Source organism: Pseudomonas vanderleydeniana, assembly GCF_014268755.2.
GTDB lineage: Bacteria > Pseudomonadota > Gammaproteobacteria > Pseudomonadales > Pseudomonadaceae > Aquipseudomonas > Aquipseudomonas vanderleydeniana.
The window spans coordinates 5,898,810-6,320,000 of the sequence record NZ_CP077093.1 but is presented as its reverse complement, the minus strand read 5'-3'; the positions used below and the strand labels follow the sequence as shown (position 1 = coordinate 6,320,000).

The 421,191-nt window shown below is 63.1% G+C and carries 378 protein-coding genes, 4 tRNA genes, 2 rRNA genes and 2 pseudogenes (2 of these 386 running past the window's edge); 182 read left to right on the top strand and 204 right to left on the bottom strand.

The annotated features are described in order from the left end of the window. The 5 genes from HU752_RS28445 to HU752_RS28425 form a co-directional block, all read left to right on the top strand. Nucleotides 1-1,807: ribosomal RNA gene (locus tag HU752_RS28445) — 23S ribosomal RNA — on the top strand (it extends 1,084 nt beyond the left edge of the window). A 148-nt stretch (nt 1,808-1,955) separates the two neighbouring features. Next, a 5S ribosomal RNA gene (rrf, locus tag HU752_RS28440) occupies nt 1,956-2,071 on the top strand. A gap of 493 nt (nt 2,072-2,564) precedes the next feature. Beyond that, nucleotides 2,565-3,224, top strand: coding sequence for a paraquat-inducible protein A (locus tag HU752_RS28435; RefSeq protein WP_186678794.1), 660 nt, complete (start codon nt 2,565-2,567; stop codon nt 3,222-3,224). After that, nucleotides 3,211-3,834, top strand: coding sequence for a paraquat-inducible protein A (locus HU752_RS28430; RefSeq protein ID WP_186678791.1), 624 nt, complete (start codon nt 3,211-3,213; stop codon nt 3,832-3,834). The genes HU752_RS28435 and HU752_RS28430 overlap by 14 nt, the downstream gene beginning before the upstream one ends. Beyond that, entirely contained in the window at nt 3,827-6,130 is a 2,304-nt protein-coding gene (locus tag HU752_RS28425; protein WP_186678789.1) for a PqiB family protein, read from the top strand. Before HU752_RS28430 ends, HU752_RS28425 begins: the two co-directional genes overlap by 8 nt. Before the next feature lie 204 nt (nt 6,131-6,334). Here the strand turns inward: HU752_RS28425 and mksF are convergent, their stop codons facing one another. From mksF to mksB, 3 genes are read right to left on the bottom strand one after another with little or no spacing between them, the layout of a single operon-like run. Beyond that, a complete protein-coding gene (gene mksF, locus HU752_RS28420) occupies nt 6,335-9,175 on the bottom strand; it encodes an Mks condensin complex protein MksF (protein WP_186678781.1) in 2,841 nt (946 codons plus the stop codon). Continuing rightward, a complete protein-coding gene (gene mksE, locus HU752_RS28415) occupies nt 9,172-9,885 on the bottom strand; it encodes an Mks condensin complex protein MksE (protein WP_186678779.1) in 714 nt (237 codons plus the stop codon). Before mksE ends, mksF begins: the two co-directional genes overlap by 4 nt. Continuing rightward, nucleotides 9,875-11,155 carry an Mks condensin complex protein MksB gene (mksB, locus tag HU752_RS28410; RefSeq protein WP_186678777.1) on the bottom strand — a complete coding sequence of 427 codons (1,281 nt, stop codon included), beginning with the start codon at nt 11,153-11,155 and terminating at the stop codon, nt 9,875-9,877. Before mksB ends, mksE begins: the two co-directional genes overlap by 11 nt. Nucleotides 11,156-11,324: 169 nt before the next feature. Here mksB and HU752_RS28405 point away from each other — a divergent pair, with 169 nt between their 5' ends. The 3 genes from HU752_RS28405 to can all read left to right on the top strand — a co-directional run bounded on the left by HU752_RS28405 (nt 11,325) and on the right by can (nt 13,300). Continuing rightward, the gene (locus HU752_RS28405; RefSeq protein WP_186678832.1) at nt 11,325-12,116 is read left to right on the top strand and encodes an energy transducer TonB; all 792 of its coding nucleotides are present in this window, start codon (nt 11,325-11,327) and stop codon (nt 12,114-12,116) included. After that, nucleotides 12,109-12,561, top strand: coding sequence for a ribosomal protein S18-alanine N-acetyltransferase (gene rimI / locus HU752_RS28400; RefSeq protein WP_186678775.1), 453 nt, complete (start codon nt 12,109-12,111; stop codon nt 12,559-12,561). Before HU752_RS28405 ends, rimI begins: the two co-directional genes overlap by 8 nt. Before the next feature lie 94 nt (nt 12,562-12,655). Continuing rightward, complete coding sequence (gene can / locus HU752_RS28395) at nt 12,656-13,300, top strand: carbonate dehydratase (RefSeq protein ID WP_054059583.1); 645 nt, start codon at nt 12,656-12,658, stop codon at nt 13,298-13,300. A 183-nt stretch (nt 13,301-13,483) separates the two neighbouring features. Here the strand turns inward: can and HU752_RS28390 are convergent, their stop codons facing one another. From HU752_RS28390 to HU752_RS28370, 5 genes are all read right to left on the bottom strand, one after another. Next, complete coding sequence (locus HU752_RS28390) at nt 13,484-14,659, bottom strand: hypothetical protein (protein ID WP_186678764.1); 1,176 nt, start codon at nt 14,657-14,659, stop codon at nt 13,484-13,486. A 116-nt stretch (nt 14,660-14,775) separates the two neighbouring features. Then, nucleotides 14,776-16,413, bottom strand: a complete 1,638-nt coding sequence (locus HU752_RS28385; RefSeq protein ID WP_186678762.1) for a J domain-containing protein — start codon at nt 16,411-16,413, stop codon at nt 14,776-14,778. 12 nt (nt 16,414-16,425) lie between these two features. Beyond that, the gene (locus HU752_RS28380; RefSeq protein WP_186678752.1) at nt 16,426-18,123 is read right to left on the bottom strand and encodes a molecular chaperone HscC; all 1,698 of its coding nucleotides are present in this window, start codon (nt 18,121-18,123) and stop codon (nt 16,426-16,428) included. A gap of 258 nt (nt 18,124-18,381) precedes the next feature. After that, the gene (locus tag HU752_RS28375; protein WP_186678749.1) at nt 18,382-20,082 is read right to left on the bottom strand and encodes an acid phosphatase; all 1,701 of its coding nucleotides are present in this window, start codon (nt 20,080-20,082) and stop codon (nt 18,382-18,384) included. Between the two features lie 215 nt (nt 20,083-20,297). After that, nucleotides 20,298-21,716 carry a short-chain fatty acid transporter gene (locus tag HU752_RS28370; RefSeq protein WP_186678746.1) on the bottom strand — a complete coding sequence of 473 codons (1,419 nt, stop codon included), beginning with the start codon at nt 21,714-21,716 and terminating at the stop codon, nt 20,298-20,300. A gap of 323 nt (nt 21,717-22,039) precedes the next feature. Here HU752_RS28370 and HU752_RS28365 point away from each other — a divergent pair, with 323 nt between their 5' ends. From HU752_RS28365 to HU752_RS28355, 3 genes are all read left to right on the top strand, one after another. Then, nucleotides 22,040-23,353: an MFS transporter gene (locus HU752_RS28365; protein ID WP_186678743.1), complete on the top strand. Its 1,314-nt coding sequence runs from the start codon at nt 22,040-22,042 to the stop codon at nt 23,351-23,353. 108 nt (nt 23,354-23,461) lie between these two features. Further along, a complete protein-coding gene (locus tag HU752_RS28360) occupies nt 23,462-23,746 on the top strand; it encodes a hypothetical protein (protein ID WP_186678741.1) in 285 nt (94 codons plus the stop codon). Nucleotides 23,747-23,803: 57 nt separating this feature from the next. After that, the gene (locus HU752_RS28355; protein ID WP_186678739.1) at nt 23,804-24,502 is read left to right on the top strand and encodes a metallophosphoesterase; all 699 of its coding nucleotides are present in this window, start codon (nt 23,804-23,806) and stop codon (nt 24,500-24,502) included. Here the strand turns inward: HU752_RS28355 and HU752_RS28350 are convergent. Then, a complete protein-coding gene (locus tag HU752_RS28350; protein ID WP_186678737.1) occupies nt 24,483-24,707 on the bottom strand; it encodes a DUF6555 family protein in 225 nt (74 codons plus the stop codon). The two genes, HU752_RS28355 and HU752_RS28350, sit on opposite strands and share 20 nt — an antisense overlap. Nucleotides 24,708-24,835: 128 nt before the next feature. On the opposite strand from HU752_RS28350, the pseudogene HU752_RS32320 reads away from it, so the two are divergent. Together HU752_RS32320 and HU752_RS32315 are read left to right on the top strand one after the other, a co-directional pair. Next, nucleotides 24,836-25,660 (top strand): annotated as a pseudogene (locus tag HU752_RS32320) (PAS domain-containing protein); the annotation flags it as partial. A 108-nt stretch (nt 25,661-25,768) separates the two neighbouring features. After that, complete coding sequence (locus HU752_RS32315; RefSeq protein WP_420066342.1) at nt 25,769-26,200, top strand: methyl-accepting chemotaxis protein; 432 nt, start codon at nt 25,769-25,771, stop codon at nt 26,198-26,200. A 36-nt stretch (nt 26,201-26,236) separates the two neighbouring features. Here HU752_RS32315 and HU752_RS28340 read toward each other — a convergent pair whose 3' ends face one another. Then, on the bottom strand, nt 26,237-26,719 hold the full coding sequence (locus HU752_RS28340) for a RidA family protein (protein ID WP_186678732.1): 483 nt from the start codon (nt 26,717-26,719) through the stop codon (nt 26,237-26,239). A gap of 183 nt (nt 26,720-26,902) precedes the next feature. Between HU752_RS28340 and HU752_RS28335 the strand changes: the two genes are divergently transcribed. Continuing rightward, nucleotides 26,903-27,790, top strand: coding sequence for a Dyp-type peroxidase (locus HU752_RS28335; RefSeq protein WP_186678730.1), 888 nt, complete (start codon nt 26,903-26,905; stop codon nt 27,788-27,790). Nucleotides 27,791-28,035: 245 nt separating this feature from the next. Beyond that, a complete protein-coding gene (locus HU752_RS28330) occupies nt 28,036-28,494 on the top strand; it encodes a carboxypeptidase regulatory-like domain-containing protein (protein WP_186678728.1) in 459 nt (152 codons plus the stop codon). Between the two features lie 18 nt (nt 28,495-28,512). Here the strand turns inward: HU752_RS28330 and HU752_RS28325 are convergent, their stop codons facing one another. Continuing rightward, a complete protein-coding gene (locus tag HU752_RS28325) occupies nt 28,513-29,235 on the bottom strand; it encodes a purine nucleoside phosphorylase YfiH/LACC1 family protein (RefSeq protein WP_186678726.1) in 723 nt (240 codons plus the stop codon). 141 nt (nt 29,236-29,376) lie between these two features. Between HU752_RS28325 and ddlA the strand changes: the two genes are divergently transcribed. The 6 genes from ddlA (at nt 29,377) to HU752_RS28295 (ending at nt 36,155) form a co-directional block, all read left to right on the top strand. Next, nucleotides 29,377-30,471 carry a D-alanine--D-alanine ligase gene (ddlA, locus tag HU752_RS28320; protein WP_186678724.1) on the top strand — a complete coding sequence of 365 codons (1,095 nt, stop codon included), beginning with the start codon at nt 29,377-29,379 and terminating at the stop codon, nt 30,469-30,471. Between the two features lie 88 nt (nt 30,472-30,559). Then, nucleotides 30,560-31,066 carry a GNAT family N-acetyltransferase gene (locus HU752_RS28315; protein ID WP_186678722.1) on the top strand — a complete coding sequence of 169 codons (507 nt, stop codon included), beginning with the start codon at nt 30,560-30,562 and terminating at the stop codon, nt 31,064-31,066. Nucleotides 31,067-31,213: 147 nt separating this feature from the next. Further along, complete coding sequence (locus HU752_RS28310) at nt 31,214-31,945, top strand: AraC family transcriptional regulator (protein WP_186678720.1); 732 nt, start codon at nt 31,214-31,216, stop codon at nt 31,943-31,945. Between the two features lie 226 nt (nt 31,946-32,171). Next, on the top strand, nt 32,172-33,512 hold the full coding sequence (locus tag HU752_RS28305) for an efflux transporter outer membrane subunit (protein ID WP_367616543.1): 1,341 nt from the start codon (nt 32,172-32,174) through the stop codon (nt 33,510-33,512). Then, a complete protein-coding gene (locus tag HU752_RS28300) occupies nt 33,509-34,651 on the top strand; it encodes an HlyD family secretion protein (RefSeq protein ID WP_186678715.1) in 1,143 nt (380 codons plus the stop codon). The genes HU752_RS28305 and HU752_RS28300 overlap by 4 nt, the downstream gene beginning before the upstream one ends. Beyond that, a complete protein-coding gene (locus HU752_RS28295; RefSeq protein ID WP_186678712.1) occupies nt 34,641-36,155 on the top strand; it encodes a DHA2 family efflux MFS transporter permease subunit in 1,515 nt (504 codons plus the stop codon). The genes HU752_RS28300 and HU752_RS28295 overlap by 11 nt, the downstream gene beginning before the upstream one ends. A 286-nt stretch (nt 36,156-36,441) precedes the next feature. Here HU752_RS28295 and HU752_RS28290 read toward each other — a convergent pair. Both HU752_RS28290 and HU752_RS32310 read right to left on the bottom strand, forming a co-directional pair. Beyond that, nucleotides 36,442-36,518, bottom strand: a tRNA-Met gene (locus tag HU752_RS28290). Between the two features lie 115 nt (nt 36,519-36,633). Next, nucleotides 36,634-37,845, bottom strand: coding sequence for a methyl-accepting chemotaxis protein (locus HU752_RS32310; protein WP_437182390.1), 1,212 nt, complete (start codon nt 37,843-37,845; stop codon nt 36,634-36,636). 1,182 nt (nt 37,846-39,027) lie between these two features. On the opposite strand from HU752_RS32310, the gene HU752_RS28280 reads away from it, so the two are divergent. From HU752_RS28280 to HU752_RS28250, 8 genes and pseudogenes are all read left to right on the top strand, one after another. Then, a complete protein-coding gene (locus tag HU752_RS28280) occupies nt 39,028-40,245 on the top strand; it encodes an MFS transporter (protein WP_186678702.1) in 1,218 nt (405 codons plus the stop codon). Between the two features lie 204 nt (nt 40,246-40,449). Continuing rightward, nucleotides 40,450-41,550: pseudogene (locus HU752_RS32305) on the top strand (cache domain-containing protein); the annotation flags it as partial. 87 nt (nt 41,551-41,637) lie between these two features. After that, nucleotides 41,638-42,405 (top strand): methyl-accepting chemotaxis protein, encoded by a 768-nt coding sequence (locus tag HU752_RS32300; protein WP_437182389.1) that lies wholly within the window; start codon nt 41,638-41,640, stop codon nt 42,403-42,405. Nucleotides 42,406-42,765: 360 nt separating this feature from the next. Next, the gene (locus tag HU752_RS28270) at nt 42,766-43,743 is read left to right on the top strand and encodes a 2-dehydro-3-deoxygalactonokinase (protein ID WP_186678700.1); all 978 of its coding nucleotides are present in this window, start codon (nt 42,766-42,768) and stop codon (nt 43,741-43,743) included. A gap of 32 nt (nt 43,744-43,775) precedes the next feature. Further along, nucleotides 43,776-44,396 (top strand): 2-dehydro-3-deoxy-6-phosphogalactonate aldolase, encoded by a 621-nt coding sequence (locus HU752_RS28265; protein ID WP_186678699.1) that lies wholly within the window; start codon nt 43,776-43,778, stop codon nt 44,394-44,396. Between the two features lie 48 nt (nt 44,397-44,444). Further along, nucleotides 44,445-45,593, top strand: a complete 1,149-nt coding sequence (dgoD, locus tag HU752_RS28260) for a galactonate dehydratase (protein WP_186678687.1) — start codon at nt 44,445-44,447, stop codon at nt 45,591-45,593. 104 nt (nt 45,594-45,697) lie between these two features. Next, entirely contained in the window at nt 45,698-47,008 is a 1,311-nt protein-coding gene (locus HU752_RS28255) for an MFS transporter (RefSeq protein WP_186678686.1), read from the top strand. 62 nt (nt 47,009-47,070) lie between these two features. After that, complete coding sequence (locus HU752_RS28250) at nt 47,071-47,874, top strand: IclR family transcriptional regulator (protein WP_186678685.1); 804 nt, start codon at nt 47,071-47,073, stop codon at nt 47,872-47,874. Between the two features lie 3 nt (nt 47,875-47,877). On the opposite strand, the gene HU752_RS28245 is transcribed toward HU752_RS28250, so the two are convergent. Beyond that, nucleotides 47,878-48,615, bottom strand: coding sequence for a FadR/GntR family transcriptional regulator (locus tag HU752_RS28245; protein WP_186678684.1), 738 nt, complete (start codon nt 48,613-48,615; stop codon nt 47,878-47,880). 110 nt (nt 48,616-48,725) lie between these two features. Beyond that, a complete protein-coding gene (locus HU752_RS28240) occupies nt 48,726-50,462 on the bottom strand; it encodes an IlvD/Edd family dehydratase (RefSeq protein WP_186678683.1) in 1,737 nt (578 codons plus the stop codon). 193 nt (nt 50,463-50,655) lie between these two features. Between HU752_RS28240 and araD1 the strand changes: the two genes are divergently transcribed. The 5 genes from araD1 to araH all read left to right on the top strand — a co-directional run bounded on the left by araD1 (nt 50,656) and on the right by araH (nt 56,344). Continuing rightward, a complete protein-coding gene (gene araD1 / locus HU752_RS28235) occupies nt 50,656-51,648 on the top strand; it encodes an AraD1 family protein (RefSeq protein ID WP_186678682.1) in 993 nt (330 codons plus the stop codon). Between the two features lie 173 nt (nt 51,649-51,821). Then, nucleotides 51,822-52,697 (top strand): SMP-30/gluconolactonase/LRE family protein, encoded by an 876-nt coding sequence (locus HU752_RS28230; protein WP_186678680.1) that lies wholly within the window; start codon nt 51,822-51,824, stop codon nt 52,695-52,697. 58 nt (nt 52,698-52,755) lie between these two features. Then, nucleotides 52,756-53,760, top strand: a complete 1,005-nt coding sequence (locus HU752_RS28225; RefSeq protein WP_017904359.1) for a substrate-binding domain-containing protein — start codon at nt 52,756-52,758, stop codon at nt 53,758-53,760. Between the two features lie 61 nt (nt 53,761-53,821). Then, complete coding sequence (gene araG / locus HU752_RS28220; protein ID WP_186678676.1) at nt 53,822-55,366, top strand: L-arabinose ABC transporter ATP-binding protein AraG; 1,545 nt, start codon at nt 53,822-53,824, stop codon at nt 55,364-55,366. A 9-nt stretch (nt 55,367-55,375) separates the two neighbouring features. Then, the gene (gene araH, locus HU752_RS28215) at nt 55,376-56,344 is read left to right on the top strand and encodes an L-arabinose ABC transporter permease AraH (protein ID WP_186678673.1); all 969 of its coding nucleotides are present in this window, start codon (nt 55,376-55,378) and stop codon (nt 56,342-56,344) included. Nucleotides 56,345-56,424: 80 nt separating this feature from the next. Here the strand turns inward: araH and HU752_RS28210 are convergent, their stop codons facing one another. Beyond that, the gene (locus HU752_RS28210) at nt 56,425-57,573 is read right to left on the bottom strand and encodes an aldose epimerase family protein (protein WP_186678670.1); all 1,149 of its coding nucleotides are present in this window, start codon (nt 57,571-57,573) and stop codon (nt 56,425-56,427) included. 211 nt (nt 57,574-57,784) lie between these two features. Between HU752_RS28210 and HU752_RS28205 the strand changes: the two genes are divergently transcribed. Beyond that, nucleotides 57,785-58,567, top strand: coding sequence for an SDR family NAD(P)-dependent oxidoreductase (locus HU752_RS28205; RefSeq protein WP_186678667.1), 783 nt, complete (start codon nt 57,785-57,787; stop codon nt 58,565-58,567). Nucleotides 58,568-58,720: 153 nt separating this feature from the next. On the opposite strand, the gene ychF is transcribed toward HU752_RS28205, so the two are convergent. The 8 genes from ychF to HU752_RS28165 form a co-directional block, all read right to left on the bottom strand. Further along, a complete protein-coding gene (gene ychF / locus HU752_RS28200; protein ID WP_186678664.1) occupies nt 58,721-59,821 on the bottom strand; it encodes a redox-regulated ATPase YchF in 1,101 nt (366 codons plus the stop codon). Between the two features lie 23 nt (nt 59,822-59,844). Continuing rightward, nucleotides 59,845-60,429 (bottom strand): aminoacyl-tRNA hydrolase, encoded by a 585-nt coding sequence (gene pth / locus HU752_RS28195; RefSeq protein ID WP_186678661.1) that lies wholly within the window; start codon nt 60,427-60,429, stop codon nt 59,845-59,847. Between the two features lie 165 nt (nt 60,430-60,594). Then, nucleotides 60,595-61,194 (bottom strand): 50S ribosomal protein L25/general stress protein Ctc, encoded by a 600-nt coding sequence (locus tag HU752_RS28190; RefSeq protein ID WP_186678659.1) that lies wholly within the window; start codon nt 61,192-61,194, stop codon nt 60,595-60,597. 135 nt (nt 61,195-61,329) lie between these two features. After that, a complete protein-coding gene (locus HU752_RS28185; protein ID WP_003171603.1) occupies nt 61,330-62,271 on the bottom strand; it encodes a ribose-phosphate pyrophosphokinase in 942 nt (313 codons plus the stop codon). A gap of 46 nt (nt 62,272-62,317) precedes the next feature. Beyond that, nucleotides 62,318-62,392, bottom strand: a tRNA-Gln gene (locus tag HU752_RS28180). 35 nt (nt 62,393-62,427) lie between these two features. Next, nucleotides 62,428-63,279, bottom strand: coding sequence for a 4-(cytidine 5'-diphospho)-2-C-methyl-D-erythritol kinase (gene ispE / locus HU752_RS28175; protein ID WP_186678657.1), 852 nt, complete (start codon nt 63,277-63,279; stop codon nt 62,428-62,430). A gap of 1 nt (nt 63,280) precedes the next feature. Continuing rightward, a complete protein-coding gene (lolB, locus tag HU752_RS28170; protein WP_186678655.1) occupies nt 63,281-63,898 on the bottom strand; it encodes a lipoprotein insertase outer membrane protein LolB in 618 nt (205 codons plus the stop codon). Between the two features lie 4 nt (nt 63,899-63,902). Next, nucleotides 63,903-65,627 carry a tetratricopeptide repeat protein gene (locus tag HU752_RS28165; protein WP_186678653.1) on the bottom strand — a complete coding sequence of 575 codons (1,725 nt, stop codon included), beginning with the start codon at nt 65,625-65,627 and terminating at the stop codon, nt 63,903-63,905. A gap of 186 nt (nt 65,628-65,813) precedes the next feature. Here HU752_RS28165 and hemA point away from each other — a divergent pair, with 186 nt between their 5' ends. The 6 genes from hemA to HU752_RS28135 all read left to right on the top strand — a co-directional run bounded on the left by hemA (nt 65,814) and on the right by HU752_RS28135 (nt 71,173). Next, the gene (gene hemA, locus HU752_RS28160; RefSeq protein WP_186678650.1) at nt 65,814-67,103 is read left to right on the top strand and encodes a glutamyl-tRNA reductase; all 1,290 of its coding nucleotides are present in this window, start codon (nt 65,814-65,816) and stop codon (nt 67,101-67,103) included. Then, a complete protein-coding gene (prfA, locus tag HU752_RS28155) occupies nt 67,100-68,182 on the top strand; it encodes a peptide chain release factor 1 (protein ID WP_186678649.1) in 1,083 nt (360 codons plus the stop codon). The genes hemA and prfA overlap by 4 nt, the downstream gene beginning before the upstream one ends. Further along, entirely contained in the window at nt 68,183-69,013 is an 831-nt protein-coding gene (gene prmC / locus HU752_RS28150; protein ID WP_186678647.1) for a peptide chain release factor N(5)-glutamine methyltransferase, read from the top strand. It begins immediately after the preceding gene. Next, entirely contained in the window at nt 69,007-69,762 is a 756-nt protein-coding gene (locus HU752_RS28145; protein WP_186678642.1) for a molybdopterin-synthase adenylyltransferase MoeB, read from the top strand. Before prmC ends, HU752_RS28145 begins: the two co-directional genes overlap by 7 nt. Next, the gene (gene murI / locus HU752_RS28140; protein WP_186678641.1) at nt 69,755-70,546 is read left to right on the top strand and encodes a glutamate racemase; all 792 of its coding nucleotides are present in this window, start codon (nt 69,755-69,757) and stop codon (nt 70,544-70,546) included. Before HU752_RS28145 ends, murI begins: the two co-directional genes overlap by 8 nt. Nucleotides 70,547-70,654: 108 nt before the next feature. Beyond that, nucleotides 70,655-71,173 (top strand): acyloxyacyl hydrolase, encoded by a 519-nt coding sequence (locus HU752_RS28135; RefSeq protein ID WP_186678639.1) that lies wholly within the window; start codon nt 70,655-70,657, stop codon nt 71,171-71,173. An 11-nt stretch (nt 71,174-71,184) separates the two neighbouring features. On the opposite strand, the gene HU752_RS28130 is transcribed toward HU752_RS28135, so the two are convergent. The 10 genes from HU752_RS28130 to HU752_RS28085 form a co-directional block, all read right to left on the bottom strand. Continuing rightward, nucleotides 71,185-72,456, bottom strand: a complete 1,272-nt coding sequence (locus tag HU752_RS28130) for an SAM-dependent methyltransferase (protein ID WP_186678637.1) — start codon at nt 72,454-72,456, stop codon at nt 71,185-71,187. Beyond that, the gene (locus HU752_RS28125) at nt 72,443-73,243 is read right to left on the bottom strand and encodes a DUF1365 domain-containing protein (RefSeq protein WP_186678635.1); all 801 of its coding nucleotides are present in this window, start codon (nt 73,241-73,243) and stop codon (nt 72,443-72,445) included. The genes HU752_RS28130 and HU752_RS28125 overlap by 14 nt, the downstream gene beginning before the upstream one ends. Continuing rightward, nucleotides 73,240-74,481, bottom strand: coding sequence for an NAD(P)/FAD-dependent oxidoreductase (locus HU752_RS28120; RefSeq protein WP_186678632.1), 1,242 nt, complete (start codon nt 74,479-74,481; stop codon nt 73,240-73,242). The genes HU752_RS28125 and HU752_RS28120 overlap by 4 nt, the downstream gene beginning before the upstream one ends. After that, entirely contained in the window at nt 74,478-75,260 is a 783-nt protein-coding gene (locus tag HU752_RS28115; protein ID WP_186678622.1) for an SDR family NAD(P)-dependent oxidoreductase, read from the bottom strand. Before HU752_RS28115 ends, HU752_RS28120 begins: the two co-directional genes overlap by 4 nt. Then, nucleotides 75,257-75,679, bottom strand: a complete 423-nt coding sequence (locus HU752_RS28110; RefSeq protein ID WP_186678613.1) for a nuclear transport factor 2 family protein — start codon at nt 75,677-75,679, stop codon at nt 75,257-75,259. The genes HU752_RS28115 and HU752_RS28110 overlap by 4 nt, the downstream gene beginning before the upstream one ends. Next, nucleotides 75,672-77,117 carry a deoxyribodipyrimidine photo-lyase gene (phrB, locus tag HU752_RS28105; RefSeq protein ID WP_186678610.1) on the bottom strand — a complete coding sequence of 482 codons (1,446 nt, stop codon included), beginning with the start codon at nt 77,115-77,117 and terminating at the stop codon, nt 75,672-75,674. Before phrB ends, HU752_RS28110 begins: the two co-directional genes overlap by 8 nt. A gap of 19 nt (nt 77,118-77,136) precedes the next feature. Then, nucleotides 77,137-78,072 (bottom strand): MerR family transcriptional regulator, encoded by a 936-nt coding sequence (locus tag HU752_RS28100; protein WP_186678608.1) that lies wholly within the window; start codon nt 78,070-78,072, stop codon nt 77,137-77,139. A 2-nt stretch (nt 78,073-78,074) separates the two neighbouring features. Further along, the gene (locus HU752_RS28095; RefSeq protein WP_186678606.1) at nt 78,075-79,043 is read right to left on the bottom strand and encodes a YbgA family protein; all 969 of its coding nucleotides are present in this window, start codon (nt 79,041-79,043) and stop codon (nt 78,075-78,077) included. A 113-nt stretch (nt 79,044-79,156) separates the two neighbouring features. After that, nucleotides 79,157-79,375, bottom strand: a complete 219-nt coding sequence (locus tag HU752_RS28090; protein WP_186678603.1) for a TIGR02450 family Trp-rich protein — start codon at nt 79,373-79,375, stop codon at nt 79,157-79,159. Continuing rightward, nucleotides 79,372-80,358, bottom strand: a complete 987-nt coding sequence (locus HU752_RS28085; RefSeq protein WP_186678601.1) for an NAD(P)/FAD-dependent oxidoreductase — start codon at nt 80,356-80,358, stop codon at nt 79,372-79,374. Before HU752_RS28085 ends, HU752_RS28090 begins: the two co-directional genes overlap by 4 nt. Before the next feature lie 188 nt (nt 80,359-80,546). Here HU752_RS28085 and HU752_RS28080 point away from each other — a divergent pair, with 188 nt between their 5' ends. Both HU752_RS28080 and hemH read left to right on the top strand, forming a co-directional pair. Further along, entirely contained in the window at nt 80,547-81,449 is a 903-nt protein-coding gene (locus tag HU752_RS28080) for a TIGR01777 family oxidoreductase (protein WP_186678598.1), read from the top strand. Between the two features lie 13 nt (nt 81,450-81,462). Then, nucleotides 81,463-82,494, top strand: coding sequence for a ferrochelatase (gene hemH, locus HU752_RS28075; protein WP_186678592.1), 1,032 nt, complete (start codon nt 81,463-81,465; stop codon nt 82,492-82,494). Nucleotides 82,495-82,704: 210 nt separating this feature from the next. On the opposite strand, the gene HU752_RS28070 is transcribed toward hemH, so the two are convergent. Beyond that, on the bottom strand, nt 82,705-83,979 hold the full coding sequence (locus HU752_RS28070) for a uracil-xanthine permease family protein (protein WP_017904330.1): 1,275 nt from the start codon (nt 83,977-83,979) through the stop codon (nt 82,705-82,707). A 2-nt stretch (nt 83,980-83,981) separates the two neighbouring features. Next, a complete protein-coding gene (gene upp, locus HU752_RS28065; RefSeq protein WP_186678591.1) occupies nt 83,982-84,620 on the bottom strand; it encodes a uracil phosphoribosyltransferase in 639 nt (212 codons plus the stop codon). Between the two features lie 187 nt (nt 84,621-84,807). On the opposite strand from upp, the gene HU752_RS28060 reads away from it, so the two are divergent. From HU752_RS28060 to HU752_RS28050, 3 genes are all read left to right on the top strand, one after another. Beyond that, nucleotides 84,808-85,365, top strand: a complete 558-nt coding sequence (locus tag HU752_RS28060) for a hypoxanthine-guanine phosphoribosyltransferase (protein WP_186678590.1) — start codon at nt 84,808-84,810, stop codon at nt 85,363-85,365. A 3-nt stretch (nt 85,366-85,368) separates the two neighbouring features. Continuing rightward, nucleotides 85,369-85,842 (top strand): WbuC family cupin fold metalloprotein, encoded by a 474-nt coding sequence (locus HU752_RS28055; protein WP_186678589.1) that lies wholly within the window; start codon nt 85,369-85,371, stop codon nt 85,840-85,842. Nucleotides 85,843-85,914: 72 nt separating this feature from the next. Next, nucleotides 85,915-86,856: an AEC family transporter gene (locus HU752_RS28050; protein WP_186678587.1), complete on the top strand. Its 942-nt coding sequence runs from the start codon at nt 85,915-85,917 to the stop codon at nt 86,854-86,856. Nucleotides 86,857-86,872: 16 nt separating this feature from the next. On the opposite strand, the gene HU752_RS28045 is transcribed toward HU752_RS28050, so the two are convergent. The 7 genes from HU752_RS28045 to gatC all read right to left on the bottom strand — a co-directional run bounded on the left by HU752_RS28045 (nt 86,873) and on the right by gatC (nt 93,881). Further along, nucleotides 86,873-88,360, bottom strand: coding sequence for a PhoPQ-activated protein PqaA family protein (locus HU752_RS28045; protein WP_225920079.1), 1,488 nt, complete (start codon nt 88,358-88,360; stop codon nt 86,873-86,875). Nucleotides 88,361-88,469: 109 nt separating this feature from the next. After that, nucleotides 88,470-88,856: a carboxymuconolactone decarboxylase family protein gene (locus tag HU752_RS28040; protein ID WP_186678585.1), complete on the bottom strand. Its 387-nt coding sequence runs from the start codon at nt 88,854-88,856 to the stop codon at nt 88,470-88,472. Beyond that, a complete protein-coding gene (locus tag HU752_RS28035; RefSeq protein ID WP_496198579.1) occupies nt 88,853-89,908 on the bottom strand; it encodes a calcium/sodium antiporter in 1,056 nt (351 codons plus the stop codon). The genes HU752_RS28040 and HU752_RS28035 overlap by 4 nt, the downstream gene beginning before the upstream one ends. Nucleotides 89,909-89,967: 59 nt before the next feature. Continuing rightward, on the bottom strand, nt 89,968-90,339 hold the full coding sequence (locus HU752_RS28030; protein WP_186678570.1) for a septal ring lytic transglycosylase RlpA family protein: 372 nt from the start codon (nt 90,337-90,339) through the stop codon (nt 89,968-89,970). A 191-nt stretch (nt 90,340-90,530) separates the two neighbouring features. Further along, complete coding sequence (gene gatB / locus HU752_RS28025) at nt 90,531-91,991, bottom strand: Asp-tRNA(Asn)/Glu-tRNA(Gln) amidotransferase subunit GatB (protein ID WP_264083984.1); 1,461 nt, start codon at nt 91,989-91,991, stop codon at nt 90,531-90,533. A 134-nt stretch (nt 91,992-92,125) separates the two neighbouring features. Next, nucleotides 92,126-93,577: an Asp-tRNA(Asn)/Glu-tRNA(Gln) amidotransferase subunit GatA gene (gene gatA, locus HU752_RS28020; RefSeq protein WP_186678565.1), complete on the bottom strand. Its 1,452-nt coding sequence runs from the start codon at nt 93,575-93,577 to the stop codon at nt 92,126-92,128. Nucleotides 93,578-93,593: 16 nt separating this feature from the next. Further along, nucleotides 93,594-93,881 carry an Asp-tRNA(Asn)/Glu-tRNA(Gln) amidotransferase subunit GatC gene (gene gatC / locus HU752_RS28015; protein ID WP_054061518.1) on the bottom strand — a complete coding sequence of 96 codons (288 nt, stop codon included), beginning with the start codon at nt 93,879-93,881 and terminating at the stop codon, nt 93,594-93,596. 210 nt (nt 93,882-94,091) lie between these two features. Between gatC and mreB the strand changes: the two genes are divergently transcribed. The 8 genes from mreB to tldD all read left to right on the top strand — a co-directional run bounded on the left by mreB (nt 94,092) and on the right by tldD (nt 105,295). Then, nucleotides 94,092-95,129 (top strand): rod shape-determining protein MreB, encoded by a 1,038-nt coding sequence (gene mreB / locus HU752_RS28010; protein WP_002555108.1) that lies wholly within the window; start codon nt 94,092-94,094, stop codon nt 95,127-95,129. Nucleotides 95,130-95,301: 172 nt separating this feature from the next. Continuing rightward, complete coding sequence (gene mreC, locus HU752_RS28005) at nt 95,302-96,375, top strand: rod shape-determining protein MreC (RefSeq protein ID WP_189656499.1); 1,074 nt, start codon at nt 95,302-95,304, stop codon at nt 96,373-96,375. Continuing rightward, on the top strand, nt 96,375-96,866 hold the full coding sequence (gene mreD / locus HU752_RS28000) for a rod shape-determining protein MreD (RefSeq protein WP_019361976.1): 492 nt from the start codon (nt 96,375-96,377) through the stop codon (nt 96,864-96,866). Before mreC ends, mreD begins: the two co-directional genes overlap by 1 nt. 67 nt (nt 96,867-96,933) lie before the next feature. Beyond that, on the top strand, nt 96,934-97,530 hold the full coding sequence (locus tag HU752_RS27995) for a Maf family protein (protein WP_186678562.1): 597 nt from the start codon (nt 96,934-96,936) through the stop codon (nt 97,528-97,530). Nucleotides 97,531-97,586: 56 nt separating this feature from the next. Beyond that, entirely contained in the window at nt 97,587-99,044 is a 1,458-nt protein-coding gene (gene rng / locus HU752_RS27990; protein WP_186678560.1) for a ribonuclease G, read from the top strand. A 78-nt stretch (nt 99,045-99,122) separates the two neighbouring features. Further along, nucleotides 99,123-102,941, top strand: a complete 3,819-nt coding sequence (locus HU752_RS27985; protein WP_186678556.1) for a YhdP family protein — start codon at nt 99,123-99,125, stop codon at nt 102,939-102,941. A gap of 45 nt (nt 102,942-102,986) precedes the next feature. Next, entirely contained in the window at nt 102,987-103,832 is an 846-nt protein-coding gene (locus HU752_RS27980) for a carbon-nitrogen hydrolase family protein (RefSeq protein WP_186678554.1), read from the top strand. Between the two features lie 20 nt (nt 103,833-103,852). Next, complete coding sequence (gene tldD, locus HU752_RS27975; protein WP_186678552.1) at nt 103,853-105,295, top strand: metalloprotease TldD; 1,443 nt, start codon at nt 103,853-103,855, stop codon at nt 105,293-105,295. A 48-nt stretch (nt 105,296-105,343) separates the two neighbouring features. On the opposite strand, the gene yjgA is transcribed toward tldD, so the two are convergent. Then, complete coding sequence (yjgA, locus tag HU752_RS27970; RefSeq protein WP_186678540.1) at nt 105,344-105,865, bottom strand: ribosome biogenesis factor YjgA; 522 nt, start codon at nt 105,863-105,865, stop codon at nt 105,344-105,346. 122 nt (nt 105,866-105,987) lie between these two features. Between yjgA and pmbA the strand changes: the two genes are divergently transcribed. The 5 genes from pmbA (at nt 105,988) to HU752_RS27945 (ending at nt 110,431) form a co-directional block, all read left to right on the top strand. Beyond that, nucleotides 105,988-107,334: a metalloprotease PmbA gene (gene pmbA / locus HU752_RS27965; RefSeq protein WP_186678538.1), complete on the top strand. Its 1,347-nt coding sequence runs from the start codon at nt 105,988-105,990 to the stop codon at nt 107,332-107,334. Nucleotides 107,335-107,587: 253 nt separating this feature from the next. Continuing rightward, nucleotides 107,588-107,983 (top strand): FagA protein, encoded by a 396-nt coding sequence (locus HU752_RS27960; RefSeq protein ID WP_186678535.1) that lies wholly within the window; start codon nt 107,588-107,590, stop codon nt 107,981-107,983. Further along, nucleotides 107,976-109,352, top strand: a complete 1,377-nt coding sequence (locus tag HU752_RS27955) for a class II fumarate hydratase (protein WP_186678532.1) — start codon at nt 107,976-107,978, stop codon at nt 109,350-109,352. The genes HU752_RS27960 and HU752_RS27955 overlap by 8 nt, the downstream gene beginning before the upstream one ends. Nucleotides 109,353-109,377: 25 nt before the next feature. Then, nucleotides 109,378-109,818, top strand: a complete 441-nt coding sequence (locus HU752_RS27950) for a DUF2753 family protein (RefSeq protein WP_186678529.1) — start codon at nt 109,378-109,380, stop codon at nt 109,816-109,818. Between the two features lies 1 nt (nt 109,819). After that, nucleotides 109,820-110,431: a superoxide dismutase gene (locus HU752_RS27945; RefSeq protein ID WP_186678817.1), complete on the top strand. Its 612-nt coding sequence runs from the start codon at nt 109,820-109,822 to the stop codon at nt 110,429-110,431. 253 nt (nt 110,432-110,684) lie between these two features. Here the strand turns inward: HU752_RS27945 and HU752_RS27940 are convergent, their stop codons facing one another. The 10 genes from HU752_RS27940 to HU752_RS27895 all read right to left on the bottom strand — a co-directional run bounded on the left by HU752_RS27940 (nt 110,685) and on the right by HU752_RS27895 (nt 117,721). Then, a complete protein-coding gene (locus tag HU752_RS27940; RefSeq protein WP_186678526.1) occupies nt 110,685-110,957 on the bottom strand; it encodes an HPr family phosphocarrier protein in 273 nt (90 codons plus the stop codon). A gap of 16 nt (nt 110,958-110,973) precedes the next feature. Further along, the gene (rapZ, locus tag HU752_RS27935; RefSeq protein WP_186678524.1) at nt 110,974-111,831 is read right to left on the bottom strand and encodes an RNase adapter RapZ; all 858 of its coding nucleotides are present in this window, start codon (nt 111,829-111,831) and stop codon (nt 110,974-110,976) included. A gap of 2 nt (nt 111,832-111,833) precedes the next feature. After that, nucleotides 111,834-112,298 (bottom strand): PTS IIA-like nitrogen regulatory protein PtsN, encoded by a 465-nt coding sequence (gene ptsN / locus HU752_RS27930; RefSeq protein ID WP_029532608.1) that lies wholly within the window; start codon nt 112,296-112,298, stop codon nt 111,834-111,836. A 9-nt stretch (nt 112,299-112,307) separates the two neighbouring features. Next, nucleotides 112,308-112,613 carry a ribosome hibernation-promoting factor, HPF/YfiA family gene (hpf, locus tag HU752_RS27925; protein WP_017126531.1) on the bottom strand — a complete coding sequence of 102 codons (306 nt, stop codon included), beginning with the start codon at nt 112,611-112,613 and terminating at the stop codon, nt 112,308-112,310. 79 nt (nt 112,614-112,692) lie between these two features. Next, nucleotides 112,693-114,189 (bottom strand): RNA polymerase factor sigma-54, encoded by a 1,497-nt coding sequence (locus HU752_RS27920; protein WP_186678521.1) that lies wholly within the window; start codon nt 114,187-114,189, stop codon nt 112,693-112,695. 194 nt (nt 114,190-114,383) lie between these two features. Further along, nucleotides 114,384-115,109 carry an LPS export ABC transporter ATP-binding protein gene (gene lptB, locus HU752_RS27915; RefSeq protein ID WP_186678519.1) on the bottom strand — a complete coding sequence of 242 codons (726 nt, stop codon included), beginning with the start codon at nt 115,107-115,109 and terminating at the stop codon, nt 114,384-114,386. Then, nucleotides 115,109-115,654, bottom strand: a complete 546-nt coding sequence (gene lptA / locus HU752_RS27910) for a lipopolysaccharide transport periplasmic protein LptA (protein WP_186678517.1) — start codon at nt 115,652-115,654, stop codon at nt 115,109-115,111. Before lptA ends, lptB begins: the two co-directional genes overlap by 1 nt. After that, nucleotides 115,641-116,213, bottom strand: coding sequence for an LPS export ABC transporter periplasmic protein LptC (lptC, locus tag HU752_RS27905; protein ID WP_186678515.1), 573 nt, complete (start codon nt 116,211-116,213; stop codon nt 115,641-115,643). Before lptC ends, lptA begins: the two co-directional genes overlap by 14 nt. Before the next feature lie 8 nt (nt 116,214-116,221). Beyond that, a complete protein-coding gene (locus tag HU752_RS27900; RefSeq protein ID WP_186678508.1) occupies nt 116,222-116,746 on the bottom strand; it encodes a KdsC family phosphatase in 525 nt (174 codons plus the stop codon). Further along, complete coding sequence (locus HU752_RS27895; RefSeq protein WP_186678506.1) at nt 116,747-117,721, bottom strand: KpsF/GutQ family sugar-phosphate isomerase; 975 nt, start codon at nt 117,719-117,721, stop codon at nt 116,747-116,749. A 290-nt stretch (nt 117,722-118,011) separates the two neighbouring features. On the opposite strand from HU752_RS27895, the gene HU752_RS27890 reads away from it, so the two are divergent. The 10 genes from HU752_RS27890 to hisC all read left to right on the top strand — a co-directional run bounded on the left by HU752_RS27890 (nt 118,012) and on the right by hisC (nt 126,082). Then, complete coding sequence (locus tag HU752_RS27890) at nt 118,012-118,821, top strand: ATP-binding cassette domain-containing protein (RefSeq protein WP_186678504.1); 810 nt, start codon at nt 118,012-118,014, stop codon at nt 118,819-118,821. Beyond that, the gene (mlaE, locus tag HU752_RS27885; protein WP_186678499.1) at nt 118,821-119,618 is read left to right on the top strand and encodes a lipid asymmetry maintenance ABC transporter permease subunit MlaE; all 798 of its coding nucleotides are present in this window, start codon (nt 118,821-118,823) and stop codon (nt 119,616-119,618) included. Before HU752_RS27890 ends, mlaE begins: the two co-directional genes overlap by 1 nt. Then, a complete protein-coding gene (gene mlaD, locus HU752_RS27880) occupies nt 119,618-120,085 on the top strand; it encodes an outer membrane lipid asymmetry maintenance protein MlaD (RefSeq protein WP_017904295.1) in 468 nt (155 codons plus the stop codon). The genes mlaE and mlaD overlap by 1 nt, the downstream gene beginning before the upstream one ends. Nucleotides 120,086-120,096: 11 nt before the next feature. Next, complete coding sequence (locus tag HU752_RS27875; protein ID WP_186678496.1) at nt 120,097-120,756, top strand: MlaC/ttg2D family ABC transporter substrate-binding protein; 660 nt, start codon at nt 120,097-120,099, stop codon at nt 120,754-120,756. Next, a complete protein-coding gene (locus HU752_RS27870) occupies nt 120,749-121,054 on the top strand; it encodes an STAS domain-containing protein (protein WP_186678494.1) in 306 nt (101 codons plus the stop codon). The genes HU752_RS27875 and HU752_RS27870 overlap by 8 nt, the downstream gene beginning before the upstream one ends. Nucleotides 121,055-121,169: 115 nt before the next feature. Further along, entirely contained in the window at nt 121,170-121,409 is a 240-nt protein-coding gene (locus HU752_RS27865; protein WP_017904292.1) for a BolA family protein, read from the top strand. A gap of 24 nt (nt 121,410-121,433) precedes the next feature. Then, a complete protein-coding gene (gene murA / locus HU752_RS27860; RefSeq protein ID WP_186678491.1) occupies nt 121,434-122,699 on the top strand; it encodes a UDP-N-acetylglucosamine 1-carboxyvinyltransferase in 1,266 nt (421 codons plus the stop codon). Between the two features lie 183 nt (nt 122,700-122,882). Further along, nucleotides 122,883-123,518: an ATP phosphoribosyltransferase gene (hisG, locus tag HU752_RS27855; protein ID WP_186678484.1), complete on the top strand. Its 636-nt coding sequence runs from the start codon at nt 122,883-122,885 to the stop codon at nt 123,516-123,518. A gap of 176 nt (nt 123,519-123,694) precedes the next feature. Continuing rightward, nucleotides 123,695-125,017, top strand: a complete 1,323-nt coding sequence (gene hisD, locus HU752_RS27850) for a histidinol dehydrogenase (RefSeq protein ID WP_186678474.1) — start codon at nt 123,695-123,697, stop codon at nt 125,015-125,017. 12 nt (nt 125,018-125,029) lie between these two features. Then, nucleotides 125,030-126,082: a histidinol-phosphate transaminase gene (hisC, locus tag HU752_RS27845; protein ID WP_186678472.1), complete on the top strand. Its 1,053-nt coding sequence runs from the start codon at nt 125,030-125,032 to the stop codon at nt 126,080-126,082. 141 nt (nt 126,083-126,223) lie between these two features. Here the strand turns inward: hisC and algW are convergent, their stop codons facing one another. Further along, nucleotides 126,224-127,381, bottom strand: coding sequence for a Do family serine endopeptidase AlgW (algW, locus tag HU752_RS27840; protein ID WP_186678470.1), 1,158 nt, complete (start codon nt 127,379-127,381; stop codon nt 126,224-126,226). A 101-nt stretch (nt 127,382-127,482) separates the two neighbouring features. Between algW and HU752_RS27835 the strand changes: the two genes are divergently transcribed. The 3 genes from HU752_RS27835 to cysN all read left to right on the top strand — a co-directional run bounded on the left by HU752_RS27835 (nt 127,483) and on the right by cysN (nt 131,408). Beyond that, a complete protein-coding gene (locus HU752_RS27835) occupies nt 127,483-128,241 on the top strand; it encodes a Nif3-like dinuclear metal center hexameric protein (protein ID WP_186678469.1) in 759 nt (252 codons plus the stop codon). 335 nt (nt 128,242-128,576) lie between these two features. Beyond that, a complete protein-coding gene (cysD, locus tag HU752_RS27830; protein WP_010445241.1) occupies nt 128,577-129,494 on the top strand; it encodes a sulfate adenylyltransferase subunit CysD in 918 nt (305 codons plus the stop codon). Between the two features lie 15 nt (nt 129,495-129,509). Further along, nucleotides 129,510-131,408, top strand: coding sequence for a sulfate adenylyltransferase subunit CysN (cysN, locus tag HU752_RS27825; protein WP_186678456.1), 1,899 nt, complete (start codon nt 129,510-129,512; stop codon nt 131,406-131,408). Between the two features lie 259 nt (nt 131,409-131,667). Here cysN and yihG read toward each other — a convergent pair whose 3' ends face one another. From yihG to HU752_RS27810, 3 genes are all read right to left on the bottom strand, one after another. Beyond that, nucleotides 131,668-132,573: a 1-acylglycerol-3-phosphate O-acyltransferase, YihG family gene (yihG, locus tag HU752_RS27820; RefSeq protein ID WP_186678454.1), complete on the bottom strand. Its 906-nt coding sequence runs from the start codon at nt 132,571-132,573 to the stop codon at nt 131,668-131,670. 87 nt (nt 132,574-132,660) lie between these two features. Then, the gene (pta, locus tag HU752_RS27815; protein WP_186678452.1) at nt 132,661-134,760 is read right to left on the bottom strand and encodes a phosphate acetyltransferase; all 2,100 of its coding nucleotides are present in this window, start codon (nt 134,758-134,760) and stop codon (nt 132,661-132,663) included. Nucleotides 134,761-134,816: 56 nt separating this feature from the next. Then, the gene (locus HU752_RS27810; RefSeq protein WP_186678450.1) at nt 134,817-135,155 is read right to left on the bottom strand and encodes a DUF3565 domain-containing protein; all 339 of its coding nucleotides are present in this window, start codon (nt 135,153-135,155) and stop codon (nt 134,817-134,819) included. On the opposite strand from HU752_RS27810, the gene HU752_RS27805 reads away from it, so the two are divergent. The 3 genes from HU752_RS27805 to HU752_RS27795 all read left to right on the top strand — a co-directional run bounded on the left by HU752_RS27805 (nt 135,124) and on the right by HU752_RS27795 (nt 137,482). Beyond that, entirely contained in the window at nt 135,124-135,609 is a 486-nt protein-coding gene (locus HU752_RS27805; protein WP_186678448.1) for an FKBP-type peptidyl-prolyl cis-trans isomerase, read from the top strand. The two genes, HU752_RS27810 and HU752_RS27805, sit on opposite strands and share 32 nt — an antisense overlap. Before the next feature lie 136 nt (nt 135,610-135,745). Then, entirely contained in the window at nt 135,746-136,228 is a 483-nt protein-coding gene (locus HU752_RS27800) for a glutathione peroxidase (RefSeq protein ID WP_186678446.1), read from the top strand. A 150-nt stretch (nt 136,229-136,378) separates the two neighbouring features. Beyond that, nucleotides 136,379-137,482: an NADH:flavin oxidoreductase gene (locus HU752_RS27795; protein WP_186678444.1), complete on the top strand. Its 1,104-nt coding sequence runs from the start codon at nt 136,379-136,381 to the stop codon at nt 137,480-137,482. Here the strand turns inward: HU752_RS27795 and HU752_RS27790 are convergent, their stop codons facing one another. Further along, nucleotides 137,483-138,661, bottom strand: a complete 1,179-nt coding sequence (locus HU752_RS27790) for a glycosyltransferase family 4 protein (protein ID WP_186678442.1) — start codon at nt 138,659-138,661, stop codon at nt 137,483-137,485. It lies immediately after the preceding gene. Between the two features lie 147 nt (nt 138,662-138,808). On the opposite strand from HU752_RS27790, the gene HU752_RS27785 reads away from it, so the two are divergent. Further along, complete coding sequence (locus HU752_RS27785) at nt 138,809-139,387, top strand: hypothetical protein (protein WP_186678440.1); 579 nt, start codon at nt 138,809-138,811, stop codon at nt 139,385-139,387. 48 nt (nt 139,388-139,435) lie between these two features. On the opposite strand, the gene cysZ is transcribed toward HU752_RS27785, so the two are convergent. Continuing rightward, nucleotides 139,436-140,191 (bottom strand): sulfate transporter CysZ, encoded by a 756-nt coding sequence (gene cysZ, locus HU752_RS27780; RefSeq protein ID WP_186678438.1) that lies wholly within the window; start codon nt 140,189-140,191, stop codon nt 139,436-139,438. Between the two features lie 302 nt (nt 140,192-140,493). On the opposite strand from cysZ, the gene trxB reads away from it, so the two are divergent. Beyond that, complete coding sequence (gene trxB, locus HU752_RS27775; RefSeq protein ID WP_186678436.1) at nt 140,494-141,456, top strand: thioredoxin-disulfide reductase; 963 nt, start codon at nt 140,494-140,496, stop codon at nt 141,454-141,456. Nucleotides 141,457-141,655: 199 nt separating this feature from the next. Here trxB and HU752_RS27770 read toward each other — a convergent pair whose 3' ends face one another. The 6 genes from HU752_RS27770 to HU752_RS27745 all read right to left on the bottom strand — a co-directional run bounded on the left by HU752_RS27770 (nt 141,656) and on the right by HU752_RS27745 (nt 144,690). Continuing rightward, nucleotides 141,656-141,994 carry a HopJ type III effector protein gene (locus HU752_RS27770; RefSeq protein WP_186678434.1) on the bottom strand — a complete coding sequence of 113 codons (339 nt, stop codon included), beginning with the start codon at nt 141,992-141,994 and terminating at the stop codon, nt 141,656-141,658. Further along, nucleotides 141,987-142,283 carry a DUF1244 domain-containing protein gene (locus tag HU752_RS27765; protein ID WP_186678432.1) on the bottom strand — a complete coding sequence of 99 codons (297 nt, stop codon included), beginning with the start codon at nt 142,281-142,283 and terminating at the stop codon, nt 141,987-141,989. Before HU752_RS27765 ends, HU752_RS27770 begins: the two co-directional genes overlap by 8 nt. 77 nt (nt 142,284-142,360) lie before the next feature. Then, nucleotides 142,361-142,732: a dihydroneopterin triphosphate 2'-epimerase gene (gene folX, locus HU752_RS27760; protein WP_186678430.1), complete on the bottom strand. Its 372-nt coding sequence runs from the start codon at nt 142,730-142,732 to the stop codon at nt 142,361-142,363. Then, nucleotides 142,733-143,293 (bottom strand): GTP cyclohydrolase I FolE, encoded by a 561-nt coding sequence (gene folE, locus HU752_RS27755; protein WP_186678429.1) that lies wholly within the window; start codon nt 143,291-143,293, stop codon nt 142,733-142,735. It abuts the gene before it with no gap. A gap of 24 nt (nt 143,294-143,317) precedes the next feature. Continuing rightward, the gene (gene folM, locus HU752_RS27750) at nt 143,318-144,028 is read right to left on the bottom strand and encodes a dihydromonapterin reductase (protein WP_186678427.1); all 711 of its coding nucleotides are present in this window, start codon (nt 144,026-144,028) and stop codon (nt 143,318-143,320) included. Between the two features lie 92 nt (nt 144,029-144,120). Then, entirely contained in the window at nt 144,121-144,690 is a 570-nt protein-coding gene (locus HU752_RS27745) for an antibiotic biosynthesis monooxygenase (protein ID WP_186678425.1), read from the bottom strand. A gap of 213 nt (nt 144,691-144,903) precedes the next feature. On the opposite strand from HU752_RS27745, the gene HU752_RS27740 reads away from it, so the two are divergent. Beyond that, entirely contained in the window at nt 144,904-145,863 is a 960-nt protein-coding gene (locus HU752_RS27740) for a MerR family transcriptional regulator (protein ID WP_186678423.1), read from the top strand. A 10-nt stretch (nt 145,864-145,873) separates the two neighbouring features. Here the strand turns inward: HU752_RS27740 and HU752_RS27735 are convergent, their stop codons facing one another. Together HU752_RS27735 and HU752_RS27730 are read right to left on the bottom strand one after the other, a co-directional pair. Next, the gene (locus tag HU752_RS27735; RefSeq protein WP_186678421.1) at nt 145,874-146,479 is read right to left on the bottom strand and encodes a hypothetical protein; all 606 of its coding nucleotides are present in this window, start codon (nt 146,477-146,479) and stop codon (nt 145,874-145,876) included. A gap of 67 nt (nt 146,480-146,546) precedes the next feature. Continuing rightward, nucleotides 146,547-147,011, bottom strand: coding sequence for a PAS domain-containing protein (locus tag HU752_RS27730; protein WP_186678420.1), 465 nt, complete (start codon nt 147,009-147,011; stop codon nt 146,547-146,549). Nucleotides 147,012-147,166: 155 nt separating this feature from the next. Here HU752_RS27730 and HU752_RS27725 point away from each other — a divergent pair, with 155 nt between their 5' ends. Further along, nucleotides 147,167-147,622, top strand: a complete 456-nt coding sequence (locus HU752_RS27725) for a flavodoxin (protein ID WP_186678416.1) — start codon at nt 147,167-147,169, stop codon at nt 147,620-147,622. Here the strand turns inward: HU752_RS27725 and HU752_RS27720 are convergent. After that, nucleotides 147,603-148,499: a LysR family transcriptional regulator gene (locus tag HU752_RS27720; protein WP_186678414.1), complete on the bottom strand. Its 897-nt coding sequence runs from the start codon at nt 148,497-148,499 to the stop codon at nt 147,603-147,605. The two genes, HU752_RS27725 and HU752_RS27720, sit on opposite strands and share 20 nt — an antisense overlap. A gap of 97 nt (nt 148,500-148,596) precedes the next feature. Between HU752_RS27720 and HU752_RS27715 the strand changes: the two genes are divergently transcribed. From HU752_RS27715 to HU752_RS27690, 6 genes are all read left to right on the top strand, one after another. After that, on the top strand, nt 148,597-148,983 hold the full coding sequence (locus HU752_RS27715) for a CidA/LrgA family protein (protein WP_186678412.1): 387 nt from the start codon (nt 148,597-148,599) through the stop codon (nt 148,981-148,983). Then, entirely contained in the window at nt 148,973-149,659 is a 687-nt protein-coding gene (locus HU752_RS27710; protein ID WP_186678410.1) for an LrgB family protein, read from the top strand. Before HU752_RS27715 ends, HU752_RS27710 begins: the two co-directional genes overlap by 11 nt. A gap of 136 nt (nt 149,660-149,795) precedes the next feature. Then, on the top strand, nt 149,796-150,704 hold the full coding sequence (locus HU752_RS27705) for an SDR family oxidoreductase (RefSeq protein ID WP_186678408.1): 909 nt from the start codon (nt 149,796-149,798) through the stop codon (nt 150,702-150,704). Between the two features lie 536 nt (nt 150,705-151,240). After that, nucleotides 151,241-153,025, top strand: a complete 1,785-nt coding sequence (locus HU752_RS27700; protein ID WP_186678406.1) for a DUF1302 domain-containing protein — start codon at nt 151,241-151,243, stop codon at nt 153,023-153,025. A gap of 24 nt (nt 153,026-153,049) precedes the next feature. After that, nucleotides 153,050-154,417 carry a DUF1329 domain-containing protein gene (locus tag HU752_RS27695; protein WP_017904253.1) on the top strand — a complete coding sequence of 456 codons (1,368 nt, stop codon included), beginning with the start codon at nt 153,050-153,052 and terminating at the stop codon, nt 154,415-154,417. A gap of 704 nt (nt 154,418-155,121) precedes the next feature. Continuing rightward, entirely contained in the window at nt 155,122-157,671 is a 2,550-nt protein-coding gene (locus HU752_RS27690; protein ID WP_186678404.1) for a LuxR C-terminal-related transcriptional regulator, read from the top strand. Nucleotides 157,672-157,836: 165 nt separating this feature from the next. Here the strand turns inward: HU752_RS27690 and HU752_RS27685 are convergent, their stop codons facing one another. Further along, nucleotides 157,837-158,628 (bottom strand): IclR family transcriptional regulator, encoded by a 792-nt coding sequence (locus HU752_RS27685; RefSeq protein ID WP_186678402.1) that lies wholly within the window; start codon nt 158,626-158,628, stop codon nt 157,837-157,839. A 181-nt stretch (nt 158,629-158,809) separates the two neighbouring features. On the opposite strand from HU752_RS27685, the gene hmgA reads away from it, so the two are divergent. From hmgA to maiA, 3 genes are read left to right on the top strand one after another with little or no spacing between them, the layout of a single operon-like run. Next, nucleotides 158,810-160,108 carry a homogentisate 1,2-dioxygenase gene (hmgA, locus tag HU752_RS27680; protein WP_186678399.1) on the top strand — a complete coding sequence of 433 codons (1,299 nt, stop codon included), beginning with the start codon at nt 158,810-158,812 and terminating at the stop codon, nt 160,106-160,108. A 3-nt stretch (nt 160,109-160,111) separates the two neighbouring features. Next, nucleotides 160,112-161,416: a fumarylacetoacetase gene (fahA, locus tag HU752_RS27675; RefSeq protein ID WP_186678396.1), complete on the top strand. Its 1,305-nt coding sequence runs from the start codon at nt 160,112-160,114 to the stop codon at nt 161,414-161,416. 12 nt (nt 161,417-161,428) lie between these two features. Then, the gene (maiA, locus tag HU752_RS27670) at nt 161,429-162,067 is read left to right on the top strand and encodes a maleylacetoacetate isomerase (RefSeq protein ID WP_186678393.1); all 639 of its coding nucleotides are present in this window, start codon (nt 161,429-161,431) and stop codon (nt 162,065-162,067) included. A 44-nt stretch (nt 162,068-162,111) separates the two neighbouring features. Here maiA and HU752_RS27665 read toward each other — a convergent pair whose 3' ends face one another. Continuing rightward, nucleotides 162,112-163,467 (bottom strand): Fic family protein, encoded by a 1,356-nt coding sequence (locus tag HU752_RS27665; RefSeq protein WP_186678814.1) that lies wholly within the window; start codon nt 163,465-163,467, stop codon nt 162,112-162,114. Between the two features lie 155 nt (nt 163,468-163,622). Next, the gene (locus HU752_RS27660; RefSeq protein ID WP_186678390.1) at nt 163,623-164,426 is read right to left on the bottom strand and encodes a SirB1 family protein; all 804 of its coding nucleotides are present in this window, start codon (nt 164,424-164,426) and stop codon (nt 163,623-163,625) included. Nucleotides 164,427-164,610: 184 nt separating this feature from the next. Between HU752_RS27660 and HU752_RS27655 the strand changes: the two genes are divergently transcribed. Then, the gene (locus HU752_RS27655) at nt 164,611-165,630 is read left to right on the top strand and encodes a Leu/Phe/Val dehydrogenase (RefSeq protein ID WP_186678388.1); all 1,020 of its coding nucleotides are present in this window, start codon (nt 164,611-164,613) and stop codon (nt 165,628-165,630) included. 9 nt (nt 165,631-165,639) lie between these two features. On the opposite strand, the gene HU752_RS27650 is transcribed toward HU752_RS27655, so the two are convergent. Continuing rightward, entirely contained in the window at nt 165,640-165,906 is a 267-nt protein-coding gene (locus tag HU752_RS27650; protein ID WP_054060364.1) for a YebG family protein, read from the bottom strand. A 375-nt stretch (nt 165,907-166,281) separates the two neighbouring features. On the opposite strand from HU752_RS27650, the gene HU752_RS27645 reads away from it, so the two are divergent. Next, nucleotides 166,282-166,782, top strand: coding sequence for a phosphate-starvation-inducible protein PsiE (locus HU752_RS27645; protein ID WP_186678386.1), 501 nt, complete (start codon nt 166,282-166,284; stop codon nt 166,780-166,782). Nucleotides 166,783-166,814: 32 nt separating this feature from the next. Here the strand turns inward: HU752_RS27645 and HU752_RS27640 are convergent, their stop codons facing one another. After that, nucleotides 166,815-167,159 carry a YXWGXW repeat-containing protein gene (locus tag HU752_RS27640; RefSeq protein ID WP_186678383.1) on the bottom strand — a complete coding sequence of 115 codons (345 nt, stop codon included), beginning with the start codon at nt 167,157-167,159 and terminating at the stop codon, nt 166,815-166,817. Between the two features lie 357 nt (nt 167,160-167,516). Between HU752_RS27640 and HU752_RS27635 the strand changes: the two genes are divergently transcribed. Together HU752_RS27635 and HU752_RS27630 are read left to right on the top strand one after the other, a co-directional pair. Beyond that, on the top strand, nt 167,517-168,977 hold the full coding sequence (locus HU752_RS27635) for a DUF1800 domain-containing protein (RefSeq protein ID WP_225920078.1): 1,461 nt from the start codon (nt 167,517-167,519) through the stop codon (nt 168,975-168,977). A gap of 9 nt (nt 168,978-168,986) precedes the next feature. Beyond that, nucleotides 168,987-170,186, top strand: coding sequence for a DUF1501 domain-containing protein (locus tag HU752_RS27630; protein ID WP_186678377.1), 1,200 nt, complete (start codon nt 168,987-168,989; stop codon nt 170,184-170,186). Here the strand turns inward: HU752_RS27630 and HU752_RS27625 are convergent. Continuing rightward, nucleotides 170,183-170,506: a DUF3509 domain-containing protein gene (locus HU752_RS27625; RefSeq protein WP_186678374.1), complete on the bottom strand. Its 324-nt coding sequence runs from the start codon at nt 170,504-170,506 to the stop codon at nt 170,183-170,185. The two genes, HU752_RS27630 and HU752_RS27625, sit on opposite strands and share 4 nt — an antisense overlap. Before the next feature lie 427 nt (nt 170,507-170,933). On the opposite strand from HU752_RS27625, the gene HU752_RS27620 reads away from it, so the two are divergent. Then, nucleotides 170,934-171,347, top strand: coding sequence for an HPF/RaiA family ribosome-associated protein (locus tag HU752_RS27620; protein WP_186678371.1), 414 nt, complete (start codon nt 170,934-170,936; stop codon nt 171,345-171,347). Nucleotides 171,348-171,412: 65 nt separating this feature from the next. Here the strand turns inward: HU752_RS27620 and fecA are convergent, their stop codons facing one another. From fecA to HU752_RS27605, 3 genes are all read right to left on the bottom strand, one after another. Continuing rightward, a complete protein-coding gene (fecA, locus tag HU752_RS27615) occupies nt 171,413-173,767 on the bottom strand; it encodes a TonB-dependent Fe(3+) dicitrate receptor FecA (RefSeq protein ID WP_186678368.1) in 2,355 nt (784 codons plus the stop codon). Between the two features lie 98 nt (nt 173,768-173,865). Then, the gene (locus HU752_RS27610; protein WP_186678365.1) at nt 173,866-174,819 is read right to left on the bottom strand and encodes a FecR domain-containing protein; all 954 of its coding nucleotides are present in this window, start codon (nt 174,817-174,819) and stop codon (nt 173,866-173,868) included. Between the two features lie 8 nt (nt 174,820-174,827). Further along, nucleotides 174,828-175,316: a sigma-70 family RNA polymerase sigma factor gene (locus HU752_RS27605; RefSeq protein ID WP_186678363.1), complete on the bottom strand. Its 489-nt coding sequence runs from the start codon at nt 175,314-175,316 to the stop codon at nt 174,828-174,830. A gap of 303 nt (nt 175,317-175,619) precedes the next feature. Between HU752_RS27605 and HU752_RS27600 the strand changes: the two genes are divergently transcribed. The 5 genes from HU752_RS27600 (at nt 175,620) to dacB (ending at nt 182,521) form a co-directional block, all read left to right on the top strand. After that, nucleotides 175,620-176,195: an RNA polymerase sigma factor gene (locus tag HU752_RS27600; protein ID WP_186678812.1), complete on the top strand. Its 576-nt coding sequence runs from the start codon at nt 175,620-175,622 to the stop codon at nt 176,193-176,195. Next, the gene (locus tag HU752_RS27595; protein ID WP_186678362.1) at nt 176,192-177,178 is read left to right on the top strand and encodes a FecR family protein; all 987 of its coding nucleotides are present in this window, start codon (nt 176,192-176,194) and stop codon (nt 177,176-177,178) included. Before HU752_RS27600 ends, HU752_RS27595 begins: the two co-directional genes overlap by 4 nt. 120 nt (nt 177,179-177,298) lie before the next feature. Then, nucleotides 177,299-179,749, top strand: a complete 2,451-nt coding sequence (locus HU752_RS27590) for a TonB-dependent siderophore receptor (protein WP_186678361.1) — start codon at nt 177,299-177,301, stop codon at nt 179,747-179,749. 2 nt (nt 179,750-179,751) lie between these two features. Continuing rightward, nucleotides 179,752-180,810 carry a YncE family protein gene (locus HU752_RS27585; protein WP_225920077.1) on the top strand — a complete coding sequence of 353 codons (1,059 nt, stop codon included), beginning with the start codon at nt 179,752-179,754 and terminating at the stop codon, nt 180,808-180,810. A 190-nt stretch (nt 180,811-181,000) separates the two neighbouring features. Continuing rightward, nucleotides 181,001-182,521: a D-alanyl-D-alanine carboxypeptidase/D-alanyl-D-alanine endopeptidase gene (dacB, locus tag HU752_RS27580; RefSeq protein ID WP_186678360.1), complete on the top strand. Its 1,521-nt coding sequence runs from the start codon at nt 181,001-181,003 to the stop codon at nt 182,519-182,521. 108 nt (nt 182,522-182,629) lie between these two features. Here dacB and HU752_RS27575 read toward each other — a convergent pair whose 3' ends face one another. Next, complete coding sequence (locus tag HU752_RS27575; protein WP_186678808.1) at nt 182,630-183,505, bottom strand: AraC family transcriptional regulator; 876 nt, start codon at nt 183,503-183,505, stop codon at nt 182,630-182,632. Nucleotides 183,506-183,654: 149 nt separating this feature from the next. Between HU752_RS27575 and HU752_RS27570 the strand changes: the two genes are divergently transcribed. Both HU752_RS27570 and HU752_RS27565 read left to right on the top strand, forming a co-directional pair. Beyond that, a complete protein-coding gene (locus tag HU752_RS27570; RefSeq protein WP_186678355.1) occupies nt 183,655-184,557 on the top strand; it encodes a DMT family transporter in 903 nt (300 codons plus the stop codon). Between the two features lie 86 nt (nt 184,558-184,643). Further along, nucleotides 184,644-190,949 carry an NEL-type E3 ubiquitin ligase domain-containing protein gene (locus HU752_RS27565; protein ID WP_186678353.1) on the top strand — a complete coding sequence of 2,102 codons (6,306 nt, stop codon included), beginning with the start codon at nt 184,644-184,646 and terminating at the stop codon, nt 190,947-190,949. Between the two features lie 21 nt (nt 190,950-190,970). On the opposite strand, the gene HU752_RS27560 is transcribed toward HU752_RS27565, so the two are convergent. The 5 genes from HU752_RS27560 to HU752_RS27540 form a co-directional block, all read right to left on the bottom strand. Next, nucleotides 190,971-191,945: a 2-hydroxyacid dehydrogenase gene (locus HU752_RS27560; RefSeq protein ID WP_186678351.1), complete on the bottom strand. Its 975-nt coding sequence runs from the start codon at nt 191,943-191,945 to the stop codon at nt 190,971-190,973. A gap of 232 nt (nt 191,946-192,177) precedes the next feature. Beyond that, on the bottom strand, nt 192,178-193,134 hold the full coding sequence (locus HU752_RS27555; protein ID WP_054060423.1) for a LysR family transcriptional regulator: 957 nt from the start codon (nt 193,132-193,134) through the stop codon (nt 192,178-192,180). Between the two features lie 97 nt (nt 193,135-193,231). Continuing rightward, nucleotides 193,232-195,529 carry a hypothetical protein gene (locus HU752_RS27550; RefSeq protein WP_225920076.1) on the bottom strand — a complete coding sequence of 766 codons (2,298 nt, stop codon included), beginning with the start codon at nt 195,527-195,529 and terminating at the stop codon, nt 193,232-193,234. Nucleotides 195,530-195,535: 6 nt separating this feature from the next. Continuing rightward, nucleotides 195,536-195,895, bottom strand: a complete 360-nt coding sequence (locus HU752_RS27545; protein WP_186678349.1) for a hypothetical protein — start codon at nt 195,893-195,895, stop codon at nt 195,536-195,538. A 15-nt stretch (nt 195,896-195,910) separates the two neighbouring features. Continuing rightward, complete coding sequence (locus tag HU752_RS27540) at nt 195,911-196,318, bottom strand: hypothetical protein (protein ID WP_186678348.1); 408 nt, start codon at nt 196,316-196,318, stop codon at nt 195,911-195,913. 256 nt (nt 196,319-196,574) lie between these two features. On the opposite strand from HU752_RS27540, the gene HU752_RS27535 reads away from it, so the two are divergent. The 4 genes from HU752_RS27535 to HU752_RS27520 are packed head-to-tail and all read left to right on the top strand — an operon-like array spanning nt 196,575 to nt 201,344. Continuing rightward, entirely contained in the window at nt 196,575-198,086 is a 1,512-nt protein-coding gene (locus tag HU752_RS27535) for an efflux transporter outer membrane subunit (protein ID WP_186678347.1), read from the top strand. 10 nt (nt 198,087-198,096) lie between these two features. After that, nucleotides 198,097-200,283 carry an FUSC family protein gene (locus HU752_RS27530; RefSeq protein WP_186678345.1) on the top strand — a complete coding sequence of 729 codons (2,187 nt, stop codon included), beginning with the start codon at nt 198,097-198,099 and terminating at the stop codon, nt 200,281-200,283. Then, the gene (locus HU752_RS27525; RefSeq protein ID WP_010445139.1) at nt 200,273-200,473 is read left to right on the top strand and encodes a DUF1656 domain-containing protein; all 201 of its coding nucleotides are present in this window, start codon (nt 200,273-200,275) and stop codon (nt 200,471-200,473) included. The genes HU752_RS27530 and HU752_RS27525 overlap by 11 nt, the downstream gene beginning before the upstream one ends. Before the next feature lie 10 nt (nt 200,474-200,483). After that, nucleotides 200,484-201,344, top strand: a complete 861-nt coding sequence (locus tag HU752_RS27520) for an efflux RND transporter periplasmic adaptor subunit (RefSeq protein WP_186678343.1) — start codon at nt 200,484-200,486, stop codon at nt 201,342-201,344. Between the two features lie 163 nt (nt 201,345-201,507). On the opposite strand, the gene HU752_RS27515 is transcribed toward HU752_RS27520, so the two are convergent. Further along, nucleotides 201,508-201,906, bottom strand: a complete 399-nt coding sequence (locus HU752_RS27515; RefSeq protein ID WP_186678341.1) for a DUF4440 domain-containing protein — start codon at nt 201,904-201,906, stop codon at nt 201,508-201,510. Nucleotides 201,907-201,911: 5 nt separating this feature from the next. Continuing rightward, the gene (locus tag HU752_RS27510; RefSeq protein ID WP_186678339.1) at nt 201,912-203,123 is read right to left on the bottom strand and encodes an MFS transporter; all 1,212 of its coding nucleotides are present in this window, start codon (nt 203,121-203,123) and stop codon (nt 201,912-201,914) included. A gap of 110 nt (nt 203,124-203,233) precedes the next feature. On the opposite strand from HU752_RS27510, the gene HU752_RS27505 reads away from it, so the two are divergent. After that, on the top strand, nt 203,234-204,124 hold the full coding sequence (locus tag HU752_RS27505) for a LysR family transcriptional regulator (protein WP_186678337.1): 891 nt from the start codon (nt 203,234-203,236) through the stop codon (nt 204,122-204,124). On the opposite strand, the gene HU752_RS27500 is transcribed toward HU752_RS27505, so the two are convergent. The 16 genes from HU752_RS27500 to yaaA all read right to left on the bottom strand — a co-directional run bounded on the left by HU752_RS27500 (nt 204,125) and on the right by yaaA (nt 224,233). Next, a complete protein-coding gene (locus HU752_RS27500; protein WP_186678335.1) occupies nt 204,125-204,937 on the bottom strand; it encodes an SDR family oxidoreductase in 813 nt (270 codons plus the stop codon). A 10-nt stretch (nt 204,938-204,947) separates the two neighbouring features. Next, on the bottom strand, nt 204,948-205,349 hold the full coding sequence (locus HU752_RS27495) for a thioredoxin family protein (protein WP_186678332.1): 402 nt from the start codon (nt 205,347-205,349) through the stop codon (nt 204,948-204,950). A gap of 107 nt (nt 205,350-205,456) precedes the next feature. After that, complete coding sequence (locus HU752_RS27490) at nt 205,457-205,921, bottom strand: multidrug transporter (RefSeq protein WP_186678329.1); 465 nt, start codon at nt 205,919-205,921, stop codon at nt 205,457-205,459. A 162-nt stretch (nt 205,922-206,083) separates the two neighbouring features. Then, nucleotides 206,084-207,535, bottom strand: coding sequence for a mannose-1-phosphate guanylyltransferase/mannose-6-phosphate isomerase (locus HU752_RS27485; protein WP_186678326.1), 1,452 nt, complete (start codon nt 207,533-207,535; stop codon nt 206,084-206,086). A 112-nt stretch (nt 207,536-207,647) separates the two neighbouring features. Next, nucleotides 207,648-208,310 carry an alginate O-acetyltransferase AlgF gene (locus HU752_RS27480; RefSeq protein WP_186678323.1) on the bottom strand — a complete coding sequence of 221 codons (663 nt, stop codon included), beginning with the start codon at nt 208,308-208,310 and terminating at the stop codon, nt 207,648-207,650. A gap of 16 nt (nt 208,311-208,326) precedes the next feature. Further along, complete coding sequence (locus HU752_RS27475; RefSeq protein WP_186678321.1) at nt 208,327-209,505, bottom strand: alginate O-acetyltransferase; 1,179 nt, start codon at nt 209,503-209,505, stop codon at nt 208,327-208,329. Nucleotides 209,506-209,516: 11 nt separating this feature from the next. Continuing rightward, nucleotides 209,517-211,067, bottom strand: a complete 1,551-nt coding sequence (locus tag HU752_RS27470) for an MBOAT family O-acyltransferase (protein WP_186678319.1) — start codon at nt 211,065-211,067, stop codon at nt 209,517-209,519. Between the two features lie 246 nt (nt 211,068-211,313). Continuing rightward, nucleotides 211,314-212,423 carry a mannuronate-specific alginate lyase gene (locus HU752_RS27465; RefSeq protein WP_437182297.1) on the bottom strand — a complete coding sequence of 370 codons (1,110 nt, stop codon included), beginning with the start codon at nt 212,421-212,423 and terminating at the stop codon, nt 211,314-211,316. A gap of 11 nt (nt 212,424-212,434) precedes the next feature. Beyond that, complete coding sequence (locus HU752_RS27460; RefSeq protein WP_186678315.1) at nt 212,435-213,868, bottom strand: alginate O-acetyltransferase; 1,434 nt, start codon at nt 213,866-213,868, stop codon at nt 212,435-212,437. An 11-nt stretch (nt 213,869-213,879) separates the two neighbouring features. Further along, nucleotides 213,880-215,466, bottom strand: a complete 1,587-nt coding sequence (algG, locus tag HU752_RS27455; RefSeq protein WP_186678313.1) for a mannuronan 5-epimerase AlgG — start codon at nt 215,464-215,466, stop codon at nt 213,880-213,882. Between the two features lie 26 nt (nt 215,467-215,492). Next, nucleotides 215,493-216,977: an alginate export family protein gene (locus tag HU752_RS27450; protein WP_186678311.1), complete on the bottom strand. Its 1,485-nt coding sequence runs from the start codon at nt 216,975-216,977 to the stop codon at nt 215,493-215,495. Beyond that, on the bottom strand, nt 216,974-218,377 hold the full coding sequence (algK, locus tag HU752_RS27445; RefSeq protein ID WP_186678309.1) for an alginate biosynthesis TPR repeat lipoprotein AlgK: 1,404 nt from the start codon (nt 218,375-218,377) through the stop codon (nt 216,974-216,976). Before algK ends, HU752_RS27450 begins: the two co-directional genes overlap by 4 nt. A gap of 9 nt (nt 218,378-218,386) precedes the next feature. After that, complete coding sequence (locus HU752_RS27440) at nt 218,387-219,565, bottom strand: alginate biosynthesis protein Alg44 (protein ID WP_186678307.1); 1,179 nt, start codon at nt 219,563-219,565, stop codon at nt 218,387-218,389. A 37-nt stretch (nt 219,566-219,602) separates the two neighbouring features. Beyond that, nucleotides 219,603-221,084, bottom strand: a complete 1,482-nt coding sequence (alg8, locus tag HU752_RS27435) for a mannuronan synthase (protein WP_189656496.1) — start codon at nt 221,082-221,084, stop codon at nt 219,603-219,605. A gap of 165 nt (nt 221,085-221,249) precedes the next feature. Further along, complete coding sequence (locus tag HU752_RS27430) at nt 221,250-222,566, bottom strand: nucleotide sugar dehydrogenase (RefSeq protein ID WP_186678305.1); 1,317 nt, start codon at nt 222,564-222,566, stop codon at nt 221,250-221,252. 887 nt (nt 222,567-223,453) lie between these two features. Further along, a complete protein-coding gene (yaaA, locus tag HU752_RS27425; RefSeq protein ID WP_186678303.1) occupies nt 223,454-224,233 on the bottom strand; it encodes a peroxide stress protein YaaA in 780 nt (259 codons plus the stop codon). A 289-nt stretch (nt 224,234-224,522) separates the two neighbouring features. On the opposite strand from yaaA, the gene HU752_RS27420 reads away from it, so the two are divergent. From HU752_RS27420 to moaE, 5 genes are all read left to right on the top strand, one after another. Next, entirely contained in the window at nt 224,523-225,644 is a 1,122-nt protein-coding gene (locus HU752_RS27420; protein WP_186678802.1) for a polysaccharide deacetylase family protein, read from the top strand. A 711-nt stretch (nt 225,645-226,355) separates the two neighbouring features. Further along, nucleotides 226,356-227,750, top strand: coding sequence for a PhoH family protein (locus HU752_RS27415; protein ID WP_186678301.1), 1,395 nt, complete (start codon nt 226,356-226,358; stop codon nt 227,748-227,750). A gap of 117 nt (nt 227,751-227,867) precedes the next feature. Further along, nucleotides 227,868-228,341, top strand: a complete 474-nt coding sequence (gene moaC, locus HU752_RS27410) for a cyclic pyranopterin monophosphate synthase MoaC (protein ID WP_186678300.1) — start codon at nt 227,868-227,870, stop codon at nt 228,339-228,341. Beyond that, complete coding sequence (locus tag HU752_RS27405; protein WP_186678298.1) at nt 228,338-228,583, top strand: MoaD/ThiS family protein; 246 nt, start codon at nt 228,338-228,340, stop codon at nt 228,581-228,583. The genes moaC and HU752_RS27405 overlap by 4 nt, the downstream gene beginning before the upstream one ends. 1 nt (nt 228,584) lies before the next feature. Then, nucleotides 228,585-229,034 (top strand): molybdopterin synthase catalytic subunit MoaE, encoded by a 450-nt coding sequence (gene moaE, locus HU752_RS27400; protein WP_186678296.1) that lies wholly within the window; start codon nt 228,585-228,587, stop codon nt 229,032-229,034. A 170-nt stretch (nt 229,035-229,204) separates the two neighbouring features. On the opposite strand, the gene rhlB is transcribed toward moaE, so the two are convergent. Together rhlB and HU752_RS27390 are read right to left on the bottom strand one after the other, a co-directional pair. Continuing rightward, nucleotides 229,205-230,671, bottom strand: a complete 1,467-nt coding sequence (gene rhlB / locus HU752_RS27395; RefSeq protein ID WP_186678293.1) for an ATP-dependent RNA helicase RhlB — start codon at nt 230,669-230,671, stop codon at nt 229,205-229,207. Nucleotides 230,672-230,752: 81 nt separating this feature from the next. Beyond that, complete coding sequence (locus tag HU752_RS27390) at nt 230,753-231,409, bottom strand: alpha/beta hydrolase (protein ID WP_186678290.1); 657 nt, start codon at nt 231,407-231,409, stop codon at nt 230,753-230,755. 477 nt (nt 231,410-231,886) lie between these two features. On the opposite strand from HU752_RS27390, the gene HU752_RS27385 reads away from it, so the two are divergent. The 4 genes from HU752_RS27385 to HU752_RS27370 all read left to right on the top strand — a co-directional run bounded on the left by HU752_RS27385 (nt 231,887) and on the right by HU752_RS27370 (nt 236,047). After that, the gene (locus HU752_RS27385) at nt 231,887-232,918 is read left to right on the top strand and encodes an amino acid ABC transporter substrate-binding protein (protein WP_186678288.1); all 1,032 of its coding nucleotides are present in this window, start codon (nt 231,887-231,889) and stop codon (nt 232,916-232,918) included. 67 nt (nt 232,919-232,985) lie between these two features. Then, nucleotides 232,986-234,167 (top strand): amino acid ABC transporter permease, encoded by a 1,182-nt coding sequence (locus HU752_RS27380; RefSeq protein WP_186678285.1) that lies wholly within the window; start codon nt 232,986-232,988, stop codon nt 234,165-234,167. 10 nt (nt 234,168-234,177) lie between these two features. After that, nucleotides 234,178-235,272, top strand: coding sequence for an amino acid ABC transporter permease (locus HU752_RS27375; protein WP_186678282.1), 1,095 nt, complete (start codon nt 234,178-234,180; stop codon nt 235,270-235,272). A 10-nt stretch (nt 235,273-235,282) separates the two neighbouring features. Further along, on the top strand, nt 235,283-236,047 hold the full coding sequence (locus tag HU752_RS27370) for an amino acid ABC transporter ATP-binding protein (protein ID WP_017904195.1): 765 nt from the start codon (nt 235,283-235,285) through the stop codon (nt 236,045-236,047). A 52-nt stretch (nt 236,048-236,099) separates the two neighbouring features. On the opposite strand, the gene HU752_RS27365 is transcribed toward HU752_RS27370, so the two are convergent. Continuing rightward, complete coding sequence (locus HU752_RS27365; protein ID WP_017904194.1) at nt 236,100-236,564, bottom strand: type II toxin-antitoxin system MqsA family antitoxin; 465 nt, start codon at nt 236,562-236,564, stop codon at nt 236,100-236,102. After that, nucleotides 236,561-236,872 (bottom strand): type II toxin-antitoxin system MqsR family toxin, encoded by a 312-nt coding sequence (locus tag HU752_RS27360; RefSeq protein ID WP_186678279.1) that lies wholly within the window; start codon nt 236,870-236,872, stop codon nt 236,561-236,563. Before HU752_RS27360 ends, HU752_RS27365 begins: the two co-directional genes overlap by 4 nt. Nucleotides 236,873-237,038: 166 nt before the next feature. On the opposite strand from HU752_RS27360, the gene HU752_RS27355 reads away from it, so the two are divergent. The 5 genes from HU752_RS27355 (at nt 237,039) to HU752_RS27335 (ending at nt 240,993) form a co-directional block, all read left to right on the top strand. Beyond that, nucleotides 237,039-237,698 (top strand): FadR/GntR family transcriptional regulator, encoded by a 660-nt coding sequence (locus HU752_RS27355; protein ID WP_186678276.1) that lies wholly within the window; start codon nt 237,039-237,041, stop codon nt 237,696-237,698. Next, complete coding sequence (locus HU752_RS27350; protein WP_186678273.1) at nt 237,688-239,001, top strand: CynX/NimT family MFS transporter; 1,314 nt, start codon at nt 237,688-237,690, stop codon at nt 238,999-239,001. The genes HU752_RS27355 and HU752_RS27350 overlap by 11 nt, the downstream gene beginning before the upstream one ends. Before the next feature lie 101 nt (nt 239,002-239,102). Continuing rightward, nucleotides 239,103-239,573, top strand: coding sequence for a nuclear transport factor 2 family protein (locus HU752_RS27345; RefSeq protein ID WP_186678270.1), 471 nt, complete (start codon nt 239,103-239,105; stop codon nt 239,571-239,573). Between the two features lie 47 nt (nt 239,574-239,620). Beyond that, nucleotides 239,621-239,950: a GIY-YIG nuclease family protein gene (locus HU752_RS27340; protein WP_186678267.1), complete on the top strand. Its 330-nt coding sequence runs from the start codon at nt 239,621-239,623 to the stop codon at nt 239,948-239,950. Between the two features lie 107 nt (nt 239,951-240,057). Next, a complete protein-coding gene (locus HU752_RS27335; RefSeq protein ID WP_186678264.1) occupies nt 240,058-240,993 on the top strand; it encodes a glutathione S-transferase family protein in 936 nt (311 codons plus the stop codon). Nucleotides 240,994-241,173: 180 nt separating this feature from the next. Here HU752_RS27335 and HU752_RS27330 read toward each other — a convergent pair whose 3' ends face one another. Both HU752_RS27330 and yejK read right to left on the bottom strand, forming a co-directional pair. Next, on the bottom strand, nt 241,174-241,524 hold the full coding sequence (locus HU752_RS27330; protein WP_186678262.1) for a glutaredoxin family protein: 351 nt from the start codon (nt 241,522-241,524) through the stop codon (nt 241,174-241,176). Nucleotides 241,525-241,527: 3 nt separating this feature from the next. Next, nucleotides 241,528-242,535, bottom strand: coding sequence for a nucleoid-associated protein YejK (gene yejK, locus HU752_RS27325; RefSeq protein ID WP_186678260.1), 1,008 nt, complete (start codon nt 242,533-242,535; stop codon nt 241,528-241,530). A gap of 398 nt (nt 242,536-242,933) precedes the next feature. Here yejK and HU752_RS27320 point away from each other — a divergent pair, with 398 nt between their 5' ends. Then, nucleotides 242,934-243,215, top strand: a complete 282-nt coding sequence (locus HU752_RS27320; protein ID WP_010445708.1) for an HU family DNA-binding protein — start codon at nt 242,934-242,936, stop codon at nt 243,213-243,215. Nucleotides 243,216-243,289: 74 nt separating this feature from the next. Here the strand turns inward: HU752_RS27320 and rlmF are convergent, their stop codons facing one another. From rlmF to HU752_RS27300, 4 genes are all read right to left on the bottom strand, one after another. Next, complete coding sequence (gene rlmF, locus HU752_RS27315; protein ID WP_186678257.1) at nt 243,290-244,330, bottom strand: 23S rRNA (adenine(1618)-N(6))-methyltransferase RlmF; 1,041 nt, start codon at nt 244,328-244,330, stop codon at nt 243,290-243,292. Between the two features lie 57 nt (nt 244,331-244,387). Beyond that, on the bottom strand, nt 244,388-245,209 hold the full coding sequence (locus tag HU752_RS27310) for a peptidoglycan DD-metalloendopeptidase family protein (RefSeq protein WP_186678246.1): 822 nt from the start codon (nt 245,207-245,209) through the stop codon (nt 244,388-244,390). 18 nt (nt 245,210-245,227) lie between these two features. After that, on the bottom strand, nt 245,228-246,607 hold the full coding sequence (xseA, locus tag HU752_RS27305) for an exodeoxyribonuclease VII large subunit (protein ID WP_186678245.1): 1,380 nt from the start codon (nt 246,605-246,607) through the stop codon (nt 245,228-245,230). A 162-nt stretch (nt 246,608-246,769) separates the two neighbouring features. Further along, the gene (locus HU752_RS27300; RefSeq protein WP_186678244.1) at nt 246,770-247,666 is read right to left on the bottom strand and encodes a LysR family transcriptional regulator; all 897 of its coding nucleotides are present in this window, start codon (nt 247,664-247,666) and stop codon (nt 246,770-246,772) included. A gap of 101 nt (nt 247,667-247,767) precedes the next feature. On the opposite strand from HU752_RS27300, the gene HU752_RS27295 reads away from it, so the two are divergent. The 7 genes from HU752_RS27295 (at nt 247,768) to HU752_RS27265 (ending at nt 253,981) form a co-directional block, all read left to right on the top strand. Next, entirely contained in the window at nt 247,768-248,535 is a 768-nt protein-coding gene (locus HU752_RS27295) for a sulfite exporter TauE/SafE family protein (RefSeq protein ID WP_186678243.1), read from the top strand. A gap of 235 nt (nt 248,536-248,770) precedes the next feature. Further along, nucleotides 248,771-249,319 carry a sugar ABC transporter ATPase gene (locus HU752_RS27290; protein ID WP_186678242.1) on the top strand — a complete coding sequence of 183 codons (549 nt, stop codon included), beginning with the start codon at nt 248,771-248,773 and terminating at the stop codon, nt 249,317-249,319. 82 nt (nt 249,320-249,401) lie between these two features. Beyond that, nucleotides 249,402-250,871: an IMP dehydrogenase gene (guaB, locus tag HU752_RS27285; protein ID WP_054057407.1), complete on the top strand. Its 1,470-nt coding sequence runs from the start codon at nt 249,402-249,404 to the stop codon at nt 250,869-250,871. A 105-nt stretch (nt 250,872-250,976) separates the two neighbouring features. Next, complete coding sequence (gene guaA / locus HU752_RS27280) at nt 250,977-252,554, top strand: glutamine-hydrolyzing GMP synthase (RefSeq protein ID WP_186678241.1); 1,578 nt, start codon at nt 250,977-250,979, stop codon at nt 252,552-252,554. Between the two features lie 296 nt (nt 252,555-252,850). Next, nucleotides 252,851-253,162 carry a type II toxin-antitoxin system HigB family toxin gene (locus HU752_RS27275; RefSeq protein WP_186678239.1) on the top strand — a complete coding sequence of 104 codons (312 nt, stop codon included), beginning with the start codon at nt 252,851-252,853 and terminating at the stop codon, nt 253,160-253,162. A gap of 1 nt (nt 253,163) precedes the next feature. Then, the gene (locus HU752_RS27270; protein WP_017902440.1) at nt 253,164-253,577 is read left to right on the top strand and encodes a helix-turn-helix domain-containing protein; all 414 of its coding nucleotides are present in this window, start codon (nt 253,164-253,166) and stop codon (nt 253,575-253,577) included. 113 nt (nt 253,578-253,690) lie between these two features. After that, the gene (locus HU752_RS27265; RefSeq protein WP_225920075.1) at nt 253,691-253,981 is read left to right on the top strand and encodes a helix-turn-helix transcriptional regulator; all 291 of its coding nucleotides are present in this window, start codon (nt 253,691-253,693) and stop codon (nt 253,979-253,981) included. Between the two features lie 19 nt (nt 253,982-254,000). Here the strand turns inward: HU752_RS27265 and treR are convergent, their stop codons facing one another. Further along, nucleotides 254,001-254,705: a trehalose operon repressor gene (treR, locus tag HU752_RS27260; protein WP_186678237.1), complete on the bottom strand. Its 705-nt coding sequence runs from the start codon at nt 254,703-254,705 to the stop codon at nt 254,001-254,003. Between the two features lie 224 nt (nt 254,706-254,929). Between treR and treP the strand changes: the two genes are divergently transcribed. The 7 genes from treP to tadA all read left to right on the top strand — a co-directional run bounded on the left by treP (nt 254,930) and on the right by tadA (nt 264,440). Next, nucleotides 254,930-256,372, top strand: coding sequence for a PTS system trehalose-specific EIIBC component (gene treP / locus HU752_RS27255; protein ID WP_186678235.1), 1,443 nt, complete (start codon nt 254,930-254,932; stop codon nt 256,370-256,372). A 31-nt stretch (nt 256,373-256,403) separates the two neighbouring features. Continuing rightward, nucleotides 256,404-258,053, top strand: coding sequence for an alpha,alpha-phosphotrehalase (gene treC / locus HU752_RS27250; RefSeq protein ID WP_186678221.1), 1,650 nt, complete (start codon nt 256,404-256,406; stop codon nt 258,051-258,053). Between the two features lie 111 nt (nt 258,054-258,164). Further along, nucleotides 258,165-259,385 (top strand): maltoporin, encoded by a 1,221-nt coding sequence (locus tag HU752_RS27245; RefSeq protein ID WP_186678218.1) that lies wholly within the window; start codon nt 258,165-258,167, stop codon nt 259,383-259,385. Between the two features lie 62 nt (nt 259,386-259,447). Beyond that, nucleotides 259,448-261,976: a phosphoenolpyruvate--protein phosphotransferase gene (gene ptsP / locus HU752_RS27240; protein ID WP_186678215.1), complete on the top strand. Its 2,529-nt coding sequence runs from the start codon at nt 259,448-259,450 to the stop codon at nt 261,974-261,976. 2 nt (nt 261,977-261,978) lie between these two features. After that, complete coding sequence (locus HU752_RS27235; protein ID WP_186678211.1) at nt 261,979-262,305, top strand: PTS sugar transporter subunit IIB; 327 nt, start codon at nt 261,979-261,981, stop codon at nt 262,303-262,305. Between the two features lie 267 nt (nt 262,306-262,572). Next, the gene (locus HU752_RS27230; RefSeq protein WP_186678208.1) at nt 262,573-263,949 is read left to right on the top strand and encodes a multicopper oxidase family protein; all 1,377 of its coding nucleotides are present in this window, start codon (nt 262,573-262,575) and stop codon (nt 263,947-263,949) included. Continuing rightward, nucleotides 263,949-264,440, top strand: coding sequence for a tRNA adenosine(34) deaminase TadA (gene tadA / locus HU752_RS27225; protein ID WP_186678205.1), 492 nt, complete (start codon nt 263,949-263,951; stop codon nt 264,438-264,440). Before HU752_RS27230 ends, tadA begins: the two co-directional genes overlap by 1 nt. A 203-nt stretch (nt 264,441-264,643) precedes the next feature. On the opposite strand, the gene cmoB is transcribed toward tadA, so the two are convergent. The 5 genes from cmoB to lon form a co-directional block, all read right to left on the bottom strand. Beyond that, nucleotides 264,644-265,600, bottom strand: coding sequence for a tRNA 5-methoxyuridine(34)/uridine 5-oxyacetic acid(34) synthase CmoB (cmoB, locus tag HU752_RS27220; protein WP_186678202.1), 957 nt, complete (start codon nt 265,598-265,600; stop codon nt 264,644-264,646). Further along, nucleotides 265,597-266,340 (bottom strand): carboxy-S-adenosyl-L-methionine synthase CmoA, encoded by a 744-nt coding sequence (gene cmoA / locus HU752_RS27215; protein WP_186678200.1) that lies wholly within the window; start codon nt 266,338-266,340, stop codon nt 265,597-265,599. The genes cmoB and cmoA overlap by 4 nt, the downstream gene beginning before the upstream one ends. Nucleotides 266,341-266,441: 101 nt before the next feature. Further along, complete coding sequence (locus tag HU752_RS27210) at nt 266,442-267,098, bottom strand: lysoplasmalogenase (protein ID WP_186678199.1); 657 nt, start codon at nt 267,096-267,098, stop codon at nt 266,442-266,444. 1 nt (nt 267,099) lies between these two features. Next, nucleotides 267,100-267,492, bottom strand: coding sequence for a protease inhibitor I42 family protein (locus HU752_RS27205; RefSeq protein WP_186678197.1), 393 nt, complete (start codon nt 267,490-267,492; stop codon nt 267,100-267,102). Between the two features lie 289 nt (nt 267,493-267,781). Next, entirely contained in the window at nt 267,782-270,217 is a 2,436-nt protein-coding gene (lon, locus tag HU752_RS27200) for an endopeptidase La (protein ID WP_225920074.1), read from the bottom strand. Between the two features lie 284 nt (nt 270,218-270,501). Between lon and HU752_RS27195 the strand changes: the two genes are divergently transcribed. The 4 genes from HU752_RS27195 to HU752_RS27180 are packed head-to-tail and all read left to right on the top strand — an operon-like array spanning nt 270,502 to nt 274,826. Next, nucleotides 270,502-271,191: a methylamine utilization protein gene (locus tag HU752_RS27195; protein WP_186678196.1), complete on the top strand. Its 690-nt coding sequence runs from the start codon at nt 270,502-270,504 to the stop codon at nt 271,189-271,191. Beyond that, on the top strand, nt 271,154-273,532 hold the full coding sequence (locus HU752_RS27190) for a bifunctional diguanylate cyclase/phosphodiesterase (protein ID WP_186678195.1): 2,379 nt from the start codon (nt 271,154-271,156) through the stop codon (nt 273,530-273,532). The genes HU752_RS27195 and HU752_RS27190 overlap by 38 nt, the downstream gene beginning before the upstream one ends. A gap of 5 nt (nt 273,533-273,537) precedes the next feature. Continuing rightward, the gene (locus tag HU752_RS27185; protein WP_186678193.1) at nt 273,538-274,404 is read left to right on the top strand and encodes a DUF3034 family protein; all 867 of its coding nucleotides are present in this window, start codon (nt 273,538-273,540) and stop codon (nt 274,402-274,404) included. Beyond that, nucleotides 274,404-274,826, top strand: coding sequence for a group I truncated hemoglobin (locus tag HU752_RS27180; protein WP_186678191.1), 423 nt, complete (start codon nt 274,404-274,406; stop codon nt 274,824-274,826). The genes HU752_RS27185 and HU752_RS27180 overlap by 1 nt, the downstream gene beginning before the upstream one ends. Nucleotides 274,827-274,889: 63 nt before the next feature. Here the strand turns inward: HU752_RS27180 and HU752_RS27175 are convergent, their stop codons facing one another. Together HU752_RS27175 and HU752_RS27170 are read right to left on the bottom strand one after the other, a co-directional pair. Then, entirely contained in the window at nt 274,890-277,352 is a 2,463-nt protein-coding gene (locus tag HU752_RS27175; protein ID WP_186678188.1) for a glucose/quinate/shikimate family membrane-bound PQQ-dependent dehydrogenase, read from the bottom strand. A gap of 485 nt (nt 277,353-277,837) precedes the next feature. Continuing rightward, nucleotides 277,838-279,862: a TonB-dependent receptor gene (locus HU752_RS27170; protein WP_186678186.1), complete on the bottom strand. Its 2,025-nt coding sequence runs from the start codon at nt 279,860-279,862 to the stop codon at nt 277,838-277,840. Between the two features lie 451 nt (nt 279,863-280,313). On the opposite strand from HU752_RS27170, the gene HU752_RS27165 reads away from it, so the two are divergent. Next, entirely contained in the window at nt 280,314-280,538 is a 225-nt protein-coding gene (locus HU752_RS27165; RefSeq protein WP_186678183.1) for a VF530 family protein, read from the top strand. A 25-nt stretch (nt 280,539-280,563) separates the two neighbouring features. After that, a complete protein-coding gene (locus tag HU752_RS27160; protein WP_186678180.1) occupies nt 280,564-281,223 on the top strand; it encodes a Pr6Pr family membrane protein in 660 nt (219 codons plus the stop codon). 242 nt (nt 281,224-281,465) lie between these two features. Here HU752_RS27160 and HU752_RS27155 read toward each other — a convergent pair whose 3' ends face one another. Then, the gene (locus HU752_RS27155) at nt 281,466-282,248 is read right to left on the bottom strand and encodes a siderophore-interacting protein (protein WP_186678178.1); all 783 of its coding nucleotides are present in this window, start codon (nt 282,246-282,248) and stop codon (nt 281,466-281,468) included. Next, nucleotides 282,245-282,829, bottom strand: coding sequence for a PadR family transcriptional regulator (locus tag HU752_RS27150; RefSeq protein WP_186678175.1), 585 nt, complete (start codon nt 282,827-282,829; stop codon nt 282,245-282,247). Before HU752_RS27150 ends, HU752_RS27155 begins: the two co-directional genes overlap by 4 nt. 260 nt (nt 282,830-283,089) lie before the next feature. Between HU752_RS27150 and HU752_RS27145 the strand changes: the two genes are divergently transcribed. Further along, complete coding sequence (locus HU752_RS27145) at nt 283,090-283,596, top strand: C40 family peptidase (protein WP_186678172.1); 507 nt, start codon at nt 283,090-283,092, stop codon at nt 283,594-283,596. A 70-nt stretch (nt 283,597-283,666) separates the two neighbouring features. Here HU752_RS27145 and HU752_RS27140 read toward each other — a convergent pair whose 3' ends face one another. Next, on the bottom strand, nt 283,667-286,765 hold the full coding sequence (locus HU752_RS27140) for a transglycosylase domain-containing protein (protein ID WP_186678169.1): 3,099 nt from the start codon (nt 286,763-286,765) through the stop codon (nt 283,667-283,669). Between the two features lie 525 nt (nt 286,766-287,290). Between HU752_RS27140 and HU752_RS27135 the strand changes: the two genes are divergently transcribed. Next, nucleotides 287,291-288,709: an amino acid permease gene (locus HU752_RS27135; RefSeq protein WP_186678166.1), complete on the top strand. Its 1,419-nt coding sequence runs from the start codon at nt 287,291-287,293 to the stop codon at nt 288,707-288,709. A 234-nt stretch (nt 288,710-288,943) separates the two neighbouring features. On the opposite strand, the gene HU752_RS27130 is transcribed toward HU752_RS27135, so the two are convergent. Both HU752_RS27130 and HU752_RS27125 read right to left on the bottom strand, forming a co-directional pair. Beyond that, on the bottom strand, nt 288,944-290,068 hold the full coding sequence (locus tag HU752_RS27130) for an OpgC domain-containing protein (RefSeq protein ID WP_186678163.1): 1,125 nt from the start codon (nt 290,066-290,068) through the stop codon (nt 288,944-288,946). 209 nt (nt 290,069-290,277) lie between these two features. Next, nucleotides 290,278-291,120: an alpha/beta fold hydrolase gene (locus HU752_RS27125; protein WP_186678160.1), complete on the bottom strand. Its 843-nt coding sequence runs from the start codon at nt 291,118-291,120 to the stop codon at nt 290,278-290,280. Between the two features lie 176 nt (nt 291,121-291,296). On the opposite strand from HU752_RS27125, the gene HU752_RS27120 reads away from it, so the two are divergent. Genes HU752_RS27120 through HU752_RS27110 form a run of 3 tightly spaced genes read left to right on the top strand, consistent with a single transcriptional unit; the run spans nt 291,297 to nt 294,135 of the window. Beyond that, complete coding sequence (locus HU752_RS27120; protein ID WP_367616357.1) at nt 291,297-291,677, top strand: GtrA family protein; 381 nt, start codon at nt 291,297-291,299, stop codon at nt 291,675-291,677. Further along, nucleotides 291,674-292,642, top strand: a complete 969-nt coding sequence (locus HU752_RS27115; protein ID WP_186678157.1) for a glycosyltransferase family 2 protein — start codon at nt 291,674-291,676, stop codon at nt 292,640-292,642. Before HU752_RS27120 ends, HU752_RS27115 begins: the two co-directional genes overlap by 4 nt. Then, a complete protein-coding gene (locus HU752_RS27110; protein WP_186678154.1) occupies nt 292,639-294,135 on the top strand; it encodes a glucosyltransferase domain-containing protein in 1,497 nt (498 codons plus the stop codon). Before HU752_RS27115 ends, HU752_RS27110 begins: the two co-directional genes overlap by 4 nt. A gap of 39 nt (nt 294,136-294,174) precedes the next feature. Here HU752_RS27110 and HU752_RS27105 read toward each other — a convergent pair whose 3' ends face one another. Together HU752_RS27105 and HU752_RS27100 are read right to left on the bottom strand one after the other, a co-directional pair. Beyond that, entirely contained in the window at nt 294,175-295,785 is a 1,611-nt protein-coding gene (locus HU752_RS27105; protein WP_186678151.1) for an FMN-binding glutamate synthase family protein, read from the bottom strand. A 33-nt stretch (nt 295,786-295,818) separates the two neighbouring features. Continuing rightward, on the bottom strand, nt 295,819-296,619 hold the full coding sequence (locus HU752_RS27100) for a helix-turn-helix transcriptional regulator (RefSeq protein WP_186678148.1): 801 nt from the start codon (nt 296,617-296,619) through the stop codon (nt 295,819-295,821). Nucleotides 296,620-296,761: 142 nt separating this feature from the next. On the opposite strand from HU752_RS27100, the gene HU752_RS27095 reads away from it, so the two are divergent. Further along, nucleotides 296,762-297,583 (top strand): carbon-nitrogen hydrolase family protein, encoded by an 822-nt coding sequence (locus HU752_RS27095; protein ID WP_186678145.1) that lies wholly within the window; start codon nt 296,762-296,764, stop codon nt 297,581-297,583. 203 nt (nt 297,584-297,786) lie between these two features. Next, nucleotides 297,787-299,112 carry an APC family permease gene (locus HU752_RS27090; RefSeq protein ID WP_186678142.1) on the top strand — a complete coding sequence of 442 codons (1,326 nt, stop codon included), beginning with the start codon at nt 297,787-297,789 and terminating at the stop codon, nt 299,110-299,112. A 22-nt stretch (nt 299,113-299,134) separates the two neighbouring features. On the opposite strand, the gene HU752_RS27085 is transcribed toward HU752_RS27090, so the two are convergent. From HU752_RS27085 to HU752_RS27070, 4 genes are read right to left on the bottom strand one after another with little or no spacing between them, the layout of a single operon-like run. Beyond that, entirely contained in the window at nt 299,135-300,544 is a 1,410-nt protein-coding gene (locus tag HU752_RS27085; RefSeq protein ID WP_186678139.1) for an ATP-binding protein, read from the bottom strand. Then, nucleotides 300,541-302,355: a DAHL domain-containing sensor histidine kinase gene (locus HU752_RS27080; RefSeq protein ID WP_186678136.1), complete on the bottom strand. Its 1,815-nt coding sequence runs from the start codon at nt 302,353-302,355 to the stop codon at nt 300,541-300,543. The genes HU752_RS27085 and HU752_RS27080 overlap by 4 nt, the downstream gene beginning before the upstream one ends. Next, on the bottom strand, nt 302,352-303,311 hold the full coding sequence (locus tag HU752_RS27075; protein ID WP_186678134.1) for a cytochrome-c peroxidase: 960 nt from the start codon (nt 303,309-303,311) through the stop codon (nt 302,352-302,354). The genes HU752_RS27080 and HU752_RS27075 overlap by 4 nt, the downstream gene beginning before the upstream one ends. A 37-nt stretch (nt 303,312-303,348) precedes the next feature. Beyond that, on the bottom strand, nt 303,349-305,223 hold the full coding sequence (locus HU752_RS27070) for an EAL domain-containing protein (protein ID WP_186678131.1): 1,875 nt from the start codon (nt 305,221-305,223) through the stop codon (nt 303,349-303,351). A gap of 229 nt (nt 305,224-305,452) precedes the next feature. Between HU752_RS27070 and nosR the strand changes: the two genes are divergently transcribed. The 3 genes from nosR (at nt 305,453) to HU752_RS27055 (ending at nt 307,986) form a co-directional block, all read left to right on the top strand. Next, nucleotides 305,453-306,805: a response regulator c-di-GMP phosphodiesterase, NosR family gene (gene nosR, locus HU752_RS27065; protein WP_186678129.1), complete on the top strand. Its 1,353-nt coding sequence runs from the start codon at nt 305,453-305,455 to the stop codon at nt 306,803-306,805. A gap of 90 nt (nt 306,806-306,895) precedes the next feature. Next, entirely contained in the window at nt 306,896-307,324 is a 429-nt protein-coding gene (locus tag HU752_RS27060; protein WP_186678127.1) for an NUDIX hydrolase, read from the top strand. A 23-nt stretch (nt 307,325-307,347) separates the two neighbouring features. Beyond that, nucleotides 307,348-307,986 (top strand): LysE family translocator, encoded by a 639-nt coding sequence (locus HU752_RS27055; RefSeq protein ID WP_186678126.1) that lies wholly within the window; start codon nt 307,348-307,350, stop codon nt 307,984-307,986. Between the two features lie 59 nt (nt 307,987-308,045). Here the strand turns inward: HU752_RS27055 and metR are convergent, their stop codons facing one another. After that, nucleotides 308,046-308,963, bottom strand: a complete 918-nt coding sequence (gene metR / locus HU752_RS27050; protein WP_186678125.1) for a transcriptional regulator MetR — start codon at nt 308,961-308,963, stop codon at nt 308,046-308,048. Nucleotides 308,964-309,201: 238 nt separating this feature from the next. Here metR and HU752_RS27045 point away from each other — a divergent pair, with 238 nt between their 5' ends. Then, complete coding sequence (locus tag HU752_RS27045) at nt 309,202-310,209, top strand: alpha/beta fold hydrolase (protein WP_186678124.1); 1,008 nt, start codon at nt 309,202-309,204, stop codon at nt 310,207-310,209. Nucleotides 310,210-310,451: 242 nt separating this feature from the next. Here HU752_RS27045 and HU752_RS27040 read toward each other — a convergent pair whose 3' ends face one another. From HU752_RS27040 to HU752_RS27015, 6 genes are read right to left on the bottom strand one after another with little or no spacing between them, the layout of a single operon-like run. Further along, the gene (locus HU752_RS27040; RefSeq protein WP_186678123.1) at nt 310,452-311,852 is read right to left on the bottom strand and encodes a sigma-54-dependent transcriptional regulator; all 1,401 of its coding nucleotides are present in this window, start codon (nt 311,850-311,852) and stop codon (nt 310,452-310,454) included. Then, on the bottom strand, nt 311,842-313,635 hold the full coding sequence (locus HU752_RS27035) for a sensor histidine kinase (protein ID WP_186678121.1): 1,794 nt from the start codon (nt 313,633-313,635) through the stop codon (nt 311,842-311,844). Before HU752_RS27035 ends, HU752_RS27040 begins: the two co-directional genes overlap by 11 nt. Then, nucleotides 313,635-314,759: a GNAT family N-acetyltransferase gene (locus tag HU752_RS27030; RefSeq protein WP_186678119.1), complete on the bottom strand. Its 1,125-nt coding sequence runs from the start codon at nt 314,757-314,759 to the stop codon at nt 313,635-313,637. The genes HU752_RS27035 and HU752_RS27030 overlap by 1 nt, the downstream gene beginning before the upstream one ends. Before the next feature lie 11 nt (nt 314,760-314,770). Continuing rightward, nucleotides 314,771-315,637, bottom strand: coding sequence for an alpha/beta hydrolase (locus tag HU752_RS27025; RefSeq protein WP_186678117.1), 867 nt, complete (start codon nt 315,635-315,637; stop codon nt 314,771-314,773). Beyond that, complete coding sequence (locus tag HU752_RS27020; RefSeq protein WP_186678115.1) at nt 315,634-317,028, bottom strand: aspartate aminotransferase family protein; 1,395 nt, start codon at nt 317,026-317,028, stop codon at nt 315,634-315,636. Before HU752_RS27020 ends, HU752_RS27025 begins: the two co-directional genes overlap by 4 nt. Continuing rightward, entirely contained in the window at nt 317,021-317,740 is a 720-nt protein-coding gene (locus tag HU752_RS27015) for an MtnX-like HAD-IB family phosphatase (protein ID WP_186678113.1), read from the bottom strand. Before HU752_RS27015 ends, HU752_RS27020 begins: the two co-directional genes overlap by 8 nt. Before the next feature lie 228 nt (nt 317,741-317,968). Between HU752_RS27015 and HU752_RS27010 the strand changes: the two genes are divergently transcribed. Together HU752_RS27010 and HU752_RS27005 are read left to right on the top strand one after the other, a co-directional pair. Beyond that, nucleotides 317,969-318,742 (top strand): MipA/OmpV family protein, encoded by a 774-nt coding sequence (locus HU752_RS27010; RefSeq protein WP_186678103.1) that lies wholly within the window; start codon nt 317,969-317,971, stop codon nt 318,740-318,742. A gap of 125 nt (nt 318,743-318,867) precedes the next feature. Beyond that, nucleotides 318,868-319,731, top strand: a complete 864-nt coding sequence (locus HU752_RS27005) for a fatty acid desaturase family protein (RefSeq protein ID WP_186678100.1) — start codon at nt 318,868-318,870, stop codon at nt 319,729-319,731. A gap of 998 nt (nt 319,732-320,729) precedes the next feature. Here HU752_RS27005 and HU752_RS27000 read toward each other — a convergent pair. The 14 genes from HU752_RS27000 to HU752_RS26935 all read right to left on the bottom strand — a co-directional run bounded on the left by HU752_RS27000 (nt 320,730) and on the right by HU752_RS26935 (nt 335,460). After that, nucleotides 320,730-321,131 (bottom strand): DMT family transporter, encoded by a 402-nt coding sequence (locus tag HU752_RS27000; protein ID WP_017902737.1) that lies wholly within the window; start codon nt 321,129-321,131, stop codon nt 320,730-320,732. A gap of 19 nt (nt 321,132-321,150) precedes the next feature. Continuing rightward, nucleotides 321,151-321,525: a DMT family transporter gene (locus HU752_RS26995; protein WP_054061669.1), complete on the bottom strand. Its 375-nt coding sequence runs from the start codon at nt 321,523-321,525 to the stop codon at nt 321,151-321,153. Continuing rightward, nucleotides 321,522-322,442, bottom strand: a complete 921-nt coding sequence (locus tag HU752_RS26990) for an arginase family protein (RefSeq protein WP_186688152.1) — start codon at nt 322,440-322,442, stop codon at nt 321,522-321,524. The genes HU752_RS26995 and HU752_RS26990 overlap by 4 nt, the downstream gene beginning before the upstream one ends. Nucleotides 322,443-322,745: 303 nt before the next feature. Then, entirely contained in the window at nt 322,746-323,075 is a 330-nt protein-coding gene (locus tag HU752_RS26985) for a GlpM family protein (protein WP_186688157.1), read from the bottom strand. A 10-nt stretch (nt 323,076-323,085) separates the two neighbouring features. Further along, nucleotides 323,086-324,363, bottom strand: coding sequence for a two-component response regulator AauR (gene aauR, locus HU752_RS26980; RefSeq protein WP_264084009.1), 1,278 nt, complete (start codon nt 324,361-324,363; stop codon nt 323,086-323,088). 44 nt (nt 324,364-324,407) lie between these two features. After that, nucleotides 324,408-326,309 carry a two-component sensor histidine kinase AauS gene (gene aauS / locus HU752_RS26975; RefSeq protein ID WP_186688147.1) on the bottom strand — a complete coding sequence of 634 codons (1,902 nt, stop codon included), beginning with the start codon at nt 326,307-326,309 and terminating at the stop codon, nt 324,408-324,410. Nucleotides 326,310-326,564: 255 nt separating this feature from the next. Next, nucleotides 326,565-327,299, bottom strand: a complete 735-nt coding sequence (locus HU752_RS26970) for an amino acid ABC transporter ATP-binding protein (RefSeq protein WP_090205434.1) — start codon at nt 327,297-327,299, stop codon at nt 326,565-326,567. Further along, the gene (locus HU752_RS26965) at nt 327,296-327,967 is read right to left on the bottom strand and encodes an amino acid ABC transporter permease (RefSeq protein ID WP_186688155.1); all 672 of its coding nucleotides are present in this window, start codon (nt 327,965-327,967) and stop codon (nt 327,296-327,298) included. The genes HU752_RS26970 and HU752_RS26965 overlap by 4 nt, the downstream gene beginning before the upstream one ends. Then, nucleotides 327,967-328,713 (bottom strand): amino acid ABC transporter permease, encoded by a 747-nt coding sequence (locus tag HU752_RS26960; protein ID WP_186688145.1) that lies wholly within the window; start codon nt 328,711-328,713, stop codon nt 327,967-327,969. Before HU752_RS26960 ends, HU752_RS26965 begins: the two co-directional genes overlap by 1 nt. A gap of 202 nt (nt 328,714-328,915) precedes the next feature. Continuing rightward, on the bottom strand, nt 328,916-329,830 hold the full coding sequence (locus HU752_RS26955; protein ID WP_186688144.1) for a glutamate/aspartate ABC transporter substrate-binding protein: 915 nt from the start codon (nt 329,828-329,830) through the stop codon (nt 328,916-328,918). Nucleotides 329,831-330,196: 366 nt separating this feature from the next. Next, nucleotides 330,197-331,735, bottom strand: coding sequence for a glycerol-3-phosphate dehydrogenase (glpD, locus tag HU752_RS26950; protein ID WP_186688142.1), 1,539 nt, complete (start codon nt 331,733-331,735; stop codon nt 330,197-330,199). A gap of 245 nt (nt 331,736-331,980) precedes the next feature. Then, nucleotides 331,981-332,736, bottom strand: coding sequence for a DeoR/GlpR family transcriptional regulator (locus HU752_RS26945; RefSeq protein ID WP_054057471.1), 756 nt, complete (start codon nt 332,734-332,736; stop codon nt 331,981-331,983). Between the two features lie 275 nt (nt 332,737-333,011). Then, on the bottom strand, nt 333,012-334,517 hold the full coding sequence (glpK, locus tag HU752_RS26940) for a glycerol kinase GlpK (protein WP_186688140.1): 1,506 nt from the start codon (nt 334,515-334,517) through the stop codon (nt 333,012-333,014). Nucleotides 334,518-334,611: 94 nt separating this feature from the next. Next, nucleotides 334,612-335,460: an MIP/aquaporin family protein gene (locus tag HU752_RS26935; RefSeq protein ID WP_186688137.1), complete on the bottom strand. Its 849-nt coding sequence runs from the start codon at nt 335,458-335,460 to the stop codon at nt 334,612-334,614. Between the two features lie 371 nt (nt 335,461-335,831). Between HU752_RS26935 and ybaK the strand changes: the two genes are divergently transcribed. Together ybaK and HU752_RS26925 are read left to right on the top strand one after the other, a co-directional pair. Then, nucleotides 335,832-336,302 carry a Cys-tRNA(Pro) deacylase gene (gene ybaK, locus HU752_RS26930; protein ID WP_186688136.1) on the top strand — a complete coding sequence of 157 codons (471 nt, stop codon included), beginning with the start codon at nt 335,832-335,834 and terminating at the stop codon, nt 336,300-336,302. A 94-nt stretch (nt 336,303-336,396) separates the two neighbouring features. Next, nucleotides 336,397-337,179 (top strand): PhzF family phenazine biosynthesis protein, encoded by a 783-nt coding sequence (locus tag HU752_RS26925; RefSeq protein WP_186688131.1) that lies wholly within the window; start codon nt 336,397-336,399, stop codon nt 337,177-337,179. A gap of 13 nt (nt 337,180-337,192) precedes the next feature. Here the strand turns inward: HU752_RS26925 and HU752_RS26920 are convergent, their stop codons facing one another. Together HU752_RS26920 and argF are read right to left on the bottom strand one after the other, a co-directional pair. Then, entirely contained in the window at nt 337,193-338,236 is a 1,044-nt protein-coding gene (locus tag HU752_RS26920; RefSeq protein WP_186688127.1) for an ABC transporter ATP-binding protein, read from the bottom strand. Next, complete coding sequence (argF, locus tag HU752_RS26915; protein ID WP_186688124.1) at nt 338,233-339,153, bottom strand: ornithine carbamoyltransferase; 921 nt, start codon at nt 339,151-339,153, stop codon at nt 338,233-338,235. The genes HU752_RS26920 and argF overlap by 4 nt, the downstream gene beginning before the upstream one ends. 429 nt (nt 339,154-339,582) lie before the next feature. Here argF and plzR point away from each other — a divergent pair, with 429 nt between their 5' ends. From plzR to grxD, 3 genes are all read left to right on the top strand, one after another. Next, nucleotides 339,583-339,873 (top strand): PlzR type 4 pili assembly inhibitor, encoded by a 291-nt coding sequence (gene plzR / locus HU752_RS26910; RefSeq protein ID WP_186688112.1) that lies wholly within the window; start codon nt 339,583-339,585, stop codon nt 339,871-339,873. Nucleotides 339,874-340,009: 136 nt separating this feature from the next. After that, on the top strand, nt 340,010-342,115 hold the full coding sequence (locus HU752_RS26905) for a molybdopterin oxidoreductase family protein (RefSeq protein ID WP_186688109.1): 2,106 nt from the start codon (nt 340,010-340,012) through the stop codon (nt 342,113-342,115). Between the two features lie 212 nt (nt 342,116-342,327). Then, nucleotides 342,328-342,666, top strand: coding sequence for a Grx4 family monothiol glutaredoxin (grxD, locus tag HU752_RS26900; RefSeq protein WP_017902756.1), 339 nt, complete (start codon nt 342,328-342,330; stop codon nt 342,664-342,666). Between the two features lie 202 nt (nt 342,667-342,868). Here grxD and bfr read toward each other — a convergent pair whose 3' ends face one another. Next, complete coding sequence (gene bfr / locus HU752_RS26895) at nt 342,869-343,342, bottom strand: bacterioferritin (protein WP_017902757.1); 474 nt, start codon at nt 343,340-343,342, stop codon at nt 342,869-342,871. A gap of 201 nt (nt 343,343-343,543) precedes the next feature. Then, complete coding sequence (locus HU752_RS26890; RefSeq protein ID WP_186688106.1) at nt 343,544-343,762, bottom strand: bacterioferritin-associated ferredoxin; 219 nt, start codon at nt 343,760-343,762, stop codon at nt 343,544-343,546. A 291-nt stretch (nt 343,763-344,053) separates the two neighbouring features. Here HU752_RS26890 and HU752_RS26885 point away from each other — a divergent pair, with 291 nt between their 5' ends. After that, the gene (locus tag HU752_RS26885; RefSeq protein WP_017902759.1) at nt 344,054-344,656 is read left to right on the top strand and encodes a peroxiredoxin; all 603 of its coding nucleotides are present in this window, start codon (nt 344,054-344,056) and stop codon (nt 344,654-344,656) included. A 71-nt stretch (nt 344,657-344,727) separates the two neighbouring features. On the opposite strand, the gene rnt is transcribed toward HU752_RS26885, so the two are convergent. Next, entirely contained in the window at nt 344,728-345,405 is a 678-nt protein-coding gene (gene rnt, locus HU752_RS26880) for a ribonuclease T (RefSeq protein ID WP_186688103.1), read from the bottom strand. Continuing rightward, entirely contained in the window at nt 345,402-346,448 is a 1,047-nt protein-coding gene (pyrC, locus tag HU752_RS26875; RefSeq protein ID WP_186688100.1) for a dihydroorotase, read from the bottom strand. Before pyrC ends, rnt begins: the two co-directional genes overlap by 4 nt. Nucleotides 346,449-346,604: 156 nt before the next feature. Between pyrC and HU752_RS26870 the strand changes: the two genes are divergently transcribed. Beyond that, nucleotides 346,605-347,570 carry a flagellar protein MotY gene (locus HU752_RS26870; protein WP_017902762.1) on the top strand — a complete coding sequence of 322 codons (966 nt, stop codon included), beginning with the start codon at nt 346,605-346,607 and terminating at the stop codon, nt 347,568-347,570. Between the two features lie 130 nt (nt 347,571-347,700). Continuing rightward, nucleotides 347,701-348,918 carry an argininosuccinate synthase gene (locus tag HU752_RS26865; protein WP_054061663.1) on the top strand — a complete coding sequence of 406 codons (1,218 nt, stop codon included), beginning with the start codon at nt 347,701-347,703 and terminating at the stop codon, nt 348,916-348,918. A 151-nt stretch (nt 348,919-349,069) separates the two neighbouring features. Here the strand turns inward: HU752_RS26865 and HU752_RS26860 are convergent, their stop codons facing one another. Both HU752_RS26860 and HU752_RS26855 read right to left on the bottom strand, forming a co-directional pair. Continuing rightward, the gene (locus tag HU752_RS26860) at nt 349,070-349,609 is read right to left on the bottom strand and encodes a hypothetical protein (RefSeq protein WP_186688097.1); all 540 of its coding nucleotides are present in this window, start codon (nt 349,607-349,609) and stop codon (nt 349,070-349,072) included. A gap of 71 nt (nt 349,610-349,680) precedes the next feature. After that, nucleotides 349,681-349,950, bottom strand: a complete 270-nt coding sequence (locus tag HU752_RS26855; protein ID WP_186688094.1) for a hypothetical protein — start codon at nt 349,948-349,950, stop codon at nt 349,681-349,683. Nucleotides 349,951-350,386: 436 nt separating this feature from the next. On the opposite strand from HU752_RS26855, the gene HU752_RS26850 reads away from it, so the two are divergent. Next, nucleotides 350,387-351,013 carry a response regulator transcription factor gene (locus tag HU752_RS26850; RefSeq protein ID WP_010445030.1) on the top strand — a complete coding sequence of 209 codons (627 nt, stop codon included), beginning with the start codon at nt 350,387-350,389 and terminating at the stop codon, nt 351,011-351,013. A gap of 117 nt (nt 351,014-351,130) precedes the next feature. On the opposite strand, the gene HU752_RS26845 is transcribed toward HU752_RS26850, so the two are convergent. The 8 genes from HU752_RS26845 to metG all read right to left on the bottom strand — a co-directional run bounded on the left by HU752_RS26845 (nt 351,131) and on the right by metG (nt 358,181). After that, nucleotides 351,131-351,310, bottom strand: coding sequence for a PA3496 family putative envelope integrity protein (locus tag HU752_RS26845; RefSeq protein ID WP_186688091.1), 180 nt, complete (start codon nt 351,308-351,310; stop codon nt 351,131-351,133). 107 nt (nt 351,311-351,417) lie between these two features. Beyond that, nucleotides 351,418-352,056 carry an endonuclease III gene (gene nth, locus HU752_RS26840; protein WP_186688088.1) on the bottom strand — a complete coding sequence of 213 codons (639 nt, stop codon included), beginning with the start codon at nt 352,054-352,056 and terminating at the stop codon, nt 351,418-351,420. A 7-nt stretch (nt 352,057-352,063) separates the two neighbouring features. Next, nucleotides 352,064-352,669 (bottom strand): Rnf-Nqr domain containing protein, encoded by a 606-nt coding sequence (locus HU752_RS26835; RefSeq protein WP_186688086.1) that lies wholly within the window; start codon nt 352,667-352,669, stop codon nt 352,064-352,066. Then, complete coding sequence (locus tag HU752_RS26830; protein ID WP_186688084.1) at nt 352,662-353,258, bottom strand: RnfABCDGE type electron transport complex subunit G; 597 nt, start codon at nt 353,256-353,258, stop codon at nt 352,662-352,664. Before HU752_RS26830 ends, HU752_RS26835 begins: the two co-directional genes overlap by 8 nt. Next, a complete protein-coding gene (locus HU752_RS26825; protein WP_186688076.1) occupies nt 353,255-354,247 on the bottom strand; it encodes an RnfABCDGE type electron transport complex subunit D in 993 nt (330 codons plus the stop codon). Before HU752_RS26825 ends, HU752_RS26830 begins: the two co-directional genes overlap by 4 nt. Continuing rightward, complete coding sequence (gene rsxB, locus HU752_RS26820) at nt 354,234-355,439, bottom strand: electron transport complex subunit RsxB (protein WP_186688073.1); 1,206 nt, start codon at nt 355,437-355,439, stop codon at nt 354,234-354,236. The genes HU752_RS26825 and rsxB overlap by 14 nt, the downstream gene beginning before the upstream one ends. After that, the gene (locus tag HU752_RS26815) at nt 355,436-356,014 is read right to left on the bottom strand and encodes an Rnf-Nqr domain containing protein (RefSeq protein ID WP_186688071.1); all 579 of its coding nucleotides are present in this window, start codon (nt 356,012-356,014) and stop codon (nt 355,436-355,438) included. The genes rsxB and HU752_RS26815 overlap by 4 nt, the downstream gene beginning before the upstream one ends. A gap of 115 nt (nt 356,015-356,129) precedes the next feature. Beyond that, a complete protein-coding gene (gene metG / locus HU752_RS26810; protein WP_186688069.1) occupies nt 356,130-358,181 on the bottom strand; it encodes a methionine--tRNA ligase in 2,052 nt (683 codons plus the stop codon). A 177-nt stretch (nt 358,182-358,358) separates the two neighbouring features. Between metG and apbC the strand changes: the two genes are divergently transcribed. Beyond that, nucleotides 358,359-359,453 carry an iron-sulfur cluster carrier protein ApbC gene (apbC, locus tag HU752_RS26805; RefSeq protein WP_186688063.1) on the top strand — a complete coding sequence of 365 codons (1,095 nt, stop codon included), beginning with the start codon at nt 358,359-358,361 and terminating at the stop codon, nt 359,451-359,453. Nucleotides 359,454-359,804: 351 nt separating this feature from the next. Here apbC and HU752_RS26800 read toward each other — a convergent pair whose 3' ends face one another. Further along, nucleotides 359,805-360,014 (bottom strand): cold-shock protein, encoded by a 210-nt coding sequence (locus tag HU752_RS26800; RefSeq protein WP_010445013.1) that lies wholly within the window; start codon nt 360,012-360,014, stop codon nt 359,805-359,807. A 387-nt stretch (nt 360,015-360,401) separates the two neighbouring features. Between HU752_RS26800 and dcd the strand changes: the two genes are divergently transcribed. From dcd to HU752_RS26785, 3 genes are all read left to right on the top strand, one after another. Next, nucleotides 360,402-360,968, top strand: coding sequence for a dCTP deaminase (gene dcd / locus HU752_RS26795; RefSeq protein WP_017902778.1), 567 nt, complete (start codon nt 360,402-360,404; stop codon nt 360,966-360,968). Nucleotides 360,969-361,076: 108 nt separating this feature from the next. Then, entirely contained in the window at nt 361,077-361,283 is a 207-nt protein-coding gene (locus HU752_RS26790; protein ID WP_017902779.1) for a hypothetical protein, read from the top strand. A gap of 121 nt (nt 361,284-361,404) precedes the next feature. Further along, nucleotides 361,405-362,241 (top strand): transporter substrate-binding domain-containing protein, encoded by an 837-nt coding sequence (locus tag HU752_RS26785; protein WP_186688061.1) that lies wholly within the window; start codon nt 361,405-361,407, stop codon nt 362,239-362,241. Nucleotides 362,242-362,372: 131 nt separating this feature from the next. Here the strand turns inward: HU752_RS26785 and HU752_RS26780 are convergent, their stop codons facing one another. The 6 genes from HU752_RS26780 to HU752_RS26755 all read right to left on the bottom strand — a co-directional run bounded on the left by HU752_RS26780 (nt 362,373) and on the right by HU752_RS26755 (nt 369,512). After that, nucleotides 362,373-363,137 carry an ABC transporter ATP-binding protein gene (locus HU752_RS26780; protein ID WP_186688057.1) on the bottom strand — a complete coding sequence of 255 codons (765 nt, stop codon included), beginning with the start codon at nt 363,135-363,137 and terminating at the stop codon, nt 362,373-362,375. A gap of 7 nt (nt 363,138-363,144) precedes the next feature. Beyond that, nucleotides 363,145-364,263: a succinylglutamate desuccinylase/aspartoacylase family protein gene (locus HU752_RS26775; protein WP_186688054.1), complete on the bottom strand. Its 1,119-nt coding sequence runs from the start codon at nt 364,261-364,263 to the stop codon at nt 363,145-363,147. 9 nt (nt 364,264-364,272) lie between these two features. Beyond that, on the bottom strand, nt 364,273-364,983 hold the full coding sequence (locus HU752_RS26770; RefSeq protein WP_186688051.1) for an ABC transporter permease: 711 nt from the start codon (nt 364,981-364,983) through the stop codon (nt 364,273-364,275). Beyond that, nucleotides 364,980-365,708 (bottom strand): ABC transporter permease, encoded by a 729-nt coding sequence (locus HU752_RS26765; protein ID WP_186688048.1) that lies wholly within the window; start codon nt 365,706-365,708, stop codon nt 364,980-364,982. Before HU752_RS26765 ends, HU752_RS26770 begins: the two co-directional genes overlap by 4 nt. A gap of 58 nt (nt 365,709-365,766) precedes the next feature. Beyond that, complete coding sequence (locus HU752_RS26760) at nt 365,767-366,546, bottom strand: transporter substrate-binding domain-containing protein (RefSeq protein WP_054056619.1); 780 nt, start codon at nt 366,544-366,546, stop codon at nt 365,767-365,769. A 512-nt stretch (nt 366,547-367,058) separates the two neighbouring features. Next, a complete protein-coding gene (locus HU752_RS26755; RefSeq protein ID WP_186688046.1) occupies nt 367,059-369,512 on the bottom strand; it encodes a penicillin acylase family protein in 2,454 nt (817 codons plus the stop codon). 139 nt (nt 369,513-369,651) lie between these two features. On the opposite strand from HU752_RS26755, the gene HU752_RS26750 reads away from it, so the two are divergent. Further along, the gene (locus HU752_RS26750) at nt 369,652-370,206 is read left to right on the top strand and encodes a cysteine hydrolase family protein (RefSeq protein ID WP_186688044.1); all 555 of its coding nucleotides are present in this window, start codon (nt 369,652-369,654) and stop codon (nt 370,204-370,206) included. A 301-nt stretch (nt 370,207-370,507) separates the two neighbouring features. Here HU752_RS26750 and HU752_RS26745 read toward each other — a convergent pair whose 3' ends face one another. From HU752_RS26745 to HU752_RS26725, 5 genes are all read right to left on the bottom strand, one after another. After that, a complete protein-coding gene (locus HU752_RS26745; protein WP_186688043.1) occupies nt 370,508-371,296 on the bottom strand; it encodes an ABC transporter ATP-binding protein in 789 nt (262 codons plus the stop codon). Then, complete coding sequence (locus HU752_RS26740; protein WP_186688042.1) at nt 371,293-372,363, bottom strand: FecCD family ABC transporter permease; 1,071 nt, start codon at nt 372,361-372,363, stop codon at nt 371,293-371,295. The genes HU752_RS26745 and HU752_RS26740 overlap by 4 nt, the downstream gene beginning before the upstream one ends. A 246-nt stretch (nt 372,364-372,609) precedes the next feature. After that, complete coding sequence (locus tag HU752_RS26735) at nt 372,610-373,725, bottom strand: ABC transporter substrate-binding protein (protein WP_186688041.1); 1,116 nt, start codon at nt 373,723-373,725, stop codon at nt 372,610-372,612. Between the two features lie 31 nt (nt 373,726-373,756). Beyond that, nucleotides 373,757-374,437, bottom strand: coding sequence for a Fe2+-dependent dioxygenase (locus HU752_RS26730; protein WP_186688040.1), 681 nt, complete (start codon nt 374,435-374,437; stop codon nt 373,757-373,759). Nucleotides 374,438-374,440: 3 nt separating this feature from the next. Further along, nucleotides 374,441-376,825: a TonB-dependent receptor gene (locus tag HU752_RS26725; protein WP_186688039.1), complete on the bottom strand. Its 2,385-nt coding sequence runs from the start codon at nt 376,823-376,825 to the stop codon at nt 374,441-374,443. Between the two features lie 195 nt (nt 376,826-377,020). Here HU752_RS26725 and HU752_RS26720 point away from each other — a divergent pair, with 195 nt between their 5' ends. From HU752_RS26720 to HU752_RS26710, 3 genes are all read left to right on the top strand, one after another. Further along, nucleotides 377,021-377,731, top strand: coding sequence for a response regulator (locus HU752_RS26720; protein ID WP_186688037.1), 711 nt, complete (start codon nt 377,021-377,023; stop codon nt 377,729-377,731). Continuing rightward, on the top strand, nt 377,728-379,116 hold the full coding sequence (locus tag HU752_RS26715; protein ID WP_186688034.1) for an ATP-binding protein: 1,389 nt from the start codon (nt 377,728-377,730) through the stop codon (nt 379,114-379,116). Before HU752_RS26720 ends, HU752_RS26715 begins: the two co-directional genes overlap by 4 nt. A gap of 328 nt (nt 379,117-379,444) precedes the next feature. Beyond that, nucleotides 379,445-380,641: an IS256 family transposase gene (locus HU752_RS26710; protein ID WP_217838493.1), complete on the top strand. Its 1,197-nt coding sequence runs from the start codon at nt 379,445-379,447 to the stop codon at nt 380,639-380,641. A gap of 245 nt (nt 380,642-380,886) precedes the next feature. Here the strand turns inward: HU752_RS26710 and HU752_RS26705 are convergent, their stop codons facing one another. Both HU752_RS26705 and HU752_RS26700 read right to left on the bottom strand, forming a co-directional pair. Continuing rightward, complete coding sequence (locus tag HU752_RS26705) at nt 380,887-381,093, bottom strand: SEC-C metal-binding domain-containing protein (RefSeq protein WP_186688766.1); 207 nt, start codon at nt 381,091-381,093, stop codon at nt 380,887-380,889. Between the two features lie 7 nt (nt 381,094-381,100). Then, a complete protein-coding gene (locus HU752_RS26700) occupies nt 381,101-381,580 on the bottom strand; it encodes an LEA/WHy family protein (protein WP_186688769.1) in 480 nt (159 codons plus the stop codon). A 119-nt stretch (nt 381,581-381,699) separates the two neighbouring features. Here HU752_RS26700 and HU752_RS26695 point away from each other — a divergent pair, with 119 nt between their 5' ends. Further along, on the top strand, nt 381,700-382,203 hold the full coding sequence (locus tag HU752_RS26695) for a hypothetical protein (protein ID WP_186688770.1): 504 nt from the start codon (nt 381,700-381,702) through the stop codon (nt 382,201-382,203). Between the two features lie 6 nt (nt 382,204-382,209). Here HU752_RS26695 and HU752_RS26690 read toward each other — a convergent pair whose 3' ends face one another. From HU752_RS26690 to HU752_RS26660, 7 genes are all read right to left on the bottom strand, one after another. After that, nucleotides 382,210-382,686, bottom strand: coding sequence for a YchJ family protein (locus HU752_RS26690; protein WP_186688772.1), 477 nt, complete (start codon nt 382,684-382,686; stop codon nt 382,210-382,212). Nucleotides 382,687-383,489: 803 nt separating this feature from the next. Beyond that, complete coding sequence (locus tag HU752_RS26685; RefSeq protein WP_186688774.1) at nt 383,490-386,051, bottom strand: SIR2 family protein; 2,562 nt, start codon at nt 386,049-386,051, stop codon at nt 383,490-383,492. A gap of 179 nt (nt 386,052-386,230) precedes the next feature. After that, nucleotides 386,231-386,788 (bottom strand): recombinase family protein, encoded by a 558-nt coding sequence (locus HU752_RS26680; RefSeq protein WP_186688776.1) that lies wholly within the window; start codon nt 386,786-386,788, stop codon nt 386,231-386,233. Between the two features lie 525 nt (nt 386,789-387,313). Then, a complete protein-coding gene (locus HU752_RS26675; RefSeq protein WP_186688778.1) occupies nt 387,314-387,847 on the bottom strand; it encodes a KilA-N domain-containing protein in 534 nt (177 codons plus the stop codon). A gap of 444 nt (nt 387,848-388,291) precedes the next feature. Beyond that, a complete protein-coding gene (locus HU752_RS26670) occupies nt 388,292-388,945 on the bottom strand; it encodes a hypothetical protein (RefSeq protein WP_186688780.1) in 654 nt (217 codons plus the stop codon). 130 nt (nt 388,946-389,075) lie between these two features. Then, the gene (locus HU752_RS26665; protein WP_186688783.1) at nt 389,076-390,374 is read right to left on the bottom strand and encodes a tyrosine-type recombinase/integrase; all 1,299 of its coding nucleotides are present in this window, start codon (nt 390,372-390,374) and stop codon (nt 389,076-389,078) included. Between the two features lie 216 nt (nt 390,375-390,590). Beyond that, nucleotides 390,591-391,088: a DUF6231 family protein gene (locus HU752_RS26660; protein WP_186688786.1), complete on the bottom strand. Its 498-nt coding sequence runs from the start codon at nt 391,086-391,088 to the stop codon at nt 390,591-390,593. Nucleotides 391,089-391,286: 198 nt separating this feature from the next. Between HU752_RS26660 and HU752_RS26655 the strand changes: the two genes are divergently transcribed. Together HU752_RS26655 and HU752_RS26650 are read left to right on the top strand one after the other, a co-directional pair. Beyond that, complete coding sequence (locus tag HU752_RS26655; protein ID WP_186688789.1) at nt 391,287-391,565, top strand: DUF1145 domain-containing protein; 279 nt, start codon at nt 391,287-391,289, stop codon at nt 391,563-391,565. After that, nucleotides 391,558-392,316, top strand: coding sequence for a collagen-like protein (locus HU752_RS26650; protein ID WP_186688791.1), 759 nt, complete (start codon nt 391,558-391,560; stop codon nt 392,314-392,316). The genes HU752_RS26655 and HU752_RS26650 overlap by 8 nt, the downstream gene beginning before the upstream one ends. A gap of 168 nt (nt 392,317-392,484) precedes the next feature. Here HU752_RS26650 and HU752_RS26645 read toward each other — a convergent pair whose 3' ends face one another. After that, nucleotides 392,485-392,949, bottom strand: a complete 465-nt coding sequence (locus HU752_RS26645) for a CopD family protein (protein WP_186688792.1) — start codon at nt 392,947-392,949, stop codon at nt 392,485-392,487. A gap of 98 nt (nt 392,950-393,047) precedes the next feature. Between HU752_RS26645 and dinG the strand changes: the two genes are divergently transcribed. The 5 genes from dinG to pdxH all read left to right on the top strand — a co-directional run bounded on the left by dinG (nt 393,048) and on the right by pdxH (nt 400,867). Then, the gene (gene dinG, locus HU752_RS26640; protein ID WP_186688793.1) at nt 393,048-395,192 is read left to right on the top strand and encodes an ATP-dependent DNA helicase DinG; all 2,145 of its coding nucleotides are present in this window, start codon (nt 393,048-393,050) and stop codon (nt 395,190-395,192) included. A gap of 137 nt (nt 395,193-395,329) precedes the next feature. Then, nucleotides 395,330-397,693 (top strand): beta-galactosidase, encoded by a 2,364-nt coding sequence (locus HU752_RS26635; RefSeq protein ID WP_186688794.1) that lies wholly within the window; start codon nt 395,330-395,332, stop codon nt 397,691-397,693. 147 nt (nt 397,694-397,840) lie between these two features. Further along, a complete protein-coding gene (locus HU752_RS26630; RefSeq protein ID WP_186688795.1) occupies nt 397,841-398,986 on the top strand; it encodes a serine hydrolase domain-containing protein in 1,146 nt (381 codons plus the stop codon). A 111-nt stretch (nt 398,987-399,097) separates the two neighbouring features. Further along, entirely contained in the window at nt 399,098-400,180 is a 1,083-nt protein-coding gene (locus HU752_RS26625) for an OmpA family protein (protein ID WP_186688796.1), read from the top strand. Between the two features lie 39 nt (nt 400,181-400,219). Then, the gene (pdxH, locus tag HU752_RS26620; protein WP_186688798.1) at nt 400,220-400,867 is read left to right on the top strand and encodes a pyridoxamine 5'-phosphate oxidase; all 648 of its coding nucleotides are present in this window, start codon (nt 400,220-400,222) and stop codon (nt 400,865-400,867) included. Nucleotides 400,868-401,020: 153 nt separating this feature from the next. On the opposite strand, the gene HU752_RS26615 is transcribed toward pdxH, so the two are convergent. Continuing rightward, nucleotides 401,021-401,254, bottom strand: a complete 234-nt coding sequence (locus tag HU752_RS26615; RefSeq protein ID WP_186688801.1) for a hypothetical protein — start codon at nt 401,252-401,254, stop codon at nt 401,021-401,023. A 175-nt stretch (nt 401,255-401,429) separates the two neighbouring features. Between HU752_RS26615 and HU752_RS26610 the strand changes: the two genes are divergently transcribed. Beyond that, a complete protein-coding gene (locus tag HU752_RS26610; protein WP_010450521.1) occupies nt 401,430-401,894 on the top strand; it encodes an outer membrane lipoprotein in 465 nt (154 codons plus the stop codon). 141 nt (nt 401,895-402,035) lie between these two features. On the opposite strand, the gene nhaA is transcribed toward HU752_RS26610, so the two are convergent. Continuing rightward, entirely contained in the window at nt 402,036-403,217 is a 1,182-nt protein-coding gene (nhaA, locus tag HU752_RS26605) for a Na+/H+ antiporter NhaA (protein ID WP_186688803.1), read from the bottom strand. A gap of 291 nt (nt 403,218-403,508) precedes the next feature. Between nhaA and HU752_RS26600 the strand changes: the two genes are divergently transcribed. Next, nucleotides 403,509-404,606 carry a PLP-dependent cysteine synthase family protein gene (locus HU752_RS26600; protein ID WP_186688827.1) on the top strand — a complete coding sequence of 366 codons (1,098 nt, stop codon included), beginning with the start codon at nt 403,509-403,511 and terminating at the stop codon, nt 404,604-404,606. Between the two features lie 50 nt (nt 404,607-404,656). Here HU752_RS26600 and HU752_RS26595 read toward each other — a convergent pair whose 3' ends face one another. From HU752_RS26595 to rimO, 5 genes are all read right to left on the bottom strand, one after another. Beyond that, nucleotides 404,657-405,427, bottom strand: coding sequence for an SDR family oxidoreductase (locus tag HU752_RS26595; RefSeq protein WP_186688806.1), 771 nt, complete (start codon nt 405,425-405,427; stop codon nt 404,657-404,659). A gap of 123 nt (nt 405,428-405,550) precedes the next feature. Next, a complete protein-coding gene (locus HU752_RS26590) occupies nt 405,551-406,012 on the bottom strand; it encodes a YehS family protein (protein WP_186688809.1) in 462 nt (153 codons plus the stop codon). 49 nt (nt 406,013-406,061) lie between these two features. After that, on the bottom strand, nt 406,062-406,772 hold the full coding sequence (locus tag HU752_RS26585) for an rRNA pseudouridine synthase (RefSeq protein WP_186688812.1): 711 nt from the start codon (nt 406,770-406,772) through the stop codon (nt 406,062-406,064). A gap of 80 nt (nt 406,773-406,852) precedes the next feature. After that, nucleotides 406,853-407,329, bottom strand: a complete 477-nt coding sequence (locus tag HU752_RS26580) for a GNAT family N-acetyltransferase (protein WP_264084008.1) — start codon at nt 407,327-407,329, stop codon at nt 406,853-406,855. An 85-nt stretch (nt 407,330-407,414) separates the two neighbouring features. Further along, nucleotides 407,415-408,752 (bottom strand): 30S ribosomal protein S12 methylthiotransferase RimO, encoded by a 1,338-nt coding sequence (gene rimO, locus HU752_RS26575; RefSeq protein ID WP_186688818.1) that lies wholly within the window; start codon nt 408,750-408,752, stop codon nt 407,415-407,417. A 307-nt stretch (nt 408,753-409,059) separates the two neighbouring features. Here rimO and HU752_RS26570 point away from each other — a divergent pair, with 307 nt between their 5' ends. Next, nucleotides 409,060-410,958 (top strand): potassium transporter Kup, encoded by a 1,899-nt coding sequence (locus tag HU752_RS26570; protein WP_186688821.1) that lies wholly within the window; start codon nt 409,060-409,062, stop codon nt 410,956-410,958. 67 nt (nt 410,959-411,025) lie between these two features. Here the strand turns inward: HU752_RS26570 and HU752_RS26565 are convergent, their stop codons facing one another. From HU752_RS26565 to HU752_RS26550, 4 genes are all read right to left on the bottom strand, one after another. After that, nucleotides 411,026-412,312, bottom strand: coding sequence for a virulence factor family protein (locus HU752_RS26565; RefSeq protein WP_186688823.1), 1,287 nt, complete (start codon nt 412,310-412,312; stop codon nt 411,026-411,028). Continuing rightward, entirely contained in the window at nt 412,312-414,954 is a 2,643-nt protein-coding gene (gene mprF, locus HU752_RS26560; RefSeq protein WP_186688825.1) for a bifunctional lysylphosphatidylglycerol flippase/synthetase MprF, read from the bottom strand. Before mprF ends, HU752_RS26565 begins: the two co-directional genes overlap by 1 nt. A gap of 272 nt (nt 414,955-415,226) precedes the next feature. Further along, nucleotides 415,227-415,303, bottom strand: a tRNA-Met gene (locus tag HU752_RS26555). A gap of 214 nt (nt 415,304-415,517) precedes the next feature. Further along, nucleotides 415,518-415,594, bottom strand: a tRNA-Met gene (locus HU752_RS26550). 287 nt (nt 415,595-415,881) lie between these two features. Here HU752_RS26550 and dinB point away from each other — a divergent pair. Beyond that, on the top strand, nt 415,882-416,943 hold the full coding sequence (gene dinB / locus HU752_RS26545; protein WP_186687007.1) for a DNA polymerase IV: 1,062 nt from the start codon (nt 415,882-415,884) through the stop codon (nt 416,941-416,943). A 36-nt stretch (nt 416,944-416,979) separates the two neighbouring features. Here the strand turns inward: dinB and HU752_RS26540 are convergent, their stop codons facing one another. The 3 genes from HU752_RS26540 to HU752_RS26530 form a co-directional block, all read right to left on the bottom strand. Beyond that, nucleotides 416,980-417,933, bottom strand: coding sequence for a hypothetical protein (locus tag HU752_RS26540; protein WP_186687008.1), 954 nt, complete (start codon nt 417,931-417,933; stop codon nt 416,980-416,982). A gap of 17 nt (nt 417,934-417,950) precedes the next feature. After that, nucleotides 417,951-419,666, bottom strand: a complete 1,716-nt coding sequence (locus HU752_RS26535; protein ID WP_186687010.1) for a proline--tRNA ligase — start codon at nt 419,664-419,666, stop codon at nt 417,951-417,953. Nucleotides 419,667-419,813: 147 nt separating this feature from the next. Then, nucleotides 419,814-421,191, bottom strand: partial view of an AmpG family muropeptide MFS transporter gene (locus HU752_RS26530; protein ID WP_186687012.1) — the 3' portion only. Its footprint extends 173 nt past the window's final position; 1,378 of the gene's 1,551 nt are visible here — the last part of the coding sequence; its start codon lies beyond the right edge, outside the window — the gene reads right to left on this strand; it ends in the stop codon at nt 419,814-419,816.

Genomic DNA, 421,191 nt, shown 5'->3' with positions numbered 1-421,191 from the left:
TAATAGCTCACTAGTCGAGTCGGCCTGCGCGGAAGATGTAACGGGGCTCAAACCATGCACCGAAGCTACGGGTATCACGTAAGTGATGCGGTAGAGGAGCGTTCTGTAAGCCTGTGAAGGTGAGTTGAGAAGCTTGCTGGAGGTATCAGAAGTGCGAATGCTGACATGAGTAACGACAATGGGTGTGAAAAACACCCACGCCGAAAGACCAAGGTTTCCTGCGCAACGTTAATCGACGCAGGGTTAGTCGGTCCCTAAGGCGAGGCTGAAAAGCGTAGTCGATGGAAAACAGGTTAATATTCCTGTACTTCTGGTTATTGCGATGGAGGGACGGAGAAGGCTAGGCCAGCTTGGCGTTGGTTGTCCAAGTTTAAGGTGGTAGGCTGAGATCTTAGGTAAATCCGGGATCTTAAGGCCGAGAGCTGATGACGAGTGTCCTTTAGGACGCGAAGTGGTTGATGCCATGCTTCCAAGAAAAGCTTCTAAGCTTCAGATAACCAGGAACCGTACCCCAAACCGACACAGGTGGTTAGGTAGAGAATACCAAGGCGCTTGAGAGAACTCGGGTGAAGGAACTAGGCAAAATGGCACCGTAACTTCGGGAGAAGGTGCGCCGGTGAGGGTGAAGGACTTGCTCCGTAAGCCCATGCCGGTCGAAGATACCAGGCCGCTGCGACTGTTTATTAAAAACACAGCACTCTGCAAACACGAAAGTGGACGTATAGGGTGTGACGCCTGCCCGGTGCCGGAAGGTTAATTGATGGGGTTAGCGAAAGCGAAGCTCTTGATCGAAGCCCCGGTAAACGGCGGCCGTAACTATAACGGTCCTAAGGTAGCGAAATTCCTTGTCGGGTAAGTTCCGACCTGCACGAATGGCGTAACGATGGCGGCGCTGTCTCCACCCGAGACTCAGTGAAATTGAAATCGCTGTGAAGATGCAGTGTATCCGCGGCTAGACGGAAAGACCCCGTGAACCTTTACTATAGCTTTGCACTGGACTTTGAATTTGCTTGTGTAGGATAGGTGGGAGGCTTTGAAGCGTGAACGCCAGTTTGCGTGGAGCCATTCTTGAAATACCACCCTGGCAACTTTGAGGTTCTAACTCAGGTCCGTTATCCGGATCGAGGACAGTGTATGGTGGGTAGTTTGACTGGGGCGGTCTCCTCCTAAAGAGTAACGGAGGAGTACGAAGGTGCGCTCAGACCGGTCGGAAATCGGTCGCAGAGTATAAAGGCAAAAGCGCGCTTGACTGCGAGACAGACACGTCGAGCAGGTACGAAAGTAGGTCTTAGTGATCCGGTGGTTCTGTATGGAAGGGCCATCGCTCAACGGATAAAAGGTACTCCGGGGATAACAGGCTGATACCGCCCAAGAGTTCATATCGACGGCGGTGTTTGGCACCTCGATGTCGGCTCATCACATCCTGGGGCTGAAGCCGGTCCCAAGGGTATGGCTGTTCGCCATTTAAAGTGGTACGCGAGCTGGGTTTAGAACGTCGTGAGACAGTTCGGTCCCTATCTGCCGTGGACGTTTGAGATTTGAGAGGGGCTGCTCCTAGTACGAGAGGACCGGAGTGGACGAACCTCTGGTGTTCCGGTTGTCACGCCAGTGGCATTGCCGGGTAGCTATGTTCGGAAAAGATAACCGCTGAAAGCATCTAAGCGGGAAACTTGCCTCAAGATGAGATCTCACTGGAACCTTGAGTTCCCTGAAGGGCCGTCGAAGACTACGACGTTGATAGGTGGGGTGTGTAAGCGCTGTGAGGCGTTGAGCTAACCCATACTAATTGCCCGTGAGGCTTGACCATATAACACCCAAGCAATTTGCGAAACGAAGCAGATTGCGGTGTATGAAGACGAAGTGAACCGAAAGTTTGCCACGCACAACACACCAAAGACTGTCACATACCCGATTCGCTGGAGCGTTGCCCAAACAACGAGCCGGCTACAGAATTTCTTGACGACCATAGAGCATTGGAACCACCTGATCCCATCCCGAACTCAGAAGTGAAACGATGCATCGCCGATGGTAGTGTGGGGTTTCCCCATGTGAGAGTAGGTCATCGTCAAGATTAAATTCCGAAACCCCAATTGCGAAAGCAGTTGGGGTTTTGTCTTTTCTGGCGTTTGGAAGCGGACGCGGAGCGTCCTGGGATGCATTCCCACGCAGAGCGTGGGAACGATCGGGGGGCAGGGGTCAAGGATCAGGGTCAGGGATCGGGGATCAACGATCAGGGGGGCAGGGGTCAGGATCGGGGATCAGAGACCAGGGATCGGGGATCATGGGGAAGGGGCGACGATGATTCGTTCCTGTACCTGCAGGCGCCGGCTTGCTGGCGATCGATGCCGCAGACGCCTCAAAAGCTCCAGCCCGCTGGCCACCGATCGTTCCCACGCTCCGCGTGGGAATGCATCCCCCCGACGCTCCGCGTCACAGGGTGGGATGGCGTTCGAAAACGGATTCAGAGCGTCACAGGCGCACGTACCCCGACAAATTTGCACAGTTATTTTCGAGCCAGCCCACTAGAATAGGCTCAATTCCCTACAGAGCCAGAGCGTCTATCTATGCCGGAACCGGTTGACACCTCCCAGGTGTCTGAACTGCCCCTGGACGAGCTGGTCGCTTGCCATGAGTGCGACCTGCTGATGCGCAAGCCCCAGCTCGGCCTGGGTGAAAAGGCCCAGTGTCCACGCTGCGGCTACGAGCTCTACGCTCACCGCCATGATGTCGTCGAACGCAGCCTGGCGCTGGTGATCGCAGCCCTGTTGTTGTACGTCCCAGCGAACTTTTTGCCCATCATGCAACTCAATCTCCTGGGCCGTACCTCCGATGACACGGTGTGGAGCGGCGTACTGGGCCTGCACCACACCGGCATGACCGGTATCGCCGTGGTGGTCTTCCTGTGCAGTATGGGCATTCCCCTGCTCAAGCTGTTGTGCCAGTTGACGGTGTTGCTGAGTATCCGTTGGGACATCGGGCGCAGCTATGGCCTGCTGCTTTATCGCATTTATCACCATCTACGTGACTGGGGCATGCTCGAGGTCTACCTGATGGGCGTGCTGGTCGCCATCGTCAAGTTGGCGGACCTCGCGGAGTTGAGCCTGGGCCTGGGCCTGGGCTGTTTTGTCGGTTTGTTGCTGGTCCAGATCCTCCTGGAAGTGGTGATGTCACCCCACCAGATCTGGCAGGCGTTGTCGGGAGAAGATGAACATGCGGGCGATTGATGCCGGTATCCTGATCTGCACGGAATGCCATGAGCTCAACCGGCATGAACCGGACAGCGACGGACAGCTCTGCACCCGTTGCGGTGCCCAGGTGCACCCGCGCCGTCCGAACAGCCTGATGCGCACCTGGGCCTTGCTGCTGACCTCGGCCATTCTCTACATCCCGGCCAACATGCTGCCGATCATGACTGTCAGTTCCCTGGGCAAGGGCGACCCCGACACCATCATGTCCGGCGTGATCACCCTAGTACAACATGGCATGTTTCCGATCGCCGCCGTGGTTTTTGTCGCCAGTATTCTGGTACCCACGTTCAAACTGGTAGGCATCGGCCTGCTACTGTTCTCGGTACAACGACACCAGCCGATGTCGGCCCGGCAGCGGATCATCATGTACCGTTTCATCGAGTTCATTGGCCGCTGGTCGATGCTGGATATTTTCGTGATCGCCATCCTGGTGGCGATCGTCAACTTCGGCAGGATTGCCAGCGTCGAGGCCAACCTCGGCGCGGTGGCATTTGCCAGTGTGGTGATATTGACGATGCTTGCTGCAATAACCTTTGACCCCCGACTGATTTGGGACAACACGGAGTCGGACGACGACAATGAGTGATCTGCCAAAAGCCAAAACCCGCCCGGCTTCGAACTGGTCGGCCATCTGGGTACTGCCGCTGATCGCCCTGATCATCGGCGGCTGGCTCGCCTGGCGCGCCTACAACCAGACCGGCATCGAGATTCAGGTACGTTTCGAAAGCGGCCAGGGCATCGAGGCCAACAAGACCGTAGTCGTCTACAAGGGCATGCCGATCGGCAAGGTCAAGGCACTGGCCCTGGACACCGAAGGCACCACCAAGGGCGTAAACGTCACCATCGAGATGAACAAGGACGTCGAGTCGTCCCTGCGCACCAATACCCGCTTCTGGCTGGTCAAGCCGAATGTCTCCCTGGCCGGTATCACCGGCCTGGAAACGCTGGTCTCGGGCAACTACATCGCCGTCAGCCCGGGGGATGGCGAGCCGGCGCGCAAATTCAAGGCACTGTCCGAGGAACCACCACTCTCGGATCTCAAGCCCGGCCTGCACATCACCATCAAGGCCGACCGGCTGGGCTCGCTGAACCGTGGCAGCCCGGTGTTCTACAAGCAGATCCAGGTCGGTCAGATCAAGAGCTATGCACTGTCCCCGGACCAGAACATGGTCGAGCTGAAGGTGTTCATCGAGCCGGCCTATGCCAACCTGGTACGCAAGCATACGCGCTTCTGGAACGCCAGCGGCATCAGCATCGACGCCAACCTGTCGGGGGTGAAACTGCGTAGCGAGTCGCTGGCCAGCATCGTCGCCGGCGGTATCGCCTTCGCCACTCCGGAGAACCGCAAGGACAGCCCGCCCACCGACCCGAGCCTGCCGTTCCGTCTCTACGAGGACTTCGATGCGGCCCAGGCGGGGATTCGGGTAAAGGTGAAGCTCAGCGACTTCGAAGGCCTGCAGGCAGGCCGTACGCCAGTGATGTACAAGGGCATCCAGGTCGGTAGCCTGAAAACCCTGAAGATCGACCCCGACCTCACCAGCGCCAACGCCGAACTGACGCTCGACCCGTTGGCCGAAGACTACCTGGTGGAAGGGACCCAGTTCTGGGTCGTGAAACCCTCGATTTCCCTGGCGGGGATCACTGGCCTGGAAGCACTGGTAAAGGGTAACTACATTGCTGTCCGCCCGGGAGACAAGGGTGGTCGGCCACAGCGCGAGTTCGAGGCGAGGGCCAAGGCCCCGCCGCTCGACCTGCGCTCGCCCGGCCTGCACCTGGTGCTGTTCACCGACAACCTCGGTTCACTGGAGGTCGGCAGCCCGATTCTCTACAAGCAGGTCAAGGTCGGTTCGGTGCAGAGCTACCAGTTCTCCCGTGACCGCAAGCAGGTGGTGATCGGCGTTCATATCGAGAAGGAGTACGAGGGCCTGGTCAACGCCTCGACACGCTTCTGGAACGTCAGCGGCATTACGCTGACCGGCGGGCTGACCGGCGGTATCCAGGTCAAGAGCGAGTCCCTGCAGACCCTGATTGCCGGGGGTATCGCCTTCGAGACCCTGCGCGAGAAAGCGCCCCTGAAACGCAAGATTCCGCGTTTCCGCCTGTTCGCCAACCACGAGGCGGCCGAACAGCAGGGCACCCTGATCAGCATTCGCGTCGACCGTGCCGACGGCCTGCGTCCTGGCACGCCGATCCGCTTCAAGGGCCTGGATGTCGGCAAGATCGAGAACGTCGACCTCAGCGATGACCTGCAATCAGTGCTGCTTTCGGCCCGGATCACCGAAGTGCCGGAGAAGATCGCCCGGGTCGGTAGCCAGTTCTGGGTGGTCAAGCCCGAGCTGGGCCTGATCAAGACCGCCAACCTGGAAACCCTGGTGACCGGGCAGTACATCGAGGTTCAGCCGGCGACGAAGAAGCAGGGTGCGCAGACGAGTTTCGTCGCCCTCAAGCAACCACCGGAGGCCCAGGTCGCCGAGGCTGGCCTGAGCCTGACCCTGAGTGCACCGCGTCGTGGTTCGCTGAAGGAGGGGGTTCCGGTGACCTATCGCGAAGTGGCGGTCGGCAAGGTCACCGGTTATGAGCTGGGCGCGACCGGCGACCGGGTGTTGATCCATATCCTGATCGAGCCGCGTTATGCGCCACTGGTGCGTACGGGCAGCCGGTTCTGGAACAGCAGCGGTTTCGGTTTCGATGTCAGCCTGTTCAAGGGCGCGACGGTACGGACCGAATCGCTGGAGACGCTGATCCAGGGCGGTATCGCCTTCGCCACGCCGGAAGGTGAACGGATGGGCGCGGCGGCACGGCCGCAGCAAACCTTCGCTCTGTTCGACAAGTCCGAGGATGAGTGGCTGACCTGGGCGCCGAAGATCCCGTTGGGCAAATAACCGGGAAGGTGTGTATCTGAGAAATTGTGGGGGCCTGTTCGCGGACAAATCCGGCTCCCACAGGTTGTGATGTTGCCGTAAATTCCGAGAGCACCGGAAGACTGTGGGAGCAGGATTTATCCGCGAAGAATCCACCACGAGGCCAGGACAAACAAAAACGCCGCGATCTACTGATCGCGGCGTTTTTGTTCATGCCCCGGGAAATCAGGCCTCGTCCAGCTCCGGCTCGGCCGCCTCGCTGTTCAGCGTGGCCCGTACCTGATCCAGGCGACGGATGTACTTCCAGTCCGCCTCGTCGATATAGATCCCGTTCGGACCGCTGCCGCCTTCCAGGTCGATGGCCACGTGGGCCGAGACCTGTGGCTTCACGCTCGCCAGGATCGGTACGAAGCCCAGTTGCAGGCTGGTCTCGAGCAAGGCTGCCTGGTTGCGCTCGTCGATGTCCGCCGCCTCGTCGAGGTAGTACGGCAGGCGCACGCGACCGGCCAGGTCGCGGTCCATCAGGTGCAGCAACAGGTACATGTTGGTCAGCGCCTTGATGGTCATGGTGGTACCGTTGGACGCCGCGCCATCGATGTCGGTGTGGATCACCGGCTGGCCATGGACCTTGGTGATTTCGAACGCCAGTTCGAACAGGTCCTTCAGACCCAGCTGGTTGTGGTTAGCCGCCACCAGCCGTGCCAGGTATTCCTTGGCCTCTTCGTTCTTGTTGTCCTGCTCGGCACTCTGGCTCAGGTCGAACACCGACAAGGTCTCGCCTTCCTCGTACTGGCCGGCGCTGTGGATGATCTGGTCGATGTGCTTGAGCGCTTCCTTGTTCGGCGCGAGGACGATACGGAAGCTCTGCAGGTTCGACACCTGGCGCTTGTTGATCTCGCGGTTGAACAGCGCCAGCTGGTGCTCGAGGCTGTCATAGTCGCTGCGGATGTTGCGCAGGGTCCGGGCGATGTCGGTGACCGCGGCACGACGGGCCTTGCCCAGGGTCAGGGCTTCGTCGGTGCGGTGGTCATAGGCGTTGATCAGCAGTTGCAGGCGGCGTTCGACGTCGTCTTCGCTGTCGAACTTGGCCACGCCCTTGAGGCGGACCTGGGCATACAGCGCCTCGATCTGCCCGTCGACCCGCTGCAGGCCCTGCCAGCTGTCCTGGTAGTCGTTGAGCAGCGGCAGCAGGTTGTCCATGGAGTCGTCGACCGGCTCCATGAATGGCGTGCCGAACGGCAGGTCCGCCGGCAGCAGTTGCCGACGGCGCAGGGTATCGTCGAGGGTGCGTTGCTTGGCTTCCATGTCGCCGATCTGCCGGCCGACCAGTTGCAGCTTGGCCGACAGTTGCTGGACGCGTTCGGTGAAGGCGTCGCTGGAACGCTTGAGTTCGTCCTGGGCGGCTTCCATCTGCGCCAGTTGCTCGAGTTTTTCGGGCTCTTCGGCGGACAAGGTTTCGGCGCGGCGGAAGTCTTCCAGGGCCTTCTGCGCATCCAGCACCTGCTGGTACAGCGCCTCGGTCTGCGATTTGCTCGCCGCGCGGTCGGCGGCCACGGCCTGTTGGGTCTTGAGTTGCTTGAGCTCCTTCTCCAGGCGCTCCTTCTGGTCGCGCAGGGCCGCGCGATCGGCCAGCGCCTGCAGGGCCGGCGGTTCGATGTGCGACAGGTCGATGGACAGGCCCGGGGCGACGAAACGCTCGCCCTTGAAGCCGTCGAGGATCAGCTCCAGCGACTTGACCCACTCGCCTTCGTCATCCAGGGCGATGCCATGTTCACCCAGCGGCAGGCTGAACAGCGAACTGTTGAACAGGCGCATCAGGCGCTCGACGTCCTGTTGCGAGAACTCTTCGCGCAGGCGGGCATAGCTGTTGTTGTCGGCGTGATCGAGTTGCTGCTTGACCGACTTCAGGCGTTTTTCCAGGTCGCGCAGGCGCTCTTCCAGGTCTTCGGCACTGAACTGGCGGGACTGGGCCAGGGCGCCGGCGAGTTCGTCGTGGGCATCCTTGGCGGCCAGCAACTGCTGTTCCAGCACCTTGACGTCGTCGACCAGGGCAAAGCGGTGCTTGAGTACCGACAGCTCGCCGAGCCAGCGCTGGATGCCGCTGATTTCCCGCTCCAGGCGCATCAGCTCCTGGGTGCTGCCACGCTGGTCGTTCTGCAGCGCGTCCTGTTCCCGGCGGTAGTGCTCGGACTGGATCACCAGCTCTTCCTTGCGCGCCGTGGCGTAGTCCGACCAGGTGCCCAGCAGCGAATCCAGCAGCGGCGAGATGCGGTGCAGCTTGCCGCGCAATACGTCGCGCTGGCGGACCCCGGCGGCCAGTGCCTCGACCAGTGGGCCGGCGGCGACCAGCGAGTTGTAGTCCTGCTCCATGCGCCGCACGTCGCGGAACGCTTCCTCGCAGGCGGCGATGTAGTCGACGCTGCCGGAGCGCAGGCTGTGCTCGAAGGCGTCGAGGAACAGCTGCTTGAGCTTGGCCGCGGTGATCTCGCGCATGTGCAGCAGGTTGATGAACAGCGCGCGGAAGGTCTTCAGGCTCTGTTCGCTGGTCGAGCGCAGCGGGATCAGGGTCAGGTCCAGCGGGATTGAGGTGTGCCCGCCGACCAGCAGCCGGCGCAGTTCATCGGGCTTGAGTTCGTAGGCTTTCAGGCCGTTGCGCTCGAGGTTGTTGAACAGCTCCTTCTGGCGCAGGCAGGTGTCGTCCTTCTGGTAGTGGGCCAGGTCCAGCTGTCCGGCATAGGCGAAGAACTGGTGGCCGAAACCGCCGCCCGGGCCGCGTCCGACCACGCCGATCACGTGCGGGCCATGGGGCAGCGAGACCTCGACGAGGATGTAGCTGGTGTCGCTGGCGAAGTAGAAACGACGCGACTGCTCCAGGCTGTACTTGCCGAAGCTCATGTCCGACATGCGCGCCAGGATCGGGAACTGCAGGGCGTTGATCGACGCCGACTTGCCGAGGTTGTTCGCCCCGTACACCGACAGCGGGTTTTCCAGCGGGAACAGCCCGAGGCTGTAGCCGGCGGTGTTCAACAGGGCGAAGCGGCGAATGCCGTAGCGTTCCTGGCTCATGCATCCATCTCCTGTTGCTCGTCGGCGATGGCCCGGGCCAGCGCGTCTTCTTCACTTTCTTCCTGGCCTTCGTCGAATTCGCTGAGGTCCAGCGGATCGTCGGTCTCCAGGAGTTTTTCGTCGCTGTCCTCGTCGACGATCACCGGCGTCGGCAACGGCAGCACGCTGTGCAGGCTGGCGGCCATGTCACGGTCCTGCTGGACCGACAGGCAGACGTCGAGGAAGCGGTGCATCGGCGGCAGGAAGCGGAACAGGCCCGGCTCTTCCAGAGCGAAGCCGAGCTGGGTCATGCGGCGCATGATCTTCTCTTCCAGTTCGTCCTGGGTGGTGACTTCGGCCTGGACGAACAGGTCGCGATATTTCTCCAGCAGCGAGGGCAGTTCGTCACGGCCGAGACTGCCACCGTCGAGCACGGCGATCGGGTCGCGACCCTGGTCGGCCAGGTGCTCGACCAGGATGAAGGTGAACAGCGCCAGGCGTTGGGCGGTCTTGTTCACCTGCGCCGTGGCGTTGTCCGGGACGAAGTAGTAGAAGCCGCGGGTGTCGCAGACCAGTTCGAAGCCCAGGGCCTTGAACAGCGTGCGGTACTGGTCCTGGCAGTTCGATAGCTGGGCGTACAGCTCCGGGTCGCGGCGGCTGATGTGGTAACCCTTGAACAGCTCGCGAAAGATCGGTGCCAGCTGGGACAGTTCGGAAAGATCAAGATGCATGAGGTGTGCTCGCGGAATTCTCGGCGCTGTCTTCGACACGCGAGAGCAGGGCGAAGGAGCGCAGGCTGACCAGGTGCTCCTGTGTGTAGTAGTCGCGGCGTTCGAGACGCTCGCGCTGGAAACGCTTCTCCCGCGACAGGCGCGAGAACCAGTAGAGCAATTCGTCGGTGGCGCCGTCCGGCTCCTGCTCCAGCAGCCAGCTCATCAGGTCCGGCATCGGCAGGGCGTCGGTGCAGCGTTCGAGCATTTCCTTGACCGTGCGCGGGGCGCGTGGCGAGTCGCCGCCGCGGGTCGCCTTGTGCGCCTTGGGGAAGCGCGAAGGCTTGGCTTCGAAGCGGGCCAGCGCATAGACATAGGCCTCGACCTGGCCGGAGCTGCCGAGGAAGGTGCTCTGCGGCCGGGTGAACATCGGCATGGCGGCCTGCGGCACGGCATCGATGCCCTTGCGGCGGATCACCGACAGCGCCAGCGCCGCGCCACGGGTCACGGCGTTGTGTCGGCGGGCCTCTTCACGCAGCGGCAACAGCAGTTCACGGGCGTGGCGCAGGGTCAGCTGGGCGCTGGTCTGCATTTCCAGGATTCGCGCGTGGGTGCGCAGCAGCATGTCGTCGTCGACCAGGTGCCCCAGGCGCTGCTGTTCGCTGAGCATGCGCAGCAGGACGTTCTCGACCTTGCGCACGCCCTGTTCGAAGGCGCCATCGGCATTCACCAGCTGGATCATCGGCTCGACGTACTCGTCCCAGGTCGCCAGGACCTCGGCATAGCGCTGGCGCAGCGGGATCTGCCGGTCGCTGGTCTTGGCCCGTTCGGCGACGGCGACCAGCGCCTGCTCGTCGTTGGCGAGCTTTTTCAGCACATCGCGCACACGCATGTCGAGCAGCCGCAGCTGGCGCGCCAGGTCGTTGCCGTCGCGAATCTCGAAGGCGTCCTGGATGTAGCCGGCCAGGCGCTCGAGGTGGCGCAGGTAGGCTTCGATCTCCAGGCACAGGCCCAGGCGGTGCTCGCGGCGCAGGTAGGCCAGGAAGTCGTGGATCTGTGCGTTCAGCTCGAAGCGGTTCGGGCTTTTCGCGACCGGCACCAGGATGTCGAGGCGAATCCACACGTCCAGCAGGCTGGTGATGTCCTGGGGCGTGCTTTCCAGCTGCTGGGCGGCCAACTGCTGACGCAGCTCGCCAAGGCTCATGGTGCCTTGGTCGAAGTGTTCGCACAGAGGCTCCAGGAGTGCCCAGTGTTCGGCGAGGGCGCGCAAGACGCGCTTGGGTTCGATCATGGGAATGGCCGACTGATTGGCAATTAAAAAAGGGGAGATTGTACTGCATGAAACGGCTTGTTGACCCGCGGGCGATCAGAGGCATGCGGTTATTGCGATCAACTGCGGGCGATCTTGGCCGAAGGACGGTAGAATCAGCGCCTTGAACTTATCCACAGATGGCCGCCCCTTGTTGATCGAGTCCCGTCGCCGCGCCTATCTGACCGCCATGCAGGTGGTCCATTGGCTGCCCCGCACCGAACTGCCGTTCGCCGCGCCTTCGCGCCCGGAACTGTTTGTCGAGCCTGAGCCGCTGGTCGAGAGCCCGGCCGAGATCGTCGCGCCGGCCGTAGAGGCGCGCAAGGCCGTGGAGCCTTCGGCCAGGCCCGCCGAACGGCCGAAAATCGAGGTGCCACGGCCGTCGTCGAGCGCCCGGGCCGACAGCAAGCCGAAGGTCGAGGCAGAGGAAACGCCCGCACCGGTCAAGGCGCCAGTGCTGCCGCCGCCGCGTTTCTCCCTGCAACTGCTGCGGGCCGGGCGCTGCCTGCTGCTGGTCGAACTGGTCACCGGCCAGCCGTTCCAGAGCCGCGATCCGTCCTACCTGCTGCTCAAGGACATGCTGCGCGCCGCCGGCCTGCCGGATGCGCCGCAGATCATCGGCGAGCCGGTACGTTGGCCGCTGCTGGCTCGTGGCAACCTGGACCAGGGCCCGGATGTCGCCCGCGAATTCGTCCAGGGCTTCGTCCAGGCCCGGCTGGAAGAGGGCGAGTGCGCCTGCCTGTGGCTGATCGGTCTGCCGGCGGTGCGTTTCGCCGGTGAGGCCGATGCGCAATCCTATAACCGCGAGCTGCAGGTCGAAGGCCTGGGCTCGGCCTGGGCGCTGCCTGGCCTGGAATTACTGATGGACGAGCCGCAGCGCAAGGCGGATGTCTGGCAAGCCATGCGTCGGCTGATGGCGCGTTGGAAACACAACGATGAGTGATGCGGTAAGTTTTCGCCTGGCCACCGAGGCGGACCTCGATGCGATTTTGAAGATCGAGTACGCGGCGTTCAGCCACCCCTGGACCCGCGGCATTTTTACCGACGCGCTGAAGTCCTATCAGGTCTGGCTGATGTTCGAGGGCAATCAGCAGGTCGGGCACGGGGTGATCCAGGTGATCATCGATGAAGCACACCTGCTGAACATCACCGTCAAGCCGGAGAACCAGGGCCGCGGCCTGGGCCTGCGGCTGCTCGAGGAATTGATGAAGCAGGCCTACGGCCTGGGCGCGCGCGAGTGCTTCCTGGAGGTTCGCGACAGCAACCAGACGGCGTACCGGCTGTACGAGCGCTATGGTTTCAATGAGGTCGGGCGTCGTCGCGACTACTACCCGGCGGTGGGTGGGCGCGAGGATGCGCTGGTGATGGCGGCGACGCTGGTCGACTGATCTGTCTGCCAGCGACATCGCCGGCACGTCGGCGTGACCTCGGGCCCGGGTCGGTTGTCAGAGACTCAGTGCATCATTCTCGAGGCTTCACAGCATGAACGAACTACAAGACCTGATTGATAACAACGAGCGCTGGGCCGCTGCGATCAAGGAAGAGGACCCGGAGTTCTTCGCCAAGCTGGCACGCCAACAGACTCCGGAATTCCTCTGGATCGGTTGCTCCGACGCCCGTGTACCGGCGAACGAGATCGTCGGCATGTTGCCCGGCGATCTGTTCGTCCACCGCAACGTGGCCAACGTGGTGCTGCACACCGACCTCAACTGCCTGTCGGTGATCCAGTACGCGGTGGACGTGCTCAAGGTCAAGCATATCCTGGTCACCGGCCACTACGGTTGCGGCGGTGTACGCGCGTCGATGCAGGATCGCCAGTTCGGCCTGATCGATGGCTGGCTGCGTTCCATTCGTGATCTCTACTACGAGAACCGCGAAGCGCTGGCGAAACTGCCGACCGAGGAAGAACAGGTCGACCGCCTGTGCGAACTGAACGTGATCCAGCAGGTGGCCAACGTCGCGCACACCAGTATCGTCCAGAACGCCTGGCATCGTGGCCAGAGCCTGTCGGTGCATGGCTGCATCTACGGGATCAAGGATGGTCGCTGGAAGAGCCTGGACACCACCATCAGCGGCTTCGAACAACTGCCACCGCAGTATCGCCTGCGGCCGGTCGGCGCGCCCTGAAGTCTGTGTAGGCGCGATTTGATCGTTCCCACACTCCGCGTGGGACCGCATCCCGTGACGCTCTGCGTCACAAGAGCGGACGCGGAGCGCCCAGAGAGGCGTTCCCACGCAGAACCTGGGAACGATCGGTAGAGAAAGACGGGGGGAGCCGGCAAGCTGGCTCCCCCCGTCTGCTTTTCAGGGTCAGATATGCGGGGCTTCGGTGGTCGGCTTCGGCGCCGGCTCACGCAGTTGCTTGAGCTGGGTCTTGACCGTTGTCGTGGTGCATTTCTTCTGCGCATCGGCCTCGCTCAGGTTGCGCACCGAGACATAGAACAGCTCGCAGGTTTTTTCCTTGTTGGTCACCTGCCAGTTCTGCGTGCAACTGGTCAGCAGCGCCTTCGGATCGCTGCCTGGCTTCTGGCCCATGCCCGCCTGCCAGCAGGCCGCGCTCAAGTCCTGGCCCATCACCTTCAGGCCGGCCGCATCGGCCTTGGCCTGGTCGCCGTTGTAGTTGGACGGATCGGCCGCATACCAGATGTAGCTCGGGTGGTTGGAGCCCAGCACCGGCACCTTCACCCCGGCCGTCGGACTGATTTCCGCCAGCCCCAGTACCGCGACCGTGGCGCCGTACTGCTGCTTGATCCAGTTGCGCACCGGTGCACCGAACGCGACCATCGGCAGGGCCGTGCCCTTGGCGGTCACGCTGACCTCCTTGACCATGGTGGTCTGGTAGTCGGTGAAGTAGCCGTACACGCCTTCCAGGGTACTGCCAGCGTTGGCGGGCGCGGCAATCGGGGCGATGTCGACGATGGTCTGGTAACCCGGGGTCTGCTCCTTGGGAATCCCGTTGTCGGTCAGCAGCTCGGCCCAGCGGTCGGTGGTCTTCGACTCCAGGTAGTCCTGGGCCTGGGTCAGCGAGTAATCCGGCGGGAAGTGCAGCAGCTCGACGCTCTTGCGGTTGTCCAGGGCCATGCCCAGGGGCAGGAACAGGTACCAGCTGTAGTCCCACTTGCCGTCGGCGTTCAGTTTCGACGCGCCCTTGTAGGCCAGGTCGCCAGCGTCCAGCAGGGCTGCCAGCGGCTTCTCGTAGCCTGCCGGCACACCGCTGAAGTGGGCGTAGAGTTGGCCGTTGTCGGTCTTCACCGTCACCTTGGCCGTGGTGTAGCCGTCACGTTGCACGCTCTGGTTCAGGTAGTGCTCGGCGGTCTGCTCCAGTGTCCAGTTGCGGTAGCAGATCACGCTGCAGTTGTTGGGGTAGGCGAACAGCTGGGTGACCCGTTCGGTGCTGCCCAGTTTCAGGTCGGTATCGGCGTGGGCGGTGGCCATGCCCAGGGTCATGGCGGCGAGGGTGAACGTCAGTCCTGCGAGTTTCGACATGCTCAGATCCTTTTCAGCGTAGGGCCCCCGTGTGGGGGAAGTACATAAAGGTACAGCCGGAACAGTGTGGAGCGGTTTTTCAGAAACTTTTTTTGATAATTTGCTGCAGCCTGGGACTATGGTTGTTTGGAGCTGGTCAACGGAAAGCCGGGAAAGAATTGCACGCAAATGCCGCTGACGATCAGCATCAGCGCGGCGAAGCACCATTGGCGCGTGCTCCACTGGGTCCAGTAGCAGAGGCTCTGCCAGGGGCTGCGCCAGAACGAGTCCGCGGGTTCGATGGGCGTGCGTCCTTGCTCGGTCAGGCCGACCAGGCCGAGGCCCAGTACCGAGATGGCTCCCAGTGCTCCGAGGGCACTCCAGAAAATGGCGGCGATTGCCAGTTGCAGCCCGCCGTGGCGGATGAGCAGGGCGCGGCCGCTGGGGGAGAGGCGCCTGGGTAACAGGCGTTCGCTCAGCCACACGTCCAGAGGGGCGATGTTCCAGGCCAGCAATGCCCAGCCGGCGGCCACGATGCGCCCGAGCAGTGCCAGCGCACCGGCAATGATCACTGAGCCGAGTACGGCTCCCTCTGCCGATTGGCCTTTGGCCAGATGCCCCTCGATCCCCGGAACCAGCGCCAGCAGGTAGGCCAGCATCAGCAGCAGGCCGAACAGTATCCAGCCATGGGCCGGTACGGTGCGAGGCAGGTACTTGTGCCAGAAGAACACATCCGGCTCGGGCAGGCGCTCGATCAGCCGCGGGTGGCGGTGGGTCAGTTGTTCGGCCAACTGCTGGCAGGCCTGCCAGTCGCCCCCGGAAAACTTGCGCATCTTGCGGAATTTCTGCCAGTGGCTGCCCGACCCGAGCAGCAGGTGCGCCGCCATGTGTTCCGATGAGGGTGACGGCTGCACCTGGGCGCGGGCCAGCAGGTTCTGGTAGAAGCCTTCTTCCTTGCAGCGATCGAGCACTGCCTGCCACAGCCATTCGGGCTCCGGTGTCACACCGGTGCGCTCGTCCCAGCCGAACAGCTGGCAGACCCGCTCGAACAGCGGCAGGCTCCATTGACTTTGGTGGAGCATCTGCAGCAGCAGATGTTGCCAGTGCAGGCGGCGGTCGAAGATCCTCAGCCAGGGCTGCTCGCTGTAGTGCTTCAACTGGTTGATGAACTCGCGTTCCTGGCCGGCCTCCAGCTGTGCCTGGAGCTCCTGCCGGTACCCTTGCAGCAGGTCGGCGGACAAGGCCTGTTCCTGCTCCGGCGCCATGCGCACGGTCTGCCAGGGCGTCAGCCATTCCCGTTGCTGCACGGCCCAGACAAGAATGCCGACGCGCAGGCCGGGCTGCTCGAAGCACAGGCGCAGTAATGCCTGCTCGAAGGCGCTGGCACAGTCCTGCTGGAGTGCCTGTTCCCAGCGCTGGGGCAGGTTCTCGGTGCTCAGGCCGGGTATCAGCGCCCGGGCCTGGTCCTCGGCCTGTTGCGCTGCGCTGGGTGTGCTCGATGGCTGGAGCTGCGGCAGCCTCGACCAGTCCGGTAGCTCGGATAGGGTCGGCGTCTCGATGGCCGGCTCGGGCTCGAACGGAGGAGCCTCGACCATGACCTCGTCATCTTCGCGCCAGCGGGCAATCTCCAGCGCCTCTTCGTAGGCTTCGCGCAGCCGCTGGAAACCCTCGGCATCCTCGTCCGGGCGGGTGACTTTCAGCAGTCGCGCATAGCTGCGCTTGATACTGCGCTCATCGGCGTCGTCAGCCAGTTGCAGGATCGACCAACAGTCCATGTCGCAACTCCCTTAATGCCAGACGCCGTTGTCGAGCCTGTTCAACTGTTCGGTCAGTTCACTGCGGGCCTCGCGGATCCGCCGTTCGTCCTGGGTCTCCAGCACCTGCTGGAACTGCCCGGCCAGGTAGCCGATGCGTTCACGCAGCTCACCCAGGCTTTCCTGGTAGAGGCGTTCCAGGCGGGCGGTCAGCACAGTGTTCACCTGCTGGTCGCGCGGGTGCACCTTGAGCAGGCTCAGGGCCTGCAGGCGTTGCTGGATTTCCTCCGGAGTGAGTACGCCGGGGTTGTTCTCGATCACCAGCGAATGCTGTTCGCCGCTTTGCGGTACGGTGACCTGGGCTTCGAGCAGGCCGTTGTTGTCGTAGGTGAAACGTACATCCAGCTCGACCTCGCCGGCCTTGCGCTTGGGCACCGGCATTTCCAGTTCGCCGAGGAAGACGTTGTCGCGTACCAGGCGGCTTTCGCCCTGGTAGATCTTCAGCTTCACCACTTCCTGATTGTCGTGCAGGGTGTAGACACGCTTGACCCGGCTGACCGGGACAATGCTGTTGCGTTCGATGATCGGCAGGTAATGCCCGCTTTCGATCTGCTGGCCGTATTGCTGGGAGGTCTCGATGCCCAGGGTGTAGGAGCAGACGTCGGTCAGCACCACTTCCTCGAGGGCCGCGGAGCGGGCCTTGAGCGCCGCCTGGACCGCCGCACCGTGGGCCACCACCTCATCGGGGTTGAGGCTGATGGACGGGAAACGCCCGAACAGCCCGGCCGCCAGCTTGCGCACCAGCGGCATGCGGGTGGTGCCGCCGACCAGGAGGATTTCATCGAGATCGCTGACGCGGATCCGCGCATCGCGCAGGGCTCGCTCGATCGGGCCGCGCAGACGTTCCAGCAGCGGCGCATAGATATCGGCCAGTTGTTGCTGGGTAAACGTATGGCTCCACTGGCGGCCATCGACCCGCAGGGTGAATTCGGCGCTCGGTTCCTGGCCGAGGACCTTGCGCACCCGCTCGGCCTCACGGCGCAGGGCCTGGATCACGCTGGCCTGCTCGGGGAAGTCCGTGGCGTTGCGTTGGCTGTCGACAAACCGGTCGAGCAGCGCCGCGTCGAAGTCCTCGCCGCCGAGGAAGTTGTCGCCGGCGCTGGCGCGAACCTCCATCACCCCGTCGAACAGTTCGAGGATCGACACGTCGAAGGTGCCGCCGCCCAGGTCGAAGACCAGGAACGAGGTTTCCTTGTCGCGCTGATGCAGGCCATAGGCGAGGGCGGCAGCGGTCGGCTCGTTGATCAGCTTGTCGACCTTGAGGCCGGCCAGCTCGCCGGCGATCCGCGTGGCCTTGCGCTGTGCATCGCTGAAGTAGGCCGGAACGCTGATCACCGCTTCGTGCACGGTTTCGCCGTAGGCGCGTTCGACGTCTTCCTTGAGGCTCTTGAGCACCAGCGCGGACAGCTCTTCGGGGCGGAACAGGCGCTCGCCCAGACGCACTTCCTGGGCGCTGCCCATGTGGCGCTTGAACAGCGCGGTGGTGCTGCGCGGATGGGTGTGCAGGCGCTCCTTGGCGGCCTGGCCGACGAGGATCCGGCCTTCATCGTCAAGACCGACCACGCTCGGCGTGAGGAACTGGCCGAGTGCATTGGGCACCAATTCGCTGGCCTCCCCGCGCCAGACGGCGACCAGGCTGTTGGTGGTCCCCAGGTCGATCCCTACGATCATTGCGCTGAACTCCCTTTGCGATCTGCAAAAAACTGAAACAGAAATAATCCGCTCAGGATATTACCGGAGTGAGGAGGGGGTAAAGAGGGTGGTGGCAGTTGGCTATTATTGATTGGGGGCGGGGGTGGCGGTCCTGGTGGGCTTTGAGGGCCCTGTTCGCGGATGAATCCGGCTCCCACAGAGTTCGCGTCGTACACAATACGTGTGGGGCGCGGTCATTGTGGGAGCCGGATTCATCCGCGAACAGGGCCTCCCGAATCAGGCGGTAAAGCGCAAGGCGTTGGTCAGGTCGCCCATCGGTTTCTGCCCACGCGCGGTCATCGCCTCATCGCGCTCCTTGATGCCGTCGAGTTTCTCCAGCTGGAACACCCGGGTGATCAGGCGCAGGATCGACGCGGTGTCGTACACCGTATGATCCACCGTGCCCTTGCGGGCGAACGGCGACACCACCAACGCCGGGATTCGCGTGCCCGGGCCCCAGCGATCGCCCTTGGGCGGTGCCACGTGGTCCCACCAGCCGCCGTTCTCGTCGACCGTGACCACCACCACCATGTTCTGCCACTGCGGGCTTTCGCGCAGTACCTTCAGCGCCCGCACGATATGCCGGTCACCCGCAGCCACGTCGGTGTAGCCGGCATGCATGTTGAGGTTGCCCTGGGGCTTGTAGAAGGTCACCGCCGGCAGCTTGCCGGCCGCGGCGTCGGCGAGGAATTTGTTGGTGCCGGTCTCGTCGCCCAGTCCGCCATCACGCAGACGCTTGGCCCGCTCGGCCGGGTTTTCCGGGCCTTGGCGGGTGAAGTAGTTGAACGGTTGGTGGTGATACTGGAAGTTCGGGATCTTCGGAATGCCGCCGGAGTCCTTGAACTGCTCCAGGGTCACCTGCCAGGCGCCGGCGTACCAGGCCCAGTCGATGTTCTTCTTCGACAGCTTGTCGCCGATATGCTCGTGGGTCTGTGGTACCAGCACGGTTGGCAGGTCCGGCTTGGCGTAGTCAGGACGCTCTGGGTCGCGTATCCAGGTCGGCCAGTACGGCGGGGCCATGGTGTTCACCGCGTAGCCGTCGGGGGTCAGGGCGCTCGGGCCGAACTGCGGTGGACCGCTCATGGCGCTGGCCGGGGATTTCTCCAGCGGCATCAGGCGCGGATCGGTCGGGTCATCGCTCTGCACCTTGGCGATCTGCGGCTTGGCCACCGAGTTGGCGGCATCCGGGTAGAACGGCACCTTGGCGCTGATCAGGTATTGGTGGTTGAGGAACGAGCCGCCAAAGGCACCCTGGAAGAAGTTGTCGCACAGCACGAACTCCTTGGCCACGTCCCACAGCCGCAGCGAGTAGCGGGTCTGGGCGTAGTAGCCCATGGTCAGGCTGCCGGAGTCGGCCCAGGCGACGAAGCGGTCGTTCTTGCCGCCATTGATCTGCATCTGGTTCTGGTAGAACACGTGCCACAGGTCGCGGGTGACCAGGCCCAGGGGCAGGTCCTCGCCGTTCGGCCCCTTGAGGGCGTAGGGAGCGTTGGGCAGGTTTTCCTGGAATTGGGCCTCTACCGGGTAGGTGACGCCGTCGAGACTCTGCGGGCCGACCTGCAGCACGCCGCCCCAGACCGGTGGCAGGGTCTGCAGCAGGCTGCCGTCACGATCATACTGCTGGTAGTCGGCTGGCTTGAGCGCCGACAGCGGTTTCTCGACACCCGGGAAGTCGCCGAACAGGTTGTTGAAGCTGCGGTTCTCGGCGTAGATCACCACCACGGTCTTGACCTGTTCCTGCAGCGCCTTGTCGAGCGCGGCACCGGACAGCTCCTTGACCTCGGGCTGCTTGCCCGGTTCGCTTGGCGAGCCACAGGCACTCAGGGTCGCGCCAGCCCCCAGCACGGCGACACCACCGAGAAAACGGCGGCGGCTGGTATTGGTCGGGGTATCGGCATCGGCGGCCGGCGACTGTTCGAGGTCTTTCTCGTCACTCATCCTGGGTTCCTGCTGGCTGGGTTGGACGTAACAAAATATTTCGCATCGCACGCTAGCAACGCAATATGACAGAACGGCGACCGCCGCTCTGCGTCGGGCCTTCCAGTATGCCTGTTGGCGAAGCGGAGGAAAGGGCTGGCGTTATGCCGAAGGGCAGCGCGTGCAGGCTGACCCATGCCCATCCTGTCGGCACGGGTCAGCCAGGGTGCATTCCGTTATGGCATCACCGGCCCGCTATAGGCCAGGGTCGTCCCCAATGCCCACAGCAGGACCAGCACCAGCGGCGCATGCACCAGCAACTGCACGAAGGAAAAGCCGATCAGGTCCCGCGCTTTCAGGCCCAGCACACCCAGCAGCGGCAGCATGTAGAACGGGTTGATCAGGTTCGGCAGGGCCTCGGCCGCGTTGTAGATCTGCACTGCCCAGCCCAGGTGGTACTTGAGCTCGTTGGCGACCTGCATCACGTAGGGCGCTTCGATGATCCACTTGCCACCGCCGGACGGGATGAAGAAGCCCAGCACCGCCGAGTACACGCCCATCAGCAGGGCATAGCTGTCGTGGGAGGCGATCTGGGTGAAAAAGGTCGAGATGTGGTGTGCCAGGGTTTGGGCATCGGTGCCCTTGACCGTGGTCATCAGCGCGGCGATCGAGCCGTACAACGGGAATTGGATCAGCACCCCGGTGGTGGTCGGTACGGCCCGCGACACCGCATCGAGGAAGCTGCGCGGGCGCCAGTGCAGCAGGGCGCCGGCCATCAGGAACAGGAAGTTGTAAGTATTGAGCCCCGAGATCGCGCTGATCGCCGGCTTGGTCGAGAACTCATGGAACAGCCAGCCGGCGGCCAGCAACGCCAGCAGCAGGGTCAGCAGCGGGCTGTGTTCCAGCCACTCGCCGGGGCGGGTGCGTGGGCTCAGTGGTGGCAGGTTAAAGCTCGGGTCGACGCCGCAGGCCTTGGCATCACGGGCCGAGTTCGGGCCCGGGGCGGTGGCATAGGCCACCACCAGCGAGACCACGATCAGCGCCAGCAGCAGTGCGCCGGACTGCCAGAGGAAAATGGTCTGGGTGAAGGGAATGACCCCCGTGATCGACAGGATCGATGGCGGCAGGCTGGCCGGGTTGGCCTGCAACTGCGCGGCGGACGACGACAGGCCCAGGGCCCACACCGCGCCGAGACCGAGGTAGGCGGCGGCGCCGGCGGCGCGGTAGTCCATGTGCAGGTCGGTGCGCCGGGCCAGGGCACGTACCAGCAGTCCCCCGAACACCAGCGAAAGGCCCCAGTTGAGCAGCGAGGCGACCATCGAGATCAGCGCCACCCAGGCCACGGCAGAGCGACCGTTGCCGGGAATGCGCGCCAGGCGGTCGATCAGTTTCACTGCAGGCGGCGAGCTGGCGACCACATAACCACCGATGACCACGAAGGCCATCTGCATGGTGAACGGAATCAGGCTCCAGAAACCGTCGCCGAAGGCCATGGCGGCATCGGTCGGCTTGGCACCCATGGCCAGGGTACCCAGGGTGACGACGATCACGGCCAGTGCGGCGAATACCCAGGAGTCGGGAAACCAGCGCTCAGCCCAGTTCGAGCAGCGCAGGGCAAAGCGGGCATAGCGGCTTTCATCGATATCGGCAGCCACGGAAGTACCTCGTTTTCTTATGTTTGTAAGAGGAGAGCCGCCTCCGGTGGAGGTGGCCGGAACCGCTCAAGAATGCGGTATTCGTCGCGCGCTGCAAAGTGTTGCAATTGCGTACGGATTGGCACGGGCTGTCGAAAAACGGAACCCGGTACGCATATTTCTGCTAAAAAGTGACCCAATGACGGGTTCCAGGTTGTAGTCACCATCGAGTGCACTAACCTTTGCCTCCTGCGCGATGGTTCATGACCCGATGCGCTTGTCTATTTTTCGTACAGCTCGGGCAGCCCTGCGGCTGCCTCCGAAAAGGTTATTCCGAGTGCCCTATGACCGTTGATGCCTATCCGCGAAACCGCCGCTTCTCCCGGGCCGACTACAAGACCCTGGGCCTGGCGGCATTGGGCGGAGCGCTGGAAATCTACGATTTCATCATTTTCGTATTTTTCGCCCTGACCCTCAGCCAGTTGTTCTTCCCGCCGGAGATGCCCGAGTGGATGCGGCTGCTGCAGAGCTTCGGGATTTTTGTCACCGGCTACCTGGCGCGGCCCCTGGGCGGGATCCTCATGGCGCATTTCGCCGACCGCCTGGGGCGCAAGCGGGTGTTCAGCCTGAGCATCCTGATGATGGCCTTGCCCTGCCTGCTGATCGGGGTGATGCCGACCTACGCCCAGATCGGTTACTGGGCGCCGTTGCTGCTGTTGCTGCTGCGGGTGCTGCAGGGCGCGGCCGTCGGGGGCGAGGTGCCGAGTGCCTGGGTATTCGTCGCCGAGCATGCGCCCCCCACGCACCGAGGCTATGCCCTGGGCGTGCTGCAGGCCGGGCTGACGTTCGGCTATCTGCTGGGTGCACTGACCGCGACCTTGCTGGCGCGGGTCTACAGCCCGGCGGAAATTCTCGATTTCGCCTGGCGCTTCCCGTTCCTGCTCGGCGGGGTGTTCGGTGTGATTGGCGTCTGGCTGCGGCGCTGGCTCAGCGAGACCCCGGTGTTCATGGCCTTGCAGGCCCAGCGTGAGGCGGGCGGCGAGCTGCCCTTGCGCACGGTGCTGCGTGACCACCGGCGCTCGATTTTCCCGGCGATGCTGCTGACCTGCGTACTGACTTCGGCCGTGGTGGTGCTGGTGGTGATCACCCCGACCGTCATGCAGAAGAGCTTCGGCATGAGCGCCAGCCATACCTTCGCCCTGAGTAGCCTGGGGATCGTGTTCCTGAACATCGGTTGTGTATTGGCCGGCCTGCTGGCCGACCGGATCGGCGCCTGGCGCGCCGTGCTGTTCTACAGCCTGTTGCTGCCGGTGGGCATCGGCCTGCTGTACGCCTGCCTGATCAGTGGCGGGACCTGGATCAACCTGGCCTATGCCCTGGCCGGCCTGGCCTGTGGTGTGGTCGGGGCGGTACCGTCGGTGATGGTCGGGTTGTTTCCCAGTCGCATCCGTGTGTCCGGTATCTCGTTCACCTACAATATTGCCTACGCCTTATGGGCGAGTACGACACCGCTGCTGCTGATCAGCCTGATGCCCTGGAGCCCCTGGGTCTGCGTGGGGTATTGCCTGGTGATGGGAGCGGTCGGTTCGTTCGCCGCCTTGTATTTTGGCGGACGGATCGCCATGAGTGCCGATTCGCAGGCCTGTACCGGGCATTGAGGCCCGCCAGGCGGCAACGGTTTTTCGAGGAGGTTACGGTATCCCGGACAGGGCAACGCACGGAGTGGCGGCGCTGGTTCGGGTTTCTTTCCCAAGAGGCATATCGAAATGGATTTTCGTGTCCTTCTGGCCGTCGGCGTTGCCCTCGGCTGTTCCCTGGTGACGCCCGTCACCGATTCGATGGACGGGGCTCGCCCCGGGCAGGTGCTGCGCATCCGGGCGGCGCCGACGATCACGCCGGTGATGCAGGCGGCTCATGGGCTTGAAACCTCTTCATTCAGGAGTGCGGTGTTTCGCACGGTCCACTATCAACGGCAGGTGGAAGGTGTACCCTTGGCAGACAGTTTCGAGGAACTGCCACTCAAGCGGCACCTGCCGGTCTGGGTGTTCTGAGCCACCGCTCGTGCACGCCTGCCTAAGAGGCCGGTTTCGGTAGAGGATCAACGGCCCATGGCTGGATTTGCACACTATCCGCTCAATGCCCGGGGCCGGGATTTCGCCGTGGGTGATATCCACGGCCATTTCACCCGCCTGCAGGCTGCATTGGACCGCCTGGACTTCGATCCCGCCCGTGACCGCCTGTTCAGCGTCGGTGATTTGGTCGACCGTGGACCACAGAGCGAGCTGGCCCTGGAGTGGCTGGCGCGGCCATGGTTCGCGGCGGTCCAGGGCAACCACGAGGCGCTGGCGATCCAGTATGCCCAGGGACTGTTGCCGGACCCGGAAATGTATCGCGCCAGTGGCGGTGGCTGGTTCATCGACAGCAGCCCGCAGGACCAGCGTCTGTTCGCCGACCGCTTCGCCCGACTGCCGATTGCGCTGGAGGTCGAGACCCGGCTCGGACCGGTGGGGATCGTGCACGCCGACAGCCCCTTTGCGAGCTGGAGTGCCCTGCGTGAATACCTGCTGGGTGGCGTCCAGGCGGACATCGCGGTGGAGGAGGTCTGCCAGTGGTCCCGCAGCCGTGTGAGAAACCATGACGCCAGCGGCATTCGCGAGGTCCGGGCGGTAATGGTCGGGCACACCACGCAGCGCCAGCCCACCGTGCTGGGGAATGTCTATCATATTGACACGGGTGGCTGGGGCAACGGTTGTTTCACGCTGGTGGAACTGGACAGCCTGGGGTTCGTCAGGCCTGACGCCAACTGACGGCTTCGATGCCGAACTTCTCGGCCGTGGGTTTACTGGTCTTTTTCACCCGTTCGCGGCCGAACCGACCGATTCGACCGACACCGGCGTCGCAACTGGCCCAGTGCCAGGCTTCGGCGTTGTCCATGCGCTCGCAGCGGATGATGAAGGACTTGGGGGTACCGTGAAGGGTGTAATCGATAACGAACAGCTTTGCCGTGCTCATGGATCTGGAACTCCTCCCTGTTGTTTTGAAAGTGATCCCCCGTTGCCGGAAAAATTCCGTCGATCAGCCCGACGGTTTATCGCAGCAAATAACTCGGAAAAGTCCTTCAGAAAAGCCCTCGGTAGCCGATGGCAAGGACAGATAGCCGTATTTCCCTTTTGCCATCGGTGCATGCCATGTTCAACAAACGCTTGAAGCAGGAGCTGTCGGCTCTTCGTGAAGAATTGTCGAGTCTTCAACAGGTCAGGGAAAGCCTTGAACAGGAAATGCTCGTGCTCACCCTGGACGCCGATGGCCGTATCCATTCCGTCAACCAGAACTTCACCCAGGAAATGCTCTACCAGAGCAGCGCGCTGCTGGGGCACCCGATCGATGATTTCGTGCCGGCGTACCTGAAGAACTCGGACTTCCACCAGCGCTTCAAGAATGCCCTGAGCCGTGCCGAACATTTCAGCGGTGCCATTCGCCTGCTGCGTGGCAATGGCCAGGAAGCGTGGCTGCGCTCGATCATGCAGCCGATTCGTGGTTCCGATGGCCGCGTCCAGCATTTCTCGATCTATTCCAACGACCTGACCCGAACCATCGAGAGTTCCCGCGAGCACGAGAACCTGATCGGTGCGTTGTTGCGTTCCACGGCCGTGATCGAATTCAACCTGGCCGGTGACGTCCTGACCGCCAATGACCGTTTCCTCGATGGCATGGGCTACAGCCTGGCGCAGATCAAGGGCAAGCACCATTCCATCTTCTGCGAGCCTGGCGAGGCCCACAGCCCCGAGTACCAGGCGTTCTGGAAACGCCTGAACGCCGGCGAATTCATCGTCGGGCGCTTCAAGCGCGTGGACAGCCATGGTCGGGTGGTCTGGCTGGAGGCTTCCTATAACCCGGTGCTCGACTCCAATGAGCGGTTGTACAAGGTGGTGAAGTTCGCCACCGTGATCACCGACCAGGTGAACCAGGAGCAGGCCGTGGCCGAGGCGGCGAACATCGCCTACAGCACCTCGCTGCAGACCGACGCCAGCGCCCAGCGCGGTACCTCCGTGGTGACCCAGGCCGTCGACGTGATGCGCGACCTGGCCCAGCACATGCAGCACGCCGGCGAGGGGATCGAGGCGCTCAATGCCCAGTCCCAGGTGATCGGTACCATCGTCAAGACCATCAGTGGCATTGCCGAACAGACCAACCTGCTGGCGCTGAACGCGGCGATCGAGGCGGCGCGGGCCGGCGAACAGGGCCGTGGGTTCGCGGTGGTGGCCGACGAGGTGCGCCAGTTGGCCTCACGCACCAGCCAGGCGACCGACGAGATCGTCACGGTGGTGCGCCAGAACCAGGACATGGCCCGTGATGCGGTGTCGCTGATGAACAGCGGCAAGACCCAGGCCGAGGAGGGCCTGGCGCTGGCGGCCGAGGCGGGCACGGTGATCGTCGAGATCCAGGATGGGGCCCAGCGGGTGGTCAGCGCGGTTGGGCAATTCGCCAATCAGCTGAGCACCTGATAGCGCGCCGGCCTGTAGAGCGCCGCTCGTGGGCCCTCAGGGCTGGAGGGCCACCACCATGTCGATTTCGACCGAAGCGTTTTTCGGCAACTGGTACACCCCGACCGAGGTCCGGGTGTGCACGCCAGCTTCACCGAAGACGCTGTAGAGCACTTCCGAGGCGCCGTCGGCGACTTCGCTCTGCTGGGTGAAGTCCTCGGCGCTTTGCACATAGACGTTGATGCGCAGGATCCGGCGAATCCGTTCCAGGTCCCCATCGAGCATCTGCCGCAGAATCGCCAGGGCCCGCATGGTGCTGATCTGCGCACCGTGCCGGGCCTGTTCCAGGCTGGTCTGTGCGCCGACGCGGCCGGTCACCCTCACCGTGTTGTCGATCCGCGGAATCTGCCCGCTGACGTAGATCTCGAGATCGTTCTGTACCGCCGGCACATAATTGCCGCCAATCTTCATTTCACCTTCGAAGCTGTGGCCGAGCTGATCGGCGATCCGGGCGAAGCGTTCGTTTCTCGATTGCGGCATCGTTATTGTCCTGGCGAGTGGCGAGTGGCGAGTGGCGTTTGGCCTGGCCAGCCCGGCTGGGCTGGGTTCGACCTGCATCAGATCACACGGCTCGCAAACGCTCAATCATCTCCGGGAAACGCTTCCACACAAGCGCGCTCGTTGCAACACAGGTAAACTTCCGCCTTTCCCAAAGGAGTTCCCATGAGCTACTACCAGCCCGGCATTCTCGCCAAGCCTGTGCCCTCGCAGGCACGCCATCTGTTTTTCGCCCTGGAGTCCGCCGAGGCCCTGCCGGCTGCGCTCGACAGCCTGGTCCGGCTGGTCGATGGGAAAAACGCCGTGGTCGGTTTTGGTGAGTCGCTGGTGCAGGCGCTGGGTGCTCATGTCGAGGGGCTGAAGGCTTTTCCGGTCATCAGTGGCGCCGGGGTGGACAACCCGTCGACCCAGCATGCGCTGTGGTGCTGGCTGCATGGCGAGGACCGCGGCGAGCTGCTGCATCGCAGCCGCGAACTGGAGCAGGCGTTGGCGCCGGCGTTGAGTCTGGTGCAGATGACCGAGGCCTTCCGTCACAAGACCGGCCATGACCTGACCGGCTACGAAGACGGCACCGAGAACCCGGTGGATGAGGCGGCCGTCGAGGCGGGTATCGCCGCGGGCGATGTGGCCGGCCTGCGCGGTGGCAGCTTTGCCGCGATCCAGCAATGGAAGCACGACCTGGACGGTTTTGCCGCCCTGCCGGCGCATGAGCAGGACAACATCATGGGCCGTCGCAAGAGCGACAACGAGGAACTGGACGACGCCCCGGAGTCGGCTCACGTCAAGCGTACCGCCCAGGAAAGCTTCGCCCCCGAGGCGTTCGTCGTGCGTCGCTCGATGCCGTGGTCGAACGAACAGGGCGCCGGCCTGATGTTCGTCGCCTTCGGGCGCACCTTCGAGGCCTTCGAGGCCCAGCTGCGGCGCATGAGCGGGCTGGATGACGGGATCACCGATGCCCTGTACCGCTTCAGCCGGCCGATCACCGGGGGTTACTACTGGTGCCCGCCGCTCAAGGAGGGGCGTCTTGACCTGAGCGTGCTGCTGGCCGGTTAAACCGAGCCGTTCACATTTGTGTAGAAAAACGCCGGATGCCCAGCCTCCGGCGTTTTTTTCGGCTCGTGGACTAGACTTGTAGAGTAACTCGCGCGCAGCAGAACCCGGTCGGCGATGCATTCGCTCCCTTGGCCCGCCTGCCGGCTGCGTGTCTGGTCCCTGGCGGCGACGGCGGTGTTTCCGGGCGTTACCTGCCACCGTGCAAGGGAGCGACTCGGGCCCTGTCGGGGCCGGGAGTGTTTCTCATGTTACCCGTACGTTCCCCTCTGTTCGTGGCACTGGCCGTCGGCTTGCTGGCCACGGGCGTCATCCGGGCGCAGGCGGCGCCTGTCAGCAGTGAACCGATCAACATGGAGGCGGTGCAATTGGCGCCGCAGCAGCAGAATGGCGTGGAGTACCTCACGGGTGGTATCGGCGAGGATGAACTCAGGGCCCTGGCCCAGACCCGTGGCTACAACCTGCACGTCGTTTCTTCCACGGGCGCGCAGGACAAGTACCTGGCCGATGTGAACATCACGATCAACAAGTCTGGTGGCGAGTCGGTGCTGAGCCTGATCCAGGTCGGCCCGCTGGTCTACGTGAAGCTACCGATGGGGCACTACCAGGTCATCGGCAGTCATGACGGGCGCGAAAGCCGGCAGAATGTCGTCATCGATGGCAAGGGCATCCAGACCGTCAACGTGCATTGGAACGATGCCTATTGAGTGATGGCCGCCGTCAACTCAGGTGCGACCGATCCAGGAGTACTGGAAGGTTTTCCTCGGGTCGGCTTCGTGGGTGCGGCGTCGATAGCTGGAGAAGTCCGCTGACGAGCAGTAGGTGCAGGTCGGGCTCGTTTCCACCTGCCAGTCGGCGATTCCCGCTGCCCGCAGCAGCCGTTGGGCATAGCCCTGCAAGTCGAACCAGAAGCTGCCCGCCTGCCTCGCTTCAGGAGGCGCCAGGCTGGGGGGCGAGAGGGGGGCCGGTTGCTCGCGGGTCCAGGGTGCCGCACTCTCGGCCCAGAGAGGGCCTTGGCTCTCCTGCAACTCGCTGACGAACGCCTGGCTGACTTCGTAGCAGCAAGGCCTGATCGACGGGCCGATGGCGATGCGCAGGGACCGCCGGGGAATCTCCAGCGCCTCGAAACGCGCGATGGCGTTGCCGATGATGCCGCCGCGCAGGCCTTTCCAGCCACCATGCAGGGCCGCCACCAGCGAGCCGTCCTCGGCCGCCACCAGCAAGGGCAGGCAGTCGGCGGTAATCACCGCGATCGGCCGTTCGCCATCGGTGTACACCGCATCGCCCTGCAGCGAGCCGGCTGGCAGGTTGTCCGGCGCTTCGATCAGGATCGCGCTGTGGATCTGCTTGCAGGTGAACACCCCGTCGGGCAATCCCTCGTTGGCCTGGCTGAGAAAACCGTGGCGGATGCCCGGGATCTGGCTGAGGTTGCTGGCGTACTCACTCACGATGGCGGCTCCACGTGTCGATCGGAAGCGGCGAGCATACCCGGATTGTCGATTTTGGGGATGCACGATCGGCGTCTTGCGCATAGGCTGCGCACAACGGGGCGGGGTCCCCGCAACCTATTCTGGAAACGAGGCGGGATGATGGGCAAGTTGCGAGTCGGGATCATTTTCGGTGGGCTGGGCGCGGAGCATGAGGTGTCGCTGCAATCGGCGAAAAACGTGGTCGATGCACTGGACCGCGAGCGCTTCGAGCCGGTCCTGGTCGGCATCGACAAGCAGGGGCGCTGGCACCTCAACGACAGTTCCAACTTCCTGCTCAATGCCGAGAATCCGGCGCTGATCGCGCTCAACCAGTCCAACCGCGAGCTGGCGGTGGTGCCGGGCAAGATCGGCCAGCAGCTGGTCGAGACCGGCAGCCAGGCGCTGCTGGACCAGGTCGACGTGATCTTCCCGATCGTCCACGGCACCCTCGGCGAAGACGGTTGCCTGCAGGGTCTGTTGCGCATGGCTGACCTGCCGTTCGTGGGCTCCGATGTCCTCGGCTCGGCGGTGTGCATGGACAAGGACATCAGCAAGCGCCTGCTGCGCGACGCCGGCCTGGCGGTGACCCCGTTCATCACCGTCAACCGCGCCACGGCGGCACGCCTGGACTTCGACCAGGCCCGGGCGAAGCTTGGCCTGCCGATGTTCATCAAGCCGGCGAACCAGGGCTCGTCGGTGGGGGTGAGCAAGGTCGAAAACGCCGAGCAGTTCCAGGCAGCCATGGCGCTGGCCCTGGGGTTCGACGAGAAGGTGCTGGTCGAGTCGGCGGTCAGCGGCCGGGAAATCGAATGCGCGATCCTCGGCAATGACCAGCCGATTGCCAGCGGTTGTGGCGAGATCGTCGTGCGCAGCGGTTTCTATTCCTACGACAGCAAGTACATCGACGCCCAGGCCGCCGAGGTGGTGGTGCCGGCGGACATCAGCGAGCAGGCCTGCGAGCGTATCCGCAGCGTGGCGCTCGAAGCGTTCCAGGTGCTCGGCTGCTCGGGCCTGGCCCGTGTCGACGTGTTCCTGACCGACAGCGGCGAAGTGCTGATCAACGAAATCAACTCGCTGCCGGGCTTCACCCGTATCAGCATGTACCCCAAGCTGTGGCAGGCGGCGGGGATGACCTACAGCGAACTGGTCAGCCGCCTGATCGAGCTGGCGCTGGAGCGGCATGCGGTGCGGCATGGGTTGAAGCACAGCCGTTGATGCAGGAGGGACGGCTTTACCCCCGATACGGCTTGACGCTAACGTCTGGGCGCAACCTGTTTGCCATACCCCTTGTCAGGAGGACAGCATGTCGTTGAGTCATCGCCCGGTCGAGGCACGGGACCTGCCCGTGATCTGTGGTTTTGCCCAAGGCGAGGAAGAGTTGTTTTTCTTCTTCCCCAAGGCCCGCTACCCGCTGACCGTGGAGCAGTTGCAGGGCTCCATCGACCAGCGTTCGGATTCGACCGTGGTCGAACTGGACGGCGAGGTGGTCGGTTTCGCCAACTTCTACCAGTGGGAGCAGGGCGGCACGTGCTCGATCGGCAATGTGGTCATCGCCCCGCATGTCCGTGGGCGGGGCGTGGGCGAGTACCTGGTCCGGCTGATGGTCCGGCTGGCTCGGGAGCGCCATCAGGCCAGCGAAGTGCGCCTGTCCTGTTTCAACCAGAACCTGGCAGGGCTGTTGTTCTATCCGAAGCTGGGATTCGTGCCCTATGGCATCGAGGAGCGTCAGGACTTCAAGGGCCGGCGCGTGGCACTGATCCAGTTGCGTTGGGCAGGTGAGCGCGCAGATAGCGTTAATCAGGCCGAGTGAGGCAGATAATCTCGACTTTGAAGGATGTTGAGATTTTTCATGCGGTTTTTCACGAGTTATGGAACATCTTGGCAATCGCCTGCCGCCGCTGTTGGATAGCATAGGTTCTAGCGAATAGACCTGGAAGGCGTGGGCGAGAGGCGAGGCATGCAGACCCTGATCAGCGATTATCAGCACGGCGAGGTGGTGGGCAGTCACTGTCACAACGAGGCGCAGTTGGTCTATGCGACCCGTGGCGTGATGTATGTGTGCACGGAGCAGGGCAGCTGGGCCATTCCGACGGGCCATGCACTGTGGGTGCCGGCCGGTGTCGCCCATGAGATTCGCATGAGTGGCGAGGTGCGCATGCGCACGCTGCTGATCGATCCGGCGCTGTATCCGGTGGCGGCGGTCCAGTGTCAGGTGATCCAGGTGTCGAACCTGTTGCGTGAACTGATCCTCGCTTCGGCGCAGGGCGGCAGCGAGGAGCGGTGCTACCATCTCGGTGCGTTGATCCTGCTGGAGCTGCAGTCGGCCCGGCAGGTCGACCTGTACATCCCGGCGCCCCGCGATGCCCGCCTGCGTACCTTGTGCACGCGCTTTCTCGACCAGCCCGCGCAGGAGTGGACGCTGGAGCAGTGTGGTGCGCAGTTGAACATGAGTTCACGAACCTTCGCCCGGCTGTTCCAGCGGGAGCTGGCGATGTCCTTCGGCGAGTGGCGAACCCGTGCGCGGCTGGTGCTCAGCCAGCAGAGCCTGGCCCAGGGGGCGTCGATCCTGGATGTGGCGCTCGAGTTCGGCTACCAGAGCGCCAGTGCCTTTGCGGCGGTGTTCAAGCGTGAGCTGGGGCACACTCCCCGGCAGTACCGCATGAATGAGCCGGCAGGTTGTCCCGTTTGATGCTGCGGTTGTCCCGATCACGGGAGAAGCGCCCCTAGGCTGCCACTTACTCTGGGATTCACGATTCTGACTGTGAATTCCGTCGATGCACTCACTTCCCTCCCGCAGCGCCAGGCCCGTGGCCCTTGGCGTCCTGTTCGCCTTGTTGACCGCCTGTGGCGGTACCTCGGCTCCTTCCCCCTTGGCCCAGTCGATCGCTGGCCTGGACAGCAATCCGCTGACGGCACTGCCGGTCGGCGCCAATGACCAGCCGCTCCCCGAGCGTTGGTGGCAGCTGTACCAGGACCCGGTTCTCGACAAGCTGGTCCGGCAGGCCCTGCTGCATAACCAGGACCTGGCCCGGGCGGACGCCAATGTGCAGGCGATGCTGGCGGGCATCGGCGAGCTGGATGCGCAGCGCTGGCCGGCGACGCAGGCGAGCTTCGCGGCGCCATACGGCAGGACCGCCAACGACCAGACCCTGGCCCAGGCCACGGACAATCACGCCCCGGCCCAGTGGGCGTTCGAACCGGGCATCGAGCTGGCCTACCAGGTGGACATCTGGGGCCAGGTGCGTCGCGCCATCGAGCGGGCACGGGTCCAGGCGGATGCGGCGAGCGATGCTCGCGATCTGCTGCGAATCAACGTCGCGGCGCAGACCAGCCGGGCCTATCTGGATCATTGCACCTCAGGCGCGCAGTTGGACGTGACGAACCATTCGTTGCAGACCGTGGAGCACAGCCTTGAGTTGACCGAGACCCAGCGCAAGGCCGGTATCGCCACCGAGCTGGACACCTTGCGCCTGCGCAGCCTGCGCGATCGTTGGCGCGCCGAACTGCCGTTGCTGGAGGCTCGGCGGCGGGTCGCGCTGTATGAGTTGGGCATGCTTACCGGCCAGGCGACCGGCAGCGACCTGCAGTGCGCGACCATTCCCCCTCTCACCGCGGCACTGCCCGCTGGCGACGGCTGGCATCTGCTCGAGCGTCGCCCGGATATCCGCCAGGCCCGACGCACCCTGGAGGCCGCCGTATTGGCGACGGAGATCGCCAGCGCCGACCTCTATCCCAAGGTGAGTTTCGGCGCCTCGCTGACCTCGTCGGCCCAGTCGCTGCACGAACTGGGTGATAGCCGTTCGGTGATGTTCGGTATCGGCCCGCTGATCAGCTGGGAGTTTCCCAATATCAAGGCCAACCGCGCGCGGGTCGACAGGGCCCAGGCATTGGCGCAGGGGCAGTTGGCCGGTTTTCGCGGGGCTGTTCTCGCAGCCCTTGGCGATGTGCGCCAGGCCCTCGCCCTGTTCGACGGCCAGCGCCAGCATGCGGCGGCGCTGCAGGCGGCCCTGCAGGACAGCGAGCGCAGCTATGCCTTGGCGCAAACCCACTATCGCGCCGGCACCGTCGACGCCCTGCAGCTGCTCGACAGCGAGCGTGAGCTGATGAGCGTGCGCAGCCGTGAGGTCGAGGCCCGGGGTGAGCTGGCGCGCAGCGAGGTCAATCTTTTCCGGGCCCTGGGTGGCGGCTGGCAGCCGCTTGCCGTCAGTCGTGCGGCCCTGCAACCACCGAGTCCCGAAGTTGGAGTAGAACCATGAACGTTGCCGTCGATGAACAGACCCTCGCCCAGGGCGAGCAATTGCGCAAGAAGGTCCGGCGACGGCGCCTGATGCTGCTCGGTGGCGCTATCGCGGTGCTCGGCGCGCTGGCTTTCGCAAGCTGGTGGGCAACCACGGGACGCTATCTGGAAACCACCGACGATGCCTATGTGCGCGCCGATTGGGTGGCGCTCAGCGCGCGGGTGCCCGGTTACGTGGCCGAGGTGCTGGTACAGGACGACCAGCCGGTCAAGGCCGGCGATGTGGTGGTGCGCCTGCAGGACCGTGACTACCAGGCCCGGCTGGCCCAGGCCCAGGCTGCCGTCGCGGAGGCGCAGGCGGCGCTGGTTGCCGGGCGAGCGAGCCGCCAGGTCGCCGCCGAGCGCGTCGGCTTGCAGCAGCAGGCCATCGCCGTGGCCCAGGCGCAGGTGCGCAGTGCGGCGGCGGAGAACCAGCGGGCCGAGCTGGATCGACGGCGTTACCAGGGACTGGCGCGGGACAACGCCGCGACGGTGCAACGCCTGGAAACTGCCAATGCCAGCGCCCAACAGGCCACGGCGGCCCTGCAGGGCGCCGAGGCCGGGCTGCGCCGCCAGCAGGCGCTGTTGAGCGAATCGCGGGCGCGCCTGCAACTGGCCGACGCCGAGATCCAGCAGCAGGTTGCCGCGCACGCCAGTGCCGTCGCCCGGGCGACGCTGGCCGGGCAGGACGCCGAGGACACCCTGATCCGTGCGCCGATCGAGGGCGTGGTCGGCCAGCGGCGGGTCAGGGCCGGGCAGTACCTGGTGGCCGGGCAGCCGATGCTGGCGGTGGTGCCGGTGCGGCAGGCTTATGTGGTCGCCAACTACAAGGAAACCCAATTGGCCGACATGCGCCCCGGCCAGCCGGTGGAGATCCATGTCGACAGTTTCAGCCACCGTCCGCTGCGCGGTCGGGTCGTCAGCTTTTCGCCGGGCTCAGGCAACGTCTTCGCATTGCTGCCGTCGGACAATGCGACGGGCAACTTCACCAAGATCGTCCAGCGTTTCCCCGTACGTATCCAGATCGATGCCGATAATGAAGTGCTGCCGATACTGCCCGGCATGTCGGTCACCACCACCGTTGACACCCACCCTCGGGAGTTGCGCAATGAGCGCTGAGGCGCCGGTTTCAGCGCGCGCCTGGGTCGCGGTGATGGGCGGACTGCTGGGCTGCTTCATGGCCGGCATGAACGTCCACGTCACCAGCGCCGCGTTGCCGGAAATCGAAGGCGCGCTGGGGGCCACTTTCGAGGAGGGCTCGTGGATCTCCACCGCCTACCTGGTGGCGGAAATCATCATGATCCCGCTGACCGCCTGGCTGGTGGAAGTGTTCTCCCTGAGGCGGGTGATGTGGACCGGTTCGCTGATCTTCCTGCTGGCGTCGATCGCCTGTTCCTGGGCGCCGAACCTGCCGGTGATGATCGCCATCCGCGTGGTCCAGGGCGCGGCGGGTGCGGTGCTGATTCCGCTGTCGTTCCAGCTGATCATCACCGAGTTGCCGGCCAGCCGGATGGCCATGGGCATGGCACTGTTCAGCCTGGCCAACAGTGTCGCGCAGGCGGCGGGGCCATCGATCGGCGGCTGGCTGACCGACGCCTATTCGTGGCGCTGGATCTTCTATCTGCAACTGTTTCCCGGCATCGCCCTGTTGCTGGCGGTAGCCTGGGCAATCGAGGCCAAGCCGATGAACCTGGCGCTGTTGCGCCGGGGCGACTGGCTGGGTATCGGCGCCATGGTGGTGGGGCTGGGTGGCTTGCAGATCGTCCTGGAGGAAGGCGGACGCAAGGACTGGTTCGGCTCCGGCGAGATTCGCTGGCTGTCGCTGGCCGCGGGTGTTGCGTTGCTGGTGTTCGTGCTGTCGCAGCTCTTTGGCCGACGTGCATTCATCAACCTGCGCTTATTGGGACACTACAACTTTGGCGTGGCCAGCGTAGCGATGTTCATCTTCGGTGGGGCAACCTTCGGGCTGGTGTTCCTGGTGCCCAACTATCTCTCCCAGGTGCAGGGCTACAACGCCCATGAAATCGGCGTCAGCCTGATTGCCTACGGCGTGGTGCAACTGCTGCTGGCGCCGTTGATGCCGCGGCTGATGGGCTGGTCGAGTCCGAAGATCATGGTGGCGACCGGGTTCCTGATCATGGCCCTGGGCTGTTGGCTGGGAGCGTTCCTGGATGCCGACAGCGCGGCGAACGTGATCATTCCCTCCACCGTGGTTCGCGGCATTGGCCAGCCGTTCATCATGGTCGCCTTGTCGGTGCTGGCGGTGGCCGGGCTGGACAAGCGCCAGGCCGGCTCGGCCTCGGCACTGTTCTCGATGCTGCGCAATCTCGGTGGGGCAGTGGGCACGGCGGCACTCACGCAAATCGTGGCGATGCGCGAGCGCTTTCATTCAGAGCGCATTGGCGAGGGGGTGAACGCTTTCGCCCCTGCGCTCCAGGAGCGCCTGGGAGCGACGGTGGGCGACTGGTTGCCGGACCAGCAGCAGGCGCTGGCGGTGCTGAGCAGGACGATACAGCACCAGTCGTGGTTGATGGCTTATGGCGATGCCTTTTTCGTCGCCTGTGTGGCGTTGCTGGGGTGTGCCTGTGCGGCGTTGCTGATGCGGCGGCAGGGAGGCAGCTGAAGCGAGCCGTGAGGGAATATCAGGGGGGCTGAACCCGGTGGCAGCGCCTGGATTTCTGCCAGGGCTTCGGGTTCATTCGCGGATGAGTCCTGCTCCCACAAGGTGGGGGTGTGGTCACTCCTTTTGGGAGTCGGCGCTGCGGCTCATTCGCGCAGAGGCCAGCAGCCTGGCTGTCTGATTTCCAGAGGTTCTTCCCTCTAGGGCGGCGTTCTCTGCAATCCATGCCTCGCACTTTTCTGCGGGCATAAAAAAACGGCTTACCTTGCGGTAAGCCGTTTTTAGTACTTGGTGGCTACACAGGGACTTGAACCCCGGACCCCAGCATTATGAATGCTATGCTCTAACCAACTGAGCTATGTAGCCAAGTGGCGCGCATTATTCGCTGAGAACGATGATGTGTCAAGCAAATATCTGAAAATTTTCTCTACGCTATCAAAAACTTAACGCCCAACGGCGAAATCCGTGGGCGTCGCTCGTTTCAACTCAGGCGGAAGCGTCCGGTATTGTCGCTCAGGGCCCGGCTGCCTTCGCTCAAGGTGTCCGCCGCGCGGTTCACCGCCCGGGCGCCTTCGAGCAAGCGGACCGCCGCCTGGTCGACTTGCTGGATGTTGCCACTGACCTCGTCCGCGGTGCTGGCCTGTTCGTCCACCGCCGTGGCGATCTGCGCCAGGGTATCGGTCACGCTCTGTACCGCGCTGGCGATTTCCACCAGGCGCTGGCCCAGGCCGGTCACCGATTCGGCGTCGGTCTGCGCCTGGACGCAGGCTGCCTCCATCAGCGTCACGGCCTGGCTCACGGTGGCTCGCAGGCTGTCGACGGTACTGGCGATCTGCGCGGTGGAACTCTGGGTCCGTTGCGACAGGCTGCGCACTTCATCCGCCACCACCGCGAAGCCCCGGCCCTGTTCCCCGGCCCTGGCTGCCTCGATGGCGGCGTTGAGGGCGAGCAGGTTGGTCTGCTCGGCCACGCCGCGGATGGTGTCGACCACCAGCTGGATCTGCTGGCCCTGTTCGCTGACCCGTCCCAGCGCCGTGGCGGTTTCGTTCAGCCGCTGGTTGAGCTGCTGGATGCTGGCGGTGGTGCGCTGGCTGTCGCGACTGCTGTCGGAGGCGATGCGCCGGGTGTTCTGGGCGCTGCCGGAGGCCTGTTCGCAGCTCTGGGCGACACCCTGGGAGGTGGCCGCCAACTGCGTGGCGGCCGCGGCGATCTGGCTGATCTGTTGCTGTTGCGCCTCGACCTCGTTGAGGGCGCCACTGGAGTGGCTGTTGAGGGTGCGTACCGCGTCGCTCAGTTGCAGGGTCTCGTGGTCGACGCCCTGCAGGCTGGTGCGCAGTTGCACCACGGCAACGTTCAGTGCGGTGCTGATGGCGGCCAGTTCGTCGCGGCCTTCGACCGGCACCTGCAGGCACAGGTTGCCGTCACGCAGCGACTCGGCGAGCAGGGTGATACCGCTGGCGCTGCGGCGGATCGAGGCCTGCAGGCAGATGAACAGGTACAGTGCGGCGAGCAACAGGCAGCCGAAGATCACCGCTACCAGGCTGAACTGGCGGGTGGCCGAGCCGTGGTAGTAGTCCAGGCGGCTGTCGAGGGTGGTCAGCGAGTCCTGGCGCAGGCTGGCCAGTTGTTCGAGCAGGGTATCGAGGGTCTTCTCGAAACCTTCGGGCTTGAGGGTGATGCTGCCGCCGAACATGCCGTCGTCCAGCGTCTTGAGGCCTTCGTCGAGCTGGTGCAGGCTCGTCTGGTAGCGTCCGGCCCAGTCCTGCAGGGCAGGGGGCAGGCGGGTTTCCAGTTGGGCGCCGGTCTTGACCAGCTGGTCGCGGGCGTCGCCGATACGGCTGCGCAGGTCCTTGAGTTGCAGGCGGCTCTGCAGGCTGAACTGGCCCGAGACCACGGAGGCCTGGCCGACGCTGGCGAGGCGGCCGACGCGCTCGATCAGGTCGGGGGCGTATTGGGTGGAGATCTGTGTCAGCAGGTAGGTTTCCATCCAGGACGCGAGGATCAGCCGGCTGTCCATGGCGATCTGCTCGCGCAGACTCTGCAGCGCACTCAGGGCGGCAGTGAAACGGTCATAGCCGTCCGGCCACCAGCCGACCTTGCTCAGGCTGGCCGAGTCGAGGCCGGAAAGGCTGGTTTGCAGGGCCTGGTAACGTTTCAGGGTATCGGCTGCGGCGCCATCGTTTTGCAGCGCCTGGCCCAGTTGTTCGAGGGCCTGGTTGATTTCGGGCTGGGCCTTGTCCAGCAGGGCCATGGCGGCGAGGGTGGCCGGTGTCGGCTGGCGGTTGGTTTCGGTGGCTTTCCAGCGGGCGGCCCGGTCGCGCTGGAGGGCGAGCAGGTTGTCGAGGGTATCCAGTGCCTGCAACTGGCGGACACCGGCACGTTCCTCGCCGATCAGTGCGAGCTTGCTGCGGTAGTCCTGACCGATCATGTACAGGCTGCCCATCAGTGGAACGATGAAGAGCAGGAACAGCACCTGAAACTTGCGGGCAAAACCGAATCGTCCGAGCAGTCGCATTCCGGGTGATAAAAAAGCGTGCATTACCGACCACTCCTCAGGGCATCCAGCACCGTTTGGGTGCAGTCATGACGGGGTGGTCATGACGGATGCTGTCGTTAAAGACCTCGGAAGCTTCGCCAGTGAGGGCGTTATCGGCCGGCCGCTGTAGCGAATCTTCCCATTCTCGTGGCCCTTTGTAAGGAACCGCGCTGTAGGAATCAGGGCAGGCAAGATTCAGACCAGTAGCAATGCGCTATCAGTGTGCTTTCGTCGGGACGGATTGATCGTTAGCTCAACAAGTATCTGGCCTTGCCGCACTAAAAAATGGCACATTGACGCACCTGCACCTGTGCATCCATCCGCGTCACGGAATACCTCATGGCACTCACACAAACCTCTTCCGGCCCGACCGTGGCGTCGGCGCCTGCGCAAGCCAGCCCGCTGGTGATGCGCATCATCGGCGCGGTGGCGCTGGCCCACCTGATCAACGACCTGATCCAGTCGGTCCTGCCGTCGATCTATCCGATGCTCAAGGACAGCTATGGGCTGACCTTCACCCAGGTCGGGCTGATCACCCTGACCTTCCAGGTGACGGCCTCGCTGCTGCAACCCTGGGTCGGTTTCTACACGGACCGGCATCCGAAGCCTCTGCTGCTGCCGGCCGGAATGATCTGCACGCTGATCGGGATCCTGATGCTGTCCCAGGTAGGAAGTTTCCCGCTGATTCTGTTGGCTTCGGCGCTGATCGGGGTCGGTTCCTCGACCTTTCACCCGGAGGCCTCGCGTGTCGCGCGGCTGGCTTCCGGTGGGCGCTACGGGCTGGCACAGTCGAGCTTCCAGGTCGGCGGCAATGCCGGTTCAGCCTTCGGCCCGCTGCTGGCCGCGGCAATCATCATTCCGTTTGGCCAGGGCCATGTCGCCTGGTTCGGGTTGTTCGCGCTGTTCGCCCTGGGCGTGCTCTATGGCATCAGCCGCTGGTATCGCGCGCACCTGAACCTGTTCAAGCTCAAGCAGGGCCAGAAGGCCACCCACGGGCTGTCGAAAGGCCGCGTGCTGGGCGCACTGGTGGTGCTGGGCCTGCTGGTGTTCTCCAAGTACTTCTACATGGCCAGCTTCACCAGCTACTTCACGTTCTACCTGATCGAGAAGTTCCAGCTGTCGGTGGCCAGTTCGCAGCTGCACCTGTTCCTGTTCCTTGGCGCGGTCGCCGCAGGGACCTTTGCCGGTGGCCCCATCGGCGACAAGATCGGGCGCAAGGCGGTGATCTGGTTCTCGATCCTCGGTGTCGCGCCGTTCACCCTGGCGCTGCCTTACGTCGACCTGTTCTGGACCACCGTGCTCAGCGTGGTGATCGGCTTCATCCTGGCCTCGGCGTTCTCGGCCATCGTGGTCTTCGCCCAGGAACTGGTGCCGGGCAACGTCGGCATGATCGCCGGGGTGTTCTTCGGCCTGATGTTCGGCTTCGGCGGGATCGGTGCCGCGCTGCTGGGGCACCTGGCGGACATCCATGGCATCGAGTACGTCTACACGCTGTGTTCGTTCCTGCCGCTGTTCGGAATCCTGGCCGTGTTGCTGCCCAGGACGAAAAAGGCCTGAAGTCGAGGCGGGCCGGTCTGTTTCGACAAGAGATGGCCGGCCTGGGTGGCTTGAAACCGACCGATCGATCAGATATCCGGGACAATTTCCGATTTTTTTGTGCACGATGAGGCGATAAAGATTTTGACTCGCCAGCCGATACAGGCTTAATAGCAAAGGGCCATAACTCTGCCTGGCCCGGCTATTTGCATCTCACTTCCCCGGATGGTGATCGTCGCAATGAAAATAAAGAACAAGCTCGTCCTGGCCTTTGTGTTGGTCGCCTTCATCCCGGTGAGCCTGGTGGCGGTGATCTCGGTGGTGAATATCAGGACTGAGGCGGTCAATCAGTTCATCGATGGCAGCACTCGGGAAATCCGTCAGATCGACGGCAATATCCGGCAATTCTTCGACGGCACACAGCAGAACGTCGACCAAATGGCGACCGATCCTGTATACACATCGGTTGACAGTCTCAAGCATTACGAGACCGCCAACGCGGCTAGCCAACCTTTGCCACCGGCAGCCAAGCAGGTCATCGATGCGTTTGCCCGCTACGGCGCGACGCACCCGGCTGCGGCGATTCTCTCCATCGGCCTGGAAGACGGTACCTACGCCAAGTGGCCGGATGACCCGCAACTGGCCAACTACGACCCCCGCGTGCGCCCCTGGTACAAGGCCGCCATGGCCAGCCCGGGCAAGAGCGTGCGCACGCCTGCCTACTACTACGACAAGGACGCCGTGGCGCTGGTCGGCAGCGCGAGGGCGATGCTCGATGCCAGCGGCAACCCCAAGGGCGTCTTCGTCGTCAGCGTTTCGCTGAAGAACCTCACCGAACTGGTCAAGAGCATCAAGCTCGGCCAGAGCGGCTACGTGATGCTGATCGAAGACGGCACGGTGCTGGTCGACCCGCGTGACGCCGCGCACAACTTCAAGCAGCTCAAGGACCTCGGCGAGCCCTACGCCAAGCTGGCGGCGACCGGGGAGGGCGCCACCGAAGTGCAGATCGATGGGGTCAACTACATGGCCAACATCTGGACTTCGCCGGGCCTGGGCTGGCGCTACGTCGGCCTGATCAAGTACGACGAAGTCATGGGGGGCGCGACCCGCATGACCTATGTGACGGCACTGATCGTGGTGGTGCTGGCGGTACTGTTCGCCCTGATCGCCGCGGCCTTCTCCAAGGTGATCGTCAAGCCGATCGGCCAGGTCAGCACCGGCCTGCAATCGATCGCCGAGGGCGAAGGCGATCTGCGCCGCGACCTCGATATTCAGGGCAAGGACGAAACCGCTGAACTGGCCGGCTGGTTCAACAAGTTCCTGGCCGCCATTCGCCAGTTGATCCAGCGCATCGGCGCGGCCTCGACCAACCTGCAGGATGCCTCGCGGGTCAACAGCGAGGTGGCCAGCAACATGAACGATGCGGCCGGGCGCCAGCGTGAGGCGGTAGAGCTGGTGTCCACGGCCTTCAACGAAATGGTCGCCACCGCCAACGAAGTGGCCCGCTCGTGCAGCAATGCGGCCACCTCCGCCGAGAGCGGGCACCAGCGTGTGGCCGAGGGCAAGCAGCAGATCGAACTGACCACGGAGAACGTCAACCGCCTCGGACGTCGCCTGACCGAGTCGTCCCAGGCCATGGTCGAGCTGGAGGAGGGCAGTCGCAGCATCAACCAGATCCTCGGTACCATCCGCGCCATTGCCGAGCAGACCAACCTGCTGGCACTGAACGCGGCGATCGAGGCGGCACGGGCTGGCGACCAGGGGCGTGGTTTTGCGGTGGTCGCCGATGAGGTCCGGGCGCTGGCCAAGCGCACGTCGGATTCCACCGGGGAAATCGACCAGTTGCTCAACGCATTGGGCAGCAAGACCCAGGAGGTTTCGCAGAAGATGGACAGCTGCCTGGACCTGTCGCGAGCCAGCGTCTCGTCGATCGAGAGCGCGCGGGGCAGCTTCGAGGGCATCGAGCTGTCGGTCAACGAGATCCGCGACCAGAACCTGCAGATCTCGGCGGCAGCGGAAGAGCAGCACAGCGTCGCCGAGGAGATCAACCGGCACATCCAGCAGATCTACGACGAGGCGCGCCTGGTCGAGAGCCTGGCCAACTCGGCGCGGGAAGACTCGGGACGGCTGTCGCATCTGTCGGATGAGCTGAACGGGTTGGTGGGACGGTTCAAGTCGTAAGATCCCGGTCCCGGTCCCGGTCCCGGTCCCGGCGTGGCGGCGGTGGTCAAGCGATCTCCGCCGCCAGGGCCGGTTCATTGTCATTCGGTCACGCTCGCTAGCGAACACCTCCAGCCCCTTGAGCCCGTTCCCCTGCAAGGGGGGGCAATCGCTCGCTCCAGCTCATGCCGGAATCCAATCAGGATCGCCTCACTCAATCTTCGTCATGAAGGGAGGGCGTATTGGCTCGACGGTATCTTTATGTGAATCCCTATATATGGGATGCAAATTTATATATTGAGATTTTTTGCGCGTCAGGTTTATAGTCGCCTCCATCAGCTCCACGCACTCACTGTCCAAAAACAACTTTCAGGTGACGCGATGCAGGCGCAATTGATCGCGCTCGATTGGGGGACGACCTCACTCCGGGCCTACAAACTCGCGGCGGGTGGCCAGGTGCTCGAACAGCGCTCATTGTCGTCGGGCATCATGCAACTGCCCTGCGTGCCGCGGATGATCGCCGGCCGGATATGCACAGATGGCTTTGAACTGGCCTTCGACGAGGCCTGCGGCGACTGGCTCGATGCCCAGCCCGGGCTGGCGGTGATTGCCTGCGGGATGGTCGGCAGTGCCCAGGGTTGGACCGAGGCCGCGTATCGCGACACGCCGGCGAATGTCGCCAGCCTGGGCAGCGCCCTGAGCACTGTCCGCAGCTGGCGTGGTCTCGATGTGCACATCGTGCCCGGGGTGATCGAGCGCTCGCCCTTGCCGAATGTAATGCGTGGCGAAGAAACCCAGGTTCTCGGCGCCCTGCAAGGCCTGCCGGCAGGCGCCGGCGACAATCTGCTGATCGGCCTGCCGGGCAGCCATTCGAAATGGGTCGAGGTGGTCGACGGCTGCATCACCCATTTCGACACGTTCATGACCGGCGAGCTGTTCGCCGTGCTTTCTGAACACAGCATCCTGGGGCGTACCCAGCAGCGCGGCGCTCCTTTCCAGGAGGCGGCGTTCGACCGTGGCGTCCAGGTTGCCCGCTCGGACGAAGGTGCGCGCGGTCCTCTGTCGACCCTCTTCAGCGCACGAACTCTCGGCCTGACCCATGAGCTGAGCCCGGCCGAACAGACCGACTACCTGTCGGGCCTGTTGATCGGCCATGAACTCGCTGCGCTCAGTGACGTCCAGCGCCGTCGGCGCCACGTCGCCGACTTGCCGTCGATCCTGCTGATCGGCAACGCCCAACTCTGCGCGCGCTACCGTCGTGCGCTCGGCAGCTGCGGTTTTGACCGGGTGGACCTGGCCGAACACGCCACCGAGCGAGGCCTCTGGCACCTGGCCGAGGCGGCCGGGTTGATGGGCTGAGTACCTGCGTTTCACTGGACAAGAGGTCTGACATGCTCAAGCAAGCACTGGCGAAAAACGGTCTGATCGCGATTCTTCGTGGCCTGCGTCCGCACGAGGCGGCGGCGATCGGCGAGGTGTTGTACCAGGCCGGTTTCCGCGTCATCGAGGTGCCCCTCAACTCTCCCGAGCCTTATGAAAGCATCCGCATCCTGCGCGATCGGCTACCCGCCGATTGCCTGGTCGGGGCCGGTACGGTACTGACCCCCGAACAGGTCGGGCAGGTCAAGGCCGCGGGTGGGCAGGTGATCGTCATGCCGCACAGCGATCCCCACGTGCTACGCGCGGCGAAGGCGGCGGGCCTGTACCTGTCGCCAGGTGTCGCCACGCCGACCGAGGCCTTCGCTGCGCTGGCCGAGGGGGCCGACGTGTTGAAGATGTTCCCGGCCGAGCAAATGGGGCCGGCGGTGGTCAAGGCGTGGCTGGCGGTGCTGCCGGCAGGCACCCTGCTGGTTCCGGTCGGCGGGATCACCCCGGACAACATGCCAGCGTTCGTCGAAGCCGGTGTCAGTGGTTTCGGCCTGGGCTCCGGTCTGTTCAAGCCGGGACTGAGCGCCGATGAGACGGCGTTGCGCGCCAAGGCTTACGTGCAGGCATGGAACGCATTGCGTTAAGACTTTCCGGCGCCCTGGGCGCTGTATCCCGACAAGAGAGACAACACGATGAAAATCACCAAGCTGACGACCTTTATCGTTCCGCCACGCTGGCTGTTCCTCAAGGTCGAAACCGATGAAGGCGTGACCGGTTGGGGCGAGCCCGTGGTCGAAGGCCGGGCCCACACGGTCGCGGCGGCTGTGGATGAGCTGTCGGACTACCTGGTCGGCAAGGACCCGCGCAACATCGAAGATATCTGGACTGTCCTGTATCGCGGCGGGTTCTACCGCGGTGGTGCGGTGCACATGAGTGCCCTGGCCGGGATCGACCAGGCACTCTGGGATATCAAGGGCAAGGCCCTGGGCGTGTCGGTCAGCGATCTGCTGGGCGGCCAGGTGCGCGACAGAATCCGCGTGTATTCGTGGATCGGCGGTGACCGGCCGGCCGACACTGCCCGTGCCGCCAGGGAGGCTGTCGGCCGGGGCTTCACCGCCGTGAAGATGAACGGCACCGAGGAACTGCAGTTCGTCGACAGCTTCGAAAAGGTCGATCTGGCCCTGGCCAACGTCGCTGCCGTGCGCGATGCGGTCGGGCCGAACATCGGTATCGGCGTGGACTTCCATGGCCGGGTCCACAAGCCCATGGCCAAGGTGCTGATGAAGGAGCTCGACGCCTACAAGCTGATGTTCATCGAAGAGCCGGTGCTCAGCGAAAACTACGAGGCCCTGAAGGAACTGGCGCCGCTGACCAGCACGCCGATTGCGCTGGGGGAGCGTCTGTTCTCGCGCTGGGACTTCAAGCGGGTGCTCAGCGAAGGCTACGTCGACATTATCCAGCCGGATGCCTCCCATGCCGGCGGTATCACTGAGACCCGCAAGATCGCCAACATGGCCGAAGCCTACGACGTGGCGTTGGCGCTGCATTGCCCGCTGGGCCCGATTGCCCTGGCGGCGTGCCTGCAACTGGACGCGGCCTGCTACAACGCCTTCATCCAGGAGCAGAGCCTGGGTATCCACTACAACGAAAGCAATGACCTGCTCGACTACGTCAAGGATCCGCGGGTGTTCGACTACGACCAGGGCTTCGTGAGGATCCCGAATGGCCCGGGGCTGGGCATCGAGATCAACGAGGAATACGTGGCCGAGCGCGCCGCCATCGGCCACCGCTGGCGCAACCCGATCTGGCGCCATGCCGACGGCAGTTTTGCCGAATGGTAAGGCCTGGCTGGCCCGACTCTCACCCCCGCAGGGAAGGTCCGTGACCGGACCATGACATCGTTGCGAATGAACGTCCTCAATAATCACAAGAAGAGGCACACCCCATGCAACCGGAAGTCTTTACCGGGCCGGCGTCGCTGCTGACGCCGAGCCGCAAGCGTTTTTTCATCATGGTGCTGCTGTTCATCACCGTGGTGATCAACTACCTGGACCGCAGCAACCTGTCGATCGCCGCGCCCGCGCTGACCAGCGAGCTGGGAATCGATCCGGTCCATGTCGGGCTGATCTTCTCGGCCTTCGGCTGGACCTACGCGGCCATGCAGATCCCCGGAGGCTGGCTGGTGGACCGGGTGCCTCCGCGTCTGCTCTACAGTCTCGCGCTGCTGCTGTGGTCGGCGGCTACGCTGATGCTCGGTTTCGCCGCCAGCTTTATCGCGTTGTTCGTCCTGCGCATGGCGGTGGGTGCGCTGGAGGCCCCGGCCTATCCGATCAACAGCCGGGTGGTGACCAGCTGGTTTCCCGAGCGCGAACGAGCGACCGCCATCGGTTTCTACACCTCCGGACAGTTCGTCGGACTGGCCTTCCTGACGCCGGTACTGGCCTGGCTGCAACACGAATACGGCTGGCACATGGTGTTCATCAGCACCGGTGTGGTGGGCATTCTCTGGGCGTTCATCTGGTACGCGGTGTATCGCGAGCCCCGGGAGTTCAAGGGGGTCAACCAGGCGGAAATCGAGCTGATCCGCGCGGGTGGCGGGCTGGTGGATATCCAGGCCGAGACGGCCAGGCGCAAGGCTCCCTTCAGCTGGGCGGACCTGGGTATCGTGTTGAGCCAGCGCAAGTTGTGGGGCATCTACCTCGGGCAGTTCTGCCTCAACTCGACGTTGTGGTTCTTCCTGACCTGGTTTCCGACCTACCTGGTGAAATATCGCGGCATGGACTTCATCAAGTCCGGCCTGCTGGCATCGGTACCCTTCCTCGCGGCTTTCGTCGGCGTGCTCTGCTCGGGGCTGTTTTCCGATTGGCTGATCCGCCGTGGCGCGACGATCGGACTGGCCCGCAAGTTGCCCATCATCGGGGGCCTGCTGATTTCCACCTCGATCATCGGGGCCAACTTCGTCGACTCGACGCCGTGGGTGATCGCCTGCCTGGCGCTGGCGTTTTTCGGTAACGGGATGGCGTCGATCAGTTGGTCGCTGGTTTCGACCCTGGCACCGGCCCGCCTGCTGGGCCTGACGGGCGGTGTGTTCAATTGCATCGGCAACCTGGCGGCGATCGCCACGCCAATCGTGATCGGCTTTCTCGTCAGCGGCGACTCCTTCGCGCCGGCAATCACCTACATCGCCGTGCTGGCGCTGATCGGCGCGTTGTCCTATGTGGTGCTGGTGGGCAAGGTGGCGCGGATCGAGCTCTAGCCTGCGCCAGGACGGGCGACCATAATGCCGCCCGTTCTCTCGCTCATTGTTGAAGGCCGGATATGCAGGAAGACGCCGCAAAGAATGCCAAGGACGCCGCGCCCACGGGGACCCAGACGCTGCTGCGCGGTCTGGCCGTGGTCCAGGCCGTGGCCGGTGGGGCTCGCGACCTCAAGGAAATCGCCCGGCTGATCGGCACCACCCGCAGTACCACCCATCGGCTGGCCAGTTGTCTGGTGGATGAGCGCTATCTGCGGGTCGTGCCGCAAGTCGGTTACCTGCTCGGTCCCAAGCTGATCGAGCTGGGTTTTCAGGCGCGCGAGGCCTTGCCGCTGGTGACCCTGGCCGGGCCGTACCTGGACGAATTGTCGGCGTTGACCGGCGACACCATTCACCTGGCGATTCGTGAGGACGATGACGTGCTGTACCTGCACAAGAATCCCGGACGCAATGGCCCGGAGATGCGTTCGCGGGTCGGGCACCGCATGCCGCTGGCGCGCACCGGCATCGGCAAGGCACTGCTGCTCGATGACTCGCCGCAGGAGTGGCAGCGCCTGTATCGGATCAGCTTGCCGGTGGGCGGGAAGAACCTGTCATGGCCCGCGCACCAGGAACAGTCCTGGGAGCAGTTTCAGCAACGCATGCTGGAGTATGTGGCGGGTGGCTATGCCTTCGATCTGGAAGACAATGAGCCGTCGATCCGCTGTGTCGCGGCACCGATACGCGATGCCAGCCGGCAGATCGTCGCCGGGATCAGCATCGCCAGTACCGTGCCCTACATGTCGCTGGAGAAGATGGCCGAGCTGGTCCCGCTGATCAAGCAGGTCGCCGCCCGGCTTTCCGCGGAATTGGGGGCGAAGGCCTGAGCGCTATAGCGGGGTGAGGATGTTCATCACGGTATCCAGGGCGACCCGGGTATCGTCGAGTTGCACCAGAGAGGCATGCCGGGCCCCGAGGGCATCGCGATTCTGGATGGCGGTCAGGATCGCCTTGTGCCGGGGCAGGCTGAGGCCCTGGATATCCGGCCGGCGGTTGGTGATGCTGATAGATTCACGCAGTGGCAACGACAGCATATTGCACATGTAGGCGAGCAGGTCGTTGCGGGTGGCGTCGGCGATCGCCCGATGAAAGTCCAGGTCCGCCTGCAGCAGCTGTTCGTGGGTCTGGGCCTTCTCCATGGCCAGGTAGGCCTTTTCGATGACCGCGATGTCTTCGTCGGTCGCCGTGGTGGCGGCCATGGCGGCGATTTCCGGTTCGAGAATTCGCCGTACGCCCGCCAGGGTGTTGAAAAACTCGCTGTGGGGCGTCGACTGCATCAGCCAGGTCAACACGTCCGGATCGAGCAGGTGCCATTTCAGGCGCGGGCGCACAACCGCACCGACCCGTGGCTTGGAGTACACCAGGCCCTTGGCGCTCAGTACCCGGGTAGCCTCACGCAACACCGAGCGACTGACCTGGTACTCCTCGCACAGCGTCGCTTCCATGGGCAGGCGCTCTTCAGGCTTGAAGCGTCCGGAGACAATCTGCATGCCCAGTTCCTGCACGATTCGGTTGTGCATGCTCTTGCGCGGAGTGTTCTTGCGGGGCTTAGAGGACTGCTGATCCATAACCGGGACGTTGCTCTGATGAGGAGGGTTGCATCATAACATCGCTCCCACCGGCCGGCTCAGGCGCTCCTGCGGCCGAACCGGTCGGTGGCGACGCTACGTCATGACGATCAGTGGGAGTGACGCGGGATCTCGGCGCCACGGCAACCCACCAGGAAATCGAAGTCGCAGCCCTGGTCCGCCTGCAGCACATGGTCGATGTACAACTGGCGATAGCCGCCCAGGATCGGCTGCCGCGGCGCTTGCAGGTCTGCCAGCCGGGCCGCCAGTTCAGCCTCTGGAATATCCAGGTGCAGGCGTCCGTTGGCGCAATCGAGCTCGATCCAGTCGCCTTCCTGTACGCAGGCCAGGGGACCGCCGGCGGCCGCCTCCGGTGCGACATGCAGCACCACCGTGCCGTACGCCGTGCCGCTCATGCGCGCGTCGGAGATCCGCACCATGTCGGTGACCCCCTGCGCCAGCAGCTTGGCCGGAAGCCCCATGTTGCCTACCTCCGCCATGCCGGGGTAACCCTTGGGACCGCAGTTCTTCATCACCAGGATCGAGCTGGCGTCGACGTCCAGTTCCGGGTCATTGATCCGCGCCTTGTACTGGTCGAAGTTCTCGAACACCACCGCCCGGCCGCGATGTTGCATCAGCTCGGGGGTCGCGGCCGAAGGCTTGAGCACGGCCCCGAGAGGGGCCAGGTTGCCACGCAGGACACAGATGCCGCCGTCGGCGCGCAACGGGTTGGAAAGCGGGCGGATCACTTCGTCCTGGCCATAGATCGGTGCTTCCCGGGTGTTTTCGCCAATCGACTTGCCGTTCACGGTCAGGGCATCGGGATGGGGAATCAGGTTGGCTTCGCCGAGACGGCGCAGCACCGCCGGCAGGCCACCGGCATAGTAGAACTCTTCCATCAGGAAGCGCCCGGACGGTTGCAGGTCGACGATGGTCGGCATGCCCCGGCCGATGCGGGTCCAGTCATCGAGCTCCAGCTCGACGCCGATGCGCCCGGCGATGGCTTTCAAGTGAATCACCGCGTTGGTCGAACCACCGATGGCGGCATTGACGCGGATGGCGTTTTCGAAGGCCTCCCGGGTGAGGATCTTCGACAGTTTCAAGCCTTCGCGGACCATCTCCACCGCGCGCATGCCGGACATGTGCGCCAACACATAACGCCGTGCATCGACCGCCGGAATCGCCGCGTTGTGAGGGAGGGAGGTGCCCAGGGCCTCGGCCATGCACGCCATCGTCGAGGCGGTGCCCATGGTGTTGCAGGTACCTGCCGAACGCGACATGCCCCCCTCGGCCGCGAGGAAGTCATCGAGACTGATGGTGCCCGCCTTGACCTGTTCGCTCAGTTGCCAGACCACGGTCCCCGAGCCGATGTCCTGGCCCTTGTGCTTGCCGTTGAGCATCGGTCCGCCGGTGACGACGATGGCTGGCACGTCGCAACTGGCAGCGCCCATCAGCAGCGCCGGGGTGGTCTTGTCGCAACCGGTGAGCAGGACCACGCCGTCGATCGGGTTGCCGCGAATGGCCTCCTCGACATCCATGCTGGCCAGGTTGCGGGTGAGCATGGCGGTCGGGCGCAGGTTCGATTCGCCGTTGGAGAACACCGGGAACTCCACGGGAAAGCCGCCGGCCTCGATCACCCCGCGTTTGACATGCTCGGCGATCTGGCGGAAGTGCGCGTTGCACGGGGTCAGCTCCGACCAGGTGTTGCAGATCCCGATGATGGGCTTGCCATGGAACTGATGGTCGGCGATGCCCTGGTTCTTCATCCAGCTGCGGTACATGAAGCCGTTCTTGTCAGCGGTACCGAACCAGTGGGCGGAGCGCAGGTCGAGTTTTTTATCAGACATGATCAGCTCTCTTATTGTAAGACTATATTGTTCTTCCTGGCGGTTAAGGTAAGCGCAAAATCTCGTGTTTGGAAGTGTTGTTGAGTAAATAGTAATACTATATAGTCGATTTCAACTGAGGTAGGGCTCTGCGATCTGGTGCCGGTGTCCGCGGTACCACTCGTGCTTGTGATCGGCAATCAGGAGAAGCTTCATGCGTTTGGTTCAGTTCGAATTGAGCAATGGCGAGCGTCGGGTGGGAGTGGTCGAGGATGGCCAGGTGCGCGAGGTACGGTCGGCACGCACGGTGCGTGAACTGGCACTGGCCGCCATCGAGGCCGGTACCGATCTGCAGCGGCAGGTGGAGCGTCTCGGGCTGGGTATCAGCCACGACTACGCGGCATTGCTGGCCGAGCTGAGAGTGTTGCCACCGCTGGATCACCCGGACCCGGCGCATATGCTGGTCAGCGGCACCGGCCTGACCCACCTGGGCAGTGCGGCTGCGCGGGACAAGATGCACCAGCATGCCGGCGACGACAGCGCGATGACCGACAGCCTGCGGATCTTCAAATGGGGCGTGGAAGGCGGCAAGCCCGTCTCAGGTCAGGCTGGCGTGCAGCCGGAGTGGTTCTACAAGGGCGACGGCAGCATCGTCGTGCGCCCGGGCCAGGCCTTTGCGTTACCGCCCTTCGCCGAGGACGCCGGTGAAGAACCGGAAATCGGCGGCCTGTATGTCATCGGCCATGATGGCAAGCCCTATCGCCTGGGTTTTGCCATAGGCAACGAATTTTCCGATCACGTGATGGAGCGCAAGAACTACCTGTACCTCGCCCACTCCAAGTTGCGCAACTGCAGTTACGGCCCTGAACTGCGGGTCGGCGAGTTGCCCCGCCACCTGGCGGGCAGCAGCCGGATTCTGCGTCGGGGCGAGGTGGTGTGGCAGAGCGAGTTCCTCAGTGGCGAGGCCAATATGTGCCACAGCCTGGAAAATCTTGAGTACCACCATTTCAAGTACAGTCAGTTCCTGCGTCCTGGGGATGTGCACATTCACTTCTTCGGCACCGCGACCCTGTCTTTCGCCGAGGGCGTGCGTACGCAACCGGGTGATGTGTTCGAGATCAGCCAGGCGGAGTTCGGTGCGCCATTGATCAATGGTATCGGCGTCGTTGACGCGGTGCTGGTGCCCGGAGCCATAGGGGTGCTTTAGGGAATATGCACATGACCGTAGGAGCCGGGCTTGTCCGCGAAGCCTATTGGCGATCTTGAGGGCCCCTTCGCGGGCAAGCCCGGCTCCTACAGGGATCGCATCCCGCCAATGTCCTTGTGTCAGGGCCGGCAACCTCAGCGGCATCTGAAAACAATAGTCAGCCAGGAGGCCTCATGTCGTGGATCGCTGTGACTGAACACCGTGCGCAACTGGGCGAAGGGCCGTTCTGGGATGTGCCCGGGCAGGCCCTGTATTGGGCCGATATCGCTGGCCGGCAGGCGCTGCGCCTGACGGGCTCGGGCCTGCAGGCCTGGCAATTGCCGGAGCCGGTGTCGGCGTTCATCCCCTGTGAACGCGGTGATGCGCTGGTGACCTTGAGCAGCGGCGTATATCGGCTGGACCTCGACAGCGAGCCACAGGCGCCGAGCCTGACGCTGCTGTGCGTCGCCGATCCGCAAGCGGGCAACCGGGCCAACGAGGCCCGCTGCGATGCCCGGGGCCGACTCTGGCTCGGCACCATGCAGAACAACATCGGCGAGCAGGGTGAGGAGCTTCCCGTTCGACAGCGCAGTGGCGGCCTGTTCCGGATCGATGCCGATGCGCGGGTAACGCCGCTGGCACGTGACCTGGGCATTCCCAATACCCTGCTTTGGAACGAGGACGGGACGCAGCTGTATTTTGGCGACAGTCTCGCTGGCACGTTGTATCGCTATTCGATCGCTCGCGACGGGCAGCTCGAAGCGCCACGGGAGTGGTTCGGACCACACCCGCGTGGTGTGCCGGACGGTTCGGCGATGGACACCGAGGGCTACCTCTGGAACGCCCGCTGGGACGGTGGCTGCCTCCTCCGGCTGGCGCCCAATGGCGAAATCGACCGGGTGATCGAACTGCCCGTCAGCCGGCCCACCAGTTGCGTGTTCGGTGGCCCGCAGCTTCGTACCTTGTATGTCACCAGCGCTGCCAGCCGGTTCAATCACCCGCTGGACGGTGCGGTCCTGGCCATCGAGGTGGATGTCCCAGGCACACGCTGTCATCGATTCGCAGGATAGTTTTCAGGCATCAAGTTGCACCGGTTCAGTACTCACAACAAAAACAAGGAGTCACCTTATGAATCGTCATCGCGGTATCCGTTCCCTGTGTTGCGCCGCTCTGGCGGTATCGGCCTTTGGCTTGAGCAGCCTGCTGCAGGCCGCCGAGCCGGTGAAGATCGGCTTCCTGGTCAAGCAGGCGGAGGAGCCCTGGTTCCAGACCGAATGGGCTTTCGCCGAGAAAGCCAGCAAGGACAAGGGCTTTACCCTGATCAAGATCGCCGTGCCGGACGGGGAGAAAACCCTCTCGGCCATCGACAGCCTGGCCGCCAACGGTGCCAAGGGCTTCGTGATCTGCCCGCCGGACGTGTCCCTGGGGCCGGCGATCGTGGCGAAGGCCAAGGCCAATGATCTGAAAGTGATCGCCGTGGATGACCGTTTTGTCGACGCCAGCGGCAAGTTCATGGAGGACGTCCCCTACCTGGGCATGGCCGCGTTCGAAGTCGGCCAGAAGCAGGGGGCCGCGATGGCCGCCGAGGCGAAGAAGCGCGGCTGGGACTGGAAAGATACCTACGCGGTGATCAACACCTACAACGAGCTCGACACCGGCAAGAAGCGCACCGACGGTTCGGTGAAATCCCTGGAGGCCGCCGGCCTGCCGAAAGACCACATCCTCTTCACCCCGCTCAAGACCCTCGACGTGCCGGGCAGCATGGACTCCACCAGCTCGGCGCTGGTGAAGCTGCCGGGTTCGGCGAAAAACCTGATCATCGGCGGCATGAACGACAACACCGTGCTGGGCGGTGTGCGCGCCACTGAAAGCGCCGGTTTCGCCGCGGCCAACGTCATCGGTGTCGGCATCAATGGCACCGACGCCATCGGCGAACTGAAGAAGCCCAGCAGCGGCTTTTTCGGCTCGATGCTGCCCAGCCCGCACCTTGAGGGCTACAACACCGCGAGCATGATGTTCGACTGGATCACCACCGGCAAGGAGCCGCCGAAGTACACCGCGATGGATGAGGTCACGCTGATCACGCGTGACAACTTCAAGCAGGAACTGGAAAAGATCGGTCTTTGGAAGTGACGGTCGACTTTGCTCGGTGGCCCTGGCGACAGGGCTTGCTGGTCGGTGTGATGAGGTGGTTATGCACGCGCAATTGAACAGACAGCAGCACAGTGTCGGCGCCAGTTTGTGTTTCAACGGGATCGGCAAGACCTTCCCCGGGGTCAAGGCGCTGGACGGTATCAGTTTCACTGCCCACCCAGGACAGGTCCATGCCCTGATGGGGGAAAACGGTGCGGGCAAGTCGACCCTGCTCAAGATCCTCGGCGGCGCCTACAGCCCCAGCAGTGGCCATTTGCAGATCGGCGAGCAGGCGATGGCCTTCAAGTGCGCGGCCGACAGCATTGCCAGCGGCGTGGCCGTCATCCACCAGGAATTGCACCTGGTGCCGGAAATGACCGTGGCGGAGAACCTGTTCCTCGGACATTTGCCGGCCCGTTACGGTGTGATCAATCACCGTGAGTTGCGCGAGCATGCACTGGCATGTCTCAAGGGGCTGGCCGACGAGATCGATCCCCAGCAGAAGGTGGGCCGCCTGTCCCTGGGGCAGCGGCAGCTGGTGGAAATCGCCAAGGCCCTGTCCCGTGGTGCACAGGTGATTGCCTTCGACGAACCCACCAGCAGCCTGTCGGCCCGGGAAATCGAGCGCCTGATGGCGATCATCGAGCGGCTGCGGGACGAGGGCAAGGTGGTGCTCTACGTGTCTCACCGCATGGAGGAGGTGTTCCGGATCTGCAATGCGGTGACCGTGTTCAAGGACGGACGCTACGTGCGTACCTTCGAGGACATGAGCACGCTGACCCATGATCAGTTGGTCACCTGCATGGTGGGGCGCGACATCCAGGACATCTACGATTACCGCCCTCGTCCACGGGGGGCGGTGGCACTCAAGGTCGACGGCCTGTTGGGGCCGGGCTTGCGTGAGCCGGTCAGTTTCGCGGCGCACAAGGGCGAGATCCTTGGCCTGTTCGGCCTGGTGGGCGCGGGGCGTACCGAATTGCTGCGCCTGCTGGGCGGCCTCGAGCGGATCACTGCCGGGAATCTGCAACTGTGCGACGAGCCGCTGCAACTGCGTTCGCCGCGCGATGCCATCGCCGCCGGTGTCCTGCTGTGCCCCGAGGACCGCAAGAAGGAAGGCATCATGCCGCTCTCCAGCGTTGCCGAGAACATCAACATCAGTGCCCGCAGCGCCCATTCCACCTTCGGCTGGCTGCTGCGTGACGGTTGGGAAAAGGGCAATGCCGAAAAGCAGATCAAGGCACTGAAAGTTAAAACCCCGGGTCCTGCGCAGAAGATCCTCTACCTGTCGGGGGGCAACCAGCAGAAGGCCATTCTGGGTCGCTGGCTGTCGATGCCGATGAAGGTCCTGCTGCTGGACGAGCCGACACGCGGCATCGATATCGGCGCGAAGGCCGAGATCTACCAGATCATCCATGACCTGGCCGCCAGTGGGGTCGCGGTGATCGTGGTGTCCAGCGACCTGATGGAGGTGATGGGCATTTCCGACCGCATCCTGGTGCTTTGCGAAGGCGTGATGCGTGGCGAAAAGAGCCGTGAACAGGCCGATGAATCCAACCTGCTGCAACTGGCCCTGCCGCGCCAACGCGCCGCCGGCCTGGAGAATTGAGAGGTGACCATGACAAGCCAAAACAATACGTTGCCAGCAGCGCGCAAGTCCCTGGACGTGCGCAGCCTTGTGGATAACTGGGCGATGCTGCTGGCGGCGGTGGGGATCTTCCTGCTCTGCACCCTGCTGATCGATAACTTTCTCTCGCCATTGAACATGCGTGGCCTGGGGCTGGCGATTTCCACCACTGGCATCGCAGCGTGCACCATGCTGTATTGCCTGGCGTCCGGGCATTTCGACCTGTCGGTGGGCTCGGTGATCGCCTGTGCCGGAGTGGTGGCCGCAGTGGTGATGCGCGACACCAACAGTGTGTTCCTGGGCATCTGCGCCGCATTGCTGATGGGGCTGATTGTCGGGTTGATCAATGGAATCGTGATCGCCAAGCTGCGGGTCAATGCCCTGATCACCACGCTGGCGACCATGCAGATCGTGCGCGGCCTGGCCTACATCTTTGCCAACGGCAAGGCGGTGGGGGTGTCCCAGGATCAGTTCTTCATCTACGGCAATGGCCAGCTGTTCGGCGTACCGGTACCGATCCTGATCACCATCGGCTGTTTCCTGTTTTTTGGCTGGTTGCTCAACTACACCACCTACGGGCGCAACACCATGGCTATTGGCGGTAACCAGGAAGCGGCGCTGCTGGCCGGGGTCAACGTCGATCGGACCAAGATCGTCATCTTCGCCGTGCACGGCGTCATTGGGGCATTGGCCGGCGTGGTGCTGGCATCCCGCATGACGTCCGGCCAGCCGATGATCGGCCAGGGTTTCGAGTTGACGGTGATTTCCGCCTGCGTGCTGGGTGGGGTGTCGTTAAGCGGTGGTGTGGGCATGATCCGGCATGTGATTGCCGGGGTGCTGATTCTGGCGATCATCGAGAACGCGATGAACCTGAAAAACATCGACACGTTCTACCAGTACGTGATTCGAGGCTCCATCCTGCTGTTGGCGGTGGTGATCGATCGCCTGAAGCAACGCTGACCCTTCGGCGCCAGCTATCGTAATCCCCAACCTGCTGGAGCTGTAGAGCCTCGACAAGGCCCGGCAGCTCCAGCAGGTTTTCAGTTGGCCGAGAACTTCAGGATGGTGTTCTGGGTATAGGTCTGGCCCGGATCCAGTCGCGTGGTCGGGAAGCCCGGCTGGTTCGGCGAATCGGGGTAGTGCTGGGTTTCCAGGGTGAACGCCCCCCAATGCCCATAGACCTTGCCCGCCTTGCCCTTGACCGAGCCGTCGAGAAAGTTGCTGGTGTAGAACTGCACCCCGGGCTCGCTGGTGTAGAGCTGCAGGCGACGACCGGACTGCGGGTCGTGCACCTCGGCGGCGATCCGGCTGACGTCACCCTTGGCATCCAGGGCCCAGTTGAAGTCGAAACCGCCCTGTTTCGGCTCGGCGAACTTGAGTTGCGGGTGATCGGCCCTGATGTGCTGGCCGATCGCGGTCGGCTGGCGAAAATCCATCGGCGTGCCGGCCACCGGGGCCAGTTCACCGGTGGGAATCAGAGTGCTGTTGACGGGCGTGTAATGGCTGGCGTGCAAGGTGGCGAGCTGCTTGAGCACATCGCCGTTGCCGGCGCCGGCGAGGTTGAAATAGCTGTGGTTGGTGAGGTTCAGCACCGTGGGCTGGTCGGTGGTCGCCTTGTACTCGATGCGAAGCTCGTTGTTGTCGTTGAGGCTGTAGGTGACCTCGACGTTCAGGTTGCCGGGAAAGCCCATTTCCCCGGCCTTGGACAGGTAGCTCAGCCTCACGCCGACCGAGTCCTTGCTGCTCACCGGCTGTGCTTTCCAGACCCGCTTGTCAAAACCCTGCGCTCCACCGTGCAGTGCGTTGGGGCCATCGTTGAGCGGCACCTGATAGCGCTTGCCGTCCAGTTCGAACGCACCGTTGGCCAGGCGATTGCCGTAGCGACCGATGGTGGCGCCGAAAAATGCGGTGCCGCTCTGGTAGCCCTGGACATCATCGAAACCCAGTACCACGTCTTCGAACCTGCCGTGCTTGTCCGGCACTTTCAACGATTGCAGGGTGCCGCCGTAGGTGATGACCGTGGCCTGCAGGCCGTGGCTGTTGCGCAGCACATACTGCTCGATGGCGGTGCCATCCTGGGTCTTGCCAAAGGCCTTGTGCTCGCTGGACAGGCCCGTGGCCTGGACGCCCTGGCTGGCAATCACCAGGGACAGCCCCAGGCCGTAAAGCGAGTGTCGGGAGTGCAACATGGTCGAACCTCCATTTATTGTTTTAAGTTGAATAGTTCTACTAATTTGCGATATTTTGTCGATCAAGCAGTAGATTTATAGCCTTAACTGCCGATTTTTCAATATAAAATAAGACTAATTGAATCGACAGGCGAGAGATGAGCCCAGGATGCCCGGCACACCCGGAGTCCGGCTGCCTGTGGTCAAGTGCCTACCGTGGAGTAACCGTCATATGAGTCATGAAACCGGCGTGGGCGTGCAGGCTGTCTATGCGGACCTGAAAAACAGGACCGTGCTGATCTCCGGCGGCGCTTCCGGAATTGGCGAGGCCATGGTCTGCGCCTTTGCACGGCAAGGGGCCAGGGTTGCGTTTGTGGATATGGCCAAGAGCCAGGGCGAGCGGCTGGAGGCTCGACTGCTGGCCGAGGGGCACAGGGTCGAGTTCGCTCACTGCGATATCACTGATGAGATCGCCTACAAGGTGGCGATCCAGGGCTTTGCGCAAACGCTGGGGCCGGTGACGGTCCTGGTGAACAATGCCGCCAATGATGTACGCCACACCCTGGATGAAGTGGATTCGGAAACCTTCGATAAGCTGGTTTCGGTCAATCTGAAGCATGCTTTTTTCGCCAGCCGGGCGGTGGTGCCGATGATGAAGGCTGCGGGGGAGGGGGCGATCATCAACCTGGGCTCCATCGGCTGGATGATGGCCTCCAGCGGGTACCCGGTCTACGCTGCCAGCAAGGCCGCGACCCATGGCATGACCCGCGCCCTGGCGCGGGAGCTGGGGCCCTGGGGTATCCGGGTCAATACCCTGGTGCCCGGCTGGGTAATGACCGAAAAGCAACTCGCGCTGTGGGTGGACGATGCCGCCAGGGAGTTGATCAAGCGTAGCCAATGCCTGCCAGGTAGCGTGGAGCCTGTGCATATCGCGAACATGGCGCTGTTCCTGGCCTCCGAGGTCTCGTCAATGTGCTCGGCGCAGAACTTCATCGTCGATGGTGGTTGGGTGTAGGGTTGGAGGTCCCGGGCCGGTATCGTCGGCAGGCACTATCCCGGCCAGTTTGCCGCTGACACTTCCCGCTTGCCCAAAACGAAAAAATCCCCGTGTCAGCGAGTGATCACGGGGATTTTTCTAACGAGATCCGTATGGATCCGTGCTCACGCCTTACACGTTGAAGCGGAAGTGCATCACGTCACCGTCCTTGACGATGTAGTCCTTGCCTTCCAGGCGCCATTTGCCGGCTTCCTTGGTGCCTGCTTCACCCTTGTACTGGATGAAGTCGTTGTAGGCGATCACTTCGGCGCGGATGAAGCCTTTTTCGAAGTCGGTGTGGATCACGCCGGCGGCTTGCGGGGCGGTGGCGCCGACACGCACGGTCCAGGCGCGGACTTCCTCGACACCGGCGGTGAAGTAGGTCTGCAGATTGAGCATTTCGTAACCGGCGCGGATCACGCGGTTCAGGCCTGGCTCTTCGAGGCCCAGGGCTTCGAGGAACATGTCCTTCTCTTCACCGTCTTCCAGTTCGGCGATTTCCGCTTCGATCTTGTTGCACACCGGTACGACCACTGCGCCTTCTTCGTCGGCGATGGCCTTGACCACGTCCAGCAGCGGGTTGTTCTCGAAGCCGTCCTCGGCGACGTTGGCGATGTACATCACCGGCTTGGTGGTTAGCAGGTGGAAGCCGCGGATCACCGCCTTTTCTTCCGTGCTCATGTTCTTCATCAGGCTGCGCGCCGGCTTGCCTTCGGTGAAGTGGGCGATCAACTGCTCCAGCAGGCCCTTCTGGACCACCGCGTCCTTGTCGCCGCCCTTGGCGTTGCGTGCGACCTTCTGCAGCTGCTTCTCGCAGCTTTCCAGGTCGGCGAAGATCAGTTCCAGGTCGATGATTTCGATATCGCGTTTCGGGTCGACGCTGTTGGCGACGTGAATCACGTTCTCGTCTTCGAAGCAGCGGACCACGTGGGCGATTGCATCGGTTTCACGGATGTTGGCCAGGAACTTGTTGCCCAGGCCTTCGCCTTTCGACGCACCGGCTACGAGGCCGGCGATATCGACGAATTCCATGGTGGTTGGCAGGATACGCTTGGGATTGACGATCTCGGCCAGGGCCGCCAGGCGTGAATCCGGCATCGGCACGATGCCGCTGTTCGGCTCGATGGTGCAGAAGGGGAAGTTTTCCGCCGCGATGCCGGACTTGGTCAGTGCGTTGAACAGGGTGGATTTGCCAACGTTGGGCAAGCCGACGATACCGCAGTTGAATCCCATGGTGTTTCCCCTCGGGTAAAGAGTCAGGCCTTCTGGGTGTGCAGGTTTTTCATCGCACGGTTCCATTCACCGGCGAGGATATCCGGCAGCACGCCGAGGGCAAAATCGATGCTGGCATCGAGTTTTTCCTGTTCGGCGCGTGGCGCACGACCCAGGACGAAATTTGAAACCATGCTTGCAACGCCCGGGTGGCCAATGCCAAGCCGCAGGCGGTGAAAGTTATTCTGGTTGCCGAGCTGCGCGATAATGTCGCGCAGGCCGTTGTGCCCGCCATGCCCGCCGCCCTGCTTGAGCTTGGCAACGCCGGGTGGCAGGTCGAGTTCGTCGTGCGCCACGAGGATTTCTTCAGGCTTGATGCGGAAGAATCCAGCCAGTGCCGAAACGGCCTGGCCACTACGGTTCATGTAGGTGGTGGGAATCAGCAGACGAACATCCTGACCCTGGTGACTGAAGCGCCCGGTCAGGCCGAAATACTTGCGATCGGCCACGAGGCTGATGCCTTGTGCCGAAGCGATGCGTTCAACAAAAAGGGCCCCCGCGTTATGCCGGGTCTGTTCGTATTCGGTGCCTGGATTACCCAGGCCAACGATCAGTTTGATGGCAGTCACGACAGGGGCCCTTCTATGGAATGGTGGATAACAACGCCGTTGGCGGTTGCGGCGAAAGTGGACGAAAAGTGCTCATTTACCATGATGTAAACTCCGCATTCTCGCCCGCTTTCTCGCTACGTTCCAGTCCGCGATGTTTCCAATCACTCCGGCGTCAGAGTGAAATTACTCTGCAGCGCCTTCTTCAGCTTCTGGAGCAACACGTGGAGCGTGAACGTTGGCTACTGCCTTGTCGTCACCGTGTGCCAGAGCTACGAACTCAACGCCTTTAGGCGCCTTGAGGTCGGACAGGTGAATGATCGAACCGACTTCGGCGTTGGCCAGGTCGACTTCGATGAATTCAGGCAGGTCCTTGGCTTCGCAGGAAACTTCGATCTCGTTCACGACGTGGGAGATCTCGCCGCCTTTCTTCACTGGAGCAGCTTCGTTGATGAAGTGCACAGGAACGGTAGCGGTCAGTTTCTTGCCAGCGACAACGCGTACGAAGTCGGCGTGCATGATGAACTGCTTGGCAGGGTGACGCTGCAGAGCTTTAACGATCACGTTCTGCTTGGAGCCACCCACGTTCAGCTCGATCACGTGGCTGAAGGCAGCCTCGTCTTCGAACAGCTTGGCAATTTCTTTTGCCAGGATGGTGATGGACTCAGGAGCCTTGTCGCCACCGTAGACAACGGCAGGAACCTGGCTGGCGAGACGACGCAGGCGGCGGCTCGCACCTTTCCCCAGGTCGTTGCGCGCTTCGGCGTTCAGGATGAAATCAGTCATTTTGTATCTCCAAAATAGCCATCTCCGGATCACGTCTGCGACCGACGTGAGCGGTATGGGCAAAAAAGCCCCGCCCCAACATGAGTGTTGGGGCGGGGCGCTTTACGTCAACGGCTGTTCGGCAGGGCCAGGCCCTTAGCGGAACATCGCGCTGATCGATTCTTCGTTGCTGATGCGGCGAACCGCTTCGGCGACTACCGGTGCGATATCCAGCTGGCGGATACGTGCACAGGCTTGTGCTGCGGCGGACAGCGGGATGGTGTTGGTCACCACCAGCTCGTCCAGCACGGAATTTTCAATGTTCTCGATCGCCCGACCCGACAGCACAGGGTGTGTGCAGTAGGCAAAGACCTTGGCAGCGCCATGTTCCTTGAGGGCTTTCGCCGCGTGGCACAGGGTGCCGGCGGTGTCGACCATGTCGTCGACGAGAATGCAGGTGCGGCCTTCGACATCACCGATGATGTGCATCACTTCGGAGTGGTTGGCCTTCTCACGACGCTTGTCGATGATGCCCAGATCCACGCCCAGCGACTTGGCAACAGCACGTGCACGCACGACGCCACCAATGTCCGGAGACACGATCATCAGGTTTTCGAAACGCTGGTCTTCGATGTCATCCACCAGGACAGGGGAGCCGTAGATGTTATCTACCGGAATATCGAAGAAACCCTGGATCTGGTCAGCGTGCAGGTCAACCGTGAGAACACGGTCGATGCCTACCACGGTGAGCATGTCAGCCACGACTTTCGCGCTGATAGCCACACGTGCGGAACGCGGACGGCGATCCTGACGGGCGTAACCAAAGTAAGGGATCACCGCAGTGATTCGGGTGGCTGAGGAACGGCGGAAGGCATCAGCCATCACGACGAGTTCCATCAGGTTATCGTTGGTCGGAGCGCAAGTCGGCTGGATAATGAAGACGTCTTTACCGCGGACGTTTTCATTGATCTCGGCAGTAATTTCGCCGTCGGAAAATTTTCCAACAGAGATGTCACCGAGAGGGATATGCAGCTGACGTACGACACGCCGAGCCAGATCGGGGTTGGCATTCCCCGTAAAGACCATCATCTTGGACACGCGCAGTACCTGAAGGCTGAGGGTAACCTGGATGAGTATTAGAAAATGGCAGGGGCGGCTGGATTCGAACCAACGCATGGCAGGATCAAAACCTGCTGCCTTACCGCTTGGCGACGCCCCTGTATCTGTTGCTACGAGTACCGGGTACTCGAATTCCTAGAGCAGACTTTGCAACTTGCGGTGCAACATCGAGATGTTGCTGCCTTTGGCTACAAACCCTGTATGGGTCTCTGCAAGAAGGGCCGAGACTTTATCAGCTTCAGCTTTGTTTGGGAAGGCCCCAAACACACAACTTCCAGTTCCGGTCAGTTTCGCTTCGGTATATTTACCCAGCGAATCCAAGGCGTTACGTACATCTGGATAACGTCTTGCAACAACCGGCAAGCAGTCATTTCGACTGTTTCCCTCGGGAACGGGGCGCACTTTAATGGGCGGGGAGTTACGTGTCAACAGCGGATCCGAAAAAATTTCTGCTGTACTTACAGAGACTTGCGGGACCAGTACGACATACCACGGCTCTTCGGGGTCGACCGGGGTGAGTTTCTCCCCGACGCCCTCGGCAAAAGCCGCGTGGCCGCGCACGAAAACCGGCACGTCGGCGCCCAGCGTCAGGCCCAGGGCCGCCAGGCGATCCTCGTTCCAGTCCAGTTGCCAGAGATGGTTCAGGCCTAGCAGGGTGGTCGCGGCATTCGAACTGCCGCCACCGATGCCGCCGCCCATGGGCAGGATCTTGTCGATCCAGATGTCCGCGCCGAGCGTCGATCCGGATTGCTCCTGGAGCTTCTTCGCCGCCCGCACGATCAGGTTGCTGTCGTGGGGGACGCCGTCGAACTCGGTGCGCAGGTGGATCACGCCATCGTCGCGCAGGGCGAAGTGCAGTTCGTCTCCGTAATCGAGGAACTGAAAGAGGGTCTGCAATTCATGGTAGCCATCCGCCCGGCGGCCGATGATGTGCAGCATCAGGTTCAGCTTGGCGGGTGAGGGCAGGCTCAGTTGGCGGGCGCTCATGTCATTGCCCCAGCCGGCGTGGCTGCCAGTCCTTGATCACCAGGGTGACGTCGAGGTCCTGGCCGTGCAGCTTCAGGCGTTCAGGCAGCCAGTAGCCGTTCTGTTCGGAGTAGCTCTGGTACTCGACCTGCCAGCCATCCTGCTCCAGGGTGGCGAGGTGGCTGTCATTGTCCAGGCTCAGGCGGCTCTTGCTGTCGGGAGCGGGCAGGCCGCGGACCCACCAGACCAGGTGCGACACCGGCAGCTTCCAGCCCAGTTGCTCTTCCAGCAGGGCCTCGGGGCTTTGCGCCTCGTAGCGGCCCTGGTTGGCAACCTCCAGCGAGACCTGGCCGGGACGTCCGGTCAGGCGCGCGGCGCCGCGACCCAGCGGGCCGGAGAGGCGGATGTCGTAATAGTCCTGGCGCTGCAGCCAGAACAGCGTACCGCTGCCGGAGTCCTTCGGCGCGCGGATACCGACCTTGCCGTTGATCTGCCAGCCGTCGAGGCTGCTCAACTGCTGCTTGTGGCTGGCCCAGCGGGCCGGGTCACCGTGGCCCTCGACGGACTCACGGGCGCCGAAGCCCGCACAACCGGCGAGCAGGGCGATCAGGCTGAAAACAACGAGGTGGCGCAGGAACATAAGCTTAAAGAGTCTCGGAACCGGTCAGGCGTTTGATGGTGCCACGCAGGATGGGGCTGTCGGGCTGGTCCTTGAGGAACTTGCCCCAGATCTTTCTGGCCTCGCCCTGCTTGCCGTTGGCCCACAGGACTTCACCCAGGTGCGCCGCGACCTCCTGGTCGGGGAAGCGCTCCAGGGCCTGGCGCAGCAGGCGCTCGGCCTCGTCGAGGTTGCCCAGGCGGAAATTGACCCAGCCGAGGCTGTCGAGCACGGCAGGATCCTCGGGGTTCAGCTGATGCGCCTTTTCGATCAGTTCCTTGGCTTCGGCGTAGCGCGTGGTGCGGTCCGACAGGGTGTAGCCCAAGGCGTTGAGGGCCATGGCGTTGTCCGGTTCGCGCTTGAGAATCGCCCGCAGGTCCTTCTCCATCTGGGCCAGGTCGTTGCGTTTCTCCGCCTGCATGGCGCGGGTGTAAAGCAGGTTCAGGTCGTCCGGGTACTGCAGCAGCGCCTGTTGCAGGACTTTCCAGGCCTGTTCGCCCTGGTTGTTGGCGGAGAAGATCTCGGCTTCGATCAGGTACAGCTGGATCGCGTAGTCCGGCTGCTCGTCACGAGCGGCGGCCAGGCGTTTCGAGGCTTCGGCGCCACGACCGCTGGTGACCAGGATGTCCGCCTGGCGCAGTTGTGCCGGCAGGTAGTCGTTGCCCGCGCCGACCTGCTCGTACTCCTCCAGGGCGCCTTGCGGGTCGTTCTTTTCTTCGGCGATGCGGCCCAGGTTCAGGTGGGCGGAGTCGACGTGGCTGTCGCGGGCGATCAGTTCTTCGAGATAGCCCTTGGCCTCGTCCCAGGCCTTGGCCTCCAGGCAGACCAGCGCCAGCGAGAAGCGCAGCTCATCGTCTTCCGGATACTGCTGGACCAGGTTGGAGAACTGCACCTTGGCATCGGCCATGCGGTCCTGTTCGACCAGCATGCGTGCGTAGGTCAGGCGCAGGCGCTTGTCTTCGGGGTATTTCTTGATGCTCTTTTCCAGCAGCGGAATCGCTTCCTTGCCGCGATTGAGGCTCTGCAGCAGGCGCGCGCGCAACAGCAGCGGGGCGATCTCGCCGTCTTCCGGCGGATTGTTCTCCAGCAGCGTCAGGGCACCCTGGCTGTCACCGTCCTGTTGCAGCAACAGGGCCTTGCCGAAAATCAGCTGGCTGTTCTTCGGGTGCTTGACCAGCAGGCGGTCGAAACTCTTCATCAGGCCGTTGCGGGTGTCCTGGTCGGTGTCGGCCGCCGACAGCGCGAGGAAGTCGAAATGGGTATCGCCCTTGCCCTGCAGGACTTTCTCCATATAGACCATGGATTCGTCATAGCGCCCGCTGCGAGCCAGCTGGATGGCGGCCGCACGCTGGGCCTCGAGGTCGTCCGGGGCGTTTTTTGCCCAGATCAGCGAGGTGTCGAGGGCGGCCTGGTCGGCGCCCAGGTACTCGGCGATGCGGAAGGCACGCTCGGAAATGCCCGGATCCTGGGTGTTGATCGCCTGGGTGACGTAGTTATCCAGGGCAATATCGAAACGATTTCGCTGTCCGGCCAGCTCCGCGCTCAACAGGCTGAAGACCGTGTCCTCAGTGAAGGAGCCGTAGACCTTGGGCTTTTCCGGGGCCGCCGTGGTTTCCTCGGCCGGCGGCGTATGGACCGGCGACACGGGTGCCAAGGCCTGGCAGCCGCTGAGGACGACAAAAGCGAGAAGCAACGCGGACGATCTATTCATAGGGGAGAAGGGCAACTAACCTGCGGTCGGGCCATCATGACACAAGCGGTGGGCAGAACCATACCCGAGACCGCTCACCGGGGGCATTAATAGCAACGTTCGATTATGACAATAGTCGGCAGTGGTTGTTCTGAACCGGGTGAAGTAGGACAATTGTCGGCTTCTCGACATCATCAGCGACCTTGAATGGCCTTCCTCGCACTCGGCATCAACCACAAGACGGCCTCCGTAGACGTGCGCGAGCGCGTGGCGTTCACCCCCGAGCAGTTGGTGGAGGCGCTGCAGCAGCTCTGCCGCCTGACCGACAGCCGGGAAGCCGCCATCCTCTCCACCTGCAATCGCAGCGAACTGTATATAGAACAGGATCACCTGGCGGCGGACACGGTCCTGCGCTGGCTGGCCGATTATCACCACCTGAGCCTGGAGGAACTGCGCGCCAGTGCCTATGTGCACGAGGATGATGCGGCTGTTCGTCACATGATGCGCGTTGCCTCCGGGCTCGACTCGCTGGTGCTCGGCGAACCGCAGATTCTCGGCCAGATGAAGTCGGCCTATGCGGTGGCGCGGGAAGCCGGTACCGTCGGCCCGCTGCTCGGGCGGCTGTTCCAGGCGACCTTCAGTGCCGCCAAGCAGGTGCGCACCGATACCGCCATCGGCGAGAACCCGGTGTCGGTGGCGTTTGCCGCCGTCAGCCTGGCGAAACAGATTTTCAGTGACCTGCAGCGCAGCAGCGCGTTGCTGATCGGTGCCGGCGAGACCATCACCCTGGTCGCCCGCCACCTGCACGAGCAGGGCGTGAAGCGGATCGTGGTCGCCAACCGGACCCTGGAGCGGGCCAAGATCCTGGCCGAGGAGTTCGGTGCCCACGCGGTGCTGCTGGCCGATATTCCCCAGGAACTGGTGCACAGTGACATCGTGATCAGCTCGACGGCCAGCCAGTTGCCGATTCTCGGCAAGGGCGCCGTGGAAAGTGCGCTGAAGCTGCGCAAGCACAAGCCGATCTTCATGGTCGATATCGCGGTTCCCCGGGATATCGAGCCGGAAGTCGGCGAGTTGGACGACGTTTACCTCTATACCGTCGACGATCTCCATGAAGTGGTCGCCGAGAACCTCAAGAGCCGCCAGGGCGCCGCGCAGGCGGCCGAGGAACTGGTGAGCAACGGCGTCGACGATTTCATGGCGCGTCTGCGCGAACTGGCCGCCGTGGATGTACTGCGCGCCTACCGTCAGCAGAGCGAACGCCTGCGTGACGAAGAATTGCAAAAGGCCCAGCGCCTGCTGGCCAACGGCAACAGCGCCGAAGAGGTGTTGATGCAACTGGCCCGCGGCCTGACCAACAAGTTGATGCATGCGCCCAGTGTGCAACTGAAGAAGTTGTCCGCCGAAGGCCGTCTCGATGCGCTGGCCATGGCGCAGGAACTCTTTGCCCTCCGTGAGGGCTCATCGGATAGCTTTTCGGATAAAAAACCGCAATGAAAGCGTCACTGCTCAAAAAGTTGGACGTCCTCCAGGACCGTTTCGAGGAACTGACCGCCTTGCTTGGCGATGGCGAAGTCATTTCCGACCAGGCCAAGTTCCGTGCCTACTCCAAGGAGTATGCAGAGGTCGAGCCGATCGTCGCCGCCTACCAGCAGGTGCTGAAGGTGCAGTCGGATCTCGAGGGGGCCCAGGCACTGCTCAAGGACAGTGATCCGGACCTGCGCGAGATGGCGGTCGAGGAAACCCGCGAGGCCAAGGAACAACTGGTCGAGCTGGAGTCGACCCTGCAACGCATGCTGCTGCCCAAGGACCCTAACGACGGGCGCAACGTGTTCCTCGAAATCCGTGCCGGTACCGGTGGTGACGAGGCGGCGATCTTCTCCGGCGACCTGTTCCGCATGTACTCGCGGTATGCCGAGAAACGTGGCTGGCGGGTGGAGATCCTCTCGGAAAGCGAGGGCGAGCATGGTGGCTACAAGGAGGTCATCGCCCGCGTCGAGGGCGAGAACGTCTATGGCAAGCTGAAGTTCGAGTCGGGTGCCCACCGCGTGCAGCGGGTACCGGCCACCGAATCCCAGGGCCGTATCCACACCTCGGCCTGCACCGTGGCGGTGCTGCCCGAGCCGGACGAACAGGAAGCCATCGAGATCAACCCGGCGGACCTGCGCATCGACACCTACCGTTCCTCGGGGGCGGGCGGTCAGCACGTGAACAAGACCGACTCGGCGATCCGCATCACCCACATTCCGTCGGGGATCGTGGTCGAGTGCCAGGAAGAGCGTTCCCAGCACAAGAACCGGGCGCGGGCCATGGCCTGGCTGTCGGCCAAGCTCAACGACCAGCAGGCCAGCGCCGCCGCCAACGCGATTGCCAGCGAGCGCAAGCTGCTGGTGGGCTCCGGCGACCGTTCCGAACGCATCCGTACCTACAACTTCCCGCAGGGCCGGGTCACCGACCATCGTGTCAACCTGACCCTGTACTCCCTGGACGAAATCATGGCCGGTGGCGTCGAGGCGGTGATCGAACCGCTGCTGGCCGAATACCAGGCCGACCAACTGGCGGCACTGGGTGACTGAATGACTATTATTGCCAGCCTGCTGCGCGCCGCCGAACTGCCTGATTCTCCAACGGCGCGCCTGGACGCCGAGTTGCTGTTGGCGGCTGCCCTGGGCAAGTCCCGCAGCTACCTGCACACCTGGCCGGAAAAGATCGTCAGCAGCGAAGACGCGCAGACCTTCGGCGATTTCCTGCAGCGCCGCCGTGAAGGTGAACCGGTGGCCTACATCCTGGGCCAGCAGGGCTTCTGGAAACTCGACCTGGAAGTCGCGCCACATACCCTGATTCCACGCCCGGATACCGAACTGCTGGTAGAGGCTGCGCTGGAGTTGCTGCCGGCGTCCCCGGCGAAGGTGCTCGACCTCGGTACCGGCACCGGCGCGATTGCCCTGGCCCTGGCCAGCGAGCGTCCGGCCTGGCAGGTCACGGCGGTCGATCGCGTGCCGGAAGCGGTGGCCCTGGCCGAACGCAACCGCGAGCGCCTGGGCCTGGACAACGCCACGGTCTTGCAGAGTCACTGGTTCAGTGCCCTGCAAGGCCGGCGTTTTCAACTGATCATCAGTAACCCGCCCTACATCGCCGCCGCCGATCCGCATCTGGTCGAGGGTGATGTTCGTTTCGAGCCGGCCAGTGCGCTTGTTGCCGGTGCCGATGGCCTGGATGACCTGCGTACGATCATCGCCGAAGCTCCCGCGCACCTTGAGGTCGATGGCTGGTTGCTGCTCGAGCACGGCTATGACCAGGCTGAAGCGGTATGTGGCCTGCTGGCGGCGCAAGGGTTCAGCGAAGTGCACAGCCGTACCGACCTGGGCGGCCACCAGCGTATCAGCCTGGGGCGGCTATCGTGCTGAACGACCAGGAACTGTTGCGCTATAGCCGGCAGATCCTGTTGCGGCAGGTCGATATCGACGGCCAGTTGCGCCTGAAAGACAGCCGGGTACTGATCGTCGGCCTCGGTGGTCTCGGAGCTCCGGTGGCCCTGTACCTGGCCGCTGCCGGGGTGGGGGAGTTGCACCTGGTGGATTTCGACAGCGTCGACCTGACCAACCTGCAGCGCCAGATCATCCACGACACCGACAGCGTCGGTTCGGGCAAGGTCGATTCGGCGTTGCGCCGGCTGACCGCGCTCAATCCGGAGGTGCGCCTGGTCGCCCATCGCCAGGCCCTGGATGAAGACAGCCTGGGTGCGGTCATTGCCGGCGTCGACCTGGTGCTCGATTGCTGCGACAACTTTTCCACCCGTGAGGCGGTCAACGCGGCCTGTGTGGCTGCCGGCAAGCCGCTGGTCAGCGGCGCGGCGATTCGCCTGGAGGGCCAACTGTCGGTCTTCGACCCACGCCGGGCCGACAGCCCGTGCTATCACTGCCTGTACGGTCACGGCAGCGAGGCCGAGCTGACCTGCAGCGAGGCCGGGGTGGTGGGGCCGCTGGTGGGGCTGGTCGGCAGCCTGCAAGCCCTGGAGGCCCTGAAACTGCTTGCCGGTTTTGGCGAGCCGCTGGTTGGTCGGCTGTTGCTGGTCGATGCGTTGGGCACGAAGTTTCGTGAGCTGCGGGTCAAGCGTGACCCGCAGTGCGCCGTCTGTGGCGGCCGCCATGAGTGAAGCGCCGATCGGGGTGTTCGACTCGGGTGTCGGCGGCCTGTCGGTGCTCAACGAGATTCATGCCCTGTTGCCCCGTGAGTCGCTGCTGTATGTCGCCGACTGTGGGCACATCCCCTACGGCGAAAAAAGTCCGGAATACATTCGCCAGCGTTGCCAGGTGATTGCCGGCTTCCTGCGCGAGCAGGGCGCCAAGGCGCTGGTGATCGCCTGCAATACCGCCACTGTCGCCGGTGTCGCCGACTTGCGCCAGCTTTATCCGGACTGGCCGCTGGTCGGTATGGAACCGGCGGTCAAGCCGGCTGCCGCCGCCACCCGCAGCGGCGTGGTCGGGGTGCTGGCGACCACCGGCACGTTGCAGAGCGCCAAGTTCGCCGCCTTGCTCGATCGTTTCGCCAACGATGTCCGGGTGGTCACCCAGCCCTGTCCCGGCCTGGTGGAGATGATCGAGGACGGTGACCTGCACAGCCAGGCCCTGCGCCAGTTGCTGGCCAGCTACGTCGAGCCGCTGCTGGCGGCCGGTTGTGACACGATCATTCTCGGCTGCACCCACTATCCCTTCCTCAAGCCGTTGCTGCTGGAAATGATTCCGGCCTCTATCAGCCTGATCGACACGGGGGCCGCAGTGGCCCGCCAGCTCCAGCGCCTGCTGCAGGCCCGCGACCTGCTGTCCGCGGGCCCGGCCCGCGGGGCAAGGTTCTGGACCAGTGCCGATCCCCTTCACCTTGGAAACATCCTGCCCCTGCTATGGAATAAGCCGAGCAGCGTAGATAGCTTTCGGCGCTAGGAACACCCAGCGAAAATCGCGAAAATTCGCTGAACTTCTGGCTCGCGCCAGATTTCTACTGAAGGTCCTTCTCGCTGTTAAACATCCATTTGAAATAGGATATTTCTGATGAAGAGCTTGCTCTGCCTGGCCGCATTGACGGCCACCACCCTGTTGTACGGCGTGACGGCCCACGCGGCCGGTGTCGAGTTTTCGGTCGGTCAGACCGGCAAGTCGACCCAGACCTACCGCCTGGGGCTGCAATCGGATTGGGATAGGAGCTGGTTGCAAAGCGATGTCGGCCGCCTGACCGGCTACTGGAGCGGCGCCTACACCTACTGGGACGGTGACAAGGCGTCGAGCAATCACAGCCTGTCCTTCTCGCCGGTGTTCGTGTACGAGTTTTCCGGGGAATCGGTCAAACCCTACATCGAGGCGGGGATTGGCGTGGCGCTGTTCGCCCACACGGAAGTCGAGGACAACAAGCTGGGTTCGGCCTTCCAGTTCGAGGACCGTATCGGCTTCGGCCTGCGTTTCGCCGGTGGGCATGAGCTGGGCGTTCGCGTCACCCACTATTCGAATGCCGGCATCCGTACCCCGAACGACGGCATCGAAAGCTACGCCCTGCATTACACCCTGCCGCTCTAGCGCCTCGTCGCTCAGCCCTCGAAGCGCCCGAGCAACGGCTGCGGCCTTGCCGCCGGCTTGGCCAGCAGCAGTTGCGCGGTACCCAGGGCGCGCTCGAGGAACCCGCCTTCGCAGTAGCACAGGTAGAACTCCCACAGGCGCAGGAAATGTTCGTCGTAGCCCAACTCGGCCAGGCGGCCATGGGCGCGCTGGAAGTTCTCGTGCCACAGGCGCAGGGTGCGCGCGTAGTGCAGGCCGAAGTCCTCCATGTGCAGCAGGTTCATGTCGCTGTGCTGGCCGACCACTTCGAGCAACTTGTGTACGCTGGGCAGCGCTCCACCAGGAAAGATGTAGCGCTGGATGAAGTCGACACTGTTCCTGGCCTGTTCATAACGCTGTTCACGGATGGTGATGCTCTGCAGCAGCATCAGCCCGTCGTTCTTGAGCAGCCGTGCGCATTGCTGGAAGTAGCCGGGCAGGAAACGATGACCCACGGCCTCGATCATTTCGATGGAGACCAGCTTGTCGTACTGGCCGGTGAGGTCGCGGTAGTCTTCCAGCAGCAGGGTGATGCGATCCTGCAGGCCCAGGGCCTCGACGCGTTGCCGGGTATAGGCCAGCTGTTCGCGCGACAGCGTGGTGGTGGTCACCTTGCAGCCATAGTGCTGGGCGGCATGGATCGCCATGCTGCCCCAACCGGTGCCGATTTCCAGCAGGTGATCATCCGGTGTCAGCGCCAACTTCTGGCAGATACGCTCCAGCTTGTTCAACTGGGCCTGTTCCAGGCTGTCCTCGGGGCTGAGGAACTGTGCCGCCGAATACATCATGGTCGGATCGAGGAACTGCTCGAACAGGTCGTTGCCCAGGTCGTAATGGGCCTCGATGTTCTTGCGCGAGCCCTTGCGGGTGTTGCGATTGAGCCAGTGCAGTGCCTGGACGAAAGGCCGGCCGAGGCTGGCCAGGCCACCCTCCATGGCGTCGAGCACGTCGAGGTTGCTGACGAACACGCGGATCACCGCCGTCAGGTCCGGGCTGGTCCAGTAGCCATGGATGAAGGCCTCGCCGGCCCCGATCGAACCGTTGCCGGCAACCAGGCCCCAGGCTGCCGGATCCTGGACATGTATTTCTCCCAGCAGCCCGCTGCCCGGCTGGCCGAACAGCTGGCGTTCGCCATCCTCGACCACCAGCAACTGGCCGTGCCGCAGTGCACTCAACTGGCGTTGTACGCCGCGGCGCAGCAAGCGGGTGCTCAAGCGGTTGGCGCTCCACAGGTTGTTTCGGGTCACCAGGCTAGAGCTTCTCATGACGTTGTTCCTCGGGTTGTGCGGTGGCAATGCTGAAGGCGCCATCGGCAGCCTGGTGGGAGAAAATCGGCGTGCGCTTGAGCAGCAGGCGCAAGGCCTGCCAGTAGATCGACAGACAGGTCTTGGCACTCATCCAGGGGAAGCGCCACAGGTAGCGATGCAGGCTGGCGCGACCGAGGGCTTCGCGCCGCAGGTCGAGGGTGGCGTCGAACAGCTTCAGTTCGCCCTGCCAGTCGGCCATGTGCACGCCGAGCCGTTCAGTGGGCTGGCTGAAGCTCATGCGGTATTGCAGGTCGCGGGGCAGGAATGGCGAGACATGAAACGACTTGGCCGCCGTGACATGCTGGTGGCCTTCGCCGCTGGCCGCGAGTACGTAGTGGTAGCGTTCGCCCCAGGGGGTATTGGTGACTTCGCAGAGTATCGCCGCGAGGCGGTCGTCGCTGTCGAAGCAGTAGAAGAAACTCACCGGGTTGAACGACAGCCCCCAACTGCGCGGTTGCGTCAGTAGGCGCACGGGGCCCTGTGGCGCCTGTCCCAGGGCGAGGGCGACCTGCTGGCGCACCGCGTCGATCAACGGCATGCCCTGGCGGGTGAAGGCACGCAGATGGTCGGTCTCGCGCCAGGCAAAGGGGGCGAAGCGACTGCGGCCGGCCAGGGGCGAAAGGCCAAGGACACTGGCCTGCTCGGCGAGGTCCAGGTAGAGCAGGCCGATCCGATAGCGGAATTCATGGCGCCTGGGGGCAAAGCGCCGATGGCTGATCCAGCCGCTGTAAAGGGCGCTGTTCACAGCCGTTCCCCGAAGGCTTCGGCGACCCGCAGGGCGCTGTTCACGCCGTCTTCGTGAAAGCCGTTGGCCCAGTAGGCACCGCAGTAGTAGGTGTGGCGCTTGCCATGCAGTTCTTCCCAACGCTGTTGTGCCGCGATGGCGGCCAGGTCGTATTGCGGATGGGCATAGGTATAGCGGGCCAGGATCTTGCCCGGGTCGATATCGGCAGTCTGGTTGAGGCTGACGCAGAAGGTGTTGTCGCTGGTGATGCCCTGGAGAATGTTCATGTTGTAGGTCACCGCCGCCTGGCGTTGGCCGCCGAGGCGATAGTTCCAGCTGGCCCAGGCCAGCCGACGGTCCGGCAGCAGGCGGGTATCGGTGTGCAGCACGACTTCGTTGTCGGCGTAGGGCAGGGCGCCGAGGATCTGTCGTTCGGCGTCGCTTGGCTCGGCCAGCAGCCCGAGGGCCTGGTCGCTGTGGCAGGCGAACACCACCTTGTCGAAACGTTCGCTGCCGGCGGCGCTGTGGATGACGACGCCCTGTTCATCGCGCTCGACCCGGCTCACCGGGCAGTTCAGGCGGATGTTCTGGCGAAAGCCGGCGGTCAGCGGTGTCACGTAGGCGCTGGACCCGCCTTCGATCACCCGCCACTGTGGACGATCATTGACCGACAGCAGTCCATGGTTCTTGAAGAACCGGACGAAGAACTGCAGGGGAAAGCCCAGCATGTCGGCCAGCGACATCGACCAGATCGCCGCGCCCATCGGCACGATGTAATGCTGGATGAAGCGTTCGCCGTAGCGCCCTTCGCGCAGGTAGGCGCCCAGGGTGGTGTCGGCGGCGATGCGCTGCTGCTCGAGGTCGGCGATGGCCCGGCGATTGAAGCGCAGGATATCGCGCAACATGCCCCAGAAGCCCGGTGACAGCAGGTTGCTGCGCTGGGCGAACAGGCTGTCGAGGCTGTTGCCGTTGTATTCCAGGCCGCTGGCCGGGTCATGCACCGAAAAACTCATCTCGGTGGGCTTGTGGCCGACCCCGAGCTGGTCGAGCAGGCGGATGAAGTTCGGGTAGGTCCAGTCGTTGAAGACGATGAAGCCGGTGTCGATCGCATGCTGCTGGCCGGCGACGCTGACATCGACCGTGTGGGTGTGGCCACCGATCCAGTCGGCGGCCTCGAACAGGGTGATCGAATGCTGCCGCTTGAGCAGGTAGGCGCAGGTCAGCCCGGAGATGCCACTGCCGATCAGGGCGATGTTCATGAGCGGTCTTCCGTTTGCGAGCCATCGCGTGCCATGAGCTTGCCGACCGCCAGCTGCAGGCGCTTGGGCAGGCGTGACAGGGGCCAGAGTCCGGCCATGAACAGTGCCGGAAAGGCAATCTCCAGGGGCCGCTTGGGCAGCCGCCCGCAGATGTGCTCGGCGGCCTTGTCGGCGGGCCAGCTGAGGGGCATGGGAAAGTCGTTCTTGCGGGTCAGCGGGGTGTCGACGAAACCGGGGCTGACCAGGGTGACGTCGATACCTTCGTGGGCGAGGTCGATGCGCAACGATTCGAACAGGTAGCGCATACCGGCCTTTGAGGCGCCATAGGCTTCGGCGCGGGGCAGCGGCAGGAAGGTCACGGCGCTGGCGATACCGACCAGGTGCGGCCGGGTGCCGGCCCGTAGCAGCGGCAGAGCGGTCTCGATGCAGTAGCTGCTGGCGAGCAGGTTGGTGCGGACCACCCGCTCGATCACCGAGGCATCGAACTCCCGGGCATCGACGTATTCACAGGTACCGGCATTGAGGATCACGCTGTCGAGCGCGCCCCAGGCCTGGTTGATGCGCTCACCGATCTCGCGTACCTGCTGGCTGTCGGTCAGGTCGCCGGGGACCGACAGCACCTGGCCCGGATAACGTGCACCGAGCTCTTCCAGGGCTTGTTCATTGCGTGCGCTGACTGCCAGTTGCACGCCCTCCTTGAGCAGTACATCGGCCATGGCGGCACCGATACCGCTGCTGGCGCCGGTCAGCCAGATGCGGCGTGGGAGCTTCGTGCTCATGTCATTCTCCTTTTGAGCCAGGCGGTGGCCCAGCCGATCACCGGCAGGTGGTCGTACAGCAGGGCGCCGGCATCGAAGTAGTCCCGATGGCGATAGACCTTTTCGTGCCAGAGCAGATGGGAGCAGCCTTCGACCCGGATTGGCTGGCCCTTGGCCAGCCTGGGATGACAATAGCTCATGTTCCAGCGCAGGTAGCCTTCTCCGTCACGAACCGGGTCGAAACCATGGAAGGTGAACTCCAGTTCGCTGACATTGCTGTACAGATCGGCGAAGTAACGCCGTAGGGCCGCGAGTCCCTTGATCTGATGCAGCGGGTCGGTGAACTGCACGTCCTCGCTGTACAGCTCGTCGAGCAAGGCCAGGTTGTGCTTGTCCACGGCACAAAAGCGCCGGGCGAAGTCATGCAGGAACTCACTCATGCGCGCCCCCGGATTCCGGGCGCGACGGCAGGCTCTTGAACGCGGCGAGGGCCCGTTCGCGGCTGCTCGCCAGGTCGACGATCGGCTGTGGATAACCGGCGACGCCGAACAGGCCGCCGAGGGCGGCCGGGTTGTGCACATCCTTTTTGTTCAGGCCGGCCAGTTCCGGCAACCAGTGCTTGATGAACAGGCCTTCGCTGTCGAATTTCTGCGACTGGCTGATCGGGTTGAAGATGCGGAAGTAGGGGGCCGAGTCGGTACCGGTGGAGGAACTCCACTGCCAGCCGCCGTTGTTGGCCGCCAGGTCGCCGTCGATCAGGTGGCGCATGAAGAAGCGCTCGCCTTCGCGCCAGTCGATCAGCAGGTTCTTGGTCAGGAACATCGCCACCACCATGCGCAGGCGGTTGTGCATCCAGCCGGTTTCAAGCAATTGGCGCATGGCCGCGTCGATGATCGGCAGGCCGGTACGGCCTTGCTGCCAGGCTTCCAGGTCGCGCGGTGCATGGCGCCAGGCCACGGCCTCGGTCTCCGGACGGAATGCGCGATGGCGCGAGACCCGTGGATAGCCGACCAGGATGTGCTTGTAGAACTCGCGCCAGAGCAGCTCGTTGATCCAGGTGACGGCGCCGACATTGCCGCTGTCGAATTCACCCAGGTTGCTTTGCAGGGCGGCGTGCAGGCATTGGCGCGGGGACACCACGCCGGCTGCGAGATAGGGAGAAAGCTGGCTGGTGCCGGGCTTGGCCGGGAAGTCGCGTTCGCTCTGGTAGTAGTCGATCTGTTGGTCGGCGAAGCTTTCCAGGCGCCGCCGGGCTTCGTTTTCACCGGCGGGCCAGAGGTTGCTCAGGGCCTGGGGTGCAGGGGCGAACCCGTCGAGGGTGTCGGGAACCGGGTCGCTCTTCACCGGCAACGGTGCCTGGGGCGCCGGTGGCGTGACCAGCGCTGGCAGCGCACCGTGCAGGCGGCTGTAGCAGACCTTGCGAAACTGGCTGAAGACCTGGAAATAGCCACCGGTGCGGGTCAGCACACTGCCCGGACGGAAGAACAACTGGTCGAGGTGGCTGTGGAAGTCGATGTCCCGGGCCTCGACGGCCTTGGCCACGGCCCGGTCCCGACGGGTTTCGTGGACACCGTACTCTTCGTTGACATGCACGGCGTCGACGCCCAGCGACTGGCACAGTTCGAGCAGCACGGTGGGGGCCTGGTCCCAGGTATCCGCCTGGCGAATCAGCAACGGGATGTTCAGCGTGGCCAGCGCCTGGCCAAGCTCCCGCAGGTTGCGCAGCCAGAAGTCGACCTTGCACGGCGCGTCGTCATGGGCCAGCCATTGTCCGGGGCTGAGCAGGAACACCGCCACCGTCGGCCCGCTGCGCGCGGCGGCGCTGAGGGCGGTGTTGTCGTGCAGGCGCAGGTCGGTGCGCAACCAGAACAATTGCATGGTCATTCCTTGGTGGTCGTCAGAGCAGCCCGAGCCCGGTCAGGCTCTGGCAAGCCGACAGCGGGTCCTGGGCGAGATTCAGGCCGGGAGTTTCGTCAGCGCAGCTGGCCAGTTCGCTGGCGTGAATGCACACCGCGGCACCGGCGAGCAGTACCGGCTGCTCGATGCCGCTCAGCAGCCTGGGCAGCGCCGCCAGGTTCAGGGTTTTGCTGGAGTACAGCAGCAGCGCGCGGGCCTTGAGCTGTTCGACAGCCAGCGCCAGCTCGCCGGGCGGCACCGGCCAGTCGAAAACCTCCACCGGGCAGTCGGCGCTGCTCGCCAGCCAGGCGGTCAGCCACAGATGGGGTTCGAGCGGCAGGTCCGACTGGTTGACCAGCAGCAGCGGCTGGCCCTTGAGCTGACGGTTGTTGTGGTAGATCCGGGCGCCCAGCTTGCTGCGTAGCCAGGAATGGAAGAACACCCGTTCCATCTGCCCGCCGAACTGGCCCTGCCAACGTTGTTCGAGTTCGTCCAGCAGCGGGATCAGCAATTGTTCGCAGACGGTGCGGGGTGGGTACAGCGACATTGCCTGGTTGAAGCGGTCGTCGACCTGGCGTTCATCCAGGCGGCCGATGGCCTGGACCAGTTCCTGGTGCAGGCGGTGCCAGTCGTTTGCCGGTGCCTCGGTAGGGGGCTGTTGGCTGTCGAGCAACTGCTTGACCTGGCGTACCGCGACGCCACGGTTCAACCAGGTCAGGATCGCCTGGATACGCTGCACGTGATCGCTGGAGAACAGCCGGTGTCCCTTGGCCGTGCGATGCGGCACGATCAGGCCATAACGGCGTTCCCAGGCGCGCAGGGTGACGGCATTGACGCCCGTCTGCCGGGCGACTTCGCGAATCGGCAACCAGCCGGCGGCCAGGGCGCTGACGTAATCGGGGGAGGACTCATCGTCCTCGGCAAGGGGTCTGGACATGATCAGATCGAGTTGCGCAGGCTGAGGTTTTCCGGATGGGGTTGCAGGTAGACCTGCAGCCCCACGTAGGGATCGGGGTGCTGGCGAAAGTGATGCTTGAGCAAGGTCAGCGGTACCACCAGCGGGATGATGCCGAGGCGGTACTGGCCGATGACCTGCTGCATTTCCTGCTTGTCCTCGGTACTGAGGGAATGCTTCAGGTAGCCACTGAGGTGCTGCAGGACATTGGTGTGGGTACGGCGGGTGGCGCATTTCTTCAGCGCGGCCATCAGTTGGCTGAAATAGCGCGGGCCGACCTCGTTCGGATCGGACTTGCCCATGCTGCCCAGCAGATGGCCGAGGACCTTGTACTGCATCGGGTTGTGGGCCATCAGCAGGTACTTGTGGCGCGAGTGGAAGTCGGTCAGGGCGCGACGGCTCAGGCCGGCGGCGAGCAGTTGCTGCCAGTCGGCGTAGGCGAATACCCGGATCAGGAAGTTCTCGCGCAGTACCGGGTCGTTCAGGCGTCCCTCTTCCTCCACCGGCAGGTCGGGGTGCAGGGCACAGAAGGCTGCGGCGAACAGGCCACGACCGGCATGCTCGGCGGGGCGTCCGTGATCCTGGTAGACCTTGACCCGTTCCAGTCCGCAGGACGGCGATTTCTGCATGAAGATGTAGCCGCAGATATCGGTCAGCTGGCCGGCCATGCGTGTGCCGTAGTCGAGCAGCGCCTGGCTGACGTCGTTGTCCGGGTGAACCGTGCCCACGGCTCTGGGTTGCGCGGGGTCACCGACCAGGCGGATGGGCTCGCGGGGTGTTCCGAGGCCGATCGCCATTTCCGGGCAGACGGGAACAAAGTCGAAGTGCTCGCTGAGAATCCGACTGCACAACCGCGACTCCTTGTGTCCGCCGTTGTAGCGCACTTCGTCGCCCATCAGGCAGGCGCTGATGGCGAGCTTCGGCTTGGGGGAAGAAGGGCTGGGTGTGGACATTGCAGAACCTCGACGATTTACTTGTACAAGGACGAATTCTTGTACAACTAAGTCTCATCATAGGTTCTATCTTGTACAAGTCAAATTCTTTGTACAGGTTTGCCATGGCCGGCTTATTGCCAGCCCATGCGCCATCGTTCGGCGTCCTGCAGGTGTTGCCAGGGGATGCGCTGGTTGCGTCGGGTCAGTACCGCTTGCAGTTCGAGTTCCAGCACCAAGGTGCCGGTTTCATCATGGAACAGCTCGGTGACCAGGAAGTGCTTCTCCCGGTGTTGCGGGTGGGCTGCTGTCCATTTCGACAGCAGCAGCTTGCGCGGGTTGATGCGATTCACGCCAGGTGTTCCAGCAGCCGGCGTGCCGCTTCCTGGCCGCTGAGCCAGGCGCCTTCGACCCGGCCGGACATGCACCAGTCGCCACATACGTACAGGCCCAGGTCGGCGTCGGCCAGGGCTCCCCATTCGCGTGCGCCGGCCGGTCGGGCATAGAGCCAGCGGTGGGCGAGGGTGAAGGCTGGCGCCGGCATGGTGATGTGCAGCAGTTCGGCGAAAGCCCCGTGCAACTGTTCGATCACCGCTTCCTTGGACAGGTCCAGGTGCTGCTTGCTCCAACTGCTGGTGGCATGCAGGACCCAGGTGTCGAGGTGGCTGTCGCGCCCCGGCTTGCTGCGGTTGCGGGCCAGCCAGTCGAGCGGGCTGTCCTGCACGAAGCAGCCTTCCATGGGCGTATCCAGCGCGTTTTCGAAGGCCAGCGCGACGGCCCAGGTCGGCTCCATCTGCACGCCGGCGGCGGCCCCGGCCAGTTTCGGCGCGGCGGCGAGCAGCGCCGTCGCCTGGGGGGCCGGCGTGGCAATGACGACATGGCTGAACGGGCCGTGGGTGCCGCCTTCGGCATCCTGCAGGTGCCAGTGCTGTTCGCCGCGGAAGACCTCGGTGATCCGGCAGCTGAAATGGCTGTGCAGCTCTCCGAGCAGGCCGCGGGTGATGGCGCTCATGCGCGGGCTGCCGACCCAGCGGGTCTGCTCGTCCGGCGAGAGGTTGAGCTGGCCGTTCTGCCAGGTGTAGAGCTTGGGATCCCACTCGGCGACCCAGCCCTGGCCCTGCCAGCGTTGCACCTCGTTGACGAAGCGGCGGTCGCGTGCGGTGAAGTACTGGGCGCCCATGTCCAGCGACCCGGCGTCGCTGCGCTTGCTCGACATGCGCCCGCCGCTGCCGCGGCTCTTGTCGAACAATTCAATGGCGTGCCCGGCGTCGTGGAGTGCGCGAGCGGCTGACAGTCCGGCGATACCGGCACCGATTATTGCGATAGGTACAGTCATAGGGACCTCGTTACCTGTTTGCACAGACTACGCCGTCGGTAAAACCTGTACAATCCTAATTTTAGGTATAAGTCGCGACGTTCCTGTCGTCTGAAGCTGTCCTATTGTTAAATCAGTCGAGAAGAAAAGAGCCCTGCCTATAAAAGTAGACTAACGCTCTTGGCAAAACGTTACGCGAGGACGCTTTCATGCACATATTGCTGACAGGCGGTACTGGTTTGATCGGGCGGCGGTTGTGCGAGCACTGGCTGGCGCAGGGGCATCGCCTGACGGTCTGGAGTCGGCGTCCCGAAGAGGTCGCTCGTCTTTGCGGAGCGCAGGTGCGTGGCGTGCGGCATCTGGAGGATCTGGCCGGGGAGCCGCTGGACGCGGTGGTCAACCTGGCCGGTGCACCGATTGCCGAGCGGCCCTGGACACACCGGCGCAAGGCGTTGCTCTGGAGCAGCCGGATCCAGCTGACCGAAACTCTGCTGGCCTGGCTCGAGGGTCTCGAACAACGTCCGGCCGTGCTGATTTCCGGTTCGGCGGTGGGTTGGTACGGCGATGGTGGCGAGCGTGAGCTGACAGAGGATTCACCACCGGTCAGCGAGGATTTCGCCAGCCAGCTCTGTATCGCCTGGGAAGAGACCGCCTTGCGCGCGCAGGCCCTGGGCATGCGCGTGGTGTTGCTGCGAACGGGATTGGTGCTGGCGGCCGAGGGCGGCTTTTTGTCGCGCCTGCTGCTGCCGTTCAAATTGTGCCTGGGAGGCCCGATCGGCAACGGTCGGCAGTGGATGCCGTGGATTCATCTGCGCGATCAAATCGCCCTGATTGATTTTCTTCTGCACCGCAGTGATGCCAGCGGTCCCTATAATGCCTGCGCCCCCAAGCCGGTGCGCAACCGTGACTTCGCCAGGGCACTGGGCCGGGTGTTGCGTCGCCCGGCACTGATCCCGTTGCCGGGCCTGGTATTGCGAGTCGGCCTCGGCGAATTGTCGCAGTTGCTGCTCGGTGGCCAGCGTGCGATGCCCAAGCGCCTGCTGGCGGCGGGGTTCGAGTTTCAGTTTACCGATCTGCCCGCGGCCCTCGACGATCTGTCGGGCCGCCTTTGACATAGGACATTGCATGACTGATCACGCGTTGCTACTGGTCAACCTGGGCTCGCCGGCTTCCACCTCGGTGGCCGACGTGCGCAGTTATCTCAATCAGTTTCTGATGGACCCGTACGTGATCGACCTGCCCTGGCCGGTTCGGCGTTTGCTGGTATCGCTGATCCTGATCAAGCGACCCGAGCAGTCGGCGCATGCCTATGCCTCGATCTGGTGGGACGAGGGTTCGCCGCTGGTGGTGCTGAGCCGTCGCCTGCAGCAACGCATGACCGAGCAGTGGCGCCAGGGCCCGGTGGAGCTGGCAATGCGTTATGGCGAGCCGTCGATCGAGTCGACGCTGGCCCGGTTGGCGGCACAGGGCATCCGCAAGGTGACGCTGGCGCCGTTGTATCCGCAATTTGCCGACAGCACCGTGACCACGGTGATCGAGGAGGCACGGCGGGTGGTCAGGGAGCGAAACCTGGATGTGCAGTTCTCCATCCTGCAGCCGTTCTACGACCAGCCGGAGTACATCGAAGCCCTGGTCGCCAGTACCAGGCCGCATCTGGAGCAGGGCTTCGATCACCTGCTGCTGAGCTTCCATGGTTTGCCGGAGCGCCACCTGACCAAGCTCGATCCCACCGGCAGCCATTGCCTCAAGGATGCGGACTGCTGCCGCAACGCTTCGCCTGCGGTACTTGCCACCTGCTATCGGGCCCAATGCCTGCGCACGGCAGCGGCGTTCGCCGAGCACATGGGGTTGTCCGAGGGGCAGTGGTCGGTGTCGTTCCAGTCCCGGTTGGGGCGGGCGAAGTGGATCGAGCCCTACACCGAGGCGCGTCTGGATGAGTTGGCCAAGGCCGGGGTGAAGAAACTGCTGGTGATGTGCCCGGCATTCGTCGCCGACTGCATCGAGACCCTGGAGGAGATCGGGGATCGTGGGCGCGAGCAGTTCATCGAGGCGGGAGGCGAGGAGTTGGTGCTGGTACCGTGCCTGAACGACGATCCGCAGTGGGCGGCGGCGCTGAACACGCTCTGTGAGCGGGCACCATTGGCCGTAAAGGCTTAACGACTGGCGCATCTTTGTGGTAGACGGGCTTTTGTGGCGAGCGGGCTTGCCCGCGCTGGGGCGCGAAGCGCCCCTAAAACCAGCAAGCGCGCTGTGTCAGGTAGAACGAGATGTCTGATTTTACGGCGGCTTTGCCGCCGAGCGCGGGCAAGCCCGCTCGCCACAGGCCCGCTCACCACAAGGGGCTGGCCTTGTGGTGAGCGGCAGCGATTACACCAGCGGTTCGTCGGCCTTGTTCTTCTTCCAGCCGTCATTGCCCGGCAGGATCAGGTTCAGCGCGATCGCGACGACAGCGCACAGGGCGATGCCCTTGAGGCCGAAGTCGTCGGGGCCGGTGCCGCTACCCACCAGGACGCCACCGATGCCGAACACCAGCGTGACCGAGACGATCACCAGGTTGCGCGCTTCGCCCAGGTCGATCTTGTGGCGGATCAGGGTGTTCATGCCCACCGCCGCGATCGAACCGAACAGCAGGCAGAGAATCCCGCCCATTACCGGTACCGGAATGCTTTGCAGCAGCGCGCCGAACTTGCCGATGAAAGCCAGGGCAATGGCGAAGACCGCCGCCCAGGTCATGATCTTCGGGTTGTAGTTCTTGGTCAGCATCACCGCGCCCGTCACCTCGGCATAGGTGGTGTTGGGCGGGCCGCCGAACAGGCCGGCCGCCGTGGTGGCGAGGCCGTCACCCAGCAGCGTGCGATGCAGGCCGGGCTTCTTCAGGTAGTCGCGGCCGGTCACGCTGCCGACCGCGATCACGCCGCCGATGTGTTCGATCGCCGGGGCCAGTGCCACCGGGACGATGAACAGGATGGCCTGCCAGTTGAACTCCGGTGCGGTGAAGTGCGGCAGGGCCAGCCATGGCGCGGCAGCGATCTTCGCGGTGTCGACCACGCCGAAGTAGAACGACAGGGCAAACCCCACCAGGACGCCCGAGATGATCGGTACCAGGCGGAAGATCCCCTTGCCGAACACCGCGACGATCAGGGTGGTCAGCAGCGCCGGCATGGAAATCAGCATCGCCGTGCGGTAGGGAATCAGTTCGCTACCGTCACCGGCCTTGCCCATCGCCATGTTCGCGGCAATCGGCGCCATGGCCAGGCCGATGGATATCACCACCGGGCCGATCACCACCGGCGGCAGCAGCCGGTCGATGAAGCCGGTGCCCTTGATCTTCACGGCCAGGCCGAGGAAGGTGTAGACGAAACCCGCCGCCATCACGCCGCCCATGGTCGCGGCCAGGCCGAACTGGCCCTTGGCGAGAATGATCGGGGTGATGAAGGCGAAGCTCGACGCCAGGAACACCGGTACCTGGCGGCCGGTGACCAGCTGGAACAGCAGAGTCCCAAGGCCCGCGGTGAACAGCGCGACGTTCGGGTCCAGGCCGGTGATCAGCGGCATCAGCACCAGCGCGCCAAAGGCCACGAAGAGCATCTGCGCGCCGGACAGTACCGTGCGCCAGAGCGGGTCGTTGAACTCATCCCGCATGCTCAGGCGTCCTTCTGCTTGGTGCCGAAGATCTTGTCACCGGCATCGCCCAGGCCTGGGATGATGTAGCCCTGCTCGTTCAGTTTCTGATCGATGGAGGCGGTGTAGATGGTCACGTCCGGGTGAGCCTTCTCGACCACGGCGATACCTTCCGGCGCGGCGACCAGCACCATGGCGCAGATCTCCTTGCAGCCGGCTTTCTTCAGCAGGTCGATGGTGGCGACCATCGAGCCACCGGTGGCGAGCATCGGGTCGATGATCATCGCCAGGCGCTCGTCGATTTCCGGCACCAGTTTTTCCAGATAGGTATGGGCCTCGAGGGTTTCCTCGTTGCGGGCCACGCCCACGGCGCTGACCTTGGCGCCCGGGATCAGGCTGAGCACACCTTCGAGCATGCCGATGCCGGCACGCAGGATCGGGACCACGGTAATTTTCTTACCGGCGATTTTCTCGACTTGTACGGTGCCGCACCAGCCATCGATGTTGTAGGTTTCGAGGGGCAGGTCCTTGGTCGCCTCATAGGTCAGCAACGCTCCGACTTCCTGGGCAAGCTCACGGAAGTTCTTCGTGCTAATGTCTGCGCGGCGCATGAGGCCGAGCTTGTGACGGATCAGCGGGTGGCGGATCTCACGGATGGGCATAGGGAAAGGCTCCGACGGCGGGCAAAAAAACCGGCCTAGATTAATCTATCCGGGGTTTATGTCCTATAGACCCGTAGTACGTTAGTCCAGAAACGCTTGATCTGGCCTGCGCGGGTGCGTACCTTTGCCCGCTTTTCTTGCGCAGCCCCCTGCACAAGTCCTATTTGAGCACCCTATGGAGAGCGCCATGTCCGCTGATCTCGAGCATATCCGTCAAGTCATGCGCGAAGCCGACTGCCTGTACACCAACGCTGAAGTCGAGGCGGCCATCGCCCGTGTCGGCGCACAGATCAATGCCGACCTGGCCGAGCGCAACCCGGTGGTGTTCTGCGTGATGAACGGCGGTCTGATCTTCTCCGGCAAGCTGCTGACCCATCTCGACTTCCCGCTGGAAGCCTCCTACCTGCACGCCACCCGCTATCGCAACGAAACCAGCGGCGGCGAGCTGTTCTGGAAGGCCAAGCCGGAAGTCTCGTTCATCGACCGTGACGTGCTGATCATCGACGACATTCTCGACGAGGGGCATACCCTCGGCGCGATCATCGACTTCTGCAAGCACGCCGGTGCCCGCCAGGTCCACACCGCCGTGCTGATCGACAAGGAGCACGACCGCAAGGCCCGTCCGGACCTCAAGGCCGACTACGTCGGACTGCCCTGCATCGACCGCTACATCTTCGGCTATGGCATGGACTACAAGGGCTACTGGCGCAACGCTGCCGGTATCTTCGCCGTCAAGGGCATGTAAGCCATGGCCGCGCCCAGCTTTCTCGATTCCGCGCTGTTCGCCGACCTGGCCGCAAAAGCGGCGGCCAGCCCCCGCGGGCGCACGCACCACAACTTCCATCAGATGGAAGAGCCCTGCCATCGCATGGCGGTCGGCCTGCAGCCGAACACCTATGTGCCGCCCCATCGGCACCTGAGTGCGGACAAGGCGGAGACCCTGCTGGTGCTTCGAGGCAGCCTGGGCCTGCTGGTGTTCGACGAGGACGGCCAGGTGCTGGCCCGGCGCGTGTTGCAGGCTGGCGGCGAGTGCCCGGCGGTGGACTTGCCGGCTGGCGTGTTCCACAGCCTGGTCGTGCTCGAACCCGATACCGTGATGTTCGAATGCAAGGCCGGTCCCTATCGCCCGGTGGGCGAGGGCGAGATGGCCGCCTGGGCCCCTCGGGAGGGCGAGGCCGGCGTCGCCGAGTACCAGGCCTGGATGCGCGCGCAATTTGCCTGAGCCGTTCGGGCAGAACGGCCGGCTTTGCCGTATCATTAGCCTCCTAACGACAGGCAACGGGTTCTCAGGGCAATGCTGGCCATCTTTCTCGATACATTGACCATCACCGCGCCGGTCTTCGCCATGTTGTTCCTCGGCGTGGCGCTCAAGCGCATCGGTTGGATCAACGACAACTTCATCCATACCGCCTCGGCACTGGTGTTCAACGTCACCATGCCGCCGTTGCTGTTTCTCGGCATCCTGCATGCCGACCTGCATTCGGCCCTCAAGCCGGCAGTACTGGGCTATTTCGTCGTCGCCACCCTGGTCGCCTTCGCCGGCGCCTGGGGCTGGGCGATCTGGCGTTGCCCCAGGGAAGACCGCGGGATCTACACGCAGGGCGCCTTTCGCGGCAACAACGGGGTGATCGGCCTGGCCCTGGCGGCCAGCATGTACGGTGACTACGGGATCTCCCTCGGGGCGATTCTCGCCGCGCTGGTGATCCTGTTCTACAACACCCTGTCGACGATCGTCCTGGCGGTCTACAGCCCGGTGATCAAGTCCGACCCGTGGAGCATCTGCAAGAGCGTGTTGAGCAACCCGCTGATCATCAGCGTGATCGCGGCGGCGCCCTTCGCCTATTTCCACATCGGCCTGCCCGGCTGGCTGGAGACGTCCGGCAACTACCTGGCGCAGATGACCCTGCCGCTGGCGCTGATCTGCATCGGTGGCACGCTGTCCCTGGCGGCGTTGCGCAAGAGTGGCGACATGGCGCTGAGCGCCAGCCTGGTGAAGATGGTCGGCATGCCACTGTTGTCGACGCTCGGTGCCTGGCTCTGCGGCTTCCGCGGTGCGGAGCTGGGTATCCTGTTCCTCTACTTCGGCAGCCCGACGGCTGCGGCCAGCTTTGTCATGGCCCGTACCGCCAACGGCAACCACGAGCTGGCGGCGGCGATCATCGTGATCACCACGCTGATGGCGGCGGTCACGACCAACATCGGCATTTTCGTCCTGCAGTGGGGCGGCTGGATCTAGATCGCGTTGGACGGTATCAGCGGGACGTCGGGTCGACAATGGTGCTGCAGGCCGCCCCGTGTTCCGGCGGCCGTCGTTCTGGATAGCTTCCGGGAACGATCTCGACCCTTGAGGTACTGATCAGTCCTCCCGGATAGGTCGCTTCGAAGAAGCCGGCGCTCCAGCCACTCCCGGGCACCTGTATGGGCACCTCGACACTCAGTCCCTTTGGCAGCCTGATCGCACTCGCCTGGTAGCGAATGCCGCAGGCGTAGCGGAAATCCCTCGCATCCGGATTCCAGGCCTGCCAGTAGAGCAGCTTGTCGGGACGCCTGGAGAAATTCAGCACGTATCGATCCTTGCCGGCTCCACGCTGGAGTCGGGCACTGATGGTCGGTATTTCCAGGTTCTCCTGCCATTGCCTCACCACCGGAACCAGCGACTGCGCGACGAATGCCCTGATGCCGCCGTGCCCGGTGTTGGGGATCATTCTCAGGGCGGTCGGGCCGGGTGGTGCGAAGGTCAGGTTCAGGCTGTCCGGGGGGAAGAAGTCGTCGCCGCTTGCGCTCACGATGTACTTGCGCATCGACAGTCGGTGGGCATAGGCGCTGTCCTTGTAGCGGGCCGGATCGTGGATGGCCTCCAGCTTCTTGAAGTTGGCGGTATGGAACTGTTGGGTGATGCCTTCGCGTTGATAGTCACCATAGGCAACCGGCCAGCTTTGGCCGTATACCCGGTAGGTGTGGTCGATCACTTCTTCCATGTCCAGGAAGTCGAGCGCGAAGGGGATCAGGCCGGTGATGCGCTCGTCGTTCAGCGTCGCCAGCCAACTTGTCCAGGCCCGTTTCGAGGCACCCGTGGCGATGAAGTGGCGGATCTGCCAGGGGCGTAATTCTCTCTCGGCGAGGTCCATGCTTTTAACCAGTGCCTCCATCATGGGCACATGCACCGAGGTGAAGGGCTGCCGCTCGGGGGCCTTGAGGAAGCGCGCCCAGCTCTGGGCCACCAGGCTGTCCTCGCGCAGGCTGGCACCGCTGTCGTGAAAGGTCAGGGCCTGGTTGGGGAGGTCGCTGACCGAAATGACGATGGTCCGGGTTTGCGTGGCGATCGACTGGGCGACATCGGCCGGCAGGTCGGTCGGCGGTTGCGGCTCGGAACCGGGTAGTGGGTTGTTGGTGCCGTTGTTGGCTACCAATAGAGCGGTTTCATGCAGGGCATTGTCCGGTATGTACACCCTGACATCGTGTTTCCACTGTTCGGGCACGACCTGGTCGTCGGGTGACCAGCGCTGCGAGTTCAGTATGAAGTGGCGGACCTCGCCGCCGGGAAATGGCATCGAGCCCCGGTCGGTGTAGCTCAGCGGGTTGGCCGCTTCGGCCTGCTTGTAGCAGTTGAGGACTTCGCTGAAATTACGCCCGCTGGCCTCGAAGCAATCCTGGGCCAAGCGGGGTATGGAGGGTGTGCTGCAGCCGACCATGAGCACTGCCATGATCGGTAGGGCGAGGCGTTCCATGAGCGGGCGCATGCAGTAGATTCCCGTGCAGGTCGGACACAGTGGTGACGCCTCTGACTGCTGGGAGTTGCACCGGTGGGTTGTCGCTTGTGGAGTCTAGTCGAGGAACCGGCGGTGCGGATCAGGGATTTTCGCTTGCCGTGTAGGCGTCGATGACTTCCTGTGCTGCGCGGAAAGCGTCGATCGCCGCGGGTACCCCGGCATACACCGCGCAATGCAGCAGCGCCTCGCGGATCTCCTCCACCGTGCAGCCGTTGTTCAGGGCACCGCGGACGTGACCCTTGAGCTCCTGCGGGCACTTGAGTGCGGTGAGTGCCGCCAGGGTGATCAGGCTGCGGGTCTTGAGCGGCAAGCCGTCGCGATTCCAGACGCCGCCCCAGGCGTGTTCGTTGACGAAATCCTGCAATGGCTGGCTGAACTCGGTGGCATTGCCCAGGGCGCGGTCGACGAAGGTATCGCCCATGACCTGGCGGCGCATCTCGATGCCGGTTTTTTTCTGATCGCTCATTGCAGTGGCTCCTGGGAGTGTTGGCGGCGCCAGGCTCGTAGCGTACTGAACAGCAGGTACGCCAACAGTGCCGGCAGGATGAAGAACAGCATCAGGCGTTCAAGCCGCACCGCCATCGGCATGCCGGTGGTGAACCACACTACATGCAGCCCGTAGGCCAGGTACAGGCCGAGAAACAGCAAGCCCTCGGCGCGAGTGATGCGGTAGCCGGAGTAGAACACCGGCCAGCACAGTGCCGCGACAGCGAGCATCACCGGCAGGTCGAACGACAGCGCATTGGGCGAGACCGACAGCGGTTGCGGGGCAATCAGCGCGGTCACGCCAAGCACGCCCAGCAGGTTGAACAGGTTGCCGCCGATCACGTTGCCGACGGCGATGTCGCGCTGGCCGCGGATGGCTGCGATCAGCGAGGTGGCCAGTTGGGGTAGGGAGGTGCCTACCGCGACCACCGTCAGGCCGATGATCCGCTCCGACAGGCCCAGTTCCGTGGCGACTTCCACGGCGGCATCGAGCAGCAGGTGGCCAGCGAGTGTCAGCAGGCCAAGGCCGAGCAGCATCCAGAGCACGCTGCTGATCCAGGGGGCGCGTGGCAGCTGCGGCTGGGACGCGGATTGCGCTGGCTGGCTGTGCTGCGAGGTGCGCAGCAGCAACCCCAGGTACAACGCAAACACCACGAGCATGAGCACGCCATCGAAGCGGCTCAGTTCTTCATTGAGGGCCAGGCCGAAGACCATGAGGCTGGCGACGATCATCAGCGGGATATCCAGGCGCACCAGTTGGCGTGATACCCGCAGGGGAATGATCAGTGCCGAAAGGCCGAGGGTCACCAGGGTATTGAAGATATTGCCGCCGATCACGCTGCCGACGGCGATATCGGCATTGTCCTGGAGGGCCGCCTGGAGGCTGACGGACATCTGTGGGGCGCTGCTGCCGAAGGCGACGATGGTCAGCCCGATCAGCAGCGGTCGCACCCGCAGGCTGGCAGCCAGGCGTACGGCTGCCCGTACCAGCAGTTCGGCACCGATGAGCAGCAGGAACAGGCCGCCGAGCAGTTGGATCAGGCTCAGGATCGGCAGGTTGGTCAATCCGAAAATGGCGGGGCTCCCCGGAGTCAGTCGCTGAGGCTTTGGACGCGCACGCGCGCGGTACCGCTTTGTAGCATGCCCAGCTCTTCGGCGGCTTGTCGGGAAACATCGATCAGGCGCCCACGGGTGTGCGGGCCGCGATCATTGATACGGACCACGACGCTGCGGTCGTTGGCGAGGTTGGTGACTTTTACCCGGGTGCCGAAGGGGAGCTGGCGATGGGCAGCGGTCAGGCCGTTCTGGTTGAAGGGTTCACCGCTGGCGGTGCGCTTGCCATGGTGCTGGCGACCGTAATAGGAGGCCGTGCCGGTTTCGTCGTAGCCGCGCGGGTCGATGTCGTGGGTGGCACACCCGGCCAACAGGGAGAGGAAGGCAAAGGCGGCGAGCAGGCGTTTCATCGGATATCCTCGGTGGAGCTGCGATTGCGCATCTGTGGCGAGGGGGCTTGCCCCCGTTCGGCTGCGTAGCAGTCGTAGAACCAGACACCTCGTCTCGTCTGAGACACTGAGTGTGCTGGTTTCAGGGCCGCTTCGCTGCCCAGCGGGGGCAAGCCCCCTCACCACAAGGTGGCCTGCGCACCTGGGCGCTGTCAGCCTTCGAGCTTGCTTTTCAGCAGTTCGTTCACCTGTTGCGGGTTGGCCTTGCCCTTGGAGGCCTTCATCGCCTGGCCGACGAAGAAGCCGAACATCTTGCCGCGCTTGGCTTCGTCCGCCGCACGGTACTGCTCGACCTGCTCGGCGTTGGCCGCCAGCACTTCGTCCAGCACCTTCTCGATCGCTGCGCTGTCGGTGACCTGCTTCAGGCCGCGGGCCTCGATCACCTGATCGGCATTGCCTTCGCCGTTGGCCATGGCTTCGAACACGGTCTTGGCGATCTTGCCGGAGATGGTGTTGTCCTTGATCCGCAGCAGCATGCCACCCAGTTGCTCGGCAGTGACGGGCGCCTGGTCGATTTCCACGCCCAGCTTGTTCAGCAGGCTGCCCAGCTCGACCATGACCCAGTTGGCCGCCAGCTTGGCATCGGCGCTGATGCTGGCAACCTGTTCGAAGTATTCCGCCTGCTCGCGGCTCGAAGCCAGGACGCTGGCGTCGTACAGCGACAGGCCGTACTGCGACTGGAAGCGCTCGCGCTTCTGTGGCGGCAGTTCCGGCAGCTTGGCGCGAACATCAGCCAGGAAGGCGTCCTCGATGATTACCGGCAGCAGGTCGGGGTCGGGGAAGTAGCGATAGTCGTTCGCTTCTTCCTTGCTGCGCATGGCGCGGGTTTCGTCCTTGTTCGGGTCGTACAGGCGGGTTTGCTGGATCACCTTGCCGCCGTACTCGATCAGGTCGATCTGGCGCTGAACTTCACTATTGATCGCCTTCTCGATGAAGCGGAACGAGTTGACGTTCTTGATCTCGCAGCGGGTGCCGAACTCGGCCTGGCCCTTGGGGCGAACCGAGACGTTGCAGTCGCAACGCAGCGAACCTTCGGCCATGTTGCCGTCGCAGATGCCCAGGTAGCGCACCAGTGCGTGGATCGCCTTGACGTAGGCCACGGCTTCCTTGGCACTGCGCATGTCCGGTTCGGAAACGATTTCCAGCAGCGGGGTGCCCGCGCGGTTCAGGTCGATGCCGGTGGCGCCGCTGAAGTCTTCGTGCAGGCTCTTGCCGGCATCTTCTTCCAAGTGCGCACGAGTCACGCCGATGCGCTTGACGGTGCCGTCTTCCAGGGTGATGTCCAGGTGGCCCTTGCCGACGATCGGCAGTTCCATCTGGCTGATCTGGTACCCCTTGGGCAGGTCCGGGTAGAAGTAGTTCTTGCGGGCGAACACGTTGTGCTGGCCGATCTCGGCGTCGATCGCCAGGCCGAACTTCACCGCCATGTGCACCGCTTCCTGGTTCAGCACCGGCAATACGCCGGGCATGCCCAGGTCGACCAGGCTGGCCTGGGTGTTGGGTTCGGAGCCGAAGGTGGTCGAGCTGCCGGAGAAAATCTTCGATTGGGTGGCGAGCTGGGTGTGAATCTCCAGCCCGATCACGACTTCCCATTGCATGGTGTTTTTCCTCAAATCTTGCCAGGGGACTTTTGAAGCGTCGCGAGCGACGGTAAGGCAAGGCGAAGGCTGGCGAGTAAGCGCAGTTGACTGTAGTCAATGAGCATTACGAGCCAGCTTTCAACGCAGCATTACCGAGCGCAGCAGCTTCAAAACCCCTGGGGGGTGCGGGTGTGCCAGTCAGTGTTCAACTGATACTGGTGCGCAACGTTGAGCAAGCGGCCTTCCTGGAAATACGGGGCAAGCAATTGCACGCCGACCGGCAAGCCGTCGACGAAGCCCGCTGGCATGGACAAGCCCGGCAGGCCCGCGAGGTTGGCGGTGATGGTGTAGAAGTCTTCCAGATACTCGGCGACCGGATCGTTGTTCTTGGCGCCGATCTTCCAGGCCGGGTTCGGCGTGGTCGGGCCAAGAATCACATCGACTTCCTTGAAGGCGTTCATGAAGTCGTTCTTGATCAGGCGACGGATCTTCTGCGCCTTGAGGTAGTAGGCGTCGTAGTAGCCAGCCGACAGGGCGTAGGTACCGACCATGATCCGGCGCTGCACTTCGGCGCCGAAACCTTCGCCACGCGAACGCTTGTACAGGTCGGTGAGGTCGGTCGGGTTCTCGCAGCGATGGCCGAAGCGCACACCGTCGAAACGCGACAGGTTGGAGGAGGCCTCGGCCGGTGCGATCACATAATAGGCGGGGATCGCATGCTGGTTGTTCGGCAGGCTGATCTCCTTGATCACCGCGCCGAGCTTTTCCAGTTCCCTGACGCTTTCCTGCACCCGTTCGGCGATGCGCGGGTCGAGGCCGGCGCTGAAGTACTCCTTCGGTACACCGATGCGCAGGCCTTGCAGCGAGTCGTTCAGGCTGGCGCTGTAGTCCGGTACCGGCTCATCGATGCTGGTGGAGTCCTGCGGGTCGAAACCGGCCATGCCCTGCAGGAGCAGCGCGCAGTCTTCGGCGGTACGGGCCAGCGGGCCACCCTGGTCGAGGCTGGAGGCGTAGGCGATCATGCCCCAGCGCGAAACACGGCCGTAGGTCGGTTTCAGGCCGGTGAGGTTGGTGAACGCCGCCGGCTGGCGAATCGAGCCGCCGGTGTCGGTCGCGGTGGCGGCTGGCAACAGGCGCGCAGCGACAGCCGCGGCGGAGCCGCCGGATGAACCACCCGGCACGTGCTCCAGGTTCCACGGGTTCCTTACCTTGCCGTAGTAGCTCGACTCGTTGGCCGAACCCATGGCGAACTCGTCCATGTTGGTCTTGCCCAGGGTGACCGCGCCGGCGGCCGCGAGCTTGGCAACCACGGTGGCGTCGTAGGGCGCCTTGAAGTTGTCGAGCATCTTCGAGCCGCAGCTGGTGCGTACGCCCTGGGTGCAGAACAGGTCCTTGTGGCCGATCGGAGCGCCCAGCAGGGCACCGCTCTCGCCATTGGCGCGACGCACGTCGGCAGCCTTGGCCTGCTGCAGGGCCAGTTCCTCGGTGAGGCTGATGAAGCTGTTGACCTGCGGGTCGAGCTGGGCGATGCGCGCCAGCAGGGTACGGGTCAGTTCTTCGGCGGAAAACTTCTTGTCGGCGAGTCCGCGGGCGATCTCGGCCAGAGTCATTTGATGCATTGCAGGCTCTTTCCCTTTAGTCGATGACTTTCGGAACCAGGTACAGGCCGTTTTCGACCGCTGGTGCGATGGACTGATAGGCCTCGCGGTTGTTGCGTTCGGTCACGGCGTCGGCGCGCAGGCGCTGGCTCGCTTCCAGAGGGTGGGCAAGGGGTTCGATACCGTCGGTATCGACAGCCTGCATCTGGTCGACCAGACCCAGAATGCTGTTCAGAGCTTCGGTGGTGCGTGGAATATCGTCTGCGACCAGGTCCAGGCGGGCCAGGTGAGCGATTTTTTCCACGTCGGAGCGGTCAAGCGCCATGGGAATCTCCAGTGGAAAACAAAATGGAAGCTGTCCGGATGTTGGATTGGTGGAACACTACCGCATTTCCACGGTCACATGGCCGCGATTGTATGGGATGGTGCTCGGAAAAACGCCTAATTTAACATATTGGCGCCTTGCCCAAAATCCCCGTCGTTGTTAGAGTTTGCCGCACTTTTTTACCCACGCGTTGCCCAGGGTCCCTTTCCAATGTTCAAGAAACTGCGTGGCATGTTTTCCAGCGATCTTTCCATCGACCTGGGTACAGCCAACACCCTTATTTACGTGCGCGAGCGCGGTATCGTCCTGAATGAGCCATCGGTTGTTGCGATTCGCACCCATGGCAACCAGAAAAGTGTCGTCGCCGTCGGTACCGAAGCCAAGCGCATGCTCGGTCGTACACCGGGCAACATTGCCGCCATTCGTCCGATGAAGGACGGTGTGATCGCCGACTTCAGCGTCTGCGAAAAGATGCTGCAGTACTTCATCAACAAGGTTCACGAAAACAGCTTCCTGCAGCCAAGCCCTCGCGTGCTGATCTGCGTTCCGTGCAAGTCGACCCAGGTCGAGCGTCGTGCCATTCGTGAATCGGCCCTGGGGGCCGGTGCCCGCGAGGTGTTCCTGATCGAGGAGCCGATGGCGGCCGCGATCGGTGCCGGCCTGCCGGTCGAGGAAGCCCGTGGCTCGATGGTCGTCGATATCGGCGGCGGTACCACTGAAATCGCGCTGATCTCGCTGAACGGCGTGGTCTATGCCGAATCCGTGCGTGTCGGCGGTGACCGCTTCGACGAAGCGATCATCACCTACGTGCGCCGCAACTACGGCAGCCTGATCGGTGAATCCACTGCCGAGCGCATCAAGCAGGAAATCGGTACCGCCTACCCGGGTGGTGAGGTCCGTGAAGTCGACGTGCGCGGCCGCAACCTGGCCGAAGGTGTACCACGTGCCTTCACCCTCAATTCCAACGAAGTGCTCGAAGCGCTGCAGGAATCCCTGGCGACCATCGTCCAGGCGGTCAAGAGCGCCCTGGAGCAATCGCCTCCGGAACTGGCTTCGGACATCGCCGAGCGTGGCCTGGTGCTGACCGGTGGTGGTGCGCTGCTGCGTGACCTCGACAAGCTGCTGGCTCAGGAAACCGGCCTGCCGGTGATCGTCGCCGAAGACCCGCTGACCTGCGTGGCTCGTGGCGGTGGCCGTGCCCTGGAAATGATGGACAAGCACACCATGGACCTGCTCTCCAGCGAGTGAGTTCGCTGGCAGACGCTATGACGGTCCGTTCACAGGCAGCACTTTGCAGTGCTGCCTGTTGCGTTTATCTTCTGTCAATCTGCATCCAGGCCGGTTTGATGCCGTATGAATAAAATGTCTATTTGCCTGGGAGGAGCGGCTTATTAAACCGCTTTTCGCCAAAGGCCCCTCATTGGGCGTGCGCCTGCTGGTACTGGTCGTGCTATCGGTTGCGCTGATGGTGGTCGATGCCCGCTTCACGGTGCTCAAGCCGATTCGCAGCCAGGCCTCGCTGGTGCTGATGCAGTCGTACTGGATCACCGACCTGCCGCAACGGCTGTGGCAAGGCGTGGCCAGCCAGTTCGGCAGCCGCACCGAGCTGGTCGCCGAGAACGAGAAACTCCAGACCGAGAACCTGCTGTTGCAGGGGCGCCTGCAGAAGCTGGCCGCCCTGACCGAGCAGAACGTGCGCCTGCGCGAGTTGCTGAACTCCTCGGCGCTGGTCAACGAGAAGGTCGAAGTCGCCGAGCTGATCGGCATGGACCCCAATCCCTTCACCCATCGCATCATCATCAACAAGGGCGAACGCGATGGCGTGGTGCTCGGGCAGCCAGTGCTCGACGCGCGCGGCCTGATGGGCCAGGTGGTCGAGCTGATGCCGTACACCTCGCGTGTGTTGTTGCTGACCGACACCACCCACAGCATTCCGGTACAGGTCAACCGTAACGGGTTGCGGGCGATTGCCAGCGGTACCGGCAACCCGGAACGCCTGGAACTGCGGCATGTGGCCGACACTGCGGACATCAAGGAAGGCGACCTGCTGGTCAGCTCCGGTCTGGGCCAGCGCTTCCCGGCCGGCTACCCGGTGGCGACGGTCAAGGAAGTGATCCACGACTCCGGCCAGCCGTTCGCTATTGTCCGCGCCGTGCCGACGGCGGCATTGAACCGCAGCCGCTACCTGTTGCTGGTGTTCAGCGACAGCCGCACGCCGGAAGAGCGGGCCAATGACGCGGCCCAGGCCCAGGAGGCCGACAAGCAGGGCGAGGGTGCACCGGTGGTGCCGGCGACAGTGCCCAAGCCGGCGGCAGCCCCGGCTGCTCCGGCCGCCACGGCCCCGGCAGCCAAGCCGACGGCTCATGGCACGACGAATGCGGCTGCGGCCCATGGCGCGACCAACAGCACGCCGGCCGCCAGGCCGACCAATGCCAAACCCGCGGCCAAGCCAGCCAGCAAGCCGCCGGCGGCCACTCAACGGCAGGAGGAATGATGGCGGGCGCTACTCTCTCGCGTAATGGCTGGATCGTCTGGCTGACCTTTCTGATCGGCCTGCTGCTCAGCGTCTCGCCGTTGCCGCAGTTCATGGAAATCCTCCGTCCGCTGTGGCTGGCACTGCTGCTGGCGTTCTGGTCGCTGTACCTGCCGCACAAGATCGGCATGGTCACCGCGTTCCTGCTCGGCCTGGCCGAAGACGTGCTCTACGGTACCCTGCTCGGACAGAGCGCACTGATCCTGACGCTGATCACCTTCCTGGTGCTGTCCTTGCAGCAGCGCCTTCGCATGTTCCCCATGTGGCAGCAGAGCCTGGTGATCCTGGTGATCTTCGGCCTGGCGCAACTGGTCCAGTTGTGGCTCAGTGCCCTGACCGGCAACCGCCAGCCCACCCTTGCGCTGGTCCTGCCGGCCCTGGTCAGTGCGCTGCTCTGGCCCTGGGTCAGCTTCGGCCTGCGTGGGCTGCGCCGACGCTACAAAATCAACTGATTGAATCGTCGGCCATTTCCCGGTGCCCGATGATCTGCGCGAAGAGCCCCGACAAGGAGATGTCTCGATGAACCCGCTCTACCTGGCCTCCGGCTCGCCACGCCGGCGTGAGCTGCTCACCCAGATCGGTGTGCCGTTTACCGCGATCAGTGCCGATATCGATGAAACTCCCCTGGCCGGCGAATCGCCGGCGGCCTACGTCGAGCGCTTGGCACGTGGCAAGGCTGCAGCCGGGCGCGCGCTCCTGGGCGAGGTCGCGGCGGCCTGCGTGCTGGGCGCCGACACCGCCGTGGTGCTCGACCAACGTATTCTCGGCAAGCCGCTGGACGAGGCGGATGCGGTGGCCACGCTGCTCACTCTGTCGGGGCGCGAGCACGAAGTCCTGACCGCCATTGCAGTGCTGGACGGTGAACGTTGCGAGTCGAGGGTGGTTCGCAGTCTCGTGAAATTTCGTACTATCAAAACAGAAGAGGCACACACCTACTGGGTCAGCGGTGAACCCCGGGACAAGGCTGGAAGCTACGCCATTCAAGGCCTGGCGGCCGTTTTCGTCGAAAGCCTGAACGGCAGCTATTCCGGCGTGGTCGGTTTGCCCGTGTGCGAAACCGCAGAACTGCTCGGCCGTTTCGACATACCCTGTTGGCAAAACCTTATCGTGCGCTGATTGCCGCACCCCAGTGAACGGCAATAATTGTGAACACGCCTGAACGAGACGCAGCCATGAGTGAAGAGATCCTGATCAACATCACGCCGATGGAATCGCGCGTGGCGGTGGTAGAGAACGGTGTGTTGCAAGAGGTCCATGTCGAGCGGACGCAGAAGCGCGGCATCGTCGGCAATATCTACAAGGGCAAGGTTGTCCGGGTACTGCCGGGCATGCAGGCGGCGTTCGTCGACATCGGCCTGGATCGCGCGGCGTTCATCCATGCCTCGGAAATCTCCATGCGCGAAGGCCCGGCGGTGGAAAGCATCAGCGCGCTGGTTCACGAAGGGCAGAGCCTGGTGGTGCAGGTCACCAAGGACCCGATCGGTACCAAGGGTGCCCGCCTGACCACGCAACTGTCGATTCCCTCGCGCTACCTGGTGTACATGCCACGCACTGCGCATGTCGGCATCTCGCTGAAGATCGAGGATGAAGCCGAGCGTGAGCGCCTGAAAAAGGTGGTCAGCGACTGCGTCGCCCAGGAAGGCATCAAGGAAGCCGGTGGGTTCATCCTGCGCACCGCCGCCGAGGGCGCCGGGGCTGACGAGATCATGATGGACATCCGCTACCTGCGGCGACTCTGGGACCAGATCGGCGCGCAGATCAAGACCATCGGTGCGCCGAATGTGATCTACGAGGATCTTGGCCTGGCGCTGCGGACCCTGCGTGACCTGGTCAGCCCCAAGATCGAGAAGATTCGCATCGACTCCCGCGAGACCTTCCAGAAAACCACACAGTTCGTCGCCGAACTAATGCCGGAAATCGCCGATCGCCTGGAACACTACCCCGGCGAGCGGCCGATCTTCGATCTGTATGGGGTCGAGGACGAGATCCAGAAAGCCCTGGAGCGCAAGGTGCCGCTCAAGTCCGGTGGCTACCTGGTAGTCGACCCGGCGGAAGCCATGACCACCATCGACGTCAATACCGGGGCCTTCGTCGGTCATCGCAACCTCGAGGAAACCATCTTCAAGACCAACCTCGAGGCGGCCACCGCGATCGCCCGTCAACTGCGCCTGCGCAACCTCGGCGGGATCATCATCATCGACTTCATCGACATGGAGGACGAGGAGCATCAGCGCCAGGTGCTGCGGACCCTGGAGAAGCAGCTCGAGCGCGATCACGCCAAGACCAACATCATCGGCATCACCGAGCTGGGACTGGTGCAGATGACCCGCAAGCGCACCCGCGAAAGCCTGGAACAGGTGCTTTGCGAGCCGTGCAGCAGTTGCCAGGGCAGGGGCAAGCTGAAGACCCCGGAGACGGTTTGTTACGAGATTTTCCGGGAAATCCTCCGCGAAGCCCGTGCCTACCAGGCCGAAGGTTATAGAGTGTTGGCCAACCAGAAGGTGGTCGATCGCCTGCTGGACGAAGAGTCGGGCAATGTCGCCGAGCTGGAAGCCTTCATCGGGCGCACGATCCGATTCCAGGTCGAAACCATGTATTCCCAGGAACAATATGACGTGGTGCTGCTCTGATTCCCTGTTTCCTACACACATTGCCCGCACTGCTTGAAGCTGGCCTTTGCATTGAATCCTGCCTGAGGGGCCACTGACATGGAGCGTTTGTCGCGCTTTGGTGCCGCGTTGACCCGCTGGAGCCTGGGTATCTGTGCGTTGCTGCTGGTGTTGCTGGCGTTGTACGTCAGCCTGGGGCGGCAACTCGTGCCGCTGGTGGCCGAATATCGGGCGTATGTGGAGTCCAAGGCCCAGGCGGCGCTGGGCATGCCGCTCTCCATCGGCAGTCTCGAAGGGCGCTGGAGCGGGCTTGCCCCGGTGCTGTCGGCCCACGACGTGATGGTCGGCGCGGGCGCCTCGGCCCTGCGCCTGGATCATGTCGAAGTGATCCCGGACATCCGTGCCAGCCTGCTGGCCCGCGAGCTGCGTATCAGTCGTCTCGAACTCGATGGGTTGCAACTCAACCTCAAGCAGGGCGAGGACGGACAATGGGCGCTCGAAGGGCTGCCCCGGCAGGCCGATGACCAGCCGCTGGACCCCGAACAGTTGCTGACGCGCCTGCAGGTCGTCGAGCAGTTGTCGGTGTTGGGCAGCCAACTGACCCTGCAGCCCCATGGCGAGTCACCGCTGACCCTGACCTATGTCGGCCTGAACCTGCGTGCCGGCCCCAGCCGCCAGCGTCTCGACCTGCGCCTGACCCTGCCCGACGGCCAGCCGCTGGCGCTCAACCTGATGGCTCGCATGCGCCCCAGCGAGTGGCGCAAGGCTTCCGTCGACGCCTACCTGAGCCTGCCGCAGAGTGACTGGGCGCGCTGGCTGCCGGCCAGCCTGGCTGGCCAGTGGAAGATCGCCGAACTCAAGGCCGGTGGTGAATTCTGGCTGAAGTGGGCCGATGGCACGGTGCAAAGCGCCGTGGCACGACTCAATGCCCCGCAATTGAAGGGGGGATACGCCGACCGCAAGCCGACGAAGATCGAGAACCTGGCCCTCAATGCCTACCTGCAGCGCAATGACCAGGGCTTCAGCCTGCTGCTCGATTCGTTGGCGATGAACCTCGGGCAGACCCGTTGGGAATCCCACCTGCAACTGCAGCAGAGTGCCGCGACCGACAAGAGCGGCGAGCTGTGGCATGTGCAGGCCGATCGCCTGGACCTGACCCCGATCACCCCGCTGCTCGACAGTCTGGCGCCGCTGCCGCAAGGATTGGCCACGGTGATCGATCACCTGAAAGTCACCGGGGCATTGCGCAATGTGCTGTTCGATTACCGGCCGCAGGAAACCGGCGACCGTCGCGTGAGTTTCGAAGCCAACCTGGAACGGGTCGGCTTCGACGCCTATCACGGCGCACCTGCGGCGCGGAACGTCACCGGCAGTATCAGCGGCGACCTGGGCCATGGCGAGTTGCGCATGGACAGCAAGGATTTCTCGCTGTTTCTCTACCCGATCTTCAACAAGCCCTGGCAGTACCTGCAGGCCAATGCCCGGCTGACCTGGAAGCTCGACCAGCAGGGTTTCACCCTGATCGCGCCCTACATCAAGGTGCTCGGCGAGGAGGGCAAGATTGCCGCCGACTTCCTGATTCGCCTGCACTTTGCCCAGGAACAGGAAGACTACATGGACCTGCGGGTCGGCCTGGTCGATGGTGATGGGCGTTTCACCCCGAAATACCTGCCGGCGGTATTGAGCCCGTCCCTGGACGAATGGCTGCGTACCGCGATCCTGCATGGTGCCGTGGACCAGGGCTTCTTCCAGTACCAGGGCTCGCTGAATCACGATGCTATCGCCGCGGCGCGCAGCATCAGCCTGTTCTTCAAGGTGCATGACGCCGAGCTGGCCTTCCAGCCGGGCTGGCCGCATGTCAGCAAGGTCAACGGTGATGTGTTCATCGAGGACAGTGGCGTGCGGATCAAGGCCAGCAAGGGCCAGTTGCTCGACACCCGGGTCAGTGACGTAATGGTCAACATCCCTCATTCGACGCCGGGCAAGGCGCCGCACATGTTCCTTGACGGCAATTTCGCTGGCGGACTTGGCGACGGCCTGAAGATTCTCCAGGAGGCGCCGATCGGCACAGGTCCGACCTTTGCCGGCTGGCAGGGCGAGGGTGACCTGCAGGGCAAGGTCAAGCTGGATGTGCCGCTGGAGAAGGGTGACGCCCCGAAGATCCTGGTGGATTTCGCCACCGACCAGGCGCGGCTGAAACTGGCCGACCCGAACCTGGAGCTGAGCCAGCTCAAGGGCAACTTCCGTTTCGACAGCGACAAGGGGCTCAGTGGCGACGGGATCAGCGCCCAGGCGTTCGACCGGCCGATCACCGCGCAGATCAGTGCCGATGGCAAGCCCGGCAGCCTCAGTACCCGGGTGACCGCCAAGGGCCAGGTGGCAATCAGGAAGCTTTCCGACTGGCTGGGTGTCAGCCAGCCGCTGCCGGTCTCCGGTGACCTGCCGTACCAGTTGCAGTTGAACCTCGACGGTGCCGACAGCCAGTTGATGATCAATTCCAACCTCAAGGGGGTTGCCGTCGACTTGCCCGCGCCTTTCGGCATGCCGGCCAGCCAGGGCCGCGACAGTGTGTTCCGCATGACCCTGCAGGGCGCCGAGCGGCGTTACTGGTTCGACTATGGCGAGTTGGCGAACTTCACCTTCGCCGCCCCGGGCGGCAAGCTGGCCGAGGGCCGTGGCGAACTGTTCCTCGGTGATGGCGACGCGCAGTTGCCGACGGTCAGGGGCCTGCGTGTACGTGGCGTGCTTTCGGAGCTGGATCTGGAGCCGTGGAAAGCGGTGGTCGACCGCTATGCCGGCCAGGATCCGGGGGGAAATGCCAAGCAGCTGCTCAGCAGTGCGGATTTCAAGGTTGGAAAACTCAGCGGTTTCGGTACCCAGTTCGACCAGGTGAGTTTGCAGATGGCTCGTAGTGGCGCGACCTGGGGATTGCTGGTCGACAGCCAGCAGGCCAAGGGCAGCGTGACCTTGCCGGATGCCAAGGGCGCGCCGATCGGGGTCAGGCTGGCCTACGTCCGGCTGCCTGCTCCTGATCCGAGCGTGGTCGCCGACGAAAATGCCCCGGATCCGCTGGCCTCGGTGGACCCGCGGCAGATCCCGGCGCTGGATATCGCAATCGACCAGTTGTTCCAGGGGCCGGACCTGGTGGGCGCCTGGTCGCTGAAAGTCCGGCCGACCCCGAAGGGGATCCAGCTCAACGACCTCAACCTCGGCCTCAAGGGCATGCAACTGCAGGGTAATGGCGGTTGGGAAGGTGTGCCGGGCAGTACCGGTAGCTGGATCAACGGCCGCCTGGAAGGCAAGAACCTGGCCGATGTGCTCAAGGCCTGGAGTTTTGCGCCGACCGTGACCAGTGACGACTTCCACCTCGACGTCGATGGTCGCTGGCCTGGCTCGCCTGCCTGGGTCGGGCTCAAGCGTTTTTCCGGCAGCCTCGATGCGACCCTGCGCAAGGGCCAGTTCGTCGAGGTCGAGGGCGGTGCCCAGGCGTTGAGGGTATTCGGCCTGTTGAACTTCAACTCCATTGGTCGTCGCTTGCGCCTGGATTTCTCCGACCTGCTCGGCAAGGGCCTGAGCTATGACCGGGTCAAGGGGCTGCTGGTGGCGAGTGATGGCGTGTATGTCACCCGCGAACCGATCGTGCTGACCGGGCCATCGAGCAACCTGGAGCTCAATGGCACGCTGGACATGGTCAACGACCGGGTCGATGCCAAACTGCTGGTGACCTTGCCAGTGACCAACAACCTGCCGATCGCCGCGCTGATCGTCGGGGCGCCGGCGGTCGGTGGTGCGCTGTTCCTGATCGACAAGCTGATTGGCGACCGCGTCGCCCGCTTTGCCAGCGTGAAGTACAGCGTCACCGGCCCCTGGAAAGAACCGAAAATCACCTTCGACAAGCCTTTTGAAAAATCCAAGTAGCGCCCCATGGAGTAGCATGGTGGCCAGTCTTCCAAGGAGTGTGCCATGACTTTCTCCGTCATCCAGATGGTCAGCCGGGACGATGTGCTGGCCAACCTGACCCAGGCCCGCAGCCTGCTCGAACAGGCTGCCGAAGGTGGTGCGCGGCTGGCGGTACTGCCGGAAAACTTCGCCGCCATGGGGCGTCGTGACGCGGCCGCGATCGGCCGTGCCGAGGCGCTGGGCGAGGGGCCGATCCTGCCCTGGTTGAAACAGGTCGCCTGCGACCTCAGGTTATGGATTGTCGCCGGGACATTGCCGCTGCCACCGGTCGATCAGCCGGAGGCCAAGGCCAACGCCTGCTCCCTGCTGGTCGATGACCAGGGTGAAACGGTCGCCCGCTACGACAAGCTGCACCTGTTCGACGTGGATGTGGCGGACAATCGGGGTCGTTATCGTGAATCCGATGACTATGCTCATGGTAGTCGGGTGGTGGTCGCCGATACGCCGGTGGGGCGCCTCGGGCTGAGCGTGTGTTATGACCTGCGCTTCCCCGAGCTCTACAGTGAACTGCGGCTGGCTGGCGCGGAACTGATCAGCGCGCCCTCGGCGTTCACCGCCGTCACCGGTGCGGCACATTGGGACGTGCTGATTCGGGCCCGGGCGATCGAGACCCAGTGCTACCTGCTGGCGGCCGCCCAGGGCGGCGTGCATCCGGGGCCGCGCGAGACCTTCGGGCATGCGGCGATCGTCGACCCGTGGGGACGTATCGTCGCCCAGCAGGACCAGGGCGAAGCCGTGCTGCTGGGCGAGCGCGACAGTAATGAACAGGCGTCCATCCGGGCGCGAATGCCGGTGGCGAGTCACCGGCGCTTTTTCTCGCAGGGCGCACAGCGACCTGCATCGCAATGACGAAATAAGGCGCAAAACCTATGAGCGAGTTGTTGTCCTCAGTCAGCGAACACCTGTTGGCGCCGGGTGGCGTGACCATCGAAAACCTTCAATCGGTCCTGGGTGACCTGGCCGGGCCTGGCATCGACGCCGCCGACCTGTACTTCCAGGGGCAGATTTCCGAGTCCTGGGCGCTCGAAGACGGCATCGTCAAGGAAGGCAGCTTCAACCTTGACCAGGGGGTTGGCGTTCGCGCGCAATCCGGTGAAAAGACCGGCTTCGCCTACAGCAACGCGATCAACCTCGAGGCTCTTGGCGCTGCCGCGCGTGCGGCCCGTTCGATCTCCCGAGCCGGCCAGAACGGTCGGGTGCAGGCATTCACGGCGCAGGATGTGGCGCAACTCTATGCGCCGGACAACCCGCTGGATGTCCTGACCCGAGCCGAGAAAGTCGAACTGCTCAAGCGTATCGACGTCGCCACCCGTGCCCTCGACCCGCGCATCCAGCAGGTCTCGGTGAGCATGGCGGGGGTCTGGGAACGTATCCTGGTGGCCTCTACCGACGGAGGCCTGGCGGCGGACGTGCGACCGCTGGTGCGTTTCAACGTCAGCGTGATCGTCGAGCAGAACGGTCGACGCGAGCGCGGCGGGCATGGCGGCGGTGGACGTACCGACTACCGCTACTTCCTCAGCGAGGATCGCGCCATGGGTTATGCCCGCGAGGCTTTGCGCCAGGCGCTGGTCAACCTCGAGGCGATTCCTGCCCCGGCCGGTACGCTGCCGGTGGTGCTCGGTTCCGGCTGGTCCGGGGTATTGCTGCACGAGGCGGTCGGCCACGGCCTGGAAGGCGATTTCAACCGCAAGGGCAGTTCGGCCTACAGCGGGCGGGTTGGCGAGAGGGTTGCCTCGAGCCTGTGCACGATCGTCGACGACGGCACCCTGGCCGGTCGCCGCGGCTCGCTGAGCGTCGACGACGAAGGCACACCGACCGAGTGCACCACGCTGATCGAGAACGGCGTGCTCAAGGGCTACATGCAGGACAAGCTCAATGCCCGCCTGATGGGCGTCGCCCGCACCGGTAACGGCCGTCGCGAGTCCTACGCGCACCTGCCGATGCCACGCATGACCAACACCTACATGCTGGGCGGCGAGAGCGATCCGGCGGAAATCATCGCCTCGGTCAAGAAAGGCATCTATTGCGCCAACCTTGGTGGCGGCCAGGTCGATATCACCAGTGGCAAGTTCGTGTTCTCCACCAGTGAGGCCTACCTGATCGAGGACGGCAGGATCACGGCGCCGGTCAAGGGCGCGACGCTGATCGGCAATGGTCCGGAAGCCATGAGCCGGGTATCGATGGTCGGCAACGACCTGGCGCTGGACAGTGGCGTGGGCACCTGTGGCAAGGATGGGCAGTCGGTGCCGGTAGGTGTCGGCCAGCCGACCCTGAAGATCGACGCGATCACCGTGGGTGGCACGGGCGCGTGAGGGAAGGGGACCGGGTGAGCGGCATGGCGGCCCACCCGGGGGCGACACTCAACGCAGGCCGCGTTGGGTATCGTCCAGCTCCCGGATGTACTTGAAGACTTTACGGCTGGAAGCCGGTGGCTTGTTGTGCGCCAGCTCGTGCTGGGCCTGGCGGATCAGCGAGCGCAGTTGCTGGCGGTCCGCGTCGGGATATTCGCCGACGAACTTTTCCAGCACGTCGTCGTTGCCCGTGATCAGGCGATCACGCCAGCGCTCGAGGTTGTGGAAACGCTCGTTGTACTGCTTGGTGGAGGCATCGACCTGGTCGAGCACCACCTGGATGGCCTCGATATCCTGGTCGCGCATCAGCTTGCCGATGAACAGGATGTGCCGTTTACGCGCGATATGCGCGGTGTGCTTCGGCGCATCGGCCAGGGCACGGCGCAAGCCGTCGGTCAGTGGCAGTTTTGCCAGCAGGTCAGGCTTGAGTGTGGTCAGTCGCTCGCCGAGATCAACCAGAGCATGCAGCTCGCGTTTGACCTGGGATTTGCTTTTCTCCCCATCGAGGGAGTCGTCGTAAGAATCAACCATGGTGGCAGTCCGCAAAGAAACGCCGCCATGATAACCAGTCGGGGGCCGCTTGTCCGGCCCACTCGCTCGATGAGCGTTACCGAACGCAGAATTTGATTGGAGAAAGCTGGGTGGAGAAGACCATGAGTTCAGCACAAAGCGTCGGCCCGCAGGCGTTGCCGGCACTGCAGGAGCAGGTCGAGCAGATTCTTGCCGAAGCCAAGCGCCAGGGTGCCAGTGCCTGTGAAGTGGCGGTGTCCGTGGAGCAGGGTCTGTCGACTTCGGTGCGCCAGCGGGAAGTGGAAACGGTCGAGTTCAACCGCGACCAGGGCTTTGGCATCACCTTGTACGTGGGGCAGCGCAAGGGCTCGGCCAGCACGTCGGCCAGTGGCGCCGAAGCCATTCGCGAAACCGTGGCGGCCGCGTTGGCCATTGCCCGGCATACTTCCGAAGATGAGTCTTCCGGGCTGGCCGATGCGGCGCTGATGGCCAAGGAGATCAAGGATTTCGACCTGTTCCACGAGTGGAACATCACCCCGGAGCAGGCCATCGAGCGCGCGTTGATTTGTGAAGCGGCGGCCTTCGATGCCGACAGCCGGATCAAGAATGCCGACGGCACGACCTTGAGCACCTCCCATGGTTGCCGGGTATACGGCAACAGCCACGGTTTCATCGCCGGTTCGGCGTCGACGCGCCATAGCCTCAGTTGCGTGATGATCGCCGAAGGTGGTGGGCAGATGCAGCGTGACTACTGGTACGACGTCAATCGCCAGGGCGAATTGCTGGCCGACGCCGTCAGCATCGGCCAGAAGGCCGCGCAGCGTGCGGCCAGCCGCCTCGGCGCACGTCCGGTACCGACCTGCGAAGTCCCGGTGCTGTTCTCGGCGGAACTGGCCGGTGGGCTGTTCGGCAGCTTCCTGTCGGCGATTTCCGGCGGCAACCTGTACCGCAAGTCGTCGTTCCTCGAGGGTGCGCTGGGGCAGCGGCTGTTCCCGGAGTGGCTGACCATCGATGAGCGTCCGCACCTGATGCGCGCCATGAGCAGTTCGGCCTTCGACGGTGATGGCCTGGCGACCTACGCCAAGCCGTTCGTCGAGAATGGCACGCTGGTGTCCTATGTCCTGGGCACGTATTCGGGACGCAAGCTGGGCTTGCCGAGCACCGCCAACGCCGGTGGTGTGCACAACCTGTTCGTCACCCATGGGGTCGAGGACCAGGATGCCCTGATCCGTCGCATGGGCCGCGGGCTGCTGGTGACCGAACTGATGGGGCACGGCCTGAACATGGTCACGGGTGACTATTCGCGGGGTGCCGCGGGCTTCTGGGTCGAGAATGGCGAGATCCAGTTCCCGGTCCAGGAAGTGACCATTGCCGGCAACATGCGCGACATGTTCAAGCAGATCGTCGCCGTTGGCAGCGATCTCGAGTTGCGTAGCAACATCCGCACCGGCTCGGTGCTGATCGAGCGGATGACCGTCGCCGGTAGCTGATCCATCTCCCTCGTGGTGAGCGGGCTTGCCCGCGCTGGGGGGCACAGCCCCCCTGAAACCTGCCAATCCTGACCATCAGGTTGATCGACACATAGCGTCTACGGCTGCCGTGCAGCCGGGCGAGGGCAAGCCCGCTCGCCACCCGCCAGTCTTATCCATTGCTCCTCATTGCTCACCAGCCCTTGTACTCCAGGGTTGTTTCGATTCTTATTATCAGATAATAATAAATCTCATTATCGAGTGAGCCTGGGTCATGAGTTCTGCCTTGCATGAGCAATCCCATCTGGACAGCTGGCGCTGGATGAGCCGCCAGGTCCGCTGCGCACTGCTGCCGGACGAGCCCCGGCTGATCGATCACTATCTTGCCGAAGGCCGCTACCTGGCCTGTTGCACACCCACCTCGCCCTGGACCATCGCCGAAACGTCCTTTCGTCTGCTGCTCGACACGGCCACCGATATCGCGTTGCCCTGGCACTGGCGTTCGTTGTGCCTGGACCAGGCCTGGCGGCCGTTGCGCGACCTGGAGCGTCAGGCGCTGTGCAACTGCCGCCTGCGTCGCTGGCAAAGCTTTGCCTGGCAGTTGGCGAACTGTTCGCTGCTGCCTTCCATTCCCCTGACTGAACTGGTGCAAGGATTTCCCGATGAGTAATACCCGTATCGAACGCGACAGCATGGGCGAACTGCAGGTGCCAGCCGAGGCGCTGTATGGTGCCCAGACCCAGCGCGCGGTGAACAACTTTCCTATCAGCCACCAGCGCATGCCGACGCAGTTCATTCGCGCCCTGATCCTCGCCAAGGCGGCGGCAGCCCAGGCCAACGTCGAACTGAAGCAACTGAGTGCGGCGCAGGGCAAGGCCATCGTCGATGCCTGCCAAGGCTTGCTCGAAGGCGACTTCATGCAGCATTTCCCGGTGGACATCTACCAGACCGGGTCCGGCACCAGCTCCAACATGAACGCCAACGAGGTGATCGCGACCCTCGCCAGCCGACTGCTCGGTGAGCCGGTCAACCCCAACGACCATGTCAACTGCGGGCAAAGCAGCAACGACATCATTCCGACCACCATTCATGTCAGTGCCGCGTTGGCCCTGCATGAGCAACTGCTGCCGGCCCTGGCGCACCTGGTGCAGGTCACCGAGGCCAAGGCCGAGCAGGTTCACCCGTTCATCAAGACCGGTCGTACCCACCTGATGGATGCGATGCCGGTGCGCCTGAGCCAGGTGCTCAACGGCTGGGCGGCGCAGCTCAAGGCCAATGTCCTGCATCTGCAGAACCTGCTGCCGAGCCTGCAGTCCCTGGCCCAGGGTGGCACGGCGGTCGGGACGGGGATCAATGCGCACCCGCAGTTCGCCGAGCTGTTCAGCCGCCAGCTGAGTGCCTTGACCCGTGTACCGTTCACGCCGGGCAGCAACCTGTTCGCACTGATCGGCTCCCAGGACACCGCAGTCGCCGTATCCGGTCAGTTGAAGACCACGGCGGTGTCGCTGATGAAGATCGCCAACGACCTGCGCTGGATGAACTCCGGTCCACTGGCGGGCCTCGCCGAGATCGAACTGGAGGCCTTGCAGCCTGGCTCGTCGATCATGCCGGGCAAGGTCAACCCGGTGATTCCGGAGGCCACCGCGATGGTCGCCGCCCAGGTGATCGGCAATGACGGCACGATTGCCGTGGCTGGCCAATCGGGCAACTTCGAACTGAACGTGATGCTGCCGATCATCGCCCAGAACCTGTTGAGCAGTATCGAGCTGCTGGCCAATGCCAGCCGCCTGCTGGCCGACAAGGCCATCGCCAGCTTCAAGGTCAACGAGGCCAAGCTCAAGGAAGCGTTGTCGCGCAACCCGATCCTGGTCACCGCGCTGAATCCGATCATCGGCTACCAGAAGGCCGCCGAGATTGCCAAGAAGGCCTATCAGCAAGGCCGTCCGATCATCGATGTCGCGCTTGAACACACCGATCTGCCCCGCAGCCAACTGGAAACCCTGCTGGATCCGGAAAAGCTCACGGCTGGCGGCGTGTAACCACTGCATTGCCTGGAGGTTCGTCATGGAACACTGGAAACGCACGATCGAAAGGGCCAACCGTCATTTCAACCTTGGCGAGCTGGTCGATGCCCGCGAGCACTACCTGCAGGCGCTGGCCCTGGCGCAGGTGCTGTTCGAGCGTTGGCCGGATGCGCAGGAGGCAGTGGCCGCCTGCGTGATTTCCCACCACAACCTGGCGGACCTGCACCTGCGCCTCAACCAACCCGAGGAAAGCGTCGAGTACCTGTGCGCCATTCACCAGCGCTTGCTGCAGGCGATGCAGGACACCCGGCTTGCTCCCGCGTTGCGCGAAGCCGCACTGCATCAGAGCAGCAAAACCTATGTCGAACTGCTGGCCTTCATCAGCGAGTACGGCGAATACCCTCGTACCAGCCGTCTGCTCCACAGCCGGACGGCCTCTTCGGGCTCGGTCCCGTCGAGTCATCAACATGGAGTTCATTGAAATGCCCTACGCCTTGCCTGCGCTGCCCTACAGCTATGACGCCCTGGAACCGCATATCGATGCCAAGACCATGGAGATCCACTACACCAAGCACCACCAGACCTACGTCACCAACCTCAACGCGGCCGTTGAAGGCTCGCAGTGGGCCGACTGGTCCGTCGAGGAACTGGTCGCCGCCGTCGGCCAGTTGCCGGAAAAGATGCGCCCGGCGGTGATCAACCATGGGGGTGGCCACGCCAACCATTCGCTGTTCTGGGCGGTGATGAGTCCCCTGGGGGGTGGTGAGCCTGAGGCCGCGCTGGGCCAGGCCATCGACGAGCAGTTGGGTGGTTTCGAGGCGTTCAAGGAAGCCTTCACCAAGGCTGCGTTGACGCGTTTCGGTAGCGGCTGGGCCTGGTTGAGCGTAACCCCGGAGAAAAAGCTGGTAGTCGAGAGCAGCCTCAACCAGGACAGTCCGCTGATGAACGGCAATACGCCGATCCTCGGCCTGGATGTCTGGGAGCACGCTTACTACCTGCTGTACCAGAACCGCCGTCCGGAATACATCAACGCTTTCTACAACGTGATCAATTGGCCTGAAGTCGAGCGGCGTTATCTCGCAGCCCTGGCCTGACACACACTACCAACAAGATCCAAAGCCGATGATGGAGAGTGAAACCGTGGCAATGAGCAGAGGGCGACTATTTCGCCATGGGGTTGGCTGGCTGTTGTTGCTGGCGGGAGTGGTTTTGCTCGTTGTTCGGCTGCTGGGCTGGTTGGGAGGGATCTGAACACGGAGCCAGCGGTTGTAGCCTTCACCCCCAAGCCGGCTCCCCTGGAGCAGGCTTGTCGGGCGGTCGAAGCGACGTCAATAGGTTGGGCGGCGCTTACTCGCCTTCATCGAAATAGTTGTTGATCAACGCCACCAGCGCGGCCATGGCCTCGTCTTCCTGCTCACCTTCGGTCTTCATGTGAATCTTGGTGCCCTTGCCGGCAGCCAACATCATCATGGCCATGATGCTCTTGCCATCGACCATGCTCTCGGGCGTGCGGCCCACCCGGATCTGGCAGGGGTACTGGCCGGCAACACCGACGAACTTGGCGGAAGCGCGGGCATGCAGGCCCAGCTTGTTGATGATTTCGATTTCCAGAGCGGGCATCGCGATGGTGATCCTTTCAGCTAAGGTCGCGGTGGCGGACCTGGACGTTCTTCAGGGATTGCTGCAGGAGCTGACCCAGGCGCTCGGTCAGGTAGACGGAGCGGTGATGCCCGCCGGTGCAGCCAATGGCAATAGTGACGTAAGCACGGTTGCTGGCGGCGAAGCGTGGCAACCATTTGAGCAGGTAGCTGGAAATGTCCTGGAACATTTCCTCGACGTCCGGTTGCGCTGCGAGGTATTCGGCCACCGGTTGGTCGAGCCCGGACTGCTCGCGCAGTTCCGGTTTCCAATATGGATTGGGCAGGCAGCGCACGTCGAACACCAGGTCGGCGTCCACCGGCATGCCACGCTTGAAGCCGAACGATTCTATCAGAAACGCGGTGCCGGGTTCCGGCTGGTTCAGCAGTCGCAGCTTGATGGTATCGCGCAGCTGGTAGAGATTGAGGTTGGTCGTGTTGACCTTGAGGTCCGCCAGGTCAGCGATCGGTCCCAGCAGGTTGCTCTCGTCCCGGATGGCTTCGGCCAACGAGCGGTTGGCGCTGCTCAGTGGATGGCGTCGGCGGGTCTCGGAGAAGCGCTTGAGCAGGGTTTCCTCGTCGGCATCCAGATACAGCACGTCACAGTGGATATGCCGGCTGCGGACTTCGTCCAGCAACTCGGGAAAGCGTGACAGGTGGCTGGGCAGGTTGCGTGCATCGATGGAGACGGCGACCAGTGGTTGCGCGAGTTCGGTGTGGATCAGCGCCCGCTCGGCCAACTCCGGCAACAGCCCGGCGGGCAGGTTGTCGATGCAGTAATAGCCGTTGTCCTCGAGGACGTCGAGGGCGGTGCTTTTACCTGAGCCGGAGCGGCCGCTGACGATGATCAAGCGCATGGTTACTGACCGTTCTGTACGTCCAGGACAACCTGATACAGGGCTTCATTGCTGGGTGCGCTACGCAGTCGGTCGCGCACCTCCTTGCGGTCCAGCATGCTGGCGATCTGCCGGAGCAGTTCCAGGTGCGCATCGGTGGCAGCCTGTGGGACCAGCAGCACGAACAGCAGGTCGACCGGGGCACCGTCGATGGCGTCGAAATCGATGGGCGCGTCCAGGTGCATCAGGGCACTGATGGGCGCCTCGCAGCCCTTGAGCCGGCAGTGGGGAATGGCGATGCCATTGCCAAAACCGGTGGAGCCGAGCTTTTCACGGGCAATCAGGCTCTCGTAGACATCCTGCATTTCCAGATCGGGCACTTCGCGGCTGATCAGGTTGGCAATTTGTTCAAGTGCACGCTTTTTACTGCCGCCCGGCACGTTCACCAGGGAACGGCCGGGGGTCAGGATATTTTCAAGTCGAATCATGGGAGGGTGTTAGCGACCCGTACCTTGGAGCAGGTGCAGGTTCTTTTCCTTATGCTTTTTCAGTTGGCGGTCCAGCTTGTCGGTCAGCAGGTCGATCGCTGCATACATGTCGTCATGTTCTGCGTTGGCAACCACCTCGCCGCCGTGGATATGCAAAGTGGCCTCGATTTTCTGCTTCAGCTTCTCGACGGCCATTGTCACCTGTACGTTGGTGATCTTGTCGAAGTGGCGTTCCAATCGGTCGAGCTTCTCGCCGATATAGGCACGCAGTGGTTCGGTCACTTCCAGTTGGTGTCCACTGATGTTGACTTGCATACAGCTTCTCCTTCGTTGCCAGTGCATAAAGCGGCAAGCCTGGTGGCTTGCCACTGGAACGCTGTGGCACGCCCGGCGGTTACATCAACCGCTTCCGTTCGCTGGAAGGCGCGATCCCGAGGGATTCGCGGTACTTGGCGACGGTACGACGGGCGACCTGAATGCCTTGTGCCTCCAGTAAACCAGCGATCTTGCTGTCGCTCAACGGCTTTTTCTGATTTTCCGCCGCAACCAGTTTCTTGATGATCGCGCGGATCGCCGTGGACGAGCATTCGCCGCCTTCGGAGGTGCTGACGTGGCTCGAGAAAAAGTATTTCAACTCATAGATACCACGAGGGGTATGCATGAATTTCTGGGTGGTGACCCGGGAAATGGTCGATTCGTGCATGCCCACCGCTTCGGCGATATCGTGCAGCACCAGCGGCTTCATGGCCTCGTCGCCGTATTCCAGGAAGCCGCGCTGGTGCTCGACGATCTGGGTCGCGACCTTCATCAGCGTCTCGTTGCGGCTTTGCAGGCTCTTGATGAACCAGCGGGCTTCCTGCAGCTGGTTGCGCATGAAGGTGTTGTCGGCGCTGGTGTCGGCGCGGCGGACAAAGCCGGCGTACTGCGGATTGACCCGCAGGCGCGGTACCGACTCCTGGTTCAGTTCCACCAGCCAGCGTTCGTTGTCCTTGCGCACGATCACGTCGGGAACCACGTACTCGGCTTCGGTGGATTCGATCTGCGAACCCGGGCGCGGGTTGAGGCTCTGCACCAGTTCGATGACCTGGCGCAGTTCGTCTTCCTTGAGCTTCATGCGCCGCATCAGTTGGCTGTAGTCGCGGCTGCCCAGCAGGTCGATGTAGTCGGTGACCAGGCGCTTGGCTTCGTTCAGCCATGGGGTCTTGGCCGGCAACTGGCGCAGTTGCAGCAGCAGGCACTCGCCGAGGTTGCGTGCGCCGATGCCGGCCGGCTCGAACTGCTGGATGCGGTGCAGGACGGCTTCGATTTCGTCCAGCTCGATGTCCAGCTCCGGGTCGAACGCCTCGAGGATCTCCTCGAGGGTCTCGTCCAGGTAGCCCTGGTTGTTGATGCAGTCGATCAGGGTCACGGCGATCAGGCGATCGGTGTCGGACATCGGTGCCAGGTTCAACTGCCATAGCAGGTGGCTTTGCAGGCTTTCGCCGGCCGAGGTGCGGGTGGTGAAGTCCCACTCGTCATCATCGTTGCCGGGCAGGCTGCTGGCGCTGGTCTGGTAGACGTCTTCCCAGGCGGTGTCGACCGGAAGTTCGTTGGGAATACGCTCGCTCCATTCACCTTCGTCGATGTTGTCGACGGTGGGGGCCGCTTCCTGCTGGTAGGAGGTTTCCGGAATTTCGGGAGTGGTGTTCTGCTCGGCCTTGTCAGCCATTGGATCGCTGTTGTCGAAGTCGTCGCCTTCTTCCTGGCGCTCGAGCATCGGGTTGGATTCCAGGGCTTCCTGGATTTCCTGCTGAAGATCCAGGGTCGACAATTGGAGCAGGCGGATGGCCTGTTGCAGCTGCGGAGTCATCGTCAGCTGCTGGCCCATTTTAAGGACGAGCGATGGTTTCATGGCAGGGGCTTAACACCTTATTCGCCGGCGCGCATGCGCCATCCACTACAGGGCGCCGGAGCGCCAAACATAAGCAAATTATATGCCTGAAGCCGGAGTGTTTGCCTAGAGCGCTGTAACAATAAAAAGCCGGAAAAAGCAGTGGTCTTTATCGAAAATCCATGCGCTCAGGCGGGTATCGGGCTCCCCGATGCCTACAGGCGGAACTCGTGGCCCAGGTAGACTTCCTTGACCAGTTCGTTGGCCAGGATGGTGTCCGAATCGCCTTCGGCGATCAGCTGTCCATCGTTGACGATATAGGCGGTTTCGCAGATATCCAGGGTCTCGCGGACGTTGTGGTCGGTGATCAGTACACCGATGCCCTTGGCCTTGAGGTGGTGGATGATCTGCTTGATGTCACCCACGGAAATCGGGTCGACACCGGCAAACGGTTCGTCCAGCAGGATGAACTTCGGTGCGGTCGCCAGGGCCCGGGCGATTTCCACGCGGCGGCGCTCGCCACCGGACAGGCTCATGCCGAGGTTGTCGCGGATGTGGCTGATGTGGAATTCCTGCAGCAGGCTTTCCAGTTCCTTGCGACGGCCGGCCTTGTCGAGGTCCTTGCGGGTCTCGAGAATTGCCAGGATGTTGTCGGCCACCGACAGCTTGCGGAAGATCGAGGCTTCCTGGGGCAGGTAGCCGATCCCGGCGCGGGCACGACCGTGCATCGGCTGGTGGCTGACGTCCTGGTTGTCGATCAGGACGCGGCCCTGATCGGCCTGGACCAGGCCGACGATCATGTAGAAACAGGTGGTCTTGCCGGCGCCGTTGGGGCCGAGCAGGCCGACGATCTGTCCGCTTTCGATCGACAGGCTGACGTCACGCACCACCTGGCGACTTTTGTAGGCCTTGGCCAGATGCTGGGCTTTCAGAGTTGCCATTACTGCGCCTTGTGCTCGTCAGTTTTCTTTTTCGGCTGGATAACCATGTCGATGCGTTGGCGCGGTGTGGTGATCGGGCTGCCGTTGGCACGGCCGGCGGTCGCCACCTGCTTCACCGTGTCGTAGACGATTTTCTCGCCTTCGGTGGTGTTGCCTTCGTTGATTACCTTGGCCTGGTCGATCAGCACGATGCGGTTCTGCTGGGCATGGTACTGGATGGTCTTGCCATAGCCGCGGACGGGTTGTGGGTCGGTGGCCTTCTGCTTCTGTTCGAAGTAGGCCAGGTTGCCCACGGAGGTCACCACGTCGATGGCGCCGTCCTTGGTCCGGGTGAGCGTCACGGTGTTGCCCTTGACGATCATCGAGCCTTGAGTGATGACCACGTCGCCCTTGTAGGTGGCGATGCCTTGCTTGTCATCCAGTTGAGCGTCGTCAGCTTGAATGCGGATGGGCTGCTCGCTGTCGTTCGGCAGAGCCCAGGCGCTCACGCTTCCCAGTGCTGCGCCCAGGCTGAGCAAAATAGGGAGGGTTTTAACGAGACTCATACTGTCCTCTTACGTTCGATAGCAGGTGCATCCTGCTTTCTTCCAGATAGGCTTTCATGCCTGTGCCCGTGGTCACGCCGTTGGGGCCGTCGATTCTAACGGCTTGCTCGGTCTGCGCATATTGCTTCTGTGGGAATACTGTCATCCGGGTGGTGGTAATGATGACATGGCGCTGTTTTTCGTCGGTGCGGGCGACCCGTACCGAATCGATCAGCTCGACCTGGGTACCGTCCGGGTTGACCTCGGCGCGCTCGCTCTGGACATGCCAGGGGAAGGCGGTGCCGCGGTAGACCTGCAGATCCGGCTTGGTCACCAGGGTGACATCGGAGACCTTCAGGTGCTCGACCTTGTCGCCGGTCATGTCGTACTGCACCTTGCCGTCGGGCATGTACTGGACGCTATGGGCGTTGATCGCATAGTAGTCGATGGCCTTGTCGTCCACCGGTGCAGCCGTCTGCTCCAGGAAACGTTCCGGGCTGATGTTCCAGTAGCCAACGGCCGCGAACAGGGCGGCAATGACTCCGAACAGCAGAATGTTGCGAATCTTCTTGCTCAGCATAAAAGGCTCTACAGGTAGGCGGCGTGGGCCGCTTCAAGGCTGCCCTGGGCGCGCAGGATCAGCTCGCAGAATTCGCGCGCGGCACCTTCGCCACCCCGCGCCTGGGTCACGCCGTGGGCGTGTTCACGCACGAAGCTGGCGGCATTGGCCACGGCCATGCCCAGGCCGACGCGGCGAATCACTGGCAGATCCGGCAGGTCGTCACCCAGATAGGCTACCTGTTCATAGCTTAGGCCGAGTTGGGCGAGCAGGGCGTCGAGTACCACCAACTTGTCTTCGCGGCCCTGGAATACATGGGGAATGCCCAGGTTCCTGGCGCGTCGCTCGACCAGCACGGTCTTGCGGCCGCTGATAATAGCGGTTTGCACGCCCGCCGCCATCAGCATCTTGATGCCCTGGCCGTCCAATGTGCTGAACGACTTGAATTCGCTGCCATCCTCGAGGAAGTACAGGCGACCATCGGTGAGGACGCCGTCGACGTCGAATACCGCCAGCTTGATGTTCTTGCCGCGTTGCAGCAGATCGGTGCTCATTTACATTACTCCGGCGCGCAGCAGGTCGTGCATGTTCAGGGCGCCGACCGGACGGTCCTCGCCATCGACCACCACCAGGGCGCTGATTTTATGGTCTTCCATGATCTTCAGGGCTTCGGCAGCGAGCATTTCGGCCCGTGCGGTCTTGCCATGGGGGGTCATGACGTCCTCGATCAGGGCGCTGTGGATATCGATGGTGCGATCGAGGGTGCGACGCAGGTCGCCATCGGTGAAGATCCCGGCAAGACGACCGTCGGCTTCGACGATCACGGTCATGCCCAGGCCTTTGCGAGTCATTTCCATTAGTGCGTTTTTTAACAGCGTGCCGCGCAGCACCTGTGGCAGCTCGTCGCCGGCGTGCATGACGTTTTCGACCTTCAGCAGCAGGCGTCGTCCCAGGGCGCCGCCCGGATGGGAAAAGGCGAAGTCTTCGGCGGTGAATCCACGGGCTTCGAGCAGGGCGACGGCCAGGGCATCGCCCATTACCAGGGCGGCGGTGGTCGACGAGGTCGGTGCCAGGTTCAGCGGGCAGGCCTCGTGTTCGATGCGCGCGTTGAGGTTGACCTCCGCGGCCTTGGCCAGCGGCGAGTCGGGGTTGCCGGTCAGGCTGATCAACTGGATGCCCAGGCGTTTGATCAGCGGCAGCAGGGTGACTATTTCCGAGGTCGAGCCGGAGTTGGACAAGGCCAGGATGACGTCGTCCCGGGTGATCATGCCCATGTCGCCGTGGCTGGCTTCCGCCGGGTGGACGAAGAAGGCCGGGGTGCCGGTGCTCGCCAGAGTGGCGGCAATCTTGTTGCCGATGTGTCCGGACTTGCCCATGCCGACCACGACCACGCGGCCCTTGCTGGCCAGAATCATCTCGCAAGCGCGTACGAAATCTGCGTCGATATGGGCCAATAAGCCTTCCACGGCTTCTCGTTCGAGGCGGATGGTGCGTTGTGCCGATTGAATCAGGTCGGTGGATTGGCTCATGTCAGAAATCGTATAGCCCGATGAAAAGGCGCGATTATAGCGGTAATGAGCAATTCCCTCACGCTTGAATCGTTGCTCTTTACGCCATGGGCGTAGGTATCGGCTGTCAGTTTTCGCCCAACTGTCTGTCAAGACCGACTGTACCTACCCTGAACAAGCTTGGCTCCGGTCTTGGGCGGCTCGTATCAGCAGTGATATAGTTCGCGACCAGTTCGGCCCGCTCAGGATGTGCGCGTCTCTTTTATAGGGGCCTGGAGTCCGAGACAGAGGCTGCATCGCAAGGAGTTTAGATGAGCGTCGATAACGCCTACGCGGTCGAGCTGAAGGGGGTTACCTTCAAGCGCGGCGCGCGCAGCATCTTCAATAATGTCGATATTCGCATTCCACGGGGCAAGGTCACCGGCATCATGGGACCCTCCGGGTGTGGCAAGACCACCCTGTTGCGGTTGATGGGGGCGCAGTTGCGCCCGAGCAGTGGTGAAGTCTGGGTCAACGGCCAGAATCTGCCGGCACTCTCGCGTGGCGACCTGTTCGACGCGCGCAAGCACATGGGCGTGCTGTTCCAGAGCGGGGCGCTGTTCACCGACCTGGATGTGTTCGAGAACGTCGCGTTTCCGCTGCGGGTACACACTGAGCTGCCGGACGAGATGATTCGCGACATCGTCCTGCTCAAGCTGCAGGCCGTTGGCCTGCGTGGCGCGGTCGACCTGATGCCTGACGAGCTGTCCGGTGGCATGAAGCGTCGTGTTGCCCTGGCCCGGGCCATTGCCCTGGATCCGCAGATCCTCATGTACGACGAACCGTTCGTCGGCCAGGACCCGATCGCCATGGGCGTGCTGGTGCGCCTGATCCGCCTGCTCAATGACGCGCTGGGCATCACCAGTATCGTCGTTTCCCACGACCTGGCGGAAACCGCCAGCATCGCCGACTACCTGTATGTGGTGGGCGACGGGCAGGTGCTGGGGCAGGGCACGCCGGAAGAACTGATGAATGCCGACAACCCGCGTATTCGCCAGTTCATGACCGGCAATCCGGATGGGCCCGTGCCGTTCCACTACCCGGCGCCGGATTACCGCGCAGATCTGTTGGGGAAGCGCTGATGCGCAAGCAATCATTGATCGAAAGAATTCGCCTGTTCGGGCGCTCGGGCCTGGACGTGCTCGCGGTGCTCGGGCGTTCGACGCTGTTTCTGTTTCACGTGTTGTTCGGTCGCGGTGGCATCGGCGGTGGCTTTGGCCTGCTGGTCAAGCAGTTGCACGCCGTGGGCGTGATGTCGCTGGTGATCATCGTCGTGTCCGGGATCTTCATCGGCATGGTACTGGCGCTGCAGGGGTTCAATATCCTCTCCAGCTACGGTTCCGAGCAGGCAGTGGGGCAGATGGTCGCCCTGACGTTGCTGCGTGAGCTGGGGCCGGTGGTGACCGCCCTGTTGTTCGCCGGCCGTGCCGGTTCCGCGCTGACTGCGGAAATCGGCAACATGAAATCCACCGAACAGCTCTCCAGCCTGGAGATGATCGGTGTCGACCCGCTCAAGTACATTGTCGCGCCAAGGCTCTGGGCCGGCTTCATTTCCCTGCCGCTGCTGGCGATGATCTTCAGTGTGGTCGGAATCTGGGGTGGTTCGTGGGTGGCGGTGGACTGGCTGGGCGTCTATGACGGCTCGTACTGGGCCAACATGCAGAACAGCGTGACCTTCAACGGCGACGTGTTGAAGGGGATTATCAAGAGCATCGTGTTCGCCTTCGTGGTGACCTGGATTGCCGTGTTCCAAGGCTACGACTGTGAGCCCACTTCAGAAGGGATCAGTCGTGCCACTACCAAGACCGTGGTCTATGCCTCCCTGGCAGTGCTCGGCCTGGACTTTATTCTGACCGCCTTGATGTTTGGAGATTTCTGATGCAAAACCGCACCCTGGAAATCGGTGTCGGCCTTTTCCTGCTGGCCGGCATCCTGGCTTTGCTGTTGCTGGCGCTGCGGGTCAGTGGACTGTCCCCGACGGCAAATACCGAAACATATAAACTTTACGCGTACTTCGACAATATCGCCGGTTTGACTGTCAGAGCCAAGGTGACCATGGCCGGTGTGACCATCGGCAAGGTCACGGCGATCGATCTGGATCGCGACAACTTCACTGGGCGGGTGACCATGCAAGTCGATAAAAGCGTGAACAACCTGCCGACTGATTCGACCGCGTCCATTCTCACCGCGGGCTTGCTTGGTGAGAAGTACATCGGCATCAGCGTGGGTGGCGAAGACACCCTGCTCAAGGATGGCGGGACCATCCATGACACCCAGTCGGCGCTGGTGCTGGAAGATCTGATCGGTAAATTCCTGCTCAATACCGTTAATAAAGACGCCAAATGAGGAGTTTTTCCATGATCTCTATCTTGCGCCGTAGCCTGCTGGTATTGCTTGCGGCGTTGCCGCTGATGGGTAATGCAGTGGCTGCCCCGACTGCCCATGACCTGGTGCAGGACACCACCAACAAGATGCTCGCCGACCTTTCGGCCAACCGCGAGAAGTACAAGCAGAACCCGACTGACTTCTACAACTCGCTGAACGCCATCGTCGGTCCGGTGGTGGATGCCGAAGGCATTTCCAAGAGCATCATGACCGTCAAGTACTCGCGCAAGGCAACGCCCGAGCAGATGGCCCGCTTCCAGGAAAACTTCAAGCGTGGCCTGTTCCAGTTCTACGGCAATGCGCTGCTCGAGTACAACAACCAGGGCATCACCGTCGATGCACCCAAGGACGAGTCGGGTGACCGCACCAGCGTCGGCATGACCGTCAAGGGCAACAACGGCGCGATTTATCCGGTTTCCTACACCCTTGAGAAGATCAACGGTGAGTGGAAACTGCGCAACGTGATCATCAACGGCATCAACATCGGCAAGCTGTTCCGCGACCAGTTCGCCGATGCCATGCAGCGCAACGGTAACAACCTCGACAAGACCATCGACGGCTGGGCGGGCGAAGTGGAGAAGGCCAAGGCCGAATCCGAGAAGAACCCGCAGAAGGATAGCGGCGGTGAGTGAGGCCAGCGTTCGCCTGGGCGAAGCGGGTGAGCTGCAGTTGGCCGGCGTACTCGACTACAGCACCGGCGCGGCCCTGCGCAAGCAGGGCCAGGCGCTGATCCGCTCGAGTGGCGCGACGGCCCTGGTGGTCGACTGCTCGGCGGTGCAGAAGTCCAGCAGCGTCGGCCTGGCCCTGCTGCTGGCTTTCATGCGCGACGCGGCGCAGCTCGGCAAGTCCTGCAGCATCCGTGGCATGTCCCGGGAAATGCGCGAAATCGCCGAGGTTTCCGAGCTGACCGAGCTGTTTGACGCTCCTTGATAGCGGCAAATCATGAAGCCCCCCGTCAGAGTCCTGCGAATGCGGGGTTCGCAGGCGCGGGGCTTTTTTGTATCATGACCGACCCGCGCGCGTTGGGCGCCGATTGAGGTTGAGCATGCAGGCCACCGAAGTAAAAAGCTTCCTTGAAGAAAAGCTGCCAGGAACTCAGGTTGAAGTTGAGGGCCAGGGCTGCAACTTCCAGTTGAATGTGATCAGCGACGAACTGGCGGCCTTGAGCCCGGTGAAGCGTCAGCAGAGCATCTATGCCCATTTGAACCCGTGGATCGCCGATGGCAGCATCCATGCGGTCACCATGAAATTTTTCAGCAGCGCGGCCTGGGCCGAGCGCACCTGAGCCTGAATTGGCGTCGAGATTCCTATGGATAAACTGATTATTACCGGCGGCGTTCGCCTTGATGGCGAAATCCGCATCTCCGGGGCGAAGAACTCCGCCCTGCCGATTCTGGCGGCTACCCTGCTGTGCGACGGCCCGGTTACCGTGGCCAACCTGCCGCACCTGCACGACATCACCACCATGATCGAGCTGTTCGGACGCATGGGCATCGAGCCTGTGATCGACGAGAAGCTCGCCGTGGAAATCGATCCGCGCACCATCAAGACCCTGGTCGCGCCGTACGAGCTGGTCAAGACCATGCGTGCGTCGATCCTGGTGCTGGGGCCGATGGTTGCCCGTTTCGGCGAGGCCGAAGTGGCCCTGCCAGGCGGCTGCGCCATTGGTTCGCGCCCGGTCGACCTGCACATCCGTGGCCTGGAAGCCATGGGCGCGGTGATCGACGTCGAGGGTGGCTACATCAAGGCCAAGGCACCGGAAGGTGGCCTGCGTGGTGCGAACTTCTTCTTCGATACCGTCTCCGTGACCGGTACCGAGAACATCATGATGGCTGCAGCCCTGGCTCGTGGCCGCAGCGTGCTGCAGAACGCCGCGCGCGAGCCGGAAGTGGTCGACCTGGCGAACTTCCTCATCGCCATGGGCGCGAAGATCTCCGGTGCCGGTACCGACACCATCACCATCGACGGTGTCGAGCGCCTGCACTCGACGAACTACAAGGTCATGCCTGACCGTATCGAGACCGGTACCTACCTGGTGGCCGCTGCTGTCACTGGCGGGCGGGTCAAGGTCAAGGACACCGATCCGACCATCCTCGAGGCCGTCCTGGAAAAGCTCAAGGAATCCGGCGCGGTGATCACCACCGGCGAGGACTGGATCGAGCTGGACATGCAGGGCAAGCGGCCGAAGGCGGTCAACGTGCGCACCGCGCCGTACCCGGCGTTCCCGACCGACATGCAGGCCCAGTTCATCTCCCTCAACGCGATTGCCGAAGGCACTGGCGCGGTGATCGAGACCATCTTCGAAAACCGCTTCATGCATGTGTATGAACTGCACCGCATGGGGGCCAAGATCCAGGTCGAGGGCAATACCGCGATCGTCACCGGTACCGAGGTCCTCAAGGGCGCACCGGTCATGGCCACCGACCTGCGGGCATCGGCCAGCCTGGTGATTTCGGCGCTGGCCGCCGAGGGCGATACGCTGATCGACCGGATCTACCATATCGACCGCGGCTACGAGTGCATCGAAGAGAAGCTGCAGATGCTCGGTGCCAAGATCCGTCGCGTTCCAGGCTAGTGATTGCTGGTGACGGGCTGGTCCCGTCCCTGTAGGAGCCGGCTTGCTGGCGATAGCGCAGTGTCAGGCAACAGCGATGTTGACTGACAGATAGCAATCGCCAGCCAGCCGGCTCCTACAATGAATGCGCCCCGGTCTGTTAGAGTGTTGCAACATCCTTAATTGAAGGACCCAGGTTTTCCCATGTTGACCATTGCACTGTCCAAGGGCCGTATCCTCGACGATACCCTGCCGTTGCTCGCCGAAGCGGGTATCGTGCCCACCGAGAATCCGGACAAGAGCCGCAAGCTGATCATCCCGACGACCCAGGACGATGTCCGCCTGCTGATCGTTCGTGCCACCGACGTGCCGACCTATGTCGAGCATGGCGCGGCCGACCTCGGTGTCGCCGGCAAGGATGTGCTGATGGAGTACGGTGGCCAGGGCCTGTACGAGCCGCTGGACCTGCAGATCGCCCGCTGCAAGCTGATGACTGCCGGTGCCGTCGGTGCACAGGAGCCCAAGGGCCGGCTGCGGGTGGCGACCAAGTTCGTCAATGTCGCCAAGCGCTACTACGCCGAACAGGGCCGCCAGGTCGACATCATCAAGCTGTATGGCTCGATGGAGCTGGCACCGCTGATCGGCCTGGCCGACAAGATCATCGACGTCGTCGACACCGGCAACACCCTGCGTGCCAACGGCCTGGAGCCCCAGGAATTGATCGCGACCATCAGCTCCCGCCTGGTGGTGAACAAGGCATCGATGAAGATGCAGCACGCCCGTATCCAGTCCCTGATCGACACCCTGCGCAAGGCAGTGGAGTCGCGACACCGTAGCTGACTCACCCGCGCGGCGTTGAGCCGCGCCCATCTATCCGTGTCATAGCCAGAATTCTCAGGTGCCCACGCGGATGGCTTGGTAGTCTGGGGCGCGCGATCGCTATTGAGCGTCAGCGCCCATCCGGGTGCCTGAGACTTGCTGTCCCCAAGCATTCGCCAATTATCGAGGCCCACGCTATGACTACGTCCACCGCCATTCGCCGACTCAATGCTGCCGATCCTGATTTCGCCCATCATCTGGATCATCTGCTGAGCTGGGAAAGCGTGTCCGATGACTCGGTCAACCAGCGGGTGCTGGATATCATCAAGGCGGTGCGTGAGCGCGGCGACGCTGCCGTGGTCGAGTTCACCCAGCGTTTCGACGGTCTGGAAGCGGCCTCGATGGCCGACCTAATCCTGCCGCGCGAGCGCCTGGAACTGGCCCTGACCCGTATCTCCCCGGCCCAGCGCGAGGCCCTGGAAAAGGCTGCTGAGCGCGTGCGCAGCTACCACGAGCGGCAGAAGCAGGACTCCTGGAGCTACACCGAGGCCGACGGCACGGTGCTGGGCCAGAAGGTCACCCCGCTGGATCGTGCCGGCCTTTACGTGCCGGGCGGCAAGGCTTCCTATCCGTCATCGGTGTTGATGAACGCGATTCCGGCCAAGGTTGCCGGCGTCGGTGAAGTGGTGATGGTCGTACCGACCCCGCGTGGCGAGGTCAACGAACTGGTGCTGGCCGCCGCCTGTGTCGCCGGTGTCGACCGGGTGTTCACCATCGGTGGGGCCCAGGCGGTCGCGGCCCTGGCCTACGGTACCGAGAGCGTGCCGCAGGTCGACAAGGTGGTCGGCCCGGGCAACATCTATGTGGCCACCGCCAAGCGCCACGTGTTCGGCCAGGTCGGGATCGACATGATCGCCGGTCCTTCGGAGATCCTGGTGGTCTGCGATGGCCAGACCGATCCGGACTGGATCGCCATGGACCTGTTCTCCCAGGCCGAGCACGACGAGGACGCCCAGGCGATCCTCGTCAGCCCGGACGCGGCGTTCCTCGACCAGGTGGCGGCGAGCATCGCCAAGCTGCTGCCGACCATGGAACGTGCCCAGATCATCGAGACCTCGATCAATGGCCGTGGTGCCCTGATCCAGGTCCGCGACATGCAGCAGGCGATCGAGGTCGCCAACCGCATCGCGCCGGAACACCTGGAACTGTCGGTCGCCGACCCGCAGGCCTGGCTGCCACAGATCCGCCATGCCGGCGCGATCTTCATGGGGCGTCACACATCCGAAGCGCTGGGCGACTACTGTGCCGGCCCCAACCACGTGCTGCCGACGTCGGGCACCGCGCGCTTCTCGTCGCCGCTGGGGGTGTATGACTTCCAGAAGCGTTCGTCGATCATCTTCTGCTCCGAGCAGGGCGCATCCGAACTGGGCAAGACCGCCTCGGTGCTTGCGCGCGGCGAGTCGCTGACCGCCCACGCCCGCAGTGCCGAATACCGGATCGCCGCCGAAGACCAGGAATAAGGGGAAACAAGCATGAGCAAGTTCTGGAGCAAATTCGTCAAGGACCTGGTGCCCTACGTGCCGGGTGAGCAACCCAAGCTGACCCGGCTGGTCAAGCTCAACACCAACGAAAACCCCTATGGGCCGTCGCCCAAGGCCCTGGCGGCGATGCAGGCCGAGGTCAACGACAACCTGCGCCTGTACCCCGATCCCAACGGCGATCGCCTCAAGCAGGCCGTGGCCGAGTACTACGGGGTGCAGAGCAACCAGGTGTTCCTCGGCAACGGTTCCGACGAAGTCCTGGCGCACATCTTCCACGGCCTGTTCCAGCAGGACCGGCCGCTGCTGTTCCCGGATATCAGCTACAGCTTCTATCCGGTTTACTGCGGGCTCTACGGGATCGGTTTCGAGGCGCTGCCGCTGGACGAGCAGTTCCAGATCCGTGTGGCCGACTACGCCCGACCCAACGGCGGGATCATCTTCCCCAACCCGAACGCCCCCACCGGCTGCCTGCTGGCGCTGGAGGCAGTGGAGCAGATCCTCAAGGGCAGCCCTGACTCGGTGGTGGTGGTCGATGAGGCCTACATCGACTTCGGCGGCGAGACGGCGATCAGCCTGGTCGACCGCTACCCGAACCTGCTGGTGACCCAGACCCTGTCCAAGTCGCGCTCCCTGGCGGGGCTGCGGGTTGGCCTGGCAGTCGGGCATCCGGACCTGATCGAGGCGCTGGAGCGGATCAAGAACAGCTTCAACTCCTATCCGCTCGATCGCATGGCGATTGCCGGTGCGGCGGCGGCGTTCGAGGACCGGGCGTATTTCGAGCAGACCTGTCGCCAGGTGATCGACAGTCGCGAGCAGTTGGTCGGGCAGTTGCAGGCCAAGGGCTTCGACGTGCTGCCTTCGGCGGCCAACTTCATCTTCGCCCGGCACCCACGGCACGACGCCGCGGCGTTGGCGGCCAAGGTGCGGGAGCAGGGGGTGATCGTGCGTCACTTCAAGCAGGAGCGCATCGCGCAGTTCCTGCGGATCACCATCGGCACGCCGGAACAGAACCAGGCGTTGATCGAGGCGCTGGGCGAGCTCTGACTTCTTGACCGATCGTTCCCACGCTCGGCGTGGGAACGCAGCCCGTGACGCTCTGCGTCAAAAGAGCGGACGCGGAGCGTCCGGGGAGGCATTCCCACGCGGAGCGTGGGAACGATCGGTCATAAAGGATCGGGAGCCCGGTTATTCCTCTTCCTGCGGCGCCGTCTGCTGTGGCGGGCGCAAGCCGATCTCGGCTGTCAGCTTGAGTTCCTTGCCGTTGCGCAGTACCTGGATCACTACCTTGTCGGTCGGTTTGATCCGTGCCACCTGGTTCATCGACTTGCGGCCGTCGGTGGCGGGTTCGCCGTCGATGCTCAGGATCACGTCGCCCAACTGCAGGCCGGCCCGTTGCGCCGGTCCGTCGCGGAAAATCCCCGCCACCACGATCCCCGGACGGCCACTCAGGCCGAACGATTCCGCCAGTTCCTGGGTCAGCGGCTGCACCTCGATGCCCAGCCAGCCACGGATCACCTGGCCGTGCTCGATGATCGCCTTCATGACCTCGACCGCCAGGTTGATCGGGATGGCGAAGCCGATCCCCTGGGAACCGCCGGACTTGGAGAAGATGGCGGTGTTGATCCCGGTCAGGTTGCCGTTGGCGTCGACCAGCGCGCCACCGGAGTTGCCGGGGTTGATCGCGGCGTCGGTCTGGATGAAGTCTTCGTAGTTGTTCAGGCCCAACTGGTTGCGCCCGGTGGCGCTGATGATACCCATGGTGGTGGTCTGGCCGACGCCGAACGGGTTGCCGATGGCCAGGGCGATGTCACCGATGCGGATCTTGTCCGAACGGGCGACGGTGATCGAGGGCAGGTCCGGCAGGTCGATCTTGAGCACTGCCAGGTCGGTTTCCGGGTCGCTGCCGATCACCCGCGCCAGGGTCTCGCGACCATCCTTGAGCGCCACCACGATCTGGTCGGCACCGGCGGTCACGTGGTTGTTGGTCAACAGGTAGCCCTTGTCGCTCATGATCACCGCCGAGCCCAGGCTCGACTCCATGCGCTTCTGCTTGGGCAGGTTGTCGCCGAAGAAACGCCGGAACTGAGGGTCCTCGAACAGCGGGTGGCTGTTCTTGTTGACCATCTTGGTGGTGTACAGGTTGGCCACCGCCGGTGCGGCCTTGTCCACCGCGTCGGCATAGGACACCGGCCCCTGCTGGATGGTCGCGGTCTGCGGAGCCTGTTGCAGGTTCACATCCTGGTCAGGCAGGCCGACCCACTGCGGATAGCGCTGGATAATCAACAGGGCGACCAGCACGCCGGCCACCAGCGGCCAGCCGAAAAAACGCAGAGCCTTGAGCATTGAACACGTCCTGGGAGGTTGCAGGCCATCTCGGACGGCCCATAATGTCGCGCATTATACGAGGCTGCGAGCGCCTCTGGACGGGATATTGAGGAGTTTTTATGGCCGTAGCACTGAGTACCCTGGTCGAGGAGGCGGAGCGTTATCTCGGCAGTTCGCGGATCGCCGACTATTGCCCCAATGGCCTGCAGGTCGAGGGTCGGCCACAGGTGACCCGGATCGTCAGTGGCGTCACCGCCAGCCAGGCGCTGCTCGATGCGGCGGTCGAGGCCGGGGCCGACCTGGTGCTGGTCCACCATGGCTATTTCTGGAAGGGTGAAGACCCTTGTGTCGTGGGAATGAAGCAGCGTCGGTTGAAGACCCTGCTCAAGCACGATATCAGCCTGTTGGCCTACCACCTGCCGCTGGACCTGCACCCGGAAGTCGGCAACAACGTGCAGCTCGCCCGCCAGCTGGATATCACCGTCGAGGGCCCGTTGGACCCGGAGAACCCCAAGGTGGTCGGCCTGGTCGGTTCGCTCAACGAACCGATGACCCCACGCGACTTCGCCCGCAAGGTCCAGGAGGTGCTGGGGCGCGAGCCGCTGCTGATCGAAGGCAGCGACATGATCCGACGAGTGGGCTGGTGCACCGGCGGTGGCCAGGGCTACATCGATCAGGCGGTACAGGCCGGGGTCGACCTGTACCTGAGTGGCGAGGCATCCGAGCAGACCTTCCACAGCGCACGGGAAAACGACATCAGCTTCATCGCCGCCGGTCACCATGCCACCGAGCGCTACGGCGTGCAGGCCCTGGGCGATTACCTGGCCAAGCGGTTTGCCCTGGAGCACCTGTTCATCGACTGCCCCAACCCGATCTAGTCGATTCGAGGGCGTACCAGCAGATCTCTGCCGGACCTGCGGGCCTCTTCGCGGATGACCCGGGGCGCCGGACCGCCGGCTCCCACAAGTGCTCGCGCCGTGCATGAATCCCGCGAACGACGCTGGCACTGTGGGGGCCGGATTCATCCGCGAAGAATTTGACACGATTCCCCTGATTCTCCGCTTCCGAAAGGACCGCCGCCCCAAACACGGCGATATATTCTTATATCGTTTCGATCTATTCGGCCTAATCAATAGAATAGGTCGCTGTGCTAGCATGCCTCGCTCGAACACGGCCCGCAGGCCGTCCATAAGAACGCTTTTCGTGAGTAGCCATGGTCGACAAACTGACGCATCTGAAACAGCTGGAGGCGGAAAGCATCCACATCATCCGCGAGGTGGCCGCCGAGTTCGATAACCCGGTGATGCTGTACTCCATCGGTAAAGATTCCGCCGTGATGCTGCACCTGGCACGCAAGGCGTTTTTCCCCGGCAAGCTGCCGTTCCCGGTGATGCATGTCGACACCCAGTGGAAATTCCAGGAAATGTACAAGTTCCGTGATCGCATGGTCGCGGAAATGGGCCTGGACCTGATCACCCACGTCAACCCGGAAGGGGTGGCGCAAGGCATCAACCCGTTCACCCACGGCAGCTCCAAGCACACCGACATCATGAAGACCCAGGGCCTCAAGCAGGCGCTGGACAAGCATGGTTTCGACGCGGCCTTCGGCGGCGCCCGCCGTGACGAAGAGAAGTCCCGCGCCAAGGAGCGCGTGTATTCCTTCCGCGACAGCAAGCACCGCTGGGATCCGAAGAACCAGCGTCCCGAGCTGTGGAACGTCTATAACGGCAAGGTCAACAAGGGCGAGTCGATCCGCGTCTTCCCGCTGTCGAACTGGACCGAGCTGGACATCTGGCAATACATCTATCTCGAAGGCATCCCGATCGTGCCGCTGTACTTCGCCGCCGAGCGTGAGGTCATCGAGAAGAACGGCACCCTGATCATGATCGACGATGACCGTATCCTCGAGCACCTGTCCGACGAGGAGAAGGCCCGTATCGTCAAGAAGAAGGTGCGTTTCCGTACCCTTGGCTGCTACCCGTTGACGGGCGCGGTGGAGTCCGAGGCTGAAACCCTCACGGACATCATTCAGGAAATGCTCCTGACGCGTACTTCCGAGCGCCAGGGCCGGGTCATCGATCACGATGGCGCCGGTTCCATGGAAGACAAGAAACGTCAGGGCTACTTCTAAACAGGGTTTTTCAGCATGTCGCACCAATCCGATCTGATCAGCGAGGACATCCTCGCCTACCTGGGCCAGCACGAGCGCAAGGAACTGTTGCGTTTCCTGACCTGCGGCAACGTCGATGACGGCAAGAGCACCCTGATCGGGCGCCTGCTGCATGACTCCAAGATGATCTACGAAGACCATCTGGAAGCCATCACCCGCGATTCGAAGAAAGTCGGTACCACCGGCGAGGAAGTCGACCTGGCGCTGCTGGTCGACGGCCTGCAGGCCGAGCGCGAGCAGGGCATCACCATCGATGTTGCCTATCGCTATTTCTCCACCGCCAAGCGCAAGTTCATCATCGCCGACACCCCCGGCCATGAGCAGTACACCCGCAACATGGCCACCGGTGCCTCCACCTGTGACCTGGCGATCATCCTGGTGGACGCCCGCTACGGCGTGCAGACCCAGACCCGTCGCCACAGCTTCATCGCCTCCCTGCTGGGCATCAAGCACATCGTCGTCGCCATCAACAAGATGGACCTCAAGGACTTCGACCAGGGCGTGTTCGAGTCGATCAAGGCCGACTACCTGAAGTTCGCCGAAGGCCTGAAGATGAAACCGTCGAGCATGCACTTCGTGCCGATGTCGGCGCTCAAGGGCGACAACGTGGTGAACAGGAGCGAGCGGTCGCCCTGGTACACCGGCCAGTCGCTGATGGAGATCCTCGAGACCGTGGAAGTGGCGGGCGACCGCAACTTCACCGACCTGCGTTTCCCGGTGCAGTACGTCAACCGGCCGAACCTGAACTTCCGCGGCTTCGCTGGCACCCTGGCCAGCGGCATCGTGAAGAAGGGCGACGAAGTGGTGGTCCTGCCGTCGGGCAAGAGCAGCCGCGTGAAGTCCATCGTCACCTACGAAGGTGAGCTGGAGCACGCCGGCCCGGGCCAGGCCGTGACCCTGACCATGGAAGACGAAATCGACATTTCCCGTGGCGACCTGCTGGTGCATGCCGACAACGTGCCGCCGGTCACCGACAGCTTCGAGGCCATGCTGGTGTGGATGGCCGAGGAGCCGATGCTGCCGGGCAAGAAATACGACATCAAGCGCGCCACCAGCTACGTGCCGGGCTCGATTGCCAGCATCGTCCACCGCGTCGATGTGAACACCCTGGAAGAAGGCTCGGCCAGTGCCCTGCAACTGAACGAGATCGGCAAGGTCAAGATTGCCCTGGATGCACCGATTGCCCTGGACGGTTACGACAGCAACCGCACCACCGGCGCGTTCATCGTCATCGACCGCCTGACCAACGGCACCGTGGGCGCCGGCATGATCGTCGCCCAGCCATTGGCCCACGGCAGCGCCACCCACCACGGCAAGCTTGCCCATGTTGCGACCGAGGAGCGTGCCCAGCGTTTCGGCCAGCAGCCGGCGACCGTGCTGTTCACCGGCCTGTCGGGCGCGGGCAAGAGCACTCTGGCCTATGCCGTGGAGCGCAAGCTGTTCGACATGGGCCGTGCGGTATTCGTGCTGGACGGCCAGAACCTGCGTCACGACCTGAACAAGGGCCTGCCGCAGGATCGCTCCGGCCGTACCGAAAATTGGCGCCGTGCCGCCCACGTGGCGCGCCAGTTCAACGAGGCTGGCCTGCTGACCCTGGCCGCCTTCGTGGCACCGGATGCCGAAGGCCGTGAGCAGGCCAAGGCCCTGATCGGTAGCGAGCGCCTGGTCACCGTCTACGTCCAGGCTTCGCCGCTGGTCTGCCGCGAGCGCGACCCGCAGGGTCTGTACGCGGCGGGTGGCGACAACATCCCGGGTGAGTCCTTCCCGTACGATGTGCCGCTCAATGCCGACCTGGTGATCGACACCCAGGCCCTGTCGCTGGAAGACAGCGTCAAGCAGGTGCTGGATCTGCTGCGTCAGCGCGGCGCGATCTAAGCCCCGCCGGCCACAAAAAAGCCCGCGACCGATCACTCGGTCGCGGGCTTTTTTGTGGCCCTTCAATCTCCACCATTGAGTCCCATGAGGCCTCCTGTGGCGAGCGGGCTTGTCGGGACGCCGCACCGCCGCGCTGGGGCGCGCAGCGCGCCTGAACCCTGCTGGCTAGGCCTGACTGACACGCCGAGCTCTCTGGATCTGGGAGCGCTTTACACCCCGCGCGGGCAAGCCCGCTCGCCACAGGTTTTGCAGGCGCCGCTCAGGCCTTGGCGGGGTACTCGCTGTGCAGTCGTGCCAGCAAGGCATCCTTGTCCGCCCACAGTTGGTTGATCCAGGCCTGGAACGCTTGCCGGTACTCGGCGTCTTGCTCGTAGTTCCTGCCGATGAACTGCGACGGGATCCGTATTTCCTCGAAATGCACCACCACCTCCCGAACCTTGCCGCACAACAGGTCCCAGAATCCCGGTCTTCCATCCGGGTAATGAATGGTCACGTTGACGATGGACTCCAGCTGCTCACCCATCGCGTCCAGCACGAAGGCAATACCACCGGCCTTGGGTTTGAGCAGGTAGCGGAATGGCGATTGCTGTTGCGCATGCTTGCCCGTTGTGAAACGCGTTCCCTCGGCAAAGTTGAAGATACCCACAGGGTTCTTGCGAAACTTCGCGCAGGTCTTGCGGGTGGTTTCCAGGTCCTTGCCTTTCTTTTCCGGGTGCTTTTCCAGGTACGCCTTCGAATAGCGCTTCATGAAGGGGAAGCCCAGGGCCCACCAGGCCAGGCCGATGACCGGGACCCAGATCAGTTCCTGCTTGAGAAAGAACTTCAATGGGCGGATCCGTCGGTTGAGCACGTACTGCAGCACCAGGATGTCGACCCAGCTCTGGTGGTTGCTGGTGACCAGGTAGGAGTGCTGGTAGTCCAGCCCCTCCAGGCCGCTCAGGTGCCAGCGGGTCTTGCGCACCAGTTGCATCCAGGCCTTGTTGTTGCTGATCCAGGCTTCGTGGGTATGGTTCATCAGCCAGTGGCTCAGGCGCTGCGTCAGGGCCAGGGGCAGGGCCTTGAGCAGGGCCACGCAGAACAGGAACGAGCACAGCAGCAGGGTGTTGAGGGCCAGCAGCAGCGAGGCGATCACGCCGCGCACGGGCGCCGGAAGAAAATCGAGCATGGTGTCCTTGTCTCGGGATTGGGGTCAGGGAGAGGGCGGGCAGCCACTACCCTCATGCGCGTGGCATGAGAGTAGCGGAGATGGGTTTCAGATATCCACAGGCCGGTTGGCGGCCTGGATCGCCGTGAGGGCGATGGTGTAGACGATGTCGTCGACCTGGGCACCGCGCGGCAGGTCGTTGACCGGCTTGCGCAACCCTTGCAGCATCGGCCCCAGGCTCACGCAGTCGGCGCTGCGCTGCACCGCCTTGTGGGTGGTGTTGCCGGTATTCAGGTCGGGGAACACGAACACCGTCGCGCGGCCGGCGACCTGGCTGTTGGGGGCCAGTTGGCGGGCCACGTTTTCGTTGGCGGCGGCGTCGTATTGCAGTGGCCCGTCGATCAGCAGGTCGCGCTGGGCCTCATGGGCCAGCAACGTGGCTTCGCGGACTTTCTCCACTTCCTCGCCGCTGGCCGACTCGCCGCTGGAGTAGCTGATCATCGCCACTCGCGGGGCGATACCGAACGCCTGGGCCGAGTCGGCACTCTGCAGGGCAATTTCCGCCAGCTCCGTGGCCGACGGATGCGGGTTCATCACGCAGTCGCCGTAGACCAGCACCTGCTCGGGGAACAGCATGAAGAACACCGACGACACCAGGGTGCAGCCTGGCGCGGTCTTGATCAGTTGCAGGGCCGGGCGAATGGTATTGGCCGTGGAGTGGATCACCCCGGAGACCAGGCCGTCGACCTCGTCCAGCGCCAGCATCATGGTGCCGATCACCACCGGGTCTTCCAGTTGCTGTTCGGCCATCGGCGTGTTGAGGCTCTTGCTCTTGCGCAAGGCGACCATCGGCTCCGCGTAGCGTCCGCGGATCGTGTCCGGGTCGAGAATTTCCAATCCGGGTGGCAATTGGAAACCGTGGGCCTTGGCCACCGCCTCGACATCCGCCGGCTTGGCCAGCAGCACGCAGCGGGCGATGCCGCGGGCCTGGCAGATTGCTGCGGCCTGGACGGTCAGCGGCTCGCTGCCTTCGGGCAGGACGATACGCTTGTTGGCCTGCTGGGCACGCTGGATCAATTGATAGCGGAACACCGCCGGGGTCAGGCGCATCTCCCTCGGTGTGCCGCAGCGCTGGTGCAGCCACTGGGCATCGAGATGGCTGGCAACGAAGTCGGTGATGATCTCCGCCCGCTCGCGGTCATCGACCGGGATCTCCTTGTTCAGGCTGTTGAGCTGGTTGGCGGTATCGTAGGAGCCGGTGCTCACCGACAGTACCGGCAGGCCGGCCTGGAGTGCGCCGCGGCAGAGCTCCATCAGGCGTGGGTCGGGCTTGGTGTCGCTGGTCAGCAGCAGGCCGGCCAGCGGCACGCCGTTGAGCGCCGCCAGGCTGACGGCGAGGATGATGTCGTCGCGGTCGCCCGGAGTCACTACCAGCACGCCCGGCTTGAGCAGTTGCAGGGTGTTGAGCACGGTGCGGGCGCAGAGAATGATCTTGGACATGCGCCGGGTTTCATAGTCGCCGGCGTTGAGCACCTGGGCGCCGAGCAGTTCGGCGACGTCGCGGGTCCGTGGTGCGTTCAGTTCCGGCTGGTAGGGAATGCAGCCGAGCAGGCGGAAGTCGCCGCTGCGCAACAGCGGCGAGTGTTCCTTGAGGCGGGCGGCAAAGGCCTCCATGCTCTCGTCGGTGCGCACCTTGTTGAGGATCACGCCGAGGACCTTCGGGTCCTTGGGGCCGCCAAACAGCTGTGCCTGCAGTTCGACCCGGCCGGACAGTTCGGTCAGCACCTCGTTTTCCGGCGCCGAGACCAGGATCACTTCGGCATCCAGGCTTTTCGCCAGGTGCAGGTTGACCCGCGCGGCGTAGCTGGCGCTGCGGGTCGGGACCATGCCCTCGACCACCAGCACGTCCTTGCCGACGGCGGCCTGCTGGTACAGGCTGATGATCTCTTCCAGCAGTTCATCGAGCTGGCCGTCGCCGAGCATCCGTTCGACATGGGCCAGGCCCAGCGGTTGTGGCGGCTTGAGACCGTGGGTACGGGCCACCAGCTCGGTCGAGCGTTCCGGCCCGGTATCACCGGGGTGTGGCTGGGCGATGGGCTTGAAGAAGCCGACCTTCAGGCCGGCGCGTTCCAGCGTGCGGACCAGCCCGAGGCTGATCGAGGTCAGACCCACGCCAAAATCGGTGGGCGCGATAAAGAAAGTTTGCATGCGTAGTCTCTTGTGGAGCGCAACTGCGGGGACCGATGGTTGATCCCCTGCGATATTCAGACGCCAAGGTTAGCGCTAACCGAGCCCTGTGCGCACCAACCACATGCAAAGGGTTGGCCGATCCGGGCCGAACGCTGCACCGGGTCCAGCACCCAGGTGCGCGACTGCCATGGCGGCTGGTGGCGCAGGTGCTGGGTATGGCCGCAGGACAGCTCGGCAACCCAGTGACCGTTCTCATCCTGGTGGAAACCGAGGATGAAGGAGGGGGCCGGTTCAACCCGTCCGTCCGGGTTCCGTTCGCTTTCGGACGAATCCTTGTTTAGACTTGTCCGTTCTTCATTCTTCTGCAAAAGGTCCCGCCCCATGCTGATCGCTGCCAATAAGGCTGTGTCCATCGACTATACCCTGACCAACGACGCTGGTGAGGTCATCGACAGCTCTGCCGGCGGCGCGCCGCTGGTGTACCTGCAAGGTGCAGGCAACATCATTCCAGGCCTGGAAAAGGCCCTGGAAGGCAAGGCCGTGGGTGACGAGCTGAACGTCACCGTCGAGCCTGAAGATGCCTACGGCGAATACGCTGCCGAGCTGGTCAGCACCCTGAGCCGCAGCATGTTCGAAGGCGTCGACGAGCTGGAAGTGGGCATGCAGTTCCACGCTTCCGCTCCGGATGGCCAGATGCAGATCGTCACCATCCGTGACCTGGACGGCGACGACGTCACCGTCGACGGCAACCACCCGCTGGCTGGCCAGCGCCTGAACTTCAAGGTCAAGATCGTCAACATCCGTGACGCCAGCCAGGAAGAAATCGCCCATGGTCACATCCATGGCGAAGGCGGCCATCACCACTGAGTTCTGCTGCTAAGCTCTGGTTGTAGGAAGGCGCCCACGGGCGCCTTTTTAGTCCGCCGCGGTTTCATCGCTGGAAACCGGTCGTGCTGTCGGGCAACAATGTCGAGACGTAACACGGGATTATCGGGAGTTCGCCATGAGTGCTTTTCACGACCTTACGCTGGTGGCGCTGGATGGCCAGGACCTGCCTCTCGCACCCTTCAAGGGGCATGTCGTGCTGGTGGTCAATGTCGCCTCCAAGTGTGGCCTGACGCCGCAGTACGCAGCGCTGGAAAACCTCTACCAGCAGTACAAGGGGCAGGGGTTCACCGTGCTGGGCGTGCCGTGCAACCAGTTCGCCGGCCAGGAGCCGGGGTCCGAAGACGAGATCCGCGAGTTCTGCAGCCTCAATTACGGGGTGACCTTTCCGTTGAGCCGCAAGCTGGAAGTCAACGGCCACGATCGTCATCAGCTCTATCGGCTGCTGGCGGGCGAGGGCGCCGAATTTCCCGGCGACATCACCTGGAACTTCGAGAAGTTCCTGATGGGCAAGGACGGTCGCGTGCTCGCACGTTTCTCGCCGCGCACGGCGCCGGACGATCCGGCCGTGGTCCAGGCCATCGAGAAGGCACTGGCCTGAGCCCTTCCCTCAGGAGCCTGTCCGGGTCACGGCAGGCTCCCTCTATCGCTTTTCGAGCTTAATCACTCAGATCAATAGTGCTGTGCCTTGCTCGGCGGACGGAATATTATCCTGATCATAATTTTCCCTTTCAGCCGTGGAGTGCCACCCATGTCGGTCCAAGCCCTGTTCAAACCCTTCCAGCTCGGTGCCCTGGAGCTGCCGACCCGCGTGGTAATGGCGCCGATGACCCGCTCCTTCTCCCCGGGCGGCGTACCCAACTCGAAAGTCATCGAGTACTACCGCAAGCGTGCCGCCGCCGGTGTTGGCCTGATCGTCACCGAGGGAACCACCGTCGGCCACCCGGCGGCCAATGGTTACCCGAATGTGCCGCACTTCTATGGCGAGGCGGCGCTGGCCGGCTGGAAGCAGGTGGTCGAGGCGGTGCACGCCGAAGGCGGCAGGATCGTGCCGCAGCTCTGGCACGTAGGTAATGTGCGGCGCCTGGGCACCGAGCCGGATGCCAGCGTTCCCGGCTACGGCCCGAGCGAGAAGCTCAAGGACGGCCAGGTGGTGGTCCATGGCATGACCCAGCAGGATATCCAGGAGGTGATCGCCGCGTTCGCCCAGGCAGCCAAGGACGCCCAGGCCATCGGCATGGATGGCGTCGAGATCCATGGTGCCCACGGCTACCTGATCGACCAGTTCTTCTGGGAAGGCAGCAACCAGCGCACTGACGAATACGGTGGCAGCCTGGCCAATCGTTCGCGTTTCGCCATCGAGCTGATCCAGGCCGTGCGGGCTGCCGTCGGTCCGGACTTCCCGATCATCTTCCGCTTCTCCCAGTGGAAGCAGCAGGACTACACCGCGCGCCTGGTACACACCCCGGAGGCGCTGGGCGAGTTCCTCAAGCCCTTGGCCGATGCGGGCGTGGATATCTTCCACTGCTCCACCCGACGATTCTGGGAGCCGGAGTTCGAAGGTTCCACGCTCAACCTGGCCGGCTGGACCCGCCAACTGACCGGCAAGCCGACCATCACCGTGGGCAGCGTCGGCCTGGACGGCGAATTCCTGCAGTTCATGGTCAATACCGACAAGGTGGCCCAGCCGGCCAGCCTGGAGAAGCTGCTGGAGCGCCTGAACAATGATGAGTTCGACCTGGTGGCAGTGGGACGTGCGTTGCTGGTCGATCCGGACTGGGCGGTGAAAGTTCGTGACGGACGCGAACAGGATATCCTGCCGTTCAGCCGCGAGGCCCTGACCAGCCTGGTCTGACTACCTCGCAAGCGGGGGCGCATGAGGCGTCCCCGCTTCCGTTTCGCAGGCCCCGCGCAATTTCATCTCGAACTGTTCGACGATCGCTCCCCAACTCTGCCGGCTGGCATGCTGGCGCGCATTCAGGCGCACGTTGCGCAAGGTTTCACCGCCTTCGAGCAGCCAGCAGGCTGCGTCACGGAAGGCCTCCTCATCGCCTGGCATCGCCAGTACGCCGTTGTAGCCATGGCGAATGTGCTGGGCTGCCGCGGCCTGGTCATAGGCCACCACCGCCAGGCCTGAAGCCAGGGCTTCGAGCACCACGTTGCCGAAGGTCTCGGTCAGGCTGGGGAAGACGAACAGGTCGCCGCAGGCGTAGTGCTCGGCCAGGGCTTCGCCACGCTGGGTACCGCAGAAGATCGCTGTGGGCAGTTCCTTTTCCAAGGCAGGTCGGAGCGGGCCGTCACCCACCACGATCAACTTCATCGTCCGCTGTGGATAAGTTGCCTGCAGGGCATGGAAGGTGCGCGCCAGCAGGCCGAGGTTCTTCTCGGTCGCCAGTCGCCCGACATACAGCACGGCGATGTCGTTCGGTGCCAGCCCCCAGCTCTCCCGCAGGGCGGCTTGGCGCTTGGCTGGGTGGAACAGTTGGCTGTCGACGCCCCGTGACAGCAGTTCGAGGCGTTCGAAGTGGCGCCGTTCCAGTTCCAGGCGCTGGCTGACGCTGGGCACCAGGGTCAGCTTGGAGCGGTTGTGGAACCAGCGCAGGTAATGGGTGAGCAATCGCGTCAGCATCCCCAGGCCGTACTGGTTGGAGTACTGCTGGAAATTCGTGTGGAAACCGCTGACCACGGAGATCCCCAGGCGTCGGGCCGCGCGCAGGGCGGAAAGTCCCAGGGGACCTTCGGTGGCGATGTACAGCACATCGGGGCGCTGGCGTTTCCAGCGGCGTAACAGTTTGTGCATGGACGATTGCCCCCACTGCAGCCCCGGATAGCCCGGCAGCGGCCAGCCGCGGCATAGTAGCAGCTCGGTGTCGCTGGGACGGGTCTGGTCGCAGTTCTGTCGTGGACGTACCAGCTCGACCTGGTGACCGCGCGCACGCAAACCCTCGCACAGACGGCCAAGGGTATTGGCCACGCCGTTGATTTCAGGTGGGAAGGTTTCGGTGATCAGGGTGATATGCAGAGCTGTCGTCATGCTCGCAGTATCGACCCGGGGCCGTTGCGACGTTGTGGCAGTTGGGTGATGGATTTGTGACGGAGGCTCCAGAGTACTCGTGTGGTCCTCGATATCCGGGCCAGTGGACCGTTACTATCAGGTGTCCACCACGTTCAAGGAGGTCCCGTGACCGACAATCTCTATGCACCGCCCCAGGCGGACCTGAATGCACCGCACAGCGAGGCCGACGGCCGTTTCTACGTGGTGTCCAAAGCCAAGTTCTTCGTGCTGTTCATCTGCAGCCTGGGGCTGTACCAGATCTACTGGTCCTACAAGAACTGGAGCCAGTACAAGGCCTCGACGCAGTCGGACATCTGGCCGGTCGCCCGGGGGATCTTCGCGATCTTCTTCGTCCACGCGCTGTATCGCAACGTTGAACAGAGCATCCAGGCCAGTGGCCGTGGCTATCGCTGGGACGCCTCGCTCTGGGCGACCCTGTTCGTGATCGTCGCGGTGCTCAGCAACGTGCTGGAGACCCTGGTCAGGAAAAACATCGGCGGCTCGCTGCTGGTGGCACTCAGCACCTTCTGGGTGTTCGCCCAGGTCTTCATCACATGGCAGGGCCAGCAGGCCATCAACTTTGCCAGCGGTGATCCCGAGGGGGCCGGCAATGCCCACTTCAGCCCGGCCAATTACCTGGTGATCGTGCTTGGCGGCATCGTCTGGGTGTTCGCCCTGATCGGTATTTTCGCCCTCCTGGGTTGAAGGGCGCGCCGGGCCGTTGCAGGCCCGGTGGCTTGTGGTGTCCCGGGATCAGCGTGAAGACGGCGTAAGCGCCTGGTCCCCGCGTTCCTGTACCCAGAACAGCGTTGCCCCGGCAATCGCCGCCGGCATCATCAGCAGGTTGACCACCGGAATCAGCAAGACCAGGTAGACGCTGCCACCAAAACTCATGCTCTGCCAGCGCTTGCTGCGCAGCCAGGCAAGCATGTCCTGCCAGCTCATCTTGTGGTTGTCCGCCGGATAGTCGATGTACTGGATCGCCATCATCCAGACCCCGAACGGCAGCCACAAGGGTGCAGCGATGATATTCACCACCGGGATGAACGACAGGATGAACAGGCCGATGGCCCGTGGCAGAAAGTAGCCCAGCTTGCGCATTTCCCGGGCCAGGGTGCGGGGCACCATCGCCAGCAGTTCACCCCAGCTGAATTGCGGGAAGTTGTCGCTGCCGCGCACCACCACCTCGACCTTTTCCGCAAGAAAACCGTTGAACGGCGAGGCGATGATGTTGGCCAGCATGGTGAAGGTGAAGAACACCATCAGGATCACCAGCACCACGAACAGCGGCCAGAGGATGTAGTTGAGAAAGCTCAGCCAGCCGGGCAGGGTCGGCATCAGGTGATCGACCCAGAGGCTGAACTCATGGCCGGCGAAGTAGATCAGCCCGACGAACAGCACCAGGTTGACCAGCAGTGGCAACAGGACAAACAGGCGCAAGCCCGGGCTCAGGACCAGTTTGAGGCCCTCGCGCAGGTAGTGTGGGCCGGACATCACGGGTGCGGGCATAGCAGGCTCCGAAGAGTAGGAAAACGCGCCGACCTTACCGGCTTTGTACAGGCGGTGAAAGCGTCGACATTTACGGTAACAAAGGCGGCGTAGAAAACCTCCTCATGGATAGAGACCCGCTATGAGCTGGATTGTTATTGCGTATTTCCTTAATCTTTGCCCCCTCGTTACGCTGCACAACATTATTTTTCAGGACTGTGTGCTTCAAGCCTTCCCCAAGTGCTTTCGCAGTCCTTTTTTATTCCAGCCGGTTCGCCGGCGTTCCGTCCCGGCGTCATACGGGCGGTCGACAGGAGTGAGTCATGTCTGAAGTACGTCATTCGCGAGTGATTATTCTCGGTTCCGGCCCTGCCGGTTACAGTGCTGCGGTCTATGCCGCCCGGGCCAACCTCAAGCCGCTGCTGATCACCGGCATGCAGGCGGGTGGCCAGCTGACCACCACCACTGAAGTCGACAACTGGCCCGGTGACGTGCATGGCCTGACCGGCCCGGCGCTGATGGAGCGTATGCGTGAACACGCCGAGCGTTTCGAAACCGAAATCGTCTTCGACCACATCAATGCGGTGGACTTTGCCAAGAAGCCCTACACCCTGGTGGGCGACAGCGGCACTTTCACCTGCGACGCGCTGATCATCGCCACTGGCGCCAGTGCCCGTTACCTGGGCCTGCCTTCGGAAGAAGCGTTCATGGGCAAGGGCGTCTCGGCCTGCGCGACCTGTGACGGTTTCTTCTATCGCAACAAGCCGGTTGCCGTGGTCGGTGGTGGCAACACTGCCGTGGAAGAGGCGCTGTACCTGGCCAACATCGCCAGCACCGTGACCCTGATCCACCGTCGTGACACCTTCCGTGCCGAGAAGATCCTGATCGACAAGCTGCACGCCCGTGTCGCCGAAGGCAAGATCATCCTCAAGTTGAACGCCACCCTGGACGAAGTCCTCGGCGACAACATGGGCGTGACCGGTGCCCGCCTGAAGAACAACGACGGCAGCTTCGACGAGATCAAGGTCGACGGCGTGTTCATCGCGATCGGCCACACCCCGAACACTTCGCTGTTCGAAGGCCAGCTGGCACTGAAAGATGGCTACCTGGTCGTCCAGGGCGGTCGTGAAGGCAACGCCACCGCGACCAGCGTCGAAGGTATCTTCGCTGCCGGCGACGTGGCCGACCACGTCTACCGCCAGGCGATCACCTCGGCCGGCGCCGGCTGCATGGCGGCACTGGATACCGAGCGGTACCTGGATGGCCTGCAGAACGCTTCGTTCTGAGTGAGCCTGAAATGAAAAAACCGGCCATCTGGCCGGTTTTTTTGTATCTGTGCCAGGCAATGCTGTTCTGTGGCACTTGTTCGCGGATAAAACCGGGGCGCCGGACCGCCGGCTCCCACAATGGTCCCGCCAGGCACATATTTTGTGTACGGCAGATGGCCCTTGTGGGAGCCGGCGCCCCGGTTTATCCGCGAAGGCGTCAGCGGCGTGTCAATGGCTGCGTGGCGAACTTCACGCCGGCCAGGCCGTGCTTGATCAGCGCGCGGATGTTGCCGTGGTCGCTGCCTTCGGGGGTCGCCAGCACCGAGCGGTAATGCTCGCCGAACGCCAGCAGCGCCTGCTGGTCGCTCAGGCCTTCGAGCAGGGCCAGGCCGAGGGTCTTGCACGAGCCCTCGTTCTGCCCGGCGGCGTTTTCCACGCCGCCGTTGTTGAAAGCCTGGGGCTGGTAGTCGTAGCCGGCGGCGATGAAGGCCAGGGTGTCGGCAAAGACGTGTTCGCCGCTTTCAAGGCTGGCGCGCAGGGTGTTCAGGTCAGTCATGGGGTTTTCCTTTGGCGAATGCCGCCTGTTGTTCGGCACTGGCTTCTTTCTGGTATTGGGCTTTCCACTCGGCGTAAGGCATGCCATAGACCACTTCGCGGGCTTCGTCGAGGCTCAGCTCGATCTGGCGCTCGTCGGCTTCGGCCTTGTACCACTTGGACAGGCAGTTGCGGCAGAACCCGGCGAGGTTCATCAGGTCGATGTTCTGCACGTCCTTGCGGCTGTCCAGGTGGGCGACCAGCCGGCGAAAGGCGGCGGCTTCGAGTTCGAGGCGTTCTTGCTCGGTCATGAGGGGCTCTGTGCTTGAGGGGAGGTAGGGCGCGATGATAAGAGCCTGGCGCGCTGAACGCCAGGCGACCCGAGGCTTCAGCGGCTGGCGGCGAGGGTGATCGACACCGACTCGGCAAAGCGCAGGGCATGCGGCTTGTCGACCTCGACCTCGGCGTACTGCACCGCCGCATTGCTCATCACCAGGTCCAGCAGTTCCTGGGTCATGCGTTCGAGCAGGGCAAAGCGGTTGCCTTCCACGTGCTGGATGATCGCCTTGGTGATGGTGCGATAGTTCAGCGCGTGGTCGATATCGTTGTCGCGCACCGCTTCCTGGGCGGCGTACAGGATGGTCAGGTTGATCAGCACATCCTGCTTGTTGAGGATCTCCTCCTCGTTGATGCCGATAAAGGTGCGCAGACGCAGGTCCTTGACCCGGATCCGGGCCATTCCCGGTTGAAGTTGTGGCATTTACTTGCTCCGTCCGATCAGTTGCAGGAACTCCATGCGGGTGGTGCTCGAGTCGCGCAAGGCGCCGAGCATCACCGAGGTGTTCATGGTCGAATTCTGTTTTTCCACGCCGCGCATCATCATGCACATGTGCTGCGCTTCGATCACCACCGCGACACCGGCGGCGTTGGTCACCTGCTGGATCGCCTCGGCGATTTCCCGGGTGAGGTTTTCCTGGATCTGCAGGCGCCGGGCGAACATGTCGACGATCCGGGCGATCTTCGACAGTCCCAGTACCTGGCCGGTCGGCATGTAGGCGACGTGGGCCTTGCCGATGAAGGGCAGCAGGTGATGTTCGCACAACGAGTACAGCTCGATGTCCTTGACGATCACCATCTCGTCGTTGTCCGAGGCGAACAGCGCGCCGTTGACCACGTCGTCCAGGGTCTCGGCATAGCCGTGACACAGGTACTGCATGGCCTTGGCTGCCCGTTTCGGGGTATCCAGCAGACCCTCGCGATCCGGGTCTTCACCCAGGCCCAGGAGGATCTCGCGGTAATGCTCGGGCAGTGATGCGCTCATTGCAGGGGGTCCTCGCAGGGCGGTCTACTTGATGTGCCGGCCGCCGTTGACGGTCAAGGTTGTGCCGGTGACATAGGGATTGTCCAGCAGATAGCGCAGGCTCTGGTAGATCACCTCGGCGCCGGGCTCGATGCCCATGGCCGACTTGGCCAGGGTCTTGGCGCGGTACGCCGCGTCGTCGTCGGGGTTGAACATCAACAGCGCCGGGGCGATGCCGTTGACCTTGATCCGTGGCGCGTACTTGGCGGCAAAGGACAGGGTCAGGCTGTCCAGCCCAGCCTTGCTGGCGCAGTAGGCAATGTGCTTGCTGCTGCCCTTGCGCGTCACGTCGTCGCTGATGTGCACGATGTCGGCCTGTGGCGAGCGGTGCAGCAGCTCGGCGCACTGCAGGTTGATCAGGTAGGGCGCCAGCATGTGGATGCTGAACATCCGGGTGAAGGCTTCGCTTTCGTCACCCGGGGTTTCGGCGAGCCACGCCGAGGCGTTGTGGACGATCGCCCGCAGGCTGTCGGTGTGCTGCTTCAGGCTGTCGATGAAAGCCAGGATGCCGGCTTCGCTGGAGAAATCGGCGAACAGGGTGATTGCGCCCTGTTCGCGCAGGCGCTGCAGGCCCGGGCGGTCACTGCGGTAGCTGACGATCACCGGGCAGCCGTCGGCCAACAGCCGCTCTGCGCAATGCAGGCCGACGCGCTGGCTGGCGCCAGTGATCAGGATCGGGGCGGTGGACGATGGCATCGAGGGCTCGCGGCAGGCTGTGAACAGGTGTCTGGGATCAAACTATACCAGCCTCACGCCTTCCACAACCCTGCCGCAGGCCCTTGCCAGCCTCAGCGGCCGCGGGTTGGCGCGGTGCCCGGCAGTGTCCTTGACGGGGTGCCGTGCAGCCAGTTGGCGAGCAGGCGTGTCGACAAGGGGATGAAGAAGTAGACCATCAGCGGTGTCAGCATCATGGTGCTGACGAGGATTCGCGGCACCAGTTCCAGTTCGGCCAGCAGGGGACCGAGCACGAAGTTGAACAGCAGCGAGACCGGGAAGAACGCCAGCCAGATCGCCACGCTCTGTTTCCAGCGGGGTGGACGCTGGTCGGCCTTGCCGAACCAGCCTTCAAGGCCGCTGACGCGATGTTCGGAGGGGCGCGCGAACAGGTCGCCGCCGCGTTCCAGCCAGGCCTTGCGCGAGACGGAGTGTTCCCAGGCGTGCAGGGTGTCGGCATCGCTGAAGCGGAAAATCATCTGGAATTCGTTGTCGCCGGGAGGTGGTGCGAGTACACCGGAGCCCAGGTAGCCGGGGAAGTCGGTAGCCAGTTGCTCGCCTTCCTGGAGCCAGGCGAGCATGTCCTGATAACGGCCGTCGGCAACGCGACGGGCCACCATCATGGTGACGGGTGAGGTAGACATCATGTATCTCCATAAAACGGGCACGCTGTCCGGGTAGGTCAGGTGCGAAACGCAGCGCCGGGGTGGTGGGCTGCATCTGGACACAACGCAAGAATCATTCCCTGTTTCGGGCAAACGCCTGATCGAGCATTGAACGTATTGTTTCATGTTTGAAGAAAGTGGACAGGTATAAGCTAGAATATCTGGAAAATTTTACACATTGATGTGAAAACCATGTCAGTCATCACCGAACGTGCAGCAATCGAGCTGCCATTGCCGGCCCTGAAGCAGGAAGAGCTGTTCCCCATCCGTGAGGTCTCGCGCCTGACCGGCGTGAACCCGGTGACCCTGCGTGCCTGGGAGCGGCGCTATGGGCTGATCCAGCCGACGCGCACCGAAAGTGGGCATCGACTCTATGCCATGAGCGATATTGAGACGGTGCGCAGCATTCTTGGCTGGATCGAGCGCGGCGTGGCCGTCAGCAAGGTCGGCAAGCTCCTGGCCAAGAACGCGGCGGTGCCGGTGCCTGACAGCGACCGGCTGCTGCCGTTGCCGCTTGAGGATTGGCACAACTGTCAGGTGCATCTAGGCGCCGCCGTCAGTGCTTTCGACGAGCTGGCGTTGGAGCGCCTGTACGGGCAAGTCTTTTCCAGTTACCCGCTGACGGTGGTGTTCCAGAACATCCTGATCCCGCTCTGGCAGGAACTGCGCAGCCAACGGGACAGCTTCGGCCAGACCAGCGAATGGCTGTTCCTCGACAGCTTCCTGCGCGGTCGGGTGCTGCAGCGCCTGCAGTCGGCCAGGGGCGTCGCCGCCGAACGGATCATTCTCGCCGCCTTGCCTGGCGATTGCCGTGAGCTGGAGCTGCTGGTCGCCGGCCTGCTGCTGGGCAATGGCGAGTGGCCGGTCAGTGTCCTGGCCATCGGCCAACCGCTCGACGAACTGCCGCTGATCTGTGACAAGGCCCGGCCGCGGGCACTGGTGCTGTACTCCAACCGTTCACCGGCTTCGGACATGCCTCGGCGGCTCAACCGCCTGGCGCTGGCGGTGGAGTGTCCGGTGATGCTGGCCGGTGAGGCCTCGGACCTGCTGCAGGATGCCCTGGAAGGCTCCAGCATTGGTTGCCTGGGGCACGAGGGCCAATCGATGCGTCAACGCCTGCAGCAACTGCTGGCCGGCAAGCTCGATACCTGACGGCTGTTCCTCAGGCGTGGAATTCCGGGTGCGCCAGGCGGTGCTGTTGCAGGATGTACTGGCGCAGCCGCTGGGTTTCCTCGGGGTTGCTCTGGTTGAGCCGATAGGCGTACAGGCCCTGTTCGGTTTCACGCTCGAAACGTCCCTGCAGGGCGATACGCTCATAGCCTGACGGGCTGAACCACTGGTTGAACTGCCGCGGCGGCTTGAGGCCGCTGCGCAGTTCCAGCAACACGCCCTTGAACGAAATCTCGCGCACCGCCAGCGCGCCGGGCTGGCCGCGGACGTTCTCGAGGAACACCGGGGTCCCGAGGCTCAGGCGCCAGGGGCGAATCCTGGGGCCATCCTCGAAGATGCTCGGCACCCCCAGGCGCAAGTGCTGGGCGTGGAACTCGTCCTCGACCAGGTGCAGCGGGAAGCTCAACTTCTGGTTTTCGAAGTTCGCCTGGATGGTCACCTGCTCATGCGCGGCCAGCCGCGTGAGCAGGTCACGGATCTGCGATACACCATTGACCAGCAGGCTCGACGAGCTGTCACGCTTGTTGAGTTGCGGGTTGTGCTGCATGTTCTGGATGAAATCCAACTCGTCCTGAGTCAGAAGGGCATTGCGCGGCATGATCGTGCTCTAAGGGTACAAACGTGCAAATTGAGGCGGTTGACGCCCGATGAGACAACAAAATCCATTACTTGTTGACACCACTGGTCGCCCGCAGAGCGTCGAGTTCGGCCCTGGCCTCGGCCAATTGCGCCTCGAGCTGGACAACCCGCTGCTGGGCCTTGACCTGGGCGGTGACGTCCTTCTGGACACCGATGAAATAGGTCAATTGGTCGCTTTCATTGAACACCGGCGAAATCGACAGTTCGTTCCAGAAATGCGTACCGTCCTTGCGGTAGTTGCGAATTATATGGCGACAGGGCTTGCGTGTCCGCACCGCCTCGCGAATCAGTTCCAGGGCGGGCTGGTCGCGGTCGCCGGACTGCAGGAAGCGGCAGTCCTGGTAGAGAATTTCCTCGTTGCTGTAGCCGGTGAGACGTTCGAAGGCGGGGTTGGCGTAAATCAGGATATTGTCGTCGCCTTCCTGCTCGGCAACCACGATCCCCTCGTTGGAGGCATCGATGACCAGTTGCAGCAGTTTCGAGTTGATCATTATTGAAAGAGTCCGCAGTCCATTGGCACGCCGTTCCAGTGTAAGAGAATGTCCCGTGCGGTCAATGCCGGGCAGGGCCTGTGGATGGAATTTCAGTGGGAATATTTCTCATCTGGTAAGATCCCCGGCTTTTACACTGCTCCAGGGTGAGATTGATGAAAGTCGCCATTCTTTCCGGCTCGGTCTACGGCACCGCCGAAGAAGTTGCCCGTCATGCCAAGCGGATTCTCGACAAGGCCGGTTTCGAGACCTTGCATGACCCGCGTGCCAGCCTGGCCGATATCCAGGCGTTCGCCCCCGAGGCGTTCCTGGCGGTGACTTCCACCACCGGCATGGGTGAACTGCCGGATAACATCCAGCCACTCTACTATGCCATTCGCGACCAGCTGCCGGCGGCCTGGCGCGGTTTGCCGGGGGCGGTGATCGGTCTGGGCGATTCGAGCTACGGTGACACCTTCTGCGGAGGCGGCGAGCAGTTGCGCGAACTGTTCGCCGAGCTGGGCCTGCGCGAGCTTCAGCCGATGCTGCGCCTGGACTCCAGTGAAACCGTCACCCCGGAGACCGATGCGGAGCCCTGGCTGGCCGAGTTCATCAGCGCACTGAAAGGTTGACCGGTCGCTCGCGCAGCAATGCCAGCCAGGCCTGGGCGGCCTGTGACAGGTAGGCGCCACGGCGCCAGATGAAGGCGATGTCCCAGCGCAGGTCGGTGGGCGAGCTGAGGTTCAGGCGCACGACGCCGGGGCGGACCAGTGAGCGCGCGACCACGCTGGGCATCAAGGCCACACCTTGCCCGGCGGCCACCAGTGCGGCGAGGAAGTCCGCCTGGCCGCTGCGCCCACCCTCCTTGGGCGTGAATCCCAGCCGTTCGCAGGCCTGGATCAACCGATGGTTGAGCACGAAGCTGCGCTGATAGAGCAGAAACGGCGTGTCAGCCAACTGTTCCAGGCGAATCGAGCCTTCCTCGGCCAGCGGATGATCGATCGCCAGCAGCACATCCAGCGGCTCGTCGCAGAACGGTTGGCAGTCGAACGCCGGATTGCTTGGTGTGAGGCCGGCCCCCAGCTCCAGTTCACCGCTCAATACCGCCGGTTCGATACTCAGGCTGCCGCCTTCGAGCAGTTGGATGGCGATATTCGGATAGCGCCGCCGGTACTCGGCGAACAGCCCGGCGAACAGCGTATCGCCGCCCAGCTGCGGCAGCCCCAGGCGCAACTCTCCCCGGGCCAGTTGGCTCAGGTCGTCGAGCTCGTGCAACAGCCCGTTGCGCAGGCGCAGCATTTCCTCGGCCCGCTGCAGCACCACTCGGCCCGCAGCGGTCGGGAGCACTTGCGGCCCCTGGCGATCGAGCAGCATGACTCCCAGGCTGTGCTCCAGCTGGGCGACCTGCTTGCTCACCGCCGACTGGCTGATGTGAAGGGTCTTGGCGGCCTGGGTGAAACCGCCCTGGTGTACCACCTCGACGAAGCTGCGCAGTTGCTTGAATTCCATGGTCTGATTCCAAAATGGAATGGAGTACAGTCTAACAATTCGCTTTTGGGATGGCAGGCCCGGCTCTAGAATTTTTCCCATTGAGGGCCTGAATCCGATGAACAGATCACTGCTGAAAAAAAACATCCGCCTGCTGGCCGAACTGTCGGTGCTGTGCGGCCTTTACCTGCTCGGCGGCCAGTTGGCCGCCTGGACCGGCTGGCCGATTCCCGGTGGGGTGATCGGGCTGGCGTTGCTGTTGCTGCTGTTCGCCTCGGGCCAGGTCAAGCCGGCGGCGTTGCAACGGGGCGCTGGCTGGCTGATGGCGGAGATGCTGTTGTTCTTCATCCCGGCCCTGATGAGCCTGCTCGACTACGGTGCCATGCTGCGTCAGGACGGTTGGCGGATCCTGCTGGTGATCATGTGCAGCACCTTGCTGGTGATGCTGGCGACGGCGTTCACCGTCGAATTCGTCTGTCGCTGGAGCAGTCGTCGTGAAGCTTGAGTGGATGTCGCTGTTCTGGCTGGCGCTGACCCTGGGCGCCTATGTCTTCAGTCGCTGGAGCTATCGGCGCACGGGCCGCTACCTGCTGTCGCCGCTGATCCTGGTGCCGATCATCCTGCTGGCGGTGGCCGTGCCGCTGCATACCGCTTACGCCGAGTATTCGCGTGATACTCATTGGCTGATCCTGGTGCTGGGGCCTGCCACCGTCGCCTTTGCCGTGCCGATCTGGCAGCAGCGGGCATTGCTCGTTCGCCACTGGCCAGCGTTGCTGTTGGGCATGCTGGCGGGCAGTGTGGCCTCTATCGGCAGTTCCTACGGGCTGGCCCGGGCGCTGTCACTGGACAGTGCCCTGACTCTGTCGCTGGTGCCGCGCTCGATCACCACGCCCTTTGCCATGCCGCTGGCTCGCGACCTGGGTGGCGTGCCCGAACTGACGGCGGTGTTCGTGCTGGTCACCGGGGTGTTCGGCGCGATGGTTGGCGGCGTCCTGCTCAAGTGGCTGCCGTTGCGCAGTAGCCTGGCCCGTGGTGCGCTGTTCGGTGTCGGCGCACACGGCGCCGGGGTCAGCCGCGCCCGTGAGGCCGGAGGGGAGGAGGGCACGGTCGCCGGTCTGGTGATGGTCCTGACCGGGTTGTTGAACCTGTTTTGCGCGCCCTTGCTGGCCATGCTGATCTGAAACGGTCGCCGGGACGCGCGAACTATCCCTTTGCCTTATCGCGCACCATTCACCCCCAGCCGTATTTATTGTGACCGGATGCCGCGTATCCGACACTCAGGCTCTATATCCCATTGCCCCTGGCTGGAGAGCTGTCATGAGTGAGTCTGTGCGCTTCGAAGATAAAGTGGTGATCGTCACCGGTGCCGGTGGTGGCCTGGGGCGGGCCCACGCGTTGCTGTTCGCTCGCCAGGGTGCGCGTGTGGTGGTCAACGATCTGGGGGGCTCGACCCACGGCGAGGGCGCCAGCGCCTCGGCAGCGGACCGGGTAGTGGCGGAAATCCGCGAGGCTGGCGGCACCGCGGTGGCCAACCACGACTCGGTGACCGATGGCGACAAGATCGTGCAGAACGCCCTGGATGCCTTCGGCCGGGTCGATGTGGTGGTGAACAACGCCGGCATCCTGCGCGACAAGACGTTCCTCAAGATGGAGGACGCCGACTGGGACCTGGTGTACCGGGTGCATGTCGAGGGTGCCTACAAGGTCACCCATGCCGCCTGGCCGCACATGCGCGAGCAGAACTATGGCCGGGTGATCTTCACCGCCTCGACCTCGGGTATCTACGGCAACTTCGGCCAGTCCAACTACGGCATGGCCAAGCTCGGGCTCTACGGCCTGACCCGGACCCTGGCGATCGAGGGACGCAAGAACAACATTCTGGTCAACGCCATCGCACCCACCGGCGGCACCCGCATGACCGAGGGCCTGATTCCACCGCAAGTGTTCGAGCTGCTCAAGCCGGAGCTGATCAGCCCGCTGGTGGTGTTCCTGGGCAGTGAGCAGTGCGACGAAACCGCCGGCCTGTTCGAGGTCGGTGGCGGCTGGATCGGCAAGACCCGCTGGGAACGCAGCCTGGGCGTTGGCTTCGATCCGCACAACGGCTTCAGCGTGGATGAGGTGGCAGCCAGTTGGCAGAAGATCTGCGACTTCGACAATGCCGTGCACCCGAAGGACACGCCCGAATCGTTGCAGCAAATGATGGCGAACCTGCAGAAGTACAGCTGACCGGCGCCGCCTGTGGTTAGGCATCGAGCATAAAAAAGGCCGCTGTAGACACAGCGGCCAAGGGAAGACGTTCGATCAAGGAGCTATAAATCAACGTCAGTGAAGCGGGTGATGATCGACTCGCAAGCCGACAATCGAAACCGGGACGGCCGCAATGGCCGTGACCGCCTTCAGTGCAGAGTCGCTGACTCGATGCCCGAAACGCTCCCGAAGCTTTGACCCTCCGAGCGATTCCCCCTGAAAGCCAGGCCAGAATAAGGAATTGCCGCGCCCTGAAACAGTGCGCTTCGTGACAATCACTGTTGCATCGGGCGTAACAGTCGCGGATGACTGCGTCGAAGTCGCACGGTGTTCGGCGGCGCTCCATCCATCCTCCCTATGAAGTGTCATCCAGCCCTTCGATGGTCCCCTGCAAGCGCGCGCCGGTGCGGCCATTCATCCTTTGGAGGTACAACGAAAATACCTCCTTGGTGCGCTTATCGCTCCCGCTGGCGCTGGGTAGGGTGAAGCCTTCTGTCACTCACCGGGGAAGACGCATGACAAAAACAACAATGCGCGCCATCTTCACGCCACAGGCGCTGGCGGTTGCCGTGGCTCTGGGGGCGAGCGCCCAGGCCAACGCGGTTTCGTTCAATATCGGGGAAATCGAGGGCAAGTTCGACTCGTCCCTGTCGGTCGGTGCGAGCTGGGGCATGCGTGATGCCGACAAGTCGCTGGTCGGGACCCCCAATGGCGGCACCGGCCAGGCCTCCACCGGTGATGACGGACGGCTGAACTTCAAGAAGGGCGAGACCTTCTCGAAGATCTTCAAGGGCATCCACGACCTGGAGCTCAAGTACGGCGACACCGGGATGTTCGTCCGCGGCAAGTACTGGTACGACTTCGAACTGGCGGACGGTGATCGCGAGTTCAAGGACCTCAGCGACCATCATCGCGACGAAGGCGCCCGCTCCTCGGGCATCGAGCTGCTCGATGCCTTCGTCTACCACAACTATTCGATCGCCGACCTGCCGGGCACCGTGCGCCTGGGCAAGCAGGTGGTCAGCTGGGGCGAGAGCACCTTCATCGGCAACTCGATCAACAGTATCAACCCGATCGACGTTTCGGCGTTCCGCCGGCCCGGCGCCGAGATCAAGGAAGGCCTGATTCCGGTCAACATGTTCTTCGCTTCCCAGAGCCTGACCGATTCGCTGACCGTCGAAGGTTTCTACCAGTTGAATTGGCAGAACACCGTCGTCGACAACTGCGGCACCTTCTTCGCCAACGACGTGGTGGCCCATGGTTGCAATAACAACTATACGGTCGCCAACCCGGCCATTGCGCCGCTGCAACCATTGGCCGCTGCCTTTGGCCAGGGCTTCGAGGTCACGTCCGAAGGGGTGGTGGTGCAACGCAGCAAGGATCGCGAGGCCCGCGACGGCGGCCAGTTCGGCGTGGCACTGCGCTGGCTGGGTAACGATACCGAGTATGGGCTCTACTTCATCAACTACCACAGCCGGACCCCGACGGTCGGCACCACCACGGCGGGCCAGGGCACCATCAACTCTCTCGCCAGTATCCTGCCGCTGGCACCGGCAGCCTTCCGTACCGGTCTGGCCCAGAGCATCATGCTGGGGCGTGGCCAGTACTACCTGGAATACCCGGAAGATATTCGTCTGTACGGCGCCAGCTTCTCCACCACCTTGCCCACCGGGACCGCCTGGAGTGGCGAGATCAGCTACCGCCCCAATGCCCCGGTGCAGCTCAATACCAACGACCTGACCCTGGCGCTGCTCAATCCGATTGCCGGCGGTGCCGCCTCGCCGATCCTCACCACGGCGGGCTCCGACAACACCGGCTACCGTCGCAAGGAAATCTCCCAGGCGCAGACCACCCTCACCCAGTTCTTCGACCAGGTCCTGGGCGCCGATCGCCTGACCCTGGTGGGCGAGGCCGGTATCACCTACGTCGGCGGGCTGGAGTCCAAGGACAAGCTGCGCTACGGGCGTGACTCGGTCTACGGTGCCTACGGCTTCCAGGGCGACACCGGCGGCTTCGTCACCGCCACCTCCTGGGGCTACCGCGCCCGGGCGATCCTCGACTACAGCAACGTGATCGCCGGGATCAACCTCAAGCCGAACCTGTCCTGGTCCCATGACGTCAAGGGCTACGGCCCCAACGGCCTGTTCAACGAAGGCGCGAAGGCGGTCAGCATCGGCGTGGATGCCGACTACCGCAACACCTACACCGCGAGCCTGAGCTACACCGACTTTTTCGGCGGCCGCTACAACACCCTGATTGACCGCGACTTCCTGGCGCTCAGCGTCGGCGCGAACTTCTGATCAAGGCTGAATAAGGATTAATTTATGCGCAAGATGATTCTGCAATGCGGCGCCCTGGCCCTCAGCCTGCTGGCGGCCAACGTGATGGCGGCGGTTTCCCCGGAGGAGGCGGCCAAGCTCGGCACCACCCTGACCGCGATCGGTGCGGAAAAGGCCGGCAATGCCGACGGTTCGATTCCGCCCTACACCGGCGGCATTCCGAAAAATGCCGGGGCGGTGGACAGCAAGGGCTTTCTCGCCGACCCGTTCGCCAATGAAAAACCGCTGTTCGTGATCACCGCCGCCAATGCCGACCAGTACAAGGCCAAGCTCTCCGACGGCCAACTGGCGATGTTCAAGCGTTATCCACAGACCTACAAGATCCCGGTCTATCCAAGCCATCGCACCGTCGCCCTGCCGCAGGCAGTGCTCGATTCGGCCAAGCGCAGCGCCCTCAACGTCACCGCGATCAACGATGGCAACGGCCTGGCGAACTTCACCGGCAACCGCTACTACGCCTTCCCGATTCCGAAGAACGGTGTGGAAGTGCTGTGGAACCACATCACCCGTTACCACGGCGGGAACCTGCGTCGCACCATCACCCAGGCGACGCCGCAGACCGACGGTTCCTTCACCCCGATCACCTTCGAGGAAGAGGCCGCGGTGCCTTCGGAAATTCCGGACCTGGCGCCGGACAAGGGCGCCAACGTGCTGACCTTCTTCAAGCAGGAAGTCACCGCACCGGCGCGCCTGGCGGGTAACGTGCTGCTGGTGCACGAAACCCTCGACCAGGTGAAGGAACCGCGCCTGGCCTGGGTCTACAACGCCGGCCAGCGTCGTGTGCGCCGTGCCCCGCAAGTGGCCTACGACGGTCCGGGCACTGCCGCCGACGGCCTGCGTACCTCGGACAACTTCGACATGTTTTCCGGTGCACCGGACCGTTACGACTGGAAACTGATCGGCAAGAAGGAGATGTACATTCCCTACAACAGTTACAAACTGGACTCGCCCAGCCTCAAGTACACCGACGTGATCAAGGCCGGTCACATCAACCAGGACCTGACCCGCTACGAGTTGCACCGGGTCTGGGAAATCGAGGGCACGGTCAAGCCGAGCGAACGGCACATCTACGCCAAGCGCCACATGTACATCGACGAGGACAGCTGGCAGGTTGCGCTGGTGGATCACTACGACGGCCGTGGCCAACTGTGGCGGGTGGCCGAGGGGCATGCGCAGTTCTACTACGACCACCAGGTGCCGGCGTACACCGTCGAAACCCTGTATGACCTGATCGCCGGCCGCTACATCGCCCTGGGCATGAAGAACGAGGAGAAGCACAGCTTCCAGTTCGGCTTCGTCGGCAAGGCGGCGGACTACACGCCGGCAGCGCTGCGGGCCAGCGGGGTGCGCTGATAGCCCATTGATCGTTGCCACGCTCTGCGTGGGAACGCCGCCCGTAACGCTGCGCGTCACAAGAGCTGACGCCGAGCGTCCAAAGAGGCGTTCCCACGCAGAGCGTGGGAACGATCGGTACATCGTCACCGACTGACAAGCCGCTATCACCAGCAAGCCGGCTCCCACGCTCACCGCCTCAGCGCCAGAGGCAGGAGAGGTGAATCTTTGATCGTTCCCACGCTCTGCGTGGGAACGCCGCCCGTGACGCTGAGCGTCACAAGAGCTGACGCCGAGCGTCCAAGGAGGCATTCCCACGCAGAGCGTGGGAACGATCGGTACATCGTCACCGACTGACAAGCCACTATCGCCAGCAAGCCGGCTCCCACACTCACCGCCTCGGCACCAGAGGCAGGAGAAGTGAAGCTTTTTTTGATCGTTCCCACGCTCTGCGTGGGAACGCCGCCCGTGACGCTGTGCGTCACAAGAGCTGACGCCGAGCGTTCAAAGAGGCATTCCCACGCAGAGCGTGGGAACGATCGGTATCTTCACCGACTGACAAGCCGCTATCACCAGCAAGCTGGCTCCCACGCTCACCGCCTCAGCGCCAGAGGCAGGAGAGGTGAAGCTTTTTTATGAGGCCCGATCAGCCTCCTGAATACTTGTTCATGCCAAGGCTCGAACAGGACTAGGGTGAACGGATAAAACCAAGAAAGGCTGCCGCAATGACCGCCATGACCCCGCGTCTGGATCGTCCCGGGTTCCTGCCTCGCCTGTCCTCCCGCCATGTGTCGCGCCCCCGCCTGAGTGTTCCCCTGATCGAGTCCCAGGCCCGGGTCCGCCTGCTTTGCGCGCCAGCCGGCAGCGGCAAGAGCGCCTTGCTCGCCGAATGCCTGCTGCAGGCACCTGCCGATTGTGGCGTGTGCTGGCTGCCACTGGCCGGGGCGAGCCTGTCGACCGAGGCCTTCTGCACCGCCCTGGCCGAGGCGCTGGGCCTCGAGGGCTCGTGGGACGAGCCGAGCCTGTTGGCCCGGCTGGCCCGCTGGACCGCATCGACCTGGGTCTTTCTCGACGACTACTGCCGGCTGCCCGACCCGGCACTGGATCAACTGCTCGACCGCCTGCTGGCCGTCAGCAGTCCGATGCTGAGCTGGTGGCTGAGTGGTCGGCGACGGCCGCACTGCAACTGGCCGCGACTGTTGCTCGAAGGTGAGCTTCAGGACGTGGGAGCGGCGCAGCTGGCCTTCGAGCGCAGTGAGATTGAGCGCCTGGTGAGCCATCCGACGATCGAGGTTTCGCCCCAGTGCATCGAGCGGATCAGCCAGTACACCGGTGGTTGGTGCGCCGGCGTGCGGGTCGCGTTGCTGGAAGCACCGGCCTGGATCGCCAACGACCCGGAGGCGGGTTCGCGGCGCTCGGCGACCCTGCTCGATTATCTGCAACACGAGCTGTTCGATGTCCTGGCGCCCGAGTTGGGCGAAGCCTGGCGGGTGCTGGCGCACCTGCCGCGGTTCAACGCCGACCTGTGCGAGCACCTGTTCGGTGCAGGCGAGGGGGCCCAGTGGATGCGTACCCTGCAGGAGCTGGGTTGCTTCGTCGAGCCCTGGGAGGACTCCACCGAGTGGCTGCGGATTTTCGCCCCGCTGACCCTGTTGCTGCGTGACGAACCATGGCCGGCCGCGCGCTCCTGGCATCGTCGTGCCTGCCAGTGGTTCAGCGCCCGGGGCGACTGGCAGGCGGCGGTGGAGCAGGCCCTGGCGGCCGAGGAGCTGGAAGTCGCGGCGAGCCTGCTGCACAACTTCAGTTTCGACTACCTGTTCGAGGGGCAGAACGTTCCGCTGTTGTTGCGCCTGCACGAGCAGCGTCCGGATGAACTGCTGTTCGGTACGCCGCACCTGCTCGGGCTCATCACTACCGCGCTGCTGTTTGCCGGGCGTTTCGACGACGCCGCCCGCAGCATCGAGCAGATGGCCCGGTTCACCCCACAACCGTCGGCCGTGGCCCAGCGACAGCTGGTGGCACGCTGGCAGGCCCAGCAGGGCTGGCTGCTGCATTTGCAGGGGCGCGCGGGGCCCGCTCGCGCGCATTTTCTCGAAGCGCTGCAGGACCTGCCGCCAGCAGCCTGGCCGGCGCGGCTATTCTGCCTGTCGGGCCTGACCCAGCAGGCGTTGCTCAACGGTGAGCTGGAACAGGCCCATGCCTTGAGCCGGGAGGCGCTGTGCCTGGCGCGGGCGCAAGGCTCATTGTTGTTCGAGGCGTTGCTGGAGCTGGATCATGCGCAGTTGCTCGAGCAGCGCGGCGCCTTGCAGCGTAGCGAAGCGCTGCTGGAAGGCATCCAGGCATTGCTGCAGGCCAAACACTACGTCACCGGTCCTCTGCGCGGGCGTGTTGCCCTGCGCCAGGGACGCCTGGCCTTGCGCCAGGGGCATGACCAGCAGGCTGGCGAATACTTCCAGACCGGGCTGGACGAATGCCTGCGCTGTCACGACAAGCGCGGACTCTACGGTTTCCTCGGGCTGGCGTTGCTGGATGCCAACCACGGCAACTATCCCCAGGCATTCGTGCGCTTGCGCGATGCCGAGCGGCTGATGCAGCAGCGGCATATTCCGGACACGGTGTACCGCGCAGTACTACTGATGGTCAGCAGCCATTTCTGGTTGCAGCAGGGGCGCCCGGAACTGGCGGACGAGGCATTGACCCGGGTGTTGCGCCACTATCGCGGCCCGAATGCGGTGCAGGCACCGCCGGCCACCCTGGAGCTGATTCCTCGGCTCGAGTATCTGCTGGTGTTGGCCCAGGTTTATCAGCGCAAGCCCTGTGCCGCAGTGGAGTCCCTGACGCAGCAACTGGAGCAGGCACAACGGCGGGGCATGCAGGGCATCGAGACGGAAATTCGCCTGGCATTGGCCGAGGTGGCTTTTCTGCTGGGACAGGCAGGCCTGGCCAAGGAACATCTGGGGGAGGGACTGGCGCTGGTCGGCCGCTGCAACCTGCAGCAGGCACTGCGGGAATTGCGTCTGCGCCAGCCGGGCCTGTTGTCGGCGCTGGGGGTCGAGGAAGAATTGGTCGCCAGTGGTGACAACCCACTGAGCCAACGCGAACTGGAAGTGCTCAGGCTGATCGCCCAGGGCAGTTCCAACCTGCAGATCGCCGACCAGCTGTTCATCTCGTTGCATACGGTGAAAACCCATGCCCGCCGGATCCACAGCAAGCTCGGGGTCGAGCGGCGGACCCAGGCGGTCGCCAAGGCCAAGGCCCTGGGCTTGATGGGTTAACAGGAACAATACTGTCCGCTTTTGCGGGAGCCGGCCGGGCGGCGCTCCGCTTGCTGGCGATAGTGGTGCATCAGGCGCTGCCGACTCCACTGAATGGTCGCTTTCGGCTGTGGATTCAAGCGGAGCGCCGCCCGGCCGGCTCCCACAGTGGAGAGTGCCGCGTCCTCAGCCTTTCTGGTAACCCATCCGCCAACTGATCGCTTCACTCGCCGCCAGCAGGCGCTTGGCTGCCGGAGCGTTTTCATCGGCGTGGAACAACGAGGTCGGGCCCACCACCGTCAGCACCGCCACCACTTGCCCCAGGGCGTTGAACACTGGCGCCGACAGCGCGTCGACCCCCGGCATCAGCAGCCCGTGGACGAAATGCAGCCCGCGCTGGCGGATCTTTTCGCAGGTCGCGGCGTAGGTCGCGGCGTCGGCCAGTGGATGCGGGTGACCGGCCTTGAGTTCGGCTTCACGCAGGTCGACGGTCTCGCGATCCGGCAGAAAGGCATTGAACACCAAGCCGGTTGAGGAACTGAGCAACGGCAGTACCGAGCCCAATTGCGTCACCACCGTCACCGCGCGCACCGCCGGTTCGATATGCACCACGGTCGCGCCGTGATTGCCCCAGACCGCCAGGAAGCAGCTTTCATTCAGGTCATCGCGCAGTTCCGCCAGGGGCATCGCCGCCACCTGCAGCACATCCATGCCATTGAGCGCCGCGAGGCCGACCCGCAATGCCTCGCGTCCGAGGCCGTAGTGGTTGGTGGCGACGTTCTGTTCGGCGAAACCGCTGGCAATCAGTGCCTGCAGGTAGCGGTGCACCTTGCTCGCCGGCATCTGCACATGTTCGGCCAGGCGCGACAGCGACGTGCTGGGCGAGAGCTCGGCCAGGGCCTTGAGGATGTCGGTGCCGACCTCGGCCGAGCGGACTTTCTGTTTGGCGTTGCTGTCGCTGCTGCGCGGCTTTTCCATGGAGGCGATGTGATCCCGAGACGAATGGGCGTCTTTATAGCTTGACGAGCACGGGCAATCAAATTACGTTTTGCATAATCGAATTACGCAATTCATAACTTCGACTCTATAAAAACAACCGACCTTGTTGCCTGTCCGTGATCGGAGAGGCCGGCACAGGTCCACTCCACCAGGAGGCTCCATGAACCTCGACGCCACGACGCTGGCCTATCAGTCCGGCTTCGGTAACGAATTCAGCAGCGAGGCGCTGCCCGGCGCGCTGCCGGTCGGCCAGAACTCGCCGCAAAGAGCACCCTACGGGCTCTACACCGAGTTGCTGTCCGGCACCGCGTTCACCATGTCCCGCTCCGAAGCCCGGCGCACCTGGCTGTACCGCATCCAGCCCTCGGCCAACCACCCGGCGTTCGCCAAGCTCGAGCGGCAACTGGCCGGTGGCCCCCTGGGCGAGGTGACTCCCAACCGCCTGCGCTGGAACCCCCTGCCGATTCCGCAGCAACCCACGGACTTCATCGATGGCCTGGTCGGCATGGTTGCCAACTCGGCGTCGGAGAAACCGGCCGGCATCAGCGTCTACAGCTATCGCGCCAACCGTTCGATGGAGCGGGTGTTCTTCAACGCCGACGGCGAACTGCTGCTGGTGCCTGAACAGGGACGCCTGCGCATCGCCACCGAACTGGGTGTGCTGGAACTCGAACCGCTGGAAATCGCCGTGCTGCCGCGCGGCCTGAAATTTCGTGTCGAACTGCTCGACGCGACGGCCCGGGGCTATGTCGCCGAGAACCATGGTGCGCCGCTGCGCCTGCCGGACCTGGGGCCCATTGGCAGCAACGGCCTGGCCAACCCGCGCGACTTCCTCGCGCCGGTGGCCCATTACGAGGACCGTCGGCAGCCGACCACCCTGGTGCAGAAATTCCTCGGTGAGCTGTGGGGCTGCGAGCTGGATCATTCGCCGCTCAACGTGGTCGCCTGGCACGGCAACAACGTGCCGTACAAATACGACCTGCGCCGGTTCAACACCATCGGCACGGTCAGCTTCGACCACCCGGACCCGTCGATCTTCACCGTGCTGACCTCGCCGACCAGCGTACCGGGCATGGCCAACCTCGACTTCGTGATCTTCCCGCCGCGCTGGATGGTGGCCGAGAACACCTTCCGTCCGCCATGGTTCCACCGCAACCTGATGAACGAGTTCATGGGGTTGATCCAGGGCGCCTACGACGCCAAGGCCGAGGGTTTCCTGCCGGGCGGCGCCTCCCTGCACAGCTGCATGAGTGCCCACGGGCCGGATGGCGAGACCTGCAGCAAGGCGATCGCCGCCGAACTGGCGCCGAGCAAGATCGACAACACCATGGCTTTCATGTTCGAGACCAGCCAGGTGCTGCGTCCGAGCCGCTTCGCCCTCGACTGCCCGCAGTTGCAGAACAATTACGACGCCTGCTGGGCGAGCCTGCCCAACACCTTCACCCCGGATCGGAGATAATCCATGACTCAACCCAACCTTGCGCGCAGCTGGGTCGCATCCGCCAACGGGCACCCCGACTTCCCGTTGCAGAACCTGCCACTGGGCATCTTCAGCCAGCAGGGCTCGGCCCCGCGCAGCGGCGTGGCGATCGGCGAGCACATCTTCGACCTGCAGGCCGCGCTGGACGCCGGCCTGTTCGACGGCGCGGCCAAGCGCGCGGTCGAAGCCACCCGTGGCGGCCAACTGAATGCCTTCTTCGAACTGGGCCGCGGCGCGCGCCAGGCCCTGCGTCAACGCCTGCTGGAACTGTTCGGGGAGAACAGCAGCCTGCGTGGCCGCATCGAAGCCGAAGGCGCCAGGTTGCTGCCGCTGGCCGCCGACTGCGTCATGCACCTGCCGGCGAAGATCGGCGACTACACCGATTTCTACGTCGGCATCGAGCACGCACAAAACGTCGGCAAGCTGTTCCGCCCCGACAACCCGCTGTTGCCCAACTACAAGCATGTGCCGATTGGCTACCACGGCCGGGCCTCGACCGTGCGTCCATCCGGCACCGACGTGATGCGGCCCAAGGGCCAGACCCTGCCGGCCGGGCAGACCGAACCGGTGTTCGGCCCTTGCGCCCGCCTGGACTACGAACTGGAGCTGGGCATCTGGATCGGCCAGGGCAACGCCATGGGCGACTCGATCGCCATCGGCGATGCGGCCGAGCACATTGCCGGCTACTGCCTGCTCAACGACTGGTCGGCACGTGACGTGCAGGCCTGGGAATACCAGCCACTCGGGCCGTTCCTGTCGAAAAGCTTTATCACCAGCGTTTCGCCCTGGGTGGTGACCGCCGAGGCCCTGGAGCCGTTTCGCAAGGCCCAGCCGGCGCGTCCCGCAGGCGATCCGCAACCGTTGCCGTATCTGCTCGACCAGCACGACCAGGAGGCGGGTGCCTTCGATATCGAACTGGAAGTGCTGCTGCAGACTGAAGCCATGCGCGAGCAGCAACTGCCGCCGCAACGCCTGACCCTGAGCAACACCCGCCACATGTACTGGACCGTGGCGCAGATGGTTGCGCACCACAGCGTCAACGGCTGCCAGTTGCAGGCCGGCGACCTGTTCGGTTCGGGCACCTTGTCCGGCCCCGAGGCCGGTCAGTTCGGCAGCCTGCTGGAGATCACCGAGGGCGGCAAGAAACCGGTGGAATTGCCGTCGGGTGAAATACGTCGGTTCCTGGAGGATGGCGACGAAATCATCCTGCGCGCGCGCTGCCGCCGCGAAGGGTTTGCCTCCATCGGTTTTGGCGAGTGCCGTGGCCGGGTCCTGCCGGCACGTTGAGAGGAGCGAGCCATGGAGCTTTACACCTATTACCGTTCGACCTCGTCCTACCGGGTGCGAATCGCCCTGGCGCTCAAGGGGCTGGACTACCACGCACAACCGGTCAACCTGATCGCACCGGGGGGTGGTGAACACCGCCAGCCGGCGTACCTGGCGCTCAACCCGCAGGGCCGGGTGCCGGCGCTGCGTACCGACGCCGGTCACCTGCTGACCCAGTCACCAGCGATCATCGAGTTTCTCGAGGAGCGTTATCCCCAGGTCCCGCTGCTGTCTCGCGACCTGGCGACCCGGGCCCAGGAGCGGGCGGTGGCGGCACTGATCGGCTGCGATATCCATCCGCTGCACAACGTCAGCGTGCTCAACCTGCTGCGTCAGTGGGGGCACGACGAGTCGCAGGTGCAGGCGTGGATCGGGCATTGGATCACCCAGGGACTGGCGGCTGTCGAGCAGTTGATCGGTGAGAACGGCTACTGCTTCGGCCACGAGCCGGGGCTGGCGGATGTCTACCTGATCCCGCAGTTGTACGCGGCCGAACGCTTCAAGGTGGCGCTGGATGCCTATCCGCGCATCCGGCGGGTCGCGGCGCTGGCGCAGCAGCACCCGGCGTTCGTCCAGGCGCATCCGGCCAACCAGCCGGACACTCCGGCCTGAGGTGGGCTACCTGCGGACCCCGGTGTTCCTGATCGGGGCCCGCTTCATGCCTTCCAGTTTTTCTGAATGGATGTCGCATCGATCATTTCATACATCCATTCGTTACCCACCTTGCTCTTTCTGAACAGATTCAGGTCGACCAGGCCGTTCAGTACCGCTGCCGCGGTGTTGTAGGCGCAACCGAAGTTGTCTTTCACACCCGTGACGGTGAATTGCTGTGCCGTGCCGGATTTTGCGACATTGAACACCACCCGCTGTTTTTCCGAGAGTTTCGAGTAGAGACCGGATTCGTACAGGAATGTATTGAATCGGGTCATCGATTCGACCGTGGCCTCGTAGGTCTTCCTGAATTCTCCGATGGCACGAGTGATGACGCGGCACTGATAGTCGACGAAGTAGGTCAGGTCCATGTCGTCCGTTTCGGTATACAGGTAACTCTTTCCATATTGGATGGGGGCAGCCTTGAGCAAGGTGCTGATGGCGATATAGCGGAAAGCGCCAAATCCTCTTTTGAACAGATACCAGTAGAACAGCGACCTGGCGACACGGTCGTTACCATCATGGAACGGGTGCTCGAAGCCTACCGCGAAGTGAAGAATGATCGCTTTCACCAGCGGGTGGATGTAGTTGAGGTCGTTCATGTCCGAATGATGGGTGTTGATCCATTCGCAGATCAGACGAAGGCGTGCTGCGAGGTTGTACGCTGGAGGCGGTTGGTGCGCCACGTTGCCCCTGCCATCCTCGATGACGATGTTGTCGTCATTTCTCAGGGCACCGGGGTGGTAGTGCTCATCGTCGATGCCTTCTACTCCCGTTTGGTGCAGCTCTGTAATCAGCTCCAGTGAGAGTTCACGATTCCTGCACTCCCAGGCCAGTTTCATCAGCTTGTAGTTGCTGATGATCATTTTTTCATCAGGCGTTCTTGGGCCCCGTTGCCGCTTCAACAGCTCCTTGGCCGCCTTCGTCGTGGTAGCCGCACCTTCCAGTTGGCTGCTGCTGATCGCTTCGTCCTCGATCAGGTCATTGAGCAGGTACTGAAGGTGTTTTTCCTCACCAATTCTCGAGCACATCCACTCCAGGGCGGCAGTGGTGGTGTTCTGGTCACAGGCGGAGATGGCGATATGCATCGCTGGTGTATAGAACAGGGGGCAAGGGCGTGCGGGGTCATCCAGGGATAACACGTTCCTTTGCTGTTTCTGGCGTTCGGCTTTGACCACGGCCCAGGCGAGTTGTGAGTCCACACCCTTGGGCCAACGAAAACGTAGTTCGTCGAAATGCTGATAGCGTCCCTTGATATCGACTGCCTGGGCTAGCTCGAGATAGTCCTCAACCATCTCCAGGTGTTTCTTTATGATGGTGGTGAAGGGGCTGTCGACGGCCGCTGGCGGAGCCTTGATCATGCTCATTTCAAAAACTCTCAGATTTGAAATGAGCATAGCGATGAGGATGAGGCATTTCAATAAAGCAAAAAAATGAAATGCCGATGACTGGGCTGGAAGTCATGTGCCTGGGCTGCATGATGGCGGTAGCTGCGATTCAGGCAGCCTCCAACCAATTAATGCACGACGGTATCGGGCGGCAGTCGTCCCAGCCGCTCCGTCAGGCGCAGGCGCTGGATCGGGTCGTCGCTGAGCAGCAAGGCGCGTTCCAGGTCATGGCGCTCGGCCCGCGGGCAGTCCAGTTTCTGGTACAGGCTGGCGCGGGCCAGGTAGTCGCTGGCGTTGCCCTCGCCGAGTTCCAGGACCCGTTCGGCATCGCGCAGGCCGGCGAGGAAGTCGTCGTTGGCCAGGTGCAGTTGCCGCAGGTTGCGCGACAGGCGCTGGAGCATGTCCCGGGGTGTCGCGACCTGCATGTGCTCGGCGCTCAGGGACATCGCCGGGCCGTACTGGCGGCTCAGCAGTTCACGGCAATCATTGGGGTAGAGACGGCGACCGCCACAGGGGTCGAGCAGATGGTCGGCTCCCGGTACCCGCAGCAGGAAGTGCCCGGGGAAGTTGATCCCCACCAGCGGAATCTCCAGACCTCGGGCCAACTCCAGGGCGATCATCGCCAGCACCAGCGGTTGCCCGCGGCGCCGTTGCAGGACCTTGTCGAGCAGCGCCGCATGCGGTCGTAGCGGGGTGAATTCGTCCTGCTGGAAGCCCAGTTCGTTCATCCGCCGCAGCAGCGGTTGCGCCAGCTCGCTGACCGGCAGCAACGGCAGCCCGGCGCTGACCCGCTGTTGCAGGTCCTTGAAATCGCGCAGCAGGCTTTCGGGCTGCACCTTGGGGTCATGTTCGGCGGCTATCCACAACGCCGCTTCGAACACTGCGGGCGGGTCACGCTCCAGGCAGGCAAAAAAGGCTTGGCGGGGGTTCATCGAAATCTCCGGCAGAGATTCCGTTTTAGCGCTGCGGCGGCTTTTCGTCCAGTGGCTTGGAAGCCCATGGGGGGGTTATGTCATAAAGCCTGCGATGCCGGTCGGCTTATTCTCCAGTACTTCGGCATTCTTTGCGGCGAAGCCTATACTCGCTGTGTACAAGAAGTGATCAGGGGGCTATTCGATGTTTGCTCTCATGCAAAGCACTCGCCTTGAATCGCTGCACCTCAGCGTCGACCCGGTAACCGGGTTGAAGGCGGTGATCGCCATCCACAACCGTCGCCTGGGTCCGGCGCTGGGTGGCTGTCGTTACCTGGCTTATCCTGATGACGAATCCGCCATGACCGATGCCATTCGCCTGGCCCAGGGCATGAGCTACAAGGCGGCCCTGGCCGGCCTGCCGGTGGGCGGTGGCAAGGCGGTGATCGTCCGGCCTGCCCATGTCGAGAGCCGTGCGGCGCTGTTCGAGGCGTTCGGTCGTTGTATCGAGCAACTCGATGGCCGCTACATCACCGCGATCGACAGCGGTACCTCCACCGCGGATATGGACTGCATCGCCCAGTACACCCGGCATGTCACCAGTACCACCAGTGCCGGTGATCCCTCGCCGTATGCGGCCCTGGGAGTGTTCGCCGGTATCCGCGCCACGGCCATGGCCCGTCTGGGCAGCGACAATCTCGAAGGCCTGCGCGTGGCGGTCCAGGGGCTGGGCAATGTCGGTTATGCCCTGGCCGAGCAGTTGCACGCGGTGGGGGCGGAATTGCTGGTCAGTGACAATGACCAGGGCAAGGTGCAACTGGCAATGGAGCAGCTGGGCGCGCACCCGATCGCCACCGAGGCATTGATCAGCACACCCTGCGATATCTTCGCGCCCTGTGGCCTGGGCAATGTCCTGACCAGCCAGAGCGTGATGCAATTACGCTGTGCCGCCGTCGCCGGTTCGGCCAACACGCAACTGACCAACCTCGGGGTGGCCGACCAGTTGGAAAAACGCGGGATTCTCTATGCGCCGGATTATGTGATCAATTCCGGAGGTCTGATCTACGTCGCACTCCGGCACCAGGGGGGGGAACTGGCGGACATCACCGCGCACCTGTCACGAATCGGTGCGCGGCTGACCGAAGTCTTTGCCCACGCCCAGGCGGAAAAACGTTCACCGGCCCGGGTAGCAGACGAACTGGCTGAACGCCTGCTGTATCGCTGAAGCACTTCGTTACTCGGCGTCCGCCGGGGCCGAGAGCAGTTCGGACAGGGCGTCCGGCTGGCTCTTGAAGGCCTTGGCGAAGACATCGCGGTTCTTCGCCATGTAGATGCCGACTTCCTCCACCTGTTGCTCGTTCAGCGAAGGCACGGCTTTTTGCAGGACTTCAGCCAGCAATTCGGCCAGTTCGAGCATCTTGTCATGACGGTCAGCTTCGGCTTTATCCATGAACAAACGCTCCAGATCTCGGCTGCTGCGGTATACCACTTCGACGGCCATTTACCACCTCACATGCCTTCTCGATAGGTTGTCTTGTGTGAATACTGTATTTATATACAGCTAAAGAATAAGCGAATCCTGAAGGTTTGGATAGTGGCTTTTTAATGTAGACCGGTTTCGAGTTTTGTCAGGGGGCTGGACTGACCTTGTGGGAGCCGGCTTGCCGGCGAGCGCGGTGAGCCAGTCGGTGACGAGGGTGACTGACACCACGCAATCGCCAGCAAGCCGGCTCCCACAGGGATGGGGGCGTGTCTCGGCGGCGGCTGCGACCATCTCATGGCCGCCTCTGGCCTTTTTTCTGCATGGCGTTGCATGCAGTGAAACAGTCACCTTCAACCCGCATCATGCGATCGAGCCGATCTAAGGACGTGCACCGTGAAAATCAATTGGGCCGAGAAACTGCGGCAAAACGTGCATCAGGTGGCCGAGTCCCTGGGCAACCTGTTCGTCGAGTCCTTCCATTACCTGGCGCTGTTCGCCATCGGTGGGGTCACGGCCTGGGCGGCGGTGATGGAGTTCCTGCTGATGATCGAGGAGGGGCACATCAAGATCGATGACATCCTCTTGCTGTTCATCTACCTCGAATTGGGCGCGATGGTCGGGATCTATTTCAAGACCAACCACATGCCGGTGCGCTTCCTGATCTACGTGGCGATCACCGCGCTGACCCGCCTGCTGATCTCCAACGTGTCGCACCACAACCCGCCGGACATGGGCGTGGTCTACGTGTCCGGGGCGATCCTGCTGCTGGCGTTCGCGATCCTGGTGGTGCGCTATGCCTCGTCGCAGTTCCCGTCGGTGAAGATCGAGCACCCGCACCGCAAGGTCGGCGAGGGCTCGGCGGAACATCCCGAGGTGGAAAAAGGCGAGCTCTGAGCCCGCCTCTCAGGCACGTTCCAGCACGTGGGTCAGTTGATCCACATCCCGGCCCGCAGGTGCCAGCCGTCCCCGCGCTGTTCCCAGTGCGGGTGCACGTAGCGGTAGCCGGGGCGCACCGGCTCCCAGTGGCCGTGCATCGCCACATAGCGGCGACCATCCCAATGCCAGTAGCCGCGGGCCCAGATGTAGCCCGGACGGTAGGCTGGCTCGACTTCGATGACTTCCTGCGGTGGCGGCTGGGGCGCCACCACCTCGACGTAGCGCACGGGCGCCGGGCGTTCGACGATCACCGGGCGTTCACGGACCACCCGTTCCTGTACACAGCCCGATGCCGCGACGACAGCGATGGCCAATACGGCATAACGAAAAAACATCAGACCTCCTCGGACTCTTCCTGGCATGGCATGTCTGCAATGAACGACGGAATTTTCATTTTCGGCCGTTGAATAGGTTGTAACAGTATGTGTCTGTCCGTTGGCTGAACCTGAAGGCGCTTTGTGTGCTGTCAGTGGCCGTTTGTCGGGCGCTCGCGCAAGAAGCGTGACGCAGTGCTCCAGACCGCGCGATGCGTGCAGGTCTGTCAGCACCCGTACAGGTCGCCGGGTAGACACTGGCCCCGTTGTGGACAACATTTTCCCTGCAAGGAAGTCCTGCGCATGTCGCTTGCCCGTGCTGTTTTTCGACCGCTGTGTTGTTGGCTGCTTGTCTCCCTTTTCTGCCCGGTGGCAGCCATGGCGGCCAGTGCGCCCCTGAGCCCGGCGGACTCCGCCTGGCTGCGGCGCGACGGTTTCGACCTGGATGCGGCGAACGTCGCCCGGTTCCGCTCCATGGGCCGCGCCGGACTGTTGCAGGCGCAACTGGGTGACCACCTGCATGACTCGCTGCCGCCGGCCATCGCTGCGCAGTTGCAGGCCTATCCGCTGCTGTCGACCCCATTGCAGGCGACCCTGCTGGCGTTCCGGCAGGCCCAGGAGCAGGTCAAGGCGATGCCCGGCGGGGATCCTCAGGTCGAGGCGAAGAAGACCCTCCAGCGCCAGGCCAACGAGGCCGCCGAACAGGCCCGGCAGATCGTCCTGCTGCGGGCGGTCTACGGCAGCAACCAGCTCAAGGAGCAACTGGTGTGGTTCTGGCTCAACCATTTCAGCGTTTTCGCCGGCAAGGGGGCGGTCCGGCTGATGGTCGCGGACTACGAGGAGCGGGTGATCCGCCCGCATGCCCTGGGCAAGTTCAAGGACCTGGTGCTGGCGACCCTGAAGAGCCCGGCGATGCTGGAGTACCTGGACAATGCGCAGAATGCCCGGGGCAAGGTCAACGAGAACTACGCCCGTGAACTGATGGAGTTGCATACCCTGGGTGTCGGCTCCGGCTACACCCAGCAGGACGTCCAGCAACTGGCCCTGATCCTCACCGGTGCAGGGGTGGTGCCGCTGGACGGTCGGGTACAGAAGTTCGGCCCGCGGGTCGCGCCGCTGGTGGTCCGCGACGGCCTGTTCCAGTTCAATCCCAATCGGCATGATTTCAGCGACAAGGTGCTGCTGGGCCAGCCGATCGCCGGCAGCGGGTTCGACGAGATCAGCCGCGCGCTGGAACTGATCACCCGGCAGAAAGCCTGCGCCCGGTTCATCTCGCGCAAGTTGGCCGAATATTTCGTCGCCGACCAGCCACCACAGGCGCTGGTCGACCGGATGAGCGCGACTTTCCAGCGCACCGATGGCGATATCGCCCAGGTCATGGGCACGCTGTTCGAGTCGCCGGAGTTGCTGCACAGCGACGGCAGCAAGTTCAAGGACCCGATGCAGTTCGTGGTCTCGGCCGTGCGCCTGGCCTACGATGGCAAGCCGATCGCCAACCCGCGCCCGTTGCTCAACTGGCTGAACCAGCTGGGCGAGCCGCTGTTCGGGCGCCAGACGCCGGATGGCTGGCCATTGGCGGCGGCCGGCTGGGCCAGCTCCGGGCAGATGTCCAAGCGCTTCGAGATTGCCCGGGCGATTGGCGCGGGCAACAACCGCCTGTTCACGCCCGAGGGCAGCCAGACTGTCGGCGCCGGCTTCCCGCTGATCACCACGCCGCTGTACTACGACGCCATTGAGCCACACCTGTCGGCGGCTACCCTCGGAGCGCTGAACCAGGCCCGGTCGCCGCAGGAGTGGAATACCTTCCTGCTGTCTTCACCCGACTTCAACAATCGCTAGGGTGCCATGATGAATCGTCGAGATTTTCTGCTGGGCTGCGCAGCCACTGCGGTGACCCTGCCGGGCCTGTCGTTTTCCACACGGCTGTTCGCCGCACCCGTGTCGGCGCCGCGTTTCCTGATGGTGTTCCTGCGTGGCGGCTACGACTGCAACAACCTCTTGGTGCCCTATGGCAGCGACTTCTACTACGAATCACGGCCAAGCCTGGCGATTGCCCGGCCTGATACGCACAACGCCGACAGCGCCATTGCCCTGGATGCCCACTGGGGGTTGAACCCGGCCCTGCGCGATTCGCTGTATCCGTTGTGGCAGCGCAAGCAAATCGCTTTCATCCCCTTTGCCGGCACCGACGACCTGTCCCGCAGCCATTTCGAGACCCAGGACAATATCGAGGCCGGTCAGCCCGGCGCGCAACGTGGTCACTACGGCTCGGGCTTCCTCGCCCGCCTGGCCGGTGCGGTTTCCGGCAGCTCGCCGATTGCTTTCACCGATGCGCTGCCGTTGAGCTTCCAGGGAGGGCGGGATATCCCCAACCTGTCGCTGCGCGGGGTATCGAAACCGGTGTTCGATGAGCGGCAGTCGAACATTCTAGCCTCGATGTACAAGGGCACTTCGCTCGCGGCGCCGGTCAGCGACGGCCTGGCGTTGCGCCAGCAGGTCTCCCGGGAGCTGCAGGACGAGATGCAGAAGGCCGGGCGCGGTGCGCCGACGGCGGGCAACTTCGCCGGTGAAACCCGGCGCATTGCCACCTTGCTGTGTGATCAGTACCGCCTGGGCTTTGTCGATGTCGGTGGCTGGGACACCCATGTCAACCAGGGCGGCGCCCATGGCCAGCTGTCGAACAACCTGGCCAACCTCGGGCAGGGCCTGGCGGCGTTTGCCGAGGCGATGGGCGACCAGTGGAAAAACACCACGGTGGTGGTGGCCTCGGAGTTCGGTCGGACCTTTCGCGAGAACGGCAACCGCGGCACCGACCACGGGCATGGCACGGTGTACTGGGTACTCGGGGGCAGCGTGCACGGTGGGCGGATCGCCGGTGAGCAGGTGGCGGTGAACGCGGCCAGCCTGCTGCAGAATCGCGACTACCCGGTGCTCAACAACTACCGCGACCTGTTGGGCGGGCTGCTGGGGCGGACCTGGGGATTGTCCGCTGCGCAATTGCAGGTCGTTTTCCCCGGTGCACGCCCCAATGGGCTGCAACTGGTCTAGATCGCTACGTAGCGCAGTTCAGGCCGGGAAGCTTGGGGCGGGCGGGCCAGCAGCTTCAGGTTGTCGTCGTCGGTCATGGCGGTGAGGATGTCCAGCGCGCTGTGGCCCTGCTCGATGGCGATGCCGAATTGCACGCTCTGGATCAGGCGTTTGAGGCGTTGCGGGTCATTGCGTTGCGCCGGGCTGATCATCCGCTTGGCGACCACGCCGCCGGCGTTGGACAGGGTCAGCAGGATGCTGCCGTCCAGGCCCTGCAGGCTCAGGTTGACCCGGTACTCGGGCTGGAAGGCGTCGTTGATCAACTGGAAGGGATTGTCCATGGTTTTCACCGCTCTGATCGGAACATGCAGGCATTGACTGCGTGGAAACCGGATTGGTTCGTTATTCCGGACCACCGGCCGTCCGGCGGCACTGGCCTCGTGCTGGCGTCGCCGTACGGGCAATGAGCGAAGCAAGCCTTGTGCCGTATCGCTGGCGAGGCGTTCTCCCTGTGCGGGAAATCGATGCGATGGGGGTTTTCAGTTGACGTGTATCAAGAAATTTCTGATGTGAAGGGCCGACCCAATTTCCGACCATACCAGTGCTTTCAGGGCTTGTCCGGCTTTTTTTGTCGGAAAAAATTTATCTTTTCAAAGGGCTTGAATTGTTTTTCCAACTGCCCAACTCTGTAGGCAAGAGGCTACGTTTTGCACTGCCTCCAGCGGTGCGGCGAACCTCTTGCGAGCTAGCTGAAATAAGGGAAGAACTATGCAAATCCAAGTCAATAGTGATAACCATATTCAAAGCAGCAAACGACTGGAGGAGTGGGTCCGTACTACCGTTGAGAGCACGCTCGAACGCTACGAAGACGACCTGACCCGGGTCGAGGTCCACCTTGGGGATGAGAACGGCGACAAGCCCGGCCCCCATGATATTCGTTGCCAGATCGAAGCCCGGCCAAAAGGCCGCCAACCGATTTCCGTCACCCATAAGGCCGATACGCTGGAGCAGGCGATCGATGGGGCCTCCAGCAAGCTGGAGCATGCACTGGAACACCTGTTCGGCAAACTGGCGGCCAAGCGCGCCACCCTTGTCAGGGGCGAGCGTCGCGACCTGGGGGATGCCCTTCTGGAAGAGGAGTTCGAAGAGAAAGAGCGCGTACGCCTGGCCGCCAATGGCTGACCGTCAGCGCTGAAGAAAGAGGGCCTGCATGCGCAGGCCCTTTTTTATTGCGGCGTGAACCAGGTTCAGAAGGCCACGGAGGTCTGCAGGTAGACCGTGCGTGGCTCACCCACGTACTTGCCCTTGTTGTTGTCGTCGAATGACCGGGTGAAGTACTGGTGGTTGAAGATGTTCTTCACCCCGACGGCAACGTTCAGGTCCGACAGCTGTGGGCCGAAATCGTAGGCCGCGCGGCTGCTGAACAGCATGTAGCCGGGAATCCGCCCGGTGCTGCCGTCGGCACTTTCCGCGCGGGTGTTGGCGTTGTCGGCGAACTGGCTGCTCTGGTAGCTGCTGTCCAGGTTCAGCTTCCACGGGCCCTCGGTATAGCTGACGCCCAGGGTACCCTTGTGCTTGGAGGAGAACGGTACGCGATTGCCCTTGTTCGGGCCGTCCTCGCGGATGGTCGCGTCGACGTAGGCGTAGGTCGCGTAGACATCGAATCCGGACAACGCCGGGCTCAGCCCGTCGAGGGCATAGTTGACGCTGGTCTCGATCCCCTGGTGACGGGTCTGGCCACGGGCGATCACCGTGTCGTTGGTCTGGTTGCTGTCGTACTGGTTGTCGAAATTGATCAGGAACGCGCCGACCTCCGCACGCAGGCTGCCGTTGTCATAGCGGGTGCCGAGTTCCCAGGTCCGCGCCTTTTCCGGTTTCACTTCGCCACCGGCGACCCGGTTGGGCATCTGGCTGTATTGCACGCTGCCGAACGAGCCCTCGGTATTGGCGTAGAGGTTCCAGCTTTCATTCAGGTGATACAGCACGTTCAGCGCGGGCAGGGCGGTGTTGTAGTTGCCCTGGTACTTCGCCTGGGTCAGGTTGTTGTTCTGCCGGGTATCGATCATCTCGTAGCGGATACCCGGGGTGAGTGTCCACTTGCCGATATCGATGCGGTCATCGATGAAGAACGCATGGGCCTCGGTCGCACCACGGGTGTCGCGGTCATTGCGGCTGTCGGTGCTGGGGAACACCTGGTTGCTGGTGATCGGTGTGCGATAGCGCAGCTCGTGGCCGGCCTCGTTGAGGTAGCGATAGCCGACGCCCAGCTCGTGCACCGTGTCGCCGAGGTCGAAGCCCTGGCTGAAACGGGTCTCCACGCCGCGTACCCAGTACTCGCGCGGGGACAGCGAGAGGAAGCTGCCCTGGTCCAGGTAACCGCTGCGCAGGGTCTTGGTGAAGAAACTGTTCACGGTGAATTCGCGGCGGTCCTGCTGGTAGCGGTAGCCGAAGTCGAACATCGTCCTTCGACCCCAGAAGCTGTCCTTGAGGCGGGTCGACTGGTAGGGATCGGCAGCGTAGGCCGCACTGCTCAGGCCGCCGGGCATGTCGGCCTGGCCTTCGTAGTACTGGGCCATGGCGGTGAAGCTGTTGGCCTCGTCGAGCTGGTACTTGCCCTTGAGGATCAGGTCGTCGATCTCGGTGTCGCTGTGTTCGCGCCAGTCACTGCCACGGGTGCCGGAATACAGCAGGGCGCCGCCGAGGCCGTTGTCGGCGGTGCCGCCGGCCAGCAGGTTGCCAGTGCGCTTGAAGCCGTCCTGGGTCGAGGACGGGCTGACTTCGGTCTGGAAACCGCCCTTGACCGTCGGCGTCTCCGGGATCGCGCGGGTCACGAAGTTGACGATGCCGCCGACGTTCTGCGGGCCGTAGCGCACCGCGCCGCCGCCGCGAACGACGTCGACGGCATCCAGGTTGCCCATGCTCACTGGCGCGAAGGACAGTTGTGGCTGGCCGTAGGGGGCGAACGGCACCGGGATGCCGTCCATCAGCACCGTCGAGCGTGAAGCCAGCCGTGGGTTGAGGCCGCGGATGCCGAAGTTGAGCGCCATGTCATGGCTGCCGGTGCCGTTGTTCTCCGGCGCGTTCACGCCGGGAATGCGATTGAGCACATCGCGGGCCTGGGTGGCGCCCTGGCGTTCGAACTCTTCGCGACGGATCACGTCACGGGCACCGGGATGCTCGAAGACGTTGCTCTGTTCGGCGGATCCGAGCCAATCGCCCACCACGGTCGAGGTGCCCAGCTCCAGTGTTGTCTGGGCGGCGGCAGCCGTTGCCGGTTGCAGGCTGAAGGCGTTGTTGCCTTCATCGCGGGCCTGCAGGCCGGTGCCTTCGAGCAAGGCCGCGAGCCCGGCGGCGGGGCTGTAGTCACCCTTCAGCCCGTGGCTTTGCAGGTCGCCGGTGACTTGGGAGCCGAAGGAAACCAGTACGCCAGCCTGGCGGCCGAACTGGTTGAGGGCGTTTTCCAGCGAGGTCGGTGCGATCTGGTAGTGCCGGGTCGGTGCTTCCTCGGCGCGGGCCAGGCTGCCCAGGCTCAGGCTGGCACCCAGCAGCAGATAGCGCAGGGCGCGGGCGAGAGGTGTAAGACGGGACGCTTGAGAGGGCATGCGGTGATCCTGAGAAGGTGAGTCAAGGTGGCTTTCCTTCTCTGTCACGCGACACTGGGAAAACGGCTCACTCTTTTTCGATTTTTTTCATGGCCGCCTCAGGCCCGTGCCTCGATGCTCAGCCAATAGCGGGTGAAGCGCCTTACCCGTATGGGCAGGCTGATTTCCAGCAGGTCGAGAATGCGTTCGCTGTCGTCCAGTGGGTAACTGCCGGAGATCAGCAGGTTGGCGACCCGTGGATCACAGTGCAGTTGCCCGCGACGATAGCGGCCCAGTTCGTCGAGAAAATCCTCCAGGCGCATGTGCGCAGCCACCAGCATGCCCTCGGTCCAGGCGCTGTTGCCGGCCTCGACCGGCTGCGGTGTTTCCCAGCCCTGGCGGTTGAAGCGTACCTGCTGGTTCTTCGGCAGCAGCAACGGTGCGCCGCCCCAGTCGCCGGGGCGCAGTTCGACCTGGCCGTCGAGTACCGCCAGTTGCGTATGGTCGCGCCACTGCCGGACGTCGATCCGCGCCTGCTGCATGCGGGCCTTACCCTGGGCCGTGGTGAGCAGCAACGGACGGCTGTCCGCCGTTGCAGTCAGCAGGACCTGCCCCTCGAGCAGGCGGACCCGCCGTTGCCCGGCATCGAAACGAACATCGACGGCGCTGTCGGTGTTGAGCTGCAGTTGACTGCCATCGGCCAGTTGCACCTGGCGGCGTTGGCCGACCGAGGTGCGGTAGTCGGCCAGCAATGGCGTGAGCGGGTTGTGTTCGCGAAAACCCCAGCCCAGTGCCGAACCGGTACCGAGCAACAGCAGCAGTTTGAATGCCTGTCGCCGGCCGTGGCTGCGCGGTGCGTTCAGTGCGGCATGGGCCAGTGGCGAGGAGAGCCCGCGCAGCCGTTGATTAACCCTCTGGATATGCTCCCACGCCCGCTGGTGTTCACCATGGTCGGCCAACCATTGCTGCAGTGCCTGCTGCCGGCGCGGATCGAGTGGGCCGTCCTGGACTTCCATCAGCCAGTGCACCGCCTGCTCGGCGACCTGGTTGGAAAAGTTCGCCGCCCCCGGCATCGACGACCTCACAGGGCGAAGTAACAGCGCATCGCTGCCTTGGTCAGGTGACGCTTGACGGTGGCGATCGAGATGCCCAGCTCAAGGGCGATGGCACCCTGGCTCAGGCCGTCGATCTGGGAGAGCAGGAACGCGCGTTTCACCAGGCGTGGCAGCCCGTCGAGCAATTGGTCCAGCTCCACCAGGGTCTGCAGGATGATCGCTTTCTCTTCCTCGGACGGCGCGAGCATTTGCGGGAACTGCGCGAGGGTTTCCAGGTAGGCACGTTCCAGGTCCTGGCGCCGGTAATGGTTGAACAGCACGCGCTTGGCGATGGTGGTCAGGAACGCGCGGGGTTCGACCAACTGCGGTGTTTCTCGCGCCGCCAGGAGCTTGATGAAGGTGTCCTGGGCCAGGTCCGCGGCGTTTTCCGGGCAACCGAGCCGACGCCGCAACCAGCCGGTGAGCCAGCCATGGTGGGCGTGGTAAAGGACTTCGACGGTATGCGCGTGGGGCACCGTTAGCACTCCGGCAACTGACATGAATGCGTAAGAGAACAAGAATTGTTCGCATTGTATGGCCCGATCATGGCATTCGGCAATCCACCCCGAGCCGTGGTGGAGGGGATATTCGTCGGCGTCTTTTGCGTATGAGAATATTTATCATTAATATTGCGCAATTATCTGCAGCGGCGTGCGAAGGGGCTCCCGGCCGTTGCCCTTCGCATCTTCCCGTTTCCAAGGTCGATCCATGAAAAGCAGCGCTGGCGGGCTGTCCGCCTCCTATTGTCTGGCCGTCACTTCGCGGGTGCTGTCTTGAACCTGATGCTGACGCCGCCTGAATCGCCGCAAGGCAGCGACCTGGACAGCAGTGCCGGGCGCGCGCATTTCCTGAGGGTGTTCCTGTCCCAGCGCTCGCAGATGGAAGCGCTGGTCAGCCGCCGGGTCGGTTGCCGGGCGACGGCTGCCGACCTGGTGCAGGACCTGTTCCTGCGTTTCTGGCGCCGGCCGCTGGTTCAGGTGGAGGAGTTGAGCACCTACCTGTTGCGCTGTGCTGGCAACATTGCCATCGACCACTTGCGTAGCGAGGGTGCCCGTGTGCGAGTCAACGAAGGCTGGCTGCCCGAACAGGACACCGAAAGCCTGGCGCCCGAGGCGGCGCTCGAGGCCGGCAACGACCTGCGCCACGTCGAGGCGGCACTGCGGGCGCTGCCGGAGCGCACACGGCAGATCTTCCTGCTGAACCGGATCCACGGCCGCAAGTACGCCGACATCGCCAGGGTCATGGGTTTGTCCCAAAGTGCCGTGGAAAAACATATGATGCGCGCCCTCGAAGCCTGCAAGGCCAGCCTTCGTGATCCCCAGACACCGCGCACGCCAGGGAATGCACCGAAATGAACAGCACCCGCGTCCAGGTGACACCCGATCAGGAACAGGCCGCACTGGCCTGGTTGAGCCGTTTGCACGACCAGCCCAGCCGCACCGACCAGGCCCTGTTCAGCCGTTGGTTGCAGGCCGATCCGGCGCATGCCGAGGCCTATGCCCAGGCCCAGGTGCTCTGGGAACTGAGCGAAGTGCCGGCCAGCCGGCTGGCGCAGGAGGAAGCCTTCGCCCTGCAGGGGCTGCTCAGGGAGATGGATCGGCCGCGCCGCAGCCCATTGCGCCGCTGGTCTGCTCCACTGGCGATGGCCGCCTGCCTGCTGTTGATGATTGCCATGGGGGCTGGCTGGCAGCCGCAGCGCTGGCTCGACGACCTGGGCGCGGACTATGTGTCGGCGCCAGGACAGGTGCGTACAGTGACGCTGGCCGATCGTTCCGAGGTGACCCTGGACACCGACAGCGCCATTGCCGTGGATTTCAGCGGCGGCGAGCGGCATGTGCGCCTGCGCCGCGGTTCGGCGTTCTTCAGCGTCAGTCACACCGGCGAGCCGTTCGTGGTCGATGCCAGGGGCGGCGAGGCACGGGTGCTCGGTACCCAGTTCGAGGTTCGCCTGCAGGATGAGGGGGCGCGGGTCACGGTGCTGTCCGGACGCGTCGGCGTCACGCCGGGCAAGGGCGCCCCACAACAGATACTCACCGCCAACCAGCAGCAGGCCTATGCCGACGGCACGGCGCAGCCGCTGCACGCGGTCGACAGCGAGCTGCAACTGGCCTGGCGCCAGGGCTGGCTGAACTACTCGAAGTCCTCGCTGGCCGAGGTGGTCGATGATCTGCGGCGCTATTATCCGGGACGTATCCTGCTGTTCAACGATGCCCTGGCGGCGCGCCGGGTCAGCGGCAGCTTCCCGAACAAGGACCCGCAGGCGGTGCTGGATTCGCTGCAGGGCGTGCTGGGTTTCGAGCAGCACAATCTGCTCGGCCGGGTCATCGTGTTGCGCTGATTGAGACGGGCCTGAAAATATTTTCAGAAAACAGGTGAGGTAAACCCGAACGCCATCCGTGTACTGGGTGAAAGTGCGATTCATTCGCATTAATGACTTATCTACACACGGGTCTCCAGCATGAAGTCCAGGGCAAAATCGGTGGCAGGCAATTCGGTCAAACAGTGGCTCGGCGCTTCGGCGCTGGCGGTTTCAGGGCTGGCCCTGTTGCCGTTGAGCGTGGCCCAGGCGGCCGAGGCGAGCACGCAGCACAGTGCCGTCTTCAACTTTTCCATCGTCGCCAAGCCACTGCCCCAGGCCCTCAACGATTTCAGCCGGGTCACCGGCCTCAGTGTGGTCTACACCGACGAAGCGCCCTATGGCCTGCAGGCCCCGGCCGTCAGTGGCCAGATGAGTGCCGAGCAGGCCATGCAGCGCCTGCTGGGCAACTCCGGGTTCACTTTCCGCCGCACCGACGAGCACACCCTGGCCCTGGAGCCGCTGCCGACCGAGGGGGCGCTGAACCTCGGCGCCACCACCATCAACGGCAGCCGTCCGGTCGACGGCGGCGGCACCAGCTACCAGCCGCCGCAAGTCACCTCGATTGCCCGCTCGAGTGCCTCGCTGCAGGAAATTCCGCAGACCATCAACGTGGTCCCGGCCCAGGTCATTCGTGACCAGACCCCGCGCAACCTGGACGACGCGCTGAAGAACATCAGCGGTATCACCCAGGCCAACACCCTCGGCAGCACCCAGGACGCGGTGATGATCCGGGGCTTCGGTGACAACCGTAACGGCTCGATCATGCGCGACAGCATGCCGCTGGTGCAGGGCCGTTCCTTGAATGCGACCACCGAGCGCGTCGAAGTGCTCAAGGGCCCGGCGTCGCTGCTGTACGGCATCCAGGACCCGGGCGGGGTGGTCAACCTGGTCAGCAAGAAGCCCCAGTTGGAGCAGTACAACGCGGTGACTGTCCGTGGCTCCACCTATGGCTCCGGTAAGAATGGCAGCGGTGGCAGCCTCGACAGCACCGGGGCGATCGGCGACACCAACCTGGCCTACCGGATGATCGTCGATCATGAGGACGAGGATTACTGGCGCGACTACGGCACCCACCGTGAAACCCTGATCGCACCGTCGCTGGCCTGGTTCGGCGACAACACCAAGCTGTTGTTCGCCTACGAACATCGCGAGTTCCTGACCCCGTTCGACCGCGGTACCGCCATCGACCCGAAGACCAACCATCCGCTGAACATTCCGGCCGGCCGCCGCCTGGACGAGCCGTTCAACAACATGGAAGGCCGCTCCGATCTCTATCACTTCGAGGCCGATCATGACCTGAACGACAACTGGAAGGCCCATTTCGGCTACAGCTGGAACCGCGAGACCTACGATGCCAGCCAGGTGCGTACCGTCTCGGTGAACGCCAACGGCACCCTGACCCGCAGCATGGACGGCACCCAGGGCGCGCTGACCACCGACCGCTTCACCACCGCCAGCCTCGAGGGCAAGGTGCAGCTCGCCGGCATGCAGCATGACCTGGTGTTCGGCCTCGACGACGAGTACCGCAAGATCTATCGTGCCGACCTGATCCGCCAGAGTCCGCGCAGCACCTTCAGCTACCTCGACCCGGTGTACGGCCGTGAAGTGCCGGGCTCCACCGTCAGCGCCAAGGACAGCGACCAGACCGACCTGCTGCGCAGCGATGCGGCGTTCTTGCAGGACTCGATCCACCTCGATGACCAGTGGATCCTGGTCGCCGGTGGCCGCTTCGAAACCTTCGACGAATACGCCGGCAAGGGCCGGCCGTTCCAGGTCAACACCAACACCAACGGACAGAAGTTCTCGCCGCGCTACGGCCTGGTCTACCGCTACACCGACGAACTGTCGTTCTACGGCAGCTACACCGAGTCGTTCAAGCCCAACTCGACCATCGCCCCACTGGTCACCACCGGCACCCAGCGGCTGATTCTCGACGGTTCGATCGAACCGGAAGAGTCCAAGTCCTGGGAGCTGGGGGCCAAGCTCGACATGCCGGGCCGTGTGACCGCCACCGCGGCGCTGTTCGATATCCACAAGCGCAACGTGCTGGTTACCGTCGCCGAGGGCCTGACCAACGTCTACAGCGTCGCCGGTGAAGTGCGTTCCCGTGGCCTGGAAATGGATGTCAGCGGCCAGTTGAGCGATCGCTGGAGCGTGATCGGCAGCTACGCCTACACCGATGCCAAGGTGACCAAGGACGCCAACTACCAGGGCAACGACCTGCAGAACGTGGCGAAGAACAGCGGCTCGCTGTCGGCGGTGTACGACTTCGGAACTCTCCTCGGTGGCGACCAGCTGCGCGTTGGCGCCGGTGCCCGCTATGTCGGCGAACGTGCCGGCGATGCGGCCAACACCTTCGACCTGCCGGGCTACACCGTGGCCGATGCCTTCGCGACCTACGACACCAAGGTCGAGGGGCAGAAGGTCAAGTTCCAGCTCAACGTGAAGAACCTGTTCGACAAGACCTACTACACCTCGGCGGTCAGCCGGGTGTTCGTCTCGATGGGGGATTCGCGGCAGGTCTCGCTATCCAGCACCCTGGAGTTCTGAGGATGCGCACGGTTCGCATGATCCTGGCCCTCGGCATGACCCTGGGCATGGCGGTTGCGGTCCGGGCCGCGCCGACGGATGAGTTGCTGTATCACCGCGAGCAGCAGGTGCGCCTGCCGGGCAGCGGTGACAGTTGGGGGTTCGTCGCGCTCGACCCGACGCGGCCCTATCTGTACCTGGCGCGGCGCGAGAACGGCCTGGGCGTGTTCGACGTCAAGCGCCAGCGCCTGGTCAAGACCCTGGCGAATTCCGCCGGTGCCAACGGCGTGGTGCAGGTGCCGGGCCTGGACCGGCTGTTCGTGCTCAACACCGATGGCAGTCTCTCGGTGGTCGAGCGCTCCAGCCTCAAGGTGCTCAAGCGGATCGCCGTCGCCCAGAGCAATCTCAACAGCGCGGTGTACGAACCTGCGACCGGCCAGGTGATCATTGTCAGTGGGCGGCGGGCCGACCGTTCCAGCCTGTTCGTCTTCGATCCAAGGCAGGAGCGCGTCACGGCGGCTCATGAGCTGGACGTGAAGAAGATCGACCCGCTGCTGGTCAAGGGCGATGGCAGCTTCTTCCTGCCGATGCGTGACGAGGGCAAGGTCGCGCGGCTGTCGGCGAAGACTTTCGAGGTCCTCGACAGCTGGCAGTTCGACGGTTGTGTCAGGCCCAGCGCCCTGGCCCAGGACAGTGAGCGGCGGCGCCTGTTCGTCGCCTGCCGGGGCGACCAGCCACGGTTGGTCGTCGCCGACCTGGACAGTGGTGTGCCCAAGGCCAGCCTGCCGATCACCCGCGACGTCAATGCCCTGGCCTATGACAGTGCCGGCCGGCGTCTGCTGGTGCCCAGCGGCGTCGATGCCAACCTGACGCTGGTGCGGCAGGACGACGCCGATCACTATGCCCTGCTGGGGAGTGTCAGCACCCTGCCGATGGCCTACAACATGGCGTTCGACCCGCAGAGCCGCAAGGTCTACCTGCCGGCCATGGACTTCACCGTGCCCGCCACTGGCAAGGACGAGCCCAAGGCCGACCCGATCTTTCACCCGGGGACCTTCTCGGTCACCACCCTGGCACCTTAACCGCAGCTGTCTGAGCGCCTCATGTCCCGGGAAAGCCGGCTATCCTGCATGGATTCCCGGGGCACTGTTACCGCATAATTCCCATCGTTGACTCGATAAGTATCTTTTTCCTGCGAGCCTCGTTGAGTGATGGGCCGCGCCTGGTTGCGCGGCTCTTTTGTATGTGTGTCAGTTGAAATTGGGGCAAGGGATGAATTGGCTACAAGGTTTCACCGGCAGGGGCGTCCTGGTCGTCTTCTGCGCGTTGCTCGGCGCCTGTTCCAGCAAGGCGCCGCCAGCACCCGAGCCGGTGCGTACGGTTATCCTGCAGGCGGCGCAGTTGCCGCTGCCGCTGCCACGTTCGGATTTTTGTGCCAGCCTCGACAATACCCTGCGCAGCCCGGTCATGCAGGGCGCGGTGACCTCGCTGGTGGTGCGCGAGGCGGGCAGCGGCAAGCTGGTTTGTGAATACAACGCGCAGAGCCGGCTGGTGCCGGCCTCAAGCATGAAACTGGTGACCACCGCAGCGGCGATGGACGTGCTGGGGGCCGATTTCCGTTTTTCCACCAGCGTGCTGACCACCGGTGTGCAGCAGGGCAACCTGCTGATCGGTGACCTGTACCTGCGTGGCAGCGGCGATCCGACCCTGCGCCAGGAAGACTACCAGGCCCTGGCCGCGGACCTGGCCCGCAAGGGTATCACCCGGGTGCGCGGCCGGCTGATTCTCGATGACACGGCCTTCGACCGCCAGCGCCTGGGTCTCGACTGGGACCCGGCGGACGAACAGCAGTACTTCGCCGCGCAGATTTCCGCGCTGAGCATTTCGCCGAATGCCGACTTCGATGCCGGTTCCATCCTGGTCAACGTGCGGGCTGCGGGCGTGCGCCAGCCGCCACGTATCAGCTTCACTCCGGACAACCGCTACATGACCCTGGCCAACCGCGCCACCACCGGGCGTGGCGGTTCGCTGGTGGTCAGCCGGGTCTCCGGCAGCAACCTGTTGCAGATCAACGGTGCCTTGCCCAAGGGCGCTGAGCGGGTGGTGCAATTGAGCGTCTGGGAGCCGACTGGCCTGGTGGGCGACGTGTTCCGTACCGCGCTGCTCCAGCGGGGGATCGTGGTCGAGGGCGGCAGTGTGCTGGGCATGGCCACGCCGCCACAGGCCCGGGTGTTGGTGGAGCATCAGTCGGCGGTGCTGGCGGACCTGATGGCGCCGTTGCTCAAGCTGTCGAACAACAACATGGCGGAGATCCTGCTCAAGGCCATGGGCCGCAAGACCGCCAACGCCGGCACGGCGGTGGCCGGGGCGGCGGCGGTGAGTGGTTTCCTGCAGCGCCAGGGCGTCTCGCCGGCCGGTTTGCAGCAGTTCGACGGTTCCGGCTTGTCCCGCCGCAACCAGGTCTCGGCACGAACGCTCAGCGACCTGCTGCTGGCGGTGCGCAACCGGCCGTGGTTCAACGCCTGGTACGCGGCGCTGCCGGTGGCCGGCAATCCCGAGCGGATGGTCGGTGGCACGTTACGCAAGCGCCTGCGCGGTACGGCTGCGGCGAACAATGTGCACGCCAAGACCGGCAGCATGCGTGGGGTGTCGTCGCTGGCCGGCTACGTCACCAGCGGGACCGGACAGCCGCTGGTGTTCGCCATGCTGACCAACAACTACCGGGTGGGTGGCTGGGCGATCAAGGACATCGAGAACCAGGTGGTGACGGCGCTGGCCAACAAGACCGACTGAGTCTTCGAGACTGACGGTGTTGATCGTTCCCACGCTCTGCGTGGGAATGCCTCTCAGGACGCTCTGCGTCTGCTCTTGTGGCGCAGAGCGTGGGAACGATCACAACTTTTAGGACAGGAACGCCTGCCGGTATTGGCCGGGCGTTGCCCCCAGTGCCTGGCGAAACCGGTTGGTGAAGTGGCTGGCGCTGGCGAAACCGCACGCCAGGGCGATCTCCCCGAGTGGTTGGGCGCTGCTGCGCAACAGGTTTCGCGCCCGCTCCAGGCGGCGGGCCAGGACATACTGGTGCGGCGGCAGGCCGAAGCTGTGGCGGAACATCCGCGCGAAGTGATACTCGGACAGCGCACACAGCCCGGCCAGTTCGCCCAGGCTCAACGGCTGGTCCAGCCGGTTGTCGATGTAGTCCACCAGCAGGCGGCGCTGGTGCGCGGCCAGTCCGCCTTTCAATTTCAAGCCGTGGCGCAGGCCGACCTGGTTGAGCAGGGCGTGGTCGAGCAGGTCGTGCGCCAGACTGCTGCCGAGCAGTCGCTGCGCCGGCTCTTCCCAGTCCAGTTCGATCAGCCGTCGAAAGCGCCAGGCCTGCTGCGGGTCTTCGAGAAAGGTGTGTTCCTGCAATTGCAGCTCACGCGGTTCACGATCCAGCAGGGTCACGCAGCCAAGGGCGAACTGTTCCGGACTGAAATACAGGTGCGCCAGCCGGATGCTGCCGTTGATCACCCAGCCGGACTGGTGTTCGGCGGGCAGGATGCACAGCTTGTCCGGCCCGCCCTTGGTGTCGGGGCGACCGCGACGGAAGGTGCCGGTGCCGCCGGCGAGATAGCAGGACAGGGTGTGATGAGTGGGCGCCTCGTAGTCCTGGGCGTCGTGACGGTTGCTCCAGACAGCCGCCGTCAGCCCGTCTCCCAGGTCGGCGCTGTGTTCCAGGCGCGAATTGGGCGAGCGGCTGAGGGCTTGAAAGACTTGCAGGGTATCCAGTGCGGCCATGGTCTGTTCTCCAACGTCTTGCATGCTACTCCCTCGCGGGCGAGCTGCCAGCCCCATGGTGTTGAACGCTGCGATAAAAGCGCAAGTTTATGCAAGCGCCTTCGTCCTCGAGGGTCGCAGACTGGTCGCAACTTTCAGGAGCCCGCATCATGAACCTCTTTCTCTACCTGCTCACCGTGTTGATCTGGGGCACCACCTGGATCGCCCTGAAACTGCAACTGGGGGTGGTGGCGATTCCGGTGTCGATCGTCTATCGCTTCGCCCTGGCCGCGCTGGTGCTGTTCGTCGTGCTGCTGCTCAGCCGGCGCCTGCAGCCGATGGACCGCCGTGGCCACCTGATCTGCCTGGCCCAGGGCCTGTGCCTGTTCTGCCTGAACTTCATGTGCTTCCTGACCGCCAGCCAGTGGGTGCCCAGTGGACTGGTGGCGGTGGTGTTCTCCACCGCGACCTTGTGGAATGCCCTGAACGCCCGCGTGTTCTTCAAGCAACGGATCGCCCGCAACGTGCTGATGGGCGGTGCCCTCGGCCTGCTGGGCCTGGGCCTGCTGTTCTGGCCCGAGCTGTCGGGACACACCGCCGGCCCGCATACTGCGCTGGGTCTTGGCCTGGCCTTGCTTGGCACCCTGTGCTTCTCGGCCGGCAACATGCTCTCCAGCCTGCAGCAGAAGGCCGGGCTCAAGCCGCTGACCACCAACGCCTGGGGCATGTTGTATGGCGCGGCGATGTTGGCTCTCTACTGCCTGCTCAGCGGTATTCCCTTCGCCATGGAGTGGAACACCCGCTACATCGGCTCGTTGCTGTACCTGGTGATCCCGGGCTCGGTGATCGGCTTTACCGCCTACCTGACCCTGGTCGGGCGCATGGGGCCGGAACGGGCTGCCTATTGCACGGTGCTGTTCCCGCTGGTGGCGCTGAACGTTTCGGCCTATGCCGAGGGCTATCACTGGAGCGCCCCGGCGCTGCTCGGACTGTTGACGGTGATGGCCGGCAATGTCCTGGTATTCCGTAAGCCCGCCGCGCCACGACCTCCGATGGCAGCGAGGACGGCCTGATCCCGGGCGCGGCGATACCCGGTTAACGCCCGGGTGTCGTCGCGGCCTCCTAGGCTGGCGTTTTCAACGCTTGCCAGGGAGGCAGCATGCACCCGCCAGAACAGCAGCCACAAACCACCACTGCACCCATAGTCGGTATCGCTGCAGACGTCGATCCACAGTTGGCCGACTTCGCCACGCGCCGTCAATCGGAGCTGCATTCCCGCGACAGTTGGGCCCGGCAACAGGTCCTGGACCATCTCACCGAATCGTTCCAGGCCTCCATGAGCCCGCTGAACGAGATGGAACAGCGTACCTGGCTTGGCCTGTTCCACTCATTGAACGCGACCGGGAACCGCTTGGAAACCGAGAGCAGGCGCCTGCTCGACGACTTCGAGCTGACCGGTCTGCATGAGTTGCGCAGATGGCTCAAGCAGACCAGCCGCCTGGATCTCGATCCGAAGACCACCTACCTGCATACCGCCTATGCGGTGGACCCACGGATCACACGCAACTCGTCATCGATCTTCAAGCGGGCGCTGGATGCCAGCTCCGTGACGGTCGTGGAGGTGGCAACCCTGTCGCTATGGGATGCCGCACGCCTGAACTTTGCCTTTTTCGATTTCCCCGAGGTCAAGGGGCGCTGGATCAGTTACGAGGAGGGCGTGGCGAGCGTCAGCAAACGCGGCCTGCTCGATGTGGATGATTTCATTCGTATCGTCCGCGAGCTGAACCTGGGCGCCGATCTTCGCCAGCGGGTCGAACGTGCCCTGGCTCCTGATGCTGCACTGAGCCGGGCGATCAGTGCGCATATGGATGACCTGTTCCGCTTCAACCTCTATGAAGCGCCGCGCAACGCCAACAGCAGTGGCATCACCCGGGAGTTGTTCGACGCCTTGCGCGATGCGCTGGCGCGTGGCCTGCCCTGGCTGAAGGTCGAGCACGTCTCGCTCATGCTGCCAGACTCGTTGCCGCAGCGTATCGCCGACGTCGAATTCGCCATCGAGGAGGCCGTCCAGCAGTTGTTTGCCTGGAAGCCTTCGGAGCGCGGGCGCATTCACCTGCCGATGCTGACCATACGGGTTCCCGGTGTGAGCGGTCTGTACAGCTATTGCGCCGAGCGGCCTGGCGGGGTGCTGCGCCATCATGTGTCGCAGGCGGCCTTCGAACATGAGTTCAAGGCCCTGATCAAGGTCGACAACTCACGCCAGCAGCTTGGCTGGCTGATCTCCTCGCTGTCTTTCGAGCAGCAGGGCCGGCTCTGGCAACTGCTCGAACCGGAACACCGGCCGCAGGGCCTGAACTGGGCCGCCGGAAAACTCTACGATGCCTTTCACTGGGTGTTTCCGATCCAGACCCTGGATGACCTGGAGTTCGCCTACCAGTCCACGGGACAGGACCCGCAACAGGCGCTGAGTACCTTCTATAGCTGGCGTTTTCGCGTCAACGTCGAAGCGATCGCCGTCTCCAAGGGCCAGCAGGACTGGCGGGCGGTCAAGGAGGGCATCGTCACCTTCATGCATCAGTTGCTGGACCTGTTGCTGACACCGGTGCCGGGAGGCCTGGGGGGGATGGGGCGACTGGTGACGGCAGCCCTGGGCATGAACCTGGTCATGGAGCTGTTCGAAGGGGTGGAGCAGGCCGGACAGGGCAACCCTGAAGTGCTGCTGCAGGCGGGGTTGGAGATTGGCAGCATGTTGTTGATGGGCGGTCTGCACGGCTATGCCGGACGGTTGGCCTCGCGGCGTATCGCCGGCGAATTCGCGCGACTGGACAGCTACCGCCTGGTGCCGGCGGTGAGAACGGCGACCCGCCTGTGGAAAAACAGCCTGATTCCCTATGCGCGCAAGCGCCTGGAGTTGGCCTCCGCGTTCGATGAAAACGGGCTGGGCAAACAGGACGGCAAGCTGTATGGCCAGGTCATGGAGCAGGGGCAGGAACTGACGGTCGAGCTCAGGTACGACACGCTGCTGCCGGGCTATCGGGCGGTACCAGCCGACCTGGCGGAATTCCATCCGCCGATGACCTACGACCGCGAAACCCGCCGCTGGTCGGTCTCCCTGGACGACAGTCGGGGCCTTTCCGACGTCCGGCTGCTGGAGCAGCTGGTTGCGCTCAAGGGGGGGACACCGCAGCAGTTGCGGCGAATCCTGGAGACCAGTGGGGTGTCCCGCAGGCATCTGGAGCAGGTCTGGTCGGGTGAGTTGCCGCCGCCTGCGCTGGCCGAGGCGCTGGAACGTTTCGAGGTCGACCGGGGAATCGCCGATATCGGCGCCGCCAACGATGAGCACCGCCTGTTGGCACCCTGTAGCCAGCGGGTGCTGTTCTGTCTCCTGCCACACCTGCCCCTCTGGCCCGAAGACCTCTGCCTGCGGGTTCACGACAGCGACGGTGAGCTGCAACAGGCCTACGGCAAGCGCCAGCGACTGGGGCTGTTCAGCCGTTCGGTGAGTATCCGGCACCTGGCGCAGGGCGGTTTCGTCGAGCACGTCGAGCCGTCTGGGGACGCTGCGCCGGCGCTGGCCCATGAGGCCGGGGTGCTGGACCTGATCATCGGCCTGCTGCCCGGCGATGTATTGACCGCCAGCCATGAACCGGCAGTGCGGCGCGTACAGGTCGGATCGATTCGACGTCAACTGGGCGCACTGGCCCTTGAGCATTCGGCGGAACTGTTCGAAGCGCTGGGCAATCATTCGAACTGGCTGAAGATCGATGCCGGTACCCGTTCCAGCGCCCTCAGCAGTGGGGCGATCGCCTACCTGCCAGTGTTCATCGGTAGCATCCCCCAGGCGGTGGTGACCCTGCGCCTGTTGTATCCCCACCTGTCGTTGCCCAGGCTGGCGCAGTTTTTGCGGGACAACCCCCTGTCATCGAGCCAGGCCGGGGAGTTGCTGGATTACCGTCGTGTGCCGCCTCGGTTGCGCTACACGCTGGACCGGGAACAACAGTTCAGTGCCCTGGGGCGTGTCCTGGACGGCATCTACCAGGTGCGTGCGTTTCATGAGCCGACGGATGCCTGGTTGCAGTGCATCGCCGGCGACTTTCTCCGTGAGCGGCTGGGACGGCGACTGAGATGGATCGATGGTGACGCGGCGGCCCTGCCAATGCCGGACCGGCTGACCTTGCGTCGATACGGGCAGGGTATCTACACCACGTTGCAGAGCCGCAGCCAGCCGAGCGTCGACCTGTCCGTACCCAGCCAGAGCTTCTATCGGGCACTGGCCGCCTCATTGTCGCCCCGCGAGCAGGGCGTGCTGGGAATGTCTTCCCCGGGCGACGTGGAATCGCTGCGCAATGGCATTGCCGCCTATCTGCTGGCCTTGCGCCGGGAGGACGGCAGCCTGGGCCTGGAGATGACGCATTACGAGCACCCGCTGCCGGTCAGCCCCCTGGCGGAGGCTGGCCTGCCGGGGATGTATACACGGGATCAACGCAGGTGGGTACGCCTCGGGCAAAGCCTTCATGAAGTCGAATGGGATGGCCTGTTCGATGAGTGGCGGGCTCGACATCCCACCGTCCTGGGAGCCTATGGGCCGCTGCTGGAACACAATGGTCGGGGTGGCTGGTGGCATGAGTTCGAGCAGCCTTGGAGCTGGAAGGCGGAACGGGCCCTGCAGCGTCTGACGGGACAGGTACTGTCCGATGAGATGGCTCGGCAGATTGTGCTGGTCAGTGGTGTGGCCGATGGCCTGCCGGGCCAGTTGCTGTTCGAAAACCGGGCTCCGGTAGCGTTGCTGGATGAGGTCATCCGGCATTTCACCCCGGCTTCATTGCCGGCTCCCGGTGATGTGGGCGCCGAACTCGCGCCCCTGGTGAAGGTGGTTCGGCAGCAGTTCCCCGCATTGAGCCGGGAAGTGGCGCAGGCTATGCTCGAAGGTGCGGACACCGCCGAACGTCGACCGATCCGTGAGTTCCAGCGCCTGTCCCTGGGGCTGGAGCAGGAGGCCCGCTACCTGAGCAACGAGGTCGATGTCTGCCGGTTGTACGAGAGCCTGTGCCTGCCCGTGGCACGAACCGACCTCACCGATACGCTGTTGTTGCAACTGCTCGATCGCCTGCCCGGTTGGGAGTCGAGCCTGCGGATCGAGTTGCGCCGGGATACCGCGGCCGGTTCGTTGATCGCCTGGGTCGGTGCCGAGACGGCTGCTACCCGTCGGGTGCTGGTCAAGAGCGAGGCGGGTTACGAGTCGTTCGCCGTCGACGGGGCTGGCGCCCGCAGTCTGTCCACGGTTCACGACGATCCGTTTCCCGCCGTGTTGCAGGCCTTGCCGCAATTGCGACATACCACCCTGGGGATCCCTCATGTCGGGGAAACTGCCGAACAGGATCTGAAGCGGGTGCTGTTCCAGAGCGTGGCCGCTGATCGCAATCGCCTCAGGCGCTTGCTCGGGCAGTCTCCGATCCTGCCCTGGAGGCACCTGCCACAACGCCTGGTGCGCCTGGCCGGTGGCGCGCTGGGCTATCCATTGACCGGACGGGCGGCACCGGGCGGTTATCCGCCGGGGTTGCTGAGGAAGCTCAAGGGGCTCTATCGCGGTTGCAGCGATGCGCAGTTGTTCAACATCCTGGCGAACCTGGGGGACACCGTCGAGGCCCGTACCCAGGCTGTCGAAGGCTTGGCGCAGGAGTATCGCCAGCTCAAGAAAGGGCTGGCGGCGTGGGTGGCGGCGCCCTTGGTGCAGGAGCCGGAGTCGTTCTCCGTCGACAATCGGGTGACTCCGCGGCGGGAAGTCGCCCGGCGCATCCGGCGTTGCTGGCGTCGCCAGAGCGCTGGGCCGCAAGCCGAGCCGCAATCGTACGTGCTGGTGCTCGATGGCCTGGAGGTCGAGGATCTGCCGGAGTTGCAGGCCGACTTCAGCCATGTCGCGTTGCTGTCGATGAACAACATGGGTCTGAGGGGCATTCACTACCTGGGCCGGTTCCTGCAAAGCTTCACCGGGCTGACCACCTTGCGCATCGAGCGCAGCGGCTTGAGCAGCCTGCCCAACGCAATCGCCCAGTTGAAGACGCTGAAGGTGCTGTCGCTGGAGAACAACCGGCTGCGGTTGATCCAGGGCACCGCGCAGGCGTTGGAGGGCCTGGAGGCGTTGCTCGAGCTCAACCTCAATGGCAACCCGCTGGGCGTTGCGCCCAATTTCGCAACCCTGCAACGGTTGCAGGTGCTGCGGCTCAGCCACACAGGCATTCACGAGTGGCCCCTGGGCCTGCTGGGGCTCAGGGATCTGGTCAGGCTCGAACTGCGGATGAATGCCATCAGCGACCTGCCGGTGCAGTTGTTCAGCGGGCATGACCAGCTCTGTCACGGCACCGATCTGTCGGGCAACCCGCTGTCGTCCCAGGCACTGAGCGCAATCCTCGGCTACCGGCAGCGGCATGAGCAACTCCTGAACTTCGGCATCGAGGACCTGCCGGTGCTCTCCACGTTCGGGATCGACCGCTGGGCCGTGGGCGCGGAGAAGACCTCGCAGCGGGTCATGCTGTGGAACCGGCTCAGGGACCTGCCGGGAGCGGACGTGTTTTTCCTGCTGTTCGAGCGAATGAGTGCCGCGCCGACCTTCTTCAATGTGCATTACCAGGGGGCACGCACCGACCTGAGTGCGCGGGTATGGCGATTGATCGAGGCCGCCTCGGAAAGCCTGAGCCTGTGCAACCGGCTGTTCCAGATCGAGGGGCAATGGCGGTACTCGGGCTCCACCAGCTACCAGATTTTCAATCGGCTGGAGTTTGCCGTGGACTGTCATGAGGCCCTGAAGCTGGAGCAATCGGCTGCCGAGTCCCGGTTGCTGACGTTGTTGAGGGGGCAGTTCCGCCTGGAAGCCATGCGCCTGGCGACCGGAATCCGCCACTCGTCGCCGCTGTTCTGGTATCGGGCCTATTACGATGCGCTGGCGGCGGAGCTGGCCCTGCCTGACCAGTTCAACGGCCAGTTCAGTCCGAGACCGGTTCGGGTCAGTCGACAGCAGATCGACGAGATGAAGTCGCAGGTGCTGGTCCAGGAGCTTGCGGCGCCATCCTCGCAGCCGCCCGGCATCGATTCGTCGCGATCGCTGCTGCAGGAGGTCGTCCAGGAGTTGCCCGAGGAAATGCCTCCCGAGCCGCCGGAAATCCTGCTTGAGCAATTGCCTCAGGAGCCGGCCGCATCCAGCGAGGATGGCGGTTCTGCGCTGATCAGGTTCCTGGTAGCCAACGAAGTGTGGAGCAACTTCCTGATTCATGCCCATGATGCCGACTTCCAGCGGGTCTTCGGCAAGCTGCTGGCATTCGACAGTCATCCCGGGGACAGCGAGTACCGCCTGCTCTGGCGTACCCGAATGAGCCAGTTCCAGTACAACCGGCGGCGCTCGGCCTGGATCCGGTACTGGACCATCAGGGCACTGCTCGGGGACGGGGTGTCGGCCCTGGGCAGTGCCTGAGGCCGACCACTTGCCAGTGTGTCAGCCCTTCCACACCTGCGGGTTGACCAGGTTCTGCGGACGTTCGCCGAGCAGGGCGCTGCGCAGGTTGGCCAGCGCGCGATTGGCCATGGCCTCGCGGGTTTCGTGGGTGGCCGAGCCGATATGCGGCAGGGTCACCGCGTTCTTGAGCTGGAACAGCGGCGATTCGGCCAGCGGTTCCTTCTCGTAGACGTCCAGGCCGGCGCCACGGATGGTGCCGTTCTGCAAGGCCTGGATCAGCGCCGGTTCGTCCACCACCGGGCCCCGGGAGATGTTCACCAGGATTGCTCCCGGTTTCATCAGGCCCAGCTCGCGCTGGCCGATCAGGTGGCGGGTTTTCTCGCTCAGCGGTACCACCAGCACCACGAAATCGGCTTCGGCCAACAGCGCGTCGAGGCTGCGGTACTGGGCGCCGAGCTGCTGTTCCAGCTCGGTCTTGCGGCTGTTGCCGCTGTACAGGATCGGCATGTTGAAGCCGAAGTGGCCACGGCGGGCGACGGCGGCGCCGATGTTGCCCATGCCGACGATGCCCAGGGTCTTGCCATGCACGTCGGTGCCGAACAGGTCTGGGCCGACGCTGGCTTTCCACTGGCCGGCCTTGGTCCAGGCATCCAGCTCGGCGACGCGGCGGGCGGCGCTCATCAGCAGGGCGAAGCCGGTGTCGGCGGTGCTTTCGGTGAGCACGTCGGGGGTGTTGGTGAGCATGATCCCGCGTTCGCTGAGGTAAGCCACGTCATAGTTGTCGTAGCCGACCGAGACGCTGGAGACGACTTCGAGCTTGCCGGCGTTTTCCAGCTGGGCACGGCCCAGCTTGCGCCCGACCCCGATCAGGCCATGGGCGTGGGGCAGGGCTTCGTCGAACTGGGCATTGAGATCGCCGAGCTTGGGATCCGGGACGATCACTTCGAAATCCTGGCGCAGGTGCTCGACCATGGCAGGGGTGACGCGGCTGAAGGCAAGTACGGTTTTTTTCATCGCGAAGCTCATCAAACGGCGGGAGAATAGCAAGCACGCTATCATTTTTCGCCGGTGGGCTGTAGGGGCGAGTAAGGCTTGAGGGCCCCTTCGCGGGCAGATCGCCGCACCGCCGGCTCCTACAGGTCATCAGTCGCTTGCGGATTTGTGGTTCGACACGGACCTTGCAGGAGCGTGGCTTGCCCGCGAAGGGCCCTTGAGCCTGCCCACAATCCTGGGCTCTCCCACCGTCTCAGGTCGCCAGGCGTACGCTGCTCAGTTCATAGGCCGCCAGCTCGGCCTGGTGGGCGGCGAGGATTTCCGGCAGCGAGCCGCGCAGGTACTCGACCCAGGTCTTGATCTTCGCATCCAGGTACTGGCGCGATGGATAGATCGCGTACAGGTTCAGCTCCTGGGAACGGTACTCGGGCATCATGCGCACCAGGCTGCCGTTGCGCAGGCCCTCGATGGCCGCGTACACCGGCAGTACGCCGACGCCCATGCCGCTGGTGATCGCGGTTTTCATCGCGTCGGCCGAGTTCACCAGGAACGGTGAGCTGGACAGGGTCACCGCCTCCTGGCCGTCGGGACCGTTGAAGGTCCAGTTGTCCAGCGCCGTCACCGGGCTGACCAGGCGCAGACAGGCATGGTTGAGCAGTTCGCTGGGCTTGCGTGCACAGCCGTTGGCCTTCACGTACTCGGGCGAGGCGCAGACGATGCTGTAGGTGATGCCCAGCCGCTGTGAGACGAAGCCCGAATCCGGCAGCTCCTTGGCCAGCACGATGGATACGTCGTAGCCCTCGTCCAGCAGGTCCGGCACGCGGTTGGCCAGGGTCAGGTCGAAGGTCACGTCCGGGTGGGTCTTGCGGTAGCGGGCAATCGCATCGATCACGAAATGCTGGCCGACGCCGGTCATGGTATGCACTTTCAGCAGCCCGGCCGGCCGCGCATGGGCGTCGCTGGCCTCGGCCTCGGCTTCCTCGACGTAGGCCAGGATCTGTTCGCAGCGCAGCAGGTAGCGCTTGCCGGCTTCGGTCAGGGCGATGCGGCGGGTGGTACGGTTGAGCAGGCGGGTTTGCAGGTGGGCTTCCAGGTTGGAGACCGCGCGCGAGACGTTGGCTGTCGTGGTGTCCAGTTGCACGGCGGCGGCGGTGAAGCTTCCGGCTTCGGCCACACAACTGAAGGCGCGCATGTTTTGCAAGGTGTCCATGGGGCTCTCTCTGGGGCGATGGCAAATTGTGACACGAAGTAACAGGGCGATGTGTAGCTTGTCTGCGCCCGAATACAGTGGTTTTACGCCACCGGTTTCATTCGACCCGCCAGGCGCTCTTGACCTTGGCCTCATAGTAGTCGGCGATGTAGGCGAAAAACATCTCTTTCAGCGCTTCCCGGGCCTGGCGCAGGGTCTGTTCGCCGGGCTCGTCGCGGGCTGTTCTCGCGGCCTTGAGCAGGTCGTCGACGACGTGCCGATTGCCTGGTTTGATGTGCTCTCTGATTTCTGCAATTTCCCTTCCGATTAGCGTATTTTCGTGGCTGTAGGCAATGTTTTCCAGCAGTTTGTCGAAGGACTCCGCGTGCTTGGCGACGTACCCGTCCCACCATTCGATGCCGGCCGGCGTGCGCTTGCCCAGTTTAGCCAGCGCGATCGCCGATACCAGGTCCAGCGACTGGCTGCCCAGTTGTTCCTTGTGCAGGGTATTGAGGTGGCCGCCGAGGCCGATTTCGAGTGTCAGCGGGGTCGGTGTATCAATGGTCTGATTGACATCGTCCTCTTGTGTGAGGAACTGCTGGCTCAGCAGAAGCGCCGGTTTGCCGTCCTTGAGCTTCAACGAGAACTGCGCCGAGACACCATGGGCCTGGTAAAGCACCGTGCTGGCGACCATCGCCGCGATAGGGGCGGGATCGAAACCGTTGGCGCCGGCGTGGGACAAACCGCTGGAGATCAGGTTCTGCAGGCTTTCCAGGGTGTTGAACCGACCACTGACCGTCAGGTCCAGGTAGGTGCCGCTCAGGTGCGGGTCATCCTCCCTGACTGACGACAGGGCGATTTTCACGCCGGCTGCGGCGCTCGCACCGACTGCGAGCTTGAGCTTTGATTCGACGGTGAGGGTCCGGGTTTCGGTATCGGTCTTTGTCGTATGGCGCTTGAGGCGCTCGGGGCGCAGCAGCATCGGGTGTTCTTCGAGCAGTTGACGGATGGCCTGGTCGGGCTCCGTCCCGTCAGTGATTGCGCCGCGGGTCTTGAGGTAGATGTACTGGTTGAGCAGTTCCTGTGAGCGTTCCTCCAACTCTTGCCCGAGTTGACGCCGCTCCCGGGAACCCAGATTGTTCAGCACGGCGCTGCTCAGTCGCTCACTGCCGTTGGCGACATGCTGGTGAAAATCACCGATCAATTGCTGCGCGGTGATGTGATAGGTGTGCGATTTATCGAGGTGTCTCCTGGCAAGCCCGGAGTCCCACTCATACAGCCCGACGATATCCAGCGCCTGCTGTTTCGTGGTGCGCAGCACATCCGCCTTGGCCGCTGCCCCCAGGGTGACGACGCCCAGCCCATCGAACTGGACATTCCCTGTCAGCGTGAACCGCTCGCCGCGTTCGATCTGGAAGGGACGGGCCTTGGGTTGGTGCCGTTCGAAGCCCGGTGAGTCGATGCCGTTCTCCTGCAGTTTTTTTTCCAGGTAGGGCTGGCTCCAGGCGGCGAGCCGGATATTGCGCCTGTAGTCGTTGCAGCTGGCGAACAGCCTGCGGCTCTGGGTGAGCATGTCGCGCTTGGAACCATTCCACCAGGTCCATTTGGAGCGGCTGCGGGCATCGGCATAGTCATCGATATTGCCGTACTTGCGAGTGGTGGACTTCTCGAGTGACGCTCCCAGCCCTGCCGAGGCGACCCTGGCGGACAGTTTCGCCGTCACTCCCGCACTGACGCTGGTGGTGTCCTTGATGATGCGGCCCTGGGTGGTGCTCAGCCCTGTCGATAGCTCGACACTGGGTACGAGGCTGACCGTGCCCGTTGCCCCCAGGCCAATTCCCAGCCGGGTGTGGTTACCCATCGAGCCACCGTTGGCCACCGTGGCCCGGCTCTTGGCCATGGCCTGGTCCAACGCGGTTTTGTCGTGCTGGTCGCGGCTGGCGCGATATTGCCACTTGAGCATCCGGCACAGGTCGCGTTGTTCCTCGTACGCTCGGCGCCGTGGTGCGTCGCAGGCCTGCGCGAGGTCCTCGAAGGCTCGCTGGGCTGCCTGGAAGTACTGGTAGCAGGCCTTCGCTTGCTTCTTGCCGGGATTGGCCGGGTCAAGTGGGCCGCTGGTGCACAGGAGCAGCTGCCGATGGAGTTTCTGCAGGGAGGCCTGCCGCGCAGGAGGGCTGTCTGCCAGCCTTGCCTGGAAGTGTCCGCACAGTTGGCCTAGGGTGGTGGGCGTGCGTTCCCGGAGGGCGGGCTCAACGGGGACGCCTTGCAGGTGTTGCACCAGTTCCAGCCGAGGCGGGTTCAGCGTCGGAGCCTCGTTGAGGTACGAGTCGGTGGTCCTGTAGCTGAGCAGTTGGGGTGTCGCGAGAGATTTGGGGAATAGCGTGTGTTCGCTTTGCGCGACGCTGGAGAGGTTCATGGCCGGTCACTCCTGGGCCCGGTACGCAGGGCGGCAGCGCTGCTGGAGTACCTTGCAGGCTGCGAGGATGCTGTTCCTGTCGCCAAGGCAGGGTTCGACGAACAGGGCCTTGACGGCCTGGTCGCGGAACCAGGTATCGAACAGCAGCATCACCGGGGCGCCGCAGCCCTGGACGATGAACTCGGGCGGGCTCGCCCCGGTTACCGTTGCGGGGCGGGCGAGCATGAGCAGCAACCTTGGCCGGTCGTACTCCAGCCACAGCCGGTGCTGATCCAGCCCGGTGGCGAGTTGGAAGCTATCGCTCGGACGGTCCGGCAATTGGCGGTGCAGAAGATTGAAGAGGTCATCAGGGGTGGCGTCGGACATGGCGAGCGTCCTGTTTCAGGCGGCGGAGTGTTTGGCGGCGCTGGAGAGGTTGAAGAAGGCGGTCAGGTCTTGCAGCACCTGCTGCCGTGAGTGGTCGGCGCTGATCAGGCCCCTGACGATCGGTACCGCCTGCTGGCAGTCGATGCTCATGTAGCTGCGGCACAGGCTCAGGTTCAGCCGTTGCCAGTGCTGCGTCGTGATATGCCCGACGCCGTGCAGTGTCCGGCTGATCCGGTAGCCATCGGTGTATTCGAGGGTGCAAGGGTCGCCGTCCCGGGTCAGCAGGTGCAGGCGGTCGTCCCGCCGTTCGACGGCGATGCGCAGATCGGCGACCAGGTAGCGTTGCAGCGCATCGAGGGGATCAAGGGCGAAAGGGCGACGATGAAGACTACGGCGCTTGAGCAGTTCGAGAGACAGGTTCATGGGACGCCTCTGACTTGTGTTTTTTATTGTCAGTCTGGTGACAACGGGGTGGATTCAGACTGGCATGGCAGTTGGGCCGCCAATATCACAATGCGCTCATGGTCCTGCTCGCGCCGGCCTGCTGTTTCGCCACGACAGGCGCCGGATTATCACGGGAACGGTAACAAATATTCGCAGGAATCCACGCTTATCGCCGTGCCGGGCGCCCCCTAGAATTGCCGCAAAGCTTCTTCATTCATGTCGGGAATTCGCAGCAGTGCCGCGTCGCATCAGCAGAGAGTTGAAGACTCTCAGTGTTTGGGCTTTATCCTTGGCTATCAGCGGCTGCATCGGAACCGGAGGGATTGCCCCACAAGGCAAGAGCCTCGCCGCCAACACCTTTTCCACCGACGAAGCGATCCAGAGCGCCGCCCGCGACGCACACTGGCCAACGGCCCGTTGGTGGCAGGCCTATGGCGATCCGCAACTCGACCAATGGCTCGACCAGGCGCTGCAAGGCAGCCCGAGCCTGGCCATGGCCGCCGCCCGGGTGCGCCAGGCGCGGGCCCTGGCCGGCCTCGCCGAATCGGCCGAGTCGGTGCAGGTCAACGCTCAATCGACCATCAAGCGCCACAAGTGGGCCACGGACCCGTTCTATGGCCCCGGCGAGCTGGCCGGTTCGAACACCTGGGACAACAATGCGGCACTGGGCCTGAGCTATTCCCTGGACCTCTGGGGCCGTGAGAGCAACGCGACCGAACGCGCGGTGGACCTGGCGCACATGAGTGCCGCCGAAGAGCGCCAGGCCCGCCTGGAGTTGCAGGACAATATCGTCCGCGCCTATATCCAGCTGTCGTTGCACTACGCCCAGCGCGATATCGTCGAGGCGACCCTCGCCCAGCAGACGCAGATTCTCGACCTGGCGCAACGCCGCCTGGCCGGTGGTATCGGTACCCAGTTCGAAGTCAGCCAGGCTCAGGCGCCGTTGCCGGAAACCCACCGCCAGCTCGATGCGCTGGACGAGGAAATCGCCCTGAGCCGCAACCAGTTGGCGGCCCTGGCCGGTCTTGGTCCGGGGGAGGGCGCGCGCCTGAAGCGTCCGTCGCTGTCCTTGCGCACGGCGCTGAAACTGCCATCGGCGCTGCCGGTCGAGCTGCTCGGTCAACGTCCCGATGTGGTTGCCAGCCGCTGGCAGGTTGCGGCCCAGGCTCGCGGTATCGATGTCGCGCATGCCGGGTTCTACCCCAATGTCGACCTGGTCGGCAGCCTTGGCTACATGGCCACCGGTGGCGGCATGCTGGAGTTCCTGGCCGGCAAGAAATTCAACTACACCGTCGGCCCGGCGATTTCGCTGCCGATCTTCGACGGTGGCCGCCTGCGCGCCGAACTGGGCGAGGCCACGGCCGGCTACGACATGGCCGTGGCCCATTACAACCAGACGCTGGTCAATGCCCTCAAGGGCATTTCCGATCGCTTGATCCGCCGCGAGTCGATGGACAAGCAGCAGGCCTTCGCCGCCGAGTCGGTGGCGGCGGCGCAGAAAACCTACGACCTGGCGATGATCGCCTACCAGCGTGGGTTGACCGATTACCTCAACGTGCTCAATGCGCAGACCCTGCTGTTCCACCAGCAGCAGGTCGAGCAGCAGGTCCAGGCCGCCCGCCTGAGTGCCCATGCCGAACTGGTCACCGCCCTCGGCGGCGGCCTGGGTGCCGGCAACGATGTACCGGCCCCGGAGCGTAGCGTGCCGTCCAAACCACCCGCCGTAATGGCCGCCTTCGATCACTGAGAATCGCTTCATGACTCCCTTGCCCGCCCCGGTGCGCTGGCTGTATTCCCTTGAATGGCGTCGCGGTTTCTTTGACTGGGCGCGCAGTGACGGCGTGACCTGGGTCTATATCTTCAAGGTCCTGGCCGCCGCCTTCCTGACGCTGTGGCTGGCGATGCGCCTGGAGCTGCCGCAGCCGCGGACGGCGATGATCACCGTGTTCATCGTCATGCAGCCACAAAGCGGCCACGTGTTCGCCAAGAGTTTCTACCGCCTGCTCGGCACCCTGGCCGGTTCGGCGATGATGGTGCTGCTGATCGCCCTGTTCGCGCAGAACACCGAGCTGTTTCTCGGGGCACTGGCGATCTGGGTCGGGATCTGCTCGGCGGGCGCGGCGCGCAACCGCAACTTCCGCGCCTACGGTTTCGTCCTCGCCGGCTATACCGCCGCGATGGTCGGCCTGCCGGCCCTGGCGCACCCGGAAGGGGCGTTCATGGCCGCCGTGTGGCGCGTGCTGGAGATCGCCCTGGGGCTGGTCTGCTCGACCTTCGTCAGCGCCGCGATACTCCCGCAGAGTTCCAGTGCGGCGATGCGCAACGCGCTCTACCAGCGATTCGGCGCCTTTGCCGGATTCGTCAGCAGCGGCCTGCGCGGCCCGCATGCCAGTGCCGCGTTCGAGACCGCGAACATCGGCTTCATTGCCCAGGCGGTCGGGATCGAAGGCCTGCGCAGCGTCACCGTGTTCGAAGACCCGCACATGCGTCGACGCAATGGCCGCCTGAATCGCCTGAACAGCGAGTTCATGACCCTGACCACCCGCTTCAATGCCCTGCACCAACTCTTGGAACGCTTGCGCAGCGACGAGTCGTCGACGGTCTTCGCTGCTATCGAACCGGGATTCCTCGGCCTGGCCGAACGGCTCGACGGTTTTGCCGGGCGCGGCCTGACCGACGCCGATGCCGCCCGCCTGGCGCAACTGTTGGCCGACTACAAGTCGGGCCTGCCGGAGCAGGTCCGCAGCCTGCGCTCGGCGTTCCTGGACCGTGAGCCGGACGAAGCCGACCTGCTGGATTTCCATACCGCCTTCGAACTGCTCTACCGCTTCGTCGAGGAACTGCACAGCTATGCGCTGACCCACGCATCCCTGGCCGACCACCGCCACGAGCGCGAGCAATGGGACGAACCCTTCGTGCCCAAGACCAACTGGCTGGCGGCCTCGGCCTCGGGCATTCGCGCCGCGTTCATCCTGCTGGTGCTGGGCAGCTACTGGGTCGCCACCGCCTGGCCGAGCGGGGCGACCATGACCCTGATCGCCGCGGCCACGGTCGGCCTGTCGGCGGCCACGCCGAATCCCAAGCGGATGTCGTTCCAGATGGCCTGCGGGACCTTTCTCGGTGCGCTGATCGGCTTCGGCGAGATGTTCTTCGTGTTCCCCTGGATCGACGGCTTCCCACTGCTGTGCATGGTACTTGCCCCGGTCTTCGTGTTCGGCGCGTTCCTCGCCTCGCGCCCGGCCTACATGGGCGTTGGCGTCGGCCTGCTGATCTTCTTCAGCACCGGCTCGGTGCCGGACAACCTGACGGTCTACAACCCCTACACCTTCATCAACGACTACATCGGCATGGTCATGGGCATGCTGGTCTGTGCCGCGGCCGGGGCGATCATCCTGCCGCCCAACAGCCGCTGGCTGTGGCGTCGGCTGGAGCAGGATCTGCGCGAACAGGTGGTGTTCGCCATCAGCGGCAGGCTCAAGGGCCTCGGCTCGGCCTTCGAAAGCGGCACCCGCGACCTGCTGCACCAGGCCTATGGTTTCGCCGCGGGCCAGCCGCAGGTGCAGAGCTCGCTGCTGCGCTGGATGTTCGTGGTGCTGGAGGTCGGCCACGCGATCATCGAGCTGCGCAAGGAACAGGCGATCCTGCCGGTGCACCCGGCCTATGCCGAGTCGCAGCCGTGGCGCCAGTCGATCCGGGTCATGGGTCGCTCGCTGATGCGCCTGTTCATCCAGCCCAGCGCGAGCAACCTGGAGCGCGCGCTGGTGGCGGTGGACCACGCGATCAGCCGGGTCCAGGCCACCGACGAACCCTTCGCCCGCCACTTCGACACTTCGGTGCTGCGCCGGGTGCAGAGCTACCTGCATTTCATCCGCACCTCGCTGCTGGACCCGCGCTCGCCGCTGGCGGCCCTGGGCCGCCCACAAGGAACCCACCATGCTTCGTGAAATCGCCTTCCACGGCCTCTACCTGCCGACCGTGACCCTGGTGTTCCTGGTCGCCGCCGGGGTCGGCTGGGCGCTTGACCGTTTTATCGCCAGCCATGACCTGTACCGCTTCTTCTGGCACCCGGCGCTGCTGCGCCTGAGCCTGTTCAGCTGCATCTTCGGCGCCCTGGCGCTCACTGTTTACCGTTGAGAACGACCTGATGAAAAAGCTCTTCAGCCTGCTCGCCACCTTGCTGGTCCTGGCCCTCGCGATCTGGATCGGCCGGTTGCTGTGGGTGCAGTACATGGAAACCCCCTGGACCCGTGACGGCCGGGTCCGCGCCGATATCATCAACGTCGCCGCGGACGTTACCGGCGAGGTGGTGGACGTGCCGGTGCGCGACAACCAGATCGTCAAGAAGGGTGACCTGCTGATGCAGATCGACCCCGAGCACTATCGCATCGCGGTCAAGCAGGCGCAGTCGCTGGTGGACTCGCGCAAGGCCACCTGGGAGATGCGCAAGGTCAATGCCCACCGTCGTGCCGACCTGGACAACCTGGTGATCTCCAAGGAGAGCCGCGACGACGCCGGCAACCTCGCCGACGCCGCGCTGGCCGACTACCAGCAGGCCCAGGCGCAACTGGAGGCGGCGCAACTGAACCTGGCGCGCACGCAAGTGCGGGCGGCAGTGGACGGCTACGTCACCAACCTCAACGTGCACCGTGGTGACTACGCGCGCATGGGCGAGGCGAAGATGGCGGTGGTCGACATGAACTCGTTCTGGGTCTACGGCTTCTTCGAAGAGACCAAGCTGCCCCATGTGAAGGTCGGAGACCCGGCGGACATGCAACTGATGAGTGGCCAGGTGCTCAAGGGCCATGTGGAAAGCATTTCGCGCGGCATCTATGACCGTGACAACCCCGAGAGCCGCGAGCTGATCGCCGATGTGAACCCGACGTTCAACTGGGTACGCCTGGCGCAGCGGGTACCGGTGCGCATTCACATCGACGAGGTACCGGACGGCGTGCTGCTGGCGGCGGGGATCACCTGTACGGTGGTGGTCAAGCCAACGGTGCCGTGAGCGGGTTTGTGGGGCGGGATCACCGGCCTCTTCGCGGGCAAGCCCGCTCCCACAATGACACTGTAGGGCCGCAGCCTGGAGTACACCCCGGCGATCTGTGGAAGCGGGCTTGCCCGCGAAGAGGCCCTGAAACACACTGGAAATCTCAGGACGCAAGCCTGTTTCAGACGTGAGTGAAGGTCTCGTGCAGGTGGCGCCACAGCACCCGGCCATCCGCTGCTCTTTCGAACACCGCCGTCGAGCGCCGGTCGGTTTGCGTCCCGCTGTCATCAGCCTGCCATTCACGATAGTGCAGGGTGGCGCCGGACTCATGCAGGGCGATCACCTGCAGTTCGCCCAGGGTGATACGGCATCCCGGTCGACGTCCCCCCAGATGGGTGAACAGCTCGACCAATCCCGATTTGTCCAGTTGCCTGCCCGTCGGGGTGACCATCGAGAACTCGGGGGAGAACCTTGCCAGCAGCGGTTCCAGCCTTTCATTTGTCAGCTTGCCGGCAAACCACTGTTCGATGATCTGGTGGGTTTCGATCACTTCATCGAAGTAGGGCGTCTTGTCGTTCATGCGGGTTATCCTTGTGCGGGAGTCAGTAGGGCCAGCACTGCCGGTGTATCGAGGCGCAGGGTGGCCAATAGCGGGACCAGAGTCAGCAGGGCAGCGGCCAGGAAGCACTGGTGAAAGTCGGCAGGCGTGCTGCCCAGCAGTTCCAGCAGGCCCATCATCAGCGCCGCGCCGAGGCAGAAACTCAGTTGTCGATTGATGTTCCATACCGCACTGGCGTGGCCCATGCGCGGCAGGTCGACATCGACGAAGGCGCAGTTGTGCGCGGTGCTGCTGCACAGGCTGCCGCCCAGGCCCATCAGGCTGTAGGCGAGGACCGGCAAGGCGCTGTCGGGGGCGGCGACCTGGGTCAGCAGCAGGATGCCGGCCGCCTGGGCGAACATCCCCGCCAACAGCAACGGCTTGGGCCCGACCCGATTGAAGCTGCGCTTGCCGACCAGGATCGCCACGCCCGAGGCCAGGGCCCAGGGCAACATCAGACTGCCGGTCCAGGCCGCGCTGGCACCGAGGTCGCGCAGGTAGAGAATGGCGACCAGTTGGGTGCCGATGAAGATGCCGGGAACGAACAGGTAGACCAGCATCGCCAGGCGCAGCAGTGGAATGCGCGCGACTTGGGCGGCTTTGCACAGGCCGTGGAGGCTGGGTGACGTCCGTTGGGCCGGCAAGACGTCCGGCTGGAACCACAGCGTACTGAGCAGCAACGGCAGCAGGGCCAGGGGAATATTGGCGTAGAAGATCCAGCGCCAGGACACATGGTCGACGATCAGCCCGCCCAGTGCCGGCGACAAGGCCGGGATCAGCAGGGCCACCAGCATCATCCGCGAGGTCAGTGTGGCCCGTTCGTGCACCGGGTAGTTGCGATAGGCCATGGCCTGGCCGACCGGAATCAGCAGGCCGCCACCGAGGCCCTGCAGCAACCGCCAGGCGATCAGCGTCTCGATCGAGGCGGCCTGGGCCACCCCCCAGGACGCGGCGGCGAACAGCGCCAGCGAGGCACCGATCAGCCGGCGTTCACCCACCAGGGTCGCCAGCCAGACGCTGAGTGGAATGATCGCCGTCAGCCCGTGCATGTAGGCGTTGCCGACCCATGCCAGTTGGCTGACCGAGGCCTGCAGTTCATGGCTGATCTCCGGGTAGGCGACGTTGGCGACGAACATGTTCACCAGGTCCAGGGAGAACCCCAGCAGGTACACCAGCGCGATTTTCGAGCGATAGCTCATGGCGGGCTCCATCGATTGATGGCGACAGGTTATGCGCGGCCCCGGCCTTGGGAAACAGCGATTTGGCTGCTAGTTTGTCAAAGTTATTTTGACAATCAGCTGGAGAACCCATGGTCAGCCTGGACCGATTCGACACTTTCAAGGCCGTGGTCGAGGCCGGTTCGCTGACGGCCGCAGCCGAATTGCTGGGGCAGACCCGAGCGGTGGTCAGCTTCAACATCAAGCGCCTGGAAAGCGAGCTGGGCGTGACCCTGCTGCTGCGCAATACCCGGCGTCTGGCCCTGACCGAGGCTGGCGAACGCTTCTATGGGCGTTGCCTGAGCATGCTCGAGGAGGCACGGCTGGCGATCGACGAAGCCCGTTCGGAGCACACGCAATTGCGCGGGACGCTGCGGATCACCACCACGGTCGAATACGCGCTGGCCAAGGTGGTCCCGGCGCTGGAGCGCTTTCGCCAGTTGCACCCGGAGTTGAAGGTGCACCTGTCGACCTCCTCGACCCATGCCGACCTGATCTCAGAGCGCTTCGACCTGGCGATTCGGTTGGGACAGGTGTCCGACTCCAATCATCGGGCCACACAACTGGCGACCTTCCGGATCTTTGCCGTGGCCACGCCGGGATTCATCGAGGGGTTGCCGGGGGGCGACCTGCCGACCTTCGGCGCCTTGCAGAAGGTACAAAGTCTGGTGCATGGCCGACTGGGTGACCTGGGGCTGACCCATGTGGCCAGTGGCGAGCGCTTCGTCTTCCGGCCGGGGGCGGAGCAGTCACGGATCGTCGCCGACAACTCTTCGGTGCTGCGTGGTTTTGCCCTGGCCGGGCAGGGCGTGGCGATCCTGCCGGACTGGCTGGTGCAGGAGGACCTGGAGGCGGGGCGCCTGTGTCGGCTGATGAGCGATTTCGAGTTTGCCGGGCAGGGGATCTATGCGCTGTACCCGGACACCCGGCACCTTCCGCTGAAGGTGCGCTTGTTCATCGACTTCATGAAGGAGCAGGCCTGATCAGAGCCGGGCACCCAAGCCGAACTTCTTCATCAGCACTTTCTCCAGCAGGCCCTTGGGCAGCAGGTTCGCCATCAGTGGCAAGGCGCGGCTGCCATTGCCCAGGCGCAACAGACGCGGCGGGTTTGGCTGGCAGCAGGCCTTGAGCAGGCCGGCGGCGAATTCACTGGCCGGGGTCGGGCGGTTCTGCGAGGCGTTGGCGCGCGCGCGGATGCCTTCACGCAGCGGCCACCAGGGCGACGCCTCGGCGATCAGTTGCTCGGCTTCATGGCTGGCGTTCCTGGCGAAGTGGGTGTCGATCGCCCCGGGCTGGACTTCCATCACCCGGACGCCAAACGGTGCCAGTTCCATGCGCAGCGCATCGCTCAGGGCGTGCACCGCCGCCTTGGACGCGCAATAGGCCCCGGCGAAAGGGGTGACCAGCACGCCCGACACGCTGCCGACATTCACCACCAGCCCGCGGCTGCGACGCAGCGCCGGGAGCAGCGCGCGGGTCACGCCGACAATGGAGAACACGTTGGTTTCGAACTGCCGCTGCATGGCCTCGACACCGCCATCGAGCACCGGCCCCATGGCGCCGTAGCCGGCGTTGTTGATCAGGATGTCCAGCTGTTCGATGCGTTCGGCCAGCTGTTGCAGGGCCGCGCCATCGTTGACGTCCAGTTGCACGGCGGTGAAACCGGCGGCGGCCAGGGCGGCGACGTCCTCTTCCTTGCGCGCGGTGGCCCAGACCTCGTGGCCGGCCTGTCTGAAACTGTTGGCCAGGGCACGGCCGATACCGCTGGAGCATCCGGTGATCAAGGTGACGGGCATGGGCACATCCTTATGAGGCCTGGGAGTCGAAGACCTCCGAGAATACCTTGTCCGTGACAAAAAGGAGCGAATCGAATCCCTGTTTGATCTTTTCCCGGTCGGTGCCATACAGGCGGGTCTGGCCACCATGCCCATCAAGAAAGAACAGGGCGGGGACGAACTGGATTTCGATATTGGGTTGCAACAGCTTGAGGATCGGGTAGCTGAGCTGGAAAAACGCCACCCGGTCGCGGTAGGGCCCGGCGGCCAGTGCCGCGATCTGCGGCCTGAGTTGTTCACAGGGCGGACAACCGCGACTGTAGACCAGTACCACCGAGGGTTTGGGACGAATCAGCGGCACTTCCAGGCTGCCCAACTCGCTGCGAAACTGACGCCGGGTCTTTATCTCCATGACTGGGGTGTGACTCTTCATTCTGGCTCCCTGACTGGGTTGCACCGCCAAGGGGGTATTCAACGCCAAAACCAGGTGGTTGTAACCTGTCAGAAATGACAGGTGGCAAAGTGCCACTATTTGTGCGCTCAGCCGGAAAAACTGCCCTGCAGGCGTTCGGCGCGGAACTCCAGGGTTTGCGGCCGATAGCCGGGGCGCAGCGGCGGCAACGGCAGGCAATCCTCCCAGACACCGGCGGCCTGCAGCTCGCCGGGGCCGCGATAGCGTGGCGCGGCATAGCTGTTTTCGGCCAGGTTGACGGTATCGCCCGGGGCGTAGGCAGCGACGCGCCAGCGCAGTTCCACCAGGGGTACCTTGTTATCGTTCTTCATCTTCAGTTGCAGTGGACGATCCGCCGGACAGTGCTCGGGGGCATAGTCGATACGCATCTCCAGATGCGCCAGTTGCCGGGCCTCGCGGCTGTCCATCCAGGCTACCCAGGCGGCCACCATGCCCAATCCGGCCAGCGCGGCCATCGAGACCGGCAGGGCCTTGGCCGGGTAACGCAACAGCAGGATCAGCCAGGTGATGACCAGCAGGACGCCGATGAACATGAACGGATGCCTCGATAATGCGGGAAGCCTCATGCTAACAGTGTAGGCGGCACGGGTTCATCCTGGGAACTTGCAGCGACATCGGGGGAGGGGCACCCCCGACCCTGCCGAGCGCGGATAGGGGACGCGGTCGGCAGGGCGGAGGTGGTGGAACGCGGTGCGTTACTGGGCGATGGTTTTCACCGAAACGCCACGCTCGACCGGGGTCGAACGGCCGTAGATATCTTCGAAACGCTCGATATCGTCTTCGCCCAGGTAGCTGCCCGATTGCACTTCGATGATCTCCAGCGGGATCTTGCCGGGATTGCGCAGGCGGTGCACCGAGGCGATCGGGATGTAGGTGGACTGGTTCTCGCAGAGCAGGAACACGTTCTCGTCACAGGTCACTTCGGCGGTGCCGCTGACCACGATCCAGTGTTCGGCACGGTGGTGGTGCATCTGCAGCGACAGGCACGCACCCGGCTTGACCGAAATGTGCTTGACCTGGAAGCGCCCGCCCATGTCCACCGAGTCATAGGAGCCCCATGGCCGGTAGACCTCGCAGTGGTTCTGGGTCTCGCTGCGGCCCTGTTCGTTGAGGGTGTTGACCATCTGCTTGACGCCCTGGACCTTGTCCTTGTGGGCGATCATCATCGCGTCCTTGGTCTCGACCACGACGATGTTCTCCAGGCCGATCACCGACACCAGCTTGCCGTTGCCGTGGATCATGCAGTTGCGGCTGTCCTGGATCACCACGTCGCCCTTGCTGACGTTGCCGTTCTCGTCCTTTTCATGCACGTCCCACAGCGACGACCAGCAACCGACGTCGCTCCAGCCGGCGGTGAGCGGCACCACGCAGGCGCGCTGGGTCTTTTCCATCACCGCGTAGTCGATGGAGTTGTCCGGGCACTGGGCGAAGGTGGCCTCGTCGAGGGTCACGCTGTCGGCGTCCTGCTGGCTGCGCTCGAGGGTCAGCAGGCAGGTGTCGTAGATGTCCGGATCGTGTTTTTTCAGCTCCTCGAGGAAGCGGCTGGCGCGGAACAGGAACATGCCGCTGTTCCAGTAGTAGCCACCGGCCTCGACGAACTCGTTGGCGCGTTTTTCATCGGGCTTCTCGACGAACTGCGAGACCCGGCTGACGCCTTCAGGCAGCAGTGCGTCATTGCTCGACTTGATGTAGCCGTAGCCGGTTTCCGGCTTGGTCGCCGGCACGCCGAACAGCACCATCTCGCCGCGCTCGGCGGCCACCGTGGCCAGCGCCAGGGCGCGCTGCAGGCCCTTCTGGTCCTCCAGCACGTGGTCGGCGGGCAGCACCAGCATCAGCTCGTCGCGACCTTCGTTGACCAGCATCATCGCGGTCAGCGCCACGGCTGGGGCGGTATTGCGGCCGAAGGGCTCCATCAGGATGCGCTGGGCCTCGAGCTGGCGGGCCTGCAGCTGCTCGCTGACGATGAAGCGGTGGTCCTTGTTGCAGACCACGATCGGGGTGTCCATGCCTTCGAACACCAGGCGTTCGATGGTCTGTTGGAACAGTGTCTGCTCGCCGGTCAGGGCGAGGAACTGCTTGGGAAACTGCTTGCGCGACAGTGGCCAGAGACGGGAGCCGCTACCACCAGAGAGGATTACCGGGATCATGCTGTTACTCCTTTAAACGATATTGGGTTCAGAGCTACTGTGTGCTGTCTTGTTGTTGTCCAGTGCCGGACGAGTGCCAGGTCTTCATGGCATCGTTCGTCCGGCGAATTCATCAGCGGGTCGACACCGGGCGCTTGACCCAGACCGGCGACAGGCTGCTGCCGCTGCCGGTGACGTAGAGCACCGCCGCTTCGCCGCGCTCCAGGGCGACCGGCTTGAGGTCACTGACCTTCTGGTTGCCGTCGTACAGGGCGAAGCTGACCTTGACCGGGTTGATCTCGCGTTCACCGCGGCCCTTGGCCGCCACCGACTGGACCACGTCGGTCTTGCCGTCGGCGGTCTTGAGGGTCAGCGCCTTGTCACTGAGGTTCTGCACGCGCACCAGGGATTTCTGCTTGTTCTTGAACGGTGGCTCTTCGATCAACTGCGGCTGGCCGCTGGCGTTGTTGACCAGGGTGTAATAGTGGTCGGGAGCGAGTTTCACCGGCAGGCTCTGGCTGCCGACCTTGGCGCTGTAGTCGCCGCCCGGCATGAAGCTGAAGTCGCTGCTGGCCAGCGGGGCGACGTCGTTGAGTGCGGTGGCGCCGACGGTAGCGCTGACTTCCTGGTTGCTGGCGTTGTACAGGCGTACGAAGCTCGAGCCTTTCGGTGCGGTCGGGCCGTACAGGGCGGCGTCGCCGGCAGCCCATACCTGCAGCGAGAGCAGGCTGAGACCTGCGGCCATGGCCAGGGTCTTGAGGGTACGGCCGTGGGTGTTACCAGTAGTAAAAGTCATGGTGCATACCTCTTTTTCAGTTTTGCGCCTGTGCAGGCGACTCGGATCGGGTTGTGTTCAGAACCAGGTTCTGTTGGCGGATACCCGCGGCTTTCAATTGCGCGACCCACTGCGGGTCGGCATCGCCGATTTCGTTGTTGACCGGCAGGTAGCGCTCCGGGAATTCCCAGATCAGCACCTGTGGCGGGTTGTTCTTGAAGGCGTCGCTCTTGAGGTAGGCGAGCATCGGCAGGATCGGGCCATGGCCGTCCTCGGCGTAATTGACCACGTCGCTGTGCAGTGCCTGCTTCAGGGCGCCGACGAAGTTCCAGTTCGGGTTGGCGCTGTAGCTGGTGCCGATCAGTGCCACCGGCACTTCGTTGTCGGCGAACAGGGCGTCGTCGCCGGACGTGGAGCTTTCGACGGCACGGGTGACGCGCTTCTCCAGCGGTTCTTCGGCCGGCATCAGGTTTTCGAACAACGGGTCCAGGGGCAGGAAGCGGCGCAGATCCCCCTTGTGTTCCTCGGTCTTCTCGGCCTCGGTGACGAAACGTTGCGGCTGGCCGCTCAGCGGCATGGCCTGGGCGATGGCGTTGGCCAGTTGGGTCGCGGCGATCTGGGCACCGTCCGGGGTCCAGTGGGTATCGGTGCGCAGGAACACCTGCTGGCCGTTCTGCTTGGCCTGTTGCAACGGGCCCAGCAGGTCGGGGGCGAGAATGTGCTCGGCGGCGACACGGGCGTGGAAGTCGCGGTACAGGTCGGCGTGGATGCTGGCCGGACGCTCGTCGCCGAGGTGCTCAGGATACAGCCGCACCTTGGCCGGGACGATCGCCATCACCAGGTTCACGCCCTTGGCCTTGAGAGCCTGGCGCACGCCTTCGACCAGCGCGTAGTTGCCTTGCAGGTTCTGCTGCTGGCCGGCGGTCGGCTTGAACTCCTCGTCGCTGTAGAGCCACTGGTCGCGGCCCAGTACCACGCCGGGACGGCCTTCGTTGAACAGCTTGAAGTCCACGGCGGCCCAGAGGTTGGTGCCCAGTCGCTTGATCGGGAACTCGTCGTCGTAGCGGGTCTCGATGGCCTTGGCCCAGCGCCCGTTGAGGAACGTCGCGTCGGGGTTGGTACTGAAACCGATGAGGCCACGCAGGGACCACAGGCCCAGTGCCAGCAGCAGGGCGAGGAACAGCGCGATGTAGAGGATGCGTAATGAGCGGGTCATGGTCGGCTCCCTCAGAACTGGAAGTAGAGGAACGGCGAGAAGCTCTGCGCCGAGAGTTTGAGAATCGAGGCGATGAACAGCAGCAGGACCAGGGCGCGCATCAGGTAGCGCGGCCAGTCGGCGACCCAGTAGGCCGGTTGTACCTGGGCCTCGATGCCGACGGTGTAGCCGGGCTCGTGGATGCTGCCGGACGATTCGCCGGGTGCGGCCTTGATCAGGCCGGGTTGCGCAGTGGCCGGGCCATCGGCCGGCTTGGCCTTGGCGGCGGGCGGATCGCGGTACAGGTCGCGCAGGCCGAAGAACGCCAGGGTCGCGTAGGCCACCACCAGGGTCGCCACCTGCAGGCCGGTGAGGCTGGCGCGGTTGAGTTCCGACAGCGACCAGTCGCCGAAGCTGAACATCGCCCCGTACATGCGGCCGGCCACGTGCAGGTTCTCGGCGCGGAAGATCACCCAGCCCATGATCACCAGCAGGAAGGTCAGGGCCCAGCGGATCGGGTTCAGGCTGCGTGGCGTGGTGTTGATACCCAGGGCCTTCTCGATCGCCAGCCACATGCCGTGCCAGGCACCCCAGACGATGTAGGTGATGTTCGCCCCGTGCCACAGGCCGCCGAGCAGCATGGTCAGGAACAGGTTGCGGTAGGTGATCAGGGTGCCGCGACGGTTACCGCCGAGGGTGATGTACAGGTAGTCGCGCAGCCAGGTCGACAGGCTGATGTGCCAGCGCCGCCAGAATTCGGTGATCGACTGGCTGATATAGGGCTGCTTGAAGTTTTCCATGAAGCGGAAGCCCATCATCAGGCCCAGGCCGATGGCCATGTCGCTGTAGCCGGAGAAGTCGAAGTACAGCTGCGCGGTGTAGGCCAGCGCGCCGAGCCAGGCATCGCCGGTGGTCGGGTGTTGCAGGGCGAAGCAATGGTCGGCGACCACCGCCAGGGTGTCGGCGATGAACACCTTCTTGATGAAGCCCTGCATGAAGCGCGTGGCGCCCTCGGAGAACTTGTCGAGGGTGTGGGTGCGGTGATTGAACTGGTCCGCCAGGTCACGGAAGCGCAGCACGGGGCCGGCGATCAGGTGCGGGAAGATCGCCACGAAGGCCGCGAAGTCGATCAGGTTGCGGGTGGCCGGAGTATCGCCGCGGTACACGTCGATGATGTAGCTGATGGATTCGAAGATGTAGAACGAGATCCCGATCGGCAGCAGTACGTGGGTCAGGATGAACGGTTCGAGACCGAACGAGGTCATGATCGCGTTGAGGCTGTCGACGCCGAAGTTGGCGTACTTGAAGTAACCGAGGATGCACAGGTCGACGGCCACGCCCAGCAGCAGCCAGCGCTGCGCCGGCTTGGTGCGCACGCCGGCGGCACCGACCTTCAGGCCGATCCAGTAGTTCCACAGGGTCACGCCGGCGAACAGCGCCAGGAAGTCGACCCGCCACCAGGCGTAGAACACGTAGCTGGCGACCAGCAGCAGCAGGTTGCGATAGCGTTGCCCGCTCAGGTAGTACAAGCCGAGAAAGATCGGCAGGAACAGGAACAGGAACACGTTGGATGAGAAGACCATCCCGATCTCTCCTTGTCTGATCAACAGTCCGGGGCCAAGGCCCCCCCAAACCCCCCGCAAAAATGAGGGGGTGTACATCAGTTTCTTGTGGTGAGGGGGCTTGCCCCCGCTGGGCTGCGCAGCAGCTCCAAAACCTGAGTCCGCGCTTTTTCAGGCAGACCGGGCTTGCCGGTTTTGGGGCTGCCTTGCAGCCCAGCGCGGGCAAGCCCGCTCGCCACTAAAAAGCTCTTTCACCCTGCAAGTTCGTTAGTGGTTACCCTTCTCGTGCGCCGGGTCGTAGACCCGGGTCAGGTCGCCACCGAGACGGAACGCCTTGAACGGTTGCATCCCGTGCTTGCGCTGCAGCACATCGTCCGGGCAGGTGTAGAGCGTGCAGTAGGGCTCCAGCCAGGCGAATTTGCTGTCGACCTTGAGATCGGTCATGTCCTGCTCGCGGCCGTTGCGGGCCTGGAACTGGCTGGGGTCCTGGACCCCGGCCAGCACCCGGTCACCCAGGCGCTTGAGAGCGCCGTTGTTTTCCTGGCGCAGGTCGACGCCGTTGGCCTGGGCGAAGCTGGCGATCATCGCCAGCGGCGGCAGCGCATAGTTGTGGTAGGCCAGGGCGCGTTGTTGGCGCTTGAGTTCGTTGGGCAAAAAGCCCTGCGGGTCGACCTGGTTGGCGGCAATCCGGTATTCCTTCACCGACCAGTCGAACAGGTCGCGGCGGTCGGTGGCGATGGCGGTCGCCATCACCGCCCAGGCGGCCCAGTACGAGTGGTTGTTGGTCTTCTCCAGCGGCAGGTTGTCCCAGTCGCTGACCACCTGGTCGGCCAGTTTTCCGAACCAGGCCTCGATCTCCTGCGCTTCCTTCTGGTGGGTCGCCAGCGGGCGCGAGTCGGAGAACTTCAGGCGGATATAGGACGAGGCCATGCTGCCCAGCGCCCATTTGCGCATGGACTTGCCGGTGTGGTTGAAGTCCTTGGAGGTCAGCGCATCGGCCTGGGCCCAGGCGGTCAACCAGTTCAGCGTGCAGCTCAACTCCTGTGGCCGACCGTCGCGCATGAACTGCATCACCTGCTTGCTGGTGCCGCGTTCCATGCTGGTGATGTCGGCGGTGCTGTCGTGAAAGGCCTTTTCCGACTGTACGTTGAGCGTGGCCCGGGCCTTGTCCGAGCCCTCGTACTTGCTGCGGAACTGCAACTGGCCGGTGTAGGGCTGGGGCATGGCGTCACAGCCGTCGTGGCTGTCGCTGCTCTTGACCTTGTCGACAGCGGCGAAGTAACCCTGTGGCGGGCGCAGTGGCGCCGCGGCCTGGGCGGCCCCGGCGACGATCGCCAGGCCCAGCAGGGAAGGAACGAGCAGTGTGCGGATAGTCATCTTCAGGCACCTCATAACCCGGCCTGGGCCCGATGGGGCTCGGCGCTGGGGAATACGTTGCGTTTGCAGATCTTCGCCTCGACCTTCTGTGGCGCCGTGCCCGGTTCCGGGCCCTGGACTTCGACCGCCAGCAGGTTCTGGTTGGCCCAGTCCTCGTCGGTGCGCAGTTCGAAGGCGAAACGTCCGTCCGTGTCCGATGTTTCCGGTTTCTCGATCTTGATGTCCTCGTGGCGGCCGTTCATGTACCAGAGGGTCGCGTGCAGGGTTTTCACCGAGGTGTCGGCGAAGCGGATGTCGACCTGGTGGCCACTGTTGCGCAGGTCGCGGTTGCTGCTGTTGACCAGCAACTCGTTCTTGCCCGGCTTGACCGTGGTGCTGGCGGTCATGTCGGCGTTCTTGCCTTCACAACCGTTGTCGAGAAGGGACATCATCTGCCGGTAGATGGTTTCCTGGTCCAGGCGGTAGAGCGGCGAGAACTCCCAGATGAGGATCTTCGGCGGGGTCTTCTGGAACTCGTCGCTGCCCAGGTACTGCAGCATCGAGCCCTCGAGGCCACCACCGGGGAAGGCGACGTTGAGGATGTCGGCGCCGATGTACTGCTGCAGGAAGCCGGCGAAGTTGTAGTTCTTGCCGCTGTGGCTGGTACCGACGAGGGTGATCTGCGGGTTGCCGGAATCACCGAACAGGTCGCCGTCCGCCGCCTCGCCCTTGGGCTCGGTGGCGAACTGTTCCATGTACTGGATCGCGTAGCTGGTGCCGCACAGCTGGCCGGCCATGTTGTGCAGGGTGCCGGTCTTGCCCATGCGCCCGGAGACGTGGGTCTCGAATTCGCGATGGGGGATGTCGGCGAAACCGGGAACCTTCTTCACCGTCTCGGCGACGATCTTCGCCGTGCGCTCGGCACCGTACGGGGTCCAGTGCTGGTCACCGCGGAAATAGAAGTCGTGGGCCTGCTGTTCGTTGGTCAACGGCGACAGGTCGGGCACGTGGTAGCCCATCTTCGCGAAGCGACCGAGCATCGCCTGGTAGTTGTGCAGGGCCTTCTGGTAATCGAACTTGTCGCGCTCGGCGGGGAACAGCTTGTTGCGGTTCACCAGGCCACGGGTCGGCTGGTAGACCACCACCAACTCGACGCCCTTGCTCTTGAACGCGTCGTGCAGTTGCTGCAGGCGCTTGTAGCCTTCCGGCGTGGTATCGAACTCGGTGCGCAGGTCTTCCTGGGTCCGGAACAGCCAGTCGCCCTGGGCCTGTACCAGGGTGGTGAAGTTCTGCTGGTAGCGGGTCACGTAGTTCTTCGCATCGTGGGCCGCCGGGCACAGGCTGCAGCACGGTTCGGCGGTGAATTTCGGTGCCTGCACTTCCTCGGCCCGCAGGTTGCCGCTGACGGCGAGAATCGCGGTGGTGATGGCGCAGAGGCCGAAGAGTTTGATCAGGTGTGGGTTCATTAAGGTCGTCCTCAATCGCGCAATTCGGTCTGGCGTTCGACGGGGTCGATCAGCACGGCTTTCTGCTGGCGCACCAGCAGGTCGAGAATTTCATCCTGGCGATCGCCCAGCACGCCGGTGAAGCTGATGCCGCTGCTCTTGCTCGGGGCGAGCATGGACACCCGGTACAGCTCCAGGCTCAGTGGCGAGTCGATGGACAGCGGGCCGCTGCCGTTGCCGGCCAGTTCACCGCCGACCACGATCAGCGAGACCTCGGCATCGAACGGGTCGAGCTTGATGTCGCGGTCGGTGTCGCTCAGGTCCTTGATGTGGCCGTAGATGCCGGTCAGGCCGTTGGCCATCGACAGGTTCTCGTACAGGCGCACGTTGACGCTGTTGCGGATGCGGATGCCGTGGCGCTTGTTGCCGATCAGCCGGTTGGCGTAGATCAGATTGTCGGCACTCTCGTAGAGGGTGATGCCGTCGGTGTGGTTCTTGTAGATCTCGTTGTAGGCGACCAGGTTGTTGACGCTGTTGCGGTCGATCACCAGGCCCGAGAGGTGGTTGTCGTAGCTGCGGTTGTTGAAGATGAAGCTGTCGTTCACTTCCCGGGAAATGATGATGCCGTGCTTCTTCTTCGTGCCGTACACGGTGTTGTCGGCGATGATCAGCCGGTGCGAGCGGTCGTGGGGGTCGATGCCGTAGACGATGTTGTCGCGGTAGGTATTGCCCTTGAGCACGAAGTCGCGGGTTTCGTAGCAGTAGAAGCCGTACCACATGTCGCTGAACTCCGAGCCGATGATCCAGCCGGTCGGTTCGGGGCGCTTGAGCACCTTGGCCATGTTCGGCGTGTACTGGGAAATACTCACGCCGTAGGATTTACTGTTGGAGTAGCCGAAGCTGGCCATCTTGCTGTTGACGATGTAGGTCTCGGTGCCGCCCCAGGCCAGCAGGAACGGACGGAATTCTTTCGGTGAGCGGAAGGTCGCCGGGCCGTTGTCGGCCTCGCGCCAGCCGGTGACCCTGGTGTCACGCACGAACAGCTGCCCGTCATTGACCAGGAACGCGCCGCCTTCCTGGGACAGCCGCAGTTCCTGGGTCTGGCCGTCGATGTCGAGGATGCCCTTGCGTCCGACCACGATCGGTACCCGTGCCAGGAACACGCCTGGCGAGGTTTCGCTGATGTACTTGGCCGGCAGCTTCTTCACCAGGTCCTTGAGGTTCAGGTAGCCGTCGTCGACGAAGATCGCCTGGGGGATGCCGTGTTGGCGTACCACCCATTCGGCCATCTTGTTGTCACCACCGATGAAGTCCTTGAGCGCATCCTCCTGCATCATCCGGCGCACGCTGATCTTGCCCGGCTGGCTGCGCACGATCTTCGCCGCGACGGCCTCGGCGGTGTAGCCGCCGAGATCCGGCAGCCGGGGTTTTTCCAGGTGCAGCGGTTCGCTCGGCGCGGTGCTGACGGTGTAGGTCTTGGCCTGTTGCAGTTCCTTGGCAACGATCGGCGCCTGGCCGCTGGCGGCCGGCTTCTCGACGTTGGCCAGGGCCGTGCTGCCGGCCAGCAGCAGGGCGACGGCGAGAGCGCTGAGCGAACCTTGCATGGCGATCTGATTCATCTTGGAAACTCCCTTCGCGGTCCGCATCAGAAGCGCCAGATCACGTCGATGAACGCGCGGTGCATGTAGGAATCGACGTCGTGGCCGTAGGCGCTGCCCGGCTTGAACACGCCGCCGCGAAAGCGCACCAGCGCCGAAGGTTCGTCGATCGATTGGCTGAGGGCCGCTGGCAGCAGGCCCTGCTTGAAGTATTTGGTGACCACCAGGTCCATCTCCTGGCCCATGTCCTTCTTGCCGTCCTGCAACGGCAGCGAGGTGCTGGAGAGCAGGGCGCCGGTGGTGTCGTCGTAGGTGTTCTGCGCGGCATTGATGCCGTTGCTGCCGACGTCCTTGTTGCCGTCGACACGCCAGAACTTGTGGTAGACCAGGCTGGCGTCGTAGTCCTCGCGCAGTTGCCAGGAACCGAACAGGGTGGCGGTCTGCAGGTTGTTCATTTCGCCGCGGAAGGCTTCGCCGAAACGGTGCATGCGCGAACGGGTGCCGGTGAAGTTCGAGCGGTTGCTTTCCAGTCCGTTCTGTTCGTAGTCGCCGCTGGCACGGGCGTAGGCGGCACCGACCTGCCAGTTCGGGTCCAGGCGCAGGCGGATGCCGAGGTCGGTGGCCCAGCCGTTGACGCTGTCGCCGCGCTTGGCCTCGGCCGGGCGGCTGCCGTCGGCGTTGAGCGCGTTGACCGTGTCGCGGTGGCCGCTCATGCCGGTCAGGCTGGCCCAGTAGTTGACCGTGTTGGTGTTGCGGAAGTTGTAGGCATCGCTGTTGGCTTCCAGGCCGAGCCAGGTCAGGTTGCCGTTTTCCTTCTTGTCCAGCGGATCGCTGGCGACACCGGGCGTCGGGTAGTCGAGCTTGCCGTCGTCATGGGTGTGATGGGCGCGCAGGCCGACCCACTGGCCCGGGGTCCACTGGTAGGCGACGTCGCCATAGACGTGCAGGCGGTCCTTGTCCTTGGGCGCCAGTTCGGTGAGGTCGGTGCGGTACTCGCTGAAGCGTTCGGCGGCGCCCAGGTTGGCCCGCAGCAGGGTGGTGTCGAAGGTCCAGTTCAGCGCCTCGATGTTGGTGTCGCGCCATTGCCCGTCGTCGTTGCGCAGGCGCTGGCGACCGAACTTGAGGATCTCGCCGGGGTAGGGCGTGAAGCCCTTGTAGCCGACCCAGAACTCACGCAGGGCCAGGTAGCTCTTGTCCTGCTTGCGGGCATCGTTGCTGGAGCTCTGCTGGTCGCTATTGCTCTGTTGCAGGGTATCGGTCTCGATGATGTCGGTGGCGGTCACCGCCTGGCCCATGGCATAGGCGCTCCAGTTGCCGCTTTCGCCATAGACCCAGGGGCGCAGGTCGAGGCCGATGCCGTTGGCGTCGCCACCCTTGAGGGTGCCGAGGTCGCGGTCGTCTTCCGATTGCGCGGTGATCTTCGCTTCCAGGCCGAAGTTCTGCGTCTCGGTGAACGCGGCCAGGGTCGGCGTGGACCAGGCCAGGGCAAAGCTCAGGCCGATGCCGGCCTTCACGAAAGGATTGAGTGTCATAGGGTCTTTTCCTCGCTGTCGCCTTCCTGCAGGACTTGTTGCAGGTCCAGCGCGTTGCGGCTCAGGGTGCCGCGCAGGCGCTGCTCCTGCTGCAACAGGCGCTGGGCGTCGGGGCGCTGGGCAGGCGGCAGTTGTTCGTCGAGTTGCTGGGCCAGCTCATTGGCCTGTGGCGTGTCCTGGGTCTTCGCCAGTTGGCCGAAGACGTAGGCGTTGAGCGGGTCGGGCTTGGTCCCGCGACCCTGGGAAAACAGTTGCGCGATGGCGAAGTCGGCGCTGTTCTGGCCGTTGCGCGCGGCCTTGAGCAGGTGGTCGAGGGCCTTCTGCGGATAGACCTGGCCGAGGTAGCCACGACGGTAGATCTGCCCCAGGTAGTAGTCGGCGGCGACTTCCCGGCCGACCGCTTTCTGGAAATGGGCCTCGGCCTGTTTCGCATCGGCCGGTACCCACTTGCCTTCGTAGTAGAGCTTGCCCAGCAGCAGTTCGGCACGTGGCTGGTCGGCTGCACGGCCGTTGTCCAGGTACTCCATCATCTGCTTGACGTCGCCCTGGTCGGGGAAGTCGTAGAGCAGCTGTGCCAGGCTGACCCAGGAGGCCGGGTAGCCGGGGGCAATCTTCTCGAGCAGTTCCTGCGCGGTTTTCGGATCCGGCTGGCCGAGGCTGGAGTCGGCGAGTACGCGGGCGACGGCGTCGACCCGCTGGGCACCGACCGTGCCGCGGCTGTAGGCGGCCTGCAACTGCTTGAGCAGTTCGGCCTGCTGTTCCGGCTGGGCGCGTTTCTGGTAGACGGTGGCGAGCTCGACGTAGCAGATGTCGGTGCTGTTGAGCGCGGCCTTGCAGATCTTTTCCACTTCGTCGAGGTGCTGGTCGTAGGTACCCTGGGTGCGGTACAGCAGAACCTGGGCCAGGCCCGCTTCCGGGTAGCCGGCGTTGCGCCACTGGTTGATCTGCTGCTGGGCGTTGACCTCGGGGAAGCTCTGCGGGAATTGCAGGTAGAGCATCGCCAGCGGGATCAGCGTGTTGCCCTCGCCGTTGGCAAAGGCTTTCTTCAGCAGCTTCTCGGCTTCATGGTGCTCGGCTTCGGTCGCGTTCGGCTTGGCCACCAGCAGCCGCCCCAGGCGTGCCTGGGCACGCGGCGAGGTATCGGCGGCGGCGCGGTAGGTCGCCTCGGCCTGGCGGATTTGCTCTGGGTCGCGGCTTTCCACCTGGATATCGGCCAGGCCCACCTTTGCGTCGCTGTAGCCCAGGTCCGCCAGTTGGCGGTAGTTCTGCTCGGCCAGGGCAGTGTCGCCACGCTTGAGCGCCTCATTGGCCAGGCGTTGGTCGGGCAGACCGGAGCAACCGGCCAGGCCGATCGCCATGGCCAGTGTCAGGGGCAGGGGTCTGAAGGTCGTCACAGGCATGTCCTCCGCTTACAGTCCGGCGGCCATGGCTTTGTCGATCAGCCAGTTCAGGTTCGGCCCGCGATCGCTGTTCACTTCCACGGGGCGACCGGCGAGGCTGCTGTCCAGGCTTTCATCCGGCTTGATCAGCACGCGAATGTCGGAAGACAGGTCGTCGCTCTTCAGGCTGGTGCTGCTGACGATCTTGCCCTGGCGGGTCTGTTCTTCGCCGGCGACCTGGAAGGTCACGCGGGTACCCGGGCGCACCTCGCCGAACTGGCGGTAGGAGAATCGTGCCTCGACGTTGGCGACGCTGTTGCGCGGCACCAGTTGGAAGATCACGTCCCCCTTGCTGGCGTACTGGCCGTTGGCGACCAACTGCTGGGCGACCACGCAATCACAAGGCGAGGTCAGGGTGCCGGTCATCTGCTTGCCGAACAGTTCCTCGACCTTGGCCGGTTGCAACTGGTCTTCGTCCAGGTGGCCCTTGAGCACGTCGAGCATGCTGGTGCTGAAGCTCGCCAGTGGCGCGCCCTTGGCGGCGATGCCGTCGTCCTTGAGCAGGCTCTGCACGGTGCCGTCGCGCGGCATGGTGACATTCACGCCCGGCACGCTGACCAGGCCGGCCTGGGCGTGGCTGACGAAGTACATGCCGTAGACCGACTTGAGCACGAAGCCGAAGGCCGCCAGGCCAACGATGAACACGCCGGCGCTGAAGGTCACCGCGCGCAGGCGGCCGAATGGGCTCAGGCCACCGCCGCTGTCCTTCTTGCGCCGGGCCTTGGTGAAGTTGTCGCGCTGCAGGGTGCCGAGCACGTCGCCCATGCTGATGATGTCGCCGGCCAGGTGCGAGGTGATGAGGTGGCGCAGGGTGGCGATATCCTGTGGTTCCAGGTTCTGGAACTGGCAGCCGACCCGGCCGTGCTGGCGGTCGTAGGCACGAATCTGCAACTCGACGTCCATGCCCAGGCCGAGGTTGTCGATGACGAACATCAGGCGGCCCTTGTGCACCTCGCCGAGGGTCAGTTCCTGTTGTTGCTGTGGCGGCAGGTTGAAGCTCAGGCCGCCGGCGGACAGGTCGTGTACCCGCACTTCCAGGGGTTTGCCCTCGCGGCCGAACAAGCGCAGCTTGGCCGGGATCTTCACCCGGGCATGCTGGCGCTGGGCTTCGGATTCGTGGACGACGTTGGCGTTGACTTTAGAGTTCATGAGTTAAAGCTCCATTGGCTAATTCAGGCGAGTCGGGTCAGACCATCGTCATCAGCACGGCGACGAAAATGCTGCCGGCGGAGAAGGTCATGGTCCGGGACGACCAGGTGTTGAACCAACCTTGAAAGCTGGCGAGGTCGCGGCTCAGTTTGGTGTCCTGGCGGGTCCAGGACTGGCGGTCGAGGCGGAAGAACACGTAGATCTTCATCAGCGCGCCGACGATCTGGTTGTAATAGAGGATCGCCGGGTAGGCCGGGCCGATGCTGTGGCCGGAACAGGCCAGCAGGATCGTCAGGATCAGGCGGGTGATGCCGATCCACAGCAGGTAGGCGAGGATGAATTCGATGCCGTACTTGAAGCTGGCGATCAGCGCCACGGTGAGCCCCAGCAGCGAGGTCCACATCGACACGCGCTGGTCGAACAGCACCACGCTGGTGAACACGCCAAGGCGGCGGATACCCAGGCCCAGGGCCCGGGAGTTCTGGCGCAGGTTGTTGCCGTACCAGCGGTACATCAGCTTGCGGCTGGACTTGATGAAGCTCTTCTCCGGCGGGTGTTCCACGGTGTGGATCGCCGCGTCGGGCACGTAGAAGGTGTCGTAGCCCAGGCGCATCAGGCTGTACCAGCTGGACTTGTCGTCACCGGTGAGGAAGCGGAAACGCCCCAGGCGCCAGTGTTCCAGCGAGTCGTTCTCGACGTCGGCGATGAAGCCCGCGTCGGTGACCACGTCGGCACGGAACACCGACATGCGGCCGGTCATGGTCAGCACCCGCTTGGACAGGGCCATGGAGCACATGTTGATGTGGCGCTGGGCGAAGCGCAGCTTGTGCCACTCGCTCATGATGTAGCCGCCACGTACTTCGCAGAATTCGTTGGTGGTCAGGCCGCCGACGTTGTCGAACAGCTGGAACCAGGGCACGGTGCGACGCACCACGCCTTCGCTGAGCACGGTATCGCCGTCGATCACCGCGACCACCGCACGCTCGTCCGGCAGGTGCCGGGAGATCGCCCGGAAGCCGAAGGCCAGGCCATCGCGCTTGCCGGTGCCGGCGATACGGACGAAGTCGAGGGTGACCCGCTCTGGCGGATTCATCCGCTCCCAGAGGCTCTTGACCAGCAGTTCATCGGACATTTCCACCAGCGAGCAGACCACGGTGGTGGGGAAACCGCACTCGATGGCTTCGCGAATCACCGACTGGTAGACCTGAGCGGTGGTGTGGGCGTCGATGCGAAAGCTGGTGACCATCAGGAACACGTGGGACGGGTCCGCGGCCTTGCCCAGCTTGCGCAGTTTGCGCCGCAGGTGCGGGTAGACGATGTAGAGAAAGATCATCCCGCGCACGAAATGGGTAGCGCCCATGGAGTAGCGCCAGATACCCACGGCACCGATCAGGAAGATGAAGTTCTTGGATTCGGAGTCGAAGGTCGACGTGGGCAGCAGTGAGGCCAGGCCCATCAGCAACGTCAGGTAGAACAGCCAACCGGCGGCCTGGAGGAGGCCATGTTTCAGCCTGTGCATAATCTGCATCCATCTGTGTCTCGGGCGGGGCCCGAGTGGGTCGTTTAGCAATCCTGGGAGCGAGGCGCCCTGTCGGACGCCATCGCCAGCAAGCCGGCTCCCATAGGGAGGGGAGTGACCCGTGGGGCCGGCCTGGCGATCAACCGCGGGGCGGTTGTCGCGGGTTTACCAGCAGATCCCTTCGGCACGGCCCTCGGGGCTGGTCGGCTTGGACATGAAGCCGACCAGGTCGATGACCTGCTTGCCGTGCGGGGTGTTCTCGGCCAGGGCGCGGAACTTCTCGTCGCGGTTGCCGAGAATGATCACGTCGCTGTTGTCCACGACCTGGTCGAAGTCGGCGTTGAGCAGGGACGACACGTGGGGAATCTTCGATTCGATGTAGTCCTTGTTCGCGCCATGGACGCGGGCGTATTCGACGTTCTTGTCGTAGATGCTCAGGTCGAAGCCCTTGCCGATCAGCATTTCCGCCAGTTCCACCAGCGGGCTTTCACGCAGGTCGTCGGTACCGGCCTTGAAGCTCAGGCCGAGCAGGGCGACCTTGCGCTTGTCGTGGCTGGCGACGATGTCGAAGGCGTTCTGCACCTGAGTCTCGTTGCTGCGCATCAGCGAGTTGAGCAGTGGCGACTCGACGTCCAGGGAGCCGGCGCGGTAGGTCAGGGCACGCACGTCCTTGGGCAGGCAGGAACCGCCGAAGGCGAAGCCCGGGCGCATGTAGTACTGGGACAGGTTGAGGGTCTTGTCCTGGCAGACCACGTCCATCACCTCACGACCGTCGACACCGACGGCCTTGGCGATGTTGCCGATCTCGTTGGCGAAGGTCACCTTGGTGGCGTGCCAGACGTTGCAGGTGTACTTGATCATCTCGGCCACCTCGATGTCCTTGCGGATGATCGGTGCGTCGAGTTCCTCGTAGAGGGCCTGCAGGACGTCGCCCGAAGCACTGTCGAGTTCGCCGATGACGGTCATCGGCGGGTAGTCGTAGTCCTTGATCGCGGTACTTTCGCGCAGGAACTCGGGGTTGACCGCAACGCCGAAGTCGACGCCGGCCTTCTTGCCCGAACAGTCTTCGAGGATCGGGATCACCACGTTCTTCACGGTGCCCGGCAGTACGGTGCTGCGCACGACGATGGTGTGGCGAGTGGTCTTGTCGCGCAGGACGAAGCCGATTTCACGGCATACCGACTCGATGTAGTTCAGCTCCAGGTCGCCGTTCTTCTTGCTCGGCGTACCGACGCACAGCATCGACAGGTCGGTGGCCCGGATCGCCTCGGCGAAATCGGTGGTACCGCGCAGGCGACCGCTGGCAATGCCCTGGGCCAGCAGGGGTTCCAGGCCTGGCTCGACAATCGGCGACTTGCCGTTGTTGATCAGGTCGATCTTGTCCTTGGAAATATCCACGCCAACGACATCATGGCCTCGTGCAGACAGGCAACCGGCACAGACTGCACCGACGTAACCCAAACCGAATATGCTAATGCGCATTGCATCTACCTCTATCTTAATTACGCCATTACATGGCGGAAGTTAATGTGGCCAGTATTCGCAGTGCACTCGGAAGTTTTATCGGCGAAGAGCGTTCTACCGAGTGCAGGCATATAAATGTCGAGTGGCTAAATAATTGCACTCAAATTGTGCGCAACTTGGCCTTGTTATGAGGGGCGTGCCCCTTGATATGGCCGGCCGTCGTCAGGACGGTCCCCGTCAGCGGGCTTGCAGTCTGCTCATGCCCGTGGCAGAGCCTTTTCGGGCAGTCGCCTGCAAGTGTCCGACAGGTTCGTTGTCTGAGGGGCCGTCCTGGCCTTGTAGGGGATATTAATGGTGCGTATCTCCTGTCCATTGATTGAATTGGGGGTGGCTGCATTGGCTCGTAAGTGTCGAGTTCAAACTTAAACAAGTTATCCAGCCTGCCTGTAAGTCATCTCTTACAAAATCGTTGAGAGTCGTCACGGGTGGTATGAGCAATGGCGGGGAACATAAGTTCCGATCCGCTCATCCTGTTTTCTGAAAATTCTTGAAATATTGTCGGAGATGGCACTGCTTTCATATTGATAGCACTTCTCGTTTCGCCCTTTGATTACGGGGGCGAAAAATGCGGTGATGGTTATATGCCATCGCCTGAAAAAATTTTTGGTGCCACTACGAAAAAAAATGAAAAAAGTCGAGTGAAAGAATTTTCATTGTTGTTACAGCCAATTTCCTGGCGTCAAACAAATGGAATTCTGGCCGCTGCACGAGGGCAGGAGGAAGGGAGAGCTCTTCGGATCTACACAGGGCGTGTAGTGCACCGGGGTGGGGCAGGGTAACAGAAAAGCCAGGTCCTGATCGACCGTGTCCTGGAGGGGAGCCGGCGATCCGGCTCCCACAGGGCATCAATCCGGTGCGTGATCGCGAAGGAACACCAGATTATCCGGCTTGGAGAGTTCGGCACTGAAAAAGTAGCCTTGTTCGTCGAACGTCTTCAATTGATCGGGATTCTGGATGCGTTCGCGGATCACGAAGCGGGCCATCATGCCGCGGGCCTTTTTCGCGTAGAAGCTGATGATCTTGTACTGGCCGTTCTTCTGGTCGCGGAACTCGGTATTGATGATGCGGGCGTTGAGCGCCGAGCGCTTGACCGCCGAGAAATACTCGTTCGAGGCCAGATTCAGCAGTACGTCGTCGCCTTGCTCGAGCAGGGCTTCATTGAGCCATTCGCTGATACGGTTGCCCCAGAATGCATAGAGGTCCTTGCCGCGGCCGTTGGCGAACCTGGTGCCCATTTCCAGCCGGTAGGGTTGCATCAGGTCCAGTGGACGCAGCAGGCCATAAAGGCCGGACAGCATGCGCAGGTGCGTCTGGGCGAAGTCGAAGTCGGCGTCACTGAAGTCCTCGGCATTGAGGCCGGTATAGACGTCGCCCTTGAAGGCCAGCAGGGCCTGCTTGGCGTTTTCCGGGGTGAAGTCCGGGGTCCAGCTGCCGAAGCGCGCGGCATTGAGCCCGCCGATCTTGTCGGAAACGTGCATCAGTTCGCTGATCTGCGCCGGGCTCAGCAGGCGTAGCTGCTCGATCAGTTCCTGGGAGTGGTCGAGGTATTGTGGCTGGGTATAGCGTTTCGTCACCGGTGGTGTTTCGAAATCGAGGGTCTTGGCGGGGGAAATCACCATCAGCATGAAGTCGTCTCCTGTAATCGTCGGGGGATTCTAGGGGGTTGGGCGGTTTGGCTCCACCTATGATGCTGATAGCCCGGATGCCGTGATGGGCGTTGTGGCGAGCGGGCTTGCCCGCGCTCGGCTGCGCAGCAGCCGTAAACCGGCCTCAGCAGTGTTCCTGATAGACTCGGTTCTCAGGTTTCAGGGTCGTTTCGCGACCCAGCGCGGGCGAGCCCGCTCGCCAGCGGGGCGGTTCAGGTTCCGAGATCGGCTATAGTGCGCGCGGGTTCCTGTCATGGAGATATCCCTTTTGCGTTTTCTTCTTTTATGTTCGGCCCTGTTGCTCAGCCTGGGCGCCACGGCTGCGCCGAACGACGTCGCGACCCTGGATCGCAGTACCTGGCCCGAGTCACTGAGCAGCCCGGTGCTGTTCGATGTGGCCTCGCGCGCGGAAATTCTCACCTTCGCCCACGCCCTGCTGATCAGCGAAATGACCGACGAACCGGCGCTCAGGCAGCGCCTGGGGCTCAAGCAGATCAACCTGGCGTCGATCAACCGGGTGCGTGCCCGTCTCTGGTCGCGCCTGTTGCAGAGCTACAACTTTGCCCAGCAGAGCTGCGAGCAGGACGCCTCGTTCTGCTACTACGTCGAGGACATGGACAGTCTGCGCGAGCAGGCCGGCAAGTTCCGCGTGCCGGAAGACTCCTTCTATATTCGCTGGGCCGAGCCGAGCCGGGCGTTTCACGAACGCTACCTGGACGAACTGCTGCGCATGGCCGCGCTGTTTCCCCAGACCAGCAGCGAGATTGCCCTGTTCGGCGAGCCCGAGCGCAATGGCGAGAATTTCCACGATCGCCTGTTCCTGCTGACCTTCGATGGCGGGCCCGGCCTTGCCGTGGGCAATACCGACGCGCTGACCGAGTACCTGCGGCGGCAAAAAATGAACGGCCTGTTCTTTGTCCTGGGCAGCGCCTTGCAGGCGCGGGTCGACAAGAGTTCGATCATGGCCGTGCGCGACCTCTATAAACAGCAGTGCGTGGGCATCGAGGGTTGGCAATATCGTTCCCACAGCCATTGGCAGGACTGGCAGGACTCGGTCCAGCGCAGCGCCGCGCTGGCGCAGAGCGTGCTGCCGGATAACTACGTGCCGCTGTTCCGGCCGCCCTATGCCCAGCGCCAGGCGGACAGTGGGCCGTTCTTCAGGAAGCAGGGGTTGCAGGTGGTGTTGTGGGACATCGACTCGGCCGATGCTGGCAAACTCACGGCGCAGCAGTCGGCTCAGCGGGTGATGACCCTGATGCTGTTGTGGCGGCGCGGCGTGATCGTGTTCCACGATGCCCAGGACAAGGCCCTTGACGCATTGCCCTGGTTGCTTCGGCAGACGGCCGAGAGCGGCTTGGGCTGGCTCGATTGCAACGAGGCGTTTCGCTAGCACCCGTGGTCGTGGGCTGACCCTCGGGGGAGCCAACTGTCTTTAAATGGCCACATGATCTATGGCGGAGGCAGTTACCTATCGTGTGCACGCCAGAGAATCCGTGGGAGCCGGATTTATCCGCGAAGGCGTCCGAATTTGCAGCGCTGGACTTGATGGCCTCTTCGCGGATAAACCGGGACGCCGGACCGCCAGCTCCCACAGTTCTGCGGCGTCTGCCGTCCCTCCTGGGAACCTGTTCTGCCACTTGTCAGCGATGGATCAAAGACAGTTGGCTCCCACGGGCGGTGTATACCAGCCAAGTGATCACTGTCTTGCATCCGGGTGCCTGTTTCGCCGCTCATCGGCAATCAGCTAAAGACAGTGGGCTCTCACAGGCGCAGCAGAGGCTGTGAAGGACTGGTATGTAGGAAAATTCGAAGTAATTCGAGGCGGGCGGACTTCCGACTTTAACGGGGTCCAGCCTGCTCGCCAAGGGCTATTCGTCACTCTGAAAAATAAACTTCAAAAAGTCGTCAAAGTGCTTTTTCCTGTCACGGGTTTTGCGGTATTACGGAATCAGACCGCCGAAACCTGCAACACAGGTGGCGTCTGCCAAGACCCCACCTTGTGCACAGAGCGCCTGCCCCCTCCAGGCGAATTCGGCGGTCACTTCGAGGCGCGATGCCGTCCAGGCGTCGCGTCGACTGGCTCTCACAAAGGTGACCGAGTATGGATGATCACGGACGCACTCCTTCTTCCAACCAGCCAATCCTTTACGTGCTCGATACCAACGTACTGATCCACGATCCAAACGCGTTACTGAACTTCGAAGAGCATCACGTCGCCATCCCGATGACGGTCCTGGAGGAACTCGACAAACTCAAGAGCGGCCACCACAGCGTAGCTTCCGAATGCCGCCAGGCGATCCGCCTGATCGACAAGACCCTGGGCGATGCCAGCCCCGAGGATGTCGAGCGCGGGGTGCCTATCCAGCGGGGCAAGAGTGGGCCCAAGGGGTCGCTGTCGATCCTGATGAGCAAGCGCAACGAACCCAACCTGTTGCTGCCGGAAAACCTCAACGACAACATCATCATCAACCAGTTGGTCGATCTGCACGCGCGTGACAAGGGGCTGCGCCTGGTGCTGGTGACCAAGGACATCAACATGCGCCTCAAGGCGCGTGCCTGCGGGATTGCTTCCGAGGACTACAGCACCGACCAGTTGGTCGACGATGTGGACCTGCTGCCCAAGGGCTTCCACAACGTGTCCGGATCCTTCTGGGATCGCGTCAGCAAGGTCGAGACCCGCCAGGGTCATGGTCGCACCTGGCACCAGGTGCAGATGACCGACAACCTGCCGGCCGTGCACGTCAACGAGTTCATCATCGATGAACAGGGCTTTGTCGGCTGGGTGAAGGAGATCAATGCCGACGCGCTGCTGATCCTCGACCTGCACCAGGAGCCCCTGTTGCACCAGGAAGCCTGGGGCCTGAAACCCCGCGACATCTACCAGAGCCTGGCGCTGTATGCCTTGCTCGACCCGGACATTCACCTGGTCAACCTGACCGGTGCCGCCGGTTCCGGCAAGACCATCCTCGCCCTGGCGGCCGCCATCGAGCAGACCATGGTCAGCAAGCGCTACCGGCGCATCATCGCCACCCGCAGCGTGCAGGGCCTGGACCAGGAAATCGGTTTCCTGCCCGGCACCGAGGCCGAGAAGATGGAGCCCTGGCTAGGGGCGATCACCGATAACCTCGAAGCCTTGCACATGGATGACGAGAGCACCCATGGCAGCGTCGACTATATCCTCAGCAAGGTGCCGTTGCAGTTCAAGTCCCTCAACTACATCCGAGGTCGCAGCTTCCAGCAGAGCCTGATCCTGATCGATGAGTGCCAGAACCTCACGCCGCACCAGATGAAGACCATCATCACCCGTGCCGGCGCCGGTTCCAAAGTGGTGTGCCTGGGTAACCTGGCGCAGATCGATACCCCCTACCTGTCCGCGACCAGCTCCGGGCTGACCTACCTGACCGAGCGTTTCAAGGACTTCCCGAATGGCGTGCACATCACCCTGCAGGGCGTGCCGCGTTCGGTCCTGGCCGAATACGCCGAATCCCATCTGTAGCCACAACCCGGGCGGCTTCGCGCCGCCCGGTTTCCCTTCGAGCGCAAGTGCCCGATCGGGCGTGCGAAAAACTGACCCGCAGGTTTACAATCGACGCTCCTGATCAGGAGTATCGCTGTGCTGACTCATCTCGATTCCCAAGGTCGCGCCAACATGGTCGACGTCACCGACAAGGCCGTGACCTTTCGTGAAGCGGTGGCCGAAGCTCGGGTGCGCATGCTGCCGCAAACCCTGCAAATGATCGTCAGTGGCGGACACCCGAAAGGGGACGTGTTCGCCGTGGCGCGAATCGCCGGCATCCAGGCGGCGAAGAAAACCTCCGACCTGATTCCGCTCTGTCACCCGCTGATGCTGACCGGCGTCAAGGTCGAGCTGAGTGCCGAGGGCGAGGACGCCGTGCGGATCGTCGCGCGCTGCAAGCTGTCCGGCCAGACCGGGGTGGAAATGGAAGCGCTGACGGCGGCCAGTGTCGCGGCGCTGACGATCTATGACATGTGCAAGGCGGTCGACCGGGGCATGACCATCGAGAACGTGCGCCTGCTGGAGAAGCTTGGCGGCAAGAGTGGTCACTATCAGGCAGATGCATCATGAAGCTCGATGTGCAGTTCTTCGCCCGTTACCGCGAGGTGCTGGGGGTGGATGCCGAGCAGATCGAGGGGGATTTCGCCACGATCGAGCAGTTGCGAGGGCACCTGCTGCAACGCGGTGGTGACTGGCAGGTATTGGCCGAGCACGGGCTGATGTGCGCGCGCAACCAGGAACTGTGCGCAGTGGGCGAACTGCTGGCCGATGGCGACGAGGTGGCGTTCTTTCCTACCGTGACCGGAGGCTGAGATGGCGGTTCGTATCCAGGCCGGGGCCTTTGATCCGGGGGCCGAGGTCAATGCGTTGCATGCGGCCAATGTCGGGATCGGCGCAGTGGTCAGCTTTGTCGGCTATGTACGCGATTTCAATGATGGTCGGGAAGTGGCCGGGATGTTTCTCGAGCATTATCCGGGCATGACCGAAAAGGCGCTGGGCAAGATCGTCGTCGAGGCTGAGCAGCGCTGGCCGTTGTTGCGGCTGGAGGTGCTGCATCGGATCGGTGCGTTGGAGCCGGGGGAGCCGATCGTGTTCGTCGGTGTGGCCAGTGCCCATCGGCAGGCGGCGTTCGACGCCTGCAACTTCGTGATGGATTATCTGAAGACCCGGGCGCCGTTCTGGAAGAAGGAAAACACCGCCGAGGGCCCGCGTTGGGTCGAGGGACGGGCCAGCGACCAGGCGGCGGCCGATCGCTGGAAGTGATTCTGCTGCCGCTTGATGCTCGGGTGGGGGCTGTTCGCGGATAAACCCGGCAGCCGGATCGCCGGCTCCCACAAGGCACGCGTTGTACACAAAATGTGTGGCTGATGCGATTCTCTGTGGGAGCTGGATTTATCCGCGAACGGGGCCCCACGAAATAGGGCCCTTGCGCATCAGGGCCGTTGACGTACGACCGGCCGCAGCAGTTCGGTCGGCGGCATCTCGCAACTGATCTTGCGACCCAGCAGTTCCTCGATCGATGGCAACTGGTAGGAGTCGTCCTCGCCGGCAAAACTGATGGACACGCCATCAGCCCCGGCACGACCGGTACGGCCGATACGGTGCACGTAGTCATCCGGCACTTCCGGCAGGGTGAAGTTGATCACGTGGCTGATACCGTCGATGTGGATGCCACGACCGGCAACGTCAGTTGCCACCAGGACGCGGATCTTGCCCTCGCGGAAACCTTCCAGGGTCTTGATGCGCTTGTGCTGCGGCACGTCGCCTGACAGTTGCGCGGCATTCACGCCGTCGCGCACCAGGCGTTCCTCGATGCGCCGCACTTCGTCCTTGCGGTTGGCGAAGACCATCACCCGTTCCCAGCCGTTGTCGTTGACCAGGTTGTACAGCAGCTTGTACTTGTCGGCCGAAGCCACCGCGTAGATATGCTGCTCGACGTTCTGGTTGGCGACGTTCTGCGATTCGATCTCGACGATTGCCGGGTCCGTGGTCCATTGCCGGGCGAGGTTCATCACGTCGTCGGTGAACGTCGCCGAGAACAGCAGGGTCTGGCGCTCGCTCTTTGGCGGGGTCTGGCGAATGATCTGGCGTACCTGCGGGATGAAGCCCATGTCGAGCATGCGGTCGGCTTCGTCCAGCACCATCACCTCGACCATGTCCAGGTGCACTTCGCCGCGCTGGTTGAAGTCCAGCAGACGGCCCGGGGTGGCGACGAGAATGTCGCAGTGGCGGGCTTCGAGCTGCTTGAGCTGCTTGTCGAAATCCATGCCGCCGACGAACTGCATGACGTTGAGGCCGGTGTACTTGGTGAGGTCGGCGGCGTCCTTGGCGATCTGCACCACCAGTTCACGGGTCGGCGCGATGATCAGTGCCCGTGGCTCGCCCATGTAGCGCTCGGCCGGCGGTGGCGTCTGCAGCAACTGGGTGATGGTCGAGATCAGGAACGCGGCGGTCTTGCCGGTACCGGTCTGGGCGCGACCGATCGCGTCCTTGCCGGCCAGGGTATAGCCCAGGACCTGCGCCTGGATCGGCGTGCAGTAGGGGAAACCCAGGTCGTGGATGGCGTGCATCAGTTCCGGCGCCAGCTTGAAGTCGTGGAAGCGGGTCTTGCCTTCCTGGGGTTCGACGACGAAGTCTTCGAGTTTCCACGGCGCGGGCTTCGGTTTCGGTGCCCGCTCACGGCGTGGTTGCGGTGGGCTGGCCTTTGGCTTCTCGGTACGTGGCGGGCCGGACGGTTCTGGCGCGGCGGTCGACTGGGCTTTCGGTTTTGCCGCGGGCTCGGCCTGTTCCGACGACTGGCCGGTCATGCGGCTTTCTGGGCTGGGAGTCGGAGTGCCGGGACCTGGTGCGAGCTGCTCAGCCTCGCTTTTACCGAATATTTTTTTGAGTGCTTTGAGCACGATCTTCTCGTCAATTGGTTAAGGAATGTACGCCGGCCAGTGTAATGCAAGAATCGGGCGCGGCGTAGTGCGTCAGGCTGATCAGCGCAAACGATCGATCAGCCAGATGCCGATGTCGTTGATTTCCTCTGGTAACACTTCGTGGCCCATTGGGTATTCCTGCCATGTCACGGTGACATCACGGCGTTTCAGATGCTCATAGGCGGTACGCCCCATGGCGTTCTGCACCACCTCGTCATAGTGGCCGTGCAGGCAGTACACCGGAATCCGCTGCTGACTGGCCGAAAGCTGCAGCTCGTCACTGAAGGTCGGGGCGTAGGTGGACAGGGCCAGCACGCCGCCCAGTGGGCCCTGCCACCTCAGGAAGGCGGTGTGCAGCACCACGGCGCCGCCCTGGGAGAAGCCGGCGAGGAAGATGCGCGACGGGTCTATCCCCTCGGCCCGCTGGGCTTCGATCAGGTCAATGACGGTGTTGGCGGAAGTTTCGAGTTCTTCGAGGCTGATGGAGCGCGCCGGGCTCATGGCCAGGATGTCGTACCAGCTGGGCATGGCGTAGCCACCGTTGATCGTCACGGCGCGGGTCGGGGCCTGGGGCAGCACGAACCGGGTGCTCGGCAGACGTTCCTGCAGGGCCTCGGCCACGGGCAGGAAGTCATAGCGGTCGGCGCCCAGGCCGTGCAGCCAGATGACACAGGCGTCGGCCGGCTTGGCCGGGTGAATGATCAGGGGATCGGTCATATCTGCTCCGTTTGCTCCATGGGGGTGCATGCGCTCCGATTGAGTGCGTGATTGCAGTGCACGCCTGGTTGATCTGTTAACAAGATGTCGCAACTTTGAAAGTTTTCTTGTTGACCTCTGGCTGAATCGCTTTACCCATCACTGTGGTACGGGCTTTGCTATGGGAGATTCGAGTGTGTGCTTTCCCCCGCTGGCGGTAACACTAACAGGCTAGCGTCGGCAGTGGGATAGCACGAATCCGGCTAACGGGTTCAGATGATGTTCGCCACCGGCCGTGAAGGCTCTGCGAACACAGGGCGCAAGCCGTTCGGCCGATTGGCGGGCAATGAGTGCTCCCCGGGGATTTCCCCAAACTAGACTCATGGCTCAAAGCTTTTGTCGCTGACCCAAAAATAAGCCAACCCGGGTCAACTAACGCCTCATAAGGGTGCGACAAGGCTCTAGCTCCGACACAACAAGAGCAATTTGGAGGTTTGAATGAAGATGTTGAAATCCACCCTGGCAGTCGTGACTGCTGCTGTCGTCCTGGGTGTCAGTGGTTTTGCGCAAGCCGGTGCCACTCTGGATGCCGTTCAGAAGAAGGGCTTCATCCAGTGCGGCGTGAGTGATGGCTTGCCAGGTTTCTCGGTACCTGATGCCAGCGGCAAGATCATCGGTATCGACGCCGACGTCTGCCGTGCCGTAGCCGCCGCCGTGTTCGGCGACGCGACCAAGGTCAAGTTCAGCCAGCTGAACGCCAAGGAGCGTTTCACCGCGCTGCAATCCGGCGAGATCGACATCCTTTCGCGTAACACCACCATGACCAGTTCGCGTGACGCGGGCATGGGCCTGAAATTCCCCGGCTTCATCACCTACTACGATGGCGTGGGCTTCCTGGCCAACAACAAGCTGGGCGTGAAGAGTGCCAAGGAACTGGATGGCGCGACCATCTGCATTCAAGCCGGTACCACGACCGAGCTGAACGTTTCCGACTACTTCCGTGCCAACGGCCTGAAGTACACCCCGATCACCTTCGACACCTCCGACGAAAGCGCCAAGTCGCTGGAATCCGGCCGTTGCGACGTACTGACCTCCGACAAGTCCCAGCTGTTCGCCCAGCGCAGCAAGCTGGCCTCGCCGAAGGACTACGTGGTGCTGCCGGAAACCATTTCCAAGGAGCCCCTGGGCCCGGTCGTGCGTAACGGCGACGACGAGTGGCTGGCGATTGTCCGTTGGGTCGGCTACGCGCTGCTCAACAGCGAGGAAGCCGGTATCACCTCGAAGAACGTCGAGGCTGAAGCCAAGTCGACCAAGAACCCTGACGTTGCCCGCCTGCTGGGTGGCGACGGTGAATACGGCAAGGACCTCAAGCTGCGCAAGGACTGGGTTGTGCAGATCGTCAAGCAGGTCGGTAACTACGGTGAGATCTTCGAGAAGAACCTCGGCAAGAGCACTCCGCTGGAAATCGACCGTGGCCTGAACGCCCTCTGGAACAACGGCGGTATTCAATACGCACCTCCTGTGCGCTGATTGATCTGTCGCCCGGCGGGCCAACCGCCGGGCGATCTTCCCTGTTCCGTTTTTTCTGGGGCATTTCATGCAAAATCAAGTCGGCGCACCAAAGCAGAGGCTCAGCCTCAGCGATCCGCGAGTGCGCGCGTGGTTATTCCAGGTCATCACGGTTGTCGCCGTGGTCGCCTTGGGCTGGTACCTGTTTCACAACACCCAGACCAACCTTCAACACCGGGGTATCACCTCGGGCTTCGGCTTCCTCGAGCGCAGTGCCGGTTTCGGTATCGCTCAGCACCTGATCGACTACACCGAGGCGGACAGCTATTCGCGTGTCTTCGTCATCGGTCTGCTCAACACCCTGCTGGTAACCTTCATCGGCGTGATCCTGGCGACGATCCTCGGCTTCGTCATCGGCGTCGCGCGGCTGTCGTCGAACTGGATCATCAACAAGCTGGCGACCATCTATGTCGAGGTGTTCCGCAACATCCCGCCATTGCTGCAGATCCTGTTCTGGTACTTCGCGGTCTTCCTGACCATGCCGGGGCCGCGCAACAGCCACAACATCGCCGATACGTTCTTCATCAGCAGCCGTGGCCTGAACATGCCGGCCGCCATCGCCGCGCCAGGCTTCTGGCCGTTCGTGATCAGCGTGGTGCTGGCCATCGTCGCGATCGTCTTCATGTCCCGCTGGGCCAACCGGCGTTTTGAAGAAACCGGCGAGCCGTTCCACAAGTTCTGGGCCGGCCTGGGGCTGTTCATCGTGATCCCGTTGCTGTGCACGCTGGTCTTCGGCGCGCCGGTGCATTGGGAGATGCCCAAGCTGCAAGGCTTCAACTTTGTCGGCGGCTGGGTGCTGATCCCCGAACTGCTGGCCCTGACCCTGGCCCTGACGGTCTATACCGCGGCGTTCATCGCCGAGATCGTCCGGTCGGGCATCCGCTCGGTCAGCCATGGCCAGACGGAAGCGGCGCGCTCCCTGGGGCTGCGCAACGGTCCGACCCTGCGCAAGGTGATCATCCCGCAGGCCCTGCGCGTGATCATTCCACCGCTGACCAGCCAATACCTGAACCTGGCGAAGAACTCGTCCCTGGCGGCCGGTATCGGTTACCCGGAAATGGTTTCGCTGTTTGCCGGCACGGTGCTCAACCAGACCGGGCAGGCCATCGAAGTCATTGCCATCACCATGAGCGTGTACCTGGCGATCAGTATCAGCATTTCCCTGCTGATGAACTGGTACAACAAGCGCATCGCGCTGATCGAGCGGTGAGGAAAGGCCCATGAGTTCGCATACCTTCAAACCTGACATGCCTCCGCCGAGCAGCAGTATCGGCGTGGTCGCATGGATTCGGGCCAACATGTTCTCCAGCTGGCTCAACACCCTGCTGACCCTGTTCGCCTTCTACCTGATCTACCTGGTGGTACCGCCGATCCTGCATTGGGCGATCCTGGACGCCAACTGGGTCGGCACCACCCGTGCCGACTGCACCAAGAGCGGTGCCTGCTGGGTGTTCATCCAGCAGCGCTTCGGCCAGTTCATGTACGGCTACTACCCGCAGGAACTGCGCTGGCGAATCGATTCGACGGTGTGGCTGGCGATCATCGGTGCGGCGCCACTGTTCATCTCGCGCTTCCCGCGCAAGGTGATCTACGGCCTGTGCTTCCTGGTGGTGTTCCCGATCGTCGCCTTCACCCTGCTGCACGGTGGCTTCGGCCTGGAAACCGTGGCAACCAGCCAGTGGGGCGGCCTGATGCTGACCCTGGTGATCGCCACCGTCGGTATCGCCGGCGCGCTGCCGCTGGGCATCCTGCTGGCGTTGGGGCGGCGCTCCAACCTGCCGGCGATTCGCGTGGTCTGCGTGACCTTCATCGAGTTCTGGCGCGGCGTGCCGCTGATCACCGTGCTGTTCATGTCCTCGGTGATGCTGCCGTTGTTCCTGCCCGAGGGCATGAACTTCGACAAGCTGCTGCGGGCGCTGATCGGGGTGATCATGTTCCAGTCGGCCTATGTCGCCGAAGTGGTGCGTGGCGGCCTGCAGGCCATTCCGAAAGGGCAGTACGAGGCCGCGGCCGCGATGGGCCTGGGCTACTGGCGCAGCATGGGCCTGGTGATCCTGCCGCAAGCCCTGAAGCTGGTCATCCCCGGCATCGTCAACACGCTGATCGCACTGTTCAAGGATACGAGCCTGGTGATCATCATCGGCCTGTTCGACCTGCTCAACAGCGTCAAGCAAGCCGCCGCCGACCCGAAATGGTTGGGCATGGCTACCGAGGGCTATGTGTTCGCGGCCCTGGTGTTCTGGATTTTCTGTTTTGGTATGTCCCGCTACTCCATGCATCTGGAGCGCAAGCTGGACACAGGCCACAAGCGTTAGGAGTCAAGTGATGAGCGAAGCGATCAAACAGCCTGTGGGTCCTGAAGGCATTATTCAGATGCAGGGCGTGAACAAGTGGTACGGACAGTTCCACGTACTGAAGGACATCAACCTCAACGTCCGCCAGGGCGAGCGCATCGTGCTCTGCGGTCCGTCCGGTTCGGGCAAGTCCACCACCATCCGCTGCCTCAACCGCCTGGAAGAGCACCAGCAGGGCCGCATCGTGGTCGATGGCGTGGAGCTGACCAACGACCTCAAGCAGATCGAGGCGATCCGCCGTGAAGTCGGCATGGTGTTTCAGCACTTCAACCTGTTCCCGCACCTGACCATCCTGCAGAACTGCACCCTGGCACCGATGTGGGTGCGCAAGATGCCCAAGCGCAAGGCGGAAGAAATCGCCATGCATTACCTGGAGCGCGTGCGCATCCCGGACCAGGCCCACAAGTTCCCCGGGCAGCTCTCCGGTGGCCAGCAACAACGCGTGGCGATTGCCCGTGCGCTGTGCATGAAGCCGAAGATCATGCTGTTCGACGAGCCGACCTCGGCGCTCGACCCGGAAATGGTGAAAGAGGTACTGGACACCATGATCGGCCTGGCCGAAGACGGCATGACCATGCTCTGCGTGACCCACGAAATGGGCTTTGCCCGTACCGTGGCCAACCGCGTGATCTTCATGGACAAGGGCGAAATCGTCGAACAGGCCGCGCCGAACGACTTCTTCGACAACCCGCAGAACGATCGGACCAGGACGTTCCTCAGCCAGATCCTGCATTGATCGGCTGGCGCTGAATGAAGAACCCGGACCTGGTCCGGGTTTTTTATGCGGATCAGATTGACACTCTGGCGTCTGCTACTCCATGCGCAGGGCTGCTGTCCGCGTTGATGTCTTTTATGTCCTCGATCAGTTCGGGGTATCGGTCCAGCAGATGCATCAATACGAACAGCGGCTTTGGCGGCTCGACTTCGGCTCTTTCATAGCGGGAAAACGCGTTGTGCCCGCCGCCCGAAAGCAACTCGACTGCCGCGCGCTGGGTGAAATGCAGCTTGCGCCGGATGCGTCGCATCTCGGTAGCGACCTGGTGCCTGTGCTCAAGGACCAGTTGATCGCTCGCATCCGAGTACCTCTGGGCGCTTTCAGGGGCCAGTTCGATTTCCGCACACGCCGTACATTCCCAGCCGCAAAGCCCGGACACGGTTTGTTTCAGTGCCTTGAAGTCGACCTCGAAATCCCGGCTTTCAAAGTGCTGCATGCTATTGCTTGCGCCGCAGCTGACGCAGTCTTGTCGCTTCATGTTTCTTTCTCCTTGAAGGAGATGACGGGCGGACCGCCAGCAGGCCGGTAGCTCACCTTTATGTAGATCAGTCCGCCTGCGTACGGAAAGTGGTAAACGTCTTGCCAGATGCGGTGGTTGGCATGGGTTGTCATCGATTTATAAAGCATCCTCCTTTCCAGTGATCTGATGACCATCAGCATCTCCATGAGGGTAAGGCCCATCCTTCTGGCGCCATCTCGGGCACTGAGGGTGAATGCGGCGGGGCCCAGCCTGACCACATCGGCCTGGATGACCGACAGATCGTAATGAGGTGTTTTCTTTTCCATAAGACACCCATGCCATAGTAAGCCTGAAAATTACCCTTTGAGGGTTTTTTCTGGATAGACGGCTGCGTCTCTGAAATGCGTGGGAATTCTTGCTTCTTGAGCTTTCGCAGCCTTTTGGGATAGGCTACCGAAAATTCATCCTATGATTGGATGTTAAGGCGAGGCCATGTCCCCGAGCATTCCCCTGATCAAGCGCTCCCTGGTCGACCAGGCTCTGGAACAACTGCGTGCCCGCATCACCCAGGGCACCTGGAAGGTGGGTGAACGCCTGCCGACCGAGCCGGAGTTGGCGGCCGAGTTGGGTATCAGCCGCAACACCATGCGCGAGGCGATGCGTGTGCTGGCGTTTTCCGGGCTGATCGAGATTCGCCAGGGTGACGGCAGTTACCTGCGCACCACCACCGATCCGCTGGCGACCATGCAGGCGCTGTCGCGCTGCTCCCTCGACCAGGCGCGCGAGACGCGGCACAGTTTTGAGGTCGAGGCCATCGGCCTCGCGGCCCTGCGTCGGACCGACGAGGACCTCAAGGGCTTGCGCGAGGCCCTGGAAGCCAGCAGCCATCACTATCACGGTGATCTCGACTGCTTCATCACCTGTGACCTGGTGTTTCACCAGAGGTTGATCGACGCCGCGCACAATCCCATGCTCAGCGAGTTGTATCGCTACTTCTCCAGCGTGATCGCCGGCGCGCTGCGCCAGACCCTCGACATCACCCCTCGCCGCCAGTCGGTGTTCGATCTGCACATCGCCCTGCTCGAGGCGGTCGAGCAGCGTGACCCGGAGCGCGCCAAGGCCCTGTGCAGGACCCTGATCAATGAACCTTGAACCCGAGACCACCATGCCCCGTTCCATTCCGGAGACCGGCACCTCGACGCCGACCCGGCCCGGCGAGCTCGACCCGTTGCTGATCGATGCCGAAGCCGATGACGCCATCGTCCAGCAGGCCCACCCGGTACTGCGCCGTCCCTGGCTGCTGTTGCTGGGGCTGGTGCTGGTGGCGCTGAACTTGCGCCCGGCGCTGTCGAGCATGGCGCCGATGCTCAGTGAGGTTTCCCGCAGTCTGGGCCTTTCGGCGGCCAAGGCCGGCCTGCTGACGACCCTGCCGGTGCTGTGCCTGGGCTTGTTCGCCCCCCTGGCACCGCTGCTGGCCCGGCGTTTCGGCAGCGAGCGGGCGGTGCTGGGCATTCTCCTGGCCCTCGCCGGCGGCATGGTCCTGCGCAGCTCTCTGGGCGAGTTCGGCCTGTTTGCCGGCAGTATCCTGGCGGGTGCGAGCATCGGCGTGATCGGCGTGCTGCTGCCGGGTATCGTCAAGCGCGACTTTGCCCGGCACGCCGGGACCATGACTGGGGTCTACACCATGGCCCTGTGCCTGGGCGCGGCCATGGCGGCCGGTTCGACCGTGCCGTTGAGCCAGCACTTGGGTAACAGTTGGTCGCTGGGGTTGGCGTTCTGGGTGGTGCCGGCGCTGGTGGCGGCCCTGGTGTGGTTGCCGCAGGTTGGCAGCCGGCAGGGGGCGCACCAGGCGGCCTATCGGGTGCGTGGCCTGCTGCGCGACCCGTTGGCCTGGCAGGTGACCCTTTACATGGGCCTGCAATCGTCGCTGGCCTACATCGTGTTCGGCTGGTTGCCTTCGGTGCTGATCGGGCGTGGCCTGACGCCGACCCAGGCGGGGATCGTGCTGTCCGGTTCGATCCTGGTCCAACTGATCAGTTCGCTGGCGGCGCCCTGGCTGGCGACCCGGGGCAAGGACCAGCGGCTGGCGATCCTGGTGGTCATGCTGCTGACCCTGGGTGGCCTGTTCGGTTGCCTGTACGCGCCCCTCGAAGGGCTGTGGGGCTGGGCGATCGTCCTCGGCCTGGGGCAGGGCGGAACCTTCAGCCTGGCGTTGACCCTGATCGTATTGCGTTCGCGCGATGCCCATGTGGCGGCGAACCTGTCGAGCATGGCCCAGGGCATTGGCTACACCCTGGCGTCGATGGGCCCGTTCGCGGTCGGCCTGGTGCATGACCTCACCGGTGGCTGGCAGGCCCTGGGCTGGATCTTCGCGGTGGTCGGCCTGGGCGCCATCGTCGCCGGACTCGGGGCCGGTCGGGCACTCTACGTGCAGGTCAGCAGCGAAAAACTCTGAATCAGCCGGTACTCGCGGTATTCGAATGGCGAATGCCGATAGCCAGCGGTGCATTTGCGGACTATCGTGCAGGCGATTCCCTACCTGCACGGAGCCCGTTCATGAGTGATGCCCACAGCGCGTTGATTACCGAATTCTACAAGGCTTTCCAGCGGCTGGATGCCGAGGCGATGAGTGCCTGCTACACCGAGGATGTGGTGTTCAGCGATCCAGCCTTTGGTGAGCTGCGCGGCCGTGATGCCGGCGACATGTGGCGGATGCTCACCACTCGGGCCAAGGATTTTTCCCTGACCTTCGACAATGTTCGTGCCGATGAGCGCAGTGGCGGTGCCCATTGGGTGGCGACCTACCTGTTCAGCCAGACCGGCAACATCGTGGTCAACGATATCCAGGCCCGTTTCGTGTTCCGTGACGGCAAGATCTGCGAGCACCACGACAGCTTCGACCTGTGGCGCTGGGCTCGCCAGGCACTGGGCACCAAGGGCCTGCTGCTGGGCTGGACGCCGCTGGTGAAGAATGCCGTCCGCACCCAGGCACTCAAGGGCCTCAAGGCATTCCAGGCCGGTCGCTGAGGTCTGTTAGTATTACGCTCCCTGTTTCTGCCCAAGCCGCCAGCCACGTGAACATCAGCCCGGAACCCGTTGCCATCGCCGAGACCGTTGTCCCGGCGACCAAGTCCTGGTTCGTCTATCTGGTCCGGGCGGCCAACGGCTCGTTGTATTGCGGTATCAGCGATGATCCGCAGCGGCGTTTCGCCTCGCACCAGAGCGGCAAGGGCGCGCGCTTTTTTCACTCGAGTCCGGCGGTGGCGCTCGTTTATGTCGAAGCTTGCCGGGACAAGGGCGATGCGCTGCGGCAGGAGCGCCTGATCAAGAAGCTGCGCAAGAGCGCCAAGGAAGCCTTGGCGGCGAGCTTCTGCCTGGAAGCATTTGCGACAGCACGCAAGTGACCCTCCACCATCAGCGCCTTCGATAAGGCGACATCAGCCAGCCCGGGTAGGCTGCTGGCGATTTGCAGGCTAAGCTGCGGACTCCTACTCGTACGGCGGATTCCGGCATGTCTGAGCTGATTCTTCACCACTACCCAACGTCTCCCTTTGCCGAAAAGGCCCGGCTGCTGCTGGGGTTCAAGGGGCTGTCCTGGCGCTCGGTGACCATCCCGCCGATGATGCCCAAGCCCGACCTGATGGCCTTGACCGGTGGTTACCGCAAGACCCCGGTGCTGCAGGTGGGCGCGGACGTCTACTGTGACACGGCGTTGATCGCCCGCCGCCTGGAGCAGGAAAAGGCCTCGCCGGCGCTGTTCCCCGAAGGCCGCGAGATGGTCGCCGCGACTTTTGCCGCCTGGGCCGATTCGGTGGCGTTCCGGCATGCCGTGGCCCTGGTGTTCCAGCCGGAGTCGGCGGCGGTGCGTTTCGCCCGTTTCTCCCCGGAGCAGGCCAAGGCGTTCATGGCCGACCGTGCCGGCTTGTTCAGTGGTGGCTCGGCCACCCGAGTTCCTCTGGAGGAAGCCAGGCATTCATGGCCGACCTTCATGGCCCGGCTGGAGCAGCAACTGCAGCGCGAGGAGGGCGATTTCCTGTTCGGCGAACCATCCATTGCCGACTTCTCGATGGCGCATATCCTGTGGTTCCTCAAGGCCACGCCGGTCACCTCGCCGCTGGTCGACGAGTATCCTGCGGTATTGGCCTGGTTCTCCCGGGTGATGGGCTTCGGGCATGGCGCTTCGAACGTGATGACGGCCGAGGAGGCGGTGCAGGTGGCGCGCGAGGCGGTACCGGCGCCGTTGCCTGAGGAGCGCTTCGTCGATCCGAACGGTTTCACGGTGGGGCAGCAGGTGGCGATTGCCGCTACGGACTATGGCGTGGACCCGGTGGCCGGTGAGCTGGTGTTTGCCGGCAGCGAGGAACTGATCCTGCGACGTGAGGATGAGCGGGCGGGGGTGGTGCATGTGCATTTCCCGCGTCTGGGATTTCGTATCGAGGCCCGTTGAGTCGGTTGTCGGTTATTTCCGACCCGGCCAAGGCTTCGCGGATAAATCCTGCTCCCACAGTGATCGTGCCAGACACCTGTCTTGTGTACGCCGTGAGCCCTTGTGGGAGCCGGATTTATCCGCGAAGAGGCCCGCGAGCAGGCTGAAAGTTTCGTGACGGCGCAACGTTGCGCAGAGGGGTCATTTGAGGGCGGCGAGGATGTCGTCCGGCCGATAGCCGCGAATCAGCGTGCCGTTGACGTCGAGTATCGGAATTCCGCCACCCCCCAGGGCCTGGTAGGCCTTGCGTGCCTCGGCGTCCTTTTCGATATCGAATTCCTTGAACGCAATGCCCTTCTGGTCGAGAAAGCGCCGGGTCGCCTTGCAGTAACCGCACCAGTCGGTGGCATAGAGCACGACCCGCGCCTGGCTGCGGGTCTGTGCCGGTAATACCGAGTCCGGCTGGAACACCCGCTCGATCTTGCCCCAGTTCTGGTACGCGACCACCACCAGCAGGATCAGCAGGAATTTCTTCAGCACGCCACCGAGCATCGATCAGTCCTTGCGACGCTTGAGCTGGTCGGTGAGCTGGGTCGGCAGGCCCTTGATGATCAGGGTACCGGCTTCCTCGTCATACTCGATCTTCGAGCCCAGCAGGTGTGCCTCGAAGCTGATGGACAAGCCCTCGGCCCGACCGGTGAAACGGCGGAACTGGTTCAGGGTGCGCTTGTCGGCCGGGATTTCCGGGGACAGGCCGTAGTCCTTGTTGCGGATATGCTCGTAGAACGCCCGTGGGCGGTCTTCATCGATCAGTCCCGAGAGTTCTTCCAGGGCCACCGGCTCGCCGAGTTTCGCCTGGGTGCTGGCGTAGTCGACCAGTGCCTTGGTTTTCTCGCGGGCGTCGTCTTCGGGCAGGTCCTCGCTCTCGACGAAGTCACTGAAGGCCTTGAGCAGGGTGCGGGTTTCGCCCGGGCCGTCGACGCCTTCCTGGCAGCCGATGAAGTCACGGAAGTACTCCGAGACCTTCTTGCCGTTCTTGCCCTTGATGAAGGAAATGTACTGCTTGGACTGCTTGTTGTTCTGCCACTCGGAAATGTTGATCCGCGCGGCCAGGTGCAATTGGCCCAGGTCCAGGTGACGCGACGGCATGACGTCCAATTCGGCATTCACCGCCACGCCTTCGCTGTGGTGCAGCAGGGCGATGGCCAGGTAGTCGGTCATGCCCTGGTGGTAGTGGGCGAACAGCACGTGGCCACCGGTGGAGAGGTTGGACTCTTCCATCAGCTTCTGCAGGTGTTCGACCGCGACCCGGCTGAACGCGGTGAAGTCCTGGCCGCCATCGAGGTATTCCTTCAGCCAGCCACTGAACGGGTAGGCTCCCGATTCGCTGTGGAACAGACCCCAGGCCTTGCCTTGCTTGGCGTTGTAGCTTTCATTGAGATCGGCCAGCAGGTGTTCGATGGCCTGCGATTCGCTCAGTTCCGAGTCGCGGGCGTGGAGCACGGCGGGCGTGCCATCGGGTTTCTTGTCGATCAGGTGGACGATACAATGACGGATCGGCATGGGCTTCTCGGCTGATTGTCAGGGGGAGAGGCGCGGCTCCCCGGAAAAGCTGCCAGTGTACCGTACCGGGGCGCGGAAGCAGCGTTTACCGGATCAAACTTGACCAATCAGCGGTTTCTGGCAGTTTTTTTTCGAAAACGAGCGCAAAAGCTGACCAAATGGCTAGGTAGAGGCGGATATTTCCCCGTCTCTGTGCTAGTTTTGCCCCCGTCTTGCGCAAGGTAACCGCGCAAAGCGTGTTTTCAGCAGGTGCCAGGTCGAACCAAACCCCGTTTTTGCTATCTACATCCGCGATCCGTCGTGGTTTATCAGCGGGGTGTCAGGTCCACAAGGCTTGGCTCGACGGCTGGCACTGCACTCTGCAATCCAAATGAATTTGATAGGGAAGGAACATCTCAATGGCTATTACTAAAGACCAACTGATCGCTGATATCGCCGAAGCTACCGCTCTGCAGAAGACTGAAGTGCGCAAGGTTCTCGAGCAACTGACCGATATCGTTGCTGATCAGCTGGAAAACGGCGGCGAAATCACTCTGCCAGGCGTTGGCAAGCTGAAAGTGACCGAGCGTCCTGCCCGTACTGGCCGTAACCCATCGACTGGCGCTGCCATCGAAATCGCTGCCAAGAAAGTGATCAAGCTGGTTGTAGCCAAGGCCCTGACCGACGCTGTCAACAAGTAAGATGCGAAAAAACCGTGCCGCGGAATGATCCGGGCACGGTTTTTTTTCGCCTGCCGAAAAGTGGGCGACTCGATTTATCCCGGTGTTGCGCCGCCGTTGCGGTTCCAGCGCTGTGCCCGCCAGGCCTGCCGGGCGGCCTTGTCCTGGAAGGTCCAGGCGACGAAGCGACTCTGTTTCTGGCCCTGGGACATCTCCACGACCCGGCTTTCCAGGGCGCCGGCCTTCTTCAGCGCCGCCTCTATCGCCGGCAGGTTCGACGCTTTCGAGACCAGCGTACTGAACCACAACACTCGGTTGCCCAGTGGCGAGCTCTCGCTGATCAACTGCGTCACGAAGCGCGCCTCTCCACCCTCGCACCACAACTCCGCCGCCTGGCCGCCAAAGTTCAGCACCGGCAGCTTGCGCTTGGGGTCGGCCTTGCCCAGCGCCTTCCACTTGCGGCGACTGCCGCTCTGGGCCTCGTCGAGGGAGGCATGGAAGGGCGGGTTGCACAGGGTCAGGTCGAAGTACTCGTCGCCACCCAGCAGGCCGGTGAGAATGTATTTCGGGTTGTCCTGCTGGCGCAGGCTGATGGCCTTGTTCAAGCCGTTGGACTGGACGATCGCCTTGGCGGCGGCCAGGGCCGTGGGGTTGATGTCGGAGCCGAGAAACTGCCAGCGATAGTCGCCATGGCCGATCAGCGGGTAGATGCAGTTGGCACCGACGCCGATATCCAGCACCCGTACGGCGGGTCCGCGGGGAATCACGCCATCGTTGTGTTCCGCCAGCAGGTCGGCGAGAAAGTGTACGTAGTCGGCGCGGCCTGGTACGGGGGGGCAGAGAAAGTCTGCCGGGATGTCCCAGTGGGCGATCCCGTAGAAGGCCTTGAGCAGCGCCCGGTTGAACACGCGCACGGCCGCCGGGTCGGCGAAGTCGATACTTTCCTTGCCATAAGGGTTGATGATCACGAATTGGCCGAGCTCGGGGCAGCCCTTGATCAGTTGCGGGAAGTCATAACGCCCCTGGTGGCGGTTGCGTGGATGCAGGGCGGCTTTTTCGCGCGGCTGCGCCGCCTTGGCAGGGGCGGCTTTGACGGGTTTCTTGCGCGGGGGCTTGGGTTTGCTTGGGGCGTTCATGGGCAGGGTCGGTTCAGGTAAGGCTCGATTGACCGGTATTGTCCCACATTCGCCCGCTCAGGGCTGGAAGGCGCCGATGAAGATCGCCGGATCGACCCGGGCATCGTTCAGGCTGATGTTCCAGTGCATGTGCGGCCCGGTGGCGCGTCCGGTGGAACCGACCTTGCCGACCACGGCACCGCGGGCAAGCGTCTGGCCGACCTGCACGTCGATCTTCGACATGTGGCAGAACATGCTGATGAAGCCCTGGCCGTGGTCGACGAACACGGTGTTGCCGTTGAAGAAGTAGTTGCCGGTGAGGATCACCTTGCCGGCGGCCGGTGTCTTGATCGGCGTGCCGGCCGGCACCGCGAAGTCCAGCCCGGCATGCGGGTTGCGCTCCTCGCCATTGAAGAAGCGACGCACGCCGAAGCGGCTCGACAGCGGGCCGTTCACCGGCTTGTCCAGCAGCAGGTTGCTGGGTGTGCCGGGGCTGAAGCTGCGGTAGGCGCGCAGTTGCACCGCCAGTTCCTCATCGATGCGCTTGAGATCGGCCGGATTGGGATTGACCTGGCGGGTGTTCTTGAGCGTGATGTGCTGTTCCGGGTATTTCTTGTTGCCGACGCTGAAGCTCAGGTTGCGGTTCCCCGAGCTGATCTGCTGGTTGCCGGGCTTCACCGTCAACGGGATGCCGACGATCGCCAGCCAGTTGTTCTGCTCCCTGACTACCAGCACCGGCTTGCCCTGGTAGCTGGCCTTGGGGGCCTGCGTCGCCGTGCCCAGGTCGACCACGGCGACTCCGCCGGGTACCGGCTTGTTCAGCAGGCGAGTGAGGTAGCTGTCGGCGTGGGCATTGCAGGCCAGGCCCAGGAGCAGCAGGGCGGCAAGAAAACGGGGCATGTTCGAATCCCTTGAAAGTCAGTCCAGTAGCGAGAGGGTCACGGGCGTCAGGTGGTTGTCCTCGACCCGCACCTGCAGCTCGCCCTCGGCCAGTTTCGCCTTCAGTCGCTGGCCGGGCCGGGTCTGTCCGGCATTGCGAATCGCCTGGCCACGTTCGTCCAGCAGGATGCTGTAGCCGCGGCCGAGGGTCGCCAAGGGGCTGACCACATGCAGCGTCTGCACTTGGCTTTGCAACTGCAGGCGGCGTGCCTTCAGGCCTTCGCGCATGGCCCGGGGCAGGCGCTCGGCGAGGCTGTCCAGGCGCTGGCGCAGCAGGGCCAACTGGCGGCCGGGGTGCTGGCCGTTGAGACGGGTTTCCAGGCGCAGGAGTTTTTGTCTACGGTTATCGAGTTGGCGTTCGAAGGCCCGGCGCAGGCGCATGTCCAGGTCATCCAGGCGCTGGGCCTGTTGGCGCAGGCGTTCGCCCGGGTGGCGCAGGCGCCGCGCCAGGCCGTCCAGGCGCAGGCGTTCGCGTGCCAGCCGGTCACGCATGCGCATCACCAGCCGGCGGTGCAGGCTTTCGACCCGGCGCTGCAGGTCGCTGGAGTCAGGGGCCAACAGTTCGGCGGCGGCGGAGGGGGTCGGGGCGCGCACGTCGGCGACGAAGTCGCTGATCGAAACATCGGTTTCATGGCCGATGGCGCTGACGATCGGTGTCACGCAGGCATCCACGGCACGGGCGACCGCCTCTTCGTTGAAGCACCAGAGGTCTTCCAGCGAGCCACCGCCACGGGCCAGGATCAGGGCGTCGAAGCCCCTGGCATCGGCCATTCTCAGGGCGCGGACGATCTGTGCGGTGGCTTCGCGGCCCTGGACCGCAGTGGGAATCAGGGTCAGTTCGACCTGCGGTGCGCGACGGCGAAAGACGCTGATGATGTCGCGGATCACTGCGCCGGTCGGCGAACTGACGATGCCGATTCGTTGCGGATGCGTCGGCAGCGGTACCTTGCGTTCGGCGCTGAACAGGCCTTCGGCACCGAGTTTTTCCTTCAGCGCCTCGAACGCCAGGCGCAGGGCGCCATCGCCGGCCGGCTCGACGGTGTCGAGAATCAGTTGGTAGTCGCCACGGCCCTCGAACAGCGAGACCTTGCCGCGCACCTTGACCGCCAGGCCGTCCTTCAAGGCCTGGCGCACGCGGGCGGCGTTCTGCCGGAACAGCGCGCAGCGCACCTGGGCACCGCTGTCCTTGAGGGTGAAGTAGACATGGCCGGAGGCCGGGCGGGCGAGGTTGGAGATTTCGCCTTCGACCCAGATATTGCTGAACACGTCCTCCAGCAACACCCGCGCACGGCCGTTGAGCTGGCTGACAGTGAGGACTTCGCGGTCGAGGCCCAGACGAGAAAAGGGATCTTTGATCATGGTGGGCATGATAAAGGCATTTGCTTGCCGACCACCATGTCTCTGGGTGGATATCACCGCTCTTGGACTGTCCCCAAGGGGTGGATGGGGTGTCCAGCTTCTTGGGGATAGTCCATTTTGTAGGAGCCAGCAAGCCGGCGCCTACAGAGAAATGCGTGGCCTTCAGGGGTGAAGGTATCCCCGGAAATGCTCGACGAACTGCGCCACCAGCGGCGTCGGCTGCTGGCGGCAGGCCAGGGCCAGGGTGCTCTCGCAGTCCGGATCCTTGAGCGGCAGGAAGTGGATGTTGGCCGGGGCGATGTCCTGCATGGACTCCGGCAGCAGCGCAATGCCGAACCCGGCCTGGATCAGCTGCAATTGGGTGGTCTTGCGCGACATCACTCGCGCCGCCTTGGGAAAGAAGCCCTGGCGCATGCACAACTCGGCCGACAGGTAGCTCAAGCCGCCCCGTTGCGGATGGGGAATGGAGATGAACGCTTCATCCTTGAGCAGCGCCAGGTCGATGCCTTCGGTCGCCCCCGCCAGGGCGTGCTCCGGCGGTACCGCCAGCAGCAGGCGTTCGCTGAACAGCGGCAGGATCTGCACGCCCTCGCGCTGGCGCAGCACCGGCAGGCGCAACAAGCCGATATCCAGCCGGCCTTCCGCCAGTTCTTCCAGTTGCGCTTCGGAAGACAACTTGACGATATCCATCGACGCACCCGGATTCCGCTCCAGGTAATGCCCGATCGCCTGCAGTAGCCGGCCGCTCATCGGTACGGTGCTGGAGTGGCTCAGGCGCAGGGTGCCCAACTGGCCCTTGCCGACCTGGGTCGCCAGTTCGCTGGCCTTGTTCAGCTCGCTCAGCAGGTTCCTCGCCCGCGGGTAGAAGGCCTCACCGGCTGCAGTCAGCCGCGGCTGGCGCGCCGTGCGTTCGAACAGGGGCGTCTGCAGGTGGTGCTCCAGTTCCTTGATCTGTCGGCTCAGGGCCGACTGGGCAATGAACAGGCGTTCGGCGGCCGCGCTGAAACTGCCGGAGTCGGCGATTTCGACGAAGTAGCGCAATTGGCGGGTGGAAATCACAAGTCATGCCTTTTCGAGATGGGTAGCGGGCTTTGAACATATTAGTCGCAAGGCTCGCCAGTGGCTAAAGTCAAGCGAACCCATTGTGGAAGTTGTGTGTCATGAGTCTTGTCGCGTTGTTGAACCAGTGGCCATTCAGCGCCACCGACTGGCTGGTGGTGGCGCTGGGTGTGGCCCTGGCCTACATCGTCTTCGGCGTGGCCGGTTTCGGCACGGCGCTGGTGGCCGGACCGATCCTGATCCTGTTCATGCCGCTGTCGAAGATCGTGCCGTTGCTGGTGCTGCTGGATTTCGTCGCGGCGTTCGGCAACCTGCTACCGTCGCGCAAGGACGTCGCCCGCCCGGAGCTGCTGCGGCTGCTGCCGTGCATGGCGGTGGGTTGCACCCTGGGCGTGGTGTTCCTGCTCAACCTCAAGTCCGACATCCTGCTGTTGCTGATGGGCCTGTTCATCAGCGCCTATGCCATCTACAGCCTGCTTATAAAGGCCCGCCCCACGCAGTTGAAGGCCGGCTGGGCGGTGCCCATGGGGGTGATGGGCGGACTGTTCGGCGCCCTGTTCGGCAGTGGTGGCTTCCTCTATGCGATCTACCTCAACAGCCGTTTGTCCAAGGACGCGGCCCGGGCCACGCAAAGCGCGCTGATCAGTTGCAGCACGGTGGTACGCCTGTCGCTGTTGGTCATCGCCGGGGTCTACGCCGAGCTACCTTTGCTGGTGTTGGCGCTGTGCCTGTTGCCGGCGATGGCGTTGGGGCTGTGGATCGGTCGGCGGGTGACGTCGAGGTTGTCCCGCGAAGCCTTCGTGCGTTTGGTGACCTGGCTGGTGCTGGCCAGTGGCATTGCCTTGATCACGCGGTATCTGAGCACTTGACCTGATCGCGTCAGGGATTAAGCTGAGCGGCCGCGTATCTTGTGGCGAGTGGGCTTGCCCACGCTGGGGCGCATGGCGGCCCCGGAACTGGCTATGGCGCTGTGGCAGACAGCATGCAGGCGACGTTTACGTCTGCTTCGCCGCCGAACGGGGCAGTGCGGCGTCCCGACAAGCCCCCACGCCACAAGGAGCATCACCGCCTTTGCTTCAGGCCGTAGCCGTGAATTCCCAAAGCATGAACACCCAAAGCATCATCGTCCCGAAAATCTCCACCCTGCCGGTTCACGAACCCCGTGCCCGGGCGATCCTGCGTTGGCTGGTGCGCAAGAATATCGTCGAGGAACAACTGAGCACCTGCGGCCGTACCGGCAACCGCATGGCCCATGCCATTGCGCCAGGGGCGGTCAACGTGGTCCTGCGTCCCGAGGCGCTACCGTTCGGTCAGCCGATCAACGGCCTGGAGATCGTCACCAAGCGCTGCATCTATACCCCGTCCAAGGGGTTTCTCGAGGAAGCCGGCTGTGCCGAATGTCGCCGGGAGGTCGGCGAGGCGCTGTTCGACAGCCTGGAGGACTGGATGCCGGGGCGCACCGAGAACTTCATCTGCCCGTTGTGCGGACATGAGGACGATATCAATGGCTTCCTGTTCCTGCAGCCGTGCGCTTTTTCCAATCTGGGATTTATCTTCAATAACTGGCTCGAAGCCGGCTTCAGGCAGGAGTTTCTCGACGAGTTCGCCGACTGGCTGGATCAGCCCGTCGCCTGGGTGCAGGTCGAGCTGTAAATAGGCCAAGGTTTACATTGAGCCGGGGCCCTAGTATGAGTATAATGGCGCGCTTCCATTTTCCCGCCCGGGAGCCCCCGCGATGCTGCGTATCAGCCAAGAAGCCCTGACTTTCGACGACATTCTCCTTGTGCCCGGTTATTCCGAGGTGCTTCCCAACGAAGTCAGTCTCAAAACCCGTCTTACCCGTGGCATCGAGCTGAATATTCCGCTGGTTTCCGCTGCCATGGACACCGTGACCGAAGCCCGTCTGGCCATTGCCATGGCCCAGGAAGGCGGTATCGGTATCATCCACAAGAACATGACCATCGAGCAGCAGGCTGCCGAAGTGCGCAAGGTCAAGAAGTTCGAGGCCGGTGTCGTCAAGGACCCGATCACCATCGAGGCCGATGCCTCGGTTCGTGACCTGCTCGAACTGACCCGCATGCACAACATCTCCGGCGTGCCGGTGCTGCACGATGGCGACCTGGTGGGTATCGTCACGTCCCGTGACGTGCGTTTCGAAACCCGCCTGGATGTTCCTGTCCGCGAAGTGATGACCCCGAAAGAGCGTCTGGTCACTGTTCGTGAAGGTGCCGACAAGGCCGAAGTCCGCGCGCTGCTGCATAAGCACCGCCTGGAGAAGGTCCTGATCGTCGACGACAAGTTCGCCCTCAAGGGCATGATGACCGTCAAGGACATCGAGAAATCCAAGGCCTACCCGCTGGCCAGCAAGGACGACCAGGGTCGTCTGCGCGTCGGTGCCGCGGTCGGCACCGGCAAGGACACCGGCGACCGCGTGACCGCGCTGGTCAATGCCGGCGTCGACGTGGTGGTGGTCGACACCGCCCACGGTCACTCCAAGGGTGTGATCGACCGCGTTCGCTGGGTCAAGGAAAACTTCCCGCAAGTGCAGGTGATCGGCGGCAACATCGCCACCGGCGCGGCTGCCAAGGCCCTGGCCGAGGCGGGCGCGGATGCGGTCAAGGTCGGTATCGGCCCTGGCTCGATCTGCACCACCCGTATCGTCGCCGGTGTCGGCGTACCGCAAATCAGCGCCATCGCCAACGTCGCCGCTGCCCTTGAAGGCACCGGTGTGCCGTTGATCGCCGACGGCGGCATCCGTTTCTCCGGTGACCTGTCCAAGGCCATCGTGGCCGGTGCTTCCTGCGTGATGATGGGCTCGATGTTCGCCGGTACCGAAGAAGCGCCAGGCGAGATCGAACTGTTCCAGGGTCGTTCCTACAAGGCCTACCGCGGCATGGGTTCGCTGGGTGCGATGGCGCAGTCCCAGGGCTCGTCCGACCGCTACTTCCAGGACTCCTCCGCAGGTGCCGAGAAGCTGGTGCCGGAAGGTATCGAAGGCCGCGTGCCGTACAAGGGCACCCTGACCGCCATCGTTCACCAACTGATGGGCGGCCTGCGCTCCTCGATGGGCTACACCGGTAGCGCCAACATCGAGGAAATGCGCACCAAGCCGGAGTTCGTGCGTATCACCGGTGCCGGCATGGCCGAATCTCACGTTCACGACGTGCAGATCACCAAGGAAGCTCCAAACTATCGCGTAGGTTGATAGTGATCGCCTCCTGGCGCTGGCCTGGAGGCGATTGACGAATTTGAACCGGGGCTGTTGATGACAGCCCCGTGTTGTTTCTGATTTCACAGACGAGAATGAGCCATGGCCCTCGACATTCACGCCCACCGCATCCTGATCCTCGACTTCGGTTCCCAGTACACTCAACTGATTGCCCGCCGCGTGCGTGAGATCGGTGTGTACTGCGAACTGCATCCGTTCGACATGGACGACGAAGCGATTCGCGAATTCGCTCCCAAAGGCGTCATCCTCGCCGGCGGCCCCGAGTCGGTACACGAAGCCAACAGCCCACGCTGCCCACAGGCGGTGTTCGACCTGGGCGTGCCGGTCTTCGGTATCTGCTACGGCATGCAGACCATGGCCGAACAGATGGGCGGCAAGGTCGAGGGCTCGGAGCTGCGTGAGTTCGGTTACGCTCGCGTCGACGTGGTCGGCAAGAGCCGCCTGCTGGACGGTATCGAGGACCACGTCGACGCCGACGGCCTGTTCGGTCTCGACGTGTGGATGAGCCACGGTGACAAGGTCACCCGGATGCCGGAAGACTTCCACATCCTGGCCAGCACCCCGAGCTGCCCGATCGCCGGCATGTTCAACGACGACCTGCGCTACTACGGCGTGCAGTTCCACCCTGAGGTGACCCACACCAAGCAGGGCGGTCGCATCCTGTCGCGCTTCATCCTCGACATCTGTGGTTGCGAGGCTCTGTGGACTCCTTCGAAGATCGCCGAAGATGCCATCGCGACCATTCGTGCCCAGGTCGGCAGCGACAACGTCCTGCTGGGCCTGTCCGGCGGTGTCGACTCCTCGGTGGTTGCGGCGCTGCTGCACAAGGCCATCGGCGACCAGCTGACCTGCGTGTTCGTCGACAACGGCCTGCTGCGCCTGCACGAAGGTGACCAGGTAATGGCCATGTTCGCCGAGAACATGGGGGTCAAGGTGATCCGTGCCAACGCCGAGGACCAGTTCCTGGGCAACCTGGCCGGCGAAGCCGACCCGGAGAAGAAGCGCAAGATCATCGGCCGTACCTTCATCGACGTGTTCGATGCCGAGTCCTGCAAGCTGGACAACATCAAGTTCCTGGCCCAGGGCACCATCTACCCCGACGTGATCGAATCGGCTGGCGCGAAGAGTGGCAAGGCCCACGTGATCAAGTCCCACCACAACGTCGGTGGCCTGCCGGAAGAGATGAACCTCAAGCTGGTCGAGCCGCTGCGCGAGCTGTTCAAGGACGAGGTCCGTCGCCTCGGCCTGGAGCTTGGCCTGCCGTACGACATGGTCTACCGTCATCCGTTCCCGGGCCCGGGCCTGGGCGTGCGGATCCTCGGCGAAGTGAAGAAGGAATACGCCGACCTGCTGCGTCGCGCCGACCACATCTTCATCGAGGAACTGCGCAAGGCCGATTGGTACCACAAGGTCAGCCAGGCTTTCGTGGTGTTCCAGCCGGTGAAATCGGTGGGTGTGGTCGGTGACGGCCGTCGCTACGCCTGGGTCGTGGCCCTGCGTGCCGTAGAGACCATCGACTTCATGACCGCGCGCTGGGCGCACCTGCCGTACGAACTGCTGGAAACCGTCAGCAGCCGGATCATCAACGAGATCGAAGGTATTTCCCGCGTGACTTACGATGTGTCGAGCAAGCCGCCGGCGACTATCGAGTGGGAATGATCCCCGCCTGATGTAGGCGAAAAGCGTTAAAGCAATGGCGGTCGATGCCTCGGTATCGACCGCCATTGTCGTTTCTGGCTATAGGAAAGTTCGCTGCTCCTAACCGTCGCAATATCCTGAAAACACACTGGCCTTCTTGCGTTTTCTATCTCTGTACACTCAAGAAACTCTAGCGCGGAGCACCCGACCTTGGTGATCAAGAGCGGGCTGCGTTTCATGCAGAAAGCTGGACTGGCTAATCGCGGTTGACAAAATGTCAACTTTTTATCATTCTATATCCGTGGGCATGAAACGACATGCACGTCATATCCAGAAAGCCGTTCAGCGATGCAGCAAGCGCCTATCCAAACGATGTTGAAGCTATCGACCGCACCTATCGGGTCTTGCGATCCGGCGAGTTCGATACACCACAGGCGCTAGGGAAGGTTTTTCCATCACTGGACAACTTCAAGTACAAGGATAAGTGGTGGGTACTCGACATTGGTGGCAACAATCTTCGCCTGATTGCCTTCATCGAGTTTCGCGACAACCGCCTGTACGTCAAGCACATCGTGACTCATGCCGAGTACGACAAGCTTTGCAAACGTTACCGGAAGGAGGCTGATTGATATGGGGTTTGCCGCCATCAAGGAAAAAGCCTATGCCTTGTTCAGCGAGGCGGGCTTCATTAGCCACATAGCCAATGATGACGACTATGCCAAGGCGTTGGCGTTGATGGATGATCTGGTTGAGGACTATGAGGTCAACCGTCCGCTGATCGAAATCCTGGCTCGCTCCATTGAGAGTTGGGAAAACGAGTCTGAGGAGTTTGTGGCGTTCAACGCACGGGTGGCAAAGTTGGGAGGCGTTGACGTGCTTCGGTTGCTGATGGAGCAACATGGACTGGGCGTGGCCGACCTGCCGGAAATCGGCAGCAAATCGCTGGTGTCCAAGATTCTCAATGGCCGTGGCCGCAACTTGACCCGCGACCACATTGCGGCATTGAGTAAGCGGTTTGCGGTTAGTCCTGCACTTTTCTTTTGATCGCTCCACTTTTCCATCCATACCGGCAGCTTTAAGTGCGTTAAGCGTTGCTCATCTCCCGGTTGACCTGCCGAGAGACTTCGATTGGCATCTGACTTGATGACGTCATTGAAGTGGTGCCGGACCTGGTCGGGCTTACCGATATCGCCGATATTGCCAGCGTTTCCCGGCAGAATATTCGCAAACTCATGCTCAATCACTCGAATAGCTTTCCGTTGGCGGTCCACCAGGGCAGCACATCGGTCTGGCATCTGGCGCCGGTGCTGGAATGGCTGGATGGGCGGGGTTATAAGTTGCAGCCCCGATTGCTCGAGACCGCGCAGGCGGCCCGGCAGGTGAACCTCACCAAGGCTGTCGGCAAGCTCGGTGCGGTAAACCCCGAGTTGCTGGCGCTGGTGCTGTGAGTTGTCGGCTGGCAGCGCCTCAGCGCCGCGCCACATCCGAAAAGTAGAACTTGTCCAACGTATGCCGCGATTCGGTGTACTCGAACTGCCGCCCGTCCTGCAGGAAGGTCTGGTTCTTCACCACGATCACGTGGCTGGCACCGTCGAGGTCCAGGTGCTGCTGGTCGTCCTTGCCACAGCGTACCGCTTCGATGGTGCGCTGGGCGAAGCTGATGTTCAGTTGCAGGGTCTGTTCGATGTAGGCGTAGATCGAGTGCTCGGCGATGTCCCGGGTCAGACCGGGGATCAGGTCGGCGAGGAAGTGGTTGATGTCGAGAATGATCCGCTTGCCGTCAATGCGGCGCACCCGCTTGATGCAGATCACCGGGCTGCCCGGCTCGCCCTGCAGGCGCTCCAGCAGGAAGCCCTCCAGCGGTACCTCGCTGAATTCCACGACTTCCGTACCGATGTTGTTGCCCAGGCTCGAGTGGGCTTCCTGGAAGGTGACGATGCCACCGAGCTGGAACTCGATCGGGCTGCGTGACAGCACGAAGGTGCCCTTGCCGTGGATCTTCTGGGCGAATCCCCGTTCCTGCAACTGCTCGATGGCCTTGCGCACGGTGCCGCGGCTCGCCTGGTAGCTGTCCATCAGCTCGGTTTCCGAGGGGAGCCGGGCGCCTTTCTCCAACTGCTCGGTGGTGATGCTGGCAAGCAGATCGCTATAGATCTGGTTGTATTTGCTCATGGTGTTCGCTCTGAATCGGAAATCGCCCGGTAACAGCGTAGCGGACGGGGTGTCCCAAGGAGTGGAACCTTAAGGGCAGGTCGAGGCTTTGTCCATTTGTCGGGGCTTTTGCCAATAAACGCTCAACTCGTCTGTACGAGTTGTTGCTTTAACTCGTACAGACGAGTATTTTTCACCCATGTGCTGCGACAACCTCCAATAACAATCAGCGCGGAAGGAAAACCATGAGCCACGACTATCCGAATATCGCTCGCGAGCTGCTGCAGAGTCTCGGCGGGGCCGACAACATCGAGCAGGCCGCCCACTGTGTCACTCGCCTGCGGCTGGCGCTCAAGGACCCGAACAAGGTCGATCGAAGTGCCCTGTCCGCGATCGACCTGGTCAAGGGCTCGTTCTTCACCGGCGGGCTGTTCCAGATCGTCATCGGCCCTGGCGAGGTGGAGCGGGTCTACGCCGCGCTGCGCGAGGCCACTGGCCTTGCAGCCTCGACCATCGCCGACGTGAAGAAGGCGGGTGCCGACAAGAGCAACGCCATGCAACGCCTGGTGCGGGTGTTCTCCGATGTGTTCATGCCGATCCTGCCGGCGCTGATCATCGCCGGCCTGCTGATGGGGATTAACAACCTCATGGGCGCCAAGGGCATGTTCGTCGACGGCAAGACATTGCTCGAGGCCTATCCGTCGCTGGATGGTCTGTGGAGTCTGATCAACCTGATGGCCAACACCTCCTTCGTGTTCCTGCCGGCGCTGGTCGGCTGGTCGGCGGCCAAGCGCTTCGGCGGCAGCGAGATTCTCGGCATCGTCCTCGGCCTGATGCTGGTCCACCCCGACCTGCTCAACGCCTGGAACTACGGCAAGGCGGTCGCCGGACTCGACGGCCAGAGCCTGCCGTATTTCGACATCTTCGGCTGGTTCCGCATCGAGAAGGTCGGCTACCAGGGGCAGATCCTGCCGATCCTGCTGGCCGCCTACGTCATGAGCGTGATCGAGAAATGGCTGCGCGCACGGGTACCGAATGCCATCCAGCTGCTCGTGGTGCCGATCACCACCATCGTCATCACCGGTGTCCTGGCCCTGGCGATCATCGGCCCGGTGACCCGCCACCTGGGCATCCTGATCACCGAGGGGATGGTCTGGCTGTTCGACGTGGCCCCGGCCGTCGGCGGCGCGGTGTTCGGCCTGCTGTATGCGCCGCTGGTGATCACCGGCATGCACCACATGTTCCTCGCGGTGGACCTGCAACTGATCTCCGGCCACGGCGGTACCTTCATCTGGCCGATGATCGTGATGTCCAACCTGGCCCAGGGCAGTGCGGCCCTCGCGGTGTTCTACATGAGCCGCAACGCCCGCGATCGCAGCATGGCCTCGACCTCGGCGATTTCCGCCTACTTCGGGATCACGGAGCCGGCGATGTTCGGTGTCAACCTGCGCTACAAGTTCCCGTTCTATGCCGCGCTGGTCGGCTCGGCGATCGCCAGCGTATTCCTCTCGCTGAACAAGGTGCTGGCCTCGGCCATCGGCGTCGGTGGCTTGCCGGGTTTCATCTCGATCACCCCGCATTCAATCCCGGTGTTCATCGTCGGCATGGCCGTCGCGATGCTCGTGCCCTTCGCCCTGACCTGTGCGCTGAGCCTGAAGATCGTGCGCCCCGGCTATCGCGTCGCCTGATCTCGACTTTACTGACCACAAGGGAATTCCCATGCAAGACTGGCAACGCTCGGTGATCTACCAGATTTATCCGAAGAGCTTCCACAGCCATGCCGGCCTGCCCACCGGCGATCTGCTGGGGGTGGTCGACAAGCTCGACTACCTGAAATGGCTGGGTGTCGACTATCTGTGGCTGACGCCGTTCCTGCGTTCGCCGCAACGCGACAACGGCTATGACATCAGCGATTACTACGCCATCGACCCGATCTATGGCTCCATGGCCGATTGCGAGCTGCTGATTGCCGAGGCCGGCAAGCGCGGGATCCGTCTGATGCTCGACATCGTGGTCAACCATACGTCCACCGAACACGTCTGGTTCCAACAGGCCCGTAGCAGCCTCGACAACCCGTACCGCGACTTCTATATCTGGCGCGACCAACCGAACAGCTGGCATTCGAAGTTCGGTGGCAACGCCTGGGAGTACGAGGCACAGACCGGCCAGTACTACCTGCACCTGTTCGATCACACCCAGGCCGACCTGAACTGGGACAACCCCCGGGTGCGTGAGGAAGTCTTCCGGATGATGCGCTTCTGGCGCGACAAGGGCGTCGGTGGCTTCCGCCTGGACGTGATCAACCTGATCTCCAAGCCCAAGGACTTTCCCGATGATGCCTCCGATGGCCGGCGTTTCTACACCGACGGTCCGAATGTTCATCAGTACCTGCAGGAAATGCACCGCGAGGTGTTCGCCGGCCATGACCTGGTCAGTGTTGGCGAGATGTCCTCCACCAGCCTGGAACATTGCATTCGCTACTCGCGGCCGGAGTCCCGCGAACTGTCGATGACCTTCAACTTCCATCACTTGAAGGTCGACTACCCGAACATGGAAAAGTGGGTGCGGGCCGACTTCGATTTCCTCGAACTCAAGCGCATCCTCTCCGACTGGCAGCTTGGCATGCAGGCCGGTGGTGGCTGGAACGCGCTGTTCTGGTGCAACCACGACCAGCCGCGGGTGGTTTCGCGCTTTGGCGATGACGGTGAACACCGCACGGTCTCGGCGAAGATGCTCGCCACCGCGCTGCACTTTCTTCAGGGCACGCCCTACATCTACCAGGGGGAAGAGCTGGGGATGACCAACCCGGGGTTCGGGCACATCGACCAGTACCGGGATGTCGAGACCCTGAACATCTACCGCATCCAGCGCGAGGCCGGCCAGTCGCAGGAGCAGAGCATGGCGGCGATCATGCAGAAATCCCGCGACAACGGACGTACGCCCATGCAGTGGACGGCCGGCCCGAATGCCGGTTTCAGCTCGGCGCAGCCCTGGATCGACCTCCCTGAGAATGCCTCCTGGATCAATGTCGAACAGCAGCTCGAAGACCCGGACTCGGTGCTGCATCACTATCGCCGGCTGGTGGAATTGCGCCGCAGCGAAGCACTGATGGTCGAAGGCAGCTATCGCCAGCTGCTGCCCGAACATCCACAGGTCTGGGCCTATGTGCGTGAAGGCCAGGGTGAGCTTCTGCTGGTGGTGAGCAACTTCTACGCCGACAGTTGCGAGGTCGTTCTACCCCAGGGGGTGTTCGAGCAGGGACAGCAGCAACGTCTGTTGATCAGCAACTACTCGGATTGCCCGGTCAGAAATCGGGAACTTTTCCTGCGTCCCTATGAGTCATTTGTTCTTTGCCTTTCAGAAAAATAGGAAAAGTCGTTCATCAAATGCAGTTCTCACCGGATCGTATTCAGGGAGGCTGCGTCTGAAAATCGAACACTGAACTCAACAATAAAAACAATGAGAACAGCGGAGTGGTTCATGAAGACAATCAGTAGAGGTCTGTTGGTTTCCTGTGTCTGCCTGGGGTTGCCGTTTCCGGCCGAGGCCCTGGAGTTTGCCGGGTACCTGCGCAGCGGCATCGGTGGCTCGACCAGCGGCGGCAAGCAGAGTTGTTTCCAACTGCCGGGGGCACCGTCCAAATATCGCCTGGGCAACGAGTGCGAACAGTACGCCGAGCTGGAACTGCGCCAGGACCTGGCGACCCTCGATGACGGTTCGGTGCTGAGCGTCGATGCCATGGCCTCGTTGTACAACCGCTATGGCCGCAACCTCAGTTTCGACGGCGAGAACGGGGCTGCGCGCATGCCGCAGATGTATGCCCAGTGGTCCAACATGCCCTCGCTCAACGGTGGTTCGCTGTGGGCCGGGCGCCGCTACTACAAACGTAACGATATCCACATCTCCGACTTCTACTACTGGAACCAGAGCGCCACCGGCGGCGGTATCGAGGACGTGCTGATCGGTGACCTCAAGTACAGCTACGCCTTCTCGCGCAAGGACAACCTGTACCAGAAGGACTACCTCAACCGGCACGACTTCAACGTCGCCGGCTTCAAGGTCAACCCCGACGGCGAGCTGGAGTTCGGTGTCAGCTACATCGATGCTCCGCGCCGCAGCGATACCCATCAGGGCTGGGCGATCACTGCGCAGCACGTGCAGAAGAACTTCCTGGGCGGCAAGAACAAGTTCGCCCTGCAATACGGCGAGGGGCCGGGGACCGGCCTTGGCTACACCGGCGACCCGCACCTGGATACCAGCAGCAAAAGCTACCGGGCCGTGGAGTTCTTCGACTGGCAACTGACACCGCGCTTCGGTGGCCAGTTCGAGGCGGTGTACCAGAAGGACATCCGTCCCGATGGCCAGGACCAGAACTGGATTTCCCTGGGCGTGCGTCCGGCCTATGCGATCACCGAGCAGTTCAAGCTGGTGACCGAGCTGGGACATGACCAGATCGAGGCGCCGGGCGGCACTCGCAAGCTCAGCAAGTTCACCTTCGCACCGACCTGGTCGCCGAAGGGGCCGGATTTCTGGGCACGTCCCGAAGTCCGTCTCTACTACACCTACGCCAGTTGGAACGCGGCGGCACAACGTGCGGCCAACGAACTGGCGGCCGGCTCCGCGCTGTCCGACAGCGGCGCGTTCGGCAATGCACTGCACGGCTCCAACTTCGGCGTGCAGGTCGAGTACTGGTGGAAATAGCTCCCATGCCGATGGGTACGGCCCGTCGGCGCGTCACGGAACAACAATCAGAAGGTGATTTCATGAGCGCAATTCCTTCCCTGGAACTGCTGGCTCCGCTGTCCGGTGTACTGTTGCCACTGGACCAGGTGCCCGATCCGGTATTTTCCGGTCGCCTGATCGGCGATGGCGTGTGCATCGATCCGACTTCCAGCGTGCTCTGTGCGCCGCTGTCTGGAGTGGTCAGCAACATCCAGGACAGCGGGCATGCCGTCAGCATCACCGACGAGCAGGGCGTGCAGGTGCTGATGCACATCGGCCTGGACACCGTGAACCTGGCGGGCAAGGGGTTCACCGCACGGGTCCGCGAAGGCGAATCGGTCGAGGCGGGGCAGGTGCTGATCGAGTTCGATGCCGATTACCTGGCCCTGCATGCCCGTAGCCTGCTGACGCTGGTGCTGGTGGTCAGTGGCGAGCCTTTCACCGCGTTGGTAGACGGGGTGGTCGACACTGGCCAACCGCTGCTGTGCCTGGGAGCGCGGACGCCTGCCGAGGTTGCGACCCGGCAGGAAGAGGGTGAGGCGCTGTTTTCCAAACCGCTGATCCTGCCCAATGCGAACGGTCTGCATGCCCGTCCGGCGGCGGTCCTGGCCCAGGCGGCCAAGGGGTTTGCCGCCAGTATCCAGTTGCACAAGCACCAGAGCAGCGCCAATGCCAAGTCGCTGGTGGCGATCATGGCCCTGCAGACGGTCAAGGGCGATGTGCTGCAGCTCAGTGCGGCGGGCGAGGATGCCCAGGCGGCGCTCGATAGCCTGGTGGCGCTGATTGCCGAGGGATGCGGCGAAACGGCGGCGGCCGAGGCACCGGTGGAAACCTTCGATGCCCCGGTGACCTCCAGCCTGAGCCTGCTCCGTGGCGTCTGTGCCTCGCCGGGTACGGCTCTGGGCCAGGTGATGCAACTGTCCGAGCAGGTCCTGAATATTCCGGAGGCGGGCGCTGGCGAGGAGCGGGAGAGGGGACTCCTGGAGGGAGCCCTGGCCCAGGCAGCCCGAGAATTGCAGACTCTGCAGGAGGGGGCGGCGGGCAGTGCCCAGGCCGAGATTTTTCGCGCCCATCAGGAGCTGCTGGAGGATCCGGAACTGCTGGAGCAGGCCCAACTGTTGCTGGGGCAGGGCAAGAGTGCAGCCTTTGCCTGGCGTGGGGCTACCGAGGATACGGCAGCCTTGTTCAAGCGCCTTGGCAACGAACTGCTGGTGGAGCGCGCCCTGGATCTGCTGGATGTCGGCCAGCGTGTGCTGCGGCTGATCCTGGGTGCCGAAGCGCGTGCGCAGGTATTGCCGGACGATACGATCCTGATCGCCGACCAGCTCACGCCGTCGCAGACGGCCAGCCTGGACACCCGGCGGGTGTTGGGTTTCGCCACGGTGGGTGGCGGTGCGACCAGTCATGTCGCGATTCTCGCCCGGGCCCTGGGGCTGCCCGCCCTGTGTGGCCTGCCGGCGCAGGTGCTGGAGGTCGCCAATGGCACCCCGGTGTTGCTCGATGCCGATCTTGGGCAATTGCATCTCACGCCTGAGGACGCGGATATCCAGCAATTGCTGGCCAAGCGCGAGCAGCAGCGTGAACGCCGCGAGCGTGACAGCGAACTTGCCCATCACGCCGCGATCACCCGCGACGGCCAGCACATCGAGGTGACGGCCAACGTCGCTTCGCTGGAAGAGGTCGAGCAGTCCCTGGCGCTGGGGGGCGAAGGGGTTGGCCTGTTGCGCTCGGAGTTCCTCTACCTGGAGCGCAGCAGCGCGCCGAGCGTCGAGGAGCAGGCTGCGACCTACCAGGCGATGGCCCAGGCCCTGGGCCCCGAGCGCAACCTGGTGGTACGTACCCTCGACGTGGGCGGCGACAAGCCGTTGGCCTATGTCCCGATGGACGGCGAGGCCAACCCGTTCCTCGGCATACGCGGCATTCGCCTGTGCCTGCAGCGTCCTGAGCTGCTGCGGCAGCAACTGCGGGCGATCCTCGCCTGTGCCGGGCAGACGCGGCTGCATATCATGCTGCCGATGATCACCCGGCTGTCCGAGCTGCGCGAGGCCCGCCAACTGCTGGTCGAGGAAGCGCGGGCGCTGGGCATTGCCGAGTTGCCCAAGCTGGGAATCATGATCGAGGTGCCGGCAGCGGCGCTGATGGCCGACCGGTTCGCGCCGGAGGTGGACTTCTTCTCCATCGGTACCAACGACCTGACCCAATACACCCTGGCAATGGACCGTGACCATCCGCAACTGGCGAGCCAGGCCGACAGCCTGCATCCAGCAGTGCTGCGCCTGATCGCCAGCACCGTCAAGGCCGCCCATGCCCATGGCAAGTGGGTCGGCGTGTGCGGTGCGTTGGCCTCCGAGGTGCTGGCCGTCCCGGTGTTGCTGGGGCTGGGGGTGGATGAGTTGTCGGTCAGCGTTCCGTTGATCCCATCGATCAAGGCGGCGGTGCGGGAAGTCAACCTGCAGCAGTGCCGAGTCCTGGTCGATCAGGTCCTCGACCAGGAAGGTGCCGAACAGGTGCGCGGGATTCTGCGTGATCATCAACAGGCGACGGCGGCCACGCCGGTATTGGAGCATTGAGCATGTTCGAGACATTCAGGCAGGCCTTCTGGAAGGCCCTGACCCCGGACCTGGTGCCGGAGCAGGCGGTTGCACAGGCCCGTGACGATTCGGTGCCGGTGGAGGCAATGGTTCTTGCCGAGCCGGTACTGGCGGCGCTGGGAGGCGAGGCCAACCTCAAGTCCCGCCAGCGGGTGGCGCTGACGCGGTTGCGGGTCGAGTTGCATGATGCCAGCCGGCTTGATCAGGCGGCCCTGCGCAAGGCGGGCGTGCCGGGGGTGATGGCCTTGAGGGATGGCGTGGTTCATCTGTTGATGGGACTCGATTCCAGGCATGCGGAAAAGGCTTGAGGGCCTGTCCACAAACCATCGAGCGCCGAGGCCTGTAGGAGCCGGCTTGCTGGCGATCGCGGTGGCTCAGCCAGAAATATATTGACTGACAGATCGCTATCGCCGGCAAGCCGGCTCCTACACGGGGCCATGCGAAGGGGGCCGTGTCATGCGCCGGGCTTGCGGCCCATTGCCACTCCGCCCTTACCGTTTCTCAACTGCGGGTGTATCGTATTCGCCTTTTGCGAGCGGTGAGCTTGCGGCTGATTCGGTGAGGTGGTTGGGTTCATGTCTTTTTCCCGTCGACAAATACTCGGTGGCCTGGTCGGCCTTGCGGTAGTAGGTGTAGGGGCCGGTGGTGCGTCGCGCTACTGGCTGGGGAAGATGGCCGACGCCGAAGCCGGGCATGACTATGAACTGATCGCCGCACCGCTGGATGTCGAGTTGGTGGCTGGGCACAAGACCCCGGCCTGGGCATTCGGCCCGACGGCGCCAGGTACCGAGTTGCGGGTGCGCCAGGGTGAATGGTTGCGGGTGCGTTTCATCAACCACCTGCCGGTGGCCACCACCATCCACTGGCATGGCATCCGCCTGCCGCTGGAGATGGATGGTGTCCCGTACGTTTCGCAACTGCCGGTGCTGCCCGGCGAGTACTTCGACTACAAGTTCCGCGTGCCGGATGCCGGCAGCTACTGGTACCACCCTCACGTCAGCAGCAGCGAGGAGCTGGGGCGCGGGCTGGTCGGGCCGCTGATCATCGAGGAGCGCGAGCCGACCGGGTTCCGCCATGAACGCACGCTCAGCCTGAAAAGCTGGCATGTCGATGAGGAAGGCGCCTTCCTGCCATTCAGCATTCCCCGTGAAGCCGCCCGTGGCGGCACGGCGGGGCGGCTGTCGACGATCAACGGTGTATCGCAGGCCGTGGTCGAGTTGCCGGCCGGGCAGATTACCCGGGTGCGCCTGCTCAACCTCGACAACACCCTGACCTACCGTATCAACATCCCGGATGCCGAGGCGCAGATCTATGCGCTGGACGGCAACCCGGTCGAGCCGCGGCCCCTGGGCAAGGAGTATTGGCTTGGCCCGGGCATGCGCATCTGCCTGGCGATCAAGGCGCCGCCGGCCGGTGAGGAACTGGCCCTGCGCAACGGTCCGATCCGACTGGGCACCTTCCGTTCGGTGGCCAACAACGACGCACCGAGCCAGTGGCCACCGGCGTTGCCGGCCAACCCGATTGCCGAGCCGGACCTGGCCAATGCCGAAAAGCTCAACTTCAATTTCGAGTGGGTTGGCTCGGTTTCGGTGAACGTCGATAATGGCAAGCCGCCCAGCCTCTGGCAGATCAACGGCAAGGCCTGGGACATCACCGACAAGACCTGCGCCGACCGGCCCATCGCCAAGTTGCAGAAGGGCAAGAGCTACATTTTCGAATTGAAGAACATGACCCAGTACCAGCACCCGATCCACTTGCACGGCATGAGCTTCAAGGTACTTGCCTCGAACCGCAAGACGATCGTTCCGTACTTCACCGACACCTACCTGCTGGGCAAGAACGAGCGTGCGCGGGTGGCGCTGGTGGCGGATAACCCGGGGGTGTGGATGTTCCATTGCCATGTGATCGACCACATGGAAACCGGCCTGATGGCCGCCATCGAGGTGGCGTGATGCGGCAGATTCGCCCGGCGGCGATCATCGATCGCAGCCGCGATCAGGATTTCATGCGCGAGGCACTGGCGTTGGCCGCCCAGGGCGCGGCGCTGGGCGAGGTGCCGGTCGGTGCGGTACTGGTCCAGGACGGCGAGATCATCGGCCGCGGCTTCAACTGCCCGATCAGCGGCAGCGACCCGAGCGCCCATGCCGAGATGGTCGCCATCCGCGCGGCGGCCCAGGCGGTGAGCAACTACCGGCTACCGGGCAGCACCCTCTACGTGACGCTGGAACCGTGCAGCATGTGCGCCGGGTTGATCGTTCATTCGCGGATTGCACGGGTGGTCTACGGCGCCCTGGAGCCCAAGGCGGGAATCGTGCAGAGCCAGGGGCAGTTCTTCACCCAGGGCTTTCTCAACCACCGGGTGCTGTTCGAGGGCGGGGTGCTCGCCGAGGAATGCGGGACCATCCTCAGCGAGTTCTTCAAGGCCCGCCGCGGCAAGGCCTGAGTCGATCTGTTCAGGCGTTGCACATCCCCTGTGGCGAGCGGGCTTGCCCGCGCTCGGCTGCGAGGCAGCCGTAAGCCAGCCAACCCATTCCTCCTTGAGGAATGCCTATCCTGGGTTCAGGGGCGCTGGGCGCCCCTGCGCGGGCAAGCTCGCTCGCCACACAGTGCGGCTCATGACCAGGGCGGGTTCACCATGAATGGAGCCTACTTGCGCGCGACGATCACTGCGCGCATCGGCGCCGGCAGGCCCTCGATGGTCTTGCCGTGGTCGTTCGGGTCGAGGAAGTCGCTCAGCGACTGGTACTTCATCCATTCGGTCGCCCGCTGTTCCTCGATACTGGTCAGGCTCACGTCCACGCAGCGTACATCGCTGAACCCGGCCCGCCGCAGCCAGCGCTCCAGCGCCGGAACCGAGGGCAGGAACCAGACGTTGCGCATCTGCGCGTAGCGGTCCTCGGGTACCAGCACCTGGTTCGCGTCACCTTCGATCACCAGGGTCTCCAGCACCAGTTCGCCGCCCTTGACCAGGCAATCCTTCAGCGCCAGCAGGTGCTCGATCGGCGAGCGCCGATGGTAGAACACCCCCATGGAAAACACCGTGTCGAAACCTTCCAGGTTCGCTGGCAGGTCCTCGAACGGGAAGGGCAGGTGCCAGGCCGCTTCCTGTGCCAGATAGCGCTGGACCGCCTGGAACTGGCAGAAGAACAGCCAGTTCGGGTCGACGCCGATCACCGTGTCGGCGCCGGCACCGAGCATGCGCCACATGTAGTAGCCGTTGCCGCAGCCGACGTCGAGGATGCGCTTGCCCTTGAGGTCCAGGTGCGGGGCGACCCGCGACCATTTCCAGTCTGAACGCCACTCGGTATCGACATGCACGCCGAACAGGTCGAAGGGCCCCTTGCGCCACGGACTCAGGCCCATCAGTGCGCTACGCACCTGGGCGCGGGTCGCGTCGTCGCAGTCGCTGTCCAGGGTCAGGCCGCCGAGCAGGTCGATCGTCGTCGGTTCCAGTGCTGGCAAGGCATCGAGCGCACCCTGCCAACGCTCAAGGTCGCCATGACCTTTCTCCAGCCGGGTATCGAGCTGGGCCTGCAGGCCGTTGGCCCATTCGGCCAGGGGAGTACGTGCCAGGCGGCTGGCAAGGGGGGACAGATCAATCATGGCAGGGCAATCAACGAGGCAAAGTTAAGGCATTGGAACCAGGGCACGACTTTCGAGAAGCCCGCCGCCAGCAGGCGTGCGCGGTGTTCCTCGAGGCTGTCGGGTTTCATCACGTTCTCGATGGCACTGCGTTTCTGGGCGATTTCCAGTTCGCTGTAGCCATTGGCGCGCTTGAAGGCGATATGCAGGTCGGTGAGCAGCGCATGCTCCTCGGGGTCGTTGAAGCGCAGCTTCTCCGAGAGGATCAGGGCGCCACCGGGCAGCAGTGCCTGGCGGATGCGCCCGAGCAGGGCCAGGCGCTGCTCCGGGGCGATGAATTGCAGGGTGAAGTTCAGCGCCACCACCGAGGCCGGGCGGAAGTCCAGGGCGAGGATATCGCCTTCGATCACTTCCACCGGCAACAGCTCCTGGAACATCGAGTCCTGGGCGTTGAGGTATTCGCGGCAGCGCTCGACCATCGCCGTGGAGTTATCCACCGCGATCACCCGGCAGCCGTCATTGCGCACATGCCGACGCAGCGACTGGGTCACCGCGCCGAGGGAACTGCCGAGGTCGTAAAGCACGCTGCCCGGCTGGGCGAACTGCGCGGCGAGCACGCCAAGGTTCTCGACGATGGTCGGGTAGCCGGGAACCGAGCGCTTGATCATGTCCGGGAACACCCGCACCACATCTTCGTTGAAGGCGAAGTCCGGCACTTGGGCCAGGGGCTGGGCGAAAAGGCGATCGGGTTCTTTGCTCACGGCGGTTCCGGCGACAATCGAAAAAGGGTCGGCATTTTAGCCAAGTTGGCGCCGGGATGCGCGGTTTGTCGGATAAAGCGTGCGTGGCCGCAGGGCGGGCTTCAGGCGAAGCCCGGTTCCTGTCTGGCGACCTTCTGGGAGAACGCCGAGGCGGCGATGCCCCATTGGCCGATCCAGTAGGCAATGATGATCAGGTAGGGCGCGGCGGCGAACTTGACCACGAAGCGGTCGATGCCGATCAGGCTGTCGGAGAAGGCGAACACCAGCGCACCGCCGGCAGCCAGTTGTGCCGAGCGTCTTGGCACGTCGCTGCCCAGTCGCGCCAGGGCCCGCCAGAGCATGCAACTGATGGCCAGGGCATACACGCTGACCGGAATCAGCAACTCGCCCAGGCCCTTGGACATCAGCACGCCGAGCAGGGCGGCGCCGATGAGCAGGGCGACGACCAGTTGGGCCGGGGCCAGGCGCCGGCAATCGCCGAGGTAGGCCTTGAGGTAGCAAAGGTGGGCGACCAGGAAGGCACCGAGGCCGAACACGAACAGGTCGCCTGGCCAGGCCAGCAGGATGTCGCCGAGCAGCGAAAACACCAGGCCCAGCGCGAGCCAACGGCGATACTCGCCCCCCGGCGCATCATGCAGCCAACCGAGCAGGGCCAGCACCGGCAGGGGTTTGGTCAGCAGGCAGATCAGTGGCGAGTCGATACTCAGCCCATACAGGAACGCGACGGCGCCCATCAGGGCGAGAATCAGCCAAGGCATGTCAGTTCACCACGATCGGACAGTCGAAGCTCTGTACCGGCGGGACTTCCGGTTCCCAGGGCTGTTGGTAGGTCAGGCGCAGGCGACCGGTGCCGGTGGCGAAGGCCTGGAAGCGCCAGGTCGATTGGCCGGCGGCGCCGATCATGTCGCTGTTTTCCGGGTTGTGGTAGACCTCGGGCCCAAGGCTCTTCAACACGCCGCCAGCGGAATCCTGGATGGCCCAGCGATAGCCGGTGGTGGGATTGCTGGGCAGGCTGAGAATCATGTTCTGCCCGTTCTTGAGCTGCATCGGGCAGTCACGCTGGTTTTCCACGGTCACGTTCTGGCGCGGTTGTTGTGCACAGGCGGTGAGTAGCACAAGGCTTGACGCAAGCAATAGACGAGTCGGGGTCATAGTGTCTCCAATCATTACAGCGATGTTGGAGCATAACCCAAGATGCGGCCGATGCGATGGGCTGGATCGATGCTGTCCTGGCGGGTAGCGGCGCAGGGGGGACGCGGAGCGTCAAGGGAGGCATTCCCACGCGGCGCGTGGGAACGATCAAGATGCGCGTGATGCCATGGACAGGATCGAGGCTGCCCGCTGGCGACAGGGGCGCTGGTATGTCACGCGCAGCCTCAGGCGAGGGCGTTCCCACGCAGGGCGTGGGACGCATCAGGTGATGGACTGGCGCTAAAGCGGGTCAGAAAAGCACTTTTGCCACATCGGCAAAACGCTTGGCGAAGTGCACGGTCATGCCTTCCTTGAGATAGTCCGGCAATTCCTCGAAGTGGCCGCGGTTGGCTTCCGGCAGGATCAGTTCGTGAATCTTCTGCCGGCGTGCCGCGATCACCTTCTCGCGCACTCCGCCGATCGGCAACACGTGCCCGGTCAGTGTCAGTTCCCCGGTCATGGCCACGCCTTTCTTCGGCGGCTGGTTGCGGGCCAGCGACAGCAGGGCACTGGCCATGGTCACCCCGGCACTCGGGCCATCCTTGGGCGTGGCGCCTTCCGGCACATGCAGGTGGACGAAGGCTTCATCGAAGAACCGTGGGTCACCGCCGAACTGCTTGAGGTGCGAGCCGACGTAGCTGTAGGCGATTTCCGCCGACTCTTTCATCACGTCTCCCAACTGCCCGGTCAGCTTGAAGCCGCGGTTGAGCGTGTGGATACGCGTCGCCTCGATCGGCAATGTCGCACCACCCATGCTGGTCCAGGCCAGGCCGGTGATCACGCCGGTACCGCTGAGTACCTGCTCGTTGCGGAACACCGGCATGCCCAACGAGGCTTCCAGGTCCTTGGGTCCGATCCTGATGACGCTGTCCGGCGCCTCCAGCAGCTTGACCACCGCCTTGCGTACCAGCTTGCCCAGCTGTTTTTCCAGCTGGCGCACGCCGGACTCGCGGGCATAGCCGTCGATCACCGCGCGCAGGGCGCTGTCGCTGATCGACAGGCTGGTTTTCGCCACGCCGGCCTTCTCCAGTTGCTTGGGCCACAGATGGCGCTTGGCGATCGCCAGTTTTTCCTCGGTGATGTAGCCCGAGAGGCGAATCACTTCCATGCGGTCGAGCAACGGCCCGGGAATCGAATCCAGGGTGTTGGCAGTACAGACGAACAGCACTTTCGACAGGTCCAGGCGCAGGTCCAGGTAGTGGTCGAGGAAGTCGACGTTCTGCTCGGGGTCGAGGGTTTCCAGCAGCGCCGAAGCCGGGTCGCCCTGGTAGCTCTGCCCCATCTTGTCGATCTCGTCGAGCATGATCACCGGGTTCATCACCTCGACTTCCTTGAGTGCCTGCACCAGCTTGCCCGGCTGGGCGCCGATGTAGGTGCGCCGATGGCCCTTGATCTCGGCCTCGTCGCGCATGCCGCCGACGCTGAAACGGAAGAACGGCCGGCCCAGGGACTCGGCGATGGACTTGCCGACGCTGGTCTTGCCCACGCCCGGTGGACCCACCAGCAGCACGATCGAGCCGCTGATCTCGCCCTTGTAGGCACCGACGGCGAGGAATTCGAGAATTCGTGACTTGATGTCATCCAGGCCGGCATGGTGACGGTCCAGCACCTTGCGCGCGTGCTTGAGATCGAGCTTGTCTTCACCGTACACACCCCACGGCAGGGCGGTGGCCCATTCCAGGTAGTTGCGGGTAACGGCGTATTCCGGCGAGCCGGTTTCGAGGATCGCCAGCTTGCCCATTTCCTCGCTGATGCGCTTTTGCGCATGGGCCGGCAAAGTCTTGCCCTCCAGGCGCTGTTCGAACTGTTCGATGTCGGCGCTGCGGTCGTCCTTGGTCAGTCCCAGTTCCTGCTGGATGACCTTGAGCTGTTCCTTGAGGAAGAACTCGCGCTGGTGCTCACCGATCTTGCGGTTCACCTCGGCGGAGATCTCTTTCTGCAGGCGCGCGACCTCGACCTCCTTGCGCAGCATCGGCAGGACCTTCTCCATGCGCTTGAGCATCGGTACGCAATCGAGCACTTCCTGCAGCTCGTTGCCGGTGGCCGAGGTCAGGGCGGCGGCGAAGTCGGTCAGCGGCGACGGATCGTTGGGGCTGAAGCGGTTGAGGTAGTTCTTCAGCTCCTCGCTGTAGAGCGGGTTGAGCGGCAGCAGTTCCTTGATCGCATTGATCAGGGCCATGCCGTAGGCCTTCACCTCGTCGGTCGGTTCGCTCGGCTGGTGCGGGTATTCGAGTTCCACCAGGTAGGGCGGGCGGTGGTGCTTGAGCCAGGTGCGGATGCGCACGCGGGTCAGGCCCTGCGCGACGAACTGCAGCTTGCCACTCTCGCGGCTGGCATGGTGGACCTTCACCAGGGTGCCGTACTCCGGCAGGCTGGTGGTGTCGAAGTGGCGGGTATCCTCGGTCGGGGTATCGACGAAGAACAGCGCCAGGGAGTGATGGTCGGACTTGCTCACCAGTTCCAGGGTTTCGGCCCAGGGCTCTTCGTTGACGATGACCGGCAGGACCTGGGCAGGAAAGAACGGGCGATTGTGAATCGGGATGATGTAGGCCGTGTCCGGCAGGTTCTGTCCAGGCAGCGCCAGGCTGGTGCCGGAGGACCCGCGAGAGTCGTCGGCCGGGTCGTGGCGGTCTGGCGCATCGGCCTGCTGGGTCGGATGATCGGGGAATTCCTGCTGGTTGCTCATTGGGGCACCTGCACAGTTGAGTATGCAGGTTAGATGGGGAGATCCGTTGGCGGTTTCAATGGTCCGCTGCTATAGCTTTGGTCAAACCGGCCGATAGCCCTTCAATGAACTTGTACATGTTGGCTTTTCATGTAGAGGTTTTCAGGGCCATGAGTCGTTCGAAATAATGGCAAAATGCCTTATTTCTTGCGTGATCTTCTGCCCGAGCCTCGGTAATCTGTACTTGCTGATCCCTATGTGCCAGGGCAGGCCATCTTTTTAACGAACCAGTGAGTAGTTGCTGTATGGCCCGCCCGATATCGCTAGCTGGATTGTTTCTATGTGTTGCTGGGTTGCTCGCCAGTGGCCTGAGCCATGGCGCCGGCCTGCAGGCCGAGATGGTCGACCAGCAAGGCAAGCCACTGGTGGGCGCGGTACTGACCCTGCAGGGTGGCGCGGCACCTGCGGGTATCAGCCTGAAAGCCGACATGGACCAGCGCGACAAGCAATACGTGCCCCACGTACTGGCGGTGCACACCGGGACCCAGGTCAAATTCCCCAACAGCGACAATATCCGCCACCAGGTCTATTCTTTCTCGCAGCCCAAGCGCTTTGAACTGCGCCTCTACGAAGGCACGCCTTCGGATCCGGTGCTGTTCGACAAGCCGGGCGTGGTGGTGCTGGGCTGCAATATCCACGACTGGATGCTCGGCTACATCTACGTCACCGACGATCCCTGGTTCGCGACCAGCAACGACAGTGGGCAGATCGCCCTCGACAAGCTGCCCGCCGGCCATTACCGCGTGACCCTCTGGCACCCGCAGGTCGCGGACATGCAGCCGCAGGCGAGCGGCGAAATCGATGTGCCGGCCACGGGGCTGAAGCAACGCTTCAGCCTGACGATTCAACCGCTTTCGCCGGATACTCCGTCGGCGCCGGCACCGAGTGCCTTTGGTGATGCCTTCAATAAAGCTATCAGTCAACCTGCGCAGTAGTTTTCAGGCGCGGATCGCCTTCGTCCTTATCCTGCTGTTGCTGGTGGTGGTCGGCGTCCTGTATTTCAGTGTCAAGGCAGCGACCAACGAGGCGGTGCAGCGGCAGGCGCGGGCACAACTGGATGTCGGTACGCGGGTGTTCGAGCGCCTGTTGGATGTGCAGAGCCGGCGCCTGGGTGACGGCGTGCAACTGCTGGCGGCGGACTTCGGTTTTCGCGATGCCGTTTCCAGTGGCGACTCGGCGACCATCCGTTCGGTACTGATCAACCACGGCAAGCGCATCAACGCCAGTGACATGATCCTGTTGAGCATGGACGGCTCCGTCATGGCCAGTACCCTGGCCGATACCCCCGATGGCACCCCGTTCCGTTTCGACCAGGCCTTGCGTGAAGCCCGGCGCAACCGGCAATCGGCGCTGATCGTGCCGTTGCAGGGCAAGCCGCACCTGCTGGTCGAGGCCCAGGTGCTGGCGCCGCTGCCGATCGCCCGGGTGGTGATGGGCTTTTCCATGGACAATGCCTTTGCCGCGCAACTGCGCTCGCTGACCAACCTCGAGGTGTCATTCCTCACGGTCGACCACCGACAGGCCGGCGAACTGGTCAGCACCCAGCCGGCGACACTGGCGCCGAGTATCGTCGCGCTGATGCTTGAAGCTTCCGCCGGCCACGAGACGCAGTTGACCGAACACCTCAGCCAGAACTTTCTCAGTCAATCGCTGAGGCTGGCCAGCGGCGATGACCACAACGACAGCCAGGTCATCGCCTTGCTGCAGAGCCCGCTGGATGCCGCGATGCAGGCCTTTGCGCCGCTGGACGAGAAGATCCTGCTGGTGGCGCTGCTCTCGCTGCTGGCCTCCCTGGTCGGTGCCCTGCTGCTGGCGCGGGGAGTCTCGCAACCGGTGCGCCAGCTGGCCCAGGCCGCCGTGCGCATCGGCAAGGGGGACTATCAGACCCCGGTGACGTTGCGCCGCAGCGATGAGCTGGGCCTGCTCGCCAAGATGTTCAATACCATGCAGGGCGCTATCGCCGAGCGCGAGCAGCAGCTGGCGCACAATGCCTTGCACGACCTGCTCACCGGCCTGCCCAACCGTGCCCTGGCAACGGAACGGCTGGGCAACGAAATTGCCGCCCGCCGCCCGGTGGCGGTGGTCTACCTGGGGATCGACAACCTGCGCACCGTCAACGAGACCGGCGGGCCCGGGGCGGTCGACCAGTTGTTGCAGAATGTCGGCCAGCGCCTGCAGGCGGCCCTGCGTTCCGGCGATACCGTGGCGCACCTGATTGCCGGCGAGTTTCTCCTGCTGCTGCAGGGCACCGGCAGCGAGGGCGCGGTGGCGGTTGCCGACCAGATCCAGCAACTGTTGCTCAAGCCCCAGCGTATCAACGGCCACGACGTGGCACTGGATTGCCGGATGGGCATTGCCGCCTTCCCGGCCGACGGCCAGGACGCGGAGGAACTGCTGGGGCGTGCGGCCATCGCCATGCAGGATGCCGCGCAGATGCCAGGCCGCCTGCAGATCTACGAGGAGGGTCGCGACCTGGCCCACCGTCGACAGATTACCCTGATCCGCGACCTGCGCCATGCCGCCGACAATGGCGAGCTGCTATTGCATTACCAGCCCAAGCTGGATATCCGCCAGGGGCATGTGCGCCAGGCTGAAGCCCTGCTGCGTTGGCAGCATCCGCAGTTCGGCATGGTGTCGCCGGGGGAATTCATCTCTCTGGCCGAACGCACCGGCAGCATTCAGATCCTGACCCGTTGGGTGATCGAGGAGGGCATGCGCCAGCTCGCGGAGTGGAACCAGCGTGGCTTGCGCCTGCAACTGTCGCTGAACATCTCCGCCGATGACCTGCTGATCGGCGACCTGCCCGAGCGGGTCTCGGCGTTGCTCAGGAAACATTCCCTGCCGGCCGAGCAACTGATCTTCGAAATCACCGAGAGCGCGGTGATGCGTGAGCCCGAGCTGGCGCTGGAGATCCTGCAGCGTCTGCGTGCCTGTGGCATCAGCCTGTCGGTGGATGACTTCGGCACTGGCTATTCTTCGTTGGCGCATCTCAAGCGCCTGCCGGTGCAGGAATTGAAGATCGACCAGTCCTTTGTCCGCAACCTGGACGAAACCAGCGAGGACGCGGTGATCGTGCGTTCGACCATCGAAATGAGTCACAACCTGGGGCTCAAGGTGGTCGCCGAAGGCGTGGAGTACGAACACAGCCTACGCTTGCTGGAACGTTGGCACTGCGACACCGCCCAGGGTTATCTGATCAGTCGTCCGTTGGCTGCGGCGGCGTTCGAGGCCTGGGTCACGCAGCCCCTGAATTCACCGTCCGCCATGGTTCATTGAGTGATATGAAACGTCGTCTTCCCCTGTTGTGCCTGCTGGGCCTGGTCGGCCTGGGAGTCAATGTCGCCCAGGCCGATAACGGCCGCCTGATCGCCACCGGCGGTGCCAGCAGCCTGGAAGGCGCGGCGGGCGGTGGTATCACGCCCTGGGCGGTGCTTACCGGCTATGGCGAGAAGAACGAGTGGGGGGCCACGGCCTTCGCCACTACCGTCAATGTTCCGGACTACCGGCTCGACGTGGTCGGGCTGGCGGCTTCCTATGACAACCGGGTAGAAGTGTCCTTCGCCCGCCAGCGGTTCGACCTGGGATCGCTGGTGCACAAGCTGAACCTGCCGGAAGACCACCTCGGCCAGGATATCGTCGGGCTCAAGGTCCGGTTGTTCGGCGACCTGATCTACGACACCCTGCCGCAGGTGTCCCTGGGCCTGCAGTACAAGCACCAGACCAATTTCGATATTCCCGAACTGGTAGGGGCCAAGCGTGACCAGGACGTCGAGGGCTACCTGGCCGCCAGCCGGCTGTTCGTCGGCGCGGCGTTCGGCTACAACCTGCTGGTCAACGGCGGCGTACGCTACAGCCGGGCCAATGAGCTGGGGTTGATGGGCTTCGGCGGTGATCGGCGCGATACCCGCAGCGTGCTCAAGGAAGGCTCGGTGGCGGTGCTGTTCAACCCGCGCTGGGCCCTGGGCGTGGAGTACCGGGAGAAGCCGGACAACCTGTCGTTCGCCGGGGAGAGCGACTGGGCCGACGTGTTCATCGGCTACTTCCCCAACAAGCACCTGTCCTTCGTCCTGGCTTACGCCCGGCTTGGGGAAATCGCCACGCTGGATAACCAGAACGGCACCTATCTGTCCGTGCAGGGGAGTTTCTGATGCGGGGCCTGAAACTGCTGTTGGTCGCCATGCTGCTGGCCGGTTGCGCCCAGCAGCCACCCAGGGATGACAGCCTCTACCGCGACCTCGGCGAGCATGCGGGCATCACCCGCATCGTCGAGGGCATGCTGCTGAAGATCGCCCACGATCCGCGGATCTCCGAGCGCTTTCGCAAGATCGACATCGTGCGCCTGCGCAACAAGCTGGTCGAGCAGTTCTGCGTCGAGGCCGGCGGACCCTGCACCTACACCGGCGACACCATGGCCGAGAGCCACAAGGGCCAGAATGTCAGCCGCAGCGACTTCAATGCGCTGGTCGAGGACCTGATCGCGGCGATGGACGAGCAGGGTGTTCCGGTGCGGGTGCAGAACCGCCTGATCGCCCGGCTGGCGCCGATGCGCGGCGAAGTGATCGATCACTAGCCCCAGGCATGCACAAAAAAGGCGGCCATCTCGATGGCCGCCTTTTTCATGTCTGCCTGAACGTTACTCGGACAGTTTGTACGCCAGCACGTAGTCGCCCTGCTTGGTGCCCAGCGAGCCATGCCCGCCGGCCATCACCAGCACGTACTGCTTGCCGTCCTTGCCGGTGTAGGTCATCGGCGTGGTCTGGGCGCCCGCGGGTAGGCGGCCTTCCCACAACTGCTCGCCGTTCTTCACGTCATAGGCGCGCAGGTACTGGTCCAGTGTGCCGCTGAGGAAGGCCACGCCGCCGGCGGTGGTGAAGGTCCCGCCCAGGCTCGGTACGCCCATGCTCAGCGGGATTGGTACCGGCGAGCTGTCACGCACGGTGCCGTTCTTGTGCATCCAGAGGGTCTTGTGGGTGGTCAGGTCGACCGCTGCCACATAACCCCAGGCCGGTGCCTGGCACGGCAGGCCCATCGGCGACAGCAGCGCTTCGAGAATCACGCCGTATGGCGCGCCCTTGTTCGGTTGCACGCCTTCGGTCTCGCTCTTGCGTGGCCCCTGCGAGGCGATTTCCGCCGCCGGGATCAGCTTGGAGCGGAAGGCCATGTAGCTCGGGTTGACGAAGGCGACCTGGCGAACCGGGTCCACCGAAATGCCGCCCCAGTCGAACACGCCGAAGTTGCCCGGGTAGACGATCGAGCCCTGCAGCGATGGCGGAGTGAACGGGCCGTCATAGCGCAGCGACTTGAAGTCGATCCGGCAAAGCATCTGGTCGAACGGGGTCACGCCCCACATGTCGCGCTCGCGCAGTGGCGGCGGCATGAAGTTGAGGTCGGATTTCGGCTGGGTCGGCGAGGTGTGGTCGCCGGCGACCGCGCCCTGGGGCACCGGAATCTCGTTGATCGGCACGATCGGCTGGCCGTTGCTGCGATCCAGGACGTAGATGCTGCCCTGCTTGGTCGAGGCCAGCACGGCCTGCTTGACGCCGTCGGCGGTCTTGAGGTCCATCAGGGTCGGCTGGCCACCGACGTCCATGTCCCACAGGTCGTGGTGGGTGAACTGGTAGGTCCAGCGCACATGGCCGGTGGCGATATCCAGGGCGGTCAGGCCGGCGCTGAATTTCTCCGAGTCGGGAGTCCGGTTGCCACCGAACTGGTCCGGGGTCTGGTTGCCCATCGGCAGGTAGAGCATGCCGAGTTTTTCATCGACGGCAAACATCGACCACATGTTCGGCGAGTTGCGGGTATAGGTCTTGCCCGGGGCGATCGGGGTGGTGTCGTCCGGGTTGCCGCTGTCCCAGTTCCACACCAGCTTGCCGGTGTGCACGTCGAAGGCGCGGATCACGCCGCTGGGCTCGTCGGTGGAGACGTTGTCGGTGACGTGGCCGCCGATCACCACCAGGTCGCGGGTGACCGCCGGTGGCGAGGTGGAGTAGTAACCGCCGGGTGCGAAGGTGCCGATGTTGGCGCCGAGGTCGATCTGGCCCTTGTCGCCGAAGTCTTCGCACATCTTGCCGGTGTCGGCGTTCAGGGCGATCAGGCGGGTGTCGGCGGTGGGCAGGAAGATCCGCCGTGGGCATTGGTTTTCCTGGCCGCTGGCGATCAGACGACCGCTGGGCGCACTGGCGGCATCCAACGATGCGGTGGCGGCAGCGTTGGCAGGCGAAGACGCGGCGTTGGCGATATAGGCATCGTCATCGTGATAGGCCACGCCACGGCAGGTCATGTGCGCCCAGCCCTTGAAGTTGGCCGCCTTCTGCGTCGACAGCTTCGGATCGAAGCGCCAGATTTCCTTGCCGGTGTCCGGGTCGAGGGCGATCACCTGGCTGTGGGGCGTGCACACGTAGAGCATGCCGTTGACCTTCAGCGGAGTGTTTTCCGCAGTGGTTTCGCCGGGATCGTTCGGCCCGGGAATATCGCCGGTGCGGAAGGTCCAGGCCGGTACCAGCTTGTGGGCATTCTGCGGCGTGATCTGCGCCAGCGGCGAGTAACGATCGCCATGGGCACTGCGACCGTAGGAGTTCCAGTCACCCTCGGCCATTTGCGGCGCGGTGTTGGTCATGCCGGGGACGCTGTCACGGTCGAGCTGACCCTTGATTTCACCCGGGTTGGTGAACTGGCTGGCAACGGCGGTGGCGCCGGCCAGGACCACGGCCACGCCCAGCGCGCCGGTCCCCATCGGTGCGGGGCCGCTGCGCAGCAGTGGCTGACGGAACCACGGCAGCAGCATGACGATACCCAGGGCGAACAGCAGGGCCAGGCGTGGCACCAGTTGCCACCAGTCCAGGCCGACTTCCCACAGGGCCCACAGGGTGCTGGCGAACAGCACCAGTGCGTAGAGGCCCAGGGCTGCGCGTCGGGCCGCCAGCAGCAGGCCACCGGTCAGCAACAGACCGATACCGGCCAGCAGGTAGTACAGCGAGCCGCCCAGCAGGCTCAGCCTGATCCCGCCGGCCAGCAGGGCCAGGCCCATCAATAGCAGCACGATACCGAGCAGGCTCGGTAGCAGGCGGCCTCGATTCGAGGCACGGTCAGTGCTCATGGTTTGGTTTCTCCGTGATATGGAAGGTATCCCGCTCTGTAATCACTTTAGATGACGATGCATTGCGGACTTGGTTCAGATAAAAAGCTCGAGTTGACTCTCACGCGAATGCCGCAACCGGCAGGGCCTGATTACGGGGCGAGAAGTCGAGGATGGAAACCGGGACGTTTTCAGCGGTAAGGATCGCAGATTAAACGATTCAGTTGTTAGCTTGCTAAGGATAAGGCCCTGTCAAAACGGAAAAAAGAGGGTTCCCTGACATGGATCGTTTCAGATTCGGTAACAGTCTGTTGATGGCGCTGCGCAAAGCCAGCGGTTTGTGGCGAGCAGGCTTGCCTGCGCTGGGCAGCGCAGCAACCCTGAAATCTGCAAACCCGTTCGAGCAGGCAGCTTGCATCGGCGGGATTGGGGCTGCTTGGCAGCCCAGCGGGGGCAAGCCCCCTCGCCACAAGGGGACTGTGCCTGTCACGGTAGCGTTTAAAGCATCAGAAGGTGGTACGCAGGCCGACTTCGATGCTGCGGCCCGGTGCCGGAGCGATGTCACGCAGGATCGAACTGGCGTAGCGCACGGTCTGGTTGGTCAGGTTGTCGCCCTTGACGAACGCCAGCCACTGGCTGCTGCCGATATCGAAGTGGTAACCGGCACTGGCACCGAAGGTGGTGTAGGCCGAGGTGCCGGACTCGTTGGACGGTACCCGGCCCTGGCCGGCGGCATGTTCCACATCGATGCGTGCCTGCCAGCGATCCAGTTCCCACAACAGGCCGCTGTTCAGGCGTAGCGGGGCAATTCGCGGCAGCGCCTCGCCGGTGTCGAGGTTGGTGGCGCGGGTGTAGTCACCGGACAGTTCCAGGGCGAACCTGCCGTAGGCGCCTTCCCCGAGTTTCCAGTGATCCTGGGCTTCGAAGCCGGCGAAGCGGGCCCGGACACCGGAATAGCGGTACTCGGGAATGCCGCTGGCGTCTTCCTCGCCGTCGTCGTTGAGCGTGCGCCCGCTGCCGAGCAGGCCGATGTAGTTGGAGAAGTGGCTGTAGAACACGCCGAAGCTGCCCTTGTGGGTGCCATTGTCGAAACGCAGGGCCAGGTCGCTGGACACGGCCTTTTCCTTCGACAGGTTGGCATCGCCGACTTCATAGGTACCGGTGGCGACGTGGGCGCCGTTGGCGTACAGCTCGTAGAAGGTCGGTGCGCGTTCGGTATAGCTCAAGGTCGCGGCCAGCGCCCAGACCGGTGTCAGCTGGTAGACCGCACCGGAGGAGAGGCTGCCAGCAGTGAAACTGTTGCTCCGGTCGGCATTGGCAAAACGCTCGTTGCCCTTGGCATCCGGGTCGATCCGCGTGTGTTCCAGGCGGCCACCGAGACTGAAGGTCAGGCGGTCGCTGGCCTTGAGCTCCTCGAGCAGGAACAGCGCGCCGGCGTCGGTGTCGGTCTGCGGCACGAAGGCCTCCTCGCCCAGTGCGGAAAATTCGTTGCGGCTGACCTGGGCGCCGACCACCCCGTTGAAGGGACCGATCGGCAGGTGACGCGCCTCGACGCGGGCTTCGTAACCCTTGTTCTTGAAGATCGTGCCGACTTCGCCGCCCTCGATCTCCCGGTGCTCGTAGTCGGTGTAGCCGGCATCGAGTTTCACCGAACTGAACGGCCCCTGCAGGTTACGGATTTCCGAAGCGAAGGCGTAGTGATCCTGCTTCATGCGGATGCGTACGTCCTGCTCGGCCGGGGAGCCGTAGTTGCTGTCGTAGTTGCTGTAGGACAGCCCGGCGTAACCGTTATCCCAGTTGTAGGAGCCACCTACTGCACCGCCGTCCTGGCGACCGTCGCTGTTGCCCAGGCGGCCCTTGCGCCCTTCACCGTCTTCGCTGGCTGGTGCGTTGCTGCTGCGGGCATGGCCGGGAATCCGCAGGTCATTGAACTCGCGGGCGTTGGCATCCAGGTGCAGGGCGAAGCTGCCGTCGCCCGCTTCCAGCTTGCCAGCGCTGCTGCGGGTGGTGTCGGCGCCGCCATAGCGCAGTTCGCCGGCACCGTGGATGCCGTCGACGGGCGTGGTGGGAATGCGGTTGTCGAAGGTGTTGACCACCCCGCCGATGGCGCTGCCGCCATAGAGCAGTGCCGCCGGGCCGCGGACGACTTCGATGCGCTCGACGTTGACCGGGTCCAGTGGCACCGCGTGGTCATACGAGAGTGCCGAGGCGTCCAGCGCGCCGACACCATTACGCAGCAGGCGGATGCGGTCACCGTCCTGGCCACGAATGATCGGCCGGCTGGCGCCCGGGCCGAAGTAGGAGGATGACACACCCGGTTGCTTGTTCAGGGTTTCACCGAGGCTGCCCTGCTGTTGCAGGGTCAGGTCGTCACCTTCGAGCACGGTGCTGGGGGCGGCGGGTTGTTCGCTGCCCAGCGGGTTGGCGGTGATGGTCTGGGATGGCAGTTCCAGGGCATGGGCCGGGCCGGCGATCAGCAAGGCGGCGGCCAGCGGAGTCAGGCAGGTACGCAGGGGAGAGGAGAGGGACATCGATGTTTCCTTGGCAAGCGCGGTGCGAAGCGCATCGTTGAGTCGAAAGAACAGGCAGATAACGGAGCGGACGGTCCGATGAATGATTATGGTTTGTTATAACGTAACATATTTTATCCGTTTTAAAACACTGTCCGGGCAAGGTGTTTCGACAGGGCTAGTGGCCTGTACGGTTGATTCGGATAGTTGAATTCGAGTCCAAGGGGTTGCCAGGCAAGGCACCATGACGAGTCGTAGCAGGGCTACGGCGAGGAGTGGCAACGCAGTCTGGCAAGGACTTGGGCCGAAGTTGAGTATTCGAATTGGCCACACAGGCCGCTAGACTCAATCGAGGGCCGTTCCCGAGCGATCGCGCGGCTCAAGAGTGGCCTGGCCCGCCGCGACTCTTCCCCCTGGCGAGGGCCTCGGCTAAGGTGCGCGCCTTGTTCCCTTTTCTTACTGAAGGTTCGGCATGACCGAAACATCCAACAATCCGCTGCACGGGGTGACCCTGGAGCAGATCCTCAATGCCCTGGTGGCTCACTACGAGTGGGCGGGCCTGGCCGAGCGCATCGATATCCGTTGCTTCAAGAGCGATCCGAGCATCAAGTCGAGCCTGACCTTCCTGCGCAGGACGCCTTGGGCGCGGGAGAAGGTCGAGCGGCTGTACGTCAAGCTGATGCGTACCAAGCGCTGAGGTCCTGCCCGTGGAAGTGAACGGCATGTCCGCTCAGCGGCGCCTGCACTGTGCCTGTTCACGCATGGCGCTGTTGGCGGCTGCGGTACTGGGCTGGGTCGGCCTGGGCATCCAGATGTACCTGATCCTGATCGCCCGCTGGCAGGCCGGAGCGAGTCTGATGGGTGGGTTGGTCACCTTCTTCAGTTTCTTTACCGTGCTGACCAACACCCTGGTGGCGGTGGTGCTGACTTGCGAAGTGACGTCCCGCGATTCGGTGGGGCGGCGCTTTTTCCTCAAGCCGGCGGTGCGCACGGCGATCGTCGCCAATATCGTCGTGGTCGGGCTGGCCTACAACCTGTTGCTGCGACCGTTATGGCATCCCCAGGGCTTTCAGTGGCTGGCGGACGAGTTGCTGCACGACGTGATGCCGTTGCTGTTCGTGGTCTATTGGTGGCGCTGCGTGCCCAAGGGCGACCTGCGGTTCTCGCAGGTCCTGCCGTGGCTGATCTACCCGCTGGTGTATTTCGCCTATGTGCTGCTGCGTGGGCACTTGATCGGCGCGTATCCGTATCCCTTCGTCGATGTCGACCGGTTGGGTTATCCCCAGGTGTTCATCAATGCCGGGCGGATTCTGCTGGGGTTCCTGCTGGTGTCGCTGGTGCTGATCGGTGTGGATCGCGGGTGCGGGCGGCGACGGGCCTGAGGGCCGGTGGTGAGTGAGCCTGCTGGGGGAAGCAGGCTTGCTTTGTCGAGTGAACCTGCTGGGATGAGTGGTGAGCTGACTGTGGCGAGCGGGCTTGCCCGCGCTGGACCGCAAGGCGGTCCCAAACCCTGCTGATGCAGTCCTCTGACGCACCGGGTCTTCTGGTTTCAGGGCCGTTTCACGGCCCAGCGCGGGCAAGCCCGCTCACCACCGTGAGGCCACCCGCCATTGGTGTTCGGGGCTCAGTCTTCGGCGCTGGGGTCCAGTCGCCAGTAGCCGGCGGCCTTGACGAACTCGTCATCCAGGCCGTGGGTGTCGAGCAGGACCCGGCGCAGCTTGCGCGACAGCGCGGCTTCGGTGGCGATCCAGGCATAGAGGCTGCCGGTTGGTGGAGTCAGCTGTTCGACGGCTTGCAACAGATCCTGCTCCGGCCGGTCGCGGCGCACCCAGATCACCTCGACCTGTGCCGAGCTATGCAGTGGTTGCTGCTCCGCCTCGTTTTCCACTTCCACCACCACCAGGGCCCGGCGATTGGCTGCCAGGCCCTCCAGGCGGCGGGCGATGGCCGGCAGGGCGGTCTCGTCGCCGACCAGCAGGTAGCTGTCGAAGATATCCGGGACCACCATCGAGCCCCGTGGTCCACCGATATGCAGGTACTGGCCGGGCGTGGCCTGTTCCGCCCAGGTCGAGGCTGGGCCGTCGCCATGCAGGACGAAGTCGATATCCAGTTCGCCCAGCTCCAGGTCGTAGCGACGCGGGGTGTAGTCGCGCATGGCGGGCATCGGGCCATTGTCCTTGGCGCCGATGACCAGGGTTTCCAGCGCCGCCTGTTCGGCTGCGTTCTGTGGGAAGAACAACTTGACGTGATCGTCCGTGCCCAGGCTGATGAAACCGGCCAGTTCCGGGCCGCCCAGGGTAATGCGGCGCATGCGTGGTGTCAGGTCCTGCACCCGCAGGACCTCCAGGCGGCGGCGCTTGATCTCGTGCATGACCCGGTGAATGCCTTGCTGGTTGACGATGTTCATTGCGCGTTCTCCGAACTGGGCTGGGCGGATACGGGGCCATCGACGATGGCCTTGGCGGTGTTGTTGAGCAGGTCGCGGACCCGCAGGATTTCCTCCGGGCTCCAGCGTCCGTGATGCAGCTGCAGGGCGTGGCGCAGGTTGTGCACGGCCTCGTGGATCTCCGGTGGCCGGTCATGGCCGCGCAGGGAGCGTTTGCTGACATCGATGCGCGTACGCACACCGTCCAGCGCCACAGCCTGCTCACTCAGGTAATGACGACCGGCGTCGGTCACGCCGTAGCGCTTTTTCCCACCCTCGGCGTCGCCGCTGATCAATTCGCTCTCCTCGAGGAAGGTCAGGGTCGGGTAGATCACGCCAGGGCTCGGACTGTAGGCACCGTCGAACATGCCTTCGATCTGGCGGATCAGGTCGTAGCCGTGGCAGGGCTGCTCGGCAATCAGCGCCAGCAACAGCAGTTTCAGGTCACCCGGGGCGAATACCCGTGGGCCGCGCCCGCCGCGTTCGCGGCCTGGGCGACGTTCGAAGCCGTCATGACCGTCGCCGAACTCACGAGGGTGAGGGGGGTGGTGATGTTCTCTCATTTTCTCTTTCTCCTCTGTTCTTAAGATATACCGTAAGATATATCTTAAGTCCGACGCAAGAAAAACCGACGAACGTACTCATGATCGGGGTGGGGATGAGAAAGGTGCGACAGGGACGGGGGATGTCGAGATGCAGAGGAATGTTGGGTTTTCGCTGATTTGCTTCGGACGTTTCCTACGCAAAGCTGCGAAAAGCACTCTGAGCAAGCCGAGGGCCGCTCCGTACCATGCCGCCAGGTCTCAAAAAGGCGGTGTTCATCATGTCCAGGTTGGTTTCAGCGGTCCTGTTGCTGTGGGGCCTGGTTGGCTCATGGCCGGCCCACGCGAATCTCGATTCGGCGCGCAAGTCTCCGGCCAGGGTTGCCGAAGTGAAGGCGGACTCTTCGATCGATAACGTCATCGATCGTGCCCATCAGTTGATCGGTACGCCCTACCGGTGGGGCGGCATGTCGGTGAAGGGCTTCGATTGCAGCGGGCTGCTGGTCTATCTGTTCCAGAACGAGGCCGACATCAAGCTGCCCCGCACCACGGTGGGCATGCGGCGCTCCAGCGCCAGGACCGTCCAGCGTGGCAGCCTCAAGCCCGGTGACGCGGTGTTCTTCAACCGCAATGGCCGGGGCAATGTCAGCCATGTCGGGCTGTACGTGGGCGAGGGCAAGTTCATTCACTCGCCACGTAGCGGCAAGAGTGTGCGCATCGATTCGCTGAACAACGCCTACTGGAAGAAGAGCTACACGCTGGCCAAGCGCTTTCACACCGCTAACTAGAGGTGTTGGATTTGCCGGACTTTTCGCGGCGGCTGGCGCTCTGGTTGATCCGCGAACGGGGCCCCCGCTGCTACCGGTACGCCACCGCCTGCGGCTTGCACAGGGTGTTGCTGTCCGGTTGCAGGTAAGGGGTCAGGATCGGGGACATGCCCTTGAGGACCTGCACCGGCAACGCCGAGGTGAACTTGAAGTTCTCCGCCGAGCGTCCGGGAACGAAGGCGGTCAGGGTGCCAAAGTGATGGGCACCGATGTAGAACACGAACGTTGCGGTCCGGTTGATCGACTTGGAGTTCAACACCCGTCCACCCGCGCCGATGCTTTCGATCCGGTTGTCCCCGGTCCCGGTCTTGCCGCCCATTGCCAGCGGCATGCCATCGGGCTGCTTGAAGCTGCCCGATACCCGTCGTGCGGTACCTGCGTCCACCACCTGTGACAAGGCTTCGCGCAGTGCCGTGGCCACCTCCGAGGGCATGACCCGCTTGCCCTTGCCCGGGTCGTTGGCCACCTGCGTTTCGTAGGGGGTATTGGCGGCGAAGTGCAGGCTGTCGATGCGCAGGGTCGGCAGGCGTACGCCGTCGTTGAGGATGATGCCGATCAGCTCGGCCAGCGCGGCCGGGCGGTCGCCGGAGCTGCCGATGGCGGTCGCCAGCGAAGGCACCAGGTGATCGAACGGGTAGCCGACCTGCTGCCAGCGCCGATGGATATCGAGGAAGGCCTCGATCTCGACCATCACCCGGATACGACTGTCACGGGCGCTCTTGTGCCTGCTCTTGAACAGCCAGCCATAGACTTCCTGGCGTTCAAACTCGCTGGCGGCCACCGCCTGGCTGAACCTGGCCTGCGGATTCTTCAGCAGGTAGCCCAACAGCCACAGGTCGAGCGGGTGGACCTTGGCGATATAGCCCTGGTCCGGCAGGTCGTAGGCCCCCGGGCCGTAGCTCTGGTAGAGCTTGTCCAGGCGTTCGTCGGTGACCTTCTCGGTCTTCAGGTGGGCCCGCACGAAAGCATTGAAGGCCTTCTGTGGTGCCTCCGGCAGCAGGTAGCGATGCACGGCCGCCAGGCGGATCGGTGTCGGGTGCATGCTGTCGAGAAAGGTCTCCAGGCGTTCCTGGGAATCCTTGTTCCGATACTTCTTCCAGAACCGCAGCAGGAATGCGGTGCCTTCCCGGTCGGCGAAGCGTGCCAGGTACTCCTGTCGGCGAGGATTGTCGTCGTCCTTGAGCAGTTCGGCGCTGTTGTTCGGGCCCTGGTAGGTGCTGTAGCGCACCAGGTCGCGCATCAGCCGGATGAACGGCAGGTTGATCGACTCGCGCAAGGCTTCGAGCAGGGTTGGCGAGCGTCCATTGTCTTCGCTGCGAAAATTGTGGAAGTGGTGCATGCCGCCGCCCGTGAAGAAACTTTCGCCGGGGCTCGCCGAGTACTGCCGGTTCAGCGCCGCGCCGAGCATGGCGGGCAGGTTGCGGTCGCTGTTCTGGATCAGGTAGTCCAGGGCCCAGCGGGTGAGCCGGTCCTGGTCGTCGACCTCGACCTTCTTCAGTTGCGCCGGGGACTGGTCGCCATAACGATCATGCAGCTCGGCAATGATCTGCAGGTAGGTGGTCAGCACCCGCAGCTTGGCGGTGGAGCCCAGTTCCAGCTTGCTGCCTTCGTTGATGTCGAAGGGCTGGTCGGTGCTGTCGGTCTGCACCCGGACCCGATAGCTGTCCGGGGTCAGTTCGAAGAGGGTGAAGCTGTAGCGCACCTGCTGGGTGCTGCTGGCGGTCAACAGACGGTCGCCGAGCAGTCCGATGGACTTGGCGAACTCCGGGTTCGCCAGGTTTTTCAGGTAGTCGCTGACCTGGCCCTGCAGCTGGGCCTGCAGGGTACTGGTCGCCGACAGGTCGAGGCGGTCGAGGTCGTAGAGCGGCCGGTCGAGCATCGCCGCCAGGCGGCTGCGGGCGACGCTGATGCCCTTGTTCGATTCGATCGGCTGGATCGTCGGTTCCTGGACCCAGTCGCGATAGCTGACCTTGCTCGCCAGGGCCGCGCTGGCCAGCGGCCCGTCGATGACGGCGTTCTGCGCGAGCAGGCGCAGGTGGCTGTCGGTGAGGTCGGCCAGTTCATCACGGCCACGGGCCAGGTAGTGCGAGGGGCGCCGCTGGGCGATCATCAGCGAGAGGACCTCGCGCAAGGCCAGGCCACGCTTGGCCAGGCTCCGCGGGTCACTGGCGGTGCCGCTCAACTGCGCGTTGACCTCGGCGAAATCGGCGCCGTACCAGACCCGCAAACCCTCGGCCAGGCCATGCACCTCGCCATGCCCCGGCACGGCTGACAGGGGCACGCTGTTGAGGTAGTCGCGGACCACATTCTGCCGTACTTCCAGGGTCTGCGGACCGCCCTGGTAGGCCCGTACGCTGGCGGAAATCATCTGGCGGATCTTCTCGCCGCCGCTCAGGGTCAGGCCATCCGGCGAGTGTCGATATTTTTCCAGTTGCGTGGCCAGGGTGCTGCCACCGGCGCTCTGCCCGCCGATGTGCAGGACCTTGGCGATCTGCGACAGCACCGCCTTGCCGAAGCGCGGCCAGTCCACGGCCGGATTGGCCTGCGGCTGGCCGGGGTCGAGCAGGTCGCGGTTCTCGATGAACAGCAGGCTGTTGACCACCAGTGGGGGGATCGCCGAAAAGCTTGCATAGAGCTGCTGTGGGTAGCTGTACTGGTAGAGTTCGGCACCCCGGCAGTCGGTGATCGACAGGCCGGCCTGGATTTTTTCGGTATAGGGCACGAAGAAGCCGGCCTTGCCGTAGTCGAGCAGGGCAGGGGAGAAACGTGCCTGTGCCTCGACCAGGTAGCCGCGCTTGGCCAGCCGGCCGAGGAAGGTGCCCAGGTCGCTGTAGCCCAGGCGCCTGTCGAAGGGGCCGTCGCCGGGATAGAGCACCGAGTCGCTGGGGCCGCTGGCCATGGCGTAGTCGAGGTCGCCGGCAAAGCGGCTGATTTCCCTGGCCTGGAGTTTCGAGGTCCGCATTTCCCGAGAGGCGGCGACGCCGAGCAGGATCACCGCGATCAGCAGCACCAGCCAGAACAGGCGCCACCAGAGTCGTCGCCTGCGAGGTCTTTTCGGTACAGGCGCTTCATCCGGACTGTCGGTGGCTGGCACAGTCCTGGTCGAATCGGAGTTCCACAGAGCGCCCATAGTCGATTCATCCATTCACGCAGATTGATCGCACTTGCCTGAAGCTTAGACGCTGTGAAAGAGCTGCGAATTTTTTGTTAATTCGGTCAGGTATTTCCTACTTATAGCGCTGTCCCGTCACGATTGTGTCGGGAACACGACGCTGGCCTTGGTTTTGGGCTCTTGCCGGCAAGCCGTGGAATAGAGCTGTCCATTGGCGGAAGGTCGAAAACGGCGGGGATATGACGTGATCGCCGCAGCGTGCAATACTCGGCCGCGTTTTTCGTCCGGCAGTGCCAGCTTTAGCCAGCTAATGCGCCTCTGTTTTCCAGGCTTTTGCCGAGAGTTCTCGCTGAATTTCCTGATTTATAGAGTGAAAAGCCCTGCCATCGGATTCCTATACTGCACGCCCCGCTGATCCCGCCGGTTTTTCCTGCGGGACGGGTCCGCTCACGAAGCGGGTCCGCTATCGGGAGCCCGGGCCCACCCGCTCGCCAGCTCCTCTGTTCGGTGGTCAATACCCAATAACAAGACGAGGTTGTACCCATGCCAGTTGGCACCCAACTGCCCTCCGGCGAGACCGTCAAAGGCGGCCCGCTCAAACGTGAACTCGGTGAACGGCACATACGGCTGATGGCGCTTGGCGCCTGTATCGGTGTCGGCCTGTTCCTCGGTTCTGCCAAGGCCATCGAAATGGCCGGTCCGGCAATCATGCTGTCCTACATCATCGGTGGCCTGGCGATCCTGGTGATCATGCGCGCCCTTGGCGAAATGGCCGTGCACAACCCGGTGGCCGGTTCCTTCAGCCGTTATGCACAAGACTACCTCGGCCCGCTGGCGGGCTTTCTCACCGGCTGGAACTACTGGTTCCTGTGGCTGGTGACCTGCGTTGCGGAAATCACTGCGGTGGCGGTGTACATGGGCATCTGGTTCCCTGACGTGCCCCGCTGGATCTGGGCCCTGGCGGCCCTGGTGAGCATGGGCACCATCAACCTGATCGCGGTGAAGGCCTTTGGCGAATTCGAGTTCTGGTTCGCCCTGATCAAGATCGTCACCATCATCGCCATGGTGATCGGCGGTGTGGGCGTGATCGCCTTCGGCTTCGGCAATGACGGCGTGGCCGTGGGCATTTCCAACCTGTGGACGCATGGCGGCTTCATGCCCAACGGGGTCAGCGGCGTGCTGATGTCGCTGCAGATGGTGATGTTCGCCTACCTGGGCGTGGAGATGATCGGCCTGACCGCCGGCGAGGCACGTAACCCGCAGAAGACCATTCCCAACGCCATCGGCTCGGTGTTCTGGCGCATCCTGCTGTTCTATGTCGGGGCGTTGTTCGTGATCCTCTCGATCTATCCGTGGAACGCCATCGGCACCCAGGGCAGCCCGTTCGTGATGACCTTCGAGCGCCTGGGGATCAAGACCGCTGCGGGCATCATCAACTTCGTGGTGATCACCGCCGCACTGTCCTCCTGCAACGGCGGGATCTTCAGCACCGGGCGCATGCTCTACAGCCTGGCGCAGAACGGCCAGGCGCCGGCGACCTTCGCCAGGACCTCGAGCAATGGTGTGCCGCGTCGTGCGTTGCTGCTGTCGATTGCAGCCCTGTTGCTGGGCGTGCTGCTCAACTACCTGGTACCGGAAAAGGTATTCGTCTGGGTGACCTCGATCGCCACCTTCGGCGCGATCTGGACCTGGGTGATGATCCTGCTGGCGCAGTTGAAGTTCCGCAAGGGCCTGAGCCGCTCGCAGGTCGAGGGCCTGCAGTACCGCATGTGGCTGTACCCGGTCAGTTCCTACCTGGCGCTGGCGTTCCTGGTGCTGGTGGTCGGCCTGATGGCGTACTTCCCCGACACGCGCGTTGCGCTGTACATCGGCCCGGCGTTCCTGGTGCTGCTGACGCTGTTGTTCTACGTGTTCAAGCTGCAGCCGAACGATGCTTCACCGGCTGCGAATCCGGCGGCGTAAAGCTCGGTTGGAAACAGAAAGCCCCGGTCCTTTGACCGGGGCTTTTTTGTGTTTTCGACGTTGGAAGTCGCCTGAAGTCTTTTATTTGGCTGATGGGCGTCTTAGCGGGCAAGCCGCGCTCCTACAGGGGCGAGGTCGTACGTTGAACCTGTGTAGACCCCAAATCCTCTAGGAGCAGGGCTTGCCCGCGAAGACGCCCGTGACCACACCGCAACATTCGCAGTGCCAGCCGACTCAGGCGGGAACGGCCCGCATCGGCTGGCCCAGGCGCTTGTTGAAGTCCAGCCAGGCGCCGAGCAGGGCCAGCAACCCGGCGCCGGCCAGGGCGGTGCAGACCTGCATGGCGAAAGCATCGTCGGCCAGGGCGTTGACCATGTCTGCCAGCGGCGCCAGCAGCACGCCCAGGCAGAACACCTCCAGCGAGTAGCGGCCCATGCGACCGGTCTGCCGTGCCAGCCAGTGCCGGGTCCAGTTGCCGCCGGGCAGCAGTTTCGCGGTGACGTAGGCCAGTGCGAGGAAGTGCAGCAGGCGTACCGGTGACAGGTCGGTCTTGCTGATTGGGTACAGCCAGTTGCTCAGCGTGGCCGGCATGACGGCATCATGGATCTGCGGCCAACGCCAGGACAGGGTGATGACCCCGGCAGCCAGTGAATAGGCCGCGGCCGCGACGAACAGTGGCTGGCGGGCCAGCGACCGGTTATCCGGCAGGCGTGGCCGCTGGCTGTGGAGCGCCGCCGCGCCACCGAGGATGAACAGCAGTTGCCAGGTGACCGGGTTGAAGTACCAGACGCCATCGCCGATTGCCGCCAGGTTCCAGCCCAGCAAGGGAGCGAGCAGGTAAACCGTCAAGGACACGGCCACCACCGCCAGCGGCAGGCGCAGCAGTAGCGGCAAGACCAGCGGCAGGCCGAGCAACAACACGATGTACAGCGGCAGCGGGTCCATCAGGTTCGGCTTGAAGCGCAACAGCAATTCGTCCGTCAGCGCCTGTTCGGGATGGCTGACGAAATGCTGCAGGCCCATTTCCTGGATCAGGTCGCGGGTTTCCACGTGGCTGTTGGCGAAGAACACGATGCCCATCAGCATCGCCAGCAGGAAGATGTGCACCACATAGAGCACCCAGGCTCGGCGCAGGATCTTCACGCAGGCGATCAGGTAGCCGTCGCGCTGCAGGATCTTGCCGTAGGCAAGGACGGCGGCGTAGCCGGCGAGGAACACGAACACCTCCGCCGCATCGCTGAAACCGATGTTGCGCAGGGTGATCTGGCCCAGTGGGTTGTGCGGCACGTGATCCCAGAAAATGAAGATCAGTGCCAGTCCGCGAAAAAAGTCGATGCGCGGGTCGCGTCCGTTCAGCATGGCAGCGGGCTCTGTGAAGAATGTTGAATATGACCGCGACGGCTGTCGGAAATTGCACGACCCGGGCGGCGGCGCGCAGGTTGGCGTGAATTGTGAAGAATTGCAAAGGCGGGGTATTACTGAATGTCACATTGGTTTGCTAGTGGCTATCCGACCGGGAGGAGAATGGTCTGGCCGACCCAGGCCCGTCAGGCCGGCCAGTCGAGCGGCTATTGGCCGTCGAGGAAATTCAGCAGTGCGGCGTTGAAGAAGGCCGGATCCTGCAGGAACGCGAAGTGGCTGGCATTGGGCAGGATCAGCAGGCCGGCCCCGGGAATGGTGGCCGCCATGTACTCGGTGTTCTCGCGCTTGATCGCTTCGTCGCGATCACCGTCCACGATCAGCACCGGAGTCTTGATCTTCTGCAGGTCGGCGTCGCTCCAGTTAGGCTGGCTGGCCCACATGTGGCTGATCTGTTCGACGAACGCATCGTATTCCTTGGGGGTTGGCGACAGCTTCACGTACTCCTTGCCGGCCCGTTCGATATAGGCGGCGAAGGTGGGGTTCTTTTCGACGTTGTCCTTCACGCCGGCGGTGGTGCTGTTGGCGGCGAAGGCGAAGATCTTGCCGACGCGGGTTGGGTGGCGGATCGCCAGGTCGAGGCCGAGGATCGCGCCGTCGCTCCAGCCGACGATGTCGGCCTTGGGGATCTTCAGGCTGTCGAGCACGGCGACCACGTCGTCGGCCATCAGGTCGTAGCCGTAGGGGCGGCTGTCGCGTGAGCTGCGGCCATGGCCACGGCTATCGAGGGTAATCACCGTGTGTTTAGCCGCCAGGGCCTTGACCTGGTTGCCCCAGTAGTCGGAGTTGGCGAGGCCACCGTGCAACAGCAGCACGGGCGAGCCATGACCGGTACGGGTGTAGTAGAGCCTGATACCGTTGACGTTGGCATAGCCGCTCTGCACGCCGGCGACCGGGGCAGGCGTTGGCGGCAGGGTTTCCCAGCGTTCGGCGGCGTGGGCCAGGCCGAATGACAGCATCAGGCAGGCAGCAGCGATGAAGCGATTTCCCATGGTGATCTCCAGTCGGTGAAAACAGATGAAATGTCGTCTATACCTGTCATTTCTGACAGTAGACAGGGCCACGGAGCGGTCCTAGTCTTGAGGCATCGCCACGCGGGGTTGCGTAGTACGTGGAGGTGCATCCCGGTCTGTATCGGACGGGGCCTTTCGGCTGCGGAATGGATGACATGGCCTTGCGTGCGTTGCCCAAGAATTTTTCGACCTATGCATATATCGGGGTCCTCAATACCCTGATCCACTGGTGTGCCTTCCTGGTGCTGCATACGGGCATGGCGTTCAGCCAGGCCAGCAGCAATCTCTGCGCGTTTGCGTTGGCGGCCACCTTCTCGTTCCATGCCAACGCGCGCTACACCTTCAGGCGCACGGCCTCTTGGCCGCGTTATCTGGCCTTCGTCGGTTTCATGGCGATGCTCAGTTTCAGCACCGGTTGGCTGGGTGACTGGCTGGCCATGCCAGGGCTGGTGACGCTGCTGGTGTTCTCGGCGGTCAGCCTCGTGCTGGGATACTGCTATTCCAGCCGGGTGGTTTTCCGGGGAAGCGCAGAATGAAAATTTCCCTGGTTGTGCCCGTGTACAACGAGGAACAGGCCATCCCGGTCTTCTACGAGACGGTGCGGCGCGAACTGGTGGCCGAGCCCTATGAGGTCGAGATCGTTTTCGTCAACGATGGCAGTACCGATCGTACCGAGGCGCTATGCAGGCAGCTGGCACTGGCGGACGGTAATGTGCTGGCCGTGAGCTTTTCGCGAAACTTTGGCAAGGAGGCGGCGCTGTTCGCCGGGCTCGAATATGCCGGCGGTGATGCGGTGGTGCCCATTGACGTCGACCTGCAGGACCCTGTCCAGGTCGTGCCGCTGCTGGTCGGCAAATGGCGGGAGGGGGCGAAGGTGGTGCTCGCCAAGCGTCGGAGCCGGGCGACGGACAGCTTCTTCAAGCGAGAGACTGCGCGCGGTTTCTACCGCCTGCACAACTGGATCGCCTCGACGAAAATCGAGAAGGATGTCGGTGACTTTCGCCTGATGGATCGGGAGGTGGTCGAGGTGATCAAGACCTTGCCCGAACACCAGATTTTCATGAAGGGCATTCTCTCCTGGGCCGGCTTCGATACCGCGATCGTCGAGTATGACCGTGCCCAGCGCTCGGCGGGCAACAGCAAGTTCAATGGCTGGAAACTCTGGAACCTGGCATTGGAGGGCATTACCTCGTTCAGTACCGTGCCGCTGCGATTGTGGACCTACATCGGCGGTTGCCTGTCGTTGTTCTCGATCTTCTATGCCTTCTTCATCGCGGCGCAGAAACTGCTGTTTGGCAACCCGGTTGCCGGTTATCCCTCGTTGATCTTTGCCGTGTTGTTCCTGGGCGGGGTGCAACTGATCGGCATCGGCGTGCTGGGCGAGTATATCGGGCGGATCTACATGGAGGCCAAGCACAGGCCCCGGTATGTCGTGAAGGGGGTCGTCAGGCGCGGAGATTCATTGACGGTGCCACGGAAAATCGTCTGGAGAAAACCGTGATCTGGACCGTTTCACTCACGCCCAGGCAGCGGTTCGGTTTTTTCCTGGTGATGTCATTGCTGTTCGTTTTCCCCCTGATATTGGCCGACTACAGCTACATCGATGACAACTGGCGGCTTTTCGAGGCCGGGACCGGTTGGCTGGCCGAAGGCCGGTTCATGATGGAATTGCTCTACAACGGATTGAGCTTCACCGCCGCTGCGCCGAATATCTTTCCCCTGCCACTGCTCATTGCAACGCTGTGCATGGCATTGGCGCTGAACAGATTGAGCCTTGACTACTTCGACCAGCCGACTGTCGTCGACTGTCTGGTGGTGCTGCCACTGCTCTACACCCCCTTCCTGTTGCAGGCACTCTCCTACCAGTATGACGGGGCCGGGGTCTTGCTCGGGATCGTCCTGGTGGTCTATTCGATCACCTTTCGACATCGGCTGCTGTTCCTGCGGGTCCTGCTATCGGCTGTCCTGCTGGCGCTGGCGCTGGGATTCTATCAACTGACGATCAATGTTTTCGTGGGGTTGTGCTGCATTGAAGTCTTGCGTGCCTTGCTCGACAGGGTCGCATTGAAGGACATCCTCCAGGCGCTCGCCAGGCGACTGCTGCAAATGCTGTTTGCCGCTTTGCTCTACTTTCTCTGCGTCTTCCTGTTCATGAGTCACGAGCGGACCAGCCTGCTTCCCCTGAATGCCGAGGGCCTGGCGACGGTAGCGAGCAATTTCCTGGAGATCAATCGGACCGTGGCGCAAGTGCTGGAGGGCGGCGCCGGCTGGATGACCCTGGTGTTGTTGGTGCTGTGTGCCATCTGCCTGCTCAAGGTCATCGTTCACGTTGCCGCCAGTGACGAGGGGGGCGTGGCCAGGATGCTGCGCGTTTGCCTGATCATCGGTGCGGCCTTCGTGCTGTTTTTTTCGCTATCGGGTGCGGGGCTGTTCTTCAGGGACTTCAATGATGGGGCGAGAACGTTGCTGGGGGCGACTGCGCTGCTGCTCGGTCTGTTCTGCCTGACTCATCGCCTGCTCAGGGAGATACATCCGGCACTGAACTGTTTGCTGATCGTACCGGTGCTGTACATGCTGTCTTTCTCCTACGCCTATGGACGGCTGCTGGTTGTCCAGAAGGAGTTCGAAAACAGCATGACCCTGGAAGTCGTCCACGATATCGATAGGCACGTAGCGTTGCGGAACCTGAAGATGATCTATGTGCAGCCCAGTGATTTCGATCTCTGGCTGCCGGGTGGAGAGCGCAGCATGGCGTTGATCCCGGCGCTCAAGTATGTGCGCAACATCAATGATTATCTCGTGCTTCCCGAAAGCCTCCAGCGCTTCGGCATCGTCAGTGAGTGGCTTCAGGACCCGGATGAAATGGCCAGGCTGGCGGGGCTGCAGGGCTCCGGGCCGCTGATCGATCGACGCTTTTATGCGATTTATTCGGCGGGGGATCGTGGTTACATCGTCTTCAAGCACGTGCAACCGCCTCAAGGGCAACCCGACTAGTCGGCAACAGGCCCTGCCGGGAACAGGGCCGGTTTTCTTTCACGCCGCGTTCGGCTCGAAGCTGTCGGCCCGGGCCATTTGCCACATGCGCGAGTAGAACTCGCCGTTGACCTCGCCGGTGAGCAGTTCGCCGGGCTTGAGGAACACGTGCATTTGCGAGAACAGCTTGATCTCGGTGGCCGACTTGCGCCGCACCAGGTGCTTGGCATCCAGCTGCGAAGGGTGTTCGAGCCCGGCGGCTGCGAGCATTTCGGCCAGCGCCCGCAAGGTGTTGCGGTGGAAGTTGAACACCCGCTGGGCCTTGTCCGGAACCACCAGGGCGCGCTGGCGCAGCTTGTCCTGGGTGGCGACGCCGGTCGGGCACTTGTTGGTATGACAGCTCTGCGACTGGATGCAGCCGATGGCGAACATGAAGCCGCGTGCCGAGTTGGCCCAGTCGGCGCCGATGGCCAGGACGCTGGCGATATCGAAGGCACTGACGATCTTGCCGCTGGCACCGAGCTTGATCTTGTCCCGCAGGTTCAGGCCCACCAGGGTGTTGTGCACGAACAGCAGGCCTTCGCGCATCGGTACGCCGATATGGTCGGTGAATTCCACGGGCGCTGCGCCGGTGCCGCCCTCCTTGCCGTCGATGACGATGAAGTCGGGCAGGATGCCGGTTTCCAGCATCGCCTTGGCAATGCCCATGAACTCCCAGGGATGCCCCAGGCAGAACTTGAAGCCCACCGGCTTGCCACCGGACAGCTCACGCAGTTGCGCGATGAAGTGCATCATCTCGATCGGTGTCGAGAAAGCGCTGTGGGCAGACGGCGATACACAGTCCTCGCCCATCGACACCCCACGGGTCTCGGCGATTTCCTGGGTGACCTTGTGCTTGGGCAGGATCCCGCCATGGCCGGGTTTGGCGCCCTGGCTCATCTTGATTTCGATCATGCGCACTTGTGGGTTTTGCGCTTGGGCGGCGAATTTTTCCGGATCGAAGTGCCCGTCATGGGTACGGCAGCCGAAATAGCCGCTCCCCAGTTCCCAGGTCAGGTCGCCGCCATGCTCGCGATGATAGGGGCTGATGCTGCCTTCGCCGGTGTCGTGGGCGAAATTGCCGAGCTTGGCGCCCTTGTTCAACGCACGAATGGCGTTGGCGCTGAGGGAGCCGAAGCTCATCGCCGAGATATTGAAGATCGAGGCCGAGTACGGCTGCTTGCACTGCGGCCCACCAACGGTGACGCGGAAGTGGGTCGGGTCGCTCAACGGCGCCGGGCGCATCGAATGGCCGATGAACTCGAAGCCCGACTCATAGACGTCGATCAGGGTACCGAAGGGCTTGTCGCCGCCTTCGTTCTTGGCCCGCGCATACACCAGCGAGCGCTGGGAACGGGAGAAGGGCAGGGCGTCGCTGTCGGACTCAAGCAGGTACTGGCGGATTTCCGGGCGGATACCTTCGACCAGGTAGCGGATGTTGCCCAGGATCGGATAGTTGCGACGCACCGCGTGGGGGCTCTGCAGCAGGTCGAACACGCCCAGCAGGCTCAACAGGCCGGTGATCAGGGTCAATGGCCAGAGCCAGTCATGTTCCAGGAACGGCAGGCTGGCGAGGGTGAAGATCACACAGCCGGCAAAGAAGGCGTAGCGGCTCAGCAGAGACAGGCTCATACGGTTTCCTTGTGTTCGGATTCATCAGGTCGGTCAGGCATTCTGCGCTTGCAGAAATATCGAGAACAGCTCGGACTGGGACTTGATCCCCAGCTTGCTGTACATGTGTTTCTTATGGACTTTCACGGTTTCGATGGAGATCTCCAGCTTGCGGGCGATCTCCTTGCTCGAGCAGCCGCTGAGCATCAGGCGCCCGACGTCCAGCTCGCGGGCGGTCAGTTGTGCCCCCTTGAGCTGTTGCACCGAGGCTTCCAGCTGGACGCGCCAGTCACCTTGCTGGGTGGTGGGGGGCGTGACGTTCTCCGGTTGGAGTTCATACGGCAGGCGCTGGCGCAACAGGCCCAGTACCCAGGGCTGGATCAGCGACAGCAGGGCGATCTGCTCGTCGCTGAAGCGGCGGGTGGAGCCCAGCGACAGGCACAGGGTACGGTCGTCGTCGAGCTGGCAGTTGAACTGGATTTCGTCGGCCACCACGTTCAGGCGGAAGTAGCGCTGGTAGTACTCGGTCAGCTCGAAGTGTTCCGGGGCAACCTCGGCCAGGCGGAACAGGCCGGTGCGCGACTGCTCGCGGCTGGCGATGTAGAACGGATCGAGCAGGTACAGGCCCTTGAGGTAGTCCTGGAACAGTTGGTCGGGGCTGCCGTCCTCGCCCGGGCATTCGGCGAACACCTCCGGGCGGCCCTGGGCGCTGAACAGCAGGGCGACCCAGCTGTCGAACGGTACGTAGCGGTTGAGCAGGCGCACCAGTTGCGTCCAGAAATTGGGCCGGTCCAGGGCCTCGATCATTTGCCCCACCGAACGGTGCCAGGCGATGTCATCCAGCGAGAGTGTCATTCATCTACCCCTATCGAGTTACCCCGGCGGCGTGATTCCCATGGCCCGGTGCGGGTGCGCATACTGCGGCCACAGGTCATGACCGCGCACTCATTCTGCCAGTTCGGCGGGGCGCGCCGGTCGAACAGAACAAGGAATACCCATGAAAATCGAACTTGCCCAGCTCGCCGGCCGGGACAACGATACAGCTTACAACCTTGAGCGTGCCCTTGCCGCTATTGCCGCCTGCGCCGCCGATACCCGCATGCTCGTGTTTCCGGAAACCCACCTGATGGGCTTCCCGTCCGTCGAGACCGTGGCCCAGGTCGCCGAACCGCTGGATGGCCCGACCGTGCGCGCAGTGCAGCAGGCCGCCTGCGAGCGTGACCTGACCGTGGTGATCGGCATGGCCGAGAACGACAACGGCCGGTTCTACAACACCACCCTGATGATCACCCCCGAGGGCATTGCCCTGCGTTATCGCAAGACTCACCTGTGGGCCTCGGACCGTGGCGTGTTCAATCCGGGCGATCGGTTTGTGACCTGCGAGTGGAATGGCGTGCGGGTTGGCCTGCTGATCTGCTACGACATCGAGTTCCCGGAGACTGCCCGCGCCCTGGCGCAGTTGGGGGCCGAGCTGCTGATCGTCACCAACGGCAACATGGACCCGTACGGGCCGACCCACCGCACCGCGATCATGGCCCGCGCCCAGGAAAACCAGGCCTTTGCGCTGATGGTCAACCGCGTCGGGGAGGGCGATGGTGGCCTGCTGTTCGCCGGTGGCAGTGCCCTGGTCGACCCGTTCGGCACGCTGCTCGAGGAGGCCGGACGCGAGGAACGCCACTTCAGTGTCGAGCTGGACCTGAGCCAACTGACGGCGGCCCGGCGTGACTACCGCTACCTGAGCGACCAGCGTCTGCGCCTGCCGGGCGAGGTCGTCGAGCATGCCGACGGGCTGCGGGAACTGCTGATTCCCCGGGCCTGATCCCTGCGTTGTTGCGGCCGGCCCCTTCGCGGGCAAGCCCTGCTCCTGCAACATCCCGCACCACCTGTAGGAGCAGGGCTTGCCCGCGAACAGGGGCTACTGCGTGACCCGGTCCACGCACTCATAAGAATTCTGTGACACCGCTGCACCTTCGCCGAAATCGGCTCTGCCATAAATCCAATAACATTCGGAGTAGTCGCCTCATGGCTCGTTTGCAACGCACCCTTTCGCTGGGGTCGGTGGTGCTGTTCGGCATCGCCTACATGACGCCGATCATCGTGCTCGGCACCTTCGGCATCCTCGCCCAATCCACCGCCGGCATGGTGCCGGCCGCCTACCTGGCGGCACTGGTGGCGATGTTCTTCACCGCCATGAGCTACGGACGCATGGCCGCCGCCTTCCCGGTGGCCGGTTCGGCCTACAGCTACGTACGCAAGGCCATCAGCCCGAAACTCGGCTTCATCGCCGGCTGGGCGGTCCTGCTCGACTACCTGTTCCTGCCGATGGCGATCTGGCTGATCGGCGCGGCCTACCTCAACTCGGCGTTTCCCTCGGTGCCGCAGCCGCTGTGGGTACTGGCCTTCATCGTCATCACCAGCCTGATCAATATCGTCGGCCTGCGTCTGGCCAACGGCATCAACTCGCTGCTGATGCTGGTGCAGTTCCTGGTGCTGGTGGCCTTCGTCGCCCTGGCGATCCACTACGTCGGCGGGGACGCCAGCAAACCGCTGTGGACCCTGGCCCCCTTCTTCAACGGTGACATGCAGATGCCGCTGGTGATGAGCGGCGCGGCCATCGCCTGCTACTCGTTCCTGGGTTTCGACGCGGTCAGTACCCTGACCGAGGAAACCCGCGATCCCCGACGCACCATCCCACGGGCGATCATGCTGATCACCCTCATTGGCGGGCTGATCTTCGTCGCGGTGTCGTACTTCGTGCAGTTGGCCCATCCGGCGTTCGTCTTCGATAACGTCGACTCGGCCGCCTACGAGATCGCCCGCAACATCGGTGGCGACCTGTTCGTCAGCATCTTCCTGATCGGCCTGATCGTCGGCCAGTTCGCCTCGGGGTTGTCGGCTCAGGCCAGCGGTTCGCGCCTGCTCTATGCCATGGGGCGCGACGGGGTGTTGCCGAAGTCGTTCTTCGGCGGCCTGAGCGAACGTTTCGGCACGCCGATCAACAGCATCCTGCTCTGCGCCGTGGTGGCCCTGCTGGCGCTGAAACTGGATGTCACCACCTCCACCTCGTTCATCAACTTCGGCGCCTTCCTGGCCTTCAGCCTGGTCAACCTGTCGGTGATCTTCCACTACTGGATCGGTGGGCAGCAGCGTGGCCCACGCGAGTGTCTGCTGTTCCTGGTCTGCCCACTGATCGGGCTGCTGGCGGACCTGTGGCTGATGGTCAGCCTCGACCACCTGGCGATCTACCTGGGCGTGAGCTGGCTGGCGGTCGGCCTGGTGTACCTGGCCTTCCTGACTGGCGGCTTCCGCAAGCAGCCCCCGGAGATGGATTTCCAGGAAGCGGGCTGACGGGCGCCGCGAACCGCCTCGATCATGAGGCGGTTCTGTTCTGGCGGATCGGCAGCTCGATGCGGAACGTGGTGCCCACACCCGGTTCGCTGCTGACCGAAATCTGCCCGGCATGTTTCTGCACGATGCCGTAGGACAGCGACAGCCCGAGCCCGGTGCCCTTGCCGACCGGCTTGGTGGTGAAGAACGGATCGAAAATCTTCTGCAGGGTCTGTGGCGTCATGCCCGAGCCGTTGTCCTCCACCTCCAGCCAGACCCGTTCGCCGCTGCTGCCTCCACGCAGGCTGATGGTGCCGCGCTCCGGGCCCATGGCCTGGGCGGCGTTGACCACCAGGTTCATGATCACCTGGTTGATCTGCGAAGGCAGGCATTCGATTTCCGGCAAGCCGGCATAGTCCCTGACCACGTCGGCCTTGTACTTGAGTTCGTTGGCCACGATGTTCAGGGTCGAGTCGATGCCCTGCTGCAGATTGCTCCACTGCCACTCCTGGTTCGAATCGACCCGCGAGAAGTTCTTCAGGTCCTTGACGATCTGCCCGACCCGGGCGATGCCGTCCTTCGACTCCCTGATCAGCAATGGAATGTCATCCTTGAGAAAGTCCAGCTCGATCCGCTCGCGCAGGGCCTGCAGCGCGCCGAGCAGTTCGGGCGACGCGATGCCTTCTTCGGCTCGGCGATAGGCGTCGAGCATCTCCTGCAGTTGGTTGAAGTAACCGTCGAGGGTGCCCAGGTTGGAGCCGATGAATCCGATGGGGTTGTTGATTTCATGGGCGACGCCGGCGGCCAGTTGGCCCAGCGAAGCGAGCTTTTCCGATTGCACCAGCTGGCTTTCGAGCTGCTTGCGCTCGTCTATCTCGTGCTGCAGGGCCAGGCTCGCCTGGGTCAGTGCCTGGGTGCGCTGTTTCACCAGTTCCTCGAGATGATGCATTTGCAGATTGGCCTGGAGGGTCATGTCCCATTTGTTGGTCAGCGTATTGGCCAGTTGCTGGACCTCGATATTGTCGAAGGGCTTCTTCAGGATCAGCAGCCGATCATGACCGTGCAGGCGTTCCAGCAGGTCTTCCCAGGAATAGTCGGTGTAGGCGGTGCAGACCACGATCTGCAGTTGCGGGTCGGCCTGCCACAGGTGCCTGATGGTTTCGACGCCGTCCCAGCCCGAAGGCATGCGCATGTCGACGAAGGCCAGGGCATAGGGGCGCTGCTGGGCCAGTGATTGTTCGACCAGGGCCAGTCCTTCCTTTCCGGCATAGGCGGAGTCCAGTTCGAAACGCTCGTTGCCAGCGGTTTTGTCGGCCTGGCCGAACAGCTCCGCCTCCATCAGGTCCAGGTCCGGGCTTTCATCCCGAGCGGGCATCAGGATCTTGCGAAAGTCATCGTGGATCGATGGCGTATCGTCCACCAGCAGAATGCGGCGGTTCGGTTGTGTTGTCATGTGACCCCCACGGCGGTTTTCAAGGGCAGTTCGAGCGTGAAGACGGCACCCTTGCCGGGGCCGTCGCTATGGGCAGTCAGGTGTCCGTTCATTTCCATCGCCGCCAGGGCGCAGCTGTGCAGGCCGAAGCCGTGACCGTCCTTGCGGGTGGTGAAACCATGGGCAAAGATCCGTGTCATGTTTTCCGGCAGGATGCCTTCGCCGTCGTCCTGGACGCTGATGCGCAGGGTCTTGCCGTCGACCACCCGTACCTGCAGGGTGATCTGCCGGGCACGGTCGGACAGGCTGGACATCGCCTGCTTGGCGTTGCTGATGAGGTTGATCAGGATCAGCAGGATACGATGCTTGTCGCCCATGATCCGCGGGACGTCGCCATAGTCACGGACCACGACGACGTTGTGCCGGGTCAGGGCGCCGGAGTTCATGCGCAAGGCGTCCTCGAGCAGGTCGCCGACGTGCAGCGCCTCCTCCAGACTGGAAGCCCCCGCATAGGATTGCTGGGTCGAGACGATTTCCTTGATGTGGTCGACGCTCTTGCTCAGTTGCCCCAGTTCCTCGCTCATGTTCTGTTGCTCGGCGGCGATGGCCTCGACGAGCTGGTTGAGGTAGCCGGGCAACAGCTTGCCCTTGGCGTCCTGAGTGAGGAATTCGCCGAGGTCGTCCTGGTGCTCGTTCATCAGCCCGACCGCCTTGCCCAGGCCAAGCGCCTTGCTGTTGCGCAATTTGCGTGTGACCAGGTCGGCGGAGATGTTCACGCTGTTGAGGACGTTGCCGACGTTGTGCAGAACGTTGGTGGCGATCTCGGCCATGCCGGCGTGGCGGGCGGTTTCCATCAGTTCGCTCTGGGCCTCGCGCAGCTCGCGGGTGCGTTCCTCGACCCGCTGCTCCAAGTGCTCGTTGGCGGTTTGCAGGGCCCGGTTCATCTGGTTGATCTGCGTGTAGCTGCGTGCCAGGCGACTGGCCAGGTACAGCAGCAGTACCGCCATCAGCGCCGAGAAAACCAGCAGATACAGATGATACTGCTGGTTGACCCGCTCGGCGCTCTGCTGGTCCTGGTTCAGTTGGTCGGTGATGGCGTCAAGGCTTTCGGACACCGGTATGGCGGCAATCTCGTCGAGCAGGGTGTTGACGTTGGGTTGTTCGCGCAGGATCAGTTGCACGTGGTTGAGCAGGATATCTATCGACGCCTTGAAGGCCGGGGGCAGGCGCTGCTGATCGACTGTCAACTGGTTGATGCCCAGCAGGATTTCGTTAGCCCTGTCGTCGGTGGTGATCTGGGAGAACTCGAGGGTGCCGAGCAACAGGTCGTAGATATCGTTGGAGGTCGATTGCAGCATCAGTTTGTCGACATCCTCCAGCGTACTCAACTGGCGCTGGATGTCGTCTTCGGCGGTAGGCAGGAAGGCCAGCGAGTTGCGCAGTACCGCGTTGCGCGACTTGAACTGTTCGACCAGACGATCCTTCTCTTTGAGTGCCTGGGCCAGCGTCGCGCGGCGATCCTTCCAGGCCTCGGCGGTATCCTGCGTCTGACTGACCGGCAGTGTCTGGAAGGACTGCCAATGGCTATGAATGCCGCCCTGTGGCCTGATCAGCGGGTCATAGTTGCGCGCCACGGCGATCCTCGCCTTGAGGATTTCCGTGTCCCACTGTGCATCCAGCTGCTTGATCTGACCAATCAGGTCGCGGGCCTGGGCGTACTCCTCGGACAGGTCGCTGCGTGACATGATGTACAGGAATACCAGCACCGCAGCGAGCACCGAGGTCAGCAGCGGCAACAGGATCCGGTTCAGCAGGCGCCTGGACGGTTTCATAGCGGCTTGCCTCCCCGTTCACCGGTCAAGGTCTTGAGAAACAGCACGATCAGGCGCTTGTCTTCGACCGAGGGAATACGCCCCAACTGATAGGTGAACATCACGTCGACCGCGTCCTCGAGGGTCTTGGCCGAGCCGTCATGGAAGTAGGGCGCGGTAAGGGCGACGTTGCGCAGGCTGGGAACCTTGAAGACATGCCGATCATCCTCGTCCCCGGTGACCATAAAGCGCCCGTCGTCGGCTGCGGTGGGATTGCCACGGGCCTTGAAATAGTCGCCCATCACACCGAACTTCTGGAACATGTTGCCGCCGATGTTCACGCCCTGGTGGCAGGCGATGCAGCCGTAGTCCTTGAAGCGCTGGTAGCCGTATTTTTCGTCGAGGGTGAGGATGTCGGTGTTGCCCTTGAGGTACTGGTCGAAACGTGAGTTGGGTGTCAGTAACGTGCGTTCGTAGGTGGCCAGGGCGCCGCGCACGTTGGCCGCGCTCACGCCGTCGCGGTAGGCCGCGCTGAAGGCCGCCTTGTAGGCCGGGTCCTTGACCAGGGTGTCGATGATATTCGACCAGTTGTTGCCCATTTCGATGGGGCTTTGCAGCACTTCGCCGACCTGGTCTTCCAGGCTGTCGGCCCGGCCATTCCAGAACTGCTTGAAGTTCAGCGCCGCGTTGAACACGGTGGGCGTGTTGACGGCGACTGTCTCGCCATGGAAACCGATGGACAACGGCTTGTCGTCGGCCCCGCCCTTGTCCAGTTGGTGGCAGCTGGCACAGGACAGGCTGTTGTTGACCGACAGGCGTTTTTCGTTGAACAGCTGACGGCCCAGCTCGACCTGGCGCGGGTCCAGTTCGGGGATGTCCGGCAGGGGCTTGAGCGGTTCGTCCAGTGGCGCCGCCTCTGTGGACTGGCTCCAGGCGCTGACCAGTACTAGCAGCACAAGCAATTGGCGAAATGACATTGCAGGTTTCCCAGACTGTAGACGGACGAGGGAGCGTTCAATCCTGCACCGGCGCTTTTTCCCGCCAGGCCTGCAGCAAGCTGACGAACGCGTTGGCTTCGACGGCCTTGCTGAAGTAGTAGCCCTGCACCTCCGCACAGGCGTGGGCCCTGAGAAACTCCAGTTGCTCACGGGTTTCGACGCCTTCGGCAATGGTGTTCAGGTTCAGGTTCCGCCCCAGGCTGATGATCGCACTGACCAGTGCCGCGTCATTCTGATCACCCCCGAGGTTGCGTATGAACGACTGGTCGATTTTCAACACATCGACGGGAAAGCGGCGCAGGTAGCTGAGGCTGGAATAACCGGTACCGAAGTCGTCGATCGCCAGGCGGATGCCCAGGGCCTTGAGCGCGTGCAGCACGTCGATCGTCGCGTCGATGTTCTGCATCAGGATACTTTCGGTGATTTCCAGTTCCAGGCAGTGCGGGTCGAGCCCGGTTTCCTCCAGTACCTGGCGGATCCCGTCGAGGTAGTCGCGTTGGCGGAAATCGATGGCCGAGACATTCACCGACATGATCAGGTTGCCCAATCCCTGCTCCTGCCAGGCCTTGGCCTGACGGCAGGCCTGCTGCACCACCCAGCGGCTCAGCGGCACGATCAGTCCGCTGTCCTCGGCCACGGGAATGAAGTCACTGGGGAAAATCCAGCCGCGCTCCGGGTGCAGCCAGCGAATCAGCGCTTCCGCACCGACCACCGTGCCATCCTTTAAGCCCAGCTTGGGTTGGTAGTGCAGCACGAATTCGTCACGCTCCAGCGCCAGGCGAATTCCCGACTCGATGGACTGCTGCCGGCGCGCGCGCAGATTCATGTCCTCGACGAAGAAACCGAAGTGGCCCGGGCCCTGTTCCTTGATGTTGCGCATGGCCGTCTCGGCCTTCTTGACCAGGCCCAGTGCGTCTTCGCCGTCGCCGGGGTAGAGGCTGATGCCCATGCTCGCGGTGACCCGCAACGCGTGTCCGGCCACTTCCAGCGGGGTGTGCACGGCATTCAGAACCTTCTGTGCAATGCCGTTGGTCTGATGTGGGTGGGCGATATCGGGCAGCACCAGAACAAACTCGTCGGAGCCGTAACGGAATACCGAATCCGACTGGCGCAGCGCGCCGATCAGGCTGCGTGCCACATGCTTGAGCATGTCATCGCCGACGGGGTGGCCCAGCGCATTGTTGATGCGCTTGAAGCGATCCAGGCCGATGAACATGACTGCCGTTTGTTCGCCATGTCGCTTGGCCAGGGCGATCGCCTGGCTGAGCCGATCGACCAGCAGGGTGCTGTTGGGCAGTTCGGTGAGAACGTCGAACTGCAGCAGGCGCGAGACATGCAACAGTTCCCGGACACGTTCCTCCACGGTGCGTTCCAGTTCGGCCATGCGTGTGGCCATGTCCTGGGCCAACTGCCATTTCCATGTCAGGGCACTGGCCATCTGGCGGATTTCCAGGCTGTCGAAGGGCTTCTTCAGGATCAGCAACTGGTCGCCGAAGGCCAGGCGGTCGACCATCGATTCCCAGGAGTAGTCCGAATAGGCGGTACAGAGGGCGATCTGCAGGTTCGGATCGACCTTCCATAGTTGTTCGATGGTTTCCAGGCCATCCCAGCCCGGCGGCATGCGCATGTCGATGAAGGCCATGGCGTAGGGGCGTTCGGTGGCCAGAGCCAGGCGCACCAGTTCCAGGCCGTCCTGCCCCTGGTAGGCCGAGTCCAGCTCGAAGACCTGGCGCTGGGGGCGGTTGACGCCGAACAACAGGGTTTCGGTCGAGTCCAGGGCCGGCTCCTCGTCCGGCTCCGGGCCGAGGATCTTGCGGTAGTCCTGATGAATCGAGGCCGTGTCGTCAATGATCAGGATTCGCCGGTTGGCGGCACCAGCCGGGGCGTTCACGGTGACACCCCGCTCAGTCGTTTTGAAGGCACTGAACGCATACTAAAGAGGTCCTTTTCTCAGGCTACACAGCGAATGCGCGCTCGACTGCTTGAAGCATAGATGCACTTTGGCCTCTGTGCCGGTGAAGCTGCACGGTTCGAGTCCTGGGCTGGCGAAAAGCATCTACCCTTAGAGGCAGGCAGGAATCTCCCGCAATCGATAGCCCTACGACGACATGAGGTGTTCCATGGATGAATCCGTCGCCGGTTCCGCGACCAGGCCCCGTATCCTGCTGGTCGACGACGAAGAGTCGATTCTCAACAGTCTGCGGCGCCTGCTGCGTAGCCAGCCCTATGAGCTGGTGCTGGCCGACAGCGGGGCGCGGGCGCTGGAAATCATGGCCGCCCAGCCCGTCGACCTGGTCATCAGCGATGCGCGCATGCCGAACATGGATGGTGCGACCCTGCTGGCGCGCATCCATGACCTGTATCCCTCGACCCTGCGGATTCTGCTGACCGGTTATGCCGATCTCGACATGATCACCAAGGCCATCAACGAAGGGCGGATCTATCGCTATCTCAGCAAGCCCTGGAACGACGAGGAACTGACGCTGACGGTGCGCCAGGCGCTGGCCTTCCAGCATTCCGAGCGCGAACGCCAGCGCCTGCAGGTGCTGGCCCGGGAGCAGAACCAGCAATTGCAGCAGCTCAATGCGACCCTGGAAAAACGCGTGCTGGCGCGTACCAGCGAGGTCCAGCAGACCGCCGACATGCTCGATCTGGCCTATGAGGAACTCAAGCGCAGCTACGCGGTGACCGCCGAAGTGTTTTCGCGGATGGTCGAGTGGCGCCTGCCCAAGGACAAGCAGACCAACCGGGCGGTCATCGACCTGGTGCGAGCGTGGTGCAAGGCCACGCAGTCGGACGAGACCGATAGCCGCAACCTGGCCATGGCCGCGGCCTTGCACAATATCGGCAAGATGGGCTGGACCGACGGCATGATGGGCGCACCGGCCGACCAGTTGCACCATACCGAGCGCGAGCGCTATCGCGGTTATCCCAAGCAGAGCGAGTCGTTGCTGATGACGCTGGAGCCGATGCAGGACGCGGCCCGGCTGATCCTGCATCATCAGGAGCGTTGGGACGGCAGCGGTTTTCCCGATCATCTCAAGGGCGAGGCGATTCCTCTGGGTTCGCGGGTTCTGAAACTGGCGGTCGATTTCGTCGAGCTGCAGCATGGGCTGATTCTCGAACGGCGATTGAACAGCGACGAGGCGCTGCTGTTCATTCGCAAGTATGCCGGGCGTCTCTACGATCCCGACCTGGTGGAAGAATTCATCCGGGTCTGCGCCGAGCACCTGAGCGATGTCACCACCGGCGACCCGAGGGTGAAGGCCCTGGGGACTCGCGAACTGGAGGCCGGCATGGTCCTGGCGCGCAACCTCAATGCCGACAACGGCATGCTGCTGCTCAATGCCGGCAAGGTACTGAGTGCCGCCCTGGTGGAGAAACTGATCGGTTTCGAAGCCATGGAAGGCGCAAAGTACAGCGTGTTCGTCAAGGTGCCCGAGGAAGTCTCGCCGCTGGAGCAGGCCACTTGAGTCCAGCTTGGCAAGCCTGCCTTCGGTGGGCTTGCCAGTCACCTCGACTGGTGTGATCCTGCCGCCTTTTGCCGGGATCGCGTCGACGCCATGAGTGTTTCTGTTGCCACCAAGATAATTCGTATTGCCGCAGCCCTGCTGATCGGCCCCGATGGCCGTACCCTGCTGGTACGCAAGCGCGGTACCCAGGCGTTCATGCAGCCGGGCGGCAAGATCGAGCCGCATGAGCAGCCAGCCCAGGCCCTGGTTCGCGAGCTTGAGGAAGAGTTGGGGGTGCGGGTCGATCCCGGTGCCGCCCGCTATCTCGGCCAGTTTTCCGCTCCTGCGGCCAACGAGCCGGGATTCGAGGTGCAGGCCGAGCTGTTCCAGTTGCAGATCGCCGAGACGGTCGAGCCCGCCGCCGAGATCGAGGAGGTGGTGTGGATTGATCCGGCCAGCACCGCAGGCTTGTGCCTGGCGCCATTGACACGTGACCTGATCCTGCCGTTCTATCGTGCTTCGCTTGAGCCTACCGCCTGATCGAAACCGTACAAGGACTGTCCATGATTCCCTTGCAAGACTTGCTGATCTTCGCTGCTGCCTCGCTGTTGATGGTCCTGACGCCAGGACCGAACATGATCTACCTGATCTCCCGTTCGATCTGCCAGGGGCCGAAGGCCGGGGTGGTGTCGCTGCTGGGGGTGGTGGGCGGTTTCTTCATCCACCTGTTCGCCGCCGCGCTGGGGCTGACCGCGGTGTTCATGGCCGTGCCGCTGGCCTATGAGGTGCTCAAGTGGGCCGGTGCCCTGTACCTGCTGTGGCTGGCCTGGCAGGCACTCAAGCCGGGCGCCCGCTCGCCGTTCGAACCACGGCAGTTGCCGCCGGATTCGTCCGCGCGGTTGATGACCATGGGGTTTCTCACCAGCGCCCTGAACCCGAAGATCGCGGTGTTCTACCTCTCGGTGTTTCCGCAGTTCATCACCCCGGAGCACGGCTCGGTGTTCGCCCAGAGCCTGATTCTCGGCGTGACCCAGATCAGCGTGAGCTTCACCGTCAACCTGCTGATCGCGCTGTTTGCCGGTGGCCTGGCCAGCTGGTTCATGCACAACCCGCGCTGGCTGGCGGTGCAACGCTATTTCATGGGCTTTGTGCTGGGCGGCCTGGCCGTGCGGCTGATGCTCGAGCAGCGCCGTTCGGCCTGAGCCGCAAAGGCTGGCGCTGGAACACGACGGGGTGAGCGCAGGCTCGCCCCGTTGTCGTTTCAGCGGACCGCGCTGACGCCGTCGAGGGTCGAGAACGAGGTGTCCTTGGCTGTCAGCAGGAAGTCGCGCATGTAGGGCACTTCCAGCATGTCTGTACGAATCGCCGCGTATAGCGTGGCGAACAGGCCTTTTTCACCCAGGCGCTTGGCCCTTACATAACCCCGCGAGCTGTATTCGTGCAGCGCCCAGTGGGGCATGCCGCAGACACCGCGGCCGCTGGCCACCAACTGCATCATCATCACCGACAGTTCCGAGGTGCGCACTTGCGCCGGCTCGACATCGGCCGGCTCCAGGAAACGGGTGAAGATATCCAGCCGATCGCGTTCCACCGGGTAGGTGATCAGGGTTTCCCGGGCCAGGTCTTCGGGGACGATGTAGGGCTTGCTCGCCAGGGGGTGCTGGTTGGCAACCGCGAGCATGGCCTCGTAGGTGAACAGTGGCACGTAGGTGAGGCCTGGCAGGTCCAGCGGATCGGAGGTCACCACCAGGTCCAGGTCGCCACGGGCCAGCGCCGGCAGCGGGGCGAAGGCGAAGCCGGAGGCCAGGTCCAGTTCGACTTCCGGCCAGGCATCGCGGAACTGGTCGATGGTCGGCATCAGCCACTGGAAGCAACTGTGGCACTCGATCGCCATGTGCAGGCGGCCGGCGGTGCCGCCGGCCAGCCGGGAAATGTCCCGTTCCGCCGCGCGCAGCAGCGGCAGGGTGGCATCCGCCAGTTGCAGCAGGCGCAGGCCGGCACTGGTGAACCGCACCGGCTTGGTCTTGCGCACGAACAATGCCATGCCCAGGCGCTCCTCCAGTTCCTTGAACTGGTGAGAGAGGGCCGACTGGGTCAGGTGCAGGCGCTCGGCGGCCTCCACCAGGCTGTCGGCCTCACGCAGGGCATGCAGGGTTTTCAAGTGACGGATTTCCAGCACCAGGGGCTCCATGAGGAAATAGGGGTAAAAGCAGCGAGTTGAGTGAGTTTGTCTCATGATGGGGCAACTGTCGACCTTCAGGCCCGGATGGGCGGCGGGCGGTCGGGGCGTTTCCTCGTCACTGGAACGAAGCCGCTGGAGCAATCTTCATCAAACTGTCACTGAACTGTGGCAGCGCGCTTGAACAAATATCATCAGACTCGCGCTCCACTGGGGTTCTGCGTTTCGGTATTTTTTCATGCATGTACGTTTCTTTTCAGCGGCCGTCCTGCTGGCCGCCCTGCTGGTCGGCTTTCCGGCGTTTGCGGCCGGCCGTTGCGATGTCAATGTTCCCACCGAGCATGTCGATCTGGACCAGGTCAGCCTGGCCTACCAGAGTATTGGCCGTTCCTCGGATCCGGCGCTGCTGCTGATCATGGGCTTGGGAGGGCAGTTGATCCACTGGCCGGACGAAGTGGTGGTCGCCTTGTGCCAACAGGGTTTCCGGGTGATCCGTTATGACAACCGCGATGTGGGCCTGTCGACCTGGCGCCAGGCGCCGGCCAGCGCCAACCTGACGTTCGAGGTGCTGCGCTACAAGCTCGGCCTGCCGGTAGCCGCGCCCTACAGCCTGACCGACATGGCCGGCGATGCGCTGGGGTTGATGGATGCGCTGCAGGTCGAGCAGTTTCATGTGCTGGGGGCCAGCATGGGCGGGATGATCGCCCAGCGCGTGGCCGCCATGGCGCCGCAGCGGGTCGAGAGCCTGACGCTGGTGATGACCAGCTCCGGTGCCGAGGGCTTGCCGGCGCCGAATGCGGCGCTGGTGCAACTGCTGTCGCGGCGCAGTGCGCCGAATCGCCAGGTCGCCATCGAGCAGCAGGCCGACCTGCTGGCGGCGCTGGGCAGCCCCGAGGTGAAGGATGATCGGCACAAGCTGCTGCAACAGGCGGCGACGGCCTATGACCGGGCGTTCAATCCGGAAGGGGTGAAGCGCCAGATCATGGCGATCCTGGCCGAGCCGAGTCGGGTACCGTTGCTCAACCAGTTGCGGGTCCCGACCCTGGTGGTGCATGGCACCGCCGATCCGCTGTTGCCGGTGATGCACGGTGTGCACCTGGCCGCGCATATCCAGGGCAGCCAGCTGGTGTTGATCCCGGGGCTGGCCCACCGCTTCCAGGAAGCGTTCAAGGCGCCGCTGCTGGCCGCGGTGCTGCCGTACCTGCGGGCGCACCAGCAGGATGTCAGCCACGTGGCGCAGCTCTGACGCGCCTGTGCTGGCTGGTGCTATCTCTGTGGGAGCCAATTCCAGTGGGAGCCGGATTTATCCGCGAACCAGGCAGCGCGGTGATCCAGGATTACAGCGTTATCGTTCTTCGCGGATAAATCCGGCTCCCACAATATGGATTGCCCACAAGAAGTTGGACACCCATCCATGGACTGCGCCTCAGAAAGGCCCCCATGGAGCCGGCTCCTACAAGATCAGTGTGCATAAGATGCCAGAGGCTCTCAGCGGATGATTTTTTCCACCTGGATCGCCAGTTTCTTCAGGCGATACCAGAAGCTGCGCTCGGAAATGCCGATCATCTGCGCCGCGGCGGCCTGGACCCCGTTGGCCTCGTGCAAGGCCGCCAGGATGTAGCCCTTTTCCACTTCCGCCAGTGCCGCGTCGAGGTCCTTGGGAATCGCCGGGCCGGCGTTCAGCGCCACGGCCGGATCGCCCGGCTCCGCCGACGGCGGGGTGAACAGGTAGGCCGGCAGGTCGCTTTCCTCGATCTCCGGGTTCGCGGCGACGATGGTCGCCCGTTCGACGCAGTTCTGCAGTTCACGGATGTTGCCCGGCCAGCTGTAGTTGGCCATCGCCTGCAGCGCCTGCGGGCTGAAACCGGTGATGCGCTTGCCGGCGCTGGCGCCCAGGGCGTGGGCGAAATGCCGGGCCAGCGGGGCGATGTCCTCGACCCGCTCGCGCAGGGCGGGCAGGGGGATCGGGAAGACGTTCAGGCGGTAGTACAAGTCTTCGCGAAACTCCTTGTTCGCCACCGCTTCGAGCAGATTCTTGTTGGTCGCGGCAATCACCCGCACGTCGACCTTGCGTTCGCGCGGGTCGCCCACCGGCTCGATCACGCGTTCCTGCAAGGCGCGCAGGATCTTCGCCTGCAGGGCCAGCGGCATGTCGCCCACTTCATCGAGGAACAAGGTGCCCTTGTCCGCCTGCATGAAGCGCCCGACCCGATCCGACACGGCGCCGGTGAAGGCGCCCTTGCGGTGGCCAAACATCTCGCTTTCCAGCAGGCCCTCGGGGATCGCTGCGCAGTTGACCGCGACGAAGGGCTTGTCGGCGCGGTTGCCGTGCTTGTGGATCGCCCGCGCGACCATTTCCTTGCCGGTGCCGCTCTCGCCGGTCAGCAGGATGGTGGCATTGCTGTCACGCACCGAGTCGACGGCCTGCAGCACCCGGCGAAAGGTCGGGCTGTCGCCGACCAGGCTGTCGATCTGCTGGTGCTCGTCGAGCTCGGCGCGCATGCGCGCGTTGTCGCGCAGGATGTCGCGAAATTGCAGGGCCTTGCTGACGGTGATGTCCAGCTCGTCGATGTCGAAAGGTTTGGCGATGTAGTCGAAGGCGCCATTGCGCATCGACTGCACGGCGTTTTTCACCGTGCTGTACGCAGTCATCACGATCACCGGCAACTGCGGGAAACGCGACTTGATCTCGGCCAGCAGTTGCGGGCCGTCCATGCCGGGCATGCGCCAGTCGCTGATGACCAGGTCGATTTCCTCCTGGTCCAGCACCACCAGGGCCTGCAGGCCGTTGCCGGCGGTGAACACCTGGATATCGTTCTGGCTCAGGGCCGAACTGAGCAGGTCGCACAGCTTGGGTTCGTCATCGACCACCAGGACCTTATGCGTCATCGTCTTCTTCCTCGTCATCCCCGGCGTCCAGGTTTTCGCCATGGGCCGGAATGTACAACTTGAAGCTCGCGCCTGCATCTTTCTCGCTGCTGCACTCGATCCGCCCGTCATGGTTTTCCATGATCGAGAAAACCTTGGCCAGGCCCAGGCCGGTGCCCGAGGCCTTGGTGGTGACGAATGGCGTGAAGATCCGTTCGATCATGTCCGGCTCGATTCCCTGGCCGGTGTCGGTGACGCTGATGACGGTGTCCTCGTGGTCCTTGGCGATGCCCAGGGTCAGCCGGCCGCCATTGGGCATGGCGTCGATGGCGTTGAGGATCAGGTTCAGGCAGGCCTGTTTCAGCTGGCCGGCATCGGCGTACAGGGTGGCCCCGGGCGCCTGGTCGTCGATTCGCGCGTCGATGTTGTGGGTGGCCAGCTCCGGTGCGCAGAAGCCGAGAATCTCCTCGGCCAGTGCACGGGCTGGCTGGATCGCCCGAATGGGTGCGCTGGGCTTGGCGAAGTCGAGGAACTCGGTGATCAGGTCGTTGATCCGCGACACTTCGCTGATCACGTATTCCAGATGGCGCTTGTCGTTGTCCGGCAGGTTGGCCCGGCGGTGCAGCAACTGGGTTGCGGTCTTGATGATGCCCAGCGGGTTGCGGATTTCGTGGGCCAGGCCCATGGCGACTTCACCCAGTGCGTGCAGGCGGTCGCGCCGACGCAACTGGGCCTCCAGGTGATGCAACTCGCCCAGGCGTTCGGTCATGTGGTTGAAGGTGTGGCTGAGCTCGGCCAGTTCGTCGCTGCCGATCACCGGAATGCGTTTGTTGTAGTGGCCCGAGATGACCGCCCCGACGCCCTCGGCCAATCCGCGCAGCGGCAGGGTCAGGCGTTGCGAGACCAGCCAGCCGACGCTGAGCGAAAGGGCCGAGCCAACCAGGAAGATCAGGATGAACAGGTTGCTCTGGTTGACCAGCCCGACCAGGCTGCTGTGGCGCAGCAGGCCGCTGAAAATCACGCCCTGCAGTTCGCCGGTGTCGTTGAAGATCGGCCAGTACAGCCCACTGTAGCGGCTGGTGAACAACTCGCTGGGCAGGCGGGTGTCACGCAGGGTCTTCTCGATTTTCGTCGGGATCTGCAGCGGGTGATCCTCGAAGCGCTGGGTCGAGAAGATTTCGGCAAAACCCTTGGAGTTCGCCAGGTACAGGCGCAGGTCGAGGGAGTGCACGTCGGCCACGCTGTTGAGGAAGCTGCTGTCCAGGTAGGTCCCGATCAGCAGTTGGTAGTCGACACCCTCCTGGGTGGTCTGGAACGTCGAGACCACCACGCCGGTCGGTACGCCCGCGACCTTGATGGTCTGCAGGACGGCATTGGGCGCGGTGTTGATCTGCTCGACGATGTCTTCGGAGGCGGTGCTGAACACCACCTTGTGGTCCTGGGTGCGGACCAGTGCGACCACGTCGATGCCCATGGCGTCGGCGATGTCGGCGGTGAGCTTGTCGTGCTTGGCCGCCTGGCGCGAGGTCGGCGGACGGGTGTAGAGCAGGAACAGCTGCGCGACCCGCGCGTTGTCGCGCTGGATTTCGCTGATTTCGTCCTTGACGATCTTGGTCGATTCCTGAAGCCAGATGCGCACGTTGCTGTCGAAGATCTGCGACAGGGTGGTCGCCGCCAGCTCGGCGGCGATCATGGTCGGCACGACGCTGACCAGCCAGAACGCCAGCAAGAGTTTACGCTGCACGCTCCAGCGCGAGATCGAGAAGGGGCGGCGTTTTCGGCGGCGTTCTGGAATGGAGTTCATCAGGTTTCGTTTATCGCAGCAGCCATGGCGGGGTCGAATCGATCCGGGCGGACAACCAACTTGACCAGTTTCAGGACGTTGTTGACCAGCCAGTTTCGATGGTGAAAGAACAGGTTGTTGCCCTGGAAGGTGCAGCCCAGGCGGATCTTGCTCGCATAGCCGGCCTGCCCGCACTCGTACAGGGCGATCCCCTGCTCGATACAGTACTCGACATTGGCCAGCCAGCTGCGGAAATAGAGGTTGTGTTGACGGGTTTCGTTCAGGTCGTGACCGAAAAATTTATCGATCAGCCGTTCCTTGTCCAGCAGAATCAGGTTGAACGCGACCAGCCGCTCGTCGATCCAGTAGAGGACGCAGGCGGCGCGTTCCTCCAGGTGCTGCAGCACGCCGGTGAAATAATCGGCCGGCAGGCGTTCGAACTGGGTTTCGCTGCGAGCCAGGGTCGACTCGTACAGGCGCATGACCTGTGGCAGTACATCGTCGATGTTGCGTCGCCACTCGATCCGCGGGCCGGGCGCGCGCAGCTTGCGCCGCAGGTCCTTGCGGGTGGATTTGCCCAGGGAGCCGAGGTAGGCGTCGATCGAGCCGAATGGAACCGGCAGCGTCGAGCCCGGCAGGCTCGGCAACTGCTGGAAGCCGGCCGCCTTGCAGCCGGTGTTCCAGTCGTTGTCGGCACTGGGGGCGTCCTTGACCGCCGTGAGGCTGATTTTCAGGCTGGCAGCGTCTTCCCGGGCCAGCAGCAGCAGGCGCTCGAGCAGGGCCTGGCGGCGCTGCGCGGGCACATGGCTGGCGATCCCGGCATGGCACTGCTCCGCTACCGGCGAGCCGATGGCGTAGAGGCCCAGTTCCAGCAGGCCCGGAATCACCCGGTTGACCCAGCCGGTCACGCGCTTGGCCACGCCCTGCACCGTGGTGTCGAGCTTGTAGCGGGTGATGAAGGCAGGCGCAACGGCCAGCAGGCGGTCGTCTTCGAACAGCGCCAGGTAGCGCCATTCGAAGTCGTCGATGCCGGCCTTTTCCACGGCCAGGTAATACTCCCAATTTTCCAGCGCACCCGGGAAACAGTCGTTCCAGGCTGCGCTGTCAATCGCCTCGATGCTGGAGAAGGCTTGGGCGGTAATCACGTGGTCTGTCCTTAGGCCAGTTGCCGGTAGTCTTCGCGTACGCTCGCGACGCCACTCAGGCGCTCGATGAAATCGGCACTCAACTCGATCACTTCGCGGTACTGCAGGTCGACGGTGATCATGTGGTAGCAGTTGTCGAGCATCACCTTGGTGACCGGGCCACCCAGGTGCTTCTCGACATAGTTGGCGTTCCACGGGCTGGTGATGTCGTCCTCGACGGAGTGGATCACCAGCGCCGGGGTCTTGATCGACGGCATGCGGCGCATGACCACGGCATTCATCCGGTGCAGCTCGCGCACCGTGATGCCTTCCATGGTCAGAAGCCCGGCATCGCTGCTCTGGCCGGCCTTCATCTGGCGCTCGACGATCGCTCGCAGGCGCTCGTTCTTGATGCCGTACGGCGGCTTCTCTTCGAACCGACAGATATGCACGCCGAACGGAATCTTCATCAGCAGCGGCGTCAGGAACGCCAGCTTGTTGATGCTCCAGCCGTCATAGCGCAGGGTCGTCGAGTACATCAACAACCCGGCGACCTGGCCGGGGAACTCGGAGGCCACGTACATGGACATGACCGCGCCCATGGACAGGCCGCCGACGAACACCTGCTCGTGATGCTGCTTCACGCCGACGAAGGTCTTGCGTACGCCTTCGTACCAGTCCTGCCAGCCGGTCGCCTGCAGGTCGGCATTGCCACCGCAATGACCGGGCAAGGTCGGTACGTACACGGTGCACGTACCGTCCTTGGCCAGACCCTGGGCAACCTTGCGCAGCTCCGTCGGCGTGCCGGTCAGGCCGTGGATCAGCAAGACCCCGACCGGACCGTCGCCGAGGACGAAGCCGGCATCGCCTTCGCCCAGATCGATCGTTGCCATGTTCACCGCTTCATGGCCCGGTTCAGCAGCTGCTCGAGCAGCTTGAGACCCAGGTCGATTTCTTCGTAGGTGATTTCCAGCGAAGGCGCCAGGGTGATCACGTTCTTGTAGTAACCGCCCACGTCCAGCACCAGGCCCAGCTTGCGGCCGTCGACGATCATGTCGCCCTTCATGCCTTCCTCGACCATGAAGTCCAGGGTGGCCTTGTCCGGGGTGAAACCGTCCGGACCGCAGATTTCGCAGCGCAGGGCCAGGCCCAGGCCGTCGACGTCGCCGATGATCGGGAAGCGCTTCTGCAGGTCCTGCAGGCCTTCGAGGAAGTACTTGCCCTTGGCCATGACCATCGCACCGTAGTCGATTTCGCTGGTCATCTTGAACATTTCCAGGCCTACCGCCGTACCCAGTGGGTTGGAGGCGAAGGTGGAGTGGGTCGATCCTGGCGGGAACACGGTCGGGTTGATCAGCTCTTCACGAGCCCAGATACCGCCCAGTGGGTTCAGGCCGTTGGTCAGCGCCTTGCCGAAGACGATCACGTCCGGCTGCACGTCGAAGTGCTCGATCGACCACAGCTTGCCGGTACGGTAGAAGCCCATCTGGATTTCGTCGACCACCAGCAGGATGCCGTGCTGGTCGAGGACCTGCTTCAGCTCGCGGTAGAAGTTCATCGGCGGGATCACGTAGCCACCGGTGCCCTGGATCGGCTCGGCGTAGAACGCGGCGTATTCGCTGGCGCCGACTTTAGGGTCCCACACACCGTTGTATTCGGTTTCGAACAGGCGGGCGAACTGCTTGACGCACTCGCTGCCGTATTCTTCCTTGGTCATGCCTTTCGGGCCACGGAAGTGGTACGGGAACGGAATGAACTGCGCGCGCTCGCCGAAGTGGCCGTAGCGACGACGGTAGCGGTAGCTCGAGGTGATCGAGGACGCGCCCAGGGTACGGCCGTGGTAGCCGCCTTCGAAGGCGAACATCAGGCTCTTGCCATTGCTGGCGTTACGCACGACTTTCAGGGAGTCTTCGACCGACTGCGAACCGCCGACGTTGAAGTGCACGCGACCGTCGAGGCCGAATTTCTTCTTGGCGTCGACCGCGATCATTTCCGACAGCTCGATCTTGCCCTTGTGCAGGTACTGGCTGGCGATCTGCGGCAGGGTATCGATCTGCTGCTTCAGGGCGTTGTTCAGGCGTGGGTTGGCGTAGCCGAAGTTCACGGCCGAGTACCACATCTGCAGGTCGAGGTAGGCCTGGTCTTCGGTGTCCCAGACGTAGGAGCCTTCGCAGCGGCTGAAAATGCGTGGTGGCTCGATGTAGTGGACGGTATCGCCGTAGGAGCAGTACTTGGCTTCTTTATCCAGAAGCACCTGGTCTTCGGCGGTAGCGATGCGAATCTCAGACATGGTGGAAGAGTTCCTGAGTTTGTGAAGAGTTTTCGGCGCTGTCGAGCGCGAAAGTGGTGGCGTTGGCGGCTTCGCTGCTTGGCAGCAGGGCCAGCAATGCCGGAAGTTCGGAGAACGAGTCGAAACGTGCATACGGGATGCCGTTGCGCTCGCAGTGCTCGGCCAGGCGGCCCTTGGCGAACACGAAGTCGGCGGTGCCGGCCACGCACATGTCCGATTGGCCGTCACCGATCACCAGCACGCGCTTGCCCTTGGGCGTGGACTTGCACTTGCAGTTGCCGGAGGCGGCGCGGCAGGCGTCGCTGGCATACGGGAAGTCGATGCGCCAGCTGTTCTGGTCGACCTGGCGCAGGCGGTTGGCGAGGATCGGTAGCAGGGTCACGTAGTTGCGTGACAGAATCCGTGCGATGCCTTGCTCGATGCCGTCGCTGACCACTTCGATGGTCGCGCCCAGGCTCATCACATGGTCGACGAAGTCGGGGAAGGCCGGGTCGATATCGATGGTGTCGAAGTAGGCCAGCAATTCGGCCGGTGTTGCCTTGACCAGGGCCAGTTGGCGGCTGAGGCATTCACGCGAACCGATGTGACCGTCCAGCCACTCCTGCTCGATCGCTTCCCAGCTCGGGTCGGCGAAGCGTTCCAGGATGTTGTCGATCGCGTCGGTGCGGGAAATGGTCCCGTCGAAGTCACACACGATATGCCAGTGCATCATCTGCAGTTACCTGTTGAATAAGAGCGCACCTTGCGCATGTCGGGCTCTTGAGCATGGAGCGTGCCAACTGGCGCGGCCCCCTGTATCTGCGGGGTTTTGCCGAGGATTGTGTGAAAGGCGATACAATGAGCTACAAAATTTGTAGCTTGCTACAAACAACATCAGTGCTTGCCTACAATCAGTGCTCTGGTGATTGATGCGCGCATGTTCAGAACGAGGAAACGATTCATGGCCAGGTCTACCCCCACATTGCTGCTCGCCGCTCTGCTGGCCCTGGGCGGCTGGAGCAGCGGTGCGCTGGCCGAGGAGGGGCTCACCGGGCAGGTCGGGCTGGGCATCGGCTACCAGCCACACGATCCGTCGGGCAGTCGTTATGACACCGTGCCGGTGCCCTACCTTGACCTGGATTGGGGGGACGTCAGCCTCAGCGGCGACGATGGCCTGACCTGGGATGCCTTCAAGGACAATGGTTTCACTGCCGGCCCGTTCATCAACTACCTGCCGGGGCGCAACTCCGACGGTGACCTGCGTGGCCTGCGCAATGTCCCGGACATGGGCGAGATCGGCGGCTACGTGCAGTACTCGCCGGCCGACTTCTGGCGGGTCTTCGTACAGCTCGGCAGTGCGGTCGGCGGTGGCAACGGCCAGGGCGGCCTGCTCGGCAAGGTCGGTGGCGAGCTGGGCTATCCGCTGGGCATGGGCATCATCGGCAGCAGCAACCTGAGCGCGCATTTCGCCGATGCCCGGCAGACCCGGACCTTCTTCGGCGTCACTGCCGAGGAGGCCCAGGCCTCGGGGATCGGGCAGTACAAGCCGGGCGGGGGCATGCAGAACTTCACCCTGACCCAGAACTTCGCGATCCCGCTGGGCGGCAACTGGTCGCTGATGACCAGCGCCAGCTGGATTCGCCTGGTCGGTAACGCCGCCGACAGCAGCATCGTCAGGGAGCGCGGTGACAAGAGCCAGGGCGAGGTCCAGACCGCGATCAGCTACAAGTTCTGACAAACTGGCCGGACGCGGGCCGGGGCCATGGACCGGTCCGCGTCCGGCCAGTTTTTCCGGCATCGGCAAAACTGGTCTGCCGTTTGCAATAGACGGCCCGGTAATCACTGTCCGGGAATTTTCAGATGGCTCGTCCTGCTTATCGCCTGTTGGCCTATTCGCTCTGGGACCTGGTGCCCATTGCCATGGCGTTGGCGCATTTCTCCTTCGTACTCTGGCTGGTGCTGGGTTTTCACGAGCACTCCTGGTGGCTGATCATCCCGACGGCGCTGCTGTATGCGGTCAGCCTGTCGTGGAGCATCAACAGCATCTCGCACAACCAGATCCACAACCCCTATTTCACCCCGCACTGGATGAACCGCGGCTTCGACCTGCTGCTGTCGCTGACCATCGGCTTCTCCCAGACCCTGTACCGCGATATCCACAACCGCCACCATCGCGGCAACTCCGACCTGCCGCGCGAGGACGGGACCACCATCGATCCGCTGTCGATCTACCTGCATGGCAAGAACGGGCAGCCGGATAACGTCTGGGCCTACACCTTCCTGAGTTTCTTCCGCGACGACCCCAAGGCCTTCTACGAGGAAATGAAGCGCAAGCATCCGGCGGATGCGCGCTGGGTCAAGGTCGAGATCTACCTGACCGTGGCCTTCTACCTGGCGTTGGCAGCCTACGACTGGCACGCCGTGCTGGTGCTGCTGCCGTTCTGGTACCTGGGGCAATCACTGTCTTCGCTCAATGGCTACTACGAGCACCTGGGCGGCAACCCGGACCTGCCGATCGCCTGGGGCGTGAGTTCCTACAGCAAGCTTTATAACGTGATCTGGATGAACAACGGCTACCACGCCGAGCATCACTATCGGCCGAAGATGCACTGGACCAAGGTCAAGGCGTTCCATGCGCAGATCCGGGAACAGCAGCGTGAGGCGGGGGTCAAGGTGATTCCGGTGTCCCATGGCCTGGGCTTTCTGCTGAAGCACGACAGGTAGTCTTTCAGGCCCGACCCTGTGGGACCTGTTCCTGTGGGGCCGACCAGTTCCTGTGGCGAGGGGGCTTGCCCCCGTTGGGCCGCGAAGCGGCCCCAAAACCTGGCAATCCAGTCCGTCAGACAGTGCGCATCAGGCGATCTACGACTGCTTCGCAGCCGAACGGGGGCAAGCCCCCTCGCCACATGTCGGTTCTCTTCGGGGGCAAGCCTTTCACCACATGTCGGTTCTCTTCGTCCGATCCTGTGGGACCTGTTCCTGTGGGGCCGACCAGTTCCTGTGGTGAGGGGGCTTGCCCCCGTTGGGCCGCGAAGCGGCCCCAAAACCTGGCAATCCAGTCCGTCAGACAGCCCGCATCAGGCGATCTACGACTGCTTCGCAGCCGAACGGGGGCAAGCCCCCTCGCCACATCCCGGTTCTCTTCGGGGGCAAGCCCTTCATCACATATCGGTTCTCTTCGGGGACAAGCCTTTCACCACATGTCGGTTCTCTTCGGGGGCAAGCCTTTCACCACATGTCGGTTCTCTTCGTCCGATCTTGTGGGATCTGTTCCTGTGGGGCCGACCAGTTCCTGTGGTGAGGGGGCTTGCCCCCGTTGGGCCGCGAAGCGGCCCCAAAACCTGGCAATCCAGTCCGTCAGACAGTGCGCATCAGGCGATCTACGACTGCTTCGCAGCCGAACGGGGGCAAGCCCCCTCGCCACATGTCGGTTCTCTTCGGGGGCAAGCCTTTCACCACATGTCGGTTCTCTTCGTCCGATCTTGTGGGATCTGTTCCTGTGGGGCCGACCAGTTCCTGTGGTGAGGGGGCTTGCCCCCGTTGGGCCGCGAAGCGGCCCCAAAACCTGGCAATCCAGTCCGTCAGACAGCCCGCGTCATGCGATCTACGACTGCTTCGCAGCCGAACGGGGGCAAGCCCCCTCGCCACATGTCGCTTCTCTTCGGGGGCAAGCCCTTCACCACATGTCGGTTCTCTTCGGGGGCAAGCCCCCTCGCCACACCTCAGTTTTCCTCGCCCTCGGCGAGCAGGGCGATCCCGCCGATGATCACCAGCACGCCAAGCCAGTGCAGCAGGCTGATCTGTTCACCCAGCCCCAGCCATGACCCGAGCAGCACCGCGATGAACACCAGCGAACTCAACGGAAATGCGAGAGACAGGCTGCTACGCCGCAGGATCAGCATCCACACGAAAAATGCGCCGATATAGCAGGCGATCGCCACCCAGACGCCCGGGTTGACCAGCACCGCGGTCAGCCATTGCAGGTTGAAATCCACCTGGCCCAGTTGGTCGCCGCCGACCTTGGTAGCTATCTGTCCGGCGCTTTCGAAGAGGATCAGCAGGGCCCAGAGGACGATGGTGCCGAGGCGGCCGTGAAGCCAGTCGATGTGTTTGGCATTGCTCATGAATAGGTTCCCTCGATTCTCAACTGCCAGCGATGGCGACCAGCATGACGCCCAGGGTGATTACCAGGGTGCCCATCCAGCGGCGACGGCTGACGGTTTCCCCCAGCACCACCTTGCCGGCCAGCACCACCCCGCAGTACCCTAGCGCGGCGGCCGGGAACAGCAGGCTCAAGGGCGCCCGCGACAGGGCTTCGAGCCAGACCAGGAATTCCACGGCATAGGCGCCGATCCCGCACCACAGCAGCGGCGCGTTGAACACCTGGCCCCAGAAGGCGTTCAGGCGAAAGCCGCCTTCGAGTTCCGGCAGGCGGTCCAGGCCGATCTTGAAACAGAGTTGGCCGACCACGTCCAGGACAATGGAGAAGGCCACCAGCAAAACAACGGTCAGGGTCACGGAAACAGCTCCTCGAACAGCGAGATCAACGCCTGGTTGGTGGCCGCGTTGCGTTGCAGGTCGGCAGCGCTCCAGCGTTCGGCCGGCGGTTGATCGGACTTGGCTTCCCAGCGCTTGAAGGCGTTGCTGAAGGCCGGTTTGGCGAATTCGCCGCAGATATCGATGCCCAGCACGCGCTTGCGCGCGGCCAGGGCGCGGAGGGCGTCGAGCAGGTGGGTCAGGCGCATGCCGCCCTGGTCCCAGTTGGTGGCGGCATCCTCGCTGGCCAGAACGTCCTTGTCGATGGTGATCCAGATCGCCTCGGTGGGCAGGCCCTGGATCAGTTGCTCAAGGAAGTCCGGCCAGTGTTCATCGGCCAGGTTGCGCCAGTGCAGGTGGTTTTCCTGCTGCTGGTGGCCGGCGCCATCGCCGATTCGTCCCCAGACCTTGGACGGCGCGTGCTGCCAGGGAAACAGCTGGAGGTCGCCACGGCGCAGGGCGCCGAGGTTGCCACCGCGCAGTTGCGGGGTGTCGAGGTCTTCGCTGCAGGGGCCGAGGGTGATGATTCGCTCGATGTTCGGCAGCTTCAGCGCACGGTTGACCCACGAGCCGCAGTGCCGGCGTGGCGCCAGGTGCACCCAGTCGGGATGGTTGTCGAAGTGGATCAGGCTGACCGGTTCTGGCAGGTTGCCGAGGAACGCTGGGGTCAGGTGATGGTAGTCGCCGGAGCCGACGAAGATGATCTGCGGCTTGCCGGCTGTCGGCGCGACGAGCTGGCGCAGGCGTTCGGTGAAGCGGCGGTACTGGCGTTCGGTGGTCCACAGGCGCAGTTTCGGGCCGAGGTCGAGCAGGTCCAGGCGCTTGGCGCGCCCGCTGTCGAGCAGGTTCTGGATCGGCGCCTGGGCCGTGAGGCTGTGGTCGAGATCTAAAATGTTCAAAACGTCGGGGTTTCCCTGGCAGTGCCCGTGCATCGGATGACCCGCCCTGGCTGGAGGGCAGGCCGTTCGGGCTTTGGCGGGGAAATGCAAAGGACGGGCCAGCTAGCTGGCTGGCCTGGCAGCGCTCTTGTAGGAGCCCGCTTGCTGGCGATCCGCCGAAGACGGCCATCCAGCGAGTTCATTAGCGCCTGGCCGACCGCTATCGCCAGCAAGCGAAGCGCCGCCCGGCCGTCTCCCACGGTTTTGTGGTCATGGCGATAGCTTGTGGGCGACGGATTTCGCGATGTTTCGGGCCTTCGCGAATCAGCCGTGCAGGCGCAGCCACAGGCTGACCAGCACGGTCGCGGCGATCAGCCAGGCCAGGACCGCCACCGCCAGGGACAGCTCCAGGCGCAGCCGGTCGAGCATCACGTAGAGCACGGCCAGGTAGATGAAGTACGGGATGATCGACCACATGCCGAAGACGATGGTGGTCTTGAGGTCTTCCACCGAACGGCCCTTGCCGACGATGTAGTGGGCGATCAGGGCGAAGGTCGGGAACAGCGGGACGAGCCCCGCGATGTAGTAGTTGCGGGTCTTCGACAGGGCGGCGAGCAGCAGTACCACCACCGCGCCGAGGGCTGCCTTGAGGATCAGGTCCATATCAGTGGCTCAAACCGTATTTTTTCACTTTGTCGAACAGGGTGGTCTTGGCCATGCCCAGTTCCTGGCTGGCCTGGGTCAGGTTGCCGCCACTGCGCTGCAGGGCGTCGTTGAGCAGGTTGCGTTCGAAGGCTTCGACCGCTTCGGCGAAGCCCAGGCCACTGGCGCTCTGGTTACCGGTTTTCTTGAAGGCTGGCAGGCCGAGGGCGAAGCGTTCGGCAACGTTGCGCAACTCGCGTACGTTACCCGGCCAGTCGTGACTCATCAGGCTCGACAGGGTCTGGTTGTCGAGTTCCGGCGCGGCGCGATCGAAGCGCAGCGACGATTGCTGCAGGAAGTGTTCGAACAGTTGCAGGATGTCTTCCCGTCGCTCGCGCAGGGGCGGCAGCTCCAATGTCACCACGTTCAGGCGGTAGTAGAGGTCGCTGCGGAACTCGCCGGCCTTGCCCAGCTCGTCAAGGTCGGACTTGGTCGCGGCGATCACCCGGCAGTCCACCGCGACGCTCTGGTTCGAGCCCAGGCGTTCCAGGGTGCGTTCCTGCAGGACCCGTAGCAGCTTGATCTGCAGCGGGATCGGCATGCTTTCCACTTCGTCGAGAAACAGTGTGCCGCCATGGGCGTGCTCGATCTTGCCGATCCGACGCTTGCCGGCCCCGGTGAAGGCATTGGCCTCGTGGCCGAAGATCTCGCTCTCGAAAAGGTTTTCCGGCAGGCCACCGCAGTTCAGGGCGACGAACTGTTGCGACTGGCGCCGGCTGAAGTCATGCAGGCAGCGGGCGACCAGTTCCTTGCCGGTACCGGTCTCGCCCTCGATCAACACGTTGGCCGAGGTGTCGGCGACGTTGGCGATCAGTTCCCGCAGGTTCTGCATGGCTGGCGAGCGACCGATGATCCGCCCCTCCAGGCTGTCGCGCTCGGCCAGTTGCCGGCGCAACGACCAGACTTCCCGCGACAGGCCGCGTTGTTCCAGGGCGCGGCGCGCGACCTCGACCAGGCGTTCGGGGGAGAAGGGTTTTTCCATGAAGTCGTAGGCGCCGTTGCGCATGGCCTCGACGGCCATGGAGATGTCGCCATGGCCGGTGATCAACACCACCGGCAGGCTGCGGTCACGAGCCTTGAGGCGGGTCAGCAGTTCCAGGCCATCGATGCCGGGCAGGCGGATGTCGCTGATGACGATACCGGGGAAGTTGTCGCCGATCCGCTCCAGGGCCGCCTCGGCACTGGAGACGCCTTCACAGGGAATGTCCTCCAGGGACAGCGCCTGCTGGCAGCCGAGCAGCACATGGGGATCGTCCTCGACGATCAGGACGGTCAGGTCGTTGTTCATATCGGTTCGATCTTGGCAGGGTTGACCCGCGGTAAATGGAGGACGAAGGCGGTGCCGCCGCTGCTCGGGTGTTCCACGCCCAGGTTGCCGCCGGCGGCTGCCGCCAGGCTCGCCGAGAGCGTCAGGCCCAGGCCCAGGCCCTGGGCGCCGGGCTTGGTGGTGAAGAAGGGCTCGAACAGGTGCTTGCGTGCTTCCAGCCCGATACCGTGGCCGTTGTCGCGTACCTGCAGGCGATACTTGCCGTCGGCGAAATCGCCTTCCAGCCAGAGCTCCGGCAGCGGCTGGGCCTGCATGGCGTCGAGAGCATTGCCGAACAGGTTGACCAGGATCTGCTCCAGGCGGGTCGGGTCGATCGCCAGCTGGACGTCGTCGTGGTCGCGATGAATTTCCAGGTGCATGGCCTCGATACGGTTGCCCAGCACCTGCAGGGCGGCATCGATCGACTTGCCCAGGTTGGCTTCGCCCTGGTCGTCGCCACGGCGGGCGAAGGCCCGCAGGCTGGCGGTGATGCGGCCCATGCGGTCGATCAGGTCGTTGATGGTCCGCAGATTGGTGCTGGCGACTTCCAGCTCGCCGCGTTCGAGAAACCGAATGGTGTTGCCGGACAGGGTGCGCAGGGCCGCCAGCGGTTGGTTCAGCTCGTGGGCGATGCTGGTGGACATCTGGCCGATGGCGGCCAGCTTGCCAGCCTGGACCAGTTCGTCCTGGGCCCGGCGCAGGGTTTCCTCGGCCTGGCGTCGTTCGCGGATCTGGTCCTTGAGCCGGTCGTTGCTGGCGCGCAGGTCGGTGGTGCGTTCGGTGATGCGCCGCTCCAGCTGGCTGTTGGCTTCCTGCAGGGCCTCGCGTGCCGCCAGGCGGGTGGCGAGCACCTTGCGTCGCTCGTTCCAGGCGATCAGCAGAAACGCCACCAGGGCAAAGGCCACCGCGACCAGGATGCCCTGGTTGGCGGCTTCGCGCCGCAGGTCCTGCAGCGGAGTGAGCAGGGTGAAGTCCCACGGGGTGTCGGCCAGTCGTCGGGTCTGGGCCAGGTAGCTGACGTTGTCGCCGTCCTTGACCAGTTCCGTGTTGGCCGGGAAGGTCAGGGTCTCGACGCCGTCGCCGAGGCGCTCACGGGCCAGCGGCTGCAGTTCGTTGAGCGGCCACCAGTAGTATTGCAGGCTGCGCGCCAGGCGATCCTTGATCTCCGGTGTCAGCGGGCGGACCGACTTGAGGCGCCGGCTCGGGTCACTGGAGAGAATGATGATGCCGTTCTCGTCGCTGACGAAGGCTTCCAGGCGGGCGCGCTGCCAGCGTTCCTCCAGCGCTTCGAGACGGACCTTGATCACTGCCACGCCGATGATCTTGCCTTGCTCTTCCAGGCCGTGGGCCAGGTAGTAGCCGGGCTCGCCGAGGGTGCTGCCGATACCGTAGAAGCGTCCGGGCTGGCCGCGTACGGCATCCTGGAAATAGGCGCGGAACGACAGGTCCTCGCCCAGGTAGCTGTCGCTGTCGCGCCAGTTGCTGGTGGCCAGCACGCGGCCCGTGGTGTCGAGCACGTAGATCGCCCGGCTGCGGCTGCGGCGGTTGAGGCCCTCAAGGTATTCGTTGACGGTCTGGCGGTGGCCGGCGTCGGGCTCGCGCAGCAGATCCGAGACGCTGGATTCAAGCTCCAGCAGGCTGGGCAGGTAGGTGTACTTGCTGAGTTCGCTTTCGACGGTGCGCGCATGCAGCTCCAGCGCCCGCTCGCCGTTTTCGCTGAGGGTGCGGATGCCGTAGTGCTCGCTGATACGGTAGCCGGCATAGCCGAGGCCGATCATCAGCAGGATGATCAGCGGCGGCAGGAAGAGATGACGGATCAGGCGGGGTTTCACGGCGAGTGATGGCGGCGTCGCACGATAGAGATTGGGGTCGCATTTCATCACAGATGCCTTGGGTCAACCAGATCGCATTGGGGCTGATTGGGTTGTGGGAACCAACGGCCTTTGACTCATATCGCAAACCGTGGGAGCCGGATCCTGTGGGCGCGGGACTGTGGGAGCCGGATTTATCCGCGAAGCTTTTGGCGGTTTCAAGGACGCCTTCGCGGCGGTCCGACGCATCGGTGAATCCTGCTCCCACAGCCTTGCTCCCACACATCCTGCTCCCGCGATCCAGCTCCTGCAGGAAGCAGGGCCTCAGTGCTGCAGGATCTTCTCGAGGAAGTGCTGTGCACGGTCGGAGCGGGCGTTGATATCGCCGAAGAACTCTTCCTTGTTGCAGTCCTCGATGATCTTGCCCTGGTCCATGAAGATCACGCGGCTGGCGACCTTGCGGGCGAAGCCCATCTCGTGGGTCACGCACATCATGGTCATGCCTTCCTGGGCCAGCTGGACCATCACGTCGAGCACTTCGTTGACCATTTCCGGGTCGAGGGCCGAGGTCGGTTCGTCGAACAGCATGACGATCGGGTCCATCGCCAGTGCCCGGGCGATCGCCACGCGCTGCTGCTGGCCACCGGAGAGTTGGCCGGGGTGCTTGTGCGCATGGGCCGACAGGCCGACGCGGTCGAGCAGTTGCAGGCCTTTCTTGGTCGCCTCTTCCTTGCTGCGTCCCAGCACCTTGATCTGCGCGATGGTCAGGTTTTCGGTGATGGTCAGGTGCGGGAACAGTTCGAAGTGCTGGAACACCATGCCCACCCGCGAGCGCAGTTTCGGCAGGTCGGTCTTCGGATCGGCGATCGAGGTGCCATCGACGACGATGTCGCCCTTCTGGAACGGTTCCAGGGCGTTGACGCACTTGATCAGGGTCGACTTGCCCGAACCCGAGGGGCCGCAGACCACCACCACTTCACCCTTTTTGACTTCGGTGCTGCAATCGGTCAGCACCTGGAAGTCGCCATACCACTTGTTGACGTTCTTGATAGAGATCATATGGCAAACCTTTTTTGCAGACGCTTGACCAGCTGCGAGGCGGCAAAGCTGATGATGAAGTAGATCAGGCCGGCGAAGATCAGGAACTCGTTGGAGCGCCCGACGATGTCACCGCTCGAGCGCGCGGAGTTGAGGAAATCCACCAGGCCCACGGTATAGACCAGCGAGGTGTCCTGGAACAGGATGATGCTTTGCTGCAGCAGCAGCGGGGTCATCTTGCGGAACGCCTGCGGCAGGATGATCAGACGCATGGTCTGGCCGTAGCCCATGCCCAGCGCCTGGGCGGCACCCATCTGGCCCTTGGGGATCGATTGCACGCCGGCCCGGACGATTTCACAGAAGTACGCTGCCTCGAACATCATGAAGGCGATGATGCAGGAGGTGAACGCGCCGATCGGCGTGTCTTCGCCGGTGATCCAGCGCAGCACGAACGGGACCGCCAGGTAGAACCAGGTGATCACCAGCAGCAGCGGAATCGAGCGGAAATAGTTGACGTAGGCGCCGGCGATGCTCGACAGCAGCTTGTTGTGGGACAGGCGCATCAGGGCCAGGACGGTGCCGATGATGATCCCGCCGACGACGCCAAGGGCCATCAGTTGCAGGGTCATCAGCATGCCGTTCCACAGGCCGGGAATGGCCGGGACGATGTCGCTGAAATCGAATTCCATCATTTACCCCCTACGGAGATCAGGCCGGGCACCGAGACTTTCTTCTCGACCAGGCGCATGAGCAGCATCAGGCTCATGTTCAGGGTGAAATAGATCAGCGTCGCCAGGGTGAAGGCTTCGAACAGGTTGGCGGAGAACTCGGCGGTCTGCTTGGTCTGCGCGAGCAGTTCCATCAGGCCGATCAGCGAGGCGACGGAGGAGTTCTTGAAGATGTTCAGGAATTCCGAGGTCAGCGGCGGAATGATGATCCGGTAGGCCTGGGGCAGCAGCACGTTCCAGTAGATCTGCGGCAGCTTGAAGCCCATGGCGCGGGCGGCCGATTCCTGGCCGCGGGGCAGTGCCTGGATACCGGTGCGTACCTGCTCGCAGACGCGGGCGGCGGTGAACAGGCCGAGGCAGATGACCACGCTGATGTAGGCCGAGGTGGTTGGGTTCAGGTCCTGCTTGAACCAGTCCTGCAGGTTCTGCGGCAGCAGGTCGGGTACCAGGAAGTACCAGATGAACAGTTGCACCAGCAGCGGGACGTTGCGGAACAGTTCCACGTAGCAGGTCGCGATGCCGGCGACCAGGCGGTTGGGCACGGTGCGCATCACGCCGAGTATGGAACCCAGGGTCAATGCAATGATCCAGCCCACGATGGAGATCGCGATGGTCCAGCCCAGCCCGGCGATGAACCAGTCGAGATAGGTCTCGCTGCCAACGCCGGTGGTCTTGAAGAACACGCCCCAATCCCAGTTGTAATTCATTCGGGTCTCCCCTCAGGTCGATCGATGTACGAGCACGTGCTTCCCGGGACTCCGCCCCGCCCGGCAGTGTCTGTCGGGCACACCGGTACCGCTCGCGGTCCGAGTGTTGTTCCAATGCAATTCAGAAGAAGCCAGTACAGCAGGTGTTCAACAGACTTCCCGGACCGCGTTGGCGGCCCTGGGAAGTAAGGTTAGCCGTGACTCAGATCTTTGCGTCAGGCGCTGGCTTGTCGTTCGGATTCTCGATCAGGGCCTTGAGCTCCTTGCTCATCGGGAAGTTCAGGTTCAGGCCTTTTGGCGGGATCGGCTGGGTGAACCACTTGTCGTAGATCTTGTTGATCTCGCCGGACTTGTAGAGGCCGACGATGGCGTCATCCACGGCTTTTTTGAAGGCCGGGTCGTCCTTGCGGACCATGCAGCCATAGATCTCGTAGGACTGTGGCGTACCGGTCACGGCCCAGTCGGTCGGTTTCTTGGCCTTGGCCATTTCGCCGGCCAGCAGTGCGTCGTCCATCATGAACGCGACGGCACGGCCGCCTTCGAGCATCTGGAAGGACTCGCCGTGGTCCTTGGCGGAGATCACGTTCATGCCCATCTGCTTGTCGGCGTTCATCGCCTTGAGGATGCGCTCGGAGGTGGTGCCAGCGGTGGTCACCACGTTCTTGCCCTTGAGGTCGGCGAAGTCCTTGTAGGTCGAATCCTTCTTCGACAGCAGGCGGGTACCGATTTCGAAGATGCCGACCGAGAAGTCGACCTGCTGGGCGCGCTCGGCGTTGTTGGTGGTGGAGCCACACTCGACGTCGACGGTGCCGTTCTGTACCAGCGGGATACGGGTCTGGGAGGTGACCAGGTTGTACTTGACCTTCAGGTCAGGCAGGTTCAGGTCTTTCTTGATGCCTTCGACGATGGCCAGCTGGATGTCGTGGGAGTAGCCCACTGGCTTGCCGGATGCATCAGCGATGTAGGAGAACGGAATGGAACTGTCACGATGCCCGAGGGTGATGGTCCCGGACTCTTTGATCTTCTTCAGGGTGCCGGTCAGTTCGGCAGCGGAAACTGGAGTGCTGATCAGTGCGGCAGCGATTGCTGCGCCCAGGATATGGGGAACGATGCGCATCGGATGATTTCCTCGAGATTGTTTTTCTTATGGAGCCGTTCACTCGGCCCTCGGGTACTGCGAACGGCTCGCGGGGCCCAGGGGGCTGAGTGAGCATTCGGTGGTGGAGTATAGAGCAGGACTCGTGCCATACCTGGCGAGCTGAGTCTTCCCATTGATTTATATGGGATTTTTATTTCATTTTGGCGAATTTGAGCGCGCTGGGCGTCCGGTTCGCCGAATGATGCCGGGGTTGTCGTTCGGAAAACCGAATGGAGGATGCGGGGGCGTCGGGGGAGGGCGCAGTTGCCCAGCGGCGGCGGTGCCTGATGGGCGGGAGCCGGCAAACCGGTCCCCGCCGTTGGAAAAGTGCTCAGCCGCCCCGGGTCAGGCCGCTTCGATCTTGCCGCGAGCCTGCTCGAGCTTGTCGAGGTAGCCTTGCAGGTTCTGTTGTTGCTCAGGGCTGGTGAACAGCCCCAGCTTGCTGCGACGCCAGAGGATGTCCTGGGCGCTGGTCGCCCATTCTTCGCGGCACAGGTAATCGACTTCGTGGCTGTAGAGACCGCCGCCGAGGTGTTCGCCGAGGTCGGCCAGCGTCTGTACGCCTTCCAGCAATCGCCAGGTGCGGCTGCCGTAGGTGCTGGCCCAGCGCCGGGCGATTTCGCTTGGTACCCAGTCCAAGCGCTTGCGGATTGCCTCGGCCAGGGCCTGTGGCGTGGTCATGTCTTCGCCGCCCGGCAGGGTCGAGCTGGCGGTCCAGCTCGGCCGCATCTGGGTGAAGAACGGTGCCAGCTGGCCCATGGCCGATTCGGCCAGCTTGCGGTAGGTGGTCAGCTTGCCGCCGAACACCGACAACAGCGGCGCCTCCCCGGCGGTAGCCGACAGCGCCAGGGTGTAGTCGCGGGTCACCGCCGACGGGTTGTCGGACTCGTCGTTGCACAGCGGGCGCACACCGGAGTAGCTGTGCAGGATATCGCTGCGGGCCAGCTGCTTCTTGAAGTGCGCGTTGACCACCTTGAGCAGGTAATCGGTTTCCGCCTCGGTGATCGCCACCTTGGCCGGGTCGCCCTGGTACTCGCGGTCGGTGGTGCCGATCAGCGTGAAGCGTTCCAGGTACGGAATGGTGAACACGATACGCTGGTCCTCGTTCTGCAGGATGTGCGCGTGTTCACCCTCGTACAGTCGGGGCACGATCAGGTGGCTGCCCTGGATCAGGCGGATGCCGTAGGGCGAATCCAGCTTCAGGTCGTCCTTGATGAACTTGGCGACCCAGGGGCCGGCCGCGTTCACCAGGGCCTTGGCCTGGATCGAGAAACGCACGCCATCGGCGCGCTCCATCTCCAGTTGCCACAAGCCCTTGGTACGACGGGCGCTGGTGCAACGGGTACGGGTGTGGATATGCGCGCCCTTTTCCCGGGCGGCCATGGCATTGAGTACCACCAGGCGGGCGTCGTCGACCCAGCAGTCGGAGTATTCGAAGCCTCGGGAGATTTCTGCCTTGAGTGCGCTATCGGCGCCGAACTTGAGGCTGCGCGAACCGGCGAGTTTCTCGCGTTTGCCCAGGTGGTCATAGAGGAACAGGCCGGCGCGGATCATCCAGGCCGGGCGCAGGTGCGGGCGATGCGGCAGGACGAAACGCATCGGCTTGACGATGTGCGGCGCCTTGGCCAGCAGCACTTCACGCTCGGCCAGGGCTTCACGTACCAGGCGGAACTCATAGTGTTCGAGGTAGCGCAGGCCGCCATGGATCAGCTTGCTACTGGCTGACGACGTGTGGCTGGCCAGATCATCCTTTTCGCAAAGGAACACCGACAGGCCGCGACCGGCTGCGTCCGCGGCAATCCCGACACCATTGATGCCACCGCCAATCACGGCGATGTCATAGATCTCGGCAAGGGGTGGTGCAGGCAAGGTGGTGGAAGTCATCGGCGAGCCTCGCATGGCGGTTGCTATATTTGAATTCGAACATTTATGTTCATTTTCGAAAATATTAGCCGATAAGCGCGCCCGCAGCCACCGGCTCCCGATTGAAAAAATTCATCAGGATGGGCTGAAAGGAAAATTATCGAACATTGCAGGGCGCGAGAGAGCAAGGCCCTGCGGGTGGCGGCGGGCAGTCGCGACACTGCACCGCTGCTCCTGCGGGGCCATGGAGAGGCCCCGGAGTCGGGTCAGACCACGTCCAGGCGGATCTTGTGCTGGTTGAGCAACTGCGCCAGGGCCGGCACCGGTGCCTGGTCGGTCACCAGGCAGTCGATCAGGGTGATCGGTCCCAGGCGTACCATGGCGTTGCGTCCGAACTTGCTCGAGTCGGCGGCCAGGATGACCTGGCGGGCATTGGCGATGATCGCCTGGGATACCCGGACTTCCTGGTAGTCGAAATCCAGCAGGCTGCCATCCTCGTCGATGCCGCTGATGCCCACCAGGGCGAAGTCGACCTTGAATTGATTGATGAAGTCGACGCTGGCCTGGCCCACCACGCCGCCGTCGCGGCGGACGTTGCCGCCGGCCAGTTGCACCTCGAAGTCGTCCTTGGCGCTGAGGATCGAGGCCACGTGCAGGTTGTTGGTGATGATCTTCAGGTGATTGTGATTGAGCAGTGCGCGTGCGATCGATTCGGTGGTGGTGCCGATATTGATGAACAGCGAGGCGTGATCAGGGATCTGCCGGGCGATGGATTCGGCGATCCGCTGTTTTTCGTCGCGCATCTGGTCGGCGCGCATGGCGTAGGCGGTGTTTTCCACGCTGGAGTCGTAGGCGGCTCCGCCGTGGTAGCGACGCAACAGGTTGGAGTCCGCCAACTGGTTGATGTCGCGGCGGATGGTTTGCGGGGTCACGACGAACAGCTGGGCCATTTCCTCGATGCTGACGTAGCCGCGTTCGCGGACCAGTTCGAGGATTTGCTGCTGGCGGGGAGGCAGATTCATTGGGCGTCCTTTGGGCTGCCGTACAAATTCCTCCATGATGCCGCAGGAAGAACCGGTCTGCCACTTGCAGGGCCGCTGAAACGATTCTCGGGTCGTAAACCGGACGGATGCCGGTCGTTTGGCGTGGGCTCTATTGTTCGGGGGCGTCTGATAAGCGGTTCGCGGGCAAGCCTCGCTCCTACAGGATTGTGTTGTACGTTCGTGTTGCGTACGACGCCGTACCTGTAGGAGCGTGGCTTGCCCGCGAAAAGGCCTTCAAGCCCCGCTCATGTGTCTCAGTTGCTGCCTTCGTGCGGTTCCCAGTCACGGGTGCGGCTCACGGCCTTTTTCCAGCCACCGTAGAGTTTTTCCTTCTCGGCTTCGGCCAGTTGCGGTTCGAACTCGCGCTCGATGACCGCCTTGCCGCGCAGCTCTTCCAGGCTGCCCCAGAAACCACAGGCCAGGCCGGCCAGGTAGGCGGCGCCGAGGGCGGTGGTCTCACGCATTTGCGGGCGCTCGACCTGGGTGCCCAGGATGTCGGCCTGGAACTGCATCAGGAAGTTGTTGGCCACGGCGCCACCGTCCACGCGCAGGGCCTTGAGGCGTTCGCCGGAGTCCTGCTGCATGGCGTCGAGCACGTCGCGGGTCTGGTAGGCGATCGATTCCAGCGCGGCACGGATGATGTGGTCCACCTTTACGCCACGGGTCAGGCCGAACAGTGCGCCACGGGCATAGGGGTCCCAGTACGGTGCGCCCAGGCCGGTGAAGGCCGGCACCAGGTAGACGCCGTTGCTGTCCTTGACCTTGTTGGCGAAGTATTCGGTGTCGTAGGCATCGTTGACGATTTTCAGCTCGTCACGCAGCCACTGCACGGTGGAACCACCGTTGAACACCGCGCCTTCCAGGGCATAGGCCACTTCGCCGCGCGGGCCGCAGGCGATGGTGGTGAGCATGCCGTGGTTGGACTTCACCGCATTGGTGCCGGTGTTCATCAGCAGGAAGCAGCCGGTGCCGTAGGTGTTCTTGGCCTGGCCCGGTTCCACGCACATCTGGCCGAACAGGGCGGCCTGCTGGTCGCCGGCGATGCCGCCGATGGCGATGCCGCTCTTGGTGCGACCGTAGATTTCCGAGGACGACTTCACTTCCGGGAGCATTTCCCGGGGAATGTCCAGGATTTCCAGCATCTTCGAATCCCACTGCAGGGTGTGGATGTTGAAGAGCAGGGTGCGCGAGGCGTTGGTGTAGTCGGTGACGTGGGTCTTGCCGCCGGTGAATTTCCAGATCAGCCAGCTGTCGACGGTGCCGAACAGCAGCTCGCCGTTGCGCGCGCGTTCGCGGCTGCCTTCGACGTTGTCGAGAATCCACTTCAGCTTGGTGCCGGAGAAGTAGGGGTCGGTGACCAGGCCGGTGGTTTCACGGATGTACTCTTCATGCCCGTCGCGCTTGAGCTGCTGGCAGATCTCGGTGCTGCGACGGCATTGCCAGACGATCGCGTTGTAGATCGGCCGGCCGGTGGTCTTGTCCCAGACCACGGTGGTTTCGCGCTGGTTGGTGATACCGATCGCCGCGACCTGGTCATGGTGCAGGCCGGCTTGTGCCAGGGCCTCGACCATCACCGCGCTCTGGGTGGCGAAGATTTCCATTGGGTCGTGCTCGACCCAGCCGGCTTGTGGGTAGTGTTGCTGGAATTCGCGCTGGGCGGTGCAGACCACGTTGGCGTCGCGGTCGAAGATGATTGCCCGGGAGCTGGTCGTACCCTGATCGAGGGCAATGATGTAGTTCTTATTCTGAATGTCGGTCATTTTCGATTGCCTTGAACTGGTATAGGGAAAAATGTTTCGGCGGGGGCCCGTCCAGGGAAAACGGGACTCGCCGGGTCTGGCATGGTGCGGTCAATCAGGAAGCGCGGACCTTTTTGGCAGCGGTCGCGGGCTCTTCCTCTACGGCGGTGGTACTGGGCAGATGGCGGGCGATCATCCCGCGATACAGTGCAGCGCCGAGGCTGGCGCCAAGAATCGGTGCGAAGATCGGGATCAGGAAATACGGAATGTCGCGCCCGCCAGTGAAGGCTATTTCACCCCAGCCCGCAACGAAGGTCATCAGCTTGGGCCCGAAATCCCGTGCCGGGTTCATCGCGAAGCCGGTCAGAGGGCCCATGGCACTGCCGATCACGGCGATCAGCAGACCGATCAGCAGAGGGGCCAGCGGGCCGTTGGGCAGGCCGTTGTTGTCGTCGGTCAGAGACATGATCACACCCATCAGGATGGCCGTGATCACCACTTCGACCAGGAAGGCCTGGGCGGTGGTCAGTGCGGCATTCGGGTAGGTGGAGAACACCGATGCCAGTTCCAGGCTGGCTTGCGAACCACGGACCATGTGATGCGCCTGTTCGAAATCGAAGAACAGGTTGCTGTAAAGCGTGTAAACCAACGCGGCGGCGCAGAAGGCACCGGCGACCTGGGCGAGGATGTAGAACGGCAGTTTGCGTTTTTCGAAGTCGGCGAACAGGCACAGCGCAATGCTGACGGCGGGGTTGAGGTGCGCACCGGAAACACCGGCGGTCAGGTAGATCGCCATGCTCACGCCGACCCCCCAGATGATGCTGATCTCCCACAGGCCAAAACTGGCACCCGCGACCTTGAGCGCGGCAACGCAGCCCGTACCGAAGAAAATCAGCAGCGCAGTGCCGAGAAATTCGGCGATGCATTGTCCCGATAGCGATGGTTGTTTCAAAGCGGTAGTCATTGGATACCTCGATTTTTGTTGTTGTGTCGCGCCAGGCCCGCTGGCCGGCGTGGTCTTGCATCGGCTTTCGGGGATCCCCATCCCTGATGCCGACTTACCGCTGGGTACTGCTGGATTAGGACTATGATCTTCAGATTCGAAAAAATATAGACAAGAAACACTGCTGTCAAAGGTCGAAAGTGAACGATTATCCACAATGTGACTATTGATTGAGTGAATGAAGTGTTTTGGTTTGTAGGAATACGGCTAGCGCGGTGTCGCTCGTAGACGTTTTTGAACCTTGAGCTAGACGGTTTCGTGCCGCTGATAGAGCCTTTTATCCGGGGATGACCTAAAATCCGCGCTTATCAACCCGTCTGCCAGGAATAACCATGACGCCTGCCTTGGACTTGCTGAAAAAAGTTCGTGCCGAACACCACGTGCACAGTTACGAACATGATCCGAAAGCCGCTTCCTATGGCCTGGAGGCCGCGGAGAAGCTGGCGCTCGCGCCGGCCCAGGTGTTCAAGACGTTGCTGGCGAGCAGTGAAAAGGCCGAATTGCTGGTGGCGGTGGTACCGGTCGTCGGAAGTCTGGATCTGAAGGCTCTTGCCCACGCCGCCGGGGTGAAGAAGGTCGAGATGGCCGACCCGGCTGCCGCCCAGCGGGCGACCGGCTACCTGCTGGGTGGCATCAGCCCGCTGGGGCAGAAGAAGCGCCTGCGCACCTTCATCGACCAGAGCGCGCAAGGGTTCGCGACGATCTTCGTCAGTGCCGGGCGCCGTGGCCTGGAAGTGGAGCTGGCACCGGCGGTGCTGGCGGAACACACCCAGGCGAAGTTCGCCGACATCGGCCGCGCCTGACGGGTCTGTATGGCGTAAATTCAGCGGTTCTGTCACTGGGCGGCAAACTGGGGAACGAGCACACTGGCGCTCTTGGACAAGGAGAGAGGACGTCATGCAGCTTGAATTTCACCAGGTCGATGCCTTCAGCGAACGGCCCTTCAGTGGCAACCCGGCGATGGTCTATCGGCTCGACGCCTGGCTGGCCGATGAGTTGATGCAGAAAATCGCCGCGGAGCACAATCTGGCGGAGACCGCTTTCCTGGTGCGCGAGGGCGCTGCCTGGCATATCCGCTGGTTCACCCCGACCACTGAAGTGCCCCTTTGCGGCCATGCGACCTTGGCCAGTGCCTTCGTGCTGTTCGAGGTCTACGGTGAACAGCAGGAGACGCTCGAGTTCGTCTGCAAGTCCGGTGCGCTGAGTGTCAGTCGCGAGGCTGATCGGTTGTGGCTGGATTTCCCGGTGCGGGTGCCGAGTGGAGTTGGCGTCACCCTCGAGGTCGAGCGGGCGCTGGGTACACCGGTGGTCGATGTGCTGGGCGCCAACGAGCTGTTCGTGGTGCTGGCCTCCGAGCAGGCGGTGCGTGACTGCACGCCCGATTGGGCGGCGGTGGCCAGGCTACCCTGGCCGGGAGTGATCGTCACCGCGCCGGGTGAACGGCATGATTTTGTCTCGCGTTATTTTGCCCCGGCCATCGGGATCAACGAAGATCCGGTCACCGGTTCGACCCATTGTGCGCTGATTCCCTACTGGGCCCGGCGCCTGGGCAAGACCGGCTTGACGGCCTACCAGTGTTCGCCGCGTGGCGGTGAGTTGTTCTGTCGACTGGAGGGCGATCGGGTGAAGATCGGCGGCCACGCCACCCTGGTAGCCAGCGGACGGCTGGCTCTGGGGTGAGCCGGCAGGTGCTCTAAGCCTGGAACAGCACCAGGTGTTCGGCAGCCACGCTAATCCCGACTTCCTCGCCCGGCCGGTGGTCGGCATGGCTGGGGAAGACCGATTCCAGCTGGCTGCCACTTGGCAGTTGCAGGCGGTAGAGGGTCGAGGAACCGAGGAAAGTCTTGCTGGTGACGCGTGCCTTCAGTGGGCTGTCCGGTGCCGGCACGATATCGTCCGGGCGCAGCAGCACGTCGACCGCACCGCCTGTCGGCCAGGCATAGGCGCGGTTGCCACGCAACACGCCCAGCTCGGTCTGCACCGAGTCGGGTGTCTGCAGCTGCCCACGAATGAAATAGCCCTGCCCGATAAAGCTGGCGACAAATGGGGTCGCCGGCTCGTGGTAGAGATTATAGGGCGTATCCCACTGCTCCAGGCGACCTTCCTTGAAGACCCCGACATGATCGCTGACCGCGAAGGCTTCTTCCTGGTCATGGGTGACCAGGATCGCGCTGGTGCCACGCAGCTTGAGAATGTCGCGGACCTCGTGGCTGAGCTTGCGCCGCAATTCGCCATCGAGGTTGGAGAAGGGCTCGTCGAGCAGCAGCAACTGCGGCTCCGGCGCCAGGGCCCTGGCCAGTGCCACGCGTTGCTGCTGGCCGCCGGAGAGTTCGTGGGGATAACGCTGGCCGAGGCCCTTGAGGTTCACCAGCTCCAGCAACTCGTCGGTGATCCGTTCCAGTTGCGGGTGCTTGCGAATGCCGAAGGCGATGTTCTGCGCGACGTTCAGGTGCGGAAACAGCGCGTAGTCCTGGAATACCATGCCGATCCGGCGTTTCTCCGGGGCCAGGGTGAAACCGGCCCTTGAGATGACTTCGCCGGCGAGTTGGATCTCGCCAGCATGGACCGGCTCGAAACCGGCGATGGCACGTAGCGTGGTGGTCTTGCCACAACCCGAAGGACCCAGCAGGCAGCCGATGTCGCCGGCATTGAGGTGCAGGTTGAGGTGCTGCACGACCCGTTGGTCCTGGTAACCACAAGCCAGGTCGTGCAGGTTCAGCAGCAGCGAATGGCTCATGCCGGGCGGTACGCTGGCTTGACCAGGAACTCCAGCAGGGCCTTTTGCGCATGCAGGCGGTTTTCGGCCTGGTCCCAGGCGACCGAACGCGAGTCGTCGAGCAGGTCGAGGCTGATTTCCTCGCCGCGGTGGGCAGGCAGGCAATGCATGAACAGTACGTCCGGGGCGGCCAGGTCGAGCAGTTCACGGGTGACCTGCAGTGGCGCGAACAGCTCCAGGCGCTTGGCGGTTTCCTCTTCCTGGCCCATGGAGGTCCAGACGTCGGTACTGACCAGGTGTGCGCCGCGCACCGCTTCGCGTGGGTCGCGAACCAGGCGGACCCGTTCGCCTGCCTGGGCCAGCAGCGCCGGGCTTGGGTCGTAGCCTTCGGGGCAGCTGATGCGCAGTTGGAAGTCGAACTGGATGGCCGCCTCGATGTAGCTGTTGCACATGTTGTTGCCATCGCCGATCCAGGTCACGGTCTTGCCCTGGATCGAGCCGCGGTGTTCGAGGAACGTCTGCATGTCGGCGAGCAACTGGCAGGGGTGCAGTTCATCGGACAGGCCGTTGATTACCGGCACGCGTGACTTGGCGGCGAACTCGGTCAGGGTGCTGTGCTTGAACGTGCGCAGCATGACCACGTCGAGCATGCTCGAGAGCACGATGGCGCTGTCGCCGATGGGCTCGCCACGGCCCAGCTGGGTGTCGCGTGGCGACAGGAAGATCGCCTGGCCGCCCAGCTGGATCATGCCGGCCTCGAACGAGACACGGGTACGCGTCGAGGATTTCTCGAAGACCATGCCGAGGACCCGGCCCTTGAGCGGTTCGAACAAGACGCTTCGATCACGCAGGTCCTTCAGCTCGATGCCTCGACGAATCAGCCCAGCCAGTTCAGCGGGCGTGCAATCCATCAGGGAGAGAAAGTTCCTAGCGCTCATCATTGACTACCTTTTTGCAACAGACCGCAGATGCTCAAAACCGGGTTTTTCGGAAAAACGGGTGAGACCTGCGGCGTAAGCCGCACGGGGCGACGAAATAGGGGGAGACGCGATCGTATAAGAAAATGTCGCGTGATACCAATAGGAGGCTTCGTTTTGGAGTGTCGAGGCGCGGGCGCGGGGGTGATTTCCGCGCTTTTTGCTACAGTTTTCCAAGCCAGTACCGATAATCGCAATATGCCATTTTTACACGGGTGTCACTGCCCTTGGCAATTGGCAGGGCGGGAGTAGGCGGGTCCGGGTCGTTTTTTGAACGGCTGGTCGGATCGTTGGCGGGCATGCTCTGGCTAGCCGGCAAAGCTGGAAACATTTCCTAAACTAAATTGCTGGGTTATAAATGTGTCATTGCAGACACACAGAGGCTTTGGAATGGAATCGAAAGAGCAACAGCTCATGGAATTGCTAAAGCTGACTGCACAGGCGCTGACGCACATGACCGCCTCTGTGACCGCCATGTCCTTCGAGTTGCTGCGCAGTGACGACGAGGTGACGCGGGCGTCGGGGCGGCGGATGATCGATCGCATGGCCACCATCAGTTCCGGTCTCGACGAGCACTGGCGCCTGATCGGTGAGCTGACCGGCGTGCAGGTGGCCCACGAGCAGGTCCAGACCGTCCAGGAAATCCAGATGCAGTCCACCCCCAGGCTGCCCCTTTCCTGACCTTCGCGGCCGCCATCGGCTCGCCTGATACCCCCCGATTCACAAGACGAACGTCGCTGGCGGGCCTGTCCGCCACGGGCCATAGTTCTGTTCCCGCAACCTGTCCGGGTTGCCCAGAACAAGACAGAGACTGGCCATGACCAAGACTCTTCACCACCGTGCCTGCCATCTGTGCGAGGCCATTTGTGGCCTGACCATCGAAACCACCACCACTGAAGACCAGGTACTGATCACCTCGATCAAGGGGGATGTCCAGGACACGTTCAGTCGCGGGCATATCTGCCCCAAGGCCGTCGCCCTGCAGGACATCCAGTACGACCCCGATCGCCTGCGCCAGCCCATGCTGCGGGTCGGCGAACAATGGCAGCCGATTGGCTGGGAGGAGGCCTTCACCCTGGTGGCCGAGCGCCTGGCGGCCATCCAGCAGCGACACGGGGCGAATGCCGTGGCGACCTACCAGGGCAACCCCAGTGTGCATAACTATGGGTTGATGACCCACAGCAACTATTTCCTCGGGCTGCTGAAGACTCGCAACCGCTTCTCCGCGACGTCGGTCGACCAGTTGCCACAGCATCTGAGCAGCTACCTGATGTACGGCCACGGGTTGCTGTTGCCGATTCCCGATATCGATCACACCGACTTCATGCTGATCCTGGGCGGCAACCCCCTGGCCTCCAATGGCAGCATCATGACCGTGCCCGACGTGGAGAAACGCCTGAAGGCGATCCAGGCGCGTGGCGGCAAGCTGGTGGTGGTCGACCCAAGGCGCAGCGAAACCGCGGCGATGGCCGACCAGCACCTGTTCGTGCGCCCGGGCGGCGATGCGGCCTTGCTGTTCGGCCTGCTCAACACACTGTTCGAGGAGGGCCTGACCCGGGACAGTCATCTGCCGGTGGACGGGCTGGATGCGGTTCGGGCGGCCGTGGCGCCGTTCACCGCGCAGGCCATGAGCCCGTTGTGCGCCATTCCGGCCGAGCAGATCCGTCAGCTGGCGCGGGATTTCGCGGCGGCGGACAAGGCGGTCTGCTACGGGCGGATGGGCGTGTCCACCCAGGCGTTCGGCACCCTCTGTCACTGGTTGGTGCAATTGCTCAACCTGGTGACCGGTAATCTGGACCGCGTGGGTGGTGCGTTGTGCACCGAGCCGGCGCTGGACCTGGTGGCGTCCACCGGCGGCGGGCACTTCAACCGGTGGCAGAGCCGGGTTTCCGGCTTGCCGGAATACGGGGGGGAGTTGCCGGTCGCCGCGTTGGCCGAGGAAATGCTCAGTCCCGGCGAGGGGCAGGTGCGGGCCCTGGTGACGGTGGCCGGCAACCCGGTGCTGTCGACGCCCAATGGCCGGCAACTGGAGCAGGCGCTCGCCGGGTTGGAGTTCATGGTCAGCATCGACCTGTATATCAACGAAACCACCCGTTATGCCGACCTGATCCTGCCATCGACCTCGGCGCTGGAGAACGATCACTACGACACCACCTTCAACATGTTCGCCGTGCGCAATGTCACGCGTTTCAATCGGGCCATCCTGTCCAAGCCCGAGGGCGCCCTGCACGACTGGGAGATTTTCGTCGGTCTGGCCAAGGCCTTTGCCACCCATACCGGCAAGGAACTGAAACCGACGATGCCGCCAGCGCAGATGATCGACCTGGGGCTGCGCCTGGGTCGTTACGGCGATACCTCGGAGCACAAGCTGTCGGTGCAGCGGCTCGGCGAACATCCCCACGGCGTCGACCTCGGCGCGCTCGGGCCCAATCTCGGCCAGCGCCTGAAGACGCCTGGCCAGCGTATCCAGGCCGCGCCACCAGAGATTCTGGCCGACCTTGAGCGCTTCGCCGCGCAACCATTGCCGCAGGCGGATGAGCTGTTGATGATCGGGCGCCGGCATGTGCGCAGCAACAACTCCTGGATGCACAACTATCATCGCCTGGTGAAGGGCAAGCCGCGCCACCAGTTGTTGATGCACCCGGACGACCTGGCCAGCCGCGGGCTTGGTGACGGGCAACGGGTACGGGTCAGTTCGCGGGTCGGTGCGATCGAGGTCGAGGTCGTCGCCAGTCTCGAGATGATGCCGGGCGTGGTGAGCCTGCCCCATGGCTGGGGGCATGCGCGGCCGGGCGTGCAGATGGTGATCGCCAGTGGCCAGCCGGGCTCCAGTGCCAATGACCTGACCGATGAGCGGCAGGTGGATCGGGTATCGGGTAACGCGGCGTTGAATGGCGTGCCGGTGCGGGTGGTCGCGGCTTGAGGGCTGTGCTGTCTGGCCGCTGCGCGGTTCGCGGATAAATCCGGCTCCCACGGTGCTCCAGGCGCCGTGGGAGCCGGATTTATCCGCGAACCGCCGCAGGCGGCCAGGCCCATGCGATTATCATCGGGGAGACCGAGCAGCGAGCTCGGCTTTCCGATACAATGCCTCACCGTGCCGACAACCGAGTCGGAAAGTTTTAGCCGAGGTGTTCCATGGATATCATCGAAACGATTAAAGAGCAGATTGCCAACAACACCATTCTGCTTTACATGAAAGGCTCGCCGAATGCCCCTCAGTGTGGCTTCTCCGCGAAAGCCGCGCAGGCGGTCATGGGTTGTGGCGAGAAGTTCGCCTACGTGGACATCCTGCAGAACCCCGAGATTCGCGCCAACCTGCCCAAGTACGCCAACTGGCCGACTTTCCCGCAGCTGTGGGTTGCCGGTGAGCTGGTCGGCGGCAGCGACATCATGGCCGAGATGTTCGCCAACGGCGAACTGCAGACCCTGATCAAGGACGCTGCGCAAAAAGCCGCGGCCAAGACCGAAGCCTGATCGACTGTTTGTGACGCCGGGCTAGCTGCTTCGTGAGCCAGCCCTGCTGCTGCAGGCGTGCACCGAGCACCAGAAGGGTGAACGACACACCCTTGTTGTAGCCGGGCTTGTCCGCGAAAGCGCCCGCCCTGACGACACAACGTGCGGGCCAAAAAAAGCCCCGCCTCTCGACAAGAGGGCGGGGCTTTTTGTTGAGCGTCGTTTATTCGTCGCCCATCTGCGATTGCAGGTAGTTTTCAATGCCGATCTTGTCGATCAGGCCCAACTGGGTTTCCAGCCAGTCGATATGCTCTTCTTCGGATTCGAGGATATCCTCGAGCAGCTCGCGGCTGCCGAAGTCACCGACTTTCTCACAGTGAGCAATCGCTTCCTTCAGGTCGGCGTGGCCTGTTTTCTCGATCTTCAGGTCGCACTCGAGCATTTCCTTGGTGTTCTCGCCGATGTGCAGCTTGCCCAGGTCCTGCACGTTGGGGATGCCTTCGAGGAACAGGATGCGCTTGATCAGCTTGTCCGCGTGTTTCATCTCGTCGATGGACTCGTGGTACTCGTGCTTGCCCAGCTTGTTCAGGCCCCAGTCCTCATACATCCGCGCATGCAGGAAGTATTGGTTGATTGCGATCAGCTCATTGGCAAGGATCTTGTTGAGTTGCTGGATGACTGATTTGTCGCCTTTCATGATGGGGTCCTGCCCTGTAATAGCTGTCTATAGGGCGGAGTTTGATCCCGACAACTTCGAGTGTCAAACCTAAGTTATTGAATAATATATGAAAATTAATCGGAATAAGAATGTTTTTATTCCGCGTTTTGCCGCTAAGCAATTGAATTACAGGCATAAAAAAACCGGACACTAAGTCCGGTTCTTTAAAAATCGCACGTTTTATGCGGCAGAAAATTCTACGGCATAGGGCAGGCCAGCCTGGCTGCTTTGCAGTTCGGTCAGCGTTTCACGGACCACCTGCTTGGCCAGGCAGGCACATTTGCCACACTGGCTGGCAACGCCGGTCGCCTGGCGTACTTCGCGATAGCTGCAGCAGCCTTCGAAGATCGCTTCGCGAATTTGTCCGTCGGTGACGCCGTTGCAGAGACAAACGTACATAGGGTGGGAACCGTCGCTGGTTAGAACTCGATTGCCGTTGATCTTAATGTTAACGAGAATGATTGTCAAAGTGGTTTAGTCGGGCTTTCCAGCGATTCGGATACCGGCTGACGAATGGCAGGAGGGCCGACTGGCGGCGCCTTTGCAAAAACCGTTTAGGAGCGTCAAAAAACGCGGTGTATGATGGTCGGTTCCAAGGACACGGGGTCGGCGCGTCATAGGCTTGTCGCTTAAAGGGGGCATCCTTGCACCGACCTCGTTCTGAACGTGACTATCACCAGGAGATATCCAATGAGCGTACTCGTAGGCAAACCAGCCCCCGACTTCACCGTGCCAGCCGTACTGGGCAATGGCGAAATCGTCGACAGCTTCACCCTGTCCTCGGCCATCAAGGGCAAATACGGCCTGGTGTTCTTCTACCCACTGGACTTCACCTTCGTCTGCCCGTCCGAGCTGATCGCCCTGGATCACCGCATGGACGACTTCAAGGCGCGTAACGTCGAAGTGGTTGCCGTGTCGATCGACTCGCACTTTACCCACAACGCCTGGCGCAACACCGCCATCAACGATGGCGGCATCGGCAAGGTCAAGTACACCATGGCTGCCGACATGAAGCACGAAATCGCCAAGGCCTACGACGTCGAGTCCGAAGGTGGCGTGGCTTTCCGTGGCGCTTTCCTGATCGACGACAAGGGCGTTGTCCGTTCGCAGATCATCAACGACCTGCCACTGGGCCGTAACATGGAAGAGCTGATCCGTCTGGTCGACGCGCTGCAGTTCCACGAAGAGCACGGCGAAGTCTGCCCTGCCAACTGGAAAAAAGGCGACAAGGGCATGAACGCTTCGCCAGAAGGCGTTGCAGCCTACCTGACCGAGAACGCCGGCAAGCTGTAAGCCGTCGTTTCACGGACAAAAAAACCGGCCTCAGGCCGGTTTTTTCATGGGCGCGATTTAGGCGAGCAGGATCAGTCGTTGAAGTCTTCCCAGCCGCCCATTTCCTTCCAGCGGTTGACGATGCCACAGAACAGCTCGGCGGTCTTTTCGGTGTCATAGCGCGCCGAGTGGGCTTCGCGACCATCGAAGTCGATACCGGCGGCCTGGCAGGCCTTGGCCAGGACGGTCTGGCCGTAGGCGAGGCCGGCCAGGCTGGCGGTGTCGAAGCTGGAGAACGGATGGAACGGGTTGCGCTTCATGTCCAGGCGCGCCACGGCCGCGTTGAGGAAGCCGAGGTCGAAGCTGCTGTTGTGCCCGACCAGGATCGCCCGCTTGCAGCCGTTGGCCTTGAGCGCCTTGCGGATGCCGCGGAAGATGTCGGTCAGCGCGGTTTCCTCGCTGACGGCCATGCGCAGCGGGTGGTCGAGCTTGATCCCGGTGAACTCCAGGGCGGCGGCCTCGATGTTGGCGCCTTCGAACGGCTCGACCCGGAAGAAGTAGGTGTGCTCGGGGAACACGAAGCCATCTTCGTCCATGCCGATGGTGGTCGCGGCGATTTCCAGCAGGGCGTCGGTAGCGGCGTTGAAACCGCCGGTCTCTACGTCGACGACGACCGGCAGATAGCCGCGAAAGCGCGCGGCCATCGGGTGGCGAGGGCCGCCCGAGGTACCGTTGCCTTCCAGTTCGTCGTCGAAATGATCATCACTCACAGGGTTTCCTCCAGCAGGCGCCAGCGCAGTTTCTCACCGGCGCGCAGCGGGATTACGGACAGTTCGCCAAACGGCAGGCTGGCGGGGGCGGTCCACTCTTCGCGAACCAGGGTGATGCGCTCGCTGTTCGGTGCCAGGCCGTAGAAGCGCGGGCCATGCAGGCTGGCGAAGCCTTCGAGCTTGTCCAGGGCATTGCGCTGCTCGAATGCCTCGGCATACAGCTCGATGGCCGCATAGGCGGTGTAGCAGCCGGCGCAGCCGCAGGCCGCTTCCTTGGCGTGCTGGGCGTGGGGCGCCGAGTCGGTCCCGAGGAAGAACTTCTCGCTGCCGCTGGTGGCGGCGTCGAGCAGGGCCGACTGGTGCGTGTTGCGCTTGAGGATCGGCAGGCAGTAGAAATGCGGCCGGATGCCACCCACCAACATGTGGTTGCGGTTGTACAGCAGGTGATGAGCGGTGATGGTCGCGCCGACGTTGGTCGAGGCCTCGTTGACGAACTGGACCGCATCGGCCGTGGTGATGTGCTCGAACACGACCTTCAGTGTCGGGAAGCGCTCGACCACACGACGCATGTGTTCGTCGATGAACTGCTTCTCGCGGTCGAACACGTCGACTTCGCTGCGGGTCACTTCACCGTGCACCAGCAGTGGCATGCCGACTTCGGCCATGGTTTCCAGGACGGCAAAGATTTTGTCGACGCTGGTCACGCCGGAGTCCGAGTTGGTAGTCGCGCCGGCCGGATACAGCTTGGCCGCGTAGACGAAACCACTGGCCTTGGCCGCGCGGATTTCCTCGGGTTGGGTACGGTCGGTGAGGTAGAGCACCATCAGCGGTTCGAAACGGCTGCCGGCCGGCCGCGCCGCGAGAATGCGCTGGCGATAGGCGTCGGCTTCGGCGGCGTTGCGTACTGGAGGCACCAGGTTTGGCATGATGATGGCGCGACCAAAGGTGCGCGCAACATCCGCAACAGTGTGGGGTAACGCAGCACCATCGCGAAGATGGATATGCCAGTCGTCGGGACGCAGCAGGGTCAGGCGGTCGGACATTGGGGATTCCAGGCGGGTCGAACTCAGGGGAATGCTACCGGAAAAGACTCTCTCAGGCACTCGCTATCAAGTTTTGCCGGATGCAACCGATATCCCGAAAGCATGGTGTAGAAGTCGTACGCCAGTCTCACAGCCGTAGAACCATTGGAGCCTCCCGTGCGCCAGCGTTATTTAGCCCTGCTCAGTATGTTTGCCAGCCTGCCGGCCATGGCGTTGACTTTCCAGACTCGTCTGGAGAGCATCGAGTGGAAGGTGGAAGGGGACAAATTCGAGTGTCGGCTGACTCAGCCGATCACCGACTTCGGTGCCGGCGAGTTCGTGCGGCGTGCGGGCGAGCAGGCGATTTTCCGGCTCAAGTCGAACAATCACGTGCTCGGCGGTGGTTCGGCAACTCTGTTGGCCGCTGCGGCACCCTGGCAGCCCGGGCGTGGTGACATCAACCTGGGCACGGTCAAAATCAACAATGGCGACGTGCTGTTCAACAGTTCCCAGGGCCAGGCCGGTGGCCTGTTCCACGGTCTGCTCGAGGGGCGTAGCCCGCTGATACGTCACTATTCGCGCGAAGGCGGCGTTTCCGAAGTGCGCCTGCTGCCGGTGAAATTCAACCAGGCCTACAGCGACTTCCAGAGCTGCACCGCCAAGCTGCTGCCGAAGAATTTCGAACAGATCAAGCAGGCCGAGATCGGTTTTCCGGATGGTGGCATCGAGCTCAACGCGCAGGCCAAGGTCCAGTTGCAGGGAATGCTGGACTTCATGAAGGCGGACCCGACCGTCAACCACATCGAACTCGACGGGCATTCCGACAACAGCGGCAACCGCCTGACCAACCGCGACCTGTCGCGCCGGCGCGCGCTGGCGGTCATGGATTTCTTCAAGGCCGCCGGTATTCCGGAATCGCAGATCGTCATGCGCTTCCATGGCGAGCGCTATCCGCTGGTACCCAATACCAATCCGGCCAACCGGGCGAAGAACCGCCGGGTCAACATCCATCTCGAGCGCGCCCCGGAGGCGCCTCCCGCACCGGCTCCCGCTGCAACGGCTCCCTCTGCACCGGCTCCCCAGAAGCCTGCCGAGAAGCCGGCGCCGACCGCAGCGGCTGGCAGCGCGGCGAGGACATCCTGAAACGGCTGTTCTCGTCGCCCTCCCGACATTATCTGTCGCTTTGACGTCCTTCGCTGTCGCGCCTCTGTAAATCCACGTGGTTGGCCGGTAGAATCGGCCCTTTCCGTACAACCCCCCGTGGAGTGATGGCATGGCCGACGTAAAAAAGGTCGTTCTCGCGTATTCCGGCGGCCTGGACACCTCGGTGATCCTCAAGTGGCTGCAAGATACTTATAACTGTGAAGTAGTGACCTTCACTGCTGACCTGGGTCAGGGCGAAGAGGTCGAGCCGGCCCGCGCCAAGGCACAGGCCATGGGCGTCAAGGAGATCTACATCGACGACCTGCGCGAAGAATTCGTTCGCGACTTCGTGTTCCCGATGTTCCGTGCCAACACCGTCTACGAAGGCGAGTACTTGCTGGGTACTTCCATCGCGCGTCCGCTGATCGCCAAGCGCCTGATCGAAATCGCCAACGAAACCGGCGCCGATGCCATTTCCCACGGCGCCACCGGCAAGGGCAACGACCAGGTTCGTTTCGAACTGGGCGCCTATGCACTCAAGCCAGGCGTGAAAGTGATCGCACCATGGCGCGAATGGGACCTGCTGTCCCGTGAGAAGCTGATGGATTACGCCGAGAAGCACGCGATTCCGATCGAGCGTCACGGTAAGAAGAAGTCCCCGTACTCGATGGATGCCAACCTGCTGCACATCTCCTATGAAGGCGGCGTGCTGGAAGACACCTGGACCGAGCACGAAGAAGACATGTGGCGCTGGACCGTCTCCCCGGAGAACGCTCCCGACAAGCCGCAGTACCTGGAACTGACCTACCGCAACGGCGACATCGTCGCGCTGGACGGCGTCGAGATGACTCCGGCTACCGTGCTGGCGACCCTGAACCGTATCGGTGGCGCGCACGGTATCGGCCGCCTGGACATCGTCGAGAACCGCTACGTGGGCATGAAGTCCCGCGGCTGCTACGAAACCCCAGGCGGTACCATCATGCTGCGCGCGCACCGGGCGATCGAGTCGATCACCCTGGACCGCGAAGTCGCTCACCTCAAGGATGAGCTGATGGCCAAGTACGCCAGCCTGATCTACACCGGCTACTGGTGGAGCCCTGAGCGCCTGATGCTGCAACAGATGATCGACGCTTCGCAGGTGCACGTGAATGGTGTGGTACGCCTGAAGCTGTACAAGGGCAACGTGATCGTGACCGGGCGCAAGTCCGACGAGTCGCTGTTCGATGCCAACATCGCGACGTTCGAGGAAGATGGCGGCGCCTACAACCAGGCCGATGCTGCCGGCTTCATCAAGCTCAACGCCCTGCGCATGCGCATTGCGGCGAACAAGGGTCGCAAGCTGTTCTGATCCTGTGCTTGCGTGAAAAGGACCCGGCCCTCAGGCCGGGTTTTTTTTTCAGCCGTGAACGGGACGGCGTCCCGTTGGGCAGGTTCTCGTTTTGGGCGACTGGCACCTGGGCGGTAGAGCTGTCCTGGCTGAGGCCTGGAGGCTTGCGTGCTCAATCCATGCGTCCCTCTCGTCGGTGTCGCAGTTCGAATCGGTAGGTCCTCGCCAGCTCCCATACCTGGCGCACGCTCAACTCCAGCGTCTGTGCAATTTCCGGGGCCGTGTAGCCCAATGCCGCGTAGTGCATGGCGTGCCCGGCGATCACGTCGTCATCCCGGGTGTCGGCCGATACCGGCTGTAGAGGGCGGTATTTCCTGGCAGGGCATAGCGGGCGTCGATGAGTGATCTTCAGCCCTTGTTCCCGGGCCATCCGTTTTATCTCATCCTTGTTCATCTTCAGTGAATACTGCAGGGCGTAGATTCCAGCTCCCTTGGTTATCAGGTCTTTCAGTAGTTCAACTTTTTGTGTGTAGTCCTCCATTGTCTCAGTTGTTTTTTCTGTAACTTCCGATTTTTTGCAGTTGTTTCGGCTTGGCTCCTTCTGGCTGCTGGTCTCAATGATTCCGCCCCGCTTGACGAATTCGTTGATGGCCAGTTCCAGGGTGTGAGGTTTACAGTGGTTATTCTCTTTGTTTATCTTTTGGCGTTTCATGGTATATAGCCTGTAATGGGGTTTCATGTGCAAGGAGGCCAGGCTGAAATGCTTCCTGTCTGGAAATGACGCTAGCGGGAGTGTTTTTTGTCTGCAAGGGGAAAGCCTGCTGCATGCTTTTCATATTTATCTGGGGTTTGGTGATTTTGTTGTTCTGGTAAGTGTTCTTTGTGTTGCGTAGTACGTTTCTTGAAGTTTTGGTGGTTTAATTTTGTTGATTGATTTTTATGGCCTGGTTGCCTTGGGTGATCGCCTTGAACCCGGGTAGGTAAGCTTTTTTTTGCCGATCTGGTGTAATGAAATGATAAGGGCGCACGTAGTGACCTTTCGGCGTGGAGCATGGCCCCACCTGTCATGCCCCTGGCGTGGGCGCTGCGTACAGGGTTGGCGCGGTTGTTGGGTTATTTCTTGTTGCATAAAGCCGCTAGACATTCACTGCCTGGCATCTCTAAGGTTGGTGTGTGATGAGCAAGGTGTCGTGAACGGATGTCTGTTTAACTTGTTTATCTACACCTTCTACTGCTGCATGAGGCATCTTTCATGTAGCAGGGCGGAGGGTAATGACGCTGAAAAGTCCGGGCTGTTGTCAGTTGTCATCATCACCGATTTCCCGAAACAGTACTTTTCTTGTGGTGCTTTTTTTGTAGGGCAATTCCTTGTTGTTTGTAGGGAAGGTCTTTGGCTGGTACTGCCCGGGGTAGGCGCTATGCCCAGGAGGTTGTGACTAGGCTATTGTGCTGATTCTGAAAATTCGAACAGCGAAATTTGGACTTGCCCATGAATAAAGTGCTGATCGTGGATGATCATCCCGTCATTCGTCTTGCCGTACGTATGCTGATGGAACGGCATGGCTACGAAGTCATCGCGGAGACGGATAACGGCGTGGACGCCTTGCAACTGGCGCGAGAGCACACGCCAGACATTGTTATACTCGATATAGGAATTCCCAAGCTGGACGGGCTCGAAGTGATTGCCCGCCTAACTTCCATGGGGCTGTCTTTCAAGGTGCTGGTACTGACCTCGCAAGCTCCCGGTCATTTCTCCATGCGTTGCATGCAGGCGGGGGCTGCCGGTTATGTATGCAAGCAGCAGGATCTTACCGAGATGCTCAGCGCCATCAAGGCAGTACTCTCCGGCTACAGTTACTTCCCCAACCAGGCCTTGCATACCGTGCGTTCCAGCATGGGCAACGCCAGCGAGGCGGACATGGTCAACCGGCTTTCCGGCCGCGAGATGATGGTGCTGCAGCAACTGGCCCGGGGGAAAAGCAACAAGGAAATTGCCGATGGCATGTTCCTGAGCAACAAGACCGTGAGTACCTATAAAACCCGCTTGTTGCTGAAGTTGAATGCCCGCTCACTGGTCGACCTGATCGAACTCGCCCAGCGCAATGGCCTGGTTTGAGTATCGTTCGGATGTAGAGTGGGGTGTGTTGGCAAGGCCTGGATATGAAGGCTGGGCGAAAAGCCTGGCGTCATAGCCAAAAAGCCTCCGTACAGGAGGCTTTTGATGGGGGATCACTTACAGGTCGAAATCGTAGTCAGCCAACTGCTTCTGCAGGCGGCGTTCTTCCAGCAGGTTGTCGATGGTGCGACGCTTGCTCAGATTGGTCTTCGCCACCTCTACTTGAGGTTCCGTTTCGTCCGAATCGACCTGTGCCAGGTCGTCCTCTATATCCAGCGCTTCTTTATCGGTACTCATAAAGTCAACTCCGGGCTAAGACTGCCGTTGGCGCTCCTTATATCGACAATTACGAGTTGGGTAAAAAAGATTTTTTCAATCGACTTATCAATAATGTTAATGGAGGCTCAATCGTCGGATGTCTTGTGCTTGTAATCGCACAGATCCTCTATCCGACAGCTGCCACAGCGCGGCCTGCGGGCCTGGCAGACGTAGCGTCCGAGCAGGATCAGCCAATGATGGGAGTCGAGCAGGTATTGTTTTGGCACGAATTTCAGCAGTTGCCTTTCCACTTCCAGCACATTCTTTCCGGGAGCCAGCCCCGTACGGTTGCTGACCCGGAAGATATGCGTGTCGACGGCCATGGTCGGCTGGCGAAAAGCCGTGTTGAGAACCACGTTGGCCGTCTTGCGGCCAACCCCGGGCAGGGCCTCCAGCGCTTCGCGGGTTTGCGGCACTTCACTTCCGTGCAGCTCGATCAGCAGGCGGCAGGTTTCGATGACGTTCTTTGCCTTGCTGTTGTACAGGCCGATGGTCTTGATGTATTCGGACAGCCCGTCGACTCCCAGCGCGTAGATCGCTTCAGGGGTGTTGGCAACCGGATAAAGCCGGGCCGTCGCCTTGTTCACACCCACGTCGGTGGCCTGGGCGGAAAGAATCACGGCAATCAGCAACTCGAACGGCGTTGTGTAGGCCAGCTCGGTCTTGGGTTCCGGATTGTCTTCGTGGAGCCGGCGGAAAATCTCCAGGCGTTTGGCGGCATTCATGGGGCAGTCATTTCCTTTGAAGCACTCGGTGTGAGGTGGAACGCAGGGTCCAGGCTTTTTTCCCGGCCAGCAGCAGGCCAAGCAGGATAAACGCGCCTGGGATCAGCCCGGCCAGGCGCACGCCGCTTTCAGCGGCGAATACCCTGAGCGGTTCGGAGGTCGTGGAGCCGGTCCACCATTGCAGGTGGGCAAACAGCGTCCCGTCCGTCAACAGTTCGCGCAACAGGCCAAGGCAGGCCAGCAGGGCACCGAAACGGGTCAACACCCGCACATTGTCTCTCAGTCTGCCCTGGCGGAAAAAGCCCAGGTGGTAGAGTGCCAGGCATTGCACGCCGAGCAGGGCCGGGTAGATATCCAGGGCCTGTTGCAGTTCCCAGGACCAGGCCTGCAGGCCCAGTGAGACCAGGCTGGCGCTGCCCGCTGCGAGGATGACTTGTGCCGGCCATTGCAGCCTGGTGTCGAGCCAGGGCGTGAGCACGCGGCTCGACATACCGTAGAGCATGACCACCAGCAGGCTGGCCAGCCACAGGGAGACGGCCTTGACCAGGGAGTCGCTGGCTCCGAGCAGGGGCGTGAGCAGCAGTGTGCCGGGCAGCAGCATCGCCTTATTCATGCTCCGGTTCTCCCAGCAGTTGTTCCCGGTGTTCGTCGAAGTAGCGCAAGGCATCGTGAATCGCATCGACCGCTGCCCGCGAAGTGATCGTAGCGCCGGCCATCTGATCGAACTGGCCGCCGTCCTTTTTCACATGCCATGCCGTGTCAGGTGTATCCGTGCGTGATTTGCCGAAAAAAACACTCAGCCAGCCGTGTTCTTCGGCGATCCTGGCGCCCAGACCGGAGGTTTCCTGATGGGACAGGGTTTTCACCCCGAGCAGCCTACCGTTCGCGCCGATGCCGATCAGCAGTTCGAGCGGGCCACCGTAACCCCGGGTTCTGCTCTGCAGGATGATGGCTGCCGGCTGTCCTGGGCGAAGCATCCGGTAGCCCTGGACCAGGCTGCCATGGGGCAACTCTGTAGCGCTCAAGGCCAGCGACTGGCGTTGGTATTCGCCCGCTGGCAGCACCTGGGCCAACGTGCGTGTCTCAATGGCCTGCTGTTGCGCCAGGATGCGTGGTGCCGCCTGCTGCTGCAGTTCCCAGCTCAGGCCGCCGATGAGTGCGGCCAGGGCTGCCAGGGCCAGTATCGAGCCGGTCCTGCTCATGAGGTGCTGCGCTCGACCCGGGGCTGCGACCAGCGCTCCAGGGCTGGGACTGCCAGGTTCATCAACAGCACCGCGAAGGCGACGCCGTCAGGGTAGCTGCCCCAGGTCCGGATGATGTAGGTGAGCAGACCGACACCCGTTCCGAACAGCAGTCGGGCCCTGGCGCTCGTAGGCCCCGAGACCGGTTCGGTGACAATGAAGAAGGCACCGAGCAGGGTCGCGCCACTGAGCAGATGAAACAGCGGCGAACCATGGGAGTCCGAGCCGCTGCCGTTCCAGCACAACAGGCTGATCAAGAACAGGCTGGCGAGCATCCCGACCGGGGCATGCCAACTGAAAACCTTCTGCTTCAGCAGATACAGGCCGCCGGCGAGAAAGGCCAGGTTGACCCACTCGGTCCCCTTGCCACCCCAGCGTCCGAAAGCATCGTTGCTGGCGAACAGTTCTTCCATGGTCAGGCTTTTGTTGATCCGCAGGCTGTCCAGGGCGGTCGCCTGGGCCCAGGCATCCGGCTGTCCTGGCAGGCGCAGGCCGAACACCTGTTGCAGTCCGCCGAGCAGATCGAGGCCGTGGGATGCCGGCCAGTGAGTCATCGGCTGCGGGAAGCTGACCAGCGCCAACGCGTACCCCAGCATGGCCGGGTTGAAGGGATTTCTGCCGATGCCGCCATACAGGTGCTTGCCCGCCAGCAGGGCGCCAGCGCTGGCAAACACCGCCAGCCACCAGGGGGCGTAGGGCGGAAGCGCCAGGCCCAGCAGGGTGGCACTGACCAGCGCACTGCCGTCTTTGAGGGCGGGCTGGATTGCGCGTGCGCGCAGCCGCAGGGCAACCGCTTCGCTCAGTAGCGCGGTGATCGAACACAGCAGCAGGTTGATCAGAACCCCCCAGCCATAGAGGCCGAACAGCACCAGTGCGCCGGGTAGCGTGGCCAGCAGCACCCGCTGCATGGCCTGCCGGACGCGCTGGTCAGCCTGTTCAGGAGACTGCATGGGCATCGACCTGGCGTTGGGCCTCCTCCAGCCGGCGCTGGGCGTCGCCCAGTTCGTGTGCCGGCGTGTCGGGACGCCGTTGCAGTTTGCCAAGTTCGGCACGGGCGTAGGCCAGCTCGGTTCTCAGCAGCCTGAGTTGCGGGTCGACCGGTCTCTTTTCTGTGCGCACCAGGTCTGGCATCGGTTTTGCGCAGGCATCCTCGGCGGCGTGCAGGTCGCGTTCGGCCTGTGCGAGGGCGGCGCCCAGCAGGGCGATCTGCTCGGCCGGAGCGGCATTTGCCTCGGCTTTCTTCAGTTCGGCACGGCGCATCGCCAACTGGATCTTGGCCCTCTTGAGTTCAGCATCCCCGGGCTTGGTGGGGGGCGGGCTGGCCGGGACGTTGCTTTCCAGGCCGGCGAGAGCCTGTTCGGCAATCTCGAACTGCTGCTGGAGCACCACCAGTTGGGCAGCCTGTTCGGCAGTCGGTGGATGGCCGAAGGCTTTCAGGGATTTGTTCAACTGCGCACGGCTCATGGCGACGTTGATCCTGGCTTTTTTCAGCGCAGCGTCGGAGTCGAGCGCCTTTTGTGCCTTGACCCGTTCCAGGGCGGCCTTGACCGGATCGGTCGGTGCAGTGTCGGCTTGCGCCGGCCGAGCAGCCCTGGCCTGGCGCTCGGCGTTGCGGCGTTGCTCTTCGCCCTGCAGCCGGGCGTTATGTCGGTCGTAGCGACGGCGGGCGCGGGCGCGTTTTTCGCTGCGGGCCCGCTGCTGCGCGGCGTCGTTGGCCAGTCCGCCGACAATCGGCACGACATGACCTGGCAGGGGGCGCATTTCGATGCAGTCCACCGGGCAGGGCGCGACGCACAGGTCGCAACCGGTGCATTCGTCGAGGATCACCGTGTGCATCAGCTTGGCGGCGCCGACGATGGCGTCCACCGGGCAGGCCTGGATGCACTTGGTGCAACCGATGCATTCCGCTTCACGGATGAAGGCAACCTGCGGCGGCGCCGTGCCACGTTCCGGGTCCAGTTCCAGGACCGACACCTGTAGCAGGCTGGCCAGCGCCGCGATGGTTTCGCTGCCGCCCGGTGGGCACTTGTTGATGGCTTCGCCCTTGGCGATGCCTTCGGCGTAGGGCTTGCAGCCCTGGTGGCCGCATTTGCCGCATTGGGTCTGCGGCAGCAGGGCGTCGATGTGTTGGATCAGGCTCATGACTTGAACAGTCCGTTGAAACCGAGAAAGGCCAGGGCCATCAGGCCGGCGCTGATCAGTTCGATCGGCAGCCCGCGAAACGGCAGGGGCACTTCTTCATGATAGGTACGCTGGCGCAGGTCGTTGAACAGCACCAGCACCAGCCAGAAGCCCAGTCCGCCACCCAGGCTCAGCAGTACCGCGTGGGCCACGCCGCGATCGTGCTGTGTGCCGATCAGGGTCAGGCCGAGAATGCCGGCATTGGTCAGCAGCAGGGGCCAGAGTCGTTCGAAGGGCAGGCTGGGCAGCCAACGCGCCAGCAGCTTGAGGCTCGGGCCGATCAGGGCAACGCAAACGGGCAGGAACACCAGCAGTTGCAGGATATCCAGCTGCAGCGGTCGTAGTACCAGCTGATAGAGGCTGTAGTTCAGCAGCGTGGCGGCCAGCATCACCCAGCTGGTGGCGATGCCCAGTGCATGCAACCGGCGCCGTTCGACCGGCGTGCCTTGCAGTAAGGGGTCAACGCCCAACGGCCAGTGCAACACGACGTTGTTGATCAGGGCGGCGCTGACAAGGGTAAGGAGGAGGTCGGTCATTGATCGTGCCGGGCAAGCTTATGCCATGAATTATCCGGCAAGTGAACGGGCTGTACTAGCTATGAAACGTCGCGGGCCACGAAGATCGTGGCCCGCGAGGCAAGGCAGGGCGGAATTACTTGATCCGCTGTCCGGGCTTGGCGCCGCTGTCCGGGCTCAGCAGGTAGATTTCCTCGCCGCCAGGGCCTGCGGCCATGACCATGCCTTCGGAGAGGCCGAAGCGCATTTTGCGCGGCTTGAGGTTGGCGATCATCATGGTCAGGCGACCCTCCAGCTCGGCCGGGTTCGGATAGGCGCTCTTGATCCCGGAGAACACGTTGCGCTGTTCGTCACCGATGTCCAGGGTCAGGCGCAGCAGCTTGTCCGCGCCCTCGACGGCTTCGGCCTTGACGATCAAGGCAACACGCAGGTCGACCGCGGCGAAGGTGTCGAACTCGATCTCCGGCGAGAGCGGGTCCTTGACCAGTTCGCCGTTGCCTTGCGGCGCGGCGCTGCCGGTGTCGGTCTGGCTGGCGGCGAGGTCTTCCTTGGAGGCATCGGTCATGGCCTGCACCTTCACCGGATCGATACGGGTCATCAGCGGCTTGAATGCGTTCAGCTGATGGTTGGCCAGCAGGCTGGCGTGATCGTTCCAGGTCAGTGGCGCGACGTTGAGGAAAGCCTCGGCATCGGCGGCCAGCAGCGGCAGGACCGGCTTGAGGAAAATGATCAGCTGGCGGAACAGGTTGATGCCGGCGGCACAGACGGCCTGGACCTCATCCTGCTTGCCTTCCTGTTTGGCCAGGGCCCATGGCGCCTTGTCGGCGATCCAGGCGTTGGCGCGGTCGGCCAGGGCCATGATTTCGCGCATGGCCCGGGCGAAGTCGCGCCCTTCATAGGCATCGGCGATGCTCGGGGCCGCGGCGCGGAATGCCTCGGTCAGCTCGGGGGCGGCATCGCCTGCGACCAGCACGCCGGCATTGCCCTTGTGGATGAAACCGGCGCAACGGCTGGCGATGTTCACCACCTTGCCGACCAGGTCCGAGTTGACCTTCTGCACGAAGTCGTCGAGGTTCAGGTCGAGGTCGTCGACGCCCTTGCCCAGCTTGGATGCGTAGTAGTAGCGCAGGTACTCGGGCGACAGGTGGTCGAGGTAGGTGCGGGCCTTGATGAAGGTGCCACGGGACTTGGACATCTTCTGGCCGTTGACGGTCAGGTAGCCGTGCACGTTGATCCCGGTCGGCTTGCGGTAGCCCGCGCCTTCGAGCATCGCCGGCCAGAACAGGGCGTGGAAGTTGACGATGTCCTTGCCGATGAAATGGTACAGCTCGGCAGTGGAGTCCTTGTTCCAGAACGCGTCGAAGTCCAGGTCCGGGCGACGGGCGCAGAGGTTCTTGAAGCTGGCCATGTAGCCGATGGGTGCATCCAGCCACACATAGAAGTACTTGCCCGGCTCATCCGGGATCTCGAAACCGAAGTACGGCGCATCGCGGGAGATGTCCCACTCCTGCAGGCCGCTGTCGAGCCATTCGGCGATCTTGTTCGCCACCGCATCCTGCAGCGTGCCGCTGCGGGTCCAGCCTTGCAGCATGGCCTGGAAGTCCGGCAGCTTGAAGAAGAAGTGCTGGGATTCCTTGAGCACCGGCGTGGCACCGGAAATCGCCGACTTCGGATCCTTCAGGTCGGTCGGGGCGTAGGTGGCACCGCATTTTTCGCAGTTGTCGCCGTACTGATCCTCGGTGCCGCATTTCGGGCAGGTGCCCTTGATGAAGCGGTCGGCGAGGAACATCTGCTTTTCCGGGTCGAAATACTGGGTGATCGCCCGGTTGGCGATATGCCCTGCATCGCGCAGGCGCAGGTAGATCTGCGTCGACAGCTCGCGGTTCTCCTCGGCGTGGGTCGAGTGGAAGTTGTCGAAGTCGACCAGGAAATCGGCGAAATCGCTGCTGTGCTCGAGCTGGACGTTGGCGATCAGCTGTTCCGGGGTGATGCCTTCCTTCTCGGCGCGCAGCATGATGGCCGAGCCGTGGGCGTCGTCAGCGCAGACATAGATGCATTGGTTGCCGCGGTGCTTCTGGAAACGCACCCACATGTCGGTCTGGACATACTCGACCATGTGGCCGAGGTGGATGGAACCATTGGCATAGGGCAGGGCGCTGGTGACGAGAATCTGGCGTGGCTCGGACATGGGGCTCGGCTACTTGAAGTGAAACGGAGACCGGACACTATAAAGCGCTGGGAAATATATTTCACCTGTGGCGGTTTCCCCCTCGTGGTCGCGACAAATCAATGTCTGGCATGTCGCATCGGCCCAGAACGGTTACGATAGCCGTCTGTTTCACTCAGCCTTTTTCGGGAGTTGCCCATGAGCGCAGTCAATCGCGCAGCGGTGGAGGCCGTCCTTCGCCAGTACACCGATCCTTATCTGAACCAGGACCCGCTCAGCGCCGGGTGTGTGAAGGCCATCGACATCCAGGGCGACCGTGTCAGCGTCCGCCTCGAGCTGGGTTATGCCGCCGGTCTGTTCAAGAACGGCTGGGCGCAGATGCTGCAAATGGCCGTTGAAGGCCTGGACGGCGTGGCTTCGGCCAAGGTCGAGATCGACTGCGTGATCGCCCCGCACAAGGCGCAGGCGCAGATTCCGGGCCTGGCCAACGTGAAGAACGTGGTGGCGGTGGCCTCCGGCAAGGGCGGCGTGGGCAAGTCGACCACGGCGGCCAACCTGGCGCTGGCGCTGGCCCGCGAAGGGGCGAAGGTGGGGATTCTCGACGCGGACATCTACGGCCCGAGTCAGGGCGTGATGTTCGGGATCGCCGAAGGCACCCGGCCGAAGATCAAGGACCAGAAGTGGTTCGTGCCGATCGAGTCCCTGGGTGTGGAAGTCATGTCCATGGCATTCCTGACCGACGACAACACGCCGATGGTCTGGCGTGGGCCGATGGTCTCCGGCGCCTTGCTGCAACTGGTCACCCAGACCGACTGGGGCAACCTGGACTACCTGGTGATCGACATGCCACCGGGTACCGGTGACATCCAGCTGACCCTGGCGCAGAAGATCCCGGTGGCCGGCTCGGTGATCGTCACCACCCCACAGGACCTGGCCCTGCTTGACGCGAAGAAAGGCGTGGAGATGTTCCGCAAGGTGAACATTCCGGTGTTGGGCGTGGTGGAAAACATGGCGGTACACGTCTGCTCGAACTGCGGTCATGCCGAACATCTGTTCGGCGAGGGCGGCGGCGTGAAGCTGGCTGCGCAGTACGGCGTCGAACTGTTGGCCTCGTTGCCGCTGTCGCTGGTCATCCGCGAGCAGGCCGACGGCGGCAAGCCGACCGTGGCGGCCGAGCCGGATGGGCAGATCGCCATGGTCTACCAGGAACTGGCCCGTCATGTGGGCGCGCGGATCGTCCTGCAGGAAGCGGCGAGCCAGGCAATGCCGAGCATCACCATCAGCGACGACTGATGGGCCGGGTTTGCTCGGCCGGCTGGTGAGCGGGCTGTTGTAGTGAACGCGCTTGCGTGGTGAGCGGGCTTGCCCGCGCTCGACTGCAAGGCAGTCGCAAAACCAGGCAACCCGGTAAGGCATGATGTATGCGGGATGCAGGTTTCAGGGCCGCCCTGCGGCCCAGCGCGGGCAAGCCCGCTCGCCACAGAAGCTCTCCTGCCATAAAGGTCTGCTCACCACAAAAGCCCGTTCATCACGGAGGCTTGTGTGCCACGAAAATGTTGCATCGCCTTGGAATAAAAACACCCAGGCACAAAAAAGCCCCGCGTCTCGTGAGAGAGCGGGGCTTTCTGACTGGGTCAGGACAAGTTAGATAACTTGTACTTCTTCAGCCTGCATGCCTTTCTGGCCGCGGGTAGCAACGAAAGAAACCTGCTGGCCTTCTTTCAGGGTTTTGAAACCGTCAGCCTGGATGGCTTTGAAGTGTACGAACAGGTCGTCACCGGATTGTGGGGTGATGAAGCCGAAGCCTTTTTCATCGTTGAACCACTTGACGGTACCGGTTTGGCGGTTAGACATTTGATGTCTCCTTGGACAAAGTTAACTGCGGCTCAGGAAACGCCCTGGCCGAGACTGAGTGCAAAGAGCAGGAAAAATTCTTGGAGATGGTTGGATCGAAATTCAACATCGTGGAGAGATTCTCAGTGACACAAGCAGCACAGTGGCGCCACCTTAACCCTTTTTCCAGAACGTGCCAATGGTCTTTGCCAAGGTTTCGCCTATTTCGTGACTGACGGCGCCCCAGCCGGCCTGAAAGCGCCCGCCACAAAGGCTTTCGCCGGGTTTGGCAGGGGGATCCGGGGCAGCTTTTTGACGCAAATCGACCCCCGGTCTTTGAACCCGGCGATGCGCCCCGGTAAGATGCCCGGCAGAATTTCTCCACCTCGCTATTTCAGGACACCCGCCATGAGCATCAAATCGGACAAGTGGATTCGCCGCATGGCGCAAGAGCACGGCATGATCGAACCCTTCGTCGAGCGCCAGGTGCGTGGCGAAGGCGCCGACCGGCTGATTTCCTTCGGCGTGTCGAGCTATGGCTACGACGTGCGTTGCGCCGACGAGTTCAAGGTGTTCACCAACATCAATTCGGCGACCGTCGATCCGAAAAACTTCGACGCCGGCAGCTTCGTCGACATCAAGAGCGACGTCTGCATCATCCCGCCGAACTCCTTCGCCCTGGCCCGCACCGTCGAGTACTTCCGCATCCCGCGCAACGTACTGACCATCTGCCTGGGCAAGAGCACCTACGCGCGCTGCGGGATCATCGTCAACGTGACGCCGCTGGAACCGGAGTGGGAAGGCCATGTGACCCTCGAGTTCTCCAACACCACCACCCTGCCGGCGAAGATCTACGCCAACGAGGGCGTGGCGCAGATGCTGTTCCTGGAGTCCGACGAGGAATGTGAAGTCTCCTACAAGGACCGTGGTGGCAAGTACCAGGGCCAGCGTGGCGTGACCCTGCCGCGCACCTGACCGGCGGACGGCCAGTCCGAGGGAATTCCTGGGCGCTGGTGCACTCTACTGGGTGTACCGTTCCGGTTGGCGCAAGGCTGACCGGACCCTATCGCCCAGGAGTCGCCCATGAAGATCGATCCTAGCATCAGTGCCGAACTGGCCAGACTGGAACCCAATCAAGTGGGCCTGCTGGCCTGGTCGTTGCTCGCCCACCCACAGACCCTGATGGGCGGCATTCCCGGCCAGCCCGAACCCGATACCCCCAACGAACAGCCCACCGAGCCGGGCGAACCGGTCTTGCCCGACGAACCGCCACCGGCTCCGGTCGCCTGATCCGTGCCCGACTGGACGGTCGCGTGCCGTCCAGGGGTCGCCTGTTCCAGTCCTTGCAGGTAGTCTGCGCCAGTGCCATCAACGCGCACTCACGGATATCAGACAATAAGAAGGGCTGCCCATGACGTTTTCCATTCCCCTGGGATTTTCCCGGCTCCTGCTTTCGGCGCTGCTGGTCGCCACCCCGTTGGCCGAGGCTGCCGAGCTGGCGCAGGGCGCTGCGCCGGTGCAGGTGGTCGGTCGGCTCGACCGGATCATCCAGCAGGGCGTACTGCGAGTCGGCACCACGGGTGACTACAAGCCCTTCAGCTACAAGAGCGGCGAGCATTTCATCGGCCTGGACATCGAGCTGGCACAGGAGCTGGCGCAATCGATGGGGGCGAAGCTGCAGTTGGTGCCGACGACCTGGCCGACGCTGATGAACGATTTGCAGGCGGACCACTTCGACCTGGCGATCAGTGGCATCTCGGTGAACATGGAGCGCCAGAGGCAGGCATTTTTTTCACAGCCGTACCAGCGTGATGGCAAGACACCGATCACCCTGTGCTCCCGGCAGCAGGCCTTCCAGACCCTGGAACAGATCGACCAGCCGCAGGTAACGGCCATCGTCAACCCGGGCGGTACCAACGAGAAGTTCGCCCGGGCCAACCTGAAACAGGCGCGGATCATCGTGCATCAGGACAATGTCACCATCTTCCAGCAGATCGTCGACGGCAAGGCCGACCTGATGATGACCGACGCGGTGGAGACGCGCCTGCAGGAGAAGCTGCACCCGCAGTTGTGCGCGGTGCATCCGGACCAGCCGTTCGATTTTTCCGAGAAGGCGGTGCTGTTGCCGAGGGACATCGTGCTCAAGCAGTACGTTGACCAGTGGCTGCACCAGGACATGGAAAGCGGGCGGTTCGCCAAGCGCATGCAGAAGTGGCTGGCCTATCCGTGGCAGGCTGCCCATAACTGAGGCAGAGCGTGATGGCCTCTTCGCGGGCAAGCCACGCTCCTACAGGGTTGCTGCCATGCCCGGAATACGTGTACGGCGCAATGTTGTAGGCGCGTGGCTTGCCCGCGAAGAGGCCCTGAAACCTTCCCCAATTACTTGAGGTTACCGCTGAGGAACTGCCGCAGCCGCTCGCTCTGCGGGTTGCCCAGCACGTCCTCGGGCGCTCCCTGTTCTTCCACCAGCCCCTGGTGCAGGAACAGCACCTGGCTCGACACCTTGCGCGCAAAGCTCATTTCGTGGGTCACCATGATCATCGTCCGGCCTTCCTCGGCCAGGCCCTGGATCACCTTCAGCACTTCGCCCACCAGCTCCGGGTCGAGCGCCGAGGTCGGTTCGTCGAACAGCATCACTTCCGGCTCCATCGCCAGTGCCCGGGCAATCGCCACCCGCTGCTGCTGGCCGCCGGAAAGAAACGCCGGGTACTGCTCGGCGACCCGCGCCGGCAGGCCGACCTTGTCCAGGTAGCGGCGGGCACGGTCCTCGGCTTCCTTGCGATCAACGCCCAGCACCCGGCGCGGCGCCATGGTGATGTTCTCCAGCACGCTCATGTGGCTCCACAGGTTGAAGTGCTGGAACACCATCGCCAGGCGGGTGCGGATGCGCTGCAGTTCGGCTTCGTCGGCGACGCGCATGCCATTCCTGTCGCTGACCATGCGGATGGCCTGGCCGTCGAGGGTCATGGCGCCGTCATTGGGCGTTTCCAGGAAGTTAATGCAACGCAGGAAGGTGCTCTTGCCCGAGCCGCTGGCGCCGATCAGGCTGATCACATCGCCGGTCTTGGCCTTGAGCGAGACGCCCTTGAGCACCTCGTGGTCGCCATAGCTCTTGTGCAGGCCTTCAATGGTCAGTTTGTACATGGGTACCTCAAGGAGAAAGAAGATAGCCGCTGCGATAGGCTTCGCGGCCGGCAACATGGGCGATGACCATGCCGGCGGTCGCCATGCGGCGCAGCGAGCGGGCGTAGAGCAGGCCCGCGGTGCTGCAGTGAACGGGGGTGACGCGGTCGCTGATCGGGTCGATGATCTCGGCGATCAGTTGCCCGGCCTCCAGGTATTCGCCTGGCAGGGCATGAAACACCAGCAGGCCGCCGAACGGCGTGGCGACCGGCTCGACCCCAGCCAGTGGCGTCGCCGGATAACGCAATGCCGGCGGCAGCGCGATCTCGCCGTCGATCACCCCGAACTGGGTCAGGTAGTCGAGAATCGCCTGACAATCCTGGCTCGCCAGCGGGTGCGTGACATCACCCTGGCCGCGCAGCTCGACGGTGACCGAGAAGCTGCCCATGGGCATCGCGAAGCGCTCGCCGAAACGTTGCTGCAGGTCCCACCAGAGCAGGGTGAAGCACTCGTCGAACGACTGGCCGCCGGAGTCGGTGGCCAGCAGGCTGGCTTCGGAACCGATGTAGCGGGCCAGTGGCTCGACCTGCGGCCAGGCCTCGGGCGTGGTGTACAGGTGGGTCACGGCCTCGAAGTCGCAGTGCAGGTCGAGCACCATGTCGGCATCGCAGGCGATCCGTTGCAGGGCCAGGCGCTGGGACTGCAACTGGGTGGCCGGGACCTCGGCGGCCAGGGCCGCCTTCAGCTCACGGCGGACCAGCAGCAGGTTGTGCCGCGGATCATCGTTGAGCTGTTGTTCGATGCGGTTGCCGATTTCTTCGCTGAGGTCGACGAACCAGCGGTTGAAGTTCTGCCCGCTTTCCAGTTCGTAGCGGCCCAGGAGCACGTCCATCAGCACCTGTTCCAGGCCGATCGGGTTGGCCACCGGCACCAGCACGATCTCGCCGCGCAGGCGTCCGGCCTGCTCCAGCTCGGCCAGGCGCTGCTTGAGGTGCCAGGCGACCAGCATGCCGGGCAGCTCGTCGGCATGCAGCGACGACTGGATATAGACCTTGCGTTCGGCCCGTTCCGGGCCGAAGTGGAAACTGTGGATCTGCCGTGCGGTACCCGGTACGGGGGCCAGCAGTTCGTGAGTGACATGACGCATGGGAAATTCCTAGTGAGCCGGGCCGAGGAAGGCCAGCCAGCGCCGCTCGGCCAGTCGGAACAGGCCGACCAGGGTAAAGGTGATCGCCAGGTAGATCACTGCGGCGATGCCGAACGACTGGAAGGTCATGTAGGTCGCCGAGTTGGCGTCCCGGGCGATCTTCAGGATATCCGGGATGGTCGCGGTGAACGCCACGGTGGTCGAGTGCAGCATCAGGATCACTTCGTTGCTGTAGTACGGCAGCGAGCGCCGCAGCGCCGAGGGCATGATCACATAGGCGTAGAGCTTCCAGCCGGTGAGGCCGTAGGCCTTGGCCGCCTCGACCTCGCCATGGTTCATGCTGCGGATCGCCCCGGCGAAGATCTCCGTGGTGTAGGCGCAGGTGTTCAGGGCGAAGGCGAGGATGGTGCAGTTCATCGCATCGCGGAAGAACGAGTTGAGCAACGGCTGGTTGCGCACGGCTTCCAGGCTGTAGATCCCGGTGTAGCAGATCAGCAACTGGATATACAGCGGCGTACCCCGGAACAGGTAGGTGTAGAACTCCACCGGCCAGCGGATGCGACGCTTGGGCGAGACGCGGGCGATCGACAGTGGGATCGAAAGCAGGAAACCGATGAAGATCGAGGCACTGAGCAGCCACATCGTCATGGCCAGGCCGGTGATGTGCTGGCCGTCGCTGTAGAGGAACGGGCGCCAGTATTGTTCGAGCAGTTCGATCATCGCACGGCCTCCCGGCTACCTGCGGCATAACGTCGTTCAAGCCAGCGCAGGACATAGTTCGAGGCACTGGTGATGAGCAGGTAGATCAAGGCGGCGAGTACCAGGAAATAGAACAGTTGATAGGTGCTCTTGCCCGCGTCCTGGGCGGCCTTGACCAGGTCGGCCAGGCCGATGATCGAGACCAGTGCGGTGGCCTTGAGGATCACCATCCAGTTGTTGCCGATTCCCGGCAGGGCGAAACGCATCATCTGCGGGAAGGTCACGAAGCGAAAGCGCTGGGCCCGGGTCAGCCCATAGGCCGTGGCGGCCTCGAGTTGCCCGCGAGGCACGGCGAGAATCGCACCGCGGAAGGTTTCGGTGAAATAGGCGCCGTAGATGAAGCCCAGGGTGATGACCCCGGCGGCGAACGGGTCGATCTCGATGTAGTCCCAATCCATGGCGTCGGTCAGGCTGGAGAGCCAGGTTTGCAGGCTGTAGAAAATCAGCAGCATCAGCACCAGGTCGGGTACGCCACGGATCAGGGTGGTGTAGACCTGCGCCGGCAGGCGCAGCAGGCTGATGCTGGAAAGCTTGGCACTGGCGCCGAGCAGGCCGAGCAGGACGCTCACCAGCAGCGACAGTATCGATAATTTGATGGTCATCCAGGTACCTTCCAGCAGGATCGGGCCGAAGCCCTTCAAGCTGAAGGCGGAGAGCCCCAGGGTTTGCAGGAGGTTGTCGAACATGAACGTGTGCCTTTGGCCGTCAAGAAAGCGCCCCCTTTTGCAGGGGGCGCCCAGGGGATTATTTCCCGCTATACAGATTCAGGTCGCCAAAGTGCTTCTTCTGGATTTCGGCGTACTTGCCGTCCTTGTGTAACGCTTCGATACCTTTGTCCAGCAGAGCCTTGAGGTCCTTGTTACCTTTTTTGATACCGATCGCGGTTTTCGATGGCAGCAGTGGGTCGTCGATGGCCTTGCTGACTTCGTAGCCAGCACCGGCCGGGGACTTCAGGAAGCCCAGTTCGGCCTGGAGCATGTCCTGTACCGAGGCGTCGAGACGGCCGGAAGTCAGGTCGGCGTAGACCTGGTCCTGGTTGGCGTAGGCCTTGGTGGTCACACCGGCCTTGTCCAGCACGGCCTTGGCGTAGGCTTCCTGGATGGTGCCTTGCTCGTAGCCCACGGTCTTGCCCTTGAGGGATTCAGGCGTGGAGTAGTTCGCCCCTTTCTTGAACACCAGGGAGGTTGGGCCGGAGAACAGTTCGCTGGAGAAGTCGATGGCCTTCTGGCGGGTTTCGGTCACGGTCATCGACGAGATCACGCCGTCGAACTTGTTGGCATTGAGGCCGGGAATCATGCCGTCGAAGTCGCTTTCGACCCATTTGCATTTGACTTTCAGCTCGGCGCAGATGGCATTGCCCAGATCGATGTCGAAGCCGACCAGGCTGCCGTCAGCGGCCTTGGACTCGAAGGGGGCGTAGGACGGATCCACGCCAAAGCGCAGTTCCTTGTATTCCTTGGCCATGGCGACGCCTGCGCCCATGCAGAGAGCCAGTGCGGAAAGGGTCAGCAATGCTTTTTTCATTATTTAATCCCTGAAGACCAAAATGAGCGCTTGTGGCGCACGAAGTACTGTTACTGGAACGCGTATGACCGGATAAAAGTAGCAATTTCCGAACCATAGTCCCGAACAAGCGTTTTAAAAGGTAGGAATATGGCTACAAGCCAGCTCATCATGCCCGAAAACGGGCAGCAAAAAACTCGCGCACCTTAATGGTGCAAAAAATTTGTAGTAAGGATATCGCGCATCACAGGGTTGGCATTGTGTGATTTGAGGTGATGACCGGTGCCTGGTGATGGGTGCCTGGTGATGGGTGATGAGGGATGAGTGATGTGGCGAGCGGGCTTGCCCGCGCTGGGCTGCAGAGCAGCCCCTAAACCTTCCCTCGCTGTGCCAGGGAGAACCGGTCGCCAGGTTTACGGCTGCTTTGCAGCCGAGCGCGGGCAAGCCCGCTCGCCACAATCATCGCAACCGCAACCGCAACCGCAACCGCAACCGCAACCGCAACCGCAATCCCTGCTTCGCGCGCGCCGGACCTACTTACCCGGTGTCAGGGTCAGGCGACTGGTGCCGTAGGCCCTGTCGAGGTTTTGTGGCTGCATCGGGAAGCTGACGTACTGGGCCTTCAGCCAGGCATCCAGGCCATTGGCGTAGTTCGGGCTGGCCGGGTTGCCGGACTGACCGGGGCTCTGTTGGCCGGTCATCGGTTCGGTCTGGCCGAAGTCGACGATCATCCGCACCGCCGGTGCCAGCACCGTCTCGAAGCTGTTGCCGCCCCACAGGTAGGCCGTGGTGTTCAGGGTGGTGTGGTCACCGCCGACCTGGACCGGGCCACGCAGGCTCTGACCGCTGGCGCTCTTCCAGTCAAGGCGATGCAGCTTGCCCCACTGCCAGGCCTTGTGGTCCGTGCCCAACTGGCTGTCACCGGCGCTGATCGCGGCGGCCAGACTGCGAGCGAGGATCGCGGGCTTGTCTTCCTTCTGCGGGGTGCGGCTGTCGTCCCAGAACGGGCTGTCCTCACGCCCCAGCAGATGATCGGCCTGGGCCGAATAGGACAGCCGGCCGTTGGCGATGAAGGCCTGCCACACCGGGCCGTTTTCCGGGCCGAGTTCGTCGAGGAAGATCTGCTTCATGCTTTCCTGCAGGAACAGCTCGTACAGCGCGGCGTCGGCCGAGCTTGGGCTGAGCTTGCCGTCGAACGCCATCAACCGGCTGAGGGCTTCACGCGCCTTGGCGCGTTCGGCTTCCGGCAGCGCGTCGATGGCCTGCTTGAGCGGCTGGGCCATGCCCGGGGCCTCGAACATCTTCTTCAGCTTGTTGGCGAAAGTGGTGCTCTGGTCGTACTGCATGGCGATGGTGCTGCGGGTGTCCTGCTTGCCGGCGCTGGCCAGTTGCGCCAGGCGCTCGCCACGCTCCGGGTAGTACCAGGCGTTGGAAAGCTGCATGCCGTAGCCCTTGGCCGCGGTGCGCTGGTTGGCGGTGCCGAGCCAGCCTTGCGGCGGGGTCTGGTCGTAGGGGTGGAGCATCGCATCGGCATAGCCGTCCCAGTCGAAGCGGCTATCCCAGCCCGGTGAGGGGAGCAGGCCTTCGCCTTCGCGGCGGTTCGGATAGCGGCCAGTGACCTGCCAGCCGATATTGCTGGCGTCGGCGAAGATCATGTTCAGGGCGATGGCGCGGATTTCCCGGCTGGCGTCGGAGGCCTTCTCGGCATTCTGTGCGCGGGACAGGTCGAAGAACGCATCGAGGCTCTTGTCGTCCTTGAGCGGCGCCGTCTGCAGGGCCAGGCCGTAGCCTCCGGCCAGCGGTGCGTCGCCCAGGGCGCTGTTGAGCAGCGGGCCGTGGCGGGTTTCGTAGACGGTCTCGCGGATCGAGCGTTGGCCCTTGATGAAGTAGGTCTCGTTGCGCACGATGGCCGGCAGCCATTTGCCGTCGGCTTCGTAATACAGCGCGTTGCCCTGGCGCTTGAGCTTCTCGAGGAACAGGTCCTGGCTGTCGCCCGGCACTGCCGCCAGGCTCCAGGCGACCTTGCCGTTGAAGCCGGAGAGAATCGCTGGCAGGCCGGCCACCGACAGACCGGCGGCCTGGTACTTCGGGGCGCGGATCTGCACGTAGTTCCAGGCGGCGGGAGCGCTGGTCGGTTGCTGCAGGTCGGCGGCCAGCAGGCTCTTGCCACTGCGGCTGCGTTGCGGGGCGATGGCCCAGTTGGTCGAGGTGCCGGCGCCGAAACCGTTCAGGGCGCTGACCTGTGCAGAGGCCTTGTCGACGGCGGCGAGACCGCTGACCTGGCTCAGCGCGATGCCCTTGAGCTTGTCCGCCTCGGCCTGTGGCAGCGGCTCGTCAGGAGCGCTCGGGGTCAACCAGGCGAGCTTGTCGATCCCGGCTTTCTGGGCGATCACCAGCGAGGAAATCTCTTCCGGCAGGTTGGCCGAGAGCTGGAAGTTCAGCAGGCAGAAAATCAGCGCGGAATCCTCCGGCTTCCAGTATTCGGGCAGGTAGCCGGTACGGGCCAGGTCCGGTGGCAGCTTGTCGCGGTAGCGGAACAGATAGGCGTTGACGCCCCGGGCGTAGACCTCGAAGAAGCGCTTGAGGCGTGGCGAGGCGGCGTTGTACAGCTCGCCGGCGCTCTTCTTCAGGTTGACCGCGCGCATGAACCGGTCGGTGTCCAGGGCCTCGGCACCGTTCATCTCGGCCAGGCGACCCTGGGCCAGCAGGCGCAGGGTGACCATCTGGGTGATGCGGTCGCTGGCATGGACGTAACCCAGGGTGAACAGTGCGTCATGGAAACTGTTGCTTTCGATCAGCGGCATGCCCAGGGTGTTGCGGCGTACCGACACGTTCTGCGCCAGGCCCTTGATCGGCTGCACGCCGGAAGTCGGTGGCAGGCTGTCCTGGGCGTTCCAGGACTGGCAGCCGGCCAGGCCGAGCAGGCCTGCCACGGCGGCGGCGACGCCACATTTTTTGAAAAAGAGAGGGTAGGCTGGCGAGGCCATGGCAAGGCTCCTGCGGGGGTAGCGTCAGTAAAGGCGCTACGTTAGTGAGCGGGACCAGGCCGCGCAAGACGGGGGCTGCGGTTATTTTGCGGTTTTATGCGATCCTGTCGGTTCTTGTCGGACAGGGAGCGAAAGAACGATGACCACCGGGATATGTGCCGCACTGATCGTGATCGACCAGCAGCAGGGCATTCTTCAGCCCCGGCTCGGGCCACGCAACAACCCTGCGGCCGAGGAGCGGATCGCCGAGTTGCTGGAGCATTGGCGCGAAAACGGCTGGCCGGTGGTGCACGTGCAGCATCTGTCCCGTTCGTCGGAATCGGTGTTCTGGCCTGGCCAGTCGGGGGTCGAGTTTCAGGAACGGTTTCGGCCGTTGCCGGGTGAATGGCTGATCCAGAAGCAGGTGCCGGATGCCTTTTGCGCCACCGCTCTCCAGGCCCGGCTCCAGGCGGCGCAAATCGGTCAACTGGTGATTGTCGGCGTGGCGACCAACAACTCGGTGGAGGCGACGGCGCGCACTGCAGGCAATCTTGGCTTCGCCACCCGGGTGGTCGAGGATGCCTGCTACACCTTCGACAAGCCGGATTATTTCGGCCAACTGCGCACCGCCCAGGAGGTGCACGCCATGTCCCTGGGCAACCTGCATGGCGAGTACGCGACGGTGGTGTCCGCTGCCGAGGTGATGGGCCGATAGACGTTTGCTTGGATTGTCCTGTGGGAGATTCTGTGGTTCTGCGCAAGGCTTGCCGGCCTCTTCGCGGATGAATCCGGCTCCCACAGCTCTGCGGTGTCCGCCGTTTCCTGGGAGCATGTTCTGCTGCTCATCAGCAAGGGAATAAAGACAGTTGGCTCCCACATCGAACGGCCGTGGTCACAAGGTCGGTGAGCAGCATAAAACCGTGGGAGCAGGATTCATCCGCGAAGAGGCCGGCAAGTCTTGCCCCGAATCCTGGAAGCTCCCACAGGAATAGCGCCGCCCCGGATCGCCTCGTACATCAGGATCCGCCCATCGCCTCATCCACCAGGATCTGCAGGGTCTGCCGTGAGCAGCGCTCGATCCGTGCCTCGACACCATAGACTTCGGCGAACAGCCGGGTATCGAGAATATCCTGCGGCGCACCGCTGGCGAACAGTTGTCCCTGGCGCAGCACCGCGAGGTTGTCGGCATAGCGGGCAGCGAGATTGATGTCGTGCAGTACCACCACGGCAATCAACCGGTGTTCACGTACCAGCGACTGCACGCAGGCCATCACCTTCAACTGGTAGTTGAGGTCCAGGGCGCTGGTGGGCTCGTCCAACAGCATCACCTGTGGCCGGCGGGCGATCAGTTGCGCCAGGCTGACCAGCTGGCGCTGGCCCCCGGACAGGCTGCTCAACCACTGGTCCGCCAGGTGAGTGATCCCGATGCGCTGCAGGGCACTGAACGCTTCGTCCAGGCATTGCTGGTGCGACAGGCGGCCGACACGCAAGGCTGCAACCACGCTCTCCATCACGCTCAGGCTCAGGCCCGGCGGCAGGTTCTGCGGCATGTAGGTGACCCGCCGGGCCCGTTCCGCCACCGATAGACGAGCCAGGTCCTCACCTTGCAGGCGTACGCTGCCGCTCATCTTTTCCAGGCCGGCGATCCCGCGCAGCAGGGTCGACTTGCCGGCCCCGTTGGGGCCGATCAGGGCGGTCAGCGTGCCCGGCTGCAATATCGGCAGGCTCAGGTCGCGGACCACCTGGCGCCGGCCGTAGCCAATCACCGCATGCTCGACTGCCAGGCCCTGTGCTTGCTCACTCATAGTTGCCTCCCACGCTTGAACACCAGCACGACGAAGATCGGTACGCCCACCAGCGCGGTGACGATCCCCACCGGTACGACCACGCCGGGCATGATCAGCTTGCTGGCGATCGACGACAGCGAAAGCAGCAGGGCACCGACCAGGGCGCTGGCCGGCAGCAGGAAGCGCTGGTCCTCGCCGACCAGGATGCGGGCGATGTGCGGACCGACCAGACCGATGAAACCGATGGTGCCGACAAAGGCCACCGCCGTCGCCGACAGCAGGCTGATGCGCAACAATGAAGCGAAGCGCAGGCGCTTCACATCGACGCCGAAACTCATCGCACGGTCCTCGCCCATGCGCAGCAGGGTCAGGCGCGGGGCTGCGGCGAAGGAGAACGGCATGACCAGGGCGATCACCAACGCGAGAATGCCCAGTTTGTCCCAGTTGGCCCGGGTCACGCTGCCCAGGGTCCAGAAGATCAGCTGTTGCAGCACGTCTTCGGTGGCGACCAGTTGCAGCAGCGCCACTATCGCATTGCAACTGAAGACCAGGGCGATACCGAACAGCACCAGGCTTTCCACCCCGGCACCCCGCAGCCGTGACATGGCCTGTAGCAGGAAGACCGAGGCGGCGGCGAAGACGAAGGCCGAGACGGAGATGGCCGTATTGTTCGACAGCCAGGCGGTGGCGAGCGGAAACACGATCACCAGCGAGGCGCCGAGGGCTGCCGCCGATGACACGCCGAGCGTGAAGGGGCTGGCCAACGGGTTGTTGAGGATCGCCTGCATCTCCGCCCCGGCCAGCGACAGCGCGCAGCCGACCAGCACGGCCATCAGGGTGTAGGGCAGGCGCACGTTCCAGATGATCACCTGGTCGGTCAGGCTCAGGTGGTCAGGGTGCAGCAGGCCATCGAGCAGGGCGGGCAGGCCCATGCCGGAAGGGCCGCTGGCCAGGTCGACGAGCATCGCGCACAGCAGGGCGCCGCCCAGCAGCACCAGCAACCACAGGCGGCGCAGCAGGAGGCGGCGATAACCCTGGCTGGCAGCGGCCAGGTCCAGGGGTGAAGCGTTCAGGGATGTAGTCATCACGGTCAGGCGGGCAGTACGCGGATGTTGGCTGTTCACTGACTCTGTGGCGAGGGGGCTTGCCCCCGCTGGGGAACGCAGTTCCCCTGAAACCGGAAAACCCGGTCTATCAGATAGACCGAGTTCTCCGGTTTACGGCTGCCTTGCAGCCGAGCGCGGCGGTGCGGCGTCCCGACAAGCCCGCTCACCACATGGAATCAGTGTCGAAGCCGTTCCGGCAGCCCTGTTCCTCAGGGTTGAAGGAAATTACTTGGTTGGCGCATCGATCCAGTACGCGCCCTTGATCGGGGTGTCGAGGAACTGCTTGTTCATCGCCTCCAGGGTGTCCTGTGGATTCAACTGGGCGAACAGCTCAGGGTGGGTCCACTTGGCCAGGGCCTCGATCGCCAGCAGGTTGTACGGCGAGTTGTAGAAGTCATGCCACAGGCCGTGGGCGTTGCCGCTGCGGATCGCCCGCAGGTTCTTGAACTCGGGACGTGCCAGCACCGTGTCGAAGGCCGTGCGGGCTTCGGTCTGGCTGACCCCGGCACCCAGGACCAGGCCCGGCTTGTGGTTGCCGGTGGCGACATACAGGTCCGGATCGGCCTTGAGTGCGTATTCGACGCTGACATCACCGAGAGCACCCGGCACCACGCCTTCGGCGATGTTCACGCCACCGACGGTACGGATCACTTCACCCATGCCGCTCTTGCCGGTGGTGTGCCCCGGGGCCTGCCAGGCGCCGGCGAGCAGTTCGAGGAAGACTTTCGGCCGCTGGCTGTCCGGCAGGTTGCCGACCTTGTCGGTGATGGCCTTCACATGCTGGTCGTAGAAGTCCAGGTAGGCCTTGGCCTGCGCTTCGCGACCGAGGGCCTGGCCGAGGGATTCGAGGCTGACGTGGGTGCCCTTGATCGGGTTGATCCGGAAGTCGACGAACAGTACCGCGATGCCGGCCTTGGCCAGCACATCGGCGACCGGGCTGTGTTCGGTCGGGCCGTGCCCGGAGATGCTGAACACCGCCAGGTCGGGCTTGAGGCTGAGGATTTCCTCGGCGCTGACGCTCTGCTCCGAGGCCTGGCCGATCAACGGGATATCCTTGACCTTGGGGAATTTGGCGGCATAGGCCGCGTAGGTGTTCGGGTCGAGCAGGCGCAGGTCGTTCTGCCAGCCGACGATCCGCTGGAACGGGGCCTCGCGGTCGAGCAGGGCAAAGGCGGAAATCAGCCGGCCTTCACCGAGCACCACACGCTGGACGTGGTCCGGCACATCGACCTTGCGGCCCAGCACGTCGGTGACTTCATGGGCCGAGGCCGCGGCGACGGGGCCAAGCAGCAGGACGGTGAACAGGGCACTCAGGCGCAGGAGCGCACGGGGTTTGATCATCACGATTTCTCCGGGAGGGGCAGGCGGCGCATCAGACGTCACTCCAGCGCCGTAGCAGGTTGTGGTAGGCGCCGCTCAGTTGCAGCAGCGACAGTTCGTCGGCGTGTTGCGCACTCAGGCGCTGGATCGCCACATCCATGTCCAGCAGCAGGCTGCGCTGGCTGTCTTCGCGGACCAGGCTTTCGATCCAGAAGAACGCGGCGACCCGTTCGCCACGGGTGACCGGATTGATCTTGTGCAGGCTGCTGCCGGGGTAGAGCACCAGGTGCCCGGCCGGCAGCTTCACGGCGTGTTCGCCGAAGGTGTCGCGAATCACCAGCTCGCCACCGTCGTAGCTGGCCGGATCGGCCAGGAACAAGGTGGCGGAGAGGTCGGTGCGCACGCGTTCGCGCACGCCCTTGAGGCCGCGGATGGCGTTGTCGATGTGCAGGCCGAACGACTCGCCGTTGCTGTAGCGATTGAACAGCGGCGGGTAGATCCGTTTCGGCAGGGCGGCGGACATGAACAGCGCGTTGTCCGAGAGCCGCTTGAGGATGCGTTCGCCGAGGCGAATCCCCAGCGCCGAGTCCTCGGGCAACTGCCGGTTGTGCTTGACCCGCGCCGAGGCGAGCCCGGCGGTGGTCTTGCCATCGATCCAGGGCTCGGCCAGCAGGCCAGCGAGCATGTCGCGGGCCTGCTCGGCGCTGAACAGTTCAGGAACCTCGATCAGCATGGATCAGAACTCGTAGTCGACGCTGGCGGTCAGCGTCCGGCCAGCCCCGGGGATGCCGTACAGCTGGAAGCCGTCCAGCGAAGCGCCGACCTGGCTGTAGTAGAACTTGTTGAACACGTTGTTGAGGTTCAGGTTGACCCGCGTCTGCGAATTGATCTGGTACTGCGCCGCCAGGTTATGCAACCAGTAGCTGGGGGCCTTTTCGTTGTCCTTGACGTAGATCGCGTAGACCCCGGCTGGCCCGGTGGCGTAGCTGCTGTTGTTGTTCAGGCCACCGACATACTTGTTGTCGCTGTAGCGCCGGCGGCCGACGTAGTTGGCGCCGTAGCTCAGGCTCAGGTCTTCGGTGACCTTGTAGGTGGTCCACAGGTTGGCGGTCAGGTCAGGAACGTTCTTGGCCTCGGCGCCCTTGTTGGCGCCCTTGGTCTGTACGCTCTTGAGGGCGGAGAAGCCGCTGTACACGGTCCACTCGGGGGTGATGTTGCCCTGCAGGCCCAGCTCGACGCCGTCGACGCGCTTGGCCGGCAGTGCCCGCACCGGTGCGGTTTCGCCGCTCTGGTATTCCCAGGAGTTTTCCAGCTCGGTGCGAAACAGCGCCGCGGTCAGGTTCACCTGGTCGTGGAACAGGTCCCACTTGGTACCGACCTCGTAGGTCTTGGACTTGGCCGGCGAGTAGTTGCTGGTGGTCGAGGCGCCGTAGATCTGGTTGTTGGTCGAGGCCCCGATCGCCGAGGGCTCCGCCGCCTCGCTGTAGGAGGCATAGATGCTGCCGTTGGGCAGCGGCTTGTAGACCACGCCGGCGCGTCCGCTCACGGCGCCATCGGTGCTGCTGATATCGGCCTGGCCACGCTGGGTAGTCTGGGCGCGCCAGTGGTCGTAGCGCAGCGAGCCGAGCACCTGCCACTGGTCGTTCAGGGTCACCGTATCGCCCACGTAGAGGCCGGCGTTGTCGATGATCGAACGCGGTTCGCCTTCGCCCTTGGTCACCCAGGTGCTGGCGAAGCTGTGCTGCGGATCGGCCATGTCGAAGAACATATCGCCGGCGGGGACTTCGGCGTTGCGTTTCAGGCCACCGTAGGTCTCGTGGTACAGCTCAACGCCGCTGACCACGGCGTGGGAAACACTGCCGGTGTTGAAGCCGAAGCTGAAGTCGGTCTGGTTGTCGAGGATGGTGTAGCGCTTGGATTGGCCGTAGTCGGAGCCACGCAGGATGCCGTAGGCGGTGTTGCCGTTGGCAATGTAGTCGGTATAGGCATTGACGGTCGAGCCGGGGACCTGGCTGATTGCACCGACCCCGGTATAGCCCAGGGTCGCGCAGCGGGTACCGGTGCAGGTTTTCTGGCCGTTGGCGTTGGCGGCGAAGAAACGCGCCGGCGACAGCACCGAGAAGTTGTCGGTGCGTTCCCAGCGGATCTGGTTCTTCAGCTTGGCGTCGTTGTCGAAGTCATGCTCCAGGCGTGCGGTCAGCGACAGGGTTTCGGTCTGCTGGGTGTACAGGCTCGAGTCACCGTACCAGTTGGAGCGCTTCACGCCGGGCATGGTGTCGCCGTTGGTGCCGCGTTGGATCGGCAGGCCGGTGTCCGGGGTGTTGTTGTCCTTCTGGTAGAACAGGTCGACGAACACCCGGGTCGGCGTGCCCAGGCCCATGCCCAGGGAGGTGGCCAGGCCCCAGCGGTCGTAGTCGACGTCGTCGCGATCGGCCACCTGGTTGTAGTGGCGCATCAGGTTGATCCGCAGGGCGGTGGTGTCGTTCAATTCGTGGTTGAGGTCGGCGGTGAGGCGCCGGTAGTTGTCGCTGCCAACGCCGGCCGAGAGTTTGTTCCTGTCGCCCAGGTGGGCTTCCTTGCTGACCAGGTTGACGCTGCCGCCGACGGCCGAGACGCCGGACTCGATGGCGCCGGTTCCCTTGAACACCTCGGCCTGCTGCAGGTTGAAGGTGTCGGTGCGGGTCGACATGCCGGCATCGCGCACGCCGTCCACGGTCAGGCTCTGCTCCGAGGAAAAGCCACGGATCGAGAACATGTCGCCCCAGCCGAGGTTGCCTTCGCCGGACATGAAGGTGATGCCCGGTACGTTGCGCAGTACTTCCTGCAGGCTCTGGGCGTTCTGCTCCTTGAGTACCTGTTGCGGCACCACGGTGACGCTCTGCGGGGTGTCGAGCAGCGGCTGGCTGAGCTTGGCCGAGCTGGCACGATCGACCTTGAACGGCGAGCTGTATTCACCCTCGACCTTCAGGTCCGGCAGGGTCAGGGCGCCGGGTGTTTCCGTTTCCTGGGCCATGGCAGGGTGCAGCGCACCCATGGCCATCAGGCCGAAAACCGGGGCCAGGGTACCGGGCAGGGACAGGGGTTGCAGGCGTGAGGTGGAGGACGGGAACGACGGTGGCATGCGGGACGACCTGTGCTAAATTAAAATCAATCTTATTTAGATTCGGTAGTCTAAAGAGCCAGTCTCGGCGGACGGGGCGTGCTTTGTATTGCAATCGCATACAAACGCCTCCCAACACATTCCATTACATTTCATTTCTACGGGCCGAGCACTTTCGGCTATCTCGTAGTTTTTCTCGGATGCCTACCTCTTTCCATGACCAAGCCCGATCACCTGCTTATCGTCGATGACGATCCGGAAATCCGTCAGTTGTTGTCCGAATACCTGACCAGCGCCGGCTACCAGACCTCCACCGCCTGTGACGGCAAGGAGATGCGCCGACGCCTGGAACTGAACGTCATCGACCTGATCGTCCTGGACCTGATGCTGCCGGGGGAAGATGGCTTGAGCCTGTGCCGCGAGCTGCGGGTGACCTCCAACACCCCGGTGATCATGCTCACCGCCCGCGGTACCCTGGTGGACCGCATCCTCGGCCTGGAGCTGGGCGCCGACGACTACCTGCCCAAGCCGTTCGACCCCCGGGAGCTGCTGGTTCGTATAAAGGTGGTGCTGCGCCGGGCCCAGAGTTTCCCCGAGCGGGCGCGGATCGACGATGTGCCGACCATTCGCTTTGCCGGCTGGCAGCTCGACACCCGGGCCCGCCAGTTGCTGTCCCCGCAGGGGCTGGTGATCAGCCTGGGCAATACCGATTTCCGTGTGCTGCGCCTGCTGCTGCAACACCCCAACCGGCCGCTGAGCCGGGATTTCCTGCTCAACCACGTGTTCGAAAAGGACAGCACGCCGTTCGACCGCTCGATCGACGTGTGCATCAGCCGCCTGCGCCAGCAACTGGAGCCGAGCCTGATCAAGACGGTGCGCAACGAGGGCTACATGTTGACCGCCACCGACGTGGAACCCCAGTCGTGAGAGTGTGGCCCAGCTCGCTGTTCGGCCGGCTGGTGCTGATCCTGGTGACGGGCATGCTGGCGGCGCAGATCCTCACCAGCAGTATCTGGTATGACGTGCGCCACAGCCAGGTGCTGGAGATCCCCACCCGGTTGATCGCCACCCGGCTGGCCAATATCGTGCGCCTCTCGCACCTGGACCCACGCCAGGCGGACAGCCTGATAGGACTGATCGATTCACCGAACTTCCACCTGACCTTGAGCGAGCACCCCAGCACTGTTCCCGGCAGCCTGAGTGAAAAGGACCTGGGTACCGAGCGATTGCTGAACAAGGTGTTGTCGGAGAAGACCGGTTATTCGCAGACCCTGCGCCTGTTGCAGTTGTCAGTGGTGGATCAGCAGGGGCAGGTCGCCGGCTTGTCCACGCTGTTCGGCACACGCCCGGCCATCGGCCGCTTCCTGATCGACCTGCGCCTGCCGGACGGTCGCTGGCTGCTGGTGGAGGCCAGCGAGGAGCAGGGCTGGACCAGCACTTCGCCGCTGGACCTGCTGTTCGACTACGTGATGCGCATCTACCTGCTGCGGATCATCGTGGTGGTGATGCTCGCCCTGCTCGCGGTACGCCTGGCGATCCGCCCGTTGAACGCCCTGGCCAAGGCCGCCGAGGCGCTGGGCCGGGACATCCGCCGGCCGCCGCTGCCACTGGACGGGCCGACCGAGGTACGGCGCGCGGCCCAGGCCTTCAATGTCATGCAGCAGCAACTGATCGCCAGTATTGCCGAGCGTACCCGCTTTCTCGCGGCGATCTCCCATGACCTGCGCTCGCCAATCACCCGGCTGCGCCTGCGTACCGAGATGCTTGAGGACAACCAGGTCAAGGAGCGTTTTCGTACAGATCTGGAGGACATGGAACACATGGTCTCCAGCACACTGGACTTCGTCAGCAGCGGGGAGGTGAACGAGGAGCGCCAGCAGATCGATATCAACGCGCTGCTGCGCAGCCTGCAGGCCGACCTGCAGGATATCGGCGAGCCGATCCTCGTCGAGGGCTCGGCGCAGCGGCCCATGCCCGGCTATGCCCGCAGCCTCAAGCGCTGCGTGCAGAACCTGCTGGAGAACGCGGTGCGTTATGGCCGTGAGGTGGTGGTGCGGATCGAGGATCAGCCGCAGCAGTTGCGGATCGTCATCAGCGATCGTGGTCCGGGGGTTCCCGAGGCGTTGCTGGAGCAGGTGGTGGAGCCGTTCTATCGGATCGAGGGGTCACGCAATGCGAAAACCGGCGGCTACGGCCTGGGACTGAGTATTGCCCACACCATCGCGGCGGCCCATGGTGGGCGGATGACCTTGCGCAATCGCGAGGGCGGAGGATTGGAAGTGACGCTGGCTTTCGAACGACGCGAGGATTAGGGACAGAAGTGCAGCCTGTGGCAGCCGGGGCTGTGGGGGCCAACTGTCTTTGATTCCCTGCTGATAGGCGGGCCCTGGAGGCCCCTTTCGCGGATAAACCGGGGCGCCGGACCGCCGGCTTCCACAGTCGTTGGCGTCAGGCACATATTTTGTGTCTACCAGCAGCTTGTGGGAGCCAGGCACACATCTTGTGTCTACCAGCAGGATCGTGTCCCTAGAAGTGGTGTAACTGAACCAACCGAAGGCGCCCTGCGGGCGAAAGAGGTGGGTCATCGTGGTTCTTGGCTAACGTTGAGTTTGCGGACTTAACCTTCACCAGGAAACCACGATGACCAAGCCCACTATCGCATTGACCGAGTTGGTTGAGAAAGGGGCAGACGCTGATCTGCTCAAGCAAATGATCCAGTTTGTTGCCCAGCGCATGATGGAGTTCGACGTCGAGGGCTTGTGCGGCGCCGGTTTCGACGTCAAAAGCCCTGACCGAACAAACAGCCGCAACGGCTACCGCGATCGCCTCTGGCAAACTCGCGCTGGCGACGTTGACCTGAAGATCCCCAAGCTGCGCCAGGGCAGCTATTTTCCCGGTTTTCTCGAACCACGACGCACCGCCGAAAAGGCCATGGCAGCCGTGATCCAGGAAGCCTATATCCAGGGCGTTTCGACGCGCTCGGTCGACGAACTGGTCAAGGCCATGGGCATGTCCGGCATCTCGAAAAGCCAAGTATCCAGGCTCGCTGGCGAGATCGATGAGCGCGTCCACGCCTTCCTTGATCGACCGCTTGAGGGCGATTGGCCCTACCTGTGGATTGACGCTACCTACGTCAAGGTGCGGGAGGCCGGGCGCATCGTCTCGGTCGCCGTCATAATCGCTGTGGCCGTGAACACCAACGGCGGGCGCGAGGTGCTGGGTATGCGGGTTGGCCCGTCGGAAGCCGAACCGTTCTGGACGGACTTCCTGAGAAGCCTGATGCGACGCGGGCTGCGGGGTGTGAAACTGGTGATCTCTGACGCTCACGAAGGGCTCAAGGCCGCTGTTTCCAAGGTTTTCCACGCGACCTGGCAACGCTGTCGCGTTCACTTCATGCGCAATGCCATGGCCCATGTCGGCAAGGGCCAGCGCACCATGGTAGCGGCCTTGCTGCGCACGGTGTTTGCCCAGGACAGTCGAACCGAATGCCATCAGCAATGGCGGCTGGTGGCTGATCAACTTCGTGAGAAATACCCCAAGATCGCCACGCTCATGGACGGCTGCGAAGATGAAGTGCTGGCGCACATGGCCTTCCCGAAGGCACATCGACAGCAGTTACACAGCACTAACCCGCTGGAACGGCTAAACGCTGAGATCAAGCGGCGTACCGAAGTGGTGGGCATCTTCCCCAACGATCCGGCGATTACACGGTTGGTTGGGGCAATGCTGCTGGAGCAGAACGACGAGTGGTGCCTGCAACGGCGCTATATGCAGTTGGAGGCCTTCGAGGCGGTCAGCGATAATCCGCAGGCCAAGCTGTCGGCCGTGATCAACTAAACGGCAAACTCAGTGGCCAGAGCCATGATGAGTTACACCACGTCCTGGGACACGATCACCAGCAGCTTGTGGGAGCCAGGCAAATATCTTGTGTGTACCAGAAGCTTGTGGGAGCCGGATTCATCCGCGAACCAGGCAACGCGATTATTCAGGATAACCGCGTGCTGGTTCTTCGCGGATGAATCCTGCTCCCACAGTCTCTGGGCTGCCCACAGCCTGTCTTTCAAACAGGCCTCAGACAGGCCTCAGGCGCCGTGGCACTTCTTGAATTTCTTGCCGTTGCCGCATGGGCACGGGTCATTGCGGCCCACGTCCTTCAGGGCGTTGCGGACCGGCTCCTGGTGCGCGTGGTTGCAGTGCGGACCGTGAACATGGCCGTGGTCATGATCGTGATGGGCATGATCATGATCATGGTTGCAATCAGGGCCGTGGACGTGAGGTTGCTGGGTCATGCTGGAACTACTCCGAAATAAGATCGCCGGGAATTATCTCGCCTTTGTGCTCCAGGTGCACGTCATAGCCGATGAATAATCCGGTTTCCAGGGTGCCCTCCAGTCGATAGGGAATCGGCTTGTCGATTTTTTCCAGGCGCCTGGCCAACGGCTTCATGTGCTGCCAGAGGTTGGTCCGTACCGGCACCACGAAGAATGCCCGGCTGTTGGGCTCCACGGTCAGCCAGCGGTCGTAATCGCCTTCGGCCAGCAGCCACTGGTCCAGATAGATCCGATAGTGCAGGGCACGCACGGTCAGGGTGTTGTCGTTGGGGTTGTCGATGCGAAAGTGCAGCTTGAATTTCTGCTGCAACAGCCTGGCCTTGACCAGTTCCACCCGCACCACGCTCACCACGGGGTCCCGCGGCCCGGCATCGAGCCAGGAGGCACAGCCGGACAGCGCCAGGATGACCAGCAGGGCGAGCGTACCGAGTGTCCTTGAGTGCATGGCTTCCTCCTCTCGAAGCCCAGTCTAGCCCGATGGCCGCGGGTTGTGGCGGTAAAACATCCTGGGCGATACTCAAGGCCGGCCGGCGATGGAACGAGCCGGCGCACAGGAGTGTGGTCATGAGCCTTTACGAGATTGTCTTCAGCGGCGAGCTGCTTCCCGATGCCCCGGCCGAACAGGTACGCAGCAACCTGGCGCGATTGTTCCAGGCCGATGCCCAGCGCATCGAGCTGCTGTTCTCCGGACGCCGGCTGGTGTTGAAGAACAACCTCGATGCGGCGGCGGCCGAGAAGTACCGTTCGACCATCGAGCGGGCCGGGGCGCGCGTTGAAGTGCTGGCCATGCCGATGGAAGAGGTCCAGATGAGCGCTGTTCCCGAATCGGCCGGCCGTGCCCGGGTGGTGCCGCGTGATGCCTACATGGCAGCGTTCAGCGAGGTCGATGCACCGGATTATGCGATTGCCGAGGTCGGCAGCGACATGCAGGACCCGAGGCCCGCAGCTGTCGCCCCGGTGCTTGACCTGTCGGGTTTGAGCGTGGCACCGGTGGGCAGCGACATGGGACAGATCCCGGCGCCGGCAGCGCCCGAGGTGCCTGACACTTCCCACCTGAAACTCTGTTGAGCGGGCTCAGCCGGCCAGGTAGCTCGAACAGCACTTCTTGTACTTCTGCCCGCTGCCACAGGGGCAGGCGTCGTTGCGCCCGGCCTTGAGCGTCACGGTCGGGTCGATGAAGTACCAGCGCCCGCCGTTCTGCACGAAGGCGGAACGCTCGCGGTGGCTGTGTTCGCCGCCGCTGTCGTGCCAGCGCGCGGTAAAGGTCACGAAGGCGTGCTCGGGCTGGCCGCCGAATACTTCCGAGCCTTCCACCTGCAGGCCCAGCCAGGTGCTTTGTGCACTCCAGTCGGCGATGGACTGGCGGTCCAGGCCACCTTGCTGGATCGGCAGTGTGGTTGCCACCAGATAGTCGACCAGGCCCAGCACATAGGCGCTGTAGCGCGAGCGCATCAGCGCCTCGGCACAAGGCGCGGGCTGGCCGGCGTGGTAATGGCCGCAGCAGGTGTCCAGCAGGTTGCCGCTGCCGCAGGGGCAAATGGATGCGCTCACGGGAATCACCACCAGTATTTGCCGAAGTTTTCCGGGTTGGCCCAGAACTGATTGGGTGTTGGCGGGAGGCCAAGCGTAGCGGGCTTCATAGCGGACCTCAAGGGTTACTGGTGACAACATGGTGACAGCGTTGGTGACAGTTGGCGAGCATTTGCCGTTGATGCTACATCGGCGTCTACCTTTAGTTACTCATAATTTGTTATGCGGTCTATGTATGGACGCAAGGTGTCGGCAGAAACTCCACCGTAGTCCTCGAAGCTCGGAAATGAAGGCTCATTGTACCGAAGCTTGTGACATCCCATCTGGGCTGGATAAGCGGGAGCAAGCACTCCTTCAGACGATATGCACCCCAGATACGGTCGACTCAATGGGGCTTGAGAGGCTGATGACCGAGGGATGAGAGCTGGTAATCTGTCGCCGCCTGGAACAACAACTCTGCAATCAAACGCAATCGCTTCACTGCCTCTGCGGGAGAATTGTTGCGCTGAGCCTCGTGAGAGCGCTTCAGTGCCGCCACTGCATCTGTGTAGAGCTGATGGTCTGGCATTAGGGGCACGGATTGTTTCTGCATATGCTCCCCAAAAATGATCATCGGATGCTGCACGCTGTCAGACTACGACCGGAAAAACGATGCACTCACGGACTGCCTGAGCATTCAAAAAATAGCAGCTAAGAGGTTAGTGAGGGCGAATTTTTGTCTGTACTCCAGCTTTAGTCATAGGGATCCAACTGATCGGACCCCTGCCTCAGCCCTAACATCCGCATGATTTTTAGCTCAAAGCAGATGATAAGCTTATGTGATGTTAAGTTTCCTGCAGCCGTTCTTCTAACTTTCGAGCTGCCTCATGCATACTCTTCATATAGCTTTCTTCAAGCGCACCAAGGGTTCTAAATGCCTGCACCCGTCTCTTGGGATCATAGGCGTCAAGGTCGGCGCCTGCACGTTCAAGCTCAGAGGACGCAAGCTCGGAAAACTGCTCAATTATCTCAGGCATCGTCATTGCAATGCCGTCATCATATTGAGATAACCCCAGCGAGACGAGATGAGAACGTATTGCTTGAGTACCATTTGATATTTTTGAACTCCAGAGCAGCTCTGTCAGACCCGCACCTTCCGAAATTCCTCCCAACATAATCTCAATGAGTTGAATAAGGCCTACATGGCCAACAATTGCTTCTAATACAGATGGTCCTTGGATTTTAGATACAATGCTTTGTAACTTTCGATCGCTGGTCACAAACAGGGAGCGATCCCCGTGCTCCAACTTCTCCCGAAGAATAGCCAGTTGTATGGAGTCGTGCTCTATTAAAATTGGACGCTTACCTGCAGTGAGCGGATCTGCATAAGCTTTCTCCAGTGCCGCATAATACTCTGGGTAATGAGGCCCTTTTCTCGCTGAAATAACTGTAAAACCTTGTTTCGTCAGAAACGTCCTGAGGGCTGCCTCATCGCGATAAGGAGCGTGCTCTGCAAGATACTTTAAAAAATCAACTTCACCATGTTGGTTCGCCCAGTTCGCGTACGCCCCGACGAATACGTTGAGGTTGCTAACACCGTTATACAAAGCATCGCTTCGAGCAATTCTGCCAAAGTCAGAACCAGCTTCATTGTAGTATGTAATTGCCAGGTTGCGATGGCTAATCACCTCGTTGAGATACCCTGAGCAGACATTAAGATTAACAGTTACAGCCGCAGAGGACGCTGCTTCCTTCAGGCTCTTGATTGCCTCTTTATAAACCTGGCTAAAGGGATGTCCAGGCACCAGTGCCGGTAACAGGACGTTGGCATCAAAGTAAATATCACGTGGCAAAACCATTTTGTGAAGTAAAGTGCGTTCCGGGGCATGAAACGCAAGCTCCATTGCAAAGCTGATCCTACCCAGCTCACCTAAGAGCTTTGACTCCTCTGTAGTCGGATGGAACAACATATTTTTTAGAATCTGCAGTACACGCTGCTGATCAAATGTAACCAGACGTAAATTGCATTCAGCAAGTGCAGCCTCTAACGAGATGTTTTCTGGCGCTCGGCCCGATGCAAAAGCCGCTCCCAGATCCCAGCCTCTCCGCTTTATCAAGTGATTGAAAAGTGTAACGATCTTAGCAATAATCGGTTCAGGTACGGTCCACTTTTCTTCCAGATATGCACGATCCACAAAGCTTCGGCATAATGTTCTAATGGAAGCGTCAAGCATACTTTCTTGAACTGGCTCACCTTTCCAGGCGTAGCGAATCCCCGACCCATTTGATCCTTTCTGCTTAACGCAAAGTCCGTCCTCAATGAGGGACTTGGTTGCCCTGTTCAATATTGCTTCGGCGTCCCTACCTTTTAACCCAAGCTGAAGCCTAATTTTTTCTAAGATATCACTACGAGTGATTGACCCAGGCGCTGCCTCTTGCAGCATCGCTGAAACAATCCCTTCAATTACTACGTGACGCAAAGCTGTCGAGCTATCCTGTGTCTTTGCGCGCGAATAACAGGCCGCAAGGTAATGCTTAGTAGCATCAAAGGGTGTTCTGGTTGTCGTCATAGTGGGGTTTGCTGCGGGTTTCTTTACTTTATTAAATGACTTAATTCCTTCCCATAGTGCCTCATGATTATTTGCAGAATCATACTTCACAATATCTATATTCAAACGACTTGCTTTTGAAAGGAACTCTGAGCTGATATCTTCAGGAAGAAGCGCCATGTGCCTACCAGGTGTTGCGGGGCCAAAGCGTTTGTCAATCTCATTAAAGATGTATTTAATTGCTGGGTCGTAAAACGAAAAGCCCATAAACAAAACATTTCGATTTACAAAGCAGTCCCGTAAGAAGTCTTTGTAAGTATCATCTTTTAATAGATTATCGAATTGACCATCAGACAGGATGATTGAGGCGGGAAACTCTGCTGCACCATGAATCCTCGCAACAAACAACCCATCCTCCCATTGAGCTTGCCGGAACGATGCATCGCCATATTTGTAATCAACGGCCGTAGTCTGGCGAGCAATAGCAATGGCGTCAAGTATGCTTCTATCAAAATTAGTTGTTACGCATGCCTTGAAAGGCAGTTGGCCTACAGCAGATATTTTTTTTGCATCGAAGGAGCTGAACTGTGCTTTCAGTAACTTTAGCTTTTCCCCCTCAACCATTTTCTTCGTGATGTTAAAGTAATCGATTGCAGTCGTGTAGTTGCCATCCTCAACACACTGTAGCATCAATTGGCAAGTAAGGGAGTCAGCCTGCCGCAACTGTTCAGCCAGTTGGACTATCAGCCCTTTCCACGTTGGTAGGCCTGCTCGGACGGAGACCCCAGCGCCAGTGAAGATGATCGGATTAGTAGCCAACCCGAAGAACTGTTGCAATCCGTTTAACACTACTGACATAGCACTATCCTTGTCATTGTTTTCTGTGTAGTGCCACTATGCCACCCCTCCTGCCATTCTTTCAAACCATGTGGGTTTCACTGGAGCTGCTTATCATTTACAGATAGGCAGAGGGGCTGGAGCTTTCAGGGGGCCTATGGGGAGACTACCACCATGCTGATTGGGCTGCTTACTCCCAATTACATTGCAGCGTTCCCTCTGCCTTTCATTGCTCTCTGTACAGTACTCAGTCCTACCCCCAGTTCCTCTGCGGCTTTCCTAAAGCTCAAGCCACCGGCAACAGCCGCTCGGATCGCTTCATCGTCTAAGGACTTCTTTCGGCCCTTGTAGACCCCAGAGGCCTTCGCCTTGGCGATCCCCTCAGCCTGCCTTTCACGGATCATACTGCGCTCGAACTGAGCAACCGCACCCATCATGCTTAGCATCAGGTCCTGCGTGTGATTCTTCTCGCTCGTGAAGATCAAGCCTTCCTTGTGGAAATGAAGCTGCACCCCACGTGACTTTAAATCCTCGACCAGTTCCAGCAAATCCTTGAGGCTCCGGGCGAGTCGGTCGATGCTGTGAACATGGATGGTGTCGCCTTTCCGAACGTAGCGCAGCATCTCCTGAAGTGCTGGGCGCTCCGTAGTGGCGCCGCTTAGCTGATCCTCGAAGATTTCATCCAGCGCAACGCTGTCCAACTGTCGGGCTGTGTTCTGGTCTGCCGAACTCACACGCTTGTAACCGACCTGCGCCATCTATAGCCTCACTTTGTGTGTTCAATAGGGTTTAGAGGTTGAAATGCTGTATGTATTCAAATAAAAAGTCAATCCTAATGAATACGGATGCGGGCGGCCAGATGTGTTCATGGAGTGTGTTCTCAAGGGTGTACCCAAATGAAATCGGCACAGCGATCCGCAATGATCCATTGGAGGTCTGGCAAGGTGATGGCGCAAGATGTCGGGGGCCTCAGGGCGAGACCTGAAGGCAGCTTAGTGGTCGCTGTGCTGCGCAACTATGGCCCGATCACAGGGACCACATATTTTTGGACGTTTGCCGCTCCCCCCCATAGTGAATCCACGGGGAGAGGGCGGCCACGGGGGACTTCCAGCCTTTGTGTTCTATGAGATGACCTCTTGGAAATTTCTTTCGGATTTTCGTTAGGGCTCTTGGCAGTCAACGCGGGCGTTTTATCCCCCGTTGCCCCTTCACTGTAGGCGGTTCAGGGCTGCGTCACGAGATGACCAGCGTGTGGACATTGGACTTAGCTGTGCGGATTGCTGTCACATTCCTGTCCGAGCGATGTTGCGTCGAGCCTGAGATGCCAAGCGCTCCCATTCCGCTTGCTGTCTACGGTATGCCTTGGCGGCAGCACTTTGGTTTTGTGGGCCACGCTTGACTGCTTTCCAATCGCACTTGTCATTGAAGCTCATGCGCTTGACGATACCCGCGCTGTGGTCCTTGCCGAGCGATGCCATCTTATTGGCGACCGCCAAGGCTACCTCCGGAATCTCAAGAATCGCTTCGAAGGCGTCGAACACCATATCCTCGAACTCCGACGATACCCACGCAGCGTATGCGATGGCTGCGCGCTTGGTCGCCCGAGAGCCTGTGCCATTGGAGCTGTGCAAATTCTGCATAGCTTCCATTCGCTTGGCTTGCTTGGTTCGCCACTGTGCTGGAGCTTTACCATTCGGAAGTCTCAAGGTCCGCCAAATGTCCGTCAGGTTCCATTGGCCCCGGTCGTCTGCTTTGAAGGCGTGTCCTTCGATGACGATGATGTGGCCGGCGTGCTTGTGCTTGATGTCGATGTTCATATTGTCTGTATTCCTTTTGGTAGCGTCCTCCGAGTTCGCACCCACGGCTCGGCTATCCAGACCCCAGACACAGGGACCCGGCAGTGGCACGGAAGGCGCTATCAGAAGAACTGGATTGAGTTGATGGTGTTGATTGGCAATGCAGTGCGACCTGCAATGATCCTGCTCAGGAGAGCGTGAGCGTGGGGGATGCCATGGAGGTGGAAGGAACTCGCGCAAAGCCAGTTCTGAGGCATCCTCTCCACTATAGTGAGGGTTTTTAGCGATACTGGATTCTTGGGCGCGTCCTGCCGAGGAGACCGAAGCTGTGGTGTGAGGCTTCGGTACAGAACGGTTGGTTACGATATGGTCTTGGAGATTTTCTCGTTTCCAAGAGATGGACCGGATGTTCCCGATCCTTCCTCAAGTTCCCGAAGTTGAATCAAGCGTTTATCTATCCGACGTTTAATCGAAAGCAGCTTGTGCCAGCCTCTTGGCCTCCAGGCCAGTTTTGATTTTGGGATGTCTTTCGATATGCAAGGCGATGCCGTGAATGCTATGACGAGCGGCTTGTGCGATTCGCTGGGCGGTCCTCAGGTTGATCATTTCGCCAGATTTGCTCACCCCGGTTCGGCAGGCCTCCGTTGTGATCTCCGGCAGGCTTAGCGCCCAGATGACCGACCGCATCCTCACGTTGATTTTACCGTTGTCGACTCCAGCGCTTCTGACAACTGAGCCATGAATGATGTCATCTACCCACATGGGGATGGCAGGCTCCAGCAGGACAGGTGCGAGTGACGCTATTGGGTTAACGTCGACTTTCTTGGGGCGCCCACGGCCTCGCTTCGGTGCTGTGGTCTCGGTTGATGTCGATGGGGGTGGAGCCTGAGTGGTTGACTGTCCGGCGATCAGCGCCGCCAGGGAGGTAGTTGCTTTCTTATGGTCTTCTGGGAGCGAAGCATCGGCCCGGCGTTTTGCTGCCCAGGATTCGTATGGCGACCAGTGGTTGCGAAATGGTTGTTCCCTGCTGGTGAATATCTCTCCAGTGGTGGGGTCGAAGGTGATGGCGTCTGCTTGGTTGTCGTGGTGGTGCAGCAGGTTTGCGTGATTGATTGTCATCGGGTTGTCCTCGTGTCGTTATTCCTGCAAGTGAGGGTTTTTGCGACACGGGACTCTGGTTCAGCTTACTGGAGCACCAAGGCCGTTTGAGTTGGCTGGGTACTGGCGAGCTTCTATGCTCGCGAGCTTTCTATGGTTTTCTGGTCCCTTTGAATGCGTTAGACAGGGCGTTGTGGAGTGTCTCGACAGGAACTCGCTGGGAGCCCGCGTACAGATCGTAGGTGATGTTCCCGGAGCTATGTCCCGTGATGCTTTGGGCGATAACCTCGGGAGTAGCTGCCGCCTTTAGAAGCCCTGAAAGCGAATGCCGGAGCGAGTGGAATGACTGGTCGCTGCCGGAAGGAAGACCCAGTGGCTCACGCAGAGCATCGTTCAGCGGTTTGTTGAAGTAGTGGTACTTTGCCTTGAACAGCTTCCCCGGTTCTGACGCTACCCAGGACAGGAATGCTTTGAGGTCGAAGCCGTAGGCTCCATCGACAAGCGGCACCATTCGGACTGAGAAGTCAGTCTTGAGTGTCTTCCCTTCGTCCGCCTTGTTTATGTCAATGACCGTGATTCCATCGCCCACTTGCTTCACGTCTGCTTGGGTAAGTTGATACAGCTCACCAATCCGGGCACCTGTGAGCACGCCCAGGGACAGCGCCCAGCGTTTCCAATCGTTCGCAGGAAGGGCGTTCGTGTGGTCCATGATGGTCCCCACCTCCTCACGCGAGAACGGCCTGCGTTCGCTTTCAGCGCCCCTCTCGATCTTCAAGCCTTTGTCGAATGACCGCTCCATGAACCCGTTATTGACCGCCCAGTCCATCACAGTAGATAGCTGGGTCAGCAGTTTGTTGACGGTCAATGGTTTTCGACCATCCATGATCTTCTCTTTAAGCGTCACCATGTCCGACCGTGTGTGCCTGCGGATATCGAGGTCGCCCAGTAGCTTTGACAGTGTTCGACAGTTGGACTCGATGGCGTGGAGAGTTGAACCTTGCACGTTGCCTTGGCGTTCCTTGATGAACAGCGTAGCGAGTTCCTCGAAGGTCAGCGGCGCTTGGTCGGCATTCCGGTCACTGGACGGAGCACCTACAGATATGGACGCAGGTACATCGTTTTCCGGTTTGTCCAGGCGCTCAATGGTGTCTATCAGCGGGCGTGGGTTGCCCTTCAAGCGTGCCCGTGCACCTCTCACGATCTCCCGGCTGATTTCCAACGCGTTGTGCTGGTCGATGCTCAACGGGACCGTAGCGGCTGCTTCAGCGAGCGACTGGGCGAGGTCAGAATAAATCTCGTCATAAACGGATAGGTTTTGATCCGAATAAGCCTGTATCAGCAGATTGTGGGCTACCTCCGCCAAGTGGCCCTTGAGTTCTACCCATGTTGCTTCCGGGCGGTCGAGATGAAAGACGGCCAGTGCCTTAAGAATGTCTTGCGATAGCGTCATAGCGGAGGGGCGTTCTGTGGTGCGAAGTGAAACTGTAAGGCTGCGGGCGGAGCATCCCCGAGGTCGGACCCGGAGATAGTAGATGCCATTACGTCGATAGTGCCAAACCGAGAGCCGTTGAGGCCGTTTCTGGTGACAAGCTGGTGACACTTGGCCCTGCTCGGGCAAAGCTTGGGAGGTGGTCATAGGTGCTCAAGCCCTTGATGTACATGGGTTTCACCACCAGTACTTCCCAAACATTTCCGGGTTGGCCCAGAACTTGGCATTGAGCCAGTCCGGGACCTGTTTGTATTCACGCAGGTCGTAGGTGAACAGCGTCAGCACCTGCTCGTCGCGCTGGAAGCGCTCGCTGCTCTGCAGGGCCAGGGCGAAGAAGTCGCTGTCCTGCCAGTCGGCGGCCGGCATGTCCACCAGCACCGCCATGCGGCTGGCATTGAGGTTGCGGATGCCGCCGAGCAGTTCCCGGCCGGCACGCTTGGGCAGATGTTCGAGGCAGTCGAGCACCAGCGCCAGGTCGAAGCGTCGGGCCGCCAGCTCGGCTGGCAGCGCCCCCGGTTCGGCGATGGCGACCTGGGTCTGCGGGTGCGCCGCCTGGAAGGCCTCGAGTGCCGGAAAGCTGCTGGCACCCACCAGCAGCAGGGTCTGCGGGGCGTAGCGGTCCAGGAGTGCCGCCAGGGCTTGCTGGGGCGTGCGGGAAGAAATGCTCTCGGTCATCGAAAATCCTCAATCAGAACTGCAAAGACTAGCCTGCCCGGCGGGTCCGGCCTAGTGTTCCGTGCCGCTGTGCAGCGATGAATTTCGCCGAACCGGTGGGTAAACCGACCGTTGGAGAATAATTTTTCCAGCCCACTGGCAAATTGCCCGTGCAAGCCGGTACTGTGCGCCCAAAGAATAAATTCACGAGGGGGGCGTATGAAGGTGCTTTGGGGGTTGGGGAAGGTCCTGACGCTGTTGTTCTGGCTGGTGGTGCTGGTCAACCTGGCGAGCCCGCTGATCAGCCCGTTCCGCCTGTTGGTGAATCTGGCCGGGAGCCTGCTGTTGTTGACGCATTTGCTGGAAGTGCTGCTGTTCAACGGCAGCCTGCGTGATCGTGCGCAGCCCTGGCGCGACCGGGCACAGATCCTGATCTTCGGCATGTTCCACGTGCAGGTCCTGCCGTTGCCATCGCGCGAGGAGCCCAGCCATGCGTAGTCTGTGCCTGCTGGCCGCACTGTGCAGCCCCCTGGCCTTCGCCCAGGTCGTCACCGTCGAGTCCCATTCCGTGCTGCGTCTGCCAGGCAATACCAGCTCCCTGCAGCTGGAGCGCCTGGACGTCGCCGACAATGGCACCCTGCTCGTTCCTGCCGGCATTACCCGGCTGGAAGTAGGGCAGTTGCACCTGGGGCGCGAGGCGCGCATCGCCATTGTGCCCAGTGAACAGGCCTTCGAACTCAAGGCCGTGCGCGCCGAACTCGACAGTGGCAGCCAGATTACCGCTCGCGGTGCCCCCGGCTCCTATCAGCGGGCGCCCCTGCCGGGACGGAACCTGAATGTACGGATCGACGCGCTGAGCGGCCCGTTGTTGTCGGTGGACGCCCGTGGCGGCACCGGCGTTCCGGGTTATGTCGGGCTCGACGGTGCCAACGGTGCGGAGCCGGGCTGCACCTGGGGCAGTGCCGGACGCGGCTCTGACGGTGACAATGGCGGCGATGGCCGGCAGGGCGCACCGGGAGCGCAGGTTCGGCTGCAACTGCCACGGGACTACCCGGCCGAGCAGATCAAGGTCCAGGTCGACGGTGGTGCCGGTGGCCCGGCGGGAGCGGCGGGACGCCCTGGTGCCGGTGGCAAGTCCAAGGGCTGCTTCATCTATGACACCGCCGGCGGCAAACCGGGTCGACCTGGCTTGGCCGGGAAGCCCGGGCCCCAGGGCGAGGCTGGTAGCGTAACCATCCAGCGGTTGTGAATAGCCTGGGGCGCCAAGTCTGCCAGTCAACATGAGGCATGACTGGCCGGCCCCATCGCCAGCCAGCCGGCTCCCACGAGGTCGGTGCCGATCACAAGGTTCAGGCGCAACGCCGAACCTGTGGGAGCCGGCCTGCTGGCGATGGCGATCGCCCTCTCGCCGTCCGTCTCAGAACATCGGCCGCGCCGCGACGATCGCCACCAGCGCCAGCCCGATCAGCAGGTTGACCCCCACCAGCCGACGAATCCTGCCCAGCACCGTCGCCCCTTCGGCCCACTGTTCGGCCTCGACCGCCTTGCGCAGTTCCGGCAGCTGCAATGACTGGATACGAAGAAACAGTGCCAACATCACGATGTACAGCCCCATCATGATCTGCACGTAGCGTGGCGCCGTCTCGAACCCGCTGAACCGTAGTTGCAGCAGGCCCACGCCGCTGATCGGCAGCACCACCACCGCGATCCAGACCCAGACGAAGAACCGCTGAAACACCTGGACCCACAATTTCAGGCGGGCCGGTCCCTCCAGTGCGGCCATGGCCGCCGGGCGCAGGACCATCCAGGCGAAGAACATGCCGCCGACCCAGATCAGGGCCGCCAGCAGATGCAGGGCATAAACGAGGGCAAAAGTGGTCATTCGGCTACTCCGTTCGGCGTGGGATGAATTAGCGGGGTATGATAGCGGCCATTCGAACCACTGAAAATTTATCCAGCGTTTTTCGCGCCCGAAGAATCATGATCAGCACCGAACTCAAAACCACGATCCAGGGCGCCTATTCGCGTTTCCTCGAAGCCAAGAGCCTCAAGCCGCGTTACGGCCAGCGGCTGATGATCGCCGAAGTGGCGAAGGTCCTCGGCGATATCGACACCGATGATGAAGGTCGCCGTGACGGCGAGCCGGCGGTGGTCGCCGTCGAGGCCGGCACCGGTACCGGCAAGACCGTCGCCTACAGCCTGGCGGCGATTCCCACCGCCAAGGCCGCCGGCAAGCGCCTGGTGATCGCCACCGCGACCGTCGCCCTGCAGGAGCAGATCGTCTACAAGGACCTGCCGGACCTGATGCGCAGCAGCGGGCTGAATTTCAGTTTCGCCCTGGCCAAGGGCCGCGGGCGCTACATGTGCCTGTCCAAGCTCGACATGCTGCTGCAGGAAGGCCACGCGCAGACCGCCACGGCCCAGTTGTTCGAGGAAGAAGGCTTCAAGATCGAGGTCGATGAGGCCAGCCAGAAGCTCTTCACCAGCATGATCGAGAAACTGGCCGGCAACAAATGGGATGGCGACCGCGACAGCTGGCCCACGGCCCTGGAAGATGCCGATTGGGCGCGGTTGACCACCGACCACAGCCAGTGCACCACCCGCCACTGCCCGAACTTCGGCCAGTGCGCCTTCTACAAGGCGCGCGAGGGCATGGGCAAGGTCGACGTGATCGTCACCAACCATGACATGGTGCTGGCCGACCTCGCCCTTGGCGGTGGCGCGGTGTTGCCGGACCCGCGCGACACCCTGTACGTGTTCGACGAAGGCCATCACCTGCCGGACAAGGCCATCGGCCATTTCGCCCACTACACCCGCCTGCGTTCGACCGCCGACTGGCTGGAGCAGACCGCCAAGAACCTGACCAAGCTGCTGGCCCAGCACCCCTTGCCGGGCGACCTGGGCAAGTGGATCGAGCAGGTGCCGGAGCTGGCACGGGAGATCAAGACCCAGCAGCAGTTCATGTTCACCGTCTGCGAACAGTTGGCCGACTTCCGCAGCGGCGAGGACATGGAGGGCCGTGAGCGGCCGCGCCATCGCTTCGTCGGTGGGGTGATCCCCGAGCACATTCGTGAAATCGGCATCGAGCTGAAAAAGGGCTTCGCCCGCCTCAACGACCTGTTCACCCGCCTGACCGACCTGCTCAAGGAAGGTATGGACGGTGAGGTCAGCATCGGCATCACCAGCAGCCAGGCCGAGGAGTGGTACCCGCTGTTCGGCAGCCTGCTGTCCCGCGCCCAGGGCAACTGGGAACTGTGGACCGCGTTCACCACCGAGGACCCCGAGGACAACCCGCCGATGGCGCGTTGGCTGACCCTGGCCGAGAGTGGTGCGCTGTTCGATATCGAGGTCAATGCCAGCCCGATCCTCGCCGCGGACATGCTGCGGCGCAACCTGTGGAACGTGGCCTACGGCGCCCTGGTGACATCGGCGACCCTGACCGCCCTGGGCACCTTCGACCGTTTCCGCATGCGTGCCGGCCTGCCGAAGACCGCGGTGACCGCCGTGGTGCCGAGCCCCTTCCACCATGCCGATGCCGGCGTGCTGCGGGTGCCGGACCTCAAGGCTGATCCCCGCGATGCTGCGGCCCATACCGCGGCGATCATCCGCGACCTGCCGGAGCTGGTCGAAGGCTCGCGGGGGTCGCTGGTGCTGTTTTCCTCGCGCAAGCAGATGCAGGACGTGTTCGACGGCCTGGATCGCGACTGGCGCCGGCAGGTGTTCATCCAGGGCAACCTGTCCAAGCAGGAAACCCTCAACAAGCACAAGGCGCGGGTCGATGGGGGAGACTCCAGCGTGCTGTTCGGCCTGGCGAGCTTCGCCGAAGGGGTCGACCTGCCCGGTGCCTACTGTGAACACGTGGTGATCGCCAAGATTCCGTTCGCTGTGCCGGATGATCCGGTCGAGGCGGCGCTGGCCGAATGGATCGAAGCCCGCGGTGGCAATCCGTTCATGGAGATCGCCGTGCCGGACGCCTCGCTCAAGCTGGTGCAGGCCTGTGGCCGGTTGCTGCGGACCGAGGCCGACCGGGGAATCATCACCTTGCTCGACCGCCGCCTGGTCACCCAGCGCTACGGGAAGGCTATCCTCAATGCCTTGCCGCCATTCCGGCGTGAAATTTCTTGATGTGACGTAGGTTAAATCGCCTATTTCGTTGTCTATGGAGGGCGCTTTCAGGGCCGTACGAAATTGCCCAGCCACTTTCGTGCAGAGCCCGGCGCCACTCAGGCCGTTGATTGGCCGATAGGGAGAACTGGATTCAAATGATTCGCCGTACGCTGCCCACCGTTTTTGCCCTGCTGTTCACTGCGCCATTGCTGGCCGCACCCGCAGGCCAGCAGACACTGTTCAACTTCGTTCGCCCCGCCGATGTGGTGCAGGTGGTGACCAATGGTGCGGATCTGCCGCAATCCAACGCCGAACAGACCGCCGAGGGCGAGGTGCTGCGCCGCGTCACCTTCACGCCGACGACACAGCCGAGCCTGCGCCTGACGCCCCAGAGCGGGGCCTGGGACTGGTCGCAGTCCGGGGTGATGAGCCTGCGGATCCAGAGTGCGATGGACTGGGCCCTGACGCTCAACGTGACGATCCAGAGCAACGACGGCAAGACCCTGACCAGTCGTGTCGATCTGCCGGCCGGCCCGGCGCAGACCCTGCTGGTGCCCTTGCAGGCGTTCTCGCCGCTGAGCCAGGGCATGCGTGCCGGGCCGCCGATGCCGCTGACCGTGGATGGCCAGCGGGTGTTGCTGGCGAGCAGCGTGGGTGAACTGGATCGTACGCAGGTGGTGTCGGTGACCTTGTCGATGGACAAGCCGAAAGTCGCGCAGAACATCCTGCTGGAACGCTTTGGCGTGCAGAACGGCGACGATGTGATCAAGGCCGCCTACGCTTCGCTGGTCGATGGCTATGGCCAGTCGAACCGTGCCAGGTGGCCGGAGAAGGTCGCCTCCGACGAGCAACTCAAGACGGCGGCCAACCGCGAGGGCCAACAGCTCAAGGGCTGGTTGACCGAGCGCGAGCGCAATGGCCTGGACAGGTTCGGCGGCTGGACCAAGGGCCCGAGCTTCGATGCCACGGGTTTTTTCCGCACCGAGAAGCATGATGGTCGCTGGTACCTGGTGACGCCGGAAGGCCATCCGTTCTATTCCCTGGGGGTCAATACCGTCAGCGCCAGCGACCAGCAGACCTATGTCGAGGGGCGTGAAGGCATGTTCGCCGAGCTGCCCAAGGACGGCGAGCCCCTGGCCGCCTATTATGGCAAGGGTGACAACAGCGTCGCGCTGGCCTCCAACGCCGGTCGCGGCTTTAGCCGCGGGCGCTGGTTCGACTTCTATGGGGCGAACCTGCAGCGCACCTACGGCAAGCCTTGTCCCCAACCCAAGGAAGGCGAGCCGAAGCTGCCGTGCGCCGAAGGCTTCGACGCCAAGCGCTGGCAGACCCATACCCTGGACCGGTTGCAGGCCTGGGGCTTCAACACCATCGGCAACTGGAGCGATCCGGCCCTGGGCCTGAATGACCGCGTGCCCTATACCTTGCCGCTGTCGATCGTTGGCGACTACGCCAGTATCAGCACCGGCAGCGACTGGTGGGGCGGCATGCCGGACCCGTTCGACCCGCGCTTTGCCATGGCCACCGAGCGTGCGGTGGCCATCGCTGCCCGCGATCACCGCGACGACCCCTGGCTGGTCGGCTACTTCGCCGATAACGAACTGGCCTGGGCCGGTCCTGGGGACGATCCGAAATCCCGTTACGCACTGGCCTACGGCACCCTGCGCATGACCACCGATGTGGCCGCCAAGCGTGCCTTCCTCAAGCAACTGCGCGACAAGTACCGCAACCAGCAGGGGCTGTCGAAGGCCTGGGGCGTGGAGATCCCGACCTGGGAGCAGATGGAGGACCCGGGGTTCGAGGCACCGCTGCCCAATCCCGAGCACCCGGAAATCGAGGCTGACCTCAAGTATTTCCAGAAGGTCTTTGCCGATACCTACTTCAAGACCATCTCCGATTCGCTGAAGTGGCATGCGCCCAACCATCTGCTGCTGGGCGGACGCTTCGCTGTCAGCACGCCGGAGGCGGTGGCGTCCTGTGCCCAGTACTGCGACGTGCTGAGCTTCAACTTCTACACCCTGCAGCCGCAGGACGGTTATGACTTCGACCAGTTGGAGGCGCTGGACAAGCCGGTGCTGATCACCGAGTTCAACTTCGGCTCGCGTGACCGCGGCCCGTTCTGGGGGGGCGTGACCGAGGTGGCGAAGGAGGAGGACCGTGGTCCGGCCTACGCCAACTTCATCAAGCAGGCGGTAAATGAGCCATCGATCGTCGGCGTGCACTGGTTCCAGTACCTGGATCAGCCGGTTACCGGCCGCCTGCTCGATGGCGAGAACGGCCATTTTGGCCTGGTCGGCATCACCGACGTGCCGTTCCAGGGCTTCGTCGAGAGCGTGCGCAAGAGCAACCTGCAGGCCATCGAACTGTTGGGCAAGGCCGCCGAGAAGGCCAAGGTCGATGCCCAGCAGAAGGCGGCCAAGGGTATCGATCACGACGATATCGGTGGCAAGGGCCGTTCCGGCAGTGCCGGCGGGGCTGCCTCCGGGCATGCCGGCGGGCACTCCGGCAACGGTCACTGAGCGAAAGAGACGCCCTGGGTGGGTCCGGTGGCGTCTTTTCCTACATAACGGAGTTGCGAACCGTCCGACCTGTGTCTGTTCCCAAACCTGACAATCGCTGGAACAATGCACGCACTTTGTCAGGCGTTTGCCCGGGGGAAATCAAGGGTGCAGATTCAGGGTCATTTCGAGCTTCAATTCGAGGCGGTTCGCGAGGCGTTCGCGGCCCTCTTCGACGATCCCCAGGAGCGCGGCGCCGCGCTCTGCATCCAGGTCGGCGGGGAAACCGTGGTCGATTTGTGGGCCGGCACCGCCGACAAGGACGGTGCCGAGGCCTGGCACAGCGACACCATCGCCAACCTGTTCTCCTGCACCAAGACCTTTACCGCCGTCGCCGCGCTGCAACTGGTGGCCGAGGGCAAGTTGCAACTGGACGCACCGGTGGCCCGCTACTGGCCGGAATTCGCCGCAGCCGGGAAAGAGCGTATCACCTTGCGCCAGTTGCTCTGCCATCAGGCCGGCCTGCCGGCACTGCGTGAGTTGCTGGCGCCTGAAGCGCTCTATGACTGGCAGGTGATGGTCGATGCCCTGGCCGCCGAGGCGCCCTGGTGGACCCCGGGTGATGGTCACGGTTATGCGGCGATCACCTATGGCTGGCTGATCGGCGAGTTGCTGCGCCGGGCCGATGGCCGTGGGCCGGGTGAGTCCATCGCGGCGCGGATCGCGCGCCCGCTGGGGTTGGATTTCCACGTCGGGCTGGCGGACGAGGAGTTCCACCGGGTCGCGCATATCGCCCGTGGCAAGGGCAATGTCGGCGATGCGGCGGCCCAGCGCCTGCTGCAGGTCACCATGCGCGAGCCGACGGCGATGACCACCCGTGCATTCACCAATCCGCCGTCTATCATGACCAGCACCAATAAACCGGAGTGGCGGCGCATGCAGCAGCCGGCGGCCAATGGGCATGGCAATGCACGCAGCCTGGCGGGTTTCTACAGCGGTCTGCTCGATGGCAGCCTGCTGGAAGGGGAAATGCTCGACGAATTGACTCGCGAGCACAGCCTGGGCATGGACAAGACCCTGCTGACCCAGACCCGTTTCGGCCTGGGCTGCATGCTTGACCAGCCGGACGTCGCCAATGCTACGTTCGGCCTGGGCGCCAGGGCTTTCGGACACCCGGGGGCAGGGGGCTCGGTCGGCTTTGCCGATCCCGAGCACGATGTCGCCTTCGGTTTCGTGACCAATACCCTGGGTCCGTATGTCCTGATGGATCCACGGGCCCAGAAGCTGGTACGGATTCTTGCCGGCTGTCTGTAGAATGCGCGCGCAAAGCCCCAGGTCGGAACCCTGTGGCTTTTCTGTTTTCGAAACGTCTGTTTATACGGCCTTAGGGCCCTTGTACTCTCTATCTCATTTTGTGGATCTCCAATGTCTTCGAACAAGTCCCTCGCCCTGGCCCTTTGCCTGACCATCACCGGTTGCGCACAAACTCCACAAAATGCAGATGGCGGCCACTGGTGGTCGTTCGGTTCTTCGGACAAGGTCGCCGAAAAGGACGCTGCCCAGGCTTCGACCGGAGCACCGGCTCCAGCAGCGGCCAAGGACGCTAAGGCTGCTGCACCTGCCGCTGCCAAGGCTGACGAAAAGCCGGTTCCACTGGCGACCGCTGTCGCTGCCGCGACCAATCCAACCCCTCCACCAGCGCAAACCCACTGGTGGTGGCCGTTCGGTAGCTCGGACAAGGCCAAGGACGCGGCTCCGCCGGCAGCCAAGGCCGTACCGATGCCCGATCCGAAAATCACCCAGGCCTGGCTCGATGACTATGAACCGCGCCTGCGTGCAGCGATCCAGGACACCTCGCTGAAGCTGGAGCGTCGTGAGAACGTGCTGGTGGTCGTGGCCCCGATCGACGGTTTCTACAACCCCAAGCGTCCGGAAATGCTGCTGCCAATCACCCTCGGCCCATTCTCCAAGGTTGCCAAGACCGTTGAGTCCGATCCGAAAACCGCAGTGCTGGTGCTGGGCCATGGTGACAACAGCCTCGCCACCGATGCGGCCCAGTCGCTCAGCCAGCAGCGTGCCCAGTCGATCGCGGCGATCTTCCGCCTCAGCGGCCTGCAGCGTGACCGCCTGATCCTGCGCGGCATGGGCTCGGTGATGCCGCGTGCGGCCAACGACAGCAATGAAGGACGTGCGCTGAACCGTCGCATGGAAATCATCCTGACTCCGCAGAACACTATGGTGGCGCTGCTGAGCAAGTACAGCATCCCGGCACCGGCTCCAATGCCGGCGACCATGGTTGCCGCCCAGGACGTCAAGCCTGCGGCCCCGGCAACTGCGGCGAAGAAACCGGCTGCCGCCGCCAAGGGCAAGGCCGCCGCGGCCAAGAAGGCTCCAGCCAAGACTGCGGCGAAGAAGGCCCCGGCCAAGGCGCCAGCCAAGAAGGCTGCGCCCGCCAAGGCGACAGTAGCGAAGAAAGACGCGGCGGCTGACAACTCCGCCAAAAACTGATCAGCGACCGACTGATCCCGGACTGAAAAGGAAAGCGTCATGACCCAAGCTCTGGCCGATATGCGCCGCGACTACACCCGCGACGGCCTGACCGAGGCCCAGGCTCCGGCCGAGCCGTTCGCGCTGTTCCACCAGTGGTTCGCCGACGCGGTGAAAACCGAGCAGGCACCGGTGGAGGCCAATGCCATGACCCTGGCGACCGTCGATGAGGACGGTCGTCCACACTGCCGTATCCTGTTGCTCAAGGGCCTGGACGAACAAGGTTTCACCTTCTTCACCAACTACGAGAGCGACAAGGGGCGGCAGCTGGCGGCGCGGCCGTTTGCGGCCATGACGTTCTTCTGGCCGACCCTGGAGCGCCAGGTGAGGATCGAAGGGCGGGTGGTCAAGGTTTCGCCGCAGGAGTCGGACGCCTACTTCCAGGTACGCCCGCTGGGCAGCCGCCTGGGGGCCTGGGCGTCACCGCAGAGCCGGGTGATTGCCGATCGTGCCGAGCTGGAGCAACTGCTCCAGGCCACCCAGGCACGCTTCAGCGACACCCAGCCGCATTGTCCGGAGCACTGGGGCGGCTATCGCCTGCTGCCGGAGCGCATCGAGTTCTGGCAGGGCCGGGCCAGCCGCCTGCACGACCGCCTCGACTATCGCCTGGTGGACACGGGCTGGACGCGTTCGCGCCTGGCTCCCTGATGGCCTGTACGGTTAATTCGGATACCCAGATTCGAGTCCAAGGGTTTGCCAGGCAAGGCGCCATGACGAGTCGTAGCCTGCCTACGGCGAGGAATGGCAACGAAGCCTGGCAAGGACTTGGGCCGAAGTTGAGTGAATTGGCCACATAGGCCACTAGTTTGGGAATTCTGCAGCGGCGGCTTCCAGCCACCGCTGCAGATCCCGTCGCTTGATCTTCTGTTTCCGGGCGTCCTCAAGACGCTGCAGCATGAACTTTTTCCGCGCTTCGTTGTCTCCCGCAAGAGATAATGCGAGGTCACGGTCCATCCAACGTCTGGTTTTCACATACAGCCACCCGTGGAAATACAAGCCTGCGGCAGTGGCGATGGCAATGATGAAGTAGTCCATGACGGTCCTTGTGGCAGGTGGGGCGAGCGCCTGGAAAGCGCGCTACCCTGTCTCCGGTTCTGGTGTACGCCAAGTCTGTACTGGCGCTGAATGAAAACCATTTTATCCGCAGGCTGTCGTGACAGAGGTCAAGCTGCGGAGTTTAATTGACGAATGTCTTTTTGGAGCTGCTCCCATGCGTAAGTCTGTTTTGTTGATTGCATCCTTCTCCACAATGGCCATGCTGCTCGGTGGTTGCACCAACAGCCTGACTGGCGACACCTATTCCCGCGATGAAGCCCGTCGTGTACAGACCATTCGCCTGGGCACCATCGAATCCCTGCGTCCGGTCCAGATCGAAGGCACCAACTCGCCGATCGGTGCCGGTGCCGGTGCGATCGTCGGTGGCGTCGGCGGCAGCGCCATTGGTGGTGGTCGTGGCAGTATCGTCACTGCGGTGATCGGTGCGGTGGCCGGCGGCGTGCTGGGCAACATGGCCGAGAAAGGCCTGACCAAGACCCAGGGCGTGGAAATCACCGTGCGTGAAGATGACGGCAGCCTGCGTGCCTACGTCCAGGAAGTGGCGCCGAACGAGATCTTCCGTGTGGGCGAGCGCGTGCGTATCTCCACTGTCGGTGGCACCAGCCGCGTTTCGCACTGATCCAGGATCGGGCGATTACAGAAAACCCCGGCCAGTCTCCTGGCCGGGGTTTTGTTTTTTGGGGGTGACGGTTTGCCTGCGAAGGTGTTGTTGGCCATAAGGTCCTCTTCGCGGGCGAGCCACGCTCCTACAGGACAGGTCTCATGCTTGCGTGTCGCGTCGGCTGGACATGGCCATGACGGCATAGCCGATCACCGCTGCGAGAATCGAACCGGTGAGGATTCCCATGCGATCCATGCCGACGTAATCGCTGCTGCCTGGTATGAAGGCCAGGGAGCCGACGAACAGGCTCATGGTGAAGCCTATGCCGCAGAGGATCGCCACGCCAAGCACCTGGCCCCAGTTGACGGCCTGGGGCAGCGCCGCCATGCCGGCCTTGACCGCCAGCCAGGTCAGGCCGAATACCCCGATCGTCTTGCCGACCAGCAGGCCGGCGGCAATCCCCAGTGGCACCTGATGGGTAAAGCTCTCCAGGCTGACGCCTGCGAGTGATACACCGGCATTGGCGAAGGCGAACAGCGGCAGGATGCCGAAGGCCACCCAGGGATGCAGGGCGTGTTCCAGGCTCAGCAGCGGCGATGGCTCGGAGTTCTTCGTGCGCAGGGGGATGCAGAAGGCCAGGGTCACACCCGCCAGGGTCGCGTGTACGCCGCTCTTGAGTACGCAGACCCAGAGGATCAGGCCGATGACCAGGTAGGGGCCGAGCTTGACCACCCCCAGGCGATTCATCGCGATCAGCGCGATCAGGCAGGCAGCGGCCAGCAGCAGCGACAGCCCCGACAGTTCGCCGGAGTAGAATATCGCGATGACGATGATCGCCCCGAGGTCGTCGATGATCGCCAGGGTCATCAGGAACAGCTTCAGTGATACCGGTACGCGCTTGCCCAGCAGGGCCAGGACGCCCAGGGCGAAGGCGATGTCGGTGGCCATGGGGATTGCCCAGCCGCCCAGTGCTGCCGGGTTGTCCCGGTTCAGCAGCCAGTAGATCAGCGCCGGCACCAGCATGCCGCCGATGGCCGCCGCGCCCGGCAGCACTATCTGCGAGGGCTTGGACAGATGACCTTCGATGACCTCGCGCTTGACCTCCAGGCCGATCAGCAGGAAGAACAGTGCCATCAGGCCGTCGTTGATCCACAACAGCAGCGGCTTGGCGATCGTCAGGGTGCCTACCTGGGTGACGACTGGAACTTCCAGAAGGCCGTTGTACAGGTATGACAGCGGTGAGTTGTTGATCAGCAGGGCCAGGGCGGCAGCGGCGATCAACAACAGGCCGCTGGCTGCTTCCAACTGAAAGAACCGTGTGAAGGTGCTACGCAGAGGCAAGGTTCGCCCTCCATCGATGAGATCAAAGGTGGGACAGCCGAACCCGTACCTTTAGTTATTAAAAGGAAATTTATATTTTATTTTATTATAAGCGGAAAGTTATTGGACCAGTCGATGGCAGCCTAGCAGTTGTATGTCCAAATGCGTCCTCACTGTATCTGTGCGGCTTGTAGGAAAATTCCTATAGTTGTGGCCGAGTGAGTCCTTCATCTTGTGCTTTGCAGGGTTTGGCCCTCTGCTAGGGCATCAGTCCGTCAGCGCCTTTGGCGTGTCCGTTACAACGAGTAATCCATCATGAGCGATAACCGACAGTGGTCCCGGGAAGCGATCCGGATCATCGAGGCCGATTTCCAGCGCAGTGCCGATACCCACCTGATTCCCCTGCCATTGCCGGTGCTGCCGGGGATCGAGCTGTATTTCAAGGACGAGTCCAGCCATCCGACCGGCAGCCTCAAGCATCGCCTGGCCCGCTCGCTGTTTCTCTATGCACTGTGTAATGGCTGGTTGAAGCCGGGGGCGCCGGTGATCGAAGCGTCCAGTGGCTCGACGGCGATCTCCGAGGCCTACTTCGCCCGCCTGCTGGGGCTGCCGTTCATCGCGGTGATGCCCGCGACCACCTCCCAGGAGAAGATTGCGCAGATCGCCTTCTACGGCGGCAAGAGCCATCTGGTGCAGGATCCGACGCAGATCTACGCCGAGTCCGAACGCCTGGCCCGCGAGAGCGGCGGCCATTTCATGGACCAGTTCACCTACGCCGAGCGCGCCACCGACTGGCGGGCGAACAACAACATTGCCGAGTCGATCTTCCAGCAGCTGCGTTGTGAGCGTCATCCGGAGCCGAGCTGGTTGATCTCGAGCCCCGGTACCGGCGGCACCACCGCAACCCTGGGGCGCTATGTGCGCTACCGCCAGCACGGCACCCGGGTGCTGTGCGCCGATGCCGAGCGATCGGTGTTCTTCGACTATTACCAGAGTGGCGATGCCAGCCTGCGCCTGGAATGCGGCTCGCGGATCGAGGGTATTGGCCGGCCGCGGGTCGAGGCGTCGTTCCTGCCCAAGGTCATCGACGCGATGGTCAAGGTGCCGGACGCCTTGTCGCTGGCGGCCATGCATTACCTGGCGGGGCGCCTGGGACGGCGGGTCGGTGGTTCCAGCGGGACCAACCTGATCGGCGCGCTGATGGCGGCGCGACAGATGGTCGAGGCGGGAGAGAGCGGTTCGATCGTGGCGATTTTGTGCGATGGTGGCGAGCGTTATGCCACGACCTATTACGATGAGGCCTGGCTCAAGGCCCAGGGCTACATGCTCGATGAACTGGTCGAGCAGGTGGCCGCCAGTGTCGAGCATGGCGCGGCGTTGCCCGACAGCGTTCTGCGCGCGGGGATCTGAGGGGCTGGCAGCGCGGATGAAGAAAGGCGAGGCCAGCCACGAACGATCAGCTACAGGCTGAACCCGCCATCCAGCGGGATGATGTTCCCGGTCATGTAGGCCCCCGCGGCACTTGCCAGACTGATGGCCAGTGCCGCCATCTCTTCCTCCCGGCCCCAGCGTTTCATCGGGATCAGTGCACAGTCCTGCGCCAGGGCCTGTTCGTCCTCGACGATATGCCGGGTCATCCTGCTCGGGAAACGGCCGGGGGCGATCACGTTGACGTTGATATGCTGGCTCACCAGTTCGCGCGCCAGTATTCGTGACATCTGGTGCAGAGCAGCCTTGCTCGGGCCATAGGCATAGGCCTGTTCGCCAAACGAGGCAATCCCCGCCACCGAGCCGATGTTGATGACCCGTGCCGGATTCTCTGCCGACCCGGCGCGGCGCAGCAGCGGCAGCAACTGCTGGATGCAGCCGAACACCGCCGTGACGTTCAGTTGCATGACCTTCTCCCAGCCCTTGGCCGGGTAGCTTTCCAGTGGCGCTCCCCAGGTGGTGCCGGCGTTGTTGACCAGGATGTCCAGGTGATCGACGAGTCCACCCAACTGCGTGGCCAGTTCCTGCACGCCCGCTTCGCTGGCCAGGTTGGCGGCCAGGGCATGGCAGTGGCCGAGTGCGCCCAGTTCCTCGGCGGTCTGTTGGCAGGCTTCGGCATCGCGAGCGCAGACATAGACCGTGGCGCCGGCCTCGACGAAGGCCTTGGCGATCATCCTGCCGATACCACGGGTGCCGCCGGTCACCAGAGCGGTGCGGCCTTGCAGGGAAAAGTAGGGGTGCATGGCGAGTCCTGAACGGGAAAGGGTGGTCATACCCTAGGTGTTCAGTCCCGCCATGGGAGCCATTATTGCCCCAGGGAATGTCGCGTCATGCCTGTGGCGCCGGACGCTGTGCGCGGCTCGGGGTCACTTGCGTACGCGCAGGGTCAGGCCCTTGAGGAAGTTGCGCAGCAACTGGTCGCCGCAAGGGCGATAGTTGTTGTGGCCGACCTTGCGGAACAGTGCACTCAGTTCCGGCTTCGACACCGGGAAGTCGACCGACTTCAGAATCGTGTGCAGATCGTCTTCCTTGAGCTCGAAGGCCACCCGCAGTTTCTTCAGGATGATGTTGTTGGTCACCGGCAGCTCGACCGCTAGCGCTGGGCGGCTGTCATCCTTGCCGCGCTTGAAGATCACCAGGCCATCGAGAAAGTAGGCCATGACCTCGTCGGGGCAGTGGACGAAGCCTTCTTCCTCGTCCTTTTTCAGGTAGTTGACGATATCGCTCCGGGAGGTATCGAAGCCGGTCAGCTTGATGATCTCGGCGACCTTGGCATCGCTGATATCGAGCATGTAGCGCACGCTGCGCAGTACGTCGTTGTGAATCATGTAGGCAGTCCTGGAGGGTAAACGCCGCGTAATGGCCGCGGCGTTGAAATTAGAATTTTTCCTTGGGCGACAGGTAGCGCCATTGGCCGGCCGGTACCTTGCCGATCGAGACACCGCCGAGACGAATCCGGCGGATGGCCACGACGGTGAGGCCGACGGCTTCGCAGAGCTGGGCGATCAGTCCCGGCTGCGGGTTCTTCAGGGCGAAGCGCAGGCGGTTCTCGCTCTGCCAGCTGGCCTTGGCAGCCGGCAGTTCGCGGCCCTTGATGGTGAGGCCACGGCCGATCCGCTCCAGGCCATGCTCGATGATCTGGCCGCTGACTTCGACCACATATTCCTGCTCGATCCTGGTGATATCTTCGGTCAGCTTGCGCAGCACTTTCCAGTCCTGGGTGAAGACCAGCAGGCCGCTGGCGTTGGCCTGCAGCTCGGCGGCCGTGTTCAGGCGCAGAAAGTGCCCGCGCAGCGGGCGCTTGCCGTAACGGTGCTCCTCGCTGAGGCTGGCAGCGCTCAGCAACTGGCGTGCACTGTCCGTATCGAGGCCGGCAGGCTGGTTCAGCAGCAGGGTCACCGGCTCCGGTGCGGTGGCCTTGGCATTCGGGTCCAGCTCGACCTTCTGGCTGTCGACCTTGAACTGCGGCTCGTCGATGACTTCGCCGTCGACCGTGACCCAGCCACCCTCGATGAACAGCTCGGCCTCTCGGCGGGAGCAGCCGACCAGCTCGATGAGGCGTTTGGAAAGGCGAATGGGTTCAGACATGACAGCGGCCGTAACAAAAAAGGGTTGTCATTGTACCTGCCTGGCGCCGGTTGCGTCCGGCAACATTTGTCGCAGTGGGTTCAGCGCTTGAGCCGCAGGTGCAGCAGGGGATAGGGTTGCCCCATGCCGTCGTGCTCCGATCGCCCGATCACCTCGAAGCCCTGCTTGAAATAGAAACCGATGGCCTGCGGGTTCTGTTCGTTGACGTCCAGCCGGTCGGCATTCAGGTGATCGATCGCATACCACAGCAGCAGCTTGCCCAAGCCTTGCCCACGATACTGCGGGGCGATGAACAGCATCTCCACCTTGCCCGCCGCAACGCCGGCAAAGCCGCTGATTCGCTGCTGCGAGTCGCGAGTACAGATCAGCATCACCGCGTCCAGGTAACGGGTCAGCACCAGGTTTTTCAGCAACTCGATGTAGCTGTCCGGGAGAAAGTCATGGGTCGCCCGGACGGAGGCCTCCCAGACTTCGGTCAATTGCGGGTAGTCGTTGAGCCGCGGGGTGTAGATGGCTGAGTGCTGGCGCATGTCGCCGTTCCTTGTCTGGCGCGAGATGGATCTGGATCGTTCAGCCAAACGATAGCCGTAAAAAAGCCCCGCATCTCGTGGAGAGAGCGGGGCTTTTCGACTTTTTTACGGCTTACAGGCGTTCGGCCCAGAGGTCGTATTCGTCGGCGTCGACCACCCGGCACCAGATCTTGTCGCCTGGCTTGAGGTCACCGGCACCGTCGATGAAGACGTTGCCGTCGATTTCCGGGGCATCGAAGAAGCAACGGCCAACGGCACCGTTCTCGTCGACTTCGTCGATCAGTACTTCGATTTCCTTGCCGATGCGTTGTTGCAGGCGGGCCGAGCTGATGGCCTGCTGGTGCGCCATGAAGCGTTCCCAACGGTCCTGCTTGACCTCGTCCGGGACCACGTCCAGGCCCAGGTCATTGGCCGGTGCGCCTTCGACCGGCGAATACTGGAAGCAGCCGACGCGATCGAGCTGGGCTTCGGTCAGCCAGTCGAGCAGGTACTGGAAGTCTTCCTCGGTTTCGCCGGGGAAGCCGACGATGAAGGTCGAACGGATGATCAGTTCCGGGCAGATCTCGCGCCAGTTCTTGATCCGCGCCAGGGTCTTGTCCTCGAACGCCGGGCGTTTCATGGACTTGAGCACTTTCGGGCTGGCGTGCTGGAACGGGATGTCCAGGTACGGCAGCAGCTTGCCGGCGGCCATCAGCGGAATCAGCTCGTCGACGTGCGGGTACGGGTAGACGTAGTGCAGGCGTACCCAGACGCCCAGGGTGCTGAGCGCTTCGCACAGCTCGGTCATGCGGGTCTTGACCGGGGCGCCGTTCCAGAAGCCGGTACGGTATTTCACGTCGACGCCGTAGGCGCTGGTGTCCTGGGAGATCACCAGCAGTTCCTTGACGCCGGCCTTGACCAGGCGCTGGGCTTCGTCGAGGACGTCGCCGACCGGACGGCTGACCAGCTTGCCACGCATCGACGGGATGATGCAGAAGCTGCAGCTGTGGTTGCAGCCTTCGGAAATCTTCAGGTAGGCGTAGTGACGCGGAGTCAGCTTGACGCCCTGTGGCGGCACCAGGTCGATCAGCGGGTTGTGGTCCTGGCGTGGCGGTACCACCTCGTGTACCGCGCCGACCACCTGCTCGTACTGCTGTGGGCCGGTGACCGCCAGCACGCTGGGGTGCACCTCGCGGATGTTGCCTTCTTCCACGCCCATGCAGCCGGTGACGATGACCTTGCCGTTTTCCTTGATCGCTTCACCGATCACTTCCAGGGATTCGGCTTTGGCGCTGTCGATGAAACCGCAGGTGTTGACCACCACGACATCGGCGTCCTGGTAGGTGGAGACGACGTCATAGCCTTCCATGCGCAGTTGCGTGAGGATGCGCTCGGAGTCCACGAGGGCCTTCGGGCAACCAAGACTTACGAAGCCGACCTTGGGATTGGCCGGTGCGGTGGGGGTGGACATGTCTAACCTCGGTTGATGTGTCAGGTCGTTCGACGACGACGGGCGCTTTGCGCGCCTCTGATCAAAAAGTGCGCAATTCTAGCGGCGAGCGACGCACTTGAACAGCTTTATGGAGGGAAATGCGACGAGTGCTGCGCTATGCTTCGCCGCGTTGCGCTCCGATGACAATTTTTGTTTCAAATAACCGACAAAAGATTGAGCATCGGCAACTGTAAGAAAACCAGCGCATGCTGCACTGACATGCTGAACTGAAAAAGAATAGTGCTTCGTTGAAGAAGCCCCGGTCCGGGTTGTGGGGGAGTAGTTGATGGGTCATGCAGTGAGTGAGGCGCAAGCCGGTCACTCGGTGGCAAAACCGCTGAGCATGCTGGTTGCCGCTGTGGGCGTGGTGTACGGCGATATCGGCACCAGCCCGTTGTACACCCTCAAGGAGGTGTTCACCGGCGGATATGGGGTGCAGGTCAATCATGATGGCGTTCTCGGGATCCTGGCGTTGATCTTCTGGTCGCTGATCTGGGTGGTCTCGATCAAGTACGTGTTGTTCATCCTGCGGGCGGACAACCAGGGCGAGGGCGGGATCATGGCCCTGACCGCACTGGCACGCAGTGCATCGGCGTCCTATCCGCGCTTGCGGGCGGTGCTGATCATCCTCGGTCTGATCGGCGCGGCGCTGTTCTATGGCGACAGCATGATCACCCCGGCGGTGTCGGTGCTATCGGCGGTCGAGGGCCTGGAGCTGGCTTTCGATGGCCTGGAGCATTGGGTGGTGCCGCTGACGCTGGTGGTGCTGGTGGGGCTGTTCCTGATCCAGAAACACGGGACGGCCAGCATCGGCAAGCTGTTCGGGCCGGTGATGGTGACCTGGTTCCTGGTGCTGGGGATTCTCGGCGTGCATGGCATCGCCCAGCATCCGGAAGTCCTCAGCGCGCTGAACCCGGCGTGGGGCGTGCGTTTCTTCATCGTGCATCCCGGCACCGGCGTGGCGATCCTCGGTGCAGTGGTACTGGCGCTGACCGGTGCCGAAGCGCTGTATGCCGACATGGGCCACTTCGGCCGCAAGCCGATTGCCCGGGCCTGGTTCGCGCTGGTGTTGCCGGCGCTGGTCCTGAACTATTTCGGCCAGGGGGCCCTGCTGCTGGCGGATCCGGAAGCGGCACGCAACCCGTTCTACCTGCTGGCCCCGTCCTGGGCGCTGATTCCATTGGTCGGGCTATCGACCCTGGCCACCGTGATCGCTTCCCAGGCGGTGATCTCCGGGGCCTTCTCGCTGACCCGCCAGGCGATCCAGCTCGGCTACATCCCGCGCATGTACATCCAGCACACTTCCAGCGCCGAACAGGGGCAGATCTACATCGGTGCGGTGAACTGGACCCTGATGGTCGGGGTGATCCTGCTGGTGCTCGGTTTCGAGTCGTCCAGCGCGCTGGCCTCGGCCTACGGGGTGGCGGTGACCGGCACCATGCTGATCACCAGCATCCTGGTGTCGGCGGTGATGCTGCTGCTGTGGAAGTGGCCACCGGTGCTCACCGTGCCGATCCTGGTCGGCTTCCTGCTGGTGGACGGGCTGTTCTTCGCCGCCAACGTGCCGAAGATCGTCCAGGGCGGTGCCTTCCCGGTATTGGCGGGGATCGTGCTGTTCCTGCTCATGACCACCTGGAAGCGCGGCAAGGAACTGCTGGTCGACCGTCTCGACGAGGGCGGCCTGCCATTGCCGATCTTCATCGGCAGTATCCGCGTGCAGCCGCCGCATCGCGTGCAGGGGACTGCGGTGTTCCTCACTGCGCGTCCGGATGCGGTACCGCATGCCCTGTTGCATAACCTGCTGCACAACCAGGTGCTGCACGAGCAGGTGGTGCTGCTCACGGTGGTCTATGAAGACATCCCGCGGGTACCGGCCCAGCGTCGTTTCGAGGTCGATGCCTACGGCGAGGGCTTCTTCCGGGTGATCCTGCACTTCGGGTTCACCGACGAACCGGACGTTCCGGAGGCGCTGAAACTGTGCCATCTCGACGAGCTGGACTTCAGTCCGATGCGTACCACTTACTTCCTCAGCCGTGAGACCGTGATCGCGTCGAAGATCGTCGGCATGGCACGCTGGCGCGAGTCGCTGTTCGCCTTCATGCTGAAGAACGCCAACGGCAACCTGCGGTTCTTCAAGTTGCCGGTCAACCGGGTGATCGAGCTGGGGACCCAGGTCGAGATGTAATCCCCTGGCATGAAAAAGCCCCCGTTGCCTTGCGGCAGCGGGGGCTTTTTATTGGGCCTGGATCAGGTCATTCGGCCTTGGCCTTGCTCTGGCGCTTGTCGATCGCATCGATCAGGCGCTTGGCCAGGGCCGGGTAGTTCTCGTCGAAGTGGTGGCCGCCCGGCAGTTCCATGGCTTCACCGACGGCGGTCTTGGTGGTGCAGCCGCTTTCGTCGAGTTCTTCCTTGCCGTAGATGCACAGCACCTTGGCAGCAGGCAGCTTGGCCATGTCCGGGCCGGTGTCCAGTTCCATGCCGGCCTTGCCCAGCCAGCCATCGACATGGATCTCGAAGCTGCCACTGCGGGCAAAGGCCAGCAGGATGATCGCGTCGACCCGCTGCTGCTCGTTTTCCGGCAGGTGGTTGTAGATCGCCGGCAGGACGTCGGCGCCGAAGGAGTAGCCGGTCAGCACGAAGCGCTTGGTGCCCCATTTCTGCCGATAGTGCTGCATCAGCTCGGTCAGGTCGACCGCGCTCTGCTCCGGGCTCTTGTGCTGCCAGTAGTAGCGCAGGGTGTCGATACCGACCACCGGATAGCCCATCTTCGCCATTTCGCCGGCGACATCGCGGTCCAGGTCACGCCAGCCACCGTCACCGGAGAGGAACAGGGTCACGGTGTCGGTGGTCTGGCCAGCGGGCACTTCGACCACCGGAATGGTCAGGCCGCCGTTCTCGTTGCCTACCAGCATCTTGCGCAGTTCGTTGTTCAGCACCTGCGGCAGGTGGATGTCGTAGTCGCTGATACTGGTCTCGGCGTTGGGTTGATCGCGCACGAAGGCCGCGCTCGGATCATCCGGGCCGTCGTTCCAGGCCACCAGCCAGTGGCCATGGGCAGCCGACTTCGGAACCGGGACGGTGCAACCTGGCTGCTCGAGGGTGAAACCGACCGAGATGGCCTGGGCCTGGTCGTTGTTCTGCGCCGCCAGCCAGTTCCAGGCCAGTGAGGCGCCGGGGCCGATGCCGGTGACCACGGTCGCCGGGCCCTTGAGCTGTGTCATCGCCGCGTCGAGCGCTGCCTGCTGCAGCTTGCAGTCTTCCTTGGGCAGGATCACCTGGACGATCTGTGCCGCGCCACCACGGCTCAGGGCCGCCAGTTGCTTGTCGCTCAGGGCGTCTTCGGCGAGGGTGGCGACGATGACCTGGGCCTTGGGCGAGGTGCCGGGGACCAGGCGGGTAAGGGTGGAGCCGTCGGCCTGGCTCAGGTGTTCAAGGGTCGGTTCCGGCGCCGGACGATTCCAGAACCAGTAGCCGGCGCCCGCGAGCGCGGCCAGGACCACCACTATTGCCAGTAACAACCGCCAGGAGCGTCGAATCATCAGCGTTTCACCAATCCAGTCAAGCCGCCCGCGATCAGGGCGGCGGTATCGGCCAGGGCGACCAGCGGATCGAGTCCGGCTGGCACGGCCATGTAACGGGGTTCCCAGTCAGGCTGGAACTTGTCCTTGAAGCGGCGCAGCCCCTGGAAGTTGTAGAGCTGCTCGCCGCGCTGGAACACCATCGAGCCCAGGCGCTGGGTCAATGGAGCACCACGCCGTGGCTGCAGGCCGGAGAGCGGGACCATGCCGAGGCTGAAGCGGGCATAGCCCTGATTCTTGTAGTGCTGAATCAGGCCGACCATCAGGAACTCCATGGTCAGCTTCGGTGCCTCGGGGTGCGAGCGCATCAGGTCGAGGCTCGCCAGTTCGTGGCTGTGGGTCTCGAGCAGGTTGGCGAACGCCACCGGGCGACCTTCGAAGTGAATGATCGCCACCCGGAAGTGGTTGATGTAGTCCGGGCTGAAACGACCGAGGGAGAAACCTTTTTCACGGACGTTCTTGCCGGTCAGCCAGGCATCGGAGATCACCTTGAGCTCGTCCAGCGGTGCCTGCCCCGGCTCGTAGATCTCCAGGGACAGGCCATCGCGGCTGCCACGGTTCCAGGTGTAGCGCAGGTCCTTCATCTCCTTGCCCTTGGATTCAAGGTCAAAGCGCTTGAGGTCGACCCGGGCTTCCTCGCCGAGCTTGATCGCGGTCAGGCCGATGTCCATGTAGTACGGCAGGTTTTCGGCTCGTACCTGGTAGAACACCGGGCGCGCGTGGTGGGTATCGCACAGGTCACGGAACTGCCAGATCAGTTCGGCACGCTGGCGTGCCGGGCCGATCGGATCGTACAGGGCCACCAGGCTGCGGCCGCGGCGGGCGTACATCAGGAAGGCGGTATCGGTGGGGTGGAACAGGAACGCCTTGTCGCCAGTCAGGGCCAGGCCACCGTCGGGCTGGTCGGAGGCCAGCAGGATCTTGTGCGCGCGCTCCAGTTCCTCGTCGTTGGGCTGGTGGATTACCGGCCGCTCGGTACGCAGCAGCCAGGTCAACGAGACCACCACCAGCAGCACGGCGGCACCGAGCAGTGAGCGCAGGCCGCGAGGGGCGTCACCGTCCAGTGCGAACTGCCACCAGAGTTCGTGGCTGTAGGGCACGTCCTGGTAGGCGAACAGCAGCAGCCAGACCGAGGCGCCGAGCACGCACAGGCTGGCAACCAGGTACAGCGGCGAGAAGGGAAGCTCGGTCAGGCGGCTGGGGCGGTAGAAGGAGCGGCGGAACATCCCCAGCAGGCAGGCGGTCGCTGTCAGCATGCTGGCTTCTTCCCAGTCGAAGCCCTTGAGCAGTGACAGCAGTGCGCCGACCAGCAGCAGGATCATGGTCAGCATCCAGGCGGCCGACAGGCGCCGGCGCAGGCCCTGGGCCAGCAGCAGGCAGAGGACACCGACCAGGCTGGCACCGAAGTGCGAGGCATCGATCAGGCGATCCGGCACCAGGAAGTCGATACCTTCCAGGCGCGTATCGATTTCCGGAGTGGCGCCGGAGAACAGCAGGGCCACGCCGGAGAGGAACACCAGGACCGCGAGGATCGGCGCGGCCATGCCCGAGGCTACACGCATGCTCTGGCGCGAGGCGATCAGGCGCTGTGCCTCGGTACTCAGCAACGTCAGGCAGGCCAGCAGCAGTGGCAGCAGAACATAGATCAACCGGTACAGCAGCAGTGCGGCGGCCAGGGGGGCGGCGCCCAGTTCGTTGGTGAAGGCGGCCAGCAGGATCGCCTCGAACACCCCGACGCCGCCGGGCACATGGCTCAGCACCCCGGCAGCCAGGGCCAGCAGGTAGACCAGCAGGAAGGCGCCGAAGGGCGGCGCTTGCGGCAGCAGCAGATAGAGCACGGTGGCCGCTGCCGCCACGTCCAGGGCGGTGATGACCAGTTGCAGCAGGGTCAGGCGTGCGCTGGGCAGGCGCAGGGTGCGACGGCCGACCTTGACCAGCAGGTTGTTGGGGATCGGTTGCTCCGGCAGGCGCCGGCGATAGATGCCCAGTGCCAGCAGGCCGGACAGGCCGAGAATGGCCACGGCGACGCCGCCCAGCAGGTAGGGTGGCAGGTGCAGGGCTTCGGAAGCGGCCGGCAGGTTGCTCAGGGTCGCCAGGGCGGCCAGCGGTGGTAGGGCGCAGCCCAGCGACAGGCTGGCGAACAGGGTCATCCGGGCGACTTCGGCAGCGCCCAGGCCGTTGCGGGCATAGAGACGATAGCGGACCGAACCGCCGGAAAGCAGCGACAGGCCAATCGCGTTGCCGATGGCGAAGGCGGTGAAGCCGCCGAGCATCAGGGTCTTGCCGGGCAGCTGGACATCCGCGTAGCGGCTGGCGGACCACTCGTAGCCAAGCAGGATGATGAAGCCGATGACGGTGGCCGCGACCGCTCCACCCAGTGCCGGCTTGGGTACGCTCATGATCGAGTCGTGCAGGGCATCCAGATCGAGCTCCATCAGCAGGTGACGGCAGGCGATCAGGGCAATGGCGAACAACAGCAGGGTGACAGCCAGGCCGACGGATTGACGGTATTTGCTCAACAGATCCAGCCAGCGCAAACGGGTGGCCGCAATCGGGTGTGTCGCTGTGACGGGGTCTTGTGGTTCAGACGAGTTGGCGCGCATCAATCACCTCTAGGATTGTGCGCGACAGGATGGAGGTATCCAGCCAAGTTACCAATCCCTATGGACAAAATAATTACAAATATTAACGCGTCTCGCCGCTTTGCGGCGACCCACGCACCGGGGCTGTTGTTGTAGAGGAAGTTTGTTGCGAATTCAGCATAGCCTGTGCAGCCATTGACTCCGATTTCTGTCGAGGGTTCGCGCGGGTGGCGGGGGGACTTTTTCGGCGGATACAAAAAAGGCCACTCTTTCGAGTAGCCTTTTCTGATGTTTGGTTGCGGGAGCCGGATTTGAACCGACGACCTTCGGGTTATGAGCCCGACGAGCTACCAGGCTGCTCCATCCCGCGTCAGTGAGGCGGCATTCTACAGCCGAACGGCGCGGTGTCAACCTTTAATGGTCCGGATGGTCAAAAAAAATGCAGAAATGCCGGAAGTGACTGCTCGGTTTCGCTAAGTGTCAGGTGGGCAAGGTTTTTTTGCGGTGTGGGAAAAAGGCGGGGCGGATAGAAATAACCAGAAACAAAAAAGGCCATATCTTTCGATATGGCCTTTTTCGATGTTTGGTTGCGGGAGCCGGATTTGAACCGACGACCTTCGGGTTATGAGCCCGACGAGCTACCAGGCTGCTCCATCCCGCGTCTGATGTGGCGGAATTCTACAGATATCCGCGAGGCTGTCAAACCTTAATTTCAAAAAACCTCTTTATTGTTCAACTGCTTAGGATTCAAAAACGGCTTTCGGGGTGGCTCGGGGCCATGCTGGGCAAGGGTTTCAGCTCTATTGGTGGCCGTTCGTCGATTGAGAAAATAAATTCGTTTTGGTGGTTTCCTACAACCTGGAACGAAGATTCAAACTACTGGTGCTATATACAGTGACTGGTGCGATACTGGCGATCCATGCGTTCCTGCCTTCAGAACTGTCCCTCATGACGCAACGCAAAATCATTCACGTGGACTGTGATTGCTTCTACGCAGCCATCGAGATGCGTGACGATCCGCGCCTGGCGGGCCGGCCGATGGCGGTCGGTGGCTCAGCCGATCGCCGCGGGGTGATCGCTACCTGCAATTACGAGGCGCGGGCATTCGGCGTGCGCTCGGCGATGTCGTCGCGGCATGCCTTGAACCTGTGCCCGGACCTGTTGATCGTCAAGCCGCGCATGGACGTCTACAAGGAGGTCTCGAAGGAGATCCAGGCGATCTTCCGCGACTACACCGAGCTGATCGAGCCTCTGTCGCTCGACGAGGCCTACCTCGACGTTTCCGATAGCCCGCACTTTGCCGGCAGTGCGACGCGGATCGCCCAGGACATCCGGCGCCGGGTTTCCCGGCAGTTGCACATCACCGTCTCGGCGGGCGTTGCGCCGAACAAGTTCCTGGCGAAGATCGCCAGTGACTGGAAAAAGCCCGACGGGTTGTTCGTGATCACCCCGGACCAGGTGGAGGGCTTCGTTGCCGGGTTGCCGGTGAGCAAGTTGCACGGCGTCGGCAAGGTCACGGCGCAGAAGCTCGAGCGACTGGGAATCGTCGATTGCCTGCAACTGCGTGAATGGGGCAAGTTGGCCCTGGTGCGCGAGTTCGGCAGTTTTGGCGAGCGGCTCTGGGGCTTGGCGCGCGGGATCGACGAGCGCCTGGTGCACAACGACAGTCGGCGCCAGTCGATCAGTGTGGAAAACACCTACGACACCGACCTGCCCGATCTTGAGAGTTGCCTGGAGAAGTTGCCGCACCTGATGGAAACCCTGGCTGGGCGTGTGGCTCGGCTGGACAGTGGTTATCGACCGGGAAAGCCCTTCGTCAAGGTGAAGTTCCACGACTTTACCCAGACCACCCTGGAGCAGGCCGGTGCGGCGCGGGATCTGGAGAGTTATCAGCAACTGCTGAGCCAGGCGTTTGCCCGAGGTGGCAAGCCGGTACGGCTATTGGGCATTGGCGTGCGCCTGCAGGACTTGCGCAGCGGCCATGAGCAACTGGAGCTGTTCAACCGCTAAATGGCCCGCCGGGTCAAGGCGGGCCACCCAGTCGATTCAGATGGCCCCGGGATCGGCAACCAGGCGACCGGCGTTGCGGGTCAGCGACTTGACGAATTCACGCTGCAACTCGGGATCGTTGCGGGTCAGTTCGATCAGGCTCTGCTCCAGTTCGCTGGCTTCCTCTTCCAATCCCAGTTCCGACAAGCGCTTGACCCGGTGGACCCATTGGCTCACGTCGTCGCCCTCGAGGTCGTCGTAGATCAGGGCGTGGGCCTCGACCAACTTGCCACGCAGCTTGCTGCTGATGGACAGGCTGGAATCGGAGTGGATCTGGTCCTGGGTGTCCTCGACGCGAATCGTCAGGCTGCCGATTCGGTTCAGGTCCTGCTCGGCAAACGGACTGTCCAGCAGGTTCAGGCGCAATACACCGTGACGGTCGGTGGTCAGCTCGTAGGTCTGGCGACCGGCGACGACCTCGACCGGACGCTCGGCCCAGGGCAGGCTCGAATACTCCATGCGCTTGTCGCGCTGGACTTCCTCGATGCCAGCCAGGTTCTGCTGCGCCCGACCATGGGACTGCATGTTCATGAACGGGTTGAGGCCATCGACACCGTAGCTCAGCCAGTCGTGGGTCACGCTGCTGGGCAGGGTACCGAGGGCGAACACGTTGACCACGTTGGCACCCACGCCGCCAACCAGCGCCACCGCACCCAGCGGAATCTCGTAGACCTTGCGCCACGGCTGGTAGGGCGTGTAGCGGTCGTAGCGGCGGGTGACATCGAACTCGGTGACTTCGAAGGTCTTTTGTTCGTGGATCCGTACACGACGTTGCGGCAACTCGAGGATCTTCGGGTCACCGACATCGATCTGCAGGCTGTGTTCGAGCAGTTTTCGCTCGACGCGTTCCTCGTGCTCGCTGCGCTGCGACATCGGGTTGGCGCAGCCAGCCAGCAGCAGGGCGCCGCACAAGGCGGCGCCCCCGAGGGTCAAGGTACTTCGATTGGACATGAGGGCTCTATCTGGGCTCAGCGACGGATACGGGCCTGGAGGAACGACAGCACGTCGGCGACCGGCAGTGCCTGCGCCTCGCTCTCGGTACGGCTCTTGTATTCCAGGTTGCCTTCGGCCAGGCCACGGTCGCTGACCACGATCCGGTGAGGGATACCGATCAGTTCCATGTCGGCGAACTTGATGCCCGGGCTGGTCTTCTTGTCGCGGTCGTCCAGCAGCACTTCGAAGCCGGCTGCGGTCAGTTCGGCGTAGAGCTTGTCGGTGGCTTCGCGAACCTGCTCGGTCTCGTAGCGCAGCGGTACCAGGGCGATCTGGAAGGGCGCGAGGCTGTCGCTCCAGATAATGCCGTTGTCATCGTTGTTCTGCTCGATGGCCGCAGCCACCACGCGGGACACGCCGATGCCGTAGCAACCCATGGTCAGGGTGACCGGCTTGCCGTTCTCGCCCAGGACCTGGCACTTCATCGCTTCGCTGTACTTGGTGCCCAGCTGGAAGATATGCCCGACTTCGATGCCGCGCTTGATTTCCAGGGTGCCCTTGCCGTCCGGGCTCGGATCACCGGCCACGACGTTACGCAGGTCGGCGACGGTCGGTACCGGCAGGTCGCGTTCCCAGTTCACGCCGAAGTAGTGCTTGTCGTCGATGTTCGCGCCGATGCCGAAGTCGCTCATCAGGGCGACCGAACGGTCGATGATGATCGGCAGTGGCAGGTTCAGCGGGCCGAGGGAACCGGCGCCGGCGCCGATGGCGTCACGCAGTTCGGCGTCGGACGCCATGACCAGCGGGCTGGCGACGCCAGGCTGGTTGGCGGCCTTGATCTCGTTCAGTTCGTGGTCGCCACGGACGATCAGGGCAATCAGCTTGCCTTCTTCCTCGGCGTGGACGATCAGGGTCTTGACGGTCTTCTCGATCGGCAGGTTGTAGCCTTCGACCAGCTGCGCGATGGTTTTCGCGTCAGGGGTGTCGACCAGGCGCAGTTCCTCGGTCGGTGCAGGGCGCGAGGTTTCGCGAGGCACCGCTTCGGCTTTCTCGATGTTCGCTGCGTAATCGGAGCCATTGCTGAAGACGATATCGTCTTCGCCGGACTCGGCCAGTACGTGGAACTCGTGGGAACCGGCGCCACCGATCGAACCGTTATCGGCTTCCACCGGACGGAAACGCAGGCCCAGGCGGGTGAAGATATTGCAGTAGGCCTGGTGCATGCGGTCGTAGGTGACTTGCAGCGACGGCTGGTCGGCGTGGAAGGAGTAGGCGTCCTTCATGATGAATTCGCGGCCGCGCATCAGGCCGAAGCGTGGGCGGATCTCGTCACGGAACTTGGTCTGGATCTGGTACAGGTTGATCGGCAGCTGCTTGTAGCTGCTCAACTCGTTGCGGCACAGGTCGGTGATCACTTCCTCGTGGGTCGGGCCGGCGCAGAAGTCGCGGTCATGGCGGTCCTTCAGGCGCAGCAGCTCGGGGCCGTACTGTTCCCAGCGACCGGATTCCTGCCACAGCTCGGCCGGCTGGATACCCGGCATCAACACTTCCAGGGCGCCGGCGGCGTCCATTTCCTCGCGCACGATGGCTTCGACCTTGCGCATCACGCGCAGGCCCATCGGCAGCCAGGTGTACAGGCCGGAAGCGAGTTTGCGGATCATCCCGGCGCGCAGCATCAGCTGGTGGCTGATCACGACCGCATCGGAAGGCGTTTCTTTCAGTGTGGCGAGCAAATATTGACTGGTGCGCATGAATTGGCCGTTGTCGGTGCTTATGACTGGAAATAACGGAGCATTGTACGGGCGGGATCAGGCGGCGTACAGGCATGAGGCGGGTCTTGCGCGGGGGGAGGTTGGCTCCCCCCGTGTTTACGGGGTGTTCCCGGGCAGGAAGTCCCGTTACGGCGCTTCCTGGGTTTCAGTCTCGTTGGCGGGCGCGGGGCCGTCGCCACGGATCTCCTGGTACCAGTGCAGTGCGATCAGGATCAGGGTAGGAATGCCCATTACGGCGGTCACGATGAAGAACTTGTGGTAGCCGAGCTTCTCCACCATCACGCCCGAGTAGCCGCCGATCAGTCGCGGCAGCAGCAGCATGATCGAGCTGAGCAGGGCGTACTGGGTGGCGGAGAACTTCAGGTTGGTCAGGCTCGACAGGTAGGCGACGAACGCCGAGGTCGCCAGGCCCGAGCTGAAGTTGTCCAGGGAGATGGTCACGATCAGCATGTTCAGGTTCGGGCCCATGTCGGCCAGCAGCATGAACAGCAGGTTGGTCGCGGCCGAGGCGGCGCCGCCGATGAACAGGATCGGCAGGATGCCGAAACGCACGATCAACAGGCCGCCGACGCCGGCACCGAGCAGGGTCATGATCAGGCCGAAGATCTTGCTGACGCCGGCGATCTGGTCCTTGGTGAAGCCCTGGTCGATGTAGAAGACGTTGGCCATCACCCCCATCACCGTGTCCGACATCCGGTAGGTGGCGATCAGTCCGAGCAGCAGCAGGGCCTGCCAGCGGTAGCGCACGATGAAGTCGTTGACCGGTGTCAGCACGGGCGCCAGGCCGCGGCGGCCCATGCGCGACAGGCAGAGAGCGGTCAGGGTGGTGTAGAGGATCGCACGCAGGAAGGCGCGGTCTTCGAGCAACAGGTCGAGCAGGGTGGCGTCGTGGAACAGCACGCTGGCGAAGTCGGTGTTGTAGAGCTGGGTGAACATCGCCGGGACCGACACCAGCAGGATGATCAGCACGAACACCGATGCCAGCTGGTGGATGAAACTGTAGCGTCCGGCCGACAGCTGCGTGCGCAGCGGCACCGGTGGCTCACGCATGAGCAGCGTGGTGAGCAATGCCGGGATCATCAGCACGCCGAACAGCACATAGGTGCCGGTCCAGGCCGAGTGCTTGTAGCTGAAACCGGTGGAACCGAAACCTTCGGCAAAGAACAATGCGCCGGCCGTCGCCAGCAGCGCCGCGACCCGATAACCGGACATGTAGCTGGCGGCAAGGGCGGCCTGCTGGCTGTCGTTGGCGATTTCCAGACGGTAGGCGTCGACCGCGATGTCCTGGGTGGCGGAAGCGAAGGCGACGAGTACGGCGATTGCGATCAGCCAGGACAGGTGTTTTTGCGGGTCGCAGAAACCCATGCCGATCAGGCCGAGGACAATCAGCGTCTGCGCCAGCACCAGCCACGAACGGCGGCGCCCCAGCTTGCCCAGTAGTGGCAGGCGCCATTGGTCGAGCAGGGGCGACCAGACCCATTTGAAGGCGTAGGCCAGGCCGATC

What these genes read in the sequence shown, in the direction of transcription:
- HU752_RS28435 (WP_186678794.1), top strand. Translation starts at nt 2,565, where the DNA reads ATGCCGGAACCGGTTGACACCTCCCAGGTGTCTGAACTGCCCCTGGAC.
- HU752_RS28430 (WP_186678791.1), top strand. Translation starts at nt 3,211, where the DNA reads ATGCGGGCGATTGATGCCGGTATCCTGATCTGCACGGAATGCCATGAG.
- HU752_RS28425 (WP_186678789.1), top strand. Translation starts at nt 3,827, where the DNA reads ATGAGTGATCTGCCAAAAGCCAAAACCCGCCCGGCTTCGAACTGGTCG.
- mksF (WP_186678781.1), bottom strand. Translation starts at nt 9,175, where the DNA reads ATGAGCCAGGAACGCTACGGCATTCGCCGCTTCGCCCTGTTGAACACC.
- mksE (WP_186678779.1), bottom strand. Translation starts at nt 9,885, where the DNA reads ATGCATCTTGATCTTTCCGAACTGTCCCAGCTGGCACCGATCTTTCGC.
- mksB (WP_186678777.1), bottom strand. Translation starts at nt 11,155, where the DNA reads ATGATCGAACCCAAGCGCGTCTTGCGCGCCCTCGCCGAACACTGGGCA.
- rimI (WP_186678775.1), top strand. Translation starts at nt 12,109, where the DNA reads ATGAGTGATGCGGTAAGTTTTCGCCTGGCCACCGAGGCGGACCTCGAT.
- can (WP_054059583.1), top strand. Translation starts at nt 12,656, where the DNA reads ATGAACGAACTACAAGACCTGATTGATAACAACGAGCGCTGGGCCGCT.
- HU752_RS28390 (WP_186678764.1), bottom strand. Translation starts at nt 14,659, where the DNA reads ATGTCGAAACTCGCAGGACTGACGTTCACCCTCGCCGCCATGACCCTG.
- HU752_RS28385 (WP_186678762.1), bottom strand. Translation starts at nt 16,413, where the DNA reads ATGGACTGTTGGTCGATCCTGCAACTGGCTGACGACGCCGATGAGCGC.
- HU752_RS28380 (WP_186678752.1), bottom strand. Translation starts at nt 18,123, where the DNA reads ATGATCGTAGGGATCGACCTGGGGACCACCAACAGCCTGGTCGCCGTC.
- HU752_RS28375 (WP_186678749.1), bottom strand. Translation starts at nt 20,082, where the DNA reads ATGAGTGACGAGAAAGACCTCGAACAGTCGCCGGCCGCCGATGCCGAT.
- HU752_RS28365 (WP_186678743.1), top strand. Translation starts at nt 22,040, where the DNA reads ATGACCGTTGATGCCTATCCGCGAAACCGCCGCTTCTCCCGGGCCGAC.
- HU752_RS28360 (WP_186678741.1), top strand. Translation starts at nt 23,462, where the DNA reads ATGGATTTTCGTGTCCTTCTGGCCGTCGGCGTTGCCCTCGGCTGTTCC.
- HU752_RS28355 (WP_186678739.1), top strand. Translation starts at nt 23,804, where the DNA reads ATGGCTGGATTTGCACACTATCCGCTCAATGCCCGGGGCCGGGATTTC.
- HU752_RS28350 (WP_186678737.1), bottom strand. Translation starts at nt 24,707, where the DNA reads ATGAGCACGGCAAAGCTGTTCGTTATCGATTACACCCTTCACGGTACC.
- HU752_RS32315 (WP_420066342.1), top strand. Translation starts at nt 25,769, where the DNA reads ATGCGCGACCTGGCCCAGCACATGCAGCACGCCGGCGAGGGGATCGAG.
- HU752_RS28340 (WP_186678732.1), bottom strand. Translation starts at nt 26,719, where the DNA reads ATGCCGCAATCGAGAAACGAACGCTTCGCCCGGATCGCCGATCAGCTC.
- HU752_RS28335 (WP_186678730.1), top strand. Translation starts at nt 26,903, where the DNA reads ATGAGCTACTACCAGCCCGGCATTCTCGCCAAGCCTGTGCCCTCGCAG.
- HU752_RS28330 (WP_186678728.1), top strand. Translation starts at nt 28,036, where the DNA reads ATGTTACCCGTACGTTCCCCTCTGTTCGTGGCACTGGCCGTCGGCTTG.
- ddlA (WP_186678724.1), top strand. Translation starts at nt 29,377, where the DNA reads ATGGGCAAGTTGCGAGTCGGGATCATTTTCGGTGGGCTGGGCGCGGAG.
- HU752_RS28315 (WP_186678722.1), top strand. Translation starts at nt 30,560, where the DNA reads ATGTCGTTGAGTCATCGCCCGGTCGAGGCACGGGACCTGCCCGTGATC.
- HU752_RS28310 (WP_186678720.1), top strand. Translation starts at nt 31,214, where the DNA reads ATGCAGACCCTGATCAGCGATTATCAGCACGGCGAGGTGGTGGGCAGT.
- HU752_RS28300 (WP_186678715.1), top strand. Translation starts at nt 33,509, where the DNA reads ATGAACGTTGCCGTCGATGAACAGACCCTCGCCCAGGGCGAGCAATTG.
- HU752_RS28295 (WP_186678712.1), top strand. Translation starts at nt 34,641, where the DNA reads ATGAGCGCTGAGGCGCCGGTTTCAGCGCGCGCCTGGGTCGCGGTGATG.
- HU752_RS32310 (WP_437182390.1), bottom strand. Translation starts at nt 37,845, where the DNA reads ATGTTCGGCGGCAGCATCACCCTCAAGCCCGAAGGTTTCGAGAAGACC.
- HU752_RS28280 (WP_186678702.1), top strand. Translation starts at nt 39,028, where the DNA reads ATGGCACTCACACAAACCTCTTCCGGCCCGACCGTGGCGTCGGCGCCT.
- HU752_RS32300 (WP_437182389.1), top strand. Translation starts at nt 41,638, where the DNA reads ATGAACGATGCGGCCGGGCGCCAGCGTGAGGCGGTAGAGCTGGTGTCC.
- HU752_RS28270 (WP_186678700.1), top strand. Translation starts at nt 42,766, where the DNA reads ATGCAGGCGCAATTGATCGCGCTCGATTGGGGGACGACCTCACTCCGG.
- HU752_RS28265 (WP_186678699.1), top strand. Translation starts at nt 43,776, where the DNA reads ATGCTCAAGCAAGCACTGGCGAAAAACGGTCTGATCGCGATTCTTCGT.
- dgoD (WP_186678687.1), top strand. Translation starts at nt 44,445, where the DNA reads ATGAAAATCACCAAGCTGACGACCTTTATCGTTCCGCCACGCTGGCTG.
- HU752_RS28255 (WP_186678686.1), top strand. Translation starts at nt 45,698, where the DNA reads ATGCAACCGGAAGTCTTTACCGGGCCGGCGTCGCTGCTGACGCCGAGC.
- HU752_RS28250 (WP_186678685.1), top strand. Translation starts at nt 47,071, where the DNA reads ATGCAGGAAGACGCCGCAAAGAATGCCAAGGACGCCGCGCCCACGGGG.
- HU752_RS28245 (WP_186678684.1), bottom strand. Translation starts at nt 48,615, where the DNA reads ATGGATCAGCAGTCCTCTAAGCCCCGCAAGAACACTCCGCGCAAGAGC.
- HU752_RS28240 (WP_186678683.1), bottom strand. Translation starts at nt 50,462, where the DNA reads ATGTCTGATAAAAAACTCGACCTGCGCTCCGCCCACTGGTTCGGTACC.
- araD1 (WP_186678682.1), top strand. Translation starts at nt 50,656, where the DNA reads ATGCGTTTGGTTCAGTTCGAATTGAGCAATGGCGAGCGTCGGGTGGGA.
- HU752_RS28230 (WP_186678680.1), top strand. Translation starts at nt 51,822, where the DNA reads ATGTCGTGGATCGCTGTGACTGAACACCGTGCGCAACTGGGCGAAGGG.
- HU752_RS28225 (WP_017904359.1), top strand. Translation starts at nt 52,756, where the DNA reads ATGAATCGTCATCGCGGTATCCGTTCCCTGTGTTGCGCCGCTCTGGCG.
- araG (WP_186678676.1), top strand. Translation starts at nt 53,822, where the DNA reads ATGCACGCGCAATTGAACAGACAGCAGCACAGTGTCGGCGCCAGTTTG.
- araH (WP_186678673.1), top strand. Translation starts at nt 55,376, where the DNA reads ATGACAAGCCAAAACAATACGTTGCCAGCAGCGCGCAAGTCCCTGGAC.
- HU752_RS28210 (WP_186678670.1), bottom strand. Translation starts at nt 57,573, where the DNA reads ATGTTGCACTCCCGACACTCGCTTTACGGCCTGGGGCTGTCCCTGGTG.
- HU752_RS28205 (WP_186678667.1), top strand. Translation starts at nt 57,785, where the DNA reads ATGAGTCATGAAACCGGCGTGGGCGTGCAGGCTGTCTATGCGGACCTG.
- ychF (WP_186678664.1), bottom strand. Translation starts at nt 59,821, where the DNA reads ATGGGATTCAACTGCGGTATCGTCGGCTTGCCCAACGTTGGCAAATCC.
- HU752_RS28190 (WP_186678659.1), bottom strand. Translation starts at nt 61,194, where the DNA reads ATGACTGATTTCATCCTGAACGCCGAAGCGCGCAACGACCTGGGGAAA.
- ispE (WP_186678657.1), bottom strand. Translation starts at nt 63,279, where the DNA reads ATGAGCGCCCGCCAACTGAGCCTGCCCTCACCCGCCAAGCTGAACCTG.
- lolB (WP_186678655.1), bottom strand. Translation starts at nt 63,898, where the DNA reads ATGTTCCTGCGCCACCTCGTTGTTTTCAGCCTGATCGCCCTGCTCGCC.
- HU752_RS28165 (WP_186678653.1), bottom strand. Translation starts at nt 65,627, where the DNA reads ATGAATAGATCGTCCGCGTTGCTTCTCGCTTTTGTCGTCCTCAGCGGC.
- hemA (WP_186678650.1), top strand. Translation starts at nt 65,814, where the DNA reads ATGGCCTTCCTCGCACTCGGCATCAACCACAAGACGGCCTCCGTAGAC.
- prfA (WP_186678649.1), top strand. Translation starts at nt 67,100, where the DNA reads ATGAAAGCGTCACTGCTCAAAAAGTTGGACGTCCTCCAGGACCGTTTC.
- prmC (WP_186678647.1), top strand. Translation starts at nt 68,183, where the DNA reads ATGACTATTATTGCCAGCCTGCTGCGCGCCGCCGAACTGCCTGATTCT.
- murI (WP_186678641.1), top strand. Translation starts at nt 69,755, where the DNA reads ATGAGTGAAGCGCCGATCGGGGTGTTCGACTCGGGTGTCGGCGGCCTG.
- HU752_RS28135 (WP_186678639.1), top strand. Translation starts at nt 70,655, where the DNA reads ATGAAGAGCTTGCTCTGCCTGGCCGCATTGACGGCCACCACCCTGTTG.
- HU752_RS28130 (WP_186678637.1), bottom strand. Translation starts at nt 72,456, where the DNA reads ATGAGAAGCTCTAGCCTGGTGACCCGAAACAACCTGTGGAGCGCCAAC.
- HU752_RS28120 (WP_186678632.1), bottom strand. Translation starts at nt 74,481, where the DNA reads ATGAACATCGCCCTGATCGGCAGTGGCATCTCCGGGCTGACCTGCGCC.
- HU752_RS28115 (WP_186678622.1), bottom strand. Translation starts at nt 75,260, where the DNA reads ATGAGCACGAAGCTCCCACGCCGCATCTGGCTGACCGGCGCCAGCAGC.
- HU752_RS28110 (WP_186678613.1), bottom strand. Translation starts at nt 75,679, where the DNA reads ATGAGTGAGTTCCTGCATGACTTCGCCCGGCGCTTTTGTGCCGTGGAC.
- phrB (WP_186678610.1), bottom strand. Translation starts at nt 77,117, where the DNA reads ATGCAATTGTTCTGGTTGCGCACCGACCTGCGCCTGCACGACAACACC.
- HU752_RS28100 (WP_186678608.1), bottom strand. Translation starts at nt 78,072, where the DNA reads ATGTCCAGACCCCTTGCCGAGGACGATGAGTCCTCCCCCGATTACGTC.
- HU752_RS28095 (WP_186678606.1), bottom strand. Translation starts at nt 79,043, where the DNA reads ATGTCCACACCCAGCCCTTCTTCCCCCAAGCCGAAGCTCGCCATCAGC.
- HU752_RS28085 (WP_186678601.1), bottom strand. Translation starts at nt 80,358, where the DNA reads ATGACTGTACCTATCGCAATAATCGGTGCCGGTATCGCCGGACTGTCA.
- HU752_RS28080 (WP_186678598.1), top strand. Translation starts at nt 80,547, where the DNA reads ATGCACATATTGCTGACAGGCGGTACTGGTTTGATCGGGCGGCGGTTG.
- hemH (WP_186678592.1), top strand. Translation starts at nt 81,463, where the DNA reads ATGACTGATCACGCGTTGCTACTGGTCAACCTGGGCTCGCCGGCTTCC.
- HU752_RS28070 (WP_017904330.1), bottom strand. Translation starts at nt 83,979, where the DNA reads ATGCGGGATGAGTTCAACGACCCGCTCTGGCGCACGGTACTGTCCGGC.
- upp (WP_186678591.1), bottom strand. Translation starts at nt 84,620, where the DNA reads ATGCCCATCCGTGAGATCCGCCACCCGCTGATCCGTCACAAGCTCGGC.
- HU752_RS28060 (WP_186678590.1), top strand. Translation starts at nt 84,808, where the DNA reads ATGTCCGCTGATCTCGAGCATATCCGTCAAGTCATGCGCGAAGCCGAC.
- HU752_RS28055 (WP_186678589.1), top strand. Translation starts at nt 85,369, where the DNA reads ATGGCCGCGCCCAGCTTTCTCGATTCCGCGCTGTTCGCCGACCTGGCC.
- HU752_RS28050 (WP_186678587.1), top strand. Translation starts at nt 85,915, where the DNA reads ATGCTGGCCATCTTTCTCGATACATTGACCATCACCGCGCCGGTCTTC.
- HU752_RS28045 (WP_225920079.1), bottom strand. Translation starts at nt 88,360, where the DNA reads ATGCGCCCGCTCATGGAACGCCTCGCCCTACCGATCATGGCAGTGCTC.
- HU752_RS28040 (WP_186678585.1), bottom strand. Translation starts at nt 88,856, where the DNA reads ATGAGCGATCAGAAAAAAACCGGCATCGAGATGCGCCGCCAGGTCATG.
- HU752_RS28030 (WP_186678570.1), bottom strand. Translation starts at nt 90,339, where the DNA reads ATGAAACGCCTGCTCGCCGCCTTTGCCTTCCTCTCCCTGTTGGCCGGG.
- gatA (WP_186678565.1), bottom strand. Translation starts at nt 93,577, where the DNA reads ATGCATCAAATGACTCTGGCCGAGATCGCCCGCGGACTCGCCGACAAG.
- gatC (WP_054061518.1), bottom strand. Translation starts at nt 93,881, where the DNA reads ATGGCGCTTGACCGCTCCGACGTGGAAAAAATCGCTCACCTGGCCCGC.
- mreB (WP_002555108.1), top strand. Translation starts at nt 94,092, where the DNA reads ATGTTCAAGAAACTGCGTGGCATGTTTTCCAGCGATCTTTCCATCGAC.
- mreD (WP_019361976.1), top strand. Translation starts at nt 96,375, where the DNA reads ATGGCGGGCGCTACTCTCTCGCGTAATGGCTGGATCGTCTGGCTGACC.
- HU752_RS27995 (WP_186678562.1), top strand. Translation starts at nt 96,934, where the DNA reads ATGAACCCGCTCTACCTGGCCTCCGGCTCGCCACGCCGGCGTGAGCTG.
- rng (WP_186678560.1), top strand. Translation starts at nt 97,587, where the DNA reads ATGAGTGAAGAGATCCTGATCAACATCACGCCGATGGAATCGCGCGTG.
- HU752_RS27985 (WP_186678556.1), top strand. Translation starts at nt 99,123, where the DNA reads ATGGAGCGTTTGTCGCGCTTTGGTGCCGCGTTGACCCGCTGGAGCCTG.
- HU752_RS27980 (WP_186678554.1), top strand. Translation starts at nt 102,987, where the DNA reads ATGACTTTCTCCGTCATCCAGATGGTCAGCCGGGACGATGTGCTGGCC.
- tldD (WP_186678552.1), top strand. Translation starts at nt 103,853, where the DNA reads ATGAGCGAGTTGTTGTCCTCAGTCAGCGAACACCTGTTGGCGCCGGGT.
- yjgA (WP_186678540.1), bottom strand. Translation starts at nt 105,865, where the DNA reads ATGGTTGATTCTTACGACGACTCCCTCGATGGGGAGAAAAGCAAATCC.
- pmbA (WP_186678538.1), top strand. Translation starts at nt 105,988, where the DNA reads ATGAGTTCAGCACAAAGCGTCGGCCCGCAGGCGTTGCCGGCACTGCAG.
- HU752_RS27960 (WP_186678535.1), top strand. Translation starts at nt 107,588, where the DNA reads ATGAGTTCTGCCTTGCATGAGCAATCCCATCTGGACAGCTGGCGCTGG.
- HU752_RS27955 (WP_186678532.1), top strand. Translation starts at nt 107,976, where the DNA reads ATGAGTAATACCCGTATCGAACGCGACAGCATGGGCGAACTGCAGGTG.
- HU752_RS27950 (WP_186678529.1), top strand. Translation starts at nt 109,378, where the DNA reads ATGGAACACTGGAAACGCACGATCGAAAGGGCCAACCGTCATTTCAAC.
- HU752_RS27945 (WP_186678817.1), top strand. Translation starts at nt 109,820, where the DNA reads ATGCCCTACGCCTTGCCTGCGCTGCCCTACAGCTATGACGCCCTGGAA.
- HU752_RS27940 (WP_186678526.1), bottom strand. Translation starts at nt 110,957, where the DNA reads ATGCCCGCTCTGGAAATCGAAATCATCAACAAGCTGGGCCTGCATGCC.
- rapZ (WP_186678524.1), bottom strand. Translation starts at nt 111,831, where the DNA reads ATGCGCTTGATCATCGTCAGCGGCCGCTCCGGCTCAGGTAAAAGCACC.
- ptsN (WP_029532608.1), bottom strand. Translation starts at nt 112,298, where the DNA reads ATGATTCGACTTGAAAATATCCTGACCCCCGGCCGTTCCCTGGTGAAC.
- hpf (WP_017126531.1), bottom strand. Translation starts at nt 112,613, where the DNA reads ATGCAAGTCAACATCAGTGGACACCAACTGGAAGTGACCGAACCACTG.
- HU752_RS27920 (WP_186678521.1), bottom strand. Translation starts at nt 114,189, where the DNA reads ATGAAACCATCGCTCGTCCTTAAAATGGGCCAGCAGCTGACGATGACT.
- lptB (WP_186678519.1), bottom strand. Translation starts at nt 115,109, where the DNA reads ATGGCAACTCTGAAAGCCCAGCATCTGGCCAAGGCCTACAAAAGTCGC.
- lptA (WP_186678517.1), bottom strand. Translation starts at nt 115,654, where the DNA reads ATGAGTCTCGTTAAAACCCTCCCTATTTTGCTCAGCCTGGGCGCAGCA.
- lptC (WP_186678515.1), bottom strand. Translation starts at nt 116,213, where the DNA reads ATGCTGAGCAAGAAGATTCGCAACATTCTGCTGTTCGGAGTCATTGCC.
- HU752_RS27900 (WP_186678508.1), bottom strand. Translation starts at nt 116,746, where the DNA reads ATGAGCACCGATCTGCTGCAACGCGGCAAGAACATCAAGCTGGCGGTA.
- HU752_RS27895 (WP_186678506.1), bottom strand. Translation starts at nt 117,721, where the DNA reads ATGAGCCAATCCACCGACCTGATTCAATCGGCACAACGCACCATCCGC.
- HU752_RS27890 (WP_186678504.1), top strand. Translation starts at nt 118,012, where the DNA reads ATGAGCGTCGATAACGCCTACGCGGTCGAGCTGAAGGGGGTTACCTTC.
- mlaE (WP_186678499.1), top strand. Translation starts at nt 118,821, where the DNA reads ATGCGCAAGCAATCATTGATCGAAAGAATTCGCCTGTTCGGGCGCTCG.
- mlaD (WP_017904295.1), top strand. Translation starts at nt 119,618, where the DNA reads ATGCAAAACCGCACCCTGGAAATCGGTGTCGGCCTTTTCCTGCTGGCC.
- HU752_RS27875 (WP_186678496.1), top strand. Translation starts at nt 120,097, where the DNA reads ATGATCTCTATCTTGCGCCGTAGCCTGCTGGTATTGCTTGCGGCGTTG.
- HU752_RS27865 (WP_017904292.1), top strand. Translation starts at nt 121,170, where the DNA reads ATGCAGGCCACCGAAGTAAAAAGCTTCCTTGAAGAAAAGCTGCCAGGA.
- murA (WP_186678491.1), top strand. Translation starts at nt 121,434, where the DNA reads ATGGATAAACTGATTATTACCGGCGGCGTTCGCCTTGATGGCGAAATC.
- hisG (WP_186678484.1), top strand. Translation starts at nt 122,883, where the DNA reads ATGTTGACCATTGCACTGTCCAAGGGCCGTATCCTCGACGATACCCTG.
- hisD (WP_186678474.1), top strand. Translation starts at nt 123,695, where the DNA reads ATGACTACGTCCACCGCCATTCGCCGACTCAATGCTGCCGATCCTGAT.
- hisC (WP_186678472.1), top strand. Translation starts at nt 125,030, where the DNA reads ATGAGCAAGTTCTGGAGCAAATTCGTCAAGGACCTGGTGCCCTACGTG.
- algW (WP_186678470.1), bottom strand. Translation starts at nt 127,381, where the DNA reads ATGCTCAAGGCTCTGCGTTTTTTCGGCTGGCCGCTGGTGGCCGGCGTG.
- HU752_RS27835 (WP_186678469.1), top strand. Translation starts at nt 127,483, where the DNA reads ATGGCCGTAGCACTGAGTACCCTGGTCGAGGAGGCGGAGCGTTATCTC.
- cysD (WP_010445241.1), top strand. Translation starts at nt 128,577, where the DNA reads ATGGTCGACAAACTGACGCATCTGAAACAGCTGGAGGCGGAAAGCATC.
- cysN (WP_186678456.1), top strand. Translation starts at nt 129,510, where the DNA reads ATGTCGCACCAATCCGATCTGATCAGCGAGGACATCCTCGCCTACCTG.
- yihG (WP_186678454.1), bottom strand. Translation starts at nt 132,573, where the DNA reads ATGCTCGATTTTCTTCCGGCGCCCGTGCGCGGCGTGATCGCCTCGCTG.
- pta (WP_186678452.1), bottom strand. Translation starts at nt 134,760, where the DNA reads ATGCAAACTTTCTTTATCGCGCCCACCGATTTTGGCGTGGGTCTGACC.
- HU752_RS27805 (WP_186678448.1), top strand. Translation starts at nt 135,124, where the DNA reads ATGCTGATCGCTGCCAATAAGGCTGTGTCCATCGACTATACCCTGACC.
- HU752_RS27810 (WP_186678450.1), bottom strand. Translation starts at nt 135,155, where the DNA reads ATGGACACAGCCTTATTGGCAGCGATCAGCATGGGGCGGGACCTTTTG.
- HU752_RS27800 (WP_186678446.1), top strand. Translation starts at nt 135,746, where the DNA reads ATGAGTGCTTTTCACGACCTTACGCTGGTGGCGCTGGATGGCCAGGAC.
- HU752_RS27795 (WP_186678444.1), top strand. Translation starts at nt 136,379, where the DNA reads ATGTCGGTCCAAGCCCTGTTCAAACCCTTCCAGCTCGGTGCCCTGGAG.
- HU752_RS27790 (WP_186678442.1), bottom strand. Translation starts at nt 138,661, where the DNA reads ATGACGACAGCTCTGCATATCACCCTGATCACCGAAACCTTCCCACCT.
- cysZ (WP_186678438.1), bottom strand. Translation starts at nt 140,191, where the DNA reads ATGCCCGCACCCGTGATGTCCGGCCCACACTACCTGCGCGAGGGCCTC.
- trxB (WP_186678436.1), top strand. Translation starts at nt 140,494, where the DNA reads ATGTCTGAAGTACGTCATTCGCGAGTGATTATTCTCGGTTCCGGCCCT.
- HU752_RS27770 (WP_186678434.1), bottom strand. Translation starts at nt 141,994, where the DNA reads ATGACTGACCTGAACACCCTGCGCGCCAGCCTTGAAAGCGGCGAACAC.
- HU752_RS27765 (WP_186678432.1), bottom strand. Translation starts at nt 142,283, where the DNA reads ATGACCGAGCAAGAACGCCTCGAACTCGAAGCCGCCGCCTTTCGCCGG.
- folX (WP_186678430.1), bottom strand. Translation starts at nt 142,732, where the DNA reads ATGCCACAACTTCAACCGGGAATGGCCCGGATCCGGGTCAAGGACCTG.
- folE (WP_186678429.1), bottom strand. Translation starts at nt 143,293, where the DNA reads ATGAGCGCATCACTGCCCGAGCATTACCGCGAGATCCTCCTGGGCCTG.
- folM (WP_186678427.1), bottom strand. Translation starts at nt 144,028, where the DNA reads ATGCCATCGTCCACCGCCCCGATCCTGATCACTGGCGCCAGCCAGCGC.
- HU752_RS27745 (WP_186678425.1), bottom strand. Translation starts at nt 144,690, where the DNA reads ATGTCTACCTCACCCGTCACCATGATGGTGGCCCGTCGCGTTGCCGAC.
- HU752_RS27740 (WP_186678423.1), top strand. Translation starts at nt 144,904, where the DNA reads ATGTCAGTCATCACCGAACGTGCAGCAATCGAGCTGCCATTGCCGGCC.
- HU752_RS27735 (WP_186678421.1), bottom strand. Translation starts at nt 146,479, where the DNA reads ATGCCGCGCAATGCCCTTCTGACTCAGGACGAGTTGGATTTCATCCAG.
- HU752_RS27730 (WP_186678420.1), bottom strand. Translation starts at nt 147,011, where the DNA reads ATGATCAACTCGAAACTGCTGCAACTGGTCATCGATGCCTCCAACGAG.
- HU752_RS27725 (WP_186678416.1), top strand. Translation starts at nt 147,167, where the DNA reads ATGAAAGTCGCCATTCTTTCCGGCTCGGTCTACGGCACCGCCGAAGAA.
- HU752_RS27720 (WP_186678414.1), bottom strand. Translation starts at nt 148,499, where the DNA reads ATGGAATTCAAGCAACTGCGCAGCTTCGTCGAGGTGGTACACCAGGGC.
- HU752_RS27715 (WP_186678412.1), top strand. Translation starts at nt 148,597, where the DNA reads ATGAACAGATCACTGCTGAAAAAAAACATCCGCCTGCTGGCCGAACTG.
- HU752_RS27705 (WP_186678408.1), top strand. Translation starts at nt 149,796, where the DNA reads ATGAGTGAGTCTGTGCGCTTCGAAGATAAAGTGGTGATCGTCACCGGT.
- HU752_RS27700 (WP_186678406.1), top strand. Translation starts at nt 151,241, where the DNA reads ATGACAAAAACAACAATGCGCGCCATCTTCACGCCACAGGCGCTGGCG.
- HU752_RS27695 (WP_017904253.1), top strand. Translation starts at nt 153,050, where the DNA reads ATGCGCAAGATGATTCTGCAATGCGGCGCCCTGGCCCTCAGCCTGCTG.
- HU752_RS27690 (WP_186678404.1), top strand. Translation starts at nt 155,122, where the DNA reads ATGACCGCCATGACCCCGCGTCTGGATCGTCCCGGGTTCCTGCCTCGC.
- HU752_RS27685 (WP_186678402.1), bottom strand. Translation starts at nt 158,628, where the DNA reads ATGGAAAAGCCGCGCAGCAGCGACAGCAACGCCAAACAGAAAGTCCGC.
- hmgA (WP_186678399.1), top strand. Translation starts at nt 158,810, where the DNA reads ATGAACCTCGACGCCACGACGCTGGCCTATCAGTCCGGCTTCGGTAAC.
- fahA (WP_186678396.1), top strand. Translation starts at nt 160,112, where the DNA reads ATGACTCAACCCAACCTTGCGCGCAGCTGGGTCGCATCCGCCAACGGG.
- maiA (WP_186678393.1), top strand. Translation starts at nt 161,429, where the DNA reads ATGGAGCTTTACACCTATTACCGTTCGACCTCGTCCTACCGGGTGCGA.
- HU752_RS27665 (WP_186678814.1), bottom strand. Translation starts at nt 163,467, where the DNA reads ATGATCAAGGCTCCGCCAGCGGCCGTCGACAGCCCCTTCACCACCATC.
- HU752_RS27660 (WP_186678390.1), bottom strand. Translation starts at nt 164,426, where the DNA reads ATGAACCCCCGCCAAGCCTTTTTTGCCTGCCTGGAGCGTGACCCGCCC.
- HU752_RS27655 (WP_186678388.1), top strand. Translation starts at nt 164,611, where the DNA reads ATGTTTGCTCTCATGCAAAGCACTCGCCTTGAATCGCTGCACCTCAGC.
- HU752_RS27650 (WP_054060364.1), bottom strand. Translation starts at nt 165,906, where the DNA reads ATGGCCGTCGAAGTGGTATACCGCAGCAGCCGAGATCTGGAGCGTTTG.
- HU752_RS27640 (WP_186678383.1), bottom strand. Translation starts at nt 167,159, where the DNA reads ATGTTTTTTCGTTATGCCGTATTGGCCATCGCTGTCGTCGCGGCATCG.
- HU752_RS27635 (WP_225920078.1), top strand. Translation starts at nt 167,517, where the DNA reads ATGGCGGCCAGTGCGCCCCTGAGCCCGGCGGACTCCGCCTGGCTGCGG.
- HU752_RS27630 (WP_186678377.1), top strand. Translation starts at nt 168,987, where the DNA reads ATGAATCGTCGAGATTTTCTGCTGGGCTGCGCAGCCACTGCGGTGACC.
- HU752_RS27625 (WP_186678374.1), bottom strand. Translation starts at nt 170,506, where the DNA reads ATGGACAATCCCTTCCAGTTGATCAACGACGCCTTCCAGCCCGAGTAC.
- HU752_RS27620 (WP_186678371.1), top strand. Translation starts at nt 170,934, where the DNA reads ATGCAAATCCAAGTCAATAGTGATAACCATATTCAAAGCAGCAAACGA.
- fecA (WP_186678368.1), bottom strand. Translation starts at nt 173,767, where the DNA reads ATGCCCTCTCAAGCGTCCCGTCTTACACCTCTCGCCCGCGCCCTGCGC.
- HU752_RS27610 (WP_186678365.1), bottom strand. Translation starts at nt 174,819, where the DNA reads ATGCCGGGGGCGGCGAACTTTTCCAACCAGGTCGCCGAGCAGGCGGTG.
- HU752_RS27595 (WP_186678362.1), top strand. Translation starts at nt 176,192, where the DNA reads ATGAACAGCACCCGCGTCCAGGTGACACCCGATCAGGAACAGGCCGCA.
- HU752_RS27590 (WP_186678361.1), top strand. Translation starts at nt 177,299, where the DNA reads ATGAAGTCCAGGGCAAAATCGGTGGCAGGCAATTCGGTCAAACAGTGG.
- HU752_RS27585 (WP_225920077.1), top strand. Translation starts at nt 179,752, where the DNA reads ATGCGCACGGTTCGCATGATCCTGGCCCTCGGCATGACCCTGGGCATG.
- dacB (WP_186678360.1), top strand. Translation starts at nt 181,001, where the DNA reads ATGAATTGGCTACAAGGTTTCACCGGCAGGGGCGTCCTGGTCGTCTTC.
- HU752_RS27575 (WP_186678808.1), bottom strand. Translation starts at nt 183,505, where the DNA reads ATGGCCGCACTGGATACCCTGCAAGTCTTTCAAGCCCTCAGCCGCTCG.
- HU752_RS27570 (WP_186678355.1), top strand. Translation starts at nt 183,655, where the DNA reads ATGAACCTCTTTCTCTACCTGCTCACCGTGTTGATCTGGGGCACCACC.
- HU752_RS27565 (WP_186678353.1), top strand. Translation starts at nt 184,644, where the DNA reads ATGCACCCGCCAGAACAGCAGCCACAAACCACCACTGCACCCATAGTC.
- HU752_RS27560 (WP_186678351.1), bottom strand. Translation starts at nt 191,945, where the DNA reads ATGAAAAAAACCGTACTTGCCTTCAGCCGCGTCACCCCTGCCATGGTC.
- HU752_RS27555 (WP_054060423.1), bottom strand. Translation starts at nt 193,134, where the DNA reads ATGGACACCTTGCAAAACATGCGCGCCTTCAGTTGTGTGGCCGAAGCC.
- HU752_RS27550 (WP_225920076.1), bottom strand. Translation starts at nt 195,529, where the DNA reads ATGAACCTCTCCAGCGTCGCGCAAAGCGAACACACGCTATTCCCCAAA.
- HU752_RS27545 (WP_186678349.1), bottom strand. Translation starts at nt 195,895, where the DNA reads ATGTCCGACGCCACCCCTGATGACCTCTTCAATCTTCTGCACCGCCAA.
- HU752_RS27540 (WP_186678348.1), bottom strand. Translation starts at nt 196,318, where the DNA reads ATGAACCTGTCTCTCGAACTGCTCAAGCGCCGTAGTCTTCATCGTCGC.
- HU752_RS27530 (WP_186678345.1), top strand. Translation starts at nt 198,097, where the DNA reads ATGACTCCCTTGCCCGCCCCGGTGCGCTGGCTGTATTCCCTTGAATGG.
- HU752_RS27525 (WP_010445139.1), top strand. Translation starts at nt 200,273, where the DNA reads ATGCTTCGTGAAATCGCCTTCCACGGCCTCTACCTGCCGACCGTGACC.
- HU752_RS27520 (WP_186678343.1), top strand. Translation starts at nt 200,484, where the DNA reads ATGAAAAAGCTCTTCAGCCTGCTCGCCACCTTGCTGGTCCTGGCCCTC.
- HU752_RS27515 (WP_186678341.1), bottom strand. Translation starts at nt 201,906, where the DNA reads ATGAACGACAAGACGCCCTACTTCGATGAAGTGATCGAAACCCACCAG.
- HU752_RS27510 (WP_186678339.1), bottom strand. Translation starts at nt 203,123, where the DNA reads ATGAGCTATCGCTCGAAAATCGCGCTGGTGTACCTGCTGGGGTTCTCC.
- HU752_RS27505 (WP_186678337.1), top strand. Translation starts at nt 203,234, where the DNA reads ATGGTCAGCCTGGACCGATTCGACACTTTCAAGGCCGTGGTCGAGGCC.
- HU752_RS27500 (WP_186678335.1), bottom strand. Translation starts at nt 204,937, where the DNA reads ATGCCCGTCACCTTGATCACCGGATGCTCCAGCGGTATCGGCCGTGCC.
- HU752_RS27495 (WP_186678332.1), bottom strand. Translation starts at nt 205,349, where the DNA reads ATGAAGAGTCACACCCCAGTCATGGAGATAAAGACCCGGCGTCAGTTT.
- HU752_RS27490 (WP_186678329.1), bottom strand. Translation starts at nt 205,921, where the DNA reads ATGTTCATCGGCGTCCTGCTGGTCATCACCTGGCTGATCCTGCTGTTG.
- HU752_RS27485 (WP_186678326.1), bottom strand. Translation starts at nt 207,535, where the DNA reads ATGATCCCGGTAATCCTCTCTGGTGGTAGCGGCTCCCGTCTCTGGCCA.
- HU752_RS27480 (WP_186678323.1), bottom strand. Translation starts at nt 208,310, where the DNA reads ATGACTTTTACTACTGGTAACACCCACGGCCGTACCCTCAAGACCCTG.
- HU752_RS27475 (WP_186678321.1), bottom strand. Translation starts at nt 209,505, where the DNA reads ATGACCCGCTCATTACGCATCCTCTACATCGCGCTGTTCCTCGCCCTG.
- HU752_RS27470 (WP_186678319.1), bottom strand. Translation starts at nt 211,067, where the DNA reads ATGGTCTTCTCATCCAACGTGTTCCTGTTCCTGTTCCTGCCGATCTTT.
- HU752_RS27465 (WP_437182297.1), bottom strand. Translation starts at nt 212,423, where the DNA reads ATGACTATCCGCACACTGCTCGTTCCTTCCCTGCTGGGCCTGGCGATC.
- HU752_RS27460 (WP_186678315.1), bottom strand. Translation starts at nt 213,868, where the DNA reads ATGAACCCACACCTGATCAAACTCTTCGGCCTCTGCGCCATCACCACC.
- algG (WP_186678313.1), bottom strand. Translation starts at nt 215,466, where the DNA reads ATGAATCAGATCGCCATGCAAGGTTCGCTCAGCGCTCTCGCCGTCGCC.
- HU752_RS27450 (WP_186678311.1), bottom strand. Translation starts at nt 216,977, where the DNA reads ATGACACTCAATCCTTTCGTGAAGGCCGGCATCGGCCTGAGCTTTGCC.
- algK (WP_186678309.1), bottom strand. Translation starts at nt 218,377, where the DNA reads ATGCCTGTGACGACCTTCAGACCCCTGCCCCTGACACTGGCCATGGCG.
- HU752_RS27440 (WP_186678307.1), bottom strand. Translation starts at nt 219,565, where the DNA reads ATGAACTCTAAAGTCAACGCCAACGTCGTCCACGAATCCGAAGCCCAG.
- alg8 (WP_189656496.1), bottom strand. Translation starts at nt 221,084, where the DNA reads ATGCACAGGCTGAAACATGGCCTCCTCCAGGCCGCCGGTTGGCTGTTC.
- HU752_RS27430 (WP_186678305.1), bottom strand. Translation starts at nt 222,566, where the DNA reads ATGCGCATTAGCATATTCGGTTTGGGTTACGTCGGTGCAGTCTGTGCC.
- yaaA (WP_186678303.1), bottom strand. Translation starts at nt 224,233, where the DNA reads ATGCTGATGGTGATTTCCCCCGCCAAGACCCTCGATTTCGAAACACCA.
- HU752_RS27415 (WP_186678301.1), top strand. Translation starts at nt 226,356, where the DNA reads ATGGATGATCACGGACGCACTCCTTCTTCCAACCAGCCAATCCTTTAC.
- HU752_RS27405 (WP_186678298.1), top strand. Translation starts at nt 228,338, where the DNA reads ATGAAGCTCGATGTGCAGTTCTTCGCCCGTTACCGCGAGGTGCTGGGG.
- moaE (WP_186678296.1), top strand. Translation starts at nt 228,585, where the DNA reads ATGGCGGTTCGTATCCAGGCCGGGGCCTTTGATCCGGGGGCCGAGGTC.
- HU752_RS27390 (WP_186678290.1), bottom strand. Translation starts at nt 231,409, where the DNA reads ATGACCGATCCCCTGATCATTCACCCGGCCAAGCCGGCCGACGCCTGT.
- HU752_RS27385 (WP_186678288.1), top strand. Translation starts at nt 231,887, where the DNA reads ATGAAGATGTTGAAATCCACCCTGGCAGTCGTGACTGCTGCTGTCGTC.
- HU752_RS27380 (WP_186678285.1), top strand. Translation starts at nt 232,986, where the DNA reads ATGCAAAATCAAGTCGGCGCACCAAAGCAGAGGCTCAGCCTCAGCGAT.
- HU752_RS27375 (WP_186678282.1), top strand. Translation starts at nt 234,178, where the DNA reads ATGAGTTCGCATACCTTCAAACCTGACATGCCTCCGCCGAGCAGCAGT.
- HU752_RS27370 (WP_017904195.1), top strand. Translation starts at nt 235,283, where the DNA reads ATGAGCGAAGCGATCAAACAGCCTGTGGGTCCTGAAGGCATTATTCAG.
- HU752_RS27365 (WP_017904194.1), bottom strand. Translation starts at nt 236,564, where the DNA reads ATGAAGCGACAAGACTGCGTCAGCTGCGGCGCAAGCAATAGCATGCAG.
- HU752_RS27360 (WP_186678279.1), bottom strand. Translation starts at nt 236,872, where the DNA reads ATGGAAAAGAAAACACCTCATTACGATCTGTCGGTCATCCAGGCCGAT.
- HU752_RS27355 (WP_186678276.1), top strand. Translation starts at nt 237,039, where the DNA reads ATGTCCCCGAGCATTCCCCTGATCAAGCGCTCCCTGGTCGACCAGGCT.
- HU752_RS27350 (WP_186678273.1), top strand. Translation starts at nt 237,688, where the DNA reads ATGAACCTTGAACCCGAGACCACCATGCCCCGTTCCATTCCGGAGACC.
- HU752_RS27345 (WP_186678270.1), top strand. Translation starts at nt 239,103, where the DNA reads ATGAGTGATGCCCACAGCGCGTTGATTACCGAATTCTACAAGGCTTTC.
- HU752_RS27335 (WP_186678264.1), top strand. Translation starts at nt 240,058, where the DNA reads ATGTCTGAGCTGATTCTTCACCACTACCCAACGTCTCCCTTTGCCGAA.
- HU752_RS27330 (WP_186678262.1), bottom strand. Translation starts at nt 241,524, where the DNA reads ATGCTCGGTGGCGTGCTGAAGAAATTCCTGCTGATCCTGCTGGTGGTG.
- yejK (WP_186678260.1), bottom strand. Translation starts at nt 242,535, where the DNA reads ATGCCGATCCGTCATTGTATCGTCCACCTGATCGACAAGAAACCCGAT.
- HU752_RS27320 (WP_010445708.1), top strand. Translation starts at nt 242,934, where the DNA reads ATGGCTATTACTAAAGACCAACTGATCGCTGATATCGCCGAAGCTACC.
- rlmF (WP_186678257.1), bottom strand. Translation starts at nt 244,330, where the DNA reads ATGAACGCCCCAAGCAAACCCAAGCCCCCGCGCAAGAAACCCGTCAAA.
- HU752_RS27310 (WP_186678246.1), bottom strand. Translation starts at nt 245,209, where the DNA reads ATGCCCCGTTTTCTTGCCGCCCTGCTGCTCCTGGGCCTGGCCTGCAAT.
- xseA (WP_186678245.1), bottom strand. Translation starts at nt 246,607, where the DNA reads ATGATCAAAGATCCCTTTTCTCGTCTGGGCCTCGACCGCGAAGTCCTC.
- HU752_RS27295 (WP_186678243.1), top strand. Translation starts at nt 247,768, where the DNA reads ATGAGTCTTGTCGCGTTGTTGAACCAGTGGCCATTCAGCGCCACCGAC.
- HU752_RS27290 (WP_186678242.1), top strand. Translation starts at nt 248,771, where the DNA reads ATGAACACCCAAAGCATCATCGTCCCGAAAATCTCCACCCTGCCGGTT.
- guaB (WP_054057407.1), top strand. Translation starts at nt 249,402, where the DNA reads ATGCTGCGTATCAGCCAAGAAGCCCTGACTTTCGACGACATTCTCCTT.
- guaA (WP_186678241.1), top strand. Translation starts at nt 250,977, where the DNA reads ATGGCCCTCGACATTCACGCCCACCGCATCCTGATCCTCGACTTCGGT.
- HU752_RS27275 (WP_186678239.1), top strand. Translation starts at nt 252,851, where the DNA reads ATGCACGTCATATCCAGAAAGCCGTTCAGCGATGCAGCAAGCGCCTAT.
- HU752_RS27270 (WP_017902440.1), top strand. Translation starts at nt 253,164, where the DNA reads ATGGGGTTTGCCGCCATCAAGGAAAAAGCCTATGCCTTGTTCAGCGAG.
- treR (WP_186678237.1), bottom strand. Translation starts at nt 254,705, where the DNA reads ATGAGCAAATACAACCAGATCTATAGCGATCTGCTTGCCAGCATCACC.
- treP (WP_186678235.1), top strand. Translation starts at nt 254,930, where the DNA reads ATGAGCCACGACTATCCGAATATCGCTCGCGAGCTGCTGCAGAGTCTC.
- treC (WP_186678221.1), top strand. Translation starts at nt 256,404, where the DNA reads ATGCAAGACTGGCAACGCTCGGTGATCTACCAGATTTATCCGAAGAGC.
- HU752_RS27245 (WP_186678218.1), top strand. Translation starts at nt 258,165, where the DNA reads ATGAAGACAATCAGTAGAGGTCTGTTGGTTTCCTGTGTCTGCCTGGGG.
- ptsP (WP_186678215.1), top strand. Translation starts at nt 259,448, where the DNA reads ATGAGCGCAATTCCTTCCCTGGAACTGCTGGCTCCGCTGTCCGGTGTA.
- HU752_RS27235 (WP_186678211.1), top strand. Translation starts at nt 261,979, where the DNA reads ATGTTCGAGACATTCAGGCAGGCCTTCTGGAAGGCCCTGACCCCGGAC.
- HU752_RS27230 (WP_186678208.1), top strand. Translation starts at nt 262,573, where the DNA reads ATGTCTTTTTCCCGTCGACAAATACTCGGTGGCCTGGTCGGCCTTGCG.
- tadA (WP_186678205.1), top strand. Translation starts at nt 263,949, where the DNA reads ATGCGGCAGATTCGCCCGGCGGCGATCATCGATCGCAGCCGCGATCAG.
- cmoB (WP_186678202.1), bottom strand. Translation starts at nt 265,600, where the DNA reads ATGATTGATCTGTCCCCCCTTGCCAGCCGCCTGGCACGTACTCCCCTG.
- HU752_RS27210 (WP_186678199.1), bottom strand. Translation starts at nt 267,098, where the DNA reads ATGCCTTGGCTGATTCTCGCCCTGATGGGCGCCGTCGCGTTCCTGTAT.
- HU752_RS27205 (WP_186678197.1), bottom strand. Translation starts at nt 267,492, where the DNA reads ATGACCCCGACTCGTCTATTGCTTGCGTCAAGCCTTGTGCTACTCACC.
- lon (WP_225920074.1), bottom strand. Translation starts at nt 270,217, where the DNA reads ATGAGCAACCAGCAGGAATTCCCCGATCATCCGACCCAGCAGGCCGAT.
- HU752_RS27195 (WP_186678196.1), top strand. Translation starts at nt 270,502, where the DNA reads ATGGCCCGCCCGATATCGCTAGCTGGATTGTTTCTATGTGTTGCTGGG.
- HU752_RS27190 (WP_186678195.1), top strand. Translation starts at nt 271,154, where the DNA reads ATGCCTTCAATAAAGCTATCAGTCAACCTGCGCAGTAGTTTTCAGGCG.
- HU752_RS27185 (WP_186678193.1), top strand. Translation starts at nt 273,538, where the DNA reads ATGAAACGTCGTCTTCCCCTGTTGTGCCTGCTGGGCCTGGTCGGCCTG.
- HU752_RS27180 (WP_186678191.1), top strand. Translation starts at nt 274,404, where the DNA reads ATGCGGGGCCTGAAACTGCTGTTGGTCGCCATGCTGCTGGCCGGTTGC.
- HU752_RS27175 (WP_186678188.1), bottom strand. Translation starts at nt 277,352, where the DNA reads ATGAGCACTGACCGTGCCTCGAATCGAGGCCGCCTGCTACCGAGCCTG.
- HU752_RS27170 (WP_186678186.1), bottom strand. Translation starts at nt 279,862, where the DNA reads ATGTCCCTCTCCTCTCCCCTGCGTACCTGCCTGACTCCGCTGGCCGCC.
- HU752_RS27165 (WP_186678183.1), top strand. Translation starts at nt 280,314, where the DNA reads ATGACCGAAACATCCAACAATCCGCTGCACGGGGTGACCCTGGAGCAG.
- HU752_RS27160 (WP_186678180.1), top strand. Translation starts at nt 280,564, where the DNA reads ATGTCCGCTCAGCGGCGCCTGCACTGTGCCTGTTCACGCATGGCGCTG.
- HU752_RS27155 (WP_186678178.1), bottom strand. Translation starts at nt 282,248, where the DNA reads ATGAACATCGTCAACCAGCAAGGCATTCACCGGGTCATGCACGAGATC.
- HU752_RS27150 (WP_186678175.1), bottom strand. Translation starts at nt 282,829, where the DNA reads ATGAGAGAACATCACCACCCCCCTCACCCTCGTGAGTTCGGCGACGGT.
- HU752_RS27145 (WP_186678172.1), top strand. Translation starts at nt 283,090, where the DNA reads ATGTCCAGGTTGGTTTCAGCGGTCCTGTTGCTGTGGGGCCTGGTTGGC.
- HU752_RS27140 (WP_186678169.1), bottom strand. Translation starts at nt 286,765, where the DNA reads ATGGGCGCTCTGTGGAACTCCGATTCGACCAGGACTGTGCCAGCCACC.
- HU752_RS27135 (WP_186678166.1), top strand. Translation starts at nt 287,291, where the DNA reads ATGCCAGTTGGCACCCAACTGCCCTCCGGCGAGACCGTCAAAGGCGGC.
- HU752_RS27130 (WP_186678163.1), bottom strand. Translation starts at nt 290,068, where the DNA reads ATGCTGAACGGACGCGACCCGCGCATCGACTTTTTTCGCGGACTGGCA.
- HU752_RS27125 (WP_186678160.1), bottom strand. Translation starts at nt 291,120, where the DNA reads ATGGGAAATCGCTTCATCGCTGCTGCCTGCCTGATGCTGTCATTCGGC.
- HU752_RS27120 (WP_367616357.1), top strand. Translation starts at nt 291,297, where the DNA reads ATGGCCTTGCGTGCGTTGCCCAAGAATTTTTCGACCTATGCATATATC.
- HU752_RS27115 (WP_186678157.1), top strand. Translation starts at nt 291,674, where the DNA reads ATGAAAATTTCCCTGGTTGTGCCCGTGTACAACGAGGAACAGGCCATC.
- HU752_RS27105 (WP_186678151.1), bottom strand. Translation starts at nt 295,785, where the DNA reads ATGAGCCTGTCTCTGCTGAGCCGCTACGCCTTCTTTGCCGGCTGTGTG.
- HU752_RS27100 (WP_186678148.1), bottom strand. Translation starts at nt 296,619, where the DNA reads ATGACACTCTCGCTGGATGACATCGCCTGGCACCGTTCGGTGGGGCAA.
- HU752_RS27095 (WP_186678145.1), top strand. Translation starts at nt 296,762, where the DNA reads ATGAAAATCGAACTTGCCCAGCTCGCCGGCCGGGACAACGATACAGCT.
- HU752_RS27090 (WP_186678142.1), top strand. Translation starts at nt 297,787, where the DNA reads ATGGCTCGTTTGCAACGCACCCTTTCGCTGGGGTCGGTGGTGCTGTTC.
- HU752_RS27085 (WP_186678139.1), bottom strand. Translation starts at nt 300,544, where the DNA reads ATGACAACACAACCGAACCGCCGCATTCTGCTGGTGGACGATACGCCA.
- HU752_RS27080 (WP_186678136.1), bottom strand. Translation starts at nt 302,355, where the DNA reads ATGAAACCGTCCAGGCGCCTGCTGAACCGGATCCTGTTGCCGCTGCTG.
- HU752_RS27075 (WP_186678134.1), bottom strand. Translation starts at nt 303,311, where the DNA reads ATGTCATTTCGCCAATTGCTTGTGCTGCTAGTACTGGTCAGCGCCTGG.
- nosR (WP_186678129.1), top strand. Translation starts at nt 305,453, where the DNA reads ATGGATGAATCCGTCGCCGGTTCCGCGACCAGGCCCCGTATCCTGCTG.
- HU752_RS27060 (WP_186678127.1), top strand. Translation starts at nt 306,896, where the DNA reads ATGAGTGTTTCTGTTGCCACCAAGATAATTCGTATTGCCGCAGCCCTG.
- HU752_RS27055 (WP_186678126.1), top strand. Translation starts at nt 307,348, where the DNA reads ATGATTCCCTTGCAAGACTTGCTGATCTTCGCTGCTGCCTCGCTGTTG.
- HU752_RS27045 (WP_186678124.1), top strand. Translation starts at nt 309,202, where the DNA reads ATGCATGTACGTTTCTTTTCAGCGGCCGTCCTGCTGGCCGCCCTGCTG.
- HU752_RS27040 (WP_186678123.1), bottom strand. Translation starts at nt 311,852, where the DNA reads ATGACGCATAAGGTCCTGGTGGTCGATGACGAACCCAAGCTGTGCGAC.
- HU752_RS27035 (WP_186678121.1), bottom strand. Translation starts at nt 313,635, where the DNA reads ATGAACTCCATTCCAGAACGCCGCCGAAAACGCCGCCCCTTCTCGATC.
- HU752_RS27020 (WP_186678115.1), bottom strand. Translation starts at nt 317,028, where the DNA reads ATGTCTGAGATTCGCATCGCTACCGCCGAAGACCAGGTGCTTCTGGAT.
- HU752_RS27015 (WP_186678113.1), bottom strand. Translation starts at nt 317,740, where the DNA reads ATGATGCACTGGCATATCGTGTGTGACTTCGACGGGACCATTTCCCGC.
- HU752_RS27010 (WP_186678103.1), top strand. Translation starts at nt 317,969, where the DNA reads ATGGCCAGGTCTACCCCCACATTGCTGCTCGCCGCTCTGCTGGCCCTG.
- HU752_RS27005 (WP_186678100.1), top strand. Translation starts at nt 318,868, where the DNA reads ATGGCTCGTCCTGCTTATCGCCTGTTGGCCTATTCGCTCTGGGACCTG.
- HU752_RS27000 (WP_017902737.1), bottom strand. Translation starts at nt 321,131, where the DNA reads ATGAGCAATGCCAAACACATCGACTGGCTTCACGGCCGCCTCGGCACC.
- aauS (WP_186688147.1), bottom strand. Translation starts at nt 326,309, where the DNA reads ATGAAATGCGACCCCAATCTCTATCGTGCGACGCCGCCATCACTCGCC.
- HU752_RS26970 (WP_090205434.1), bottom strand. Translation starts at nt 327,299, where the DNA reads ATGATCTCTATCAAGAACGTCAACAAGTGGTATGGCGACTTCCAGGTG.
- HU752_RS26965 (WP_186688155.1), bottom strand. Translation starts at nt 327,967, where the DNA reads ATGGAATTCGATTTCAGCGACATCGTCCCGGCCATTCCCGGCCTGTGG.
- HU752_RS26960 (WP_186688145.1), bottom strand. Translation starts at nt 328,713, where the DNA reads ATGAATTACAACTGGGATTGGGGCGTGTTCTTCAAGACCACCGGCGTT.
- HU752_RS26955 (WP_186688144.1), bottom strand. Translation starts at nt 329,830, where the DNA reads ATGCGCATCGTTCCCCATATCCTGGGCGCAGCAATCGCTGCCGCACTG.
- glpD (WP_186688142.1), bottom strand. Translation starts at nt 331,735, where the DNA reads ATGACTTCCACCACCTTGCCTGCACCACCCCTTGCCGAGATCTATGAC.
- HU752_RS26945 (WP_054057471.1), bottom strand. Translation starts at nt 332,736, where the DNA reads ATGAATCTGCCTCCCCGCCAGCAGCAAATCCTCGAACTGGTCCGCGAA.
- glpK (WP_186688140.1), bottom strand. Translation starts at nt 334,517, where the DNA reads ATGACCGACATTCAGAATAAGAACTACATCATTGCCCTCGATCAGGGT.
- HU752_RS26935 (WP_186688137.1), bottom strand. Translation starts at nt 335,460, where the DNA reads ATGACTACCGCTTTGAAACAACCATCGCTATCGGGACAATGCATCGCC.
- ybaK (WP_186688136.1), top strand. Translation starts at nt 335,832, where the DNA reads ATGACGCCTGCCTTGGACTTGCTGAAAAAAGTTCGTGCCGAACACCAC.
- HU752_RS26925 (WP_186688131.1), top strand. Translation starts at nt 336,397, where the DNA reads ATGCAGCTTGAATTTCACCAGGTCGATGCCTTCAGCGAACGGCCCTTC.
- HU752_RS26920 (WP_186688127.1), bottom strand. Translation starts at nt 338,236, where the DNA reads ATGAGCCATTCGCTGCTGCTGAACCTGCACGACCTGGCTTGTGGTTAC.
- argF (WP_186688124.1), bottom strand. Translation starts at nt 339,153, where the DNA reads ATGAGCGCTAGGAACTTTCTCTCCCTGATGGATTGCACGCCCGCTGAA.
- plzR (WP_186688112.1), top strand. Translation starts at nt 339,583, where the DNA reads ATGGAATCGAAAGAGCAACAGCTCATGGAATTGCTAAAGCTGACTGCA.
- HU752_RS26905 (WP_186688109.1), top strand. Translation starts at nt 340,010, where the DNA reads ATGACCAAGACTCTTCACCACCGTGCCTGCCATCTGTGCGAGGCCATT.
- grxD (WP_017902756.1), top strand. Translation starts at nt 342,328, where the DNA reads ATGGATATCATCGAAACGATTAAAGAGCAGATTGCCAACAACACCATT.
- bfr (WP_017902757.1), bottom strand. Translation starts at nt 343,342, where the DNA reads ATGAAAGGCGACAAATCAGTCATCCAGCAACTCAACAAGATCCTTGCC.
- HU752_RS26890 (WP_186688106.1), bottom strand. Translation starts at nt 343,762, where the DNA reads ATGTACGTTTGTCTCTGCAACGGCGTCACCGACGGACAAATTCGCGAA.
- HU752_RS26885 (WP_017902759.1), top strand. Translation starts at nt 344,054, where the DNA reads ATGAGCGTACTCGTAGGCAAACCAGCCCCCGACTTCACCGTGCCAGCC.
- pyrC (WP_186688100.1), bottom strand. Translation starts at nt 346,448, where the DNA reads ATGTCCGACCGCCTGACCCTGCTGCGTCCCGACGACTGGCATATCCAT.
- HU752_RS26865 (WP_054061663.1), top strand. Translation starts at nt 347,701, where the DNA reads ATGGCCGACGTAAAAAAGGTCGTTCTCGCGTATTCCGGCGGCCTGGAC.
- HU752_RS26860 (WP_186688097.1), bottom strand. Translation starts at nt 349,609, where the DNA reads ATGAAACGCCAAAAGATAAACAAAGAGAATAACCACTGTAAACCTCAC.
- HU752_RS26855 (WP_186688094.1), bottom strand. Translation starts at nt 349,950, where the DNA reads ATGCTCCACGCCGAAAGGTCACTACGTGCGCCCTTATCATTTCATTAC.
- HU752_RS26850 (WP_010445030.1), top strand. Translation starts at nt 350,387, where the DNA reads ATGAATAAAGTGCTGATCGTGGATGATCATCCCGTCATTCGTCTTGCC.
- HU752_RS26845 (WP_186688091.1), bottom strand. Translation starts at nt 351,310, where the DNA reads ATGAGTACCGATAAAGAAGCGCTGGATATAGAGGACGACCTGGCACAG.
- nth (WP_186688088.1), bottom strand. Translation starts at nt 352,056, where the DNA reads ATGAATGCCGCCAAACGCCTGGAGATTTTCCGCCGGCTCCACGAAGAC.
- HU752_RS26835 (WP_186688086.1), bottom strand. Translation starts at nt 352,669, where the DNA reads ATGAATAAGGCGATGCTGCTGCCCGGCACACTGCTGCTCACGCCCCTG.
- HU752_RS26830 (WP_186688084.1), bottom strand. Translation starts at nt 353,258, where the DNA reads ATGAGCAGGACCGGCTCGATACTGGCCCTGGCAGCCCTGGCCGCACTC.
- HU752_RS26825 (WP_186688076.1), bottom strand. Translation starts at nt 354,247, where the DNA reads ATGCAGTCTCCTGAACAGGCTGACCAGCGCGTCCGGCAGGCCATGCAG.
- rsxB (WP_186688073.1), bottom strand. Translation starts at nt 355,439, where the DNA reads ATGAGCCTGATCCAACACATCGACGCCCTGCTGCCGCAGACCCAATGC.
- HU752_RS26815 (WP_186688071.1), bottom strand. Translation starts at nt 356,014, where the DNA reads ATGACCGACCTCCTCCTTACCCTTGTCAGCGCCGCCCTGATCAACAAC.
- metG (WP_186688069.1), bottom strand. Translation starts at nt 358,181, where the DNA reads ATGTCCGAGCCACGCCAGATTCTCGTCACCAGCGCCCTGCCCTATGCC.
- apbC (WP_186688063.1), top strand. Translation starts at nt 358,359, where the DNA reads ATGAGCGCAGTCAATCGCGCAGCGGTGGAGGCCGTCCTTCGCCAGTAC.
- HU752_RS26800 (WP_010445013.1), bottom strand. Translation starts at nt 360,014, where the DNA reads ATGTCTAACCGCCAAACCGGTACCGTCAAGTGGTTCAACGATGAAAAA.
- dcd (WP_017902778.1), top strand. Translation starts at nt 360,402, where the DNA reads ATGAGCATCAAATCGGACAAGTGGATTCGCCGCATGGCGCAAGAGCAC.
- HU752_RS26790 (WP_017902779.1), top strand. Translation starts at nt 361,077, where the DNA reads ATGAAGATCGATCCTAGCATCAGTGCCGAACTGGCCAGACTGGAACCC.
- HU752_RS26785 (WP_186688061.1), top strand. Translation starts at nt 361,405, where the DNA reads ATGACGTTTTCCATTCCCCTGGGATTTTCCCGGCTCCTGCTTTCGGCG.
- HU752_RS26780 (WP_186688057.1), bottom strand. Translation starts at nt 363,137, where the DNA reads ATGTACAAACTGACCATTGAAGGCCTGCACAAGAGCTATGGCGACCAC.
- HU752_RS26775 (WP_186688054.1), bottom strand. Translation starts at nt 364,263, where the DNA reads ATGCGTCATGTCACTCACGAACTGCTGGCCCCCGTACCGGGTACCGCA.
- HU752_RS26770 (WP_186688051.1), bottom strand. Translation starts at nt 364,983, where the DNA reads ATGATCGAACTGCTCGAACAATACTGGCGCCCGTTCCTCTACAGCGAC.
- HU752_RS26765 (WP_186688048.1), bottom strand. Translation starts at nt 365,708, where the DNA reads ATGTTCGACAACCTCCTGCAAACCCTGGGGCTCTCCGCCTTCAGCTTG.
- HU752_RS26760 (WP_054056619.1), bottom strand. Translation starts at nt 366,546, where the DNA reads ATGAAAAAAGCATTGCTGACCCTTTCCGCACTGGCTCTCTGCATGGGC.
- HU752_RS26755 (WP_186688046.1), bottom strand. Translation starts at nt 369,512, where the DNA reads ATGGCCTCGCCAGCCTACCCTCTCTTTTTCAAAAAATGTGGCGTCGCC.
- HU752_RS26750 (WP_186688044.1), top strand. Translation starts at nt 369,652, where the DNA reads ATGACCACCGGGATATGTGCCGCACTGATCGTGATCGACCAGCAGCAG.
- HU752_RS26745 (WP_186688043.1), bottom strand. Translation starts at nt 371,296, where the DNA reads ATGAGTGAGCAAGCACAGGGCCTGGCAGTCGAGCATGCGGTGATTGGC.
- HU752_RS26740 (WP_186688042.1), bottom strand. Translation starts at nt 372,363, where the DNA reads ATGACTACATCCCTGAACGCTTCACCCCTGGACCTGGCCGCTGCCAGC.
- HU752_RS26735 (WP_186688041.1), bottom strand. Translation starts at nt 373,725, where the DNA reads ATGATCAAACCCCGTGCGCTCCTGCGCCTGAGTGCCCTGTTCACCGTC.
- HU752_RS26730 (WP_186688040.1), bottom strand. Translation starts at nt 374,437, where the DNA reads ATGCTGATCGAGGTTCCTGAACTGTTCAGCGCCGAGCAGGCCCGCGAC.
- HU752_RS26725 (WP_186688039.1), bottom strand. Translation starts at nt 376,825, where the DNA reads ATGCCACCGTCGTTCCCGTCCTCCACCTCACGCCTGCAACCCCTGTCC.
- HU752_RS26720 (WP_186688037.1), top strand. Translation starts at nt 377,021, where the DNA reads ATGACCAAGCCCGATCACCTGCTTATCGTCGATGACGATCCGGAAATC.
- HU752_RS26710 (WP_217838493.1), top strand. Translation starts at nt 379,445, where the DNA reads ATGACCAAGCCCACTATCGCATTGACCGAGTTGGTTGAGAAAGGGGCA.
- HU752_RS26705 (WP_186688766.1), bottom strand. Translation starts at nt 381,093, where the DNA reads ATGACCCAGCAACCTCACGTCCACGGCCCTGATTGCAACCATGATCAT.
- HU752_RS26700 (WP_186688769.1), bottom strand. Translation starts at nt 381,580, where the DNA reads ATGCACTCAAGGACACTCGGTACGCTCGCCCTGCTGGTCATCCTGGCG.
- HU752_RS26695 (WP_186688770.1), top strand. Translation starts at nt 381,700, where the DNA reads ATGAGCCTTTACGAGATTGTCTTCAGCGGCGAGCTGCTTCCCGATGCC.
- HU752_RS26685 (WP_186688774.1), bottom strand. Translation starts at nt 386,051, where the DNA reads ATGTCAGTAGTGTTAAACGGATTGCAACAGTTCTTCGGGTTGGCTACT.
- HU752_RS26680 (WP_186688776.1), bottom strand. Translation starts at nt 386,788, where the DNA reads ATGGCGCAGGTCGGTTACAAGCGTGTGAGTTCGGCAGACCAGAACACA.
- HU752_RS26675 (WP_186688778.1), bottom strand. Translation starts at nt 387,847, where the DNA reads ATGAACATCGACATCAAGCACAAGCACGCCGGCCACATCATCGTCATC.
- HU752_RS26670 (WP_186688780.1), bottom strand. Translation starts at nt 388,945, where the DNA reads ATGACAATCAATCACGCAAACCTGCTGCACCACCACGACAACCAAGCA.
- HU752_RS26665 (WP_186688783.1), bottom strand. Translation starts at nt 390,374, where the DNA reads ATGACGCTATCGCAAGACATTCTTAAGGCACTGGCCGTCTTTCATCTC.
- HU752_RS26660 (WP_186688786.1), bottom strand. Translation starts at nt 391,088, where the DNA reads ATGACCGAGAGCATTTCTTCCCGCACGCCCCAGCAAGCCCTGGCGGCA.
- HU752_RS26655 (WP_186688789.1), top strand. Translation starts at nt 391,287, where the DNA reads ATGAAGGTGCTTTGGGGGTTGGGGAAGGTCCTGACGCTGTTGTTCTGG.
- HU752_RS26650 (WP_186688791.1), top strand. Translation starts at nt 391,558, where the DNA reads ATGCGTAGTCTGTGCCTGCTGGCCGCACTGTGCAGCCCCCTGGCCTTC.
- HU752_RS26645 (WP_186688792.1), bottom strand. Translation starts at nt 392,949, where the DNA reads ATGACCACTTTTGCCCTCGTTTATGCCCTGCATCTGCTGGCGGCCCTG.
- dinG (WP_186688793.1), top strand. Translation starts at nt 393,048, where the DNA reads ATGATCAGCACCGAACTCAAAACCACGATCCAGGGCGCCTATTCGCGT.
- HU752_RS26635 (WP_186688794.1), top strand. Translation starts at nt 395,330, where the DNA reads ATGATTCGCCGTACGCTGCCCACCGTTTTTGCCCTGCTGTTCACTGCG.
- HU752_RS26625 (WP_186688796.1), top strand. Translation starts at nt 399,098, where the DNA reads ATGTCTTCGAACAAGTCCCTCGCCCTGGCCCTTTGCCTGACCATCACC.
- pdxH (WP_186688798.1), top strand. Translation starts at nt 400,220, where the DNA reads ATGACCCAAGCTCTGGCCGATATGCGCCGCGACTACACCCGCGACGGC.
- HU752_RS26615 (WP_186688801.1), bottom strand. Translation starts at nt 401,254, where the DNA reads ATGGACTACTTCATCATTGCCATCGCCACTGCCGCAGGCTTGTATTTC.
- HU752_RS26610 (WP_010450521.1), top strand. Translation starts at nt 401,430, where the DNA reads ATGCGTAAGTCTGTTTTGTTGATTGCATCCTTCTCCACAATGGCCATG.
- HU752_RS26595 (WP_186688806.1), bottom strand. Translation starts at nt 405,427, where the DNA reads ATGCACCCCTACTTTTCCCTGCAAGGCCGCACCGCTCTGGTGACCGGC.
- HU752_RS26590 (WP_186688809.1), bottom strand. Translation starts at nt 406,012, where the DNA reads ATGATTCACAACGACGTACTGCGCAGCGTGCGCTACATGCTCGATATC.
- HU752_RS26585 (WP_186688812.1), bottom strand. Translation starts at nt 406,772, where the DNA reads ATGTCTGAACCCATTCGCCTTTCCAAACGCCTCATCGAGCTGGTCGGC.
- rimO (WP_186688818.1), bottom strand. Translation starts at nt 408,752, where the DNA reads ATGTCCACCCCCACCGCACCGGCCAATCCCAAGGTCGGCTTCGTAAGT.
- HU752_RS26570 (WP_186688821.1), top strand. Translation starts at nt 409,060, where the DNA reads ATGGGTCATGCAGTGAGTGAGGCGCAAGCCGGTCACTCGGTGGCAAAA.
- HU752_RS26565 (WP_186688823.1), bottom strand. Translation starts at nt 412,312, where the DNA reads ATGATTCGACGCTCCTGGCGGTTGTTACTGGCAATAGTGGTGGTCCTG.
- mprF (WP_186688825.1), bottom strand. Translation starts at nt 414,954, where the DNA reads ATGCGCGCCAACTCGTCTGAACCACAAGACCCCGTCACAGCGACACAC.
- dinB (WP_186687007.1), top strand. Translation starts at nt 415,882, where the DNA reads ATGACGCAACGCAAAATCATTCACGTGGACTGTGATTGCTTCTACGCA.
- HU752_RS26540 (WP_186687008.1), bottom strand. Translation starts at nt 417,933, where the DNA reads ATGTCCAATCGAAGTACCTTGACCCTCGGGGGCGCCGCCTTGTGCGGC.
- HU752_RS26535 (WP_186687010.1), bottom strand. Translation starts at nt 419,666, where the DNA reads ATGCGCACCAGTCAATATTTGCTCGCCACACTGAAAGAAACGCCTTCC.